Genomic DNA, 458,421 nt, shown 5'->3' on the forward strand with positions numbered 1-458,421 from the left:
TCGTGAAAGCGGTCGGGATTGCCGGCGTAGCTCAGCAGCCGCAGCTCCTCGTGGACAGCCTCGAGGCCATGGCGCTCGGCCGCGGACATGCGCTCGGCGGCGAGCCCTGCGCACAGCGCCTCGAGCTCGGCCATCGCCTCGAACATGCCCGTCAGCCGCTCGATCGAGGGCTGCGCCACCACCGCGCCGCGATGGGCGCGCGCTTCGACGAGGCCGCTTGCCACGAGCTGGCGCAGCGCCTCACGTACCGGCGTCCGCGAGACGTTGAAGCGGCGCGCGATGTCGGTCTCGTCCAGCGGCGCGCCGGGGGCCAGGGCGCCGCGCACGATCTCGTCCGCGAGTTGCAGGCGCAGCTCCTCCGCGCGGGTGACCTTCTGCACCGATGCCGAGGGACGATCGACGCGCGGCACGACCGGTTCAGCCGGCGGTGTCCCTCGCGGAAACTCGTCGAGCGTCATGCGGTCTCTTTCGGCTCGTCGATGATGCTGACATGGGCGGCGACGACGCGCCAGCCCTCGGGAAAGCGAATCCAGGTCTGCATCTGCCGGCCGACCTTGCCGGGCGCGGTGTCGCGATAGAACAGCGTGGAAGCAACGGCCGTGTCGCGGCCATAGCTGCTGATTACGGTCTTTGCAGTGCGGCGGTTCAGGCCGACCGGCGATCGGCCGGCGCGGAATCCGCTTATCGCCTCGTAGCCGTAGAGGTTCTCGCCGATGCCGTAGCGCAGCGTGCGGGGATCGTTGCGGAACAGCTCGCCCAGCACCGCGACGTCGTTGCTGACGAGGGCCTGCTCATAACGCTCGAACGCGGCTTTGACTTCCGCGATCACGTCGGGGAGATCGATCTCCATCTCAAATTCCTCTTAAAGTCCCCTTGGAGCAGGCGCGTATGCCACGCCCATCTTTTCCAATGCGTGCGCGACACGAAGCGCGATGTCCTCGCGCCAGGGCGCGGCGATGATCTGCACGCCGATCGGCAGCGGCTCGAGCGGCACCGGCACCGCGACCACCGGCAATCCGATGAAGGAGATCGGCTGGGTGTGGACGCCGATATTGGCGCGTACCGGAAGCTCGACGCCGTCGAGATTGAAATTCACCTGGCCGAGTTTCGGCGCGGTGCAGGGCGTCGCGGGCGCCAGCAGCACGTCGACGGACTTGAAGATCTCGGCAAGCTGCGCGCGGTACCAACGGCGGAATTTTTGCGCGCGGTCGACCATGGGCGCAGGCACCATCGCGCCTGCAATCAGCCGGTCGCGCACGGCCGGATCGAAATCGTGCGGGCGCTTGCGCAGGCGATCGAGGTGGAGCGAAGCGCCTTCGGTCGTGGTGATGACATAGGCCGCCGCGCGGGCGCGCGCGGCTTCGGGGATATCCACGACTTGCGTTGCGCCAAGCGCCTTGGCAACGCGGCCGACGGCCTCGACGGCTTCCGGGAACACGTTCTTCTGGAAATATCCGCCCGCGATCGCGATCCGCAGGTCCGAGACCGGATTGGCGAGCAGCGGCAGCGTCGGCTCCAGCCCGCGCGTCGTGCAGGCGCTGTCCTCCGCATCCGGGCCCTGCATCACATCGTAGGCAAGCGCGAGATCGGTGACCGAGCGCGCGAACGGGCCGAGATGATCGAGGCTCGCGACGAACGGAAAGGAACGCGCCCGAGTGAGCCGGCCATAGGTCGGCTTCAAACCGAAGATGCCGCAGAAGGAGGACGGCACGCGGATCGAACCGTTGGTGTCCGAGCCCAGCGCGATCGGCACCAGCGCGCCGCCGACGGCGCTGCCCGAACCACCGGAGGAACCGCCGGTCATCCGCGTCGTATCATGCGGATTGCGCGAGGGACCGTCATGGACGTTCTCGCCGGTGAAGTCGTAGGCGTATTCGCCCATGTTGAGCGCGCCGACCAGAACGGCGCCGGCGGCTTCCATCCGCTCGATCAGCGTGGCGTCACGTTTGGCCGGCGCGAGGTCGCGGTTGATCTTCGAGCCCGCACGTGTGGGCAGGCCCGCGACATCGAACAGGTTCTTCACCGCGAAAGGTACGCCGGCGAGCGGGCCGATTTCCTTTCCGGCTGCGATGTCGGCGTCGATCGCGCGCGCCTTGGCGCGGGCGCGATCGGCGGTGACGTCAGTGAAGGAATTGAGAATGGTGTCGTGCTGCTTGATGCGCGAAAGCGCGGCTTCGGTGGCATCGAGCGCGGACATTTTGCGGGCCGCGACCGCGCTTGCGATTCCCGAGGCCGTTTCTGGCTTGGTGGTCATGGCAGCATCAGACCGTGAAGATCGGCGCCGGCTCGGTCTCGTCCGGCAGCGCGAATTCGTCGACGAGGCGGGAAAGGCGCAGCGACACGTCGAGATTCGCACGCACCGCGGGCCTCCAGGCCTCCTCGACCGGCAGCGCCAGCGCTTTGGATACGGCGTCGATATAGTCGTCCAGGGGTTCGGCCATCACTCTCTCAAGCTGATCTCAGTGCACCGGCAACGGCGGATGCGGGATCGCCGTCAGCAGTTCCTTGGTGTAGTCGTCCTGGGGATCGCCGAGCACCTGCTCGGAAGAGCCCTCCTCGACGATCCGTCCCGTCCGCATCACAATGACACGATCGCACAACAAGCGCACCACATTCAAATCATGCGAGACGAACAGATAGCTCATACCCAGCCGCTGCTTCAGATCCTGAAGCAGATTGAGCACCACGGCCTGCACCGAGACGTCCAGCGCCGCCGTCGGCTCGTCCAGGATGACGAGCTTCGGATGCAGCGCGATGGCGCGGGCGATGCCGACGCGGGCCTTCTGGCCGCCTGAGAGCTGATGCGGGAAGCGGTCGAGCAGGTTGTGCGGCAGGCCGACCATGGTCGCCAGTTCCTCGCAGCGGGCTCGGAGTGCGTCGCGTCCCCTGACATCACCCAGCTGCATGATGGGGTCGGCGATGGCGCGCGCGGCCGTGAAGCGCGGGTTGAGGCTGTCGGTCGGGTCCTGGAACACCATCTGGATGCGGCTGCGCTGCGGCATCCGGGCGAAGGCGGCAGGCGAGACGCCGCCGATGTCCTCGCCGTCGAACTGGATCAGGCCGGAGTTCTGGTCCAGGAGGCGCATCACCATCATCGACGTCGTCGATTTGCCGCAGCCGGATTCGCCGACGAGCCCGACGCTCTCGCCATGGCTGATCGAGAAGCTGATGCCGTCGACGGCGCGGAACACGTCCGGCTCCACCGGCGGCTTGCGGCCGAACAGTTTTCCGAGCACGGCGGTGGCGCCCTGGCGGGGGTATTCCTTGACGAGCTTGTCGACGAGGAGAAGGGGCTGCGCGCTCTTCTCATCGCTTTGCGCGACGCGCTGGTCGGGCGAACCGACGACGGATGCGGATGAGGTTGCTCCCTCCTCCTCCGGCAGCAGATCCCGCAAGCTCACGCCAAGCCGCGGCGTCGCGCGCATCAGCTTCTTGGTGTAGGGGTGCTGCGGGTTCGCGAAGATGTCGGCGGCCTTGGCGGTCTCGACGACGCGGCCCTTCTCCATCACCACGACGCGGTCGCAATAGGCCGCGGCAAGGCCGAGATCGTGGGTGATCAGGATGGTCGACATCGCGCGGCGCTTGGTCAGCTCGACGATCAGATCCATCACCGCCTTCTGCGTGGTGACGTCGAGGCCGGTGGTCGGCTCGTCCGCGATCAGCAGCTGTGGATTGCAGGCGAGCGCGAGCGCAATGACGACGCGCTGGCACATGCCGCCCGAGAGCTCGAACGGATAGGCGTGGTAGCGCTCGCGCGGGCGAGCGATCTTGACCTGCTCCAGCGCCTCGATCGCCTTCTCGCCGTGATCGGCCACCTGGGCCTGCTGCACATGGGTGCGCAGCACGTCCTCGATCTGGTCGCCGACTTTGCGGATCGGGTTGAGCGCGGCGCGCGGGTTCTGGAAGATCATCGAGACCTCCCGCCCGCGCAGGTCCCGCATCTGGTCCTCGGTCGCGGCCTTGACGTCGATGCCGGAGAACATCACCGAGCCCTCGGCGATCCGCCCGGCACGGTCGAGGATGCGCATCACCGCGTAGGACGTCACCGACTTGCCGGAGCCGGACTCGCCGACGATGGCGAGCGTCTCGCCCTTGGCGACGGAGATGTTGACGTGCTGCACCGCCTTGACGATGCCGCGGCGGGTGGTGAATTCGACGGTGAGGTCCTGAACGTCGAGCAGGGGCTGGGCGGTCATCTGGGCCTACGAAGCAAAAAACGCGAAAACAACCCCATGCACAGTAGAATGGCATTGGAATCGCTGGGGAATTTTGAGCGGAAATTTGCCATCACGTCCTCCTTTGCGGATCGACGATGTCGCGCAGGCCGTCGCCGAGGAGGTTGAAGCAGAACACGGCGATCATCAGGGCAAGGCCGGGGAAGAGTGCAATCCACCATTCGCCCGACACCATGAAGCCGGCACCCTCGGCGACCATGATGCCCCATTCGGCGGTGGGCGGGCGGACACCGAGGCCGATGAAGGACAGGCCGGCGGCGTTGAGGATGGCGTAGCCCATGGTCAGCGACATCTGCACGATCATGATCGGCATGATGTTGGGCAGGATGTGCACCAGCAGGATGCGGAACTCGCCGTTGCCCGACAGACGCGCGGCCTGCACGAAGCCGGCATTGCGGCGGACATTGGCCTCGGCACGAGCGACGCGGGCATAGAGCGGGAAGTTCACGATGGCGGTGGCCAGAATGATGTTCTGCACGGTGTTGCCGAGGGCGGCGACGATGCCCATGGCCAGCACGAACAGCGGAAAGGCCATGATCGTGTCGGCGATGCGGCCGACGATGCGGTCGGTCCAGCCGCCGAAATAACCCGCGGCAATGCCGGCCAGCCCGCCCATCAGGAACACCAGCGCGACCGAGGCGATCGCGATGAAGACGTCGAGCCGGGTCGCGACGATGACGCGGCTGAAGATGTCGCGCCCGAGCTGGTCGGTGCCGAACCAATGCGCCGCCGAGGGCGGCTTCAGCGCCGCAGCGGTGTCGGAAGCCAGCGGATCATACGGCACCACATAGGGGCCGAAGATCGCGGCGATGAGGATCAGGATCAGCAGCGCGAAGGCAAAGCCCGTGACCTTGTTCTCGCCGAGCACGTAGCGGGTTTGTTCGAGAACGGCAGCGAGTCCCGACGTGCGGGCGGGACCGACGGGTTCAACAGCAGGCGCAACGGAGCTCATAGTCTAGCCCTCCAACCTGACGCGGGGATCGATCACGCCGTACAAAATGTCGATGATCAGATTGAGCAGCACGTACATGACCGCCATGGTCAGCACGAAACCCTGCACCGGCGCGAAGTCCGACGAGATCAGCGCTTCCACCGCGTAGGAGCCGATGCCGGGCCAGGCGAACACTTTTTCGACCAGCACGTTGGCGCCGAGCAGGAACGAGAACACCATGCTGAGCGTGGTGATGACGGGAAGCATGGCGTTGCGGAAGGCATAGGTGACGATGACGGTTGCCGGCGACAGGCCGCTGGCGCGCGCGGTGCGGACGAATTCTGAAGCCAGCACCGCGAGCATCGAGGCACGGGTCATGCGCGCGATCGGCGCCAGCGAGAAGATCGCGAGCGTCGTCGCGGGGAGGATCAATTGGCTCAGCGCGGAGCGGAACGCCTCGAGATCGCGCGCGATCAGGGTGTCGATCAGATAGAAGCCTGTGACCGTCGGCGGCGCGCTGTAGAACACGTCGAGACGGCCGAGGGGCGCGGGCGACCAGCCGAGGCGGAAATAGAACACGTAGACCAGCACGAGGCCGGTGAAGAACACCGGCAGCGAGACTCCCGCCGTTGTCGTGATGCGACAGAGATGGTCGATCCATGATCCCGGCCGCGTCGCAGCTAACACGCCGAGCGGAATCGCGATCACGACGGACACGACGAGGCCCAGCAGCGTCAACTCGGCGGAGGCCGGCAGACGGTTGCGGATTTCGGCTGCAACCGGCTGACCCGTGGTGAGCGAGTTGCCGAAATCGCCATGGGCGAGGTCGTTGGTGTAGCGGAAGAACTGCTCGATCAGCGGCCTGTCGAGGCCGAGCTTCTTGCGGATCTGCTCGACGGCTTCTTTCGTTGCGGCGGGACCGGCGAAATAGGCGGCGGGATCACCGGGCAGCGCCCGCGTCAGCAGGAAGGTGACGATGACGACGCCGATCAGCGAGGGGATCGCGAACATCAGGCGCTTGCCGATCATGGTCAGCATGGGGTGCTCCTGATGTGCTCAGCTTGACAGCGAGATCGAGCCACTTGCTCCGCTGCGTTCCCTCCCCCCTTGCGGGGGAGGGCCAGGGAGAGGGGTGCCACACGGTGACCCATGGTGTGACGAAGAACAGGCCGCGCGCGACAATGAACACCATTGCTTGGGCTACCCCTCTCCCCAACCCTCCCCCGCAAGGGGGGAGGGAGCCTGAAGAGTGTGCTCACCTCACGTGAAGGGACAGCCAGCACCGCGGGCCCCATGACGTCTCACCCCTTCGCCATCGCGCGATAATCCAGCCTCCGGTGGAACCAGTATTGGTAGCCGCTGACGTTCTTCTGCATCGCGACGTTGACGAAGGGCTGGTACAGCGGGATGCGCGGCACGTCGGTGAAGGCGAGATCGACGAAGCCTTTCACGTCCTTGTCGTAGGTCGCCGTGTCGCCGGTCGCGGCGGCCGTGCGCGCGCCGTCGATCAGCTTGTCCATCTCCGCCGACTTGTAGCTCATGGTGTTGAAGACGGAATTGTTGCCGTGATAGCACCAGTAGAAGAAGTATTCGGGGTAATCGAGCCAACCCGAGAACACGTTGGTGAAGAGCGGCATCTCCTTCTTGTTCAACTCGGTGCGCCAATTGGCGCCGGGCACCTTGTTGATGGTGGTCTTGATGCCGATCTGAGCCAGGCTCTCCTGCACCAGCACGCAGAGCGGCTCGTTGACGCCAGCGAAATTGAGATCGAACGAGATCGTCGTCTCGAAGCCGTTGGCATAGCCGGCTTCCGCCAAGAGCGCCTTCGCCTTCTCCATGTCGGTGTTGTATTTGTGCGGCTGCGGCCAGGCGACTTCGGTGGCCTTGTCCTTGGCCGCACCGAACATCGGGTTGGCGAGCCCGAACAGCACCGCGTCCATGATCTTCTGGTACGGCAGTGCATAGGCGACGGCCTGCCGCACCTTCGGATTGTCGAACGGCGGCTTGGTCACGTTCATGCCGATATACTGGATGCCGTTGGAGAACGGCAGCGAGACCACATTGAGCTTGCCGTTCGCCTTCATCTCCTGGAAATCCTTGAACGGCAGCTCATAGGAGATGTCGGCATCGCCGCGCTCCAGCAGCGCACGACGATTGCCGGCCTGCGGCACCATGCGCCAGATCACGCGCTTGATCTTCGGCAGCGGGCCGCAGACCCAGTCGTCGTTGCGCTCCATGACAACTTCAGTGCCGGCGGTCCATTTCGTCACCTTGTAGGCGCCGGAGCCCGCGGTCTGCTGCTTGGTGAATTCGAGACCCCAGGGGTCCTTCTCGCTGGCGTTCTTCTTCACGAGCTCGGAGTTGACGATGCAGGGCACGATCACGGCGAGATCGGGGATCGTGAGCCTGTCCTTCTTCAGGAAGTCGACCCGCACCGTGTGGTCGTCGATCACGACGAACTGCTCCGGCTTGGTCAGCGAGCCCGCGCTCATCTGGAAGGTCGGGAAGCCGCCGACGCTCACGGCGCGGTCGAGCGACCATTTCACGTCCTTGGCAGTGACAGGCGTGCCGTCGTGGAATTTGGCGTTCTTGCGCAGCTTGAAGGTGACCGACATGTCGTCGATCTTGAAGTCCTCGGCGAGCTCGCCCTTGAACTTGTCGCGGTCGTAATAGGGCACCCCGCCGGGGCCGCTCTTCATCTCGTGGCTGATGAGCCGGTCGTAGCAGTTCCAGGACACCTCATAGCCGGGCACGTTGGTGCCGATGCCGTGGATGTCAAGATTGTTGGGGCCGCCTTCCGAGACGATCAGCAGCGTCTCCGAACGGGCGTCGGCATAGGCGGAGGAGACGACGCTCGGCATGGCCGGAAGCGCCGCTCCGGCGGCCAATCCGGAAACGGACTTGAGGAAATCGCGGCGCTTCATGAAATGGCTCCAACACAAAAGTTTCTGGTTGGAACTGGATTCGCAAGGTTCGTGCCAAGGCTTAATGGGCGTTTACGATCGAGCTAAGCAGCTTGAAACAAAACAAAAATATCGATCCTGGCTCGCGCGCGGCCTCTGCAGCGGCCCGAAGCATTGCATACAAAGATGCGCATTTGCATATTTATTGAGCATAAACGACTGGCCGCCTGCCTCGCGAGCAGAGCCGTCATTCCGGCGCATGCGCAGCATCGAGCCCGGAATCCATCGGGTGGCAACAGGCGCCGGAGAATGGGTTCTCAGGTGCGCAATTGCGCACCATAGTTCGACGCTGCGCAGCGCCCTGGAATGACGGAGAGAGGCTGAGCGCGAGCATCAGCCCGGCCAGATCAGGTCCTGCAGCTCAATGAGATCGGTCGCCTTGTCCTGCCAGCCCTCGATGCAGATATGGCTGTTGAGATCGCTAGCCCGGTGCAGCAGCATCAGGGCCATCAGGCGGCGCTTGAGCGTGTAGTCGAGGGTCGCATAGCCGAAGCCTTCCAGCAGGCTGCGCACCCTCCCCGGCCGGCCTGCCGCCATGAAGGCGCTGGGGCCGAGCAAGTCGTAATCACGCCAACCCGCGAGCACGTCGCCGAAATCGAACAAGCCGGCGAGCGACCATTGGCCGTCCTCGCATGCGAGCAGGAAGTTTTCAGGAATGTATTCGCCGACCAGAATCACCGGCGGCGCATCCATCGGAATGAGCTTTGCCGCGTCGCGCAGGAGATCGTCAAGGCCTCTAAGGAATTTCGGCGCAAGGCCAAGACGCTCGTGCCTGGCGCGGCACCCCTGCATCTGCCGGCGCATGAAGTCCTCCCAGCGCGGCTCGATTGTCGCAAGCGGCCCAAGCGGGGCGCGCTGCACGGCGGCGATGGTCTCGCCGATCCGGCGCAGCAGGCGCTCCTTCTGGTCTTCCGGCAAGGACGGCCACACTTCCGAGCCGAGCGTGCCGGCAAGGCGCGTGATGATCAGGTATGGCCAGCCGTCGCGCGTCCCTTCGGCGACGATCTCGGGAATCGGCAGATCGACATGGCCGTTCAGCTGCGCCAGCGAGCCACGGTCGGAGACGAACTGCGCTGCGAGCTGCGGCGGAAAGATTTTCAGGATCAGCTTGTCGCCGAGACCGGCCACCAGATTGGTGCCGGTCGCAAACACGTGAAGCGAGCCGACATCGAGACCGTGGCTGCGCGCGATGTCGAGCGCGATCGGCAGCCAGCGCGGCGCATCGGAACGGAAGGCGCGGAAGCTCTCGGCGTCGGGAAGGTATGGCAGTGTCATCCAAATACGCTCGAGTTCGTCATGCCCGGGCTTGTCCCGGGCATCCACGTTCTTCGGCTGCGGCAAGGCATGGATGGCCGGGACACGCCAGGCCATGACGCTGTCGAGAGACCTCGCGCGCCACCCCTACCGCTCCGGACTGGCCCGCTCGAACTGGCGGAGGATCTTGTTGCCGCGCTCGACGGCGGAATCCAGCGCGGCTTGCGCGCTCTTGTGGCCGGCAAAGGCCTGCTCCAGCTCGTCCTCGATGGCGCCGCGGATTAGCACGAAGGAGCCGAGCCGGATGCCCTTCGAATTCTCCGTCGGCGGATTGAGCGTGATCTCCTCGAACGAGATCGCCGAGCCCGGGTTGCGCTCGTAAAATCCTTGCGACCGCGTCAGCTCGAAGGCGGCACGGGTGACAGGCAGATAGCCGGTGTTCTGGTGCCAGGCGGCCTGCACGCCGGGCTGCGACAGATAGGAAAAGAACCGCGCCACGCCCTTGTATTCCTCGCGCGGGCGGTCGCGCAGCACCCACAGCGTGGCGCCGCCGATGATCGAGTTCTGCGGCGCGCCCTTCATGTCCGGCCAGTACGGCATCATGCCGTAGCCGATCTCGAACTTCGAATTCGCCCTGATGTCGGCACGCGTCGCCGAGGAGCCGATGAAGATGCCGCACTCGCCCTTCTGGAAGCGCGGCTCGGCCGACTGGCCGCGACCGCTATAGTCGAACAGCCTGGTCTTCTGCCACTCGCTGAGCGCTGCGATGTGATGCACCAGCGACGGATTGTTGATGGTCAATTCCGCATCCAGCCCGGCAAAGCCGTTGGCCCGGCTCGCCAACGGCAGATTGTGGAAGGCGGAGAAATTCTCGACATGGATCCAGGATGGCCAGGAGGTGGTGAAGCCGCAAGCAGCGCCGCGGTCGCGCAAGCGCTTTGCAGCGAGCCCCAATTCCGGCCAGGTCTTCGGCGGCGCCTCCGGATCGAGCCCGGCATCGCGGAACATGGTCTTGTTGTAATAGAGGATCGGCGTCGAGGAATTGAACGGGAACGACAGCAGATTGCCCGCTGCATCGGTGTAGTAGCCGGAGACCGCAGGCAGGTAATCGCCCAGCGAGAACGGCTCGCCCTGGTCCCGCATCAGGCTGAACACCGGATAGATCGCGCCCTTGGCCGCGGTCATGGTGGCGGTGGCGACCTCGTTGACCTGGACGATGGCGGGCTGGCTGCGCGAGCGGAAGGCGAAGATCGCGGCGGTCACCGTCTCGGTGTAATTGCCCTTGTAAGCAGGCACGATGCGGTAATCGGACTGCGAGGCGTTGAAATCCGAGGCCAGTTTCTCGAGCTGCCGCCCGAGCTCGCCGGACATGGCGTGCCACCACGCGATCTCGGTGGCCGCCTGCGCTTTCGAGATGAATGCGAGAGCCGCGACGGTGGCGACGACAGGCAAAAGGCGCAATGCTGAAATCACGATGGCTCTTCCCGTGTCGCGCGACGAAAGACGGCTGTTCTGCTTAAGGCGCCCCCTTTGCGGTTTCAACCGGGAATGCGCGCCGACCGCGCCGCACAATCGCCACCGCGGCGCCAGCGGGATGGCCTTCCCCCGCCCAGCTGCCAGCGCCCCGTTCCGATCGGAAACGGGTCTCCAGATTCTTAATTTGACGCGTTTTCCCGACGCGAACCGGTATCCACTTCGCTTGAAAACGCTCTAGATTGCATTGAACCTTTTGCTCCCGCCATAGACTCCACCACTGAGGGGTTGAGTGTGCCAGTGCTGAGCCGTGCCGAACTCTCGCGGACCGGGGTGATCTTCGTCGCGCTTCTGCTTGCCGTCTGGACGACGGGCGCCGGCGCGCGCGAATTTCGCGCCGCCGATACCCAGACCGCGGATTATCCGACCGTCCAGGCGCTACGCTACATGGGCGCCCTGATCGCCGAGCGCACCAGCGGCCGGCACGAGATCAAGGTGTTCCACTCCCGCCAGCTCGGTGAGGAAAAGGAGACCATCGAGCAGACCCGGGCCGGTGCGATCGACCTCAACCGGACCAACGTGGCGCTGATCGGCAATTTCGTCCCGGCGATGAACGTGCTGGCAATGCCGTTCCTGTTCCGGTCCATCGAGCACATGCAGAAGGTGCTGGACGGGCCGATCGGCAGCGAAATCCTCGGCAGTTTCGAGCCTTATGGCTTCATCGGGCTCGCCTTTTACGATTCCGGGGCGCGGTCGATCTACAATGGTGTCCGCCCGGTCAGGAACGTCGCGGACCTCAAGGGATTGCGGATCCGGGTGCAGCAGTCGGAGTTGATGAGCCAGATGATCCGTTCGCTCGGCGCCGAACCGGTCGAGCTGCCCTACGGGCAGGTGCTCACCGGGCTCACCAATCATTTGATCGACGGCGCCGAAAACAACTGGCCATCCTTCGTGACGACGGACCATTACAAGCATGCCGGCCATTACACGCTTACCGAGCACACGATGAGCCCCGAAGTGCTGGTGATCTCGCTGAAGGCCTGGCAGAGCCTGTCGCCGGACGACCAGAATATCTTCCGGGAGGCCGCGCAACGCTCCAGCCGATTCATGCGCGAGAAATGGCGCGACCTCGAGGAGCAGTCGCAGCGCAAGGCCCAGGAAGCTGGCGTCACCGTCGTCAGGGATATCGACCGCAAGCCGTTCGAGGACGCCATGGCCGCGATCTACGCCAAGGCCGGGCGCGATCCCGCCGCGGCCGCGCTGATCGAACGCATTCGCAAGGTGGAGTAGAGCTTCTTGGCTGGGCTCGGACACAGCGAGACCGCGGAAAGGCCGCCCGGCCCGATCGGGAGGGCGCGCGCGCGCATCGTCGGTGTGCTGCGGGCGGTGCCGATCCGCTGGCGCATTCTGTCGATCGCGGCGCTGAACTCCGCCGTGGTGGTGGTGCTGGTGGCGATGATCTGGAATGGCGCCCAGGTGCTTGGCTCGGCCTGGGACGACGTGCGCCAGGTGCGCGAATCCGACCGAATCCTTGCGCTGCTCGAAAGCGAGACCGGACGCCTGCACAATCTGATCCACCGCTACATCAACCAGCCGAGCCCGGACCTGTTCGCCGAGATCCTGCTGCTGCGCGAAGCGGTGCTGGGCACGCTGTCCAACCGTGCCGCCAAGGACCCGATGCTGTCGGGCTCGGTCGAGGAGCTGGAGCGTACCACCGACCGCTTCCTCAACGGCTTCGGCGAGCTGCGCAGCGTGCAGGCCACCATCGCGAAGACCTATGAGGAGCAGGTGCAGGGCCCGGCCAGGGACATGGCGGGCCTCTACTCCATCATCGAAGGCGCCACCGGCCATCGCGACGCGCTGATCTGGCCTTCGCTCGGAAAATCCCGCGAGGCCTTCACCGCGATGCTGGTGGCGGCCAATTCCTATTATCTCTCGCTGTCACCGGGCGCGGCCGACGACGCGCGGCGCAACACCGAGACGATCGAGAAGACCATCCCCGTGATGATCGACCTCGCCGACAACGACCTGCAGAAGATGGCCTTGCGGCGGCTCGGAGCCCGCACCGCCGCGCTGCGCGAGGGCTTTGCAAAGCTCTCCGAGCAGCTTGCGAGCCGCACCGAACTGCTCCGCAACACCATCGACGCCAGCCAGGCCGAGGCGATCGGCGCCATCGACGATCTCTCGACCAAGATGCGGCAGCGCGAGCAGAAGGCGCAGGAGACGTTCGACCGCACGCTGGCCGCCATTTCCAGGCGGGTGCTGTCGATCGCGGTGGTCTTTCTCGGCATCATCCTCACCGCCGGCGTTCTGATCGCGCTCTCGATCCGGCTGCCGCTGCAGCAGATCATGGCCGCGATGCGCGCGATCACGCTCGGCGACCTCGACCGCGAGGTGCAGGGCACCAAGGCACGTGACGAGGTCGGAGCCATGGCGCGCGCGGTGGAGGTGTTCCGCGAGAACGCGATCGCGAAGCGCCAGACCGAGGACGAGCTGCGCGCGTCCAAGGAGAAGGCCGAGAGCGCGCTGCTCGAACTCAACACCGCGCAGCAGAATCTGATCGACGCCGAACGGCTGGCCGCGCTCGGCGGCCTCGTTGCCGGCGTCGCGCACGAGGTCAACAACCCTATCGGCATCAGCCTGACCGTTGCCTCGAGCTTCGCCCGGCGCACCGAAATCTTCGAAGCCCAGCTCAAGGGCGATGGAGGCCTGCGCCGCTCGCAGCTGGAGGAGTTCGTGCAGTCCTCGCGCGACGCCTCGCAGCAGCTCGTCGCCAATCTCCAGCGCGCCGGCGAATTGATCCAGTCGTTCAAGCAGGTCGCGGTCGACCGCTCCCATGCCGAGCGCCGGCAATTCTCGCTCAGCGAGGCCACCGACCAGATCATTGCAAGCCTGCGGCCGGTGCTGAAGCGCTCGGCGATCGCGCTCCAGGTCGACGTGCCCGAGGGGTTGCTGCTCGACGGCTATCCGGGCTCCTATGGCCAGATCCTGACCAATCTGTTCCTCAACGCCGCCAACCACGCCTTCGGCGACGGGCGGGCCGGTATGATCACGATCTCGGCGCGGCCGCGCGGGGCCGACGACGTCGAGCTCATCTTCACCGATGACGGGGCCGGCATGACCCCCGACGTGCAGCGCCAGGCCTTTGACCCTTTCTTTACCACCCGGCGCAATGAAGGCGGCACGGGACTTGGCCTGCATATCGTCTATAACCTCGTCACCCAGCAGCTCGGCGGGCGGATGATGCTGGAATCCAAGCTGGGACAAGGCACCACTTTTCGCATTATCATGCCCCGGGTCGCCAGGGGCGGCGCGCAAAGCACAGAAAGTGACGGGACTTCTCAATGGCCGAACAGGACGATGTCCTCCACCTGATCGACGATACCGGTACCGCGTCGGAGGATGCCAACGCCCGGAAATGGAAAATCGCCGTCATCGACGACGATCCGGCCGTGCATGACGGCACCCGTTTCGCGTTGTCCGACTACAGCCTCAACGGCCAGGGCCTCGAGATCCTGTCGGCCTATTCCGCGGCGGAAGGCCGCAAGCTGATGGCCGAGCACGGCGACATCGCCGCCGTGCTGCTCGACGTCATCATGGAGACCGACGTCGCCGGCCTCGATCTGGTCGAGTTCATCCGCAACGAGATCCGGAACGAGACCGTGCGCATCATCCTGCGCACCGGACAGCCGGGCCAGGCGCCCGAGCGGCGCGTGATCGTGCAGTACGACATCAACGACTACAAGGCCAAGACCGAGCTCACCGCGGACAAGCTGTTCACCTCGCTGACCGCGGCGCTGCGCTCCTATCAGCAGCTCGAGCGCATGGTGCAGACGCGGCGCGGGCTGGAGATCATCATCGACGCGGCCTCGACGCTCTACGACTTCAAGTCGATGCAGCGGCTCGCCGAGGGCGTGCTGACCCAGCTCGCCTCGCTGCTCAACGTCGATTGCGCCGGTATACTCGTCTTGCGCGACAATGGCGGCATCGACCCCGAGCTCTCGGTGCTCGCCGGCAGCGGCTGCTACAGCCGCTTCATCGGCACCACCACGTCGAAGGCGCTCGATCCCGATCTGCGCTCGATGGTGGAGGCCGCGTTCCAGCGCCGCAAGAACGAATTCGCCGACCATCGCAGCGTGATCTATCTGCGCACCGGAAGCGGCCGCGAGGTCGTGGTGCTGCTGCAGGCCGAACGCGAGCTGTCGGAGACCGACCGTTCCCTGGTCGAGATCTTCTCTTCGAGGCTCTCGATCGCCTTCGACAACGTCATCCTCTATCAGCAGCTCCAGGACGCCAACACGCAGCTGGAGGACCGCGTCGCCCAGCGCACCCGCGCCCTGATGCAGGCCAACCGCCGCCTGTCGGCGCAATGGCTGCGCCTGCAGCGGGCCAACGGCTTCAAGAACGAGATTTTGGGCACCGTCGCGCACGATCTGAAGAATCCGCTCGGCGTCATCCTCGGCCGCACCGAGATGCTGAAGGAGCTGATTTCGACCGGCGCCTCGGAAAGCGGCGTGGTCGCCCAGGTCGACCACATCCGCGACGCCACCAAGCGGCTGACCACGATGGTCGATCACCTGATCTCGGACGCGATGGCGGATGCCTTCGACATCACCATCCGCCGCGAGCCGGTCGACGTCGCGGCGCTGGTCAAGGAGGTCGCCGAGGCCAACCAGCCGCTCGCCGTCAACAAGCAGCAGGCGATCAGCGTCGCCGCGCCGGCCAATATCGTCACCATGTGCGACACCGACCGCATCCGCGAGGCGATCGACAATCTGATCAGCAACGCCATCAAATACTCGCCGATCGGCGGCAAGATCGACGTCGTGGTCAGCCACGAGAGCGGCGACACCGTCGTCCGCGTCAGCGACGAGGGCGCCGGCCTGTCCCCGGAGGATCTCGGCCGCCTGTTCGGCCGGTTCCAGCGGCTGTCGGCCAAACCGACCGCCGGCGAGAGCTCGACGGGACTTGGCCTGTCCATCGTCAAGCGTATCGTCGACATGCACGGCGGCGAGGTGACCGCCGACAGCGACGGGCCCGGCAAGGGCTCGACCTTCACCATCACCCTCCCCGCGACCGAAATGCCGTGATCCAGAGACCATGACCCAAAGCCAGCACATCATGATCGTCGACGATGAAGCCCCGGCCCGGGAGATGGTCGGCGATTATCTCAAGATGCACGGCTTCACCGTGACGCTGTGCGACGGCGGCAAGTCCTTGCGCGCCGCGATCGACGGCAGCATGCCGGACCTCGTCGTGCTCGACCTCAACATGCCCGAGGAAGACGGGCTCTCGATCATCCGCGACCTCAAGAGCCGCATCAACGTGCCCGTGATCATGCTGACGGCGACCGCGAGCCCGATCGATCGGGTCGTCGGGCTCGAGCTCGGCGCCGACGATTACGTGGCAAAGCCCTGCGAGCTGCGCGAGCTGATGGCCCGCATCCGCTCGGTGCTGCGGCGGAGCGTGCCGGCCAAGGCGGCCGCGCCGGACACGGCGGCGGCGAAATCCGACAAGGAGCAGCTGGTGCGGTTCGGCACCAAATGGCTCGATCTCGAAGCCCAGGCCTTGCGCGACGACGAGGGCAACGAGCATCCGCTGACGGCATCCGAGTTCGGGCTGCTGAAGGTGTTCGCGGCCAATCCGAAGCGCGTGCTGTCGCGCGAACGCCTGCTGGAATTGGCCAATGCGCGCGACGCCGAAGCCTTCGACCGCGCCGTGGATTTGCGCATCATGCGCATCCGCCGCAAGATCGAGCCCGACCCGGCCAAGCCGGCCGTGATCCGCACCATCCGCGGCGGCGGCTATCTGTTCTCGCCGGCGGGCGAGAAGGCGTAGGGGACGACACACCCTACGGCGCTGTTGTCCTGGCTACGGGCGCCCGCGACAGCGACCATGTGCATCGCGCGACCGAACGCAATCCCCCCAATTACGTTCCGCACGGCGTAACGCCTCGTAAAACCTACGCCCCCGTAATTTCCGTACATTGAAATTGCACGACTATTTACCCCGAATGTTTCGTCGCCCCCACTCCGACGAAACAATTTCGCGGCGCACGAAACCATTTTCCCCTTTTCGTGCAGACGTCCCGAAACGTTGGCTCATTAACACTTCGCTCCAAGGAAACGCCGCTCGGTTGCGGCGCTACGGGGAGCCAAGTCAATGCGGAACGTCATCGCCATCAACGCCCAGGCCAGCCAGAGCATCATTGCCGCTCAGGCGACTTCGGACGACATGCTTCTCGAAAGCATTGCCGGCGGAAACCGGACGTCGATGCACATCCTTTATTGCCGGCATCATGTGCGGGTGTACCGCTTCATCCTGCGCATCGTGCGTGACGCCACCGCAGCGGAAGACCTGGTCAGCCAGGTGTTTTTGGACGTGTGGCGGACCGCCGGCCAGTTCCAGGGCCGCTCGCAGGTTTCGACCTGGCTGCTCTCGATCGCCCGCTTCAAAGCCCTGACCGCGATGCGCCAGCGCCGCTTCGAGGACATCGACCAGGAAGACGTGCGCCAGATTCCCGACGATGCGGAGACGCCCGAGACCTCGCTCGACCGCAGCGACACCAGCGCCATCCTGCGTGCCTGCGTGCAGAAGCTGTCGCCCGCACATCGCGAGATCATCAACCTCGTCTACTACCACGAGAAGTCGGTGGAGGAGGTCGGGCAGATCATCGGCATCCCCCAGAGCACCGTGAAGACGCGGATGTTCTACGCCCGCAAGCAACTGGCCGAACTGCTTAAAGGCGCCGGCGTCGAGCGCTTCGCCGCCTGACATCAACGATTTCAAGGGGATAGGGCCCTATCCGGGCCCCTTCCCGGGGACACGGAAGTGTTACCGCCGACGAAACAATTGAAACAAAGCACAACATCAGGCGGAAAAACTTCTCCCCTATAAAACTCACATACGGTTTTGTTAAACCTCCCAAGGACCTCCAGCGACCCGGACGGGATGCCCCCCTCCGGGTCGTTTTGTGTCTGGGGCAGGCTGGCCGCTCCCGCCAGCAGCTGCGTCCCGCAACCAGCCGCCGTCACGAAGGCGTGACGCTGCGTAACGGGCCCCGCATCCATTCCGAACTGCCCTCGTGACCTCCTTCACGAGGGCCCCGATGCTCGAACTACTCTTCGCTCTTCTCGCCGGCATTCTCACCATCGCCGCGCCCTGCACGTTGCCGATGTTGCCGATCCTGCTCGGCGCCTCGATCGGGCGCGCGGGACATTTGCGCCCCCTCATGATCGCGCTCGGCTTCGTCGTCTCGTTCTCGGCGACCGCGCTGCTGCTCGGCGCGATCACGCGGCTGTTCGATTTCGATCCGAACGTGCTGCGCGAGGCGGCCACGATCCTGCTGCTCGGCTTTGGCCTGCTGATGCTGTGGCCGGCGCCGTTCGAATGGTTGTCGATCCGCCTCAATGGCTGGCTCGATCTCGGCAATTCCGGCACCACGCAACGCGAGGGCGCGCTCGGCGGGCTGATCCTCGGCACCACGCTCGGCCTGGTCTGGACGCCCTGCGCCGGCCCGGTGCTCGGCTCGATCCTGACGCTGGTTGCGACCTCGAACAACCTGACCTGGGCCGGCACGCTGCTGCTCGCCTACGCCATTGGTGCTGCGATCCCGATGCTGGCAATCGCCTATGGCGGACAGGCCGCGACCACGCGCGTGCGCAGCCTATCGCGGATTGCGCCGCGCCTGCAGCAGGGCTTTGGAATCGTCGTGATCGCCTTCGCACTCGCCGCCTATTTCCAATACGACACGCTGATCGTGGCGTGGCTCACCGGCTTCTACCCGACCGGCGAGATCGACCTGTAATCACCGAAGATTTCACCCGGAGGACGCTTCCATGGCTTTCAAACTTCTCGTCGTCTCAGCTGCACTTGTCGGCTTCGCCGTCACCGGCGCCGTCATCCCCGGCGTCTGCGACGAGGTATCCCGCGCAACGCCTGTCTTCACTGCTCCCGCCGCGCCGATCACCGTCGCCGCCGCGAGCCAGCAGGCCGCGCCCGACTTCGTCGGCATCAACAATTGGTTCAACTCCAAGCCGCTGAGCATGGCCGACCTCCGCGGCAAGGTCGTGCTGGTCGACTTCTGGACCTATGGCTGCGTCAACTGCGTCAACACGCTGCCGCACGTCACCGAGCTCTATGCGAAGTACCGGGACAAGGGCCTCGTCGTGGTCGGCGTGCACACCCCGGAATTCCCGTTCGAGCGCTCCGCCTCCAACGTGCAAGCCGCGCTGAAGCGTCACGGCATCACCTATCCGGTGGCGCAGGACAATGATTCCAAGACCTGGAACGCCTACCGCAACCAATATTGGCCGGCGCAATACATCATCGATCAGAACGGCAAGATCGTATTCCAGCACGCCGGCGAAGGGGCTTACGGCGAGATCGACCGCACCGTGGCGAAGCTGCTGAACGCGAGCAGCTGACCCCGCTCGGACATTGCGGCCGGTTTCGGATGACGCCCTTGTTGCTTGACTCCACGGACCCGTCCGTGGAGTTTCGCGAGCACCGGAATCAGCCCGCCCGCAATGGACGCCGCGCCCACCAGCACCGACATCCGCCTTCGTGAAGGCACCTCGATCGCGCAGCGGCTGATCGTGGCCGGCTGCGCGGCTGCGGTTGCGCTGTGCTTCACGCCGGGCCTGTTCACGCACGACACGCTGGAGATCATCATCTCGGTGGTCGCGCTGCTGGTGGGAGCGGGATTCGTCGTCGGCATCATGATTGCGCCGGCGGTGGTGTGGATCATCACGGCGAACGAGATCCTGATCGGGCGGCAAAGTCCGTTCGGCAAGCTGCGCACGCGGGTCGTCGCGAAGGACGAGATCACGGCGCTACAGGTTCCGGGCAGCAAGCGCGTGAAGGCCCGTTTCCAGCTCGTGTTCACGCTGGCTTCCGGGGAACGCCTCACCTCCCCGCCGATCTCCGACGTCACCCATGTTCGCGACACCGTGGCCCGGATCGCGGCGCAGTTCGAGGTCCCCAATGTCGAGGATCCCGCCAATCCGCTCGACGCCAGCAATCCCGAGATGCATCTCGGCGAGCCGCTGGAGGCGTTTCCCGCGCGGGACATCAGGATCGTGTCCCTGATCGCGATTGCGCTATGCGCCGGGCCCTACGCCTACAAGCTCTGGCGTGGGCTATCGCCGAGCCATGTCGACATCCTGCTGCTGCCGCTCGGCGCGCTCGCCGCGTTCGCGGTCTACAGATACGCCAACCTCGTGACCGGGGCGTTCTGGATCATTCGCGAGGGCGATATCCGTGTCGAACGCCTGTGGGGTGACGGCAGCCTGCGCGCCGACCATATCGCAGGACCCGACGTGAAGACGATCACGGTCGAGCGCCGCGGCCGGTCCGAGGACGAGCACTGCATCGTGGTGATCCGGTTGCACTCGGGGCGGAGGTTTCGCAGCCCCCGCATCGGGTCTCGGGTGGAGGCGCGCGCCGTGGGGACGGAGATCGTCCGGCGGCTCGGGATCGCGGCGGAGAGCAACAAGATCTAGCCCCGATTGCGTCCACATCGCCATGCCCTGTTTGTGGCATTGCCCGGCTCCGTCAAAAAACCATAGGTATTCTCGTGACATACCAGGGTGGCGCGCCATCAACTTGCCATGAACTTGCCCCTCAGGTTTGATGCTTCGGAATGATTTGCGCTGTGGCAGCGGGGAGAACTTGAAATGACGGATTTTCGTCGCCTGACCGGGATGTTCATGGCTGCGGTGGGGCTTATTCTGTCCGCCCCGCAGGCGTCCGCCCAACAGCCTGACCGCGGCGACGAGCCGGGCCTGATTGCCGACGACGGCTACCAGCTCGAACCTGAATGGCAGAAGCAGGTGGTCTATTTCCGCACCACCGAACCGCCGGGCACGATCATCGTCTCGACCGCCGAGCGGCACCTCTATCTGGTGCAGCCCGGCGGGCGCGCAATCCGCTACGGCATCGGCGTTGGCCGCGACGGCTTCCAGTGGCAGGGGCTGGTGACCATCACCAACAAGAAGGAATGGCCGGATTGGACGCCGCCGCCGGAGATGATCCAGCGCCAGCCCTATCTGCCGCGCTTCATGGCCGGCGGCCCCGGCAATCCGCTTGGCGCCCGCGCCATGTATTTGGGCACCACGGTCTACCGCATCCACGGCACCAACCGCCCCGACACGATCGGCACCAAAGTGTCCTCGGGCTGCTTCCGCCTCGTCAACAACGACGTCGCCGATCTCTACGACCGCGTCCCTGTTGGCACCAAGGTGGTCATCCGGCAGAAGCCTGAACTCTAGAGACCCCCTCTTCCTCGTTCACACTTCTTTTTCCGATTTTTCGAGAGAGCAACATGATGCGCACTTTTCGAGGCGGCCTGCTGATCGGGCTCGCGGTCGCCGTGCTGGTCGCCGTTCTGGCGATCATTTACGAGTTCTACGACACCCGCACCTTGAAGCGCACCGTGCGCCGCGGCGAGGTGCTGTGCGGCGTCAACAAGGGCTTGCCGGGCTTCTCATATTCCGAGGACAATCAGAACTGGACCGGCTTCGACGTCGATTTCTGCCGCGCGGTGGCCGCGGCGATCTTCAACGACCCGGGCAAGGCGAAGTTCATCCCGCTCGACGCCAATGAGCGTTTCAAGGAGCTGCAGAGCCGCAAGGTGGACATCCTCTCGCGCAACACGACCTGGAGCATGGCGCGCGAGCTCGACTATGACCTGTACTTCCCTGCCGTCGCCTATTACGACGGCGTCGGCTTCATGGTGCCGCGTTCGCGCAACAAGGAGACCTCGCTGGACCTGACCGGCAGCAAGGTCTGCGTGCAGTCCGGCACCACGACGACACTCAACGTCGTCGATTACTTCCGCATCAACAACATGAAGTATGAAGAGGTGAAGTTCGATAACCTCAACGACGTGGTGAAGGCCTACGATACCGGCAAGTGCGACACGCTCTCCGCTGACGTCTCCCAGCTCTACGCACTGCGGATAAACCTGTCCAAGCCGGGCGACCACATGATCCTGCCGGACATGATCTCCAAGGAGCCGCTCGCGCCCGTCGTGCGCCAGCGCGACGACGACTGGATGATGATCGTGAAATGGACGCTCTATGCGATGATCAATGCCGAAGAGCTCGGCGTCACCTCGGAGAACATCGACGAGGCCCTGAAGTCGAAGAAGCCCGAAGTGATGCGCCTCGTCGGCACCGAGGGCCGTTACGGCGAGCAGCTCGGCCTCACCAAGGACTGGGCCGCCCGCATCATCCGCCACGTCGGCAATTATGGCGAGATGTACGAGCGCAACATCGGCGAGAAGTCGAAGCTGAAGATCCCGCGCGGCATGAACCAGCTGTGGAACGCGGGTGGCGTTCAGTATGCACCGCCAATGAGGTAGCAGGTCTCTCCTGCCGTCTTTGCGAGCGTAGCGAAGCAATCCAGACTGCCTCTGCGGAAAGACTCTGGATTGCTTCGCTTCGCTCGCAATGACGAGCTTGGGGTAAGTGCTGTCCAATCACTCAACTGTCATCGCCCGGCTTGACCGGGCGATCCAGTATTCCAGAGACGATTGTGATCAATCGAGAGGCCGCGGCGTACTGGGTCGCCCGGTCAAGCCGGGCGACGACACCGATTGCGAGGCGGCATCCCGCGCCTCAGCCGCCCCCTTCAATACCCCCGCGCCCTTGCGAGCTGCTCGGTGTGGTAGTTGGCGTCGCCGAACAATTCCTCGCACACGCGCGCGCGCTTCATGAAGAAGCCGATGTCGAACTGGTCGGTCATGCCCATGCCGCCGTGCATCTGCACGCCCTCCTGCACCGCGCGCGTCGCGGTGGTGCCGGCGCGCGCCTTTGCGACCGCGACGGCTGGCGCGGCGTTGGCGACGTCGGCGTCCAACGCCTGAAGCGCCTTCATGGTGGCGGCGCGGGTGATCTCGATGTCGACATAGAGCTCGGCAGCGCGATGCTGCAGCGCCTGGAATTCGCCGATCAGCTTGCCGAACTGCTTCCTGTTCTTGAGGTACTCGACGGTTCGGTTGAAGACCTCCTCGCTGAGGCCGACCATCTCTGCGGCGACCGCGCCGCGGCCGATATCGAGCACGCCGTCGAGCAGAGCGGCACCCTGATCGACTTCGCCGAGCACGCTGTCGGCATTGACCTCGACATTGGCGAGTTCGATCCGCGCCGCATTGTGGGCATCGACCATGATGGTGCGTTCGATCGCGACGCCCTTGGCCTTGGGGTTGACCAGGAACAGCGTCAGGCCGTCACGCTCTCCTGCGGAGCCCGCGGTGCGCGCGGCAACGATCACGAGATCGGCGACATGGCCGTCAACGACCAGCGCCTTGGCGCCCGAGAGCTTGAAGCCGTTGCCGGCACGCACGGCCTGCAAGCTCGTCCGCAGCGGGCGATGCTTTGCGCCTTCGTCGACCGCGAGCGTCGCGAGCAGCGAACCGCTCGCGATCCTGGGCAGATAGTCCGATTTCTGCGCGGCACTGCCGCCGCGGTTCAGCGCGGAAGCCGCGACCACTGACGTCGCGAGGAACGGCGAGGGCATCAGCGTGCGGCCAATCTCCTCCATCACGACACCGGCTTCGACATAGCCGAGCCCGCTGCCGCCGAACTCCTCCGGGACCAGCAAACCAGCAAAGCCCATCTCGGCGAAGGAATGCCAAATCTCCTTGGAAAAGCCGGTGGGGTCTTTGCTGTCGCGCAAATGGCGCAGGTGCGACACCGGCGCCTTGTCGCTGATCAGCCCGCGCGCGCTGTCGCGGAGCATCGATTGTTCTTCGGTGAGGACGAGGGCCATGGCTTAAGTCTCTAACGTCTGGCGGAATGTTTGTTGCTGTCATTCCGGGGCGCGCGAAGCGTGAACCCGGAATCTCGAGGTTCCGGGTTCGATGCTGCGCATCGCCCCGGAACGACGGTTGATCACGCCCCCGGCAGATCCAGGATGCGCTTGGCGACGATGCCGAGCATCACCTCCGTGGTGCCGCCCTCGATCGAATTCGCCTTGGTGCGCAGCCAGGCGCGCGGGCGGGCGCCCTGCCTGGAGCGTTCGCTCTCCCATTCCAGCGCATCGACGCCGCCTGCCGACATCAGGATCTCGTGGCGTCGCTTGTTGAGCTCGGTGCCGTAATATTTCATCGCCGAGGAGAACGCCGGATGCGCCTGCCCCGCCTTGGCCAGATCGACCGCACGCTCCGCGCAGGCCGCGAGCGCGGCCTCATCCACGTCGAAGCTTGCGATCTTGCCGCGCAGCATCGCATCGTCGAGCCGCCCTTGCCCATCGGTGCCGACGGAGTCCGCCGCGATCTGGCCGAGCGGACGGCCGACGCCGCGCTCGCCCATGCCTGATATCATCGCCCGCTCGTGCTGGAGCAGGTATTTCGCGACGTCCCAGCCGCGGTTGACGGTGCCGACCACATGCGATTTCGGCACGCGGACGCCGTCGAAGAAGGTCTCGCAGAAAGGCGAATAGCCGGAGATCAACAGGATCGGCTTGGTCGAGACGCCCTTCGAGGTCATGTCGAACAGGATGAAGCTGATGCCGTCGTGCTTCTTGGCAGCCGGATCGGTGCGCACCAGGCAGAAGATCCAGTCGGCGTAGTTGGCGTAGGACGTCCAGATCTTCTGGCCGGTGATGATGAAATCGTCGCCATCGCTCTCGGCGCGGGTCTGGAGCGAGGCGAGGTCGGAGCCGGCATTCGGCTCGGAATAGCCCTGGCACCAGCGGATCTCACCCGCGGCGATCTTCGGCAGATGCTCCTTCTTCTGGGCGTCGTTGCCGTATTTCAGCAGCGCAGGCCCGAGCATCCAGATGCCGAAGCTCGACAGCGGGGGACGCGCGCCGATTCGTCCCATCTCGGCGCGCAGCACCTTGTGCTCGGCCGCGCTGAGGCCTCCGCCACCATATTCCCTGGGCCAGTCCGGCACGGTCCAGCCCTTGTCGCGCATGCGCTCGAACCAGATGCGCTGCGGCTCGGACGAGAATTTGGCGTTGCGCCCGCCCCAGAACACGTCGGCGTCCGACGTCGCGGGCTTGCGCATCTCCGGCGGGCAGTTGGCTTCCAGCCAGGCGCGCGTCTCGTTGCGGAATGTTTCGAGATCGGCGGTCTCAGTGTCGCTCATGGTCGTTTCCATCAATCAAAATCGGCTTGTTGGGCGCGACTCTGGGCCATCGCCCCGCGGAATTCAACCACTTCCGTACCCGCGCATCGGCTATAGTCGCGGTCGTGGCGGTGCTTGAAAAACAAAGAGGAAACGACAATGCGCCTGAAGCTTCTTTCGCCTGGCGAAATGAACGAGAGCCAGCGCCAGACCTATGACGAGTCGATCGCGGGCAAGCGCGGCAAGCCGCCGGCGCCGATGATGGCCTGGCTCAACAGTCCGGAGATGGCACGGCACGCCACACGGCTCGGCGAGGTGATGCGCTACGACACGATCTTTCCCGCCAGGCTTTCGGAGATCGCGATCCTGGTGACGGCACGGCACTGGACCGCGCATTACGAATGGTACGCGCACAAGCGCCTCGCGCTTGCCGGCGGCATGGACCTGAAGATCATCGACGCGATCCGCGACCGCCGCACGCCTGAGTTCGACGATCCCAAGGGCAAGATGATCTACGATCTCGCGAAATCCTTGCATGAGGGCCACGGCGTCGAGAAGGGCCTCTATGATGAGGCGGTGAAGCTGCTCGGCGAGCGCGGCATCGTCGAGGTGATCGGCCTGTGCGGCTATTACACGATGGTGTCGATGACGCTGAACACCTTCGAGTTCGAGCTGCCCGAGGGCGAAGTGCGGGAACTGGCCTAGTTTCCCATCCTGATGCGCAATTGCGCATCGGGAAACGATGGGTTTCGAGATGGGCAATAGCGCCAACCCGAGGCCCGCCCTATGTGGAGTTCATCAACGGAGCAGCCACATGTCGCAGAATCAAGCCGTCGCCGCCGGCACACGGATCGGCCACGTCCACCTCAAGGTTGCCGATCTCGAGCGCGCGCTCGGCTTTTATTGCGGCGTGCTCGGCTTCGAGCTGATGCAGAAGATGGGCTCGGGCGCGGCCTTCATCTCGGCCGGCGGCTATCATCACCACATCGGGCTCAACACCTGGGAGAGCAAGGGCGGCTCGCCGCCGCCGCCGGATGCGACCGGGCTCTATCACACCGCGATTCTCTATCCAACGCGGCCGGCGCTGGCGGACGCGCTGCACCGCGTGCTCACGGCCGGCATTGCGCTGGACGGCGCCAGCGATCACGGCGTGAGCGAGGCGCTATATTTGCGCGATCCCGACCAGAACGGCGTGGAGCTGTATTGGGACAAGCCCAGGGAGCAATGGCCGTTCGGGCCGGATGGCAAGCTCGCGATGTTCACCAAGCGTCTGGATGTGGAGGGTTTGCTGAAGCAGCGGGAGGGGTGATCTCCGCTCTCTCCTCGTCATTGCGAGGAGCGAAGCGACAAAGCAATCCATCCCTCCACGGCAAGACTCTGGATTGCTTCGCTGCGCTCGCAATGACGGAGTTTGTTGAGGCGCCGCCGCATCTATTTCAACTTGGCGGATGGCGTCCCCCGCACCATGATCAGCGCCGCGGCCGCCAGCTCCAGCGCGATGCAGAGATAAAACGGCAGCGAATAGCCACCGGACCAATCGCGCAAGGCCCCGACGACGCCGGGGCCGAACGCATACGTCACCTGGTTGATCGCGGTGTTGAGGCTGATCAGCACGCCGAACGAGGCGCTGTCGAATTCCTGCTGCACGATCAGCGACGGCAGCGTGATGAGATTGCCGACGGAGAAGCCAAACACCGCACAGGCTGCGATCAGCACGTAGTCGTTGTGCAGATTGATGACGACCAGAAGCGCCGCCGCCTGGCTGAGGAACGACAGCGCGGAGGCCAGCCGCTGATTGAGGCGGTCGATCACCAGAGAGAACAGTACGCGGCCGACCACGGCCATCGCGGTCAGCACCGCGACCGCGACCGCGCCGCGCTCGCGGCCGATCACGGGATCGAGGAACGAGATCAGATGCACGATGAAGCCGACCTGCGCGAACAGCACCAGCGCAAAGGCAATCGTCACCGTGAGGAAGCCGACATCGCGTAGCGCAGCGGTCCGGATCTCCGCCGATGATTGCGGCTTCGCCTTCGTCGCCGCGTGCCAGCCGTGGTGATCCGGCGGCCGGCCGACGACGAGCAGGATCACCGGCAACAGCAGCACCAGCATGGCACCGGCGGCGGCATACATCGCGCTGGCAAAACCGACATGGCCGATCAGCGTCACCAGCAGCGGCACGCCGACGATGCCGCCAAAGCTGGCGCCGTTCAGCGCCAGGCTGATCGCCATGCCGCGCTTGTGGTCGAACCACAGGCTGATCGTGTTGGTGATCATGGCAAGGCTGGTGCCGGCCCAGCCGAAGGCGAGCACGGCATTGGCGAGATAAAGCTGCCATGGCTCGCGCACCGCGCCGATCGCAACGGCCGCCGCCGCCATCGCAAGCGTGCCGGCGATCAGGCAGAGGCGCGGACCGTATTTCCGCACGGCTTCTCCGACGAACACGACGAGCAGCGCGCCGAACAGATAGAAGAACGTGGTCCCTGCGGAGATCAGCGAGGCCGGCCAGCCCCGCGCGCGCTGGAGCTCGGCGACGTAGACGCTTTGGCCATAGAAGCCGAGCCCCCAGCCGAAGGTCGCAAGCAGGAAGCAGACCGCGACGATGCGCCAGCCTTGGTAGCGGAGGGAGGATTCGTCAGTTGGAGGCTGCTGAAGATTATCGAGCATCACCGCTTACTCCGTCACGGCCGGGCATGGCCGTCTGAAGGACGGCGTCGCTTCCGCTCGCCCATGTCCCGGGCATCCCACGTTCTTCGACCCGTGCGTCCAAGACGTGGATGGCCGGGACAAGCCCGGCCATGACGACATCATCTAACTAGCCCTCACCAGAAAATCACTTCGACGGCGATCGAAGCGTCAACGTTGCTGACAGCCTCCTGCCACTTATGTGCCTGATCTTTCCCGAAAGCCGCTTCGCACTTTTCGGGATCATGCGGTCACACCGCGTCCGGGAACTCGCCCATGGCCGCCTCCAGCCGCGCCTTGCGGCGGCGGGCCCACGAGACCAGCGAGAGCACGGCAAGGCCCAGCACCACCGGCGGAAACACCACCAGATTCACCGCCGACCAGCCGTAATTGGCGAGCAACTGGCCCGAGGAGAACGAGCCGATCGCCATCATGCCGAACACCAGGAAATCGTTGAAGGCCTGAACCTTGTTGCGCTCCTGCGGCCGGTGCGTCTCCAGCACCAGAGCGGAGGCGCCGATGAAGGAGAAATTCCATCCCACGCCCAGCACGACCAGCGTCGCCCAGAAATGCATCGCGGTGAGACCGGAGAGGCCGATGCCGGCGGCGCCAGCTTCCAGCAGCAGTCCTGCGGCCACGATTTTCGGCGCACCGAAGCGGGCGATCAGGGCGCCCGTGAAGAAGCTCGGCCCGTACATGGCGACGATGTGCCATTGAATGCCGAAATTGGAATCGGACACGGACAGACCGCACATCTTCATGGCGAGCGGCGCCGAGGTCATCACCAGATTCATCATGGGGTAGGAGATGATGCCGCACAGCGCCGCGGCGATGAAGCGCGGCTGCGTCACGATGGTGAGCAACGGCCGGCCGCCACGCAGATCGGCCGGCGCGGGCTTCGGCATATCGACGCCGGCAACGATGCCCATCGCGACCAGTGCCACCGCGGCCTGCACCAGGAAGCTGAAGGCGAACAGATAGGGCTGCCAGACATCCATGGTCCATTGCACGAGCTGCGGTCCGAGCACGCCGGCGAACACGCCGCCCGCCATCACCCAGGACACGGCCTTGGGCCGGTAGGCCGCGCTGGCGCCGTCGGCGGCGGCGAAGCGATAGGACTGCGCCACGGAGCCGTAGAGGCCGCCGAGGAAGGTCGCGATGCAGAACAGCGCGAACGAACCGTGCAGGATCGCGAGCGAGCCGAGCACGCCGGTGAGGACACCGCAGCCGGTGCCGATGACGAAAGCCCAGCGGCGGCCGAAGCGGCGCGAGATCGCGCCGGTCGGCAGCGTGCCGGCAGCAAGCCCGACGACGTACATCGACAGCGGCACCGTCGCGAGCGACATGTCGGGCGCCAGCGTCGCACCGACGATCGAGCCGGTGGCGAAGATCACCGCCGAATTGGCGCCGGTCAGCGCCTGCGCGGCGGCAAGGCGCACCACGTTGGCACGCGCGCGCGCGTCGTCGGCGAGTTCATCGGTTGCAGTCACGTCAAGCATCGGCTTTTCCGGCCCCGAGATACTTTCAAGGGCTCACGAAGGTTTGTTGATTCCCGGCACTATGGAGGGACACGGGTGGGCGGACAACCGGCGCAAACGGGCGCAGGCCATGCCTCTGACGCAATCGGACGGATGATAGCGGCCCGCGCACTTGACGGCTTGCGCTCGATCAAATCCTATCCGCCGCGATTTCCCGGAGTTTCGTTCATGACCGTCGACGACAGGCCCACGCTCAGCGCTCCCGACGACGATCCCTTTCTGTGGCTGGAGGAGATCGAGGGCAAGCAGGCGCTCGATTTCGTCGAGCGGCAGAACCAACTGACGCTGCAGGCGTTCGGCGGCAAGGCCTTCGAGCACGACCGCGACATCCTCGCTGCGATCTACGACCGCCCGGACAACATTCCCTATGTCAGCCGGCGCGGCACCGATCTGCATAATCTCTGGAAGGATGCCGCCAATCCGCGCGGCCTGTGGCGGCGGACGACGATGACGGAGTTTCGCAAGGCGAGCCCCGCATGGGAGACCATGCTGGATATCGACCAGCTCGCAGCGAGCGAAGGCGAGGACTGGCTGCTCAGCGGGATTGCCACCATGCCGGGAAGCTCGCGCGCCATGCTGAGCCTGTCTCGCGGCGGCAGCGACGCGGTGACGTTGCGGGAGTTCGACCTCGTTACGAAGAGTTTTGTCACGGGCGGCTTCAGCCTGCCGGAAGCGAAGGGTGGCGTCGACTGGATCGATGCCGACACGCTGCTGCTGTCGAGCGCGCATGGCGAGGGCATGGCGACGAGCTCGGGTTATGCGCGAACGGTTCGGCTGTGGCGGCGCGGCCAGCCTGTCGATCAGGCGCAAACGATCATCGAGACCACCGCCGATCACATGACCATCTATGGCATGGCCGACGACACCGGACCTGAACCGCGGGTCTGGATCGTCGACCAGATCGACTTCTTCAATCACGCCATCTGGCTGCGTGATGCGGCCGGTCGCATGACGAAGCTCGATCTGCCGACCGGCGTCTGGATGCAGGCCCATGGCGACTGGTTCGCGATGAAGCTGCGCAAGGACTGGCCTGTGCAGGGGCGGACCTACGCCACCGACACCGTGCTCGGCATCTCGCTCTCGGCGTTCCTTGCCGGCAGCCGCGATTTCACCGTGCTGTTCGAGCCGGCGCCGCGGCGCGCGCTGCAAGGCCTGTTCTGGGCCGCCGGCAAGCTCGTGCTGTCGATTCTCGACGAGCTCAGGCCGCGCTTCGAGGTCTGCACACCCTCCGCGGCGGGCTGGAGCCGCGCAACGCTTGGCGGCCTGCCGGAGATCGGCGTCGTCGACGTCTGGCCGCTCGACCGTCATCCCAGCGAGAGCAATGGCGATCTGCTCGCCAATGTGCAGGACCCGCTCACGCCGCCGTCGCTGCTGCTGCTCGAACGCGGCGTCGCAAGCCCGGTCGTGCTGAAGCAGGCGCCGAAGATTTTCACCGCAGACGGCCTCGTGGTGACGCAGCACGAGGCGATCTCGATCGACGGCGAGCGCATTCCCTATGTCCAGACCGGTCCGGCGGGCGAGACCGGCGATGCGCCGGTCTATATGAGCGCCTATGGCGGCTTCGCTCTTGCCGTGAAGCCGTATTACAATTCCTCGCTGGGCAAGCTCTGGCTGGAGCGCGGCGGCACCACGGTGCAGGCGAATTTGCGCGGCGGCGGCGAGTTCGGCACGCGCTGGCACGATGCCGGCCGGCTCGCCGGCAAGAAACTCTCGCATGACGATTTCGCCGCGGTCGCCGACGATCTCGTACGCCGCGGCGTGACGAGCGCAAAGCGCATCGCCGCGCAAGGCGGATCGAACGGCGGCATCCTCATCACCAACATGCTGGTGCGCTATCCCGAGCGCTTCGGCGCGCTGTTCTGCACCATCCCGCTGATCGACATGCGCCGCTACACCAAGCTGCTGGCGGGCGCGAGCTGGATCGCCGAATATGGCGACCCCGACAAGCCCGAAGAGTGGGACTGGCTGAAGACCTACTCGGCCTATCACAACGTGAAGGACGGCCAGACCTATCCGCCAATCCTGATCGCCACCACACGGCGCGACGACCGCGTCCATCCCGGCCACGCGCGCAAGATGGCCGCCAAGCTGCAGACGATGGGCTATGAGGCCTGGTTCTACGAGCCGGCAGCCGGCGGTCACGGCTACGGCAAGGATAACAGGGAGCGCGCAGGCTTCGAGGTGATCGGCTTCCGGTTTCTGAAGGAGAAGATCGGGTGGGGCGATGGCGCGGTGTAGCTCCGCGCTCGCTTCGAGCTTTTGATCGCATCACGACGTAAGGCGGGCACAGCTCTCTCATTTCCTGCCCCTTGCGGGGGAGGGAGCACAACGGCTGCGCGGCGTGCATCCCAACTCAAGCCGGCAGCGTCAGCTACCGCGAAAACACCAGCGTCAGATTGTTCGCGGGCATGTCGACGGAACCGACGAGGCGAAGACCCGCGCCGCGCGCAAGTGCCTCCACGTCGCCGATTTCGCGTACCCCCCATTCGGGATTGCCTTCACGCAAGGAGGTGTCGAACACCGCATTGCTGAGCGCGGTGTGCTTGCCGTCGCGCTTGAAGGGACCGTAGAGGAACAACTTGCCGTCGGCCCGCAGATAGCGGCCCGCGCCGGCGAACAGGCCTTCGGCCACGGCCCAGGGCGCGATGTGAATGACATTGGCGCAGAACACGGCTGCAAGACTCGTCGGCACCTGCCCGCTCTTCATCTCCGGACACCAGTCGGGGTCGGTGAGGTCGATGCGCAGGGGCGAGCGGACGTTGGACAGGCCCGCATGCACGCGCCAGGCCTCGATGCTCCTGAGGTGACGCTGATTGAGGTCGCTCGGCCACCAGATCAGGCCAGGCGTGTGGCGAGCGAAATGGACCACGTGCTGGCCGGTTCCGCTGCCGAGCTCGACCACGTTGCCGGTCAAGCCAGCGAGGTGCTTTTCCAGCGCCGCCCAGATCGGCGCGTGATTACGATGAAACGCGGGTGCGTCGAGCCGCCCGTCCGGCTCGACCCGACCGCCGTCCCTGCCAAATTCGACGACATATTCAGCCAAGTGAGGTCCCCTTGAAAAAACGAGAACACGATGAAAACGGATGAGCGCCCAAACACCTCGGAAACAGCCGGCCCAGGCCCATGGCCCTTACAGTTTCGGCCGAATCCGCCGCACAAATAATCTGTTTAGTTGCAATGCGGAAGATATTAGCTCCATTTTGCCGCCTGCATAGTCTCGATTGTCAGGTGATGCCCTTTGTGCTTTGGAACGCTCCTATTTCCGCGATCGCGACCATCGCCACAACGCCTCGGAATGACGCCTTGACCGCCTTGTCCCGGATGCCCGTCCTGCTCCTCCTGCTGGCCATTGCCGCCGGCCTCGCCAGCCCGGCGCGGGCGCAATCCGCCGTCGCCGACGGCCAAAAGCTTGCTTTCGACCGCAGCAAGGGCAATTGCCTGACCTGCCACGTCATCAAGGGCGGCGATCTGCCGGGAACGATCGGGCCGGAGCTGAAGGACATGAAGGCCAGATATCCCGATCGCAATGAGCTCACCGCGATCATCTTCGACGAGACCAAGCGCAATCCGCAGACCATGATGCCGCCGTTCGGCCGGAACCGGATTTTGACTGAGCAGGAGATCAGCGCGATCGTTGATTTCCTGCAGACGCTGTAACGGCCGGCACGCCAGGAGACCTCAGATGACCACGACCACCGGCAAGCTTGCGACAAGGCGCCTGATCCTTCAGGGCGCGGCCTCGGTCGCGCTGATCGGCCTTGGCAATTTGCCGTTCGCAGCTGCGCATGCCGCAGCCAACGACAAATATCCGGAAGAGGCCTTCAAGCAGAAGAGCGAGGCCGACGCGATCAAGGCGCTCTATGGCAGGACCGCCGAGCCCTCCGACAAGGTCAAGCTGGATGCCCCGGAGATTGCCGAGAATGGCGGCGTGGTCCCGGTCTCGGTGACGACGACGCTCGACAAGGTGACCTCGATCTCGTTCCTCGTGGCCGAGAACCCGTTCGCGCTCGCAGCGTCCTACAGGATCGCCGACGGCACCATTCCTGCTGTCGCCAACCGGCTGAAGATGGCCAAGTCCACCAAACTGGTCGCGATCGTCGAAGCCGACGGCAAGCTCTACAGCGCGACCAAGGACGTGAAGGTCACCGTCGGCGGCTGCGGCGGCTAGGAGGATCGGTCGATGGCATCAAGCATTCGCGTACGCGCAACATCCAATGGCGACATCACCGAGGTGCAGGCGCTGATCCAGCACCCGATGGACACCGGCCTGGTCAAAAATCCCAGCGGCGAGCTGATCCCGGCGCACTACATCCAGCAGCTAAAGTTCGAATGTAACGGCAAGGACGTCTTCGTCGCCGATTGGGGCACCGCGGTTTCCAAGGACCCCTACGTCAAGTTCAGCTTCAAGGGGGCCAAGAAGGGCGACGAGCTCAAGATCTCCTGGACCGACAACAAGGGTGCGTCGGATACGACCACCGCGAAGATCGCGTGATGAAGGCCCGCCTCTCCCTCCTGCTCGGCGCCGTGAGCGCCGCATTCGTCGTATTCGCCCTCACCTCTGCGCACGTCGTCGCAGCCGACAAGGTCGATCCTGTCGCCGACGCCAAGGCATTCCAGAACTTCTTCTTCCGGAAGTTTCCGAACGTAAAGCGCGAGGATTTCGTCAACGGTCCCTATTCCATGAATGAGGACATGAAGCGGCAATGGCAGGAGAAGGAAGAATTCCCGCCCTACGAGTTCGCGCTCGAGGCCGGCAAGGAGATGTTTTCGACCCCGTTCAAGAACGGCAAGACCTACGCAGACTGCTTCCCGAACGGCGGCATCGGCATCCGGCAGAACTATCCCTATTTCGACGAGAAGGAAGGCAAGGTCGTCACGCTGGAGCTCGCGCTCAACCGCTGCCGCGAAGCCAATGGCGAGGCGCCCTATTCCTACGTCAAGGACGAGATGGCCTCGCTCACCGCCTACATGGCCTTCACCTCGCGCGGCAAGCTGATGGACATCAAGATTCCCGACGATCCGCGCGCACTCGCGGCGTTCGAAAACGGCAAGCGCTATTTCTACACGCGGCGCGGCCAGATGAACTTCTCCTGCGCGGGCTGTCATGTGCAGAGCCCGGGCGAGCGCATCCGCGCCGAAACTCTGGCGCCGGCGCTGGGCATCGTCAATGCGATGCCGATCTACCGCTCCGAATGGAGCGGCATGGGCACGACCAGCCGCCGCTTCGTCACGTGCAACAGCCAGATCCGCGCAGTTCCGCTGGAGCCGCAGGCGGACGAGTATCGCGACGTCGAATATTTCCTGTCCTACGTTGCCAATGGCCTGCCGATATCGGGCCCGGGAGCGCGGCCATGAAGCTGACACTTGCCTTGGCCATGCTGCTCGCCCTCGGCTTCGCGCCGACGGCGCGCGCGGCCACCGAAGCGGACTACAAGGCGGCCTATGCCGCCGCGGAAGCCGCAGCCAAGGAGGCGGCCAGCCTGCGTCACCAATGGACCACCACCGTCTCCACGCTGGCAACGGCGAAGAAGGCGGCGGATGGCGGCGATTTCGACCGCGCCACCGCCGCAGCCAAGGAGGCCGAGGCACTGGCGAAGGCGTCGATCTTCCAGGCGACGTCGGAAAAAGAAGCCTGGAAGGCGATGGAAATCCGCTAGACTGCCCCCGGGGTGGACTAGTTTTTGCGATCATGAGAGGGCGCGGAGAATTTGGAATGGCGATCCGCCGCCGCGATTTCCTGAAGTCTGCAGGCCTTGCCGCTGCCACGCTCAGCCTGCCGCAGCTTGCGCGGGGCACTGACACCGCGAGCATTTACGAACTCGAGCGGTTCGGCAACGCGCGAATCCTGCACATCACCGACACACATGCGCAGCTCAACCCGGTCTATTTCCGCGAGCCCAGCATCAACATCGGCATCGGCGAGATGGCCGGACGGCCGCCGCATCTGGTCGGCCGCGCCTTCCTCGAACGTTTCGGCATCCGTTCCGACAGCGCCGATGCCTATGCCTTCACCTGCGTCGAGTTCGAAAAGTCGGCAGGCCGCTTCGGCAAGCTCGGTGGTTTTGCCCATCTGAAGACGCTGGTCGACCGCTTACGCGGCGATGTCGGCGAGAAACGTTCGATGCTCCTCGACGGCGGCGATGCCTGGCAGGGCACCGGGCTTGCCAATGTCATGCGCGGCCGCGACATGGTCGAGGTCGCCAATCTGCTGGGCATCGAAGCGATGACCGGGCATTGGGAATTCACCTATGGCGAGGAGGTGCTGCGCGACAATATCGAGCACTTCAAGGGCGAGTTCCTGGCGCAGAACGTTTTCCTGACCGAGGAAGCCGCGTTCAATGATGCCCCCGCATTCGACAAGGCCACGGGGCGCGTGTTCAGGCCTTCGCTGATCAAGGAGATCGGCGGGCATCGGATCGCGATCATCGGCCAGGCCTTTCCGTACGTGCCTATCGCGCATCCCAAGCGGTTCACGCCGGACTGGACCTTCGGCATCCGCGAGGAGGAATTGCAGAAGCATGTCGATGCCTTGCGCGGCACCGACAAGGTCGATGCGGTCATCCTGCTGTCGCACAACGGCATGGATGTCGATCTCAAGCTCGCAAGCCGCGTCACCGGCATCGACGTCATTCTCGGCGGCCATACCCACGACGCCGTGCCGCAGCCGATTCCGGTGAAGAACGCCGGCGGGACCACGCTGGTCACCAATGCCGGCTCCAACGGAAAATTCCTTGCCGTGCTCGATCTCGCGATCGACAGGGGCAAGGTCGGCGACGTCCGTTATCATCTGCTGCCGGTTTATTCCGAGCTGCTGAAGCCCGACCCTGGAATGGCCGAGTTGATCGGCCGGCTGCGCGAGCCGCATGTGACCGACTGGTCGGCGAAGATCGCAACGCCCGACCGCCTGCTGTATCGGCGCGGCAATTTCTCCGGACCGATCGACGAGCTGATCTGCACTGCGCTCCGCAGCGAGCTCGATACCGAGATCGCGTTGTCACCGGGATTCCGCTGGGGCGTCTCCGCGCTGTCGGGCCAGGCCCTGACCATGGAGGACCTGCTCGCGGAGACCGCCATCAGCTATCCCGAGACCTATGTGCAGGAGATGACGGGAGCCCAGATCAAGGACGTGCTGGAAGACATCTGCGACAATCTCTTCAACCCCGATCCCTATTACCAGCAGGGCGGCGACATGGTGCGCGCCGGCGGGCTCAGCTACACCTGCACGCCGACCGCCGCGATCGGCAGCCGCGTTTCGGAGCTGAAGCTCAACAGCGGCAAGTCGCTCGGCGCCGGCCACCGCTACAAGGTCGCAGGCTGGGCTTCGATCAACAGCCAGCAAGGCGCGCCGGTGTGGGACGTCGTCGGCAAATATCTGCGCTCGGGCCGGATGTTTCAGGAGCGGCTCGGCGCCGGCGTCACGCTGAAGGGCGTCGAGGGCAATCCGGGCATCGCGGGGCAAGGATGACGCGGGCGCAGATCTTATCCGGGATCATGCTGGCGCTGCTCGCCTTCGCCGCGATCCTGCCGGCCGCGGCGCAACAGGTGCCGCTCCAGGACAAGCCGTTCGCCGAGCACAAGGTCGTCCTCCAGCTCTCCGACGGCGATGCCAGGAAGCAGGCGCTGGTGCTGAGCGTCGCCAACAATCTTCTGAAGGCTTATGATCCGGACAAGATCGCGATCGAAGTGGTGGCGTTCGGTCCCGGCATCGACTTGCTGCTGTCTGGCAACGAACGTCGCAAGCAGGTCGAAAGCCTGATCGCGCAAGGTGTGCGTTTCGACATCTGCCTCAACACGGTGGATGCGGTCGAGCGCGAGACGGGCAAGCGGCCGGAGTTCATCCAGGCCGCAACACAGGTGCAGGTGGGCGTCGGGCAGATCCTGTTCCTCAGCGAGAATGGGTACACGCTGGTGCGGCCCTAGGGGTCGGGCGACGTGTCACGGCGCCGGGACACACTCGGTGTCATTCCCCGCGAACGCGGGGAATCCAGTACGCCGAGGCCCCTCCGTATCCCTCCGCCGCCTCCGGAATACTGGAGCGCCCGCTTTCGCGGGCGATGGCAGCGTGCGGGACGACGGCATGCCGCCAACCACCTCGTGCACGCACCGCACTAAAAATCTTCCAAACCTTGCCGCCGCCGTAGTGAATTGCTTCTCTTCAAGACCGCTTTCGTAGTAGAATCCTCGAAATCAGTTCCACTGCCGGACTTCCTGCCATGATCTTCCGCCAGCTCTTCGACAGCGTTTCGGGCACCTATAGCTACGTTCTTGCCAGCCGCCCCGGCGGTGAGGCGCTCATTCTCGATCCAGTGCTGGAAAAGGTCGACCGCTACTGCCAATTGCTGCGCGAGCTCGACCTCAAGCTGGTCAAGGCGGTCGACACCCATCTGCATGCCGACCATGTCACCGGCCTGGGTGAGCTGCGCGACCGCACCCATTGCATGACGGTGATGGGCGATCAGACCAAGGCCGACGTGGTGGCAATGCGGGTCGCCGACGGCGACAAGGTGACGATCGAGGGCCTGTCGCTCGACGTGATGTACACGCCCGGCCACACCGATGATTCCTATTCCTATCTGATGGGCGATCGCGTCTTCACCGGCGACACGTTGCTGATCCGTGGCACCGGCCGGACCGATTTCCAGAACGGCTCTTCGCGCGCACAATATGATTCGATCTTCAATCGGCTGCTGAAGTTGCCGGACGAGACGATGGTATTCCCGGCCCACGACTACAAGGGCGACACCGTCTCCACCATCGGCGAGGAGCGACGCTACAATCCGCGGCTTCAGGTGCGCTCGGTCGACGAATATATCGAGCTGATGGCGAACCTGAAGCTGCCCAATCCCAAGATGATGGACGTCGCGGTGCCCGCCAATATGCATGTCGGCCTGCATCAGGAGGAGCTGGAGAAAGAGGGCCGCGCGCTCAGCGCGGCGGAGGCGATCCGCAGCCTCGGCCGGCCCGACATCCTGCTGGTCGATCTGCGCGAGAGCAGCGAGCGCCTCAAGCACGGCATGCTCGAAGGCGCGCTGCATACGCCCTATCCGTCAGTCGAGGAGAGCCTCAAGCCCGGCGGCATGTTGCGCGAGGTCGCCGCGGCCACCGGCCGCCGCGTCGTGTTCTTCTGCGCCTTCGGCGAGCGCTCGGCGATGGCGGTGACCGCCGCCAAGGAGGCCGGCCTCTCCAACACGGCGCACATCGCCGGCGGCATCGACGCCTGGAAGAAGGCAGGCGGGCCGCTGGTGCATTGACGGCCTCGTCGCCGTTCTTGAGATAGATCAGGAAGGGCCCATATATTCAGGCTAGGACGGATGAGCATCACCATCCGGGAGTCCCATGGCCAAGATAGGCAAGCCGGGCGCGGCGCCCAAAATCGCCGAGAATCAGGCGACGGACGACAAGGCGAAGAAGCCGTCTCCGCCTCGCGACGACGACGATGACTACGAAGACGGCGACATGGCAACGCCCAAGCGCGACCGCTACGGCCCGGATGACGAGCCGTTGTGAGAGGGTGAACCCCGAACTCCGCTGTCATCGTCCCTGCCCAGGGCGCAATTGCGCAACAGGCAGGGACGACAGCTGGGACGAGACCGCAGTCCCTACCCGCGCTACCTGCCATGCGCCTGCGTTCATGGACAAATAACCGCTCTCCCCGATAGTTTCCGCCGCTCCAGGGAGTGAAAACGGAACTGCAATGGTCGACGTTCTCGCCGCACCGCAGCAAGGCAAGGCGGACAGCGCGCTGCGCACGCTGACGGGAATCTCGGTCGCGCATTGGGTCAGCCATTTCCATCTGCTGGTGCTGCCAATGCTGTTCCCGTTCCTCAAGGGCCAGCTCGGCGTCGGCTATATCGAGCTCGGCTTCGCGCTCACCGTGTTCGCCGTGGTGTCGGGACTGACCCAGGCGCCGACCGGCTATCTCGTCGACCATTTCGGCGCGCGCAAGATTCTGCTGGCGGGGCTCACGCTCGGCGGCTTCGCGCTGATCCTGCTCGGCCTGCACCTCAGCTACGCCTCGCTGATCGCCTGCGCCGTGCTGCTGGGCCTCGCCAACAGCGTCTATCATCCCGCCGATTACGCGATCCTGGCCGAGCACATGGACGAGGCGCGGATGGGCCGCGCCTTCTCGATCCACACCTTTGCCGGTTTTCTCGGCGGAGCAGTGGCGCCGGCGATCGTGGCTGCGCTCGTCACCTTGTCCGGCGGCGTCGGCGCGCTGATCGCATCCGGTGCGATCGGCATTCTGGTGGCGCTGCTGCTGCTCGTCATGAACATTCCCGACGCCGGGGCCAGCAAGAAGAAGCCGGGCGCGGAGCACGCGCCGAAGCAGGCCGTCATCACCCCGGCGCTGATCGTGCTGACGGCGCTGTTCATGCTGCTCAGCCTGTCGGTCGCGGGCATCAACAATTTCGGCGTCGTCGCGCTGATGAGCGGCTATGGGACATCCTACTCGGCAGCCAACGTCATGCTGACCGCATTCCTCGGCGCCAGCGCCGCCGGCGTGCTGGCAGGCGGCTTCCTCGCCGATCACACCGAACGCCACGGTTATGTCGCCGCGGCCTGCTTTGCCGCGAACGCGGGAATCGTGCTGTTGATCGCGCTCGTGACGCTGCCGGGTTGGGCGCTGACTGCCGCGATGACGCTCGCAGGCTTCCTCTCCGGCGTGATTGCACCCTCGCGCGACATGCTGGTGCGCAACGCCGCGCCCGCGGGCGCAGCCGGCCGGGCCTTCGGCATCGTCTCTACCGGCTTCAATCTCGGCGGCATCGTCTCACCGCTGCTGTTCGGCTGGATCATGGACCAGAACGCGCCGCACTGGGTGTTCGGCGCGTCCGTGATCTTCATGGTCGCCACCGTGGTGCTGTCGCCGTTCACGGAACGGAAGCGGGAAGCTTCTGCGAATTGAGCGGTTGGTCTCGCTACAAACTCATCTGCCGTCCCCGCCTAGTGCGCAATTGCGCACGGGGGCGGAGACCCATAACCAACAGGGAGAAGTCGTAGCGCGAGACTGGTCGCTCCGAGTCTTCGCCTAACATCTTCCTGTTTCGAGGCGGCGAGCAGTCCTCACGTCGGCGACACCGCGCCCTTCAGCGCAGCCGTCTGCGCCGCCGCACCGCGTGTCAGCCTGGCCTTTTCCGTATTCGGCCACAGCAGCAGCAAGCCGAGCAGGCCGGAGCCGACCATGATCGCGGCATTGATGGTGAAGCCGGTCATGTAGCCGTCGATCGTGCTGCCGGCACGCTGGATCATCGCCCCCATCACGGCCGGCGCGATGATGCCGGCCAGCGTGTAGAGCGCACCATAGATTGCGAGGATGGCGCCGCGCTGCGAGCTCGGCGTGAACTCGCCGAGCATGGGCGGGCAGACGACGTAGATCGCCCCGCACAAGCCCGAGCCGACCACGAGCAGCGCGATCTGGAGGCCCGCACCGTTAGCATGCGGCATCATCGCCAGGATCAACCCACCGATCACCAGCGGCACCGAGCCGAGAATGCCGCGAGCCGCGCGGGTGTTGTAGCCGCGCACCATCATCACCTGCGAGATCCATCCCGTGAGAATGACGATGGTGGCGCCGAACACCCAGGGCAGGATCGAGACGAAGCCGGCCTGGCTCTGCGAGAATCCGAGCCCCTTGACGATGAAGGGCGTGAACCAGGTCAGGCCGAGCGACAGCGCCCAATAAGCACCGAAGGTCGCCGCGACGCAGCCGATGAAGGTGCGAGACGTGAGAAGCTGCAAGTAAGGGATCTTCTGCTCGGTCGCCGCGAGGGCCGGCGTGTCTTCCAGCGGACCTTCCTTGCCGAGCGCGAGCCAGGCCGCGACCCAGATCAGGCCGACGACGCCGAGCGCACCGAAGGCATAGTGCCAGGAATGGTTGACGATGATCCAGTTCAACGCCGGCACCGCGAGGATGACGCCGAAAGCCGAGCCCTGCGACAGGATCGCGGTCGGCAGCGTGCGCTTCTCGTCGGGGAACCATTTGTAGATGGCGTGCGCGGCAACGGAGAAGGCCGGGCCTTCTCCGGCGCCCAGCACGATGCGGCAGATCAGGAGCGTCGTGAAGGAGACGGTACCGACCATCGGAAACTGTGCCAGCGCCCAGATCACCGCGAGCGCCAGCAGCACCCAGCGCGTCGGCACCTTGTTGACGATGAAGCCGACCACGATGGCGGCGATCGAGAACAGGAAAAAGAACGAGGAACCGAGCAGGCCGAACTGCTCCGGGGTGAGCTTCATCTCGGTCATGATCGGCACACCGGCAAGACCCACCACGATCTTGTCGGCGAAGTTCACGAGCATGAAGAGGAAGAGGAGAAAGGTGATGGTCCAGGCGCCCTTTGGCGTCGCGTTTGACACCGTCGCCGGCTTGCCCGCCGCTTCTTCTGGCGTTCCCTGAGCGCTCATGGATCTCCCCGTCTTGTCCTTCGGTCTTTTTGGCACTTTTCTGATTTGGCCGTCTTGGAAGCTAACAACGGCTTCAAGACCAACGCAACCAGCATTTCCCCGGCAGGTGTGCTACGCAGCAATTCCGCTAATTTAGTCCGGCGTCGTTCATCGTGCTGAGCATCCGAAACCTCTCCAAGTCCTTCTCCTCGGCCGGCGAACCGGTCCATGTGCTGCGCGGCGTCGATCTCGACCTCAGCAAGGGCGAACGCATCGCGCTGACCGGCGAATCCGGCAGCGGCAAGAGCACGCTGCTGCATCTGATCGCAGGGCTCGATGCCGCCGATAGCGGCACGATCCGGCTGGCGGATATCGAGATCACAGAGCTGTCCGATGCGGGGCGCGCCAGCTTGCGGCGTGACCGGATCGGCCTGGTTTTTCAGCAATTCAACCTGATCCCGAGCCTGTCGGTCGCGGATAATCTGGCTTTTCAAGCGCGGATCGCCGGCCGACATGATGCAGCCTGGTCCAAGGAACTGATCGAGCGGCTCGGACTCGGCAGCCTGCTCAAACGTTATCCAGAGCAATTATCAGGCGGACAACAACAGCGCGTCGCGATCGGCCGCGCTCTGGCGACGAAGCCGTCGCTGCTGCTGGCCGACGAACCGACCGGCAATCTGGACGAAGCAACAGCCGAGAACGTGCTGGCGCTGACGCGCGATCTCGTAGCGCGCACCGGCTGCGGTTTCCTGATGGTGACGCATAGCCTGCATCTGGCAGCGACGCTCGACCGCCATGTGACCCTGCATGCGGGGCGGATCGCATGAGGCGCGCGCTGTGGGTCCTTGCCGTGCTGCTCAGTCATTGGCGGCGTCACAAGATGCAGTTCGCGACGCTGCTGGTCGGGCTGATCGCGGCGACCGCGCTGTGGAGCGGCGTGCAGGCCATCAACCAGCAGGCCCGCACCGCCTATGACCGCGCCGCCGCGACGTTCGGCGGCGCCCGCACGGCAATGCTGGTTGCGCCTGCCAGCGCGACCTTTCCCCAGGAATTGTACGTAAAACTTCGCCGCGCCGGCTGGCCTGTGTCGCCGGCGCTGGAGGGCCGGGTCCAGATCAACGGACGTTCGCTGCGCCTGCTCGGGATCGAGCCGGTGACGCTGCCGATCGAAATCGGCAACGCACCGCGACTTGGTGCTGCGGATTTGAGCAGTTTTGTTGCACCACCGGGTCAGACATTGGTGGCGCGGGAAACGCTGAACGATATGCAGCAAACGGAAGGCGCGGAGCCTCCGACCAGCGACGGCGCAACATTGCCGCCGCTGCGCGTGCTGCCGCAGCTCGTGCCCGACGTGCTCGTGGTCGATATCGGCGTGGCACAGCGTCTGCTGAACAAGCCGGATCAGGTATCGCGGCTTCTGCTCGGCAAGCCGAAGAGCAAGCCTGCGCCGCTGACAAGCGTCGTCGGCGATCAGCTGCAGCTGATCGAGCCGACCGCGGAGACCGAGCTGGAGCGCCTCACCGACAGCTTCCATCTCAACCTCACGGCGTTCGGACTGTTGTCGTTCTTCGTCGGTCTCTTCATCGTCAATTCGGCCGTCGGCCTCGCCTTCGAGCAGCGGCTGCCGGTGCTGCGGACGCTGCGCGCCTGCGGCGCCTCGGCCCGGCTGGTCAATACGGTGCTGGTGGTCGAACTCGTGGCGCTGGCCCTCGTCGCCGGGCTGATCGGGCTCTCTTGCGGCTATTTCATCGCCGCTGCGCTCCTGCCCGACGTCGCGGCGTCGCTGCGCGGGCTTTATGGCGCACAGATTCCGGGGCAGCTCTCCTTGCGGCCCGAATGGTGGCTCGCCGGCATCGGCATCAGCATAGCGGGCGCGCTCGTTGCGGCGGCGACCAGCCTGATCAAGGCGATCAGGATGCCGGTGCTGGCAACGGCGCAGCCGCGCGCCTGGCAGCAGCGGCAGCGCCGCTGGCTCGTGCTGCAGAGCCTGGGCGCCTGCGCCGTGTTCGCGGTCGCACTTCTGTTGCTTCGCTATGGCGAGTCGCTGATCGCAGGCTTTGGACTGCTGGCGGCGCTGATGCTCGGTGCGGCCCTGATCCTGCCGGCGTTGCTCGAGATCCTCCTGCTTGCGGGCCAACGTAGTGCGCGAAAACCACTTGCGCTGTGGTTCTGGGCGGACAGCCGGCAGCAGCTCTCCGGGCTTTCACTGGCGCTGATGGCGCTGCTGCTCGCCCTCGCCGTCAATGTCGGCGTGTCCACCATGGTGGAGACGTTCAGCCGCACCTTCATCGGCTGGCTGAACGGACGGCTCGCAGCCGACGTCTACATCAGCGCCTCGGACAATACGCAAGCCCTCGCCATTCGAAACTGGCTGCGCGAGCGCCGCGACGTGCAGGCGATCCTGTCGGGTGGCCGCGCCGAGGCGCAGGTTGAAGGGCAGCCCGTGGAGCTGCTCGGCCTACCCGACCACACGCTCTATCGGGAGCGCTGGCCGCTGCTGGACGCCTCCCCGCGCGCCTGGACCCGGCTCGTGCCCGGCAATGCTGCCTTCATCAGCGAGCAATTGAGCCGCCGCCTCAACGTCGGGATCGGCGACGTCGTCGAGGTGCCGGCGCCAGGCGGGAGCTGGGAGCTCGACATCGTCGGCGTCTATGCGGATTACGGCAATCCCAAAGGGCAGCTTGCGGTGAACGTCGCAGCGCTGATGCGGCAGTTTCCACAGACGCCGCAGACGCGGATGGGTCTGATCGTCGCCAGGGAGAACATCTCCGGCCTGATCGCGGCCCTGCAAGAACAGTTTGCGCTCGGCGACCGCAGCGTGGCGGATCAGGCAACGGTGAAAGCCGAATCGATCCGCATCTTCAACCGCACCTTTGCGGTGACATCGGCGCTGAATGCGTTCACGCTCGGCGTCGCCGGAATCGCGCTGTTCACCAGCCTGTTGACGCTGGCGAACTCCCGTCTGCCGCAACTCGCACCGCTGTGGGCGATCGGCATCACGCGACCGCGCCTGGCCGCGATCGAATTGACCAAGACGCTGTCGGTGGCGCTGTTCACGGCGCTGCTGGCCGTGCCGCTCGGGCTGCTGGTGGCGTGGTGCCTGATTGCGATCGTGAACGTGAAGGCATTCGGCTGGCGGCTGCCGTTTCATGTATTCCCGCTGCAACTGGTGGAGCTGGTCGCGGTGGCGCTGTTTGCGTCGTTGCTTGCGGCTCTCCTGCCGGTGGCACGGCTGGCGCGGATGCAGCCGGCAAGTCTCGTCAAGGTGTTCGCCAATGAGCGCTGATCTACTATCGCGCCGCGCCTTCGCCGGCGGCATCGCTGCACTGACGCTCGCACGCCGCGCCGGTGCGCAAGGCTATGCTGGACTCGGTGAGACGGCGGATGGCTTTGCGAGGGTCACGCCGGGAAAGCTGTTCGCCTTTCCGGCCGATCACGGGCCGCATCCGGAGTTTCGTATCGAGTGGTGGTATCTCACGGCAAATCTCGTCGATGGCAGCGGTGCGGCCTGCGGGCTGCAATGGACGCTGTTCCGCCAGGCGGCGCAGCCGGGCCCCCAAGGCGAGGGCTGGGCCAACCAGCAAGTGTGGATGGCTCATGCCGCGGTGACGCGTGCCGACACCCACCGCTTCAACGAGGCCTTTTCACGCGGTGGCATCGGGCAGGCCGGCGTCACCGCAACGCCGTTTGCGGCCTGGATCGACGACTGGGAGATGAAGGGTCTCGAGCGCGCCGACGATCGCACTTTGGCGCCGCTGACGCTGAAGGCAGCCAGCACCGATTTCAGCTACGCACTGACGCTGGAGGCGGATCGCGCCGTGGTGCTGCAAGGAGATGGCGGCTACAGCCGCAAGTCGGAGCGTGGGCAAGCGTCTTATTATTATAGCCAGCCGTTCTACCGCGCCCGCGGCACGCTCACCATCGACGACAAGCCGATCGATGTTTCGGGGCAGGCCTGGATGGACCGCGAATGGAGCAGCCAGCCGCTCGACGCCGACCAGACCGGTTGGGATTGGCTGTCACTGCATCTGTCGTCCGGCGACAAGCTGATGCTGTACCGGCTGCGGCAAAAGGATGGCAGGGATTATCCGTTCGGCAATTGGATCAGCGCTGCCGGCGAGACGCGGATGATTGCGGGTAGCGACATCCAGATGATCCCGAAAGCGACGACGGAAGTTGCGGGACGCAATCTGCCGGTGGAATGGCAGATCGCGATCCCGTCGCGCTCGTTCTCGGTTCTCTGCAAGCCACTCAATCCGAGAGCCTGGATGGGAACGGGCTTCTCCTATTGGGAGGGACCGATCGGCTTTGCCGGGACGCATGATGGCGTTGGCTATCTCGAGCTGACCGGGTATTGAAGCGCGACCTCTCCAAAGGGATCCCGCAATGTATCACCTTACCGCCCTCGTCACGCTGCTGGCGATCGCATTTTATTTCTTCACCAGCATCAACGTCTCGCGCTTGCGCACCAAGACCGGCGTCAAGGTGCCCGCGATGTCCGGCCATCCGGATTTCGAACGCGCCTTCCGCATCCAGATGAACATGCTGGAATGGATGCCGATCGTCCTGCCGGCGCTGTGGCTGTTCGCGATCTATATCAGCGACGCGGTCGCCGCCGGGCTCGGCGCGGTCTGGATCATCGGCCGCATCGTTTATTTCATCGGCTATTCCAAGGCCGCAGCGAAGCGCGGCCTGGGTTTCATGATCCAGGGTATCGCCGCCATAGCGCTGTGGGTGGGGGCGCTGGGCGCGGTGGTGTTGCGGCTGGTGTGAGGCAACGCAACACGCATTCTCGTGTCCCGGGCGCGGTGCAGCGTGCAACGCTGCGCCGCTGAACCGGGACCCAGCAGGCGGCACGCTGTTCGGAGAGATGGGCCCCGGCTCTGCATCGCACCGCTGCGCGCTGCGATGCGTCCGGGGCACGAGAGAGCCCTACTTCGTCAGCGGGCAGCCGCTCTCCTTGGCAGTGAAGAAGGCCTTGTCGCCGGGGACGGTGGCGAGCAGCTTGTAATAGTCCCAGGGCTTCTTCGACTCCGAAGGCTTCTTGACCTCGAACAGATACATGTCGTGGACCATGCGGCCGTTCTCGAGCACCTTCCCGCCTTGCGCGAAGTCGTCGTCGACCGGCAGCTCCTTCAGCTTCTTGGCGACGGCATCCGGATCCTTGGTGCCGGCGGCCTTGACCGCCTTGAGATAACTCAGTGTCGCCGAGTAGGTGCCGGCCTGGATCATGTTCGGCATCCGGCCGGTGCGCTTGAGGAAGCGTTCGCCGAGATTGCGCGACTTGTCGTTGACGTCCCAGTAATAGCCCTCGGTCAGCACCAGGCCTTGCGCGGCCTGCAGGCCGAGGCCGTGCACTTCGGCCAGGGTCATCAGCAGGCCCGCGAGCTTCTGGCCACCGGCGACGATGCCGAACTCGGACGCCTGCTTGATGGAGTTGGTGGTGTCGAGGCCGGCATTGGCGAGGCCGACGATCTTCGCCTTGGAGCTCTGCGCCTGCAGCAGGAAGGAGGAGAAGTCCGAGGAGTTGAGCGGCACGCGCACCGAGCCGGCCACCTTGCCGCCATTGGCGGTGACGATCTCGCTGGTGTCCTTTTCCAGCGCATAGCCGAAGGCGTAGTCCGCGGTGAGGAAGAACCAGGTGTCGCCGCCGGCCTTGGTCAGCGCACCGCCGGTGCCGACACCGAGCGCGCGGGTGTCGTAGGCCCAGTGGAAGCCGTAGGGCTGGCAGGCATCGCCTGTCAGCCGCGAAGTCGCGGCGCCGACGACGATGTCGATCTTCTTCTTTTCCTTCGACAGCTCGTGGATCGCGAGCGCAACCGAGGAGGTCGTCAGCTCCGTGATCATGTCGACGTTCTCGACGTCATACCAGCGCCGCGCGATCGAGGTGGCGAGGTCGGCCTTGTTCTGGTGATCGGCGGTGACGAGCTCGATCTTCTGGCCGAGCACCTCGCCGCCAAACTCCTCGATCGCCATCCTGGCCGCCTCGACCGACCATTTGCCGCCGTAATCGGCGTAGACGCCAGACTGGTCGTTGAGAATACCGATCTTGACGCCTTGAGCGGAGGCGGGAACCGCCAGCACCAGGGCAGAGGTTGCGACGGCGGCCAAAAGTACTGATTTCATCTATTATCTCCCAGCAGTTTCTGTTTTGAAATCGCGCGGATAGTAGTGAAGAACCCCGCGCGTGCCCATCCATTTCATGTTGGTCGTTAGTATGGAGGTGTGCGCAAGCCATCGGTGTCGTCCCGGACGAGCGAAGCGAAGATCCGGGACCCATAGCCACAGGAAGTCGTTTGACGAAGTCTCGGAGTGACCATGTCGCGCCAAACTACTTCCCGTGATTATGGATCCCCGCGTTCGCGGGGATGACACCGTGAATGAGGGGACGCGAGTGGCCGCTACCGACACTAAGAAGCCGCCAGTTCCGGCTTCTTCCCCTCGTTCCGTCCCTCCGCCAGGTTCCGCACGACCACATAGAAGATCGGCGTGAACAACAGGCCAAACAGGGTGACGCCGATCATGCCGAAGAAGACGGCGACGCCGACGGCCTGTCGCATCTCCGAGCCGGAGCCGCTCGAGATCACCAAGGGCAGCACGCCGAGGATGAAGGCGAAGGACGTCATCAGGATCGGCCGCAGGCGCAGGCGGCAGGCCTCGATCACGGCCTCCAGCCGCGACCTGCCTTCGTTCTCGATGTCGCGCGCGAATTCGACGATCAGGATCGCGTTCTTCGCGGCTAGCCCTACCAGCACGACGAAGCCGATCTGGGTGAGGATGTTGACGTCCTGGCCCATGATGCGCACGCCGATGGTGGCGGCGAGCAGGCACATCGGCACGATCAGGATCACCGCGAACGGCAGGGTCCAGCTGCCATATTGCGCGGCGAGCACGAGATAGACGAACAGCACGCAGATCGGGAACACGTAGAGGCCGGCATTGCCGCCGGTGACCTGTTGATAGGACAGGTCCGTCCATTCGAAGGTGAAGCCGCTCGGCAAGGTGTCATCCGCCAGCTTCTTGATGGTGTCGAGCGCGGTGGTCGAGCTGGTCCCCGGTGCCGGCTCACCCTGCAACTCGGACGCCGCATAGAGATTGTAGCGCGCCACGCGGTCGGGACCGGAGACATCCTTGAACTCGACCACGCTGCCGAGCATCACCATGTCGCCGGAGGCGTTGCGCGTGCGCAGGCGCGCGAGATCGCTGGGTTCTTTCCGGAATGGGAAGTCGGCCTGAGCGGTGACGTGATAGGTACGGCCGAACAAGTTGAAGTCGTTGACATAGGTCGACCCGAAATAGCTCTGGATCGTGTCGTTGATGTTCGAGATGGGCACGCCGAGCTTCTGCGCCTTGGTGCGGTCGATGTCGACGAAGAGCTGTGGCGTGTTGGCGCTGAACGGCGAGAACACCGAGGGGCCGAGCAGCGAGGGCGATTTGCGCGCCGCGGCGACAAGCTCCTCGGTGGCCGCAGCGAGCATTTCGGGCCCGCGGCCCTGGCGGTCCTGGATGCGGATGGTGAAGCCGCCGCCGGTGCCGATGCCGGGCACGGCCGGCGGCGGAATCACGATGATGAAGGCGCCCTGGATCGCAGACAGGCGCTTGCGCAGCTCGACCGTGATGGCGTTCGCGGACAATCCCTTCTTGATCCGCGCCTCCGGCTCGTCGAACACCGGGAAAAGCGCCGCCGCGTTACCGGCCTGCGTGCGCGTCGCGCCGGAGAAGCCGGCGAAGGCGGCGACGCGCACGATGCCCGGCGTATCCAGCGCGATCCGCTCGATCTCGCGCACGACCTCGGTGGTGCGCGCCAGCGAGGCCGCACCCGGCAATTGCACGGAGACGATGACGTAGCCGCGATCCTGCGCCGGGATGAAGCCTTGTGGCGTGGTCACGATCAGCCAACCGGCGCTGCCGATCAGCACGACATAGATCAGGAGCATGACCACCGAATGCCGGATCACGAAATCGGCAAGACCCGCATAGCCGTGCGCCAGCCGGTCGAACACGCGGTTGAAGACCCCGGTGAAGGCATTCCAACCGCGCGCGATGACATTCCAGCTTGCCGGCGGCCGCTTCTCTTCGTGCGGGGTGAGGATCTGCGAAGCCAGAGCCGGCGACAATGTCAGCGAGCAGAAGCAGGAGATCGCAGTCGCAACCGCGATGGTGACAGCGAATTGCTGGAAGAACTGCCCGGAAATGCCGCCTAGGAAGGCGGTGGGAACGAACACCGCGCACAGCACCAGCGCGATCGAGACCAGCGCGCTGCCGACCTCCTCCATGGTCTTGAGCGCGGCGTCGCGCCGGCTCATCCCGCGCTCGAGATGCCGCTCGACGTTCTCGACCACCACAATGGCGTCGTCGACCACGATGCCGACGGCAAGGACGAGGCCGAACAGAGTGAGATTGTTGATGGAGAAGCCCAGCGCCGCCATCACCGCGAAGGTGCCGACCAGCGACACCGGGATCGCGATGATCGGAATGATCGCAGGTCGCCATCCCTGCAGGAACACCAGCACCACGACGACCACGAGCAGCATGGCCTCGTAGATGGTCTTGATCAGCTCGTGGACGGACTGCGCGATGAACTCGGTCGGGTTGTAGCCGATATTGTAGTCGAGGCCTTTCGGGAAGCTTTCCTTCAGCCTCGTCATGGTGTCCGTAATGTTCTTTGCCGTGGCCAGGGCGTTCGATCCCGGCCGCTGCGTCACCAGCATGGCAACCGCCGATTTGCGCAGCAGGAAGCTGTTGGTGGAGTACGCGAGCGCACCGAGCTCGATGCGGGCAACGTCGCGCAGACGAACGACCCGGCCGTCGGAGCCGGCCTTGATCAGGATGTCCTCGAACTGTTTCTGGTCCTTCAGGCGGCCCGTGAAGGTGAGGTTCGGCTGGAAGGCGCGGTCGGCGATCGGCGGCTCGGCGATCTGGCCACCTGCGATCTGCACGTTCTGGGCGCGGATCGCCGCCAGCACCTCGGCCGAGGTCAGGCCGAGATTGGCGATGCGGTCAGGATCGAGCCATAGCCGCATCGAATAATCGCGTGCGCCAAAGATCTGGATGTCGCCGACGCCGTCGAGACGCAGCAGCTGGTCGCGGACCTGGAGCAAGGCGTAGTTCGAGATATAGAGCTGGTCGAACGTATCGTCCGGCGACAGCATGAACACGACCATCAGGATGTCGGGCGAGTTCTTGCGCGTGGTGACGCCGTTGCGCTGGACTTCCTCCGGCAGGCGCGGCTGCGCAATCGCGACGCGGTTCTGCACCAGCACCTGGGCCTTGTCGAGGTCGGTGCCGAGTTTGAAGGTGACGGTGATGGTGAGCTGGCCGTTCGAGGTCGCCTGGCTGTACAGATACAGCATGTCCTCGACGCCGTTGATCTCCTGTTCAATCGGTGCGGCCACCGTGTCGGACACGGTCTGCGCGGACGCGCCGGGATATTGCGTGGTGACGACCACGGTCGGCGGAACCACTTGCGGATATTCGGAGACCGGCAGCGTGGTGTAGGCCAGGGCGCCGACGATCAAGAGCACGATCGACAGCACCATCGCGAGGATGGGCTGGTTGATGGAAAGACGACCAAGATTCATGGCTTGCCACCGGCCGGGGCTTGTGCAGTCTGCGGGGCGACCTTGGCGCCGACACGGGCACGCTGAATGCCGTTGACGATGACGCGGTCCTCCGCCTTCAATCCTTCGCGGATCACGCGCAGGCCGTCGTCCAGCGGCCCGAGCACGACGGGACGCGCCTCGACCGTGTCGTCGGGTTTGACCACGAACACGATCTTGCGGGACTGGTCGGTCGCGACAGCAGCATCCGGAATCAGCAGCGCCTCGTAGGGCGCGCTGCCGATCAGACGGACGCGACCGAACTGGCCGGGCAGGATCGACAGATCGGTGTTCTTGACGACTGCGCGGCTGCGGAGCGTGCCGGTGGAGACGTCGAGGCGGTTGTCGAGGAAGTTGATGGTACCTTCGTGCGACGGCTTGGTCTCACCGGCGAGGGTCACCTGCACCGGGTTCGCCGTATCGCGTGAGCTCGGGCGACGGCCTTCGAACCACAGCTTGCTGTATTTCATGAAGGTCGCCTCATCCATGTCGAAATAGACATAGATCGGGTCGAGCGTGACGATCGAGGTCAGCAGTGTCGAAGTTCCGTTGTCGCTGCCCTGCACGAGATTGCCGGGGCTGACGAGATGGCGGCTGACGCGGCCCGTCAACGGCGCCGTCACGTGCGTGAATTCGATGTTGAGCTTGGCGGCCTTGAGCGCGCCCTCGGCCTGCACCTCGGCGGCGTGCGCGGCCTGCAAGGCCTGACGGCGCTGATCGACGACCTGCTCGGAGACCGCGCTGGTCTGCACCAGGCTGAGGCCGCGATCGAGCTCGCGCTTGGCAAGCTCCACCTTGGCGCGGGCATCCGACAATTGTCCCTCCGCCTGCGTGGCCACCGCCTCGAACGGGCGGGGGTCGATGACATAGAGCAGGTCGCCTTTGCGCACGATGGCGCCGTCCTGGAATTCGACCGAATTGACGAAGCCGCCGACGCGCGGGCGCACCTGCACCTCCTCCATCGCTTCGAAGCGGCCGGTGAACTCGTCCCAATCGGTAACGGTGCGCTTGACCGGCTGGGCAACCGTCACAGCCGCCGGCGGAGGGGCCGCTGCCTGCGAGGTCGGCTGCCCGCAACCGGTGAGCGCGAAAGTCGCGCCGGCAAGCGCGGCGATTGCGCCAATTCGAGCCAGAACGAAATCGTGCTTTTTGACAACCTGCTCGCTTCCGTCCGGTTCGCTCATCCCAGGTCCTCACCTCAAAGCCGCAGAAAAGGCAGGGTACGCTTGTACCTGCGGGCGCCACAAGATGGGTGGCAAAAATGAACTCTTCAAGACCGCAGTGCGCGCAATGCTCGGAAGAACGCCCCGGCCGGATGGCGGGTTGACAGGAAGCGAGACGGTCGCACACGCGGGATGCGAGGTGGTGACAAGGCAGCGACGCCCGCAACCCTCCCCTGGAGGCCAAGAAGCGGCCAGCGCCTTCGCACATGACGGGCACGCTGGGCTCGGCTAGATTATCCTTGCAAAAACAAAGGCGAATTGTCCGGGAGGACAGCGTGCACCAGGGACGTGTCGTTTTCGGCGCGATCGAGGAGGTCGTGTTCGGCCATCCTGCGGCCGGCGCCATCATCGCGCAGATGGACCGGCTCGGAGCAAATCGTGCCTTCCTGATGGTTTCGGGCACGCTCAGCCGGCAGACCGACGAAATCGAGAAGATCAAGCAAGCTTTGGGCTCCCGCTGCGCCGGCCTGTTCGACGCCATGCCGGCGCATACGCCGCGTGAGGCGGTGATCGCCGCCACCCATGCCGCCCGCGAAGCGAGTGCCGACCTGATTGTCACCGTGGGCGGCGGCTCGATCACTGACGGCGCCAAGGCGGTGCAGCTTTGCCTCGCCAACGGCATCACCGATGTCGACGGCATCGAGCGCATCCGCGTCCACAAGGGCGTCGCGCCCGACATGAACGCGCCGACGGTGCGGCAGATCAGCGTGCCGACCACGATCGCCGGCGGCGAGTTCAGCGCGATCGCCGGCGTGACCGACCGGGCTACACATGTGAAGCAGATGCTGCGGCATCCGCTCACGGTGCCGCGCGCGACCATCCTTGACCCTGCCATCACCGTGCACACGCCGGAATGGCTGTTCCTGTCGACCGGCATCCGCGCCGTCGACCATTGCGTCGAGGCGATCTGCTCGCGTGAGACGCATCCCTATGCCGATGCGCAATCGGTGAAGGGCCTCGCCATGCTCGCCGACGCGCTGCCGCGGGTGAAAGCCGATCCGTCCGATCTCGACGCGCGGATGGACGCGCAGATCGGCACCTGGCTGTCGATGGGCGCACTCGCCGCCGGCGTGCCGATGGGCGCGAGCCACGGCATCGGCTATGTGCTGGGCGCGGCCTTCGACGTGCCGCACGGTTACACCTCCTGCATCATGCTGCCGGCGGTGATGCGCTGGAATGCGCCCGACAATGCCGAGCGCCAGATGATCGTCGCGGCCGCGATGGGCTTCCCCGGCCACAACGCCGCCGACGTGCTCGATGCCTTCATCCGCTCGCTCGGCATGCCACGCAGCCTCGCGGATGTGCGTGTGGCGCCCGAGCATTTCGACGCCATCGCCGAACAGGCGATGCGTACGCCCTGGGTGCCGCGCAATCCGCGCAAAATCGAGGGTGCGGCACAGCTGCGCGAAATCCTGCTTCTCGCCGCATAGAACAAAGCCGGAGGATAGATGTACCCAGGTCAGCATGCCCGCCTACGTCCGCTGCAGCCCGCCTTCATCATGGCGGCCACGGGCGAGGCCGTCACCTATCGCGAACTGGAGGCGCGCAGCAACCGGCTGGCCCACCTGTTCCGCAAGCACGGCCTGAAGCGGCTCGACCACTATTCGATCTTCATGGAGAACAATTCGCGCTATCTCGAAGCCTGCGGCGCGGGCGAGCGCTCGGGTCTCTACTACACCTGCATCAACTCCTTTCTGACGCCGGGCGAGTTGGCCTATCTGCTCGTCAACAGCCAGTCCCGGATTCTGATCACGTCGGTTGCGAAACTCGACATCGCCCGCGAGGCGATCAAGGCCTGCCCCGACATCGAGCTCTGCATCGTCGCCGACGGCCCGGGCGAGAGCGGGCGCATCGTTGGTCTTGCGGACGTGACAGCGGATATGCCGACAACACCGATCGCGGATGAGTGGCTCGGCACGGCCATGCTCTATTCGTCCGGCACGACGGGACGGCCGAAAGGCATCCTGCGGCCGCTGCCGGAGGAGCCGCCGAAGCATAATCTGCCGCTGTTCGATTTCCTGACAAAGCTCTGGCACTACCGTGAAGGCATGGTCTACCTCTCGCCGGCCCCGCTGTATCATTCGGCGCCGCAAGCTGCCGTGAACCTCACGATCCGCATGGGCGGCACGGTGATCATCATGGAGAGCTTCGATCCCGAGCGCTACCTCGAGCTCGTCGAGCGGTGGGGCATCACCCATACCCAGCTCGTGCCGACGATGTTCTCGCGCATGCTGAAGCTGCCGGAGGAGGTCCGCAGCCGCTACGACCTGTCCTCGCTTGAGATCGCGATCCATGCCGCCGCGCCCTGCCCGGCCCTGGTCAAGGACGACATGATCAAGTGGTGGGGCCCGATCATCCATGAATATTACGGTGCGACCGAAGGCCTCGGCTTCACCGCCTGCAACAGCGAGGAATGGCTTAGCCACCGCGGTACCGTCGGCAAGGTGCTGCTCGGCGACCTCCACATTCTCGACGAGAACATGCAGGCGTGCCCGACCGGCACGCCGGGTCAGGTCTGGTTCAAGACGGCCTCGCCGTTCGAGTATTTCAACGACCCTGAGAAGACCAGGGAGGCGCGTTCGGCCGACGGCAGCATGAGCACGGTCGGCGATGTCGGCTATGTCGACGCCGACCGCTTCCTGTATCTGACCGACCGCGCGACCTTCATGATCATCTCCGGCGGGGTGAACATCTATCCGCAGGAGTGCGAAAATCTCCTGATCACCCATCCGAAGGTCGCCGATGCCGCGGTGTTCGGCGTGCCCAATCCCGATCTCGGCGAAGAGGTGAAGGCGGTGGTGCAGCCGATGCATGGCGTGGTGCCGGACGCCGCGCTCGCCGAGGAGCTGATCGCGTTCTGCGCTAAGTCGCTGTCGCGGCAGAAGGTGCCGCGTTCGGTCGATTTCGAGAAAGAATTGCCGCGGCTCCCGACCGGGAAGCTGTACAAGCGGCTGCTGCGGGATCGCTATTGGGGGAATAAGGCATCACGGATCGTGTGAGGGCTCCGATTCACTTGTACACGAGAGGCGCAAGACGCAACCACAGGGAGTAGCTGTCGCCCGAGCAGACAACTCCCAGCCCTCGCAAAACTCCTGCCTGTGGTTATGGTCCCGATCGGCGTGCGCTCGAGGCGCGCTTGTCCGGGACGACGGCGGAGGTTGGCGATACCGTTGCGCGCGACGTCTGCCAAACAGTGCAGGAACCATCTCTTCGCACCTGCACTCACACAATGTGAGACGATCGGCCTTGCGTCATCCCAATTGTCGAGGCGGCCTGCGGTCCTACCGGGGTTGCCTCCCTCAACTTGCGTGCTATCGTTACGCCAAACAGGCCGCAAAGGCCGATGTCCAGGGAGGATGAGCATGCGGAGCGTGTGGGCGCTCGCCGCAATGGCGGTGCTATCTGTGCTGACGACCTCAACCACCACGCTCGCAGGCGAGCCCAAGCAGGGCGGTATCTTGCGGATGTATCACCGCGACAGTCCGGCGAACGCGTCGATCCTCGAAGGCGCGACCTATTCGGTCAACGTGCCGTTCATGGGGGTCTTCAACAATCTCGTCATCTACGACCAGCATATCGCGCAGAACAGCCCCGATACGCTCAGGCCTGAGCTGGCCGAAAGCTGGTCCTGGAGTGGCGACAACAAGAAACTGACGTTCAAGCTGCGCCAGGGGGTGAAGTGGCACGACGGCAAGCCGTTTACATCGGCCGACGTCAAATGCAGCTTCGATCTGCTGATGGGAAAATCGCAACAGAAGCTGCGGCAGAATCCGCGCAAGGCCTGGTACAGCGAAGTCAACGAGATCACGACGAGCGGCGATTTCGAGGTCTCCTTCGACCTGAAGCGGCCGCAGCCCTCGCTGCTGGCGATGCTCGCGTCCGGCTATACGCCGGTCTATCCCTGCCACGTCTCGCCCGCGGACATGCGCACGCATCCGATCGGGACCGGACCGTTCAAGTTCGTCGAGTTCAAGGCCAATGAATCGATCAAGCTGACGCGAAATCCGGACTACTGGAAGAAGGGCCTGCCCCATCTCGACGGCATCGAATACACGATCATCCCGAACCGCTCGACCGCGATCCTCGCTTTCGTCGCCGGCAAGTTCGACATGACCTTCCCGACGCACATCACGATCCCGCTTCTGAAGGACATCAAGTCGCAGGCGCCGAAGGCGACTTGCGTCGTCGAGCCGACCAACGTTTCGACCAACATCATCGTCAACTCGACCTCGGCGCCGTTCGACAACATCGACATCCGCCGGGCCATGTCGCTCGCACTCGACCGCAAGGCCTTCGTCGACATCCTGTTCGAAGGCCAGGCCGATATCGGCGGCACCATGCTGCCGCCGCCTCAGGGCATCTGGGGCATGCCCAAGGACAGGCTGGAGACCATTCCGGGCTACGGCCGGGACGTGAATGCGAACCGTGAGGAAGCAAAGAAGCTGATGCAGAAGGCGGGCTACGGCCCCGACAAGCATCTCGCGGTGAAGGTCTCGACGCGCAACATTGCGGAATATCGCGACCCCGCAGTGATCCTGATCGACCAGCTCAAGAGCATCTACATCGACGGCGAGCTCGACGTCGTCGAGACCGCAAACTGGTTCCCGAAAGTCGCGCGCAAGGACTACATGCTCGGCCTCAATCTGACCGGCAATTCCGTCGACGATCCCGACCAGTCCTTCTACGAAAACTATTCCTGCGGCTCGGAACGGAACTACACCAATTACTGCAACAAGGAGATCGAGAAGCTGTTCGACGTGCAGTCGCAGGAGACCGATGTCAGCAAGCGCAAACCGCTGGTCTGGGATATCGACAAGAAGCTGCAGGAGGATGTCGCCCGCCCGATCATCTTCCATGCACGAGCCGGCACGTGTTGGCAGCCCTACGTCAAGGGCATCACGATCATGTCGAACAGCTCCTATAACGGCTTTCGCTACGAGGATGTGTGGCTCGACAAGTAGTGCGCGTGGCTGAAGATTAGCGGCTCGCGGAGGGCGCAGGATGTTTGCCTATCTCGTGCGACGCCTGTTCCTGATGCTCGTGACCCTGTTCGGGATCTCGATCGTCATCTTTCTCCTGCTGCGTATCGTGCCCGGCAATATCGTCGACATCCTGTTTGCCGCCGCCGGCTATGTCGATCCCGCCGACAAGGCCAATCTGGAGAAGGAGCTCGGCATCGACCAGCCGCTGATCGTGCAATATTGGCACTGGATCAGCGGTTTTCTGCGCGGCGACTTCGGGTACTCATACGTCTCCGAGAAGCCAGCGCTGCAGGAGATATTGCCGCGGATTCCGATCACGGCGAAGCTTGCCGGCCTGGCGCTGTTGTTCTCGGCCTCAATCGGCATTCCCCTGGGTGTCATCAGCGCCGTGAAGCAGGGTACGCGGCTGGATTACTTCTTGCGCGTCGTCAGCCTCAGCGGCTTGTCGCTGCCCTCGTTCTGGCTCGGCCTTTTGATCCTCACCGCGTCGGTGGCGATGTTCGGCCAGATGCCGATCTTCAATCCGAATCCGCAGACCTGGCTCGAGGCGTTCGCAACCTATGCGGTCCCGGCCGCCGCGGTCGGCTTCCGCAGCGCGGCGCTGACCATGCGCATCACCCGCTCCTCGATGCTGGAAGTGCTGCGGCAGGATTACATCCGCACCGCACGTGCCAAGGGCGCCTCCGATATCGCGGTGAACTATCATCACGCGCTGAAGAACGCGATCCTGCCCGTCATCACCGTGATCGGCATCGAAGCGGCATTCCTGATCGGCGGCCTGATCGTCACCGAGACCGTGTTCAACATCCCCGGCGTCGCCCGCTTCCTGGTCGAGGCGATCCGCTGGCGCGACTATCCGATCGTGCAGAATCTCGTGATGCTGATCGCCGTCGTGGTGGTGAGCGCGAATTTCATCGTCGACATGCTGTACGCGGTGTTCGACCCGCGTATCAGGTACACGGATTAGGAGGCCGGCTTGGCCGCGATCGACTACGATCTCGAACTACGGCGGGCCGGCGCGCATGCGACCGGCGGCTGGCGCCGCGTGCTGTTTATGGCGCAGAGGCACGTGCTCGGCGCGGCCGGGCTCGCCATCATGACTTTGTTCGTGCTCACCGCGATCTTTGCCGACTTCATCGCGCGCTATGATCCTCTGACGATCGATTCCACGCGGGCGCTGGCCCGGCCGAGCCTGGCGCACTGGATGGGAACCGACTCGTTCGGCCGCGACGTATTCAGCCGCATCATCCACGGCGCGCGCATTTCGTTGGCTGTCGGCATCGGCTCGACCGCGCTCGGCGGCACCATCGGGGTCATCGTCGGGCTGACATCAGGCTATCTCTCCGGCTGGGTCGATCTCGTATTTCAGCGCGTTTCCGACGTTCTTCAGGCGCTGCCGCTGCTGGTCCTCGCCCTCATCATGACGGCAGCTCTCGGCCCGTCCTTGCCGAACGTCATCATCGCCATCGCCATCCCGCTGATCCCGACCGTGTCGCGCGTCATTCGTGCCAATACGCTGGCGCTGCGCGAGCAGCCCTTCGTCGAAGCCGCCAAGTCGATCGGCATGAGCGAGATCCGCATCGCGCTCCGCCATGTGCTGCCGAACACGCTGGCGCCGCTGATCGTGCTCGCGACCGCCCAGCTCGGCTCGACCATCCTCACCGAAGCCTCGCTGTCCTTCCTCGGCCTCGGCATTCCCGAGCCTTATCCGTCATGGGGCCGGATGCTTTCGGAGTCCGCCGCCGAATATGTGCGCACCGCGCCCTGGCTCGTGATCTTCCCGGGCATTGCCATCAGCCTCGCCGTGTTCGGCGCCAACCTTTTCGGTGACGCCCTGCGCGACATCCTGGACCCGAGGCAACGCGGCTGATGGCGGACAGATCCGATCTCGTGCTCGAGGTGAAGAACCTGAAGACGGTGTTCTTCACCAATTCCGGCCTGTTCAAGGCCGTGGACGATCTCTCGTTCAGCGTGAAGCGAGGCGAGACGCTGGCGATCGTCGGCGAGTCCGGCTGCGGCAAGAGCGTCACCGCGCTGTCGCTGATGCGGCTGGTGCCGGATCCGCCCGGCCGCATCGTCGGCGGCTCGGTCTCGCTCGAAGGCACCGATCTGCTGGCGCTGGACGAAACGCAGATGCGCGCCGTCAGGGGCAACCGCATCTCCATGATCTTCCAGGAGCCGATGACCTCGCTCAATCCGGTCATGCGGATCGGCGACCAGATCGTCGAGGCCGTGCGGCTGCACCGGAGCCTCTCAAGCAAGGAAGCCGGCAACATCGCGGTCGAGATGCTGCGCCTGGTACGCATCCCCGAGCCGGCGCGACGTGCGCGCGAATATCCGCATCAATTGTCCGGCGGCATGCGCCAGCGCGCGATGATCGCGATGGCACTGGCCTGCCGGCCGGCGCTGCTGATCGCGGATGAGCCGACCACCGCACTCGACGTCACCATCCAGGCGCAGATCCTGGCCTTGATCCTCGACCTTCAGAAGGAGCTCGGCACCGGGCTCGTGCTGATCACGCATGATCTCGGCGTCGTCGCGCAGACGGCGCAGCGCGTGATCGTGATGTATGCGGGGAGGAAGGTCGAGGAAGCCAGCGTCGAGGCGCTGTTCGCGGCGCCAAAGCACCCCTACACGCGCGGGCTGATGGCGTCGATTCCCGCGGTCCCCGCATCCGGCGTCGTCGCACCGGCGCGGCTGAACGAGATTCCCGGCACCGTGCCGTCGCTGGTCCGATTGCCGAGGGGTTGCGCCTTCGCGCCGCGCTGCAAGCTTGCGATCAAGCGTTGCGAGGCCGAATACCCGCCGCTGGCGGATTGGGGCGGCGGCCATCTCGCCGCCTGCTGGCGCGCGGAAGAAGCCGCGGAGGTGGCATGACCAAGCCACTGCTCGAGGTCACCGATCTCAAGAAGCACTACCCGGTGCGTGCCGGCGTGCTGCGGCGACAGGTCGGCACCGTGCACTCGGTCGACGGCGTCTCGTTCTCCCTTGGGGCCGGCGAGACGCTTGGGCTCGTGGGCGAGTCCGGCTGCGGCAAGTCGACGGTGGCACGCAGCGTGCTGCGGCTGGTGGAGCCGACTTCGGGCCAGATTCGTCTCGATGGTGAGGATATCACCCATCTGTCCAAGTCGGCGCTGCGCCCGCACCGCCGCTCGATGCAGATCGTGTTTCAGGATCCCTTCGCTTCACTCAATCCACGCATGACCGCCGGCGACATCGTCGGCGAGCCGCTCGCCGTGCACGGGCTCGCCACCGGGAAGGCGCTGGAGGCGAGGGTCGCAACGCTGTTCGAGCAAGTGGGCTTGCGGCCCGACCAGACGGGCAACTTCCCGCATCAATTCTCCGGCGGCCAGCGCCAGCGTATCTGCATCGCGCGTGCGCTGGCGCTCGGGCCGCGCCTGATCGTCTGCGACGAGCCGGTGTCCGCGCTCGACGTCTCGATCCAGGCCCAGGTGATCAACCTGTTGATCGACCTGCAGCGGCAACACGGCTTCTCCTACCTTTTCATCGCGCACGACCTTGCCGTGGTCGCGCATATCAGCCACCGCGTCGCCGTGATGTATCTCGGCCGCATCGTCGAGATCGCCGGCAAGGATGAATTGTTCCGCAATCCGCGGCATCCCTATACGCAGGCGCTGCTCGCCTCCGTGCCGGTCCCCAATCCGCTCGCGAAGAAGCTTGTGCCATTGGTTGACGGCGACGTGCCAAGCCCGGTCAATCCGCCGTCCGGATGTGCGTTTCACACCCGCTGCCGGTTTGCGATGGAGCGGTGCAAGATCGAGCGGCCGGCGCTCCTGGATGCGGGCGGCGGGCATCAAGTGGCGTGTCTGCTCAACGAGGGCACGGGGCGGAGTCAGTAGGCCGCAGCGCCCGGATCACCGGCCACGCGGCCAGCGCGGCAGCCAGATGCTTGAGGGTGTGGCCCGAGACGATGTGCCCGGTCGCTTCGAAAATAAGTGCGTCACCGAGCTCGAAAAGCTTGGCCAGCACATAGAAGGCGATCACGGCACCGAGCGGCACGCCGAGCGCGCCGGGCCGGGGCCGCGTCAACGCCAGGCCGACGACCAGCGCCATGCCGCCGTACTGCACGACGACCCATGGCGTGAGATTCTCACGCGCCACCCAGGCCGCCAGCAGACCGGCGATCATCATCAGCACCAGCACGGCTTCACCGGCGCGCGCGCTGACGCGCTCACTGGCTGCGATACCCAGAAAGCCCGCGAACGCGACTGCCATGCCGAGCCGGTCGGCCACGAGCCGTTGCGGCATGTCGGGGTCCAGATGATAGAAGCCCGAGCCCAGGCACGTGAGGATCAGCCCCACGAATAGCCAGCTCGCACCGACGGGCGCATCGTAGCGGGCGCGCAAGCGCTCCGAACCCCAGACGCCCATCGCGAGGAAGGCGAAATTGCTCAGCACATCGCCGGCGTTGGGTATGCCGAGCCAGGCGCGGCCATCGACGAAGTGCGGAATGTGCCAGGCGGCGGCGGGCATCGCGGGCGCCAAAAGCGCCACTAGAACCAGGAGGATGAGCGCGCAGATCAGATATTTTTCGCCGGCTTGCGGGGCGCCGAACGAGAGGTGGCGGGTCACTGAGGGGAGTATGGAAGAGGTCGCTTGGGTCGGACCATTTGCGCGCAACATAAAAGGGCTCCCGGACAATGAACATCGTTCAATATTCGTAGCGCGAAATTGAACAAGGTTCAATGAGAATGAGAATGCCGCCCGCAGGGGTAACTAGTTTATTGAAATTACTTGCGTTTCTTCGTCAGCCCGCGCGGTGCTGCAAGGTGGGCAACGCGACTTGTCCGCCGTGGCTCGAAGAGCGAAGGCGGAAGCGTGCCCACGCATATCTCGCGAACGATCAGGTGTTCGTGGGCACGGCGCTGTGCGCCTTTGCCCTCCCTACGATGCCGCGCTAGCCACCCCGATCTCCGCCACGATCCGTCCCGTGGTCACCTGCTCCCCCTCGGCGACGTCGACCGCTGCGATGACGCCATCGATGCCGGCCTTGTGGACGTGCTCCATCTTCATCGCTTCCAGCGTCAGCACCGGCTGGCCGGCGGTGACCCGGTCGCCCGGCTTGACCAGGACGGCGACGACACGGCCGTTCATGGCGGCGCGGACCTTGCCATCCCCGCCGTTGGCTGCGGTGGCCTTCGGCGCGGCGAGGGTGAGATCGGTGATCGCAAGCGGCATACCGCGGTGCTGGAGATAGAGCCGATCTCCGTCGCGCAGGAGCTTTGCGCTGTCCATCACGCCGTCGCGGCGGAAGCGGATGGCGTCCGCATCGAGCTGGTCGATCTCAAACCTGTCCTGCCTGCCATCGGTGACGACACTGTAGCTGCCGTCGCGTTCGCGCGTGACTTCGAGCTCCAGCGTCTGGCCGGCGATCTCGATCTTCGCCGGCAGCGGGAACGTTGCCGACAGGCTCCGGCCCGTCCGCCACGAAGGCGCGCGCGGATTTGTCACGTAGAGCAGCAGTCCAGCCAGCGCCGTATCGAATGCCGCGTCCGCGCGCGGCGCCAACAGTTCGTCGCGGTGTACGCCGATGAAGGCCGTCGTCGCCTCGCCCTTGGCAAAGCCGGGATGACGCAGACACGACAGCAGGAACGACTGGTTGGTGGTCACTCCGAAAGCGGTGAGCTGCTCGAGGCCGACGATCAGCCGTCCCCTCGCCTCCTCGCGGGTGACGCCATGGCTGATCACCTTGGCGATCATGGAATCGTAGAACGGCGGGATCTCCGAACCCGATTGCAGCGCGTGCTCGACACGGATGCTTTCGGGAGCCTGCCAGCGCGCCATGCGGCCCGACTGCGGCATGAAGTCCTGCCCGGCATCTTCCGAACAGAGCCGCACCTCGATGGCGTGGCCGGAGAACTTGATGTCCTGCTGCTTCACCGGCAGCGGCTCGCCGCGCGCGACACGTAGCTGCAGCTCGACGAGGTCGAGACCGGTGATCGCCTCGGTGACGGGATGCTCGACCTGAAGACGGGTGTTCATTTCCATGAAGTAGAACTCGCCGCTGCTATCCAGCAGGAATTCCAGCGTACCGGCGCCCTCATAGCGCAGCGCCTTCACGGCCGCGATCGCGACTTCGCCCATCCTGGCCCGCAGCTCCGGCGTGACCGCCGGCGACGGCGCCTCCTCGATCAGCTTCTGATGCCGCCGCTGCACCGAGCAATCGCGCTCGCCGAGATGAATGGCGTTGCCGTGGCTGTCCCCGAACACCTGGATCTCGATGTGGCGCGGGTTCTGGATGGCGCGTTCGAGGATGACCGTCGGATCGCCGAACGCAGCCTTCGCTTCCGAGCGCGCGCTGCGCAGCGCATCGGGGAAGGATGCCGCGTCGGTGACAAGCCGCATGCCGCGTCCGCCACCGCCGGCGACCGCCTTGATCATCACGGGAAAGCCGATCTTCCTGGCCTCCGCGAACATGATCTCGTCGCCCTGCTCGGCCCCTTGATAGCCGGGCACAATGGGCACGCCGGCCTTTTTCATGATCTCCTTGGCGCCGGCCTTGTTGCCCATCGCCTCGATCGCCTGCGGCGACGGTCCGATGAAGACGAGCCCCGCATCCTTGCAGGCTTGCGCGAAATCTTCATTCTCGGCGAGGAAGCCGTAGCCGGGGTGAACGGCATCCGCGCCGCTCGCCTTGGCAGCCGCGATGATCGCAGAGATGTTGAGATAGGATTGGGCCGGCAAGGCTTCGCCGATCCGCACGGCCTGGTCAGCCTGGCGCACATGCAGCGCATCCCGATCCGCATCCGAATAGACCGCGACGACGCCGAGGCCGAGCTGCCGCGCGCTGCGCATCACGCGCAACGCGATCTCGCCGCGGTTGGCGATCAGGACCTTGAAGAACGGCCGGTGCTGCACTGATCCGTTCCTCATGGGCGGGCCACCGAAAACTGCATGCGCTGGGGCGTGCGCGCATCGCCCTCGCGGCAGATCGCGAGCACTTCGGACAGCACCGCACGGCTGTCGCGCGGATCGATCACGCCATCGTCGAGCACGCGCGCACTGGTCGAGAACACGTCCATCTGGCCGTCGAACACGCCGACGATCTGCGCCTTCATGGCATCCAGCTTGTCCTTCTCGATCGGCTTGCCGCGGCGCGCGGCGGCGGCCTCGGTCACGATCGCCATGGTTTCAGCCGCCTGCTCGCCGCCCATGACCGCGGTCTTGGCGTTGGGCCAGGAGAAGCAGAAGCGCGGATGAAAGCCACGGCCGCACATGCCGTAATTGCCGGCGCCGAAGGAGGCGCCGCAATAGATGGTGATCTGAGGCACGGTCGCCGACGTCACCGCCTGGATCATCTTCGAGCCGTGCTTGATCATGCCGGCCTCTTCGTAGGCTTTGCCGACCATGTAACCGGTGGTGTTGTTGAGATAGAGCAGCGGCGTGCGGGTCTGGCAGCAGGCCTGGATGAAATGCGTCGCCTTGTTGGCGCCGGCGGGATCGAGTGGACCGTTGTTGGTGATGATGCCGATCGCCTGGCCCTCGATGCGGGCATGACCGCAGACGGTGGCTGGGCCGTAGTTCGGAGCCATCTCGGTGAAATCGGAATCGTCGACGATGCGCGCAATCACCTGCTTCATGTCCACGGTGCGCTTGTGGTCCATCGGCATGATGCCGAGCAGCTCGTCCTGGTCGTAGCGTGGCGGCTTGAATAGCGGAGCCGCCTTGCCCGGCCGCTCCCATTCCATCGCCGCCATGATCTCGCGGGCGATGCGAAGCGCGTCGCGGTCGTCTTCAGCCAGGTAGTCGCCAAGGCCGGACACTTGCGTGTGCATCTCGGCGCCGCCGAGCTCCTCCTCGGTCGCGATCTCGCCGGTCGCCGCCTTCAGCAGCGGCGGCCCCGCGAGGAACGCGCGGGTGCGGCCGCGCACCATGACGATGTAGTCGGAGAGGCCGGTTTGATAGGCACCGCCGGCAGTCGAAGAGCCATGCGTGACGGTGACGACGGGCAGGCCTGCCGCCGAGAGCCGGGCGAGATTGCGGAAGATGTTGCCGCCGCGGACAAAGTCCTCGACGCGGTAGCGCAAAAGGTTGGCACCGGCGCTTTCGACGAGCTGGACATAGGGCAGCTTGTTCTCGAGCGCGAGCTCCTGCACCCGCAGCGTCTTGTCGAGACCGTAAGGTTGCAGCGCGCCGGCATCGATGCCGGCATCGTTGGCGCTGACCATGCAGCGGATGCCCGAGACGAAACCGATGCCGGCAATGACGCCGCCGCCGGGCACGCTCTTGGCGGCATCCGGCACGTCGAACATGTAGCCGGCGAGCGTCGACAGCTCGATGAAGGGCGCGCCGGGATCGAGCACCAGCGCGACGCGCTCGCGCGGCAGCAACTGTCCGCGCTTGTGGAAGCGGTCCTTCGCTGCCGCCGAAGCCGCGCGGGTGCGCTCCTCCAGCGCGCGCATGCGGTCGATCAGGCCGAGCATGCCGTCGCGGTTGGCCTGGTAGGCGGCGCTGCCGGGGGAGATGGTGTTTTCGAGAATGGACACGTTCAACTTGCTCCGTCGTTCCGGGGCGATGCGACAGCATCAAACCCGGAACCTCGAGATTCCGGGTTCACGCTTCGCGTGCCCCGGAATGACAGGATGTGGCTAGCGATTCGTCCCAAAGATCTTCCGCGCCTCGGCGGGAGACGCGATCTCGCGGCCCGCGCGTCTTGCGCAGGCGGCGATGGCTTCGATGAGCTGGCCGTTCGACGTCACCTTCTTGCCGTCGGCGAGATAGAAGGCGTCCTCGAGGCCGGTGCGCAAATGGCCGCCGAGCTCGGCGCAGCGCTGGTGCAGCGGCCAGATCTCCTCGCGGCCGATGGCGGTGACCTGGAAATGCGCCTCGGGACGCTTCAGCTTGATCAGGATCGGGAGCAGCTCCGGATCAGCAGGCATGCCGGACGCAACGCCCATGACGAAGTTGTATTCGAGCGGTCCCTTGTACATGCCGACCTGGCGGTACATGCCGACGCAGCGCACGATGCCGACGTCGAAGCACTCGAACTCGGGGACGGTGCCGACCTCGTTCATGACGTCGAGATAATCCTTCACCTTCTCGACCGCGTTGTCGAACATCATCGGCGGCCAGGCCCAGGTGTTGTCGGCCTTGACCTTCAGGTAATTCAGGGAGCCGGCGTTGCAGGCCGCGATCTCGGGCTTGGTCTCGCGGATGCAGTCCAGTGCGCCTGAGTAGTTCGGCCCCGACACGCCCGAGGTGTGATTGATGATCACGCCGGGGCAGGCTTCGCGGATCGCCTGTTGGATCTCCCTGCTGACCGCGACTTCCCAGGACGGCAGATGCCCCTTGTTCGGCGCCTGCTGGCGCAGATGGATGTGCATGATGGAGGCGCCGGCATCGAACGCTGCCTTGGCCTCGCGCGCCATCTCTTCGGGCGTCACGGGCACGTTGTGCTGCTTCGGGTCGGTGAGCACGCCGTTCAGCGCGCAGGTGATGACGGCCTTGTCGCTCATGCCACTAATGTCTCGCACGTTGAGAATTCAACGGCTGCGATCATGTGATGGGCGGCATGCGGCTTCTTGCGCGGAGAAGCTGGAAAAAACGACGAATTCGTAGGGTGGGCAAAGGCGCCCTTGCGCCGTGCCCACCATCTTCTCGATCGCAAGAAATGCGCGGGCACGCTGCGCTTTGCGCACCCTACGGCAGCGGCGTCAACTCGCTTCCGCGAGCCGTACCGTCTCGGTGCTGCGGTAGATCGCAAGGTCGCGCGAACCGACGAAGATCGCGCGCGGCTTGAGCCCGTAGAAGCGGCGGATCGAGTGACTGAAATGCGTGGAATCGGGATAGCCGATGTCCTGCGCGAGATGGGCGAGGTTGAGGTCCTGGTTGGCGAAGTGCAGCAGATGGCGCGCACGCTTCCAGGCGCGGAAGGAGCGGAAGGAGATGCCGGTCTCTTCCTTGAACAGATGCAGGAAGCGCGAAGCCGAGAGCCCTGCTTCAGCCGCACAGGTGTCGGCCGTCACCGGCTCGCCGGAGAAGCGCCCGATTCGGGCGACGGCGCGGGTCACTCGCGGATCGAGCACGCGGCGCGGAAGCGCCTCGCCGAAGCACATCTCGTCGAACTCGGCGGTGGTGATATCGCCATAGCGGCGCCGGCGCAGCAACGTGTAAGCGGCCAGGATCTTGCGGGCATAGGCGGCCTTGTCCGGTCCCCGCAGCCGCTCGGCCAGGATTTCGATCATGCCATCCGGCATGCTCTCCGGCTCCAGCGTGACGCTGATGACGGTGCGGTAATCGCTGGCAATGGTGTGCCGCTGGTTCGGCAGGGTCACGATTAATTCGTCCGACGTGTGAACGTCGTCGATCGTCAGGTGCAGGCTGCCCTTCACCGCCACATAGACATGGCAGCACCCGGGGGTCCGCTTGCGAGGGCGACCGAGCAGGCCGGCATAGAATACCCGCTCCGGCGTGATCAGCATTAGATGGTCGGATTCGCGACCTTTATCTTCCATTGGGATCCTCCTCGCGCGGCTCTCAGGCCGCTGCGGACGGAGGTCACCTTAGCGGAAATTCAGGCGCTGTCACGACGGGATAGCGCTGTCATGACGCGTAAAGCGTTGGCATTCCAGGAGGCGACATGCCTGCCCGGAACCGTCATGGGACGGTAGTCCCATGACGTTAGCTCACGCCCTCGCCCTTGGCGCAACATTCTGCTCGACACCGGCCTTTTGCTCCGCAGCAACCGCGCGCTTGAATCCGTCGCGCTGCTGCAGGCGCGCCCAATAGGCTGCGACATTTGGCCCGAAATCCTTGGCGATGCCGATATTGTCGGCCAGGCGAAGCGCGTAACCGATGACGATGTCAGCGGCGGTGAAGCGGCCCGCGCACAAGGTTTCGGCATTGCCGGTCGCTGCCTCGACGGCGCGCAGCCGACCCAGGAACCATTTATGGTAATCGCCGGCGACTTGCGGGTTGCGCCGCTCCTCCGGCTCGAGCTGGCTATACCGAAGCACCAGCGTTTGCGGGAAGGTTAACGTGGCGTCGCTGAAGTACATCCAGTTCAGGAAGGCGCCATAGGCCGGATCCTCCGGCCCCACCATCAGCGGCGTCGGTCCATGTTTGATGCCGAGATAGTAGCAGATGCCGGAGGACTCCGTCATCCTGGTCTCGCCGTCGATCATGAATGGAATCGTGCCCAGCGGATTGACCGCAAGGTATTCCTTGGCGAGCACCCGTGGTGGGAATGGCAGCATCTTCAATTCGTATGGCAGCCCCATCTCCTCCAGCATCCAGAGCGGACGGAACGAGCGCGCTGCGTCGCAATGATAGAGCGTGATCATCAGGCATTCCCTTTACTGCCGGGGAGCGTCCCCATCATCTTGCACAGGACCATCAGCATGACCTCGTCGGCGCCGCCGCCGATCGAGGTCAGGCGGCTGTCGCGATAGGCGCGGCTGACCGGTGTCTCGTTGGTAAAGCCCATTCCACCCCAATATTGCAAGCAGGCGTCGCTGAGCTCGCGGCCAAGCCGGCCGGCCTTCAGCTTGGCCATGGTCGCAAGCCTGGTCACGTCCTCCCCTGCCACCAGCGCCTCACCGGCACGATAGATCAGCGCACGCAACAGCTCGACCTCGGTCTGCATCTCCGCCAGCTTGAAGTGCACGACCTGGTTGTCGAGGATGCTCTGGCCAAAGGCCTTGCGGTTACGGGTGTATTCGATGGTCTGGTCGATGATGTATTCATGCGCCTTCAGGCAGGCCGCCGCGCCCCAGAGCCGCTCCTCCTGGAACTGGATCATCTGATAGGTAAAGCCCTTGCCCTCCTCCCCGATCCGGTTGCGCTTGGGCACGCGGACATTGTCGAAGAAGATCTGCGCGGTGTCCGAAGAGCGCATGCCCATCTTGTCGAGCTTGCGGGCGACGGTGACGCCCTTGCTCTTCATGGGCACGCAGATCAGCGACTTGTTGCGGTGAACGGGCCCATCGCCGGTGTTGGCGAGCAGGCAGATCCAGTCGGCCTGGGTGCCGTTGGTGATCCACATCTTGCCGCCGTTGATGACGTAATCGTCGCCGTCGGAGCGCGCCTGGGTCTTGATCGAGGCGACGTCGGAGCCGGCGCCCGGCTCGGAGACGCCGATGCAGGCGACAAAATCCCCCGAGATCGAGGGCGCCAGGAATTCGCGGCGCACCTCGTCCGAGCCGAACCGCGCCAGCGCCGGTGTTGCCATGTCGGTCTGCACCCCGATCGCCATCGGCACGCCACCGCAGGTGATGGCGCCCAACTCCTCCGCCATCATTAGCGCGTAGGAATAGTCGAGACCGGAGCCACCGAACTCGACCGGCTTGTTCAGCCCGAGAAAGCCGAGGCTGCCCATCTTCTTGAACAGCTCGTGCGCCGGGAAGATGTCGGCCTTCTCCCATTCATCGACATGGGGGTTGATCTCATTCGCGATGAATTTCTGCAGGGAACGGCGGATGTCGTCGTGGTCTGCGGTGAATAGCATTTTGCTCCTGTCATTCCGGGGCGGCGCGAAGCGTCAAACCCGGAATCTCGATATGTGGGACTCAGCTCTAGGTCCCGGGTTCGCGCTCCGCGCGCCCCGGGACGACACGTTTCACAACCCCATCTGCCGGCTCGCCAGATCCTTCATGATCTCCTCGGTGCCGCCGCCGATGGCGTTGACCTTGACCTCGCGGTAGATGCGCTCGGCCTTGATGCCGCGCATGAAGCCGGCGCCGCCGAAGATCTGCACGGCTTCCGAGGCGCAGAACGCCATGGTCTGCGTCGCCTGGTTCTTCATCATGCAGATTTCGGCCACCGGGCTTTCGCCCTGCTCGAGCCGCCAGGCCAGCATCTCCAGCATCGCCTGGGACGCTGCGACCTTCTGCGCCATGTCGACGATCTTGTGGCGGATGACCTGGTGCTGCGCGAGCGGCTTGCCGAAGGTCTTGCGCTCCCGGGCATAGGTGACCGCCTCGTCGAGACAGACCCGGGCGAACGCGGTGCAGCTTGCCGCCATGCCCATGCGCTCGCTGTTGAAATTCTGCATGATGATCTTGAAGCCCTGACCTTCCTCGCCGATCAGATTCTCGGCCGGCACGCGACACTCGTCGAAATGCAGGGTCGCGGTGTCGGAGGCCCACCAGCCCATCTTCTTCAGCTTGGTCCGCGACAGGCCGGGCGTCTCGCCTTCGATCAGGAGCAGGCTGACGCCGCCGGCCCCCTCGCCGCCGGTACGCACCGCAACGGTCAGATAGTCGGCGCGCATTCCTGAGGTGATGAAGGTCTTCTCTCCGCTCACGACGTAGTGATCACCGTCGCGTCGCGCGCTTGTGCTGAGGTTCGCGACATCGGAGCCGCCGCCCGGCTCGGTGATCGCGAGCGCGGAGATTTTCTCGCCTGCGAGCACTTGCGGCAGCACCCGTGCCCTGACCTCAGGGCTGGCAGCGCGCGCGATGGGCGGCGAACCGATGGTGTGGCTCATCAAGCTCGCGCTTATGCCGCCCGCGCCGGCTCGCGCCAGCTCCTGACTGGCCACGATCTTCATGAACTGATCGGCGGCGACTCCGCCATACTCTTCAGGAAATCCCAGTCCCAACAGGCCTATCTCAGCCGCCTTGCGATAGAGCGGGCGCGGAAATTCACCGGCCTCGTCCCATTCATGCGCGAACGGGGCGATCTCTTTTTCGACGAAGCGGCGCATCATTTCGCGGAAGGCATCATGCTCGGCGGTATAGAACGGGCTCTTCATTGCGCTTTCGCCTCGCTGACGGATTCGTCCTGTCCACCATCGCCGGAACACGGGCGGTTACTTGCGTGGAGTGGCTGACCGGCAACGGCACTTCGCAGGACATGGCCAGCAACTCAACGCAAGACGATTTTGACCCCTCGCGCGCCAACTCCAAGTCAAAAAAACGCTGCTGCACAAACTCCGGCAAGCCTCAGGGCCACGCCGGGCATGATGCACGGAAACGAGAGTGCGGGCGGCACACGACCGCCGAGGGAGGATTTCTTGGCCGTTCGTTACTACGACTGGATCGTTCATCATGGCCGCCGCACGCCTGACAAGGTCGCGGTGATCGACCTCGCGAGCGAGCGCCGCTTCACCTATGCGCAGCTCGATGCCCGCGTCTCGCGCCTCGCCTCGTTCCTGCGTCACACGCTCAAAGTCTCCCGCGGCGACCGCGTCGCGGTGCTGGCGCTGAACACGACCGATACGCTGGAGGTGCAGTTCGCCTGCGGGCGGCTAGGCGTCATCTTCGTGCCGCTGAACACCCGCCTGACCGTTCCCGAGCTGCAGTTCATCACGGCTGACTGCGCGCCGAAGGTGATGATCCACGACACCGACCTGATGGACACCGCCCTTGCCGTCGCAAAGCTCTGCGGCATCGCGACCAGCCTGCTGCTCGGCCCGGGCGGCAGCTACGAGGCCGGCATCGCCGCCGCAAAGCCGCTCGAGCGCGCCGAGGAGGTCACCCTCGATGATGTCTCGACCATCATGTACACGTCGGGCACGACGGGGCATCCCAAGGGCGCGACCATTACTCATGGCATGACCTTCTGGAATTGCGTCAATCTCGGCGGCCCCGCCTGTATCGGCCCGTCGTCGGTGCTGCTCACCGTGCTGCCGCTGTTCCACACCGGCGGACTGAATTGCTACACCAATCCGGTGCTACATGCCGGCGGCACCGTGATGATCATGCGCGCCTTCGATCCCGGCACCGCGCTCGGCCTGATCAACGATCCCGCGCAGGGCATCAACGTGTTCTTCGGCGTGCCTGCGATCTACCAGTTCATGGCGCAGCATCCGTCTTTCCCGACGACCGATCTCAGCCGGCTGATTGTCGGTGGCGTCGGCGGCGCGCCGATGCCGGTGCCGCTGCTCAAGGTCTGGGAGGCGCGCGGCGTTGCGCTCCAACAAGGCTATGGCATGACTGAGACCTCGCCCGCCGTGCTGGTGCTCGACCGCGAGGATGCGGCGCGGAAAGCCGGCTCCGCCGGCAAGCCGGTGCTGCATACCGAGGTCCGCATCGTACGGCCCGACGGCAGCGATGCCGATGTGGGCGAGCTCGGTGAACTCTGGGTCAAGGGACCCAACATCACGCCGGGCTACTGGAACAGGCCGGGGGCGAACAAGACCTCCTTCACGGATGGCTGGCTGCATACGGGCGATGCCACGCGCGTCGACGAGGAGGGCTTCTACTACATCGTCGACCGCTGGAAGGACATGTACATTTCCGGCGGCGAGAACGTTTATCCGGCGGAGGTCGAGAACGTCCTGCACCAGCTCGATGCCATCGCTGAAGCTGCCGTGATCGGTATCCCCGATCCGCAATGGGGCGAGGTCGGTCTTGCCATCGTCGCGGTCAAGCCCGGCCAGAAGCTGACCGAGGCTGAAGTGCACACGCACTGCACGACCAATCTGGCGCGCTTCAAATGTCCGCGCCAGATCCGCTTCGTCGAGGCGCTGCCGCGCAACGCAACCGGCAAGATCCACAAGCCGACCTTGCGCAAGGAGTTCTCGGTAGCCTCCGAAGTCGACAAGAAAGCCGCCAACGCCTGATCAAAGCATGTCCTTGCCCCAAATGCAGAGCCGCCCCGCTCAGGGCTGAATTGAAGCTCCGATGTCCTGGCTCACCTCGATGGACACCACGGAAAGGCCAAGGCGGCGGGGATCGCCGATGCCCCTGAATACGGGGCATGACCATGCAAGGATCGCGATGCCCGAGGGCGGCAGGTCGAGACGCAGCGTGTAGCTGTCTGGGCCGATTGCGATCGCAGAGGCATCCACGCGCGCACCGTTGACATAGAAATGCGCACCGATCTCGCGCAGCGGCTCGCGCAGGACGGGACTTCGAATACGAACGGTGTTGCGGCCCGCGCTCCCCTGGATGCGGACTGCAGCCTGCGGCTCGCTCCAGCGGAAGATGTGCCCCGATGACGATTCGAGGGCATGAAAGCCGGCTTGTCCGAGAACGCGATCTCCCAGGAATCTCGCCGCCGGCCCCGTTGGGCCGGCAATGCGACGAATGCATTCAAGCCGCTGCAGATGGATCAGCGCGGCGATGTAGCGTCTCATCGAGCGAGCGATCGCTTCGCTCTGTCCGATCACCATCAGCGCGCACAGACCGAAATACGCCTGCATCACCGCCAGCCGCGCGGCGACGCGCGCCCCAAGATCTCCGCACAACGCCAGTGCACCCCAGCGCCAGAAGGCGCGCAATTTTTCCCCAGGCCACTTCCGGCCGCGACTTGCAAAGCCGTCATGCACGAGCGCGTTCAACGCCGCGCGGGCGAGCGATACGTCGAATCCGGCCCACTCGACCCATTCAACGGGAACTTCGAGCAGCTCGCTGCCGGGATCACGGCGTGCCTCGCCGAGATAGCGAATCTCGCCCTGAACGAAATCGAGCGTGAACGTCTTCAGTTCGCCAAGCTCGCCGACGTAATAGTGATGGAAGCGCGCCTCTTCCAGATAACCGATGGCATAGCCTTTCGCGTGATAGGCTGCTGCCAGCACCCATTCGGCGAAATGGCCGAGTTCCTCCCGCAAGCCTCCACATTCCCAGTAGACGTCCCGCCGCGTCACGAAGCACTGATCGAGCACTTTTCGCCAGGGATGCTGCTTCATGCCGAACTCGATGTCGGCCTGGTACATCGCAGCCTCTGCCACGGACAACCGATTATGGCAGATCGGGACCGAATGGCAGGAAAAGCCGGCCCAGTCCGGATGAGCCTCGATAGCGCGGATGCACAGCTCGATCACGCCGGGCTCGGGCCAACAATGCGACTCCGTGAAGAACAGATGGCTACCGCGGGCCTTGGTCGCGCCGAATGCGCACAGCCCGATGTCGTGTTCGGAGTCGGTGAACTCGAGGCGAGCCCTGTCACCGGCCAGCACCTTCAACTCTTCGCGCGCCCTGAAATCGGGCGGCACGACCAGGATGATTTCGTAGAGAGACTTGTCCGCGGTCTGCGATGTCCAACCCAGCCAGGACTGCTCCCATTGCCCGCGGTGATATTCGAGCGGAATGATGATGGAGAACAGCGGAGATCCGCCGCCGTATCGCCCGGTCCCGTCCTGCATGGACTATCCTTATAGACGCACGCCAGGCCGGTGCAGGACTATTTCTTGCGGACTATACCGTCAAAAACAGCGCGAATGGCTCTTCTACCGTGCGTCGCAGGTGCTTTCGATACAAGGCATGGTTGGCGTCGTCGGGCGCAACGCGTCCCAGGGACGGCTTCGGGACGTTTTTGAGCGGCACGTAGGCGATCGGCGCCGCGATCGGCGTGAGCTGCGAGCCGGGGCCCGCGCGCAGCGTCGAGATGATGCCGTACATCTCGCCGGCAACCGTCGGCCGCGACACCGTGATCACGCGATGCTGGCCGTGCTTGATGATGACGAGGTAGATGAAGCCGGACTGATGGGGAACGGCGACCTCGCCGGTATGCTCGTAGGCGGCGTCGGTCCGATCGCCCTCGCGGAAGACCAGCGAAGAGATTTTCGGCTCCCAAGCGATCTCGGTGCGATAGGCGAAGATCGCATCCTTGTCGCCGAACGACGGCCGCAGCGTGATGTAGACGTCCTCAAGCCAGCTCACGGCGCGATGCGCATAGGAGCCAAGGCTGTCAGGCGCGACATCGTTTGCGGGCGGCGGCGTCACCACGACGACGCTCTTGCGCAAGGAGACGCCCAGCGCCTGCTCCAGCCGAACCGTCGTCGCTAGCGTGAACGGTCGGCGGCCGCCAAGGACCTTCTCCAATGTCGACAGGCTGAGCTTGGCCTGCTCGGCCAGCGCCTGCCGGGAGATCCGGCGTCTGGCGAGCTCCTCGCGAATGGTCTCGGCGATCTCGCGGCTTTGCTCGTCCGAAAGCTGCTTGTCGGTGAGTTTATCCTGCGTCTGCATCAAAGCCCTGCTCCAGAGCGGCCATTCTAGCAGGGCGGACAAACCAGCACAAAACCGCACATGACCGCCCGGCGGCGGCGTACCCGGGCCGGGGGCGGCGGAACATTACCGATCATTCTGCTCGCGAACTCAGGCCCTCCGGACCGATGCTCAGAGCCAGCAAAATCCTTCGGGAGCAGGCCAAATGGACACCTACGACACCGCCGGCAACGACGAACACCCCATGCTGGGCCGGCTGATGAAGCTCGGATTGCTTCTTCTCGCGCAGGGCATCGCGGTGATGCTGATGGCGTTCGTGGCCCTGCTCGTCAGCTTCGGAGCGAGTTGGTCGGCGACGGCCGAGCAGGTCAGCCTGCTCCAGCCCGGCGATGCACGGTCCGGTACACTGCTCCTGAAGGACGACGGCACCACCACGGAAGCAATCCGCCTTGGTATCGACGTCGACATCACGGTATCAGGCCCGACGCTGCGCGCCCGGGTCACTCAGGTCTTTCGCAATCCGACCCAGAACTGGGTCGAGGCAACCTATGTCTATCCGCTCGCGACCGGCGGCGTCGTCGATACGCTGAAGATGGTGGTCGGCGACCGCGTCATCGTCGGAGACATCAAGGAGCGGCAGCAGGCGCGCCTGATCTACGAAGAGGCGCGCCGTGCAGGTCAGAAAGCCGCTCTCACCGAGCAGGAACGGCCGAACATCTTCACCAATTCGGTTGCCAATATCGGTCCCGGCGAAACCGTGCTGGTGCAGATCGAATATCAGGAGCCCGTGCATCAATCAGGCAACGAATATTCGCTCCGCCTGCCGCTCGTGGTCGGACCGCGCTACAATCCGGCGCCCATCGTTCAAAGTGTCGACTTCCGCAAGGACGGATCGGGCTGGGGCACGGCGACGTCGGACCCGGTCCCGGACCGTGACCGCATTTCGCCGCCTGTGCTGGATCCGGCCAAAAACGTGCCGGTCAATCCGACCACCATCACGGTGCGCCTGAAGGCCGGCTTCGCGCTTGGCGAGGTCAGGAGTCACCACCACCACGTCAAGATCGAGAGTCCGGACAGCACGGCACGCATCATCACGCTCGCCGATGGCGCTGTTCCCGCCGACCGCGACTTCGAGCTGACCTGGAAGCCCGCCGCCGACAAAGCGCCGTCGGTCGGCCTGTTCCGAGAGTATGTCGGCGATGTCGATTACCTGCTCGCCTTCGTCACCCCGCCCAGCGCCGAGCAGTCGACACAAAAGCCACTGCCGCGAGAGGTCGTGTTCGTGATCGACAATTCGGGGTCGATGGGCGGCACGTCGATCGTCCAGGCCAAGGCGAGCCTCACTTATGCTCTCTCTCGGCTCCAGCCGACCGACCGTTTCAACGTCATCCGCTTTGACGATACCATGGACGTGCTGTTTCCGGCCTCCGTGCCGGCAGACGCTGCGCATGTCGGCGAGGCAACTTCGTTCGTGAGCGCGCTGCAGGCGCGCGGTGGCACCGAAATGGTGCCGGCGATGCGCGCCGCGCTCGCCGACAAGCTCGGCGACGCCGGCATGGTTCGCCAGGTCGTCTTCCTGACCGACGGTGCCGTCGGCAACGAGCAGCGATTGTTCGAAACGATCACGGCGATGCGCGGCCGCTCGCGCGTCTTCATGGTCGGCATCGGGTCGGCGCCCAACACCTACCTGATGACACGCGCCGCCGAGCTCGGCCGTGGGGCCTTCACCCATATCGGGTCCGTCGAGCAGGTGGAGGAGCGCATGCGCGGCTTGTTCGCCAAGCTCGAAAATCCGGCCGTGACCGGCCTCACCGCGACATTCTCCGAAGCCAAGGCCGACGTCACCCCGACGATCATCCCCGACGTCTATCATGGCGAGCCGCTGGTGCTGGCGGCAAGGCTGGACAAGCTCGCGGGCTCGCTCGAGATCAGGGGGCGCGTCGGCGACCGTCCATGGTCGGTGACGCTGCCGCTGCAGAATGCCGCCGAAGGCAACGGCCTGTCGAAACTCTGGGCCAAGCGCAAGATCGGTGACGCCGAGGTGGCGCGCGCCATGCGGGAACTCGCGCCCGAGGAGGCCGACAAGACGATCCTGGCGCTGGCACTCGACCATCAGGTCGTCACGCGCCTGACCAGCCTTGTGGCTGTCGACAAGACGCCGAGCCGCCCCGAAGGCGCGCCGCTCAAGCTCAGCGAGCTGCCGATCAACCTGCCTGCCGGCTGGGATTTCGAGAAAGTGTTCGGCGAACGGCCGCCGATCCCGGGGCAGGTGCGTGAACGCCATGCCGATGCGCGCGTCTCGCCGGCCGCACGGCGTCCAACACCTGCGGCACCTGATGCGATCCGTCTGCCCAAGACGGCAACCTCAGCCGAGCTGAAAATGATCGGAGGCTTCGTCCTGATCGTGCTCGCCTTGTTGCTGTTCGTGTTCAACCGGCGTCGGCTCTTGCTCACCAACGCCGCTTGAGAGAGGAGCACCCCGACTCCTCTGTTAGCGCGCGCGGTCGCCCGTCCCGTACCCAACGGCCGCGCGCGCCTTTTTCTCAACGTCATTGCGAGGAGCGAAGCGACGAAGCAATCCAGACTGCCGCTCAGGAGACAGCCCGGATTGCTTCCCTTCGCTCGCAATGACGGAAGGGAAACACGATGCCCCGCTTCTCATCTCCCCTGGTTCTGGCACTGATCGGCCTCATCCTGTTCGGCGACGGCGCCTATATCCATGCCAAGGCGTGGCTCGCGCAGGTACTGCTGGAGCGCGCCTTCGACAGAAGCCTGGCAACGGGCGAGGTGATCAAGCCGTGGTCATGGGCCGACACCTGGCCGGTCGCGCGGATCGAGGTGAAGCGGATCGGAGCCAGCGCGATCGTGCTGGAAGGTGCGAGCGGACAGGCGCTTGCCTTTGGCCCCGGCCACATCCACCAAACGGTTGATGCCGGCGAGCGCGGCACCGCCGTATATGCTGGACATCGCGACACACATTTCCGCTTCCTGCGCAACGTCGCAGTTGGTGACGTGATCGATGTCACACGTCGTGACGGCAAACGCTTTCGCTATCGCGCGGATTCATCCGCCGTGGTCCGCTTCGATGCATCGGGCATCGATCCCACAGCGCAGGATGTCGAGCTCGTGCTCACGACCTGCTGGCCGTTCGACGCCGTCACCGAAGGTCCGGAACGATATGTCCTGCATGCCATCCTGATCGAAACGGGTGAATAGCGGTTCGCAATCAACCCATGAGGGAGCGATCGATCCTCTGAAATCGCGCGAGCGGGCCGGGCCATCGCGTTTGACGCAACCGTGAACTGGCGCCGTTGGACGGGGAATGCAAGAATGGCCCATTGATTTCTGCACGTCGTGATTTGTGAAAGAACGATAGATGGACGACGAGTTCAGGCAGCGCCTCGAACAACGATTGGAGCAACTCGAAAATCGCGTCGCGCTCCTGGAAAGGAAGCAGGATCTCATCGCCGCCGGGCAAAGACGATCCTCCCTGCGGAGCCTCTGGCGTCGCCCGCCGATGTGGACTTTCGAGCAGTATCCGCCGCGACTGCTCAATTTGAGGACTTTCCCGCCGGCTCCCTCGATCGAGGGGACTGCACCGCGGATCGCGATCGTCACGCCGAGCTACAACCATGCGCAATATCTCAACGCCACGATCGAGAGCATCGTCAGTCAGAACTATCCGAACCTGCATTATCACGTGCAGGATGGCGCCTCGATCGATGGTACGACAGATCTCCTGAAGAGCTGCGGCGACGGCATCAGCTGGAAGAGCGAACCTGACAGCGGGCAGTCGAACGCCATTAATCTGGGCTTTACGGACGTCGACTGCGAGATCATGGCCTATCTCAACAGCGACGACATGTTGCTGCCAGGAACGCTGGCCTATGTCGCCAACTACTTCACATCGCATCCGCAGGTCGACATCGTCTATGGCCATCGCGTCTTCGTCGACCGCGAAGGTCTCGAGGTCGGCCGCGCCGTGCTGCCGCCCCATGACGGGCACGCGCTGCAATATGCCGACTATATCCCGCAGGAGACGATGTTCTGGCGCAAGCGCGTGTGGGACAAGATCGGGCCGATCGACGAAGGCTTCCATTACGCGATGGATTGGGACTTCATCCTGCGAGCGCAGGCCGCGGGGTTCAGATTCGTGCGTCTGCCGCGATTTCTCGCCTGCTTCCGAATCCATGACGCCCAGAAGACGGCAGCAACCTACGCGATCGGCGTCAAGGAGATGGGCATCCTGCGGCGCCGCGTTCTCGGCTACGATCCGACCCAGATGCAGATCCGCCGCGCCATCGCCCCCTATCTCGCGCGCCAGGTCGCCTTTCACTATGCCTACAAGCTGAGCCTGCTGCGGTACTGACCAGGCGGCGATCAGCGGTCTCGTGACGGATGGACATCGTCGAGCCAGACCCGCTCGATGCCGATGCCGAGAGGACGCACATCCGAGCTCAGTCCCAGATCGGCGGGCGAGCGTGGATCGGATAGCGACAGGCTGATGGTCAACATCCCGTCGGCGCCATCGCGGCGGGATCGAGCATCAACCTGCGCAAGCCCGCAAATGCTTCTTTCGAAAACGTCAAGTGCTGCTCCACTCCGTTGCCGACGCGGCAAGCCGCACGCAGTTGCGGGTTGCCGTCGGAAACGAAAGCCCGGCACGCCAGCACGAGCTCTACAGGTCGCGACGGGATGGGACGAACCTCAAAGCGGAGCACGCAATTCCTGGCAACGGACCAGGTGCCCCATTGCTCCGGCTCGCTCCAACCCTCGATCAACGCGGCGACGCCCGCCCCGCCCCACCTGAATTCAAGCTCCTCCGCGCCGAGGACCGGCGCAGACGCGACCTCCAGAGCGGCCGGATCGAACGGCTCCTGATCCGGCACGAAATGCGCGATCAGGCGCACTGCATCCGCTATCGAATTGAGCCCGAGCGCAGAACCATCCAGCTCGTAAATCACGCGGTTCTGTCCGATGACGCGAACACCCTTGCCGGGCGGCGGCCGATCCGGGAGGCGGGCAGGAATGACGATGTCGGCGACATCGAACCCATGCGTGCGGGCGAGCTCGCCGATGGTCCGTAAGGTTCGATCATAGAGGGGCGGCCGATTGTTGATGTCGGTCGCAAGCGCCTGTGCCAGTGCCTTGAAGTCGAGCCGCACGTCGTCGCCGTCCGTCAGCAGCAGTCGTTTGAGGACGAGCATGTCCTTGGCGATGAAGAGCTGGAGCGCGTTGAGATCAGGGAGCCGGGGATCGTCGTCAATGGGTCCGAAATCGCGCGCCCCCCGCGACGTTTCCAGCAGATCCGTGGTCTCGAAGAACAGCGCGTGACCGGTGCTGTGCTGCGAAAATCCGGCCATGCTCAGAGGCCGCGACAGCCGGACGAAACTGGCGGTCAGCGCAGCGTTCGCGATACCGGATGCCACGTCGGGCGATAGGCCGACGAAGTAGCGGCCGCCGACCGCACGCATCCGGTCGATGACGCTGCGTTGGACGAACGAATTGTAGATCATCGGCAGATTCGCATAGTGCGCCTGGAAACCGAAGACGCGCGCCAGCTCGCGGCGCGACGAGACGCGCCTGACCGACGAAGTCAGGTCGATCTCGGCAACCAGGCGATTGCGGAAAGCCGGATGGTAGTAGCCCGGCCAGTAGTAGCTGTATGCGGGCCAGCTCAGAAGATCGATCTTTCGGCCGGAGAGCAGCTCCGACGCCGTGGCACAGGCATAGGGCATCAATCCGTCGTCGTCGCCGAGGAAGGCAATGTACTCGCCCGAGGCATGGCCGAGCGCCGCCTCCCAATTGTCGGTCATGGTCAGGACGGTGTCGCTGGCAAAATGCTTGAAGCGCTCGTCCTCGAGGTCTGCGACCATCTTCGCGATCTCGGGATTGCCGCCATTGTTCTGAACGACGAACTCGCAGTCCGCATGCGCAGGCTGGCACGCCATGGTCGCGAGCGCGTGGCGAAGCGTGTTGGGACGATCGAGGGTCGGCACCACGATGGATAGAAGCGGCATGATCACCATTTGAGAGGGTATGCGTCACAGTTCCTAGCATCTTGCCGGATCGTTCGCACTTTCGCCAAAAGTCTCGCGATGCTAGCCTCATCGTCAGACCTTGTCGTCGAGACTTGCCCATTCCGTCTCGCGGCATGGAGTCCCGCCACGGTCAGCCCGCGAAGCCGGCGCAACAGCGCGTTGCAACAAGAACAAGAAGTGAGGGAAGCGCATGGAAGCTCGAGTGCCTGCCGTACCGGTTTCGCAACGACCATGGTCTCCGGCTCCCGACGCCGGAGATACCGTCAAGGGCATTCACGCGATGCTGCACCCGCTCAACATCGTGCTGGTGGGCGCGACCGACAAGCCCGGGAATTATGCCGAGCGCATCTGGAACAATCTGGTCAAGTACGGTTACGAGGGCGGCCTCTATCCGGTCAATGCCAAACGCGAAGCCATCTGGGGCGTCCCCTGCTACAAGGACTTTGCGAGCCTCCCGGAGAAGCCCGATCACGTGTTGGTGCTGGTGCCGGCGCGCTTTGCCGTCCAGGTGATCCGCGACGCCGCCGCCGCCGGCGCACGGTCGGCCACCATCGTCACCTCGGGCTTCAGCGAGCTGCAGGATGAGGACAGCCAGAAGCTCGCTGCCGAATTGCAGGCGGCCGTGCGCGAGACCGGGCTTGCCGTCACCGGCCCGAATTGCCTCGGCAACCTAAGCGCCGGCGAGAAGCTCTTCACCAACATCGACGACCGCATCGTCACCATGGAGCAAGGCGCGGTGGCAATCGCCGGACAGTCGGGCGCCATCGTCATGGCGATCCGCCAGGCGCTGGAAGATCGGGGCGTCGGTGTCGGCTATATGGTGACGACCGGCAACGAGGCCGGGTTAGAGACGCCAGACCTGATGCGCTACTTCGCCGAGGATCCGAGCATCAAGGTGATCGTCGTCTACCTCGAAGGCGTGCGCAATACCAAAGCGTTCCGTGATGCCTGCAAGGCAGCGCGCGCCGCGAGCAAGCCCGTGATCGCGCTCAAGCTTGGCGCGTCGGAGGGCGGCCGCGCCGCGGCGATGGCGCATACCGGCGCGCTTGCGGGCTCGATCGAGACGTTCGACGCGGTTGCGACGCGCGAAGGGGTGATCCGGGTCGACGGGCTCGATGAGCTGATCGAGACCACGGAATGCTTCGTCCACGCGGCGGTGCCCAAAGGCAACCGCCTCGCCGCCGTCACGCTGTCGGGCGGCAAGCGCGGCATGCTGCTCGATGCCTTCTACAAGGAAGGCCTGAACTTCGCGCCGCTCAGCCCGCATGTCGGCTGCGAGTTGGCCAAAATGCTCGGACCGGGCTCGATCGTCGGCAATCCGCTCGATGCCGGCTTTGCCGCGGTGGTCGATCCCTCCGTTTACATGAAGTCGATCAAGCTGATGATCGACGATCCCGACATCGATATCGTCATCGTCGACGCTGAACTGCCCAAGGCGCCGCATGAGCTGCGCGAACGCAACCTGCGCATCGTCGACGACATGGCACGCCAGGGCGGCAAGCCCGTAATCTACATCAGCGCGATGTCCATCGGCTTCACCGAGTTCACCAAGACCTTGCGCAAATCGCTGCCGCATCTCGCGGTCATGCAGGGCATGGACCGGGCGGTGACCGCGATCAAGTCGCTGCTCGACTACGCCAAGCTGCGCAAAGAGGTGCCCGACGTCGCCTCGAGCTCGAAGCCTGCCGCGCGCGCCGTGCTCGAGAAGGCGTTGAAATCGGCAAAAGGTGCCGCGCTGGACGAGGTCGCCTCGAAGAAGCTCCTGAAGGCGTACGGTATTCCGATCTCCAAGGAGGCGATCGCACAGACTGCGGCGGAAGCCGCAAGGATCGCCAAGGAGATCGGCTTCCCGGTCGTGGCAAAGCTCGTCAGCGCGGAGATCCTGCACAAATCCGACATCGGCGGTGTCGTGCTGAACCTCAACAGTTCCGCCGAGGTGAAGAAAGCGTTCGCCGACATCACGGCACGCGTGGCGAAGCTGAAAGGCAAGCCGAAGCTCGACGGCATCCTCATCGCGCAACAGGTCAAGGCCGAGCTCGAGCTCGTCGTCGGCGCCTCGCTCGATGCCGAGATGGGACCGGTCGTGCTGTTCGGCACCGGCGGCATCGACATCGAGCTGATGAAGGACGTCGCGCTCGCCGGCGCGCCCCTGGACGAGGCCGAGGCGCGGCTCCTGATCGGCCGGACCAAGGCCGGAATCAAGATCCGTGGCTATCGCGGCAAGCCGGCCCTGCACGAGGCCTCCGCAGTGAAAGCGCTGGTCGGCCTGTCCAATTTGATCGCGGACGCCGGCGACCGGATCGCCTCGATCGACATCAACCCGTTCCTGATCAACACCAGGACCGGCGTCGCCGTCGATGCCCTGATCGTCCTGAACAACGCTGCGGCAAGACGCGCTGCCGAACATTGAGATCGCGTAGGGCGGATTGGCGTCGGCGTAATCCGCCCTCTTGGATCCCTAAAGCGGAGGCGGGTTACGCTTCGCTAACCCGCCCTACTTAACATTACGGACTTCTTCCAACTTCCCTGCTTTGGCCGTAAAACCTTCCCGCATGGCACGCGCGAGCAATCTGGTGATCGGAACGGCGACGCTGGCGGTCATCGCCGTGGCGTTCGGTGGCCTGCTCGGCGTGCAGAAATGGCGTACCCTCCAGAGCCGCAGCCAGTTGCGCGTGGTGTTTGAGAGCGGGTCCGCCAGCGGGCTGCGTCGCGGCGGGCCGGTCAATTTCGACGGCGTCCCGGCGGGCCAGATTCTGTCGATCAAGCTGGAGAATCCGCGCAGGATCGTGGCGCTGGTGATGCTCGACAACTCCGCGCCGATCCGCAAGGACACCGTGGCGGGCATCGAGTTCCAGGGCCTCACCGGCGTTGCCGCGATCTCGCTGATCGGTGGCGCTCCCTCCGCGCCACCGGTGCCGCTGGACTCGGACGGCGTTCCCGTGCTGACCGCCGATCTCAGCGACGCCGAATCCATCGTCGACACCCTGCACAGCGTCGACCGCACGATCGTCAGCAACGCCCCTGCAATCAAGGACGGCCTGCGCACGTTCGAGAACTACACCGCCGATCTCCGGAGCAAAGGCGGCGAGATCGATTCCGTCATGGCCAAGGTCGATAGCGCCTTCGCGGGCTTCGACAAGGCGGTCACGAAGATCGAGAGCGTCGTGCCCGGCTTCGTCGACGGCAAGGCCGACGAGCTGTACGAGAAGATCAAGGGATTGCACGAGCTTGCCGATATCATGAAGAAGAAATCGGCGGGCTATCTCGAGGACATTCGTCGCTCGCTGCTCGACGTCAGCGAAGCAGCCAACAAGATGAGTGGAACGCCGGCAGCACCCGCCGCCCCGCGTCCACCACGCAGGCCCGAGCAGAAGAAGCGGTGACGCCTACCTCCCAAGGGAGGTGACAACGCCTTACCACGCGTAGCGCACGAGGCCCTTGCCGGCGTAGGAGCGAGTAACGTTCGAGAACTCCCCCTCGAAGGTCGCCGAGGCAGACCAGCCATTCATCCAGTTCATCTGCGCTGATGCCGTGGTCAGAGCAGAATCGCGCGCCAGAGCAGCGCCGTTCACGACGAAAGCCGACCCCGGCAGCGTCTGGAACACCGCGCCGGCACTGCGGTCCGGATTGTAATCATGCGCCCAGGCGAGGCGGCCGCGCAGGGTCAGAAGGCCGCCGGCCGCGGCAAACGACCTGTCCGCGCGCAAGCCGAGTTCGGTGCGGGTGCTGGTCACATCCTTGGCGGCATAGTTGAGCGCGAAAACATTGCTGCCGACCACCGCCGATTCTGCATAGCCGGGAAGGCTGAACAGAGTGGCCTGCAGCGCGGCATAGGGCGTGACGCCGCCCCACGGGGTGGCATAGCGATAGCCGCTCTCGATGCGGCCCGAGACCGCGTTGGCGTTGAACTGCGCGCGCAGCTGGTCGTAACCGGCAGCCGTCACGACGCGGTTGGTCGTGACGTCCTGCCAGCCAAAGGCGAGCGCCGCTGTGACATAGGCCGGTCCAGCCGTATGACGCACGAAGGCGCCGGCCTGGAACAGATCGGAGCGGCCCCAACCGAGTCCGTTGACGTTGAATCCAGTCGCGCCGCCTGCGAGGGCGAAGCCCGCAACCGTCGACGGCGAGAAGCGGTAGTCGACGCCCACGGCGGTGCCATAGACGCTGCTGGTCGTATTGCTCGAGCCGAGGCCGGCATTGCCGTCGGTGGTCTGCGAGCCGCCGTAGCCGGCCGCCCACACATCCCAGCGCTGCTCGAACGTCGCAGCCGGCGCCTTCATCGAGGCAAAGGCATCATGCGCGTTCCTATCCTTCGCATTCGTGTCGGGGGCATAAGGCGTCGCACCCGACGTGCCGCTGCGCCCCGCCCCGAAGACGTCGGTCAACAGGCTCATGAACAGATTCATCGCATTGAACGTCGTCTGCTGCGATGCCGTTGCGGGTTCGCCGGAGGCCTGCGTCAGGCCGTTGGGCCCAAGCCCCGCCAATTCGGCTTGCAGGAAACCGTTGGCGTCGAAGAAATTCTGAAGCGTCGTGGCAACGTTCTTCCGATTGACGTTGAGCGCGTATTTCGCGCCGTAGTCTAGCGCAAAATCGAGAAAGACTTCGTTCGATCCGACGCTCGTCGTGCCGATGAGGCCGCCGGGCGCGGCGACGCCGGAAAAATTGCCGGTGGAAGCGCCGAAGAACTCCATGATCGAATAGTGCTTCTTCACCGTGCTGCCCGGATACAGTGCGACGCCAACGCTGCCATCCAGCGCGACATTGCCCGTGACGAGCGCGTGGCTCGTGCTGGTCCCGCTACCGACCTGAACGCCATAAATCGATCCGGGCTGCAAGGTGAGGTCGCCCTGAACCTGCATGCTCGAACCCGGACCGCCGTCGCCGGGTGCATAAATTCCGCCGCTCGCGATCACGGTATTGCCAACGATTCCGGCGCCGAACAGCGCGCCACCCGCATTGACGGTCGTCAGGCTCGATTGGGAGATATCGCCATCGACCCGCAGGATGCCCCCATTCACCGTGGTCGTTCCGGTGTAAGCGTTCGTGCCCGAGAGGATCAGCGTGCCACTGCCGACCTTCTCCAGCGAGCCCGGTCCGATAAAGCCGCAACCGCAGGGATCGTAATCGCCAATGACGCCGCTGACCTCCGTCGAGAGGTTGTTGCCGCCGACGACGAGGGTATTGCCGCCGCCGATGTAATAGAAGCCGCTGCCTTCGATCGAGCCCGCGGTGATGCGGCCGTCACTGCCCGGCCCGATGCTGCCCCCGAAATCGACGATGCCCGTTCCAATGGTGATGAAGCTTGCGTTGCCGCCGGTGGAATTGTCGAAGAACTCGGTCTTGCCCCCGTCCTTGGTGGTAATCGTCGCATTCCCGGCCGTCGTGAACGCGCCGAAATTGGTGAGACCGTCAGCTTCATTGATGATGGTTGCATTGCCGGCAGTCGCGGTATCGGAGCCGGCCAGCGCACCGAAAATGGTCCCGCCGAAATCCTTGTTCACGATCGTTGCCGAGCCCGCCGAGGCTTGTTCGAAGAATGCGGTGCCGCCACCATTCTGGTTGGTGATGGTGGCGGTGCCCGCATTGGTCCGTCCGAAGAAGCCGACCAAGCCGTTGTCATTGACGATGGTCGCGCGACCGGCCGTCGCGGTGTCGGGGCCGCCTCCGTTCGGATCTCCGAAATACAGCTGGCCGTTGTTGGTGATCGCCATCGCGCGGGCCGAACTGGCATTTAGAAACAGTGTCGTGCCGGAAAAGTCGTTCAGGAGCGACGTGATCCCCGACGTGTCGGCATTGACGATGCTGAAGAGGCCCTCATTGGTGACGGCGCCCACGATGCTCGCGGTGCGGGTCGCGTCGCCGAGCTGCAGGGAGCCGCAATTGCAGATGAAAGTGCCACCGGTATAGGCGTTGGCGCCGAATAGCGCCAAGGTGCCCACGCCCTGAACATTGATGCCGTCGCTGCCGACAATGCGGGAAGCAATGATGGCCGACGGATCGCTGGTACCGGTCACGTCGGCCGTGACGAATGTGGTGCCGCCCGGGGCCAGCCTCAGATCGCCGCCCTGGATGGTGTAGATCGTACCATCGCCGGTGATGTCGAACCCCACGAGGCTGGTGAGTTGCACGCCGGCCGGCGTCACCGTCACCGTGCCTCCCGTCGCCGGGATCGAAGGGCCGCTGCTGCCAAATAGCGTACCGACTGACGAGGGATCATAGGCCGTGCTGACCGCGCCGAAGACGTCCGTCCAATTGGTCGTGGTGGCGTCCCAGACGCCGCCTCCGCCGTTGACGATGCCGTTCGGCGTGGTCTGTGATCCATTGAAGACCTGCTGCGCCCGGACGGGGCCCGCCAGAGCGATCGCGCCCAAGGCGAGACTCGCCCCGAAGGCCGCGCGCATGGCAGCAGCACTCCGGCGCAGGCAACCCGCGCGCGATCGCAACCAAGCCCCCAACGCCCGTCTCCTCAGCCGCGGCGCTCCCCAGCGGCGCCGCGGGGGAACTTAGGCGAAGAGGCTGGGCAGTAGAACTACGGTGCCTCGAGAATCTGCCGACCCGGCCGCACCTCGGGCTGATTCAACATCCCATGTTGCAGCCGCGCCACGCTTTTGCCGAACGCCATTCTCATCCTGCGCATACACGGATGCGTCGGACTGTCCGCCCATATGGACGGCTGTTCACATCGGGAGCGGATCATCGATCTCGTGGCGCCAGCAAGGGCTCAATAATTGCTCGGAGCCGACCCATTCGGGATGCCGTCGATCGGACACTCGTCGGTCCCCGGCGTCGAGCGGGTCATGGCCTCGACCATGTCGCGCGTGCCTTCGGGATCGGCGATCCAGTTCTTGTAGAAGTCATACGGACAGGCGGCGACGCCGCGCGGGTTTTCGCCGGAATTGATCATGCCGGTGTAGCCGCGGTGGACCAGCTTGTAGAGGTGGTTCTGCGACTGGCCGTTGCGGCGCGCGTCGCGGATGAGATGTTTCGAGAGCTGCGCGTACTGGATGCCGTACTCCTCCTCCCCGCACTCGCCGAGCGTGCGGCCATCGAAGCCGATGATCGCGGAGTGGCCGAAATAGGAATAGACGCCATCGAAACCGGCGGCATTGGCAACCGCGACATAGACGTTGTTGGCCCACGCCATGGCCTTGGAGATCAGGACCTGCTGCTCCTTGGCCGGGTACATGTAGCCCTGGCAGCGCACGATCAGCTCGGCGCCCTTCATGGCGCAATCGCGCCAGATTTCCGGAAAATTGCCGTCGTCGCAGATGATCAGGCTGACCTTCATGCCTTTCGGGCCTTCCGAGACATAGGTGCAATTGCCGGGATACCAGCCCTCGATCGGCACCCACGGCATGATCTTGCGGTACTTCTGCACGATCTCGCCCTTGTCGTTCATCAGGATCAGGGTGTTGTAGGGCGCCTTGTTGGGGTGCTCCTCATGGCGCTCGCCGGTCAGCGAGAACACGCCCCACACTTTCGCCTTGCGACAGGCCTCGGCGAAAATCGCCGTCTCTTCACCGGGCACGGCGGAGGCCGTCTCGTACATCTCCTTGGAATCGTACATGATGCCTTGGGTGGAATATTCCGGGAAGATCACCAGATCCATGCCGGGCAGTCCGGCCTTCATGCCCACCAGCATGTCGGCGATCTTGCGGGCGTTGTCGAGCACCTCGGCCTTGGTATGCAGGCGAGGCATCTTGTAGTTGACCACTGCGACGCCGACGGTGTCGTTGCTGCTGGAAATGTCGCCGTGAAGCATTGGGCCGCTCCTGTCTCTTATTCGTTTGAGGTTGCCGCGAAAGTCAGTGGCTGATCATCCAGGGCCGCGCAGTGGGGAAACCCTTGGCCCCGCTCCCGGACTTGGTCATCAGCCGCGCGGGCTTCTTTTTGTCAGTGGTGCTCTTGTCCTTCACCGTCTTTCCCGACGAGCAGCAACCGCAACCGGGACCATGCGAAGCCTTGTATTGCGCGAGCGTCTGCGGCGCATGGGTGCTGCGCTCGTTGACGGCATGCGCCTTGCGCTTGTCGGCGGGCATGCAGAAGAAATTCGGCGCGGTCAGGATCACGCGCGGCGCCATGGTCTCGCAGTGCGGGCAGCTCTGCGGATCGTCGCATTCCGCCATCGGGCGAAGATCCTTGAAGGGCCCGCAATCGTCACAGAGATATTCATACACCGGCATCGCATCGTCCTTACGATCTTGCGTGTTCACACTTCGCTGCCACCATTCGTGCGGCGACAGCCTCTCCCCGTGAGAACGGGGAGAGGGAGGGCACCGACTATTTGTCCGGCGAAATCGGCATCTGGATATCGCCGGTGATGTGCTTGATCGGGCCTGCCGCCGACGGCATCACGTTGAAGTCGAAGATCTCCGTCGGCAGCCATAGCGTGGCGCAGGCGTTGGGCACGTCGACCACGCCGGAGATGTGGCCCTGGCACGGCGCGGTGCCGAGGATCGAATAGGCCTGGGCGCCGGAGTAGCCGAACTTCTTCAGGTATTCGATCGCGTTGAGGCAGGCCTGGCGATAGGCGATGTGGACGTCGAGATAGTGCTGCTTGCCCGCCTCGTCGACCGAAATGCCTTCGAAGATGAGATAGTCCTTGTAGTTCGGCGTGATCGGCGACGGCTTGAAGATCGGGTTCTTGATACCGTATTTGGCCATGCCGTCCTTGATCACCTCGACCTTGAGATGCAGCCAGCCGGCCATTTCGATGGCGCCGCAGAAAGTGATCTCGCCGTCCCCCTGGCTGAAGTGCAGATCGCCCATCGAAAGACCCGCGCCGGGCACATAGACCGGGAAGTAGATCTTCGAGCCGCGCGAGAGATCCTTGATGTCGCAATTGCCACCATGCTCGCGCGGCGGCACGGTGCGCGCGCCTTCGGCGCCGATCTTCGCCTTCACGTCACCCTTGGCGCGGCCGCCATGAGCGGTCGGCGCGAACGGCGGATTGGCCAAGCCAGGCACGCGCGTCGGGTTGGTCGAGATCAACTCGGCCTCGCGCTTGTTCCAGGTCTCGAGCATCTTGGGATCGGGCAGACAGCCGATCAGGCCGGGATGGATCAGGCCAGCGAAATTCACGCCAGGCACGTGACGCGACGAGGTGTAGAGGCCCTTGATGTCCCAGATCGACTTCTGCGCCAGCGGGAAATGATCCGTGAGGAAGCCGCCGCCGTTCTGCTTGGAGAAGAAGCCGTTGAAGCCCCAGAGGCTCTCTTTCATCGGACCGACGTCGAGGAGATCGACGACCAGGAGATCACCCGGCTCGGCGCCCTTGACTCCGATCGGGCCGGACAGGAAGTGCACGATCGACAGGTCGATGTCGCGCACGTCGTCCGCCGAATCGTTGTTCTTGATGAAGCCGCCGGTCCAGTCGTAGGTCTCGATGATGAAATCGTCGCCGGGATTGACCCAGGCCACGATCGGGATGTCGGGGTGCCAGCGGTTGTGCACCATGTCATTGTCGTAAGCGGACTTGGTGAGATCGACCTTGATCAGTGTCTCTGGCATCGAGATGCTCCCCTTTTACACGGTTGGTTAGACGGACAGATATTTCGAAACCTGCGCGGCATCGACGGCGTCGCGCGGATCGTCGCGCACGATCTCGCCGTTCTCGATCACCAGCACGCGGTCGGCGATCTCGAGCGCGAAGCTCAGGACCTGCTCGGACACCACGATCGAGAGCCCCTTCTCGTCGCGGATGCGCTTCAAAGTGCGCGCCATCTCCTTGATGATCGAGGGCTGGATGCCTTCGGTCGGCTCGTCCAGCAGCAGGACCTTTGGTTTGGTTGCGAGCGCACGGGCGATCGCGAGCTGCTGCTGCTGACCACCGGAGAGATTGCCGCCGCGGCGGCCCTTCATCTCGAGCAGGACCGGAAACAATTCATAGATATCGCCCGGCACCTCGGATCCGCCCGAGACGACGAGCCCGGTCTCGATGTTCTCCTTCACCGTCATGGTCGAGAAGATCATGCGACCTTGCGGCACGTAAGCGAGGCCCTTGGCGACGCGCTCGTAGCTCTTGAGGTTTCCGAGCTCGGCACCGTCCATGGCCACCGAGCCGCTTTTGGCCGGCAGAATGCCCATCAGCGACTTCATCAGCGTGGTCTTGCCCATGCCGTTGCGGCCCATGATCGCCACGATCTCGTTGGGCGCGACCTTGACGTTGAGCCCGTGCAGCACCTCGCTCTGGCCGTAGGCGACGTGGAGATCGGAAATTGCCAGCATCGGTGCGCTCCTTAGTGGCCCAGATAGACTTCGACGACCTTGGGATCGTTCTTCACCTTCTCCATCGTCCCCTCGGAGAGGATCTGACCCTGGTGCAGCACGGTGACCTTGTGGGCGATGTCCTCGACGAACTTCATGTCGTGCTCGATCACCAGCACAGAACGGTTCTTGATGATGCGGTTGAGCAGTTCGGCGGTCTTGGCGCGCTCGGAGACGCTCATGCCGGCGACGGGCTCATCCAGCATCAGCAGGTCTGGGTCCTGGATCAGAAGCATGCCGATCTCGAGCCACTGCTTCTGGCCGTGGCTCAGCTCGTCGGCATAGGTGTTGAGCTTGTCCTTGAGGAAGATCATCTCCGCGACCTCCTCGACCCGGTCCTTCACGGGCTGGTCGCGCTTGAAGGTCAGCGAGCCGAACACGGTACGACCGCGCGGGAACGAGATCTCGAGGTTCTCGAACACGGTGAGATCCTCGAACACCGACGGCGTCTGGAATTTGCGCCCGACGCCGGTCTGCACGATCTCATTCTCCTTCATCTTCGTGAGCTCCTTGCCACGAAACTGAATCGAGCCCGAGGTCGCCTTGGTCTTGCCGCAGATCAGATCGAGCACCGTGGTCTTGCCGGCGCCGTTGGGACCGATGATGACGCGAATCTCGTTCTCCTCGACATAAAAGGAGAGATCGTTGACCGCCTTGAACCCGTCGAACGAGACGGTCAGGCCGGAGACGGCGAGCAGGAATTCCTTGGGCTGATGTCCGACGAGCATGACCTATCTCCTCACTCTGCCGGCGCGCCGTCGGCGACCGAGCTTTCGTTCCAGTCGGGTTTCGGCTTGCGTGAGCCAAACAGCCGATCGATGCGCGGCTGCACGTAGTCAGCCCAGAGCCCGGACAGACCGTTCGGGAAGGCGAGCACGACCGCGATGAACAGCGCACCGAGGCCGAACAGCCAGAGTTGCGGGAAGGATTCGGACAGGCTGGTCTTGGCGAAATTCACCAGGAGGGCGCCCCATATCGCGCCGAAGATCGACATCCGTCCGCCGACGGCAGTGTAGATGACCATCTCGATCGACGGCACGATGCCGACGAAGGACGGCGACATGAAACCGACATTGAGCGCGAACATGGCGCCTCCGATCGCGGCGAAGACCGCGGCCATGCAAAAGGCAAAGATCTTGAAATTGGCGACGCTGTAGCCGGAGAAGCGGACGCGGTCCTCCTGTTCGCGCATCGCCACCAGGATGCGGCCCAGCTTGGTCAGGCGGATGAACTGCGCGATGCCGATGCAGGCGAACAGCAGCACCACCTCGACGAAATACAGGATGACCTTGGCGTGGTCGGGCCGGATGTCCCAGCCCTTGAGCGTGCGCAAATCGGTCATGCCGTTGATACCGCCGGTATAGCCCTGTTGTCCGACGATCAGGATGGTGAGGATGGCCGCGACGGCCTGGGTGATGATCGCGAAGTACGTGCCGCCGACACGGCGCTTGAACATCGCGGTGCCGATGATCAGGGCAAACAGACCCGGTACCAGGATGATGGCGAGGATCGTAAAGGTGAGGCTGTGAAAGGGCTGCCAGAACAGCGGCAATGACGTGATCTGGTTCCAGTCCATGAAATCGGGGATACCGGGCGTCGACTGGATCTTGGTGTTCTCGACGCTCGAAGCCTCGAGCTTGAGGAACATCGCCATGCAATAGCCGCCGAGGCCGAAGAACACGCCCTGACCAAGGCTCAGGATGCCGCCATAGCCCCAGCACAGCACGAGGCCGAGCGCGACAAAGGCGTAGGTCAGGTATTTCGCGACCAGATTGAGGCGGAACACGTCCAGCGTCAGGGGCAGGATCACGAACAGCACGGCGGCCAGGGCGATGAAGCCCATGAGTTCGGATCGATTGAAGAAGCGTGAGTTGATCATGACTTGCCTGCTTCCTGCTATTTGCGAACCTTGAGGGCGAAAAGACCCTGCGGCCGCAGCATCAGGATGCCGACAACGGCGAGCAGCGTGAGCACCTTGGCCATCGAGCCCGACATGAAGAATTCGAGCGTGGATTGCGTCTGCGAGATCGAGAAGGCCGAGGCGATGGTGCCGAGCAGGCTCGCGGCGCCGCCAAACACGACCACCAGGAACGTATCGACGATGTAGAGCTGTCCGGACGTCGGCCCGGTCGAGCCGATCATGGTGAAGGCGCTGCCGGCGACACCGGCGATGCCGCAGCCGAGGCCGAACGTGTAGCGGTCGACCTTCTCGGTGTTGATGCCGACCGCGCCGGCCATGATGCGGTTCTGCACGACCGCGCGGACCTGGCGGCCCCAGCGCGACATGTAGAGAACATAGGCGACGGCAATAGTGATCAGCACGGTGAGGCACATCACGAAGACGCCGTTGATCGGCACCTCGATGCTGTCGGTGACGCGCAGCGAGCCCAGCATCCATTGCGGCAGCTCGACACCGACCTCGCGCGCGCCGAACACCGAGCGATAGGCCTGCTGCAGCATCAGGCTGAGGCCCCAGGTCGCGAGCAGCGTATCGAGCGGACGCTTGTAGAGGTGCCGTATCAGCACCCATTCCACCAGCATGCCCAGCGCGCCGGCTGCAAGGAAGGCCAATATCATGGCAAGGAAGAAGTAGCCGCTGAACAGGCTCGGCAGATAGGCCTGGAAGAGGTTGGAGGTCATCCAGGTGACGTAGGCCCCGAGGATCATGAACTCGCCGTGGGCCATGTTGATGACGCCCATCTGGCCGAAGATGATGGCGAGCCCGAGCGCCATCAGGACATAGACCGAGAACAGGATCAGTCCGGCAAACCCCTGCATGACGAAAATGGAGCCGAGATCACCAAGCGAGTAGTCGCCGAACATCGATGTCCTCCGTCAGGGAAAGGGTCCCGCGTCGCGAGCAGGTTCGCGACGCGGGGTCTTGAGCGTGGATTTGCGGTCCACGCCAGGGAGCTGGCTGGTGTTGAGGAGAAGCGCGGTCGAGGTGCGCTTACTGGTAACCCTTCGGGAACGGATCGGGCTCGACGAGATCGGCGGTCTCGTAGATCAGCTCGAACTGGCCATCGAGCTTGGCGCGGCCCACCCGGGTCTTGGACCAGAGGTGATGATTCTCGTGGATCCGCACATAGCCTTCCGGCGCGCCCTTGAACTCGACGCCCGTAGAAGCCGTCGCGATCTTGTCGACGTCGAAGGAGCCGGCCTTCTCGACGGTCAACTTCCACAGCCACGGGCCGAGATAGGCAGCCTGGGTGACGTCTCCGATGACGGTCTTCTCGCCCCACATCTTCTTGAACGCCGAGACGAAAGCCTTGTTGTTCGCGTTGTCGAGCGACTGGAAGTACTTCATGCAGGCATAGGCGCCCGCGATGTTCTCACCGCCGATACCGTCGATCTCGTCCTCGGTCACCGAGATCGTCAGCAGCGCCTGCTTGGAGAGATCGATGCCGGCCGCCTTGAGCTGCTTGTAGAAGGCGACGTTGGAGCCGCCGACGACGTCGGTGAAGATCACGTCGGGCTTGGTCAGCTTGATCTTGTTGATGACCGAGTTGAACTGCGTCGAGCCGAGCGCATAATATTCCTCGCCGACGACCTTGCCCTTGAGCACGTTTTCGACATGCTTGCGCGCGATCTTGTTGGAGGTGCGCGGCCAGATGTAGTCCGAGCCGATGAAGAAGAACGACTTGGCGCCCTTTTCCTTGGCGATCCAGTTCAGGCCGGCCAGAATCTGCTGGGTCGCTTCCTGACCGGTGTAGATGACGTTCTTGGACTGCTCGAGGCCTTCGTAGAAGGTCGGGTAATAGAGCATGCCGTTATACTGCTCCATGACCGGCAACACGGCCTTGCGCGAAGCCGAGGTCCAGCAGCCCATGATCGCCGCCACCTTGTCGTTAACGAGCAGCTTCTTCGCCTTCTCGGCGAAGGTTGGCCAGTCCGACGCGCCGTCCTCCTGGATGAACTTGATCTTGCGGCCGAGCACGCCGCCCGCCGCGTTGATCTGCTCGATGGCGAGCTTTTCGGCCTGGATCGAGCCGGTTTCGGAGATCGCCATGGTGCCGGTCGCCGAATGCAGGATGCCGACCGTGACCTCGGTGTCGGTGACGGCCAGACCCGTGGTATTGACCGCCGAGGTCGCCGGGGCCTGTGCAAATGACCCTCGCGGCAGCATGGTGATGGCCGGAACTGCGGCCATTCCCATCAATAATTTGCGCCGGAGCGGCGACAACAGGCCCTTGTTTTCTTCGTCCGACATGAGCACCCCACTTTTGTTCGAGAACACGCAATTGGCGCTGTGAGGATGGCTCGGATTTGTGCAGCGCAAGCATACGCAAGATCGCGTATACTGCACCGCAAAATGCCGACGTAGGCTTTTGGTACGGAATTTGCGAGGGCTCGGGTCCGTATCGGGAGTGGGGTCAAGAGTGGCAGGGCGGCAGCGAATAGACCGCGTCAGGCGCCAGTATAACCAATGGGTTGCCAACCAGACGCTGGAAGACTACGCGCTGCGCTTCACGGCCAAGAGCGCGCGCCGCTGGTCGGCCGCCCGGGTCGCCAATACCGCGTTGGGCGCGATCTCGTTCCTGGCGATGGAGGCGATCGGCGGCACCATCACCCTAAACTACGGCGTCACCAACGCGACCGCCGCCATCCTGGTGGTCTCGATCATCATCTTCTGCTGCGGCGTGCCGATTGCTTATTATGCCGCCAAATGCGGCATCGACATCGACCTGCTGACGCGGGGCGCCGGCTTCGGCTACATCGGCTCGACCGTCACCTCGCTGATCTACGCGTCCTTCACCTTCATTTTCTTTGCGATCGAAGCCGTGATCCTCGCGTCTGCGCTCGAAATGTGCTTCGGGATTCCGCGGCCGATCGGCTATCTCATCAGCGCCGTCGTCATCATCCCGCTGGTGGCCTATGGCATCACGCTGATCAGCCGCTTCCAATTGTGGACGCAGCCCCTCTGGATCGTGCTCCACATCATTCCGTTCGCGGCGATCGCCTGGCACAACCCGCACTCCTTCACGGAGTGGCGCAAGTTCTCGGGCGAGCACGGCGATCTCAACGGACATTTCGACCTGCTGCTGTTCGGAGTTGCCGCCTCGGTGGTGTTTTCGCTGATCGCGCAGATCGGCGAGCAGGTCGACTTCCTGCGATTTCTGCCGCGGGACCGCCGGGCGTCCAGGGCCTCCTGGTGGATAGCGCTCATGAGCGCCGGGCCAGGCTGGATCGTGCTCGGCGCGTTGAAACTCCTGGCCGGCTCGTTTCTCGCCTTCTTCGCACTCAGCCACGGGGTGCCGCCCGAGGAGGCTGCCGAGCCGGCGCACATGTATCTCGAAGCGTTCCGCTACGTGCTATCGCAGCCTGATCTTGCGTTGGCATTGACCGGCACGTTCGTGATCCTGTCGCAAGTAAAGATCAACGTCACCAACGCCTATGCGGGCTCGATCGCGTGGTCGAATTTCTTCTCGCGCTTGACCCACAGCCATCCCGGCCGCGTCGTCTGGCTGGTCTTCAACGTCATCGTGGCGCTGCTTCTGATGGAGATCGGCGTCTACAAGGCCCTGGAGCAGACGCTGGCGCTCTATTCCAACGTCGCGATCGCCTGGGTCGGCGCGCTGGTCGCGGATCTCATCGTCAACAAGCCGCTGGGATTGCGGCCGCAGCAGATCGAGTTCAAGCGCGCGCATCTCTACGACGTCAATCCGGTCGGCGTCGGCGCGATGACAATCGCGACCATCATCTCCATCAGTGCCTTTTACGGCCTGTTCGGACCTACCGCGAAGGCGCTGTCAGCCTTCATCGCGCTCGCGGTCGCCTTCATCGCCGCACCGTTGATCGCCTGGGCCACAGGCGGCAAATACTACATCGCACGCAAGCCGAAGCGGAGCTGGCAGAACCTCGGAGCCATCCAATGCTGCATCTGCGAGCACTCGTTCGAACCGGAAGACATGGCGTCCTGCCCCGCTTACGCCGGGCCGATCTGTTCCTTGTGCTGTTCGCTCGACGCCCGCTGCCACGATCTCTGCAAGCCGCACGCCCGGATCCAGGCGCAGGTGTCGGAGACGCTGGGCAAGCTGATGCCGCAGCCGATCTACGCAAGGATCAACTCGCAACTCGGCCAGTATATCGGCGTTTTCGTGGTCTCCGCCGGCCTCGTCGCGCTGGTGCTGGGCCTGATCTATCTGCAGACCTCGGCGAGCGTGCATGGCGAGAACGTGCTGGTCTCCGACGTGCTCTGGAAGGTGTTCTTCTCGCTCAGCATCATCATCGGCGTGGTGGCCTGGCTGTTCGTGCTGGCGCAGCAGAGCCGCCGCGCGGCTGAAGCCGAGACGCGGCGACAGACCACACTGCTGATCCAGGAGATCGACGCGCACAAGCGCACCGACGCCGAACTCCAGCGCGCCAAGGAGGTCGCCGAATCCGCCAACCTCGCCAAGAGCCGCTATGTCGTGGGCCTGAGCCACGAGCTGCGCTCGCCGCTGAATGCGATCAGCGGTTATGCGCAACTGCTCGAACAGGACGCGACGCTGAGCACCAAGCCGCGCGATCAGGTCCGCGTCGTCCGCCGCAGCGCCGACCACCTCTCCGGCCTGATCGACGGCATTCTGGATATTTCCAAGATCGAGGCGGGGCGGCTGTACCTGTCGCGCGATGAGGTGCGCCTCAGCGAGTTCCTCGACCAGCTCGTCGGCATGTTTCGCCTTCAGGCCGCCGCCAAGGGCATCGATTTCTTGTTCCGGCGGCCGCCGCACTTGCCGGTCGTGGTCTATGCCGACGAGAAGCGGCTGCGCCAGGTGCTGATCAACCTGCTCTCCAACGCGATCAAGTTCACCCAGACCGGCAGCGTGCAGTTCGTGGTGCACTATCGCAGCCCGGTCGCCGAGTTCGAGGTGATCGATACCGGTCCCGGCATCCGGAGCGACGATCTCGAGCGCATCTTCGCCCCCTTCGAGCGCGGAGCGCTCGGTGTCTCGCAGCCGCAGACCGGCACCGGGCTTGGCCTGACCATCAGCCGCCTGCTCGCCGGCGTGATGGGCGGCGATATCAAGGTCTTGAGCAAGGTCGGCTCCGGCTCGACGTTCAAGGTCAAGATCCTGCTGTCGGAGGTGACCAATCCCCAGCGCATCGCGCCGGTGGAAGCCCCGGTCTCCGGCTATCACGGCGCGCGCAAGACCATCCTCATTACCGACGACGATCCCGTTCATCGCGACCTCCTGCGCGAGGTGCTGACGCCGCTCGGCTTCATCCTGCTCAGCGCCCCCGACGGGCCCGGCTGCCTCGCGCTGGCGCAGCATTGCCGGCCCGACCTGTTCCTGCTCGACATTTCGATGCCCGCCATGGACGGCTGGGCCGTCGCGGAGGCCTTGCGCGCGAGCGGCCATCACCAGGCGCGCATCCTGATGGTCTCGGCGAGCGCCTTGGAGGCTCACGGCACCCCGCTCGCGCAGCCTTTCCATGACGGCTATCTGATGAAGCCGATCGACATCCCGCGGCTGCTGGAGACGATCCGCCAGCTCCTCAGGCTCGAATGGCAGTATGGCTCGGACGAAATCGCAGTGCCGTTCTGGCGACCGGAGAGCGGATCGAGGCCTCCCGTGCGGCATATCGAGGCGCTGATCGGGCTGGGCCAAATCGGCTACGTCAAGGGCATTCAGTTGAAACTGGACGAGATCGGCAGCGAGCACCCGGAGCATGCCGACTTCGTCGCGCAGATGCGGTCGCTGGTCGACCGCTTCGATCTCGACCAGTACATGGACACATTGAAAACATTGCATGCGCATGAGCATTGAGTCGAAGAAGCGCGACGTCGCGCTCGTTGTGGATGACTCTCCCGAAACGCTTCGGCTGCTGACCGATGCGCTCGACGGCGCCGGCATGACGGTGATGGTGGCGCTCGACGGCGCGGCCGCGATGCGCATCATCGACCAGATCACGCCCGACATCATTCTGCTCGACGCCGTGATGCCGGGCATCGACGGCTTCGAGACCTGCCGCCGGCTCAAGCGCGATGCGGGTCTTGCCAATGTCCCTGTCATCTTCATGACGGGCCTTGCCGAGACCGAGCATATCGTGCGCGGCCTTGAAGCCGGCGGCGTCGACTACGTGACCAAGCCGATCGTGATCGAGGAGATGCTGGCGCGCATTCGCGTCCATCTCGGCAATGCCCGGCTGACGCAGAGCGCTCGCGCCGCGCTAGACGTCTCCGGCCGCTTTCTGTTCGCGGTCAATCGCCATGGCAATTTGCTATGGGCGACGCCACAGGCGCAGAAGCTGATGTCCGACCATCAGGGCGCACAGGCCGACGACTTCGTCCTGTCGCCATCACTGCTGCAATGGCTGGAGCAGGCCAAGGTCAAGGGCAGCTCGAAATCTCAGGCGGCCTCCTTGCCCGAGAACCCCCAACTCCGGCTCTATTACATGGGCGAAACCGCGCCGAACGAGTTTCTGCTGCGGCTCTCCCGGGAATCCGGCACCGCACTGCCCCCCGAATTCACCAGCGAACTCGGCCTCACCACCCGCGAGGGCGAGGTACTGGCTTGGCTCAGCAAGGGCAAGACCAACCGCGACATCGCGCAGATCCTGGGTCTCAGCCCGCGCACGGTCGACAAGCATCTGGAGCAGATCTACGCCAAGCTCGGGGTGGAGAATCGAACGGCAGCCGCGGCAATCGCAACGAACGCGACGCGAAGGAATTCGTAGTGGTGGTGGGAATGAGAACGCCGCTCACCCAGCGAACAGTGTCGTCCCGGACAAGCGCAGCGAAGCGGAGCGCTGATCCGGGACCCAGCCACGGGGAGACATTTGACAAAGACTCGGAGTTACCAGCTCGCTCCCTAACTATTCCCTGTCGTTATGGGTCCCGAGTTCGCTTCGCGCCCCGGGACGACGGTGGAGTGTGTGGTGACAGTAGTCGCCCCTCACCCACGAACGCCCCTCACCCGTAAACAAACGCCTTGTCGTCCAGATCCGTCTTCGGGATCTCGTCCTTTTCGGTCCAATAGTCCTGGCTGTGCTGCCATTCCGGCTTGTCGCCGCGCTTGGGCAAGAGGTCCATGTTGCGCATCATGTAGCCGGGGTTGAAGTTTTCCGGATCGATCCAGGGCAGGATCGGCATGTTGTGGTCCTCAGCACGCAGCTTGACCTCGACCTTTTTGGCACCCTTGGCCTTCATGTGGCCGAGCAGCCGGCAGACGAAATCGGCGACGAGGTCGACGCGCAGCGTCCAGCTGGCGCGGAAATAACCAAACACCCAGACCATGTTCGGCACGCCCGTGAACATCATGCCGCGGTAGGTGACTGTGTCGCCGAAGGCGAGCGGCTTGCCGTCGATCTCGAAGGCGATGTCGCCGAGGGCCGCGAGGTTGAAGCCGGTCGCGGTGACGACGACATCGGCTTCCAGTAACTTTCCGGATTTGAGCTGGATTCCGTTCTCCACGAAGCACTCGATCTCGTCGGTGACGACGGAGGCCTTGCCGCTGGCAATCCCCTTGAAGAGGTCGGCGTCGGGCACGAACGCAATGCGCTGCCGCCACGGCCGGTATGTCGGCGTAAAGTGCGTCTCGACGTCATAGTCCGGACCTAGGACCGCGCTGATTTGGCCAATGAGCTCCTTCTTGACCTGCTCGGGCTTTGACACGCAGAGTTTCGTGAAAGCATCCTGTTCGAACAGGATCTTGCGTCGCACGATCTCGTGGATCCATTCCTCGTCGACCTGGAGCCGGCGCAACTCCTCCGCTATTTCGATGGCGTTGCGGCCCAGCCGGAAATAGGTCGGCGAGCGTTGCAACATGGCGACATGAGCGCACTTGTCCGCGATGTTCGGCACCAGCGTTGCCGCCGTCGCGCCCGAGCCGATCACAACCACCTTCTTGCCCGTGAGGTCGATATCGTCGGGCCATGTCTGGGGATGGACGATGCGGCCCTTGAACCGGTCCATGCCCTTCCATTCCGGCGTGTAGCCTTCCGAATGGCGATAATAGCCCTGGCACATCCAGAGGAAGTTTGCGGTGAACGTCCTGCGCTCGCCGGCGTCGGTCGTCACCGCCTCGATGGTCCAGAGATTTTGCTTGCTCGACCAGCTCGCGGAATTGATCTTGTGCTTGTAGCGGATGTGCCTTGCGAGGTCGTTATCCTCGATGACCTCGTTCATGTAGGACAAGATCTCCTCGGCGGTCGCGATCGGCGGACCGACCCACGGCTTGAAGCTGTAGCCGAAAGTATGGAGATCGCTGTCGGAACGAATGCCGGGATAGCGATGCGTGCTCCAGGTGCCGCCGAACGTTTCCTGGGTCTCCAGGATGACGTAACTGGTGCCCGGCAGCTGCTTTTCGATGTGATAGGCGCTGCCGATGCCGGAGATGCCGGCGCCGACGATCAGCACGTCGAAATGTTCGGAAGCTTGCTTGGTGGCGGTGTGACCGCGAACAGCGACATTCATTGTTGCTTCTATGCCTTGCTTGCTTTTGTGGCCGCCCTTGATGGACGACGCGTTTCCTCCGCGGCCGGCATGATCACCCGACGCGCTTCCGCTTCAAAATGACATAGATCAAGTCGCGGTCAAATCACAGCGCCGCACCCCAGCTCCGCGCGGTCTGCAAGATCCAGTCGCGGTAGAGCGTAAGCGGCGTGACGCCAGTTAGCCCGCCGCAGCCGGCAGCGCCGTTCGGCCCGGTGGACCAGCTGATGAGGCCGACCAGCACGGCACCATTCGGCTTGTCCTCGAACACAGGACCACCGGAATCACCGGTGCAGGCGCCAATTCCGTCGCGAACACCGTTGGTTACGGGATCGACCAGCCGGATCTGAAGGGTCCCGGGCTGGCCGGTGGCGACAAGCGCGGCAACACGCGTGATGCCGCCGCTCTTGCCGTCGCCACGAGCGGTGACACCGATGCCGGCGATGGTGAAACGGCCGCCGACCCGAATTGGAATTTGCGGCATGCCGACCGGCACCGTGGATTTTCCCTTGAGTGGAATTTCCAGTTGCAGCAGCGCCACGTCCGCGGTGGCGCGGTGCGACTGCATCGCCTGCATGTTGAAGTTCGGGTGGATCGCGACCGTGCGCACGTTCGTCAATTGCGGCTGGCCGTCCATTCCGCGATCGACGATCTTATAGTCAGCGCCGGGCTGCACGCAGTGAGCGACGGTGAGCACGAGCCTGGGCGCGATCAGGCTGCCGGTGCAGAAATTACCGCGCGAGCCGACGATGGTGACGACGGCACGCGCGACACCATCCGCCTGCGGCGTGCCGCCGCCGACGATGGCCTGCGCGGGCGTGGCGAGCAACAGAGCAGCCGCGGCGAATGTCGCAATCGTCTTCATGGGGAACATGTCTCGGCCGTCGGTTCGGTGAGCGCCTGAATTTGCTTCGGACTGGCCCTTGCCGATAGCGCATGCTAGCCCTCTTGGAAAGGAATTGACGGGGGCGGGAATTGGCGATCCAAGCTGTGATCTTTGATTTTGGCGGCGTGCTGACGAGTTCGCCGTTCGAGGCCTTCGCGCGATTCGAGGCAGAGCGCGGACTGCCCGCCGACATCATACGGCGGACCAACGCCGCCAACCATCTGGAGAACGCCTGGGCCAAATTCGAGCGCGCCGAGGTGGATATCGACACGTTCGATCACTTGTTCGCCGAAGAATCCCGTGCACTCGGCGCCGAGGTGCGCGGACGCGACGTGGTATCGCTGCTGCAGGGCGATCTGCGCCCCGAGATGGTCGAGGCCCTGAAGCGCATCAGAGCGAAATTCAAGACCGGCTGCATCACCAACAACCTCCCGGCCAATGCCATTGGCAGCATGACCGGACGCTCGCTTTACATTGCCGAAGTCATGGTGCTGTTCGATCACGTGATCGAGTCCGCCAAGATCGGCCTGCGCAAGCCCGACCCGCGCATCTACAAGATGATGGTGGAGACCCTGAAGGTCGATCCGAGCGACTGCGTCTATCTCGACGACCTCGGCGTCAACCTGAAGCCCGCGCGCGAGATGGGCATGACCACGATCAAGGTCGCGAGCGGCACGCAGGCGATCGCCGAGCTAGAGCAGGCGACGGGGTTGAAGCTGGGATAGCGCCTCATTCTCCGTCATTGCGAGCGCAGCGAAGCAATCCAGACCATTTCCGCGGAAAGACTCTGGATTGCTTCGCTACGCTCGCCATGACGGTGTGGGACATCTCGCCTGGCAAACTGCCTACTCCGCCGCACTGGCGATGCGCTCCGGAAACGCTGCTGCCAGCGCAGCACGATCCGGCTTCAGCACACCGCGCTCGGTGATGAGGCCGGTCACGAGCCGCGCCGGTGTCACGTCGAAGGCGTAGTTCGCGACCGGCGAACCCTCGGGGACGATACGCACCGTCTCCAACCTTCCATCTGCCGTGCGGCCGGTCATGTCGGTAACCTCGACGCCGCTGCGCTGCTCGATGGGGATGTCGCGGATGCCGTCCTGGACGGCGAAATCGATCGTCGGTGACGGCAGTGCGACGTAGAACGGTACGCCGTTGTCGTGCGCGGCGAGCGCCTTCAGGTAGGTACCGATCTTGTTGCAGACGTCGCCATTGGCCGCGACGCGGTCCGTGCCGACGATGGCGAGGTCGACCATGCCATGCTGCATCAGGTGCCCGCCGGTGTTGTCGGGGATCACCGTGTGCGGCACGCCGTGATGGCCGAGTTCCCAGGCGGTGAGGGAGGCGCCCTGGTTGCGCGGACGCGTCTCGTCGACCCAGACATGGATCTTGACGCCGCGCTCATGCGCAAGATAGATCGGCGCCGTCGCCGTGCCCCAGTCGACGGTGGCGAGCCAGCCGGCGTTGCAATGGGTGAGGACGTTGACCGTCTCACCCGGCTTCTTGGCCGCAATCGCCTCGATCAGCTTCAGGCCGTTGCCCGCAATGCCGCGGTTGATCTCGACATCCTGCTCGACGATTTCGTCGGCGCGAGCGTAGGCCGCCTCGGCTCTTTCAACCGGATCAATCGGCGCGAGCGCCGCGCGCATCTCATCCAGCGCCCATTTCAGATTGATCGCCGTCGGCCGCGCCACGACGAGCGTGTCGTAAGCGCGCTTCAGCCCGGCATCGGAGGCGTCCTCGCGCATGGCGAGCGCCATGCCATAGGCCGCGGTCGCACCGATCAGCGGTGCGCCGCGCACCAGCATGTCGCGAATGGCAACAGCGGCGTCTTCACACGATGTCAGCTTCGCGACGACGAACTCGTGCGGCAGCCGGCGCTGGTCGATCGCGCCGATCGACCAGCCGTCGCCTTCGCGCCAGATGCTGCGGAAATGCTTGCCGTCGACCTTCATGGCATTCTGCCTTTTCGTCCTTCTTGCGCCTCAACCGCGCAGGATGCGCCCGGCTACCGCATCGAGCTTCTTCAGAAGCTCGGGGTCCCTCGCTTCGGGCGCCGTGATCAGCGCCGTGTCGAGCGCACGGTCCGAGCCGATCGGACACGGCTCGTGCTCGCGCGGGAAATCCTTCGCCAACCGCGCCACCAGGGCCTTCGCCTTGTCGGCATTCGACGTCAGCACACGGATGATGTCCTGAACGGTGACGGCATCGTGGTCGGGATGCCAGCAGTCGAAATCCGTCACCATTGCAACGGTGGCGTAACAGATCTCCGCCTCGCGCGCGAGCTTCGCCTCGGGCATGTTGGTCATGCCGATCACCGAATAACCCAGCGTCTTGTAGGTCATGCTCTCCGCGTAGGTGGAGAATTGCGGCCCTTCCATGCAGACATAGGTCCCGCTACGCCCGATCGCGATGCCCTCGGCTTCGGCTGCCGCGGCCAGGTGAATGCGCAGCCGCGGCGAGACCGGATGCGCCATCGACACATGCGCGACGCAGCCCCGGCCGAAGAACGAACTCTCGCGCTTGTGGGTGCGGTCGACGAACTGATCGACGAGAACGAACGTGCCGGGCGGCAGTTCCTCTTTGAAGGAACCGCAGGCCGACAGCGAGATCAGGTCGGTGACCCCGGCGCGCTTCAACACGTCGATGTTGGCGCGATAGTTGATGTCGGTGGGTGAGAGACGGTGGCCCTTGTCATGTCGCGGCAGGAACACGATTGGCAGGCCCGCGATGGTGCCACGCCTTAAGGCCGCCGACGGCTCACCCCAGGGGCTCTCGATCACCTCTTCGCGCGCACCCTCGAGGCCCGGCAGATCATAGATGCCCGAGCCGCCGATGATGCCCAATACCGCCTGCGTCATACCTGCTCCACCCTATCGGCCACGTCCGACATGGTTAAGCTATGCCAGTTTTGGAACGGTTTTGGAACGGGGGTGGGGGAATGATGCCGGTGGTGTGAGGAGCAATGATGCCCGGGCCTCACACTCGGTGTCGTCCCTGCGCACGCAGGGACCCGTAACCACAGGCCGTCGTTTGGGCGGAGGCTCATCGTTCGGTACTTCGACCGTCAAAGGTCGATAGATTCCGCGGCACGGGTCCCTAAATTCGCAGGGACGACACCGCTTGCTTAAGCCGCGTTCGCCAGCCGCAGCTGGGTCGTGACCATGCGCTCCAGCGTCTCGACGGACTGGAAGTTCTCCGGAGTGATCTCGGATTGTGGGATGGTGAAGTCGAACTCGGCTTCCACCCCGAGCATCAGATTGACCATGTCCATCGAGGTCAGGCCGACGTCGACGAGCTTGGCAGACGGCGTGACGTCGGCGGTGAACGAATTCTGTTCGAGGATGCCCTTCACCAGCTTGATGATGCGATTGCGCAATTCGGTATCAAAGGCTTGCATCGGCAAATTCCCGTGTGTCTGTCAAAAGGTCGGACCGGCTTCCGGCTACGATGGGCACGGCCTGCCGGTCCCGCAATGGGCGGCACTCATACTTCGCGTTTCTTAGTAAACGATGACTCAGATTGTCTGGAATTCGGGCTTCTTCCGGATTCCTAACGTGGTGCTGGAAAAACGGGAGAGGCAAACAACCCGGCCTTAACTGTTTGTTCGGAATTCGACTTTGTTTACCTTCTATTTCATCGACGAATTTGAATTAAATCCGTAGCCTCGTCTCACAAGCAAAGATGGCCGGAGGATCGCTGACGCGCATCGTGAATGATGCCGGCGATCTCGAACGGCGAACCGGAGGCGGACGAGCATGAACGTGCGTGAAGCAGTCCTCACTGTCGACGAAACGCAGACGAGCTTCCTGGAGCAGGGGCCCTCTCTGATCGAACGGGCAGCCCGGACTGCAGCCGCTGCGGCGGCCGACGCCGATGGGGTCGATCGCGACGCTCGTTTCCCGCGCAAGGCTTTCGAGGTCGCGCGCGAGCAAAAACTGCTCGGCGTCATGATCCCGGTCGAGTTCGGCGGCTTCGGTGCCTCCATCTACGACGTCACCGACATCTGCTACACGCTCGGACGCGCCTGCGCCTCGACCGCTATGATCTACGCGATGCACCAGACCAAGGTCGCCTGCGTCGTCAGGCACGGCCACGGCATCCCCTGGATGGAAACCATGATGCGCCGGGTCGCCCGCGACCAGTGGCTGCTCGCCTCCTCCACCACCGAGGGCCAGAACGGCGGCAACATCCGCGCCAGCGCCGCCGCCGTCGACCACGCCGGTGACACGGTTTCGCTGGTGCGTGACGCCACCGTGATCTCCTACGGCGCCGAGGCCGACGGTCTCGTCACCATCGCCCGCCGCGCCACCGAGGCCGCCGCCTCCGACCAGGTGCTGCTGGCGCTTGCCAAGGACGATTATTCGCTGAAGCGGACGCTGGGCTGGGAAACGCTCGGCATGCGCGGCACCTGCTCGACCGGCTTCGAGCTGAAGGTTGATTGCCCCGCCGACCGGGTCTTCCCCGAATCCTACGACAAGATCCACGCCCAGACCATGACGCCGTTCGCACATCTTTGCTGGTCCTCGGCCTGGGCCGGCATCGCCGCCGCGGCCGTGACCCGCGCGCAGGCCTTCATCCGCAAGGCGGCCCGCAGCTCCGGCGGCCAGATGCCCCCGGCCGCGGCGCACTTCACCGCCGCCAAGATGTCGCTGGCCAAGCTGCGCGCGCTGATCGCTGCCAACACCGACGCTTTCGCCCGCGCCGAGCATGACGAGCGCGCGCTCGGCTCGCTCGACTTCCAGTCCTCGATCACGCTTCTGAAGGTGCAGGCCTCCGAGCTCGCGGTCGAGACCGTGATGCATGCGATGCGCACAGCCGGTCTCTCCGGCTACCGCAACGACGGCGAGTTCACCATGGGGCGGCACCTCCGCGATGTGCTGTCGTCCCCGATCATGATCAACAACGACCGCATTCTGGCCAATGCCGCGACATCGACGCTGATGAGCGGCGTGCCGACCAGCCTTCGTGATTGAGTGCTTTGCGACTGAACCAACAAGAACAATTTTGAGATAGCAGGATATCGACCCATGAACATTGCCGTCCTCCCCGACTCGCCCGCGACCGCGCCGCAGATGATTGATCCCCTCGATCACCTCGCCGACAAGCTGTTCCACCGCATGGGCGCCGACGGTGTCTATGCCCGTACCGCGCTCTATGAAGGCATCGTCGAGAAGCTCGCTACGCTGATCACGAGCCATCGCGAGTCCGGCACCGAGGTCATGCGCTTTCCCCCGGTCATGAGCCGGGCTCAGCTGGAGAAATCCGGCTACCTCAAGAGCTTTCCGAACCTGCTCGGCTGCGTTTGCGGCCTGCACGGGACCGAACGCGAAATCAACGCCGCGGTGAGCCGCTTCGATGCCGGCGGCGACTGGACCTCATCGCTCTCGCCGGCCGATCTCGTGCTGTCGCCGGCGGCTTGCTATCCGGTCTATCCGATCGCGGCGAGTCGCGGACCCTTGCCGAAGAGCGGCCTGCGTTTCGACGTCGCCGCGGATTGCTTCCGCCGCGAGCCGTCCAAGCATCTCGACCGGCTGCAATCGTTCCGGATGCGCGAATATGTCTGCATCGGCAGCCCCGACGACGTCGCCGATTTCCGCGAGCGCTGGATGGTGCGCGCGCAGAAGATCGCGACCGATCTCGGCCTCACCTTTCGCGTCGACTATGCCAGCGACCCCTTCTTCGGCCGCGTCGGCCAGATGAAGGCGGTGAGCCAGAAGCAGCAGCAGCTCAAGTTCGAGCTCCTCATTCCGCTGCGCTCGGAAGAGCAGCCGACGGCCTGCATGAGCTTCAACTATCACCGCGAGCATTTCGGCACGACCTGGGGAATCCAGGACGCCAACGGTGAGCCAGCCCACACCGGGTGCGTCGCCTTCGGCATGGACCGGCTGGCTGTCGCCATGTTCCACACCCACGGCACCGACCTTTCCGCCTGGCCCGCCAAGGTGCGTGACGTCCTGGGCCTGCAGTCGCAGGTCACGGCCGACGCCCATGTCGAAGGCTGGCGCTAACCAAACGAGGCCTGTCATTTCCACGGGTAAGACGAGCGCGATTCACACCAAGGTGCGATGCCGCGAGATTACCGAGTCCGACGCGGAAGCGATCGCGGACCTGTTGACGCGCGGCTTCGTGGGCCGCTCGCGCGACTATTGGATCCAGGGTCTGCGCCGGCAGGCCTTCCGCTCCGTGCCGGAGGGCTATCCGCGCTTCGGCTACATGCTCGATAGTGACGGCACGCCGGTCGGCGTGCTGCTGCTGATCTACACCACACGCAAGAACGGCGAAGAGACCGCCATCCAGTGCAACCTGTCGAGCTGGTATGTCGATCCGGCCTACCGCAACTATGCCCCGCTGCTGACCAAGATCGCGCAGCGGCACAAGGACGTGACCTATTTCAACATCAGTCCGGCGCCGTGGACCTGGCCGATCATCGAAACGCAGGGCTTTCAGGCCTATTGCCGCGGCCTATTCTTCTCGGTCCCTGCACTGGCGCGCGTCCCGCGCTGGAGCAAGATCGAGGTCATCTCGCCTCATGCCAAGACGATCGAAGGGCTCTCCGAAGCAGAGACCGAGCTCCTGACACGGCACGCGCGCTACAACTGCCTCAGCCTCGTCTGCCGCACGCCGAAGGGAACATTCCCCTTCATCCTGCAACCTGTGCGCATCCGCCGCGGCTTCATTGCGCCTCCTGCGATGAAGCTGATCTACTGCCGCAGCGCTGCCGAATACGTCGCTTGCGCAGGTCGCATCGGCCGGCTGCTGCTCCGGCTCGGCAAGATCTCGGTGGCGATCGATTCCAACGGCCCGATTCCCGGCCTCGTCGGTATTTATACAGAGCGGCGCGGTCGGAAATATTTCAAGGGCCCGCATCGGCCACAGCTCGGCGATCTCACGGATACGGAACTCGTGTTGTACGGGCCGTAGGTTGTCGTCCCTGCGAACGCAGGAACCCATACCGCGTGATCTATCTCGAAGCCACGATGGTGGTACCGCGGGAAGGTCCGTTCACTTCCAATCTTCGCCAAATTCCTTCCTGTAGTTGCGAGTCCCTGCGTTCGCAGGGATGACACCTTATATGTTGCGTCCTCCCGGCCAACTCTTGCGGGCACCTCGGCAATCAAGACCCGCTATCCATCCCGGTCACCCTCCGTAAACTACCGCGCTTAAGGGAATTTTCCCGCCTCTTCGCTACGCTCGGTGGCTGAACTAGGTTGCGTTAATCTATTGCCCGCCGAGACCTGCCGAACCCATGACGTCGACCCGCGACAATGAGCTTGGTGCACGCCGCGAGCAGGGCCCGGAGGCCCTGGTCGCGCTGAGCCAGCTTGCGCTCGACCACATGGAGCAGGGCGTCTGCGTCTACGATGCCGACAACCGCATCGTGCTGATCAACCAGAGCTACTTGTCGCTGTTCGACATGTCGCCCGACATCGTGCGGGTGGGCACGAGTTACCGCGAAGTACTCGCGCACAGCGCCGAACGCGGCAACTTTGCGGAAGGCGAGCTCGACGCGCTGTATTCGGCGCGGATCGCGCAGATCGCAGGGGGAAAGCCGTTCCGGACCGAGCAGCGTCTTGGAACCGGTCACGTCATGTCGCTCGAGCTGAAGCCGCTTCCCGGCGGCGGCTGGATGACGATCTGCGACGACGTCAGCCGTCTCGCCCGCCTCGAAGCAGAATTGCGCGTGCAGACCGAGCGCAGCCAGCACGCGCTCTCCAACATGTCGCACGGCCTCATCATGTACGATGCCGAGAGCCGCGTCGTCGTCTGCAACGAACGTTTCCTGAACCTCTACAACCTCGACCCCGAGATCGTGAGGCCAGGGGTCCCGCATTCCACGGTGATCGACCATTGGGTGACGCGCGGCAATTCGCCGGGCATGCCGGCCGACGAATTCCAGAGCTCCAGGTTGGAGGACGTGCGCGCCAGAAAGGCGAAATCCCTGCTGGTGATGCGTTATGACGGACGCATGGTGCAGGCGGTCTCGCGCTTCCTGCCCGACGGCGGCTGGGTGACCGTGCACGAGGACGTCACGGAGCGGCTGCAATACGAGGAAACGCTGAGGCAGCAGAACTTCATCCTCGACGCGGCTCTGGAGAACATGGCGCACGGGCTCGCCTTCTACGACAGCGATATGCGCCTGCGCGTCTGCAACACCACCTATCGCGAGATCTTCCGGCTATCGCCGGAGGAGACCAGGCCCGGCACACATCTCTCCGAGCTGATCGAACGGTCGATCGCGAACGGCGCCTTTGCTTCGGAATACAGCACTCAACAATTGCTGGAAGCAGCTCGCGCGAGAATCGCGGGCCGCGATTCCTCGCCGATGCGCCGGCGCATGTCCAACAGCACAGTGATCTCGGTCCGTTATTGCACACTGGCTGAGGGCGGCTTCGTCGCCACCTATGAGGATATCACCGAGCGGGAACACGCGATCGAGGAGCTGAGCGAACAGTACCGGCGTTTCGACGCGGCGCTGAACAACATGAGCCAGGGCCTGTGCATGCTCGATGCGAGCCTGCGCGTGATCGTCTGCAATCGCCGTTATATCGAGATGTACGGACTGACGCCTGATATCGTGAAACCCGGCGTCTCGATGCGCGAGATCATGGAGCACAGCTGCGAGCTCGGCATCCACCCGAACATGACGGGCGCCAGACTTTATGCCGACTACGTCGAACGGCTCCGCGAAGGCGAGCATACGCTGCACCGGCATTTGAACGACGGCCGCATCATCAAGCTCAATCACAAACGGATGGAGCTGGGCGGCTGGGTCGTCACCTATGAGGACGTCACCGAGCGTCACAAGGCCCAGGCCCGCGTCGCGCATATGGCGCGCCACGATTCGCTCACCGACCTGCCCAACCGCACGCTGTTCCGCGAGAAGATGGGCGAGGGACTGAACCAGGTCGCGATCGCCGGCGGCGCGATGGCGGTGCTGTGCTTCGACCTCGACAATTTCAAGACCGTGAACGACCGCCTCGGCCATGCCGCCGGCGACCGCCTGCTGCGCTGGGTCGCAGCGCGTCTGAAGGAGAATGTCGGCGAGCATGACACCGTCGCACGCCTCGGCGGCGACGAGTTCGCGGTGCTCCAGCGCGGACCGCAGCCGCAATCGGCGGAAAAACTCGCCCGGCGCCTGGTCGAGGTCCTCGGTCACCCCCCACCACTGGGAAACCAGTCGATCCATGTCGGCGCCTCGGTCGGCATCGCGATCGCGCCCGACCACGGGCTCGATGCCGACGAGTTGATGAAATGCGCCGACCTTGCGCTGTACCAGGCCAAGGCCAAGGGGCGCGGCGCCTATCAGCTGTTCGAGCCCGAGATGGAAGAAGAGGCGCGCAGCCGGCACGCACTGGAGCACGATCTGCGCAGCGCGCTCGAGGGGCGCGAGTTCCATCTGGTGTTCCAGCCGCAGATGCGGCTCGATTCGTCCGAGCTCACCGGGTTCGAGGCGCTGCTGCGCTGGAAACATCCCTCCCGCGGCTTGGTCTCTCCCGCCGAGTTCATTCCGATCGCCGAGGAGAACGGGCTGATCGTTCCGATCGGCGAATGGGTGCTGCGCAGCGCCTGTGCGACCGCCGTGGCCTGGCCCGACGTCAGCGTCGCGGTGAACTTGTCGCCGGTGCAGTTCCGCTCGCGCGGGCTGGTGACGATGGTCACGAGCGCGCTGGCCGAAGCGGGCCTGCCGCCGCAGCGGCTCGAGCTCGAGGTCACCGAGACGGCGCTGCTCGACGACAGCGAGGCGACGATCGAAATCCTGCACCAGCTCCGCGCGCTGGGAGTACGCGTCAGCCTCGACGATTTCGGGGTCGGATATTCCTCGCTGAGCTATCTGCGCAAATTTCCGTTCGATCGCATCAAGATCGACCGCTCCTTCGTCGGCACGCTCGGCGAATGTCCGGAGAGCGTGGCCATCGTCCGCACCATCGCAAGCCTTGGCTCCGTGCTCGGCGTCGAAACGACGGCGGAGGGTGTGGAGACCGAGGAGCAACTCGACTTCGTCCGCGAATGCGGCTGCACCGCCGTGCAAGGCTATTATTTCGGCAAGCCCTGCCCCGCATCGGAGGTCGGCCGCACCATCGAGACGCTGAACACGGTCCGGCGCGTGGCGTAGCGCCGCGGCGGCTCCCCTCAAATTCCGTATCTCGGCAGACCTTCAAACGACCAATTTGTCGCACGCATCGCTTCCGGCGCAATTGGCATCGAGCGCTCTACCCGCAGACCCGCAATGGCGCTTTTCTTCTCCCGTGATTTCGGGAACAATCACCTCACAAGAACGAGAAACGGCGGTCCCAAGAGGCCGTCGCGAGGGAGGAGTTTTGATGTCGCGATACGGGCTGAAGACGATCACATTTGCCACGATGCATGCTGTCATGGGCGCATTGCTCCCGACTGCCGCCAGTGCGCAGGACTATCCTACCAAGCCGATCACGCTGATCGTGCCTTGGCCGGCCGGCGGATCGACCGATATCTCGATGCGGGCGATCGCCGACAGCGCCGCGAAGGTGCTGGGGCAGCCGGTCGTGATCGACAACAAGGCCGGCGGCGGCGGCACGGTGGGACCGGCGACCATGGCAGCGGGAGCGAAGCCGGACGGTTACACCATCTCGCAGATTCCGATCACCGTCTTCCGCCTGCCCCTGATGCAGGAAGTGTCATGGGATCCGGCGAAGGATTTTACCTACATCGTCCATCTCACCGGCTATACTTTCGGTGTCACGACCAGCGCGGAATCCCAGTTCAAGAGCTGGAAGGACGTGGTGGAGTTCGCCAAGGCAAACCCGGGCAAGGTGACCTACGCAACGCCCGGCGCCGGCACCTCGCTCCATATCGGCATGGAGCAGATCGCGGGGATGGCCGGCATCAAGCTGACGCAGGTGCCGTTCAAGGGCGGCGCAGAGACCAATGCCGCCGTGCTCGGTCAGCACACCATGCTTCAGGCTGATTCCACGGGATGGCGGCCGCTGGTCGACGCCGGCAAGCTCCGGCTGCTGATGGTGTGGACCGGTGCCCGCTCGCCGAACTATCCCGACGTGCCGACGCTGAAGGAGCTGGGCTATCCGATGGTCTATGATTCACCTTTCGGCATTGCCGGACCGAAGGGTATGGATCCCAAGATCGTCGCCAAGCTGCACGATGCCTTCAAGAAGGCGCTCGAGGACCCCGCGGTGATCGCAACGCTGGCCAAATTCGACATGGTGCCGAACTACAAGAACACCGAGGACTACAAGAAGTTCGTCGTCGAGGTCACGGAATCCGAGCGCAAGGTGATCGACACGCTCGGGCTGGCCAAGAAGTAGGACGGAGCCGACTTTCGTGTCCCGGACGCGGTGCAGCGTCTCTTCAACGGTGCACCGCAGAGCCGGGACCCACCTTTTCCGTCCACGCACATGGACCGCGGATCGGCAGCGTACCGCCATAGCACGTCAAAGACGTGCGTGAACGCACTTGTGGCCCTGCGTAGCGTCCGGGGAACGGCCGAGAGAGAATCGATGACCAACCCAACCAACGTCAAACTCCGTCTCAGCAATTCCGAACTCTGGGGCGGAGTGATCGGGCTCGCGCTCGGCGGCTTCGTGATCTTGTCGGGCCTGAAGCTCAAGCTCGGCACCATCAACGATCCCGGCTCGGGCTACGTGCTGTTCTACACGGGCATTCTGATGTGCGTGTTCGCAGGCTCCATCATCGTCTCGGCGATTACCGAAGGCGGGCCCACGCTGGCCTCGCGCTGGGAAAATGTGCGCTGGAGCAAGCCGCTCGTGCTGATCGCGTGCCTGGTGGCATTCTCCATCGCCCTGGAGCCGCTCGGTTTCTTGCTGTCGTCGATTCCCTTGATGCTGCTGTTGTTGCGAGTGATCGATCCCGTCCGCTGGACACTGGCGATCCCGATCGCCGTGCTGGCGCCACTGGGTATGTGGTGGGTGCTCAAACGGCTGCTGCTGATCCAGCTGCCCTCGGGCCTGTTCGGGATCGGCTGACCCCATGGATACGCTTCTAAACGTCGCCCACGGATTCGGCGTCGCGCTGCTGCCGATCAACCTGCTCTACTGCTTCATCGGCGTCTTCATCGGCACGCTGGTCGGCGTATTGCCGGGCATCGGGCCGATCTCGGCGATGTCGCTGCTGCTGCCCGTGACGCTGTCGGGAACGCCGGAATCCGGCATCATCATGATGGCCGGCATCTATTACGGCTCGATGTATGGCGGCTCGACCACCTCGATCCTGGTCAACATCCCCGGCGAGGCCGCTTCCGTCGTCACCTGCATCGACGGCCATCAGATGGCGAAGCAGGGCCGCGCCGGCCCTGCGCTCGGCATCGCCGCCTTCGGCTCCTTCGCCGCCGGCACGTTTGCGCTGATCGCCCTGATGCTGGTGGCGCCGAAGCTCGCCAGCATCGCCATCGCATTCGGCCCGGCGGAATATTTCAGCCTGATGGTGCTCGGCCTGGTGGTGCTCACCTTCCTGACGCAGGGCTCGATGCCGAAGGCGCTGCTGATGGCCTGCATCGGCGTCGTGCTCGGACTGATCGGGCTCGACAGCATCACGGCGCAGCCGCGTCTGACCTTCGGCCGCATGGAGCTGATCGACGGCATCGGCCTTGTCCCGGTCGTGATGGGCCTGTTCGGGGTGGCCGAGGTGCTGCTCAACACCGAGCAGGCGATCAAGCGGGACATCATCAACACGAAGATCACGCATCTCCTGCCCAGTAAAGAGGACTTGAAGGCGAGCGCGGGCCCGGTCGGCCGCGGCACGCTCCTCGGCTTCTTCCTGGGCATTCTGCCGGGCGGCGGCGCGGTGGTGGCGTCTTTCGCGTCCTACGCGCTCGAGAAGCGGCTGTCGAAGACACCCGAACGTTTCGGCCATGGCGCGATCGAAGGTGTCGCGGGGCCGGAATCGGCGAACAACGCCGCAGCTGGAGGCGCCTTCATTCCGCTGATGACGCTCGGCATCCCGCCGAATGTGGTGATGGCGCTGTTGCTGGGTGCATTCGTCATTCACGGGCTGCAGCCGGGACCACTGATGATCACGCAAAACCCCGGCCTGTTCTGGGGCATCGTCGCCAGCATGTATATCGGCAACGTGATGCTGCTGATCCTGAACCTGCCGATGATCGGCATGTGGGTACAACTGCTCAAGCTGCCCTACAACATCCTGTTCCCGCTGATCATCCTGTTCACGATCCTGGGCGTCTACTGCTCCAGCAACAACGTGTTCGACGTCTATGTGATGATCGCATTCGGGATCATCGGCTATTTCATGCGCAAGCTCGGCTATGAGCCGGCTCCGCTGGTGCTGGCCTTCGTGCTGGGACCGATGATGGAGAATAACTTACGCAAGTCGCTGATCCTGTCGCAGGGCGATCTGTGGACCTTCGTGCAGCGGCCGATCTCGGGCGTATGTCTCGCTTTCGCGATGGCGCTACTGATCGCACCGCTGTTGCCCGCGCTGCGCAAGAAGCGCGAGCTGGTGGCGCTGGATGAAGGGGTCTAGGAGATTTTGCAGGGTGGGCAAAGGCGCGCACGCGCCGTGCCCAGGCTCTGCTTGAGTTGGAGAGGTCGTGGCCTACGGCACCTCAACTCGCCGCTGGCAGCGCGCTGTCCGGCGGAGCACCCCATGGCCGCTCGGCTGACGCGAGCCCGATCAGCCGGCCCTGGATGTAGTCGCAGCCCCAGTCGCGCAGCATGCTTGCTGCTTCCTCGTCCTGCACCCATTCGGCGACGGTCTTGATGTCGAGGCGGCGGGCGAGGTCGATCAGGGTCTGCACGAAGGCGCGGTCGTCGGCGGAATGGGTGATATTCTGCACGAAGGCACCGTCGATCTTCACGATGTCGACGCCGAGCTTGCGCAGGTTTCGGAACGAGGTGTAGCCGGCTCCGAAATCGTCGATGGCGATGCGGCTGCCGAAATGCTTGAGACGACCAACGAAAGCGCGAACGTCGTCGATATCCTGGATCGCAACCGTTTCGGTGATCTCGACGATCAGCCGCTCGGCAACGCCGGGATGGGCCTGCATCAGCGATTCGATTCCCGCCCACCAGTCCGGATCCATGGTGGTATCGGGCGAGATATTGAGGCTGAGGCAGATGTCGGGCGCGGCCGCGAGCTCGGCGACGACGAGCTCGAGCACGCGATGATCGACCAGGCGAATCAGGCCGAGCCGTTCGGCGACCGGCACGATGTCGGGCGCGAGCAGCACCTGGCCGTCGCCCTGGTCCATCCGAACCAGGCATTCGTGGAACGCGCGCTCGCGCGAGGCGGCCGACACCACCGGCTCATAGGCGAGCTTGATGCGGCGCTCGTTCAGCGCTGTGACGATCTCGTCGGTGACGCGGATGTTGACGCGACGCTGCGCGTCGCGCGCGGCATCCGGGCGCCAAGCCGCGAACGAGCCGACGCGGCGGCGCTTGGCAGCATCCAGCGTCTCGTGGGCACGATTGACGGCCTCGTCGGAGTTCCGCGCATAGCGCGGCACGCTGACCGCGCCGATCGAGGCGGTGACAGAGACCGGACCGGATTTGGTTGGGACCACTTCGTCGCGGATACCGGCAAGGAAACGCTCGGCGGCGACATTCATGTCGTCGACAGTGCAGTTCTTCAGGATCAGGCCGAACTTGTTACCGGAAAAGCGGCCGAGCACGTCGCCGCCGCGCAAGCGCGAGCGGATGCGCTTGGCGATGTCGAGGATCACGGCGTCGGCAACGTCGAAGCCGAAAGCGTCGTTGACGCGGGCGAGATGGTCGATGCCAACCAGCATGAAGGCCGCGGTCGAGCGGAAGCGGGTCGTCTCCTCGATCGCCTCGGCCAGCGCCGCGATCAGGTGCGAACGGTTGAGCTCGCCTGTCAGCGGATCGAGCCGGGCCAGCTTCGTCAGCTCCTCGTCGCGGGCATGACGCTCATTGTTGATGCGGACCGAGCCGATCGCGCCCGTGGGGCGGCCGTCGGGACCGGCAAACCAGCGGCCGGTCTCCTCGATCCAGATCACGGGATCGGCGGCGCTCATGCGGACGCCGTACTCGATCCGGTATGGCGTGCCGTCCGCACCATGCACGGCAAACGTTTGCGCCAGCGCGGCGGTCCGGACCGATGGCGCGGGTTCGATCAGCCTGGCAAATTCGGCGCCGGTCGCCAGTCGCTCGGCGGGAATGCCGGGAAAGACGCTGGCGACCTGATCACCCCAGACGATCGAATCACTGCCGATGTCCCAGGCGAACACGGCCTGGCCGAGGGCAGCCAGAATGTCGGAGGCTTGCGGTAATGCGGGGATCAATATCGCCTCGTTTCGGGACAGCGGGGAGTCCTGAGCCGGCACAGGATAGAGCCAGATTCGTCCCCGACCCTAGGCAAAGTTGATAAACAATTTGGAAACCACGTTCCCAAAGTACCTAGGAACCGATTAGGCTCGCGCGGCATAGGCCTTGCGAGACCATCACATGCACCGGCGCGAATGTCTCAAAACGCGCCAGTTCGACCTGATGGACGGTGTTGCGATGGCAACTGCGGATGGAATGGAACAAGCAGAGCGGCAGGCCGGCACGGCCCTGGTGCCGCTGATGCCGACGTTGTGCTGGGTTCACAAGGCGCCGATGCCGCGCCCTGATCCGAGCTTCGTCGCCCAGCTCATCGCCAATGCCGAGCACCTGCCCCAGACGAGCCGGCTCCGCCGCGGCTCTTCCGAAGACGCACAGATGGCCTATGGCAGCAAACACCCGTTGCAGAGCGTCAGTGCACGTACGCGGCAGGTGGCTTGAAGCTGATCAGCGCCGCGGCGGCGCGTCGGGAGACGGCGGCGTGCCGTTGCCCGGCTGAAGATCCGGCGAGGGAATTTCCGGCGAAGGCGGGCTCTGCACGGGCTTGGGCGCAGGATGATCCATCAGCACGGATTCGGCGACGGACTGTGCCGAAGGTGCGGGAGGCTCCACCTGTGCCGGCTGCGGCGCAATCACCGGCTCGAACTTGCGATCGGACGCCACATCCTCACCCGACGCATCGGCCTGACGCTTGGCCTTGCGCGGCGCCGCCACCGTCGTCTCGGCGACATAGGTGACGCGACGACGCGTGCGCTGGGCGATGCCAGCGAAGAAATCGGCCATCGCAAGCAGCACCAACAGGAAATAGGTCGAGTTGCCGAATTTGGGCCACATCACGAACTCGGCCGCGGCCGCGCCGAAGATGATCAGCGACAGCAGGTGGTCCATCAGGAACTTCGAGCCGGGCCGCGCGCCCTTGACCACTTCGAGCAGCAGGAGCACCACGCCGAGCGCGAGCAGGAGATCGGCGAGCGTGACCGGCCAAGCCTCGCCGGACAGCATCGGCACCCTGAACAGCACGTCCGTAAAGGACACGGTCGGCATCAGGAAGGCGATGATGTTGTACACCGCGAGCGGTATCAGGAGCAGCGGGAAACCGACCATCGGCAAAACGCCTTCTCGATCAAGATGTCCGGACAGAACAATGCAGCGGCGAAGCATTTGCTCCGCCGCCGTCACCGTCTATCTCATGGATGGGCCGAATTCAGGCAGGCCAAATCATGCTGCCCAAGAAAGGTCCTGACTTCAGGACTCTTTCTTCTTCAGGACCTGCCGGCCCTTGTACATGCCGGTCTTGAGGTCGAGATGATGCGGACGGCGGAGCTCACCGGAGTCCTTGTCTTCCACATAGGTCGGCTTCTTGATGGCGTCTGCCGAGCGGCGCATGCCACGGCGCGACGGCGAGGTTTTTCTTCTCGGAACGGCCATTTCAGTATCCTCTAGGGATTGGTGTTGTCAGGGCATCGTCCGGGAGGGACGGCTCAGCACCCGCAATACGAGGCGAGCTGAATGCCGATCAAGGCCGGGCTTATAGAGGAAGGCTGGCCGTAAAGCTAGGGTTCTGGGCCGAAAAATACGCCCGGAACGGGCCCGACTTCAGCGATTTTCCCGCCAGCAGGTCGCAAGCGAGCTCGCTTGCCCCCTGGCCGTATAGGTCGCGGCCAGCCGCCGGACACCCGGGCCGGGGGTCCGGGCGCTGCGTTTGACCGGATTCGGCAGGATCGAGGCCAGAAGGGCGGCTTCCCGGGCGGAAAGGCTGGCGGCCGACTTGCCGAAGGCATAAGCGCTGGCCGCCTCGACGCCAAATTGTCCCTGTGGACCGAGTTCGGCGATGTTGAGATAAATCTCCAGGATCCGTGGCTTGGGCAGGACCAAATCGATCCAGAGTGCCAGCGGAAATTCGAGCGCCTTGCGGACGAAATCCCGGCCCTGCCAGAGAAACAGGTTTTTTGCGACCTGCTGGGTGATCGTGGAAGCGCCCCGGAACGGCGTGCCGTCCTCCTGCGCGTCGTCGATCGCCTCACGCAGCGCGCCCCAATCGATCCCGTGATGCTTGCAGAAATGCGCATCCTCGGCCGCCACCACCGCGCGCGGCAGTGAGGGCGACATCGCCGCCAGGTCGATCCATTCCCGCTGCATCGGCGCGCCGCGAAGCGAGCGCCACGCCATCAGCGTCGAAACGGGATGGCCGGTGCGGTAGAACGGCGCGATCACATAGGGCGCGAGAAGGACGACCGCGAGCGCTACGAGCAGGATTTTGACGATGCGCAAATCGAGCTTTCCGGCATGGATCGAGACGCGGCCACGGATCCCCCCATTAAGTCTGTGATAATTCGGGCCTTTTCCAGCACTTTTTAGGCCTTCCAAACGATTGACTGGGGCGGTCTCATAAAGGATTGTCCGGCCGAATTTTAGTTCTGGAGCCCTTCTTGATGACTGGCACGTCCCCGTCCGATTTCGCCAAGCGTCTCGACAAGACCGCTGATGACACCGAGGCCCTCCTCGGGCGCCTGTTGTCGGACGACATCCTGCACGATGAGATCGCCCGGCCCAAGCGACTGATGGACGCAATGCGCTATTCCAGCCTGAACGGTGGCAAGCGTCTGCGGCCGTTCCTGGTGGTCGAGAGCGCAGCCGTATTCAGCGTGCCGCGCGAAGCGGCCCTGCTCGTCGGCGCCGCGCTCGAATGCATTCACTGCTATTCGCTGATCCACGACGATCTGCCGGCGATGGACAATTCGGATCTGCGCCGCGGCCGCCCCACCCTGCACAAGAGGACCGATGACGCCACCGCGATCCTTGCCGGCGACGGCCTGTTGACGCTCGCTTTCGACATCATCACCCGCGACGAGATCCACCGCGACGCCAATGTGCGACTGCTGCTGACGCGCGCACTGGCGCGCTGCGCCGGCATTGGCGGCATGGTCGGCGGCCAGATCCTCGACCTCGCCGGCGAAGGCCGCTTTGGCGGCAACGAGCCGATCGACGTCGCGCGTATTCAGCAGATGAAGACCGGCGCGCTGCTGCGCTACGGCTGCATCGCCGGGGCGATCCTCGGCCAGGCCTCGCAGAAGGAATATCAGGCGCTCGACGATTACGGACGCGCGCTCGGCGAAGCGTTCCAGATCGCGGACGACCTGCTCGACGTCGAGGGCGATGCGGCCGCGCTCGGCAAGCCGGCCGGCGCCGATGCCGCACTCGGCAAGACCACCTTCGTCACCCAGCTCGGCATCGAAGGCGCCAAGCAGCGCGTGCGCGACCTGCTCGCGCGCGCCGACGGCGCCGTGTCGATCTTCGGCGATCGCGCCGCCGTGCTGCAGGCCGCGGCGCGCTTCGTCGCCGAACGGAAGAACTGACGCGCGTCGATGGCGGCCGGCGGCAAAGAGGATCCCGCCCTCGTCCGCTTCCGCCAGATGTCGCGGCCGATGCGGCTGATCTATGCGCGGCCGCGAACGTTCATCGCACTCGGCGTCGGCATTCTCGTCTGCCTGCTGCTGCCGGGCACGCACCGCCTGGTGACGCGACTGTTGTTCGGATGGGACGCTCTGATCGCGGTCTATCTCGTGCTGGTCTATGCGATGATGCTGTGCAACGACCACCATCACATCCGCCGTGCTGCGGCGATGCAGGACGACGGCCGTTTCGTGATCCTGCTGGTGACCGCGACCGGCGCCTTTGCCAGCATCGCCGCAATCGTCTCCGAGCTCGGCGCACGACATCGCGGCGTCGTGGACTTGATCATCGCGATCACCACGATCGCGCTGTCATGGGCCGCCGTGCACACGACCTTCGCGCTGCATTACGCTCATGACTACTACCGCAACGCCAAGCCGGGCGGCTTGCAATTCCCGAGCGGCGACAAGGAAGATCAGCCCGATTATTGGGACTTCGTCTATTTCTCGTTCGTGATCGGCATGACCGCGCAGGTATCCGACGTCGGCATCACCGACAAGACCATCCGCCGCACCGCCACGGCCCATGGGATCGTGTCGTTCATCTACAACACGGCCCTGCTGGCGCTGACGGTGAACATCGCGGCGAGCGCAATTTCGAATTGACGTCGTCCCGGTCTTGCCGGAACGACGATTCGATCTGGCACGGACTCAGTTGCACACTTCGGCGTTGGCGTCGACGTGGGGGCCGCCGCCACCGCGATACTCGAGACGGCAGCCGGGCTTGACCGGACGGCAGATGATGTTGTTACAGAAGATCTGACCGCCACCGGCGGAGCGGCCTGCGCGAGCAGCGATGCCCGCAGAGGCTCCATAGCCGACCGCCTCCCCGCCAGCAGCGCCGCCGGCCTGACGACGCTGCCGTGCCGGACGATCCTCGCTCTCGTCGCGGCGGGAGGTCGCGGGCTTGGCCGGCTTTGCGGCGCGCTGCTTCACGCACTCATTGTCGTCGTTGACCGCATAGCCCTCACGGCAAACGATCTTCGTGCATTTGTCGCCGTCGGCCTTGAAGCCGTGCTCGCAAACCAGCGGACAGACGCGCGACGGCTTCGCCTTGACCGCGTCGAGCGCGTCGGTGCTCGCGACCTTCACGTCGAGCTTGGTGCCGGCGTAGCGGTTGAATTGCGACAGCGAGCGCTGCGACGACGTATTCCAGTTGCCGTCGGCAGCGCCGGAAAAGCAGCCGACGCGGCCAAGCTCGGTCTGCACCGAACGGCCGAGATCCGCCGGTGCGGTCGCCGGGGTCAGCGACGCGACGTTGGTGCCGGTTGGGCTCGCCGTGCTGGCAGGCGCCGCGCTCGGAGCCGTGGCGGCAAGATTGACGCGCTGCTGCTCTGCGGCAGCGGCCTGCTGCTGCGCCTGCTCCTTGGCCTTCTGCGCGGCAAGCTGCGCCTGCTCGGCGGCTTTCGCATCGGCGGCAGCCTTGGCCTGCGCATCCTTCTGCGCGCCGAGGGCAGCGAGACGATCGCGCTCGGCCTCGGCCTGCTTCGCCTTCGCGATCGCCGCGGCGTGGGCCTGCTCGGCACCGATCTTCTCGACCTGGAGCCTGGCAAGGCTTGCATAGAAGCCATCGGGATGCTGAGCGAGGAAGGCATCCCATGCCGCCTTGTTGCCAAGCTGGAGCGCGAGTTCATAGTCGCGGCGGATATCGGCCTGCGGGTTCGCCACGGGCGTTGCAGCCGCCACCTTGACCGGCACCAGTGGCATGTCTTCGCCCCCGAGTGAGCCGTAAACGAACGGCTCCTGCTTGTTACCGGTCGACTTGAGCACGTCGTCGCGGACGAAGCCGAAGGCGCGGCGCACGTCGAGGCCTGGCGTCGTCAGATGCCTCGACAGCGCGACCGTAAACGGGCTGTTGGCGCCGTCTCCGTCCTGCGCCGTGAAGCCGGCCTTCGCCGAATAGGCGATCAGCGTGTTGGGGCTGGTCGGCTCGACCTGAGCCAGGCCACGGCCGATGCCGCGCGAGGCCAGCGTGCGCTTCATCCTCCTGCCGAACGGATTGTCGCGGCAGGCATCCAGGATCACAAGACGGAGCTGCTTTGCCGGCTCGACCGCGACCAGGACGCGGTCGAGCGAAAGGGCCTCGTCGTAAACGTCGGTGTCGCGCTCGAGCTTGGCATCGACGGGGATCAGATAATTCGAGCCCTCGACCTCGATACCGTGACCGGCATAGTAGACCACGGCAATGTCGGCACTGCGGGTCGCGTCGGCAAAGTCGCGCAGCACGCGTCGTGTGTCCAAAGCCGATAGGTCGCGCCGGTAATCGACGACGTCGAAACCGGCCTCTTTCAGCGTCTTCGCCATCACCGTCCCGTCGTTGACGGGGTTGGCGAGCGGCGGCGCGTGCTGATAGGCCGAGTTGGCGATCACCAGCGCGACGCGGTTACCGGCGAGGGCGGGATCCGTGCCGAACAGCAGCGCTGCGGCGAGGAGAAGCGGGCATAGTCTGAGCAGATTGCGCATGACACGACTTCCGAAGTTCGGGCCGTTTCGAGCCCCTTGGGACCGCTTTAGCAGGATCTGGCGCCGGCGCTTGTGATGGAGGTCACGAAGGCCGCGCTGGCGACAGCCCGAAAGGCCTCTTTTGTTTGTCGCTCCAGCGCGGTCAGGGTTCGCTGCCACGCTGGTGTCGACCGAGTTCCCTTAGCCATCGCCGATATGCCCCCGATATTGCGGCAGATTGTCCGTAATGTCGTGCCAGGGCGCCTTCGAGGCTACGAAAATGTGGGCGCTAGGCCGGATTGAGGGGGCATCGACCAGGGTTCCCATGGTGACATGGACCCATTGTCCGTCACGCACCCGGGAATAGAGCAGCGAGCCGCATCGGGCACAATGTGCGTCATGGGTGGTGTCGTCGCCGAAAATCATCCGCTGGTCCCCACCCCGGACAATGCGGAGCTTGTCCTGTGGGATGCCGGCGAACGGCTTGAAGGCGGAGCCGGTGGTGCGACGGCAGTTCGAGCAGTGGCAGTTCATCGCATAGGAGAACGCGTCGGCCACCTCAAAGCGCACGGTGCGGCAGTAGCATTCGCCGATCAGGATACGAGCGTTCGAAGTTTCTGATCCGGTCATTCCGGTGTCTCCGCAGTCGGCGCGAGACACCCATAGCGCATTTTGATGCGTACGACTAAGTTCGTCCCAAAGCCATCAGCAAAGGGATGCCCCATGAGCCAGAACCGTTCGAGCGTCGAAGCCGTCGTGCAATCCTATTTTGACGGGCTCTACGAGGGCGACGCCGAAAAGCTCGGTGCCATCTTCCATCCCTCCGCGGATCTGCGCTGGGTCGAGAAGGGCGAATTGCAGGTGCTGACCGTGCCCGACTGGCTCGATCGCGTGCGCAAGCGCCCGTCCGGCAAGGCCGAAGGCAAGCCGCGCGAGGATTTCATCGTCACCATCGACCGTTCGGACGACAAGACCGCCTTCATCAAGGTCCGGTGCCAGTTGCCGCCGCGTTTCTTCACCGATTATCTGGTGGCGATGAAGCTCGCCGACGGCTGGCAGATCGTGTCGAAATCGTATCGATATGATCTGAGGGAGTGACGAGGCTCGACGTTCGCCCAATATCTGCCGCGCTCGACGTTATCCTTCGTCCTTGCGAGGAGCTCTTGCGACGAAGCAATCCAGAATCCCTCCGCGGGAGACTCTGGATTGCTTCGTCGCTTCGCTCCCCGCAATAGCGCCGCGGATACAGCATCCGCATATTCCCCGCCTCCCATTCACCTGAAAGTCCCCCATGCTGCTCGACCGCCGCTCCCTGCTCGCCTCACTTGGCTGGATGGCCGTATCTCCCGTGCTAGCCGCGGGCGCGCCGCCTGAGCTCGAATCCTACGAGCGCGAGAGTGGCGGGCGGATCGGGGTCTATGCGGAAAATCTGGCCAGCGGCGCAAGGCTCACCTGGCGTGCCGACGAACGCTTCGTCATGTGTTCGACATTCAAAGCCTCGCTCGCGGCCTGCGTGCTGGCGCGGGTCGATCGCGGCGAGGAGCAGCTCGCAGCCAGGATCCCTTACGGCAAGGCCGACTTGCTCGACTACGCGCCGGTCGCCAAGCAAAATGTCGCGGCGGGTGCGATGTCTGTCGCCGAGATGTGCAAGGCGATCGTCGAGCGCAGCGACAACACCTGCGCCAATTTGCTGCTGGCGCGGATCGGCGGCCCTGCCGCGCTCACTGCATTCTGGCGATCGCTCGGCGACACCACCTCGCGGCTCGACCACGACGAGCCCGAACTCAATCGCTCCCCGCCCGGAGATCCCCGGAATACCACGACGCCGGCGGCGATGGCCGGGAACTTGCGCCGCCTGGTGACGGGCGAGGCGTTGCCTCCGGCCTCTCGCGCGCAGCTCACCGAATGGATGGTGAACTGCAAGACCGGCGCCAACCGGCTGCGCGGCGGCCTGCCCGCGAGCTGGAAGATCGGCGACAAGACCGGCTACAATGGCAAGGACGCAGCGGGCGACATCGCGGTGGCTTGGCCTAAGCCCGACACGCCGATCCTGATCGCGGCCTATGTCCAAGGCGGCACGCCGACGGCAGCGCAGATCGAAGCCGTGTTCGCGCGGATCGGGCGAATGGTGGTCGAGCGGCTGGCGTAAGCCGCACGCATTGACGCAGCAGTCGCTTCCGGTTCAAGACAGACGATCATGGAAGCGAAGTTTCAGACCTTTCTCATCCTGCTGGCCGTATTGGCGGGCGTGGCGCTCGCCGCACGCCGCTTCAACGTTGCCCCTGCCATCCTGTTGATGCTGGCCGGCGTCGGCCTCGCCTTCGTGCCGGGCATGCCGTCGGTGGAGCTGCCGCCGGAGCTGGTGCTGCTGGTGGTGCTGCCCCCGCTGATCTACTCGGCAAGCGTCGCGATGAGCTGGCGCGAGTTCAAGAACAATTTGCGCCCCATCGTGCTGCTCGCGGTCGGCGCGGTGATCTTCACCGCGGCGATGGTGGCGGCCGCCACGCATTACCTGATCGGCCTGCCCTGGGCCATCGGGTTTCTGCTCGGCGCCATCGTCGCGCCACCCGACGTCGTGGCGCCGCTCGCGATCGCGCGCCGGCTCAATTTGCCGCGGCGGCTGGTGGTCATCCTCGAGGGCGAAGGGCTCGCCAACGACGCAACGGCGCTGACCCTCTACCGCTTCGCGCTGGCCGCAATCATGGTCGGACATTTCTCCCTGCCGCTGGCGGCCGGCGAGTTCTTGCTGATCGTCGCCAGCGAGATTGCTTTCGGCATCGGCGTCGGGTTGCTCTCCCTGCGCTTCCGCAAATGGTCCAGGGATCCGCAGGTTGAGCTGACGTTGTCGCTGATCACGCCCTACGTCTCCTACTGGCTGCCCGAGCATGTCGGCGGCTCCGGCGTGATCGCCACCGTCGCCTGCGGTCTCTATGTGAGCTGGAACGGCCCGCTGCTGATCTCGTCGGCGACACGGCTGCAAGGCATCTTCTTCTGGGATCTCATCATTTACCTGATCGAGGGCGTGCTGTTCCTGCTCACCGGCTTCCAGATGCGCGCGCTCTACGAGAAGTCGAAGTCGTTTCCGCTCGACGACATTCTGATCGCGACGGCCCTTGTCCTGATGATCGTCGTGATCGCGCGCTTCGCCTGGCTCTATCCCGCAACCTATCTGCCGCGGATGCTCAGCAAATCGTTGCGCGAGCGCGATCCGCCGCCGCCGTGGCAATGGCCGTTCGTGCTCGCCTTCACCGGCGTGCGCGGCGCGGTGTCGCTTGCGGCCGCGTTGGCGCTGCCGTTCACGCTCCCTGATGGCGAGGCGTTCCCATATCGTGACCTGATCCTGTTCGTTGCCTTCGGCGTCATCTTCGTCACGCTGATCGGCGTCGGCCTGACGCTGCCGCCGGTGGTGCGGTGGCTCGGCGTCGCCGATGCCGGCCGAAACGAGCATGCCGCCGAGCACGAGGCCGAGATCGCCGCACGCCGCCAGGCGCTCGATGCGGCACTGAAATCACTCGACGCGCTGACCGCGGAGAAGGAGGTGTCCGAAGAGGTGATCCGGCTTTTGCGTGCGCGACACGAGATCCGCGTCAACCAGCTTCCGGATTCGCTCGACCCTGCCCGCCACGACGTCTCCGCCGCCGGCACCGCGCTGACCCGCAACCTGATCTCCGCCGAACGGAAATTCATCCACGACCTCTTGCGCGATGGCCAGATCACCGACGAGACGCGGCGGCGGATCGAGCGCGATCTGGATCTGGAGGAGGCGAGCCTGGCAAACCGGGAGTATCGCGGGGTGCCGCTGTAGGGCGGGAGCTACCGCCTTGCGCAAAACTCCCCTATTGCCGCGGCAACAGCCCCGGCAATCGTCTCATGCCGCTCCGGCGAGTTCATCGCCATCTCCTCGTCGCGATTGATGATGGAGCCGGCTTCGAGCAGCACTGCGGCGCTGCTCGTCCGCGAGAGAACGACGAGTCCGTCGTAGCGGTAGACGCCGACATCCTTGTCGAGCAGCTGGCGCCGGTACCGGCCCATCACCGGCAAGGTATATTGGCTGGCATAGTCCAGGCCCTGCTCTTTCAACTGCCGGCCGATCATCCGGGCCAGCATCAGGCTGGTGGCGAAGTGCGGGTTGTGCCGCGACACGAACAGGGAGTGGCCCGAAAAGCGATCGCTGAAATAGCTCTTCGCGCCGTCGAACTCCCAGGTCTCGAGCAGCTTGTCCGGCACCGAATCGTGGTGAATCGACAGGAAGAGATCGGCCCGGCCGCCATTCGCGGCACTGACCCGCTTGAAAAGGCTCGGCCGCGCCTTGCCGTCCGTGACGAGCAGTCGGGTTGCGGCGAAGCCGTCGGACTTGAGTCTTGCCGCGATGAGTCTTGCGAGACGGAAGTTGAAGCCGAACTCCGGATCATTGCGCGCGCTCAGCGCGCCGTAGGAGTCCGGGGTGTGCCCGACGTCCACCATGATCCGGAATTTTGGCATCTCACATCTGGCCGATACCTGCGGCTTGGCCTTGGGTCTTGCAAACTTTCGTGCGGTCGCGGCCTCGCTGCTGTCAACAGTCGCAAGCGACGATAGCAGGATCGACGCAACCAGCCCGACGATGATGCCCCGCGATTGCCCCAAGCGCTACTCCGCCGCTGCAATCCTGGGGCGCCCGACGAAACCCGCGGCATCGCCGAAACGTTCCAGCATGACCGCAGGCAGGTCTTTGGACTTGCTGGTCACGCAGGCGCCGGAGCGCACCGCATAGCGGTCCTGATGCGCAGCCTGCGGCGGCGGTTCGCCCCGCTGGAGCGCCCGCGCCAGATCCATCACGACCTTGCGGAAATGCATGATGCCGAGATCCGTCGGCCCGAGATGCTCGCGGGTGCGGTCGGCGATCGGCCCCTGGCTGTCCTGCACGGCGGCGTCCTGCTCGGACACGCCCTTGATGCCCGTGTAGCTTCGGGTCTTCTGGAGCTTGCGGTCGATCAGATAGTCGTTGCCCCTATGACGCAGCGGCACGTAGTTGTCGTCGACCTCCGCGATCACGCCGTTGCCATGGTCATAGGCGTCGCGCTCTCCTTGCGTCAGCGGACGCTCCGGATTCCAGGCATAGGTATAGATCCAGCAATTCGTGTCGGTGACAGGCACGAAAGTCTGCCCGAAAATGTTCTCGCCCGGCATCGCGCTGGGAGCGTAAGCGTGGAACGGCATCAGGAACTGCGCGATGCGCCAGTAGATGTTGTCGCCGCCGGTGAGCCGTCCGCCGGCGATGGTCAATCCGGCCTCGTGCGGACTGATCTTGATCACCGGGCGTGGATCCTCCGCGATCCAGCGCATGTGATCGCTCGACATCCGCGCGATCGGATTCACGAAGTGCTTCTTGATGTCCAGGATCTCGGTCTCCTCCTTGTCGAAGGAAAGATGGGCAAAAGTGAAATGCGCCGTGTCGATCGAGCCTTCCAGCGCCTGCACCCAGTTGCAGTCCTGCCATTTCTTGCTGACGTAGCGATGCGAGGCCGGCAGCAGTGCCATTTCGAGATCGGGGAGCTCGGGCATGGCCTCGAGGGGCCCCATATAGGCCCAGATCATCTCGCCCCATTCCCGCACCGGATAGGACTTGATGCGGATCAGGTCCTTGGCGTTGAGATCGGGATAGGAGGTCGGCATGTCCAGGCATCGGCCGTCGGTGTCGAACTTCCAGCCATGATAGACGCAGCGGATGCCGCACTCTTCGTTGCGCCCAAGCCAGAGATTGGCGCCGCGATGGGGACAATATTGGTCGATGACCCCGACGACGCCGCGAGAGTCGCGGAAGGCGAGCAGCTCCTCGCCGAGCACGATGATCTTCTTCGGCTCGCCGTCGGGCTCGGCGAGTTCTTCGCAGAGCAGGACGGGAATCCAGAACCGGCGCAACAATTCGCCCATGCCCGTTCCAGGGCCGGCCTCGGTCAGGAATTTATTGTCCTCGGCGCGGAGCATGGCATCCTCCCGATTTGTTTTTTTGGGGAAGATTGGCGCGGACGCTGGAAGACGTCAACGCAGAGCCGCGGAGTATGTAGGGCGGAGGCAAAGGCGGCTCTTCGCGCCGTTACTATGTCTGGCGCGCCTAGCGAGGGGCGAGATGGTGGGCACTCCCATTCTAAGGCGCCACTCCGTCGCCACCCCGTCGCTACCCCGGCGCTCCGCGTGCAGGAACGCGTATGTAAGCCCCGCCCGCCGGGGCCTTTCTTGTTGCCTCAGCACTGCGGCTGCCATTTTCGACGGCCGCAATCACACCTTGTATCGTTCCCCTAATCGCGCAAGCCGGGAAATATATTCAGGTACCGTTGCTCACGGGTGACAGACGAAGCCGGCTGTCAACTGGTAAATTAAAGGAACGTGCCTCTTTGGAATGAGGGAAATTTCGTCGTGAAAAAACTTGCGCTGGCCGTTGCAGTTACCTCCGCCCTGTTCACCGGCGCCGCTGCGGCAGCCGACCTGGGCGCCCGTCCTTACGCCAAGGCTCCGGCACCGGTCATTGCCGCTTGGAATTGGACCGGCTTCTACGTGGGAGGCAACGTCGGCGGTCACTGGGGAGACGATCGGATCACTCCCGCTGCGAATCCCGTCGGTTGGGGAGCTGCCGGGGCCGCAGATTTGAACGCGTTCACCCGGACCAATTTGCACCCTGAGGGGGTGATTGGAGGTGTGCAGGCTGGCTACAATTGGCAGACCAGCAACCTTGTTGTCGGTGTCGAAGCCGATGCCAACTGGGCCGACGGTACGGCGACCCGGGTTCAGGTCCCTCCGGTCGGATTCCTGGTCATCAATCCCCTCGACGTAATGACCAATTCGAGCAAGCTAACATTCCTGGGAACACTCCGCGGAAGATTGGGCTGGGCGGCGGGTGATGCACTCTTTTATGTCGCTGGCGGTTTGGCTGTAGGAAATCTGAAGACGACCGATACATTTTGCTTTTTCGGCGCGCCGTGCATTGATCCCGGCGATCTTGGCATCGTGAATTCTTCAGTGACCCGGGCTGGCTGGACGGTTGGCGCCGGCATGGAGTATCACGTTGCCGGAAATTGGACGGTCAAAGCTGAATATCTCTATGTCGACCTCGGATCGTACGCGACGAGCATTCCGGGGTGCGCAAATTGTCTTCCCGGCTCGGACATCACGGTCAATCACAAGTTCACAGACCAGATCGCCCGCGTCGGCGTGAACTACAAGTTTGGCGGCCCGATCGTTGCCAGATACTGAGCGGCGCTTTCCCGTGACGATCGAAGGCCCCGGCATCGTCCGGGGCTTTTTCTTTTTCAGTGCAGGCCAGCCGAACGTCCACCGCTCACACCGGCCGCTCTCCCTTCACCGTCACGCGTGCGCCCGAGCGCGTATGCGGCCAGTAGTCCCACATCGCGCGGTGCTGGGTGCAGCGGTTGTCCCAGAACGCGATGGCGTTCTCGGTCCAGCGGAAGCGGCACTGGAACAGCGGGTTTTCGGCGTGCTGGTAGAGATAGGCCAGCATCGCATCGCTCTCGTCGCGCGGGATGCCGTTGATGTGGCGGGTGAAGCCGCGGTTGACGTAGAGCGCCTTCTTAGCCGTGACCGGATGGGTTCGCACCACGGGATGCTCGGCTTGCGGATAGGAGGGACGATCGGCGACGCCATAATTCGCATAGAGCCCACGGTAGATCGGCTCGCCGTCGTGCAGCGCGGTGAGGCCGTCGAGATAGGCCTTCATGCGGTCCGATAAGGCTTCGTAAGCCGCATACATGTTGGCGAACAGCGTGTCGCCGCCGCGCGGCGGGCACTGCTTGATGTAGAGGATCGAGCCCATCGGCGGCTCGAGATCGCAAGACACGTCCGAGTGCCAGCCCTCGCCGTTGGCGCGCGGCGAGTTCTTGTCGGCGTAGATCTTCATCAGCGCCGGGTCTTCGTCTTGGTGCGGCGCGGCGGGATGAAAATGCAGCTCGCCGAACTTGCGGCCGAAGGCGAGATGCTGCTGCGGCGTGATGTGCTGGTCGCGGAAGAAGACGACGAGGTTTTCGGCGAGCGCGCGGTGGATCTCGTCCATCTGCTGGTTGGAGCGCGCGTCGCCATCAACGAGCGAGCCGATGTCGATCCCGGAGATTTCCGCGCCGATGATGGGCGTGAGCTTTTCGACCGCGATGGTCTCGTAAGGCGCGCCGTCCTCGGCCGTGTGGCGATAGCGCGGACCCTGCTTGCCGGCGAGTGAGCTCATGGCGTGTCTCCCGATCATTGTTGATTGAGAGGCATCGTAGCAATGTAGGGCGGGTTAGCGAAGCGTAACCCGTCACTTCGCGTCCGCAAAAAATAAGGCGGGTTACGCTGCGCTAACCCGCCTTACGATTCGATGTTGAGGAGACGCCTACTCCGCCGCCGTCACCGGCACCTTGGCGCCCTGGCCGTAGCGCTGATCGATGTAGTCGATCACAAGTGCCTTGAAGTCGGCGGAGATCGTGGGACCGCGCAGCGTGCGGAACTTCTTGCCGTCGACGAAGACAGGCGCAGCCGGCGCTTCGCCGGTGCCGGGCAGCGAGATGCCGATATTGGCGTGCTTGGATTCGCCGGGGCCGTTGACGATGCAGCCCATCACCGCGACGTTGAGTTCTTCGACGCCGGGATATTTCGTCTTCCAGGCCGGCATCTCGTCGCGGATGAAATCCTGGATCGAGCGGGCCAGTTCCTGGAATGTGGTCGAGGTGGTACGGCCGCAGCCGGGGCACGCCGCAACCAGCGGCACGAAGGTGCGGAAGCCCATGGTCTGGAGCAGCTCCTGGCCGACCTGCACTTCACGGGTGCGGTCGCCGCCGGGCTCCGGCGTCAGCGAGATGCGGATGGTGTCGCCAATGCCCTGCTGAAGCAGGATGCCGAGCGCAGCGGACGAGGCCACGATGCCCTTCGAGCCCATGCCGGCCTCGGTCAGGCCGAGATGGATCGCATAGTCGGAACGGCTGGCGAGATCCTGATAGACCGCGATGAGATCCTGCACCGCCGAGACCTTTGCGGAGAGGATGATGCGGTTCTTGGGCATGCCGAGCTCTTCGGCGCGCGCGGCCGAAAGCAGCGCGGATTGCACCATGGCCTCGCGGGTCACCGCGCGCACGTCGCGCGGATTGGCGGACGCGGCATTCTCGTCCATCAGCTTGGTCAGCAGCTCCTGGTCGAGCGAGCCCCAATTGGCGCCGATGCGAACCGGCTTGTTGTTCTTGTTGGCGATCTCGATGATGTCGGCGAACTGGGTGTCGCGTTTGTCCTTGAAGCCGACATTGCCGGGATTGATGCGGTACTTGGCGAGTGCCTCGGCGCAGGCCGGATAGGCCGCGAGCAGCTTGTGGCCGATATAGTGGAAGTCGCCGATCAGCGGCGTGTTGATACCGCGCTTGGCGAGGCCGTCGCGAATGTGCGGAACGGCGGCAGCGGCTTCCTCGCGGTCCACGGTGATGCGGACCATTTCGGAGCCGGCGCGCGCGAGCGCTGCGACCTGGGCAATGGTGCCGTCGATGTCGGCGGTGTCGGTGTTGGTCATCGACTGCACGACGATCGGCGCACCGCCGCCGACGGCGACGTCGCCGACCTTGACCTGGGTGGTACGATGGCGCGGTGCGGGTCCCGCGATGTCGGAATCGATGGTGGTTTCGGGCTTGTTCATGGGGTCCAAATATCAGGTTTTGGTGACGTTCAGCAATGCATCAGCCGGCGCCGCGGCCGTTTGGCTCGGACGGTTAACCAGAAAAAGCCCAGCAATTACAAGGAGGGCGGCCGCCCCGAACGCCAGGCTTAGGGTGTCGTGCATGATGAAATAGCTACCCACCACGCCAAACAAAGGGGTGATGAAGGTAAAAGCCGACAATTTGCTGGCCGAATAGGTCTTCACCAGCGCGAACCAAAGCGTGAACGTGGTTCCAACCACCCAGATCGCCTGGAAGGCCATCAGGCCGAGCGACAGCGGCGCCGGCGTGTGCGTGATGGTCTCGCCGAACAGCCAGGCCGCCAGCCCCAGGATCGGGATCGAAATGGCAACCTGATAGCCCAACGCCTTCTCGGGCGCGGCGAACCGCAGCCTCGTGCCCTTGGCAACCAGCGTCGTCGCGGCCCACAGCGCGGCGCCGCCGACGATCATGAGGTCGCCGAGCAGAACATGCGAATCCACATTGGACTGCGGCACGCCGATCGCGAGGGCAACGCCGGCAAAGCTGATGGCGAGACCCAGCCATTGCGAGGCGCCGAGCCGCTCGCCGAGCACCTGGTAGGAGCCGAGCGCAACGAAGAACGGCGCGGTGTAGAGGAACACCACCGCGCGCGAGGCCGAGGTGAGGCGCAGCCCCTGGAAGATCAGCACGAATTCAATGCCGAACATCAGCCCGGCGATCAGGCCCGGCTTCCAAGTGCCGTCGTTCTCGAAGAATTTGACGCCGCGAAACGTGCCGATGATGAACAGCACCGGCAATGCGCCGGCCGAGCGGATCGTGGCCTGGAGCATCGGCGGAATGTCCGGAAGCACCAGCTTCACCGCGATCTGGTTGAACCCCCAGGTCAGGCACAGCATGAGCATCAGGGCGATGGCGCCGGCACTGAGGGGACGGCCGGCGGACGGTATGGCTTGTGGTGAGGACATTTCTTCCCGAAAAACCGGCCTTGCGCCGTTGTTGCTTTATGCAGCTTTCTGACAATGGGTGCAGACGCCCGTGATCTCCACCACGGACAATTTCGGGGCAAAGCCTGAGCTGCGTGCCGCGGCATTGAGGTTCCCGGCAAAGGACGCCGACGGGATCTCGCCGACGAGGCCACAGCGCTCGCAGATCAGGAACGCCACCGCCGAGGTCGCGTCATGGTCGTGGGCTGCACAGGCGAGGTAGGCGTTACGGCTCTCGATGCGGTGCACGAGGCCGTTGGCCATCAGGAAATCGAGCGCGCGATAGACCGTGATCGGCGCCGGCCGCGCCATCGACTTGGCGAGTTCGTCGATCACCTCATAGGCGCCGAGCGGCCGGTGGCTGGAGAGCAGCGCACTCAGCACCTGGCGGCGGATCGGCGTGAATTTCTGCGCGCGCTGCTCGCACACCTCCTCGGCATGCGCCAGCGCATCCGCGGTGCAGCGGCCGTGATCGTGACCAGGCGCGGGAAATGCCGATTTAGCAGGGGCCATACAGTCGCCTTCTAGCATTTCGGCGGCGGAACCCAAAGCGCGACCGCCATTGCGGCGACCAGCCATGCCTTTGCAGCGGGACAGCGTCGCGTTGTCCCCCGATGGAATAATCATAAGCTTGCTTATTATATGCCTGCTTATTGGAGACCAAGCTCATGAGCCGCGGGCCTGTCGACCAGAACTTCCTGTTTACGTTGGGCGAGCTCTACCGCCTCTTGCGTGTCTATGCCGACAAGGAGGCATCGCGGTTCGGGATCACCCGCGCCCAATGGGCGGTGCTGGCCAAGGTCGAGCGCAGCGAGGGCATGAAGCAGTCTGAGCTCGCCGAGCTGCTGGAAATGCAGCCCATCACGCTGACCCGCCTGATCGACAAGTTGTGCGACAACGACTGGATCGAACGCCGCAGCGATGCCTCGGATCGCCGCGTCAAGCGCCTGTATCTCAAGAAGGCCGGCCGGCAATTGCTCGGCCGGATGAGCGGGCTGAAGTCCGAGCTGACGGCCAACGCCCTCGAGGGCATCACGCCGGCTGACGCCCATCGCCTCCTCACCCAGCTCGAAACCATCAAGGAAAACGTGCGCACCGCGATCCAGACCTCAGGAGCGGAACAAGCACGTAAGGAGCAGCGCTATGGCTGACCAGGTCCTCAAGTTCCAGCCCGAGCAGAAGACCGACAACGGCAAGCCCACAAAGAAGGCGGGCAGCGATCCGCGCCGCCGCATGATGGCGGGCCTGCGCCGCTACCGCCGCTTCCTGCTCCTGGTCGTGCTGCCTGTGATCGCCGTCATCGGCGGCCTCACCTTCTATCTCAAAGGCGGTCGCTATGTCGGCACCGACGACGCCTATGTCGGCGCCCAGAAGGTGCTGGTGACGCCCGACATCTCCGGCAAGATCCAGAAGGTCATCGTGAAGGAAGGCCAGTCGGTCAAGCAGGGCGACGAGCTGTTCGAGATCGACCCCATTCCGTTTCGTCACGCGGTAGACGAAGCCAAGGCGCAGCTCGCGCAGGCCCGCACGACCTATGACAATCTCGTCGCCAACATCAAGATCTATGGCGACATGCTCGATCTGGCCCAGCAGGGCATCGATTTGAAGAAACGCGACGTCGAGCGCAAGCAGGCGCTGGTGAAGAACAATTATGGCTCGCAGCTCGATCTCGACAACGCCTCGAATGCACTGGTCACCGCCGGCGCGCAGGCGCAATACATCAAGCAGCAGCTCTCGAACGCCAAGACGCAATTGCTCGGCGACGTCGCGTTGCCGCTCCAGCAATTCCCGGCCTACGCACAGGCGAAAGCCAAGCTGGACGATGCCCAGCGCAACCTCGACCACACCGTGCTGCGCGCTCCGATGGATGGCGTGGCGACGCAGGTCGAGCAGATCCAGCTCGGGCGCTATGTCGCTGCCGGCACGCCGGTGTTTTCGATCATCGACGTCGCCCACCCCTGGGTCGACGCCAACCCGAAGGAGAGCGATCTCACCTATGTGACCGAAGGACAGCCCGTCACGCTCGAGGTCGATGCATTCCCGAACCACGTCTTCAAGGGCAAGATCGGCTCGCTCTCGCCCGGCACCGGCGCTCAATTCGCGATCCTGCCGCCGCAGAACGCCACCGGCAATTTCGTCAAGGTCGTGCAGCGCGTGCCGATCCGCATCTATTTCGACGAGACCGACAAGCACGTGCGGAAACTGAAGGCCGGCATGAGCGTCTATGCCACCATCGACACCGGCCACAAACGCTCCCTCGCCGGCCTGTTCGGCCTGTCGGCGACCGCGGGCCAAGACAAAGACCAGGACAAGGACTGATCCGATGGCGGAGTCCAATCCCGCTTTGATGGTTCCCGGCCTGCGCCGGAACATGGTGACGATCTGCGCCATGACCGCGACCATCATGCAGGCGCTGGACACCACCATCGCCAACGTTGCCCTGCCCTACATGCAGGGAACGCTGTCGGCCTCGCAGGACCAGATCAACTGGGTGCTGACATCCTACATCGTCGCCGCCGCGATCATGACGGCACCGGTGGGCTGGATTGCCAACCGCTTCGGCCGCAAGCGCATCTTCATCATCTGCGCGGCCGGTTTCACCATGGCCTCGGTGCTGTGCGGCCTCGCCCAGGACATCAACCAGATGGTGCTGTTCCGGCTACTGCAGGGCGTGTTCGGCGCCGCCCTGGTGCCGCTGTCGCAATCGGTGATGCTCGACTATTACACGCTCCAGGAACGCGCCAAGGCGATGTCGATCTGGGGCATGGGCGTGATGATGGGCCCGATCATGGGACCCTCGCTCGGCGCCTGGCTGACCGAGACCTATTCCTGGCACTGGGTGTTCTTCGTCAACCTGCCGTTCGGCGCCATCACGGTGCTCGGACTGATCGTGTTCATGGACGAGACCGAGAAGAACCTCAGCCTCAGATTCGACTGGTTCGGCTTCGCTGCGCTGGCGGTCGCGATCGGCGCGCTGCAGCTCGCGCTCGACCGCGGCGAGCAATTGGGCTGGCTGGAATCCAACGAGATTCTCGCAGAGTTCATCGTCTCGGCCGCCGCCTTCTATTTCTTTCTCGCGCACTCCTTCACGACCTCGACGCCGTTCATCCGCTTCGGCCTGTTCCGGGATCGCAACTTCGTCACTGGTTGCATGTTCATGATCGTGATGGGGCTCGTCCTGTTTTCGACCATGGCGCTGGCCTCGCCCTACATGCAGAACGTGATTGGCTATCCCATCATCACCGCCGGCCTCCTGCTGGCAAGCCGCGGCTTCGGCACTTTCTTCGCCATGATGCTGGTCGGCCGCATGATGCGGTATTTCGAGGCGCGCACGCTGATCATCGCGGGGCTGGCGATGACCGCGGGCTCGCTGTTCCAGATGACCGGCTGGACCGATCTGACCCAGGTGCCTGAGATCGTCACCGTCAGCGTGATCCAGGGCTTCGGCTTCGGTCTCGTGTTTGTGCCGCTTTCGACCGTGGCGTTCCTGACGCTCTCGAACGAGTTGCGTACCGACGGCACCGCGATGCTGACGCTGATGCGCAACGTCGCGAGCTCGGTCGGCATCTCCGTCGTCATCGCTCAGCTGACCCAGGGGACGCGGCGGACCTATGCGATCCTGTCGGAGCACATCAACCCGTTCAACCATGCGCTCCAGATGCCTGACGTCAGCGGCATGATCAACCTGTCCACCGACACCGGCCGTGCCATGGCCGACAGGATGGTCAACGTACAGGCGCAGATCATCGCCTTCGCGCACGACTACCAACTGGTGATGCTCTTCGTCCTCTGCACCATCCCGCTCGCCTTGCTGATCGGCTCGACCAAGGCCACGCTGCGCAAACAGGCGGCTGGGCCGGAACATGCGGTGATGGAGTAGGCGCGCTCGATCCACACTCTCCAATGCCGTCCCTGCGAGCGCAGGGACCCATAATAATCACAGGAAGTGGTTTGGCGAAGACTCGGAGTTGCCGGCTCGCTCCTCCCTGTGGTTATGGGTCCCCGCGTTCGCGGGGACGACACCGAATTTGGAGTACAAGCCGCTACAACAATTCCTCGCAGCCCAGATCATCCACGGCCGCGAATATCCGCTCCAGATTGTTCCACCAGATCACCGGCGGAATGTTGATGCTCCACTGCCAGACCGGCCGCGTGATCTGCCACAGCACGGCCCAGCGATAATCGCGATCGAGCGCACCGCGCGTGTAGCCGGTGATTCCGCTCTCGATCAGAGCATCATGATAGAGATTGAGCAGCAAGCGCTCGAGCGATTGCCGGCGCTCCGGATACCAGTGCATCGCGATCATGTAGGCGAGGTCGTGGGTCGGAACGTTGATGCTCCACAGATCGAAATCGAAGATCCGGACGGTATCGGCTACGCCCGCGCGCGGCAGCAGGAAGTTCCAGACATGGGCATCGCCATGGGTGATGCTGAGGTGACGGCGTGAGTGGTAACGCTGGGACAGCCGCTCCGACTGATCGATCAAGCGACGATAGAGCGTACGCCGCTCCTCGCTGAGACGGTCACCGAGCGAATCGGCAAAGCGGTCGTAATGCCCCGCGAACGTCTCCATGCGCTCCGCGCCGTCTTCGGGGCTTGCAAAGGTGCCGACGGTGTCGCCGAGGCTCGGATGGTCCCACCACGACGCGTGCCAGCGTGCGAGCGTCGTCACGACCGCAATAGCCTGCTCGCGCGACGGAGGCAGGGGCCAAGCCGCCGCGACGTCGTGGCTGTCGGTGAGATCCTCGAGCAGAAGATGCCAGGCTAGGCTGCCCTCATCGAAATGTCCGTCGAAGCAGCCGGGCACGAGCCCGGACGGCATGCTCGTCGCGAGTTGGGTGTAGTATTCCACCTCGCGCCGGCCGCCATTGGCAAGCTTCGCGGCGAACGCGGAATTGGCGGTCTTCAGGATCAGCGATTGCGGGGCGCCGGTGGATTCGCCGACATAGCGCAGGCCGAGCCGGATGATGTGCGACACGACGGTGTCGCGCTGGTGCAGCACCTTCACCTCGCGCACCGCGCCAGCGTCCAACACACCGCCCCGGCGCAGCGCGGCCGTCAATCGGGCGGGCTCAACGACCGCCGGCAATTGTGGAGATGTCATGAACCACGATGCCCCTGTCCCGCGCCATACTGCACGATCACACCCCCAGGCACCAGCGGCCGAAATACCGCCGGACTCAGGCTGCCGCGGTCGAGTCGCGCACGGTCCTGACCACGACCGACCGTAGCTGTTCGAGATTGGCCGTCATGCCGGCAATCGCCTGCCTGACCTCCGCGGCGCGCTCGTTCACGGACGCGGCGTCGCGGCTGACATTGCCGATCTTGGCCGAGACCTCCTTCGCCGCGGACGCCGATTCGGAGATCGACCGCGTGATCTCCCGCGTCGCGGCGTCCTGCTCTTCCATCGCGGCGGCAACCGAGGTCGCCACGCCATCGATCTCGACGATGTGCCCTCCCATCGTCTCGACGGCGTCGACCGCAGCCTGCGTCGAAGCCTGGATCTCGGTAATCAGCCGCGTGATCTCCTCGGTGGATTTGGCGGTCTGGTCTGACAGGGACTTCACCTCGGCGGCGACCACGGCGAAGCCGCGACCGGCCTCGCCGGCGCGCGCCGCCTCGATCGTGGCGTTGAGCGCCAGCAGGTTGGTCTGGCCGGCGATGCCGCCAATGAGATCGGAGACCTCGGCGATCTTCTTGACCGATCCGGCCAGCGCCTGGATGGTCGAGCGCGCTTGCTCGCGGCCGGCGACCGCGGATTTCGTGACCGTGCTGGTCCGCGCGACCTGGCTCGCGATCTCGCGGATCGAGGCGCTCAACTCTTCAGCCGCGGCCGAGACGGTCTGCGAGCTGCCGAGGGCCTGGGTGGAGGCGGCGGCGACGGCCTGCGACTGCGCGGAGAGCGAACTTGCGATCTCGGACAGGCTGGTGGCAGCCCGCTCCACGCCATGGCTCGCCGCGCTCGCGGTGTCGACCGAGCGGCCGGTCTCGCGCTCGACGGTCTCTGCCATCTGGTGCAGGGCCGAGCGCTTGGCAAGCGCCGCCTCCTGCTCCTGCCGCAATTGCTCCTCGCGCAGCCGGGAATTCTCGACCGCCGACTGCTTGAACACCACAAGAGCGCCCGCCATCGAGCCGACCTCGTCCTGGCGGTGAGCGAACGGAATGACGGCGGCGAGATCGCCGGTCGCCAGCTTCTGCATCGTGTCCGTCATGCGCACGATCGGCCGTATCACGCCGAGGGCAACGCCGAGCAGGCCCGCGGCAATGAATGCCAGGACGGCAGCGGAGACGCCGAGGAGGATCCAAAGCATCGCGCTGTCGCGGTCGGCGGCGAGCTTCTCCATGGCGGCATTCTGCTTGTTGGCGCTCTCGACGATGCTGTCGATCACGGCGCGATGCGCGGTGTAGGCGTCCTTGAGCTGGGCATAGATGCGTTCGGACGCAGCCGCGTCCTTGGCCTTGAGGGCCGGCAGGAGCTGGTCGGACGCCTTCCAGAACTTCTGCACCTCGGCGTCGGATTTCGACACCAGCGCTGTCTTCAGGTCGGCCGAGAGGCTGGAGGAGACCCAGAATGCCTTGCGCTCGTCGTAATCCTTGCGGAGCTGGACCAGGCGTTCGCCGTGGGCCGCCAGCTGGTCCGGCTCGCGCATGGCCAGGGTCGCCTCGAGATAGGCCTCGATGACATATTCCGGCGGCGGCAGAATGTCCGCGATGAGGTCGTTACCCAGCTTGATGTCGGAGTAGAGCGGACCGCCGACCTTGAGCTCTTTCAAGGCATACAGGCTGGTCGAAACCACGGCGGCAAAACCGACGGCAACAACGATGCCGAATGCGATGATCGCAGACGATAACGACAGACGAAATTTCATGAAAACAATCCAGGACCGGCGTCAAAACTGGAGCCACCCTAGACGAACACGGTAAATACGGGATTGCTTTGCGGTCGAATTGCACCGCCTGGAGCCCGCATAATTGCGGAAGTCGAGCCTAATACTATCGGAATTTGAGTCAGTAAAACTGACGCACAGGCCTGCAAGACAATCATTCCGTCCCGCCGCGCGTCGACTTGATGCGAGGGGACGGAGAAGGGCGTGCCGAGGAGCAAGGCTTCTTCGGCACGCAGCGCCTTCACACGTCGAAGAACACCGTCTCGTTGTCGCCCTGCAACCGCAGATCGAGCCGGTAGACCGGCTTGCCGGCATCCCGCACGGCGGTCAGCGTAGCGCGCCGCTCAGTGGGCACCAGCGCCAACACGGGGTCGGCTGCGTTGCCGGCCTCGTCGCTGAAGTAGATGCGGGTGTAAAGATGACGCAGCATGCCGCGACCGAACACCGCCAGCAGGACGTGCGGCGCCTGCGGCTTGCCGTCGGGATCCGGCACCGCGCCCGGCTTGATGGTTTCGAAAGCGTAGTTGCCGTCCTTGTCGGTGCCGCAACGGGCAAAGCCGCGGAAACTCGCATTCGGTAACGCGCGCTTGTCCTGCGGGTCGGCGAAGCGGCCTTGCGCGTCCGCCTGCCAGATCTCCAGCATGCAATCCGGCACCGCAACGCCGTCGCCGTCGAACACCCGGCCTTCGATACGGATGCGCTCGCCCGTGACATCGGGGGTCAATGTCGAGCTGGTGAACGCGTCGTTCCAGGCGTACTCGCCATTCGGCGTCAGGCCGTATTTGAAGAACGGACCGACGGTCTGCGATGGGGTGATCCCGTTGGGCTTCACAGAATCCTGCACTTAATGGTTCTCCATGGGCGTGGCGTTCTTGCCGCGCAGCACGATGTCAAAGCGATAGCACAGCGCCCATTCGGGCTGGGTGTTCTCGAGGTCGAACGAGGAGACCATTCGCGCCCGCGCCTTCTCGTCCGGCACCGAGTTGAAGATCGGATCGAACGGGAACAGCGGGTCGTTCGGGAAGTACATCTGCGTCACGAGACGCGTCACGAAGGAATGGCCGAACACCGACAGATGAATGTGCGCAGGCCGCCAGGCGTTGTGATGGTTGCCCCAGGGGTAGGCGCCAGGCTTGATGCTGACGAAGCGGTAGTAGCCGGCCGCATCGCTCACGGTGCGGCCGGCACCCGTAAAATTGGGATCGAGCGGCGCCGGATGCTGGTCGCGGACGTGAACGTAGCGGCCGCAGGAATTGGCCTGCCAGATCTCGACCAATGAGTTCGGTACGCCCCGGCCGTCCTCGTCGCGCACATGGCCGTGGACGATGATGCGCTCGCCGAGCGGCTCGCCGCTGTGCTGGCGGGTGAGATCGTTGTCGCCCTCGCGAACGGTCTCGTGGCCGTACACGGGCCCGGTCAATTCCGACAATGTATGGCGCATCGGGATCAGCGGCTTGTTCGGCGCGCGCTTGATCGAGCTCTTGTATTCGGGCGACAGCGGCAGCGGATGCGCCTTGTTGCTGTCGGTGGGATAGATGAACGTCATTGGCGAACTCCTCCCCGGCCATTGTGGTCCGGCCGGTCAACGCTTCCGCCAATCATTATAGGATATAACTAATTGGGGGAAGCGGGTTTCGGAGCCCCAAGCTGTCATTCCGGGGCAGCCGCAGGGCTGACCCCGGAAACTCGGGATCCTCAGGTGCGCAACTGCGCATCATGTTCGGTGCAAGTGCACCGCCCCGGGGATGACCGGCCGCTGTGCGTCCGGTCAGTTCAGCTTCTCGATGGCGACCGCGACGCCCTGGCCGACGCCGACGCACATGGTGGCGAGCGCAAGCTTGCCGCCGCGCTTCTCCATGCCGTGCACGGCGGTGAGCGCCAGGCGCGCGCCGCTCATGCCGAGCGGATGGCCGAGGGCGATGGCGCCGCCATGCGGATTGACGTAGTCGGCATCGTCGGACACGCCGAGCTGGCGCATGCAGGCAATGCCCTGCGAGGCGAAGGCTTCATTCAGCTCGATCAGGTCGAAATCGCTGATCTTCTTGCCGAGGCGCTCCATCAGCTTGCGGGTCGCCGGCACCGGTCCGATGCCCATGATGCGCGGCGGCACGCCGGCGGAAGCAAGGCCGAGGATGCGCGCGCGGGGCGTCAGACCATGCTTCTTCACTGCCGCTTCCGAAGCCAGGATCATCGCAGCAGCGCCGTCATTGACGCCGGAGGCGTTGCCGGCGGTCACCGTGCCGGGATTGCGCACGATCGGCTTCAGCTTGGCAAGGCCCTCCAGCGTGGTCTCGGGACGCGGATGCTCGTCCTTGTCGATGGTGATGGGGCCCGCCTTGCCACCGGGAATGGTGATCGGGATGATTTCTTCGGCAAAATAGCCGGCTGCGATCGCGGCACCTGCCCGCTGCTGCGAGCGGATGGCGAAGGCGTCCTGGTCGGCGCGCGAAACCTGGAATTCCTCGGCGACGTTCTCGCCGGTCTCCGGCATGGCATCGACGCCGTACTGCGCCTTCAGCAGCGGATTGATGAAGCGCCAGCCGATCGTGGTGTCGAAGATCTCGGCCGAGCGCGAGAAGGCCTCCTGCGCCTTGCCCATCACGAAGGGCGCGCGGGTCATCGACTCGACGCCGCCGCCAATGGCGAGCTCAATCTCGCCGGAGCGGATGGCGCGGCCCGCGGCGCCGACCGCATCGAGGCCGGAGGCACAGAGGCGGTTCAGGGTCTGGCCGGGAACCGAATCCGGGAGGCCCGCGAGCAGGAGCGCCATGCGCGCGACATTGCGATTGTCCTCGCCGGCCTGGTTGGCGCAGCCAAAAAAGACTTCGTCCACCTGCGCCCAGTCGAGGCTGGGGTGCCTGGCCATCAGCGCCTTGATCGGGGCGGCGGCGAGATCGTCGGCGCGCACCTTGGCGAGCGAGCCGCCGAAGCGTCCAATCGGGGTCCGCACGGCATCGCAGATAAAGACGTCACGCATCGTTGTTCTCCCTGAATGCCGCGGTTCGGCCCAATTTCTTCAATGTCGGCGGAGTTTTAGGAGGGCGCCCGCGGCAGGTCAATTGACCGATGCGCGCGTGTTCCGAGGGGTGTGCGCGCTTCCAGCGCATGCCGCAATGCGGACAACGTGGAAAACCCGCTCCTCCCGGCCAAACCGATAGGAGCAGGTGCCGAAATTTTGTAGGTTGCGCCGCCCATGACGATGCAACAGCCGATACCCGTTCCACCCCCCGACGAAGCGCCCGCGCCGCCAGCGGAAGCGCGCATCACGCCGATGATGGAACAGTACCTGGAGATCAAGGCGGCGCATCAGGGCCTCTTGCTGTTCTACCGGATGGGCGATTTCTACGAATTGTTCTTCGAGGACGCCGAGATCGCCTCCAGGACGCTCGGCATCGTGCTGACCAAGCGCGGCAAGCATCAGGGCGCCGACATCCCGATGTGCGGCGTGCCGGTCGAGCGCTCCGAGGACTATCTGCACCGCCTGATCTCGGCCGGCCATCGCGTCGCGGTGTGCGAGCAGACCGAGGATCCCGCGGCGGCCAAGGCGCGCGGCAACAAGAGCGTGGTCCGCCGCGGCGTGGTGCGGCTGGTCACGCCGGGCACGCTGACCGAGGACACGCTGCTCGATGCGCGCGCCAACAATTACCTGCTGGCGATCGCGCGGGCGCGGTCCTCTGCCGGCGGCGACCGCTTCGGTCTCGCCTGGATCGACATCTCGACCGCTGAATTCATGGTGACGGAAGTAGCGGGCGGCGAGCTTTCCGCAACGCTGGCGCGCATCAACCCGAACGAGGCGATCGTCACCGACGCACTCTACAACGACAACGAACTCGGACAGACCCTGCGCGAGATGCCGGCGGTGACGCCGCTGACCCGCGACGTCTTCGACGGCGCCACCGCCGAGAAACGGCTGTGCGACTACTTTGCCGTCGCAACCATGGACGGGCTCTCCCAGCTCACGCGCCTGGAAGCCACCGCCGCGGCCGCCGCCGTCACCTATGTCGACCGAACCCAGGTCGGCAAGCATCCGCCGCTGTCGCCGCCCGCGCGCGAGGCCTCCGGCGCGACCATGGCGATCGATCCGGCGACCCGCGCCAATCTCGAGCTGACGCGGACGCTCGCGGGCGACCGCCGCGGCTCGCTGCTCGATGCGATCGACTGCACGGTGACCTCGGCGGGCTCGCGCCTGCTCGCCCAGCGGCTGGCGGCGCCGCTGACGGATGCGACGGCGATCGCAAGGCGGCTCGATGCCGTCACGGCCTTCGTCGCCGATTCCGCCGCGCGCGAAGACGTCCGCAGCATCCTGCGCAGCGCGCCCGACATGTCGCGTGCGCTGGCGCGGCTCTCTGTCGGGCGCGGCGGCCCGCGCGATCTCGCCGGCATCCGCGACGGCATCATCGCCGCCGACCAGGTGCTGGCGCGGCTTGGCGAGCTCGACCAGCCGCCGCAGGAGATCGCTTTGGTGATGGCGGCGCTGCAAAGGCCCTCGCGCGAGCTCGCGGCGGAATTCGCCAGTGCGCTCGACGAACAACTGCCGCTGATCAAGCGCGAGGGCGGTTTCGTGCGACAGGGCTACGAGCCGGCGCTGGACGAAGCGCGAAATCTGCGCGACGCCTCGCGCCTCGTCGTCGCCTCGATGCAGGCGCGCTACGCCGATAGCACGGGCGTCAAGGGCCTGAAGATCCGGCACAACAACGTGCTCGGCTATTTCGTCGAGGTCACCGCGCAGCACGGCGACAAGCTGATGTCAGCGCCGCTGAACGCGACCTTCATCCATCGCCAGACGCTGGCCGGACAGGTGCGCTTCACGACATCGGAGCTCGGCGAGATCGAGGCCAAGATCGCCAATGCCGGCGACCGCGCGCTCGGATTGGAGCTCGAGATCTTCGAGAGGCTCTCGGCCAAGGCGCTCGCGATCAGCGATGACCTGCGTGCCGCGGCGCAAGGCTTTGCGCTTCTCGATGTCGCGACCTCGCTCGCCAAGCTCGCGGTCGACGAGAATTATGTGCGGCCCGAGGTGGACACATCGCTCGGCTTTGCGATCGAAGCCGGCCGCCATCCGGTCGTAGAGCAGGCGCTCAAGCGCAATGGCGAACCGTTCATCGCCAATGCCTGCGATCTGTCGCCAGGCCCTGCGCAAAAATCCGGCCAGCTCTGGTTGCTCACCGGACCCAACATGGCCGGTAAATCGACTTTCCTGCGCCAGAATGCGCTGATTGCGCTGCTCGCCCAGATCGGCAGCTTCGTGCCGGCAACACGTGCGCGGATCGGCATCATCGACCGCCTGTTCTCGCGCGTCGGCGCCGCCGACGACCTCGCCCGCGGGCGCTCCACCTTCATGGTCGAGATGGTCGAGACCGCGGCGATCCTGAACCAGGCGGGCGAGCGCTCGCTCGTGATCCTCGACGAGATCGGCCGCGGCACCGCGACGTTCGACGGCCTCTCGATCGCCTGGGCCGCGATCGAGCATCTGCACGAGAGCAACCGCTGCCGCACCCTGTTCGCCACGCATTATCACGAGTTGACTGCGCTCTCCGCCAAGCTGCCTCGGATGTTCAACGCCACGGTGCGGGTGAAGGAGTGGCAGGGCAATGTCGTGTTCCTGCACGAGGTGCTGCCGGGCTCGGCCGACCGCTCCTACGGCATCCAGGTGGCAAAACTGGCCGGCCTGCCGCCCGCCGTGATCACGCGCGCGAAATCGGTGCTCTCCAAGCTCGAGGCGCAGGATCGCGGCCAGACCGCGCGCGCGCTGGTGGACGATCTGCCGCTGTTCGCCGTGCCCTCGCGCGCCGCCGCAGAAGCCGCGCCGCCGAGCGAAGCCGAGTTGTTGCTGGAAGCCGTGAAGGCGCTGCACCCCGATGAGATGTCGCCGCGCGAGGCGCTGGATGCACTGTATGCGCTCAAGGCGAAGCTGCCGAAGCCGTGATAGTACCATAGGGTGTGCAAAGCGGAGCGTGCCCACCCTGCAACGTCGAATTCGCGGATAGAGGGCACGGCGCGCGAAGAGCGCGCCTTTGCCCGCCCTATGATTCGAACTACGCCCTTGCCGCGATTGCAGCGGCCTCCGCGGCGGCGCGCTGCATGCTGTTCGACATCTCGTTCGTCACCGTGCTCTGCTCCTCGACGGCGGCGGCGGTCGAGGTCACGTATTCGCTGACGCTGGTGATCGCCTGCTTGATCGAGCCGAGCGCGCTGACGACGTCGCCGGAGATGCCGTTGAGGCTGCCGATCTCCTGGCCGATCTTGTCCGTGGCCTGCTTGGCCTGGTTGGCGAGGCTCTTCACTTCGGAGGCGACCACGGCAAAGCCGCGGCCGGCTTCGCCGGCACGGGCGGATTCGATCGTGGCATTGAGCGCCAGCAGGTTGATCTGGCCGGTAATGCTGTTGATCATCTCGACGATACCGCTCATCGACTGCGCGGCCTCGGTCAGGCGCTGGGCCTGAGCGTCGGCGGAAGCGACCTGATCCACCGCACTCATGGCGGTCTCGCGCGACTTGGTCATGGCCTCGGAGATCTCGCGCACCGAGGCGTTCAGCTCCTCGGAGCCCGCGGCGACCGATTCCATCATGCCGCGGACGCGCTCGTTGCCCATGCGGACCAGCACCTGCCTGGTCGTATCGGTTGCATATTTGACGACCTTGAACGGCTTGCCGTTGAGATCGAAGATCGGGTTGTAGGAGGCCTGAATATAGACTTCCTTGCCGCCCTTGCCGATGCGCTTGTATTCGGCCGCCTGGTACTGACCGCGGTTGAGCGCGGCCCAGAACTCGCGATAGGCGGAGCCATCGCGCTCGCCGGGCTCGACGAACATGCTGTGATGCTTGCCCTTGATCTCGGGCAGCGAATAGCCGAGCGTGCCGAGGAAATTCGCATTCGCGGTGATGATCGTGCCGTCCATGTTGAACTCGATCACAGCCTGGGCCTTGTCGATGGCTGCAATCTGACCGGCGAGATCGGCGTTCTTCAGCTTCTCCGCGGTGACGTCGGTCGCGAACTTGACGACGCCATACGGCTTGCCGGTCTCGTCGATCAGCGGCGTGTAGGAGGCGATGATCCACACCTCGCGACCGCCCTTGCCGATGCGCTTGTACTCGCCGGTCTGGTATTCGCCGCGGTTGAGCGCGGCCCAGAACTCGCGATAGGCCGCACCGTCGCGGTCGGCCTGGGCGACGAACAGGCTGTGGTGCTTGCCCTCGATCTCGGCAAGCGAATAGCCCAGCGTCTTGCAGAAATTCTCGTTGGCCGTGACGATGGTGCCGTCGAGCCTGAATTCGATGACGGCCTGCGCACGGCCGATGGCGGCGATCTTCGATGCATCCGTCATGCTCCGGATCTTCTTCGCGGTGATGTCGGTCGCAATCTTGGCGACCATCACCGTCTTGCCGTTGCCGTCGAGCACCGGATTGTAGGATGCTTCGATCCAGACCTCGCGGCCATCCTTCGCGATCCGCTTGAACTCGCGCGCCTGGTACTCGCCACGGTTCAATGCAGCCCAGAACGCCTTGTACTCGGCGGTATCGCGCTGCTCGGCCGGCACGAACATGGAGTGATGCTTGCCCTGAATCTCGTCGAGCCGATAGCCGAGGGCGTCGAGGAAGTTCTTGTTGGCCGTGACGATCGTACCATCCAGATTGAATTCAATCATGGCCTGGGAGCGGCCGATCGCATCGAGCCGTGCTTGTGCATCAATCTGGGGCTTGCGACCGAACATCAAAGAATCTCCATCTCGAAATTACGAGGACAGCTCGTAGGGGAAGTAACCGTTGCGGCGACACAGCCGTATTCAAATCTACAATTCCCGCGAGTCCCTGCATTCGGATGCATCTCGGACGAGTTCGCGCCGACAGTTGCGGAAGCGGGTACCTCGGCCATTCATAGGTGAGAAGCGCGAAGAAAGTTCTAATAGAACTGTCGGAATTCGGTGAAGGATCGACGGGCCTGTCCCCGCCATGCACATCGACGCTCGATCCAAGAAAACGGCAAAACTCGAAATGACGCTCTCATTCAACGGCTTGAGAAGGCGCTTCGAATTTGACTGGCGTGAATTGAGCTTACCGCAATGTCGCGACGCCATGTCGCGCTAATCCGTAGTCTCACGGCTCTCGCGCCTTGTGCATCGCACGACGGCCGATCCCCCACAGCGTCAGGTTCCATGCGATGCAGGTACCGAGCGCGAGGCACAGACCGACGGCAGAGCCGAACGACGCCACCGCAACGTGCAAGACTGCGATTGCAGTACCAAACCCGAGCAGGCCCCACGCTGAGTTGGCGAGCACCGCGGCGGTCGGCGGGCCGCCGATCCGCGGATGCAGAATCACCATGATGCTGGTGAACACGACCGGGTACAGCGCGATGATGCCGCTGATACGGGGACCGACCCAGCCCGAGGTCGAGACCACGATCGCGACGAGCGTCGCGACCAATGCGGCCCGCATCGGAACGTCGTACCAGCGGCGCGTCACCAGCGGCATTTTCACATGGCGATAGCCGGCCAGGAGCGGAATGCAGATGCCGAAGGCGATCAGATTCGCGGCCAGTCCGGCGGTGAGCGACCAGTCGAACTGACGGATGATCGAAGCAAGCACGATCCAGATCGCGACCGCGCCGCCACAACTCACCAGAAGACTGTGCCGTTGCGCCAGCACGACATAAGCGACACACATGAAGATGGTTGCCGCGTTGACCGGCAGGCTCGCCAGCGCACCCTGCGCGATGAAGGCGGCGTCATGGTCGAGCGCGAGGAAGACGTAGGAGGGACCGGCCGACACCGGCAGGGTCGCCACCAGCGCGCCGATCACCGGTCCGGTGCGTTCGGTGATGATCGACGCCGTCACGACGAACGCCGCCGCAATCGCCATGCGCAGGAGGAGGAAGAGAAGGAAGTGAAGGTCGAGGGACATTTTTTCTTCTTACCCTCCCCTGGAGGGGGAGGGTCGCTGTGCATGGAGCGAAGCGAAATGCGCAGCGGGGTGAGGTGATCTCTCGACACGAACAGTGTGCGACGTGGAGAGATCACCCCACCCCGCTCGCGCTGCGCGCGATCGACCCTCCCCCTCCAGGGGAGGGTACACAGAGTCACATCCGCTGCATCGACACCGAGACCTTCGGGCCGTTCTTGATGGTCTGATAGACCACACAATAACGCTCGGTCAGCTTGAGCAGGAGATCGAGCTTGTCCTGCGGCGCGTCGGTGTCGACCTCGAAGCGCAGACGGATCTCCGCGAAGCCGACCGGCGTCTCCTTGTCGACGCCGAGCGTGCCGCGGAAATCGAGATCGCCCTCGGCATAGACGTTGCCGGTCTTGAGCGGCACCTCGATCGCGGTCGCAACCGATTTCAGCGTGACACCGGCGCAGGCGACCAGGGCTTCGAGCAGCATGTCTCCGGAGCAGAGCTCGAGGCCGGACCCGCCCGTCGCCGGATGCAGTCCCGCCATTGCGATGGCGCGGCCGGTCTCGACCTTGCAGGCGATGCCTTCGCCATCGGTGGAGCCCTTGGCCTTCAGCGTGATCAGCGCGGTCTTGGGGTCGGTCTTGTAGCGCTCCTTGATCGGAGCCTGCATCTGGCGCAGCTCTGCAGCGTCCATGTTCGTTCTCTCCCGGACAATTCGCCCTTCGATGTACCGGCTCGGCGAGAAATTGTCACCACCACATGGCCTGACCGGGACCCTGGGTTGCGTCACGGTCGGGCACGCTTCGGTCGAGCGAACGGTCGAGTGACGTCAGCACACTTCGCTTGAAATTCTCGAACAACGACGAATTGCGGTCGCGCGGACGGCCGAGATTGATCTCGATCTGGTCGAACAGCCGGCCCGGCCGCGGCCGCATCACCAGGACGCGATCGGCCAGCACCACGGCCTCGTCGACGTCATGGGTGACGAGGATGAGCGTCGGCCGCGTGTCCGCCCAGAGGTCGAGCAGATGATCCTGAAGGTCCCTGCGAGTGAAAGCGTCGAGCGCCGAGAACGGCTCGTCGAGCAAGAGCACCTCCGGCTGCGGCACCAGTGCGCGGGCGATCGCGACGCGCTGCGCCTGCCCGCCGGAGAGCTCGCGCGGCCAGGCCTGCGCCTTCTCGGCCAGCCCGACGCGCTCGAGCGCACGCGCCACCTTCTCGTTCCGCTCGGCCGTGGGCAGATCGGCGAGGCCAAAGCCGATGTTGTCGGCGACGCTGAGCCAGGGCAGCAGCCGCGGCTCCTGGAAGATGATGCCGATCTTGGCATGGGGCGAAGTGATCGCCTCATTGTCGAGCGTCACGGCGCCCGAGCTGGCACGATCGAGACCGGCGATGGCGCGGAGCAACGTTGATTTGCCGCAGCCTGAGCCGCCGATGATGGCGACGATCTCGCCTTGCCTGATCTCGGCGGAGAAGCGCGCCAGCGCCTGCACGCCGTTGGGATAGGTCTTGCTGACCCGGTCGAGCGCCAGCATCGCTTTTAAGCTCCCTTCGCGCCGACGAAGGCGTCCTGCCAGCGCAGGAAGGGCGCGCTCGCGACCTCGATGAGCCAATCCGTGAGCTTGCCGAGAATGGCGAAGATCACGATCGCTGCCAGGATCTGCGCGGGCTTGCCGAGCTGCTGGCCATCGAGCAGGAGATAGCCGAGGCCCTCGGAGGCGCCGATCAGCTCGGCCGCGACCACGAACATCCAGCCGAGGCCAAGTCCGACGCGCAAGGACACGACATAGGCCGGCAACACGGCGGGCAACAGGATGCGGCGGATCATCGCCGGGCCGGACAGGCGGAAGGTGCGACCGACCTCCACGATCTTGCGGTCGACGGACAGGATCGCGCCCATCACGCCGAGATAGACCGGGAAGAACACGCCGACCGCGATCAGCGCGACCTTCGATGTCTCGAAGATCCCGAGCCAGAGGATGAATAGCGGCACCCAGGCGAGGGACGGGATCGCGCGCAGAGCCTGCACGGTTGGATCGAACAGCCGCCGCGCCAGCGACCAATAGCCGGAGATAGCCCCCAGTAGCGTGCCCGCGACGACACCGAAGGCGAAACCGAGCCCGACCCGCCACAGCGTTGCGGCGATGTGGCGGACCAGCTCGCCTGAACGGGCGAGCTCGGCAATGGTGGCAAAGATGCGCGAGGGCGGCGGCACCAGCCGGCCGTTGGACCAGCCGAGCCACACCACGAGTTCCCATCCAAGCGCGAGCGTGAGCGGCAGCAAGATCCCAAGCAGCGGCCGCGCGTAACGCGACAGCCGCGAGGGCGCGGCGGTGCTCTCGGCCGGTTCCGAGGTCTGTTGCAGGACTGGCGCGTCGGAGATCATGACCCTAGCAAGCGCGTCTGAGGAGCTAATGCAAGGGCGCGCGACGTTCTCGGTCGTCGCCCCGGACAAGCGAAGCGTAGATCCGGGGTCCATAACCACAGGATGATGTGGTTACGGGGACTCGGAGTGCCCGTCTTCGCGCAAAAGCGCGCCCTGCGGTTGGGTCCCGGGTTCGCTACGCACCCCGGGACGACTGCGAGATTCAACGGCGCGCTCGCCTGCACGCCGATCAATTCGTCGGCAGCGGGACCTGGTCGTCGAGCAGGGCGTCCAGCGTTGCCTTCACGTCGACCTTGGCATCGACGACGCCGGCTTGCTGGAGTGCGAGACCGGCGGCGAGGATCGACTCGCGCTGGGGCGCGCCGATGCGGCTATGGGTGAGCTCGGTGCGCTCCTTGAGCTGCTTGTCGACGACGGCCTCGGGCAGCTTTGTGACCGCGATGAAGGTCTTCTTCAGCTCGTCGTAATTCGCCAGTGAATACTTTCGCGCCTCTTCATAGACGGCGAGCACGCGGCGGGCCGCATCCGGATGGTCCTTCAAGAACTGCTCGCGCACATTGAGGATGCCCCAGGTGTTGGCGTCGGCCTTGCGGTAGAACAGCTTTGCGCCTTCCTCGACCTCGGCCTGAGCCATCATCGGATCGAGGCCGGCCCAGGCATCGACGTCACCGCGGATCAGCGCGGTCTTGCCGTCGGCATGCTGGAGCAGAACCGGCGTGATGTCCTTCTCGGTCAAGCCGGCGCCGAGCAGCGCGCGCACCAGGAAGATGTGCGGATCGGTGCCGCGCGTCACCGCAACGCGCTTGCCCTTGAGATCAGCCACGCTTGCAATCTTGGAGTCCTTGCCCGTCACCAGCGCGGTCCATTCGGGACGCGAATAGACGTAGATCGACTTGATCGGGTTGCCGTTGATCTTCGCCACCAGCGCCGCCGAGCCCGCGGTCGAGCCGAAATCGATCGAGCCCGCATTGAGGAATTCGAGCGCCTTGTTGGAGCCGGCCGACTGCACCCAGGTGACAGTGATCCCGTCCTTGGCGAACTCCTTCTCGAGCAGCCCCTTCTGCTTCAGGACCATCGAGACCGGATTGTAAGTCGCCCAGTCAATGCGGATTTCCTTGAGTGGATCGGCCGCCCGCGCCGCAGGGGTGATTGCGAGTGCCATTGCCCCCGCCAGCAGAATACGTCGTGTGACCATGGTCATGCCCAGCCTCCTCCAAAATTTCATTGCTTTTCAAGGAGTTAAATCTAGAAATCAACGAGAAAATCCGCCCCTCGAAGGCGGACCCGCCGAGAACAGATTTGCCCAAAGCCGCAGCTTTCCAGCATGGAACGACTATTGCCAGAGAATGGCGGGTGACAGCGCCTGTCACCTCTTATATCCGGTGAGGCATGGACAGCGTCGCGACTGAGCACAGGGCCGAGGTGGACGATCGTTTCGACACGGCGCGGATCACCGCAGCGGTCGATGCGCTTGCCGAAAAGCATCAGGGACGCGAAGACGCGTTCCGCACCGCCATGGCGCAATTGCTCAAGGCCGAGCTGATTGCCGCACGCGCCGCGGCGCAGCAAATCCTTCTGAAGGATCGCCACGGCCGCCGCTGCGCAGAGCGGCTGTGTCACGTCCAGGACGAGATCATCCGCATCCTCTACTCGGCGGCAACCCGTCATCTCTACCGCTCGCCGATCCCGAGCGGCGCCGAGCGCATGGCGGTGGTCGCGACCGGCGGCTATGGCCGCGGTCTGATGGCGCCGGAATCCGACATCGATCTCCTGTTCATCCTGCCCTACAAGCAGACCGCCTGGGGCGAGCAGGTCGCCGAAGCCATCCTCTATTGCCTCTGGGACATGGGGCTGAAGGTCGGCCACGCCACGCGCTCGGTCGACGAGTCGATCCGGCAGGCGCGCGGCGACATGACCATCCGCACCGCGATCCTGGAGACGCGCTTCCTGACCGGCGACAAGCCGCTCTATGACGAATTGGTCGAGCGCTTCGACAAGGAAGTCGTGCAAGGCACCGCGTCCGAATTCGTGACCGCCAAGCTTGCCGAGCGCGAGGAACGGCACCGCCGCGGCGGCCAGTCGCGCTATCTGGTCGAGCCCAACGTCAAGGACGGCAAGGGGGCGCTGCGCGACTTGCACACGCTGTTCTGGATCGCCAAATACGTCTACCGCGTGCGCGACACCCACGAGCTGGTCGGGCGCGGCGTGTTCGACGCACAGGAATATCGCACCTTCCGCCGCTGCGCCGACTTCCTCTGGTCGGTGCGCTGCAATCTGCATTTCTATTCCGGCCGCGCCGAAGAGCGCCTCTCCTTCGACCTCCAGCGCGAGATCGCAGTGCGGCTCGGCTACACCTCGCATCCCGGCATGCAGGACGTCGAGCGCTTCATGAAGCACTACTTCCTGGTCGCCAAGGAGGTCGGCAACCTCACCGCCATTCTCTGCGCCAAGCTCGAGGACCAGCAGGCCAAGCCCGCCCCGGTCCTGAGCCGGATGATGGCGCGGCTGCGGCCGACCGCGGCGAAGCGGCGCGTCCCTGACAGCGACGACTTCATCGTCGACAACAACCGCATCAACGTCGCAGCGCCCGACGTCTTCAAGCACGATCCGGTCAATCTGATCCGTATCTTCCGCCTGGCCCAGAAGAACAACCTCGCCTTCCATCCGGATGCGATGCGCGACGTGACGCGGTCGCTGAGCCTGATCAACGCGCAGCTTCGCGAAAATCCCGAGGCCAACCGGCTGTTTATGGAGATCCTGACCTCGGACAATGCCGAGATCGTGCTGCGGCGGATGAACGAGACCGGCGTGCTCGGCCATTTCATCCGCGCCTTCGGCAAGATCGTCTCGATGATGCAGTTCAACATGTATCATCACTACACCGTCGATGAGCATCTGATCCGCTGCATCGGCTTCCTGCAGGACATCGAGCGCGGCGGCGTCGAGGAGTTCGCCCTTGCCAGCGACCTCATGCGCAAGTCCCGGCCCGAGCATCGCGCGGTGATCTACATCGCCACCTTGCTGCACGACGTCGCCAAGGGCCGGCCGGAAGATCACTCGATCGCAGGCGCCAAGGTGGCTCGGCGGCTGTGCCCGCGGCTCGGCTTCAGCCCGGCCGACACCGAACTCGTGGCCTGGCTGATCGAGGAGCACCTGACGATGTCCACGGTCGCGCAGTCGCGCGACCTCTCGGATCGCAAGACCATCGAGAATTTCGCCGCCGTGGTGCAATCGGTCGAGCAGATGAAGCTGCTGACCATCCTGACCACCGCCGACATCCGCGGCGTCGGTCCGGGAGTGTGGAACGGCTGGAAGGCCCAGCTGCTGCGCTCGCTCTACTACGAGACCGAGCCGGTGCTGACCGGGGGATTCTCGGAGGTCGATCGCGGCAAACGCCTCGCGGCTGCCCATGCCGAGTTCCGCATGGCCTTCGCCGAATGGCCGGAGGACGAGCTCGATGCCTATATCGGCCGGCACTATCCGGCCTATTGGCTCAAGGTCGAGCTGCCGCGCAAGATGCGCCACGCCCGCTTCGTCCGCTCCAGCGAGCAGGCCGGCCACAAGCTCGCGATCAATGTCGGCTTCGACGAGGTGCGCGGCGTCACCGAGCTGACGATCTTCGCGGCCGACCATCCCTGGCTGCTCTCGATCATCGCCGGCGCCTGCGCCTCGGCCGGTGCCAACATCGTCGACGCCCAGATCTACACCACCACCGACGGTCGCGCGCTCGACACGATCTCGATTTCGCGGGAATACGACCGCGACGAGGACGAGGGCCGCCGCGCCACGCGCATCGGCGAGATGATCGAGGACGTCCTCGAAGGCAAGCTGCGCCTGCCCGAAGTGGTGGCGCGGCGCACGGTGCGCAGCAAGGCGCGGCCCTTCGTGATCGAGCCGGAAGTGACCATCAACAACCAATGGTCCGACCGCTACACGGTGATCGAGGTCTCCGGCCTCGATCGCCCCGGCCTGCTCTACGAGCTGACCACCGCAATCTCGAAGCTCAACCTCAACATCGCCTCGGCCCATGTCGCGACCTTCGGCGAGCGCGCCCGCGACGTGTTCTACGTCACCGACCTCCTGGGTGCACAGATCAGCGCGCCGACACGCCAGGCCGCGATCAAGAGCGCGCTGACCCATGTGATGGCCGGCGACAAGACGGTGCAGCCGGCGGCGTGAGGCGGCAGTCTCTCTACTCGTCATTCCGGGGCGCGCGAAGCTCGAACCCGGAATCTATTCCTCGGCACCGTCGGTGTAGCCGGATGGATTCCGGGTTCGCCGCTGCGCGGCGCCCCGGAATGACGATGTGGAGAGAGCGCTAAACCTCCACGCCCTCATGCCGCAACAGCCACCTTTTCCGCTCCAGCCCGCCGCCATATTTCACCAGCGAGCCATCCGCGCCGATCAGCCGATGGCAGGGCAGCACCACGCTGATGGGGTTGGAGCCGTTGGCATGGCCGACGGCGCGAATGGCTTTCGGCATGTCGATCCTTGCGGCGAGCGCGCCGTAGCTCATCGTGGTGCCGGCGGGAATCCGCGCGAGCGCCTTCCAGACCTTCTGCTGGAACGGCGTGCCGGCGATGCGCCATGCGATGCCCGAGAGCTGGTCGAGATCGCCGTCGAAATAGCGTGACAGCGCCGTCCGCATGGACGCGGGCGCCGGCTGGTCGCCCAGATCGACTGCGCCGTAGTGCAGGCGCAGGAGCCCGCGCATGCGGTGCTCGTAATCGTCCCAGTCGAGCGCGCGCAGCGCACCCTCGGCATCGGTGACGAGCAGCGCGATTCCGATCGGCGTCGTCAGCCGATCGAGGCCGAAGCGAACAGAGAGTTTGGTTGACCGGCTGGCCATTGCGGCACCATTGCATCGAAACACGCCCCATCGCACTTGCCATGCCGGTCATGCTAACGTCCACCCGAAAGCTGACGCTTTTGGGGGAGCTGACTTTGATCCTGATCGCCAATGTCCTGGTGGCGCTGGTTGCCGCGCTGCACGTATTCTTCCTGATTCTGGAGATGTTTCTCTGGGACAAGCCGCAGGGCCTGAAGGTGTTTCGCAACACGCCAGAGAAGGCCGAGATCACGAAAGTGCTGGCTGCCAATCAGGGACTCTACAACGGCTTCCTCGCCGCGGGCCTGATCTGGGGTCTCGTCCACGGCAATCCGGCCTTCGCGTTCCAGATCAAGGCGTTCTTCCTGCTTTGCGTGATCGTCGCCGGCGCCTATGGCGCTGCCACCGTCAGCTCACGCATCCTGATGGTCCAGGCGCTGCCTGCGGCGGTCGCGCTGGCGGCATTGCTCCTGGCCTAGCTTTTTGGCCTGAGACGCTACGGCGCGGCGTCGCGATCCTTGCGCGCGGCGGCGCCTTCCTCCACAATCTTCGGCAGCGATGGCGACCGTTGCAATCAACGGAAAAGACCGTCGGCCGAAAATTCCGTCAGGAGGAACGACCCAACATGAACAATCGCAGAGCCTTCCTAGCTGCCACGGCAGCGCTCGCCGTCACGTTTTCGGCCAGCCAAGCCCTCGCCCAGAAGAAATACGACACCGGTGCGACCGACACCGAGATCAAGATCGGGCAGACCGTTCCGTTCTCCGGCGCCTATTCCGTCTACGCCAATATCGGCAAGACCCAGGCCGCCTACTTCAAGATGATCAACGATCAGGGCGGCATCAACGGCCGCAAGATCAATCTGATCCAGTATGACGACGCCTATTCGCCGCCGAAGACGGTCGAACAGGTGCGCAAGCTCGTCGAGGGCGACGAGGTGCTGTTCACGTTCCAACTGATCGGAACCGCGGCCAACGCCGCCGTGCAGAAATATCTCAACGGCAAGAAGATCCCGCAGCTCCTTGCTTCCACCGGTGCAGCTCGCTTCAACGACCCCCAGAACTATCCCTGGACCATCGCCTACAATCCCAACTACGTGTCCGAGGGACGGATCTACGCCAAATACATCCTCGCCAATCATCCGAACGCCAAGATCGGCGTGCTCTACCAGAACGACGACATGGGCCGCGACTATCTCGCAGGCCTCAAGAGCGGCCTCGGCGCCAAGGCCGCCAGCATGATCGTCGGTGAAGTCTCCTACGAGGTCACCGACCCGACCGTCGATTCGCAAGTGGTCAAGCTGAAGTCGATGGGCGTCGACCTGTTCTATGACGCCTCCACCCCGAAATTCGCAGCGCAGGCGATCAAGAAGCTTGCCGACCTCGGCTGGACCCCGGTGCACATCCTCGACATCAATGCGAGCCCGGTGTCGGCCACCTTGAAGCCGGCCGGCCTCGACATCTCCAAGGGCATCATCTCGACCAATTACGGCAAGGACCCCGGCGATCCCCAGTGGAAAGACGATGCGGGCGTGAAGGCCTTCTTCGCCTTTATGGACAAGTATTTCCCCGAGGGCGACAAGCTCAACACCATCAACACCTATGCCTATTCGGTGGCCGAGCTGCTGGTGCAGGTGCTGAAGCAGTGCGGCGACGACCTGACGCGCGAGAACGTCATGAAGCAGGCCGCCAATATCAAGGGCTACTCGCCGAGCCTGGCGCTGCCCGGCATCAAGATCAACACCGGACCGAACGACTATCGCGTCAACAAGCAGATGCAGATGATGAAGTTCAACGGCGAACGCTGGGAGCTGTTCGGACCGATCATCGAGGACTCGGGCCCGTCGGGCTAGTTTCCCCTCTGTCATTCCGGGGCGATGCGACAGCATCGAACCCGGAATCTCGAGATTCCGGGTTCGGCTCTTCGAGCCGCCCCGGAATGACGGAACGAGAGATCGTTGATGGTCCAGTCATAGGCGAGCGGAAGCGACGCTGTCCTTCGGACGGCTATGCCCGGCCATAACGATGGAGGCGGATTCGCCTCATGACGTTCACGTCGGTATCTCCCCAAAGTTCTTTCCCACCGGCAGCACGGCGTGCCGGATCAGCCGCGAATCCTCCACCGCGGCCTGGCGATGCTTCACCGCCTCGCGGTAGACGGGATCGCGGATCATCTCGACGAAGGCTCCGACATCAGGATATTCGGCGATGAAGCAATGGTCCCAGCGCTCGTCCTGCGGGCCGATCAACATCAGCTCGAACCTGCCCTGCCAGACGATGCGGCCGCCGAGGCGTTCGAACACCGGGCCGCTCTCGCGGCCATAGGCTGCGTAAGCTTCCGCGCCGCTCGCCTTGCGTCCGTCCGGATAGGCAGCTTCCTTGCGCAGGCGCACCAGGTTGAGCATGTGGATCGGGCCGGGGCGATCGTTGTCCCGGAATTGTGCGAAGATCTCCTTGGTCGGATCGATATGGCCCATGTGTGTTTCCTCGGGTTTTGTGCGGACGATCCTAGCTCCGGCACCAAAGGAGCGGAACTGCGGGGTGCGAATGCCCCACCTCCTAATCACGCGTTAACGCCGGGGTAACCGGGCCTTAAACAGCGCCCGCTAGCGTGCGGCGGGGCGGGCTGACCGGGCGTATTTGCGTATGGCGTGGGGAAAGAAAAAGGGTGGGCGGAAGGAGCCGCTGTTCGGCTTGCCCGCGGCGCTCGCCGATCTGCGCCTCACCGCGGCCGATCGCATTCCCGGCGGCGACGACAAGCCGAAGAAATCGACGAAATCATCCGCCAAGCGCAAGAGCGAGGATGCCGGCGCCGAGCCGCCGCGCGAGCGCAAGGCACCGGCCGGCCGCAGCGGCGCCAAGCGGCGCGCAAAGTCGCGCGGCGGCTTTGGGCTCGGCCGCCTGGTCTATTGGGGCGCGGTGCTGAGCCTGTGGGGCGTGATCGCCGCGATCGGCGTCGTGATCTATGTCGGCGCCCATCTGCCGCCGATCCAGTCGCTGGAGATTCCCAAGCGCCCGCCGACGATCCAGATCGTCGGCGTCGACGGCAGCATGCTGGCGCAGCGCGGCGAGATGGCCGGCGCCAATGTCGCACTGCAGGACCTCCCGCCATACCTGCCGAAGGCGTTCATCGCCATCGAGGACCGCCGTTTCTATTCGCATTTCGGCATCGATCCCGTCGGCATCGCGCGTGCCCTCGTTACCAACGTGCTCCATCGCGGCGTCTCGCAGGGCGGTTCGACCCTGACGCAGCAGCTTGCCAAGAACCTGTTCCTGACCCAGGAGCGGACCCTGCAGCGGAAGCTGCAGGAGGCGGAGCTCGCGATCTGGCTGGAGCGCAAGCACACCAAGAACGAGATCCTGGAGCTCTATCTGAACCGCGTCTATTTCGGCTCGGGCGCCTATGGCGTCGAGGCGGCGGCGCAGAAATATTTCGGCAAGTCGGCCAAGAACGTCACGGTCGCCGAAGCCGCAATGCTCGCCGGCCTCGTCAAGTCGCCCTCACGGCTCGCACCGAACCGCAATCCTGAGGGCGCGGAAGCGCGCGCGCAAATCGTGCTGGCGGCGATGGCGGACGCGAAATTCATCACCGACGCGCAGGCGAAGGCCTCGATCGGCCATCCCTCCTATAATGTGAAGCCCGCCGGTGCCGGCACGGTCAATTACGTCGCCGACTGGGTCGGCGAGGTGCTGGACGATTTGGTCGGCCAGATCGACGAGAGCATCAAGGTCGAGACCACGATCGATCCGAAGCTGCAGAGCGTGGCCGAAGCCGCCATCATCGACGAGCTCGCCGCCAAGAGCGTCAAGTTCAATGTCAGCCAGGGAGCGCTGGTGGCGATGACGCCTGATGGCGCCGTGCGCGCCATGGTCGGCGGGCGGAACTATTCCGACAGCCAGTACAACCGCGCGGTCACGGCCAAGCGCCAGCCCGGCTCCTCGTTCAAGCCGTTCGTGTACCTCACCGCGCTCGAACAGGGGCTGACGCCCGACACGATGCGCCAGGACGCGCCGATCGAGGTCAAGGGCTGGCGGCCCGAGAACTACACCCACGAATATTTCGGCGCGGTGACGCTGACGCAGGCGCTGGCGATGTCGCTCAACACGGTCGCCATCCGCCTCGGCCTCGAGGTCGGGCCGAAGAACGTGGTGCGCACCGCCCACCGGCTCGGCATCTCCTCCAAGCTCGAGCCGAACGCCTCGATCGCGCTCGGCACCTCCGAAGTCTCAGTGGTCGAGCTGGTCGGTGCCTATGCGCCCTTCGCCAATGGCGGCTTCGCGGTGGCGCCGCATGTCGTGACGCGGATCAGGACGCTCAGTGGCAAGCTGCTCTACATGCGCCAGCCCGACGAGCGTAACCAGGTCGTCGACCCCCGCTATGTCGGCATGATGAACACGATGATGCGGGAGACGCTGATCTCGGGCACCGCCAAGAAGGCGGAGATCCCGGGCTGGCCGGCGGCCGGCAAGACCGGCACCAGCCAGGATTATCGTGACGCCTGGTTCATCGGTTACACCGCCAACCTCGTCACCGGCGTCTGGCTCGGCAATGACGACAACTCGCCGACCAAGAAGGCGACCGGCGGCGGCCTGCCGGTGGAAGTCTGGACTCGCTTCATGAGGACGGCGCACGATGGTGTGCCGGTGGCAGCCCTTCCGAGTGCACCAGGTGGCTGGGGCCTGTCGAACCTCGCGCAGGCGGCCTCGCAAGTGTCACCGCCGACGGCGGCTCCAGCGCCGGCTAACAATGGCGGCTATCGTCCGCCGCCCCCGACGCGCGCCAATGTGCGGCCGGAAGCGGCTGCCGGGCTCGATGGCTGGCTGATGGACCGGCTGTTTGGCGGAAACCGATAGGTTCTGCCTGAGGTCGAGGATGGCCTCAGAACAAAAATTGCGAAAACAACCCCATGCACAGTAGCCGGGGATAACGAAATCAACGGCTTGCGCGGGCAGCGCAAGGGCTTGAAGCGCGCCAGAAAACCGCCGTCATGCCCCGCGACCCGGCTACGCCCAAGGCTTCGCCGAGGTTTCGGTCTTGGGCGCGCCGAAGCTTTAGCGCAGGCGGCAAGCAGGGAGCCGGTACGCCGCGGCTTCTCGGCTCCATAGCAAGTGGCTCTGGAATACCGGATCGCCCGCTCCAGTGCGCAAGAGCGCACAAGGCGGGCGATGACAGCGTCGGATGAGGCGACAGCGACGGCCTAATCCTCGACGCCGTACCGGTGCAGATCGTTGCCGTAGGTGTCGAGCCACTTCTTGGCGCGTTCCATCGACGGACAGACCTTGCCGCAGACGCGCCAGAACCGCGCCGAGTGGTTCATCTCGACGAGATGGGCGACTTCGTGCGCCGCGAGGTAGTCGAGCACGAAGGGCGGCGCGAGGATCAGGCGCCAGGAGAACGACAGCGATCCCGCAGAGGTGCACGAACCCCAGCGGCTGGACTGGTCGCGGATCGACAGGCGCTTGACCCTGACGCCAAGCTCGGCCGCGTAGGCTTCCGCCGAGCGCTGAAGATCGCGACGCGCCTCGCGCTTGAGGAAGTCACCGACGCGGCGATCGACATGTTCGAGCCCGCCGGCAACGCAGAGAACGCGCTCCCCGCTGTCGCGCGTCTCGGTCCACACCGTGCCGCGCGTGCCGGCGCGGTGAACGATGCGATGCGGCGTGCCGCGCAGCGGTATCACCGTGCCCGGCTGGAACGGCGCCGCCTTCGGCAAGCGACCGAGACGGGCGGCGATCCACGCACCGTGACGCTGCGCGAAGTCCTTTGCTTCGGCCAGCGTGCCGCGCGGCGGCATGGTGAGGATGGCTTCGCGGTCGCTCGGATGAATTCTGAGCGTGTAGCGGCGCGCGCGTCTGTGCCGGCGCAATCGGATGGCAAAAAATTGCGATCCGTGGGTGATGACGAGGGTCTTCGGTTCGTGGGGCCGACGATAAAGGAGTGCGCGGGTAGCCATGTCTGTCAGTCCGGGGGGCAGGAGGGCGCCCGGATTCTGCCATAACCGCCGCCAGGGAAAGCGCTCGGCGCAAAAACAAATCATTTGCCCAATATACAGCGGTCTGGCGTCCGGGAGACCCTACAGACTGGGGTTGGAACCGGCTTTTTTCGCCCCCGCTGGACGCATGCGGCACCCCCAAGGGGTGAGGGCAGACTCACTCCTATGAAGCTACCTAAATACCGCGAATCTGGCGGGAACCCAGCCCTGTCGCAGGCCCAAAACAGGACCCGAATTTTCGCCGGGAAAGCCGAAAACCGCAGCGAGAGCCGCTCCGATGGAAAATCGGAACGGCTACTTAGCGTGTAAACACGCTATTCGGCGGCGCGCGCCTGCAACGAGCTCGGATTCGCGGCCGAAACCATGAAGTCATGGATCCGCGGCACGATTTCCGACCTGAAGCGCGAGCCGTTGAACACGCCGTAATGTCCGACGCCCTTCTGGACGTAATGGACGCGGCGATGATCCGGGATCGAGCTGCACAAGGCATGCGTTGCTTCGGTCTGGCCGAGACCGGAGATGTCGTCGTTCTCGCCTTCGACCGTCATCAACGCCACGCGCGTGACCTTGGAGGGATCGACGCGTGTTCCGCGATGGGTCATCTCGCCCTTCGGCAGCGAGTGCTTCACGAACACGGTGTCGACCGTCTGCAGGTAATATTCGGCGGAGAGGTCCATGACCGCGAGATACTCGTCGTAGAATTCGCGATGCTTGTCGACGAGGTCGCCGTCGCCCTTCACCAGATGGGCAAAAAGCTGCTTGTGGGCGTCCATATGCCGGTCGAGATTCATGCTGATGAAGCCGTTGAGCTGCAAGAATCCCGGATAGACGTCACGCATCATGCCCGGATGCGGGAACGGCACCTTGGTGATGACGTGATTGCGGAACCAGTCGATGCCGCGCTCCTGGGCGAGATTGTTCACCGCGGTCGGATTGCGGCGGGTGTCGATCGGGCCGCCCATCAGCGTCATCGAGGTCGGCACGAACGGATCGCGTCGCGCTTCCATGACCGAGACGGCGGCGACGACGGGCACCGAGGGCTGGCACACCGCGATGACGTGGGTGTTGCCGCCGAGAACGTGCAGCATCTCGATGACGTAATCGATGTAATCGTCGAGATCGAAGCGGCCGTCGCTGAGCGGCACCATGCGGGCATCGGCCCAGTCGGTGATGTAGACCTCATGCGCGGGCAGGAAAGCCTCCACCGTGCCGCGGAGCAGCGTCGCATAATGGCCGGACATCGGGGCGACGATCAGCACGCGCGGCTGCGGGCTGCGCAGCGGACGGGTGAATTTGCGGTCGAAGTAGAGCAGCCGGCAGAACGGCTTTTCCCAAACCGAGCGGATCTCGATCGGGACGCGGATGCCGTTGACCTCGGTGTCGTTGAGACCCCATTCCGGCTTGCCGTAACGGCGCGTGGTCCGTTCGAACAATTCGCAGGCCGCGGCGACCGACTTGCCGACTTCGGTGCGCGCCCAGGGATTGAGCGGATTCTGAAACAGCAGCTTGGTCGCGTCAGTGACCGCACGCGCCGGATTGAGAGAGGCGTGCGCCATCTCGTACATCCAGTACATCGGCGTCGTTAGGACCGGACTGCCTTCGGCCGCCAGGGGCGGCGCGCCGCCAAACTCACCAATCGGCATTTCTATATTCCTCTTCGCATCGCAGCATACTGCCGAATGCGTAATATTGCGTCAATGCATGGTTCCGTACATCTACGTAAGCAGATCGGCCAAATCAGGCTGAATCCACGAGAAAGTGACGTTATTCGCCGCCCGACAGCAGCGAGCCGTTCAGCTTGGCGCTGCGTAAAAGGGCAAGGAATGCTGCAAAAGATGCAACCAGAAGGGCCGCGTTGAGGGCCAACGCGCCGAGCATCAGATCGGTCCTGAAGGTCTGCTCGATGAGAAGCGCGCGCATCCCTTCGAAGACATAGGTCGGCGGCAGCACCCAGGCGACGTACTGCAAAAAGGCCGGCAGCACGCTGACGGGATAATAGACGCAGGCTAGCGGCAGGATCGCGAACATCAGGGTCCAGACGATGCTCTCCGCGCCGAGGCCGTTGCGCAGCACGAGACCCGACACGAAGATGCCGACCGACCAGCTCGTGAAGATCAGATTGCAGAAGAACGCGATCAACGGCAGGCCGAGCGCATAGACGTTGAAGTGAAACAGGAACAGGGCGAGCAGCGTCATCGGAACGATCCCGATCGCGAGCCGGATCAGGCTCATCACCATCAGCGACAGCAGAAACTCGATCGGCTTCAGCGGGCTCATCATGAGGTTGCCGATGTTGCGCGCCCACATCTCCTCCAGGAATGAGATGGAGAAGCCGAGCTGGCCGCGGAACAGGATGTCCCAGAGGATGACCGCGCCGATCAGCGTGCCGCCGGCGCGCGCGAAGAAATTGGCGTTCTCGGCGATGTAGAGCTGGAGGAAGCCCCAGGTGATGACCTGCAGCGCCGGCCAGTACAGCAGCTCGAGCAGCCGCGGCCACGACGACATCAGCAGGTACCAATAGCGCAGGATCATCGCGCCGATGCGATGGACGGAGATGCCGCGATGGAGGGAGATGTCGGTCATGGCAGCTCCGTCATCTTGAAAGGAGCCGTCATTCCGGGGCGATGCGCAGCATCGAGCCCGGAATCCATCGGCCCGCAGCACACGCGGCGAAATGGATTCCGGGCTCGCGCTCCGCGCGCCCCGGAATGACGGATGAGACACGTGGGCCGCCTCACCTCACCCCCTCCTTGACCCCGTTCACCCGTCCGCGCGCGACGTCCAGAAACACCTCCTCCAGCGTGGTGCGGTTGTAACGCGCCATGATGGCCTCCGGCGTGTCGTCGTCCTCGATGCGGCCGCGCTTCATGATGATGACGCGGTCGCAGAGCCGCTCGACCTCGAGCATGTTGTGCGAAGCCAGCAGAATGGTGGCGTTGTTCTCCTTGCGATAGCGCTCCAGATGCGCCCGCACCCAGTCGGCGGTATCGGGGTCGAGCGAGGCGGTCGGCTCGTCCAGGAGCAGCAGTTCGGGCCGGTTGATCAGCGCTTTCGCAAGCGCGACGCGGGTCTTCTGCCCGGCGGACAGTTTGCCGTTGGCGCGGTCGATGAAATCGGTGAGATCGAGATCGTCGGCGAGCTCCTTGATGCGGCCGGCTAGGTGCTTCACCGCATAGAGCTTGCCGAACACGGTCAGGTTCTGCCGGACCGTGAGCCGCATCGGCATGTCGACATAGGGGCTCTCGAAGTTCATCCGCCCCAGCACGGCCGCGCTCTCCTCGGGCATCCGATGACCGAGCACCTGGACGCGGCCGGAGGTCGGCAGCACCAGGCCCATGATCATCGCGATGGTCGTGGTCTTGCCGGCGCCATTGCCGCCCAGAAGGCCGGTGATGCTGCCGCGCGGCAGCGAAAACGAGATATCGTCGACGGCGCGGGTCTGCTTGTAGACCTTGACGAGATGATCGACCCTGATCGCCGCGGACGGGCTGTGCTCCGCGACAGTCGGCCGACTTGAAGCCTTGTCATTCTCGGTCATGCTGACCGTCTTCTGCTATTGCGGCAGGGAGCGCAAGGCTTGTAATCCGGTGGTTCCGCGAGCCCAGCGCTTATGAGCTTAGAAGGCACCACCGCATTGGCCGACATGACCGAACTTGCCGCCTCCAACTTCCGCCATGCGCAGCGGCATATCCGCCTCGACACGATCCTGCGGCTGCGCTGGCTCGCGGTGCTGGGCCAGCTCGCCGCGATCTTTATCGTGGCGCAGGGGCTGGAGTTCAACGTCGAGATCGTCCCCTGCGTCAGCATCATCGCCCTGTCGGCGGCGCTCAATCTGGGGCTCCAGACCGCGGCCAATCCGATGCACCGGCTGGAGCCGATACAGGCGGCCGGCCTGCTCGCGCTGAACATCGTGGAACTGGCTGGTCTGTTGTTCTTCACCGGGGGTTTGCAGAACCCGTTCTCGTTCCTGTTCCTCGCGCCGGTGCTGATCTCGGCCACGGCGCTGCCGGCGCGCTTCACGTTCGGCCTCGGCCTGCTCGCCGTGACCTGTGCCTCGATCCTGTTCTTCTTCCACCTGCCGCTGCCCTGGGATTCCGACGATCCGCTGGTGCTGCCGCCGATCTATCTGCTCGGCGTCTGGCTCTCGATCGCGCTCGCGATCGGCGTCACCAGTCTCTACTCGTTCCAGGTGACGGAAGAGGCGCGCAAGCTCGCTGACGCGCTGGCCGCCACCGAACTCGTGCTGACGCGCGAGCAGCATCTCACTCAGCTCGACGGGCTCGCGGCCGCAGCCGCACACGAACTCGGCACGCCGCTCGCCACGATCTTCCTGATCTCACGCGAGCTGGAAAAGACGGTCAAGGACGCCGCTTTTGCCGCCGATCTGAAGACCCTGCGCGAGCAGACCCAGCGCTGCCGCGACATCCTGAGCAAGATCACCCAACTCTCCTCCATCGGCGCGCCGTTCGACCGCATGAAGCTGTCGGAGCTGATCGAGGAGGTGGTGGCCCCGCACCGCGATTTCGGCGTCGACATCAAGGTGCGGATCGCGGTGACCGCTGCGGCCGAGCCGGTCGGCTCGCGCAATCCGGCCATCCTCTACGGCATCGGCAACATCGTCGAGAACGCGGTCGACTTCGCCCGCACCACCGTCGAGGTGAATGCCTGGTGGAACAAGGACCACATCGAACTTCTGATATCCGACGACGGTCCCGGCATTCCGCCCGATATCCTTAACCGGATCGGCGAGCCCTATCTGTCGCGGCGGCGCAGCCATGATGATGGCAGCGGCGAGCGGCGCGGCCTCGGTTTGGGCGTGTTCATCGCGCGCACCCTGCTTGAACGGACCGGCGCCAAGGTCTCGTTTACCAACCGGATCTTCCCGGAACACGGTGCCGTGGTCCAGATCACGTGGCCGCGACAACGATTTGAGACTATCGAGACGCTCGAAGAAACAATAGGATAGGCGCGACCTTGCGTCGCAAACAGGGCCGATCGACTATCGGCGGCCTTGGCACCGCCCGCTTGCGAGGCCATATGTAGACGCGTTGGAGAGAGGACAAAACCTTGAACGCCATCGCCGAACTGAACGAACAGGCCGACCGCTCGCTGCTCATCGTGGAGGACGACAAGCCGTTCCTGGAGCGGTTGTCGCGCGCCATGGAAACGCGCGGCTTTGCGGTGACGTCATGCGATACCGTCTCGGACGGTCTTGCGCAGATCGGCAGGGCGGCGCCCGCATTCGCCGTGGTGGATCTGCGGCTCGGCGACGGCAACGGCCTTGACGTGGTCTCTGCGCTGAAGAAGAAGCGCCCGGATGCGCGCGCGATCGTGCTGACCGGCTACGGCAACATTGCCACCGCCGTCACCGCGGTGAAGATGGGCGCGATCGATTATCTCTCCAAGCCCGCGGATGCCGACGACGTCGTCGCGGCGCTGCTGTCGACGAGCGCGGAGAAGTCCGAGCTGCCGACCAACCCGATGTCGGCCGACCGCGTGCGCTGGGAGCACATCCAGCGCATCTACGAGATGTGCAACCGCAACGTCTCGGAAACGGCACGGCGGCTGAACATGCACCGGCGCACGCTGCAGCGCATTTTGGCGAAGCGCGCGCCAAGGTAAGTTTCAACGGCTCTCGTGCCCCGGCTCTGCAGCGCAGCACGAAGTGATGCGCTGCAGAGCCGGGGCCCATTTCTCGGATTCCGTTGCCGCCTTCTGGGTCCCGGCTCTGCGCAGCAACGCTACGCGCTGCAGCGCGTCCGGGACGCGAGACCGCGCTACTCCCAAAAATCCGCGTGCCCCTGCGGGTCGACCAGGCGGTTGATGCGCAAGGCTGCCGCCATTCCAAACCGCACCGTCATCTGCTTGCGCGTGGCGGCCGCGAGCTTGTGCTCGGGCGCCTCGCAATGCATGTGCGCGCCATAGGCATCCGCGACGATCAGGCCGGTGTCTTGCGGAAAGATCTCGCACGGCAGGTCCTGCGTGAAGGCGAAGAACAGCCGGTCGCAATGGGCGCGGTATTCGTGCCATTTCTGGTCGGCGCGCAGATCCTCCACCGACGACTTGATCTCGACGATCCATATCTCGCCGCGCTCGTTCAGCGCCACGAGATCGGCACGCCGGCCCGAGGGCAGCGGCAATTCGCTGATGCAGGAGAAGCCGAGCGAACGTAAGAGCCGCGCCGTGCCGCGTGCGACCGCGAGCGCCGTCTCCGACTGGCGGCGATCGGGTGGCGGCACGAGCGTGATGCGGGCGGTGTTGTCCATGGGTGGGAGATTAGCCGATTCCATGAAGGGCGGACACTGTTCGATGAAAGCGAGCTGTTGGCACACTCTCGGTGTCGTCCCCGCGAACGCGGGGACCCATAACCACAGGGCAGAATTGGGCGACGTCTCGTCGAACGGTACTCCTATCAGCCACGACCGATAGATCACGCGGTATGGGTCCCCGCCTTCGCGGGGACGACAGCGGAGCGGAACCTCCCCTCCCCCACGCACTTATCACGCAGCCGCCGCACCTCGGCGGAACAACCCGAGGCTATCGGCGCATGATCGACGATCTCTGGTACAAGAACGGCGTGATCTACTGCCTGTCCGTCGGCTCCTACATGGACGCCAACGGCGACGGCATCGGTGATTTCAAGGGCCTGCTGCGCCGGCTCGACTATCTGCACGGCCTCGGCATCACCACGATCTGGCTAATGCCGTTCCAGTCCTCGCCGGGCCGCGACGACGGCTACGACATCGCGGATTATTACAGCGTCGATCCCCGCTACGGCACGCTCGGCGATTTCGTCGAGTTCACCCATGGCTGCAAGCAGCGCGGTATCCGGATCATCATCGATCTCGTCGTCAATCATACCTCGGACCAGCATCACTGGTTCAAGGAAGCGCGGCGCGACAAGAACTCGCCCTATCGCGACTGGTATGTCTGGTCCGACAAGAAGCCGGCCGGCGCCAACAAGGGCATGGTGTTTCCAGGCGTGCAGAAATCGACCTGGACGCGGGACAAGGAGGCAGGCGCGTACTACTTCCATCGTTTCTACGATTTCCAGCCCGACCTAAACACGTCGAACCCGTACGTGCAGGCGGAAATTCTCAAGATCATGGGCTTCTGGATCCAGCTCGGCGTCTCCGGCTTCCGCATGGATGCCGTGCCCTTCGTCATCGCGACCAAGGGCGCGAAGGTGAAGACTCCGGTCGAGCAGTACGACATGCTGCGCGCGTTCCGCGAATTCCTGCAATGGCGGCAGGGCGACGCCATCATCCTCGCCGAGGCCAACGTGCTGCCCAAGACGGACATGGAGTATTTCGGTCACGACGCCGACCGCATGCACATGATGTTCAACTTCCACGTCAACCAGCATCTGTTCTATGCGCTGGCCTCCGCGGATTCGCGCCCGCTGGCGGAGGCGCTGAAGGCGACCAAGCCGCGGCCAGCGACGGCGCAATGGGGCCTGTTCCTGCGTAATCACGACGAGCTCGATCTCGGCCGCCTGACCAAGGCGCAGCGCGATGCCGTGTTCAAATCGTTCGGCCCCGACAAGGACATGCAGCTCTACGATCGCGGCATTCGCCGCCGCCTCGCGCCGATGCTGGGCGGCGACCGCAGGCGGCTCGAGCTCGCCTACAGCCTGATGTGCACGCTGCCGGGAACGCCCGTGATCCGCTATGGCGACGAGATCGCGATGGGCGACGACCTTTCGCTTCCAGAGCGCAATTGCGCGCGCACGCCGATGCAATGGTCCACGGAGCCGCATGGCGGCTTCACCAAGAGCAACAAGCCAGCCTGCCCTGTCATCGACAAGGGACCGTACGGCTATCCGCACGTCAACGTCGCAAAGCAGCGGCGCGATCCCAACTCCATGCTGAACTGGACCGAGCGCATCGTTCGGATGCGGAAGGAAGTGCCGGAGGTCGGCTGGGGCGATTTCGCTATCATTCCGACGCGCGATCCCGCCGTGTTCATCATGCGCTACGACTGGCGCAACAATTCGGTGCTGTTCGTGCACAATCTCGACGAGAAGCCGCGCGAGATCGCGTTCTCGACGGGCCTGTCAGGCGAGGCCGGCGCGCGCCTGATCAATCTGCTCGCGGAGGACCACAGCCATGCCGACAAGCGCGGCCAGCACCGCATCGTGCTGGAACCTTACGGCTATCGCTGGTACCGGATCGGCGGGCTGGACTATCTCTTGAAGCGGAGTGACATCGACAAGAACACTGCGGGCAACAAGCATCCGGGGTGACATCAATGAGGTTGCTCCGCCGCCTCCACGATCGTCATTGCGAGCGCAGCGAAGCAATCCAGAGTCTTTCCGTTGAGGGATTCTGGATTGCTTCGTCGCAAGGGCTCCTCGCAATGACGGGGGAGAGAGCGTCGATTCCGGGCCTACCGTTCCTTCGGTGAAGGCCCACCTACGGCGGCGCGACGATCACGCCTTCGTTGCCGCGCAAATCCAGCACGCCCTCGATCCGCTCCCCTTCGCGATCCAGGAACGTCGACAGCAATATGCTGCTGCCGAAGCGGATGGCGCTGGTGGTCACCGCGACGGGATCGGGGCCGAGATTGAGCGCCACGATCATCGCCTTGCCCTCGGCCTCACGCCGATAGATCAGAAGATCACCTTGCGCCGCGATCGGATGATAATCGCCCGCGACCAGCGGCGGACAGTTTTGCCGCAAGCCGATCAGGCGCTTGTAGAGGTTGAGGATCGAGCGCGCGTCGGCTTCGAGATTGACGACGTTGTCGCGCACATGATGCTCCGGCAGCGGCAGCCATGGCCGCACCGCGGAGAAGCCGCCGAACTGCGAGGAATCCCATTGCATCGGCGTGCGGCAGCCGTCACGGCCGACGCCGATCCCGGGCACGTTCTTCTCGAAGGGATCGCGGACATCCTCCGGCGCGATGGCCACCTGGTGCATGCCGATCTCGTCTCCGTAATAAAGAGTCGGCGTGCCGCGCAGCGTCAGCAGCAGCATGGCGGCGACCCGGGCCTGTTCCGGCCCGACGCGGCTCGCAACACGCGGGCGATCGTGGTTGCCGAGCACCCAGTTCGGCCAGGCGCCGCGCGGCAGCGCCTTCTCGTAATCCTCGATGATCGTCTCGATCGAACGGGCGCTCCAGAACGTCGAGAGCAGCGCGAAATTGAACGGCATCTGCGCGCCGGTGAGGTCGTTGCCGTAATAGGCCATCAGACGATGCAGCGGCAGATAGATCTCGCCGATCAAGACGCGCGCGCCATACTCATCGGTGACGCGCCGCATCTGCGCGATCACGTCGTGCACCTCCGGCTGATCCGTGGAATATTGCGTCATGATCCTTTCGTTCGGCGGCCGGCCCTGGACGTAATGCGGATTTGGCGGGTTGTCGCGGAATTCGGCGTCCTTGATCAGGTGCCAGATCACGTCGACGCGAAAGCCGTCGACGCCCTTCTCGAGCCAGAACCGCATCACGTCGTAGATCGCGTTGCGGACGTCGGGATTGCGCCAGTTCAGGTCCGGCTGCTGGGCCAGGAAGGCGTGATAGTAATACTGGCCGGTGGTCTCGTCGAACTGCCACGCACTGCCGCCAAACTCGGACAACCAGTTGTTCGGCACGCCGCCGTCGGGCGCGGGATCGCGCCAGATGTACCAGTCGCGCTTGGGATTGTCGCGCGAGGCGCGGCTTTCGACGAACCAGGAATGCTGGTCGGAGGTGTGGTTCGGCACGAGGTCGAGGATCAGCTTCAGGCCATTGTCGTGGGCGGCAGCGATCAACGCATCGAAGTCTTCCATCGTGCCGAACAGCGGCTCGATGCCGGTATAGTCGGAGATGTCATAGCCGAAATCGGCCATTGGCGAGGGAAAGATCGGCGACAGCCAGATCGCATCGACCCCAAGCGATTTCACATAGGGCAGCCGCCGCAAGATGCCGGCGAGATCGCCGACGCCGTCACCATTGGAGTCCTGAAAGGAGCGCGGGTAGATCTGGTAGAAGATGCCGTCGCGCCACCAGTTTTCGTTGCCGTGAGCCATGCCGGAAGACCACCCAGAATCTGCATCTTGCGCGGGAGAACGCGATAGCGACGCCCCGGTTCAAATTGGCAGGTCAATTGGGACAGCCGTGTGACGGCTGTTCCCGGGCTCGTTCTGGCTCTCAGGGACGAATCTTTTGCTTGGCGGCATGGCAAAAATCGGCATTGTGAGGCCATGACCGAGCAAAGCGATACCAAAGCCAAGGCGGGAGCGATCATCGTTCCCGTGACGCTGTTCGAGCAGAACTGCACCATCATCTGGGACGAGCCTTCCAAGAAAGCCGTGGTGATCGATCCCGGCGGGGACGTGCCGAAGATCCTTGACGCGATCAAGCAGACCGGTGTCACCGTGGAGAAGATCTGGCTGACCCACGGCCATATCGACCATGTCGGCGGTGCGGCGGACTTGCGCGACGCACTGAAGGTGCCGATCGAGGGGCCGCATGAGGCGGACAAATTCCTGCTCGACAATGTCGTGGAGAGCGGCGCGCGTTTCGGCATGACCGGGGTGCACAATTTCGCGCCGGACCGCTGGCTCGAGGAGGGCGACAGCGTCTCGATCGGCGACCTCACGTTCGAGATCTTCCACTGCCCCGGCCATTCGCCCGGCAGTGTGGTGTTCTTCAACAAGGACTTGCGTTTTGCCCATGTCGGCGACGTGCTATTCGCCGGCTCGGTCGGACGCACGGATTTGCCCGGCGGCAGCCACGCCACGCTGATCAACTCGATCAAGTCCAAGCTCTTGCCGCTCGGCGACGATGTCGGTTTCATCTGCGGCCATGGCGCCGGCTCGAGCATCGGCCAGGAGCGGATGACCAATCCGTTCATTACCGGCGAGATGTGAGCGTTGCGACTCCCCCCGTCATTCCGGGGCGCGCAATAGCGCGAGCCCGGAATCCATAACCGCAGGACGATGTGGTTGCCGGGACTCGGAGTTACGTCTTCGCGTCTCACGATGTCCCGGGAGCATGGGTCCCGGATCCACGCGCGCCTTGGGGCTCGCTGGGCCGGGACGACAGCGGAGCGTGCATCCCGTTTGGAGTGACGAATTACTTCATCAACCCCGCGGCGGTCAGCGCGCGCGTGATGATCTGGCCGATATCGAAGCCACGGGCCTCCTCGCGCTTCGGCGCGGCCGGCTGTTCGGCGACGGCCGCGCGGATCGAGCGGGCGAGATGCGGCGCAGGCGAAAGCGACGGCTTCGCTGCGGGCTTTGTTACGGACTTGGCTTCCGCCTTCGCAGCGTCCGCAATCCAGTCGGTGAGACCGAAGAACGTTGCGATGTGATAGGACGAGGAGATGCCGGCCTCGATCAGGAAGGCGCCTTCGACGCCATAGCGCTGATCATTGTCGGCGATCCCGAGTGGCGTGCCGTGCGCCATGTCGGTGATGGCGTAGGATTCGACCAGCGTCTCGCCGTCCTTGTTCCACCAGGCTTGGCGCGGATAGCCGTCGACATTGGTCTCCGCCATCGGCGCTTCCGGCAGATCGTGCAGGTCGAGCCATTGCTTGACGATCTCGTTGGCGTTGCCGGGATTGACGGTGCGGTCGGCACTGCCGTGCCACACCGAGATTTTCGGCCAGGGGCCCCGATAGTCGGAAGCGTTGCGCACGAGATCGCCGAGTTCGCGCGCAGGACGCACCGGGGAGTGGAACATGCCGTCCAGCGCCTCGCGCAGGTTCGAGGCGATGCCATAGGGCAATCCGGCGATGACCGCGCCCGCCGCGAAGACTTCCGGATAGGTCGCGAGCATCACCGACGTCATGCCGCCGCCGGCGGACAGACCGGTAATGAAGACGCGCCTGGGATCAATGCGATGCGCCTTGACCATGTGCGCGATCATCTCACGGATCGAATGCGCCTCGCCGCCGCCTCGCGCCGTGTCTTCCGGATTGAACCAGTTGAAGCAGGTGTTGCCGTTGTTGATGCGCTGCTGCTCGGGCATCAACAGCCCGAAGCCATAGTGCTGAGCCAATGTCGACCAGCCGGCGCCGAGGTCGTAGCTGGCCGCGGTCTGCCCGCAGCCATGCAGCACGACGACCAACGCGCGCGGCTTCTGCAACTGCGCCGGCACGAATGCGAACATGCGCAGGGCCCCGGGATTGTCGCCGAAGCTCGTGACCTCTTCCAATGGACTGGACACATCAGCGCTGCGACCGAGATCGGCAAAGCGCAGACCGTCCAGCCTCGGCAGACGTCTCAACAAATCGACATTTTTGGCTAACGACACGGCGAATTCCTGGTGGGCGACGTTCAACGTCCAGCCAAACCAGATAGTTGCTGCGTTGCAAAATAAAAAGACCGTGCGCTGTCAATCCTACGAAATCGTAGGGATTCCGCGGAATTCCCGGGCATTAACCACAAATGCCTCAACTTCGTGCGGGGGCGACGCGCATCCACGCCAGGAATACGGCGGTAGACCGGACTTAATGTCATAAACAGCGCAAGCAAGACGAGAAATCCTGCGCGCCCTGATTGCAGGGTCTTCGTCCGCGAAGAACGCCGCGCCGATTGCGGCCGCTCCGGCCGCATTTCCGATCTGCGCAATGGTGTCGTAAATCCCGGAGGGCCGAGCCTGCGGCGACAGGCTTCACGGTCGAGAGCACCGCGCCGGGGAGTGGCGCCATCACCAATCCTTGACCGTGGCCGAAGACGATCATGGTGAGCGGGAGCGGCGACGGCGCATCGAAGAAGACGCGTCGAGCGCGAGCACCGCAAGTCCCGCGATCAAAAACCGCGCAGCCCTCGATCAAACCCTGGTGCCGCGATGGCGCGTTTGCACGCCGCTGTGACGTGATGCCACGACTCTGCATGAACAGTGAGTCACACTGCCGCTGGAACGGGGCGCTCTCGACACGTCAATGCGAGCGAAGCTCGTCGCGCAGGCAGGGAGAGGGAAGAAACACGCATGCCAGCATTCCGCCGTGCGGGACACCGCACGATTGCGTTCGTGCCATCAGGCACGTAGCCTCACCGTCTCAACGAACAGAAAATCAAAGCCGGAGAGAACGCCATGGCGCGCCTGAAGTTCGGAGCCTTCCTTGCCCCGCATCATCCGATCGGGGAGCATCCGATGCTGCAGTTCCGGCGCGATCTCGACCTGGTCGAGCAGCTCGATGCGCTCGGTTATGACGAGTTCTGGTGCGGCGAGCATCATTCCTCCGGCTGGGAGATGATCGCCTCGCCCGAGATGTTCCTGGCTGCCGCCGGCGAGCGCACCAAGCGGATCAAGCTCGGCACCGGCGTGGTGTCGCTGCCCTATCATCATCCCTACAACGTCGCGCAGCGCATGGTGCAGCTCGACCACATGACCGGCGGCCGCGCCATCTTCGGCTCCGGCCCGGGCGCGCTCGCGTCCGACGCACACACGCTCGGCATCGATCCGATGACGCAGCGGGACCGCCAGGACGAGGCGATCGGCGTCATCCGCCGGCTCTTCAACGGCGAGCGGGTCACCGCCAAGAGCGACTGGTTCACCATGAACGACGCCGCATTGCAGATCCTGCCGTTGCAGGAGGAGATGCCCTTCGTGGTGGCCTCGCAGATTTCGCCCTCGGGCATGACGCTCGCCGGCAAATACGGCATCGGCATCATCTCGCTGGGCTCGATGACGACGCAAGGCCTGATGTCGCTGCAGCAGCAATGGCAATTCGCGGAAGATGCCGCGAAGAAGCACGGCACCACGGTGAACCGAGCGGATTGGCGCGTGCTGCTGACCTTCCACATCGCCGAGACCCGCGAGCAGGCGCGCAAGGAGGCCGGCGCCGGGCTGATGCGCTGGCACAACGAATATAATGTCGGGACGTTGCAGCGGCCGGGGCTGACCGCATTCTCCTCGCCCGACGAGGCCGTGGACAAGACCGCCTTCGTCGAGGGCGCGGCATCCACCATCGGCACGCCCGACGATCTCGTCAAAACCATCAAGAACGTGATGCAGGTCTCCGGCGGCGTCGGCGCCATCATCGGGTTCGTGCACGACTGGGCCAATCCGGAAAATACACGCCGGAGCTGGGACATGGTGGCGCGCTATGTCGTACCCGAGATCAACGGCTACATCGATTCCTTGCGCAGGTCACAGAAATTCGTGATCGAGAACCGCGCGATCTTCGAGCGTGCAGGCCAGGCGGTGATGGCCAAGATCATGGAGAACGAGAAGGCCGCCGAGGCGCTGAAGGTGACCGGCCCCGGCCGCGTCGCCATTCCCGCCGTCAACGCCCCGGATCTGCAGAAGGAAGCGGCGAAGCGGTAGTGCCCAATCTGCAATCCCGCAAGGCCATCCTGATGATTTCGTGACGTCTGAGCGAACGCCTCGTCCTTAGACGACCGCTACGCGGTCTCTCGGGATGAGGCTATGCAGCATCGGCGTCGGTTGAAACGGCCACCAGTGCGTAATTGCGACGGCGGTGGGCTGTGACGATCTTGTGCGCTACACGACCGCAGCCCATCGCGGTCGGATCGTGCTATGTTCGCGGCGCCTGCCAACCGGAGCAATCGTCATGTCGATGCAACATATGGCCGCAACGGCGCCCGACTTCACCGCGCCCAAACGCAACGCGCTGACGCACATTCCCGGCGACGAGGGCTGGCCCATCTTCGGCAAGACGTTCCAGGTGCTGGCCGATCCCAAAGGCCATGTCGAGGCGAACGGCGTCAAATACGGCCCCGTCTACCGCACCCATGTTTTCGGCGAGACCAATGTCGTGCTGCTCGGACCGGAGGCCAACGAGCTCGTGATGTTCGACCAGCAAAAGCTGTTCTCGTCGACCCACGGCTGGAACAAGGTGCTCGGCCTGTTGTTTCCGCGCGGGTTGATGCTGCTCGATTTCGACGAGCACCGGCTGCACCGCAAGGCGCTGTCGGTCGCGTTCAAATCCGGGCCGATGAAGTCCTATCTCAGCGACCTCGACCACGGCATCTCCGCGCGGGTCGCACAGTGGAAGGCCAAGCCCGGCGAAATGCAGCTCTACCCGGCGATGAAGCAGCTCACGCTCGATCTCGCTGCGGCCTCGTTCCTCGGCGCCGACATCGGACCGGAGGTCGACGAGATCAACCGCGCCTTCGTCGACATGGTCGCCGCTGCCGTCGCCCCGATCCGCCGCCCCTTGCCCGGCACCCAGATGGCGGCTGGCGTGCGCGGGCGCAAGCGAATCGTCGCCTATTTCCGCGAGCAGATCCCGCTGCGACGCGGCAATCATGGCGGCGATGATCTGTTCTCGCAGCTCTGCCGTGCCACCCATGAGGACGGCGCGCTGCTGTCCGAGCAGGACATCATCGACCACATGAGCTTCCTGATGATGGCGGCACATGACACGCTGACCTCGTCGCTGACCTCCTTCATCGGCGAGCTCGCAGCGAATCCGGACTGGCAGGACCGGCTGCGCGCGGAGGTGCTCGCGCTCGGGCTCGCCCGGGGCGCGCCGAGCAGCTTCGACGATCTCGAGAAAATGCCTCTGTGCGAGATGGCGTTCAAGGAGGCGCTGCGGATCAAGCCGCCGGTGCCCTCGATGCCGCGCCGCGCCATGCGCGATTTCACCTTCAAGGGCTTCACGATCCCCGCCGGCACGGCGGTCGGCGTCAATCCACTCTATACGCATCATATGAAGGATATCTGGCCGGACCCGGACCGCTTCGATCCGCTGCGCTTCACCGAGGAAGCGCAACGGGCCCGCCACCGCTTCGCCTGGGTGCCGTTCGGCGGCGGCGCGCATATGTGCCTCGGCCTGCACTTCGCCTACATGCAGGCGAAATGCTTCGCGCGGCATTTCCTGCAGAATATCGAAGTGTCGCTCGCGCCCGGTTACAAGCCGGACTGGCAGATGTGGCCGATCCCGAAGCCGCGGGACGGGCTGAAGGTCAGGATGAAGGCGGTGTGAGCGACTCACACCGTCATTCCGGGGCAATGCGGAGCATCGAACCCGGAATCTCGAGATTCCGGGCTCGCACTTCGTGCGCCCCGGAACGACAGAAGGTGACCTGCTCCTACGCGCCCTGGTCGAACGCCTTGCGCAAGGCCACGTAGCCCTGCTGCTGCTGGCTCCAGTTGCGGCCGCCGGTCATGGCGCCGTCGACGACGAGGTCGTGGCCGTTGATGAAGCTCGATTCGTCGCTGGCGAGGAACACGGCGGCATGGGCGATGTCATCGGGAAGGCCGGCACGCGGGATCGGCTGCGCGGTCTTGTAGACCTCGCGCATCACCGCCGGCGTCTTCTCCGCCGCATCGGTCGAGAGCCCGAGCGCCTTGCCGAAAATGCCGGTCGCGATCGCTCCGGGCGAGATCGCGTTGACGCGCACATTGGACTCGCCGAGCTCCATCGCCACGCATTTGGTGAGATGAATCACCGCCGCCTTGGCCGCGCTATAGACCATTGAGGACGAGAACCCGGCAAGGCGCCCGGCGATGCTGCCATTGTTGATGATGCTGCCGCTCCCCTGCTTCTTCATGTAGGGCGCGGCATGCTTCATGCCCAGCATGACGCTGCGCACCAGCGTCGCCATTGCAGCATCGAAGCGATCGGCCTCGAGACCCTCGATGCCGCCGGTCTGCGCCGGGCCGCCGGCATTGTTGAACAGGCAGTCGATCCGGCCGAACTTGTCCACGGCCAGCGCGATCAGGGCCTGCATCTGTGCTTCGACCGTCACGTCGGTCTGGCGGAAGATGCAGTTGACCCCGAGCTGCCTCGCCAGCGCCTCACCTTCCGGCACACGCCGGCCCGCGATCACAATTTTGGCACCTTCGGCAACGAAGACTTCCGCAGTGCGCAATCCGATCCCGCTCGTCGCGCCCGTAATCACCGCAACCTTGCCGTCCAGCCTGCCCATGGAATGTCCCTGTTTTCGAACCATTTGACGCCCGATGGCGGACACCGATCGATGACGGCGCCGCGACGGTCGGCGGCGCAAGCGCCACTATTCCCGCCGGCTTCCGTCAAGGCAAGCTTTGCTTCCGCCGGGGACGTGCGTACCATTCCTGGCAAACGCCCGATTTTCGGACGCGTCTCGCAACCGGGCTGTGCATGGGGAAGCTGATCGACGAATTCCGCAGGGGTTGGCAGGGCGTGGCACCGCCATCGCTGGGCCTGAGCCTCACCTTCGCGGTCGCCTGCCTGCTGGTTGCGACGCTGGCGCGCTGGGCCCTCGCGCATGTGCGGCCCGACGTCTACTTCACCCCGTATTTCCCGGCCGTGTTCTTCGCCGCCGCGTTCGGAGGATTCCGGATCGGCATCATCACCGCGCTCTTCGGCGGGGTGCTCGGCGTCGTCGTGAACTTCAGCGACGCCATGGCCGACAACGCGCGGTTTGCCTTGCTGGCGCTCTACTGGGCCGTGAGCGCGCTGACCATCTGGGGGGTCGAGCACTATCGCACCATGCTGGCCGAGCAGCGCAGGATCTCCAGGCGCCTGATCGAGGAAGAGGATTACCGCAAGCTGCTGGTCGACGAGCTCCAGCACCGGCTGAAGAACAAGTTGTCGACGGTGCACGCCGTCATCCACCAAGTGCTGCATGACCAGCCGCAGGTCTGGGCCCGGGTCGATCCGCGGCTGCGGTCGCTGGCTGCGACCGACGATTTGATCTCGCGCATCGACAAGGCTGGCTGCGACATCCGCGATCTCCTGATTTCGGAGCTCGGCCCCTACGGCCATGTCCGCTTCACTCTCAACGGCGAGCGATTGTTCCTGCCGCCGAAGCTCGCGGTCACACTGTCATTGATGTTTCACGAGCTCGCCACCAATGCGGGAAAATATGGTGCGTTCTCCTCGCCTCGCGGTCTGTTGCAGGTGTCGTGGACCGTCAGCGACGACCGGCTGACCATCACCTGGGACGAAACCGAGGGGCCGAGCGTGGACAAGGTGTCCGAGCCCGGCTTCGGCACCAAGCTGCTGAAATCGGCGCTGACGGCCTTCGATGGCAAATCCGAGATCTCCTATTTGAAGACCGGGCTGCATTGCATCATGCAGTGCCGAATCCCGCAAAGCGAATAACATCGCGCGCCAAGCGAAAGCGCACCCGCGCTCCGCTCGCGTTTTCTCATGCGCTGTTGACCCTCTGTTAATGACGATCGTCGGCGCGCGTCGCATCGCCGCAAAACATCCCCGTATTTCTCCGGACCCCTTAACCAAACTTAAGAGGGAACCGCGCAAGATCGCGTCCATTGCAAAGGCGCGCTGAAACAACAAGATTCATGACTTCTATGAACGACAACAGATATTCCGGCGCGAATGAAGCCGAGCTCGGTTTTCTCAAGGAAATCGTTAGAATGCTGCCGGCCGGCCTGACCGTACAGGACGCGCATGGCGAGATTCTGCTGGTTAACGACGCCGCGGCCGCGCAGCTCGGCATGGACGGCAGCCGCCCCTCACCCGATCTGGCGACGCGTCGCGAAGCCTGCCGCAAGGCTTTCAGTGCCGGCCAGCCTGTCGTCACCGAAGAGGCGCTTCACGGCGGCGCTGCGCGCCAGGTGCTGCTCACGACGCATCGTCCCGTTCGCCTCGCCGGACGCGAGCTCCTGATCTCGGCATCTTCCGACATCACCGAGCAGAAGAATTTCGAGGACCAGCTCTTCCGCTCGGCCTATTTTGACGAGTTGACCGGACTGCCCTCGCGGCGCGTGATCGAACATCGCGTCAACAATCTGCTCACGGAAAATCGCGCCGGCGAGCGCTTCGCGCTGGCCTTCCTCGACGTCGACAATTTCAAGCACATCAACGACTATTACGGCCACGCGGTCGGCGATGCGCTGCTGGTCGAGCTGTCGAAGCGGCTCGGCCGCGACCTGCGTGATTCCGACATGCTGTCGCGCATCTCCGGCGACGAATTTTTGCTGCTGCTCTCACCGATCCAGAGCCAGGAGGAGGTCGCCGAATTCATGCAGTCGACGCTGGAGCGGCTGACGGCACCGTTCTTCATCGACAATTCGGAGGTCTTCGCCTCCACCTCCGTCGGCATCAGCCTCTATCCCGATCACGGAAGCAGTTTCGAGACGCTGCGCCAGAACGCCGACATCGCGATGTACCGCATCAAGAACAACGGCAAGGGACTCGCCGCCTTCTTCGACGCGAGCATGGAGCGCGAGGCGCAGGCGCGGATGAAGGTCGAGCAGTCGCTGCGGCTCGCCATCCTGGAGAAGCGCTTCTGCTGCGCCTTCCAGTCCAAGGTCGACATCCGCACCCGGGCCGTGAAGGGTATCGAGGCCCTGGTGCGCCTGCGCGACGACGAAGGCGTGATCCAGGCGCCCGGCTCGTTCATCAATCTCGCCGGCGAGCTCGGCCTGATCGACGAGCTCACTCACCTCGTGCTCGCCGAGATCGTCAAGTCGATCGATTTGATCAACGAGACGTTCGGCGCGGAAGCCACCATCAGCATCAACGTCGCCGCCAAGCAGGCCGGCAATCCCGAATTCATGCGCAGCTTCGCGCGAGCGCTGGACGACACCGGCTTTCCGCAGCGTTTCATGATCGAGGTGACGGAAGACGCTTTCGTCGCCAAGAATCATTTCCAGGACGAGATCCTGCCGATGTTCCGCAAGCTCGGCGTCGGCATCTCGATCGACGATTTCGGCACAGGCTATTCCTCGCTCTCGGCACTGGCCGACATCACCGCCGACGAGATCAAGATCGACCGCTCCTTCATCACCGACATTCATAAGCGCCCGCGCAGCCAGGGCATCCTGCGCGCGATCGAGTCCTTGAGCGAAGCGCTAGGCATGACCGTGATTGCCGAAGGCCTCGAATCCTACGAGGAACTCGCTTATCTCCAGGCCGCAACCAAGATCCGCTACGCGCAGGGCTATTACTTCTCCCGACCGATCTTCCTGGAGGAGCTGAAGCTCGCAACGCCGCTCTCCAGCGAGGCGCGGGCAAACGTCGCGAGCCGCCCGACACAGCACAACCGCCAGGGCTATTCGCGCGCGAACGGTTATCGGCGGTAAAGAAGTCCGGGATTCTGCGTTCCGTCATCGTTCGAGGGCCGCTGAAGAAGTGGCCACCTCAGGGTGACGGGGGATAGATCAGCAAGTGGCCGCCCCCATTTCCCGCTTTGAAATTGCTGGCCTTTTGCTAATACACGGGCGGACCTCCCGCAAGGCATGTCATGTCCGCTTCCGCCTCGATCAGCGATCCCGCCTATCTCCGTGCGCGCGCGATGGAGACGCTGTTCGAGCGGCTGGAGAAGCTCTGCGAGGGCGCGATCGCGATCAACCGCGGCGGACGGGTCGTCTACGTCAACGAAAAATATCTCGCCGCGCTCGGCCTCAAGCGCGTCAGCGAGGCCATCGGCCGGCCGATCGAGGAGGTCATCCCCAACAGCCTGATGCGCAAGGTGGCCGAGACCGGCGAGCCGATCCTGCTCGACATCATGGAGCTCGGTGGCGAGCAGCTCGTCGTCACCCGCATGCCGATCGAGGACGAGAACGGAACGGTGATCGGCGCGATCGGCTTCGTGCTCTATGACCACCTCGAAAGCCTCAAACCCCTGTTGGCCCGCGTCGCCCAGCTCGAAAGCGACCTGCGGCTTGCGCGGCGGCAATTGTCGAACACCCGCGCCGCACGTTTCACTTTCGCCGATTACGTCGGCACCACGCCGGGAATCGCGCAGGCCAAGCAGCTCGCAAGCCGCGCCGCGCGGCAGAGCGTCACGGTGCTCCTCACCGGCGAGACCGGAACGGGCAAGGAGATGCTCGCGCAGGCGATCCACAGTGCTTCCACCCGCGCAGAGAAGCCGTTCGTCAGCGTCAACGTCGCCGCCATACCCGACACGCTGATCGAGTCGGAGTTCTTCGGAACGGCGCCGGGCGCCTTTACCGGCGCCGACCGCAGGGGACGCGAAGGCAAGTTCCGCATCGCCGACGGCGGCACGCTGTTCCTCGACGAGATCGGCGAGATGCCGCTGCAATTGCAGGCCAAGCTGCTGCGCGTGCTGCAGGAGCGCGAGATCGAGCCGCTCGGCTCGGACAAGATCTCCAAGGTTGACGTGCGCGTGGTCGCCGCGACCAATGTGGATTTGCGCAAGCGTGTCAGCGACGGCGCGTTCCGGCCCGATCTCTATTACCGGCTGAACGTGCTCGCGATCGACCTGCCGCCGCTGCGCCACTGCCTGGAGGATCTTCCTGACATCTGCGCCCGGCTGCTCGAGGACATCAGCGCCTCCGGCGACTATGTCAGTGCCAGGATCACGCCGAGCGCGCTGGCCGCGCTCGCACGCTACGACTGGCCGGGCAACGTTCGCGAGCTCCGCAACATCCTGGAGCGGGCGCTGATTCTCAGCGATTCCGGCCGGCTGACCGGCGAGGATGTCGCGCGCATCCTTCCCGTCGGCACCGAGATCAGAACCGCGACGCCCGAGCGCCCCGCAGGGCTGGTGGTGCCCTATGCCGAGGCCGAGGCCGAGTTCGAGAGGCAAACGCTCGAACAGGCGCTCGCCGCCAGCAATGGTCAGATCACCGAGGCAGCCAGGATGCTGCGGATCTCGCGTGCGACCTTCTACAAGAAGCTCGCCAAGTTCAGCCTCGCCTCGGGGCCAGCCTCCGTCTGAGTTTCGAGACACGGGCCCGTCCGGAGTCTCGGATTCCGGACACGGCATCTCCTCGGTCTTCCGGTGCCTGTTTCAGAAAATGCCGTGTTTTCCGCCAGTTTGCGCAAACCCTCCGCATCTGGCGCGGACCTTGCTCTTCGCTTTGCACAATGACGCGTGCTGCACATGCGCATTCGCAACGGGGAGGACGCAACATGAGTGAAGCGATCGCGGTCCATCAGCTTCCAGCGAGGCAGCCCTCGCACGTCACGCCACCGAAACACGCAAATTAGCTCCGGGCCGAATGCCCTGCTCATATTGTCCAGCACGAGGACAAGCTGTCCCGGCGCGGCTCCTCGCGATAGGATCGATGCACGACAAGATCGGCATACAGTCGAAGCGATCGGGAGGTTCGCGGTGAGCCATCACCCAGCTCTGCCCTATTTGCGCAACTCCGAGAAAGGCAAGGTCGTCACGGCGGCCGAAGCGGTGATGCTGATCCGCGACGGCGACACGGTGGCGACCGGCGGCTTCGTCGGCATCGGCTTTGCCGAGGAGATCGCGATCGCGCTGGAGGAGCTTTATCTCTCCCACGAGGGAGATGCGCCCTATGCGCAGGGCAAGCCGCGCAACCTGACGCTGGTCTATGCGGCGGGCCAGGGTGACGGCCAAGATCGCGGCCTCAATCATCTCGCGCATGAGGGCCTGGTCCGGCGCGTGATCGGGGGACATTGGGGGCTTGCGCCGAAACTGCAGCAACTCGCGATCGCAGGCCAGATCGAGGCTTATAACCTGCCGCAGGGCGTCATCACGCATCTGTTCCGCGACATCGCCGCGCACCGGCCGGGCCATCTCACCCGCGTTGGCATGGGCACCTTCGTCGACCCGCGGCACGGAGGCGGCAAGCTGAACGCGCGCACCACCGAGGACCTGGTGGAGCTGATCAGGATCGGCGACGAGGACTGCCTGCTCTACAAGACGTTCCCGATTCAGGTCGGGATCATCCGCGCCACCACCGGCGATCCCGACGGCAACCTCACCATGGAGAAGGAGGCTTTGACGCTCGAGGCGCTCGCCATCGCCATGGCGGCGCATAATTCCGGCGGCATCGTCATCGCCCAGGTCGAACGCGTGGCCGAGGCCGGCAGCCTCAATCCGCGTCAGGTCAAGATTCCCGGTATCCTCGTCGACTGCGTCGTGGTGGCGAGGCCCGAGAACCACTGGCAGACCTTCGGCACGCAATACAATCCGGCCTATTCGAGCGAGATCCGTGTCCGCGCCGCCTCGCTGCCGGTGATGCCGGTCAGCGAGCGCAAGATCGTCGCCCGTCGCGCCGCCCTCGAGCTGAAGGCAAACAGCGTCGTCAATCTCGGCATCGGCATGCCGGAGGGCATTGCCTCCGTGGCCAATGAGGAGCGAATCATCGATCTCATCACGCTGACGGCGGAGCCGGGCGTGATCGGCGGCATCCCGGCGAGCGGCATCGATTTCGGCGCGGCGATCAACACGCAGGCGGTGATCGACCAGCCCTATCAGTTCGACTTCTACGACGGCGGCGGTCTCGATGCGGCCTTTCTCGGGCTCGCCCAGGTCGATCGTGCCGGCAACCTCAATGTCAGCAAGTTCGGGCCGAAGCTCGCGGGCGCCGGCGGCTTCATCAACATCAGCCAGAGCGCCAAGGAGGTCATCTTCGTCGGCACCTTCGGCGCGGGCAAGCAACGCATCGCAGTGAACGGCGGCAAGCTCGTCATTCTCGACGAAGCCAGGTCGCGCAAATTCGTGGACAGCGTCGAGCACGTCACCTTCAGCGGCCCGCTCGCGGCAGCGCGCCAGCAGCGCACGCTCTACGTCACCGAGCGCTGCGTATTCGAGCTGCGTCCCGGCGGGCTCGAACTCACCGAAGTCGCGCCCGGCATCGATATCGAGCGCGACATTTTACGCCTGATGGATTTCAAGCCCTTGATCCCACGCGATCCCGCCTTGATGGATGCGCGCATCTTCGGCGAAGGTCTGATGGATTTGCGCGAGCGCCTGCTCACCATTCCGCTCGACCAGCGCTTCACGCTGGACGAGCAGCAGAACCTGTTCTTCGTCAATCTCGAACGCTACCCGCTGCGCAGCAGGGCCGAGATCGACGCCATCGCCGATATCGTCGAGGCCAGGCTCGCACCGCTCGGCCGCCGGGTCTACGCCATCGTCAATTATGACAATTTTTCCATCCTGCCGGAACTGATGGACGATTATTCGGCCATGGTGCGCAACCTCGTCGATCGCTTCTATTCCGGTGTCTCGCGCTACACCACGTCGGGCTTCCTGCGCATCAAGCTCGGCGAAGCCCTGGAGAGGCGCGGCGTCGCACCGCATATTTTCGAAAGCGCGGAGGAGGCGCAGTCGGATCGGCGTCAGGCCGAAGGAGCCGGCAACGCGCGGCTCGCTCAAAAATGATGCATGTTCGAAAGGCCGGCACGCTCGGCCGGAAGGTTCAATTGCAATGTTCGTAGTGTTGTGCAAATCGCTGTTGCCGAGAAACTTTAAATCAGGAGGGACCATCGTGCGTCGATCATTCATCATAACAACAACCGTCCTCGCGCTCGCCGCGAGCACGTCCGCACGGGCCGACGATCTCAAGGTCGCGCTGATCTACGGCAAGACCGGTCCGCTCGAGGCCTATGCCAAGCAGACCGAAACCGGCCTGAAGATGGGCTTCGAATACGCCACCAAAGGCACGATGACGCTCGACGGTCGCAAGATCGTCATCATCACCAAGGACGATCAGGGCAAGCCGGACCTTTCGAAGGCCGCGCTCGCCGAAGCCTATCAGGACGACAAGGCCGACATCGCGATCGGCACGACTTCGTCGGCAGCGGCCCTCGCCATTCTCCCGGTCGCCGAGGAGAACAAGAAAATCCTGATCGTCGAGCCCGCGGTCGCGGATCAGATTACCGGCGAGAAGTGGAACCGCTACATCTTCCGCACCGGACGCAACTCGTCACAGGACGCGATCTCGAACGCCGTCGCCATCGGCAAGCAGGGCGTCACCGTCGCGACCCTGGCGCAGGATTATGCGTTCGGCCGCGATGGCGTCGCAGCCTTCAAGGAGGCGCTCGCCAAGACCGGCGCGACGCTCGCCGCCGAAGAATATGCCCCGACCTCGACCACCGACTTCACCGCGGTCGGCCAGCGCCTGTTCGACGCGCTGAAGGACAAGCCCGGCCGCAAGGTGATCTGGGTGATCTGGGCCGGCGCCGGCAATCCGCTGGCCAAGCTCCAGGACATGGACCCGAAGCGCTACGGCATCGAGCTCTCCACCGGCGGCAACATCCTGCCGGCGCTCGCCGCCTATAAGGGCCTCCCCGGCATGGAAGGCGCGACCTATTATTTCTACGATATCCCGAAGAACCCGGTGAACGACTGGCTGGTCGCCGAGCACCAGAAGCGCTTCAACGCGCCGCCGGACTTCTTCACCGCGGGCGGCTTTGCTGCCGCGATGTCCGTCGTCGCCGCCGTCACCAAGGCGAAGTCGACCGACACCGAGAAGCTGATCACGGCCATGGAGGGCCTGGAGTTCGACACGCCGAAGGGCAAGATGGTGTTCCGCAAGGAAGATCATCAGGCGCTGCAGAGCATGTATCACTTCAAGGTCAAGGTTGATCCGAACGTCGCCTGGGCCGTGCTCGAGCCGGTGCGCGAGCTGAAGATCGAGGACATGGACGTTCCCGTCCGCAACAAGCGCTGACCTTCCTTGCTTCACCTCTCCCGCTTGCGGGAGAGGCCGGGAGAGGACTTCTCCTCTTGGGAGATTATCCCATCGCGGAAGCACCCTCTCCCCTCCCTCCCCCGCAAGCGGGGGAGGGAGGGCTGCGTGACTCGCGGATGGATTCCGTTTCATCATTTGTAGATTCTCAATGACGCTGACCCTCGAAACCCGCGACCTCACCATCCGCTTCGGCGGCCATGTCGCGGTCAACAACGTCACCTGCACGTTCCGCCCGGGCGAGCTCACCGCGATCGTCGGGCCGAACGGCGCCGGCAAGACCACCTACTTCAATCTGATCTCGGGCCAGCTGCGCGCCTCGAACGGCAGTATCCTGTTCGGCGGCACCGACATTACCCAGCACTCCGCGCCGATGCGGACCCGTGCGGGTCTCGGGCGCGCGTTCCAGCTCACCAATCTCTTTCCGAATCTCACCGTGGAAGAGAACGTTCGCCTTGCGGTGCAGGCGGCAAACGGCACGCACTACGACATGCTGCGGCCCTGGACGGTGCGCCGCGACCTGATCGCACGCGCCGATGCCATCCTCGACCAGGTCGCGCTCGGCAGCCGCCGCGGCGTTGCCGCGACAGCGCTGTCACATGGCGATCAGCGCAAGCTCGAAGTGGCGCTGATGATCGCGCTGGAGCCGGAGGTCTTCATGTTCGACGAGCCGACCGCGGGCATGAGCATCGACGAGGTGCCTGTGGTCCTCAACCTCATTGCGCAGCTCAAGCAGGACAGGAGCAAGATCATCCTTCTGGTCGAGCACAAGATGGACGTGGTGCGCTCGCTCGCCGACCGCATCATCGTCCTGCATAACGGGCAACTCGTTGCGGACGGGCCGCCTGCCGAGGTGATCGCCTCTCCGATCGTGCAGGAGGCCTATCTCGGCGTCGCCCCCAAGAGCGCGGAGAGCATCGCATGACCGACCTGCTCAAGCTCTCCGGCGTGCACACCCATATCGGCCGCTATCACATCCTCCAGGGCATCGACCTCGCGGTCCCGCAGGGACAGGTCACGATGCTGCTCGGCCGTAACGGCGCCGGCAAGACGACGACGCTGCGTACCATCATGGGGCTGTGGCAGGCCTCGCACGGCGAGATCAGCCTCGCCGGGATGCGCATCGAGAGCCTCGCCACGCCCGACATCGCCCGGCTCGGCGTCGGCTACGTCCCGGAGAGCATGGCGGTGTTTTCCGACCTCACGGTGAAGGAGAATCTGGTGCTGGCGGCGCGCGACGGCCCGCTCGACGACACCCAGCTCGAGTGGATCTTCGGCTTCTTCCCGGCGCTGCGCCGCTTCTGGCTGTCGCGCGCCGGAAGCCTCTCGGGCGGACAGAAGCAGATGCTCTCGATCGCGCGCGCCATCATCGAGCCGCGCAAGCTCTTGCTGATCGACGAGCCGACGAAGGGCCTCGCGCCCGCGATCGTGATGGCGCTGATCGAGTGCCTGAAGGAGATCAAGCGCAAGGGCGCGACCATCCTCATGGTCGAACAGAACTTCTTTGCCGCCCGCGAGCTCGGCGACAACGTGCTGGTGATGGACAACGGCACTATCGTTCATCGCGGAGAAATGGCGGCGCTCGCCGCCGACGTGCCGTTGCAGGAGCGGCTTCTCGGCCTGAGCCTGGAGACACATCAGTGACTGAACTTGCCGCAACCGATCCCCTGCCGAAGCCGAAACGCGACATCGCGCCGATCCTGCTGCCGATCGCGCTCGCCCTGCTCATGATCCCGCTGATTGGATCAACCAGCTCCTGGCTGACGCTGACCGTCGCGAGTCTCGCCATGGGCATGATGATCTTCATCATGGCCTCGGGCCTCACGCTGGTGTTCGGCCTGATGGACGTGCTCAATTTCGGCCACGGCGCCTTCATCGCCGTCGGCGCCTATGTCGCGACCCTGGTGCTGGCGCCGTTCGCGGCCTCCATCCAGGCCGACTCGCTCTGGATGAACCTCGCGGTGCTCGCCCCGGCCGCGCTGCTCTCAATGGCGGTATCCGGCGCGCTCGGCCTGGTCGTCGAGCGCGTGCTGATCCTGCCCGTCTACGGCCAGCATCTGAAGCAGATCCTGATGACGACCGGCGGCCTGATCGTCGCCGAACAGACGCTCTATGCGCTGTGGGGGCCGCAGATCATCCCGATGCCGCTGCCGACCTCGCTGCGCGGCTCCTTCATCCTCGGCGACGTCGCGATCGCGAAATACCGCGTGCTGGCGATGCTGATCGGCCTTGGCATCTTCATCGCGATCCAGCTCGTGCTCAACCGCAGCAAGCTCGGCCTCTTGATCCGCGCCGGCGTCGAGAACCGCGAAATGGTCGAGGCGCTCGGCTATCGCATCCGCCGCCTGTTCCTCGGCGTGTTCATGACGGGATCGGCGCTGGCCGGCCTCGGCGGCGTGATGTGGGCGCTCTATCGCGAGCAGGTTCACGCCTCCATGAGCGACGACCTCACCGTCCTGATCTTCATCGTCGTCATCATCGGCGGACTCGGGTCGATCGGCGGCTGCTTCATCGGTGCGATCCTCGTGGCCATGGTCGCCAATTACGGCGGCTTCCTGGTGCCGAAGCTCGCCCTCGTCTCCAACATCCTGCTGATGGTCGCCATTCTGATGTGGCGGCCGCGCGGCCTCTATGCGGTGACCAGCCGATGATGATCCTCTCCGGCGACCCGCCGCGCAGCCGCATCCTCACGCTCGTTCTCGTCGTCATCATCCTGGCGCTGGCGGCGACGCCGTTCCTGTTCCCGGGCGCCAAGGCACTGAACGTCGCAGCCAAGATCTGCGTCTTCGCCGCGCTGGTCGCCTCCTATGACCTGCTGCTCGGTTACACCGGCTCGGTCTCGTTCGCCCACACCATGTTCTACGGCATCGGCAGCTACGCGATCGCCATCGCGCTGTACGGAATGGGGCCCAATTGGTCCGCGGTCGCGACCGGCATCGTCGTCGGACTGCCGCTCGCAGCTCTGCTCGCGCTCGCCATCGGGCTCTTTTCTCTGCGCGTCGCCGCGATCTTCTTCGCCATGATCACGCTCGCGGTTGCCTCCGCCTTCCAGGTCCTGGCCTCGCAGTTCTCCTGGCTGACCGGCGGTGAGGACGGGCGCAGCTTCCAGCTGCCGGAGCTGCTGCGCCCCGGCACCGTGCTGATCTCGAAAAACCTGTTCGGCTTCGAGGTCAACGGCCGCATCCTGACCTTCTACCTGGTGTTCGCCGTCTCGGCCCTGATGATCCTCGCTTTGCTGCGCGTCGTGAACTCGCCGTTCGGGCGCGTGCTGCAGGCCATCCGCGAGAACCGGTTTCGCGCCGAGGCGCTCGGTTTCCGCACGGTGTTCCACTTGACCTACGCCAATTGCCTCGCCGCGCTGGTCGCTGCCGGCGCCGGCATCCTGAACGCACTGTGGTTACGCTATGCCGGTCCCGATACCTCGCTCAGCTTCTCGATCATGCTGGACATCCTGCTGATGGTCGTGATCGGCGGCATGGGCACGATCTACGGCGCGATCATCGGCGCCAGCATCTTCATCCTCGCCCAGAACTATTTGCAGTCGCTGATGGGGGTCGCCTCCACGGCGGCGTCGGAAGCCGGCCTGCCGCTGCTGCCGGGGCTGTTGCATCCCGACCGCTGGCTGCTGTGGCTCGGGCTGCTCTTCATCGCCAGCGTCTACTTCTTTCCGACCGGCGTGGTCGGACGGCTGCGCAACCCGACCGGTGCCAAGGGCGGCGGCAGCTCGCATTAACCCCCGGGTAATGATGCAGCGCAGCGGTCACTATGCGCGCGGCACAACCGTGACGCGATTCCCGCTCCGCTGCATGCGAATGGGACTGCGCAACCGGATTAAGGCTTAGGTAACTGGCTTTCCTAAGGTTTAGGCCATTTGTGCGGTGTATTCGTGTTCCTCCAGGGAGGGGGAATGCGCCAGGTCTTTGCGCGGATTGCAGCCGGAATGTCCCTAGCCGCGAACAGCGGCTGGAGGGCGGCGATTCGGCGTGGTCCGGTCCTGTGGCTGACCCTGTGCGGCGTGGTGCTGGTCGCGGGAATCTTCATCGTGACCGCCATGGCCATCGGCGAATTCCGCGAGCGGACCCTCGCCAATCGTGAACGTGAGCTGGAAAACACGGTACAGCTGATCGCACGGCACTTTGACCAGCAATTCGAAGACTCCGACGTCGTCGCCGCTGATGTGATCGGGCAGATGAACCTGCCGGAGATCACCTCGCCTGCGATATTCCGCGAGCGCATGTCGGGATCCGCGACGAACCAGATGCTGCGCAGCAAGATCAGCTCGGTGTCCTATCTCGGCGACATCGCGATCTATGACGCGGAGGGCGAGTTGATCAACTGGTCGCGGGCCCAGCCGTTGCCCAAGATCAACGTTTCCTCGCGCGCCTATTTCCAAGCCTTCAAATCCAATCCGACCGGCGAGCCGGTCATCCTGGAATCCGTCCGCAGCTTCATCATCGGCAAATGGACCACGGTCGTCGCGCGGCGGCTGACCGGCCCCGACGGCACATTCCTCGGCGCAATGGTCCGCCGGATCGATCCGGCCAGCTACCAGCATTATTTCGCATCCGTGGCGCTTGCCGAGGGTACGGCGATCTCGCTGTTCGATCGCGAAGGCAAGATGCTGGCGCGCTATCCGCATCTGGAAGAGATGATCGGACGAAGCTTCAAGGATGCGCCGCTGATGCAGAAGGTGCTGGCCAACGGCGGTCAGCACACGCTGCGCGTCAGGAGCCCCGTCGACGGCGAGGAGCGGCTGGGCTCGGCAACGACATTGACGCATTTTCCGCTCGTCATCGTCGCGACCAACATCACCAGCGCCGCGCTGGCCGACTGGCGACAGCAGACCGGCTTCATGGTCGCTACGGCGGGTTTCTCGGCCGTCGTGATCGCGTTGATCCTCTACCTGATCATTCGCCAGATCAACCGGCAGAACCGCGAAGCCCAGGAACGGATCGAGGCGGAGCGGCGGCGGCTCGACACAGCCCTCAACAACATGTCGCAGGGACTGATCCTGTACGACGCCGCCGGCTACATCGTCACCTGTAACCGCCGCTATGCGGAGATGTTCGGCCTGTCCCACGACGTCATCAAGCCCGGCTGCCACATCCGCGAGGCGATGTACCATCGCAAGGAGCGTCGCGCGTTCGACGGTGATGTCGAGGAATTCTGCGCCGATGTCATGCGGATCGTCGCCGAAGGCACGGTCTCCACGAGAATTCATCAATTGGCCGACGGTCGCGCCTTCCAGGTCATCAATACGCCGCTCGCGCAGGGCGGATGGGTCGCCACCATCGAGGACATCACCGAGCGCCGCAGCCTGGAGCAGGAGCGCGACCGCAACCACACCTTCCTCCGGGAGATCATCGATCACATCCCGTCGCGGATTACCGTGAAGGACGCGCGCACGCGGCGCTACCTTCTCGCCAACCACGTGGCCGAGGAGCAGCTCGGCGTCACCCCGGAAACGATCGTCGGCAAGACCGCGTTCGACCTTTATCCGACAGACGAGGCCGGCATCATCACCCGGGACGACGACAGGCTGTTGCAATCGCCGGACGGCCTGTTCCTGGACGAGCATAGCTGGAACACCCCGACCATCGGGCGGCGCTACATCACGTCGCGGAGGATCGGCATCCGCGACAAGTCCGGCGAACCCCGCTACATCATCAACGTCGTGGAGGACGTCACGGAGCGGCGGCGCGCCGACGAGAAGATCGCACACATGGCGCATTACGATGCGCTGACCGACCTGCCGAACCGCACGCTGTTCCGCGAGCAGATCGAACGCCAGCTGGCGCGGGCCGCCGATGGCTGCCAGTTTGCGCTGCTCTACATCGATGTCGACGAATTCAAGGGCATCAACGATTCGCTCGGCCACCATGTCGGCGACGAGCTGCTCAAGGCCATCGCCGGCCGTCTGCGCGGCTGCCTGACGGAAGGCGACCTGATCGCGCGGCTTGGCGGCGACGAGTTCGCGGTCATCCAGACCGGAATCCAGTCCTCGGCCGACGTGGTGGCGTTCGTGACGCGGATCTACCAGGCGATCCGGCAGCCCTATCATTGCTTCGGCCATCAGCTCTCCACCGACGCGAGCATCGGGATCGCGCTGGCGCCGCAGGACGGCTCCGATCTCGATCAGCTCATCAAGAATGCCGACCTCGCGATGTACGGTGCCAAGGCCGAAGGGCGCCGCACCCACCGCTTCTTCGAGCCGGCGATGGATGCGAGCGCCAAGGCGCGCCTGTCCATGGAGCAGGACCTGCGCCAGGCGCTGGTCGACGGCGGCTTCGAGATTCACTATCAGCCGCTGGTGGATCTGCGTTCCGGCGAGGTTTCGGGTTGCGAAGCGCTGCTGCGCTGGCGGCATCCCGAGCGCGGCATGGTGTCGCCGGCGGAGTTCATTCCGGTCGCCGAGGATACCGGTCTGATCAACGAGCTCGGCGACTGGGTGCTGCGTATGGCCTGCAACGAGGCCGCGACCTGGCCGGCGCATGTGCGTGTCGCAGTGAACGTCTCGCCGGTGCAGCTCAAATGCGACACGCTGGCGCTGCGGATCGCGGGCGCACTCGCCGCCTCCGGGCTGGACCCGCGCCGGCTCGAGCTCGAGATCACCGAGGCCGTGCTGATCCGCGACGACGAGGCTGCGCTCTCGATCCTGCATCAGCTCCGCTCGATCGGCGTGCGCATCGCACTCGACGATTTCGGCACCGGCTACTCCTCGCTCAGCTATCTCAAGCGTTTCCCGTTCGACAAGATCAAGATCGACCGCTGCTTCGTCGCCGACATCGCGGAGGAGAGCGGCGCACCCGTGATCGTGCAGGCGGTGGTGAACATCGCGGCCGCCAGCAACATGACCACGGTCGCCGAAGGGGTCGAGACCGAGGCGCAGCGCGACCTGCTGCGCACACTCGGCTGCACGCAGATGCAGGGCTATCTGTTCAGCCCACCGAAGCCGGCCAGCGAGGTGCGGAAACTGTTCGGCTCCGGCAGTGCCGTGCCGGTGGCGGCGGTGGCGTGATGGTGAAGTCGCGCAAGAACCCCACGAAGACAGTCGACGTCGCGGATTCCTATGCCGTCCGGCTGATGCAGCACCTGGTGGTGCCGACCTTCGTGATCGACCCGAAGCGCCGCGTCGTGATCTGGAACAGAGCCTGCGAGCGGCTGACGGGCGTCGCCGCGTCGGAGGTGATCGGCACCAACAAGCACTGGCAGGCCTTCTACGAGACCAGGCGCCCCTGTCTTGCCGACCTCGTCGCGCTCGACCGGCCCGAACAGCTGCCGGAATTCTATTCGGAATATGCCGCGCGCGGCCATAACGGGCTCGGCTTTTCCGCGGAGAACTGGTGTGTGATGCCGAAGCTCGGCAGCCAGCTCTACCTTGCCATCGACGCGGGCCCGATTCACGACGAGGCCGGCAAATTGATCGCGGTGGTGGAGACGCTGCGCGATCTCACCGACCAGAAGCGCGCCGAGATGGCGCTGAAGGAGCTCGCCACCAAGGACGGCCTGACCGGCCTGTCGAACCGCCGCGCCTTCGACCAGATGCTGATGAACGAATGGGCCCGCGCCCAGCGCACGCAGAAGCCGCTGGCGCTGCTGTTCGTCGACGTCGACCATTTCAAGCTGTTCAACGACCGGCACGGCCACCAGACCGGCGACGAATGCCTGCGCGCGGTCGCCGCCACCGTCAGCCGGCATGCCGTGCGTCCGCTCGATCTTGCCAGCCGCTACGGCGGGGAAGAGTTCGCGCTGATCCTGCCGGACATGGATTGCGACAGCGCCTGCGTGATCGCCGACGAGATCCGCTGCGCCGTCATGGCCTTGGCGATCGCCCACGGCGCCGCGGGCGCCGGCGATCACGTCACCCTCAGCGTCGGCGTCGCCAGCCACATTCCCGGCGGAGCCGATGGCGGCCCCGACCGACTCCTCGGGGCGGCCGACGAGGCGCTCTATGTCGCCAAACGCCTCGGCCGCAACCGCGTCATCTGCGCCGAAAGGGTGCTGGCCGAATTCGCCGCCCTCGGCCGGGAGGCCGCAGCGGTTCCGGCGCCTGTCCAGCGCAAATCAGCTCACGCACGATAGGCGAGAAGCGGTTGCCCCCCTCTCGCCAATCGGCTAAATGAACCTTGACTGCACCCGTAGCTCAGCTGGATAGAGCGTTGCCCTCCGAAGGCAAAGGTCACACGTTCGAATCGTGTCGGGTGCGCCAGCCTTGTCGCCGTTTTCGCACCGGCGCCTATGTCAGCATCGCGATAATCGCCTGGATCTGATCGGAAGCCGAGGTCACCAGTCCGTCATATGACGTTTGGCCGTGTGCGGCGGCGTTCAGGATGCATTCGGCGACGGCCGCTTTCAGACCGAACACCGACTGATGGGCCGGCACGCTCGCCATCACGGTTTCCAGGGCTTGGCGCATCGTTTGAACGAGCTCGGAGCTGTATTGCATTGGCTGTCCTCCGCAGGCTCATATTGGGCCCCGCGGTCATGCTTGCCACTCACAAGCCTGCGAGGCGGCAAGCTCCTTCCAAATGATTCCTTCTGGAGCAGCTAGCGCGCGACGTCGGGAGCCGAAAACGCCGGATCACCGCGTGGAGCACATCGGCAAACGCGATCCAGGCATGTGGCATGAACGATGGAGCCGCCAGCGAGAAGACGTATTCGATCGCAGGCAGGGTTGGCGTGACTGCACCGACGGCAGTTGAGGAAAGCATGCCGGCAAGCTAATGCGAATGCGAGCGCGCGGATTGGTCCGGGACGATCCGGCGTCAACGGGTTCGGCATGCAGTTGGTCACAAAGCTCTCTCATCGGCGCGACATTGACGGGCTACGGGCGATCTCCGTCCTGAGTGTTTTCCTCTATCACCTGGACGTTCCGCCGTTCAGCGGCGGCTTTGTCGGCGTTGACCTGTTTTTCGTCGTGTCGGGCTATCTGATCTCGCGGATCATCCTCAGCGAGGCTGATCGCGGGGAGTTTTCGGTCCAACGGTTTTACGAACGGCGCATCCGGCGCCTCTTTCCCGCAGCCATCGTCACCATCATCGGCACCATGGCCATCGGAGCCCTCTGGTTCTCTCCGGAGCTTTTCAAGGGCCTGGCTCAAGACGTCGTGGCAACGCTGGGCTCGGTCTCGAACTTCTACTTCTGGCGCGGCAGCCACGCGTACTTTGCGAGCTCCGCCGATCCAAGCCCCGTGCTGCATTTCTGGTCGCTGGCCGTCGAGGAGCAATTCTATCTCCTGTGGCCCGTGTTTATCCTGCTGGGACGCAGATTGCTCGGGGGCGCGCTGCCTCTGCTCATTCTCGGCAGCGCAGTTCTTTCGCTTGGCTGGTCGCAGGCGATGCTCGCAACCGACAGCTCCGGTGCATTTTACCTGCCAACCAGCCGCGCCTTCGAGTTTGCGATCGGATCGCTCATCATCTTCGCGGAGCAAAGGCTGGCCCTCTCGGTCGCGGCGCGCTCGCTGCTGGCTGCCGCCGGACTGGCTTTGATCGGTTACGCGATCGTCAGCTTTGATAGTGCAACCCCCTTCCCCGGCGTGAATGCCCTCATCCCCTGCCTGGGTGCGGCCAGCGTGATCTTGGCGGGCGACCGCCACGCCCTCTCGCCTCTTCTGACCAATCCGCTGTCTGCCCGGATCGGGCTGGTTTCTTATTCGCTCTACCTCGTACACTGGCCGCTGATCGTCTACGCAAGCTACATCATAGGCGATGACGCCAAGTCGGCCACGGCGAAAGTGCTGATCTTCGCCCTGGCGATGACACTTGCCGAGCTCATGTATCGGCGGATCGAAACGCCGTATCGCGAGGGTCGCTCGTCATTGCTGCGGGTTGCCTGCCCTGCCGCCGCGATGATCGTCTCGCTCGCCACCGTTGCTTTCGTAGCCAATCGCCAGGATGGCTGGCCATGGCGGCTTCCGGCGCAGGCCCGTGAGCTCGCCGATCTACAGCGGTTCGGATTTTGGCCCTGCGCCAAGAGCGCGCAGTCGAAGTGTGCTTTCGGCTCGTTGAGCGATCCGGTCGGCTTGCAACTGCTCGGCGACTCCTTTGCCGAGCATTATGTCGCAGCGCTGGATCCGGTGGCAAAGCGCGCCGCGATCCGGGGAGAGGCGTATACGGCCGAGGGTTGTCCGTTGCTGGCCGGCCTCGTGCGGACTGATTTCGACGGCTCGCAGGACTGCAAGCGCCAGCGCGATAGCTACCTCGCCGCGATCAAGCGGAGCCAGGCGGCAGTGGTGCTCAGTCAATCCTGGATGACTTACGGCGACTCGATCAGCAACGAGCTCGCGCCGGAAGTCAAAGCTCCGGCGTTGCAGAACTGGCGGGCCGGCATCGAGAATACGATCCGTGACCTGGGCGGCAGCGGACGGCGTTTCCTGATCATCGCGCCCGGCGTCGAGCCGGGCTGCCGCAGCTTGATGTCCCGCTTCGCGCCCGGGCCGCTCTGGCATGCGCCGGGCAAACCTTGTCCATCTGTACCTCTCGATCGCGTGCAGGCCGACAATCGCGAGTTCCACGCTATGCTCGAGGACATTCGGAGCCACTATGCGGACCAGCTTTTTGTCCTCTATCCGGAACGTTATTTGTGCGGAGAGGCCGAATGCCCCACCTCCGTGGACGGGCTCTGGCTCTACTGGGACGTCAATCACCTCACCGTCGCGGGCGCGCGGCGTGTTGGCGAGGGAGCCTCAGACCAGCTTCTCGAGTTCATTCGGGGCCGACAAGTGGCTCCACTTTCTCCAGCCAATCGCAACCGAACTGAAGCCACCTCGACGGGACGGAACTGACAAGACCTCTCATCTCCAGCAACTGCAACTCGCCAAGCCGGGCCAAGATGTGCGTGTCCACGTTCAAAAGATGCAGTAGAGACGTTCGCCCGGAGTTGGTCGGAGGCGACGCCACCAGGCCGTCATCCGATGGCTGACCGTTCACGGTAGGCTCGATCGAGACAAGGTCAATTCAATCGCCAGATCGCCGCGTTGAGTACGCCGGCGAAACCGACCCAGGCCGCGTAGGGCAGGAACAACGCGGCGGCCAAGCGGTCACGTGACGCCTGGATACCGATATAAGTCACGATCGCCACGAACAGGCCAATGAGGATGACGAGCGCAGCCCCGATCTGGTGCATCGTGAACATCACTGGAGACCAGGCAAAGTTCAGAACCAGTTGCGTCGCCCAGACCAGCATCGCCTTGCTCGACGGGTCACGGCGAAAGGTCCGCCAACCTGCGACTGCGATCATGATGTAGAGGATGGTCCAGGCCACCGGGAACGCCCAGTTCGGCGGAACGAAGCCCGGCTTGGCGAGGCCGGCATACCATACTCCCGGAGGATTCGTCGCGCCGATCAGCCAGCCGACGCCGACCACGCCCACCACGAAGACCAATAACTGAAGCATCCCTCACCTCGCGCATCCCGCCGCCCAATTGTATCATCTTTCCATGAGCGATTCCGACACTGTCACCAACAACGCCTCGCTCGTGCGCAAGATCATCCATATCGACATGGATGCCTTCTATGCGTCGGTGGAGCAGCGCGACAATCCGGAGCTGCGCGGAAAGCCGGTTGCGGTGGGAGGCTCCGCGGAGCGCGGCGTCGTCGCGGCCGCGAGCTACGAGGCCCGCAAGTTCGGCGTTCGCTCAGCGATGCCGTCGGTGACGGCGAAGCGGCAATGTCCCGATCTGATCTTCGTCAGGCCGCGCTTCGAGGTCTACAAGGCGATCTCCAGGCAGATCCGCGAGATCTTTGCCGAGCATACGCCCATCATCGAGCCGTTGTCGCTCGACGAGGCGTATCTCGACGTCACCGAAAACCTGCAAGGCATTCCGCTGGCGCGGGACATCGCGCTGCGGATCCGCGAGAAGATCAAGGCCGAGACGGGCCTCAACGCCTCGGCAGGGATCTCCTACAACAAGTTTCTGGCCAAGCTCGCCTCCGACCATCGCAAGCCCAACGGTCAGTTCGTGATTTCGCCGGAAACGGGGCCGGCCTTCGTCGAGACGCTGCCCGTCGGCAAATTCCACGGGATCGGCCCGGCGACGAGCGCGAAGATGAACGCGCTCGGCATGTTCACCGGCCTCGACATCCGCAATCAGTCGCTGGAGTTCATGAATGCGAATTTCGGCAAGTCGGGCGCCTATTACTATTGGATCTCGCGCGGCGTCGACGAGCGGCCGGTTCGGGCCGACCGCATTCGCAAGTCGATCGGCGCGGAGAACACGTTCGCGACCGACCTCATCGCGTATGGCGCGTTGGTCGTCGAGCTCAAGCCTCTCGTCGACAAGGTCTGGCGCCATTGCGAGGCGACCGGCAACCGGGGCCGGACCGTCACCCTGAAGATCAAATTCGCCGACTTCGAGATCATCACGCGCAGCAGATCCGTCGCAGCGGCCGTTGCCGGGCGGAACGAACTGGAGCATCTGGCCTGCAGCCTGCTCGAAGCCGAGATGCCACTGCCCAAGCGCGTCAGACTCCTTGGAGTATCGTTGTCTGCCCTCCAGGCCGGCGGCGAGCCGGAGCCGCAGCTGACATTGGGCATTTGAGCGAGGCAATCATCCTTCCGCGCTGTGCGCGACCGACGGTGGCGGGATCTTTCAGACCCGCCACCGCTGAAAGTCGACCCGCGCGGCCGCTCAATGCCTGACGTGCTCGAACACCACGATCACGCCGGTCGGCTCGGGCTCGTGCGCCATCAGGCGCGTCAGGTCGGAATCGCCCCAGTCGGCGAGGCTGACGACTTCGCCGCTCTCGCGATCCGCACCGAGCGACGGCGTGGGCTCGAGGACCTTGAGGCCCGTTTCATCGACGAAGAAGGTGTGCTCGCCGAACATGCTGTTGAGCTGCGGCATGGCCGGATGTTCGTCGGGCAGCACCTGAGCGCCGAGTTGGTTGACGGTCTGCTTCACCTGTTCGGTTGTGAGCTTCATGAGCTGCTCCGTTTCTGTCACCGGTTTCATTGGCCCGGACGGGAGCGCGCGTTCCCTGCGCCTTTGTCCGCCTGGCTCAACTCCGAACAGGTGCTGCGCACGAATGTTCCAGCGAAATGTATTTTGTGATCGCGCATTGCATCCGCCGCGCTCGCGGCACGAGATTGCCACAAGATGCACACGATCTCTCCGCGCGCTGACCTAATCCGCGGCTTCGACGATCCTGATATCGCGGTCCGCGCCGTCGCCGAGCAGGTCGTGAGCGGCCTGATAGGCCGGGCTCGCATACGCCGCCTGGGCGCGCTCGACGCTGTCAAACTCGATGAGAACGACGCGCTCCATCTGACCGAGTTCGAAGACCGCAGCAGGCATCCCGCGCGCGATCACGCGACCACCCGCCGCTTCGATGGCTTGGCGCGACACCTTGGCGTACGCCGCCATGGCATCGGGATCCTTGATCGCGCGATAGGTGGCAACCCAATAGGCTTTGGCCATTGTTCTCTCCTGATTGGCAGCGGTCCGCGCTACTCGCTGCGGTTTTCACCCGCCGACAGCGCGCAGATGCGTGACAGATAGGTGTAGGGTAGACCCGTCTCGTCGGCCCAGGCGTTGAACTGCGCCTGCACCTTGGCGAGATCGCCCTTCGACTTGACCTCTTCCGCAATGTCGAGGCCGGCATCGCGCAAGGACGCGACGACATCCTTTGACGTGACGAAGCCATCCCAACCGACAAAGCGCAACAGCATCTGCCCGGTGTTACCGCCGAGACGGCTCCCGCGCTTGGTCAGGAGATCGAGCAGGCCGATCTCGTCGGACGAAGGCCATTTCGCCAGAAACTTGCCGAAGCTGCCATGCTCCTTCGCGATCTCCTGCACGAAGGCGGCATTGTCGCGCACCGACATGATCTTGGCACCGTTGCGCACGATGCGCGCGTCGCGCAAAAGGCCTTCCCAATAGTCTTCCGGCTGGAAGCAGAGCTTGGCCGGCTGGAAATGCAGGAAGGCCTCTTCAAAGCCGTCCCATTTCGAATCGATCACGCTCCAGGCGAAGCCGGCGCAGAACACACGCTTCGTCATCTCGGCGAGGACGCGGTCGTCGCCGAGCTTGGCCAGCCGCTTCAGGTCGGGCTTTGCCGGCATCAGCTTTTCCAATGCCTTAGGACCGCCCTTGCGTTTCTCGGCGCGGGCACGAATAATCTTGAAGGAGGTCATGCGGACATTCGCGTTGAGGTCCGCCACGACACCAGAATTTACCGATCCGGTCTAGCCTTGCGGTGATGGCGCGAGGGAGCGACCAGCTGGTCCGCTTCTTGCTTCATGGACGTCTGGAATTCCCGACATTTTCAAGCTCCCACTGAGGGGTTTTCGATGCGCTGCCTGGTCGTGGCCGACCTGCATTATTCGCTGCCGCAGCTCGACTGGCTGGTCAGCGCGGCACCGCAATTCGACCTCGTGATCTTCGCCGGCGACGCGCTCGACATCGGCTCGATGGTGGATTTTCGCGCCCAGATCGTGGTGGTGAAGAAATACCTCGCGCTGCTTGCCGCGAAGTCCCGCGTGATCCTATGCTCCGGCAATCACGACCTCGACGAGCGCAATACAGACGGCGAGAAGATCTCACGGTGGATCTCGGAGGTGCGCGAGTTGGGCATCGCCTGCGACGGCGACAGCCTGACCATTGGCGACACCATGTTCACGGTGTGCCCGTGGTGGGACGGGCCGCTGGTCAAACAGCGCATCGTCGCCCAACTCGCCGACGCCGCCATCGGCCGGCCGCGACGCTGGATCTGGGCACATCACGCGCCGCCGGCGGATTCACCGACGAGCTGGGGCGGCAAACGCTTCTTCGGCGACGTCGAGCTGATGCAATGGATCGTGCAGCACCAGCCGTCGATGGTAATCTCGGGCCATGTGCACCAATCGCCGTTCATCACCGGCGGCTCGTGGTTCGACCGGCTGGGCGGGAGCTGGATCTTCAACACCGGCCTGCAGCCGGGCCGGCCGCCGACCTGCATCGTGCTGGACCTCGACGCGGGCAAGGCGTTCTGGCTTGCGGCCGGCGAGGGCCAATGGATCGACCTGAATGCGCCGCTGAAGCGGCCCGCGGCGCCGATCGAAGCGCCGCCCGACTGGCTCATATTCTTGGATCAGATTGCCGATCCGAGCCTGGCGAAACCTCAAGCGGCGGCAGGTTGATCATGCTCTGGAGCACCTCGCCGACCATGGCCAGATGCGTGCCGTGGCCGGCATATTGCCGTTTGAGATCGGCGAGATAGGTGTTGGCGACATTGAGCCGCTGCGCCAGCATTTTTGCGATCAACAGAGCTACGCCCGGCTCCTTCTCGAGAAACGAGGCGGCATCCTCGAACTCGTAGACGACCGCGTCGGACCAGGCCCGCACCGTTGCGGTGTGCGGCTGGCCCAGCAGCACGGACATCTCGCCGAGCACTGCGCCGGGCTCGGTGACGATGGCGACCACCATCTCGCCCTTGAGCACCTCGAGCTTGCCTTGCATCAGCACGTAGAGATGGCCGCTGGTGCCACCCTCGGTCACGATGAGCGTACCGGCCTCGACCTTCCGCTCCGTCCCGCCGCTGCAATAATCCAGAACTGCGCGCATCTTGCGAAACTCCCGCCGCAAGGGGCAGTAGAGCACGATCCGCAGAAGCTTGCAGCGCTTTTCGAGCGGGGCGGCGTGCCGAGGATTGCGGCAGTTCCGCTAACGCAATAGGCTGTGAGATGAACCGACTGCCGTCTCCGAGACCGGTATCCTGGAGGCCAGCCACGCCTGGCCGCAGCCGCGCTGGCTGCCTGGACCTTGCGCCGATCATACGGCCGAGAACGAACGTCTTGTTGTCATGTGCCACGGTCACACACGGGAGAGCGACGGCACCTCCTCGGGCATGATCGCCTGGAGGCCGCCGAAGCGACGCTCGCGGCCGTGGAAGGAGGCTAGGGCAGCGGCCAGATCGCTCGCGTCGAACTCGGGCCACATCCGCTCGGTGAAGTGCAGCTCGGCATAGGCGCCCTCCCAGAGCAGGAAGTCCGACAGCCGCTTTTCGCCCGAGGTGCGAATGATGAGGTCGACGTCGCGCAGACCGGCTTCGCCGGTGACGAGCTGCGAGAAGGCTTCGCGGGTGAGGCTGGTCAAGGCGGCCGCCTTCGCCGCAGCATTGAGAATGGCGTCGCGCGCGGAGTAATCGACCGCGATGCGCAGGTGCAGGGTGCTGCCCCGGGCGGTGGCTTCCTCGGCGCGCGTGATCGCCGTGGCGATGCCTTCGGGCAGGCGATCACGGCGGCCGATCACGTTGAGGCGCACACCGTTCCTGACCAGGCTCTGCACCTCATTGGCGAGATAGAAGCGCAGCAAGGTCATCAATGCGGCGACCTCGGCCTTCGGCCTCCGCCAATTGTCGGTGGAGAAGGCGTAGAGCGTCAGCGTGCCGATGCCCTGCTTGGGCGCGGCCTCGACGATACGGCGGATCGCCTCGACACCCGCTTCATGGCCGCGCACCCGCGACAGGCCGCGCCGCGTCGCCCATCGTCCGTTGCCGTCCATGATGATGCCGACATGAAGCTTCTCGTCGCGGGGCGTAACATCACTTTGCATTGCAAAGTCTCCGGTCAAAAAAGGGGGGATCAGGTCGAGACGATACCGAGGCGGCCGAGCGGCGGCGCCTCGCGGCCGGCGGCTTTCGCAGCGTCGCGCACCAGGCGCTCGAGCACGGCGAGATAGTCGAGGAAGCGGCGCCGCCCGGTCCTGGTGAGGCGGCAAGTGGTGTGCGGGCGGTTGCCCTCGTAGCCCTTGGTCACCTCGACGAGGCCGGCCTCCTGAAGCACGGCAAGGTGCCGGCTGAGATTGCCGTCGGTGAGGCCGCACAGCTGCTTGAGGTCGGCGAATGCCAGCCCCTTCGGATGCGCCATCAACGACGTCAGAAGGCCGAGCCTCGCCTTCTCGTGGATCACGCGGTCCAATCCTTCGTAAGAGAAGGGTGCGCTGTCAGTCTTCGACATCATGGTCTCCGGATGCGACATGCAGAATGCCCGCCATCATCGACTGCCCGATCACGAAGGGCAGGCCCATGGTCCATGGTGACAGCGTGTGAGTCTGGCTCGCGAGCACCACCACCGCGAAGCCGGACACGAAATACCAGGCGCCGGCGAACGCGACGGTGCGCGGCAGGGAGCGGACGGAGGCAAAAATGCCCAGCGACACCAGGATCTGCCACAGGCCCGGAAGCAGCCACAGCGTCTCGCCGGCGAACTTCCACATCACCACCGCGAGCAACACACCGGCAACGCCTGCGGGCAGGAATTGCTCGACCGCCTGGTGAATCATGGCATCGGCGAGGCCCGAATGATGACGGCGCGATCGCGCACGCATCTCGATCCCGATCATCAGGACGGAGAGCGCGGCGGCGATGAACCAGCCGAAGAAAAAGCCGAGCGGCTCACTGGTGGGATCGCCGAGCAGCCAGAATTGCAGGATCGCGGTGATGAGCGCGACGGCGCCGGTCGCGGCCATCGTCGCCGGGCCATAGCCGCGGAAGGCCGTGCCAGCCGCAATCTGGCTCCGGATCGTCACGATGTCGGCCAGTGCCTTGTCGAGATCGCGTATCGGCAACGCCAAACCCCGCTCCGCCAATGCTTGCCGGGATTGCCCGTCCCGTTACTTTGTATCGCAAAGTATATAGGAATGCAAAGTAACCGCAAGCCTCGACGCGAGCAGATTGCGCCGGAACGAACAACTGCCGGTTGCACGACGCGTGGTCCCGCAGATATGATGCAACCGAAAGGGTCCGGGGGCTGGTATGTGGCTTAAATCATTGATCGTTGCGTCCTTGTTGCAGTTGGGTATCGCCGGCATCGCGCACGCGAAAGGACCGTTCGGCAGCGTCAATGTCGGTAACTGGGTCGGCGGCGCCTTCAGCAACGACGAGACGGGCGCTTTCTCCCATTGCGCCGCAACGAGCCCCTATGCGAACGGCGTCATCCTGGTCGTAAGCCAGAACGCCGCCGGCACCTGGTTGCTGGCTTTTGCAAGCCCCGGCTACCACTTCAACAAGGGCGAGAACGCCGCGATCGACGTGATCTTCGACGGGCGGGAGCAAGCCAGGCTGTACGCGACGGCATATCAGTCCAACATGTTGACCGCCGTCATGCCACTCAACGTTGTGCGGACGTTCCAGAAGTCCAGCCTGATGGTCGCAACAGCTGGCCGCGCCGTTCTGAATTTCGATCTGACATCGACCGGGCCGGTCATCGCGGCATTGACCAATTGCGTGACCAAGGTGAAAGCCGACGGGCTCGACAAGGCCGGCGACTTCACCAAGGGTACGGCCAAGCCAGCCGCCACGACGGAGAAGCAGGCGTCGCCGCCTGCGTCCGGCAAGTCTGCCAAGTCGAAGAGCGGCACCGGCTTCGTGGTGAGTGCCAGCGGGCACATCGTCACGAACCACCATGTGATCGACGGTTGCAGCGACCTCAAAGGCAATCTCACAGGAGAGGCCGCAATGACGTTGCGCGTCGTATCGAGCGATGCAATGAACGATCTCGCCCTCTTGCAGGCGCCGTCGACAACGACGTTCAAAGAGTTTGTCCGGATTCGCGATCGCTCAATCCGCTCCGGCGATTCCGTCGTGGCGATCGGCTTTCCCTACCGTGGACTTCTGAGCTCGGATTTCACCGTCACCACTGGTATCGTGAGCTCGCTCAGTGGGATGCGCAACGATTCACGTTTCCTTCAGATCAGCGCACCCGTGCAGCCCGGCAATAGCGGAGGCCCGCTGTTCGACACCACCGGGCAGATCGTCGGCGTGGTTACGGGAAAGCTCGACAATCTGCGAATCGCGGTCGCAACCGGTAACATCCCCGAGAACATCAACTTCGCCATCAAGACCGGCGCGCTGCGCGACTTCCTCGACAATTCCGTGGTGCCCTACCAGACCGCGGAGCCCAAGGGTGAACTGAAGACCACCGACATCGCCGCTAACGCCCGCGCCTACACGATGCTGATCTCGTGCACCGGCACGGAACAGGCGGACGCGAAGCGGTAAATCCGCCAGCTCTTGATACGGCGCGACCGGCCTCGCGCGCCGCGCAACCAGGCACGCAAGAAAAAAGCCCTGCCATGCGGCAGGGCTCCATTTTCCGGTTGTCACAAGATCGCTACTCGACCTTCAGGCCGGCGAATTCGACGACCTTCCTCCACTTTTCGGTCTCGGCCTTGATCTCCTCACCGAACGCTTCCGGAGTCTGGATCCGCGGCTCGCCGCCGAGCTCGACCAGGCGCTTGGTCATGTCGGGCTCCTTCAGCACCGCGGCGACCTCGGCGTTGAGCTTGGCGATGATTTCCTTCGGCGTGTTCTTCGGCGCGCCCATGCCGAACAGCGCGCTGGCCTCATAGCCCTTGACGGTGTCGGCGACCGGCTGCACGTCGGGCAGCTGCGGCGAGCGTTCCGTGGTGGTGACGCCGATGGCGCGAAGCGAGCCGGAGCGGATGTGCTGGATGATCGAAGGCATGTTGTCGAAGATCACCTGCACCTGGCCGGCGAGCATATCGGTGATCGCGGGCGCCGCGCCCCGATAGGGCACGTGCTGCATCTTGCAGCCGGTCATGGCCATGAACATCTCGCCGGACAGATGCACCGAGGTGCCGTTGCCGGACGAGGCCATGTTGACCTTGCCGGGGTTGGCCTTCACGTACTCGATGAACTCGGCGACGGTCTTGGCCGGCACGTCCTTGTTGACGGTCATCACGTTCGGCACGCGCTGGAACGAGGCCACCGGCGCCATATCCTGCACGAAGTTGAACTTGAGATTCTTGTAGAGCGAGGCGTTGATATAGTTGGCCGGGTTGATCAGCTGCAGCGTATAGCCGTCGGGCTCGGCATTGATGACCGATTCGGTGGCGATATTGTTGCCGGCACCGGGCTTGTTCTCGATCACGAACTGCTGGCCGAGCTTTTCCGACAGCCGCTGGCCGATCAGCCGCGCCAGGATGTCCGTGGCTCCGCCCGGCGGATAGCCGACCACCCATTTCACCGGCCGGGCCGGGTAATCGGCGGCAAAAGCCTTCGACAGCGGGGTGGCTGCAAGCGGACTGGCGGCGAGCAGGCCCAGCGCGGTACGGCGAGTGATCATCTCAAGGGTTCTCCCAACGTGTTGTTCTTGAAGCCAGATGTCTTGAAGCCGGCGTCGGTGGGGTTGTAACAAAGCTTGCCGCAGGCGAAAAGTGCGCGGGGCGCATCACGACGAAAGGATAAGGCATGCCGGTCAAGGTCGAGGCCCTCGATCATCTCGTGATCAACGCCGCGGACGTTGCGGCGACCGCGGAGTGGTACCGCAAGATCCTCGGCATGGAAGTCAAAGTGTTCGACCCTGGCGGCGGCAAAGCGCCGCGGACGTCGCTCGCGTTTGGTAATCAGAAGATCAACGTGCGGCCGCGCGACGCCGACAAGGTGGAATGGTTCACCGCGAACAACCCAGCCGCCGGCAGCGAAGACCTGTGTTTCCTGACCTCCTCGCCGCCCGACGAGGTGGTGGCGCATTTAACGGCACATGGCGTCGCGATCGAGGAAGGCCCGGTTCCCAAGCAGGGCGCCCGCGGCACGCTGCGCTCGGTCTATTGCCGGGATCCGGATGGGAGCCTGATCGAGATCTCGTCGTACGCGGATTAGGTCACCTCCGGCGCGACACACTCCATGGTCATACCCGGGCTTGTCCCAGCCATGTCGGAGGAGAGAGCGCGCTCCTTAACTTCATGCAAATGCCCCCCGATTTGCGCCCCGCCTCGTCCGATGGCAGGAAGACGCAATCATCAAAAGACAGCTGCCATCAAGATGCAGGCTGCACGGGGAGGAATCATGTCCATTCATCAGACCGACACCGGAATCGTCGGCCCGTTCGACGGGCTCGACGTGCCCTGGCTCTTGAGGATGCGGGCCGAGGTCCGCCGTGACCATCCGTTCCTGATCTGGGCGCCGTTCGATGCGCCGGCGCGGCGCTGGAGCTATGGCGAATTTCACGAACGGGTCGGCGCGCTCGCGGCGGGGCTGGCACGACGCGGCATCAAGCCCGGCGAATATGTGCTCATTCATCTGGACAATTGCATCGAGGCGATGCTGGCGTGGTTTGGCTGTGTCGAGCTCGGCGCCATCGCGGTCACCACCAACACCCGGTCGGCGCCGGCCGAGATCGCCTATTTTGCCGATCATTGCGGCGCAGTCGCCGCGATCACGCAGCCGGCCTATGCGGAGATCGTCGCGCAGAACTGCCGCAACCTCCGCTGGATGGCGGTCACCTCGCATGATGCGGGCACGGCGCCCGCGCAGGCGGTTTCACGCGGCGACAGTTTTGAATCGCTGTTCGCCGACAGCGCCGGTCGTCCGAAGCGCGCGACCGATCCGCTCGCGCCGTGCAGCGTGCAGTACACCTCGGGCACGACGTCGCGTCCGAAGGCTGTGCTGTGGACCCATGCCAACGCTCTGTGGGGTGCCAAGATCAACGCCGCGCACGAGGATTTGCATGCCGGCGACGTGCACCAGGCCTATCTGCCGCTGTTCCACACCAATGCGCTGGCCTATTCCATGCTGGCGACGCTGTGGGTCGGCAGTACCTGCGTGATCCAGCCGCGCTTTTCCGCGCGCCGGTTCTGGGGCGTCGCGCGCGAGCACGGCGCGAGCTGGACCTCGACGATTCCCTTCTGCATGAAGGCTCTGCTCGAGCAGGAGATCCCGAAAGACCACAAATTCCGCCTGTGGGGCACCGCGATCAACGAGCCGCCGGCCTTTGCCGCCTTCGGCATCAAGATGATCGGCTGGTGGGGCATGACCGAGACCATCACCCACGGCATCATCGGCGAGGTCGACCAGCCCAACATCCCGATGTCGATCGGCCGCGCCGCGCCGGAGTATCAGATCCGCATCACCGACGATGACGGCCGGCCGACGGACGTCGGCGGCACCGGCAATCTCGCAATCAAGGGCATTCCCGGCCTGTCGCTGTTCGCCGAATATCTGCACAACGAAAAGGCGACGCGCGAGAGTTTCGACGAGCACGGCTTCTTCCTTACGGGCGACCGGGTCGAGCGTCTCGCGAACGGCTACATCAAGTTCGGCGACCGCGCCAAGGACATGCTGAAGGTCGGCGGCGAGAACGTCGCGGCCTCCGAGATCGAGCAGGTGATCGCGGTGGTGCCGGGCGTGCGCGAGGCGGCCGTGGTGGCGAAGGCCCATCCGATGCTGGACGAGGTGCCTGTCGTCTTCATCATTCCGCAGGGCGGCGTCGCGGGCGCTGCGCCCGACCTGCATGACCGCGTGATGGCCGCCTGCCGTAGCGGCCTCGCCGACTTCAAGGTGCCGCGTGAGATCCGGTTCGTCGACGACATGCCGCGCTCGACGCTGGAAAAGGTCGCGAAGGCGGAGCTGAGGAAGATGGTGGGGTGACGAAGGTGCCGCCAAACGGCACGCCGTGCGGTGGGCAAAGCGTAGCGTGCCCACCAACTCCCGGATGCGGATGATGCACGTGGTGGGCACGGCGCGCAAAGAGCGCGCCTTTGCGCCCTACGGCAGCTCGCCTAGAACGAGCCCAGCGCCACCGGGCGGAACGCCTGCAACAGCTGCTGATCGAGCTTGCCGCCCATGCCTTCCATCATCCCGAACGCACGCGAATGCGTGAACGGCATGCGGTAGGCGCGTTTCTCGACCAGCGCGGCGTAGATGTCGACGATCGTCGTCACCCTCACGATGTCGCTGATCTGGTTCGACGACAGACCGTTCGGATAGCCGCTGCCGTCGAGGAATTCGTGGTGATGCAAGACGACGTCGAGCATCTCCGGCGGGAAGCCGCCTTGGGCTGCGAGCGCGTCATAGCCGCGGCGCGGATGCTGGCGGACCTCGGCCATCTCCTCGTCGGTCAGCTTGCCGGGCTTGTCGAGCAGCGCGGAGGGTACGAAAGCCTTGCCGACGTCGTGCAGCAGCGCGGCGCGGGTCAGGCGGCGCTGGTCGTCCTCGCGCATGCCGAGATGCTGCGCAAAGGCGACGGCGAAACCGGTGACGAACAGGCAGTGACGATAGCTGCCGACATGGTGGCAGCCGACCGTGGTGAGCCATTCGCGCAGCGAGGAGTGCTTGATCGCCTTCAGGATCTTGCTTTCCGCGGCGATGACATCGTCGAAGGTCAGGGGCACGCCGAGCGGAAGCTTCTCGAACATCTTCTTCAGCACGGCATGCGCCGCGTCGACCCCGCGATTGAGCGTCTTGCCGCGATCAGTCGCGTCATAGGCGGCGGTGTCCGGGAAGGCGGCGCGGATGCGCTGCAAGATGGCATCGGCCTGAAGCGGCCGCGAGATCGTGTCGGTGGCGCCGAGCGCCCACGCCTGCATGGTGCCATGATGCAGGGCATCGGCGAGCACGAACAGCCGCGGCATCGACCGATAGGCATCGCCGCGCAGCTTGTTGCGCACCCGCTGCACGCTCTCAGGCGAGCGCAGGTTGATGTCGACCACGAGGCCGGAGAGATCGCGCGCCGGCTGGGTGGGAATCTCCTCTGTCGACACCGTCGAGACCTCGCCGACTGCTTTCAAGATGCTGGCGAGCTCGGTGCTCTCGTCGCTTCGGTCGGAGGCGAGCAGAAGCCGGCGTTTGGCGGCGGTTTTGGCTAGCGCGTTCATGACTTCCCCAAAGCGTGGGACTGGATTTGGCGACAGCCTAGGCCGGATCAGGTTTTCTGGCCCTTAAGAGGCGTGCTCAACGGAACCTTGGGGGATTGGGTGCAATTTTAGGGATTGGGGTTCCAACGACGGGAACTTCAAAAATTGCGAGAACAACCCCATGCACAGTAGAGCGGGCATTGATGGATAAGGAGAATTTCGGGTGTTCTCGCCCACCCTCCGCTGTCGTCGCCCGGCTCGACCGGGCGATCCTGTGTTCCAGAGGCCGACGTTGGAGTTCGCTCTCACTAGGTCCGCCGCGGCGTACTGGATGCCCCGGTCAAGCCGGGGCATGACACTGAGATTGTGGTGACTGCCCCAAAACAAATCCGCCGGAGGTCGCCCTCCGGCGGATCATCTCATTCGGCAATCGCAGCCCGGCTCACGCCTTCATGCTCGCCTTCACGGCCTCGGCCGTGATGGGCAGCGCCCGCACGCGGGCTCCGCTCGCGTTGAAGATGGCGTTGCCGATGGCGGGCGCGACCACCGTCACGGCGGGCTCGCCGACGCCGGTGGCCTTTTCACCATTTGCGATCACGGCAATCGCGACCTCGGGCACCTGGCTCATGCGCAAGGGCGTGTAGCTGTCGAAATTGGTCTGCTCGATGCCACCGTCCTTCAGCGTCGCCTTCTCGTACATCGCAAGCGAGAGCCCCCACAGCGCCGCGCCCTCGACCTGGGCGCGGATGTTGTCGGGATGCACCTGGGTGCCGACGTCGGTTGCGATCGTGAGCTTCTTCACCGTGACGGCGCCCGACGGCGCCACCGCGACATGGGCGACGCAGGCGGTCCAGCTTGCTGTCGCACGCTCCTGCGACGACACGCAGGCAACCCCCATGCCCTCGCCTTTCGGCAATTGCCTGCTGCCGTAGCCTGACAGACCCATCGCGGCGAGCAGCGTGTTGCGTAAGCGTTGCGCGCCGCCGTCGTTCTTGCCAGCACCGTCGAGCAGCGAGATGCGGAACTGGGCGGGATCCTTGCCCGTGGCTGCGGCGATCTCGTCGATCATGCTTTCGACCGCCCAGAAGGTCCAGCCCGGCGCCACCGAACGGAGCTGGCCGGACGGCGTCGCGTTGTGCGCGAGCTCGTTCTTGATCGCCCGCACATAATGGTTGGGCACGGTGTAGAAGAAGTCCGCGCCATTGACCGTGAAGCTGTCGAGCGGCCCCTTCTTGTCGACCGAGGGCGTCAGGAAATCGGGGATCCCCCAGCGCGCGGTCGGCCAGGCTGAGACCACGTCGTGGCTGAGCGCGACCAGCTTGCCGTCGCCGTCCACGCCGGCCTTGACCTTTTGGTAGGTGAGCGGACGCGAGAAATCCATCGTCATGTCGTTCTCGCGCGTGTAGATCACCTTGACCGGCTTGCCGACCGCCTTCGCCGCCTGCACGGCCGGAATCATCATGTCGGCATCGAGCCTGCGGCCGAAGCCGCCGCCCAGCCACATCTGGTGCATGACCACGAACTTCGGATCGATCCCGGCTGCGCCCGCTGCAATCGCGCCGGAGCGCGTCGCGAACTGGTTGCCGGAATAGATGTGCAGGATGTCGCCCTTGAACTCCGCAGTGGCGTTCATTGGCTCCAGCGGCGCATGGATGTTGATGCTGGTGGTGTACTCGGCCTCGACCACCTTGGCCGCGGAACCGAACGCCGCTGCGGGATCGCCGTCCTTGACGAAGTATTGACCGGAATCGTCCAGCTTCTGGAGCCGCTTGGCCTCGTCGAGCAACGACTGGCTCGATAGCTTCGCGTTCGGACCACCGTCATAGGCGATCTTTAGCGCCTGCGCCGCCTTCTTGGCGTTGGCATAGGTGCTGGCGACCGCAACGACCCAGCCGGAGGTCGTGCCGGTCTTGTCGTCGAGGGTGACGGCCTTGATGAAGCCCGGCACCTTCTTCGCCGTGCTGTCGTCGACCGATTTCACCGTGGCGCCGAAGCGCACCGGCGGGGTGACCACCGCGCCATAGGCCATGCCAGGCAGCATCACGTCGATGCCGTATTTGGCCGTGCCGTTGGTCTTGGAGGGGATGTCGAGCTGCGGCACCGACACACCGATCATGGTGTATTGGTCCGGCGTCTTCAGCTTGATCGCCTTCAGCTCGTCCGGCGTGAAGGTTTTCGTCGCCTTGCCGCTCTTCACGACGTCCGCGAACGACATCTGCTTCTTCGACTTCGGATGCACGATCATGGAATCGCGCACCAGGAGTTCCGATGCCGGCACACCCATCGCGGCGGCCGCCCCTTCCGTCAGGGCCATGCGGCCCGCGGCGCCCGCGCGACTCATGGCGTCAAAGTTCATCATGGTCGACCAGCTGCCGCCGGTGATCTGGGCGCCAAGCACGGGGTCGTTGAACTTCGGATCGTTGGAGGCGAGCGCGACGCGCATGTCACTCCACTTCGCGCCTAGCTCCTCGCAGACGATCTGCGCCATGGTGGAGGCGATGTGTTGGCCCATGTCGGCCTTGCCACAGGTCACCGTGACCAGACCATCCGGCGAGATCGCGTACCAGACGCTCGGCTCGAAATTCGAGGGCGCAGCGAGCGCTTCGCCGATGCCGGGGACGCCGGCATAGCCGAGCACGAGTCCGGTCGCGGCGGTGCCGACGAGGAAGGAGCGGCGGCTGAGATCGGTCGTCTCGGGAGTCACGTTCTTCACATGCTCGTTCATGTAGGCCTCCGCTCGTTGGAGGTGGCGGACGCGGTGCGCATCTCGGATGCGGCGCGCATGATCGCCTTCTGGATCCGTGAATAGGTCATGCAGCGGCAGAGATTGCCGTCCATATGCGCGACCACTTCCTCCTTGGACGGATTGGGATTCTTCGACAGCAGCGAGGCTGCCTGCATGATCTGCCCGGACTGGCAATAGCCGCATTGCGGCACCTGTTCGGCGATCCACGCCTTTTGCAGGGGATGATCGCCCTTGGCGGAGAGGCCTTCGATGGTGGTGATCTTCTTGCCGGCGACGTCACTGATCATGGTCTGGCACGAGCGCACGGCTTCGCCGTTGACGTGCACGGTGCACGCGCCGCACAGCCCGGCACCGCAGCCGAACTTGGTGCCGGTCATCTGCAATTGCTCGCGGATCGCCCAGAGGAGCGGCGTGTCGTTCGCCGCATCCACGGACAGACTCCGCCCGTTGATGGTGAGTGTTGGCATAGGCGTCTTCCCCTGCCGGTGCATGAAGCCGCTTACGGCGGCAACTTGAATGGCGGACGCCCACCGGGCCGGCGCCAGCCTTGCCGGCGAGAATGATCGGGTTTGGTTGCCGTGGCAAATGCAATTTGGAATGAGTCGAAACAGACGACCTCTGCACTTGCTCGTTGTGCGCCGCGCCAACGGCACCGACGCAGCGACTGGACGCAACAGCGGCGCTCCGCACATGCGTGCCATCGCGTCGAGGCAGTTTCTTACAGGTAACCAGGCAGGCTAGACTGTGACGAAGTGAGGTGAGCAAAACTGCCGCCGCGAACGTCCCATCTCCCCTTGTGAGAGAGGGTGCACCGGCGTCGCGGTGAGATGAGAAAGACAGGGTCGGAAGCAATGCCTGAGATCGATCGGGACGGCGTCAATATCTACTATGAGGTTCATGGCGAGGGGCCGCCATTGCTGCTGACCCACGGCTACTCCTCGACCTCCGCGATGTGGCACGGCCAGGTCGATGCGCTCGCGAAGGAGCACAAGCTGATCTTGTGGGACATGCGCGGCCACGGCCAATCCGATTATCCCGGTGACGCGAACGCCTACAGCGAAGCTCTGACCGTCGGCGACATCGCCGCGATCCTCGATGCGGTCGGCGCTGAGCAAGCGATCATCGGCGGGCTGTCACTCGGCGGTTACATGTCGCTGGCGTTCTACCGGGCTCATCCAGAGCGCACGCGCGCGCTGCTGATCATCGACACCGGTCCGGGCTTCAAGAAGGACGACGCGCGCGAGGCCTGGAATACGCGTGCGCTGGCCACCGCCGAGAAGCTCGACCGCGAAGGGCTCGACGTCCTGAAGTCGGCGACGCCCGAGCGGGCCGTTGCCAGTCATCGCAACGCCAAGGGACTGGCGCTCGCCGCACGCGGCATGCTGACCCAGCGCGACGCCCGCGTGATCGAGCTGCTGCCCGACATCAAGGTGCCCTGCCTCGTTGTGGTTGGCGCCGACGACACGCCGTTCCTCGCGGCGTCCGATTACATGGCGGCAAAAATCCCCGGCGCACAAAAGGTCGTGATCCCCGCGGCCGGCCACGCCGTCAACATCGATCAGCCCAAGGCTTTTGTTGACGCCGTCGAGCCTTTCCTGAAGAACTTGCCAGCATAGGTCGGGCAAGCGAGGACGTAGGCGATGAAGCGGGCGATGCTGGCTGCGGCCACGATGTTGCTGTCGATATCTGCGCAGGCCGATCCCTTCGGCGCGGTGCCGTCGCGCCGGCCTTTCGTCACGACCCTATCGAACAACATTCCGCTCGCCTTCGGGATGGACGCCGAACAGACCGCCCGTGCCCTCGGGCAGCCGCTGCAATATGTGCGCGGGCGTCCCGGCAACGAAATCTATCTCGCTCTGCGCAACATCGGCGGCAGCGGCTTGATCCCGTACCGCCACCGCCTGTTCCTGCAATTCCGCCACGGACGGCTGGCGGGATGGAAGGAGGATTACGGCGAGAACTGGATGTGGGAGTAGATTTATCTCCCATGGTGAGGAGCGGCTAGCCGCGTCTCGAAGGGCCCGCTCCTCAGGATGAGGGGAAAGAGCAGAGTTCGTAACAACCAAGAAGGACAACCCGCGTGGGACAAGACATCAAGCTGACGGCGTCCGACAATTTCCATTTTGGCGCCTATCGCGCTGATCCCTCGGGCACGCCCAAGGGCGCGGTGGTGGTGATCCAGGAGATCTTCGGCGTCAATCACCACATCCGCTCGGTTTGCGACCGCCTCGCCGGCGAAGGCTATGTCGCGATCGCGCCGTCGATCTTCGACCGTACCGCGCCGGGCTTCCAGTCGGGCTATTCGCCGGACGAGGTCGCCGAGGCGCGCAAATTCGTCGCCAGTCCGGATTGGGCCGCGATGCTGCGCGACACGCAGGCGGCGATCGATGCGGTCCAAGGCGTCGGCCCGGTCGGCATCATCGGCTTTTGCTTGGGGGGCAGCATCGCCTTCGTCGCGGCGACGCGATTGACCGGCCTGAAGGCCGCAATCGGCTACTACGGCGGCGCGGTCGTGCGCTTTGCCGACGAGACACCAAAAGTGCCGACGCAATTGCATTTCGGCGAGAAGGATGCCGGCATCCCCTTGACCGACGTCGAGACCATCAAGGCGAAGCGGCCGGACGTGGAGGTCTTCATCTATCCGGGCGCGCAGCACGGCTTTCATTGCGACGAGCGCGCGAGCTTCGACAAGGCCAGCGCCGACATCGCCTGGCCGCGCAGCATGGAGTTCTTCGCGAAGCATTTGAGGTAGAGCGCGTTCCCTCGCAGAAATCGGGTGGCTGCATGCAGCGGCGCGGCGATAGAGCTGGCTGGTCAACCCAACTCACGCCGGGAACTCGTCATGCAGCAAGCCATCGCGCACCTCGTCATCCGCAATCCATTCGGGACCATGGACGTCCCCTCACCCGATGATGCCGAAGTGAAGGACTATGCCGCGACGGCCACGCTGGCCGGCGATGCGGCAGACGTCAATGCGGCGACGTGGGCCGCGATCGCAGCACCATCGGATCCGATCGAGGGAATCTGGGCCAGCCGCTGGAACGGCGGCGCCGATCCGACCATTGCCGGTGATACGCCGGACAAGTGGAAGCCGGGGCGCGCGGAGATCCGCATCGCGGGAAGCCGGATCTATCTGCGCTTCGACTGGGACGATGGTCGCCGCCACGGGCTGATCGAGGCCGCGCGCGACGGCGCAGGACGTCTGGTCGGAAAATACATCAACCTGACCACGCCGGCGATCACGCGGCCGTGGATCGGGCGGGTCGTCGAGGCCGGGCGGATCGACGGATGTTTTCCAGAGGGCCGGCTGGATTTTCGAAGGTAGGGGTCTGGGACAATCCCCGACGTCATTCCGGGATGCGCCGATAGGCGCAGGCCCGGAATCCATCGTGCGTCAGAATTTGTGGATGAATGGATTCCGGGCTCGCGCTATCGCGCGCTCCGGAATGACGGAGGAGAGAGACGCGCTTAAATCTAGAACCAGCGCTCGCCCACGAACACGGTGTCGCCGGGGTTCAAGGGGGTACCGAGCGGCACCACGGCGCGCATGGAGCCCCCATTCTCGGTGTGGGTGACGGTGACGACGTCGCGCTTGGCGCGCGGCGAGAAGCCGCCGGCGATCGCGACCGCGCTTTCGACCGTCATGTTCGGCACGTAGGGATACTGGCCGGGCGCCGTGACTTCGCCGAGAATGAAGAACGGACGATAGGCCTCGATCTCCACCGCGACCGAGGGCTCGCGGATATAGCCGTTGCGCAGGCGCGCGGCGATCTCGCCGGCGAGACCAGCCGTGGTGCGGCCGCGTGCCGGCACCGCGCCGATCAGCGGCATGGTGATGGAGCCGCCGGCATCGATGGCGTAGCTGTTGGTGAGGCCTTCCTGGCCGTAGACCACGACGCGGAGCTTGTCGCCGGCATCGAGATGGTAGGAGGCGTCATAGCGCATCGGCGCCGCCCTCGGCGCGGCATAACCGACCGGCATAGGTGCGGGCGAAGAGGCAAAGGAATTGTTGAGCGCCGCGATGGCGCCGCCGCCGTTGTTGGCGACGACGACCGGCTGCGGAGCACTGTAGGGCTGGCCGTAGGCCATCGAGTCGAGATCGGCGCGCGGCTGCCCCACCAGGACGGGGCTCGCAGTCTGCATGCAGCCGCCAAGGGGCAGCGCGGCGGACGCTGCCAAGACCACTGCCGAGATCGACGATCGAAACGCGCGTGCAACTGGCACCGGACCTAATCCCTCGAAACGAGACGGCTCCAGTGATGCACCGGTTATGGTTAATAAAGCGTTGAGCGGGATCGTGGATGGCCGGGAGCAAACCCGGCCATGACGAACCTCCGGTAGGACTATGCGCTCACACCGACGCCGATCGGGCAGGACACGCCGGTGCCGCCAAGGCCGCAATAGCCGGCGGGATTCTTCGCCAGATATTGCTGATGGTAATCCTCGGCGAAATAGAATTCGCCTGATGGTGCGATCTCGGTTGTGATGGCACCGAGGCCCCTGGCTGCGAGCGCCTTCTGATAAAGCGTCTTCGACTCGTCGGCCGCCTTCATCTGCGCATCGGAATAAGTGTAGATCGCGCTGCGGTACTGCGTGCCGACATCGTTGCCCTGGCGCATGCCCTGGGTCGGGTTGTGACTTTCCCAGAACGTCTTCAACAGCGCCTGGTAGGGGATCTTGTTCGGGTCGAACACGACCAGCACCACTTCGGTGTGGCCGGTACGGCCCGAGCAGGTCTCTTCATAGGTCGGGTTCGGCGTGTGGCCGCCGGCATAGCCGACGGCCGTCGTGTAGATGCCCTCGCCGAGCTCCCAGAATTTGCGCTCGGCGCCCCAGAAGCAGCCGAGCCCGAACACGGCCTGCTCGAGGCCCGCGGGATAAGGCGGCTTGAGCCTGCTGCCGTTGACGAAATGGGTGGTCGCGGTCGGAATGGCTTGCGCGCGGCCGGGCAACGCCTCGGCTGCGCTCGGCAACGCGGTGGTCTTGCGCATGAACAGCATGGTTGGGTCTCCGAAACGAGCTGTCCGTCGCCTGAGCCAGATGCTCACGCGGCGTGCTCGCGATCAGGTGGGGATATAGGGATTCTACGTCAGCGCAGGCAGCGTTGTTACGCCGCGCCTCGCGGCGCTCAAATCCCGGCGGGAATTGAAGATCAATCCCGGGAATAGCCGATCAGCGGTTTCCGCGGCCGGAACAGGAACATCAGCAGGATGCCGAGAATGCCGAGGACGGCAAAGACCGGCTGATCCAGCAGCAGGCGGATCACCGAGGTCCAGAGCCAGGGCGCCTTGGCCTCGACCCAGGTGCGGAAGGCCGACTGGCTGGCCTGATTGATGTCGTTCCAGAACTGGCCGAACCGGGTGAACCGCAGGGTCTGGTCGGCCACCCAGCGGGCGCCGTCATAGACCATGAAGATGAACCCGCCGGCGAGCAGCAACAGCCCAATCAGTCGGAAAAAGCCGCGGATCATGCCTCACCTTATATGGTCGTCCGATCGGAGAACCCGACAAAACGCCGCCAGCCAATAGCCGGGAGACGGCAGAAATTCAACCTCTTCAGGGCGTTACCGTGCGCCCTGAAGCGCCCAGGGGCCGCTTTTCCAGCCCGGAAAGCGTTGACGGTGCGCACGACCCTCTCTATAAGGGCGCCAACTGGCGGCGGGCGCAATCCTGCCGCCGCTGTTCTTTGAGCAGTTGCAGGTCCCTCGAGCTGACAGGCTCTTTGAGGCCTCGTGTTCCGGGGACAGCCCAGCAACCGAACACCCTAAATCCGAGCGTCGATTACGCGGTCAAGCAAGCCGGCGCTACCCGACCAAGACGCGACCGGTACCCGCAAAGGATATTGAGACCATGGCCAATACCACTTCCGCCAAAAAAGCGACGCGCAAGATCGCCCGCCGCACCGCCGTCAACAAGTCGCGCCGTACCCAGATGCGCGGCGCCGTTCGCACCGTTGAAGAAGCCATCGCGACCGGCGACCGCGCCGCTGCCGCAAAGGCGCTCGCGAATGCCGAGCCCGCCCTGATGCGTGCCGCCCAGCGCAACATCATTCACAAGAACAATGCCAGCCGCAAAGTCTCGCGGCTCACCGCGCAGATCGCCAAGCTCGCCAAGTAATGGCGGACCGATCGATCGACTGATCGATCCAACATCGCAAGCGTCAGACAGCCCGGCATCGCGCCGGGCTTTTTTGTTGCGTGTCATATTCTCGCACGCGGTCACACCGCCGTCGATGTTCGATTGGAAGGTTTGCCGCCTGCGCTATGCTTCGTTCCGTAGTTCTACCTGCCGATGTTCTGCAACAGCGGAAACTTTCACCGCGTTGCAAAAACCCCTGCGCTGCACGCTCGAAATGAATCCGCGGGCGACGAAAGTTCTACACACCGTAGATTCACAGGAACGCACGTCGGTGGGAGTTACCCTGCGAAACGAGACTCAAAAAACGGTGTCTCGCTAATCACTTATCGACATAGCGATCGCAAGCGTTTGAAAAATTCACCCGCGCGTCGGGCGCGTGACGAATTTGTTAAAAAAATTTGGCGGTGGCGGAGAATTGTCACATGAGGCGCGGCATTTTCGATTCTGTGCACGAATCCAAAAACTTGCTCCAAAGCCTGTGCACAAGTCGCGTGGGCGTTAACCGACGTCAAGTTTTTTTGGTGGCTCAGATGTGAATCAATTCGTTGCGAGTCTTTCCGCTTAGTGTATTCCTTAAGTCGTCAGCGGCGCCCACGATCTTCAGACCAGCGCGGTTTAGGAAACGGGGCGAGCGTGCAAATCGGCGGCGGTGTGCACGTAGGCGACGCTTCAACAAGTGATGACGGTTCACAACCCATAGCAATGTGGGAATGGTAGCTCTTTGTCTGAATGTCTCCAAGCGGGATCTTCCCGCCTCGTGCCAAGCGCATATGAGAGACATCGCGAAGCTACCCCGGCACGCAAGGCGGCGAAGTCGAGCGGACGACCAGTACACGGGCAGGCATCCGCGCAGGAGTACGGCGCGGCTGTCGTCAAGACACGCAGGACCTTGTCGCGAGCAATCACGGCAGGACGGGGAGGTATTATGTCTTACGGACTCAACGCGGTATTGCAGCACGTTTCCCATTCCCACGATGCCGTTCTAGATCCGTCGAACCTCCAGCCTCCCGCGTGTGACGAAGCGCCGAGTACGCGCTGACCTCGCGAACCCTCCATCTCTGACATCGCTGATCTGACGCGGCATTCCCGCCGGACGGTCGAGCCATGCCTGACGATGGACTCGCTTTGAGGTCGCGCCATTCCAAGGGCCCTGCTCAGGGGGTCCGGCAGGAACCCTGCATGGCGCTCACAACGCAACCATATCTCTCAAGAGAAGTTTTCTGACGATGACAATGGAACAGGATCGCTGGTCACGCGTGAAGGGTCGGCTGCGCTCGAGCGTTGGCGAGGACGTTTACACGAGCTGGTTTGCGCGCATGGATCTGGAAGGCGTGCAGGACGAGAGCGTGCGGCTCTCGGTGCCGACCCGCTTCCTGAAGAGCTGGATCCAGGCCCATTATGCCGAGCGCGTGCTGTCGTGCTGGCAGGCCGAGATGCCGGAAGTGCATCGTATCGACCTCACGGTGCGTTCGGCCGTGCGCCCGCTGGCGCAGCCGAAGGAAGCCCCGGTGCCGGCCGAGACGCGCCGTGCGCCCACGCCGGAGCTGCGCTCCACCGCGACTGCGCCGGTCTCGGCCAATCACGACGCGCTCGGCGGCTCGCCGCTCGATCCGCGCCTGACCTTCGCGAGCTTCGTCGTCGGCCGCTCCAACACGCTGGCACTCGCCGCCGCTCGCCAAGTTGCCGAGGGGCGTCGCGGCGACCCCGTGATGTTCAACCCGCTCTACATCCATGCCGGTGTCGGGCTCGGCAAGACGCACCTGCTCCAGGCGGTGACCTGGGCCGGCAATTCCGGCAACGAGCGCAAGGTGCTCTATCTCACGGCGGAAAAATTCATGTACGGCTTCGTCGCCGCGCTGAAGACGCAGACGGCGCTGGCCTTCAAGGAAGCGCTGCGCGGCATCGACGTGCTGGTCATCGACGATCTCCAGTTCCTGCAGGGCAAGTCCACCCAGGCCGAGTTTTGTCACACGCTGAACGCGCTGATCGATGCCGGCCGCCAGGTCGTGGTCGCGGCCGACCGGCCGCCCTCCGATCTGGAAAGCCTGGACGACCGCGTGCGCTCGCGGCTCGCCGGCGGCCTCGTGGTCGAGATGGGCTCGCTCGGCGAGGAGCTGCGCCACGGCATTCTCAAGTCGCGCGTCGCGGCAGCCCGTGCCCATCATGCGACGTTCGAGGTGCCCGAGGAGGTGCTGCTCTATCTGGCGCGCACCATCACCCACAACGGCCGCGACCTCGAAGGCGCGATCAACCGTCTGCTCGCGCACTCGAAACTCAACAACCGGCCCGTGACGCTGGAAATGGCCGAGCACGAGGTGCGCGACCTGGTCCGGCCGCAGGAGCCGAAGCGGATCAAGATCGAGGACATCCAGCGCGTGGTGGCGCGGCAGTATAATGTCAGCCGCTCCGACCTCCTGTCCTCGCGGCGCACCGCCAACGTGGTCCGCCCGCGCCAGGTGGCGATGTATCTCGCCAAGACGCTGACCCTGCGCTCGCTGCCGGAGATCGGCCGCCGCTTCGGCGGGCGCGACCACACCACGGTGCTGCACGCCGTGCGCAAGATCGAGGCCCTGGTCTCCAAGGACACCGCGCTGTCGGAGGAAGTGGAGTCGCTGAAGCGCCAGCTTCAGGAATAAACGCCTAAGGCGCTCCCGCCATTCTGCCGCCGCCCCGGCCTCGCCTGGGCGGCGGCTTCGTTTTAAGCTGTAAATCGTGGGGAACTAGGCCCCCAATCCCTTGAATCGGATGGCTTTCCGCGCCACCTTGCGCGACCCTGGCGGCTTTGGTCATATCGGTTGGATGACCCTGGCTTGACGGGGTCTTCGTGCCGCGGCGGCTTTTCGACCGCCAGGCTTCTTCAACGTGATGTTTCCTTGGGGATCGGGCGAGTAGTGCAATGAAGGTTACGGTCGAACGCGCGCAACTCCTGAAGTCGCTGGGCCACGTCCACCGCGTGGTCGAACGCCGCAACACGATTCCGATCCTCGGCAACGTGCTGGTCCGTGCCGAGAACGCGAAATTGTCGCTGAAGGCGACCGACCTCGATCTCGAGGTGACGGAGACGCTGCCGGCGGAAACCGCGACCGCGGGCTCCACCACCGTGCCGGCGCACATGTTCTACGACATCGTGCGCAAGCTGCCGGATGGTTCGCAGATCGTGCTGGAGGCCGACGGCGACCGCGCCGTGCTGGCGATCCGTGCCGGCCGCTCGCGCTTCACGCTGCAGACCCTGCCCGAGAATGACTTCCCGGATCTGGCCGCCGGCGACATGTCGCATTCCTTCTCGCTCGCCGCCAAGGACGTCAAGCGGCTGATCGACCGCACCCAGTTCGCGATCTCCACCGAGGAGACGCGCTATTACCTCAACGGCATCTATCTGCACGTCGCCGGCACGCCCAAGGCCGCCACCCTGCGCGGCGTCGCCACCGACGGTCACCGTCTCGCCCAGCTCGATCTGGTGCAGCCCAAGGGCGCCGAGGGCATGCCGGGCGTGATCGTGCCGCGCAAGACCGTCGGCGAGGTGCAGCGCCTGATCGAGGACACCGACGCCGAGATGACGATCGAGCTGTCGCAGGCCAAAATCCGCTTTACGATCGGTAACGTCGTGCTGACCTCGAAGCTGATCGACGGCACCTTCCCCGACTACGGCCGCGTCATCCCGCAAGGCAACGACAAGGAGCTCGTCGTCGACAAGAAGGACTTTGAGAACGCGGTCGACCGCGTTTCCACCATCTCCAGCGAACGCGGGCGCGCGGTAAAACTGTCGCTGGCACCGGGCAAGCTGGTGCTGTCCGTGACCAATCCGGATTCCGGCAGCGCGACCGAAGAGCTGGAAGTCGAATACGCCTCCGACGCCCTCGATATCGGCTTCAACTCCCGCTATCTGCTCGACATCGCCGCCCAGATCGAAGGCGACGTCGCAACGCTCAGGCTCGCCGACCCGGGCTCGCCCACCCTGGTGCAGGACCGCGACGACAAGAGCGCGCTGTACGTGCTGATGCCGATGCGGGTGTGAGTGTGAGGCAGCGGCTTCTCCTCTCAACGAAAACGCGATGCACGTTGTTGCGTCCTCTCCGCTTGTGGGAGAGGACAGCTCCGCTGGCGGACACAAACTCAATCAGGTGAGGGGTTGGTGCCGCAGGATCCGTCCCATCGGCCCGTCCCCAAACCTCTCCGCCAATTTGCGAAGAATATGCGCCGCGAACCGACGGACGCCGAAGCAGCAATGTGGCGCCTGCTGAGAGACCCCCGTCTCTCCACATTCAAATTTCGGCGGCAGGTTCCGTTCAGGAATTACATTCTCGACTTTGTCTGCTTCGAGAGGCGCCTTGTGATCGAGATCGACGGAAGCCAGCACGCAGAATCACAACGCGATGTCGCTCGTGACGCCGCCCTCTCCGCTGAAGGCTTTGCTATCGCGCGTTATTGGAACAATGAGGTGCTACAGCAGCCCACTTCTGTGTTGGAAGACGTCCTTGCAAAGCTTGCCGGGCGGTAAGATACCCCTCACCCGTCGCCTCACTTCGTGAGGCGCCACCCTCCCCCACAAGGGGGGAGGGCTCAGAGCGTGCCGCAGCCCAAACATGACCCCCTCCCGCATTCATCGCCTGACGCTGACGCATTTTCGCAATTACCGGGCGGCGGGGCTCGAGACGGCGGCTGACATGGTGGCGCTGGTCGGGCCGAACGGGGCGGGCAAGACCAATTGCATCGAGGCGATCTCGTTTCTGTCGCCGGGACGCGGCCTGCGGCGCGCGACGCTGGAAGACGTCGCCGACAACCAGGGCGACGGCTCCTGGGCGGTGTCGGCGCAAGTCGAGGGCGCGCTGGGATTGGCGACGCTCGGCACCGGCATTGATGCGCCCAGGCTCGACAACGCGGTGAGCCGGCGCTGCCGCATCGACCGGGAGCCGGTCAATTCGGCGACAGCTTTCGGCGACCACATCCGCATGGTCTGGCTGACGCCGGCGATGGACGGGCTGTTCATGGGCGCGGCATCCGAGCGGCGGCGCTTCTTCGACCGCCTGGTGCTCGCCATCGACAGCGATCATTCCAGCCGCATCTCCGCGCTGGAACGTTCGCTGCGCTCGCGCAACCGCCTGCTCGAAACCCGCAATTACGACGACCATTGGTGTGATGCGATCGAACGCGAGACCGCGGAGCTCGCGGTCGCGGTCGCCGCAACGCGCGGCCAGACCGCAGCAAAGCTGACCGGGATGCTGAATGCGCGCGCGCAGGCCTCCGCCTTTCCCTCGGCGCAAATCGCGCTCGACGGCTGGATGGAGAACGCGCTGCTCCAGGAGACCGCGACGTCGGTCGAGGACCGCTACCGCCAGATCCTGCGCGACAACCGTCCGCGCGACGCCATCGCCGGCCGCACCACCGACGGTCCGCATCTCACCGACCTTCAGGTGATCTATGCGCCCAAGAGCATGCCGGCGCGCGACGCCTCCACCGGCGAGCAGAAAGCGCTGCTGATCGGCCTCGTGCTGGCGCATGCGACGCTGGTGGCGGAAATGACCGGCATCGTCCCGCTGCTGCTGCTCGACGAGGTCGTCGCCCATCTCGATCCGAACCGCCGCGCCGCGCTGTTCGACGAGCTGAAGAGGCTCGGTGCGCAGGTCTGGCTGACGGGCGCGGACCCGGCGGCGTTCGCCGAGATCGGCGCCGGAGGCGAAGTCTTCGACGTCGAGAGCGGACAGGTCTCGGCCCGAAGGTAGACCGACGGGTTGAACCCGCCCAGTTTCATCAGCGACTAGCTGCTTGAGGCCGCGACCGGCCATCGCGCCGAATTCGGACACGCGCGATATTCTTGGAGCATGAGCATGACGGCGGTGAGGCATGGGGTGCGAGCCCCGGCACGATGGCGGGTGTTTGCATACGGCCTCGTCCTGCTTGCGATGTGCCTGCTCGCGGCCGGCGCCGGCGCCTCGCTGCCGCATCTGTTTCCGACGACGCTCACGCTGGATTCGGATGCCAAGCTGCCCGCACCGACGCGCTACACTTATAGAGGAATCCACACCACGCTGATGCGGGGCGCCGAAGCGCCGCTCCGCGTCAGGCTGGACGCCACCGTGCCCGCAGGGCTCGGCGACGTCCTCGCCTTCTATCGCACCGAGCTTGAAAGGCTCGGCTGGCAGGAACAGCGTGATGACGCGGTGATCGGCGCCGACGACGTGCAGCTCGCCTTCGTCTCGCCGCTCGGGCCGGCAGCATTGAAACTCGCCCGCAAGGATTCCGGCACCTCGGTCCATCTCGTGCAGAAGAACGCGGCGACGGCGGCCAAAGCGAACGTCCTGCCCGAGCCCGGTCAGGCGAAGCTCGTGTTCAGCAACATCGGCGACAAGGAAGCCGTGCTCGAGATCAACGAGCAAACCATCCCGCGCCGGGCCGGGGCGAACGCGGTCGCGCTTGACCTCGTGCCCGGCAAATATCCCTACAGGCTGGGCGTGCCGGGCTATCCGGCCACCACGAACATCCTCACGGTCGCGGCCGGCGATACCTGGGAGCTCACGGTCGGGCGCGATGGTGACGCGTGGCCGCCGCTGCAGCTGTACTGAGCACTGCGCCCGTCGCAGCCATGGCGCCGGCCGGGCGCGCTCGTTGAACCTCTCGGGTTCCCACCGCGACTTCTTGTCTAAGGCCGCACGCCGACGGCGACGCGGCCTGCCAACGCGCGAGGGCAGGACGACCCGCGCGACATCCAGGAGTTTTGACGATGCCGATGATCCGGCGCGGGGCGCAAGTCCCGGCAAAATGGCTGCTGCTTGCCTGCGGCATTCTCGTCATGGCGAGCACCTCGCGTCCGGCGGGCGCCGCAGACGAAGGCATCGTGGAGGTCCACGCGCTGCCGCGGCTCGAGGGCGCGGTCGAGGACACCTCGCGCCCCGACAACCATCGCGTGATCTACACCGTGCCCATCGCACTGGCCGCCACATCGGACGCCACCAGGAAGCTGCTGAGCGCCGAGGGCTGGGTGCCCTATGTGTATCCGCTGGACGAGAAGAGCAGCACGCTGAGCTTCAAGAAGGGACGACAGGGGCTGCGCGTCTCCTTCACGCAGGCGCGCGGGCGGCCCGACCAGTCCGCCGTATCCTACACGCCGAACCGGATCTATTCCAACGTGCCCTTCCCGGACGGCGCGACCGACCTCGTGTTCGACGAGACCCGGCCCTATCTCGGCTGCATCGCGCCCGGCGCGCTCGACGCAACCTCGGCGTTCTTTGCGAAGGACATGGCAGCGATGGGATGGCGCAAGCTCACGCCAGAGACCGCTTCGCGCTGGCCGAATGCGGATCTCGGCGAGGCCGTCCCGAACGGCGTGCGCGCCTTCTACGATCATCCCGGCGGTGACACGACGCAGTTCTACAAGCAGAAGCCGGTGATGCTGACCCTGACGCGCCGCGACGACGGCCGCACCAATGTCGAGATCAGGGTGGCGCCGTTCGCACTGCCCCAGGAGCTCGAGGCCGACGACGACATGGCCGGCCTGCCGCGCCCCAAGCCGACCAAGTCGGCGCGAGGCCTTGGTAGTGCGAGCTCCAACAAACGCGAGATGTCGGCCGCCGCGATGGCCGAGATGCCCGCCGTGCTCGCCTTCTATCGTCGCGAGCTCGCCGCGCGCGGCTGGCAGGAGGACGGTAACGCGCCGCTCGCGCCCGGCGACGAGGTCGCGATCAGAATCTCGTCGGCGGAGGAAACCGGCGTGCTGCGGCTCGGCCGCAGATATGATTTCACCATGATCAGCCTGACTGCGCAGGTGAAGGAATCGGCGCTCGCGGCCCGCGCCAAGGCGAAGAAGGAGGCCGACGCGAGGTTCTTGGGCGATGCCTTGGGTGCGGCTCAGCAGCTCATCGCGGCGGATGAGGCCCGGCGCAAGTCGCAGGCGGCCTCGCTGTCGGACGCCCCGCTCACTCCGCTCGCCGACAGCAAGACGCCGGTGCCGCTGCCTGAGAATGCGGAAGGCGTGAAGTTCGAAGGCGGCGACGGCCGGCTGGAATTCTCCTCGGCGTCGAGCGTGAAGGCGCTCAGCAGCTTCTATCGCACGGCGCTGAAGGGCTCGGGCTGGAAGGAGCAGCCCTCCGTCATCAACCAGCCCAACATGGCGGTGATGGCGTTCTCCAAGGGCGGCAAGTCGATCTCGATGACCGTGCTGCAGATGGGCCCGAAGGTGAGTGTCCGCGCCGACGGTTCGGGCCTGGTGACGGAAGCGGCCAAGCCTGCGGCCAGCACGGAGATGGAGGTGCAGGCCAAATCCTCCGAGCCGCTCAAGCCCGATTCTGAGTCCCAACTGCCCGTGCCGACGCAGCGTTCGTCGAAATCGTTTGCCACCACAAAGGTACCCGGCGGCGAGGGGCCGCTCCGCCAGGAGCTGACAGCCAGAATCCCCGCGCCGCTCCAGGACGTCCTCGCCTTCTACCGTGCCGAATTGTCCAAGCTCGGCTGGCAGGAGAAGGCCGACGGCGCGACCGTGTCGGCAGAACGCGCGCAGCTCCACTTCACCTCGCCGCAAGGGCCGGCTCTTCTCATGCTCGGGCGCACCAAGGGCGAGACCACCGTCAGCCTGGCGCAGAAGAATGCGGATGTCGCTGCTAAGGCCGACGTCATGCCGAAGGCGGGACAAGCGAGGCTCATGCTTGGTAACATGGGAGCAGCCGAGGCCTCGCTGACGATCAACAAGCAGACGGTGAAGATCGCGGCCGGTGCCGGTGGCCCGCGATCACCGAAAGGCCCCATGCTCGATCTGCCGCCAGGCAAGTATCCGTACGCGGTGCGCCTGCCCGGGCAGCCCGCCCGCACCGAGACCTTGACCGTTGCGGCCGGCGAGGCCTGGGGTCTTCTGGTGGGCCCGAACGGAGACGTGCTGCCGCTGCAGATGTATTGAGGTGCCATCGTCATGGCCGGGCATGTCCCGGCCATGACGACCGCTGATCAAGCCGCGCCAAGTTTGCCCGGGAACCAGCCTTCCCAAACCCGCAGAATCCACGCCTTTCGAGACCCGAAGCGGGCCTTCGAATCGGCCTTTTCGCAGGCCCTGGAATCGGCTTTCAAAAGCCTTGAAAACTCGCCCAAAAACCCTATCTGCTCAATGGGTTGCCAGAGGATACTTTGCGCTAGGCGCAATCCGTCTTTCGTGGCACAAATAACCTGCAAATCAGCGCCTTTTGCGCCGCTGATTCGGGCGACATCTCGAAGGCCTCTCATGACAGAACCTGCTCGGCAGCAAGCTGCCGAAAACGAGCCCTCCAACGCGAGCGAATACGGCGCGGAATCGATCCGCGTGCTCAAGGGTCTCGACGCCGTCCGCAAGCGCCCCGGCATGTATATCGGCGACACCGACGACGGCTCGGGCCTGCACCACATGGTGTACGAGGTCGTCGACAACGCGATCGACGAAGCCCTCGCGGGCCATGCCACGCGCGTCGACGTGATCCTCAATGCCGATAATTCCGTCACCGTGCGCGACGACGGCCGCGGCATCCCCGTCGACATCCACAAGGGCGAAGGCATCTCGGCGGCCGAGGTCATCATGACCCAGCTCCATGCCGGCGGAAAATTCGACCAGAATTCCTACAAGGTCTCCGGCGGCCTGCATGGCGTCGGCGTCTCCGTCGTCAACGCGCTGTCGAGCAAGCTCGGCTTGCGCATCTGGCGCGACCACAAGGAGCACTATATCGAGTTCGCCCATGGCGATGCCGTGGCGCCGCTCAAGGTCATCGGCGATGCGCCGGGCAAGCGCGGCACCGAGGTCACGTTCCTGGCCTCGAGCGAGACCTTCAAGAACATCGAATATGATTTCGCCACGCTCGAGCATCGCCTGCGCGAGCTCGCCTTCCTCAATTCCGGCGTCAACATCGCCCTCTCCGACATGCGTCACGCGGTCGAGAAGCGCGAGGAGATGCACTATTCCGGCGGCGTCGAGGAATTCGTCAAATATCTCGACCGCAACAAGAAGGCGATCGTGCCGGCACCGATCATGGTGCGCGCGGAAGCCAACGGCATCGGCGTCGAGGCGGCATTGTGGTGGAACGACAGCTACCACGAGAACGTGCTGTGCTTCACCAACAACATCCCGCAGCGTGACGGCGGCACCCATCTGGCCGGCTTCCGCGGTGCGCTGACGCGGCAGGTCAACGGCTATGCCGAGGCCAACGCGAAAAAGGAAAAGATCGCGCTGACCGGCGACGATTGCCGCGAAGGCCTCACCGCCGTTCTCTCGGTGAAGGTGCCCGATCCGAAATTCTCGTCGCAGACCAAGGACAAGCTGGTGTCCTCGGAGGTGCGCCCCGTTGTCGAGAACGTCCTCAACGAGGCGCTGCAGGCCTGGTTCGAGGAGCATCCGAGCGAAGCCAAGATGATCGTCGGCAAGGTGATCCAGGCCGCGGCCGCCCGCGAAGCCGCGCGAAAAGCGCGCGAGCTGACGCGCAAGAGCCCGCTCTCGGTCTCCTCGCTGCCCGGCAAGCTCGCCGACTGCCAGGAGAAGGATCCGGCCAAGTCCGAACTCTTCATCGTCGAGGGCGACTCGGCAGGCGGCAGCGCCAAGCAGGGCCGCAACCGCGAATTCCAGGCCGTGCTGCCGCTGCGCGGCAAGATCTTGAACGTCGAACGCGTCCGCCCCGACAAGATGCTGTCGAGCGAGCAGATCGGCACGCTGATCACCGCGCTCGGCACCGGCATCAGCGACGAGTTCTCGATCGAGAAGCTGCGCTATCACAAGATCATCGTGATGACGGACGCCGACGTCGACGGCGCCCACATCCGCACGCTGCTGCTGACCTTCTTCTACCGGCAGATGCGCGACATCATCGACGGCGGCTATCTCTATATCGCCCAGCCGCCGCTGTATAAGGTCAACCGCGGCAAATCCGAGCAGTACCTCAAGGACGAGAGGGCGCTGGAGGATTATCTGATCGATACCGGGCTCGACGACTGCGTCTACATTCCAGGCTCCGGCGGCGATCGCACCGGGCGCGATCTGCGTTCGCTGATCGACGACGCCCGCGCCGTCCGCGGCATCCTGCGCAGCCTGCACAACCGCTACAATCGCAAGGTGATCGAGCAGGCCGCCATCACAGGCGTGCTGAACAAGGCGATCTACGGCGACCCGGAGAAAGCCGCCGCGGCCGCGCAATACATCGCCGCCCGCCTCGACACGCTCGCCGACGAGGTCGAACGCGGCTGGGTCGGCCAGTACGTCGAAGGCCAGGGATTCCAGTTCGAGCGCACTGTGCGCGGCGTCAAGGAAGCCGCAGTGATCGACGATGCCTTCCTGGGCTCGGCCGAAGCCCGCAAGCTCGACGAATACACCGTGAAGCTCCAGGACGTTTATGCTCGCCCCGGCAAGCTGCGGCGCAAGGACGTCGAGCACATGGTCTACGGCCCGGTCGACCTGTTCGAAGCGGTCACCGACGCCGGCCGCAAGGGCGTCACGCTGCAGCGCTACAAAGGTCTGGGCGAGATGAACCCGGAGCAGCTCTGGGAGACGACGCTGGACACCAATGCGCGCTCGCTGCTGCAGGTGAAGGTCAAGGAGGTCGACGAGGCCGACGACATCTTCACCAAGCTGATGGGCGACGTGGTCGAGCCGCGCCGCGACTTCATCCAGGAACATTCGCTCAGCGCGACGATCGATATCTGATCGCCCCTCGAGCTCGTAGCCCGGTCCCAGCCAAGCCCTCGCTGCACCTGTCCCGCTTGCGGGAGAGGTCAACACGCTCGCAGAGCGTGGCGGGTGACGGCTTTTTCCACCCGGGGATTGTCCCATTGCGGAGACACCCTCTCCCCCGCCAGCGGCGGAGGGAGCACATCGCGCCGTCCTGGCCACGAGCCCCATCGCACTCCAGGACACCCCTGAACCTCCCCCCTCGCGCTCGCGACGAAGAGGCATGAACCCGTCGGCCATTCCGGCCGGGAAGCCCTCACGCCATGATCGCCTCCGCAACGACCCGTTCCACCGTGCCATCCCGCCGCCTCGGCATCATCGGCAGCATCGTCGGCGTGCTGGCGCTGATGGCGGCGGTGTTGCCGCATTGGGTCGTGCCGATCGTGTTTCCGCCGCCGCCGGCGGACAAGGTGATCGTCGACACCGGACAACGCCTCAAGGACCGCGTCATCGCCAAGGTGAAGGGCGTGGAGTATCAGGCTCCGAAGGTCGAGAAATCCACGGGGCGAAGCTGGAGCGAAACCGCGTCGGTCACCGCGATCTCGCTCGGCCTGCTTGCCATCCTGCTCTCGGTCCTTTCGCTGATCTTCAGGGAAGACCGGCTCCTCGCCGCCGTCGCCGCCGCGCTCGGCACCGGCGCCATCGCGATCGAAATCTCCTTCGTCATGATCGGTGCGCTGATCCTGATCGCGATCCTCTATGTGGTGGGGAACATCATCGGGTTGCTCTGAAGGCCCCTTGATACAAGCTCCTGCCCTCATTCTGAGGAGCCCGCAAGGCGGGCGTCTCGAAGGATGGCCGCAGGCGATATAGGGGCCTGCATGGTTCGAGACGCGCGTTCCGCGCTCCTCACCATGAGGGACTAGCAGCCTGACCGCAGCTCACGCACCGGCCACGAACCACCGCGAGCGCAATTGCTCCCGCGCTCGATTCTCTGTAGTTTCCGCTCCGAAACAGCCCACCAACAGGACAGCGAGAACCAAGTGGCGCCCATCCAATATATCGTCGAGGGCGGTCACCGGCTCTCGGGCTCGATCGAGCCGTCCGGCAACAAGAATTCGGCGCTGCCGATCATCGCCGCCGCGCTGCTCACCGAGCATCCGGTGACGCTGGAGAACGTGCCGCGGATCCGCGACACCGAAACGCTGGTCGAGCTGATCCGCTCGGTCGGCGCGTCGGCGGAATGGACCGCCCGCAATACGCTGCACATCCACGCCAAGAGCATCCGCGCCGCCGACCTCGACCCGGAGCTATGCGTGCGCATCCGCGCCTCGATCCTGCTCGCAGGCCCGCTGCTCGCGCGCTGCGGCGAAGTGATGCTGCCGCCGCCCGGCGGCGACGTCATCGGCCGCCGCAGGCTGGACACGCATGTGCTGGCGCTGGAGCAATTGGGCGCAAAAGTCACCGCAACCGACCGGCTCGAATTCCGCGCGCCCAAACTCGCCGGTGCCGACGTGTTCCTGGACGAGCCGAGCGTCACCGCGACCGAGAATGCGCTGGTCGCGGCGGTCGCCGCGGACGGCGTCACCCATTTGCGCAACGCGGCCTCCGAGCCGCACGTGCAGGATCTCGCCAACTTCCTGGTCGCGCTCGGTGCGAAGATCGAGGGCATCGGCACCAACACCATGATCGTGCATGGGCCGGCGACGCTGGGGGAAGCGACCTATCGGATCCAGCCCGACCACATCGAGGTCGGCTCGCTGATCGGGCTCGCCGCCGTGACGCGCTCGCCGCTGCGCATCACGCGCGCCGGTGTCGAGCACCTGCGCTCGATCCGCATGGGGTTCGAGCGGCTCGGCATCGTCTGCCGCGTCGAGGGCGACGACCTCATCGTGCCGTCGAACCAGACGCTGAAGATCCAGGACGATTTCGGCGGCCACGTGCCGAAGCTGGAAGACCAGCCCTGGCCGGCCTTTCCCGCCGATTTGATGTCGATCGCGATCGTCACCGCCACGCAATGCGAGGGCGTGATCCTGATGTTCGAAAAAATGTTCGAATCGCGGATGTTCTTCGTCGACAAGCTGATCGCGATGGGTGCGCGCATCGTGCTGTGCGACCCGCACCGTGCGATCATCGCGGGGCCCAGCCGCCTGCACGGCGCGACCATGACCTCGCCCGATATCCGCGCCGGCATGGCCATGCTGCTGGCCGCCGTGTGCGCCCAGGGCACCTCCACCATCAACAACGCCGACCAGATCGAGCGCGGCTACGAACGGATCGAGGAACGGCTCAACGCACTGGGTGCTAGGATCAAGCGCGTGCCCGAGCGGAAGGGCTGAGGTCCTGTCGAGGCAGAGGTGGCGAAGCGCACAGTATCGTAGGGTGGGCAAAGCGCAGCGTGCCCACGCATCTCTTGCAATATGAGGTAGATGGTGGGTACGGCGCTTGCGCGCCTTTGCCCACCCTACGGTACCGAGCTAGCGGATAGATCCCCTCACCGTCTTGCGCTTGGGGCCATGTTTTCGTCGCTCGGCCGTGCTATTGAGCCCGCCATGCTCGACACCGTCCAACATCATTCGCAGCCGCAAGCCGGCGTGCCGCAAAACCATCTCGCGCAGGAGTTCGTCGAGACGCTGCGGCTGGCCGTGCCGCTGATGCTGACGCAGCTCGGGCAGATCGCGATGATTACGACCGATCTTGCCATGATCGGGCACCTCGGCGAGAGCGCGGTGGCCGCGGCGGCGCTGGCGCATACGGTCTATTTCGTCAACTTCACCTTCGGACTGGGATTGATGTCGGCGGTGTCGCCGCTCGCCGCGCAGGCCTTTGGAGCTGGCGACGTCAAGCTGATCCGCCGCTCCTTGCGGGTCGGGCTGTGGGTCGCCTTGCTGATGTCACTGCCGATGATGGCCTCGCCGCTCTATGGCGAGACAATCCTGCTCGCGCTGGGTCAGGTGCCTCAATCGGCCGCGCTCGCCCAGCGCTACCTGAATGGCCTCGCCTGGGGCATCGCGCCGGCGCTGGGTTTCATCGCGCTTCGCAGCATGATGAGCGCGGTGAACCGGCCGCAGGCGCCCCTGTGGATCACGGTCGCGGCGATCCCGATCAATGCCGTCCTCGTCTACGTCCTGATCCACGGTCTGTTCGGTCTCCCGGAGCTCGGCCTGTTCGGCGCGGGGCTTGCGACCACGCTGGTCAATCTCGGCACCTTCCTCGCCGCAATCGCCATTGCCGCCTGGCGCAAGCCGTTTTCGGACTATCATCCGCTCGCCCGTCTCTGGCGGATCGATTGGCCCTTGATGCGCCAGCTGATCGCGATCGGCGCACCGATCTCGTTCTCGCTGCTGATGGAATACGGCCTCTTCTCATCGGCAGCGCTGCTGATGGGACTGATCTCGACCACGGCGCTCGCGGCGCATCAGATCGCGCTGCAGGTCACGGCGGTGCTGTTCATGGTTCCGCTCGGCATCGGCATGGCCGCGACCGTGCGCGTCGGCCACGCCTTCGGCCGGGGCGAACCGGCGGCGGTGAGGCGCGCCGGGCTGGTCGCGACCGTGCTCGGAATCGCGCTGGTCTCCGCACTGACGATCGCGATCATTCTCGGCCGCTACCAGCTCGGCCGGCTGTTCTTCGGCAGCAGTGAGGCCGCCGCGGCAACCGTCGAGCTGACCGCGACATTGCTGGTGGTCGGCGCGACCTTCTTCATCGCCGACGGGCTCCAGACCATCGTTGGCGGCGCGCTGCGCGGCATCAACGACACCAAGATGACACTCGTGTTCGCGGCGATCGGCTATTGGTGCATCGCCTTTCCCATCGCCTGGGTGTTGGCTTTCCACACCGGACTGGGCGCGATCGGCGTCTGGGTCGGATTCTCGATCGGGACATTTGTCTATGCCGGTCTTCTGATCTTGCGCTTCCGGATGCTGACGCGCAGATTGGCGGGATGATCGGAATTGCCCGCGAAGTCACACCTGAGGTCGACACCAATGCGCTGCTATCAGGCGCGCAGTTCGCCGACGCGTTTCGCGTCGAGATCGGCGCAGCGCACGTGAATGCCCGCGAGGCCTGCACCCGGATGGTGCTGCACGGACCGCGCTGGATCGATGCGCTGCTGCGCCTGCGCCATATTCTGGTGTCGCCGTTCGGCCTGAAGACATCCGGTGAAGGTGCGCCGGCACCGGGCGGATTGATCGGCCTGTTTCCGGTGCTGAGCGAAACGCCCGAGCGGCTGGTCGCCGGCTTCGACGATTCTCACCTCGATTTTCGCATTGTCGTCGACGTGACGGGCGATGCGGCGAGCCGCCGGGTGACCTCGACCACGCTGGTGCGGACGCATAATCTCCTCGGTCGGACCTACCTCACCCTCATCATGCCCTTCCACAAGCTCGTGGTCCGCAGCATGATGGGACGGATCGTCGAGCCCGCGCGCTAGCTCATTCGGCGACCCGCGCCGGCTTGTCCGCCGCTGCCTCCGACCATTCGCCGACGACGCGGTCGAGATCGCAGAGATTCTGGTGCATCTGCTCCAGCGAGAAACCGAGCGCGAAGAAGCGTTCGGCGGTGTCGCTGGGCTGGCCGCGGATCAGGCCATCGTGACGGACGGCGGCGACGGCCTCGGCATAGTGCTGGAGCGCGACATGGACGGGATGGATCGGCGGCGCGCCGGCGCCTTCGCGCAAGGCGCTGGCGGCCGAACGCAGGAAGCGCGCGATCACCATCGAAACCTCGGTCAGCGGACCTGCGAGCCGCGTCTGCACGTTGGCCGGCAGCGGCACCACGGTGGCGCGGCCGATCATCACGACGTCATGGCGCAGCCTCAGGATGGTTCGCAGCAAGGGGCCAGTATCCGGACCGCTCGACAGGCGCGCGGCGCGCTCGCGCTCGGCTTCGGAGCCGATCGCATTGAGGTTGACCATGGCGCTGCCGATGCCGTCCTGGATCCGGTGCAGCGCATCGTTGTCGCGGCCGCGGGTGAGGCCCGCGAGCAGCTCGGTGAAGGCATCGGCGATCAGCTCGAGCAGTTTCGCCGCGCTGGCGCGGATCTGCCGCACCGCGCGTGACGGCAGCACCAGGAAGGAGACGACGAGGCCGGTGATGGCGCCGACCGCGACCTCGCTGACGCGGTCGATTGCCGACGTCAGGGGATCGGAGTGATGCATGGTCGGAACCAGCAGCACGATCACGGCGGTCACGGTGGCCGCACTCAGGCTCGGATTGATCGCAGCGATGAAAGCGAGCGGGGCGACCGACAGCACCAGCAATCCCAGTAGCCCGGCTTCGCTGGAATAAGGGATCAGGATCGCGATGGCACCGCCATAGATCGCGCCGCCGATGGTGCCGAGCATGTAGTCACGCGTCGCCTTCAGCGAGCGGCCGACGCTCATCTGGGTCACGATCAGCGAGGTCAGGACCGCCCAGAGCGGCAACAGCAGATGCAGCGCGGTGGCGAGCGCATAGGCCGCGACCGCCGCAACCGTGACCCGGATCGCCAATCCGAGTTGCGTCCGCCGCGACCTGATCCGGTCGAACATCTGCCTTGCGCGCGTCATGCGGAATATCCCGATCCTCTTGAGCCGGGCAAAAGCATGGCTGATGCCCACGGCCGCAAGGCCGCTTGAAAGGCCAAATCAGCCCGCCTAACTTGCGCGCCAAAACGAGGAAACACGATGGCTCACGAAACCGCAACGCTCGCCGCCTATGTCTTTAACCTGAAGTACCAGGATATTCCGGCAGAGGTCTTGGATCGCGCAAAAGTGCTGACGCTGGACTTCCTCGGCAGCGCGATCCGGGCAAGGCGCGAGGCGGAATCGACCCCCTCGATGCTGAAAATGCTGGAAGCGCTGGCACTCGACACCAAGGGTGAATCCACCGTGTTCGGCGATGCCAAGACCTGGACGCCGGCGGTCGCCGCGCTGCTCAACGGCGCGCTCGGCCATTCGCTCGATTTCGACGATACCCACGCCGATTCCTCGCTGCATCCGAGTGCACCGGTAGTTCCAGCCGCCTTCGCCGTCGGTGAGATGGTCGGCGCCTCCGGGCGCGATGTCTTGACCGCGATCGTGGCGGGTTACGAGGTCTGCTGCCGGCTCGGCAATGCGCTCGATCCCACCTCGCATTATGCGCGCGGCTTCCACCCGACCGCGACCGCCGGCACCTATGGCGCGGCAGCAGCCGCCGGAAAGCTGTTCGGCCTTTCCGAGCAGCAGCTCATCGCCGGCTTTGGCGTCTCCGGCAGCCAGGCGGCAGGCTCGCTGCAATTCCTGGTCAACGGCGCCTGGAACAAGCGTTATCAGGTCGGCGCCGCCGCGATGAACGGGGTGATCGCCGCGACGCTCGCCCGTAACGATTTCGTCGGCTCTGCGGAATCGGTCGAGGGCAAGCACGGCCTGCTCGCCGGCTATACCGACGACGCGCATCCGGACAAGGCCGTCGCCGAACTCGGCAAGACCTACGAGACCATGAAGATCGGCGTAAAGCCCTATCCGAGCTGCCGCTACACGCACGCCGCCATCGACGCGCTGATCGCGATGCGGCGCGAGCACAATCTGACACCCGACCAGGTCAAGCGCGTCGAGATCGGGCTGCACCGCAACGGCATCACCCTGACCGGCGATGCCGCCACCAAGCGGCATCCGACCTCGATCGTCGGCGGCCAGTTCTCGATGTTCTTCACCGGCGCTCTCGCGCTCGACCAGGGCTCGTTCGGCTGGGACGATTACAGCCGCCTTGGTGACAGCGCGATCGACGCGCTCGCCGACAAGTTCGACGTGGTGCAGGACGACCGGCTCGAGATCGGCCGCACCCATCCGTTCGGCGCGCGCGTCAGCATCATCACGGAGGACGGCGTGCATGAGCGGCTCTATGCCGATCCCTCGGGTGAGCCCAATTCGTTCCCGGATGCTCAGGCGATGCAACAGAAATTCCTGACCTTGGCACGGCCGGTGCTGAACGCGCGCGCGGAGAAATTCGCGGATGCGATCATGACACTGGAGCGGTTCGATCGCGTGGCGCAGGCGACGGAATTGGGAAGGTAATCAAGTCTCTCCGCGCAGACGGGTGCACCCTCCCCCTTGTGGGTGGATGCTCGAAGCGCAGCCGGGTGAGGGTTCTCTCCGCGAGTCAAACTCTCAGCGAATGCCCGGATAGATACCCCTCATCCGGCGCTTCGCGCCACCTTCTCCCAAAAGGGGGAGAAGAAAAAAACGGCGGCACTTCGCTCTCAATTGGCCCCCGCCAGTTTTCCCTTCCCGCGCGTTGCGGCCACCACGTCGCGCACGAGATCGAACACGCCGTCGGCCTGCGGCGGTCCGTTCGGCGAGCGCCCCATCCGGACGATCACCAGCTTCTCCGACGGAATCACGATGGTGTATTGCCCGATCGTGCCCTTGGCGAAGAAGGCATCGCGCGGCCAGCCGTGCTCCACGCGAAATGACGCGCCAAAGCTGCCGTCCTGGTTGGTCCAGAAACCGGCGCCGATGCCGACCCACGCGTTCGGTGTCGGCGAGGCCGTGTAGTTCACCCATCCCTCGGGCAGGATGCGCTTGCCGCCGGCGACGCCGTCGTCGAGATAGAGCTGGCCGAAGCGCGCCCAGTCGCGCGCCGATGCCAGCATTTCGCTCGAGCCCTCGATCGTGCCCGAACCATCGAGCTGAAGCGTGACATGGCGCATGCCGAGCGGGGCGAACAATTCGCGGCGCGCGAAGCGGAGCGCATCCGCGGGATTTCCGCCGGCAGCATCGCGGATCAGACGCGAGAGGATGAGGGTGTTGCCGTCGTGATAATTCCACGCCGTGCCGGGCGCGGTCTTGAGCGGGGTGCTCGCGGCATAGGCGGCCATGTCAGCCTCCACGAACTTCATCCGGTTGACCGGCTCGAAGACCGAGCCAAGCGAGGCCTCCAATGAGCTGCCGAGCGCAAGGCCCGCAGTGTGCCGCAACAATTGATCGACGGTGATGGCATGACGTGGATCATCCGGATTTGCCCAAGCCGCGACCGGCGCGGGCCCGTCGAGCTTGAGTCTGCCCTGGCGCACCAGCACGCCTGTCAGCGCCGAAATCACCGATTTCGTCATGGAGAAGCCGAGCAACTGTGTCTCCGGTCCGATGCCGTCGGCGTAGCGCTCGGCGATGACGCGGCCGGCCTTCATCACGACGATGGCGCGGGTGCGGCGGTGAGGCGGCTGTGCGGATTCGGTGAAGGCCTTTTCAAGCGCGACAGCCAGCTCCCGGGTTTGCGCCGACACGATCGCAGGACCGGCGATTTCGGGCAGCAATGCCGCCAGCCTGTCATCGGCGGGCGACACCGCCGCATCGGCAAGTGCCGCGCCATGGTCGAGCGTGCAGCCGAGACCTTCGCGATAGACGGCATGGCTGCGGCCAATGCCGAACAGCGTCACCGTGACGTCCTTGCGGACGCGGTCGACCCGGTAGTCCATCGCCCAGGTAATCAGACCGGTCCCGGGCATGGCATCGGTGGTCTCGACAAAGTTGCGCCGGGGGTCGAGGCCGGAGACGAACGTTTCCGAGCACAGGATGCCGGCGACGAAGCCGGTGGCGACCCTGGGCACGTCGCGGGCCCGGGCGGCGCCGAGCGCAAGGCCGGCGCAGACGATGGTGGTGGCGAGGAGGACGATCTTGCGGTGGCGGGTCACGGGCTTTCTCCGGCTGGGAACACGGCGGGAGGAAGCGGCACGCGGACGGTGGATGCTCGCCGGATGTGGAAATCGGCCTGCCTGAAACCGCAGCGCGCTGGTCGATTCCAAAATATTGCTGCGGTTACAGAGGTTTAAAACCTAGGCTGCGTTCACCTTGAGGCGCCGGTACTCGGTCGGCGTCACGCCGGTCACGGCCTTGAAGGCGCGGTTGAACGGCCCCAGCGACTGGAAGCCCGCATCCATCGCGATGGTGATGACGGGGACCTCCGCCTGGGCGGGATCGGCCAGCGCGGCCTTGGCCTCCTCGATCCGGTGGTTGTTCAGGAACACATTGAAGTTGCGGTAGCCGAGCCGCTGGTTGATCAGCCGGCGCAGGCGATATTCCGGGATTTTCAGCCGGCCAGCGAGCACCCCGATGGTGATGTTCTCGTGGCGATAGATCCGCTCGTCCGCCATCAAGCGCATCAGGGCGTCGATAAGCTTTTGGTCGGCGGCATCCTCGGTCGCAGGTTGACTGGAAACAATCGGTGGTGCGGGCTCCGCTGTGGCCGGAAACAGGTCCGCTCCGTCCACGCGCATCATGGCATAGACGATCGCCGCAACGGTACAGGTGAGCGCGCCCGCATTGACGGTTTCGGCGACATCGCCGACGTGGTAGCCGGCGGCGGCGATCTGGAGCACAGCGTTCAGCCCGCCATAGAGCGCGATGGCGCAGACGATGAAGACGCGAGCGCTGCGGCGGCGCTCGACCAGGTCGGCCGGCCAGGAGGCGATCATCTTCCCGACCGCAAGCGCGATGAAACCGAGCACGATCAGATTGACCACCGTCACCGAGAATCGCACATGGCCGCTGGGCGCAATCCAGACGCAGCCTGCGAAGCTGAATGCCGTCACCAGCGCCCAGATGCATCCGTGCCACCAGCGGAAGCGAAACTCGTCATCGAACAGGGATCGTGTGAACAGCCAGAACACCACGATGGTGCCGGTCGACAACGCGACCAGCGGTGCGTGCAGGATCGGGATCGGTGACGTGACATCCACCGAATAGCTCGCCGCATGCGCGGCCGAACCGAGGGCAAAGGCGATGGCGAGACGGGCCGCCAGCACGTTGCGGAAATCGGAGACCAGCGACGCAGCCAGCATCAGCAGCAACGCCACGCTGGCGGCGCGGAAGGCGAGCTCTGTTGCCGCAAGGGTCATCGGGTGATGCGATCGGTCGCGGTTGACATCAACCGAACATCCTTCGTCAGACGGCGCTTTTCAAGATGGATCCATATCAGAGAAACCATCACCCGCCCCTGTTTCCGGATTTGGTCTCGCCGATATCGCGCGATGACGGCAAATAGACCGTCGCGGCGTTGCGGCGGCGTCGCGACGGGGCCGTCAAATCCCGTTAAGATCGCCGCAATAGAGAAGGAATTCACCATGAGCTGGCAGCCCTCGAACGATCCCGTGCTCGGCGATCCCATGTCCTGCGATGCGCTCGATCTCGTCATCGTGCCGCGCACGCGCGATCTCGGCGACGGATTCGCCGTGCGGCGCGCGCTGCCGCATGGCAAGCGGCAGATGGTCGGGCCGTTCATCTTCTTCGACCATTTCGGACCGGTGCAGTTCGTCTCCGGCAAGGGCATGGACGTGCGGCCGCATCCGCATATCGGGCTCGCCACCGTGACCTATCTGTTCGACGGCGCGATCATGCATCGCGACAGCGAAGGCAATGTCCAGGAGATCGCGCCGGGCGCGATGAATTTGATGACCGCCGGACGCGGCATCGCCCATTCCGAGCGCACACCGGAGGCGCAGCGCGCCTCGGGCCAGAAGATGCTCGGCCTGCAGAGCTGGATCGCGCTGCCGGCCGGATCGGAGGAGATCGCACCATCCTTCCAGCATTACGGCGCGGGCGATTTGCCGATGATCTCCGAGCGCGATTTCACCGCGCGGGTGATCGCGGGCTCGACATTCGGCATCACCTCGCCTGTCACTATGGTGTCGCCCTGGTTCTACACCGAGGTCACGGCGGTGGCGGGTGCGAGCGTGCCGCTCGACCCCGACCATGAGGAGCGCGCGATCTACATCGTCGACGGCGAGGTCGAGATCGCGAACGAGCGCTACGAAGCGCCGCGCCTCTTGATCTTCCGGCCCGGCGATCGCATCACCGTGAAGGCGCTCAAGGCGACGCGGATGATGTTTCTCGGCGGCGATGCGCTGGAAGGGCCCCGCCACGTGTGGTGGAATTTCGTCTCTTCCAGCAAGGAGCGGATCGAGCAGGCCAAGCAGGACTGGAAAACCGGCCGCTTCGCCGCAGTTCCGCAGGAACATGAGTTCATTCCGCTGCCGGAATAGGCTAATCCGGCTTCCGGCGGCGTCATCCGACGCGGCCGGATGTCCCGCGCGAAGGCTTTGCCGATGACCACCATGCTCTCCAGCGACCTGCCCCTGACCAAGATCGGACGCGGCAAGGTGCGCGATATCTACGACGTCGATGGCGACCGCCTGCTGCTCGTCACCACCGACCGCATCAGCGCTTTCGACGTCGTGATGGGCGAGACAATTCCGATGAAGGGCGCGGTGCTGACTCAGATGAGCGCCTGGTGGTTCAACGAGCTCGAAGGCGTGGTGCCGCATCACATGATCAGCGCCGATACCGACGCGATCATCGCGGCCGTGCCGGCCTTGAAGCCGCACCGCGCCGAGATTCTCGGCCGCGCCATGCTGTGCAAGCGTACCACGGTCTTCCCGATCGAATGCGTGATCCGCGGCTATCTCTCGGGCTCGGCCTGGAAGGAGTACGCCGCGAGCGGCACGCTGGCCGGCGAGACGTTGAAGGCCGGTCTCGTCGAGAGCGAGAAGCTCGAGCCCGCCATCTTCAGCCCGGCGACCAAGGCCGAGAGCGGCCATGACGAGAACATCACCATCGCCAAGATGCGCACCGTCGTCGGCGACGAGGTCGCCTACACGCTGGAGAGCATGACGCGCGCAATCTATACACTCGGCGAGGAGCTGGCCCGCGAGCAGGGCATCATCATCGCCGACACCAAGTTCGAGTTCGGCCGCGACAAGGACGGCCGCATCATCCTGATCGACGAGGTGATGACCCCGGATTCCTCGCGCTTCTGGGCGGTGGACGCGTACAAGCCCGGCCAGCCGCAGGCGAGCTTCGACAAGCAGCCCCTGCGCGACTATCTCGACGCCGAGCGCCGCGCCGGCCGCTGGAACGGCGACGCCCCGCCGCCCCCGCTGCCGGCGAGCGTAGTGGACGCGACCAGCAAGCGATACCTCGAAGCGTACAGGCGCGTGACGGGGAAAGAGCTGAAGATTTAGGCTCGGCTATCGGGTCTCACGTCCTCATTGCGTCCTGGCTTGATACGTCACCAAGGTCCTCCCGGCGCAAGCCGGGACCTGCGGCGAAATTGTCAGCTATCTCATAGTTTCAAGAATCCTGTTGCGTTAAGCCGGTAGTCGTCTACGACGGTATTTTCATGGGGCGAGCGCAACGGCGTGAACGATCCAGCAATTGTTTTCAGCCCGGCTCCCAGATTCAATCCGGCCTTCAAGCGTGCGTTGAATGACATATTGGGCGGAAGCGCCGCCAGCGTCCTGACCATCACGTTCGGACTGTCCTACTCGCTGCTGATTTTCACCGGCCCCCTGTCGCCGTATCTGTCTTACGGAATTGCGGCGACCTTCATCGGTTCCGCCGTGCTCGCAGCCGTCATCGCGCTCGGCAGTTCCCTGCCCTTCGCGGTTGCCGCTCCCGACAGCTCGATCGCCGCGGTGACGGGAATTTTGATCGCCTCGCTGGTCGAACGCATGGCGGCGGCCGATCCGTCGGCGCCGCTGCTCTCGCCCGTCCTGATCACGCTGTGCCTGTCGACCGTGCTGACCGGCGTTGTCTTGTGCGGATTGGGCCTGACGCGCATGGGTCGCGCCATTCGCTACGTGCCCTATCCTGTGGTCGGCGGTTTCCTCGGCGCCACCGGGCTCCTGATCGTCATGGGCGCGATCCGTGTCATCACCGATCATCCCGTGGATTTCGCCTCGCTGCCGCGCTTGGCAGACGGGGTCGCGCTATGGGGCCTGGGCGCGGCCTGCTGCATGGCCCTGGTGCTGTATCTGACTTGGCACCGCTCGCGTAGCCCGTTCGGACTGCCTATCATCCTGGTGGGAGGCGTGCTCGCGGCGCATCTGGCGTTTTGGATCTCTGGCGTCCCGCTCACTGAAGTCCGCGCACTCGGCTGGACCTTCCAGCCACCGCCGGCGGCTTCCTTCGTGGTGCCCTGGCATGCCGACGGCTTCAGGCAATATCCCTGGTTCGCGGTCCCGGACCTGCTCGGCAATCTCGTCGCCGTCGTCTTCGTCACGGCGTCCAGCACGCTGTTCAACACCACGGGGATCGAGGTGGCCGTGCATCGGGAGGCCGATCTGGAACGCGAGCTGAACGTCACCGGTGCGGCCAACATGCTGACCGGCGTGCTCGGCGGCTATCCCGGATGCATCTCGGTCAGCCGCTCGCTCCTCAACTTCTCGAGCGGCGGCCGCGGCCGGCTGTCCGGCCTCACCGTCGCGGTGATGTCGGTGCTGATGCTCGCGATCGCGCCCGAACTACTCGGTTACATCCCGAAATTCGTGCTCGGCGGATTGCTGCTCTATCTCGGCGCTGACCAGCTGCACAAATGGATCATCGAATCGCGCAGGCGCCTTTCGAATCTCGAATATCTCTCGCTGCTTGCCATCATCGTCATCATTATGACCTGGGGCTTCGTACCGGGCATCCTGATCGGCGTAATCATCGGCTGCGCGACTTTCGCGTTCAGCGCGGCGCGGGTGGAGTCCATCAAGTACAGTTTCGACGGCTCGGAATACCGCTCCTCGCTCGACCGCTCGCGCGACGACCAGCAAGTGCTGCTGGCCCATGGCGGCAATATCCAGGGACTCAATCTGCAGAGCTACCTGTTCTTCGGCTCCGCAAACCGCCTCTTTCAGCACGTCAAGCGCCTGCTCCAGGAGCGGCCGCAGTGCCGTTACCTGCTGTTCGACTTCAAGCTCGTCACGGGCGTTGATTCGTCAGCGGCCTACAGCTTTGCACAGATCAAGCGCAGCGCGGCCGAACTCGGCGTCGAGTTGATCCTCGTGCACCTGCCGCCGGCAGCCGAGAAGGTTCTGCGCTCCAGCGGCTTCATGGGCGAGGGCGTCACCATCGTTCCGGAGCTCGATCACGCGCTGGAATGGTGCGAGAACGAGATCATCGCGCAACATCAGGGACGGGCCCAGGAAGAGGCCAGCCTGCGCGAGTGGTTCACGCGCATTCTCGGCAGCGAGGACGACGCCGACGCGCTGATCCACCGCTGCCAGCGCATCGAGGTCGAGGCCGGCGAAGTCATCGTGCAGGCCGGCGACCCCGCCGATTCCATGCATTTCATCCTGGACGGCCGCGTCGGCATCATGGTGCCCGCCGACGAAGACCGCACCACCCGCGTGCGCAGCCTCGGCCGCTATACCACGATCGGCGAGATGGGCCTGGTGTCGAACACGCCGCGCAGCGCAACGATCCAGGCCGAGGTCGACAGCGTGCTCTACGTCCTCAACACCCACCAGTTCGACGCGATTAGGAGCGAAGACCCCGCACTCAGCCACAAGCTGCTGACGTATTTCGTGTCGGTGATGGCGGAGCGGTTGACGTTCGCGAATAGAACGATCGCGGTGCTGAGGCGGTAGCACGGCTCGCACCGTCATTGCGAGGAGCCCGCGACGAAGCAAACCAGACTGCTTCCATGGAAGACTCCGGATTGCTTCGCTCCGCTCGCAATGACGTGGAGAGACGAACCCCTAAACCCCCGCCATCATCACGTATTTGATCTCGACATATTCTTCCATGCCGTGACGCGAGCCTTCGCGTCCGAGCCCGCTCTCCTTGACGCCGCCGAAGGGGGCGACCTCGGTGGTGATCAGGCCGGTGTTGACGCCGACCATGCCTGATTCCAGCGCCTCGGCGACGCGCCAGACGCGGCCGAGATCACGGGAATAGAAGTAGGAGGCAAGACCGAACGGCGAGGCGTTGCACATCGCAATGACGTCGGCCTCGTCCTTGAAGCGGATGACCGGCGCGAGCGGGCCGAAGGTTTCCTCCTGCGACACCAGCGAGTCCGACTTGACGTCGGCCAGCACGGTGGGCTCGAAGAACGAGCGTCCAAGCTCGCTGCGCTTGCCACCAGTGACGATTTTAGCGCCGCGCTTGACGGCGTCCGCAATGTGGCGCTCGACCTTGTCGACCGCCTTCATGTTGATCAGGGGCCCTTGCGTGACGCCGCTCTCGGTGCCGTCGCCGATCTTCATCGCCGCGACTTTCTTCGACAGCTTCTGCACGAATTCGTCGTAGATCTTGTCCTGGGCGTAGAGGCGGTTGGCGCAGACGCAGGTCTGGCCCATGTTGCGGTATTTCGAGACGATGGCGCCTTCGACCGCGGCGTCGATGTCGGCGTCGTCGAACACCACGAAGGGCGCATTGCCGCCAAGCTCGAGGCCGAGCCGCTTCACGCCGACGGAGGCCTGCTGGTAGAGGATCTTGCCGACAGCGGTCGAGCCGGTGAAGCCGACGAAGCGCACCGCCGGATGCTCGCACAGCACCTTGCCGATCGGCGGCGCGTCGCCCGTAACGATGTTGAGCACGCCCTTGGGGATGCCGGCCTTCTCGGCGAGCACCGCCAGCGCCAGCGCCGACAGCGGCGTTTCATTGGCGGGCTTGAGCACCACGGTGCAACCGGCGGCGAGCGCCGGCGACACCTTTCGGGTGATCATGGAGTTCGGGAAATTCCACGGCGTGATTGCGCCGCAGACGCCGATCGGCTGCTTGATCGCGAGCAGCCGCGCGTCAGGCCGCTGCGTCGGAATGGTCTCGCCATAGACGCGCCGGGCCTCTTCGGCGAAGAACTCGATATAGGCGGCGCCGATGTCGACCTCGCCGAGCGCCTCGGTGAGCGGCTTGCCCTGCTCGGAGGTGAGGATCAGTGCGAGGTCCTCGCGGTTGGCCGTGATCAGCTCGAACCATTTGCGCAGGATGTTGGAGCGCTGCTTGGCGGTGTGCTTGGCCCAGGCCGGGAAAGCGCGCTCGGCGGCTTCGACCGCCTTGGTCGTATCATCGGCACCAAGCTGCGGAACTTTTGCGAGCTCGACACCGGTCGCGGGATTGTTGACCGCGAAGACCGGGGTGCCGACCCAGGCGCCGTCGATGTAGCAGGCCTCCTTCAGGAGCGAAGGGTCCTTCAACCGGTCGCGCAGGGTGGCGGTGGCTTGCGGGGCGCGTGCGGCGGCGGTCGGTGTCATGGCGTTACTCCCAGGGGCGATCGGATCGGCCGGAATATAGGGGCAAGCGGTGCCCAATGCACCGCCCCGCAACGCACATCTGCCTGTAGCTTGGAAGAGGGCGGCCTTACGCCGCGCCGCTCATATAGGTTTCGCGGCGGCCAATCATGCGCTCGGCCGCGGCCTTGGCGTCGGCCTTCGACGACGTTGCGCACGTCCGGTATTCGAGATCGGGAACGTCGGACGGGTTACGGCGGCCGAACCAGTTTTTCGAGCCGATCGGCAGCAGCGCCAGGGATTGCGCCAGATTGTCGACCGCACCGAAGGAATAGAGCGCGCCGGTGCCGGCGATGCGCACCTCGTAGATGCCGGGCGAAATCGGCGCCTCCAAATTCTCGCCCCGTCCGGGACGGGGATAGCGCTTCCATTCGCTCCAGGTCGAAATCATCTGAGGTCCCCCTCGCGGCCGCTCAGCAGCCGCCAATTTGCATCAAGTCTTACTGTCGCCGGCCGATTGGCCGCGTGCTGAAACGCCGCAACGCACAAAATGTTTCAAGTGATTCAAACACCCGAAACATACCGGCGGCGCCATCCAAGGTCACGGCGGGCCACAGTCATCCACCGCAGATTGTGACGGAGTGTTGCAGTTCAGCCGTCCTGTCGTCCTGCGCCGGGTGCGGCCCGTCAAGTCACGACATCGCGACCGCCGCAGGCATCTGGACACGCTTGCCGCGCGGGGCGCGGGGGAGGACAATCGATCACTTCCAACAATAATCAAACCGGAGGAAACACGCATGCAGAGCAAAGCCGAGATCGACGAGATTCTGCGCCAGAAGAGCGATGCCAGGGAAATCCCCGGCGTCGTGGCGATCGCTGCCAGCGGTAACGACGTGCTGTACCAGGGCGCGTTCGGCAAGCGCGACCTGTCGAAGCCCGATGCGATGACGGCGGACAGCGTGTTCTGGATCGCATCGATGACGAAGGCCGTGACGTCGGCGGGCGCGATGCAGCTGGTCGAGCAGGGCAAGCTGTCGCTGGACGCGCCGATCGGCGATGTATTGCCCGATCTCGCCAAGCCGCAGGTGCTCGAAGGATTCGATGCCAAGGGCGAAGCGAAGCTGCGGCCGGCCAAGGGGCCGATCACGCTGCGCCAACTCATGACCCACACCGCCGGCTTCTGCTACAACATGTGGAACGGTGATCTTGCGCTCTATCTGGACAAGAACGGCATTCCCGCCATCACCACCTGCCAGAATGCGGCGCTGAAGACGCCTATCATGACCGACCCCGGCACGCGCTGGGAGTACGGCACCAACATCGATTTCGTCGGCAAGGCCGTGGAGGCCGCCAGCGGCAAACGGCTCGATGTTTACCTGCGCGACAATCTGTTCAGCCCGCTCGGCATGAGCGATACGGCTTTCAAGATCACCGAGGACATGCGCAAGCGCCTCGTCGGCATGCACGCGCGCGGCGAGGACGGCCAGCTCGCATCGATCCCGTTCGAGCTCGAGCAGGAGCCGGAATTCCACATGGGCGGCGGCGGCCTCTACTCGACGGCGGCCGACTACATCAAGTTCACCCGGATGATCCTCAACAAGGGCCGCGGCAACGGCAACCAGGTGCTGAAGGCCGAGACGGTCGCCACGATGGGACAGAACCACATCGGCGATCTCGCCATGGGCAAGATGACCACGGCGGCACCGATGTACACCAACGACGTCGATCTCTATCCGGAGCAGGTGAAGAAGTGGGGCCTCAGCTTCATGATCAACACCGCCAAGACCGCGGAAGGACGCAGCGCAGGCAGCCTCGCCTGGGCAGGCCTCGCCAACACCTATTACTGGATCGACCCGGCCCGCGACGTCACCGGCGTGATCCTGATGCAGCTGCTGCCGTTCGCCGACGCGAAATGCCTGGAAGCGTTCGCGGGCTTCGAGCGCGGGGTCTATGCCGGGCTCGATGCTGCCGGGAGCGGGCAGAAGGCAGCCTAGCCCCTTAGCATGAGGCGCGACTTGTCGCGCGCTCACGACACAATGGATACTCTCGTGCCCGGTGAGGCACCCGGTCCGGGCACGGGAGACAAGGCTTAGGCTGGAGGACATCAACTTGACGGACAAGGGCGACAGCTACGTTTGCGGCATCTCGGACGCGCCGCTGCTCGGCGACACGATCGGCCGCAGCCTCGATCAGGCCGCGCAGCGCTGGGGAAACCGCGAAGCGCTGGTCTCGCCCAGCCATGGCGTCAGATGGACCTGGCGGGAATTCGCCGAGCGGGTCGATGCGCTCGCCGCCGGTTTTCTCGCACTCGGTCTCGAGCGGGGGGCACGGATCGGAATCTGGTCACTGAACCGGCCGGAATGGACGCTGACCCAGTTCGCCGCCGCCAAGGCCGGTCTCATCCTGGTGACGATCAATCCCGCGTATCGCTTGAGCGAGCTGGAGTTTGCGCTGAAGAAGGTCGGCTGCGCGGCGATCGTCACCGCCACGGCGTTCAAGTCCAGCAATTACATGGAGATGCTCAACACGCTGTTGCCGGAGCTGTCAGGCGCCGAGCCAGGGCAGTTGCAATCGGCACGGCTGCCGGCCCTGCGGATCGTGATCCAGATCGGCGGCCCCGCCGCTGCCGGCACGATTCCCTTCGACGAGGTCGCGCGCATTGGCGGCGACCAGCATCGCCAGCAGCTCGTTGCGCTCGGCCGAGAGCTGCAGTTCGACGACCCCGTCAACATCCAGTTCACCAGCGGCACGACGGGATCGCCCAAGGGGGTGACGCTGACCCATCACAACATCCTCAACAACGGCTATTTCACGGGACGGGCGATGCGCCTCACCGAGCAGGATCGCATCTGCATTCCGGTGCCGCTCTATCATTGCTTCGGCATGGTGATGGGGAATCTTGCCTCAGTCACCCTCGGCACGACCATGGTTTATCCCGGCGAGGGATTCGATCCGCTCACGACGCTGCGTACGATCGAACAGGAGAAATGCACGGCGCTCTACGGCGTGCCGACCATGTTCATCGCCGAGCTCGATCACCCCGAATTCGCGACTTTCAATCTCAAGTCACTGCGCACCGGCATCATGGCCGGCGCGCCTTGCCCGATCGAGGTGATGAAGCGGGTCAACACCGAGATGAACATGCGCGAAGTCACGATCGCCTACGGCATGACCGAGACCAGCCCGGTCAGCTTCCAGAGCGCGACGGACGATCCGCTCGAGCGGCGTGTCTCCACGGTCGGACGGATCCATCCGCATGTCGAGGTCAAGGTCATCGACCTCGAGGGCAGGATCGTCAAGCGCGGCGAACGGGGCGAGCTGTGCACCCGCGGCTACAGCATTATGCTTGGCTATTGGGACGAGAAGGAAAAGACGGCCGACGTGCTCGACGCCAACGGCTGGATGCACACGGGCGACCTCGCCGTCATCGACGACGAGGGCTATTGCAATATCGTCGGCCGCATCAAGGACATGGTGATCCGCGGCGGCGAAAATCTCTATCCGCGCGAGATCGAAGAGTTTCTCTACCGTCACCCCAAGATCCAGGACGTGCAGATCTTCGGCGTTGCCGATACCCGCTATGGCGAAGAGCTCTGTGCCTGGGTCCGCGTCAGATCGGGCGAGACGCTGACCGCAGAGGAGGTTCGCGCCTTCTGCGAGGGCCAGATCGCCCACAATAAGATCCCGCGCTACGTGGAATTCGTCGACGAATTCCCGATGACGGTGACGGGAAAGATCCAGAAGTTCCTGATGCGTGACGCCGTTGAGCAGCGGCTCGGACTGAAGGCGGCGAAGACGGCGTGACGGCCGAGAACCTGCATCCACACCGTCATTGCGAGCGTAGCGAAGCAATCCAGTCCGTCCCCGCGGAGGGGTTCTGGATTGCTTCGTCGCAAGAGCTCCTCGCAATGACGGGAGAGAGCGGGGGACCTACGCCGTCAGCCCGCGCTGCTGGGCAAGCTCCTTCAGCGACACTTGCGGCCGCGCGCCGATGTGCTGGATCACTTCGGCGGCCGCGAGCGCGCCGAGCTCGCCGCACTGCTTGTACGCAAGATTGCGCGCCAGGCCGAACAGGAAGCCTGCGGCGAAGAGGTCGCCGGCGCCGGTGGTGTCGACCACCTTGTTGACCGGGAAGGCCGGCGCCGCGACGGCATCTTCAGACGAAACCACCATGCAGCCCTTCTCGCTGCGGGTGACCACGCCGAGATTGGCGTCATTGCGCAGCTGCTTCAGCGCGGTATCGAAATCCGACGTCATGTAGAGCGAGTGCAGCTCGGACTCGTTGGCGAACACGATGTCGACGGTACCGTTGCGCATCAGGGAAAGGAACTCGTCGCGATAGCGGTCGACGCAGAACGAATCCGACAATGTCAGCGCCACCTTGCGCCTGGCATCATGGGCAATCTTGGCCGCCTTGACGAAGGCGTCCTTGGCGTTCTTCGGATCCCAGAGATAGCCTTCGAGATAGACGATGCCGGCGCCGGCGATTTCCGCCGGATCGATATCGGCTGGCGACAGATCCTGCGCCGCGCCGAGATAGGTATTCATGGTGCGCTCGCCGTCATCCGTGACCAGGATGTAGGAGCAACCGGTGGCGGGACCGTCCGTCGCGGCGGGCGTGTTGAAGGCAACGCCGGCAGCGCGGATATCGTGGACATAGAGCTTGCCGATCTGGTCATCCTTGACCTTGCCGACATAGGCGGCCCGTGCCCCCAGGCTGCCGATGCCGACGATGGTGTTGGCGGCGGAGCCGCCCGAGACTTCCGTGGCCGGACCCATGTCCTTGTAAATGGCCGCCGCACGCCCCTCGTCGATCAGGGACATGCTGCCCTTGGCCATGCCGTGCCTGGCCAGAAAGGCCTCGTCGGTCCTGACCAGCACGTCGAACAGCGCGTTGCCGATGCCGAGAACGTCATATTTCACGTCAGCCATTCACCTTGATCCCGTTTGGCGGATTGCGATCCCAGCGGAAATCCGCTTCCTGTCGGCCTGAAATCCGGCTCGCGGCCTATCACGACCGGGCCTGCACGGGCAAGCAACGGTATTATTAAAGAGCATGATCCGCTCCTTTCTCACCGTCTCGACGGGAACGCTGGCCTCGCGGCTGCTGGGCTTTGCCCGCGATTCCCTGATCGCGGCGCTGCTCGGCACCGGCGCCGTGGCGGACGCGTTTCTGGCGGCCTTCCAGCTCGTCAATGTGGTGCGCCGCCTGCTCAGCGAGGGGGCGCTCAATGCGGCGCTGATCCCGGCCTGGCTGCGGGTGCGCGACCGCGATGGCGAGATGGCCGCTTCGGCATTCGCGGGACGCGTGCTCGGCGCGGTCAGCGCGGCCCTGGTCGCGATCTCGATCGGCATCGCGCTTCTGATGCCGCTGATCATCACGGTGATCGCGCCGGGATTTGTCGGCAGTGCGACGCTCGATCTTGCCATCGCTAACGCGCGGCTGATGCTGCCGTATCTCGCCTTCGCCGGCCCGGTCACCGTCCTGATGGGCCTGCTGAATGCGCAAGGACGCTTTGCGCTCACGGCGTTCTCGCCGCTGCTGTTCAACATCGCCTTGATCGCCGCAATCGCGATGCTCCTGGTCTGGCGCGCCGATGCCGCTTTTGCGGCGTGGATGCTGGCGGCGACCGTCGGCATCGCCGGCCTGCTGCAACTGCTGATGTTGCTGTCGCAGCAAAGTGCGCGACTGGCCACCCCGCTGCGCGTGAGTTTCGACAAGGAGATGCGCGGCTTCTTCGCCAAGGCCATTCCCGGCATGATCGCAAGCTCCGGCCCGCAATGGCTGATGGTGGCCGGCGCGATCATCGCCTCGGCGACGCCGTCCGCTGTGTCCTGGCTCTATTTCGCCAACCGGCTGATCGAGCTGCCGCTCGGCATCGTCGGCGTCGCCATGGGCACCGTGCTGGTGCCGGAGCTGACGCGCGCCATCGCCAGCTCCGACCGGGAGGCGGTGGCGCATGCGGAATCCCGTGCGCTGGAGCTTGCGACCGGGCTGGCGCTGCCCGCCACGCTCGGCCTGATCGTGCTGGCCGAGCCGATCGTGCGGCTGCTGTTCGAGCATGGCGCCTTCGGCGCGAATGACAGCACGGCAACCGCGCATGCGCTGACGTGGCTGGCACTTGGCCTGCCCGCCCACGTGCTGATCAAGGCGCTGTCGCCGGCGTTCTATGCCCGCGGCGACACGATGACGCCGCTGCTCGCCACAGCCAAAGGCTTCGTGGTGACGGTCGCCCTCGCGGTTCTGCTCGGTCATGTCTTCGGCGCGAGCGGAATCGCGGCCAGCATCGCGCTTGGTGCCTGGAGCAGCGCGCTCTCGCTGCTCCGTAAGGGCACGGCCGAGTTCGGCTTCTCGGTCGATGCCACCGCCCGCAAACGGCTGCCGCGGATCGTGCTCGCCGCAGCCGCCATGGGCGCCCTGCTCTGGCTCACCGTGGACCTCGTGCCGGCCGAGACCCATGGCTTCATCAAGTTCATCGTGCTGGGCGTGCAGATCGCGGCCGGGATAGCCGTCTACGGCCTGCTCCTGCAAACCCTCGGCGCAGCCTCCTGGCGCGAGGCGGTTAACGCGTTGAAACGGCCGGCCTAAGCCGCGAGCCCGGCGAAATACCCTTGACGGGGCAGCGCCGCTGTTGGAAACGACGGCCGAATACCTATGGGAAAGCTGACCATGCCATTCGTTGAACGGGTTTTTTCGGGCGTCCAGCCGACGGGCAATCTGCATCTCGGCAATTACCTCGGCGCGATCGTCAACTTCGTGAAGATGCAGGAAACCCACAACTGCATCTATTGCGTCGTCGACATGCACGCGATCACCCAAGGCATCGACGTCTGGGGCGGCCCGGCCGAGCTCACGCGCAACACCCGCGAGGTCACCGCGGCGTTCATCGCTGCCGGCATCGATCCCAACAAGCACATTGTGTTCAACCAGAGCCAGGTCTCGGGCCATGCCGAGCTCGCCTGGATCTTCAACTGCGTCGCGCGCATGGGCTGGCTCGGCCGCATGACCCAGTTCAAGGAGAAGGCCGGCAAGGACCGCGAGAACGCCTCGGTCGGGCTGTTCGACTATCCGGTGCTGATGGCGGCCGACATCCTCTTGTACCGGGCCACGCACGTGCCGGTCGGCGAGGACCAGAAGCAGCATCTCGAGCTCTCGCGCGACATCGCGCAGAAGTTCAACAACGACTTTGGCGATTCCATTCGCGCCCAGGGAAACAATGACGGCCTGTTCTTCCCGCTGCCGGAACCCCTGATCACGGGGCCGGCGACGCGGGTGATGAGCTTGCGCGACGGCACCAAGAAGATGTCGAAATCCGATGCGTCGGACAATTCGCGCATCAATTTGACTGACGACGCCGACACCATCGCGCAGAAGATCCGCAAGGCGAAGACCGATCCGGAACCGCTGCCGTCAGAGGAGAAGGGGCTGGAAGCCCGTCCCGAGGCCGACAATCTCGTCGGCATCTTCGCAGCGCTCTCCGGCCGGGCCAAGGCGGATGTGCTGCGCGAATTCGGCGGTGGCCAGTTCTCCAGCTTCAAGAACGCGCTGGCGGAGCTATGCGTGACAAAACTCGCGCCGATCGCGGGCGAAATGAAGCGCCTCGTCGCCGACCCCGGCCATATCGACGCGATCCTGAACGACGGGTCCGACCGGGCCCGCGCCATCGCCGACGAGACGATGAAGCTCTCCAAGGATATCGTCGGCTTCATCTACCGGCGCTAAAGATGGTCGGCGCTGACGCGCCGGCCGCATCTCCCCTCCCCAACGCTGCGGGAGTGTGGCAGCATGCTGTGCCTGCAGATTCCGGGAGATGCATGACCAGCAAGCGACTTTGCTACGAGCCGGGTCACAAGCCCAAATGCCTCGTCATCGTCGATGACACCGCCGAATGGGATCGCGCGGTCTACTATGCCAGCCGCTGGGCGATCCGCGTCGGCGGCGGCGTGGTGATGCTGCGTATCATCGAGCCCAATCAGCAGAGCCAGGAATGGCTGGGGGTCGCCGACATCATGCGCGCGGAGGCGCAGGAAGCGGCGGAGGCCGCGCTCGACCGCGCCGCCGGCCGCGCCAACGGCATCGCCGCGATCACCCCGGAGCGGGTGATCCGCGAAGGCACGCCGATGGAACAACTGCTCGCCGTGATCGACGAGGACCCCGACATCGCCATGCTGGTGCTCGCCGCCAATCCCGGCGCGGAAGGGCCGGGCCCCCTGGTCGCCCTGCTCGCGCACGAGGTGGGCACGTTCCCGATCCCGATGACGATCATTTCCGGCGCGCTGAGCGACGAAAGCGTGGATTCGCTGTCGTAGGACGCCTCTCACCCTCCCTCTCCAGGGAAGGTAAGAACGCACTTAACCCGCTGATATAACAACAGAACGTCGTTCTGACCCCTTGATCGTGCGTTCGCCGTCGCCATCTGCTAGGGATTAGGGCACGCGCCGGCCTTGAACCGGCGACGTCTGGAGAGAGCCATGTTCATTCAAACCGAAGCCACCCCCAATCCCGCCACGCTGAAGTTCATCCCCGGCCGCGTCGTGGTCGATGGCGGCCCGATGGAATTTTCGAGCCGCGAAGCCGCCACGCGCTCCCCGCTCGCCGAAAAGCTGTTCGAGGTGCCCGGCGTCACCGGCGTGTTCTACGGATCGGACTTCATCACCGTGACCAAGGCGGACGGTGAATGGCAGCAGCTCAAGCCCGCGATCCTCGGTGCCATCATGGAGCACTACATGTCCGGCGCACCGCTGCTCGCCGACGGCGCGACTCAAGATGATGCTGATCTCGACGACGAGGACGAGTTCTTCGACGAGTCCGATGCCGAAACGGTCGACATGATCAAGGACCTGATTGAGACGCGCGTGCGGCCGGCGGTCGCCAATGACGGCGGCGACATCACCTTCCGCGGCTTCAAGGACGGCATCGTCTATCTCAACATGAAGGGCTCCTGCGCCGGCTGCCCGTCATCGACCGCGACGCTGCAACACGGCATCCAGAACCTGCTCAAGCACTTCGTGCCCGACGTGGTCGAAGTCCGGCCGATGTGAATTGCAGAGTCTGCGCACTGATTTCACTCCGTCATGCCCGGGCTTGTCCCGGGCATCCACGTTCTTGGGGCCGCAAAGTCGTGGATGGCCGGGTCAAGCCCGGCCATGACGGCGAGAACCTTGGCCATCATCCAGTTGCCAATGCTATGATCAGGCCATGCTGATCCTCGCCATCGATACTGCGCTCGACGCCTGCTCCGTCGCCGTGCTGGACACCGAAGCCGGCGAGCTCCTCGCGCAGGAGCAGCTTCTCATGAAGCGCGGCCACGCCGAGGCCCTGATGCCGATGATCGCGCGCGTCATGCAATCGGCCAGTCTCGCCTTCGCCTCGCTCGACCGCATCGCGGTCACCGTCGGTCCCGGCAGCTTCACCGGCCTGCGCGTCGGCATTTCGGCGGCGCGCGGCCTTGCGCTCGCAGCCGAGCGGCCCGCGATCGGCCTCACCACCTTGTCGGCCTATGCCGCCGCCATCGTTGGCCAGAGCAAATCAGCGCCCGTGATCTCGGCGATCGACGCGCGGCACGATCACGTCTATTTCCAGATCGTCGCCGGCGATGGCAGCCAGCTGGTGCGACCGAAGGTCGCCAGTATCGACGAGGCGATCGCGGCCTCGCAATTCGGTGCGCCGCATTTGGTCGGCAATGCCGCAGGGATCCTCGCCGAGCGCTGGCCGAAGGATATTCCGCAGCCGGTCGCGGTCGATGCGCAGGCCGCGCCCGACATCAGCTGGGTCGCATGGCTCGGCGCAGCCGCCAATCCCGATACAACGCCGGCACGCCCGTTCTATTTGAAGGCACCCGACGCCAAGCCGCCGGCGCAGCCGCCATTTGCAGCACAAGCCGCGACCTCATGATGAGGTGGCTGTCGCAATGGTGGCGCGGCGGCACGGCCGCCGTCGAGCCCGCATCCGCGCGCGATGCCGCGCGGCTGGCGCAGCTTCACGGCGCCTCTTTCGCGCGCGGCTGGGGCGAAGGCGAGTTCGAGGGCATGCTCAGCGAGCGCAACACGTTGGTGCATCGGTTGCGTCTCGGCCGCAAGACGATCGGCTTTGCGGTGTCGCGGATCGGCGCGGACGAGGCGGAAATCCTCTCGATCGCGGTGGATGAGGCCCATCGTGGCCGCGGCCTCTCCCGCGCGCTGCTGATGACCCATCTCGGCCATCTCGCGGGGCGCGGCGTGCGCACAATATTTCTCGAAGTCGAGGAAAACAACCAGCCGGCGCGGCGACTCTACGACAGGTGCGGATTCATGGTGGTCGGGCGCCGCGAACGCTACTATAAGCAGCCGGACGGGGAACAATTGAACGCCCTTCTGATGCGACGTGACTTGTCGTAATATCGATGGCAGAACGCGCCCCGTCAGGCAGACAACACATGACTGGACTTAAAGCTTCCGCCGCATCCAAGGCCTCCGGTATCGAGGCGCGCTGTGCCGCCACCGGCATGCGCATGACCGAGCAACGCCGCGTCATCGCGCGCGTGCTCGCGGAGGCCGTCGATCATCCCGATGTCGAGGAATTGTACCGGCGCTGCGTCGCCGTCGACGACAAGATCTCGATCTCGACCGTGTATCGGACTGTAAAACTGTTCGAGGATGCCGGCATCATCGAGCGTCATGATTTCCGCGAAGGCCGCGCGCGCTACGAGACGATGCGCGACAGCCATCACGACCACCTCATCAATCTGCGCGACGGCAAGGTGATCGAGTTCACCTCCGAGGAGATCGAGAAGCTGCAGGCGGAGATCGCCCGCAAGCTCGGCTACAAGCTGGTCGACCACCGGCTCGAGCTCTATTGCGTCCCGCTCGACGACGACAAGCCGACGTCCTGATTTAGTGCCCATCGATCTCATCATCTTCGATTGCGACGGTGTGCTCGTGGACAGCGAGGTGATCTCCTGTCGCGCCCATGCGGACGTGCTGACGCGGCACGGTTATCCGATCACATCCGAGCAGGTGCTGGTCCGTTTCCTCGGCGTATCCGAGAAGGACGCACGACTGATGGTCGAACAGGAGATCGGCCGCAGCCTCCCGGGTGACCTGGAGCAGCAGATCAGTGCGGCCACGCTGCAATTCTACGCCAGCGATCTCCACCCGATCACCCATGTGGCGGCCGCGATCGCCGCGATTAATTTGCCCAAATGCGTCGCGTCGAGCGGCACACCGGAGAAGATCCTTCACGGCCTGACTTGTGCCGGGCTGTACGACCTGCTCGCTCCCAACATCTTTTCCGCAAGCCAGGTCGCTCGCGGCAAGCCTGCGCCCGATCTGTTTCTGTTTGCAGCCGCACAGATGAAAGTCGCGCCCGAGCGATGTCTCGTGATCGAGGACAGCGTCCCCGGAGTGACCGGCGCGCATGCGGCCGGGATGTCCGTGCTGGGCTTTCATGGTGGCAGCCACTGCCCGACCGGCCATGCCGAGAGGCTTCGTGCCGCCGGTGCCGGACTAACGTTCGACGATATGCGGCAATTGCCGGAGCTGGTTCGGCGGGTCGCGGCGGAGGCCTTGGCGGGCTGATCTTCGCTTTCTCACCGTCATTCTGGGCACGCGCGAGGCGCGTGAACCCGGAATCCGGACATTTTGGCGCGAGATTCGGGGTTCACGCTGCACGCGCCCCGGAATGACGGCGCAAATGGCCTCGATTTGCTGGATTTTCCACCCTCCAGCCTATATCTGAGGGCCGTCCTCCACCTCCATTTTCGGGTTCCATGACGCCGCCGCGCAAGCTGCACATCAAATCATATGGCTGCCAGATGAACGTCTACGATGCCCAGCGCATGGTGGACACGCTGGCTCCGGAAGGATTCGTGGAGACGGCCAGCGCCGAGGAGGCCGACCTCGTCATCCTCAATACATGCCATATCCGCGAGAAGGCCTCGGAAAAAGTCTATTCCGAGCTCGGCCGCCTGCGCGTCGCCAAGGACGAGGCCGCACGCGGGGGCCGCACCATGCAGATCGCGGTCGCGGGCTGCGTGGCGCAGGCAGAGGGCGAGGAAATCGTGCGCCGCGCGCCTGTCGTGGACGTCGTGGTCGGACCGCAGAGCTACCATCATCTGCCCGAACTGTTGAAGCGCGCCGGCAACGAAGGCCGGGCGATCGAGACCGAGTTTCCGGCCGAGGACAAGTTCGGCTTCCTGGCCCAGCCAAAACCCGCAGCGATCCGCGCGCGCGGCATTTCCGCCTTCGTGACCGTGCAGGAAGGCTGCGACAAGTTCTGCACTTTCTGCGTGGTGCCCTATACGCGCGGCGCGGAAGTCTCGCGCCCCGTGGCGAGGATCATCGACGACGTGAGGCGGCTTGCCGACAACGGCGTGCGCGAGCTCACGCTGATCGGGCAGAACGTCAACGCCTATCATGGCGAGGGGCCGGACGGGAAAGCCTGGCCGCTCGGCAGACTGCTCGAGCATCTGGCGACGATTCCCGGCATTGCGCGGCTGCGCTATTCGACCAGCCATCCGCGCGACGTCGATGACAGTCTGATTGCTGCCCATCGCGATCTCGGTGCCCTGATGCCGTTCGTGCACCTGCCGGTGCAGTCGGGCTCGGACCGCATTCTGGCGGCCATGAACCGGAAACATACCGCCGATGATTACCGGCGGGTCATCGACCGTTTCCGCACCGCGCGCCAAGACATTGCTTTTTCATCAGATTTCATCGTCGGCTTCCCCGGGGAGAGCGAGCAAGATTTTCTCGCCACCCTCGCGCTTGTCACGCAAATCGGCTACGCTGCGGCTTATTCGTTCAAATACTCCGCCCGGCCGGGAACGCCGGCCGCGGATATGCAGGAGACGGTGTCCCCCGCCGAGATGGACCAGCGATTGGAGCGGCTCCAGGAACTGATCGACAGCCAGCAATCGGCCTTCAACAAGGCTGCGATTGGCTCAACGGTCGACGTGCTGTTCGAACGTCCGGCGCGCAAGGACGGCCAGATCGTCGGCCGTACCGCATTCCTGCAGCCCGCCCACGTGATGGCCTCGCCCGACATCATCGGACACATCCTGCCTGTGCGGATCGACAGCCTCGAGCGCTACAGCTTCCTCGGCGAGCTCGCCACACCGCGCCCCGCGCGTGAGCCCGCTTTATCGCAAGCCATTGGAGCCTGAACCCTTGCCAAAAAGCGCATCGGATTCGTCTTCTATCGCTCCCAGCCGCAAATTTGACCGCGACATGCAAGTTCCGCCCGAGACCCAGGTCGTCATCGACTTCGACGACAACCGTGCCGCATCCGCGCTGGTCGGCCCCTACGGCCAGCATCTGGCGCAGATCGAACGGCGGCTCGGTGTCGTCGTCGATTCCAAAGGCAACCACATCACGATCGGCGGCACGCGCGACGGCTGCGACGCCGCACGCCGCGTGCTGGAGGTGCTCTACGCCCAGGCCGTGAAGGGACAGGACCTCGACCAGGGCGAGGTCGAAGGCGCGATCCGCGCCGTCATCGCCCAGGGCTCGCTGTTCGAGTTCGACGCCAAATCGGCCAAATCGGCCTTCGACAGCATCAATCTGCGCAAGCGCCCGGTGCGCGCGCGCACGGCCGCTCAAGACTCCTACATCCGCGCGCTGAAGCGTCACGAGCTGGTGTTCGGCATCGGCCCCGCCGGCACCGGCAAGACCTGGCTTGCGGTCGCGCATGCCGCGCAACTGTTCGAGCGCAAGGAGGTCGACAAGATCATCCTGTCGCGTCCGGCGGTGGAAGCCGGCGAGAGGCTCGGCTTCCTGCCCGGCGATCTCCGCGAGAAGGTCGATCCATATCTTCGTCCCATCTACGACGCGCTCTATGACCTCATGGATGCACGCATCGTCGAGCGTGCGCTGCAGACCGGCGAGATCGAGATCGCGCCGCTCGCCTTCATGCGCGGCCGCACCCTCACCAACGCCGCCATCATCCTGGACGAGGCGCAGAACACCACGTCGATGCAGATGAAGATGTTCCTGACGCGCCTCGGCGAGAACAGCCGCATGATCGTGACAGGCGACCCCTCGCAGATCGACTTGCCGAACGGCCAGACCTCGGGCCTGGCCGAAGCGACCCGCCTCCTGGGCGGCGTCGAGGGAATTGCCCAGGTTCATTTCAAAGCCGAGGACGTGATCCGCCACGAGCTCGTGGCGCGGATCGTCGCCGCTTACGAAGGTTCGCCGCAGCGGCCGGTCGCCGGCCAATCCTGACGAGGCAACAGCGGGACCCCTGGGGGCGCGGACAATGCGCCCTTTCGTCCCAGACAGCACAATGTCCCATCCCAACCTTCCCATGACCGAAGTCCTCGTCGTCGCCGATTGCTGGCAGCGAGAGCCCGATTCCGAAGCCGTGATCCAGCGCGCCGTTGCGGCCGCCGCCGAGAGTGTCGACGAAGACGTTGCCGACGCGGAAGTGGCCGTGATGCTGACCGATGATGCCGGCATCCGCACCCTCAACAGCAACTGGCGCGGCATCGACAAGCCGACCAACGTGCTGTCGTTTCCCGCGCTCCAGCCGGAGGGCGAGTGGAAGCCGGGTGATGCGCCGCGCATGCTCGGCGATATCGCGATCGCCTACGAGACCATGCGGCGCGAGGCCGACGAGGAACAAAAGCCGTTCGACCACCATTTGAGCCACCTCGCCGTACACGGCTTCCTGCATCTGATCGGCTACGATCACGAGAACGAGGACGACGCCGAGGAGATGGAAGCGCTGGAGACGCAGATCCTGGCTCACCTTGGAATTCCCGATCCCTATGCAGACCGCGCAGGGACGCACTGAGATGCCGGATTCCGACCCTATTCAGGACAACCCACGCAACACGGCCAATCTGCCCGCCGTCGTGACCCAGGGCGAGGTGATGCGCCCGACCGCGGAAGGATGGCTGCTGCGCGCCATCCGGACGCTGTTCGGCTGGAAGGCCGGATCGGTGCGCGAAGACCTCCAGGTCGTGCTCAACGCAACGACGCCCGACGACACCGGCTTTTCCGCGGTCGAGCGCACCATGCTGCGCAACATCCTGGGCCTGCACGAGCGCCGCATCGCCGACGTCATGGTGCATCGCGCCGACATCGTCGCGGTGAAGCGCGACATCCCGCTCGGCGAGTTGATGGACCGCTTCGAGAGCGCCGGCCATTCGCGCCTAGTCGTTTATAATGAGACGCTGGACGATCCCGTCGGCATCGTCCACATCCGCGACCTGCTCGCTTTCATGACCGCGCGGGCGCGCGTGTCCGAGGCCACCAAGACCAAGCGCAAGAAACCGCTGCCCGCCGGGCTCGATCTGAAGGCCGTGGACCTTGCGCTGCCGCTCGAGGACGCGCGCATCATCCGCAAGCTGCTCTACGTGCCGCCGTCGATGCGGGCGATCGACCTGCTCGCGCAGATGCAGGCCACGCGCATCCACCTCGCCCTGGTGGTCGACGAATATGGCGGCAGCGACGGCCTGGTCTCGCTCGAGGACATCGTCGAGCAGATCGTCGGCGAGATCGACGACGAGCACGACAGCGACGAGCCGCCCTCGATCGTGCGCCTGCCCGACAACGCCTTCATCGCCGATGCTCGCGCCAGCCTCGACGACGTCCGCTCGGTGATCGGCGAGGATTTCGTCACCGGTGAAGCCGGCGAGGAGGTGGAGACGCTGGGCGGCTATCTCGTCAGCTTCGTCGGGCGTCTGCCAGTGCGCGGCGAGGTGATCTCGGGCCCCGGCAATTACGAGGTCGAGGTGCTCGATGCCGATCCGCGCCGCGTCAAGCGGCTGCGCATCTCGACGCGCAAAGAACGTCCCGCCCCGCGCACCCAGCGCGAGAGCCGGCGTCGCGAAGCCGCGACGGACAGCGGTCAATCGCCCGCCAGCGACACGCCCAGCCCGCCGCCAAGCGACGGGACGGGCCAACAGTGAGTCCGTTCCAGCGACTTCGGCAGATTGCGCTTGCCATCATCCTCGCCTGGGGATGGAAGCGCGCCGTCATCGCGATGGCGGCTGGAGCATTGTCGGTGCTGGCACTGGCGCCGTTCAACCTCTTCCCGGTGCTGTTCATCACCTTCCCGGTGCTGGTCTGGCTGATCGACGGCACTGGCGCGGGACGCTATGGCGGCGTCCCGGCCGCGGCACTGACCGGCTACTGGTTCGGCCTCGGCTATTTCGTGCCCGGCCTCTACTGGATCGGCTACGCCTTTTTCGTCGATGCCGATGTGTTCGCCTGGCTGACGCCGTTCGCCGTGCTCGGCCTGCCGGCCTATCTGTCCGTCTTCACGGCCATTGGCTTTGCGCTGGCACGCCTGCTCTGGACCAAGGACGCCACGCGGGTGCTTGCGCTCGCAGCAAGCCTCACGTTGAGCGAATGGTTGCGCGGCCATGCCCTGACCGGCTTTCCCTGGAACGCGTTCGGCTATGCGCTCTCCGAGCCGTTGCCGCTGGCGCAGGCGGCGTCGCTGATCGGACTGTGGGGCATGACGTTCCTGACGGTTGCGATCTTCGCGAGCCCCGCGACCCTGATTGACCGCACGCCCGATCGCCGCCTGCCATGGCGCGTGCCGGCGGCGGCAATCGCACTCTTGATCGTCATGAGCATCTTCGGCGCGATCCGCCTGTCGCTGCATCCGACCACGATGGTATCGGGCGCCAAGCTGCGCCTGATGCAGCCGAATCTCCAGCAGAACGCCAAGTTCAACTACGCCGCCAAGGCGGAGGTGATGAAGAAATACCTGGCGTTGTCGGACCGCGCCTCGGGTCCGCAATCGACCGGCGTGCGCGATGCCACCATCCTGATCTGGCCGGAATCCGCCTTTCCGTTCTTCCTGACTCGCGAAGCCGACGCGATGGCTCAGATTGCAGACCTTCTGCCCAAGGGCACGGTACTGATCACGGGGTCAGTCCGCGCGCCCGACCTGCCCCGGAGCACGCCGATCACGCGTGCCTATAATTCGATCTACGTGATCGATCACGACGGCAGCGTGCTCGCAGTGTACGACAAGTTGCATTTGGTGCCGTTCGGCGAATTTCTTCCCTTCCAGGCACTGATGGAGAAGCTCGGTTTCGAGCAACTGACGCGTGTGCGCGGCGGCTTCATTCCCGGCACGGTACGACACGCGCTGCCGGTACCCGGTGCACCGCCCGCGCTGCCGCTGATCTGTTACGAAGCCATCTTTCCCGGCGAAGTGGCTGGACGCAACGAGCGTCCGGGCTGGATCGTGAACCTCACCAATGATGGTTGGTTCGGCATCTCGACCGGTCCCTATCAGCATCTGGAGCAGTCGCGGATGCGCGCGATCGAACTCGGATTGCCGCTGGTTCGCTCCGCCAATACCGGTATCTCCGCCGTGATCGATCCGGTGGGCCGCAACGTCGCCAGCCTCGGCCTCGGCATCGAAGGCATTTTGGATGCAAACCTGCCGGCCGCGATCCCGCCGACCGTCTACGCACGGGTGGGTGACGCGCCCGCAGCCATGCTCGTCGCGCTTGCGGTGATCCTGGCGGTCCGCCGACGCGTTACCAAGCTGCAGAGCTGATCGCACCGTCGCAGCGGAGGTAGCCGGAAACTTTTGACAACCGCAGTCCACGGTTGACAGACTGCACACGGGCTCCCCATTCTGCACCGACTGCAAAAGACAGTGGGCATTGCTAAATTTCTCCGCAATGTTTCCCAATAAGAGGGTTTGATTTGACGTTGCTTGCACCTGACGCACTCCGGTTGATTGCGCTGAAGGTGGTGTTTGGAGGACTGGGGAAATGTCGAAAGCGCCCAACCCTGTTGACAAATATGTCGGCAGTCGCGTGCGTATGCGCCGCATCATGTTGGGCATGAGTCAGGAAAAGCTCGGTGAAGCTTTGGGCCTGACTTTCCAGCAGATACAGAAGTACGAGAAGGGCACCAACCGGGTCGGCGCAAGCCGCATCCAGCAGATCGCCGAGATTCTGCAGGTCCCCGTGTCCTTCCTGTTCGAAGGCGGTCCGAGCGGCGTGCCGGGTCCGGACGGCTTCGCCGAAGGCGCCTCGCCCTCCTACGTGTCGGACTTTCTCGCGACCTCCGAAGGACTTGCCTTGACCAAGGCGTTCACGCGAATCACCGACTCGAAGATGCGCCGCTCGATCGTCGATCTCGTCGAGCAGATCGCGGCTCGCGAAGGGCCCGACAAGCGCTGATACGACCTCGATAGCGATTTGAGACCGCGTCAAATCTGGCCTATGTCGTCATTCAAGGCCGCGCTTTGACGTGCGTCCGCTTCGATGATGCGATTCAAAGGCACAGATGCGTCCATGGCCAACCCGAATTGGTTCGATTCCCAAACTATTCTCGATGGCATCCGCCGCTGGGTGGAGGTCGAGACGCCGACGGAAGCGCCTGAACAGGTCAACAAGCTGATCTCTGTGGTCGCGGACCAATACCGCGATCTGCCCGTCACGCTCGAGCGCGTCGCCGGCGTCGATGGCTGCGGCGATCATCTCATCGCGCGGTCGAACTGGGGCCATGACAGGCCGGGCATCCTGGTGCTGAGCCACCTCGATACCGTTCATCCCCTCGGATTCATCGAGCGCCTGCCGTTCAAGGTCGAAGGCGACGTCGCGTTCGGTCCCGGCATCTACGACATGAAGGGCGGTGCCTACATCGCCCTTCACGCCTTTCAGGCGCTCTGCCAGGCGCTCTGCGCGGGCGGCGATCGTTCGCCCCTCGGCATCACGCATTTGTTCACCTCCGACGAGGAGATCGGCAGCCCCACCTCGCGCGCACTCATCGAGCAGGAAGGACGCAGGGCCAAATACGTGCTGGTGACGGAGCCGGCACGTGACGGCGGCAAGATTGTCACCGGACGCAAGGGCGTCGGCCGCTTTCGCGTGTTCGTCAAGGGCGTACCGGCGCATGCCGGCACCCGGCCCGAAGACGGCCGCAGCGCCGTCCGCGAGCTCGCCAACGTCATCCTGGCGCTGGAAGGGATGAACGACCTGGAACGCGGCGTCACCGTCAATGTCGGAGTGGTGCGCGGCGGCACGCGCCCCAACGTCACGCCGGAAGAGGCCTATGCCGAGGTCGATTTGCGCGTGCTGAGCCTCAAGGATGCGGACGAGTTCGTCGGCAAGATCCTCGCGCTCACGTCGAAGACCGACGGCGTCACCGTCAAGGTCACGGGCGAGCTCAACCGACCGCCTTACGAGAAGAGCAACGCAGGCGCTTCGCTGTACGAGCATGCGAAGACGCTCGCCAGCGAGATCGGCTTCGAGCTGATCGACACCCACACCGGCGGCGGCTCGGACGGCAATTTCACCGCCGCCCACACCGCAACGCTCGACGGGCTCGGCGTCGACGGCAAGGGCGCGCACACCCATTATGATCAGCTCTATATCTCGTCGCTCGCACCGCGCGCGCGGCTGCTCCATCGCCTGTATCAGACGCTGCGATGAGCGAGCGCAAATCAGACCCCGATCGCGAGGACCGCGAACGCGCCTTCTTCGGGCGCCGCAAGGGCCACAAGCTCAGGCAGCACCAGGCCGAGCTGGTCGATCATCTGCTGCCGCATCTTGCCCTCGACATCGAGGGTGAAACGCCGGCGGATGCCCGCGAGATCTTTGGCCTCGCGGCCGAAGACGTGCGGCTCGAGATCGGCTTCGGCGGCGGCGAGCATCTGGCGGCCGAGGCACAGAACTTCGCCACGACAGGCTTCATCGGCTGCGAGCCTTACGTCAACGGCATGGCAAAGATCCTCGCGCAGATCGAGGCCGCCAACGTCGGCAACATCCGCCTGTTCGCGGGCGATGCTGCCGAACTGCTGGCCTGGCTGCCGAAGGCATCACTATCCCGGATCGACCTGATCCATCCCGATCCCTGGCCGAAGCGGCGGCACTGGAAACGCCGCTTCGTCCAGGACAGGACGATCGCCGCGATGGCGCGCGTGCTGAAGCCGAACGGCGAATTCCGCTTCGTCTGCGACATCGACGATTACTGCGCGTGGACGCTGTCGCATCTTGCGCGTTCGCAGGATTTCGTCTGGCTTGCCGAACGTGCCGACGACTTCAGGAAACCATGGGCCGGATACACCATGACCCGCTACGGCCGGAAGGCAGCGCGCGAAGGACGCAAGGCGGCGTATCTGCGGTTCAGGCGGGTGTAGATCTTGTGCACGCCCTCCGCGATCGTCATGTCCGGGCTTGTCCCGGTTATGACGACGTAAGACATGGACCTGGATTAAATCGTCTGCCGGTTGCGCCAGAAGTTCACGACGCGCTCGGCGGTCGTCGGCATCAGGCGTGTGAAGTTGACGCGCGCGCCCTCGATGTCGGCATCGGCCGGCGTGCGGTGCGGACCGTACCAGAGCAGGATGAGCGCGCGCACCGTAGGCCAGCCCAGATTCAGCACCCGACCGATGATGAGGATCGGATCGTAGCGGTCGCCTGAAATCAGGCGGTCGAGAACCGAAAGGCGGACGCCGGACATCGCCGAGAGCGACGCGATCGATTCCTCGTATTTGTTCGCCTTGGCGAAGCCGAGCAGCGCGCTCTCGCCGAGATGGCCCTCGCGATGCAAGGTGAGTACCGTGCGCTGTGCCCCGGAGAAATCGCGCCGCGGACCCGGCGGCAGCGCGGCTTCCTCGATCGCCGCCATCGCGCGCTTGATCTCGAGCTGGCGCGCGGGGTTGACCACGCTGGAGAGGCGCCGGCGGATGACGTCGAGCGTCCCGTCGAGAAGCTCTTTCAGGTGCTCGCCCGAAAGATCGTTGCGCTGACCGATCCTGAGCGTCAAGACGCCGTCCTGTGCCGCGCGCTTGATCATCTCGGAATAGCTGCCCGGCGAGAACACTGCGCCGGCATTGCCGGCGGCGCGGCGCACCACGTCGCGATCGCCGCGCTCGACCAGCACGTCGGTGATCTCGGCCGACAATGCGGGCCGCTCGGTCATCGCCAGCAGATGGCCCTGGCCCTTCAGCCGCGCGATCTCGACCAGGGCTGCGTCATCGAGAACGGGCGAGCGGCGCAGCACGGGGGCCGCCACCATGATCTCGTTTTCGCGCGCGAGTTGATTGACCAGATGCGGCGGCGCGTTGTTCAGGTGCGAGAAGCGCTCGGCCAGGTCGATGCGCGAGGCGAGCTCGGCATGTGGGACGAGATCGATCAGGAGATTGTCGAAGAGATCGATGAGCTCGGGACGAAGATTGGCGGAATCCTGGAAGAACAATTCGGAGATGGCGCGCGCGATCTCGCCGCGTCGCCGCGGATCGCCGCGTTTGACGATGTCGTCCAGTCCGGGAATGAGCGACGTGGCAACGGTCATGAAAGCGCAACTCGATCAGGGCACGCCGCGGGTGCGCCCTGGTCCAAGCCGCCCCACAATCAGGGAATTTAGCCTTCCGAGGTGAAAGAAGCGTTAGGCCCGGGGAGGCCGCGAATCGGGCGCAAAAAGCCTCGTTTGGCCCGCGATGGGCCTTGTCCGGGGGGATCAAAAGCGCTATATCAACGCCAATTCATCTTCTCATACGATCCGCGTAGTGAGAGTGGGCCCGAAAGGACCCGCTCTTTTTTGTTACCTGAATGCGGCTTGGCGGAAGATGCGGCCCGACGCGTGTCGGGAGAGTTCCGAAGCGGGCTTTGAAATCTTAGTTAAGCCTTAACCATCGAGCGCCTGACCCTGGACATGACCGAACCGAACCCTGGTTCCACGGACGCCGAATTGCTGGCCGAGCCGAGACTCGTTGTCGAGCCGGGCGTGGCGGCACGGGTGTCCGCGGTCGCAGCACCGGTGCTCGAGGGCATGGGCTACCGCCTGGTGCGGATCCGCATTTCCGGAGAGGCCGGCTGCACCGTGCAGATCATGGCCGAGCGACCGGACGGCTCGATGCAGCTCGAGGATTGCGAGGCGATTTCGCGGGCGCTCTCGCCCGTGCTCGACGTCGCCGACCCGATCGATCGTGCCTATCGCCTGGAAATCTCCTCGCCGGGGATCGACCGGCCGCTGGTCCGCCGTTCCGACTTCGAGCGCTATTCCGGGCATCTGGTGAAGATCGAGATGGCGGTGGCCCATGAGGGGCGCAAGCGGTTCCGCGGCAGGATCGGTCCCGTCGAAGGCGATCGCGTGCATCTGCATCGCGACGACGTCAAGCCGGGCGACGAAGCCAACGTTCTCCTGACCATGGAAGATATCGGCGAGGCACGCCTAGTGCTGACCGACGAGTTGATCGCCGAATCCATGCGCCGCGGCAAAGCCGAGGAGCGCAAGATGCGCAGGGATCTCGGACTGGAGCCGCCGGCTGCACCGCACGCGGAGATCAGTGCGAAGATCACCAAGAACACCAAGCCGAAGAAGAAGCCGGCACCGACCAACACCAAGAAACATCGTCTTGCCGCCGACCGCGCGCGGCGCGGCGAGATCGATCCTGACCAAGGAGACTAGCCATGGCAGTCAGCGCCAATCGACTTGAATTGCTCCAGATCGCCGATGCCGTTGCGCGCGAGAAATCGATCGACCGCGGCATCGTGATCGCGGCGATGGAGGATGCCATCGCCAAGGCGGCGCGTGCACGTTACGGCAGTGAGACTGACGTTCACGCCGAGATTGACCCGAAGAAGGGCGAGCTGCGGCTGTCCCGGCACATGCTGGTGGTAGAGAAGGTCGAGAACCATTCAAACCAGATCTCGCTGGTGGACGCGCAGCGCGCCAATCCCGGCGCCCAGGTCGGCGACACCATCGCCGACACGCTGCCGCCGCTGGAATATGGCCGTATCGCCGCGCAGTCGGCCAAGCAGGTCATCGTGCAGAAGGTCCGCGAGGCCGAGCGCGACCGGCAATATCAGGAATTCAAGGACCGCATCGGCGACATCGTCAACGGCGTCGTCAAGCGCGTCGAATATGGCAGCGTGATCGTCGACCTCGGCCGTGGCGAAGCCATCATCCGCCGCGACGAGATGCTGCCGCGCGAGGTGTTCCGCAACGGCGACCGTGTCCGCGCCTACATCTTCGACGTCCGCCGCGAGACCCGCGGTCCGCAGATCTTCCTCTCCCGCACCCATCCGCAGTTCATGGCGAAGCTGTTCGCGCAGGAAGTGCCGGAGATCTATGACGGCATCGTCGAGATCAAGGCGGTCGCTCGCGATCCCGGCTCGCGCGCCAAAATCGGCGTGATTTCGCGCGATTCCTCGGTCGATCCGGTCGGCGCGTGCGTCGGCATGCGCGGCTCGCGCGTGCAGGCCGTGGTGAACGAATTGCAGGGCGAGAAGATCGACATCATTCCCTGGTCGCCCGACATCGCGACCTTCGTGGTCAACGCGCTGGCGCCGGCCGAAGTGTCCAAGGTCGTCATCGACGAAGACCGCGAGCGCATCGAGGTCGTCGTTCCCGATACCAACAACCAGCTCTCGCTGGCGATCGGCCGCCGCGGCCAGAACGTGCGTCTGGCCTCGCAGCTCACCGGCTGGGACATCGACATCCTGACCGAGCAGGAGGAATCGGAGCGCCGCCAGGCCGACTTCGAGAACTCCACCCGCGTCTTCATGGAATCGCTCAACGTCGACGAAGTGGTCGGCCAGTTGCTGGCGTCGGAAGGCTTCACCTCGGTCGAGGAACTCGCCATGGTGGACCTCAAGGAACTCGCCGGCATCGAGGGTTTTGACGAGGAGACCGCGCAGGAACTCCAGAGCCGCGCTCGCGAATATCTCGAGCAGCAGGAAGCGGAGATCGAGGCCAGGCGCAAGGAGCTCGGTGTCGAGGACGCCGTCAAGGACGTGCCCGGCGTCACCTCCAAGATGCTGGTGAAGTTCGGGGAGAACGACATCAAGACGGTCGACGACCTCGCGGGCTGCGCCACCGACGATCTGGTCGGCTGGACCGAGCGCAAGGAAGGCGGCGAGCAGACCAAGTTCCCGGGCGCCCTCGACGGTATCGATATCTCCCGTGACGATGCCGAGGCGATGATCATGCAGGCCCGCGTCAAGGCCGGCTGGATCACCGAGGCCGATCTCGCCAAGCCCGCAGAAGAGGCTGAAGCGACCGAAGATCAGCCGGCTTAAGGGCGAAGGAGGATGTCGCCCGGATGCTCACCGATACTGACCTCGAACTCGACCATGGACCGCGGACCGAAAGGTCCGCGACCATGCGGATGTGCGCGGTCAGTCGGCAAGTCCGGCCGATCGACGAGCTGATCCGCTTCGTCATTTCGCCACAAGGCGACGTGGTTCCGGATCTCAAGCGCAAGCTGCCCGGACGCGGCATGTGGCTCACAGCCTCCCGCGGGGTGGTTGCGGAAGCCGTGCGGCGTCACCAATTTAGCAAGGCCTTCAAGCGCGAGCTGCGCATCCCTCAGACGCTTCCCGCCGACATCGAAGCGCTCCTGGTTCGGAGCGTGACGGAAGCCCTTGGGATCGCTGCCAAGGCCGGCCAGGTCGTGGCCGGCTTCGGCAAGGTCGAAAGCGCCCTCGGGGAAGGCACGGTCGAGGTCCTGATCCACGCCAGCGACGGGGCCGCGGACGGAATCCGCAAATTGGACATGCTGGCGCGTCAAAATGCCGGAAATCGCGGCGCCAAGCCGCAGATTCCCGTCATCACCGCACTGAAATCGATAGAATTGGATTTGGCACTGACCCGGTCAAATGTGATACATGCTGCCGTGCTCGCGGGCCCGGCGAGCAAGTCATTCCTGTCACGTAGCCAGATGCTGGTCCGATACCGGATGGCGGACGATGACAAGACTGCCGAAAAGCACGGCCAGGATTTCTGAGAGACAACGACGACCCAATTGGACGGTGCGGCAACGCACAACACTGATAAATCAGGATTAGGACTGCTGAATGGTTGATACCAAGACCCCTGACGACAAGAAGCTGAGCGTTCCGAGCAAGACGCTATCGCTCAAGCCGCGCGTCGAAACGGGCACTGTGCGCCAGAGCTTCAGCCATGGCCGCAGCAAGCAAGTCGTGGTCGAGAAGCGCGGCAAGCGCCGCATCGACGGCAGCCCCGAGCCGCAGGCTCCCACGGTTGTTGCGAAGCCGGCACCAGCCGCGCCTGCGCCCGCCCCCGCGCGCCCGGCTCCGCCGCGCAACGCCGGCTCCGGCGTCGTGCTGCGCACCCTGACCGAGGACGAACGTTCCGCCCGCGCCAGCGCCTTGGCCGATGCCAAGGTGCGCGAAGTCGAAGAGCGTCGCCAGGCCGAGGAAGAGGCCCAGCGCCGCGCTGTCCGCGAGGCTGCCGAACGCGCCGACCGCGAGGCCGCTGAATCCCGCCGCAAGGCCGAGGAAGAGCGCCACCGTCACGAGGACGAGGCCAAGCGCAAGGCCGAGACCGAGGCCAAGAAGCGCTTTGGCGAAGGCGAGCAGCCGCCATCGGCGCCGCGCCCCGCGGCGGCAGCCCCGGCCGCTTCCACGCCGCGCCCCGGCGCGCCCGCAGCGCGCCCCGGTGCCTCCACGACGGCACGCCCGGGAAGCACGACCGCCCGGCCCGGGACGACCACGGCGCGGCCGGCAGGCGGCCCGTTGGGTCGCGCTCCTGCGGTCGCGGCCGGACCGGATGAGGACGATGGTCCTCGCCAGATCCGTCGCGGTCCCGGCGGTGCCGCGCGTCCGGTGGTCGCCCCCAAGCCCACCCACAAGCCTGGCCCGCAGAAGGAGCGCGGCCGCCTGACGGTCGTTACCGCGCTGAATGCCGACGAGGTCCGCGAGCGCTCAATCGCCTCGTTCCGCCGCCGCACCCAGCGCCTGAAGGGCCACGCAGCGAACGAGCCGAAGGAAAAGCTCATCCGCGAGGTGGTCATTCCGGAAGCGATCACCATCCAGGAGCTCGCCAACCGCATGGCCGAGCGCGCGGTCGATGTCATCCGCATGCTGATGAAGCAGGGCGCGATGCACAAGATCACCGACGTGATCGATGCCGACACCGCGCAGCTGATCGCCGAAGAGCTGGGGCACACCGTCAAGCGCGTTGCCGCGTCCGACGTTGAAGAAGGCCTGTTCGACGCCATCGACGATTCCACCGACACCGAGACGCGTTCGCCGGTGGTGACCGTGATGGGTCACGTCGACCACGGCAAGACCTCGCTGCTCGACGCGCTCCGCCATGCCAACGTCGTCTCCGGCGAAGCCGGCGGCATCACCCAGCATATCGGTGCCTATCAGGTGCTGTCGCCCGAGAGCGGCAAGAAGATCACCTTCATCGACACGCCCGGTCACGCCGCGTTCACCGCGATGCGCGCCCGCGGCGCCAAGGTCACCGACATCGTCGTGCTGGTGGTTGCGGCCGATGACGGCGTCATGCCGCAGACCATCGAAGCCATCAACCACGCCAAGGCGGCGCGGGTGCCGATCATCGTTGCCATCAACAAGATCGACAAGCCCGACGCCAAGCCCGAGCGCGTGCGCACCGAGCTGCTCCAGCACGAGGTTCAGGTCGAATCGTTCGGCGGCGAAGTCGTCGACGTCGAGGTGTCCGCCAAGAACAAGACCAATCTCGACAAGCTGCTCGAGATGATCGCGCTCCAGGCCGACATCCTCGACCTCAAGACCAATTCGGAACGCCCGGCCGAAGGCACCGTGATCGAAGCCAAGCTCGACCGCGGCCGTGGTCCGGTCGCGACCGTGCTGGTCCAGCGCGGCACGCTCCGGGTCGGCGACATCATCGTCGCCGGCGCCGAGATGGGCCGCGTCCGCGCACTGATCTCGGATCAGGGCGAGACCGTGCAGGAAGCAGGTCCCTCGGTTCCGGTCGAGGTGCTCGGCTTCAACGGTCCGCCGGAAGCCGGCGATCGTCTCGCGGTGGTGGAGAACGAAGCCCGCGCCCGCCAGGTCACCAGCTATCGTGCGCACCAGAAGCGCGAGAACGCGGCTGCCTCGATCTCCGGCATGCGCGGCTCGCTCGAGCAGATGATGTCGCAATTGAAGACCGCGGGCCGCAAGGAATTCCCGCTGATCATCAAGGCCGACGTGCAGGGTTCGCTGGAAGCGATCCTCGGCTCGCTGGAGAAGCTCGGCACGGACGAAGTCGCAGCCCGCATCCTGCATGCCGGTGTCGGCGGCATCTCGGAATCCGACGTGACGCTGGCCGAAGGCTTCAACGCCGCGATCATCGGCTTCTCGGTTCGCGCCAACAAGGAGGCCGCTGCGGCCGCCAAGCGCAACGGCATCGAGATCCGCTACTACAACATCATCTACGATCTCGTGGATGACGTGAAGAAGGCGATGAGCGGCCTGCTCGCGCCGACCTTGCGCGAAACCATGCTCGGCAATGCGGCCATCCTGGAGATCTTCAACATCTCCAAGGTCGGCAAGGTCGCCGGCTGCCGCGTCACCGACGGCACCGTGGAACGCGGCGCCAATGTGCGCCTGATCCGCGACAACGTCGTCGTGCACGAGGGCAAGCTGTCGACGCTGAAGCGCTTCAAGGACGAAGTGAAGGAAGTCCAGTCCGGTCAGGAATGCGGCATGGCCTTCGAGAACTACCACGACATGCGCGCCGGTGACGTGATCGAGTGTTACCGCGTGGAGACGATCCAGCGCTCCCTGTAAGTCCAAATCTTACCGAAGCGGTCAGGATCTTTTTGAGCTGAAATTGCGGGAGTGCGATGGCCGGATTTTTTCCGGCCATCCACCCCTTTTCGTTTCAACAGGACAAATGACAATGCCCGTGTCCCAAACGCGGGCATGACGAGGTGATTTTCGAGAATGCCACGCCATCATCAGAAGAAGAGTTCCGCGCCGGGCGGAGGCTCGCAACGTCAGTTGCGCGTCGGCGAGCAGGTTCGCCACGCGATGGCCGAGATTCTGGCGCAAGGCAATGTGCATGATGCGGACCTCGAAGGTCACATCATCACCGTGCCGGAGGTACGGATGTCGCCCGACCTGAAGCTCGCAACCGTCTATGTGATGCCGCTCGGTGGCCGCGACACCGGGATCGTCATCGCTGCGCTCGAACGCAACAAGAAGTTCTTGCGCGGCGAGGTCGCGCGTCGCGTTAACCTGAAATTTGCACCTGACCTTCGCTTCCGCGTCGACGAGCGATTCGACGAAGCGGAACGGATCGAGAAGCTTTTGAGAACACCTGCGGTGCAGAAGGATCTCGAACAGGATCCGGACACGGATCGGGAAGAAGAACGATGACGATGGACCCGGCTCACGACACGGTCAGCGGCGAACAGGCCGATCAGCGCGACGTGCAGAAGAAAAATTTTGCGGACGATAATTTTGCGAGCCCGGGCGGCGATTCGCAGCCGCATCAGGAGCCGCGCCGCGTCAACAACGATCCGCGTGCCAATACCAGGCAGAAGGGCAGCCAGATCCGCCGCGACCGGCGCGACGTCCACGGCTGGGTCGTGCTCGACAAGCCGATCGGCATGACTTCGACACAGGCGGTTGCGGTGCTGAAGCGCCTGTTCAACGCCAAGCGCGCCGGGCACGCCGGCACCCTCGATCCGCTCGCCTCGGGCGGGCTGCCGATCGCGCTGGGGGAAGCCACCAAGACCGTTCCCTTCGTCATGGACGGCCGCAAGCGCTACCAGTTCACGGTGTGCTGGGGCGAGGAGCGCGACACCGACGATATCGAGGGCCGGGTGACCGCGACCTCGGACCAGCGTCCGACCCGGGAGGCCATCCTGGCCCTCCTGCCCCGCTTCACCGGGGTGATCGAGCAGATTCCCCCGCGTTATTCCGCGATCAAGGTTCAGGGCGAGCGCGCCTACGACCTCGCCCGCGATGGCGAGGTCGTGGAGCTGGCGCCCCGTCCGGTCGAGATTCACCATTTAGCCCTTGTGGATCAACCGGATAACGACCGGGCCGTGTTCGAGGCCGAATGCGGCAAGGGCACCTATGTCCGGGCGCTGGCCCGCGATATGGGCCGGATTCTCGGCACTTTCGGCCATATCTGCGCCCTCAGGCGGACCTTGGTCGGCCCATTTGGCGAAAACGACATGATTCCGCTGGATCAGCTGGAGGCTTTGTGCGATAGAGCCGCGTCCGGCGAGGGTAGCCTCGCGGACGCGCTTATGCCCGTTGAGACCGCGCTGGACGACATCCCGGCACTGGCCGTCACTCGGGCTGATGCGGCAAGGCTCCATCGGGGCCAGGCCGTTTTGTTGCGCGGACGGGATGCGCCCACTTGTAGCGGCACAGTCTATGTCACGGTGGCAGGCCGGCTTCTCGCGCTTGCTGAAGTCGGCAATGGCGAAATCATCCCCAAGCGTGTGTTCAACCTGACCGGCTTGACTGCCTCAACTGGTCGCAACGAGAGAAATTGACGATGTCGATTGCCGCAGAACGCAAAGCGGAAGTCATCAAGACGAATGCCAACAAGGCCGGCGACACCGGCTCGCCGGAGGTTCAGGTCGCGATCCTGTCGGAACGCATCAACAACCTGACCAACCATTTCAAGACCCACGTGAAGGACAACCATTCGCGTCGCGGCCTCTTGAAGCTGGTCTCGACCCGCCGCTCGCTGCTCGACTACCTCAAGAAGCGGGACGAAGCGCGGTACAAGGCGCTGCTCGAGAAGCACAACATTCGTCGCTAACAGTTCTTACGCGCGCCAACGGCGCGCGTTTTCGCACGCGGCTTCGAACGAAAGCGTCTATTTTAAGCTTTTTGATCGAGGCTGCGCGCACGTCGGATGCGAGCCGTTGAAGGCTGGCATCCGGGGCACGATCGGCGGAGACCGCGGTTCGGTGTTCGCATTCGTGCCGACTGAAAGTCCAGCAGCAATCCGGCGGCTGGGCACAACGGGCAAGGCGCCCGTATGACCCGAAAGGATGGACGCCATCCGAAATCCAAAAACCATGGCAGGATCGCAGGACGCTGATCACCCGCTTCGATCAGCGCCCCGCAATCTTGCGCATGGTTTTTGTTTTTCGAGAGCCGTCCCTTCTTTCGAGAACCCATGAAAGAAGACATCTATGTTCAATAAGCATTCAGTCGAGATCGACTGGGGCGGACGCCCTCTCAAGCTGGAAACCGGCAAGATCGCCCGCCAGGCCGACGGCGCCGTCGTCGCCACCTATGGCGAGACCGTGGTGCTTGCCACCGTCGTCGCGGCGAAGGCCCCGCGTGAAGGCGTCGACTTCCTGCCGCTGACCGTCGACTACCAGGAAAAGACCTACGCTGCGGGCCGCATTCCCGGCGGCTATTTCAAGCGCGAGGGCCGTCCGACCGAGAAGGAGACGCTGGTCTCCCGCCTGATCGACCGTCCGATCCGTCCGCTGTTCGTCGACGGCTGGCGCAACGAGACCCAGGTGATCGTCACCGTTCTCTCGCACGACATGGAAAACGACCCCGACATCGTCGCGCTGGTGGCATCGTCGGCGGCGCTGACCCTGTCGGGCGCACCGTTCAAGGGCCCGATCGGCGCGGCTCGCGTCGGCTTCGCCAATGACGAGTTCATTCTCAACCCGACGCTCGACGAGATGGTCGACACCCAGCTCGACCTCGTCGTCGCCGGCACGGCCGACGCCGTCCTGATGGTGGAATCGGAAGCCAAGGAACTGAACGAAGACATCATGCTCGGCGCCGTGATGTTCGGTCACCGCCACTTCCAGCCGGTGATCAACGCGATCATCGAGCTCGCCGAGAAGGCCGCCAAGGAGCCGCGCGAAGTCACCACCATCGACAATTCGGCGCTCGAGAAGGAAATGCTCGGCATCGTCGAGCAGGAACTGCGCGCCGCCTACGCCATTCCGGTCAAGCAGGATCGCTACGCCGCGGTCGGCAAGGTCAAGGAAAAGGTGATCGCCCACTACTTCCCCGAAGGGCAGGAGCCGAAATACGACAAGCTGCGCATCTCCGGCGTGTTCAAGGAGCTCGAGGCGAAGATCGTTCGCTGGAACATCCTGGACACCGGCAAGCGCATCGACGGCCGCGATTCCAAGACCGTGCGCAACATCATCGCCGAAGTCGGCGTGCTGCCCCGCGCGCACGGCTCGGCGCTGTTCACCCGCGGCGAGACCCAGGCGCTGGTCGTGACCACGCTCGGCACCGGCGAGGATGAGCAGTACATCGACGCGCTGTCGGGGACGTACAAAGAGACGTTCCTGCTGCACTACAACTTCCCTCCCTACTCGGTCGGTGAGACCGGTCGCCTCGGCGGCACCAAGCGCCGCGAGATCGGCCACGGCAAGCTGGCCTGGCGCGCGATCCACCCGGTGCTGCCGCCGCATCACGAATTCCCCTACACCACGCGCGTGGTGTCGGAGATCACCGAATCGAACGGCTCGTCCTCGATGGCTTCGGTCTGCGGCGCTTCGCTGGCGCTGATGGATGCCGGCGTGCCGCTGAAGCGGCCGACCGCGGGCATCGCGATGGGCCTGATCCTGGAAGACAAGCGCTTCGCGGTTCTCTCGGACATTCTCGGTGACGAGGACCATCTCGGCGACATGGACTTCAAGGTCGCCGGTACCGAGCAAGGCATCACCTCGCTCCAGATGGACATCAAGATCGAGGGCATCACCGAAGAGATCATGAAGGTGGCGCTCGCCCAGGCCAAGGATGGTCGTATCCACATCCTCGGCGAGATGGCCAAGGCGCTGACCAACGCCCGCGCAGAGCTCGGCGAATACGCGCCGCGCATCGAGACCTTCAAGATCGCCACCGACAAGATCCGCGAAGTGATCGGCACCGGCGGCAAGGTGATCCGCGAGATCGTCGAGAAGACCGGCGCCAAGGTCAACATCGAGGACGACGGCACCGTGAAGGTCGCCTCCTCTGATGGCGAGGCGATGAAGGCCGCGATCAAGTGGATCAAGTCGATCGCCTCCGATCCGGAAGTCGGCCAGATCTATGACGGCACCGTCGTCAAGGTGATGGAGTTCGGCGCCTTCGTGAACTTCTTCGGTTCCAAGGACGGCCTCGTCCACATCAGCCAGCTCGCTTCGTCGCGCGTGCAGAAGACCTCCGACGTCGTCAAGGAAGGCGACAAGGTCAAGGTCAAGCTGCTCGGCTTCGACGACCGCGGCAAGACCCGCCTGTCGATGAAGGTCGTCGACCAGACCACCGGCGAGGACCTCGAAGGCAAGGGCGGCGAGAGCGAGAAGGCTCCGCGCGAAGCCGCCGGCGAGTAAGTCTCGCGACAATACGGAAATACGAAGGGCGGCCGCAGGGCCGCCCTTTTTCGTGGGCCGCCTGCGGCCGGCATCATCGGAATGGCAATGCGCGATTCCGCCGCAGCGTCACAATGACTGGGATCGAACCGGCGACGGCTGCTGCTGCGTACCTGTCCGGACCGCCGCGTGCTCTATCGGCGGATTTGCCCCCAGACAGGAGAACCAGATGTCATCCCTATCCCGGCGCCGACTCATGCTCGCTGCAACCGGCCTCGCCGCCACCGTTGCCGCCCCGCGCCTCGCGTTCGCGCAGGCCGCCGCGGCGGCCACCGGGCCGTTCAAGCTCGATCCGCTGGCTTATCCGGCAAACGCGCTGGAACCGCACATTGATGCCAGGACGATGGAAATCCATCACGATCGTCATCACCAGGCGTTCATCACCAACCTCAACAATTTCGCAAAGGACAATCCGCAGATCGCGGAAAAGCCGATCGGCGACGTGCTGGGCAACCTCGGCGCCGTGCCGGAAGCGATCCGCACCGGCGTCCGCAACAGCATGGGCGGCCACGCCAACCACACCATGTTCTGGCAGATCATGGGACCGAACGGCGGGAGGCCGGAAGGCGCCGTGCTTGCTGCGATCGAGAGCGACCTCGGCGGCATGGAGAAATTCCAGACCGATTTTAACGCAGCCGGCGGACGCGTGTTCGGCTCAGGCTGGGTGTTCGTGACGGTCAGCAAGGATGGCAAGCTCGCGATCGAGACCCGCCCCAACCAGGACAATCCAATGATGGACGGCAAACGCGCGCTGCTCGGCAACGATGTCTGGGAGCACGCCTATTACCTGAACTACCAGAACCGTCGCGCCGATTATCTCAAGGCATGGTGGAACACGGTGAACTGGAAAGTCGTCGGCGAACGCTACGCAGCGGCGAAGGCGGGCACACTCGGGGTGTGAAGACAATCCAGAACCACGAAAAAGGGGCGGCCTCTCGGCCGCCCCTTTGCCTGTCACTTGCTGATGAGGATCACTTGCGCACGATGTCGTAGCGGTCGAGGTTCATCACCTTGGTCCAGGCCTTGGCGAAGTCCTTCACGAACTGCTCCTTGGAATCGGACGTGGCGTAGACTTCGGCATAGGCGCGGAGCTGCGAGTGCGCCCCGAAGATCAGGTCGACGCGCGTGCCGGTCCACTTCACCGCGTTGGTCTTGCGGTCGCGGGCCTCATAGGTACCGTCAGCCGCCGGAGTCCACTGCGCCCCCATGTCGAGCAGATTGACGAAGAAATCGTTGCTCAGCGTGCCCACCTTCGACGTGAAGACACCGTGCTTCGAACCGTTCGCGTTGGCACCGAGCACGCGCAGGCCGCCGACCAGCGCCGTCATCTCGGGGCCGGTGAGCCTCAGGAGCTGCGCACGATCGACCAGCGCCTCTTCCTGCTGCAGGAACTGATGCTTCTTGCCGACATAGTTGCGGAAACCATCAGCCCGCGGCTCGAGCGGCGCGAAGGAGGCCACATCGGTCTGCTCCTGGGAGGCATCCATGCGGCCCGGCGTGAAAGCAACCTTCACGTCGACGCCGGCATCCTTCGCAGCCTTCTCGACCGCAGCGGTGCCGCCGAGGACGATGAGGTCCGCGAGCGAGACCTTCTTGGCGCCGGACGATGCGTTGAAGTCCTTCTGAATCGCTTCGAGCTTGCCGAGCACCTTGGAGAGCTGAGCCGGCTCGTTGACCTCCCAATCCTTCTGCGGGGCAAGGCGAATGCGCGCGCCATTGGCGCCGCCACGCTTGTCCGAGCCACGGAACGTCGAGGCCGACGCCCAGGCGGTCGAGACCAGCTCGGACACCGAAAGGCCCGAAGCCAGGATCTTGGTCTTCAGCGCAGCGATATCCTGATCGCTGACCAGCTCGTGATTCACGGCCGGGATCGGATCCTGCCAGATCAGCGTCTCCTTCGGCACCAGCGGGCCGAGATAGCGCTGGATTGGACCCATGTCGCGATGGGTGAGCTTGAACCAGGCGCGGGCAAAAGCGTCCGCGAACTGGTCGGGGTTTTCGAGGAAGCGGCGCGAGATCTTCTCGTAGGCCGGGTCGAAGCGCAGCGAGAGGTCGGTCGTCAGCATCGTCGGCCGATGCTTCTTCGACTTGTCGAAGGCGTCGGGGATGATCGCGTCGGCGCCCTTCGCAGTCCACTGGTTCGCGCCGCCCGGGCTCTTGGTCAGCTCCCATTCGAAATTGAAGAGGTTCTCGAAGAAGTTGTTGCTCCACTTCGTCGGCGTCTTGGTCCACGTCACCTCGAGACCGCTGGTGATGGCATCACCCGAGTGACCAGATGCGTGCTTGCTCTTCCAGCCGAGGCCCTGGTCTTCCAGCGCGCCCGCTTCCGGCTCCGGACCGACCAGCGAAGGGTCGCCCGCGCCGTGAGTCTTGCCGAAGCTGTGACCGCCGGCGATCAGCGCGACGGTTTCCTCGTCGTTCATCGCCATGCGGGCGAAGGTCTCGCGGATGTCCTTGGCCGCGGCGACAGGATCGGGCTTGCCGTTCGGGCCTTCCGGATTGACGTAGATGAGGCCCATCTGCACCGCGCCGAGCGGCTCGGCGAGCTGACGTTCGCCGCTGTAGCGCTCATCGCCGAGCCAGGTGCCTTCGGGACCCCAATACAGCTCTTCGGGCTCCCACACGTCGGCGCGGCCGCCGGCGAAGCCGAAGGTCTTGAAGCCCATCGATTCCAGCGCGACGTTGCCGGCCAGCACCATCAAATCGGCCCACGAGATCTTGCGGCCGTATTTCTGCTTGATCGGCCAGAGCAGACGGCGCGCCTTGTCGAGATTGGCATTGTCCGGCCAGCTGTTGAGCGGAGCGAAACGCTGCTGGCCCGCGCCGGCGCCGCCGCGGCCGTCGGTGGTGCGGTAGGTGCCCGCGCTGTGCCATGCCATGCGGATCATCAGGCCGCCATAGTGTCCGAAGTCGGCGGGCCACCATTCCTGCGAATCCGTCATCAGGGCGGTGAGGTCCTTGATCACCGCGTTGAGATCGAGCGACTTGAACTCCTTAGCGTAATCGAAGTCCTCGCCCATCGGATCGGACTTGTCGGAATTCTTGTGCAGCATCTCGATGCTGAGCTGCGTCGGCCACCAGTCGCGGTTCGCCGGCACGCGTTTTCCACCCGAAAACGGGCACTTCGAAGTGTCGTCCATGAATACCTCCTCTGGTGGCGTCGAACTCGCGCCTTTGACCAGGTAGAACCACTCTAAGCGCCGCGTTCGATCAGGGGAAGTTGACTTTAATGATCGCTGCAATAAGATTTTCTGATGCTGAACGTGACGCTCCGCCAGCTCCGGTATTTCGATGCGCTGGCGCGTCATGGCCATTTCGGCCGCGCGGCCGAGGCCTGCTCCATCTCGCAGCCGGCCTTGTCGATGCAGATCAAGGAGTTGGAGGAGGCGCTGGGCGGGCTGCTGCTGGAGCGCAGCGCGCGCCAGGTGGCGCTGACCCGGTTCGGCGAGGAACTCGCGCAACGCGTCCGCGACATCCTCCGCTCGGTCGATGAGCTCGGCGACTTCGCCCGCGCCTCGCAGGACCGGTTTGCCGGCCGGCTGCGCATCGGCATGATCCCGACGATCGCGCCTTATCTCCTGCCCACGATCACCAAGAATCTCACGCGCCTGCATCCGGAGCTCGACATCCGGGTGCGCGAGACCATGACGCCGCGGCTGATCCAGGAACTGGTGGAGGGACGGCTCGACACCGCCATCGTGGCGCTGCCGGTGTCCGAGCCCTCGCTCACCGAGGTCGCCCTGTTCGAGGAAAAATTCCTGCTGGTCCGGCCGGGTGCGGACGAGGGAACGCCGGCACCTTCGCGCGAGATGATGCGCGAGATGCGGCTATTGCTGCTCGAGGAGGGCCACTGCTTCCGCGACCAGGCGCTGTCGTTCTGCAACATGCAATCGGCACCGCCGCGCGAGATGCTGGACGCCAACTCGCTGTCGACGCTGGTCCAGATGGTCAGCGCCGGCATCGGCGTGACGCTGATTCCGGAGATGGCGGTGCCGGTGGAGACGCGATCGGCCTCGGTCTCGCTTGCTCGCTTCCGCGACCCGCAACCATCCCGCACCATCGGCATGGTTTGGCGCAAGACCAGCCCGCTGGCCCGGCAGCTGCTGCAGATCTCCGAGGTGGTGTGCCTGTCGGCCGGCAAGGTGCGAGCGCGGCAATCCGTGCGCAGCCAGAGAGCCTAGCTTCCCGATGTCGCCTCCGGTCATCCGCCCCGCCCGCGCAGACGAGTACGACGAGGTCGGCCGCGTCTGGATGGAGAGTTGGGTCTCGACCGGGCTCGGCGAGGCCAGCGACTTCCTGCTGGCAAACCTGCGCGCGCGCGTCCGGCGCGAGATCGAGGGCGGCTGGAGCCTGTTCGTCGCCGACGATGGCGGCACCATCGCCGCCATGCTGGCACTGCATGTGCCGAAGCTTTATCTCGACATGCTTTTCGTCGCGCCCGCCTATCAGGGGCAATCGCTCGGACGGACGCTGCTCGCCTTCACCCGCACGCAAATGCCTGACGAGATGTACCTACGTTGCGTCCGCGAGAACGAAAAAGCCTGGCGCTGGTACGAGCGCGAAGGTTTCGTGTTCGAGAAGGAAGAGATCGAGCCGTCAAACGGATTCATGATGAAATATTATCGGTGGAGGCGGACGACATAGGTTGTGCTTGCGAACGCGTTCTACACGCCCTAGTTTGCAGGTCACGTCTCAGCAACTTGAATTCCCGAGTCATGTTACGCAGTTTCGCCGCCGCTGCCATCTTCGTGTCATCTTGCGCCACGACCGGGTGGTCCCAGTCCGCCTCTGCTCCACCCACTGCCGCAACTCCGGCGACGAGCAAGCCGACTGGCAAGAAGGCGGGGCCGAAGGCCAAACACTCGGCGGCGAACAAGCCGCAAGCGGTGGAAATCGGCCCCTGCAAGCTCGGCGTGATCTCGGTGATCGGCGAACGCTACTCCGTCCAGAAATTCGGGCTGACCATCTTCGAGAACGAGGAGACCGAAGTTGCCATCGACTGGGGTCTTGACGATCTCGTGTTTGCACGGGTGAAAGCCGCAACGGGTAACGATCCCGGTGTTCGCAGGATCAGCTATCCCAAGGGAGCCTTCGAACCCTTCTACAATCCGAAATCGCGATTCATTCCCGATCCCAGCGAACGCCTGCCAGCGATCGTGCGCGGCATCACGCCGAACGCGAGCTGCGATCGATATCTGGTTGCGACCACGTACAAGGGAGAATTACCGGGCAGCCGCCTGATGCTGAATGGTATCGGCACGTTCAATCAAGGTCTCGGAAATCTGATCCGGCATTCGCATTTGTTCGCCAACATCTCCATCAACCTGATCGACGGTAGAAGCTATGAGCAGATCGACCGTCCGTTCGTGAATTTCGGCGTCAACCTCGCAGCGAGCATGCGGTTGACGGAGGATCCACTCACCAAGCTCGACAACGATCATTTCCCCAATCCGCCCGCGACGGCTTCGAGCAGCGCAGTTCTGCGTGAGAGAACACGAGCGCTCGTGACCAACAGGCTCGATCGGGGACTCCCCGGCTATCTGCAGCAAGAGTGACAGCCACTCATTCGGGTTGACCAAGATATTGCGCGCCGAACACGGCCTCCTTCCCATGCGTAGTGAGTTGCGAATTCCAACCAGACACGCGATGAACTAGACTTGGTCTCCCGCACACTGGAAGGTCCGCGCCATGATCAAGCTCTATTGGTCGCCCCGCTCGCGCTCGTTCACGACACTCTGGCCGATGGAGGAGAGCGGCCTGCCCTATGAGCGGGTGCTGACGGACATCTCGACCGGCGCACAGAAGGCGCCGGATTATTTGAAGATCAATCCGATGGGCAAGGTGCCGGCGCTGACCGACGGCGATGCCGCACTCGGCGAGGCCGCGGCGATCTGTGCCTACATTGCCGACCGCTATCCGGAGACGAAGCTCGCGCCAGGGGTGACCGATCCGCGCCGCGCGCGCTATCTGCAATGGCTGTTCTTTTCGCCCGGCTGCATCGAGCCCGCCATCATCCAGATCTTCACCAAGATCGAGATCCCGACCTCGACCGCGGCCTGGGGCAGCGCGACGCAGGTCTTCGACGTGCTGGAAGCTGCGCTCGCCAAGGGACCGTGGATTTTAGGCGAGGACTTTTCGGCCGCCGACATCACGATCGGCTCGGGCCTGAATTTCGCGGTGCGGCAGTTCAAGATGGTGCCGTCGCGCCCGGCGTTCGATGCCTATCTCGCGCGTTGCACAGCGCGGCTGGCCTTCCAGCGCGCGGAGAAGTTCGCGGCGGGGTGAGGCTGCTCTCGTAGGCGCGCAAGGGCGCCTTCGCCGTGCCCACGATCTGCAATCATTGAGAGACGATGGGCACGTCGCTCACGCTCCTTTGCCCACCCTACGGAATCTGCGAACGTTTCAGTCCGCCTTCAGATCGTCCGGCCGCGGCATCAGCACGATGTTGTAGCCGGAATCGACGTAGTGGATCTCGCCGGTGACGCCGCCGGACAGATCCGACAGCAGGTACAGCGCGGAGCCGCCGAGATCGTCGAGCGTGACGCCGCGGCGGAGAGGCGAATGCTTCTGCATGAAGGCGAACATCGCACGCGCCTCGCCAATGCCCGAACCGGCGAGCGTGCGGATGGGACCTGCGGAGATCGCGTTGACACGGATGCCGCGCGGTCCGAAATCGGAGGCGAGATAGCGCACGGAGGCTTCCAGCGCCGCCTTGGCCACGCCCATCACATTGTAGTTCGGCATCGCGCGCTCCGAGGCGCCGAAGGTCAGCGTGACCATGCTGCCGCCCTCCGTCATCAGCTCTGCGGCGCGCTTTGCGATTTCCGTGAACGAGAAGCAGGAGATCACCATCGTGCGCGAAAAATTCTCGCGGCTGGTGTCGGCGTAGCGGCCCTTCAGCTCGTTCTTGTCGGCAAAGCCGATGGCGTGGATGACGAAATCGAGCTTGCCCCATTTTTCGCGGAGCACATCGAAGGTGGCATCGACGCTGGCGATGTCCTCGACGTCGCAAGGCAGCACCAGATCGACCCCGAGCTGCTCGGCCAGCGGCTTGACGCGCTTGCCCAGGGCCTCGCCCTGGAAGGTGAAGGCGAGCTCGGCCCCGTGAGCATGCAGCGTCTTCGCCATGCCCCAGGCGATCGAGTGATCATTGGCGATGCCCATGATCAGACCGCGCTTGCCCTTCATCAAACCTTCCATCTCGCGATTACCTTCCGTTTTCGTCACGCCCGGCTTGTCCCGGGCATCAGCACTTCCAACACCGGGGCCAAGACGTGGATGGCCGGGACAAGCCCGGCCATGACGAGAAAATCAACCGTCCGCCAACAATGGCGTTACGCATCCAGCCGGCTGAATACCAGCGTGGCGTTGGTGCCGCCGAAGCCGAAGGAGTTCGACAGCACGGTGCCGATCTTGACGTTGTCGATGCGCTTGCGCACGATCGGCATGTCGGCGAAAACGGGATCGAGCTCCTGGATGTGCGCGCTCTCGCAGATGAAGCCGTTGTTCATCATCAGCAGCGAATAGATCGCTTCCTGCACGCCGGTGGCACCCAGCGAGTGGCCGGTCAGCGCCTTTGTGGCAGAGATCGGCGGGCACTTCTCGCCGGTGCCGAACACCTTTCGCAGCGCCTCGATCTCCGGGGGATCTCCGGCCGGCGTCGAGGTCGCGTGGGGATTGATGTAGTCCACCTTGGTCTTCACCGTCGACATCGCCATGCGCATGCAGCGCTCGGCGCCTTCACCCGATGGCGCGACCATGTCGTAGCCGTCCGACGTCGCGCCATAGCCGACGATCTCGCCGTAAATGCGGGCGCCGCGCGCCTTGGCATGCTCGAGCTCTTCCAGCACCAGCACGCCGGCGCCGCCGGCGATGACGAAGCCGTCGCGGTTGACGTCGTAGGGGCGCGAGGCCGTGGCAGGCGTGTCGTTGTACTTCGAGGACATCGCGCCCATGGCATCGAACAACACGGACAGCGACCAGTCCAGTTCTTCGCAGCCACCGGCGAAGATGACGTCCTGCTTGCCGATCTGGATCGTCTCATAGGCATTGCCGACGCAATGATTCGACGTCGCGCAGGCCGAGGAGATCGAGTAATTCACGCCCTTGATCTTGAACCAGGTCGCAAGCGTCGCGGAGGCCGTGGACGACATCGCCTTCGGCACTGCAAACGGTCCGACGCGCTTCGGTCCCTTGGTGCGGGTGATGTCGGCGGCTTCGACGATGGTGCGGGCGGACGGGCCGCCGGAGCCCATGATGATGCCGGTGCGGATGTTGGAGATTTCGTCGGGCGACAGACCCGCGTCCTGAATCGCCTGCTCCATCGCGATATGATTCCACGCCGCGCCCTGACCGAGGAAACGCATGGCGCGGCGGTCGACCACCGTCGCGGGATCGAGCGTCGGCGCACCTTGCACCTGCGAACGAAAGCCGAGCTCGGCATATTTCTCAGCCCGAGAAATGCCCGACTTCGCCTCGTGAAGGCTCGCAAGCACTTCCTGGGTGTTGTTTCCGATCGACGAGACGATGCCCATCCCGGTGACCACAACCCGCCTCATGACAGCCTCGCCCTGCTCGTTGTCTTCTTGCTCGTTCTCTTCGTGATGATGCGCTCAGCCCAGGCTCGTGCCCTGCTTGAACAGGCCGACCTTCAGGTCCTTGGCGCGATAGATAATCTGCTCGTCGACCGAAAGCCATCCGTCGGCGATCCCGAGCACCAGCTTTGAACGCATCACGCGCTTGATATCGACGTTGTACACAACCTTGCTGGCCTCGGGCAGCACCTGGCCGCTGAACTTTAATTCGTTCAGACCAAGCGCACGCCCGCGACCTTCGCCCCCGGTCCAACCCAGATAGAAGCCGACCATTTGCCACAGCGCGTCGAGGCCGAGGCAGCCGGGCATCACGGGATCGTTCTTGAAGTGACAGCCGAAGAACCAGAGATCGGGCTTCACGTCGAGCTCGGCGCGCACCACGCCCTTGCCGAACTCCCCGCCGGTCTCGCTGATTTCCGTGATGCGATCGAACATCAGCATCGGTGGCAGCGGCAGCTGGGCATTGCCCGGGCCGAACATCTCGCCGCGGGCACAGGCCAGCAGATCTTCGTATTCGTAACCGTTGCGCCTGTTCAGCATGCACGAGCCTCTGTTTGAATTCCGATTGAGCGGCGTTTCTTGGCGAAAATGGGTCCGGTCTCGATCGGAGAGCAACGCCAATTGCCACCGTCAGGCGCGGCTCCCGCATGTCCCGGATGGACTGCCGACCAGGCCTCCATGCCCGGCTGCGCCAAAATCGGCTAAGCGGAACCGCGCGCTCTCTAACACAGGCCATTTCGAGTGGCAAAGCGGATCCATGAAGGTAAAGTGACGCGATCCCGGCCCGGTTCCAAGTCTGATTAGAACCCCTCTAGTTGCGAGAAACTTGCATCTGCATCTTTCTGTTCTTATATTGCAGATAGATAATGTTCACGCGTGCCCGAAATCTGGAAATGAGCGAGAATACAGCGCCCCGTCACGACGATGACGTCCATTCTGCAGCCCTGCTGTCCGGCCGCCACCCGGCTTTGACCGGCTGCCCTTGGCACGACGTCAACGAAATGCTCCAGTCCGCCGGGCTCCGTCCGACGCGCCAGCGCATGGCGCTCGGCTGGCTGTTGTTCGGCAAGGGTGCTCGCCACCTCACGGCTGAAATGCTTTACGAGGAAGCGACTCTGGCCAAGGTCCCGGTGTCGTTGGCGACCGTCTACAACACGCTGAACCAGCTCACCGATGCCGGCCTGCTCCGTCAGGTCAGCGTCGACGGCACCAAGACCTATTTCGACACCAACGTCACCACCCACCATCACTACTACCTCGAGAACAGCCATGAGCTGGTCGACATCGAGGATCCGCATCTGGCGCTGTCCAAGATGCCGGAGGTGCCGGAGGGTTACGAGATCGCGCGTATCGACATGGTCGTGCGCCTGCGCAAGAAGCGCTGAGATCAATCCAAGCTGTTACCGTCATGGCCGGGCTTGTCCCGGCCATTGTCGTTTTACGCCGACATTCCGGGATGGTGCGCAGCACCAGACCCGGAATGTCGAGATCCCGGCTTCGATGCTAGGCATCGCCCCGGGATGACGCCTCCGGCGTCAATTCACCTGCTCGTCCGAATACACGCCCCAGAGGCGCTCCTGCTGGATCCAACCGTCAAAGCCGTTGCCGGTGACGCGGCACCAGTTTGCGGTGCACTTCTTCACCTGCGTGACGACGCCGGCCTGGAGCTTTGCTGCAACGGCGCTGTCGGGATCGGCGCGATCGTAGATCGGGGCGAGTTCGTCCTTGTGCTTCATGGTGACGACCGCGGTGCGGCGGCCCGACAGCAGCGAGTGATAGACCCAGCCCTCGGCGCCCTCGGAATCGCGCACCCGGCGCCAATTCTCGAACTCGGCGGTGATTTCGACCGGCAGGCCGGCGCGGGTGTAGACCCAGGCCACGTCATTGTCCTTGGTCGGGCCGGCGCGAACATTGACGTGGTCCGATTTGAGGCTGACGTAACGCGGCACCGGCAGGCCGCTGGCGCTCTGTGGGATGTTATCCTTGGCCGAATGCGCGGGGCCGACCGAGGCGCTCCACCAGGTGCAGACAAGCGCCATCACCGAACAAAAACGCCCCAACGCCATCAACCCGTCTCCTGTCGAGGACCCGGCCTTGCCGGACCCTCACCCAAAATTCCAAACCCTGCCGCGTACATCCCGACCCGCCCCACGCGGGTGTTCCCCAGGCCCGGCCCGTGGTTCTTGTCTTGGCCCGGCCTTCTGCTAGAGAGGACGGGCACTTGAACAACCAGTTTGCCCCGATTTTCCGGCCGGAAATCTCGGGAGAGCTTGGAGGAAACGCCGGGGACGGACACGGCAAGGGCAGTGTCGAACAACCGGGTTAATGAGGCCTCAACGGCCGGCCTTTGGCGACAGAGGCGGCCTGCGACGCCTCATGAGAGCAGGACATGTCGGTGAAGAAAAAGCCCCTCGTCGTGGTGACGCGCAAGCTGCCGGATTCGATCGAGACGCGGATGCGCGAATTGTTCGACGCGCGCATCAATCTCGAGGACACGCCGATGTCCACCGAGCAGATCGCGGAAGCCGCGCGCACCGCGGACGTGCTGGTTCCGACGGTCACCGACCATATCAGCGCCGAGATCGTCAATCAGCCGGACTGCAAGCTGCGGCTGATTGCGAACTTCGGCAACGGCGTCGACAATATCGACGTCGAAGCCGCGCACGCCCGCGGCATCACCGTCACCAACACGCCGAAAGTCCTGACCGAGGATACCGCCGACATGACCATGGCGCTGATCCTCGCCGTGCCCAGGCGGATGATCGAAGGCGCCTCGATCCTGACGGAGGGAAAACCCTGGGCGGGCTGGTCGCCGACCTGGATGCTCGGTCACCGCATCGGCGGCAAGCGGCTCGGCATCATCGGCATGGGCCGCATCGGCCAGGCGGTCGCGCGCCGCGCCCGCGCCTTCGGCCTGCAGATCCACTATCACAACCGCCGTCCCGTCGCGCCCGTCATCGCCGAGGAGCTTGGCGCGACCTATTGGGAAAGCCTCGACCAGATGCTGGCGCGGATGGACATCATCTCGGTGAACTGTCCGCATACGCCGGCGACCTATCATTTGCTCTCGGCGCGCAGGCTGAAGCTGATCCGGAAAGACGCCTATATCGTCAACACCGCGCGCGGCGAGGTCACCGACGAGGACACGCTGATCAAGCTAATCGAAGGCGGCGAGATCGGCGGCGCCGGGCTCGACGTCTACGAGCACGAGCCCGCGGTCAACCCGAAGCTGGTGCGGCTCGCCAAGGCCGGCAAGGTGACGCTGCTGCCGCACATGGGCTCGGCCACCATCGAAGGCCGCGTCGAGATGGGCGAGAAGGTGATCATCAACATCCGCACCTTCCTCGACGCGCACAAGCCGCCGGATCGCGTGCTGCCGAGCATGCTCTGAAGCCTAGGTGCTTCGCGCTTCGCGCTTGCGCCAGTCCGCGACGAAATCGATGAAGGCCCGCAGTGCCGGCGGCACCTGACGGCGGCTCGGATAGTACAGGAACGGTCCCGGAAACGGCTCGCACCAATCCTCCATCAAGCTGACCAGCGCGCCGGATTTCAAAGCTTCGCGCACATATCCGTCCATCCTCGCCCAGACGCCGACGCCCTCCAGTGCAGCGCGCATGGCGAGGCTCATGTTGGTCGAGATCAGCTTGGCGGGCGGATCGACCTTCACGATCTGACCGGCCTTCTCGAACTCGAGATCGTGCATGACGCCGCTCGAATAGCGGGCGCGGATGCAATCGTGCTCCAGCAGATCCTTCGGGTGTTTCGGCCTGCCGCGGCGCGCCAGATAATCGGGCGATGCGACCACGACATAGTGCTGTGGGCCGCTCAGCGGGATCGCCACCATGTCCTGCGCAAGATGTTCGCCATAGCGCACGCCGGCGTCGTAACCGGCGCTGACGATGTCGACGAAACCGCTTTCGGAGACGATGTCGAGATCCACCTGCGGATGCTCGCGAAGGAACGGCCCAACCATCGGCGCCAGCACGAGGTCGACCGCCGGGGGCGGCCCATTGATGCGAAGACGCCCCGCGGCGACTTCGCGCAGGCCGCGGACCTGATCCAGGGCATCGCCGACATCCCGCAGCGCCGGCGCCACCCGCGACAGCAGCATTTCGCCCGCCTCCGTCAGCGCGACGCTGCGGGTGGTGCGGTTCATCAGGCGGACGCCAAGGCGCTCCTCCAGATCCCTCAGACGCTGGCTAAGGCTCGATACTGACACGCGAATGTCGACCGCCGCGCGCCGAAAATTGCGGGTGCGGGCAACCGCCAGGAAGACGTCGAGATCGCGCAAGTCAGGGTCGGCCATTGTTCGCTAATGTGAACAAGGCATTCCGAATTGTCCAGCTTATCGGTACAATGGAACAGGCGCATATCTGGCCTCGTCACGCGGCGCCGTCAGCCGCTTAATGAGGAGAGCCAACATGGAACAGCGCAAACTCGGTTCGACCGGCCCCATCGTTTCCGCCCTCGGGCTCGGCTGCATGGGCATGTCCGAGGTCTACGGCCATGCCGATCGCGATGAGGCCATCGCCACGGTGCAGGCGGCAATCGATGCCGGCATCACGCTCGTCGATACCGGCGATTTCTACGCCATGGGCCATAATGAGATGCTGGTCCGCGACGCGTTGAGGGTTGTGCCGCGGGACAAAGTGCAGCTCAGCGTCAAGTACGGTGCGCTGCGCGGCCCCGCCAGCGAATTCGGCGGCATGGACACAAGGCCGGCCGCGACCAAAAACTTCCTCGCCTATTCGCTGCAACGGCTCGGCACTGACTATCTCGACATTTACCGCCCGGCACGGCTCGATCCCAACGTGCCGATCGAGGAGACCATCGGCGGCCTCGCCGATCTCGTGAAGGCCGGCTACGTCAGGCATATCGGCCTGTCCGAGGTCGGCTCCGACACCATCCGCCGCGCGCACGCGGTGCACCCGATCGCCGATCTGCAGATCGAATATTCGCTGATCGAGCGCGGCATCGAACGCGACATCCTCAAGACTTGCCGCGAGCTCGGCATCGGCATCACGGCTTACGGCGTGCTCGCGCGCGGACTGATCAGCGGCCACTGGACCAGGGACAGCGGCAAGGCCGGCAGGGACTACCGGCTGATGACGCCGCGTTTCCAGGGCGCAAATCTCGACGCCAATCTCGCGCTGGTGGATTCGCTGCGTGCGATCGCAACCGAAATCGGCGCAACACCGGCACAGGTCGCGATTGCCTGGGTCGCGGCCCAGGGCAAGGAGATCGTACCGCTGGTCGGCGCGCGCACCCGCAACCGGCTCACCGAGGCGCTCGGCGCGGCCAAGGTCACCCTGACACAGGATCATCTTGTCGAACTGGGAAGAGCCTTCCCGCCGAACGTTGCGGCCGGCACGCGCTACGCCGCCGAGCAGATGGCGCATCTCGACAGCGAGAAGCCGGCGAGCAGATAAGGGCGCTCAGGTGCGATGGGCGCTGAGGTCCGTGACCACAGGCCCGTCGCCGTTGAGAGGGTTGGCCGGATCGCGCGAATAACGCAACGTCTCGAAGCGCATCGCGCGGGCATCGATCATCAGGAGGCGGCCGATGAGGCCGTCGCCGAAACCGACGATCTCGCGGATCGCTTCCAGCGCCATCATCGAGCCCAGCACGCCGGCGAGCGCACCCATGACGCCAGCCTCTGCGCAGGCCGGCACGGTGCCCGGCGGCGGTGCCTCCGGAAACAGGCAGCGATAGGTCGGGTTGAACTCGCCCTGCTCGTTCGCCTCGTGCGCACGGATCGTGGTCAGCGAGCCGTCGAAGGTGCCGAGCGCGGCGGTGATCAGCGGCTTCTTCGCGAAGAAGCAGGCGTCCGAGACCAGATAGCGCGTCGAGAAATTGTCGGAGCCGTCGAGCACGAGATCATAGTCGCCGATCAGACCCAGCGCGTTGTCGGCGTTCAGCCAGGTGGCGTGACCGACGAAGCGGACATGCGGATTGAGCGCCGCAATCCGCTCCGCGGCACTCTCGACCTTGTGCCGACCGATATCAGGCGTCGTGTGGATCACCTGACGCTGCAGGTTGGACAGCGACACCACGTCGTCGTCGACCACACCGAGCGTGCCGACACCGGCGGCAGCGAGATACATGAGAGCGGGCGCGCCGAGCCCGCCGGCGCCGATCACCAGCACCGAAGCCCGCTTCAGTGCAGCTTGGCCGGGACCGCCGACATCGCGCAGAACGATATGGCGGGCATAGCGTTCGAGTTCGTCCGGGCTCAGCACGTTCTCTTACTCCTGAACCACCCTAACATTGTTCGCGACCAACGAGATGTGCTTCAATGACATGCGTTCAATGGGCTGGCTGGATTTGTCATGAGATCGATGCTTGCGGCAACACTGATGTTTGCGGCCGCCACGGGCGCGCACGCCCAGATGACGGCGCCACAAATCCCCGGCTCCACTCCGAAAGCAGTTCAGACGGTTCCGGTCAAGCCTCCGGCAATGCAGACCCCGACGGCGACGGCCGACGCCATGGCAAGAGCAGAGCGGCTGTCGCTCCAGTCCGATCTCGCCTGGGTCGGCCAGTATAACGGCGCCATCACCGGCGACGTCAGCGACCGCATGGTCAACGCCATCAAGGAGTACCAGAAGGCCAAGGGCGGCAAGCCGACCGGCGCGCTCAACCCGCAGGAGCGGGCTGCGCTCGCCGATGCGGCACGCAAGAAGCAGGACAGTGTCGGCTGGAAGATCGTGACAGAACCGACCAGCGGCGCGCGGCTCGGCATTCCCGTCAAGCTGGTGCCGCAGCAGGCGAGCGACGCCAACGGATCAAAATGGACATCGCCGAACGGCACGGTGCAAGTGGTTCTCAGCCGCCGCAAGGAGGTGAACCCGACCTCGGCAAAGCTGGCCGATCTCGAGAAGGAGCCGTCCGGACGCAAGGTCGACTACACCGTGGTGAAGCCCGACTTCTTCGTGCTGTCGGGATTGCAGGGCCAGAAGAAATTCTACGTGCGCGGCTCCTTCAAGGGCGATGAAGTCCGCACCATGACGATTCTGTACGACCAGGCGACTGAAAACACGGTCGAGCCGGTCGTGATCGCGATGTCGAGCGCGTTCAATCCATTCCCGCTGGGACCGCAGGCCGGACCGCCGCCGCGCAAGACCGTCGAATACGGCACTGGAATTGTCGTTAGCGACGAGGGAGCGATCGTCACCGACCGTCTCCTCACCGACGGTTGCCTGGCAATCACGATCGGCGGCTACGGCAATGCCGATCGTGTCGCCGAGAGCAAGGAGCACGATCTCGCGCTCCTGCGCATCTACGGTGCGCGAGGCCTGAAGCCGCTCAGCCTCGCCGGCGGCGCGGCGAAGTCGAATGTCGACGTCGTCGGCATCGCCGATCCGCAGAGCCAGGGCGGCGCATCCGGCGCATCGAGCCTCAAGGCGGCTCTGGCGCCGCTGACAAGCAGCACTTCCGCACTGTCACCGCCGCCCGCCGTCGGATTCTCCGGCAGCCCGGCCATGGACGCCGACGGCAAGTTCGCCGGCATCGCGCTGCTGAAGCCGGCGATGCTCGCGGGACCCGCGACGTCAGGGCCAGCAACACAGGCCCTGATGGTTTCGGGTGAGTCCGTGCGCGATTTCCTCAAGGCGAAAGCCGTCGATGCAAACGGCACGTCGACCGATGCGACAGCGTCCGTCGTGCGCGTGATCTGCGTGCGGAAATAGGATCGCCGAGCACGGCCGTGAGGACCATCACACGTACGATTACGGGTCCGGTAATGGTACGGATTCGCTGGCATTCGCTATTCCGCCATCATTGCTACTGCTGATTCGGACTCCGCGATCCCCTTTGGATCGGGCCGGCACGTCCTGAGCGAGAAGAGCTCAGCATCGAGAGCGATGCACGTTCGCGTGGCGTATTCCTGACCCAGGCACTCCAAAGGATTGATCTTCAAATGCACACGATCGTACTGGCCACCCAAAAGGGTGGCAGCGGGAAGAGCACGCTCGCCATCGGCCTCGCGCTCGCTGCCAAGCAGGCCGGCTTCACCGTCCGCCTGATCGAGACCGACCCGCAGGGCACCCTGTCCAACTGGCAGCGCCGCCGCGCCAAGGATGATCTCGTCGTCGAGCCGATCTACCATGCTGCCGACATCGCGCCGCGCCTGAAGATGCTGGCCGACAGCGGCCTCCAGCTTGCGATCGTCGACACTGCCGCCGGCCTTAGCGCCGCGACCACCGCAGCGATCCGCCATTCCGATCTCTGCCTGATCCCGTCCCGCCCGAGCGTCGCCGACATCGAGGCGACCGTCTCGACGCTCAGCGTCGCGCGCGCCTGGAAGCGGCCCTTTGGCTTCGTGCTGAACCAGACGCCGATCCGCGGCCAGCGCATCGACAATGCCGCGGGCGCGCTCGGAGAGGAAGCTTCGCTCGATCTCGCCGAGGTGCTCGCGCGCCCGCTGATCGCGATGCGCAACGATCACCAGGACTCGCTCGCGAGCGGCCTTGCCGTCAGCGAATTCGCGCCCAACGGCAAGTCGGCAGACGAGATCCGTGGCCTCTGGCGTTGGGTGGAGACCCGGCTCGAGCTCACTGCGACAACCGGCGTCCTGATCGAGCAGGTGATGTCGGCCACGGACGGCATGCTGCATGCCGCCGCCGAGCTTTCGGTGGACGAGACCCCGACTCTGGCGTCCTGAGCGGGGCGATCGCTCAGACGGCAGTTGGCCTTCACCATCCGGAAAGGCCCCAGCGACGAAGCAATCCGGTCACCAGCCCGGCCGGATTGCTTCGCTTCGCGTTTTGGGAAGATCTATCTAACGTCGCTGCGCTCGAAACGACCCGCGGCTCGTTTCGACGACCCTCTCGGCCTTCGCAGTGCTCGCCTGATCCTCACTTCTGACACTTCGAGCACCAGAAGGTCGAGCGACCATTCTGCGTGAAGCGCTTGATCGTGCCGCCGCAGCGCGGCGTCGTGCACTTCTCACCTTCGCGGTCATAGACCTTGAAGGAGTGCTGGAAATAGCCGAGCTCGCCCGTGGTCTGTCGATGATCGCGCAATGACGAGCCGCCGGCCTTGATGGCATCATTGAGCACGGTGTGGATCGCGCCGACCAACCGCTTCGCGTGATCGGTCGGCTCACCCTTTTTGGTCGATAGTGTCGCAGCAACGCGCCGCGGCGACAGATGCGAGCGATGCAGGGCTTCGCAGACATAGATGTTGCCGAGCCCGGCGACCACGCGCTGGTCGAGCAGCGCCGCCTTCAGGCTCGTGAGCTTGCCTGCGCAGGACCGCGCCAGCATCGCGGCATCGAACTCGTTGCCGAGCGGCTCGGGGCCGAGCCCGCGGAGCAGCGGCTCTTCATCAAGCGCATTGCGCGCAATCACCTTCATGTAACCGAAACGGCGCGGATCGTTGAAGACGATGTCGGCGCCGGAGGACATCCGAAACAGCACGTGGTCGTGCGCGGAATCCTTGGCCTTCGGATAGTGAAACTCGCCAGGCACGGCGTCGTTGTCAGGCCTGATGACACGGAACGAGCCCGACATGCCCAGATGCATCAAGAGCACATCGCCGGAAGCGAGGTCCGCCATGAGATATTTTGCACGGCGGCCGAGGCCGGTGACGAGCTGCCCCTTGAGCCTGGCCACGAAGTCCGGCTGGAACGGAAAGCGCAGGTCCGGCCGGCGGGCCTCCGCGACCAGGATTTTCGCACCCTCCATGACCGGCTGAAGGCCACGGCGGACGGTCTCGACTTCGGGCAATTCAGGCATGGTCAGGCATTCACCTTATGAGGGCGGTGTGATAGCGCCATTGCGGCGGGCGCGCTATGGTCCGCCCAGTGGAGTAGAGTAATGGATCGGCCGGGCGAAACCACGCATTTTGGCTTCAGGGACGTCCCCCTCGGGGACAAGCAGACGCTGGTGAACGACGTGTTTCACAGCGTGGCGTCGCGCTATGATCTGATGAACGATCTGATGTCCGGTGGCCTGCACCGGGTCTGGAAGGACATCATGATCACGGCGCTCGACCCGCCGAGGGGCGGCCGGCCGTTCGCGTTGCTCGACGTGGCCGGCGGCACCGGGGACATCTCGTTCCGCGCCGCCAAGGCCGCAGGTGCAGGTTTCCATGCCACCGTCTGCGACATCAACACCGATATGCTCGCGGTCGGCCGCGAGCGCGCCGCGAAGCGCCATCTCGAAACCCGGGTCGATTTCGTCGAAGGCAATGCCGAATCGCTTGGCTTCGCCGACCGCAGCTTCGACGCATATACGATTGCTTTCGGCATCCGCAACGTGCCGCGGATCGACCTTGCGCTGAAGGAAGCCTATCGCGTGCTGAAGCCCGGCAGCCGCTTCCTCTGCCTGGAATTCTCCAGCGTCGAGATGCCGGGGCTCGATCGCCTTTATGACCTGTTCTCGTTCAAGGTGATCCCGCCGCTCGGCCGCATGATCACGGGCGACGCCGAGTCCTATCAGTATCTCGTCGAATCGATCCGCAAGTTTCCAAAACCCAACGCTTTCGCCGACATGATCCGCGACGCCGGCTTCGCCCGCGTCAGCTGGCAGACATTGTCCGGCGGCATCGTCGCTCTGCATTCGGGCTGGCGTTTGTGATCTCTGCCTTTACCCACATTGCGCGCCTGATCCGCGCCGCGTTCGTGTTTGCCCGCGAGGGCGTGTTCGGCTCGGTCGATCCGAGCCTGGTGCCGCCGCCGGGGCAGCTCGCGCTGAAGCTGGCGCGCCTCGTCGAACGCCGCGGCACCAAGCACGGCCCGCGGATCTCGCGGGCTCTTACCCGAATGGGCCCCGCCTATCTCAAGCTCGGACAGTTCCTTGCGACGCGCCCCGACGTGGTCGGCGTCATCATGGCGCGCGACCTCGAAAGCCTCCAGGACCGCCTGCCGCCGTTTCCGCAGGACGAAGCCGAGGCCGCCATCGCGACGTCGCTGGAGCGGCCGCTGAAGGACGTGTTCGTGAGCTTCGGGCCACCCGTCGCGGCTGCCTCGATCGCGCAGGTGCATCGCGGCGAGGTCTTGCACGACGGGATCCGTACGGCGATGGCGGTCAAGGTGCTCAGGCCGAACGTGGCCGCGCGCTTCCGCCGCGATCTCTCCGACTTCTTCTTCGTCGCACACAAGGCCGAGGCCTACTCGGCGGAAGCGCGGCGGCTGCGCCTCATCGAGGTCATCAACACCATGTCGCGCTCGGTCGCCATGGAGATGGACCTGCGACTGGAGGCGGCTGCGCTGTCGGAGATGGCGGAGAACACGCGCGACGACCCTGACTTCCGCGTGCCGACCGTCGACTGGGATCGCACCACGCACAACGTGTTGACGATGGAGTGGATCGACGGCATCGCGCTGAACGACCACAAGCGCCTGGAAGAGGCGCAGGTCGATTTGCCCGATCTCGGTCGCAAGGTGATCCAGAGCTTCCTGCGCCACGCGCTGCGCGACGGCTTCTTCCATGCCGACATGCATCCGGGCAATCTGTTCCTGGACGATGCCGGCCGTCTCGTCGCGGTCGATTTCGGCATCATGGGCCGGCTCGGCATGAAGGAGCGGCGCTTCCTCGCCGAAATCCTGCTCGGCTTCATCACCCGCGATTATCGCCGCGTCGCCGAGGTGCATTTTGAGGCGGGCTACGTGCCCGCGCATCATTCGGTCGAGAATTTCGCGCAAGCCATCCGCGCCATCGGCGAGCCGATTCACAACCGCACGGCCGAAGAGATCTCGATGGCGCGGCTGCTGACGCTACTGCTCGAAGTCACCGGCCTGTTCGACATGACGACGCGGCCCGAGCTGATCCTGCTGCAGAAGACCATGGTGGTGGTCGAAGGCGTGGCGCGCGGCTTCGATCCCAAGCTCGACATCTGGAAGATCGCCGACCCCGTGGTGCGCGAATGGATCGAGCGCAATCTCGGTCCGATCGGCCGGGTGCAGGGGGCCCTTGCGGGCACCGGGGACATCGCGCGCGTGCTGATGCGCCTGCCGGAGATCGCCGAGCGGTCGGTGAAGGTGCTGGAGCAGCTGGAAACCATGACGCGGGAGGGGATAAGGCTGTCCCCGGAGAGCATCGCCGCGATGGGACGCAGCGAGGGCCGCAAGACCCGCTGGCGCACCGTCGCGCTCTGGATCATCGCCGCGACTTTCATCGGCATCCTGATCGCCGTCCGGAATCTATGATTGCACTGCAATCATACAGATGATAGCATCGCTATCATTCTGTGCTGGAGGGCCTCGTGGCAAGCCTGACCATCCGCAAGCTGGACGATCACGTCAAAACCTATCTGCGGCTGCGATCAGCCAGGAACCGCAGGTCGGTCGAAGAAGAAGTCCGGGTCATCCTGCGGGAGCTGATCGAGGGCCGCGAGGAGCCGCTGACGCCGTTTTCGGCGCCGCCGGCAGCATCCACCACCCCCACGCCCCAGCGTACCGGCGCCCCGCCCGAGGCCAGCGTCACCCTGATCATTGGCGGCGGCATCGCCGCCTACAAATCGCTCGACCTGATTCGCCGGCTGAAGGAACGCCGCATCGAGGTGCGTTGCGTCCTGACCAAGGCGGCGCAGCAATTCGTGACGCGGCTGGCGGCGAGCGCGCTGTCGCATGAGCGCGTCTATACCGACCTGTTCGACCCCCAGAGCGAGTTCGACGCTGGCCATATCAGGCTCGCGCGTGATTGCGACCTGATCGTGGTGGCGCCGGCCACCGCCGATCTGATGGCGAAGATGGCGAACGGCCATGCCGACGATCTCGCCAGTGCCATCCTGCTCGCGACCAACCGCAAGGTGCTGCTGGCGCCGGCAATGAACCCGCTGATGTGGAACAATGCGGCGACGCGCCGCAACGTCAGCTTGCTCCAGCGTGACGGCGTGGTGCTGATCGGGCCCAATTCCGGCGAGATGGCGGAAGCAGGCGAGGCCGGAACCGGTCGCATGTCCGAAGCAATCGAGATCGCCACCGCCGCCGAGCGACTGCTGCGGCCGCCGGTGCCGAAGCCGCTTGCCGGCAAGCGCGTGCTGATCACCGCAGGTCCGACGCACGAGCCGATCGATCCGGTGCGCTACATCGCCAACCGCTCCTCCGGCAAGCAGGGCTTCGCCATTGCCGCCGCTGCGCAAGCGGCGGGCGCCGACGTCATTCTGGTCAGCGGTCCCGTCGATCTCGGCGATCCCCCGGGCGTGACGGTGAAGCATGTGGAATCGGCGCGGCAGATGCTGGAACAGGTGCAGGCTGCGCTGCCCGCCGACATCGCGATCTTCGCCGCCGCGGTCGCCGACTGGCGCGTCGCCAACGAGGGCGAGCAGAAGCTGAAGAAGACCGCCGCCGGCATGCCGCCGCTTCAGCTTGTCGAGAACCCCGACATTCTCGCCACGATTTCAAAACTGACCGACAAGCGGCCGCCGCTGGTGATCGGCTTTGCCGCCGAGACCGAGCACCTCATCGACAACGCCAAATCAAAACTCGCGCGCAAGGGCTGCGACTGGATCGTCGCCAATGACGTCTCGCCGGCGACCGGCGTGATGGGCGGCGACCGCAATACGGTACATCTCATAAGCCGCAAGAGCGACGAGAAGGACGGCGAGATTGCTGTTGATTCCTGGCCGGTGATGACCAAGGAACAGGTCGCCATCGAACTGGTCGCGCATGTTGCGAAAAGCGTGAGCGACAAATCCCGGGAGCCGGCATCTTGAGCACGAAGGTCACTGTCGAACTGCAACGCCTCGCCCATGCCGATGGCCTGCCACTCCCGGCCTATCAGACGGTGGAGGCCGCCGGGCTCGACCTGATGGCCGCCGTTCCTGACAACGAGCCTCTTACGCTGGCACCCGGCCAATATGCGCTGGTGCCGACCGGGCTTGCGATCGCGTTACCGGCCGGGCACGAGGCGCAGGTGCGGCCGCGCTCGGGGCTTGCCGCCAAGCACGGCGTCACCGTGCTGAACGCGCCGGGCACGATCGACGCGGACTACCGCGGCGAGATCAAGGTGATCCTGATCAATCACGGGCAAGCCGCCTTCGTCATCAAGCGCGGCGAGCGCATCGCCCAGATGGTGATCGCGCCCGTCGTGCAGGCCGCCCTGGTTCCCGTGACCACCTTGTCGGCGACCGATCGCGGCGCCGGCGGCTTCGGCTCGACCGGCCGCTAACGCACGGCAGTTCCAACCGAAACACCCCGAGGAACGACGTGAGCGGGAACATCGCGCCCCGCATTTTTGGGGGGCCGTGTTTGCGTTCACGATCTGGACTCTTACCGGCGGAGTCACGGTGAGGGTATTGTCTTTTGATTCGCGCGCGACGGGGGTCGTCGCGCGCAAATCCGTGCGATCTTGGGGCAACTATGTCAGGCGTGATCGTGTCGATGCGTCGGACGCTGCTGTCGTGCACATCGCTCGTGCGCAACGGCTTGTTGGGAGGCGCTCTTGCAGCGCTGCTGCCGGCTGCGCCGGCCGAGGCCGCCGACCTCATCGACACCCTCTCCATCATGCTGGATTTCAACCGGCAGGAACTCGCGGTGCTCGCCACCGCGCTGGCTTTGCTCGGCTTCTCGGTGATGGCAGCGATCCTGTTGATGCGCACGCGGGTGCGTACCGCGAAGAACGAGGCGCGGCTGCGCGCCCGAATCGGGGAACTCCAGCTCCAGGCCGACCGTTTCGGCGCGCTGCTGTTCGCCGAGCCGCAGATCCTGATCTCCTGGCCGGCCGGCGACAACCGCGCGCAAATCTCCGGCGACATTTCCATGGTGCTGCCGCGCGATTCCTCCCCGCAGCGCGTGCTCGCATTCGGAACCTGGTTGCCGCCGGAGCCGGCGCTCCAGATGGATCATGCGGTCGACGCGCTACGCGACCGCGGCGACGGGTTCCAGCTGACGCTGACCACCGCGCACGGCCACACGCTGGAGGCCATCGGCCGCGCCATCGGCGGACAGGCCATCGTCCGGATTCGCGAACTCTCCGGGCTGCGCCGCGATCTGGCCGAGACCAATCTGCGCTACAACGCGCTCTCCGACGAGACCGAGATGCTGCGCGGCTTTGCCGCCGCCGCACCCTGGCCGATCTGGGCCAAGGGCGGGAACGGCGCGCTGACCTACGCCAACCCGGCCTATGTCCGTGCCACCGAGGCGACCAGCGTCACCGACGCGCAGGAGCGCAAGCTCGAGCTGCTCGACAGCGCCGACCGCACCGCGATGGAGCGGGGCCTGAAGGATGCGACCAACTTCAACGCGCGGCTGCCGATCGTGATCGGCGGCGAGCGGCGCATCTACGACGTCCGCGCTGTCAATGTCGGCAGCGGCAGCGTCGGCGTCGCCATCGATGCCAGCGAGGCGGATGGGCTCAGCTCTGCGCTGGTGCGCATGGCCGAGGCGCATCGCCGCACGCTCGATCAGCTCTCCTCGGGCGTTGCCGTGTTCGACGGCCAGCGCCGGCTCGCCTTCTACAACGATTCCTACCGTCGGCTGTGGGACCTCGATCGCAGCTTCCTCGACGCCAATCCTGACGATTCCAGCGTGCTCGACCAGCTTCGCGCCGCGCGCAAGCTGCCGGAGCAGCCGGACTTCCGGGCCTGGAAGTCCAAGCTGCACGAGGCCTATCGCGCGGTCGAGACCACCAAGGACACCTGGTACCTGCCCGACGGCCGCGCGCTCTCGGTCGTCACCACGCCGAACCCCGAAGGCGGCGTGACCTATCTGTTCGACGACGTCACAGAAAGCCTCGAGCTCGCCCGCCGCTTCGACGGCATGATCCGCGTTCAGCGCGAGACGCTCGACAGCCTCGCCGAGGGCGTCGCGGTATTCGGCAGCAACGGCAAGGCCCAACTGTTCAACCCGGCCTTCGTCCGGATGTGGAAGCTGTCGAGCGACGCCATGCGCGACGAGCCGCACATCCAGACGGTCGAAGGCTGGTGCCAGCAGCTGTTCGACGATCCCGCCGTCTGGCGCCAGATCCGTGAGGCCGTCACCTCGATCGAGAGCCGCGCCGACGTTCCGTTGAAGCTGGAGCGCAAGGACGGCAGCGTGCTCGACGGCATGATCCGGCCGCTGCATGACGGTGCGACCATGCTGACGTTCCAGGACATCACCGACACCGAGAACGTCGAGCGTGCACTGCGCGAACGCAACGAGGCGCTGGAGGCCGCGGACCAGATGAAGGTGGATTTCGTCCACCACGTCTCCTACGAGCTGCGCTCGCCGCTGACCACCATCATCGGCTTCGCGCACTTTCTCAGCGATCCCTCGACCGGGCCGCTGACGCCGAAACAGGCCGAATATCTCGACTACGTCACCAAATCGACCAATGCGCTGTTGGCGCTGACCAACAACATTCTTGATCTCGCCACCATCGACGCCGGCGCGATGAAGCTGGAACTTGGGCCGGTCGACGTCAGCAAGACCATCGAGCTTGCCGCCGAAGGCATCCAGGACCGCCTCGCCACCGACCGCATCCGCCTCAAGGTCGAGATCGCGCCCGATATCGGCAGCTTCATCGGCGACGAGAAGCGCGTGGTGCAGGTGCTCTATAACCTCCTCGCCAATGCCGTCGGGTTTTCTCCACAGGATTCCACCGTCGGCATCAGCGCGCGGCGCACCGAGCACAGCGTGGTCTTCACCGTGACAGATTCGGGACCTGGAATACCCGCCGACATGAAGGACAAGGTATTCAACTGGTTCGAAAGCCGCTCGCAGGGCTCGCGTCACCGCGGCGCCGGGCTCGGCCTGTCGCTGGTGCGCTCCTTCGTCGAGCTGCATGGCGGCAAGGTGCGGGTGGATTCCATCGTCGGCCGGGGCACGGTCGTGATCTGCGACTTCCCGACCGACCAGGCGGCGCATCGCGACGCCGCCGAATGACCGAACCCGTCACATTCTCCGTCGCGCTTCACAACGAGACGGCCACCGCACAATTGATGGCCGACCTCGCCCTGCTGGTCGGCCCGGGCGACGTCATCACCCTCACCGGCGATCTCGGTGCCGGCAAGACCGCGGCGGCGCGCAGCCTGATCCGCTATCTCGCGGGTGACGACGAGTTGGAAGTGCCGAGCCCGACCTTCACGCTGGTGCAGGGCTACGAGCTGCCGCCATTTCCGGTGATGCATGCCGATCTCTATCGCGTCGAGGACCAGAGCGAACTCGAGGAGATCGGGCTGTCGCCGCTGCCCGATGCCACCCTCGTCCTGGTCGAGTGGCCCGAGCGCGCGCCCTCGGCGATGCCGCAGGACCGCATCGACATCACGCTGACGCATCGCCCGGCACTGGGCTCGAATGCGCGCGCCGCTGATATCACCGGTTGTGGCAAGTCCGCCGCGACCGTGGCGCGGTTGAAGGCGCTGCGCGAGTTTCTGGATGCATCCGGCTATATCGACGCAGGCCGCAAGCGTATGGCCGGGGATGCCTCGACGCGCTCCTATGCGCGACTGATCCGTGACGACGGCATCGTCATTCTCATGAACTCGCCGCAGCGCCCCGATGGCGCCGCGCTCTATGACGGCAAGTCCTACAGCGCAGCAGTGCATCTCGCCGAAAACATAAGGCCGTTCGTTGCCGTCGACGAAGGCCTGCGCGCGGCAGGAATATCTGCGCCGAAGATCCACCATTTCGATCTCGACCACGGCTTCCTGATCTCGGAAGATTTCGGCAGCGAAGGCGTGATCGAAGGCGATCCGCCACGACCGATTGGCGAGCGCTACGAGGTCGCGACCGACGTGCTGGTTTTACTGCACGGCAAGACGTTGCCAGAGGCGCTGCCCTTGGACGGGCAGACCTATGCCATTCCCGTCTTCGACATCGAGGCGATGCTGATCGAGATCGGCCTCATGCCGGAATGGTATCTGCCCGACCGCAACGCGCCGCTGGGCGAAGCGGCGCGCACAGAGTTTTTCGCGATGTGGCGGGAGCTGCTGAAGACGCCGCAGGCCTCGCCCAAGACGTGGGTCATCCGCGACTACCACTCGCCCAATCTGATCTGGCTGGGGGATCGAAGTGGCGTCGAGCGCGTCGGCGTGATCGATTTCCAGGACACCGTGCTCGGACCGCACTCCTACGACGTCGTCTCGCTGCTCCAGGATGCCCGCATCGACGTGCCGGAGAGTACCGAGCTGACGCTGCTGTCGCGCTACATCAAGGCGCGCCGTGTAAACGATTCGCGTTTCGACGCCGCCGGCTTCGCCGAGCTCTACGCCATCATGTCGGCGCAGCGAAACACGCGGCTGCTCGGCACCTTCGCCCGCCTCAACCGCCGCGACGGCAAGCCGCATTATTTGCGTCACCAGCCGCGGATCTGGACCTATCTCCAACGCTCGCTGGCGCATCCGTCGCTGAGCTCCTTGCGCGACTGGTATCTCGCCCACGTCCCACCGCCGCAACCCTGATTTGGGGCCGATTTACCGGCTGTTAGCCAAGACGTCGGTATTCTGGCGGCGAGCAGCCGGATCATTACGGGGCTGGAGCGGGCACATGGCGGTAAAGACGGACCAGCGCGGCAATAGCCGGGTTGTTTTCGAGCGTGGGATCTCGGCCCAGATGATGGGGATCGACGGTACCTGGCGGCGCGACTGCACCATGGAGGACGTCTCCGAAACCGGCGCCAAGCTGACCATCGAGGGCTCGGTCGAGGGCCTGCATCTGAAAGAGTTCTTTCTGTTGCTGTCGTCCACCGGCTTGGCCTACCGGCGCTGCGAGCTGGCCTGGGTCAATGGCGACCAGATCGGGGTCAATTTCCTCAAGCTCGGCGACAAGAAGAAAAAGACGCGCTCCACAGCCCTCGGGGCATGACGGCAACACCCGTCGTACAACCGTCACGGCGGCTGGTTAAGGCGGTTGAGATGCGGTGCGGCTGATCGAACCCCGTGTTAGGATTGCTGCGAACGCGAAAGGTCTGAGAAAGCGAAGGATGTCCGTCAAACCGACCAAAGCCATGGTGCTCGCCGCAGGGTTCGGCCTGCGCATGCGTCCGTTGACGGACAAGATGCCGAAGCCGATGGTCCCGGTGGCCGGCCAGCCGCTGCTCGACCACGTGCTCGACAAGCTCGGCCAGGCCGGCGTGACCGAGGCCGTGGTCAACGTGCACTACCTGCCGGACCAGATCATCGATCACACCGCATCGCGCCAACATCCGCGCGTGACCATCTCCGACGAACGCGACCAGGTGCTCGGTACCGGCGGCGGCGTGGTCAAGGCGCTGCCGCTGCTCGGCGATGCGCCGTTCTTCCACGTCAATTCCGATACGCTGTGGATCGACGGCGTGCGCTCGAATCTGACGCGGCTCGCTGAAAACTTCGATCCTGAGCGCATGGACATCCTGCTGCTGATGGCGCCGACCGCGACCAGCATCGGCTATAGCGGGCGCGGCGATTACGGCATGCTGCCCGACGGCGCCCTGCGCAAGCGCAAGGAAAAAGAGGTCGTTCCGTTCGTCTATGCCGGCGCGGCTATCCTGTCGCCGTCGATCTTCGAAGGCGCCCCGGCGGGCGAGTTCTCGCTGACCAAGATGTTCGACCGCGCCAATGAGCAGGAGCGGCTGTTCGGCCTGCGCCTCGACGGCGTCTGGATGCATGTCGGCACCCCCGATGCGGTGCGCGCCGCGGAAGAGGCGTTTCTGGAGAGCGTGGCGTAGGGCCACCCTACGGCACCTGTGCTGGTCGCGCGAACAGCGGGGAAGATCCGATCCCGCCCCATGACCATTCGACCCCATCTCCCTATATTGCCTGATCCTACGAATCAGGCAGCCCATGCGTGTTTTCAGCGTTCCCATCTCGGTTCCGTTCCTGCGCACGGTCGTCACGGCCTTGCTGGAGGGACGGCTGGTCGAGGGATTCGAGGCGCGCAAGGAGCCGGCGCGACTGGCGGACGCCACGCTCTACCTTCCAACCCGACGCGCGATGCGGGTGGTGCGCGAGATCTTCCTCGACGAGATGAAGGTCGACGCCGTGGTGCTGCCGCGCATCGTTGCGCTCGGCGACATCGACGAGGACGAGCTCGCCTTCGCGGATGAAGGCGAGCAGTTTTCCGGCGCGACGCCGCTCGACATTCCGCCGCGGCTCGGCGAGCTCGAACGGCGGTTGACGCTCGCGCAACTGGTCGCCGCCTGGGCCAAGGGCCCGGTGCTGGCGCCGCTGGTGGTCGGCGGGCCCGCTTCGACGCTGGCTCTCGCTGGCGACCTCGCACGCCTGATCGACGACATGGTCACGCGCGGCGTCGACTGGAACGCGCTCGACGGCCTCGTGCCTGATAACCTCGACCGCTACTGGCAGCATTCGCTCGAATTTTTGCGTATCGCGCGCATCGCCTGGCCTAGCCATCTCGCCGAGATCAAGCGGATCGAACCGGCGGCGCGGCGCGATCTCCTGATCGCGGCGGAAGCCAAACGGCTGACCGCGCATCCAAATGGCCCCGTGATCGCAGCCGGCTCGACCGGCTCGATGCCCGCCACCGCAAGATTCCTGCACGCAGTCGCGCAGCTAGCCCATGGTGCCGTGGTGCTGCCGGGCCTCGACACGGACCTCGACGACGACGCCTGGCGCAGCATCGGCGGCGTTCGCGATGCGCTCGGCAAATTCGTGGAGCACCCGGCCTCGAACCATCCGCAATATGCCATGAATGCGCTGCTGGATCGTTTCGGCATCAAGCGCAGCGACGTCGAGATTTTGCAGCCGCCGGCCGATGGCGGCCGCGACATCCTCGCCTCGGAATCGATGCGGCCCTCCGCCAAGACCGAAGTCTGGCACGACCGGCTGAAGCAGCCTGACGTGGCCGCGAAGATCGCCGCCGGCATGAAGAATCTCGCGGTGGTCGAAGCCCCCAACCCTGAAATGGAAGCCCTCGCCATCGCCATCGCCATGCGCGAGGCGCGGCATCTCGACAAATCGGCGGCACTGGTGACACCCGACCGTGCGCTGGCGCGACGGGTGATGGCTGCGCTGACACGATGGGATCTCGCCTTCGACGATTCCGGCGGCGACGTGCTGATGGAAACCTCCGCCGGCGTATTTGCCCGACTCACCGCGGAGGCCGCGACCAAGGGCCTGGAGCCGCCGACGCTGCTGGCGATGCTGAAGCATCCGCTGTGCCGGCTCGGCCGCGCCCCCGGCGCGTGGAAGACGGCGATCGAGGGACTCGAGCTCGCGGTCTTGCGCGGCACGCGTCCGCCTGCCGGCACGGCCGGCCTCCTGCGCGAATTCAACCGCTTTCGCGAGGAGCTGGCAAAGCTGTGGCGCAGCGAGGTCTCCGCGCTCCATAAGGCCGAGCCGCGCGCACGTCTGAAGGCGGAGGATCTCGATCGCATCCAGGCGCTGATCGATATCCTGAAAAATGCCTTGGCACCGATCGAGAGCCTGGCCTCTTCGAAGCAGTATGACTTCGCCGAACTTGCGCATCGCCACCGCGAGATCATGATCGAGCTGTCGCGCGACGAGCAGGGCATTCCGCTTGCCTTCGAGGAGCGCGAAGGCCTCGCGCTCGCCAGCGCCTTCGACGATCTCCTGCGCGGCAGCACGACCAGCGGATTGATGGCGCCGCTGCCCGACTATCCCGACGTCTTCCAGACCGCCTTCAGCGATCGCGCTGTGCGGCGGCGAGACAGACCGGGCGCGCGGCTGCAGATCTACGGCCCGCTGGAATCGCGCCTGATGCAGGCCGACCGCATCATCATCGGCGGCCTGATCGAGGGCGTCTGGCCGCCGGCGCCACGGATTGATCCCTGGCTGAGCCGGCCGATGCGGCATGAGCTCGGTCTCGACCTTCCGGAGCGGCGCATCGGCCTTTCCGCGCACGATTTCGCCCAACTGCTCGGCAGTCACGAGGTGATCCTCACCCATTCCGCCAAGGCCGGCGGCGCGCCGGCGGTGGCTTCGCGCTTCCTGCACCGGCTGGAGGCTGTCGCGGGCGACGAATTCTGGAAGGCGGCCGTTCGCGCCGGCGAGGCATATGTGCAGTTCGCCGCCGCGCTGGACCAGCCCGCCGAAGTCAGGCCGATCAAGCAGCCGGAGCCGCGGCCGCCGCGCGCAACGCGGCCGCTGAGAATGTCGGTCACCGCGATCGAGGATTGGCTGCGCGATCCCTATACGATCTACGCCAAGCACATCTTGCGCCTCGATGCGCTCGATCCCGTCGATATGCCGCTGTCCGCCGCCGATCGCGGCTCGGCCATCCACGATGCACTCGGTGAGTTCACCGAAACCTACGCCACGCGCCTGCCCGACAATCCCGCCCGCGCGCTGCGCGCAATCGGCGAAAAGTATTTCGCTCCGCTGATGGAGCGGCCCGAGGCACGGGCGCTGTGGTGGCCGCGCTTCCAGCGCATCGCGCGCTGGTTCGGCGAATGGGAGACCGTGCGCCGCGAGGCGATCGAGGCGATCACCGCGGAGACCCGCGGCGAGATCTCGATTCAGCTCGACAACGCGCGCACGTTCTATCTTTCCGCGCGCGCCGACCGTATCGAGCGCCGCAAGGGCGGCAGCTATGCCATCCTCGACTACAAGACCGGACAGCCGCCGACCGGCAAGCAGGTTCGCATGGGCCTGTCGCCGCAGCTCACGCTGGAAGCCGCGATCCTGCGCGAGGGCGGTTTCCCCGACATCGATGCCGGCTCCTCCGTGAGCCAGCTCGTTTATGTCCGTCTCAGCGGAAACAACCCGCCGGGCGAAGAGCGCCTCCTCGAGCTCAGGTACAAGCAAGGCGACGAGCCGCAGCCGCCGGACACGGCGGCAGCAGAAGCGCGGACAAAACTGGAGGCGCTGATCCGCGCCTTCGAGGACGAGAATCAGCCCTACACCTCGCTGAACCTGCCGATGTGGACGAACCGCTACGGCGCCTATGACGACCTCGCCCGGATCAAGGAATGGTCCGCGGCCGGCGGGTTGGGAATCGAGGAATGGTGAAGGCGCCGCGCCCCATCCCGGACGAAGTACGCGCGAGGCAGGCGCGCGCGTCCGATCCGACCGCCTCGGCCTTCGTGTCGGCCAATGCCGGCTCGGGCAAGACGCATGTGCTGGTGCAGCGCGTGATCCGCCTGCTGCTATCCGGCGTGCCGCCTGAGAAGATCCTCTGCATTACCTTCACCAAGGCCGCCGCCGCCAACATGGCCGAGCGCGTCTTCACCACGCTCGGTCACTGGGTGACGCTGGATGACACCGCGCTCGACGCCGCGATCAAGGCGGTCGGCATCCCGCATCCTGATCGAACATTGCGCCGCAACGCGCGAAAGCTGTTCGCTTGCGCGCTGGAGACGCCGGGCGGGCTGAAGGTGCAGACCATCCACGCGCTGTGCACCCGCCTGCTCCAGCAATTTCCGTTCGAGGCCAACGTTCCCGCGCGCTTTTCCGTGATCGACGAGCGCGACCAGACCGACATGATGGAGCGCGCCAATTTGAAGGTGCTGCTGGAAGCTGCGCGCGATCCGGACAGCGTCACCGGCCGCGCGCTGTTGACGGCGATGGCGAGCGCCGCCGACGTCACCTTCAAGGAGGTCGTGCGCGAGGCGTGCCTCAGCCGCGATCATTTCATGGCCTGGACCGATGAAGCCGGCAACACGGAAGCCGCTACCGCTCAGATGGCTGCGGTGCTGGGCGTCGACACGAGCGACCGCATCGAGGACGTAGAGACCGAAATTCTCGATGGACCTTTCCTGCCGCGATCACGCTGGGACGACATCGCACTCGCGCTGGAAGAGGGCAGCAAATCCGACAATGACCAGGCGGGGCGGCTGCGCGCGGCAAAATTGTTTTCCGGCAGCGATCAGGTCGATGCCTATCTGTCCGTGTTCCTCACCGACGACAAGCTGCCGCGCAAGGCGGTGCTGACCAAGAAATTCTGCGATCACAATCCATCCGTGGCGCGCCTGTTCGAAGCCGAGGCGCAGCGCGTTGCAGGGCTGATCGAGAAGCGCCGCGCCGTGATGGTTCGGGATCGCACCGCGGCCCTGCTGCACATCGCGACCGCGGCTGCCGCGAATTACCGCCGCGAGAAGCAGGAGCGCGGGCTGCTCGACTACGACGATCTCATCGACAAGACGCTGGCGATGCTGGACCGCGTCGCCTCCGGCTGGGTGCACTACAAGCTCGATCGCGGCGTCGACCACGTCCTGATCGACGAGGCCCAGGACACCAGTCCGCGGCAGTGGGACATCGTCGCGCACATCATCTCGGAGTTCACGGCCGGAGAAGGCGCGCGCGAAGGGTTGAACCGCACCGTGTTCGCGGTCGGCGACGAGAAGCAATCGATCTTCTCGTTCCAGGGGGCGGCTCCGCACGAATTCGACGCGCGCCGGCGCGAGCTGCACCGCAAGTTCACCGCAGCGGGACTGAAGTTCGATCCCGTCGCCTTCACCTATTCGTTCCGCTCGGGCGCCACGATCCTGCACTCGGTCGACCACGTCTTCCGCGATCCCCAGATCTACAAGAGCATCCATTCGGTCGAGATCGGCCATCCCCTGCACAATGCGCTGGCCGATGCGGGCCCGAGCGTGATCGAGCTGTGGGATCTCGCGGAAGCCGACGACAGGCAGGACATCGAAGGCTGGCGCGCGCCGTTCGACGGCGTCGCCGTCACCAGCCCCGAGGTCAAACTTGCCCGCCGCATTCAGGCCGAGATCAAGCGGCTGGTCGAGAGCGGCACGCTGACGGGGCACGAAGGCGAGCGCCGCCCTCTGCGATATGGGGACATGCTGATCCTGGTGCGGCGGCGCGGCAACGCGTTCGACGCCGTGATCCAGGCGCTGAAGCACGCCGGCGTGCCGGTGGCCGGCGCGGACCGGCTGAAGCTCACCGAGCACATCGCCATCATCGATCTGATGAACCTCGCGGATGCGCTGCTGCTGCCGCAGGACGATCTCGCGCTCGCGGTTGCGCTGAAGAGCCCGCTGTTCGGGCTCGACGACGACGACCTGTTTCAACTGGCCCATGAGCGAAAGGGATCGCTGCGCCGTGCGCTCGGCGAGCATGCAGCCACAAGCGAGAAATTCGCGACCGCCTTGCGCCGGCTCGAGGCCTGCGAGAGTCGTGCCCGCGACGAGACGCCCTTCGCCTTCTACGCCTGGCTGCTCGGCGGCGACGGCGGACGCGCGCGCATCCTGCGCCGGCTCGGCCATGAAGCCAACGACGCGCTCGACGAATTCCTCGAGCTCGCGCTGAACTACGAGCGCAAGGCGCCGGCCTCGCTGCAGGGCTTCATGGCCTGGCTGCGCTCGGCCGACACCGAAGTGAAGCGCGACATGGAAATCTCGCGCGACGAGGTGCGGGTGATGACGGTGCACGGCGCCAAGGGCCTGGAGGCGTCCGTCGTGTTCATGGTCGATACCACATCGTCGCCGGCGGATTCGCAGCGGCTTCAACTGATCCACGTGCCGCGCGGCAATGGCGGTGAGGTCGTGGTCTGGGCCGGGCGCAAGGCGGACGATCCCAAGCCGGTCGCCGAGGCGCGCAATGCGATGCTCGAGGAGACCGAGGACGAGTATCGCCGCCTGCTTTACGTCGCGATGACACGGGCGGCCGATCGTCTGATCGTCGGGGGCAGCCTGCCGGGCAACAGGAAGGCGGTCCGCAAGTTGAGCTGGTATGACCTGATCGACACCGGCCTCGCGGGCTCAGGGCTCGACAAGCAGGTGAGCGAGACGCCGCTCGGCAAGGTCACCCGATTCGCCCGGCCCGAGGATGTCGCGGCGCTTGGAACGCCCGCGACCTCCGTCAACCAGACCGTCGCCCTGCCCGATTGGCTGCGGGCGCCGGCACCACATCAGACCGTCGATGACGATCCGGTGCGTCCCTCCGGCCAGCCGTCCGAGGAGGGACGCGCCGTGCGATCAGGGGAATCGGTGCAGTCCCGCGCCTTCGCATTGCAGCGCGGCACGCTGGTCCATCGGCTGCTGCAATCCCTGCCCGATATCGCCGTCGAACGGCGACGCGAGGCGGCGCTCGGCTTCATGGCCCGCAACGTGTCGGACTGGCCGGAGCCCGATCGCACCGCGCTGGCCGACAAAGTGCTCGCTTTGCTCGCTGAATCGCGCTTCGCGCCGGTCTTTGCTGCCGGAAGCCGGGCAGAGGTCGCCATCGTCGGCAAACTGGAGCGGCCGGGCCGCGAGCCAGCACTGGTGTCGGGGCAGATCGACCGGCTCGTCGTTCGTCCCGATGAGGTTTTGATCGTGGATTTCAAGACCAACCAGGCGGCGCCCAGAAGCGCGGCCGAGGCGCCCGCCGCCTATGTCCGGCAGCTTGCGCTGTACCGGGCGGTGCTGTCGCGGCTTTATCCCCAAAAGCCTGTCCGAGCCGTCCTGCTCTGGACCGAGGCCCTTGAATATATGGAGATTTCGGCCCCCGCGCTGGACGCGGCGCTGGCATCCCTTCATCTCGGCGTGAGCGTCCTTGACCCGGCAAGGGGCCGTTCATAGGTTGACGCCATGATCCCGGGCGCGCGATTCCCGTCGCGCCGATTCTTTCAACCGAACGAGGTACTCCCATGGCCGTTGGCAAGGTTTCCGATACCGATTTCGAAGCCGAAGTGCTCAAGGCAAACGGCCCTGTCGTCGTCGATTTCTGGGCCGAATGGTGCGGCCCCTGCCGCATGATCGCACCCGCGCTTGACGAGATCGCCGGCGCGATGGGCGACAAGGTCAAGATCGTCAAGCTCAATGTCGACGAGAGCCCCAAGACCGCGTCGAAGTATGGCGTGATGTCGATCCCGACCTTGATGATCTTCAAGGGCGGCGAGATGGCCTCCCGCCAGGTCGGCGCCGCGCCGAAGGCGAAGCTGCAGCAGTGGATCACCTCCGCGGTCTGATCCGCCTCGCGCAAGATTATTTTTCGACAACGGCCGGCGAAATGCCGGCCGTTCTGCGTTGACGGGGCGTGTGCAGCGTATGACGAGTCCCGCCCTTGCCAGCCCCTCCCGCGAAGCGTGCCCGAAGATCGACCTCTCTCGTCGCGATGGAGGCGCGTTCGGTCGACGAGATCCCGCGCGGCAAGGACTGGCAATACGAGCCGAAATGGGATGGCTTCCGCTGCCTGCTGTCGCGCAATGGCGGTGACGTCGATTTGCGCTCGAAGTCCGGCGAGGATCTCGCGCGCTATTTCCCCGAGATCGTCGCGGCCGCCTTGAGGGTGAAAGCCGATCGTTTCACGCTCGATGGCGAGATCGTCGTGCCGCAGGGCAGGAGCTTCTCCTTCGACGCCCTCCTGCAACGCATTCATCCGGCGGCGAGCCGTGTGAGGAAACTCTCGGAGGAGACGCCGGCGCTGTACCTCGTCTTCGATCTGCTCGCGACGTCCCGGGAAAAGGGTCTGGCCGAGAAGACGCTGAGCGAGCGCCGGCCGGCGCTGGAGGCTTTTGCGAAAGCCAGCCTCAAGGGCAGCATCTTCCGTCTTTCGCCGTCGACGACGAGCTACGCCACGGCCAAAAAATGGCTGGCGCAATCCGGCGGCGGCTCGGACGGCGTCATCGCCAAGCGCGTCGATCTGCCCTATCAGGCCGGAAACCGCGACGGCATGCAGAAGATCAAGAAGTTCCGCAGCGCCGATTGCGTCATCGGCGGCTTCCGCTATGCCTCCAACAAGATCGCGGGCCGGAACGTCGTCGGCTCACTGCTGCTCGGGCTCTACGACGACGGCGGCTTGCTGCATCATGTCGGCTTCACCTCGGCCATCAAGGCGGAGGCGAAACCGGCTTTGACCGACCGGCTGGAGGCGCTGATCGCAAGACCCGGTTTCACCGGCAACGCGCCGGGCGGCCCGAGCCGCTGGTCCACCGAGCGGTCCGCGAAATGGTGTCCGCTGAAGCCGAAGCTCGTCATAGAGGTCTGCTACGACCATTTCAGCGGCGAACGCTTCCGCCACGGCACCTCGATCCTGCGCTGGCGTCCCGACAAGGCGCCGCGGCAATGCACCTTCGAGCAGCTGAAGCAGAAGGCGGCCGATCCGATGAAGCTGTTGAAGTGACGTCCTCCCGACAGCTACTTGATCCATCCCGTCGCCAGCGCGTTCGCCAGCTCCGGCTGACCGTTGCGCCGTGCCAGCGCGGCCATCGCTTCGTGATCATAAGCGACGTGGCGGAACATCACCTGCCAGGCTCCATTCGCCAGTTCGAGAAGCGCATAACGTGCATGCGGCGTGCCCGCCTCCACCATGTGCGGATAGGGATGCTTGTCACGATAGCCGGGACTGCCCACGCTGCCGGGATTGACGATCAGCCGGCCGTCGCGAAGTCGCACGGCGCGGGCGAGATGGGTGTGGGCGCAGAGGATCAGGGACTGCGGAAGCCCCAGCGCGAATTGTTCGATGCGGTCGAGCGGCGACAGCGCCACCGTGCCGTCGGGATGCACGGTGTCGAGCCAATAGACTTCATCGTCATCCGGCGTCGCATGGCAGAGAAACACCTGGTCGCGGAACACCCGCGTCATCGGCTGCGCCCGTAACCAGTCGAGTTGAATGGGACTGAGCGCATCGTAGGCGGGCCGATCCCAGGATCCCATCTTCTCCGGCGGACGGTCGAGCAGATAGCGGTCGTGATTGCCGAGCACGTGAACGGCGTCGAGCCGTATCAGGATCTCGATGGTACGGCGCGCATCGAGTGGGCCGCTCAGCATGTCGCCGAGATTGACGATGTCGGTGATGCCGAGGGCGCGGATGTCGGCGAGGACAGCCTCCAGCGCAAGGTAGTTTCCGTGGACGTCGGCGATGGCCGCAAAGCGCATTGTCGTTATCCCCTACTCTCATGCCCCGGACGCAGCGCATCAAGCAGTGGTGCGTTGCTGAGCGGGGCCCATGGTGCGGCATTCCGGGTCCCGGCTCGCGCTCCGCGCGTCCGGGACACGCAACCTCATGCAGGAGGCGTGCCGTTGATCGCCAGCACGTGGCCGGCCAGATACAGCGACCCTGTGATCAGGATGCGCGGCGGCAGCTCATAGGCGAGCTTCGCCAAGGCGCGGAGCGCGGCTTCGACGCCCGAAACGGTCTCGACGCGCATGCCAAGGCTGCGCGCCGCGTCGGCGAGGCGATCGACCGGCATCGCGTTCTCGGTATCGGGAATCGGCACCGCGATGATGTGACGGGTGAGGCCGGCGAAATTGGCGAGAAAGCCCTGCGCATCCTTGTTGGCCATCATGCCGGTGATGACGACCAGCGGTCGCGACACGCGCTCTTCGAGGTCGCCCAGCGCCGCCGCTGCGACACGCCCGCCTTCCGCATTGTGTCCGCCGTCGAGCCAGATCTCCGAGCCCTGCGGCCCAAGAGCGAGCAGCTCGCCCGAGGTGATGCGCTGCATCCGCGCCGGCCATTCCGCGCCGACGATACCGGCCTCGAACGCCGCCTGATTGATCTTGAACGCGTTGGTGGCACGGAGAGTTGCGATCGCAAGGCCGGCGTTGTCGAACTGGTGGCGCCCGAACAGGCGCGGCGCCGCGAGATCCATCAACCCGCGATCATCGGAATAGACGAGACGCCCGTGCTCGACATTGACGTGCCAGCTCTCGTTCGCAGCAAACAGCGGCGCATGCATGCGCTTCGCCTGCGCCTCGATCACGGACATCGCCTCGTCCCTCTGCTCGGCGCAAACCACGGGCACGCCGCGCTTGATGATCGCCGCCTTCTCGCCGGCGATCGACGTCAACGTGTCTCCGAGAAAATCCATGTGGTCCATGCTGACAGGCGTGATCACGCAGGCCGCCGGCGCATCGATCACATTGGTCGAATCGAGCCGGCCGCCGAGGCCGACTTCGAGCAACACCGCGTCCGCCGGGTTTTGTGCGAACAGATGAAACGCGGCGGCGGTCTTCAGCTCGAACAATGTCGCGGCTTCGCCGGCATTGACGCGCTCGACCTCTTCCAGCGCCGCGCGCAACTCGTCGTCACCGACCAGCACGCCACCGCCGACGCGGCCGAGCCGAAAGCATTCGTTGATGCGGACGAGATAAGGCGAGGTATAGGCGTGGACACGCAGGCCTGAAGCTTCCAGCGTCGCGCGCAGATAAGCCAGCGTCGAGCCCTTGCCGTTGGTGCCGGCGATGTGGATCACCGGCGGCAGCTTGCTTTCGGGGTGGCCGAGCCGCGCGAGCAGCCGGTGCATCCGCTCCAACCCGAGATCGATGCGCTTCTGGTGCAGGGCCGACAGCCGCCCGATCAGCTCGCCGAGCGGCGTCTTCGCGCTGTCGGGGGACGCGTTCACGCGTGGGGCGCAGCCGGCGCCGTCTCAGCGGCCGATACGATCTGTGCCGGGCTGACGACAGGCTGCACCGATTTCGATACGCCTTCCTGTGCCGGCGCCTTGGTCAGCAGGCGGCAGAGCCGGGCCAGCGTCGGGCGCAACTCGTGGCGATGCACGACCATGTCGACCATGCCGTGCTCCTTGAGATATTCGGCACGCTGGAAACCTTCCGGGAGCTTTTCACGGATGGTCTGCTCGATGACGCGCGCGCCGGCAAAACCGATCAGCGCGCCCGGCTCGGCGATCTGCACGTCGCCCAGCATCGCGTAGGACGCGGTGACGCCGCCGGTGGTCGGATTGGTCAGCACGACGATATAGGGCTGCTTCGCCTCGCGCAGCATCTGCACGGCAACGGTCGTGCGCGGCATCTGCATCAGCGACAGGATGCCTTCCTGCATGCGCGCGCCGCCGGATGCGGCGAACACGATGAACGGCGACTTCTTCTCGACCGCAAGCTCGAGCCCGCGCACGATGGCTTCGCCCGCGGCCATGCCGAGCGAGCCTCCCATGAAATCGAAATCCTGCACGGCGACGACGACGGCGGAGCCTTCGAGCTTGCCGTAGCCGACCTTGATCGCGTCGTTGAGATTGGTGCGCGCCCGCGCATCCTTGATGCGGTCGACGTATTTCTTCTCATCGCGGAACTTGAGCGGGTCGGGTGTCACTTCGGGCAGCGCGACGTCGAACCAGGTCTCGTTGTCGAAGATCGACTTCAGACGCGCCACCGCGCCCATGCGCATGTGGTAGTTCGAGCCGGGGATGACGAACTGGTTGGCCTCGACGTCCTTGTAGAATACGAGCTGTCCGGAATCGGGGCACTTGATCCACAGATTCTCCGGCGTTTCCCGCCGCAGCATGTTGCGGATCTTCGGCCGGACCACATTGGTAAGCCAGTTCATGGTTTGCTCCGATGTGCGAACCCGCCTCGCGGATCGCCTGAAGGAATATATGGCGGTCGGGCCTCCGCCCGGCAAGCCGCCGTGTCGCCCGCCTTAAAGCATGATCCGGAAAAGTGTGACGCGGTTTTCCGACAAGATCATGCTCAAACTAAAGAGCTAAAGCGGAATTATGGCCTATTCCGCCGCCTGTTGCGCGCCCTTGACGCCCTGGGCCAGGGCCGCCGTCAGCTCGGCCACGGCGTTAACGGTTTTGGCGGTCGCCCGTCCGTCCGCATCGAGGCTGTTCTTGAGCGCATCGACCAGCGCGGTGCCGACCACCGAACCATCGGCCTTCTCGGCAATGGCGCGCGCCGCCTCCGGGGTGCGGATGCCGAAACCGACGCAGATCGGCAGCTTGGTATGCCGCTTGATGCGCGCGACAGCTTCGCCGACGACATTCGCGTCCGCCGCCGCTGCACCGGTGATGCCGGCGATCGAGACGTAGTAGACAAAGCCCGATGTGTTCGCGAGCACCGCCGGCAGACGCTTGTCGTCGGTGGTCGGCGTCGCCAGGCGGATGAAGTTCAGGCCCGCCTTCAGCGCAGGCAGGCAGAGCTCGTCGTCTTCCTCCGGCGGCAGATCGACAATGATCAAGCCGTCAACGCCTGATGTCCTGGCATCAGCCAAGAACTTGTCGACGCCGTAGATGTAGATCGGGTTGTAATAGCCCATCAGCACCAACGGCGTGACGTTGTCGCCCTTCCGGAAGTCGCGCACCAGTTCCAGCGTCTTTTTCAAGGTCATGCCGGCCTTGAGGGCGCGCAGACCTGCAGCCTGGATGGACGGGCCGTCGGCCATGGGGTCGGTGAAGGGGATGCCGAGTTCGATGACGTCGGCGCCCGCCTTCGGCAGCGCCTTGACGATTTCGAGCGACGTCGTGAGATCGGGATCGCCGGCCATCACATAGGTGACGAAGGCCGCGCGGCCCGCTTTCTTCAACTCGGCAAAACGAATGTCGATACGCGTGGTCACTTGCTCTTGCCCCTCAGGATGTCGCCGACCTGCGGGACGTCCTTGTCGCCGCGGCCGGAGAGGTTGACGACCATCAAGTGATCCCGGGGCCGCTTCGGCGCGAGCTCCATCACCTTGGCGATGGCATGCGCCGGCTCCAGCGCAGGGATGATGCCTTCGAGCTTCGACAGCAGCTGGAACGCGGCGAGCGCCTCGTCATCGGTCGCAGAGAGATAGTTGACCCGGCCGACGTCGTGCAGCCAGGAATGCTCGGGGCCGATGCCGGGATAGTCGAGGCCGGCCGAGATCGAATGCGCGTCCTGGATCTGGCCGTCGGCGTCCATCAGGAGATAGGTGCGGTTGCCATGGAGCACGCCGGGACGGCCGCCCGCGATCGATGCCGCATGCAGCTGCGTCAGGCCATGGCCCGCAGCCTCGACGCCGAAGATTTCGACCGAGGGATCATCGAGGAAAGGATGGAACAGGCCCATCGCGTTCGAGCCGCCGCCGATGCAGGCGACCAGCGAGTCCGGCAAGCGGCCTTCGATCTCCTGCATCTGGGCCTTGGTCTCGTTGCCGATGATCGACTGGAAGTCGCGCACCAGCGTCGGATAAGGGTGCGGGCCCGCCACCGTACCGATGCAATAGAACGTGTTGTGGACGTTGGTGACCCAGTCGCGCAGCGCCTCGTTCATGGCGTCCTTCAGCGTGCGCGTGCCCGACTGCACCGGCACCACCTTGGCGCCCAGCATCTCCATGCGGATGACGTTGGGCTGCTGCCGCTCGACGTCGACGGCGCCCATATAGACCACGCATTCGAGGCCGAAACGCGCGCACAGCGTCGCGGTGGCAACACCGTGCTGGCCCGCGCCGGTCTCGGCGATGATGCGCTTCTTGCCCATGCGCCGCGCCAGCATGATCTGGCCGAGCACGTTGTTCACCTTGTGCGAGCCGGTGTGGTTGAGCTCTTCGCGCTTGAGATAGATCTTGGCGCCGCCGAGATGCTCGGTCAGGCGCTCGGCGAAATAGAGCGGGGAGGGCCGGCCGACATAGTTCTTGAGATAGCCGTTCATCTCGCCCTGGAACGCCGGGTCCGCCTTGGCCTCGGTGTAGGCCTTGTCCAGGTCGAGGATCAACGGCATCAGCGTTTCGGCGACGAAGCGGCCACCGAATATGCCGAAATGGCCGCGGTCATCGGGACCGCTGCGATAGGAATTTGGCTTGGCGATATTCATCGTACGCTCAACTCTCGATTTGCATCTTGGGTGGCGCGCGCGGCGCGGATGAAGGCCTTGATCATTTCGGGATCCTTGACGCCGGGAGCGCTCTCGACGCCGGAGGAGACGTCGACGCCGCCGGCGCGGGTGACGCGGAGCGCCTCGGCGAGGTTGCCGGCATGAAGCCCGCCCGAAACCATGTAGGGCAGCTTCAAATCAAGCTTTTCGAGCAAGTGCCAATCGAACGGCTCCCCCAAACCGCCGGGCCGCGTCGCATCCTTCGGCGCGCGCGCATCGAACAGGATACGATCGCCGACCGCGGCATAGCCGGGCAGCACGGCGAGATCGGCAGACGTTGCGACCGGGACCGCCTTCATCACGGGACGGCCGAACCGCTGCTTGATGTCGCGCAGCCGCGCGACGCTTTCCTTGCCGTGGAGCTGGAAAATGTCCGGCGACAGCGCGTCCATGATATTGTCGAGCGTCGCATCGTCGGCATCGACAGTGAGCGCCACCTTGAGCGCACGGCCCTTCACTTGGCGGCCGAGGTCACGGCCGAGCTCCAGGGACAGGTGCCGCGGCGACGGCGGAAAGAACACGAACCCCACCATGTCAGCGCCGGCGTCGAGCGCGACATCGAGCGTCTCGCGCGTGGACAGGCCGCAGATCTTGATGAGCAGGGACATGGTCTCAAAGCAAATGGAGGCCGCGGGTCCGCGGCCGGAAAACGGGGCTTTCGGTTGCGGCCGCTTCTACAACGTCGCGCGCTGCTTGTCTCGCCCGACGGGCCCGTAAAGCCCCACCCCGATCGGGGCGGGTAGGCGCTGGGATTCAGGCCTTGCCGCCGCCACCTGAGCCCGCAGATCGGCCAGTTCGGCCCTGGCGGCCCGTGCCTCCGCCTCGTGCCGGCGCGCCGCGCGCCGCCAGCGCCGCTGACCGACCCAGACGGCAGAGCCGCCCGCGAAGACGCCGAGGGCGGCGATCAGGATCAGGAGCAGGAACAGCGGCAGCGTGACCGACAATGACGGGTCATTCGCAACGAAGGGATCGAACGAAACCGTGATGAAATGCCGATTGGCGACCGCGAAGGCCACCAGGATCACGCTCAGCGGAATGACGATCAGCGCGGTCAGGAACTTTCGCATCTCGCTTCGCTCGCCTTGAATCAAGCTTGCGGCCGCATCTTGCGACCGCAGGAAACCATGACGCTAGACTCAGTCCGGCGCGCCGGGATCCGGATGGTCGCGATTCAGCCGCTCGCGCATTTCCTTGCCGGTCTTGAAGAACGGAACGCTCTTCTGATCGACGGGCACATGGGCGCCGGTGCGTGGATTGCGCCCGGCGCGTGCAGGGCGATGCTTGACCGAGAAGGCACCGAAGCCGCGCAGCTCGACGCGATCACCGCGCGCGAGGGCCGCTACGATCTCTTCGAGAATCGCATTCACAATGTTCTCGACATCCCGCTGGTACAGATGCGGGTTGTGCTCGGCGATACGCTGAACAAGTTCGGATTTGATCATCGAGAGATAGGACCCGGGAGCGTGCGGATGACCATTTCCGTGAAAATACCTTGATCTGTCAAGACGCTAAATCAAGGTTGAGCGGCGTGAAAATGCGTGACAAATGCCGAAAAAGCGGGCTGCCCCGGCACCCGCCCCGCGGGAAAACCCTCCGCCGCTCGCCTTGACTCCGCTCAGTTTGACGCGGCCGGCTGCCACAGGGCCAGCATTCCATCCATTCCGAACCGATCAACCGCCTGCACGACGCCGGTTTGCCCGATTTGATGGGCAATCGAGCCCAAACCAAGGGCTTCCAGCGCGACAGCGGTCGCCGTCTTGAGGAACGTCAGATCGCCGAGGCGCGGCTGGAGCTTGTAATCGCGCACGCTGAGGCCCTTCTTGACCCCCTTCTGCTCGACCAGCCAGGTCACCGCCGTCTTCTCGTCGCCGATCTGGTCGATCAGCTTGAGATCGATCGCCTGGCGCCCGGTGAAGACCCGGCCATCGGCCACTTTCTCCAGCTGCGTGTCATCCATGCCACGCCGTTCCTTCACCAGCCCCCTGAACCAGGCGTAGGAATCCTTCACCAAGGCATCGAGCGCGGCACGCGCCTCGGGACTGGTGGGCTCGTAACCGTTGGGCGCGGCCTTCAGCGGCGACGACTTCACCTCCTCGACCTTGACGCCGATGGTCTTCAAGAGCTCGCTGACGTTCGGATATTGGAACAGCACGCCGATCGAGCCGACCAGGGAGCTCTGCTGGGCGACGATGTGATCGCTCGCGATCGCAGTGATATAGCCGCCGGAGGCGGCAAGGCCCTCGACCACGACGACGAGCGGCTTCTTCGCCTTCAGACGGGTGAGCGAGTCGTAGAGCTGCTCGGAGCCGGCGGTGGTGCCGCCCGGCGAGTTGATGTGAACGATGACGGCCGCAGCTTGCGAATTCTCCAGCCGCTCCAGCGCCTGGGTGCGATCGGAATCGCTGCGGATCAGGCCCTCGATATTGACGCGCGCGATGGAGCCGGCAGATGCGAACGTGCCGCGCGCACCGGGCGTCGCAATCAGCGCAAAGCTCGCAATCGCGGCGACCGCGATCAAAGCGGCCGTCACGCGCCAGAATGTCAGCTTGCGGCGAATTCTGCGGCGGTCGACGATGATGTCCGAATCGAGCGACATCTGGATATCTCCAAAATGAAAGGCCGGGCGCGTCGTGCCGTCACGGCGTGAGCATTGGCTTATCTCGATACATCAATTGCGGCGCAATTTGAAGAAAACAAGGCTCGGCGGCTACGTCGGCCGAGATGCCGCCACACCTTCCGCTGTCCTCCCGGAGTTACCAGATTGCGTCAAACCACTCCCTTTGGCTATGGGGCCCGGATCTAGGCGCGCTTGTCCGGGACGACGACTGCGTTCGTGGGGACAACAAAAAAGCCCCGGCTCGCGCCGGGGCTTTGATGTCAGCGAAACGCAGGTTTCGCTTACTTGCTATCGCGGTTCTTGAGCGCGGTGCCCAGGATGTCGCCGAGCGTCGCACCCGAATCGGAGGAGCCGTACTGCGCGATGGCTTCCTTCTCTTCGGCGACTTCGAGCGCCTTGATCGACACCTGGACCTTGCGGGCCTTCTTGTCGAACTGGATCACGCGGGCATCGACCTTCTCGCCGACGGCAAAGCGTTCGGCGCGCTGGTCGTTGCGGTCACGGGCGAGCTCGGAGCGCTTGATGAAGGTCGAGAAGTCGGTGCCGGTGATCTTCACCTCGATACCGCTCTCCTTCACTTCGAGCACTTCGCAGGTCACGACCGCGCCCTTCTTGACATCGCCCGGCTCGGCGAAGGGGTCGCCTTCGAGCTGCTTGATGCCGAGCGAGATGCGCTCCTTCTCGACGTCCACATCGAGCACCACGGCCTTCACCATGTCGCCCTTCTTGTAGTTGTCGATCACCTGCTCGCCCGGAAGCTTCCAGTCGAGGTCCGAGAGATGGACCATGCCGTCGACGTCGCCCTCGAGGCCCAGGAACAGACCGAACTCGGTCTTGTTCTTGACCTCGCCCTCGACCACCGAACCGGTCGGGTGACCTTCGACGAAGACCTCCCAGGGGTTGCGCATGGTCTGCTTGAGGCCGAGCGAGATGCGGCGCTTGACCGAATCGACTTCCAGGACCTGCACGTCGACTTCCTGCGAGGTCGACACGATCTTGCCGGGGTGCATGTTCTTCTTGGTCCACGACATCTCGGAGACGTGGATCAGACCTTCGATGCCCGGCTCGAGCTCGACGAACGCACCGTAGTCGGTGATGTTGGTGACGCGGCCGGTGAAGCGGGCACCCAACGGGTACTTGGCTTCGATGCCCTGCCACGGATCGCCCAGCAGCTGCTTCATGCCCAGCGAGATGCGGTGCGTCTCGTGGTTGATCTTGATGATCTTGACCTTCACGGTCTGGCCGATCGAGAGCACCTCGGTCGGGTGGTTGACGCGGCGCCACGCGATGTCGGTGACGTGCAGCAGGCCGTCGATGCCGCCGAGGTCAACGAACGCACCGTAATCGGTGATGTTCTTGACCACGCCGTCGATGACCTGACCCTCTTCGAGGTTCTGCACCAGCTCCTGGCGCTGCTCGGCGCGGGTCTCTTCCAGCACGGTGCGGCGGGAGACGACGATGTTGCCGCGGCGACGGTCCATCTTGAGGATCTGGAACGGCTGCGAGTTGTTCATCAGCGGCGCAACGTCGCGGATCGGACGAATGTCGACCTGCGAGCGCGGCAGGAAGGCCACGGCACCGTCGAGATCGACCGTGAAGCCGCCCTTGACCTGGTTGAAGATGACGCCGTTGACCTTCTCGTTGTTCTGGAACGCCTTCTCGAGCTTGCCCCAGCTCTCTTCGCGGCGCGCCTTGTCGCGCGACAGCACGGCTTCGCCGAGGGCGTTCTCGATGCGATCGAGGAACACTTCCACCTCGTCGCCGACCTTCAGTTCACTGTCACGGCCGGGGCCGGAAAATTCGCGCAGGGCGACGCGGCCCTCGGTCTTCAGGCCGACGTCGATGACGGCCATGTCCTTTTCAATTGCAACCACCTTGCCCTTGACGACGGAGCTTTCCTGCAGGTTGCCGCCTGCGAAGGACTCGTCGAGCATCGCGGCGAAATCGTCGCGCGAGGGGCTATAGGTATCAGCAGAAGTCGAAGCCATTTGTTCTCCAATTGCGGATGTCGTGCCGGCCGTTGGGTTCATGGGCGCATCGCACGCGCAGTGTCGGAAGGTCCGCAAAACCTTCGAGCGACCGCTCGCTGCTCCGGCTCGCACCGAAACGGCGGAAGCGGGCCGGCTGGGCCCGCGCGTTCAATACGTGGAAATCTTTCGTCCGGAGCCTGGATCGCACCGGTCCCGAAACGAAGGACCTGACGTATCGACCTCAACGAGCGGGAGCGGGCACTTCCTCCAATGACGGCGGCGGCTTAACCCCGCGACCGGCCCGCTCGGACAGCCTCGATAATGTCGATGGCGGCCCGGACGCCGCCTTCTATATCCAGTTGGGAGTTATCTAGCAAGTAAGCATCCGGGGCCGGTTTCAAAGGCGCAATCGGCCGATTCTTGTCGCGTTCGTCGCGCTGGAGGATGTCGGCAAGCACGGCCGCCTCGTCCGCCTCCTCGCCCCTCGCCCTGGCCTCCATGGTCCGGCGGCGGGCGCGAACCCTGGGGTCGGCGACGACGAAGATCTTCACGTCGGCATGCGGGCAGATCACGGTTCCAATGTCGCGGCCATCCAGGACCGCGCCGGGCGGATCGGCCGCGAACTGGCGCTGGAAATTGACCAGGACCTCGCGAACCCTGGGGATCGCCGAGACGATGGAAGCGCCCTCGCCGGCCTTCTGGGTCTTGAGGGCGGGATTGCCGAACTTTTCGGGATCGAGCTCCAAAGCCGCCTGCACGGCGGCCGTCTCGTCGGTGAGATCGTGGCCGGACTGCATCAGGGCATAGGCCACCGCGCGATAGATCACGCCGGTATCGAGATGACGATAGCCGTAATGGTGAGCCAGACGCTTGCCGAGCGTCCCCTTGCCCGAAGCCGCGGGCCCGTCGATAGCGATGATCATGAAAACTCGGCCCCTAGCGAACGCATCATCGGAATGAAGTCCGGAAAGCTGGTGGCGATGAAGGCGGTGTCGTCGACGCTCACGGGCTGGTCGGAGGCGCAGCCCATCACCAGCGCCGACATTGCGATGCGATGGTCCATATGGGTGGCGACGGTGCCGCCGCCGGGAACGTGACCGCGGCCTTCGACGATCAGATCGTCGCCGGAGATCTCGACCTTCACGCCGTTGACGCGCAGCATGGCGGCGGTTGCCTCAAGGCGATCGGATTCCTTGACGCGCAACTCGTGCAGGCCGCGCATGATGGTGATGCCTTCGGCGAAGGACGCCGCCACCGCCAGCACCAGATATTCGTCGATCATCGAAGGCGCGCGCTCCGGCGGCACCTCGACGCCACGGAGTTTCGAGGCCCGTACGCGCAATTCCGCCATCGGCTCGCCGGCGTCCCCGCGGGCGTCGCGTTCCTCGATGGAAGCACCCATCTCGCGCAGTGTGGTGAACAGGCCAGTGCGCAGCGGATTGGTCATGACGTCGGACAGGACGACATCGGAGCCCTCGACAATCAATGCTGCGACCACCGGGAAAGCCGCCGAGGACGGATCGGCGGGCACCACCACGGCGGCGCCGTGCAGCTCGGGCTGGCCCTTGAGCGTGATACGGCGGCCATGCGCGCCCTCTCGCGCCGAGGAAATGTCGGCCCCAAAATGCTTCAGCATCAATTCAGTATGGTCGCGGCTGGCTTCAGTCTCGATCACGGTCGTGGTGCCCGGTGCGGCGAGGCCCGCCAGCAACACCGCCGATTTGATCTGGGCCGAGGCGACCGGGGTCGTGTAGGTGATCGGCAATGGATCGCGCGCGCCCTGAAGGGTCAGAGGCAGACGGCCGCCCTCGCCACCGGAAATGACCTTCGCGCCCATCTTTTCGAGGGGATCGAGGATCCGGCGCATCGGGCGGCTGCGGAGCGAGGCATCGCCGTCGAACACCGCCAAGATCGGACAGCCCGCGACGGCGCCCATGACCAGCCGGCAGCCGGTGCCGGAGTTGCCGAAATCCAAGGGCGCCCTGGGCGGGGCGAAGCCCGCGACGCCGACGCCGTTCACCTTCCAGGCGAAATCGCCGGTGCGCTCGACCCCGGCGCCCAGCGCCTGCATGGATTTGGCGGTGTTGAGAACGTCCTCGCCTTCCAGAAGGCCCGAAATCCTGGTCTCACCGACCGCGAGCGCACCCAGGATGAGAGCCCGATGAGAAATCGACTTGTCCCCGGGCACCCGTACTTTCCCGGTCAGGGGACCGCTGGCGCGAGACTGAAGCGGCCTCGGTTGGTCGGAATGAGTCAAGATTGTGTCCTTGGATGAGCCCCGAGGGGACTGCGGCGCAGGTACCACATGGCCCCGGCCCCGTCACGGGCATGTCGTTCTCCCGTAATGCGCTATTGACAGCGGCCCGCCAACTAGCCAAGTGAAACACCGCTTTTCAGACATTCCCAGGATTCCTGCCGTGGCCAAGTCCGAACTCGGAACTAAACGTATTTGCCCGACCACGGGCAAGAAGTTCTATGACCTCAACAAGAATCCGGTGATCTCGCCCTATACCGGCGAAGTGGTGCCGATCGCCCCGGTGGCGCCGGCGCGCGCGCCCCGCGGCGCCGAAGCCCGACACGCGGCGACGGCGGATGCTACGCCCGAGCCGGCAGAGGTCGAAGAGGTCTCGCTGGAGGAGGCCGACGCCGAGGAGAACACCGGCAAGGTCAAGGCCGTGGTGCCCGAATCCGAGGACGATATCGAGGTCGACGAGACCCTCGATGACGACGATGACGATGATTCGACCTTCATTGCAGACGAAGAAGAAGGCGATGAGGACGTGACCGACATCATTGGTGATGTCGGAGGTGATGAAGAGACTTGAGATCAGCCCTGATCTGTGAAAAAGGGTGCACCGCGCGAGTCACCAGGGCTCGCCGGCTGGGGTGAACCACCAGGGTTCGTCCCGCGAGGACTAAGGGGCCATAGCTCAGCTGGGAGAGCGCTTGCATGGCATGCAAGAGGTCGGCGGTTCGATCCCGCCTGGCTCCACCAGCCTTCGCTGGCTTCGCCAGCTACGGCTCGGCAGGCCAGCTCCGCTCTGTCGTAGCGAAGCTAGCGAAGGCTGCCGCGGCGTAGCCCGAAGGGCGAAGCCGGGCCTCGGCAAGCGCATGCATATCCAATAGGCTGAACGGCGGAGACGATCCGCCATGAAGTACGTCTACATCCTTGAGACCCTCGATTCCCTCCACTTCTATGTCGGGATTACCGACGACCTGCGCGCCCGATTGACGAAGCACAATGCTGGCGAGGTACCTCACACCTCGAAATTCGGACCTTGGCGTGTTAAGACTTATGTCGCTTTCAGTAACGAAAAGCAGGCAATCGCGTTCGAAAGGTACCTAAAGTCAGCGTCCGGCCGCGCGTTCGCCAAGAAGCGCCTCTAACCTCCCCTACTCCCCGATCACCGCGTTCAGCCGATCCCTCAACGCCACGATCTCGTCCTTCATCGCCACCAACTCCGACACCGAGCAGTCCGACGCCGCCAGGATCGACTGCGGCACGGCCCGCGCCTTGTCCTTCAGCGCGTGTCCTTGCGCCGTCAGCGCGATCAGGACCTGACGCTCGTCCTCGCTCGAGCGGGTGCGCTTGACGAGATGGGCGGCCTCCAGCCGCTTGAGCAGCGGCGTCAGCGTGCCCGAATCCAGGAACAATCTTTCGCCGATGTCCTTGACCGGAACGTCGTCGCGCTCCCACAGCACCAGCATGACGAGATACTGCGGATAGGTCAGGCCGAGGCGGTCCAAAAGCGGCTTGTAGACGCGGTTGAAGGCATGCGCGGCTGAATAGACCGCGAAGCAGATCTGGTTGTCGAGCCGCAGCGGCGCGTCCGCTGCCGATAATTTTCGAGGCATGGAGAATCTCTTCAGGACTTGTCTCATTCTGGCGCCCCGCGCAGCCACATTCAATCGCGAACAATTAAATGTGAAGCGGCGCAATTTCAATTGCGCGCAATCTAATTGTCTGCGATATAGATCGCGTCCCAACGAACCCCCAAGGGAGACGACAATGTCCGTGAACGTCCTCTACAAGACCAGCGCCAAGGCGACCGGCGGCCGCGACGGCCATGCTGCAACCCTCGACGGCGCGCTCGACGTCAAGCTGACCACGCCGAAGGAGCTCGGCGGCGGCGGCGGCGCCGGCAACAATCCCGAGCAGCTGTTCGCAGCCGGCTATGCCGCCTGCTTCATCGGCGCGATGAAGTTCGTGGCCTCGCAGGGCGGCCCCAAGGTTCCGGCTGACGCCTCCGTCACCTCGACCGTCGGCATCGGCCCGCGCTCCGAGGGCGGCTTCGGCCTCGATATCGACCTCGCCGTCTCGCTGCCGGGCCTCGCCCGCGCTGAGGCCGAGGCGCTGGTCGAGAAGGCGCACCAGGTGTGCCCCTATTCCAACGCCACGCGCGGCAATGTCGACGTTCGCCTGACGGTCGTCTGACCGGAACGGTGGATCGGCCGGTCCGGGATCCCCCTCGGGCCGGCCGCTTCCGCCGATTTGCCATTCTGCGGGATGGCGCCGGCGCGCATACGCCCCTGCCCGCGGGGCCATTGCCGGCCTGCACGAACCTCGCTAGGCCTGTGATCAATTGTCGACACAGGGAAAGCGAAGGCATGAGTTCTGAAGCCGCCACAGGTGCCATGAGTGGGCTGCGCGTCATCGATCTCACGCGCGTGCTCGGCGGACCGTACTGCACCCAGATCCTCGCCGACCATGGCGCCGACGTGATCAAGGTCGAGCCGCCCGCGGGCGACGAAGTGCGCGACTGGGGCCCTCCCTTCCACGACGACGACGCCGCCTATTTCATCGGCATCAACCGCAACAAGCGCTCGATCGGTCTCGACCTCGCCTCCGAGGGCGGCCGTGCCGTGCTGCTCAAGATGCTGGAGAGCGCCGACGTCCTGATCGAGAATTTCAAGCCGGGTACGCTGGAGAAATGGGGCATCGGCAACGAGGTGCTGCGCGAGAAATTCCCGCGCCTCGTGCACTGCCGGATCTGCGGCTTCGGTGCCGACGGCCCGCGCGGCGGCAATCCCGGCTATGACGCCATCATCCAGGCCATGACCGGCATGATTGCGGCGACCGGCTCGCCCGAGAGTGGGCCGATGCGGATCGGCGTGCCCCTGGTCGACATCGGCACCGGCCTCTATGCCGCGATCGGCATCCTGATGGCGCTGTCGGAGCGGCAGCGCTCCGGCAAGGGCCAGTTCCTGGAGACCACGCTGTACGAGACCGGCCTTGCCATCATGCATCCGCACACCGCGAATTATTTCATGCATGGCAAGCCGCCCTCGCTCACCGGCAACGAGCATCCCAACCTCGTGCCCTACGCGATCTTCCCGACCAAGACCGACGACATCTTCATCGGCGTCGGCAACGACGGCACCTTCCGCAAGCTCGCCAAGGAGATCGGCAAGCCCGAGCTGGGAACCGATCCGCGCTTTGCCCGCAACAAGGACCGCATCGCCAATCGCGAGGCGTTGCGCGCCGAGCTCGCCGCGGTGTTCAGCCAGCACGAGGCCGAGCCGCTGTGCAACCGCCTGCTCGCCGCCGGCCTCCCCGCAGGGCCCGTGCAGAAGATCGACCAGGCGCTGACGAACCCTCACACGATCGCGCGCGGCGATATCATCGAGAAGGATTGGTACAAGGGCGTCGCCTCGCCGATCCGGCTCGGCCGCAGCAAGCCGAGCCTGCGCCGGCTGCCGCCGAAATTCAGCCAGCACTCGGCAGAGGTCCTGGGCGAGTTCGGCTACTCCAAGGCCGAGATCGACGCGATGGTCGAAAAAGGCACCGTCTGCGGCCCCGAGCGCAAGCGCTAGGGGCCCATCGCCTTCCTCCGAACGAACGATGCCGCACTGCGGCGTGCGCACGCATGTGCAGCGCGAACGGATTTGGCTACCTGCTCCGTCTTCGCCTATTTGACGACTTCCCTTTTCGAGCGCTTGCCGCTTTCGTTTCTCCCGCTTACACAGTCATGTGAACGTCATATGGCGCTGCTAGCGCAAGCGCTTCTTTAGTGACGGGCAAGGGAGGTTTTCTTGATGGGTCTTCGACATTTTGGTGCGGCTGCCGCACTCGCATTCACAGTTGGCCTGACGGCCTCGCCGGCCTTCGCTGTGACGGAAATCCAGTGGTGGCATGCGATGACCGGCGCGAACAACGACGTCATCGTCAAGCTTGCCAACGACTTCAACACGTCGCAGAGCGACTACAAGGTGATCCCGACCTACAAGGGCAACTACGCCGACACGATGAACGCCGGCATCGCGGCGTTCCGCGCCGGCAACGCGCCGCACATCATGCAGGTGTTCGAGGTCGGCACTGCCACGATGATGTCCGCCACCGGCGCCGTGAAGCCCGTCTACAAGCTGATGGCCGAGACCGGCGAGAAGTTCGATCCAAAAGCCTATCTGCCTGCGATCACCGGCTACTATTCGACCTCGAAGGGCGAGATGCTGTCCTTCCCCTTCAACTCGTCGTCGACCGTGATGTGGGTCAATCTCGACGCGCTGAAGAAGGCCAATGTCGAGATTCCCAAGACCTGGCCTGAGGTATTCGACGCGGCCAAGAAGCTGAAGGCGGCCGGCAGCGCCACCTGCGGCTTCTCCAACTCCTGGGTCACCTGGGTCAATCTCGAGCAGCTCTCCGCCTGGCACAACGTGCCGCTCGCCAGCAAGGCCAACGGCCTCGACGGCTTCGACACCGTGCTCTCCTTCAACGGGCCGCTCCAGGTCAAGCATCTCGAAAATCTGGTCGAGCTCCAGAAGGACAAGACCTACGATTATGCCGGCCGCACCAACACCGGCGAAGGCCGCTTCACGTCGGGCGAATGCCCGCTCTACCTGACGTCGTCCGCCTTCTTCGGCAACGTCAAGGCGCAGGCCAAGTTCGCCTTCACCGCGGTCCCGATGCCCTACTATCCCGACGTGAAGGGCGCGCCGCAGAACTCGATCATCGGTGGCGCCTCGCTCTGGATGATGGGCGGCAAGTCGGCCGACGAATACAAAGGCGTGGCGAAATTCCTGACCTTCCTCTCGGACACCGATCGCCAGGTCTTCATCCACAAGTCCTCGGGCTATCTGCCGATCACCAAGGCTGCCTATGACAAGGCCAAGGCGGACGGCTTCTACAAGGACCAGCCCTATCTCGAGACGCCGCTGCTCGAGCTGACCAACAAGGAGCCGACCGAGAACTCCCGCGGCCTGCGCCTCGGCAACATGGTGCAGCTCCGCGACGTCTGGGCGGAAGAGATCGAGCAGGCGCTGGCCGGCAAGAAGACCGCCAAGCAGGCGCTGGACGCGGCCGTCGAGCGCGGCAACACGATGCTGCGCCAGTTCGAAAAGACCGCCGTCAAGTGAGACGATCAGCGGCAGGCCGGTGACCCCGGCCTGCCGCTCTGGGGCATCATGCAAAAGCAAGCCATCTTCCAATCGAAGCTGTTGCCCTACGCGCTGGTTGCGCCGCAGCTGGCGATCGTCCTGATTTTCTTCTACTGGCCGGCCCTGCAGGCGGTGATCCAGTCCTTCCTGCTCCAGGATGCGTTCGGCCTGTCGACGACCTTCGTCTGGTTCGAGAATTATCTCGATCTCATGAAGGACGGCGCCTATTTCGAGGCGATCGTCCGGACCTTCTTCTTCTCGTTCGCCATCGCGGTCTCATCGCTGTCGTTTGCGCTGTTGCTCGCCGTGATGGCGGACAAGCCGCTGCGCGGCTCTATGCTCTACCGGACGCTGCTGATCTGGCCCTATGCGGTGGCGCCGCCGGTCGTCGGCGTGCTCTGGATCTTCATGCTGCACCCCTCGCTGGGCGTGCTCTCGCGATATTTGCGCGCCCTCGGCGTCGACTGGAATCCGCTGCTCGACGGCGACCAGGCCGCGGCGCTGATCATCCTCGCCGCCGCGTGGAAGCAGATCTCCTACAACTTCCTGTTCTTCCTCGCCGGCCTGCAGAGCATCCCCAAGAGCGTGCTCGAGGCCGCGGCGATCGACGGCGCGCGGCCGATGCGCAGGTTCTGGACGGTGACCTTCCCGCTGCTGTCGCCCACCATCTTTTTCCTGCTCGTCGTCAATATCGTCTACGCCTTCTTCGACACGTTCGGCATCATCGACACCATGACCCGGGGCGGCCCCGGCAAGTCGACGGAGACGCTGGTCTACAAGGTCTATACCGACGGCCTGCTCGGCGGAAATCTCGGCAGCTCGGCGGCACAATCGGTGATCCTGATGATCATGGTCATCGTGCTGACGGGAATCCAGTTCCGCTTCGTCGAACGCAAGGTGACCTACTGATGGTGGAGGAAGAAGGCTTTCGGCGCTACATCGCCCACATCATCCTATGGATCGGGATCGCGATCGTCGCCTTCCCGGTCTATCTCGCCTTCGTCGCCTCGACCCAGGACAACGCGGTGATCGCCAACGGCCAGATGTCGCTGCTGCCGGGCGGCCATTTCCTGCAAACCTACTACCAGACCATCTTCGTCGGCACGAGCGGCTCGACCCGCGAGCCGGTCGGCAACATGATGCTCAACTCGCTCGTAATGGCGCTCCTGATCGCGGTCGGCAAGATCACAGTCTCGATCATCTCCGCCTATGCGATCGTCTATTTTCGCTTTCCGTTTCGGATGGCGATCTTCTGGATCATTTTCATCACCTTGATGCTGCCGGTCGAGGTGCGCATCTATCCGACCTACAAGATCGTCGCTGATCTGCACATGCTCGACAGCTATGCCGGCCTGGCACTCCCGCTGATCGCATCCGCGACCGCGACACTGCTGTTCCGGCAGTTCTTCATGACGGTGCCGGACGAGCTTCTGGAAGCCTCGCGCATCGACGGCGCCGGGCCCTTCCGCTTCTTCTGGGATACGCTGCTGCCGCTGTCGCGCACCAACATGGCCGCTTTGTTCGTGATCCTGTTCATCCTCGGCTGGAATCAATATCTCTGGCCGCTGCTGATCACCACGCGCGACGACATGCAGACCATCCAGATCGGCATCCGCAAGATGATCACCACCACCGACGCGCTGACCGAATGGCCGATCGTGATGGCAACCGCCGTGCTGGCCATGCTGCCGCCGGTGTTCGTCGTCGTCGTCATGCAGAAGCTGTTCGTGCGCGGACTGGTCGAGACGGAAAAGTAGAGACTTATGGCCAACGTCACCCTGCGCAACGTCCGCAAGACCTATCCCGGCGGCTTCGAAGCCATCAAGGGCGTCGACGTCGATGTCGGAGACGGCCAGTTCTGCGTGCTGGTCGGCCCCTCCGGCTGCGGCAAGTCCACGCTGCTGCGCATGGTCTCGGGGCTCGAAACGGTCACCGGCGGCGAGATCGACATCGGCGGCCGGATCGTCAACCAGATCGAGCCCGCCGATCGCGACATCGCGATGGTGTTCCAGAACTATGCGCTCTATCCGCATATGAGCGTCTACAACAACATGGCCTACGGCCTGCGCAACCGCGGCATGGCCGAGGCCGAGATCAAGTCCCGGGTCGAGGAAGCTGCGCGCATTCTCGAGCTCACATCGATGCTGGAGCGCAAGCCGCGCCAGCTCTCCGGCGGCCAGCGCCAGCGCGTCGCCATGGGCCGCGCCATCGTGCGCCAGCCCAAGGTGTTCCTGTTCGACGAGCCACTCTCCAACCTCGATGCCAAGCTGCGCATCGCGATGCGCGTCGAGATCCGCAAATTGCAGCGCCGGCTCAACACGACGTCGATTTACGTCACTCACGACCAGCTCGAAGCGATGACGCTCGCCGACATTCTCGTGGTGATGAACGGCGGTGAGGTCGAGCAGGTCGGCAATCCCCTTGCGATCTACGAGAAGCCGGCGACCACCTTCGTCGCCTCCTTCATCGGCGCACCGCCGATGAATTTGATGTCGACGCGCCCCGAAGAGATCAGATCGCAGCTCGGCGGCAGTGCCGGCGAAGCCGGCATCCTCGGCATCCGCCCGGAGGATTTCGTCATCACCGACCAGACCCCGGCCGGCGGCGTCGCGTTGCCGCTGACGGTCGAGGCCATCGAGCGCGTCGGCGCAGAAACCTTCGTCTATGGCTCGCGCGAGCAGGAAGAGCAGCGCGTCGCCGCCACGCCCGGCGAGCTGCCACCCGGCGAGATCATCGTCCGCATTCCCGGAACCGAGGCCCCTGCCATCGGCGCGAGAATCCGGGTCGCAGCGGCGCGAGCAAAGCTGCATCTGTTCAGCGGTGACGGGCGGACGCGGATGGAGGCCTGAGGGTTCCGAGGCCTCCCAACTCAAAAACTGCGAAAACAACCCCATGCACAGTAGAACGGCCTTGTTATCGTTGGGATAAATCGCGCCCTAAGTTCGTCATGCCCGGGTTGTCCCGCCTGGCCATGTCCAGAGGAAGCGGCAATCCACACTCCCCCGCTACCTGCTTGAACCAACATGGGAACATGCCCATATTGCTGATCAAGGGGTGCCTTTATGGGCCCTGATGCACCAAAGTCGCTTCGAGAGGACTTTGTAAACTATGTCTCGTGTTCCAACGCTCTCCAGTCCGTTCCTTCTGGGCTTCGACGAGATCGAGCGCGTGCTCGACCGCGTCGTCAAAGGCGCCGACGGCTATCCGCCCTACAATATCGAGAGGTGCGGCGGCGCGGACGGCCAGCCCGAGCGGCTGCGCATCACGCTGGCGGTTGCCGGATTCACCCGCGACCAACTCGATGTAACCATTGAGGAAAACCAGCTCGTGATCCGCGGGCGGCAGCAGGACGACAAGACCCGGCAATACATCCATCGCGGCATCGCCGCGCGCCACTTCCAGCGCACGTTCGTGCTGGCGGAGGGGATGCTGGTGCTGGGTGCGGATCTGAAGAACGGGCTGTTGTCGATCGATCTTGCCCGGCCTGAACCGGAGAGGATCGTTAAGACAATCGCTATCAATGAGCACGAATAATGGAACGAGTAGCGGACTCGACCGCTTAGTGTTCCAGAGGAGTCGAGACCATGAGTGAAGGTCACGTTGCGTTCGAATACGAAGCCAAGAACGTCTCGCCCGAGACGCTGGCAGCCCTCGGCGAAGGTCATATCGCCTATGTGAAGCAGATCCGCTCGGAAGACGTGCCGGGCCTGTTTCCCGAGGCGCCGAAAATCGCGCCGGGGCTCAAGCTCTTCGCGCTCCACGCCGCCGATGGCACGCCGATCATGCTGACCGACAGCCGCGAAGCCGCGATCGCCAACGCCTGGAGCAACGAGCTGCAAGCGGTGAGCGTGCACTGAGCGCACGCGTCGCACGAATAGAGTTTCGAGCGGGCATGCCTTCGCAAGAAGGCGTGCCCGTTTTGCTTTGGGAGGCGTGAAGCGCTGCGGCGGGCGGAACGGAATGACCGACGCGGAGGGGGCGAGCCCAATCAGGTCAATCGCGCACGAATGTCCGGCTTCAGGACCTTGCCGACCTTGGAGCGCGGAAGATCGGCCCAGACCTCGATCTGCTTCGGCGTCTTGACGCTGCCGATCTGTGCCTTGACGAAGGCGGCGAGCGCTGCGGTGTCGATTTGCCGGCCGGCGCGTGGCTGCACCACGGCGACGATCCGCTCACCCCATTTCTCATCCGCCAGCCCGATCACGGCGCAATCCTGCACCGCCTCATGCGACCGCAGCGCATTCTCGACCTCGATCGAATAGACGTTGAACCCGCCGGTGATGATCATGTCCTTGGCGCGATCGACGATATAGAGATAGCCGTCGTCGTCGATGTAGCCGATGTCGCCGGTGTGGTGCCAGCCATGCACTGAGGCTTCGGCGGTGGCTTGCGGATTCTTGTAATAGCCGTCCATCACCAGCGAGCCGCGCACGACGATCTCGCCGCGCGCGCCTGATGGCAGCAGATGACCGTCGCCATCCATGATGCCGGCCTGGACCAGCGGGCTGATCCGACCGGCTGACGCGAGACGCTGCATCGCGATGGTACCGTCGGCATTGTAGTGCTCGCTGGGTGGCATCATCGATATCATCATCGGCGCTTCGGTCTGGCCGAACAACTGCGCCATCGGGCCGATCCGCTGGAGCGCCTCTGCAAGCCGCAGTGCCGAGATCGGCGCGGCGCCGTACCAGAAACATTGCAACGAACCGAGCTTGGCGCGATCAAGCCCGGGATGATCGAGCAGCATGTAGATCACGGTCGGCGGCAGGAAAGTGTGCGTGACCCCGTAGCGCGCGATCAGATCGAGGAACTCGCCGACGTCGGGGTGACTCATGATCACGATGCGGCCGCCGAGCGTCATGATCGGGAAGCACAGCACGCCTGCGGCGTGCGTCAGCGGCGCCAGCGCGAGATAGACCGGACGGCCCTTGAAGGGATAGCCCATCAAGGTCAGCGCCGTCATGGTCTCGATGTTGCGGCCCGACAACATCACACCCTTCGGCTTGCCGGTGGTGCCGCCGGTGCCCGGGATCATCGCGAGATCGTCGATCGTCTCGCGTTGATAAGGTCATCTGCGAGGCCGGCGAGCCATTTTTCGAACGATGGCGCGAACGGCAGTTCGGTGTCGAGGCAAACGAGCGTACGTAACTTCGGCAACTCTGGTCTGACGGCCTCGACCATCGGCGCAAAGCTCGAATGGAACAGAAGCAGGCTGCAATCGAACCCGTCGAGGATGAATTTGTTCTCGGCCGCCTCATTGCGCGGATTGATCGGGCACCACACCGCGCCGGCGCGCGAGATGCCGAACACACAGGCGAAGGCGACCGGATCGTTTCCGGACAGGACCGCGACCTTGTCGCCGGGCGCGATGCCCGATCGGTCGAGTCCCCGCGCGATGCGATAGCTGAGCCGCTGCACCTCGCCATAGCCGAGATCGCGTCCATCCATGGTCAGGCACGGCGCATTGACGCCGAGCGAGGCACCCTTGTCGAGGTAATCGATGAAGCGCATGTTCGATCTCGCGATGAGACGGGTGGCACATGGGTGCACCACCCGCGATCGTTTAGTCGTGTACGGTCAGAACAGGCTTGCCGACCAGACCAAAACTGCGCAACTGTCCAAGCAGCTCGTGATGGCCGAATGCCTGGCAGCCGGAAGCAAAGCCGACGCGCTTGGGCGGCTGCTGCAGCAGGTGCGCCGCGGCATAGGCCTGGAGCATGCCGGTCTGCTTGTAGTTGCTGTTGCCGTAGATGACACAGTGCGCGCGCCCGAGCGGGCCGGACGCATGCACCGAATCCATCGACTTGTTGACGCGCGGGTTCTCGCGCGGCGGCATGGTGTTCATCACGCTGGCCGCGGTCTGCGCCAACGCGGCATAGCGGTCGTCGGGGTTCATGTTCTTGGTCGCCTCCAGCGCGCCAGCGACGATCTGCGGCACGCCCAGCATCAGCGCGCGATTGAATACGCCGCCCAGCACCTTCACGTTGGCCACGCGCGGATCGCGCTTGAACCACACCGGATGCGACGTCCCACCCCAGGGCAGTGCCAACGCCAGTTCATGCTGGCCGGGGATGGCGAGGTTGTAGAGACCGGCATCCGGCTGATGCTCGACGTATTTGTTCTGCTCCAGGTAGTAAGCCTTGGCCATCGCGGCATTGACCAGGATGGTCTGCGTCGAGGCGATCGTCGGGCTGCCGCCCCAGAACACGGCGATATCGAGCGTGTCGAGGCCCGGTGTCTCCAGGCACAGCTGGGCGGCGATCTCACCCGTCGTGTACATCTGCGCGACGCCCGGCGCCAGCAGCAGGCCGGCATTGGCGAACCTCGTGCCGAACTCCTGATCGAGCGTGATCAGCCAGTCCTGCTCGCCGGTGGTGTCGGTGTAGTGGCACTTGGCAGCGAGACACGCCTGCACCACTTCGGTGCCGAACTTGGCAAAGGGGCCGACGGTGTTGAGCACCACGGAGGCGCCCTTGAACAATTCAGTCAGCGCCGCCACCGTGTGCGGCACCGTCGCCACCTCATAGTCGGCCGTCTCGATGCCGGCCACGTTCGACTTCATCGCGGCCTTGAGCTTCTCTTCGCTTCGCCCGGCCGCGATGAAGGGGATGTTGTACTCGCGTAGATATTCGCAGACCAACCGGCCGGTGTAGCCGGATGCGCCGTAGACGATGACGGGCTTCTTGCTCATTGCGATCCTCCTGATGGGTGGTTGTTGGTTGACCGCGCTCACATGCCCATGCCGCCATCGACCGGCAGTCCGATGCCGGTGATGAAACGCGCTCGGTCCGAGCACAGAAACACCGCCGCGTCGGCGATGTCGCCGACTTCCGCCAGCTTGCCGAGCGGTGTCTGCTCCACCACCGAACCGACCGCGGCGTTGACGTCGGGTGCCAGACCGATCTTCACGATGTCATTGGCAAGCTGCATGCCCATGTCAGTCGGGATCAGACCCGGATAGATCGCGTTGACGCGCACGCCGAAGCCAAGCTTGCCGGATTCCATCGCGCCGACCCGCGTCATGCGGTCGACCGCGGATTTGGTGCCCGAATAGACCGCGATGCTCGGGAAGGCGATCGTTGCCGCAACCGAGGCGATGTTGACGACGGCGCCACCTTTGCCGGCCGGCCCGCCCGGGCGCATGGCGCGGAAGGCATGCTTCATGCCGAGCACCGTGCCGACGATGTTGACGTCGCACATCCGGCGCGCATCCTCGGCCTTGACCTCGGAGATCAGCGAGGTGATCTCGATGCCGGCATTGTTGATCAGGATGTCGTAGCCGCCGAGCGTCGCGATCGTCGCAGCGGCCGCTTTCTCCCACTGCGCATCGTCGGTGACGTCGAGATGCACGAAGCCGGTCTTCACACCGAGCTTGGCAATCTGGCCGGCACTGTCCTTGCCGACGTCGTCGAGGATGTCGCCGATCATGACCGCCGCGCCGGATCGCGCCAGTGCCTGTGCAATAGCGGCTCCTATGCCGCGTGCTCCGCCGGTGACCAAGGCTTTGCGGCCATCAAGGCTCTTCTCACTCATCGCACGTCCTCCCTTTGCTGATCTCTTGGATCGATTTTTTGGATTGCTGTTCTGGACTGATTTTCGCTGATGACCGGTGCGTGCTGCGATCGGCAGCACGGTGCCGGCGCAGTGGCGCAGCGGCATGCGAGTCCGTTCCGGCGGCACGGCGCCGGTGGGTGCATTTCCTCCATTTGCGGTCGTCTTGACGACTGTCCAAATTCTCGGTGGCACACTCCTCCCGCAGCTTGACAGTTGTCAAGGAGAAAATTTGACAGTTGTCAAAGAGGATGGTCTCTAGAGCGCGATGAGATCGGACGAATCCTCATCGCGCTTTAGGTCATGTTTGAGCATGATCTTTTCGGAAAACCGCTTCGCACTTTTCCGGATCATGCTCTAGACGATGACGGGCGATGTGATCGTCGTGACGAAGAGACGGGAGACAGCGCGACAATGGCGCGGCGAGCGACAGGAGCGGCGAAGCGTGAGGCCGTGGGGGAGGTCGTGCGGGACGAAAAGTTCAACGCGCGACGGATCGAGCTTGCCGAGGCCGCGCTCGAAACGCTTGGCGAACTCGGCTTCGCACGCACCAGCCTGCGCGAGATCGCGCAGAACTCGGCCTTCACGCACGGCGTGTTCCACTATTATTTCAGCGACAAGCTCGACCTGATCTGCTGCTGCGTCCGTCACTATAAGGCGAGGTGCGTGACGCGGTATGACGATGTCGTAGCGACGGCAACGAGCCGCGAGGAGTTGCTCGAGGGCTTCCTCGCCAAGCTCGCAGCAACGTTGCAGACCGAAGCCCGCATGCACCGTCTCTGGTACGATTTGCGCTCGCAGGCGATGTTCGAGGCGGCGTTTCGCGAGGATGTGCTCGAAATCGACAAGAGCCTCGAAGCGATGATCTGGCGCATCGCGTCCCGCTACGCCGACTTCGCCGGCAAACGGCCGGCGTCGTCGCCCGCCGCGCTCTATGCGCTGTTCGACGGTCTATTTCAGAGCGCGCTGCTCAAGCACCTCGCGGGTGACAGGACGGCGATTCCCGAATTGCTCGACGAAGTCCGGCGCCTGCTGCCGACGGTCTGCTGAAGCGCCGCAGCCGCGGTCACGACGGCGTGGCCGAAGATTCTGTCAGGGAATGGGCATGGCGAATGCGAGGCGTTACGCCGCCGTCGCCGGCGGCAGCGCCAGCACCGAATAGATCGCCTGGGCGTCGCGAGAGGCGCGGAGCTTCTTGGCGATGTCCTGGTCGCGCAGGAGGCGGGCGATGCGAGCGAGCGCCTTGAGGTGATCGGCGCCGGCGCCTTCGGGGGCGAGCAGAAGGAAGACCAGATCGACCGGTTGGCCGTCCATCGATTCGAAATCGATCGGACGGTCGAGCCGCGCGAACAGGCCAAAGATCTTTTCGAGCTTGGGCAGCTTGCCGTGCGGAATGGCGACGCCGTAGCCGACCGCGGTGGTACCGAGCTTCTCCCGCTGCAGCAGCACCTCGAAGACGGAGCGCTCGTTCTGGCCCGTCAGCTCGGCGGCCTTGGCCGCGAGCTCCTGCAAGGCCTGCTTCTTGCTGTTGACCTTCAATGCCGGGAGAATCGCCTCGGGTGCGACCAGATCGGTAATCGGCATGGAGGCTTTCCGAGGTGAATTAGACCGTCAGGTTCCGATTTGGCCAGCTTGATAGACCAAGCTGAGCCGGCGTCAATAACATGAAGCAGGAGGGGGACTTAGCCAAAGTCCTGCCAAGTCCAGATGTGGGGGGCTTCTACTCCAACGCAATGCCGGTGCCAACTCCCGCGTGCGGCTTTGCCACGGTCATTGTTAAGGGCCGGGATCGTACGGGCTCCCGCCTCCTCCTAGCCGGCCTTGCCATCGACCTTGGCCCCCGGCGGATCGATCCAGCCCACATTGCCGTCCGCCCGGCGGTAAATGATGTTCACCCGGCCCGAAGAACCATGCTGGAAGACCAGGCAAGGCGCTCCGCTGAGATCGAGTTCCATGACCGCCTCGCTGACCGACAGCGGCTTCAACGAGGTGGTTTGCTCGGCGATGATGACGGGGCTGTAGCCGGTGACTTCCTCTTCGCCCTCCGGCGCCTCCAGCACATAGCTCGTCGCATCGAGCGCGGCCATCGCCTCGGAGGCGACGTGGGCCTTGCGGGCGGAGCGGTCCTTGAGCCGGTTCTTGTAGCGGCGCAGCCGCTTCTCGATCATCACCAGCGCCTGGTCGGCACTGGCATAGGCGTCCGGCGCGTTCGAATCGGCCTCCAGCGTGATCCCCGAATCGAGGTGCAGGGCGCAATCGGTGCGGAAGCCGAAGCCGTCCTTGCTGAGCGTGATGTGGCCGGAATAATTGCCGTCGAAATATTTGCGCAGCACCTCGTCGGTGCGGTCGGCGACGCGGCCGCGCAGGGCCTCACCGACGCTGATGCTCTTGCCCGAAATCCGAAGAGTCATGGATGCCTCGCTTGGTTTGCTCCTCAGCTGCGACGATGCGTCATCGCCGCTGAAGTCGTTCCCTGCGCATGATCTTCCCACGAACCCTTGCCGCGTTCGTGGGGAGAGGAAAACGCCGTGCACTTTTCCAGATCATGCGCGCGCCTGGATCGGTTGCAAAGGGATGCCGAGAGTAACGCGATTTCGCGCCAGCGCAATCAGGCCGGTTCGGGGTTGCGGGAACGATCGGACAAGGCGGTGGAGAGGACGTTACCAAGAGCGCTCTGCTTGTCGCGGCGGCGTTGCACCGAGGAGGGGATGCGCATGGCTTCGCGGTACTTCGCGACCGTGCGGCGGGCAATATCAATGCCCGAGGCGCGCAAGCGTTCCACGATGGTGTCGTCCGACAGGATCGCGGCCGGCTCTTCCGAATCGATCAGCTGCTTGATGTGGTGGCGCACGGCTTCGGCGGAATGCGCCTCGCCGCCGTCGGCGGAGGCGATCGAGGCCGTGAAGAAATATTTCAACTCGAATGTGCCGCGATTTGTCGCCATGTATTTGTTGGCGGTGACGCGCGACACCGTGGATTCGTGCATCTGGATGGCGTCTGCGACGGCCTTCAGATTGAGCGGACGCAAATGCGCCACGCCGTGGGTGAAGAAGCCATCCTGCTGGCGCACGATCTCGGTTGCAACTTTCAGGATGGTGCGGGCGCGCTGGTCGAGCGCGCGCACCAGCCAGGTCGCGTTCTGAAGCGCGTCGGTGAAATAGGACTTGTCGCCGTCCTTGCCGATCTTCTTCGAGAGCTGGGAATAGTAGGTCTGATTGACGAGCACACGCGGCAAGGTGTCGCTGTTGAGCTCGACATGCCAGCCGCCGTCGGGACCCGGACGGACATAGACATCGGGCACCATGGTCTGCAGACGCGCCGAGCCGAACTTCATGCCGGGCTTGGGATTGAGGCGGCGAATCTCGCCGATCATGTCGGCGATGTCCTCATCGTCGACGCCGCAGATCTTGCGCAAGGCCACGATGTCGCGCTTGGCGAGGAGATCGAGATGCTCGACCAGGGCCTGCATGGCGGGATCATAGCGGTCGAGCTCGCGGAGCTGGATCGCAAGGCATTCGCTCAAGTTGCGCGCACAGACGCCGGGCGGATCGAATTTCTGCAGGACGGCAAGGACGCCCTCGACGTCGGCTTGCGATGCGCCGAGACGCTCGGCGGCCTGGCCGAGATCGCCCGGCAGATAGCCGGCCTCGTCGACGAGGTCGATCAGGTACTGGCCGATCATGCGCTGCGCGGGACCCGTGAAGGCGACCGAGAGCTGCTCGGCGAGATGGTCCGACAGCGTCATCTCGGCGGCGACGAAGGCTTCGAGATTGTAGTCCTCGTCGCCGGAGGCGCCGCCGCCCCATTCGGTATAGGTGGTCGGCGCTGCGTCCTGGGCATTGCGCGCCGCGGTCTCGGCCGGCTCCTCCGAGAAGACGTTGTCCAGGCCCGTGTCCAGGGTCTGCTCGATCTCGGCGCGGGTGCCGAGATCCTTACTCATCCATTCTTCCTGGCCCGGCTCGAACGCTTCGCCCGGACCACCGCCCGGCTCGTCGCTATGGCTGCCACCGAAATCGTCGCTATCGCCGTACGGGCCGGCCTCGGCCGGGGCCTCGCCCGCGGGGGCCTCGTCATTGGCCCGTTCCAGCAGGGGGTTACGCTCGAGCTCTTCTTCCACGAACGTCGTGAGATCGAGATTGGACAATTGCAGCAGCTTGATCGCCTGCATCAGCTGCGGCGTCATCACCAGCGACTGCGATTGTCGGAACTCTAATCTCTGCGTAAGCGCCATGAAGCAAGAACCGATCCAAAAAGTTGGTCCGATTTTTGCTTATCCTAGTCGGAGCCCGATGTACACGTCTTGACGAAACACAAAAACGGGCTAAAGGCGGAATTCCTCGCCAAGGTAAAGGCGGCGCACGTCCGGATCGGCGACGATCTCATCCGGGCTCCCCTCGGTCAAGATTTCACCGGCATAGACGATATAGGCGCGGTCGGTGAGGCCGAGCGTCTCGCGGACATTGTGGTCGGTGATGAGCACGCCGATGCCGCGATTGGTGAGATGGCGGACGAGATCCTGGATGTCGCCGACCGCGATCGGGTCGATGCCGGCGAAGGGCTCGTCGAGCAGCATGTAGTTCGGACGCGTCGCCAGCGCACGCGCGATCTCGACGCGGCGCCGCTCGCCGCCGGACAGCGCGATCGACGGCGATTTTCGCAGCCTTGTGATGTTGAACTCGTCGAGCAGCGAGTCGAGCTGTTGCTCGCGCTTCTTGCGCGAGGGCTCGACCACTTCGAGCACGGCACGGATGTTCTGCTCGACGGTGAGGCCGCGGAAAATCGAGGCTTCCTGCGGCAGATAGCCGATCCCGAGCCGCGCGCGCTGATACATCGGCAGCTTGGTGACGTCGTGGCCGTCGAGCTCGATCGCGCCGTGATCGGCCTTGATCAAGCCGGTGATCATGTAGAACACGGTGGTCTTGCCGGCACCGTTCGGGCCGAGCAGGCCGACCGCTTCGCCGCGCCGCACATAGATGCTGACGCCACGCACGACCTGACGGCTGCCGAAAGCCTTTTTCACGCCATGCACAGCCAGGAAGCCCGGACGCTTCAGAAGCTGCGGTGCGTCCGCGCCATTGGACCTGGCGGCAGCCCTGACAGGGTGAACCGCCTGCGGACGCGACTCGGCTTGATAGTCGTCCTGGTAGTCACCCTGGAACTGGTCGGGCGCGTGCAGCGCCTGGTCACGGGCCGTCGGCGACACGTCCCGGATCGGGCTGGTCACGAGCCCGCCGACGCCGTCACCGAGCGCGGTGATGTCCTGACGCGCAAATCCTGGCCGGCCGCGCTTGGCGGGGCGCCGACGGAACATGCTGAAGAGATCGACCATCCCCGCCTTCTAGCCTTTCGCGACGATCCTGCGCGAATTCGCGCGATCTGCCGCAGCGGCCTTTCGATTCGCCGATGCAGCATGAGTGAAGGGATGCCTCATGCCCAGTGAAACACGCCCAAAAGCGGCGGACCCGCTCCGAAAGCCCTGCGCGCTAGATACAGTCTCGCCGGCCAAGCTTCAACCTCGGTTCGGTCGCATCCGAACCAAGCCATTGAGTTCATTTCGGTTTGCTTGCACCGGGCAGTTGCAGGGGCGGCGCCCCGCCGGGCTTGGCCTGTCCCCCCTGGCCGCAATCACTGCCAGCACCCTGTGGCAGCAGGACCTGAACCCGACCGGTGTCCGACTCCACGCGAGACACGCCGGTCGTCATATCGACCTTCAGCCGGTCGCCGCGCATCACGTTCTTGCATTGCGTCATCACGACTTGACCGGAGCCGCCGCCGAACATGGTGATGAGGTTGGTCCTGGTGTCGAACACGGCCGTTTCGCCCGTCACCACCTGATCCTTCTGGGTGACCACGACGTTGCCCCGCGCCTCGAGCCGCTTGATCGAGGAGCTTCCGCCGGGTCCCGGCTGCGCCGATTGCATCGGGGCGCCCTTGGTCCCCTTGGCCGCAGGCTGGGCCGTGGCCGGCTTGTCACCGCCACCCGAGTCGTAGAACACCACCAGCGTCTTCGAGGTCATGGTGGTGTCGCCCTGGATGACCTTCACGTTGCCGGAGAAGGTCGCCTCCTTCTTCTTGTCGTGCATCTCGAGCGCGGCGGCCTCGATCTGGATCGGCTGATCGCGGTTCTGCGTAAAGCCTTGCATCGCGTTGGGCGGAGCCTGCATGGCGCCTTGCGCACGCGCCGCACCCGTCGCGGCCAACGCGACGCCGATCGCAAGTCCCGCCGCACCAAGAATGGCGCTTCGCTGATTGAGGTCGCGCGAAAAAAAGCCGGGCATGAAAATCACTTTGAATTGGCAGACTTGTTCTGAGGCGTACGTGTCTTCGCCGGCGGCGCGGGCTCGGATGGCGCAGGCTGCGCGGCGGCGGGCTCATCGAGCCTGTCCAGATGCATCACCACATTGCCCTCGAAGCGGATGACGTCGCCACCTTCGGTGATGCGCAATTTATCCGCGGTCAGCGTGCCGTTGGTCAGCTTGACGTCGACGCGCTCGTCCGAGGAAACCGTGCCCTTGTTCATGTCGACGAAGGCGGAGTTCAGCCGCGCCTCGTAGCCGGTGGACGTCCGTAGGAAGATGTCCTTGTGCAGATCGAGCTGCTGCTTCTTGTTGTCGAAGCGGCCGGTGCGGGCATCGAGGAACAGGGTGGATTGATCCTCCATCAGCACTTTCGCGCGCAGGTCCTTGAGATCGACACGATCGGGGGCGGTGACGTCCTGGGTCGCGGTCTTGGCCCAGAGCTCGTAGGGGCGCTGGTCCGGCGTGAAGCCGGAAAGATGCGGCGACTCCATGGTGATCTTGGTGCCCGACACCACCATGTTTTCGACCGTGAGCGGCAGCTCCGGCATCCGGAATTTGTTGAAGAACGCGATGTAGATGATCACCGCCATGGCCACGACCACCGTCGCCGGCACCGAGACGCGTAGAATCCGCACCAGGCGGCTGTGGCGCGCCGCGCTGGCAAACTTCGCCGCAAGCGCGGCGTCGTAGGTGGGATTATGGGCCGAATTCACGGGGTTCCTGAGGTGTCGCTCGCCTGATCCGGTTGAAAGGCGCCCTATTGTACCCGTCCGCGCCAAAATATGCAGCCCGCGACAGGCTGTTATGAAAGTGTCCGAAACGCGGCGACAACTCCCTCCAGGAGGCTTCAGGAGTGCGCGAAAATGTCCTCCTCCGCCCAACCCTCGAGGTCGAGCAGGGCACGGGTCGGCAGGAAGTCGAAACAGGCCTTGGCAAGCTGGGTGCGACCTTCCCGCACCAGCATGGCATCGAGCCGCTCGCGCAGGGCATGCAGATGCAGCACGTCCGAGGCGGCATAAGCGAGCTGCGGCTCGGTCAGGCTGTCGGAACCCCAATCGCTGGACTGCTGCTGCTTGGAGAGATCGACATTGAGCACCTCGCGCACGAGGTCCTTGAGGCCATGGCGGTCGGTATAGGTGCGGGTCAGGCGGGAGGCGATCTTGGTGCAGTAAATCGGCCCGGTCATGACGCCAAACGTCTGGTACAGCACCGCGACGTCGAACCGCGCGAAGTGGAAGATCTTGGTGTTGGCGGGATTGGCCAGCAGCGCCTTCAGGTTCGGCGCATCGGTGTGGCCCTTGGGGATCTGCACCACGTCGGCGCTGCCGTCGCCCGGCGAGAGCTGCACCACGCAAAGCCTGTCACGGTGCGGGTTCAGCCCCATGGTCTCGGTATCGATCGCCACCGCTCCGGTGTAGCGGGACAAGTCGGGCAGGTCGCCGCGGTGCAGGCGTACGGTCATGGCGTTTCAAAACCTCGGGTCGAATCGGTTGCTTCGGCACAATAACGAATTCGGATTGCCCGCGATGTAGCCATTGCCGGCGGGCCGCGCAAGCACGGCTCGGTCAGATCGCGGCCAGCATGATGCAGATCATCGCCGCGACCGTGATCCGGCTGGCGCCGTCGCGGAAGGTGTAGAGAATTGGATCATCCGGCATCTCGCGGCGATGCGCCATCATCAGGGCGCGGCCGAACCAGTAGAGCAGCAGCGGGTTGAGCAGCCACAGCATCCAGGGCCGGCTGTACAGCGGCGTCACCGCGCTCGAGGAGACGTAGAGTGAGAACACGGTCACCGCGTTCATCGCGCTCGCCGCCGCCATCGCGCCGATGACATGCAGATCGGTGATGCGATAGTCGCGGTTGGAGGGATCGGCGAGGCCCGCGCTCTCGCGCATGCTGAGCTCGCTGAAGCGCTTGATCAGCGCCAGCGAGGTGAACACGAACAGCGAGAAGATCAGCAGCCATTCCGAGAGCACCACGCCGACGCCGACCGCGCCGGCCACGATTCGAAGCGTGTAGAGACCGGCGAGCGTGACGATGTCGACCAGCATCTTGCGCTTGAGCACGAGCGAATAGGCGATCGTCGTGGCGAGATAGGCGCCGAGCACGCCGAGGAACAGCGGCGAGATGCAGAGCGCGGCTGCGGCCGCGAACAGCCACAGCGCGGGGATCGCGAGCAACGCGGACGAGATCGGCAAGTCGCCGGCCGCGAGCGCGCGATGGCGCTTGGTCGGATGCTGCCGGTCGGCGGCGAGATCGAGCAGATCGTTCATCAGATAGGCGCCCGACGCGCAGGCCGAGAACGCCAGGAACGCCAGCATCGCGGAGCCGAAGCTGGCAAGGTTCAGCTGATGCGCGGTGATGACAGGCACGAACACCAGCGTGTTCTTGGCGTATTGATAGACGCGCAGCGCCTTCGCCCAGGTCTTGAGGCTGGCTCTGCTTCTGTCGCGGTTTTCGACGTGCTCGATGGAGGCACGATCGAACGGCGGGCTGCCCGCAGCGAGATCGGCCGGGGTGACGACGCCATCAAAACCGAGATGCGTCGCGATGCCGGCGGCGTGCTCGGCGAAACGATCCGCGACCAGGTAGATCTTCCCGCCCCGCGCCCGCGCCGCCAGCGCCCGGTTCAGCACGTCGGAATCATAGGGCAGATGGGCGTAGTCGATCTCGGCCCGCGCCAGGATATCGGTGAGCGCCGCCATGCCCGGTCGTCCACCGGCACCGAAGCGGGCGAGCATGAGGGCGGGCCGGCTGAAGAGCGCTTCCATCAGCAGCTCCGAGCGCAGCAAGGCGCCTTCGAGATCGATGACGAGCGTCCGCGCAGCCGCCGGGGCTGCCGACGGGGTCGATGCGCTAGAATCGTATTGCCGGGCAGGCTGCTCCATCCGAAAGCGCTTCTGGTGACCTCAACATGACGGCATTCAGCCGGGGGAGCAGGGAAATGGACGGCCGCGAGCCTAGCGGGCATTCGCTAAGGGCGGCTTAATCGGGGCTGCAGGAGCAGCGGAAACACGGTTTGGAGGCGCCCGTCAGCTCGGCGACAAATGCAGCCTTATCAATGAGATAGTCCCAAGCAAACGCTCATTGCACCTTCTTCTGCGCAGGCGGGGCCGGCTTGACGGGCGCCACCTGGGCTTGCGGCTGCGGCGCTGCGGATTCCGGCGTGGCGATCGCGATCGCGAACAGACGCCATTGCCCGCCCACGACCTGAAACGTGAGATCGAACTGGATCTGCTGCGGCCGGGTCGGAATGTAGCCTGCAAGGCGCAGCATTCCGCGCGGATCGAGCGCCGGCGCCTCGCTGAATTGCGGCGCCAGCAATGCCGCACCATAGAGATCGAAGTTGCGGCGCCGCAGGTCGAGAAAGTTCAGCCCGAGATCGGCGGCGGTGTTGCGTGCCTGGAAGTCGGGCGCGGCGAGGTCGCGCAGCACCGTGTAATTGCCGGTGCGGTTGGCGTCGTTCAGCGTGAGCAGCGTCGAGCGGATCAGGTAGAGTGCCTTCTCCAGCGTGACCGGCAGCGACGATTGCGCCGGGGCCGGCTCGGGCGTCTTCTGCTGAGCCATCGCCCCGTCATTCGCACTGGGCAGCAGTAGCACCAGTGCGATCAGGGCTCGCGCAATCAATTGCATGGAACGGCCCTGCTGCCTTCACCAGCCGACGCGCATGCCGACGCGGCCGCCCAATCCGCCGCCATTCGTGCCATAGGTCAGCCCGCCACTGGCCTGCACGTGCTCGCTGACGCGCAGCGCCGCGCTCATGGAGAGCGCATTGGTGTTCTGGAACGTTCCCCAGTTCATGCTCATCGCGATCTTCTCGGATGGCATCAGCCACGGCGAGCCGGACATCGCAAAGGCCATCGCGACACCGTTGATCGCCTTGCCGGTCCTGCCGTCGAGGTCGTTGAGGCGGGCATTGATGCTCGCGAGTTGGCTGTTGATGCCCGCGATATCCGCGGGGCTCGCAAACCCGAGCGCACCGAGCGAGGTGGCGGCGAGATTGCCGGCAGCGTCCGTCGTGACGAGCTGCACCGGCCCGGACTGCGCGGCCGCGCTCGCTGCCGAGGTAACGCCTGACATCGTGTAGGTGTTGCTCGCCGTCCCGTAGACCTGCTGGTTGGCGCGCGTCGCGGTTGCGCCATTGCCGATCGCAGTAGAGTTCGCGAAGGTTGCCGATGCGCCATTGCCGAACGCCGACGAATTCGCGCCGGTGGCGTTGGCGCCGTTGCCCACCGCGGTGTTCGCCACACCGTTTCCGTTCGCCTTGGCGCCGTTTCCGATGGCGGTGTTGAAGCTGCCGGTGCCGCTTGCATCGGATTGCGCACCGTTCGCGACATTCCCCGAATTAGCGCCGTGGGCATGCGCCTGATAGCCGGTCGCCGTGTTGAAGCTGTTGGTGCCAAACGCGACGGCGGCGTTGCCGGTGGCGACGTTGTTGCTTCCGGACCCGCTCGCGTTGGTATTCACGCCGGTCGCGATATTGAAGCTGTTGTCGCCGGTCGCGTTGGAGTTGGGGCCGGTCGCAATGTTGGCGCTGCCGTTGCCGAAGGCGTTGGCGTTGGTCCCCATCGCGGTGTTGGCGCTGGCGTCGCCGTAAGCCCTGGCGACAAACCCGGTCGCAACATTTCTGCTGTTGTTGCCGGAGGCATTGGAACTGCGCCCTGTCGCGACGTTCCTGCTGTTGTCTCCGTTGGCCAGGGCGGTCAGCCCGGACGCAAGATTGCCGCTGTTGTTGCCGCTGGCGTTGGCGCCCGCGCCGGCCGCGATATTGGTACTGTTGTCACCGCTGGCTTGCGCGTTATTTCCGGACGCCATGTTTTTGCTGGCTTCACCGCTGGCAATGGCTCCCGCTCCGGTCGCGCTGTTGAAACTGTTGTTGCCGCTGGCGTTAGCATTGTTTCCCGTCGCGGTATTGGAGCTGCTGTGGCCGCTGGCATTGGCGGAACCGACGGCAATATTGCTGCTGGCATTTCCGTCAGCGTAAGCGCCGCTCCCGATCGCGGAGTTGTTGCTGCCCGCACCCGGAGCGGAGGCGGAGGGCCCGCAGGCAAAATTGCCTCCAGAGCCGGCCGCACTGGCGCCTTGATCGGACAAGGCACCATCCACGCAGACGAACTGGGCTCGGGCTTGCGGCGCGCCGGCACAGGCCGCGATCGCGGCAAGCAATGCCGTCGCGAAACAGGCGGCGATTCGCGCGCGCAACGAAATCATCATGTTGGTCCCCCCACCCCGTCTTCCAACCTTGCGACCGGCAAGTGGCGCGAAGAACGAAGACCGCCGTCATTTCCAGCCGCGGCCACCACAGCGCAAATGCGATTGACGCTTCCGGGGCACGCGACATTCAAAGCATGCGGGCCATGGCCTTGGGAAGACGCCGATGCGCGACGGATCGCGCGGCATTCCGTCCCCCCATATTCATGGGGTGCGGGCCGGTGCGCTCGGCTTCTCAATCCGCGCACTCTCTTTTGGCAAAGAAGCCGGACGGCTCGTCGGGCGGGGGCTGTTGCCCGGATCCCACAAGCCGGCGCGAGTTCAGGTTTCCGGCAGGATGAGAGCTATTCAACCCGTGAAAATCGTGCCGGCCCACCCCATCTGCCAGTTTCTCTCCCCGCTCCGGACGAATCGAGACCCATGACCGAACAGACGCTCGCTGCGCCGATCGACGACCCATCGAAACGCCCGCGCGGCTTCTCCCGCTATCAGGCGCTTCTCATTGCGCTGCTCGCGTTCACGCAGTTCACCATCATCCTCGACTTCATCATCATGTCGCCGCTCGGCGCCATCCTGATGCCCGCGCTCGACATCACGGCCGGGCAATTCGGCATCGCGGTGTCGGCCTACGCGTTCAGTGCGGGCATTTCGGGGGTGCTGGCCGCGGGATTCGCCGATCGCTTCGACCGCAAGCGCCTGCTGCTGTTCTTCTATGTCGGCTTCACGCTCGGCACCATGCTGTGCGCAGCGGCGCCGAACTACCATGTGCTGCTGATCGGCCGGATCGTGACCGGGTTGTTCGGCGGCGTAGTCGGCTCCGTCGTGCTGGCCATCGTCACCGATTTGTTCGCGCTGCATCTGCGCGGCCGCGTGATGGGCTTCATCCAGACCGCCTTTGCCGCGAGCCAGGTGCTCGGCATTCCGGCCGGGCTGTTTCTCGCCAATCACTGGAGCTGGCATGTCTGCTTCATCGCGATCGTCATCGTGTCGATCGCGGCGATCGTCATCATCGCGTTCGCGATGGAGCCGGTCGATGCGCATCTGAAGCTGAGGCAGGACAGAAACCCGTTCCGCCACCTGGTCGCGACGATCGGTGAGCCGCGCTATACGCTGGCCTTCGCCGTCACGACATTGCTGGCGACCGGCGGATACATGCTGATGCCGTTCTCCAGCGCCTTCACCGTGCACAATCTCGGCATCGACATCACGCATCTGCCGACGATCTATCTCGTCTCCGGCCTGTTCAGCATCGTCACGGGACCGCTGGTCGGCAGGGCCAGCGATGCGTTCGGCAAATATCCGACCTTCGTGTTCGGCTGCGTGATGACCGTCATCATGGTGCTGATCTACACCCATCTCGGTCCCGTCTCACTCACGACCGCGATCATCGTGAACGTGCTGATGTTCATCGGCATCTTTTCACGGATGATCCCGTCGCAGGCGCTGATGTCGGCGATCCCCGATTCCACCCAGCGCGGCTCATTCAGCGCGGTCAGCGCCTCGCTCCAGCAGCTCTCCGGCGGGCTCGGCTCGGTGCTCGCCGGCGCTATCATCGCGCAAGGGCCCGACGGCGCGCTGATCCATTTCGACCAGATCGGCTACGTCGTCGTCACGACGACGATGGTCACGCTGGTGATGATGTATTTTGTGCAGAAGGCGGTGGCGGAGCGGGCGGGGAAGAGGATTGTGTGAGGGAGGCGGTTCACAGGTACCTGTCCCGCGCGTGCGACGAGAGCGCCATCTCTATCGATCTCAGGCAGATCCAATCCTGTTCCACCTTCAGGTGAACCAACGCGGCGCCTTCCATGACCAAAGTTGCATGTATCACCTATTGGTCGAGAACCTCGTGAGTCGGGTCAAGACGCATTCGCAGGCATTGATCGAAGAGGGCGTTGTCCAATGAAGCTCAAACTTGCCGCCGCGATGCTCGCCGCAAGCCTCCCGCTCGCATCGATGGCTTTCGCCCAGGGCGCCGCGCCAGCCGAACTTGCAGTGATCGATGGCTGCCTGAAGACCGCGGAGAAAACCGGCGGTTTCGGCGGCGCGTGCGTCGGGCTCGTCGCCGACCCCTGCATCAAGGCGGCAGATGGCGCGAATGACGACGTCGCCAAATGGAAAGCCTGCGCGGCGCGCGAACTCGCCGTTTGGACGCAGAAAACCAGTGAGGCGCTCAAGAAGGTCAAGGCCGGCGGGTTCACCGATGTGATCAAGGCCGCTGAGGAATCCCAGAAAACGTTCGCCGCCTCGCGTGATCGCTTCTGCGCGGCCTTCGACAAGGTCGATCCCGGCATGTACAAGGGCGGCGCGAGTTACTGCCGCCTGCGCGAGACCGCGAACCACGCGCTGAGCCTGATCAAGCTCGGCGCTGCGGTGAGCGAGCACTGAGAGGGATCCTGGACCGCGGACCCACCAACCCTCAGATTTCGGGAGGGATCTAAGGCAAAGATGGTGCCCAGGAAAGGACTCGAACCTTCACGGCCGTTAAGCCACTGGCACCTGAAGCCAGCGCGTCTACCAATTCCACCACCTGGGCATGCCGTTTGGGGCACGGAGGCGGTTACTACGGTTCGGTGACGCCGTTGTCAATTCATGCTTGCAGCCCGGTTCGGGATGCCGATTGCGCATCGCAAACCGGCCCGATACAAGCCTGACAGACGCACTCTTTTTTCCGCAGGAACGGCTCCCATGGCATCGAATCTGGAAACTCTCGTCACGGTTTTCGGCGGATCGGGGTTTTTGGGCCGGAATGTCGTCCGTGCCCTGTGCAAGCGGGATTACCGGGTCCGGGTCGCGGTGCGGCGGCCGGAACTCGCCGGCTACCTCCAGCCCTCCGGCAAGGTCGGACAGGTCCATACCGTGCAAGCCAATTTGCGCTACCCGGCCTCGGTCGAGGCGGCGCTGCGTGATTCGCATGCGGTCATCAACCTCGTGGGCGTCCTGACCGAGAGCGGCGCGCAGACCTTCGACGCGGTCCAGGCCCGGGGGGCCGAGACCGTCGCCAAAGCGGCGGCCGCGGCCGGCGCCGAGCTGGTACATGTCTCCGCAATCGGCGCCGACGCCGAATCGCCCTCCCACTACGCCAAGGCCAAGGCGGCCGGCGAGGCGGCGGTCAGGGCCGCGGTACCGTCGGCGACGATCTTCCGCCCCTCCGTGATGTTCGGGCCGGAAGACCAGTTCACCAACCGCTTCGCTGCGCTCGCCCGGATGTCGCCGGTGCTGCCGCTGGTCGGCGGCGATACCAGGATGCAGCCGGTTTATGTCGGCGACGTCGCCACCGCGATCGCCGAGGCTGTCGACGGCAAGGCCGTCGCGGGCGCGACCTACGAGCTCGGCGGGCCCGAGGTGCTGACGATGCGCGAGATCATCGAGACCATCCTCGAGATCACCGACCGCGAGCGGATGCTGGTGCCGCTGCCGTTCGGCCTCGCCCGCTTCAAGGCCGCTTTCCTGCAATTCGCGCCGGGCGCGTTCAAGCTGACGCCGGACCAGGTCACGATGCTGGAGCGCGACAATGTCGTGTCGGACGCGGCCAAGGCAGCAAGCCTGACGCTGGAAGGGCTCGGGATCACGCCGGATTCGCTGGAAGCGATCGCTCCGCAATATCTCTGGCGCTTCCGCCCGCAGGGCCAGTTCCAGCGCAAGAGCGCGTGAGGTTCTCACCTCTCCGCTTGCGGGAGAGGGAGCGCTCCGCGCTGCCTGGCTACGGCGTCAAAACTTCAGCTTCTTGAACACCGCTTCCGGCAGCGCCTTGATGATCAGCATCACGAGGCGCCATTTGCCGCTGACATAGACGACGTCGTTCTTGTTCTCGACGGCGTTCAGGATCGCATCACCGACCACCGGCGCCTCCACCGTGAGCGGGCCGATCAGCTTCATGCCCTCCGTCATCCTGGTGCGGACGAATCCGGGCTTGACGGTGACGACGTGCACGCCGCCGCGGCTGGCGCGGGCGCGCAAGCCGGAGAGGAACGCGGAAAAGCCGGCCTTGGCCGAACCGTAGACATAGTTCGAGGCCCGGCCGCGATCGCCGGCCACGGACGACACGCCGACCAGCGTCCCGCTGCCGCGCGCCAGGAATCTTTCCGCGAACAGGCCGAGGATCAGCGCGGGGCCTTCGTAGTTCGAGCGCATGATTGCTGTGGCGTGGGCAAGGTCGCTCTCGGCATTCTCCTGCGTCCCGAGCAATCCGACGATCGAGACGACGACGTCCGGCAATGCCGGAAGGCTACCGACAAAGCTTTCGAACGAGGCGGTGTCGAGCACGTCGAATTTGTAGAGACCTACCTCGACATTGTAGCGCGCGCGCAGATCGGCGGCGTCAGGCTCCAGCGCGGCGACGTCGCGGCCCGCGAGCCCAACATCGTATCCGGCTTTGGCAAAAGCGCGCGCCGCGGCGCGGCCGATGTCGGAGGAGCCACCGAGCACCAATACAGACTTGCGTGACGTCACGGCCTAGACCTCATCGAACAGACGCTGTGAAAGTTTCGATCGGATGTTGCCGGCGGGATCGAGCGATTTGCGGATCGCGTTGAAACGCTGCAGGGCAGGATAGCCGGCCTCGAAGGTCGCGCGCGACTGGCGGGCGTCTTTCGCCAGATACAGCCGTCCGCCGGCGGCGACGACCAGACGATCGATCTCGTCGAGGAAATTCAGGATGTCGCCCTTCATCGGGAAATCCAGCGCCAGCGTGTAGCCGGGCAGCGGGAACGACAGGATACCGTCGCCCTGGCCGAGCTTCTTGAGCACGGCGAGGAAGGAGGCATCGCCGCGCCGTGCGACGCGATCGAGGATCTCGCCGAGCACGGCGCGCGCGCCAGATTCCGGGATCACGCATTGATGCTGGAGGAAGCCGCGCTTGCCATAGATGCGATTCCACCCACCGATGCCGTCGAGCGGAAAGAAATACGGATAGAGCGAGACCACATGGCTGCCACCGGCGCGCCGCGCGCCCATGCGGTAATACAGCTCGTTGAAGGCGCGGACGCTGGTGCGGTTCAAGGCCATCGACGGCAGATCAACGGGCACGCTGAGGCTCGGATCCTTGCCCACCGGAAATGCATCGGCGCCGTCCGCCAGCTCGTCTTTGCCCGCATGCTCGCCGAGATAGATCAGCGAACGGCCGAGATGGCGCCCGCGTGCCACGCAGTCGATCCAGGCCACCGAATAGGTCGCGTCATCGCTCGCCTCGAGCGCGCGCATCGCCGCATCGAGATCGGATGCGGAGATCACCCGCTCGCGGATCCACCCGGTCTCGACCCGCCGCAGCCGCACGGTCGCTTCCAGCACGATGCCGGTCAGGCCCATGCCGCCGACGGTCGCGAAGAAGGCGTCGGAGTTCTGCTCGCGCGAGGCCTCGATGACCTCACCCTGTCCAGTGCGCAACAACAGGCTGTCGACATAGCGGCCGAAGCCGCCCTCGCAATGATGGTTCTTGCCGTGCACGTCGGACGCGATGGCGCCGCCGATCGAGATGAAGCGAGTGCCGGGTACGACGAAAGGCAGGAAGCCGCGCGGGCCAAAAGTGTCGATCAGGTCCGACAGCAGCACGCCGGCCTCCAGGCGAATGCGGCCCGTCACCGGATCGAACGACCTGACCCGGTCGAAGCCGGTCATCGCGACGGTCCTGACAGCACCGATCGCGGCATCGCCATAGGCGCGGCCGTTGCCGCGCGCGACCGTGCCGGCCGCGACAGCCTCGCCGACCGCCGCGAACGAGCGCGGCCGCAGCAGGTCGCTATCGACGACCGGGAAGCGCCCCCAGCCGCTGACGAGGGTCATGGCTCAGCTCCTGTGCCGGGCGCGCGCCGCCCGGCGATGGAGACTGACTAGCGATCAAAAGCTTATTTTGCGTTGAAGGCGCGAGGAAGTTTTCGAGAAGTTAACGCCCCAGCGCCAGCGCGATCAGCCCGAGCGTGCCGACGATGACGCGCCACCAGGCGAACACCACGAAGCCGTGCCGGGTGACATAGGTCAGAAACGTCTTCACGACGATGATCGCGGTGATGAACGAGACCACGAAGCCGATCACGACGATGTTGATGTGATCCATCGTCATGTCGGCGCGGCTCTTATAGAAATCGTAGGCGAACGCACCGATCATGGTGGGAATGGCGAGGAAGAAGGAAAACTCCGCCGCCGCGCGCTTGTCGGCACCAAGCAGCATCGCCGCTACAATGCTGGCTCCGGAACGCGAGACGCCCGGGATCATCGCCACGCACTGCGCGATACCGATATAGAGATACATCAGCAGCGGAAATCTGGTGGCCTCATGCTCGCGCGGCTTGAGGTCGAGCTTGTCGACCCAGAGCAGGATGGCGCCACCGACGATCAGCGTGAAGCAGATGACCCACGGGTTGAACAGCAGGAGCTTGATGTACTTGCCGGCGACGAGGCCGACGATCACGGCAGGCAGGAACGCCACCAGCACGCCGATCACGAACCGGCGAGCATAGGCATCACCCGTGAATACGCCGATGACGACATCCCACAGCTTGCGGAAATAGAGCCCCACGATGGCGAGGATCGCTCCGAGCTGGATCAGGACCGTAAACGAATCCCAGAAAGCGCCTTCACCGAGATGGAAGAACCGCTCCGCAAGCAAGAGGTGGCCGGTCGAGGATACGGGAAGGAACTCGGTCACGCCCTCGATGATGCCGAGGATCACTGCCCGTACTGCATCTGACATATTTACGGTCCATTTCGGCTGGAAAAGCGGGGCCCTTCTCGCCTATTCGCCCCCATGCCGCAATCGCAAAATGCGACATCACGCTCTTGCTTCGCGGTTTTGAAGGACTAGTGTGGCGCCGCACAAACATTGATGGATTCTTAAGCACCATCAAATAGTCAAAGGCTTCATGTTTACGCTGTTTCATCATCCGTTCTGTCCGCATTCGCGCTTCATCCGTCTGATCGCGGGCGAATACGGGCTCGACCTGAAACTGGTCGAAGAGCGCAGCTGGGAGCGGCGAGAGGCGTTTCTGTTGCTCAATGCGGCCGGTACGACGCCCGTGATGGTGGACGATGAGCAGCCGCCGATCCCGGGTGCGGCGATCATCGCCGAATATGTCGACGAGGCCTATGGTGCCGAGATGGGACCCAAGCGCCTGATGCCGGAAACGATCTCCGAGCGCGTCGAGGTGCGCCGGTTGATGGCGTGGTTCAACGAAAAGTTCTTCGAGGAGGTCTCGCACCCTCTCGTCACCGAACGCATCTACAAGCGCTTCATGAGTGAGGAGAACGGCGGCGGGCCACCTTCGGCCGACGTGATGCGTGCTGCCAAGGCCAATGTGCGCTATCATCTGGCCTATATCGGCTGGCTGGCGCAGACGCGTAATTTCCTCGCCGGCGACCGCCTCACTTACGCGGATCTCGCCGCCGCGGCGCACCTCTCGGCGATCGACTATCTGGGCGACGTGCCATGGAGCGAGGACGATTCAGCAAAGGCGTGGTACGCGCGGGTGAAGTCCCGCCCGTCGTTCCGTCCGCTGCTGAGCGAATGGCTGGCCGGCGTGCCGGCGTCGCGGACCTACGTGGACCTGGATTTCTGAGCGCCGACCCGACTGCACTGAAAACCGCGCTTGCGCGCGAAGCGCGCGCGCTCGGCTTCGATTGCATCGGCGTCACACGACCCGGCACGATCGAGAACGCCGGAAAATACTTCCTCGAATTCATCGCCTCGGGCGGTCACGGCGACATGGACTGGCTCGCCGCCCAGCCGGAGCGCCGCGTCGACCCGCGCGGGCTGTGGAGTGACGTGCGCAGCGTCATCATGCTTGGCGTCAATTACGGTCCCGACTCCGATCCGCTCGCGGTCCTCAAGCAGCGCACACGCGCGGCGATCTCGGTCTATGCGCAGAGCGACGACTATCACGACCTCATCAAGAAGCGGCTGAAGGCGCTGGCCCGCTGGCTGGTCGCAACCGCGCCGTCGGAGGTGAAGGTGTTCGTCGACACCGCGGCGGTGATGGAGAAGCCCTTGGCGCAAACCGCGCATCTGGGCTGGCAGGGCAAGCACACCAACCTCGTCTCGCGCGAATTCGGCTCGTGGCTGTTTCTCGGCGCGATCTACACCACGCTGGAGCTGCCGCGCGACGACGCCGAGATCGATCATTGCGGCTCGTGCCGGGCCTGCCTCGACATCTGCCCGACCGCGGCGTTCCCCGCGCCTTACAAGCTCGATGCGCGGCGCTGCATCTCGTACCTGACCATCGAGAACAAGGGGCCGATCCCGCGCGAGTTTCGCAAGGCCATCGGCAACCGCATCTATGGCTGCGACGATTGCCTTGCGGCGTGTCCCTGGAACAAGTTCGCGCAGGAAGGACGCGAGGCCAAGCTCGCCGCGCGCGACGAATTGCGCGCGCCCGGACTTGCAGAGCTTGCGCGGCTCGACGACGCCGCGTTTCGCGCGCTGTTCACGAAGTCCCCGGTCAAGCGCATCGGCCGCGACCGGTTTTTGCGGAACGTGCTGATTGCGATCGGCAACTCCGGTGACGTCGCGCTGGCGTCGGAGGCGCGGCGATTGCTCGATGATGCGAGCCCACTGGTGCGCGGGGCGGCGGTGTGGTCGCTGGGGCAGTTGCTGGAACGGGCGGCGTTCGAGGCGATGAAGTCTACCGCTGCGAACAGCGAGCCCGACGAGAGCGTGCGTGAGGAGTGGCGGGCTGCTTCCTAATTCTCCGCTGTCATTCCCCGCGAAGGCGGGGAATCCAGTACGCCGCGGCCTATCGATTCTATCACTGCTGCCGCGGCGTACTGGATCGCCCGGTCAAGCCGGGCGATGACACCTTTTGTTTGGCGGGCATACACGCTCTCACCACCCTTGATTTCCCCATCCATTCCCGCAATCTCGCGCGTCATGACAAACATTCCTTTCTTCACCCGCGACGGCGACACATTCCATCCGACGGAAGTGGCCAACGGTCCGTGGGATCCGACATCGCTGCACGGGCGCGTCATCATCGGCCTGCTCGGCTTCGCCATCGAGGAGCACCATTCCGGCCCCGAATTCGTGCCGGCGCGGCTTACCGTCGACATGTTTCGGCTGCCCACCATCGACAAGCCGATCGAGGTGACGACGCGCCTGGTGCGCGACGGAATGCGCATCCGCGTGGTGGAAGCAGAGTTCGTCTCCGACGGCGTCGGCATGGCGCGCGCCTCGTGCCAGCTGCTACGCAAGACGCAAAACCCCGAAGGCAATGTCTGGTCGCCGCCGAACTGGGATGCGCCGAAGCCGGCCGACATTCCCAAGCCCACCGACCCCAGGCTCGGCATGAACGGCAAATGGACGACGCGTCCCATCGTCGGCCATATGGGCTCGCTGGGTCCGCGCCGGCTGTGGATGAGCGAGGTGCGCGAGCTCGTTGCGGGCGTGCCGATGACGCCGTTCGTCCATGTCGCTACCGGCGCCGATTTCGCCAGCCCGTTTGCGAACGCCGGCGACAAGGGACTCGGCTACATCAACAGCGACGTGACGATCTATCTGCACCGTCTGCCGGTGACGAGCTGGATCGGCTTCGAGGTGGTGAACCATCACGCCACCGACGGCGTCGCGATCGGCGAATGCTGGCTCTACGACGAGCAGGGCCCGATCGGCACCGCGACGGTGGCGGCGCTGGCGCAGCGAAAGCCGATCGTGAATCCGTCGAAGCGGTAGAGTCGCGCGCCTACGTCAGATGCCGGCGCATCTCCGGCCGCGCCTTCAGCTCGGCGCCCTGCCTGGCGACGATCTTCGCAATTCTTTCAGGCGCAAACTTGAGATCGACGAACGCCGGCGCGGTGTTGGCGACCTCGTGATAGCTAGCGATCTTGCCGTCCTTCAGCGTCATGATCGCCACACCCTCGAACATCGCCCGCGCGCCGTTCGCTTCCGGCAGGGTCGAACGATAGCTGAAGGTGTAGCGCGCATAGAGCGTGGTGCCGTCCGACACGGGCTCATGCATGTCCCAGCGGAAATCGGTCGCCGTGCGATAGAACCAGTCGTCGATCAACTCGGCGATCTTGGGGCGGCCGGTGAAGGCGCCGTAGAAGACGTCGTGATACACGCCGTCCTCGGTGAACAGCTCGGCAAACGCGCGGCCGTTGCGCTGCTCGACCGCATCGCAGAACGCGCGCAGCATGGCGGTGGTGGTCATTGGAGCGTCTCCCTTCTCGTTCTCCGTCATGCCCCGCGCAGGCGGGGCATCCAGTACGCCGCGGCTTTTCGGTTCTATCGCTGCCGTCTCTGGAATACCGGATTGCCCGCCTTCGCGGGCAATGACAGCGAGTTCACCCGATCTCGGCGACCGCGGCAAGAAGGCGCGCGATGTCCTGCGGGCGGGAGAGGCGATGATCGCCATCCTGGATCATGGTCAGCACGACGTCGTCGGCCGGCAGGCGGTGCGTCAGCGCGAAGGCGTGCTGCCAGGGCACGTCGGGATCCTTCGCGCCCTGCAGGATGCGGACCGGGCAGCCGAGATCGATGGCGCTGCCGAGCACGAGATGATTGCGCCCCTCCTCGATCAGGTTTCGCGTGATCGGGTAGGGCGAGCCGTCGCCATAGTCCGACGGCCTCATCCAAACGCCCTTGGCCTCGATCTCCCGCTTCACCGCGGGCGAAAAATTCTTCCACATCAGCTCTTCGGTGAAGTCCGGCGCCGGCGCGATCAGCACGAGCCCGGCAAGCGAGGCCTTGGCTTGTTGTTTCTCTTGCCGCTTCTTGATCTCGCGCGCGAGCAGCAGCGCCATCCAGCCGCCCATGGACGAGCCGACCAGGACCTGCGGGCCCTCGCAGAACCGCTCGAACACAGCCACGCTCTCTTCGAGCCAGCGCCCGATGGTTCCATCGGCGAAATCGCCGCCGGATTCGCCGTGACCGGAATAGTCGAACCGGACCATTGCGCGACCGTGCTCCCGGGCCCAGCCGTCAAGTGCCACGGCCTTGCCACCCTGCATGTCCGACTTGAATCCGCCCAGCCAGACCAGTCCCGGACCTTTTCCGGCGCGGCGGCGCACCGCGATCCTGCGTGCCGACGGGCCCTCGCCCACTTCGATGAAGTCAGGCACGGCATCGGGAATTATATCGGTCATGGAACGTTTACTCTGGCTGTGCGGTTTGACCTCTCCGGGGTGCCTCCTGCGACGCACCCGGATGCGGCATTGGCCGTTTGGGACGCTTGCGGAACAGACGCAAGGTGTCTATGTCGGTCAGCGTGCCCAGGCGTGGCCAAAATACCTCGCATTTGAGGGTTTTTCGCGTCTCGCACGAGCGACTTGCTTGCCGGCAACCGCATCTTCCTTCAAGATAGCCGCTTCTTTCACAACTTTGGAGAACCACCCATTCGCCGTCCTAATAAAGCTCCGCCCGCTGCCAGCAAAGACGGGCCGCGCATCAATGATGATATCCGCAATGCGCAGATCCAGCTGATCGATCAGACCGGTGACAATAAGGGCACGGTCGAGACGGTCTTGGCCATCAAGATGGCCCAGGAAGCCGGTATGGATCTGGTCGAGATTTCGCCGAATGTCAGCCCTCCCGTCTGCAAGATCATGGACTACGGGAAGTACAAGTACTCGGCACAGAAAAAAGCCGCCGAAGCCCGCAAGCGGCAGAAGACCGTCGAGATCAAGGAGATCAAGCTCCGTCCGATGATCGACGATCATGATTACGACGTGAAGATGCGCGCGATGCAGCGGTTCTTCGAAGAAGGCGACAAGGTCAAGATCACGCTGCGCTATCGTGGCCGCGAAATGGCGCACCAGGAGATCGGCACCAAGCTTCTGGACAAGATCAAGACCGACGTCGCCGAGCTCGCCAAGGTCGAGCAGGACGCACGCTTCGAGGGTCGCCAGGTCGTCATGGTGCTGGCGCCGCGCTGACGCCGGTTTGTTTGGAACGAGAGAGTTCAACGGCCCGTCCGGATCTCCGGCGGGCCGTTTGTGTGTCAGGTCCGCGTCGCCTGCCAGGTGCCGCTGCACTGGTCTCCGAAAATGATCCCCTTCCACGACCCGGTGCCGTTCACACGGGCGAGCCGGCCACCGCCGCTGGCATGGGACGCGCCGACCGAGACATGGACCGCGACTGCACCGCCGCGATTGACCCTGCCGGAAACCCGGCCGCCGCCGGCGGACGAGACCCGGCTGCCGGTCACGGCGAACGGGACGCTGTAGCCCGAGCTGCAATTGCCCCGCGTGGTGGCGAAAGTGACATTCCAGACGCCGTCATAGCTGCCGACGCGGGCGTCGGCGGTCGACGGCAACGCAGCCGTTGCCAGCACGACGAACAGCGCCAGACGGCGCGGGCGGGCGAACGCGGTCAAAGACGGAAGTAACTGGGAAAAATGGGCCATTTTGGTCCCGCTCCGGGCGACAGACTTGGACATGAGACTCGGGCATGAGAGACGCAATTTCCGGATAGTCGCCGGGCAGGTTCCGGCGGTTCATCGTTGCCAATGGGCTTGTCCTCTGGCATAAGCCCAGCCTTCATCGCCCGGCTGATTAAGGGCTGCCGTGGCGGTGTTTCGTGCGGGTTTCGCGCTTGTTCGTAAAAACCTGAGCACAATCAACGCTCTAACGAGCATTTTGACGGCCAGCCGCCTTCGCGGGCGGATCTCTGTGGCCATTAGGAGAGCCAAATGCCCAAGCTGAAGACCAAATCGGGCGCTAAAAAGCGCTTCAAGGTGACTGCCACCGGCAAAGTGATGCACGCCCAGCGCGGCAAGCGTCACGGCATGATCAAGCGGACGAAGAAGCAGATCCGTCAGCTCCGCGGCACCCGCGTGCTGTTCAAGACCGACGGCGACAACGTCAAGAAGTACTTCTTGCCGAACGCCTGATCGCGTCCACGATCATTGCCAACCGTGCCGCGTCATGCGCGGCAATCCGATAACCAAAGTTATCTCTGAAGGATTTCGTCATGTCTCGCGTCAAACGCGGTGTGACCGCCCACGCCAAGCACAAGAAAGTCTACAAGGCCGCCAAGGGCTTCTACGGCCGCCGCAAGAACACCATTCGCGCCGCCAAGCCGGCGGTCGAGAAGGCGATGCAGTACGCCTTCCGCGATCGCAAGCGCAAGAAGCGGACGTTCCGCGCGCTGTGGATCCAGCGCATCAACGCAGCCGTCCGTCCGTTCGGCCTGACCTACAGCCGATTTATCGACGGCATGGCCAAGTCCGGGATCACCGTGGACCGCAAGGTGCTGTCGGATCTCGCGGTCCACGAGCCCGCCGCGTTCCAGGCCATCGCCGAGAAGGCCAAGGCCGCGCTGGCGGCGTAAGGCTTGCGCTAGCGGGCCTTCTGGCCCGCAGACTGCAGCGCGCGTTGCGAGTAACGCTGGGCGACCTCCGCCCGGCAGAATGCCGTAAACGACCGATACATGGTGCCGGACTTGCTCCGGTACTTGACGTCGCATGCGTGCATCTCGCGCTTGTAGGCCTGCGCCCGCGCGGCGCTGAGGCCGGGCTTGAAATCCGCCTCGCACTTCGTCTCGACGGCGGCGCCGAGCTCGACATCGCCGCTCGCGGTCAACTGGCAGTCCCTGAAGACCTTCATCGCGCTTTCGCAACTCTTCTGGCTGCTGATGGCGGCCGCGACCTCGTCCAGCGTCATCGATTGCTCCATGCAGACCATGGCGCGCGCCGGGGTACCGGCAATGGACAGAACAGCGGCCAGAACGGCCCAACAGCATTTCGAAGGCATCGCGAAGGTCTCCTCGTATCCTTCCTTGGTGGCCCGCGCTCTCGCGAGGTTCACCCCAGCCAAGCGGGAGCCCCAAAACACCGGGTTTTTGCTTGACGTTACGCCCTTCCGGCGGCGACAACCCAGCCGAATTTGGAGCCAAGGATTTGACTGTGTCCGACCTCGCAACGCTCGAAACATCCATCCTCGACCAGATCGCCGCCGCCGGCGATGAAGCCGCGCTCGAAGCGGTGCGCGTCGCAGCCCTCGGCAAGAAGGGCTCGATCTCGGCGCTGCTCGCCACGCTCGGCAAGATGTCGCCCGACGAGCGCAAGACGCAAGGCGCGGCGATCAACCAGGCCAAGGACAAGATCACCGAGGCGCTCGCCGCACGACGCGATGTGCTGAAGTCCGCGGCGCTCGATGCGCGGCTGGCGTCGGAGACCGTCGACGTCACCCTGCCGCTGCGCGACGCGCCGACCGAGGCCGGCCGCATTCATCCGCTGAGCCAGGTCTGGGACGAGCTGACCACGATCTTCGCCGACATGGGCTTCTCGGTGGCCGAAGGCCCGGATATCGAGACCGACGATTACAACTTCACCAAGCTGAATTTCCCCGAAGGCCATCCCGCGCGCGAGATGCACGACACCTTCTTCTTCCATCCGAAAGAAGACGGCTCGCGCATGCTGTTGCGCACGCACACCTCGCCGGTGCAGGTGCGCACCATGCTGAGCCAGAAGCCGCCGATCCGCGTGATCTGCCCGGGCCGCACCTATCGCATCGATTCGGACGCGACCCACACGCCGCAATTCCACCAGGTCGAGGGCCTCGTCATCGACAAGACCTCGCATCTCGGCCACCTCAAATGGATCCTGCACGAGTTCTGCAAGGCGTTCTTCGAGGTCGACCACATCAACATGCGCTTCCGGCCCTCGTTCTTCCCGTTCACCGAGCCGTCGCTGGAAGTCGACATCCAGTGCCGCCGCGACAAGGGCGAGATCCGCTTCGGCGAGGGCGAGGACTGGCTCGAGATTCTCGGCTGCGGCATGGTGCATCCGAACGTGCTGCGCGCTTGCGGCATCGATCCCGACGAGTACCAGGGCTTTGCCTGGGGCATGGGCATCGACCGCATCGCCATGCTGAAATACGGCATCGCCGATCTGCGCCAGCTGTTCGACAGCGACGTCCGCTGGCTGTCCCATTACGGCTTCAAGCCGCTCGAAGTGCCGACGCTTGCCGGAGGGCTGAGCTCGTGAAATTCACTCTTTCCTGGCTGAAGGACCATCTCGACACCGACGAGCCGCTGGAAAAGCTCGCCGAGAAGCTCACCATGATCGGGCTCGAGGTCGAGAACATCGAGGACAAGGCGAAGGCGCTCAAGCCTTTCACCATCGCGAAGGTGATCTCGGCCGAGCAGCATCCGAATGCGGATCGGCTGCGGGTCTGCATGGTCGACACTGGCGACGGTGGCGCGCCGGTCCAGGTAGTGTGCGGCGCGCCGAATGCGCGCGCGGGCCTCGTCAGCGTGTTCTCGCCGCCCGGGACCTATATCCCCGGCAAGGACATCACGCTCGGCGTCGGCACCATTCGCGGTGTCGAGAGCCGCGGCATGCTGTGCTCGGCGGCGGAGCTGCAGATCTCCAACGACCATGACGGCATCATGGAATTGCCGGCCGATGCGCCGCTCGGCGCTGCTTACGCCGAATGGGCGGGGCTCGGCGATCCCGTGGTCGAGATCAACCTGACGCCGAACCGCCAGGACTGTACCGGCGTGCACGGCATCGCGCGCGACCTCGCCGCCGCCGACATGGGCAAGTTCAAGGACCCCACCGTCAAGCCGATCAAGGGCGAATTTCCCTGCCCGGTGAAAGTCACGGTCGAGGATTCCGCGCTCTGTCCGGGCTTCGCGCTTCGCCTCGTGCGCGGCGTCAAGAACGGGCCGTCGCCGGAATGGCTGCAGAAGCGGCTGACCGCGATCGGGCTGCGGCCCATCAACGCGCTGGTCGACATCACCAACTTCATGACCTACGACCGCGCGCGTCCGCTGCACGTGTTCGACGCGAAGAAGGTGAAGGGCAATCTCGTCGTGCGCCGGGCTCGCGACGGCGAGAGCCTGCTCGCGCTCGACGGCCGCACCTACAATCTCGATCCGTCGATCTGCGTGATCGCGGACGAGCACGGCGTCGAATCGCTCGCCGGCATCATGGGCGGCGAGGCCTCGGGCTGCGATGAAAACACCACCGACGTGCTGATCGAATCGGCGCTGTGGAACGAGATCAACATCGCCCAGACCGGCCGCAAGCTCGGCATCAATTCCGATGCGCGCTATCGCTTCGAGCGCGGCGTCGATCCGGCCTTCATGGTGCCGGGCCTCGAGCTCGCGACCAAGCTGGTGATGGAGATGTGCGGCGGCACGCCGTCCGAAACCGTCGTGGTCGGCAAGGCCTTCGGCGACGATCATTTGATCGAATTCCCGATCAGCGAGGTCAAGCGTCTGTCCGGCATCGAGGTGCCGCAGCCGGAGATGAAGCGCATCCTGACCCATCTCGGCTTCATGATGGCAGGCCCCGGTCCGGTCGTGAAGGTCGCGGTGCCTTCGTGGCGCTCGGACGTGCACGGCAAGGCCGACATCGTCGAGGAAATCGTCCGCATCTTCGGCGTCGACAAGGTGCCGATGACGCCGTTCGAACGCGGCGAGGACGCACGCAAGCCGGTGCTGACATCGCTTCAGCTGCGCACCCGCCGCGCCAGGCGCGCGCTCGCAAGCCGCGGCATCATCGAAGCGGTGACATGGTCCTTCATCACGAAGTCCGCAGCGCAATTGTTCGGCGGCGGGCAGCGCGAGCTCGAAGTCGCCAACCCGATCGCGTCGGATCTCTCCGACATGCGTCCGACCCTGCTCGCGGGTCTGATCACGGCCGCGCAGGCGAATGCCAATCGCGGCGTGAGCGATGTGGCATTGTTCGAGGTCGGTCAGGTCTTCAAAGGTGATCGCCCGCAGGATCAGTTCATGGCTGCAAGCGGCGTTCGCCGCGGCTTTGCCTCGTCGGAAGGCCTGGGACGGCACTGGTCCGGTTCGACGCAGGCAAATGTGTTCGGCGCCAAGGCGGATGCGCTGGCGGTGCTGGCTGCCGCAGGCGCGCCGATGCAGGCGCTGCAGATCGTCGCGGGCGGCCCGAAATGGCTGCATCCCGGACGATCCGGCACGATCCAGATCGGTCCGCAAAACGTGCTCGGCACTTTCGGCGAAGTGCACCCCAGAGCGCTCGAGGCGCTCGGCGCCGATGGGCCGCTTGTCGTGTTCGAGGTGATCCTCGACCGCATCCCCGAGGCGAAGAAGAAGCCGACGCGCGCCAAGCCCTTGATCGAGCTCTCGGCGTTCCAGCCGGTGTCGCGCGACTTCGCTTTCATTGTCGACCGCGCCGTCAAGGCCGGCGACATCGTCCGCGCGGCGCAAGGCGTCGACAAGAAGCTGATCACCGGCGTCAATGTCTTCGACGTCTACGAAGGCAAGGGCATCGACGACGGCAAGAAGTCGATCGCCATCGCGGTCACGCTTCAGCCGCGCGAGAAAACCCTGACCGATCAGGAGATCGAGGCCGTCGGCGCCAAAATCGTGGCCGAGGTCACCAAGAAGACCGGCGGCACGTTGCGCGGATGAGTCCTGCTGACTTCCTTCCGAAGGACGTCAACCTCACGATCGCGGCGGCGCTCTGCGCCGTCGCTTTCGTTTCCGGCACCGCGCGCGGCTTTTCCGGCTTCGGCTCGGCGCTGATCTTCATGCCGCTGGCGAGCAGTATCGCGGCGCCGCGGCTGGTTGCCGCCCTGCTGCTCGTCATCGATTTCATCGCGGCCGCGCCGCTGCTGCCGGACGCATGGCGGAAGGCTGACCGCAAGGCCACCGCGGTGATCGTGCTGGGTGCGCTGGTCGGCGTCCCCGTCGGCACTTATTTCCTCAGCGTGCTCGAGCCCGTCACGACGCGCTGGATCATCTCCTGTTTCGTCGCCGCGCTGTTGCTCCTGCTGCTGTCGGGCTGGCGCTATCGCGGCAAGGACCACGCCTGGCTCTCGGTCGGCATCGGCAGCCTCTCTGGCTTCTGTAGTGGCCTCGCACAGACCGGCGGTCCGCCGATCGTCGGCTATTGGCTCGGCCGCCCCATCGCTCCGATCGTCGCCCGCGCCAATATCGTACTGTTCTTCGGCGCGTCGGATTTCTTCTCGATGGTCAGCTACGCGGCCACCGGCCTGATCTCGCGCGAGTCGCTGCTGCTATCGCTCATCGTCGGCCCGGTCTATGCGGCGGGTGTCGCGTTCGGAGCCTCGCTGTTCGGCCGGGCCAGCGAGCGGGTGTTTCGCGGCATCTGCTACGCGCTGATTGCGATGGCGGTGATTGCCGGGCTGCCGGCGCTGGACGGGCTGTTGCGATAAACCACTGCCGTCGTTACTGCGAACGCAGGGACGACAGCGGAGTGTTTTGGCGACTTAGTTGCCCTATTGCCGCGGCGCCCTACGCTTCTTCGTCGACTGCGTCGGTACATCCGCCGGATCATCCTTGAGCGCGCCGATCTTGCGCAGGGCCGCATCCGCGGCTCGTTCGCCGCTTTCCCAGGCGCCATCGACAGTGCCCCACAGCGTCTCATGGGTGGCCTCGCCGGCGAAAAACACATTGCCTATCGGCTCCGCCAAGACCCTTCGCGAGAGTTGACCGCCGGGGGAGGCCGCCGACATGGCGCCCATCACGAAAGGCGACGCATTCCAGCGCGTGGCGCTGGTCTTCTGCACGGCGGAAGCGGCCTCGCTGCCGAACAATTTCGCGATCCATTCCCTGGCGAAGGACGCCATCGCCTTTTCGCCCTGCTCGGAGAGATCGCGGCCGAACGCGCCGCCGACGTCGATGGAGCAGAGCGAGGAGCCCCCGATATTGGCGAACATGAGCGCCGTGCGCGTCGAATTGCTCTGCTCGATCAGGATATCGTCGCGCGACAGACCGAGCGGATTGCCCGGCAATTGCAGCATGATACGATCGTAGCTGCCGAGGCCGAGTTTCGACGCCGCATCCAGCGTGCGCTTGGGGATGTCGGGCGTGAACTTGATCGCGCCTGATATCAGCACATTGGTCGAGACCGTGACGATGACCGCGCGCGCGGCAATCTTGCCGGCCTGCGTCTCCACGCTGACGTCGCGGTTGCTCCAGGCGATACGGCTCGCCGGCGTCGACAGCGCCACCGGCGCCTGCTCGCCGAGCTTCGTGATCAGCGTGCCCAAGCCCTGACGGCAGGCGATCGCCGCGTTGCGATCCTGCGCGCGTCCCTTGTCGATCGCGGACAGCTCCTTCAGGTCCTTGCCGGCGAAGCCCGCGCCCAGCATGAACTCGGCCGCGCCCGCCCAGTCGCCGAGATCCTTCGGCAGCACGGACGCGCAAGAGCTGTCCAGCTTGGCCCGCGCGGCCTCGTCGATGGCACGGTTGGCCCGCACCAGCGCAGCCAGGAATTGCTCGGTCTCGCCGGCGCGCGCGTTGCGGCGGCCGATGCGCATCTTCTGGCCCGACGGCGCCGGCAGCACGTCGAGCCCCGCGCTACGCGCCAGCCGGATCATCGGATTGGTGTCGGGATTGTGCATCCAGCGCGCACCGCGGTCGAACGGCGTGTCGAAGGTGGTGCTGTCGGTGATGCAGCGGCCGCCGATCTGGGGCGCCGCCTCCACCACGATGACCTTGCGGCCCGTGGCCATGATACGCCGCGCCGCAGCGATGCCGGCCGCCCCCGCTCCGATCACCGCGATGTCAGCCTCGCGCGGCAGCGGCGCGGCGGATGCCCGCAGGACCGGCATCGCGGCAAGGACCGCCGACGCCGAAAGGAAACCGCGGCGCGTGATTGTCATGTCATGGTTTCCGAGGACTTGCGGCGAACGGGAACAGTCAGCGAACCTTGCCGCATCTGATGTTGCACAGCAACCATCATGGTGAATCAATCGTGCTTGACCTCACGGAGTGATGAACCGAATTGCAACACGTTTCGACCATGATAGAGAAGGGAAAAAGACGGCCGGAAAAGGCCGTGGGGGGAGTCTGAAATGGGGACGGTCCTAGATTCTGTCGGCAAGCTGATTGCCGCGTACCTCTCCAAGGAGGTGCCCGGCTATGAGCCGTTCACGCCGAGCGACCCGGAGCACCTGCGCGGCGTCGTCGAGCCCGGTGACGTGCTGCTGGTCGAGGGCAACAACCGCATCTCCGGCATCATCAAATATCTGACGCAGTCGACCTGGTCGCATGCCGCGCTCTATGTCGGTCCGATCGAGGGCGCGGAGGAGCCGGACGGCGAGCCGCATGTGCTGATCGAAGCCAATATCGGCGAGGGCGTCACGTCGGCGCCGCTTTCGAAATATTTCCCCTATCACACTCGCCTCTGCCGCCCGGTCGGACTGTCCTATGAGGACCGCACCACGGTCTGTCGCTATGCGATCAACCGCATCGGCTTCGGGTATGACACCAAGAACATCGTCGATCTCATGCGCTTCCTGTTTCCGCTGCCGGTGCCGCAGCGCTGGCGGCGGCGCATGATCGCGCTCGGCTCGGGCGATCCGACCAAGATCATCTGCTCGGCGCTGATCGCGCAGGCGTTCGATGCCGTGCGTTACCCGATCCTGCCCAAGATCACCAAGGCCGGCAGCCGCGCCGCCCGCCGCGAGATCCTACACATCCGCGATTCCTCGCTCTACATGCCCCGCGACTTCGACATCTCGCCCTATTTCGAAGTCGTCAAACCCACCATCGTGCACGGTTTCGACTACACCGCCCTGCACTGGGCCGACAAGCAGAAGCCGCTCGAGGAGGTAGCGGGCACATTCAGTGTGTTTCCAGAAACGCTCCGTGCGCCGCCGCTCGTTCCTGAGGCGATTGACGAAGAGGCGTCGGGTGAGAATCCGACTGAAGAAGTGACGGCGCAGCCTGCGGAGATGCCCAGCAATTTTTCCGAGCATTTTGTGCACCTGAACGAGCTCGCGATGTACCGCGCGTGGCGTCGCAGAGCCAAGTGCGAGATCGCGGCGTAAGCGTCACCGTCGTCCCTGCGTTCGCCGGGACGACGCCTGAGTGGTGCGGGACGTCGGCTCAACAACCGTCGTTGCGAGAAGCGCAGCGACGCTGAGAACTACCGCTCCGCCCTTCCAATCACCGCCATCAGCTCCGCGATCTTCTCGCGCTGATCCGCCTTGTCGCCGCTCGCAATCGCGTGCTCGACGCAATGGGCAACGTGGTCCTTCAGGACCTCCTCCTCGACCCGGCGCAGCGCGGCGCGCACCGCCGAGATCTGCGTCACGATGTCGATGCAGTAGCGGTCTTCCTCTACCATTTTCGAGAGGCCGCGAACCTGGCCCTCGATCCGGCCGAGGCGTTTTCCGACAGATGCCTTGATGTCTTCGCGCATGAGGCCTATATACCCCCGTAGGGTATATATTGCAAGGCCGGAGCGCCGCCATGAAAGACGCCGAACACGGGCACCATCACGAGCCGGAAACCCATTCCGGATGCGGCTGTTCCAGCAAGGCTGCGCCGGCGGCCAAGCCGGCGGAGGCCTCCTGTTGCGGCGGGCACGGCGATCACGCCGGCCACGCCCATCATCACGCGCATGACCATGGTGCTGGCGCGGCCAAGGTCCTGGACCCCGTCTGCGGCATGAACGTCGATCCCGCGACCTCGAAGCACCGGTTTGACCATCACGGCGAAACCTTCCATTTCTGCTCGGCCGGCTGCCGCACCAAGTTCGCCGCCGATCCCGCAAAATATCTCGCCGAGGACAAGGCGCCCGCGCCGGAGATGCCCGCCGGCACGATCTACACCTGCCCGATGCACCCCCAGATCCGCCAGGTCGGACCCGGCAGCTGCCCGATCTGCGGCATGGCGCTGGAGCCGGAGGTGGCGAGCCTGGAAACCGGTCCCAATCCCGAGCTTGCCGACATGACGCGGCGGTTCTGGATCGGCGGCGCACTTGCGCTGCCGGCCGTGGTGCTGGAGATGGGCGGCCATCTCGCAGGCTCGCACAACTGGATCGATCAGACGCTATCGAACTGGATCCAGCTCGTCTTCGCCACACCCGTGGTGCTGTGGGCCGGCTGGCCGTTCTTCGTTCGCGGTTGGCAATCGCTGCTGACGCGCAACCTCAACATGTTCACGCTGATCGCGATGGGCACCGGTGTTGCCTATGTCTACAGCATCATCGGCACCCTCGCGCCGCAGATTTTTCCTGCCACCTTCCGCGGCCATGAAGGCGCGGTCGCCGTCTATTTCGAGGCGGCGGCGGTGATCATCGTGTTGGTGCTGCTCGGTCAGGTGCTGGAGCTGCGCGCCCGTGACGCGACCTCGGGCGCGATCAGGGCGCTGTTGCAGCTCGCCCCGAAGACCGCGCGCCGCGTCGATGCCGATGGCAGCGAGCATGAGGTCGAGATCGATGCGCTTCATGCCGGCGATCGCTTGCGCGTTCGTCCCGGCGAGAAGGTGCCGGTCGACGGCGTCATCCTGGAGGGGCGCTCCTCGCTCGACGAATCCCTGGTCACCGGGGAATCCATGCCGGTCACCAAGGAAACCGGTGCGAAAGTCATCGCGGGCACGCTGAACCAGTCGGGCAGCTTCATCATGCGCGCCGACAAGGTCGGACGCGAGACGCTGCTGTCGCAGATCGTGCAGATGGTCGCGGACGCGCAGCGCTCGCGCGCGCCGATTCAGCGGCTCGCCGACCAGGTCGCGGGCTGGTTCGTGCCCGCCGTCATCGTCGTCGCCATCGCCGCCTTTGCGGCCTGGTCGTGGTTCGGTCCGGAGCCGCGGCTCGCCTTCGGTCTCGTCGCCGCCGTCAGCGTGCTGATCATCGCCTGCCCCTGTGCGCTGGGGCTCGCGACCCCGATGTCGATCATGGTCGGCGTCGGCCGCGGTGCGCAAGGAGGCGTGCTGATCAAGAACGCCGAGGCGCTGGAGCGGATGGAGAAGATCGACACGCTGGTGGTCGACAAGACGGGAACGCTGACCGAGGGCAAGCCCAAGGTGGTCGCGATCGTGCCGGCGGCCGGCCTTGCGGAAGACGACATCCTTCGGCTTGCGGCCAGCGTCGAGCGCGCCAGCGAACATCCTTTGGCTGACGCGATCGTGCGTGCGGCCAAGGAGAAGCAGCTCGTCCTCGGCCAGGTCGAGCAGTTCGACTCGCCGACCGGCAAGGGCGCCACCGGCAAGGTCGACGGCAAAACCGTCGCGCTCGGCAATGCCAGATATCTCGCCTCGATCGGGATCGACACGACGGCGCTCGACGCCGAGGCCGAGCGGCTTCGCGGCGACGGCGCCACGGTGATCAACATGGCCGTGGATGGCCGACTTGCCGGCCTGTTCGCGATCGCCGATCCGGTCAAGGCCTCGACGCCAGAGGCGCTGAAGGCGCTGGCTGCCGAAGGCATCAAGGTGATCATGCTGACCGGCGACAACCGCACCACGGCAGAAGCGGTGGCGCGCCGGCTCGGCATCGCCGAGGTCGAGGCAGAGGTGCTGCCGGATCAGAAGAGCGCGGTGGTGACCAAGCTGCAGAAGGCCGGCCGCATCGTCGCGATGGCCGGCGACGGCGTCAACGACGCACCGGCGCTGGCCGCCGCCGAAGTCGGCATCGCCATGGGCACCGGCACGGACGTCGCGATGGAAAGCGCGGGCGTGACGCTGCTCAAGGGCGATCTCATCGGCATCGCCCGGGCACGTAAACTGTCGCAGGCGACCATGAGCAATATCCGCCAAAACCTGTTCTTTGCCTTCATCTACAATGCCGCCGGCATTCCGATCGCGGCCGGCATCCTCTATCCGGCCTTCGGCCTGCTGCTGTCGCCGATCATCGCCGCGGCGGCGATGGCGCTGTCCTCGGTGAGCGTGGTCGGGAATGCGCTGCGGCTGCGTGCGACGAAGTTATGAATGAGCTGGCAGCCCGGATGGAGCATTCGCGCCATTCGGGCTACGGTTCATGGGACACAAGCGCGACGCGGGGAAGGTCTGATGCAGCGGATTACGATCACGATCGAGGACGATCTCCTGGCGGAGATCGACGCGGCCGCGGAAGCGCGCGGCTATCAGAACCGCTCCGAGATCATCCGCGATCTCGCCCGCGCCGGCCTGCAGCAGAGCACCGAGGGGACCGCCCAGACCGGCCCCTGCGTCGCCGGCCTGGTGTATGTCTACGATCATGCCGCCCGCGATCTGTCGAAACGCCTGGTGCAGGAATTCCACGGCCATCACGACCTCGCGCTCGCGACCCTGCACGTCCATCTCGACGACAACAATTGCATGGAGATGACGGCGCTGCGAGGCGATGCCGCCGAAGTCCGGCATTTCGCCGACCACATCATCGCCGAACGCGGCGTGCGCTATGGCCGCGTGGTGATGATCCCGACCGGGGAAGGCAAGCAGGCGAAGGCGCGGAAACCCGGGCATCGGCACGGGTAGCTTGCGTGCCCCGGACGCAGCGCAGCGCCACTCGGGCGGTGCGCCGCAGAGCCCCGGCCCATCTCGCGGCGAGCTCCCGGGTCCCGGCCCAGCAGCGCGTCATTTCATGCCGCGCAGCGTCCGGGACACAGCCGTGCCTTGGGCCCTCCCTTGCCGAAACCGCCGTGCATCTCTACTTCTCGCGGGTCGTTTCGTGAAAGGACCCCCCAATGCTGGATGCCGCCGTGAAGGCGCTGTCGCAAATGATCTCGCCGCCGATGCGCTCGATCCTGTGGCGCTCGATCGGGCTTGCGCTCGTGCTGATCACCGTGCTGGCGATCGGCTTGCAGCGGCTGCTCAGCTGGTTTGCGACCTCTGGTGAGGTCTGGCTGGAGGGTCTGCTCGGGCCGGGCTGGCATACATCGATCGAAATCCTCTCCTGGATCGTCTCGATCGCGGCGGGCTTCGGGGTCGTGTTCGGCGGCGTCTTCCTGATGCCGGCAATCACCTCGCTGGTGGCCAGCCTGTTCGTCGACGACGTCGCCGACATCGTCGAGCGTGAGCATTATCCGGCCGAGCGGCCGGGCACGGCGCTGCCGTTCAACCAGGCGATCTTCGAAGGCATAAAGACCGCGCTCCTGACCATCCTGATCTATCTGATCGCGTTGCCGCTGGTGTTGTTCGCCGGCGCAGGCTTCCTGATCTTCTTCCTCGCCACCGCCTGGCTGCTCGGCCGCGAATATTTCGAGCTCGCGGCGATGCGCTTTCGCTCGCCGCAAGAGGCCAAGGCGATGCGGCGCGACAACGCCGCCACCATCTTCACCGCCGGCCTGTTCATCGCCGCCTTCGTCTCGATCCCGATCGTCAATCTGGCGACGCCGATCTTCGCCATGGCCTTCATGGTCCACATGCACAAGCGGCTGTCAGGCCCGCGGCCCGAGCTGATCGAGCCGGCGCGGCAGATGCGGTGACGCGTACGTCACCGTTAGTCCGCATTTGCGCAGCAGCATCCTGGCGAAGCCGAACGGCGCGGGCGTGAATGGGCCCGTCGGCGCGCGGGTCACCAGCGCGACGATTGCGAGCGCGGCTATCGCCAGCCAGAAGCACAGCCAGAAGCCGTCGATATAGGCGAGCACATTGGCCTCGCGCTGAACGATGCCCGCTAGCGTGCCGACCGCGCGCGGCTGCGCCGATCCCGTGCCGTGAACGGCGAAGTGATCGGCGAGCTGCTTCAGTCTCTGCACCACATCGGCATCGCCGACTGCAAGGTTCTGGCCGAGATAGAAGGAATGGACCTGCTCGCGCACGCGCAGCCAGGTGCCCATCAGCGCCACGCCGATCTCGGCGCCGCCGAGCCGCATGATCTGGATATAGGCGGCAAAGGAGGTGGCACGGCTCGGATCGGAGTTGGACAGCAGCGTGATGATCAGCGGCAATAGCGTCAGCGACTGCCCTATCGCCTGGAGCAGCACGATGCCGGCGAAATCCTCGCGCGCCCAGGCGTGGGTGAGTTGCGTACCCCAGAGATTGGCCGCGGCGAAGCAGGCAAAGCCCATGACGACCACCGTCCGCGTATCGAAATGCCGCAGTAGCCAGATCGAGACCGGCACCAGCACGAACATCGGCAAGGCGCCATAGGTCAGCAGCAGCATGCCGCTCTGCTCGGGCCTGAGCAGCGCGATGGTGGCGAGGAAGTTCGGCACCAGCGACGCATTGGACAGGCTGGTCAGCGTGTAGAGCAGGATCAGGACCAGGCCGAAGCCGATGTTGCGCGAGAACAGCACGTTCACATGCGCCCAAGGCTGCCTGACCAGCGATTCGTTGACGAGGAAGGCCAGAAACAGCACCGCGCCCGCTGCGAGCAGTGCCATCACCGTGCCGGAGCCGAGCCAGTCCAGCCGGTTGCCCTGGTCGAGCCCGGCATAGATCATCGAGACCGAGGCGCCGAGCAGCAGCATGCCGCCCCAATCGGCCTCGCGCAGCAGCGCGCGGTTCACCGGCTCGTTCGGCGTGCCAAGATAGACCATCAGGCCCATCAAGGGCGCGATCACCACGCCCTGCCAGTACAGCCATTGCCAGCCGAGATGGTCGACATAAAAGCCGACCAGCGAGGTCGATGTGTCCAACGCGAAGCCGACGCGGATCGAATAGATCGAGATTGCCGGCAGCCACCAGCGGATCGGCAGATTGCGGAACACGATCATCAGCGTCGCCGGCACGAAGGTGCCGAGCAGGAGGCCGTGCACGACGCTGAGCACGAGCAACGTCGTGTAGTCGTGCACGAAGGGAATGACGAACGAGACGGCGGCATAGACGAGGCTGGGGATGCCGAGGACGCGGCGCAGGCCGAACACCGTGGCGAGCCAGGCCACCGCAGGCGCGATGAAGATCTGCGAGCCGATGCCGGCGGTCGAGAGCCAGGCGCCCTCGTCGAAGCCGAGCGAGAATGCGCCGCGCAGGTCGGGCAGTCCGACCGTGGTCAGCCGGCTGTCGAAATTGGCGAGGAACGAGCCGAGCAGCACCGCCGCGACGGCGAACATGGGCTGCGGCGCGACGCCGCCGCGCGAGACCGGCCCGCGATCGGCATCGTCATTTTCCGCCATTTGCGCCCTTGGTGTCGATGCTGGTGACGACCGACATGCCCGGCACGAGGCGCGCCAGCAGCGGTTGGCCATCGTCGAACTGGATCCGCACCGGAATGCGCTGCACGACCTTTGTGAAATTGCCCGTTGCGTTGTCGGGCGGCAGCAGCGCCACCTGTGCGCCCGTCGCCGGCGCAATGCGCGCGACCCTGCCGCGCAGCGTCTCGCGCGGAAAACTGTCGACCGTGATCTCGACCGGCTGGCCCGGTGCAACATGCGTGAGCTGGGTCTCCTTGTAGTTCGCGATCACATAGACCTTGGGCAGCGGCACCACGTTGATGAGGTTGGTGCCGATATTGACGTAATCGCCGGGCTGCACCTGGCGCTCGCCGACAACGCCGTCGAACGGCGCGGTGATCTTCGTGTAGCCAAGCTTGAGCTTCGCGCCCGCCAGCGTCGCCTTGGCCGCCGCGACATCGGCGGCGCGCTGCTTCCTGGTGCCTTGCAGGACCTCGAGCTGATGCTGCTGGGCCGCGATCACGGCGCGGCTCGCGCGCACGTCGGCCTGCGCCTTGGCGTAAGCGGCCACTGCCTGCTCGAGGCGCTGACGCGTGCCGGATTCGGTCTGCGACAGGGATTGCTGGCGCTCCTGCTCCTGTCGCGCCTCCACTTCCATGGCTTCCGCAGAGAGGCGGGCAGCCTGGGCCTGCGCGATCGTCGCATATTGCAGCTCGATCTGGTTGGCGAGATTGTCGCGAGCGCGGCCTGCGCCGCGACGACGGCGGCTTCGGCCTGCGCGACTTGCGCCTCGTAATCGGCGGGATCGATCTGGATCAGGAGATCGCCGGCCTTGACGCGCTGGAAATCGGTGACCCCTACGGTGAGCACTTCGCCCGAGACGCGGCTCGACAGCCGCGTCAGCTCGGCGCGCACATAGGCGTCATTGGTGGTCTGGATCACGGCATTGCCGACCCATTCGTCGAAGCGCAACGTCGCCAGCGCGACGAACGCGAGCGCAACGACGACGGCAAACAGCGGGATCGCGAGCCGGCTCCAGAGCGAGGTGGCGGGGCGCTGCGTCGGCTTCGGTGGTGGGGCAGGCGCTGCGGCGGGAGGCGACGATGGAACTTGCTCTTGTTGACTCACGACTGAACCTCAAACGAACTCACCGCGATCTCACACCGTCTTCTCCGGCCACCGGCAGAGATCGTTGATCAGGCAGACCTCGCAGCGCGGCTTGCGCGCGAGGCAAGTGTAGCGGCCGTGCAAAATCAGCCAATGATGGGCATGCAGCATGAACTCCGCCGGGATCACCTTTTCGAGACCGAGCTCCACCTCGAGCGGCGTCTTGCCGGGCGCAAGCCCCGTGCGGTTGCCGACCCGGAACACGTGCGTGTCGACGGCCATGGTGTGCTCGCCGAAGGCCATGTTGAGCACGACGTTGGCGGTCTTGCGACCGGCGCCGGGCAATGACTCGATCTCGGCGCGCGTGCGCGGCACCTCGCCGCCGAATTCGCTCAGCACCTTTGCCGACAGCGCGATGACGTTCTTCGCCTTGGTGCGATAGAGGCCGATCGTCTTGATGTACTCGCGCAGGCGCTCCTCGCCGAGATCGAGCATCTTCTGCGGGGTGTCGGCGATTTCGAACAAGGCGCGCGTGGTCTTGTTGACGCCGGCATCGGTCGCCTGCGCCGACAGCACCACGGCAACCAGCAGCGTGAATGGATTGACGTGCTCGAGCTCGCCCTTCGGCTCCGGGTTGGCCTTGCGGAAACGGGTGAAGACCTCGCGGACCTCGGCCGGCGTCCAGGGTTTTGCAGCTTTGAGCGATTTCTTCGCAGGCGCTTTCGGTTTGGCCGCGACCGGCTTTGCCTTTTTATTCGGCACCGCCGCTTTGCGCGGGGCGGGCTTGCGGGTGATTTTCGCCATGATCGGGATATACTGAGGGACGATGACCACAGGCAACGAAATAGAGCGCAGCGATTCCCAAGACCCGCGCGACGTGCAGATCTTCTCTGCGCTGCTGACGCCACACCGCTCCCTGAACCGCACCGGCTTCCTCGCCTTGATGCTGTTCGTGAGCGTGGTCAGCTTCGTCGCCGGCCTCGCTTTCCTGATGATGGGGGCGTGGCCGGTGTTCGGCTTCTTCGGGCTCGACGTGCTGGTGATCTGGTGGGCCTTCAAGGCCAATTTCCGCGCCGCGCGCGCCCGCGAGGAAATCGTGGTGACCCCGTCCGAACTGCGGGTGCGGCGGATCAGCCATCGCGGCCAGGTCGCCGAATGGACGTTCAATCCGCTCTGGGTCCGCCTCGACATGGAGGTCGACGAGGACTTCGGCATCGAGCATCTCTATCTGATCGCGCGCGGCCGCCAGATCCAGATTGCGCGCTTCTTGGGGCCAGAGGAAAAGTCCAGCTTTTACAAAGGCTTGGTTGAGGCACTCAATGCCGCCAAGCGCGGCCCGACCTACAATCCGCTTCGCTGATCTCACGTCGGAAATCGGGTGGTTTCGCGCCCGTCCCTCCCCTACATTTCCGGTCATGATGACACTCGCCATACATGACCAGCGCCTGACCAAGCCGGGCCCCCAGCACGCCGCGCTGCGCGACTATGATTCGGTACGCCGGGCGATCGCCTTCATCTCGGAGAACTGGCGCGCGCAGCCGACCATCGAGGCGATGGCGGATGCGGCCGGCGTCACGCCGGATGAGCTGCACCATCTGTTCCGCCGCTGGGCCTCCATCACGCCGAAGGCCTTCATGCAGGCGCTGACGCTCGATCACGCCAAGGGCTTGCTGCGAGACTCCGCGAGCATTCTCGATGCCGCGCTCGACTCCGGCCTGTCAGGCCCGGGGCGGCTGCACGATCTCTTCGTCACGCATGAGGCGATGTCGCCGGGCGAATGGAAGAACGGCGGCGCCGGCCTCACCTTGCGCTACGGCTTCCACCCTTCGCCGTTCGGCACGGCGATCGTGATCGCCACCGATCGCGGCCTGTCGGGCCTTGCCTTCGCGGACCACGGCGAGGAGAAGGTCGCGCTCGCCGACATGACGCGGCGCTGGCCGAACGCAACTTACGTCGAGGACCACGAGGGCACGGCGCCGCTCGCGGCCCGGATCTTCGACACGAAACTCTGGCGGCCGGACCAGCCGTTGCGCGTGGTGATGATCGGCACCGACTTCGAGGTGCGGGTGTGGGAGACGCTGCTGAAAATCCCGATGGGGCGCGCAGTGTCCTATTCCGACATCGCCTGCAACATCAACAGCCCGAAGGCCTCACGCGCCGTCGGCGCGGCGGTCGGCAAGAACCCGGTCTCTTTTGTCGTGCCCTGCCACCGCGCACTCGGCAAGAGCGGTACGCTCACCGGCTATCACTGGGGGATCACCCGCAAGCAGGCGATGCTGGGCTGGGAAGCCGGGCAGCTGGGGGTGCAGTAGCGGAATTCGTAGGGTGGGTTAGCCGTAGGCGTAACCCACCTCTTATGCTTCCGCGGCGGCAGAGATGTTGGGTTACGCCAGCGACTGCGCTTCGCGCAGACGCTGTCTAACCCACCCAACGGGACTGTCCTCAGCCCGCCAGATCCAGCTTCGAGGCCACGGTCGAATCGGCGTTGAGGCGGTAGATGATCGGCACACCCGTCGCGAGCTCGCGCTTCAGAATGCCTTCAGGCGATAGCTTTTCCAGCACCATGATCAGCGCGCGCAGCGAATTGCCGTGGGCGGCGACCAGCGTACGTTTGCCGTTGAGCACGCCGGGCAGGATCTCCTGCACGTAATAGGGCAACGCGCGCGCGAGCGTGTCTTTCAGGCTTTCGCCGCCGGGCGGCGGCACGTCGTAGGAGCGACGCCAGATCAGCACCTGGTCCTCACCCCATTTCTTGCGGGCATCGTCCTTGTTGAGGCCGGAGAGATCGCCATAGTCGCGCTCGTTCAGCGCGAGGTTCTTCGAAGTCGGCAGGCCGGTCTGGCCGAGCTCGCTGAGGATGATATCCAGCGTGTGTTGCGCGCGCGTGAGCACGGAGGTGTAGGCGACGTCGAACTGAAGACCCTGTGCCTTCAGCTTGCGGCCGGCGTCGGTCGCTTCCTTCACGCCGAGCTCGGTGAGATCAGGGTCCTTCCAACCCGTGAACAGGTTCTTCAGATTCCATTCGCTCTGGCCGTGGCGCACGAGCACGAGAAGACGTTCGCTCATTGACTGCTTTCCGTTGCTGATTGTCGACTAGATATCGGCAAGGCCGAGCACGTCGGCCATGGAGTAGTGGCCCGGCTTCTTGCCATGCGCCCACAGTGCCGCCTTCAGAGCGCCATGGGCGAACAGCATGCGGTCCTCGGCCTGATGCGACAGCGTCAGGCGCTCGAACGGGCCGAGGAAGGTCACGCTGTGGTCGCCGGCGACGGTGCCGCCGCGCAACGAGGCGAAACCGATATTGCCCGGCCGACGCGCACCGGTGATGCCGTCACGGCCGCGCTCGGAATGGTCATCGAGGGCGACGCCGCGACCGCTGGCGGCGGCCTGGCCCAGCATCAGCGCGGTGCCCGAGGGCGCGTCGATCTTCATGCGGTGATGGGTTTCGACGATCTCGATATCGAAGCTCTCGTCGAGCGCCCTGGCGACGCGCTTGACCACGGCGGCGAGCAGATTGACGCCCAGGCTCATATTGCCGGATTGCACCACGACGGCACGACTGGTGACACTCTTGATCACGGCGTTGTCGGAGCCCGACAGCCCCGTGGTGCCCACGACATGCACGATACCGCGCTCGGCCGCGATCGCGACATTGGCGATGGTCGCCGCGGGCACGGTGAAATCGAGGATGCCGTCGGCCTCCTTCGACATCGCCCAGAGATCGCCGGAAAGCGTGATGCCGTTGGCGGGCAGCCCCGCGAGCACGCCGGCATCCTTGCCGAGCAGCTCGGAGCCCGGCGCCTCCAGCGCGCCGGCCAGCACCGCACCTTTGCTCTCGGCGATCGCCCGCACCAGCGCGCGCCCCATCCGGCCGCCGGCCCCAGCAACAATCAAGCGCATGTCGGACATGGTATGATCCTCTTCGGAGGCCGTTTTAGCGGGGGGAGCCAGTTCCGGCAACCGAGGGGATCAGGCAGGCTCGCCTGCGGCGGGCCCTCAGGATGAGGTCTCGTGTCGCGGCAGGATATCAGACCTCATGGTGAGGAGCCGGCCGCAGGCCGGCGTCTCGAGCCATACAGGCCGAGGTCGCGCCTCAACCGTCCGACGGCTGCGGGCCGTCATAGCCCTCGATGATGATGAGGTCGGCGACCGAGTGCGGCTGGCGCACCTTGATGTTGGCCTGGTATTCCGGTGAGTTGTAGCAGGCCAGGGCGGTTTCGTAGTCCGGGAATTCGATGACGACGTTGCGGGTGCGGCTGGCGCCCTCGACGGTGGTGAACTTGCCGGCACGCACGACGAAGCGACCGCCCCATTTCTTGAAGATTGGACCGTTGGCGACGGCATAGGGCTTGTAGCCCTCGTCACTGCTCACATCGACGCGCCCGATCCAGTAGCCTTTTGCCATTGTGCTTCTCCCTGTTGTTGCTTGAGGTGATCTCTATTTGAGCATGATCTGATCGGAAAACCGCGTCACATTTTGCGCTAACGCGGCCTTCGGGTCCGGATCATGCTCCGAGCGCCTGCGCGATCTCGGCCTGGATGGCTTCCGCAATCGCCTTCGGGTCGGCGGCTTCGACGATCGGCCGTCCGACGACGAGATAGTCGGCGCCGGCGGCGATCGCGCGGCCCGGCGTCATGATGCGCTTCTGATCGCCGGTCGCCGAACCGACCGGCCGGATGCCCGGTGTGACGAGATGCATCTGGTGGCCGACGATCTTGCGCAAGGCTCCAACTTCCTCCGGCGAGGACACCAGTCCGTCGATGCCAAGCACCTGCGCCTGCTGCGCGCGCGCCTCGACCAGCTCGGAGACGCCGAGCCGATAGCCGGCCGCATGCAGATCGTCCTCGTTGTAGGAGGTCAGCACCGTGACCGCGAGAATCCTCAGGCTCGAATTGCCGCGGCCTTCGATCGCGCCCTTCATGGTCTGTGGGTAGGCGTGCACGGTGAGGAAGGTGGCGCCAAGCCTGGTGATGCTCTCGACGCCTTGCGTCACGGTGTTGCCGATGTCGTGCAGCTTGAGATCGAGAAAGACCTTCTTGCCCTTGTCGGCGAGCTTGCCGACCAGCGGCAATCCGCCGGCATAAGCGAGCCGGTAACCGATCTTGTAGAAGGTGACGCTGTCGCCGAGACGGTTGATCGTCGCCTCCGCGGCATCGACGCTGGGCAGATCGAGCGCGACGATCAGGCGGTCCTTGGGAGCGATCTCGGCTGGCGTCATGTCACCTCACATCATGCGTTGGGAAATATCGATCAACTGCGCGACCAGCTCCTTCAACGCGGCGATGTCGCCCTCGTTCTTGAGCCTGTCCATATCGTCATAGGCCTGATCGGCAAAGGCGAGCGTGAGCTGGCTGGCTATCACGTTGGCGTGGCACGAGGTCAGGATCAGCCGCAAGGCCTGCAGCGCACGCGCCGCACCGAGCCGGCTCTGCGAGGCGCCGGCGAGCGCGAAGGCGCGGCTGCGGAACACCTCGCCGCGCGCTTCGTTCAGCTCCTGCACGCGGCTGACCCAGTCGATCGCGTTCTTGAGCAGCGGCGGCACCGAGGCGTTGTATTCAGGCGTGACGAACAGCACGCCGTGATGCGCGCCGATCATGCGCTTGAGATTGATGGCGTGCTTCGGGATGCCGGATTTGGCCTGAAGGTCGCCGTCATAGATCGGCAGCGGGAAATCGGCGAGCGATATCCGGGTGACATCGACGCCGGCCCGGACCAATTCATGGGCCATGACCGCAGCCAGCTTCGCATTGTGCGAACCGGTGCGCAGCGAGCCGGGAATGATCAGGATTTTGGGTGCGGACATCCGATCCCATGCGTTCGGCGAAACGAGCCCGCCGTGCACCGTGGGAAGCCGGCGGAATTAGTCCTTGCGATACACCCAGACGCGGGCCGGCGGAAGGTTCATCCAGATCCGTTCCGAAGCCTCTGTGGACACGCCGGGCAGCGATTTCGGGATCGGCGGCACCACCGCATAGGTGAACTGGACGAACGGCGCCCCGGGCGCGAGCGCCGTGAACGCGTCGCGGATCAGCCGCAGGCGCGTCAGCATCGGTTTTGTCACGAGCGGCAGGCCGGAGACGACCGCGGAGGCCGGCGCGCTCAGCACGTTCCAGAGCGTGTCGCGCAGGCGATAGGCATCGCCCTGCACCACCTTGGCCTGCGGATAGCGGTCGCGCAGCAGCGCGCAGAAACCGGGATTGTATTCGACGAGGACGAGACGCTTCTGATCGACACCGCGCTCGACCAGGGCCGACGTGATGGCGCCGGTACCGGGTCCAAGCTCGACCACAGGCGCGTCCGAATCGACATCGACGTAGTGAGCCATGGTCCGGGCCAACAACTTGCCCGACGGCATCACCGCGCCCATGTGCAGCGGCTTTTCGATCCACGATCTGAGAAAACGCACCTCGTCGTCGAGACGAGGCTTCTTCAACGCACGCGCGGACGATGGCAATGGCATGTCTGGACCGGACGGGACCGCAAGACCGCGGCGTGTCAGAAAATGGTCATAAAGACGTATAGGCCGAAGGCGGCACGGTCAAGCCGGGTCAACTCGCCCGATTACCGAAGAAATCCTTGACCTTGGCGAAGAACCCCTCGGACTCCGGCTGGGTGTTGCCGCTTGACAGCTTTTCGAACTCGGCCAGCAGTTCCTGCTGCTTCTTGGTGAGGTTCTGCGGCGTCTCGACCACGACCTGAACATACATGTCGCCCATCTGGCGCGACCGCAGCACCGGCATGCCTTTTGATGCAATGCGGAATCGGCGGTTCGACTGGGTCCCGGCCGGTACCTTCACCTTGGCCTTGCTCTTCTCGATGGTCGGCACCTCGAATTCGCCGCCGAGGGCGGCCGTCACCATCGAGATCGGCACACGGCAATGCAGATCGGCGCCGTCGCGCTGGAAGAACTGGTGCTGGACCAGCGACAGGAAGATGTAGAGGTCGCCGGGCGGACCACCGCGGACCCCCGCCTCACCCTCACCGGCGAGCCTGATCCTTGTGCCGTCCTCGACACCCGGGGGAATGTTGACCGACAGATTTCGCTCGCGGGTGACCCGGCCCTGACCCGAGCAGGACGGGCAGGCGTCCTCGATCATCTGGCCGCGTCCCTGGCAGCCGGGACAGGTGCGCTCAAGCGTGAAGAAGCCCTGCGACTGCCGCACGCGTCCGGCGCCGCCGCAGGTCGAGCAGGTCTTCGGCTTGGTGCCGGCCTTGGCGCCGATGCCCGAGCAGGCCTCGCAGGTGACCGAAACCGGAATCTCGATCTGCGCGGTCTTGCCGCCAAAGGCTTCCTCGAGCGTGATTTCCATGTTGTAGCGCAGGTCGGCGCCGCGCTCGCGACCGCCGCGGCCGCGCTGCCCGGCCATACCGAACAGATCTTCGAATATGTCGGAGAAAGAGGATGCGAAGCCCGCGCCGAACCCGGCACCGCCGCCGCCGCCCTGCTCGAAAGCAGCATGACCGTAACGGTCATAGGCGGCGCGCTTGTCCTTGTCCTTGAGGATTTCGTAGGCCTCGTTGATTTCCTTGAATTTGACTTCGCTGGTCTCATCCCCCGGATTGCGGTCGGGATGGAATTTCATGGCGAGCTTGCGGAACGACGACTTCAGCTTGCCTTCGTCGGCATCGCGTTCGACCTCGAGGGTCTCGTAGTAGCAGCGCTTGGTGGACGTGGACATGTCGGGCTCGGTCTATCCAATCGCGATTCAAGTCGGAGCGAAACAACGTCGCCACGCGACAACATAGGCGGCCTTCCGCCTGGCGGCAGAGGGCTGCATGGCAGCGTTCAGCATATCGGCGGGAAATTGATTGATCGTAACGGGCGCCCGTCCCGTCGAGCCCGACACGACGGCCTCCCCCGCAGGGGAGGAGGCCGGTAGCGCGTGTGGGGTCCAAGCCGTCCGCATCGTCACCCTCTTGGGGTTTAAGCGGACTTCTTGTTGTTCTTGTCGTCGTCGACCTCGGTGAATTCCGCATCGACGACGTCGTCCTTGGCCGCGTCCTTCTTGGCGTCGGCCTCGGCCTGCTGCTTGTACATGGCTTCGCCGAGCTTCATCGAAGCCTGGGCCAGCGTCTGCGTCTTGGCCTTGATCGCCTCGGCATCGTCGCCCTTCAGCGCTTCCTTGAGGTCGCCGACGGCATCCTCGATGGCGCGGCGCTCGGTCTCGCCGACCTTCGAGCCGTGCTCGGCCAAAGCCTTCTCGGTCGAATGCACCAGACCGTCCGCCTCGTTCTTGGCAGTCACGGCCTCGCGGCGCTTCTTGTCCGCCTCGGCATTGGCCTCGGCGTCCTTGACCATCTTCTCGATGTCGGCTTCCGACAGGCCGCCGGACGCCTGGATGCGGATCTGCTGCTCCTTGCCGGTGGCCTTGTCCTTGGCCGAGACGTTGACGATGCCGTTGGCGTCGATGTCGAAGGTCACCTCGATCTGCGGCATGCCGCGCGGCGCCGGCGGAATGCCCATCAGGTCGAACTGACCGAGCATCTTGTTGTCGGCCGCCATTTCACGCTCGCCCTGGAAGACGCGGATGGTGACCGCGTTCTGGCTGTCCTCGGCGGTCGAGAACACCTGGCTCTTCTTGGTCGGGATCGTGGTGTTGCGGTCGATGATGCGGGTGAACACGCCGCCCAGCGTCTCGATGCCCAGCGACAGCGGCGTCACGTCGAGCAGAAGCACGTCCTTGACGTCGCCCTGGAGCACGCCGGCCTGGATCGCGGCGCCGATCGCCACGACTTCGTCCGGGTTGACGCCCTTGTGCGGCTCCTTGCCGAACAGCTGCTTCACGACTTCCTGGACCTTCGGCATGCGCGACATGCCGCCGACCAGAACCACTTCGCCGATCTCACCGGCGGTGACGCCGGCATCCTTGAGCGCCTTGCGGCAGGGCTCGACGGTCTTCTGGACGAGGTCGTCGACCAGCGCCTCGAACTTGGCGCGGGTGAGCTTCATCGTCAGATGCTTCGGGCCGGTCTGGTCCGCGGTGATGAAGGGCAGGTTGATCTCGGTCTGCGTCGTCGACGACAGTTCGATCTTGGCTTTTTCAGCGGCTTCCTTCAGGCGCTGCAACGCGAGCTTGTCGTTGCGCAGGTTGATGCCCTGCTCCTTCTGGAATTCGTCGGCGAGATAGCCGACCAGGCGCATGTCGAAGTCCTCGCCGCCGAGGAAGGTGTCGCCGTTGGTCGACTTCACCTCGAATACGCCGTCGCCGATCTCGAGGATCGAAATATCGAACGTGCCGCCGCCGAGATCGTACACCGCGATGGTGCCGGTCTTGGTCTTGTCGAGGCCATAGGCGAGCGCAGCCGCGGTCGGCTCGTTGATGATGCGCAGCACCTCGAGGCCCGCGATCTTGCCGGCGTCCTTGGTCGCCTGACGCTGGGCGTCGTTGAAGTAGGCAGGAACGGTGATGACGGCCTGGTCGACCTTCTGGCCGAGATGGGCTTCCGCGGTCTCCTTCATCTTCTGTAAGATGAACGCCGACACCTGCGAGGGCGAGTAGGTCTGGCCGTCGGCCTCGACCCAGGCGTCGCCGTTGGAAGCCTTCACGATCTTGTAGGGAACGAGCTTCTTGTCCTTCTCGACCATCGGGTCGTCGTAGCGGCGGCCGATGAGGCGCTTCACTGCGAAGAAGGTGCGCTCGGGATTGGTGACAGCCTGACGCTTGGCCGGCTGGCCGACGAGGCGCTCACCGTCGTCCGTGACGGCGACGATCGAAGGCGTCGTGCGCATGCCTTCGGAATTCTCGATGACTTTGGCGTTCTTGCCATCCATCACGGCGACGCACGAATTCGTGGTGCCGAGGTCGATCCCAATGACCTTTCCCATGGTCCCGATATCCTTCTTTTTGCAGCAGGTTGGCTGGGCCCAGAAGGCACCCAAACCGAAACCCCCTAAGATCAAACATCCGCGATATTGCGATGATTGAGGCTCATATAGGAGGGGGGGAGGGGCCCGCAAGGACCGAAGTCGGGTTTCTGCCGCGAAAACATTGGGTTTTGGAAGATCATATCCGGGCTTCACCGCCCTTGCGGGTGAGGAATTATTAACAGGTTCAAGCCTCGGCAAGCCCCGCTGCCGCGGCCGATCCTCGCCCTGTTACAGCACGCCCAAACCCGGTAAAAGGCGGACCGGCCGGGCAGCCGCCACGGCTGCTTCGCGCGACAAAGCGGCCCGGTGTCCGACCATCGAACGGCCTCAATGTGAACCAATCAGAGTGCCCATGAAGCTGACCCGTCCCCTCGCCGCGCTCGCCCTCTTCATTACCTCCGCGTTTCCGGCCCTTGCCGCCGACGCCGTGTTTCCGCCCGGCTTGCGCCTGGGCATGGTGCCGTTGGTCGGCCTCAACACCGCAAAAACCTTTCCGGGCTTCGAGAGCGAGGACGGCGGCGTCAAGGTGCTGATCACCGAGCTGCCGCCGGCGGCCTATGGCGAGGTCGTGAGCGCCTTCAACTCCAATCCGGCGGGGGCGAATGGCGTCAAGCAGGACAAGGTCGAGACTCCCGCGGGCCTCGCCTATTTCACCACCGAAAGCGGCAAGGCCGGCGACACCCTGGTGAAGCGCTATTCGATGATCGTGCCGGGCGCCGGCTTCTCGGGTTATGTCGCGGTGCAGATCCCGGAGAATGCGACCAAGATCTACACGGATGAAGCGGTGCGGCAGATGTTTGCGACCGCCGTCACCCGCAAGCGGGTCTCGGCCGAGGAGCAGATCGCGCTGATGCCGTTCAAGATCACCGATCTCGCCGACTTCAAGGACATCCGCACGCTGGCGCCGGGCTCGAGCATCATCCTGGCCGACGGCGACGAGAGCACCGGCTATGAGGCGAAGCCGTTCATGATCCTCGGCCTGATCGGCGCCACCCCGCAAGCCGCGGGCGACCGCGCCCGCTTCGCCCAGGAGGCGGCGCTTCAGATCCCCGGCGTGCGCGAATCGCGCGTCACCATGTCCGAGCCGATCCGCATCAATGGCCAGCAAGGCTTCGAGACCCGGATCGACGGCGTCAGCGGCAAGGACAAAGTCCCGGTGACCGTGGTGCAGTGGATCCGCTTCTCGAGCGGCGGCGCCTCGCTGCGCATCATCGCCAGCGCCCCGCGGGACCAGTGGCAGCCCGCCTTCACCCGCTTCCGCGCCGTGCGCGACGGCATCCAGCCGAAGGGCTGAATCGTTCGGCATACGCGGTGTCGTTCCTGCGCATGCAGGGACGACAGTGAGTTTTGGGGCCGGCAGCCCAACCCCTCACCAGGACGGCTGCATTTTCGGGCTTCTGTTCGTATACGAACGGAACTAGGCTTCGCTTCCGTTGGATCATCCCAAGGGAGGCGAATGATGCTGGACCGACGACAAGTCTTCGCAATGCTCGGAACGACGGCGCTGGCGAGCCTCGCGCCGACCGCACTCTTTGCAGCGGCGCCGATCAAGCCTGACGAGACCTCCGCCCTGCTCGTGATCGACGTGCAGAACTGCTTCCTGCCCGGCGGCAGTCTCGCGGTGAAAGAGGGCGAGCAGGTGGTCCCCATCATCAACAAGATCTCGAAAGCGTTTGCGAATGTGGTGATGACGCAGGACTGGCACACGCCGGGCCACGTCTCGTTCGCATCGGTGCATTCGGGCAAGAAGCCGTTCGAGACCGTCGACCTTCCCTACGGCAAGCAGGTGCTGTGGCCGGACCATTGCGTGCAGGGCACCGAGGGAGCCGCGCTGTCGAAGGACCTTGCGATCCCGCACGCCGAGCTCATCATCCGCAAGGGCTTTCACAAGAACGTCGACAGCTATTCGGCCTTTCTCGAAGCCGACGGCAAGACCTCGACCGGACTTGCCGGATATCTCAAGGGGCGCAAGATCAAGCGCGTTTTCGTGGCGGGTTTGGCGACGGACTTCTGCGTTGCCTGGACCGCGCTCGATGGGCGCAAGGCAGGCTTCGAGGTTTATGTGGTGGAAGACGCCTGCCGCGGCATCGACACGCAGGGTTCGCTGGCAAAGGCCTGGGCCGATATGGCCAAGGCCGGCGTCAAGCGGATTCAGTCGGCGGATATCGCGGTGAGCGCGTAGGCGACGCGCTCTATCCTCCCGTCATTCCGGGGCGCGCGTCAGCGCGAGCCCGGAATCCATTAGACGGTTGTCTCCGCTGCGCGATGGATTCCGGGCTCGCGACTACGTCGCGCCCCGGAATGACAACCAAACTCAGTTCGGCGCGTCGCTGGACTCGTTGTTGTTCGCCGCCGGCGCTGCCTTCGCGCCGCCCTTGGCGACACCGACCAAAGCCGGGCGCAGCACGCGCTCGCCGATGGTATAGCCGGCCTGCATGATCTGGACCACGGTGCCCGACGGCACCGACGGATCGGGGACTTCGTACATCGCCTGGTGGAAGTTCGGGTCGAACTTCTGGCCCTGCGGATCGAGCTTCTTCACGCCGTGCTTTTCCAGAGCGTTGAGCAGGGACCGCTCGGTGAGCTCGACGCCCTCGATCAGCGAGGTCAGACCGGGATCGGCCGTGGCGCGGGCCTCGGCCGGGACGGCATCGAGCGCGCGCTGGAGATTGTCGGCGATATCGAGCACGTCGCGGGCAAAGCCGGTGATGCCATAGAGGCGGGCGTCGGCGACCTCCTTGGCGGTGCGCTTGCGCAGATTCTCCATCTCGGCCAGCGTCCGCAGCATGCGGTCGCGCGCTTCGGTGGCTTCCTTCTGCAACGTTTCGACCGAGCCGGGCTCGGGATCGTCGGGCATGATGTAGGGCTTTGACACCACGGGCTCAGGCGTCGGCGCGGTCGTGTCTTCGGGTTGCCGGTCTCGATCGGTCATCGGCTCTAATCTCGAACTCGTTTCCAGGATTGTTGGCCCGGATATCGTGCCTGAGCGCGCGAAAATCAAGCGCCCGTGATCGGCGGAAACGCCTGTCAGCCGCCCAAAAGGCGGCTGACGATGCGGGCGGCATAATCCACGGTCGGGATCACACGGGCATAATTCAGCCGCGTCGGGCCGATCACGCCCAGGACGCCGACGATGTGGCCGGCGGCATCCCGATAGGGCGAGATGATGGTGGAGGAGCCTGACAGCGAAAACAGCTTGTTCTCGCTGCCGATGAAGATGCGCACGCCTTCCGCAGTCTCGGCCCGGCCCAGGAGGTCGATGACGCCGCGCTTGGTCTCGAGATCGTCGAACAAAAGACGCACCCGCTCCAGATCCTCCAGCGCGTGCAGATCTTCCAGCAGATTGGCGTGGCCGCGGACGATGAGCTGGCGGTCCTCGTTCTCGCCGCCGGACCAGCTTGCGATTCCGGCCGAGATCACCTTCTGCGTCAGCTGATCGAGTTCGGCGCGGGCTTCCCCGAGTGCCGTCTCGAGCTCGAGCCGGGCCTCGGCCAGAGTGCGGCCGCGGATGCGTGCATTGAGGAAATTCCCGGCCTCGGTGATCGCCGAGGAGGGAACTCCGGGCGGTAGCGACAGCACGCGGTTTTCGACCTGGCCGTCCTCGCCGACCAGGATGACCAGGGCCTTCTCCGGTTCCAGACGGACGAATTCGATGTGTTTGAGCCGCGCATTGGATTTTGGCGTCAGCACCACAGCCGCCGCCCGCGTGAGTCCGGACAGCCGCGTCAGGGCCTGGTCCAGCGCCGCCTCGACCGAATGCGCCTGGCCGACGGATGTGAGCTGGCTCTGGATCGACTGGCGCTCGGCCTCATTGAGGTCGCCCACTTGCATCAGGGCATCGACGAAAAAGCGCAAGCCCAGTTCCGTCGGCAACCGGCCGGCAGAGGTATGAGGCGCGTAGATCAGGCCGAGCTGTTCCAGGTCGGCCATGACGTTGCGAACCGAGGCCGGCGACAGCGGCATCGCGATGAGGCGCGAGATATTACGTGATCCCACGGGCTCGCCGGTCGCGAGATAGCTCTCGACAATTTGCCGAAAGATGTCGCGGGAACGCTCGTTGAGCTGGGCAAGGCCTGCGCGCGGCGCGATCAGATGGATCGGATCGTGATGGGTCACAAACAGTAACTCCTCTCAGATACACGTAATTTGTCTATCCCGGGCGCTTCTGACAAGCGTGGCGTTCGCGGCCACGAAATCGGGGGGTGAAAAAACCTTGCCGCCCACCCTCACCCCCCCTACAAGCACCGCGAACAGCCCTACACCTGCGAGTTTTGGAGGATTTCCCATGCGGCCAAGCCGCCGTGCGCCCGACGAACTGCGCCCCGTGACACTGGAGCGCGGCGTGGTCAAATACGCGGAAGGCTCCTGCCTCGTGAAATTCGGCGATACCCATGTGCTGGTCACCGCCACGCTGGAAGAGCGCCTGCCGCCCTGGCTGAAGGGCCAGGGCCGTGGCTGGGTCACCGCCGAATACGGCATGCTGCCGCGCGCGACCTCGGAACGCACCCGTCGCGAGGCCTCCGCCGGCAAGCAAAGCGGCCGCACCGTCGAGATCCAGCGCCTGATCGGCCGCTCGCTTCGCACCATCGTCGACCTCGAAGCGCTCGGTGAGCGCCAGATCACGGTCGATTGCGACGTGCTCCAGGCCGACGGCGGCACCCGCACGGCCTCGATCACCGGTGCCTGGGTCGCGCTCGCCGATTGCATCAACTGGATGAAGGCGCGCAACATGATCAAGGCCAATGTGATGCGCGACAACGTCGCTGCGATCTCCTGCGGCATCTACAACGGCACGCCGGTGCTCGATCTCGACTACGCCGAGGACTCGGAAGCCCAGACCGACGCCAATTTCGTCTTGACCGGCGACGGCCGCATCGTCGAGGTGCAGGGCACGGCGGAACGCGAGCCGTTCACCCAGGACGAGTTCCTGAAGTTGATGGCGCTGGCCCAGAAGGGCATCGCGCGTCTGGTGGACTTGCAGAAACTGGCTGTGGCGTAGTCAATAGGCCCATGCACCGCCGAATCACGGACAAGCTCGTCATCGCGACCCACAATCCCGGCAAGCTCGCCGAGATGCGGGAGCTGCTTGCGCCGTACGGCATCGCGGCGGTGTCGGCCGGCGAGCTCGGCCTCGGCGAGCCGGACGAAACCGGCGGCGATTTCCGCAGCAACGCGGCGATCAAGGCGATCGCGGCGGCGCAGGCGACCAAGCTTCCCGCCTTCGCCGACGATTCCGGCATCGTCGTCGACGCGCTGGACGGCGCGCCCGGCATCTACAGCGCGCGCTGGGCTGGTCCGAGCAAGGACTTCAACGCGGCGATGGCGCAGATCGAGCGGCTGCTGCAGGAGCGCGGCGCCACCACGCCCGACCACCGACGAGCGCATTTCGTCTCCGCGCTCTGCGTCGCCTGGCCGGACGATCATCTCGAAGAGGTCGAGGCGCGCGTCGACGGCACGTTGGTGTGGCCGCCGCGCGGGACTGCCGGCTTCGGCTACGATCCGATGTTTTTGCCCGACGGCCACAACCGCACGTTCGGCGAGATGGAAAGCATCGAGAAGCATGGGCTGCCGCCGCTTGGGCTCGGCCTGTCGCACCGCGCCCGCGCCTTCGTGAAACTGGCGGAGATCTGCCTTGAGCCGCGATAGAGCGTTTTCGAGCGAAGTGGATACCGGTTCGCGCCAGGAAAACGCGTCAAAACAAGTATCCGAAGCTTTCGGCGTCTACGTGCACTGGCCGTTCTGCCTGTCGAAATGTCCCTATTGCGACTTCAACAGCCACGTCCGCCACGCCGCGATCGACGAGGCGCGCTTCGCCGCCGCCTTTGCACGTGAGATCGAGACGACCGCGCAGCGTTCGCCGGGCCGCGAGGTCACCTCGATCTTCCTCGGCGGCGGAACGCCGTCCCTGATGCAGCCTGCAACCGTCGGCGCCGTGCTCGACGCGATCGGCGAGCATTGGACCGTCGCAGGCGACGTCGAAGTCACGCTGGAGGCGAACCCGACCAGCGTCGAAGCCACGCGCTTCGCCGGCTATCGCAGCGCCGGCGTCAACCGCGTCTCGCTCGGCGTGCAGGCGCTCGACGATGCCTCGCTGAAGGCGCTCGGCCGGATGCATAGCGCCCGCGAGGCGCTCGATGCGGTCGCCATCGCGCGCCGCTCGTTCGATCGTTACTCGTTCGACCTGATCTACGCCCGCCCCGACCAGACACCGGCGATGTGGGCAGATGAACTCCGTCTCGCCATCGATGAAGCGGCCGAGCATCTGTCGCTCTATCAATTGACGATCGAGGAAGGCACGCCGTTCTTCGGCCTGCACCAGGCCGGCAAATTGAAGACACCGGACGAAGCGGTCGCGCGGGCGCTCTACGACGTCACGCAGGAGACCTGCGAGAAGCTTGGTCTTCCGGCTTACGAGATCTCCAACCACGCGCGGCGCGGCGCCGAGTGCCGGCACAATCTGGTCTATTGGCGCGGCGATGAATATGCCGGCGTCGGTCCCGGCGCGCATGGCCGGCTCGACATCGACGGCGTGCGCCATGCCACGGCCACGGAGAAGCGTCCCGAGGCCTGGCTGCTGCGGGTCGAGACCAACGGCCACGGAATCGTCACCGACGATCTCCTCAACAGCGAAGAACGCGCCGACGAATTCCTGCTGATGGGGTTGCGCCTCGCCGAGGGCATCGACCCCGAGCGCTACAAAGCCCTGTCCGGCCGGACGCTCGATCCCAAGCGCATCGCCATGCTGCGCGAAGAAGGCGCGATCACTGTGGATGCGACGGGACGGCTGCGCGTGACCAGCAGCGGATTCCCGGTGCTGGACGCGGTGGTCGCGGATCTCGCGGCGTAGGCCCGAGCCAGATCGGCGGTGCGCTCCTCGCCCGCAAGCGGGAGAGGTGAACGATCACGCCCCAAAGCTCTTCGGCGAGCCCGCGACCGCAACGCCGCCGCCCTGCGTCACCTTCATCACCGCGAGGCCCCGTTCGTTGGTGCCGTCGGCGCGGAAGCGGAACAGGCCGTCGATGCCGGCGAAGCCGGAGGCGTTGGTGAGCACGTCCGGCGAGAAGCGCGTCGTGCCCTGCGTGCGCGCGAGGGCGGCGACGAGGGCGACCGCGTCGTAGGCGAGCGTCGCGGTCCGGATCGGCTCGGCGCCGTATTTGGTGCGATAGCGGCCGGAGAATGCGCGAAAGCCAGCCGGGTCGGGCGCGGCATAGAGACCGCCTTGCAGGGCGGCGCTGGCATAGACGCGCGGACTGTCCCACAGGCCGGTGCCGAGCAGCTGGATGTTGCGCAAATTCGCGCCCGCCGCAGTCATCGCATCCGCCACCGACACGACGGCATCGCCGTCATCGGCAATGAACAGCGCATCCGCGCTGCCAAGCTGCTGCGCCACGGTCCGCGCCGGAGTGGCCCGATCGGCGCCGTATCTCTCGAAGGCAATGATGCGCCCGCCGCGCCGCGGCACCGCGGCCTTCACGGCGGCCTCGACGACATTGCCATAGGCATTGTCGGGCACCAGCACGGCGACGGAGCGCTTTCCGATGCTGGCGGAATATTCGACGATGCGATTGACGTCGGACTCCGGCAGGAACGAGAGCAGATAGACGCCGCGTCCGGCGATGCTGGAATCGGTCGAGAAGGCGATCACCGAGATGCCGCGCGTCCGCGCGACCTGCGCCACCGCCGGCACCGATTGGGCGAACAGCGGCCCGAGGATGATCTCGGCGCCCTCGTCGACGGCCTGCTGCGCGCTGGCCTGCGCGCCTTGCGGGCTGCCGTTGTCGTCCTTGATCAGGAGCTGGATGTTCGGGTTCTGGAACTCGGCCAGCGCCATCTCGGCGGCATTGCGCATGGATTGCGCGGCAAGGCCGGCATTGCCGGCGGCCGAGAGCGGCAGGATCACGGCAACCTTGACCCCACCGGTGCCGGCGGTCGTCGCCTGCTGCGGCGGGCCGGCCGGCTGGGCCGGCGGCGCGGAGCTCGAGAACGGGTTGGAGAACTGGCTGAGACTCTGCTGCACGCCCGCGCAGGCCGACAGCAGGGGCGCGCCCAGCAACAGGCCGAGCGCACTCCTTCGAGTCGCCCCTGACATCAGGGACCCCGGAACGGGAGACTTTGGATAACGCGGGCCCACCATGGCAGCTTCTCTTCTGACCCGCCGTCTCGCCGGCCGGTCACGACATTCCTTCCACGACACAAGCCGCGGATTCAGGCATATTGTCGGCAAATAGTTAACCAAAACAAAAGGATAATGGCCGCTTAACGCGGCCGCCTTTCCGTCCCGGCAGCTGTTCGCCGTCGCTCATGCAGCATCAAGGCGGCGTTTCCGTCGCGAATATGGCGCGAGGGCCCTCGCTCCCTCTCGACGTGATCCCGATTGATCACATTCCCGTCCGTTCCTCGCCCCTCACCTCGGCACGATCTTTTTCGGCGAGCCGGTTCCCAGCCCTGCGGATCGTGCCTAAGTTGATCTCATTATGCGCGCAAAGCCGGCCCCGATAAATACGCCTGAAGCTCAAGACGCCGCCTCGCGCGGTTTCTCCATCGATGCCCACCGGATCGCGGCGCCGAAGGCGGCCCCGGGCCTGCATCTGGTGGCGACGCCGATCGGCAATCTCGGCGACATCACGCTGCGTGCGCTCCAGACCCTCGCCGGCGTCGATGTCATCGCCTGCGAAGACACTCGCATTACACGGCGCCTGACCGAGCGCTACGCTATTACCGCGCAGCTCAAGCAATATCACGAGCACAACGCCGAAGCCGCGCGCCCGAGGATCCTCGAGGCGCTTGCCGCAGGCGGCTCGATTGCGCTGGTCTCGGACGCCGGCACGCCGCTGATCTCCGATCCGGGCTTCAAGCTGGTGCGCGAGGTCTGCGCCGCCGGCCACGCGGTGTATGCGCTGCCCGGCCCGTCCTCGGTGCTCGCCGCTCTGTCGGTGGCGGCGCTGCCGACCGACCGCTTCTACTTCGAAGGCTTTTTGCCGGCCAAATCCGCCGCGCGCCGCGCACGCCTTGCCGAGCTCGCCCGCATCGATGCGACGCTGGTGATGTTCGAATCCGGCAACCGCGTGCAGGATACGCTCACTGAACTCGCCGAGATCATGGGCACGCGCGAGGCCGCGATCTGCCGCGAGCTGACGAAGCTGCACGAGGAAATTTCGCGCGCGACGCTGGCCGATCTCGCGCGCGATGCCGAGCGGCTGGAAACGCGCGGCGAATTCGTGCTGGTGATCGCTCCGCCGGCAGCCGACGCCGAGGTGCTGACACCGGATGCGCTGGACGGTCTCTTGCGCGAACAGCTCGCCACTCACAGTGTCAAGGACGCGGTGGCGCATGCCGTCGCGCTCTCGGGACGCCCGCGCCGCGAGGTCTATGCCCGCGCGCTCGAGCTCGCAAAGGATTCACAGGGCGGCGATGGCGAAGACTGACAGCCCGAGGGAACCAAGGGTCGCCTCGCCGGAGCGGCTCGCCGCATTCCGCACCGGCATCTCGGCCGAGAGTCGTGCCGCCGCCTATCTGATGGCGAAGGGCTATCGCATCCTCGCCAAGCGCTACCGCACTCCGCATGGCGAGATCGACATCGTGGCGCGCCGGCGCAATCTGATCGCCTTCGTCGAGGTCAAGGCGCGGGCGACGCTGGACGACGCCGCTTTCGCCGTGACGCCGCGCCAGCAGCAGCGCATCATCGACGCCGCGCAAGGCTGGCTCGTGGCGCATCCCGAGCATGCCGAATTCGAATTGCGATTCGACGCCATGCTGATTGCGCCGCGCTCACTTCCGCGCCATGTGTTGGCGGCATTCGACGCCTCGACCTGAAAGGCAGACCATGAAACTGAACGTCGCTGTCCAGATGGACCCCATCGCCCGCATCAACATCAAGGGCGATTCCACCTTTGCGCTGCTTCTGGAGGCGCAGAAGCGCGGCCATGGCCTGTCCTATTACACGCCCGACAAGCTCTCGATGGTCGGGGAGGAGATCGTCGCTCCGGTTCAGCTCCTGACCGTGCGCGACGAGCCCGGCAACCATTTCACGCTGGGTGAGTCCAGGCGCGAGGCGCTCAACGGCTTCGACGTCGTGCTACTGCGCCAGGATCCGCCGTTCGACCTGGCCTACATTACCTCGACGCATCTTCTGGAACGCATTCATCCGAAGACGCTGGTGGTCAACGACCCGGCCTCGGTGCGCAACGCGCCGGAAAAGCTGTTCGTGATGAACTTTCCGCAGTTGATGCCGCCGACCCTGATCTCGCGCGACCTCGACGAGATCAACGCGTTCCGCGACAAGCACGGCGCCGTCGTGATGAAGCCGCTGCACGGCCATGGCGGCGCGGCAGTGTTCCGCGTGATGCCGCAGGACATGAATTTCGGCTCGCTGTTCGACATGTTCTCGGTCACCTTCAGGGAGGCCTGGGTGATCCAGCAGTTCATCCCCGAGGTGAAGCACGGCGACAAGCGCATCATCCTGGTCAACGGCGAGTTCGCGGGCGCCGTGAACCGCGTGCCGGCCGCCGACGACCTCCGCTCCAACATGGTGCGCGGCGGCGCCGCACAGGAGACCGAGCTCACCCCGCGCGAGCGCGAGATCTGCGCCACGGTCGGCCCGGCGCTGCGCGAGCGTGGCCTGTTGTTCGTCGGCATCGACGTCATCAACGGCAATCTCACCGAGATCAACGTGACCTCGCCCACCGGCATCCGCGCCATCGCGCGACTCGGCGGTCCTGACGTTGCGGCAAAGGTCTGGGACGTGATCGAGCAGAAGCGGAAGAAGTAGCTTGTACTGGAGAGCCTGAAATCTCTCCTCAATGTCGTCCCGGACAAGCGCAGCGCAGATCCGGGACCCATAGCCCCAGGAAGATGTGGTTATGGGGATTTGGAGTTACCTTTTCGCACCGCAACTTCTCCCTGTGGTTATGGATCCCGCATTCGCGGGGACGACAGCGATGTTGTGCAGGGCTTCTGCGGATCTCATTGGCACCCTCGCACCACCCATCACTAACCACCCGTTCACCATGACGCGCCGCCTCCCTCGCGCGCTGAGCACTGCGTGAAACTACGGGGCCGCCGGCCGACCGAATAACGCCGCGTTCACCATCTGCCGAGAACCAGCATCGTGGCTGGTCATCGCGTTCGGCCTCGCAACACCCCTTATACTTTTACTCCCTACTCATCGACACGGGGGAACACGCCAGGTGCGGTTCGAGTGCCCCGCGTATGAGTAAGAGCGTATGAATACCGCACGCATTGTCGTTCTCGTCATCGCGCTGGCCGCCGGCGGCGTCGCTGCGTATCTCGCCAGCAGCTATCAGAATGCGCCCGCGCCCGCTGTGGCCGTCGCCGAGAAGCTGCCGACGGTCGAAGTCCTCATCGCCAAGAACGACATTCGGCTCGGCCAGGCCCTCAAGCCCGACGACCTCCAATGGCAGACCTGGCCGGCGGCGACTGCGAGCAGCGCCTTCATTCGCCGCGATAGCAGGCCCGAAGCCCAGACGCAGATCGCCGGCTCGATCGCGCGCGTCCCGTTGATGCAGGGCGAGCCCATCCGCGAGCAGAAGCTGGTCAGGGCCGAAGGCTCCGGCTTCATGGCCGCGATCCTGCCGTCGGGCATGCGCGCCGTCTCGACCGAGATTTCAGCCGAGACCGGCGCCGGCGGCTTCATCCTGCCGAACGACCGCGTCGACATCGTCCTGACCCGCCGCCTGAAGAATCCCGATGGCGCGCTCGCCGGTAACGACCTGATCCTGTCCGAGGTCATCCTGACCAATATCCGTGTGCTCGCGATTGATCAGGCGCCGAAGGAAAAAGACGGCCAGACCGCCGTGGTCGGCAAGACCGTTACGCTCGAGCTCAAGCCCGAACAGGTCGCCACGCTCTCGGCCGCGCGCCAGGGCGGCACGCTCCAGCTCGCGCTGCGGAGCATCGTCGATGCCAACGCGGTGGAGGGCACGGTCGAGGAAAAAACGGCCAAGGTGGCCGACGGCATCAACGTCATTCGTTTCGGGGTGCCGGCGCGGCAACTAACGTCACAGAAGTGATGGGGGCATCATGAACTACGGGGATGATCGGACGGGCCTGCGCATTCGGGGGAAGCGCGCGCGCTCGTTCCTGACGGGGATGATGCTGATGACGCTGGGGCTGCTCGCGGCCCCCGACGCCGTCAGCGCCGCGGATCGCCCGGTGGGCGACCAGGCGCCGATGCAAGCTCCGGATCTCGAGGTGTCGTCGGTCGCGACGATCGCGCCCGCGAGGTCGCGTTTTCTCTCGCTTGGCGTCGGCAAGTCCGTCGTCATCGACCTGCCGCGCGAGGTCAAGGACGTGCTGGTGGCCGATCCCAAGATCGCCAATGCCGTCATCCGCTCGGCCCAGCGCGCCTATATCATAGGCGGCCAGGTCGGCCAGACCAATGTCGTGTTCTTCACCGCCGACGGCCAGCAGGTCGCCGCCTATGACATCGCGGTGAAGCGCGATCTCAACGGCATGCGCGCGGCCCTTCGCCAGTCCCTTCCCGGCGTGCAGATCGAAGGCGTCGGCGACAGCGTAATGCTGACCGGATCGGTGTCGAGCCCGGTCGAGGCACAGCAGGCCGGCGACGTCGCCGCCAAGCTGGTCGGCGGTTCGGACAAGGTCGTCAACAACATCGTCGTGCGCGGCCGCGACCAGGTGATGCTCAAGGTCGTCGTCGGCGAGGTGCGCCGCGACATCGTCAAGCAGCTCGGTGTCGATCTCAGCGCCAGCCTGAACGCGGGCACTGCGGTGGTGAATTTCAACAATTCCAATCCGTTCTCGGTCTCGGGCGGACCGATCGTCGGCAGCAATGGGCTCGGCGTCGCCGGCCTCGCCAAGGGCTTCGCCACCGTCAGCGCCACCATGCGCGCAATGGAAAGCGCCGGCGTCATGCGCACGCTCGCCGAGCCGAGCCTGACGGCGATCTCGGGCGAATCCGCCACCTTCATCGCCGGCGGCGAATTTCCGATTCCCGCAGGCTATTCCTGCGATCCGGTCACCCACGTCTGTACCACCCAGGTCACCTACAAGAAGTTCGGCATCTCCCTGAACTTCACCCCGGTCGTGCTCGCCGAAGGCCGCATCAGCCTGCGCGTGATGACCGAGGTCTCGGAGCTGTCGAATACGAACGCGATCACGCTGACGCAGGCGGTGTCCTCGAACTCGAGCAACTCGATCACCATCCCCTCGATCCAGACCCGCCGCGCGGAGACCACGCTGGAAATTCCCTCGGGTGGCTCGATGGCGATGGCCGGCCTGATCCAGCAGAAGACCAAGCAGGCGATCAACGGCCTGCCTGGCGTCGACCAGGTGCCGATCATCGGCGCGCTGTTCCGCAGCCAGGACTTCGTCAACAACGAGACCGAGTTGATGGTGATCGTGACGCCCTATGTGGTGCGCGCGGTCGCCCAGAAAGATCTGGCACGGCCCGACGACGGCTTCGCGCCGGCATCGGACGCGCAGTCGGCGCTGCTCGGCCGCATGAACCGTCTCTACGGCATCGCGCGCCGCGTCGATCCGATCGCCGGCACGCCGGACGATTTCGGCTTCATCATCGACTGAGACGGACGGTTTGGGGACCGGACAAGGAACGGGGCAAGAGGGGACCAGGCGATGACGACAACATCAGCCGATCGACGCCGCAACTTGAGGGTCGCGCTTGCACTGACGGGCCTCTCCGTCATGCTGGGCGCCTGCAACACCACCGGCGAGATCGTCACCCAGACGGTGCCGACCGACTATCGTCAGCGCCACCCGATCGCAGTTCAGGAAGGCAAGAAGTCGATCGTGATCTTCGTCGGCAAGGCGAGGGGCGGCCTTTCGGCCGCGCAGCATTCGGACGTTGCGGGCATCGCGCGGGACTGGGTGCGCGAAGGCACCGGCTCCGTCATCGTCGACGTCCCCGTCGACAGCGCGAATTCGCGCGCGGCGGCGGCGACCTATCGGGAGATCCGGTCCGTGCTCGCATCCGGCGGCGTGCCGCCGCGGGCCATCGTTCAGCATCCCTATCGCCCTGAAGATCCCGGGCTGCTGCCCACCATCCGCCTGAGCTATTCCAGGATGGCCGCGGTCGCTGGTCCCTGCGGGCTGTGGCCGGAAGACCTCGGACCCAACATCCTCGATCCCGGCTACAACGAGAACCGGCCCTATTTCAATCTGGGCTGCGCCAGCCAGCGCAATCTCGCGGCGATGATCGACAACCCCGCCGATCTCGAGCAGCCGCGTGCCGAGACCCCCGCCTATACCGCGCGACGCGACATCGCCTTCGAGCGCTACCGCAAGGGCACGCCGATCGCGCCCCCCTCACCCGACTCCGACAAGGCCAAACTCAGCGATACCGGCAAATGACACGTCTCCACGACGACGACGCGAACGATCCGCAACACCCCGAGGAACACATTGCGCCGGTTCCTCGGATCTCCGTGCAGGCCTTTTGCGAGACCGAGAAGACGCTCAAAGCGGTGACCGCGGCGGGAGAAGACCGCCGGCTCGCCAAGGCGCACCTCACCGCCAAGGACGGTGGCCTTGCCGCGGCGATCGAAGTCTATGAGACGATGCCGACGCCGAACGTGATCGTGATCGAATCCGACGGCACGCGCGACATCCTCGAGGGGCTCGACGACCTCGCCGGCGTCTGCGACCCCGGCACCCGCGTGGTCGTGATCGGCAATCCCAACGACACCGCGCCCTATCGCGAGCTGGTGCGCCGCGGCGTCAACGACTATGTGGTCGGACCGGTCGAAACCCTCGACGTCGTCCGCTCGATCTGCAGCCTGTTCTCGGCCTCCGAGGCCATCATCACCGGCCGCGTCATCGCGGTGGTCGGCGCCAAGGGCGGCGTCGGCGCCTCCACCGTCGCGCATAACGTGGCCTGGACCATCGCCCGCGACCTCGCGCTCGATTCGGTCGTCATCGACCTCGACCTCGCCTTCGGCACCGCGGGCCTCGACTACAATCAGGACCCGGTGCAGGGCATCGCCAACGCAGTGCTGTCGCAGGACCGGCCGGACACGGCGCTGATGGAGCGCCTGCTTTCCAAATGCACCGAGCGCCTCAGCCTTCTCGCGGCGCCTGCCACGCTCGACCGCGTCTACGATTTCGGTGCCGAGGCCTTCGACGCCATCTTCGACACGCTGCGCATGACCACGCCCTGCATCGTGCTCGACGTTCCGCACCAATGGTCCGGGTGGACGCGGCGCGCGCTGGTGAATGCCGACGACATCGTGATCGTCGCCGAGCCCGATCTCGCCAATTTGCGCAACACCAAGAACATGCTGACCGTGCTGAAGGCGGCACGACCGAACGACCGGCCGCCGCTGTACTGCCTCAACCAGGTCGGCATGCACAAGCGCGCGGAGATCGAGGTCAAGGCCTTCGCCAAGACCATGGAGAGCCAGCCGCTCGCGGTGATCCCGTTCGATTCGAAACTGTTCTCGACCGCGGCCAATAACGGCCAGATGATCGCGGAGGTCTCCAAGAACCACCGCACCACCGAGCTGTTCCAGAACATGGCGAACCGCCTCGCTGGCCGCGGCGAGGTGAAGAAGCCGAGGCGCTCGTTGCTCGAGCCGCTGCTGAAGAAGCTGAAGGGCAAGCCGGGGCGCGGATCAGCCCCTCATCGCAAGGCGTCGTGAGGCGAGAGGCCTTTTCGCGCGAAGCAGAATAGGAGGGCGGGCTATTTGTCCGCCCGTTGCTGCTGTTTCTTTGCCAGCAGCTGCCGCAGCGCAGTGACCTTTGCCGCGGCCTGATCGGGCGGCAGGTCGGCCTTCACGAGGATTTCGGCCTCGGCCTCGCGGCCTTGCAATCCCAGCACGAGCGCCAGATTGGCGCGGACCCGCGCATCGTTCTGATTGCGCTGATGAGCGCGGCCGAGCACCTGTTCGGCCTTCGACAGATTGTTTTGCAGCATATAGGACAGGCCAAGATTGGACAGCACGGTCGGCTCGTTCGGCACGATCTTCAACGCCGCGGCGTAATATTGCTGCGCTTCCTCGTTGCGGCCGAGTTGATCGAGCGCCGCGCCCTGCGCCGACAGGATGCGCCAATCGGGATCCTCAGGCGAATGCGCGCGGCCGAGGACGTCGAAGGCCTGCTGGAAATTACCGTTGTCGGCGAGCGCGCGGCCATAGCCCGCGAGCAGCGCCTTGTTGCTGGAATGACCGAGCACGGCCTGCTCCAACACCGCAACCGCCTGTGCGCGCTGGCCGCTCTCGCGCAGCGCCTTGCCGTAGGCGAGCGCAATGTCGGGATCACCAGGCTTGGCGCGATAGCGCGCACGCAAAGCGTCCATGTCCGGCGTGGGGTCGGCCTTGACAGCCGTTTCCGACTTGGCGCCGAGCGCGCCGGTCACGTCCTCGATGCCGGCGGTCTGGCAACCGCCGAGGGTGAGCACCAGGAGTGCGGGAAGCAGCAATCTCGCCGCAGGAAAGGCGAGGGACGAACGCTTGGGCATACTCTGATCACTCGGCAACTGATCAGAGATGCTTACCGATTAACGCTAAAGTCCCGTTAAGGAGCGCGACCCGGACGGCCTAATCGGTGAATTCGGCGCCGAACTCGCAGCCGATACGCCAGCGCAGGCGGCATTGGCGGGAATAATCGGGCGCGAAGATGATGGTGAATTGCGGCGGCACTTCCAGGAATTCCGCCACCACTTTCACGCCGCCATCCGAGATATCCGTGATCGTGCAGTCCCGCGGCAGCGACCCCGCGCCAAAATGGATCTTGGCGAGCCGGCTGCACATCCGACGTTCGCTTCTCCGGCGATTTGCAAGCATTTGAATTGTTCACCCGTTGACCACGGCCCATCCCGCAGCCCTAGGAGTAGCGGACATTCGTTGGAATGTGCTGAGGACAGAAGCCGGCATTCGAGGCGTAGTGTAGGCTTGGCGTTTACGCCTGATTAAAGGTTTGCTCGCCCTTCCAAGATCGTTCCCGTATTGTTCTTGCGGAGAGGGGGTACTGGGTCAGTTTGATTGTGGCGGCCGGCAGTACATGCCTTTGGGGGGGCAATCGGTGATTAGCGGGGACAACGATAATTTTTTGTTGGCCATATGTGGCCAGCTATCCCGTTATAAACAAATGGCTAATTGTCTCACTTGGCGCTGCATTACGTAGTCAATTCAACGATTTAGGCCCGAATCAGTATGGACTTGTTAATACCGAATCACTATCTATGGTGGCGGCATAGGGGAGCCGCATGGCCGTCAGGTCGAGAAGTTGCGCAGTCTTAACGTGCTGCTCAAAGCCGTTCTACGGACTTGGAACGCGCTGCTCTTCTCCCCGTTTAGTAGCACCGGGATATTGAAAATGGCTGCTCGAACACGCGCACCCATAACGCCGTTACGCCCCAACGTCGATAAAATCCTCGCCTCAATTTCGTTCTTGGTGAGGACGGCGAATGAGAGCGGATTTGAAATCACTCAGTATGACATCGTCAAATCGCTTTTTCTGGCGGATAAAGCGCACTTGAATAAATACGGCCGCCCGATCACGTTCGACAATTACTCTGCAATGAAGGATGGGCCGGTCCCTAGTCTCTCCTACAACTTCTTGAAGAGAGATCAGTTTTGCATGAAGCGTCTCGGCATCAAGGATTTTCCTTGGCGCAGTGAGGCTGCTCCGCAGATCAGCGAAACTGCTGAGGTTTTCAGCCCCAAAGACGAGAACAACACTCACGAGGATTCTCTATCTGAGAGCGATACCGAGGAGCTGCAAGCAGCCCTTTCGAAGGTAAAGCAACTAGGATTCCAGCAAGTCCGTAAGCTTACGCACGATGACCCTGCTTATTTGGAAGCATGGGATAATGACTCTGACGTAAGGAGCTTCCCGATGAGTCTCAGTCTGCTTTTCGAGAAAGCAAACGAGGACGAGGCCAAGAATATCGAATTTCTTTCAAAGCACTCATGACGAATGTTCGCAGTTGGGGACGTCGTCGAGCTTTTTGCTCCGCAGGCTGGGCATAAGAAGTATCACGTTTGCATCTGTGTAAATCCTGGCGCAGCGCATCAATTTTTGTATTTGAATTCAGATCCAAGTTTTGCCGGCACCATCGCGTTTGATTGTGCCAGCATTCCCTGCATTCCGGCCTCGAAGACTGGCAAAACGGTTTTTACCTTCGCTCACCTGCCTCGCTACAACGATAACCAGTTGAAGCTGTACAACGCAAAGAAACTAGGCGTTTTGGACAAGCAAGTTGCAGCGGACGTTATTGCTTTCGTGGCGACAGTTAAGACGCTCAATAAAGCCGACAAGGCGATGGTCACGGCTGGTCTCTCCGCGATCTAAAGCTTTACAGCTCGTTGCCAATAGCCCTTCCACTGGCGCGAAATCGCGTGCTGCAAAGCAACGTCACAAGTCATTAGATATTGTTCGCCGTTGCTGATGCGGCGGTTGTTCTCGCGCCAAACTACCGGGACGAGCGGATTTCCCAAGCTTCAATCATTTCCACCAGATCGGTCATTTCCCAAAGTCGCGACGTAACGCCCGCCGCCATCGCTGGCGTCATCTTCAAGGACGAATGCACGCGCACAAAATTGTAGTGCATCGCGTGAAGTGCGATGGCGCAAGCGTGGTTCTCGATCTTCTTGGAGAAGCCATTGGTCAACCGGGTGAACCGGCGCATGCTCATGCGCATGGTGAGGTTCGCCCGCTCCACGTAGGACGTGCTGATGTGCTTCATGTCCGGGTTTCCAATGATCGGGTTTTTTTCAATACCGATGCAGACGGCGGGGCTGTAGCGCCGTTCCGGTGATTTGCCCGGCTCTTGTCCATATTTTTTGACGAGAATCGAATAGTCGATGTCGTTTCCGAAGGCATCCACGACGGCTTGCAGATAGGCCTTGTGGCCGTCGCTTGTGAGTTGGATGCGGTTTGCGAGCCTACCCTTCAAATCATCAATGAACTCGCGAGCGGCGCCGTAACTGCGGTCTGATACGTAGAAGCTCGCCAGCAGCTTGGTTTCGGCGTCGATGGCGGTCCACGTCCAAACGTCGCCAGCATCAACCGGCGCGGCCTTCGCCTTCGCCACATTCATGTGCTTCGCGTAGACGAAGCTCCAGATTTCATCGACCTGGACCAGCTTGCACGGCAGGTTGCGCAGTACACGGTCTTGGTAGGCTGCGCTGGCGCGTCCTGCGTCAACCAAGAGCTTCGCAATTGTGTTCTTGCTGGCGCCGGTTACGCGCGAGATCGCACGGATTGCCATGCCCTCGCAGAGCAGCTGCAAAATCTTAGCGCGATCTTCTCTGGTCAATCTGTTCATACTGACCCTTATACGTGAGAGGGCGTCAGGTTGTAAACAGATATTTGCAGTTTCCCGTTACGTTCCTAACACGGCGCTAGGAACGGGTTGACCTTCTGCTAGATTCGTGAAACAAACAAAAACGCCGCAGTCGTTAGCTGCGGCGTTTGATCCTCAACCCGGCTTGGTCGGCCTAGAGAGCGGAGGTTGCATTAGAAGATGACGATCAAAAAAGCAGAGGGGGCGGTAAGCCCCTTAGGTCCACTCGGATGAGCCATCCTCGTTTTGCTCATTCCGTATAGCATAGCCTCCCAGGGAGGACAATAAAAATGTCAACGGAATCAAAGGATTTCGATCCATACGCTATTGTCTTGGCCGATCTAAAGGCTCAGCGGGATCGAATTGACCAAGCTATTCAAGCCATTGAGTCGGTACGCGCTGGTGGTTCTCAAGCGACTGCCACTGCTGGGCCGCAGCGCCAGCAAGAGGCCGTTCTTGGTGATGGTGCTTTCCACGGAATGTCGATTTCGGAGGCCACAAAGAAGCTTCTCGGCGTCCGCAAGAGGAAGATGACAAACACAGAGATCCTAGCGGAGCTTAAGGCTGGCGGGATGGTCTTAACGTCCGCCGACCCCCTCAATACCGTTGGTGCCGTACTGACCCGCCGCTTCAAGGAAGTGGGCGATATCGTCAGGGTGGAGCGCGGAACGTGGGGCCTTAAGGAATGGCATCCCGGCCGCACTTGGAATTGGAAGAAGGAGCCTAAGGCCGAATCCGCGCCCAAAGGCGGGGACTGGTCCTCAGACCCTAATGCTTTCCCGGAGCCCACCGAGAACGAACAGCCTTAAGCGCAGAAGCTTTTCGCTCGGCAGCAGTCATTTTAGCGGCGCGAGCTTTCCCACCAGCTAACCCACCCTTACGGCCCCGCTCAATTGCAGCGGGGTCTTTTTCGTTTTTGGTTTCTGGACCGTTATCAGGGGCTTCGCCCGTCGCTATGTCGATTATCGACTTGGCGAGCTGATTGGGGTCGCGGGGGCGTTTGGGTTGCTTGTCCATTGGTCACGGCTGCCTGAGAAATTGATCGTTGAAGTGAAGCCGGAACTCATCAATCGCTTCCTCAAAGCGCCCGAAACCTTCCTGACGCATCAAGGCGGCAAATCCAACGCTGCGCTCTGTGCCAACAATGGCCGACCAATAGTAGTGGATCATCCCAGCCGCATCACGCTCGTTCAGCCGCATAATGGTGTACCGGACCCCATCCTTCAGTTTTTTGGAAGCATTGGGGGAGACCAAAATCGGCTCGAATACGCGCTCATTAAGGAAGCGCATAATCCGCTGTTCTTTCGGTCCAAGGGCTTTTGCCATTCGGCAAATATGGCCCTAAACGGCGCCAATTCCTAGGCGTCGCAGCCGCCATAATCAAACTGACCCAGTACCGGAGAGGGCCGGGCTCTGCTACCCCTAATTGTACGAGAGGGGCAGGCTGGTTTGAGCATGGTTCAGCGGGTTTCTACCGTCGCCTTTGAGGGGATCGAGGCCCGCGCGGTCGACGTGCAGGTGCAGGTCGCGCCGGGCCTGCCGGCGTTCGCCATTGCAGAGTGTGAATGCCAACACTATACGGCATCAACGCACGGAGATTGCAATGGAATTGCGGAACTTGGCCACCCTGATTGCCCTTCGGTCCACCGTTCGGCTCGCATGGGCCATAGCACGGGCAGCAAGGGTGCTTGGAGACCTTGGGGAGGCCCTTGAGCGGGTTGTGGACGACCAAGCGCGTAGGAGGCAGGTGGACATCACCGATGTCTTAGAACCCCTCCTGCCCGACGCAGCCGTCTGAGGCTGGCCCCCATGAGCACCGCCGTCCGCCCTGCGCGGTCCGAAGAGACCCGCGCGTACTCTTATGTCCGCTTCTCGACACCTTCACAGCAGGAGGGAGCGAGCTTCGCGAGGCAAATGGACAAGGCAACCAAGTTCGCTCTTGACCACGGGCTTACCTTAGACACCGAGCTGAACATGACGGACATCGGTGTGTCGGCCTACAGGGGCAAGAATGCCCGCACGGGGGCGCTCGCTGGGTTCCTTGAGGCAGTCCACAAGAATTACGTCCCTGAAGGCAGCTACCTCCTCGTTGAGAACATAGACCGGCTGTCGCGTGACGACTTCTTTGAAGCACAGACGCTGTTCCAACAACTGATCGTCAGCGGGATCAACATCGCTGTGCTGTCCACGGGTGAGGTGTACTCGCACGACCGGCTGAAGAAGCAGCCTTACGACATCATGTACATCGTCGCTGAGCAGATCAGGGCGAACCAAGAGAGCGCGAGGAAATCGCAGCTCATCGGTGATGCCAAGGCGCGGAAAAAGAAGCGATTGATAGAGCACGGCCTTGAGGGCAAGCCGTATACCCGCCAAACCCCCGCGTGGATCACTTGGTCGGACGAAGACAAGCGTTACGAGCTGATCCCCGACAGAACGGAAATCGTGCGGGAGATGTTTGACCGCATGGCTGCGGGTGACGGCCTTACTCGCATCGCTCGGGACCTCAACGAGCGCGGTGTGCCGACGTGGGGCAGGAGCGGAAAGCAGAGGACGGCAGACCACTGGCGCACCAGCTACATCCGCAAGGTCCTGACGAGCACCGCACCCATCGGCACCTTCACCCCGCACACTACGGCCCATGACGAAGACACAAGGGCACGCAGGGATCAGCCGATGGACCCGGTAGAGAACCTGTTTCCGGCCGCAGTGGACGCCGACACCTATTGGAAGGTGAACCGCAAACTCAGCACCAAGGCAGCTCGCGGACGGAACGCGAGACAGCCACCGAAGTCCATTGTGTCAGGCATCGCCTTCTGCGCCACGTGCGGCCACGCCATCACGAGGGTTGCCAAGGGAGACTACGTGTACCTCGTGTGCTCCCGCGCCAACATGAAGGCTGGGGAATGCCGCTACTTGGCCGTCAGGTACGAGGCGGTTGAGACTGCACTGAAATCCAATGTGCACCAGTTGATCAAGGAAGCCCCTCGGGGCAAGAGCACGGCGGAACTTGAGCGAGAGATTGAGAGACTACAGGCCAACGCTGACGCAGCAGAGCAGAAGACGTTCGACTTGGCGGAACTCGCGGCACAGGAGAGAAGTCCAGCAGCAAGGAGAGCCCTGCGGGACACGGAGCAGCAGCTCAAGGACCTTCAGAAGCGACTGCGGGAGCTGAGGAGCCAGAGGGACACCCTGACGACCGCAAGCGTCAAAGACCGCCTGAAGGCCGTGCAACAGGCCCTCTCCGGTAAGATGGATGTGGTGGAAATCAATAAAGCACTGCGGGATGCCATGCGTCGTATCGTGATCGATCCCGAACAGGGCCACCTATGGATACGCTGGCATCACTCAGATGAGGTGCAGGACATCTTGTGCATCACGCGGCACATGAGCTTTGAAGATTTCAGGGAAACGGTGCCCCCGATGCACGCGTTGTTCCCCGAGAAGCCCGCAGTGAATTGAAGGTACGACACGTGAACACGAAGAAGAACCATTTCCCATGGGAGCCCAAGGCGCCCGTGCGTAGGGCCGACATCAAATACCCCAGCGACAGCAGCAAGACGGCAAAGCAGCTCCAGGCTGAGATTGATCAGGCAGGGCCGATTGCGCTGGAGCCTAAGCGACGCAACGTTTCCCGCAGCGCACTTCATTTGGCGGAAGATGTTTTCCAGTGGCGTGGCAACTACCAACGGGACCAGTGGACCCGAGCGGATCACATTTACACCCTCGCCAAGGCGATCCACGAAGGCGATCCTCTGGACCCCTTGCTGGCGATGCCCGTTGGGAAGGACTTCTACGTCATTGACGGCCACCACCGCCTTGCAGCCTACGACACCGCAGGTTGGACCAAGGAAATCCCTGTGGTGGTATTCGAGGGTAACCTGACCGAGGCCCGCGTTCGAGCGCTGTCCAGCAACGTCAAGGACAAGCTCCCGATGACGGCGCAGGCAAAGAGCGCGGCTGCGTGGACGATCACCAAGGAGGACCTTGGGTCTCTCACTGCGGAGGAGGTCCGACGATTGACCGGCGTGTCGGTCCGCCAAGTCCGCTTCATGCGAAAGGTTTGGCGCGAGCTGAATGCAAAAGAGGGCGTTGAACCCGAGGACCTGAAACGGCTGACTTGGAAATCCGCGCGGGACCTGTGGGAAGGGAGAGAGCCAGACACTGACTTTGATCAGGAGGGTTGGAAGGTGCGGAAGGCACAGGAGGTCGTGGACACGATCACGAGGCACAATCTGACCATGGGGCTCCTACAAGATTTCGAGGTGACGGCGCTTGCCCTTCAGATGCTTAGCGAGAGGCTCCCAGCGGCGCTGATCGAAGAATGGGCCACCGACCACCAAGAGCTGATTTCCGACTTGGCGGCCCGGATCGCCCACCCCGAGGACGACATTCCCTTCTGAGGGTGCAAATACATGACGTGCAAATTGCACCCCAAATCGGCTCGAATGGGTATCTTGGCACCGTTATAGTTTATAACTGTGTGGCAGACCGCTCCGTCCCAGCGGCAGGCCAGCCGCCCGAGGGAGCCCCACGGGGGAACCCGGCGGTGCTCTGAGGATAAGTCATTAACCAATTGGGGCGCCGACAGCGGCTTCTGGATGGCCCTCTTATTGTTTCACTCCCAACGGGGGAACACGCGTACCCGAGACCCAGCTAACCTTGTTAATGAGCGGGTGCGTAACGACCCCGTCTGACAGGGCCGCGCAGCCTTCCGGAGCACCCAGAGGCCCACCGAGATGTCGGCTATGCCGGGTCGTGCTGATAGAATTCGCCGGGCTCTTCGCCGGGACGCCAAAGGAACCGCTTGAACCGCTGATAGGCGAACGCTTCGAGCGCGTCGTCCTCAGACTGAACCGCAAGCACCATTGCCTTACAGATTTCGAGCCCGAGCTTTCGAGCGGGGGTCTCGGCTTGATCAATCGACTTCGACATCACATCGAAATGGATGTTTCGAGCGTAAACAGGCTCCTCTCGTAGGCCCTCTATCGAACCGCTGCGCTCGATCACCACATCCCACATTGCGCGAGCTACCGAGTGAACCTCGGCAAGAGCGTGCACACTCATACGCGCCCCACTGGCCCGTACATCCACCATTCTCGCTGTGACCCGCGCTAAAGCCCACCAGAAAGCACGGCGGCTCCCCACGATTTCGTTGGCCTCGCCGACGATCAGGCAGGAGACAATTTCGCCGCTACGTGTGTGAAGGTTGACGTATCGACAATCTTCCCAATCCTCTCGTGGCACCTTCTCGAGGTCAGCCTGAGTAAGGGACCGTCGTTCCGTGACAACCGCACCGTCATCATGCCGCACAAGGGCCAGCCCCGTCGCAGTGAACACAAGCCGGACCTTGAATTCATTCCCAGAGAGGCGCGGCTCCTCATAGAGACTGCGCTGGCTGGGCATCAAAGCGCTCGTATCATCCTCGCTCGCGAGCAACGGTGGAGGACCGAGGGTCTCATCAAGCGTATCGCGTATCCTCGCATCCGAGCGCTCCGCGAATGACTTCCCTTCAAGCGCACCGAACAGCTCGGAGGCAAAGTTATTGAAATCGCTCTCGGAGACCTCGCTGTTCTGAACCGAGGTTTGAGCTAAAAAGAACGCCAAGGCGGCAAGAGAGGTGCCGAGAAGGAGCCCGTCCGGGGGCGTTAAGCCCCCACGCAGAGCCTGCTTGAAGGCCTCAAAGTTCATCGTGGTGAGTTGATGGTGGACGGCTCCGCGATCCTGAGCGGGGAGATGTTCGAATTCATTTGCCAACAGAGAGCCAGCCAAGAGCAAGGCTGACCGCGCAGCACTTATCCCACCCGAGTTGATGTGACCGTCGATTGCGCTCGCGAGGCCCGGGTAGTTCTTGTGCATCTGCCTGACGCCGCCCGGATAAAACAGGAGCATGGCGTCAAGACGACCCATGACGTCTCGCCTGAATTTTCGACGCTCAAAGAACCCCATCAGCGACACCCCTCAAGCCCGGGACGAGCATAGCACAGCCTCCGCGCGCAGGCGCAGGTTAGCCAATCACCGGAACGACGGACACTGTAAGGCGGGCTGTCGGAAGGCCGAACAAGGCAGGGGTACATGAGGGGCGAAGGGAAGCCTCCAACGGTCGCTCCGGGCTCTAAATCGCGCCAGAGGGAGGGCACAGGGAGGCAGTCTACGAAGGCCACGCGGAGGCTCGCGCTTCAGTCAGAGAACACGTGATAGGATCGGCTCAACTCACTCAATGTAGCCCAAGGCACGCGGCGCTCAGCGATGGACAGAAGCTCTTCAATAGCCAAGGCGATAGGCGCGCTGTTTTCGACGTCGGCTACCCACCGATCAGGGTAGTAACGGGCGTAGTTACCAGCAATGAACAGCGCTACATAGATGTAGCCGAACTCGTTCAGCGGAGACTTCCTATCGAGCCAGCAGCGGAATTCTGTGGTGGACGTCGCGGCCCCCGGAGGCAGGCGCATCGAGCAGGAGTTGTTCACCGGATCGGAGTTTATGGTGATGACGCCGCCGCTCGGGAGAGGGATGTAATTGAGCCGATCAACCAGGTTGGGATGAATTTCGAGGCTCTCGAAGACTTCATGCGCGATGTCCGAGGGATGAAGGACGAAACGCAACACGCTTCTTTCAGGGAAATCCTCACGAACCATTGCTCCTCGCGCGCAGTTGCTGCGAATTCCGTAGGAGTTCACGAAGTTCAACATGTCCGGGATGTGCGTGAGGCAGTCGAGCAGCGTTAAGCCTTTTTGGTTGAGCAACGGCATCCGAATGTCATCCGGCCCAGCCAGTATCTCGGTGCCGGAAGTCTGTCCTCCGCCCTCGTGGGTATTGGTGTATTTTCCGACATACGGCGCTTCTCTTGCACCCCGATGCCACAGCTCGAATGTACCGAGACGCTCTTCCTCTGCTTCCCGTTGGAGGACCATCGGACGTGCGAACAGGCCGCTTGCGCTAACCGTCAGCTCATCCGAAAGCGGGCCGGACCGGGTATCGGAGAACAGCAATCCATGGTGCCTGTGATGTTCACGGGCTCTGTCGAGACTGAAATCTCCCGACTGCTTTAAGAGAACCTCCGCCAATGCGAGGTTCATAACTGCATAGTAGAGAAGAGTAGGCTTTGTAACGAGCGACACCACCCGAGCTGCTGCCGCATACTCACGTGCCTGCATCAAGCAGTAGCGGATTTGCTTAGCCTGCTTCTGAGCATTCTTCCTCTGGCCCGGCGGAAGAGCATGGAGCGCCACCATCAGGTCAGTCACCGACGCCACGTTCTGGAACCGCTGGAGCGAGGACCAAGCGGTGCGCTCGTCCGGGGAGCGAACGGTGGTGAGGGCCGACAAAATCATCAGCGCTCACCTGCTATAAGGAAGGGCACCATTGCGCGCACTCAGGCTCCATCAGATCTATTGGACGGGCATACACGTGTGGAACCTGAAGGGCGAGTGTCTGCCGCAGGCCTTCCGAGAGGTTGTCCCCTACAAGACGTTGCGTCGGTGAGCCGGGCGGAGGCGAACCCCCTTTAAGTCCACCATGTGAAATCGGGCGCCGGACAACGACCGAAATAGGGTCCGGTGTTCTCGGAGAGGCTCAATTTTCCAAGAGACCCGAGGGGTTAAGTGATAAAAGTCCCGGGAGCGGAGGTGACAAAAATTGTCATTGACGCCCCTCCTTTGCCATCGTCGGCCTGCCGGACAAGGCGGTGTCGGAGGCGCGCGAGCGGGTGCGTTCGGCGCTGATCGCCTCTGGCCTCGCGCTGCCGGCGCGGCGGATCATCGTCAATCTGGCGCCGGCCGACCTGCCCAAGGAGGGCAGCCATTACGACCTGCCGATCGCGCTCGGCCTGATGGCGGCGATCGGCGCGATCCCGCCGGATGCGCTGAGCGGCTTCACGGTGCTCGGCGAACTCGGCCTCGACGGCTCGATCGCGCCCGTGGCCGGCGTCCTTCCCGCCGCCATCGGCGCCAATATGCGCGAGGAAGGGCTGATCTGCCCGGCGTCCTGCGGCTCCGAGGCGGCGTGGGCCAGCCCGGACATCCAGATCATCGCCGCAAGCTCGCTGATCCAGATCGCCAACCATTTCAAGGGCACCCAGGTGCTGTCGCGCCCTTCGCCGAAGGTGCACGAGGCCGCCGCCTCGACGCTCGACCTCCGCGACATCAAGGGTCAGGAAAGCGCCAAGCGGGCGCTGGAGATCGCAGCCGCCGGCGGGCATCATTTGCTCATGATCGGCGCACCGGGCGCCGGCAAATCGATGCTGGCGGCACGCCTGCCCTCGATCCTGCCGCCGCTCTCGCCCGGCGAGTTGCTCGAGGTCTCGATGATCGCCTCCGTCGCCGGCGAGATCGAAGGCGGCGCGCTGACGGCACGGCGGCCGTTCCGCTCGCCGCATCATTCCGCGAGCATGGCCGCCCTCACCGGCGGCGGCATGCGCGCCAAGCCCGGCGAGATATCACTCGCGCATCAGGGCGTGCTGTTCCTCGACGAATTGCCCGAGTTCGATCCGCGCGTGCTGGATTCGCTGCGGCAACCGCTGGAGAACGGCGAGGTCGCCGTATCGCGCGCCAATCACCGCGTCACCTACCCTGCCCGCTTCATGCTGGTGGCGGCGATGAATCCGTGCCGCTGCGGCAACGCGTTCGAGCCCGGCTATGCCTGCAAGCGCGGTCGCATCGACCGCTGCACGGGCGATTACCAGGCACGCATCTCGGGGCCGCTGATGGACCGTATCGATCTGCGCATCGAAGTGCCGGCCGTGACCGCGGCCGATTTGATCCTGCCGCCGCCGGCGGAGGGATCGGCCGAGGTCGCCGCGCGCGTCGCGGCGGCGCGCGACATCCAGCTCGCGCGCTATGCCGATGCCGGTCTGCCCAATGTCCGCACCAATGCCGAGGCGCCGGCCTCCGTGTTGGAAGACATCGCCAAGCCGGATGCGCAAGGCGCCAAATTGCTGCGCGACGCCGCCGAGACGATGCGCCTGTCGGCGCGCGGCTATCACCGCGTGCTGCGGGTGGCCCGCACGCTGGCCGATCTCGATTCCGCCGACAGGATCGGCCGGCTGCATCTGGCCGAAGCGCTGTCCTATCGCGCACTCGCGGAGGATGTGCGGCAGCTGGCTTGATCACTCCGCGCATCAACCCGGCGGTAACGAGTTTCCTTTACGCTCTGCAAACCATAAGGCCCGATGAGTTCCCGAGCGGCCTGTGCGAGTAGGGTGTCATGTTGCGTTTCAAGATCCTGGCCTCGGTTGTTCCCCTCCTGGCGGCTGTCGCATTCGGTCGCGGCGAGATCGGATCGGTCTCACATCCCTGCATCGCGCTCGGCGACACCTCGGTCGAGCTGACCTCGCTGTTCTGGACGGCCGGCGTGCATGTCGCCTTCACCGAGGATCCGGAGCGCGCCACCGTGCGGGTTCAGATCACCGATGATGCTGACGCGGCGGACTTCACCGTGGTGGACGGCGGCCCCGGTTCCGAGCCGGACTCCTGCCAGGCCAATCCCTCGAGGCGACTTGTGTCGATCGCCGCTGAGCCCGTCGACGGCGGCCAGGTGATCTATCTCTCCACCGAGGGGCCGGCGGATTACCGCATCTATGTGCGCTCGAAATCGTTCTCGCAGCGCGAGGCGGCGGCGCTGATTGTCGGCGCCCGCGGCGGCCACCGCCACCTCCAGGCCGCCTCGCTCTGAGCCGTTAACACATCGTCAACCCTGTTTGGAGGCGGCACCGGAGCTTCAAACTGTTCGCAAGGTCGGCGGGCCATCGTCGCACGCGGCAGTGGTGGTCTCGGACAAGAGTCGGGGTGACGATGGGTCGGACGTTCCGGATCAAGGTGCGCATGCGCCGCTTCAGGCGACGGCACCCCCGAATTGCCTTTGCGATCCGTTCCTTCATGATCTTCTCGGCGACCTTCGGCGGCGCCTATGGTTTCGTGACCGGCAGCCGGTCCGACAATTCCGGCTACGATCCCCACGCCTTCGCGATCGGCGCGAGCTTCCTGTTCGCGCTCGCCTGCCTCGGCCTTGCGACGCTGAGCATGCGCCTGCGCTTCGTCAATAAGCGGCTGCGGACGCTCGCGGCCCACAACGAGGCGCTCATCGACCGCAATTGGGAGCTGAAGGAGGCGGAAGAACGCGCCCGCAGCCTGTTCGAGCAGCAGGGCGACCTCATCGTGTTGCGCGACACGAGCGGCCGCATCACCTTTGCCAACGAGGCCTATTGCACACTCGCCGGTCAGGCGCGCAGCGCGCTGGTCGGTACGCGTTTCGACTTCGACATTCTGGAGCAGGGCGACAGCGCGAGAGAGAGCAACGGCACGCGCGTCCACGACCAGAAGATCGCGACCCCGCTCGGCGCGCGCTGGATTGCTTGGCGCGAGGGCTACGTCCGCCACGATGCCGGGCAACCCGCCGAATTGCAGAGCGTGGGACGCGACGTCACCGACCGCACCGAGACCGAACGTGCGCTGTCCAACGCGCGCGACCAGGCCGACGCCGCCAACCGCGCCAAATCGCGCTTTCTGGCGATGGCCTCGCACGAGATTCGCACGCCGCTGAACGGCATCATCGGCATGGGCGGCCTGTTGCTCGACACCACACTGACGCCGGAGCAGACGACCTACGCGCGAGCGGTGAAGACGTCGGGCGAAGCCCTGATGGCGCTGATCGAGGAGCTGCTCGACTATTCCAAGATTGAAGCGGGCAAGCTCGATCTCCAGCTGCGTCCCTTCGCCCTGTCCACGCTGATCGAGGAAATCACCGAGCTGCTGGCGCCGCGTGCACAGGCCAAGGACCTCGAGATCGCATCCTATATCGACGAGCGCCTGCCGCTCGAGGTGGTCGGCGACGCGGCGCGGTTGCGCCAGGTGCTGCTCAATCTCGCCGGCAACGCCATCAAGTTCACAAGCCATGGCGGCGTCGCGCTGATCGTCGAACCCGGCATCTGGCCGAACGAGATCAGCTTCCTGGTCCGGGACACCGGCATCGGCATCGCGCCGGAAGCGCAGCAACGCATCTTCCGAGAGTTCGAACAGGCCGACGAGCGCGTCTCCCGTACCTATGGCGGCACCGGACTTGGGCTTTCCATCAGCGAGCGCATCGTCAAGCGCATGGGCGGCCGGATCACGCTCGCGAGCGAGCCGGGCAAAGGCTCGACCTTCGAGGTCGCAATGCCGCTTCCGCCGTCGCAAGCCGGCGCGGGACAGACCGCCTTTCCGAGCCCTGACCTCGGCGGCAAGTCGATGCTTCTGGTCGCGGACGGAATCGAAGCCTCGCTGATCGCGCGGCGTCTGGAGCGTTGGGGCGGCCAGACCTGCATGGTCTCGGATGCGGCAGTTGCCGAAGCGCTGCTGCCCGAACGCTCATGGCACGCAGTGCTGATCGATCGCGCGATCGGCCCTGCCACCGCCGACCATCTGGGCGAAATGGCTCGCGCGCATGCAGCCCAGCGCCTCGTGCTGCTGACGTCGGGCTCGCGCCATGAAAAGCTGTCGCCGGCCTTCACAGGCTTTCTGGTCAAGCCGCTGCGGGCAGCCTCGCTCGCCGCGCGCCTCGCGCTGACGCCGGAAGTCGCCTCACCCGATCTCGCGCCGGAGCCACCGGTTGAAGCCGCCGGCGCGACGCAGGCAAGGGGCCTGTCGATCCTGGTCGCCGAGGACAACGAGATCAACGCGTTGTTGATGCGCTCGCTGCTGACGAAGCTCGGCCACCGCGTCGTCATCGCCGTCCACGGCGAGGCCGCGCTGGAATCCTGGCTCGCCGCTTCATCGGCCGGCACGCCCTACGATCTCGTGCTGATGGATATCCAGATGCCGCAGCTCGACGGCATCGAGGCGACCAAGCGTATCCGCGCGCATGAGGCCGCCATTGGCGGCCATCACACGCCGGTCCTCGCGCTCACCGCCAATACGCTGGAGGAGGATCGCTATGCCTGCTTCGAGGCGGGCATGAACGGATTTCTGATCAAGCCGCTCGACCGGGAAAAATTGGAAGAGGCGCTGGCGGGTCTGGCAGCCCCCCGGCACCTCGCGGTCTGATCCAGAGTTTCAGAGGGAACTCTGGCCCGGCGGCCAAACGACAATTGAAATAGGCGGCGTTGCGCGTCACCATACGCAGGGGTCTTTTGCAATGAAGGACTTTGCGCATGAATGTGCTTTGCCGCCTCGCACTTGTTGTTTTCCTCGTTGGGTTATCCCGACACGCCGCAGCCGATACACCGGAACTCATCGCATCGCTCAAGCAAGGCGGCTACGTGCTGGTGTTTCGGCACACCGCCACCGACGACAGCCAGAAGGATGTCTACCCCTTCAAGTTCGAAGACATGAGCGCCCAGCGCCAGCTCAGCGAAAAGGGCAGGGACATGGCGCGCCAGATCGGGACGGCGCTCAAGGACCTCGCGATTCCCATTGGCGATATCTACACCAGCCGGCTGAACCGGGCGGTCGAGGCCGGCAAGCTGATCTCGGGACGCGAGGTCAAGCCGGTCGATGCGTTGACGGACAGCAGCAACGCGAGCGCGTCGGGAATGGCAAACCCGACGGGTGCAAATGCAAAGGCGGGCCAGGCGGTGCGTCAGCTCGTCGATGCGGCCCCGAAGGCCGGCACCAACACATTCCTTGTCACCCACAAGACCAACATTGCCGACGCCTTCGGCAAGGAGGCCGGCGACGTCCAGGAAGGCGAAGCTTTCGTCTACAAGGCCAGCAGCTCCGGCCCCGCGACCTTCGCCGGGCGCATCAAGCTCGCCGACTGGGGCGCGAAAGCGGGCAAATAGAGGCCGGTCGTCAGCGCCGAGCTGGCAGCGCCGTCCCGCCCCGCGTCATGGATTGAGCTGCATGCTTTGCGCTACGCGGATCATTCGGATCCGGATCATGCACTAAAGCGCGATGAGATTTGGACGAATCGTCATCGCGCTTTACGTTGTCGTCCACGCATGATCTTTCCGGATCATGCTCTGGCGAGCAGAAGGCTGCGAACACGTGAGTACCTCGGAAGACCGTTCTTTCCTCATCCTGCTTGCTGCGATCTCGGTTGCGTTCGCCTGGGTGCTTTGGCCGTTCTCCGGCGCATTGCTGTGGGCCGTATTGCTGGCGATCATCTTCGCGCCGCTCTATCGGCGCACTCTGGAAGCGCTCCCGGGAAAGCACAATCTTGCAGCCCTGTTCACTGTCGTCGTCGTCGTCGTGATGGTCCTGATCCCGGTCGCGATCGTCATCGCTTCCCTCATCGATCAGGGCGGAGAGCTGTATCAGCGCATTCAGAACGGAGAAATCAGTTTCGCGCATCCCCTGCAGCAGCTGCGATCCGCGCTGCCCGACTGGACGGCTTCCCTGGCGGATCGCCTGGCGTCCATCGATCTTTCCTACATCAAGGAACGCCTGTCGAATCTGGTCGTCCCCGCCGGTCAACAGCTGGCCGGACATGCGCTCAACATCGGGCAGGTAACGCTGGAGTTCGTCGCGAGCCTGTTCGTGATGTTGTACCTGCTGTTTTTCATGTTGCGCGACGGTGACGAGCTCAACGCACGCATCCGCGACGCGCTGCCGCTGCGCCCGAGGCATACTGCCGAGATTCTCCATGCATTCACCCTCGCTGTTCGCGGGACGATCAAAGGGATCGTGCTCGTTGCCCTGATTCAGGGAGCGCTGGGCGGGCTGATCTTCTGGCTGCTCGGCCTGACTGCGCCGCTGCTGGCGGGCGCGCTCATGGCCCTGCTCTCGCTCCTGCCCGTGCTCGGCTCCGCCATGATTTGGGTTCCGGTCGCGCTCTACCTGCTTGTGGCAGGTTCGGTCACGAAGGGACTCGTCCTGCTCGCATTCGGCACCTTCGTGATCGGTCTTGCGGACAATTTCCTACGCCCGATCCTGGTCGGCCAGTCGATACAAATGCCCAGCTACGTCGTGCTGCTTGCCACCCTGGGCGGGTTGGCCACGTTCGGCGCGAACGGCTTCGTCATCGGCCCACTCGTCGCCGCCATGTTTCTGACGGGGTGGCAGATCTACGTTGGCTCGAAGATGCAACAGGAGGTCCGGAAATGACCTCCTATGCGGCATAGGCAATGAACCGCGGGGCCGAGAGCTTATCGGGCGGCGTCTGACTGCCCCTGAAGATGGTGTCGGCCTTGGCCGCGCGCTTGCAATGCGGGCAGACGAAGAGATGCGCGATGATCGGGGTCGGCTCGTCCGCGAGCAGCTCGGAGCGGAACCACTTCATCTCGACATGGCAGTCCGGGCAGATCGGCGCTTCGAGCTGTTCCGCAGCGCTTCTGAGACGATCAACCATGATGCCGTTCCCGCCGTTTCCCAAGGAATAGCGGATTACCAGCTGCCGGTCTGCAACAAAAGATACCTAGCTCGAAGCAGCCAGCACGTTCACGACGCGATCAGAGCCGTCTGAGCGCCACGCTCTCCACCGTGTGGTCGGCCCCCTTCTTCAGGATCAGCGTCGCGCGGGGGCGGGTCGGCAGAATGTTGTCCTCGAGATTGGCGAGGTTGGTGCGCTCCCAGATCGCGATCGCCGTGGCGGTGGCCTCCTCGTCCGACAGCAAAGCGTAGCGGTTGAAATAGGATTTCGGGTTGGTGAAAGCGGTGTCGCGCAGCGCCAGAAAGCGCTTGATGTACCATTGCCGCAGCGCCGCCTCGTCCGCGTCGATATAGACCGAGAAATCGAAGAAGTCGGAGACGACGGGCACCGCCTTGCCGTCACGCGGCAGTTTGCCGGTTTGCAGAACGTTGACGCCCTCGACGACCAGGATGTCGGGCTGGTCGACCTCCGCCCACTGGTTCGGCACGATGTCGTAGGTCAGATGCGAATAGACCGGCGCACGCACATGACGGCGGCCGGACTTGATGTCGGAAAGGAAGCTGAGCAGCAGCGGCAGGTCGTAGCTCTCCGGAAAGCCCTTCTTCTGCATGATGCCCTGCCGCTCGAGCACGGCGTTGGGATAGAGGAATCCGTCGGTCGTGATCAGTTCGACCTTCGGCCGGGGCGACCAGCGCGCCAGCAGCGCCTGAAGCACGCGGGCCGTGGTGGACTTCCCGACCGCGACCGAACCGGCGACGCCGATGATGTAGGGTACCTTGCGGTCGCGAATGTCGAGGAATTGGCGCTCGGCGTAATACAGGCGCTGCATCGCGTCGACGTAGATCGAGAGCAGGCGCGACAACGGAAGGTAGATGTCCTCGACCTCCTGGAGATCGAGGCGGTCGTGCAGCGAGCGCAGCCGGTCGAACTCGCCCGGCTCCAGCGTCATCGGCGTATCGTCGCGCAGCCGCGACCACTCCTCGCGCGTATAGACGCGGTACGGATTATACTGCTGCTCGGGTGCGCGGATATCCATGACGCGACCTCTCCACTCGGCTAGTTGCCGCCCTTGCGCGACGCCTTCTCTTCCAGGCCCGACATCGTCGTTCGCTTCTCGAGCGCCGCCTCGACCTCTTCCAGCTTTACGCCGCGGGCCTTGAGCAACACAAGGAAATGGTAGAGCAGGTCGGCGCTCTCGGCGACCAGATGCGCGCGATCGTTTTCGACTGCTGCGATTACGGTTTCGACTGCTTCCTCGCCGAACTTCTTGGCGCAATGCTCGGCGCCCTTGTCCAGAAGCTTGCGGGTATAGGAGGTCTCGCCATCGGCGGCGGCGCGGGCGTCGATGGTCTCGGCCAGATCGTGGATCGTGAAGCGCGGCATGCAATCTACTCGGAAAACGCGATCCGGCCGTACGAGCCGGTCCCCACCGGCTCGTGTAGCACTTTTATGAACGGGAGTCGTCAGGCATCGAGGCGCATGGGTAGTCCGCGCCGGGCCATGTGCTCCTTGGCTTCACGGATGGTGAATTCCCCGAAGTGGAAGATCGAGGCGGCCAGCACCGCCGTCGCGTGCCCGTCGCGGATACCGTCGACGAGGTGGTCGAGATTGCCGACGCCGCCCGAGGCGATCACCGGAACGGGAACGCTGTCCGCGATCGCCCGGGTCAACGGGATGTCGAATCCTTGCCTCGTGCCGTCGCGATCCATCGAGGTCAGCAGGATCTCACCGGCGCCGAGCGCGACGACTTCCTGGGCATATTCGATGGCGTCGATGCCGGTCGAATTGCGGCCGCCATGGGTGAAGATTTCCCAGCGGTCGCCGCCCGGGCGCTTCACCCGCTTGGCATCGATCGCAACCACGACGCATTGTTCACCGAATTTCTCAGCCGCTTCCTTGACGAACTCGCGCCGCGACACCGCCGCGCTGTTGATCGAGACCTTGTCGGCCCCGGCGCGCAGCAGCGTCTTGATGTCGTTGACCTCACGCACGCCACCACCGACGGTGACGGGCATGAAGCAGGCCTCCGCCGTGCGGCGGACCACGTCCAGCATGATGCCGCGATTCTCGTGGGTCGCGGTGATGTCGAGAAAAGTGAGCTCATCGGCGCCGGCCGCGTCATAGGCGATCGCGGCTTCGACGGGGTCGCCGGCGTCACGCAGATCGACGAAGTTGACGCCCTTGACGACGCGACCGTCCTTGACGTCGAGGCAGGGGATCACGCGCACCTTGAACATGTGTCAGCTCCCAGGCGCGCGTGCGCTGCGGATCAGAGTGAGCGCGGCAGTAGGATCGAGCCGGCCGTCGTAAAGCGCGCGGCCCGCGATCGCGCCGGCGAGTTTTTTGGCGCGCGGCGTCAGCATCGCCTTGACGTCCTCGATCGAGGCGAGACCGCCGGAGGCGATCACCGGAATCGAGATGCTGTCCGCCAGCGCAATGGTCGCATCCAGGTTCAAGCCCTTGAGCAGGCCGTCGCGCGCGATGTCGGTGAAGATGATCGCGGCGACGCCGGCGTCCTCGAAACGCTGCGCGATCTCGAGCACCGTCACCTGCGAGGTCTCCGCCCAGCCTTCGACCGCGACCTTGCCGTCGCGCGCATCGAGCCCGACCGCGACACGGCCGGGGAATTTCTTCGCCGCAGCCTTCACCAGCTCGGGATCGCGCACTGCGGCGGTGCCGATGATGACGCGGGTGATGCCCTTGTCGAGCCACGCCTCGACGGTTTTGAGATCGCGGATGCCGCCGCCGAGCTGCACCGGAATCTTGATCGTCTTCAGCATGGCCTCGACAGCCCCAGCATTCACCGGCTTGCCGGCAAAGGCACCGTCGAGGTCGACGACGTGGAGATACTCAAAACCCTGCTCGGCAAAGCTCTGCGCCTGCGCGGCGGGATTGAGATTGAACACGGTCGCGCGCGCCATGTCGCCCTGCTCGAGGCGCACGCATTGGCCGTTCTTGAGGTCGATCGCGGGAAAGAGGATCACGGTTTCCATCGCAAGAAGTTCGAGATCAGAGCGAGGCCAAAGCGCTGGCTCTTCTCGGGGTGAAACTGCGTGCCGATGGCGGTGTCCTTGCCGACGATCGCGGTGACAGGTCCGCCGTAATCGGCGCGCGCGAGCACGTCCGCCTCGCTGGCGGGGTTGAGGTGGTAGGAGTGCACGAAATAGGCGTGCTGGCCCTTGGGGCCGAGCGGCAGCTTGTTCAACACCGGATGCTCCCTGAGCACCTCGAGCGTATTCCAGCCCATATGCGGGATCTTCAGGCTCTCGTCGCGCGGCGTGATCTTCTCGACGTCGCCGCCGATCCAGTTCAGGCCTTCGGTGATGACATGCTCCTTGCCGCGGCTCGCCATCAACTGCATGCCGACGCAGATGCCGAAGAACGGCCGCGCCTTGACGCGCACCGCTTCGGTGATCGCCTCGACCATGCCGTTGACGGCATCCAGCCCGCGACGGCAATCGGCGAACGCGCCGACGCCCGGAAGCACCAGACGATCGGCGCCATAGGCCTGGTCCGGATCGCTGGTGACAAAGACCTTCTGCGGATCTTCCAGGCTGCGCGCGGCGCGCTCGAAGGCCTTCGCGGCGGAATGCAGGTTGCCGGAACCGTAATCGATGATGGCGACGCTCATCTTGACCCTCCCGGTTCTGGAAATAATCCAATGATGCCGCCGGCCGGAATGGGCGGCGGGCTCGAGAATTGCTGACCCGGTGTGTTGCGGGTCGGCGGCGGGCCGCCGCGATCGACGGCCCATTGATCGTTGACGATGCCGTGCTGCTTCTGGCTCCAGCGCTCGAAGAAGCGGCGCTCGGCTGTGTCCTCGTCGTCGGCCACCACGACGTCGAGCTGCCGCCATTTGCCGCGCGACAGCGTCCAGCGACGCAGGCTCGAGGCCTCCAAACCCATCAGCAGCGCGACGATGAGATCGGCGAAGAAGATCGAGCCGCGTCCGACACCGAGGCTGGACAGCCCCACATTGAACGCGGCCACGAAGATCAGATAGCCGATCAGCGCCAGCCACAGCCGGTTCCACAGCAACCAGAACGGGCCGAAGATCATCGCCCAGAAATGAAAGCCGTCGCGCACGAACACGAACTTGTCGGTCGCGCGCAGATCGGCTCCAGCGGGGGAGGGAGCATGAACTGTGTAGACAGGCATGGTGCTGCCCCGTTCTTAGGGATTCAGTGATACCGCAAGCGGCGCGTGCCGCCGCTGGCCGGAGACGTCAGCCGCCGAGCGAGCCCTTGGTGGACGGGATCTCGCCCGCAGCCTTCGGATCGATCGCGACCGCGGTGCGCAGCGCCCGCGCCAGACCCTTGAAGCAGGACTCGGCGATATGGTGGCTGTTATCGCCATATAGGGTCTCGACGTGGAGAGTCACGCCGGCGTTGATGGCGAAGGCCTGGAACCACTCGCGCACCAGCTCGGTGTCGAACTCACCGATCTTGTCGCGGGGGAAGTCGGCCTTGAACACCAGGAACGGACGGCCCGAGATGTCGATAACCACGCGCGACAGCGTCTCGTCCATGGGCATGTGCACGCCGGCATAGCGGGTGATGCCCGCCATGTTGCCGAGCGCCTGCCTGACCGCCTGGCCGAGCGCGATGCCGGTGTCTTCGGTGGTATGGTGATGATCAATGTGCAGGTCGCCCACCGCCTTGACCGTGAGGTCGATGCGGGAATGGCGGGCGAGGAGATCGAGCATATGGTCGAAAAAGCCGATGCCGGTCGCGATATTCGACACGCCGGTGCCATCGAGGTTCACGGTGACCTCGATGTCGGTTTCCTTGGTCTTGCGCTTGATCGTCGCGGTGCGCATTGAAGGCTTTCGCTGGGGTTTTGGGCCTGAAACGCCAGTCTATTAACAGCCAAATGCCCCCTTCGCTACTGCGGGAACGGCTGGCGGGGCCTCTACTTCTGCCTATGGTGAGTGAAATTCGGCCCGGAACGGCCCGTTGTGCGCCAGTTGTCCCTTTGGCCCCGACCGCCTAAATCAGGCCGGACAACGAGGTACTTCATGCACGACTCCCAGAACAGCTCCCCGGGCTGGCACGGCACCACGATTTTGACGGTCCGCAAGGGCGGCAAGGTGGTGGTCGGCGGCGACGGCCAGGTCTCGATCGGCCAGACCGTGATCAAGTCCAACGCCAAGAAGGTCCGAAAGCTGGGCAAGGGCGACGTGATCGGCGGCTTTGCCGGCGCGACCGCCGACGCCTTCACCCTCTTCGAGCGCTTGGAAGCCAAGCTCGAGCAATATCCGGGGCAGCTGACCCGGGCCGCGGTGGAGCTGGCCAAGGACTGGCGCACCGATCGCTATTTGCGGCGGCTGGAGGCCATGATGATCGTGGCCGACAAGGACGTCTCCCTGGTGCTGACAGGCACCGGCGACGTGCTGGAGCCCGAGGCCGGCGTGATGGCGATCGGCTCCGGCGGCAATTACGCACTGGCGGCGGCCCGGGCCCTGCTCGACACCGACAAGGACGCCGAGACCATCGTCCGCCGCTCCATGGACATCGCCGCGGATATTTGCGTCTACACCAACCGGAATTTGACGATCGAGAGCCTGGCGACGGGGTAGGACCGACCTGTGACTGAATGGCGGCGCTCCGGGCTGGCTGTAGCCTCTCGCGCTTGCGGGAGAGGGAGCGCAGCACCGCCGTGGCCGATAGAATGACCCCCACCTACACCTTCCGCCCGATGACCCCGGTCGACATGCCGCTGATCCGGCGCTGGCTGGCCGCGCCACATGTCGCCGAATGGTGGCATGATCCGGAGACGCTCGCGTTCGTCGGCGGCGACCTCGATCATCCTGACCTGGCGCAGTTCATTGTCAGCCTTGATGGCCGGTCTTTCGCCTATCTGCAGTGCTACCAGATCGGCGATTGGCACGTCAGCTTCGGCCCGCAGCCGGTGGGTACCCGCGGCCTCGATCAGTTCATCGGCGAAGCCGACATGCTCGGATGCGGCCACGGCTCCGCTTTCATCCGTGCCTTCATCGACCAGCTCTTTGCCTGCGGCGTGCCTCGCATCGTGATCGACCCCAGCCCCGCCAATCCGCGTGCAATTCGTGCCTATGAGAAAGCCGGATTCGTGCCGCAGCACGAGATTGTCACGCCCGATGGCCCCGCACTCCTGATGATCCGAGACAGATGACGCTTGCCGCGACCCCCACCGCCAAGACCGCATTTCCGCCGCTCGCCTGGGTCGGAATCGCGCTGCTGCTGCTGGCGCTTCAGGCCTCGATCCTGCTTGCGATGGGGCGGGTACCGATCTGCACCTGCGGCACTGTCAAGCTGTGGCACGGCGTGGTGAACAGCTCGGAAAATTCCCAGCACATCGCCGACTGGTACACCTTCTCGCACGTGCTGCACGGCTTCCTGTTCTACGGCCTGACCTGGCTGCTGTTCGCGCGACTGCCTTTCCTGTCTCTCTCCTGGCCAGCCCGCCTGATCGTCGCGATGCTGATCGAAGGTGCCTGGGAGATCGTCGAGAACTCGCCCTTCATCATCGAGCGCTACCGCGCCGGCACGATCTCGCTGGATTATTTCGGCGACAGCATCGTCAATTCGGTCTCCGACAATCTGGCCATGGTGCTGGGGTTCCTCGCCGCGCGCATGCTGCCTGTGTCCGCGACCGTCCTGCTCGGGCTCGCCTTCGAGATCATGCTGGCGCTCCACATTCGCGACAATCTGACGCTCAATATCCTGATGCTGATCCATCCGATCGAGGCGGTGAAGCAATGGCAATCCGGCCCGCCGATCATCTAACAGCCGAAAAACCGGCTTGTCCTGGCCCGCAACTGACCCTAGCTAAGGTCCCATGACAGACTTCTCTCCCCGTGAAATCGTTTCCGAACTCGACCGTTTCATCGTCGGCCAGGCCGATGCCAAGCGCGCCGTCTCGATCGCGCTGCGTAACCGCTGGCGGCGGCAGCAGCTCACCGGCTCCTTGCGCGAAGAGGTGCTGCCGAAGAACATTCTGATGATCGGCCCCACCGGCGTCGGCAAGACCGAGATCGCGCGGCGACTGGCAAAACTGGCGAATGCGCCGTTCCTGAAGGTGGAAGCGACCAAATTCACCGAAGTCGGATATGTCGGCCGCGACGTCGAGCAGATCGTGCGCGATCTCGTCGAGGTTGCGATCGCCCAGGTCCGCGAGAAGAAGCGCAAGGACGTGCACGCTCGCGCGCAGCTCGCCGCCGAGGAGCGCGTGCTCGACGCGCTGGTCGGTGCCAATGCCAGCCCTGCGACGCGTGAATCCTTCCGCAAGAAGCTGCGCGCCGGCGAGCTCAACGACAAGGAAATCGAGGTCGAGACACAGTCGTCCGGCAGCGGCATGCCGATGTTCGAGATCCCGGGCATGCCGGGCGCGCAGATGGGTGCGATTTCGATCGGCGACATCTTCGGCAAGTTGGGGGGCCGCAGCAAGACACGGCGGTTGACGGTGGAGGGCTCGCACGAGATCCTCGTCAACGAAGAGTCCGACAAGCTGCTGGACACCGATCAGTTGACACTGGAGGCGATCAGCGCGGTCGAGAACAACGGCATCGTGTTCCTCGACGAGATCGACAAGATCTGCGCGCGTGACGGCCGCGTCGGCGGCGACGTCTCGCGCGAGGGCGTGCAGCGCGATCTGCTGCCCTTGATCGAGGGCACCACGGTCTCGACCAAGCACGGCGCGGTGAAAACCGACCACATCCTGTTCATCGCCTCGGGCGCCTTCCATGTCGCCAAGCCGTCCGACCTGTTGCCGGAATTGCAGGGCCGCCTGCCGATCCGCGTCGAATTGCAGGCGCTGACCCGCGACGACATGCGCCGCATCCTGACCGAGCCCGAGGCCTCGCTGATCAAGCAATATGTCGCCTTGATGCAGACCGAGGGCGTGACGCTCGACATCACCGACAGCGCCATCGACGCGCTCGCCGATGTCGCGGTCGCCGTGAACTCGACCGTCGAGAACATCGGCGCGCGGCGCCTGCAGACCGTGATGGAGCGGGTGCTGGACGACATCTCCTTCACCGCGCCCGACCGCAACGGCGAGACCGTCAAGGTCGATGCGGATTTCGTGCAGAAGCACGTCGGCGACCTCGCCAAGAACGCGGATCTGAGCCGGTTCATTTTGTAATTTCGGGCGGTCACGCTATTGATGCGGCGTGACCGTACGCATCCTGCAAAATCCCTGGCGCTTCCTGCTCGCGATCAACGCGGCGGTCATCATCGGCGTCTTCGTCCACAAGATCCAGCTTCCGCCCTACGTCCCCTACATTCACCTCCTCGTCGACTATCATTTCGGCTTCATCAAGCGCGCGTTGATCGGCGCTGCCGTCGCGCTGTTCACGGACAAGGTGCCGGTATGGTCCGTGTTCGCGATCGGCGGCGCAACGTGGCTGGTGACAGCAGGCCTTTACGCAAGGCTGTTTCAGAAGACGTTCGGCTTCACTGCGAAAACGTTGCCGCTGTTCGTCTTCATGGCGGGCTCGCCATTCTTTCTGAAGAACTTCATGCACACGCTCGGCCATTTCGACATTTATGGCTGCGCGCTAGCGCTCGTCCTGCTGCTGATGCCGGCGGGATCGCTGCTGTTTGTGGCTTTGGCTGCGCTGTTCTCGATCGTTCTCGTGCTGATCCACCACATTCACCTGCTGATGTATGTGCCGACGATCGTCACCATTGTCGTGATCAGGCACTATCTCGCTTACGGGCTCAATCGCGGTAACGTCACCGTCGGCATCCTCGCCTTGCTCACGGTCGCCGCGCTGTTCTTTGCCGCGCAATTCCTGGGAACGATGCCGATCCCGGAAGCGGATTTCGTCGCGTATCTGAAAACGCGCATGGCCGATCCATCCCGCACGGATCTGCTGCAATTCAGCTACATCTGGTACCAGCCGCTGGCGAAGGAGGTCTCGGACACCTGGGGGCGCCTGCCGCACAATATCCTCGGCGTGCCCGTCTTTGCGCTGCTGATCTGGCTGCATACGCCGCTGTGGCGCTATTTTTCGAAGCTCATCGGCGCGCTCGCCAGCGAGACGCACCGCCGCCTCGTGATCGCGGCGCTGATCGGAATCAGCCTCGCCTATGTCGTGATGTTCGCGATGGTGTTCGACTATTCCCGCTGGATCTCGAACTGGGCGGTCTGCATGTTCCTGATCCTGCATGCGGTGAAGATGCTGCCGGCTGCGCGCGAGATGTCGTTGATTCCGGTGGAGGATCGGAGCACCAACATCCTCGGCCTGATCCTCACGCTGATCCCGCGCGTCGGCATCATCCGGCCGTTCTAAACCCTCGCCCGCCTGATCCTCACATACAACGCTCCCTCGCCGCCGTGGCCGATATGCGCGGTCTCGAAGCCGACGACGAAGGTGCGGAATTCCGGCAGGCTCAGCCATTCCGGCACCAGGCGGCGCAGCACACCGCTTTCGCCGCCGCTGCGGCCCTTGCCGGTGATGACGAGGACGAAGGTCAGGCCGTCGTGATGGGCGCGGTGCAGGAATCCGGTCAGCGCGCGATGGGCGCGCGTCTGGGTCATGCCATGCAGATCGAGCCGCGCCTCGATCTCGCTGCGGCCACGCGAGAGTTTTGTCCGCTCGCGCTTGCTGAGCGGCGCCAGAGGCGGAACGGACGGCTTTGCGACGCGCAGCGCCGGTGCGGCGGCAACGGGGCGCAGCGATGGTGCCGGCCTCACGGCCGGAGCGACGGGCGAGGGTTCGCTGCCGGGCGCCGGCGGCGCCTTGATCACACCCTTTGCCGCGCGATGCTTCCTCAGCGGCTTGACCTGCTTTGCGACAGAGTCCCACAGCGCGTGCTCCTCCGCGCTCAGCGCGCGACGACGCGGCGAGGGGCGAGGCTCCAGCACGGGCGGACGGGACGATCGCTTCATTGCTGATCGGAACGACGATTCACGCGCTTGCGCTGTTCGCGGTCAGGCTTGATGTTGGGACGCGGCTCGGGCAACGGCACCGGGTTCGCCACCGCGACGGCGGCATCCTTGGCTTGTGGCTCGGCAGGCGAGGCCGCGCCGGCCTTGCTCGTCTCCCCCGGCTTCACGGCGGCCGCCGCGTTCTTCGGATCCTTGCTGGAATCTCTCGCGGGATCGGTTTGCGGAAACAGCTTTGCGATCTTCTCCGACGGCCGCGGATCCGGCACCGGCAACCGTGCAGCGCGCTTGGCGGGATCGAGGCTCTTCGGCACCAGCATCACGAATTGCATGGGATGGCGCAGCCGGCCGGAGACGCGGCCGGCCTCCTGGCCAGCGCCGAAAAAGAGATCGGCGCGCGCAGGGCCGATGATGGCCGAGCCGGTGTCTTGCGCGATCATCAACCGGCGGAACGGCGTCTTGGCCCGTTCGGACTCGATCGGCAGCTCGCCTTCAATGAAGAAGGGCGTGCCGTAGACATGCAGGGACTTGTCGACCGCGATCGAGCGTCCCGCGGTCAGTGGAATGCCCTGCGCGCCCACCGCCTCGTCCTTGTCGGAGAGATTGACCTCGCGGAAGAAGATGTAGGCGCGATTGGCGCGGCGCAGCTCCTTGGCGCCGTCAGGGTTTTGCGTCATCCATTCCCTGATCTTCTGCATCGACATCTCTTCCCTCGGGATGATGCCGCGCTCGATCAGGATGCGACCGACGGCCGTATAGGGATAGCCGTTATAGGCGTCGTAATTGAGCCGAACCGAGCTGCCGTCGTCGAACTTGATTCGCGCCGAACCCTGGATCTGCGCGAACAGGAGATCCGTCGGATCCTTCAGCCAGGCGATCTCCAGCCCGCGGCCGGCAATCTTGCCGTCCTCGATCTCGCCGCGATCGTAATAGGGCACCAGCTTGCGGCGGCCGATCTTGCGATAAACCGGGCCCTTGTTGGGCAGGCTGAGCGCGTCCTGCTTGTAGCCGCGCACGAACAGGTTGGACGGGCGGCGATAGACCGGAACGTTGTAGATCTCGGTCTGCGTGCGCGATCCCTCGAGCACCGGCTCGTAATAGCCGGTGACGAAGCCGTCAGGCTCGCCGAGACGGGAGATGCGCAGCGGTGCAAAATTCTCCTCGAAGAAGGTCTTGGCCTTGGCGTCGTCGGTGAGCTCGCGAGATTTGGCGAGCCGGCACGGCTCATTCAGCGAGCCCGCCAAGGCCTTCGGCTCGGCTGCGCCGGTCTGCGCATTGATCGTCCGACAGCTGGCGCGGAACGTCTTGTAGGCGGCGAGATGATTGTCATCGCCCCAGCCCTTCATGTCGGCCCAGGCCAGCGGCAGATATTGCGCGCCTGATATTTCGAACGGCAGCGGGAGCTGCGGATAGGGCAAGGCCCGCGGCGGAGCGGCAGGCAAATGCGGAAGATGATGGTGGTGGCTGCGATAGTGGCGGCGCGCCGCCTCGGCGCCGAGCGAAAACGACGACAGCGCGACGACACCTGCGCAAAGCGCGGTCGCGCTGGTCTTCAGAATGACCTTAATTCGCGCTTCCGGTGCCAACCAGCTTCCAGTTCGGATCGCGAGAGGTGATGTCGCGGGCGAAAGTCCAGATGTCGGTGATGTCGGCGACCGTATCGGCGCTGCCGTCGACGATGTTGCCTGTCTTGTCGCGCGTGGCGGAGATCATCTGCGAGACGAAGCGGATCGTGAGCTGGGCGGTACGGTCGCGCAGCTCGGCGCCGACGAGTTCGGCCTTGTCGATCGAGACGAAACGCGTCTCGGTCTTCTGCTCGTTCTTCTCGCGCTCCTTGATCGCAGCGTCGAAGCTCTCATAGACGTCCGACGACAACAGGTCGCGCAGCGCGCGGCGGTCGCCGTTGGCGAAGGCCAGCACGATCATCTCATAGGCGCCCTTGGCGCCCGAGATGAAATGGCGCGGGTCGAAGGTGGAATCCTTCTCGACGATGGCGTCGAGACCCTGCGCGAGCGGGGTGCCCGGCTCGGTGAGGCCCTTCCAGCGATCGGCAGGCGGGGTCGGCTCGGCCGTCGGCGCCAGCGGGGCCTGGTCGATCACCTTGCCCGGCATGGTCACGACGTTGTTGTCCTGGGTACCCCCCAGCGCATTGCGGGCGGCGGTTCGATCGAACGGCGGCCGCTCATTGCCGGTCCGCTGGCCAAGCACGCTGCGCAGCCGCAGAAAGATGAAGACCGCCAGCGCCAGGAAGATGATGGTATAGATGTCCACGTCGTATTCGCTTTCTGGTCTTTGGGTCTTCGCTCTGGGGTCGTCGCCGGGAAAATCAATCCGGCCAGTAGACCGTTCCATACGGGAACGGCAAGTCTACATCGCCTTCTTGGATCCGCGTGTCAGGTCCGTGGGATGTAGGCACGAAATCTTGCCGGGCCAATGGCGCCTTTTGGCACAGCGCCGAGTGTAGCGCGTTTTATGCTTAAGGGGAAACCCGATCCTGCCCGGAAATCGCGCATCTTCAATCGTTTAAGGCGCGATTTTGCGGAAAAGTCGGGGTAAACGTCGCGGTTGCGGGCGCGGCCCGAATTCCTCCTCCGGGACCGTTCGTCCTTGTGGAACGAGGCGGCCCTATGTTAGCCAACCGCCGCGAAATTCAGCCCAAATCGGGTAAGGAGAGACTCTCATGACCAACGGTAACGGCACCCCTCCCGAGGCGGCCCAGGCTCCCCAGCTCAACGTGCTGGCGCAATATACCAAGGACCTTTCGTTCGAAAACCCGAACGCGCCGAGCTCGCTCCAGCAGCAGAGCCAGCCGCCCCAGATCAACATCCAGATCAATGTCAGCGCCAACAATCTCAGCGAACACGAGTTCGAGGTGACCTTGTCGGTCGAGGGCAAGGCCGAGACCGCGGGCAAGCTCATGTTCTCGTTCGAGCTCGCCTATGCCGGCGTGTTCCGCATCGCCAACGTGCCGCAGGAGAATCTGCATCCGCTGGTCATGATCGAGTGCCCGCGCCTGCTGTTCCCTTTCGCCCGCGAAATCATCGCGACCGCGGTGCGCGACGGCGGGTTCCCGCCCCTGATGCTCGATCCGGTCGACTTCGTCGGCCTCTATCGCCAGAACATGGAGCGGCAAATGGCCGCTCAGGGTGGCCAGACCGGCCAGGCCTGAATCAAGGCTAGCCAGCCGGAGGGACAGCTGGAGCGGCGAGATACTCGTTCCAGATCGCCTTGTCGCCGAGCGTCGCAATGAAGGCCCGGTGGGCCTCGCGCTCGGCGTCCGAAGTTCGCGGCGCCAGCGGCACCAGGCGCTGCCGCCGCGGCGCATCGCCAGCCGCATTGACGCGAATCTCCTGAGCGTCCGACGCCAGAAGCAGCTGCGACTGCCGCGCCCCGACCAGATCGACATAGACCTCGGCCAGAAGCTCGGCGTCCAGCAGCGCGCCGTGCTTCGTACGGCGTGAATTGTCGATCGCGTAGCGCGAACAGAGATCGTCGAGCCGGTTGGACACGCCGGGATGCTTGCGACGCGCCAGCAGCAGCGTATCGACCAGGCGTTCGCGCGGAATCGCCGCACGCTTGATGCGATCGAGCTCGGCATTGATGAAGCCGATGTCGAACGAGGCGTTGTGGATCACCAGTGGCGCATCGCCGATGAATTCCAGAAACGCGTCGACGACCTCGTGGAACAGCGGCTTCGTCGCCAGGAATTCGGCCGACAGTCCATGCACCGCGAACGCTTCCGCCGGCATGTCTCTCTCGGGGTTGATATAGACGTGATACGTCTGCCCCGTCGGCATGCGGTTGAGCATCTCGACGCAGCCGATTTCGACCAGGCGATCGCCGCGAAGCGGATCGAGGCCGGTGGTTTCGGTGTCCAGAACGATTTCGCGCATGTCTTGATGTCAGAGTCGTGAGAGCCGAATGGGACGACGAATCAGGCTCGCCGCTGCGGCATCTTAACGACCTCGGCCAGGATGTGCGCGATTTGCGCGCGCACAGGCTCGAGTCCGTGCGACGTATCCACCACGAAATCGGCGCGCTTGCGCTTCTCGGCGTCCGGCGTCTGCTTGGCGATGATCGCGTCGAGCTTCGCTTCGTCCATGGTGCCGCGCGCCAGCACCCGCTCACGCTGGAGTTCCGGCGAGGTCGAGACCACGACCACGGCATCGACCCGCTTCTCGCCGCCGGTCTCGAACAGCAGCGGGATATCGAGAACCACGACCGGCGCCTTGGCCGCTTCCGCCTCGGCGAAGAACTTTTGCCGGGAGGCGCCGAGCATAGGATGAACGATCTGCTCGAGCTGCTTGATGGCGGCGGGATCGTGCACCACGCGCGCCGACAGTTTGGGCCGATCGACCTTGCCGTCCACTGTCGTGCCGGGAAAGGAGGCCTCGATCGCGGGGGCGGCTTCACCCTCATAGAGCTGATGCACGGCGGCGTCGGCATCGTAGACGGGCACACCGGCCTCCGCGAACAGTTTCGCGGTGGTGGATTTTCCCATCCCGATCGAGCCGGTCAGTCCCAGGATGCGCATCAGCCTACAGCCATATCCGTCATTTACACCGCAACTAGCCGCTCGCTGCGCAGGAACGCAAGCAGCCGCAGCAAAGGCAGGCCGAGAATGGTGAAATGGTCGCCTTCGATGCGCTCGAACAGATGGATGCCCAGCCCTTCAAGCTGATAGGCGCCGACGCTGGTCATGACGGCGTCGCCGGCGGCATCCAGATAGGCTGCAAGCTCGTCCTCGGTCATCTCGCGCATGGTCATGCGGGCGATCGAGACGTCTTCGAACACGATCTTGCCGTCATGCGCCACGGCCACCGCGGAATTCAGCTCGTGGCTGTTGCCGGCGAGATCACGCAATTGCGCCAAGGCCTGCGGACGGCCCGAGGGCTTGTTGAAGAGACGGTCGCCAAGAGCCAAAGTCTGATCGGCGCCGATCACGTAGCTCCCGGGATGATCGGCGCAGACCGCCTTGGCCTTTTCGCGCGCCAGCAGCAGAGCGATCTCCCGCGAACTCGACAGCGCTGAAGCGGCTTGAACACCGCGTTCATCGATATCAGCGGTGATGGCCTTGAACTCCAGCCCGGCATTGGCGAGCAGCATTTTTCGCGCGCTGCTCTGCGAGGCCAGGATCAACGGAGATTTGCCGAGCCACAGACCCATCGCGAAGACTATCCGGAAGGCCGGTTGCGCTGGCGATCACTGTAGAGCTTCATGATCGCCGCCGCTGTTTCCTCTATCGAGCGACGCGTGACGTCGAGCAGCGGCCAATCATGCTTGGCGCTGAGCTTGCGCGCAAAAGCCACTTCCTCGGTGACCGACTGCCTGTCGGTATAGGTGTCGTTGCCGGAGTCGGAGCCCATGGAGAGCAGGCGGTTCTGGCGGATCTGGATCAGGCGTTCCGGTGTCGCATGCAGGCTGACCACCAGCGGCCGGGTCAGCGTCTCCAATTGCGAAGGCACCGGAATGCCGGGAACCAGCGGCACGTTGGCGGTGCGGATGCCGCGATTGGCGAGATAGATCGACGTCGGCGTCTTCGAGGTGCGGGACACGCCGACCAGGACGACGTCGGCATCGTCGAGGCCTTCGACGTGCTGGCCGTCGTCGTGGATCATCGTGTAGTTCAGCGCGTCGATACGCTTGAAATATTCCGCGTTGAGAACGTGCTGAGCGCCGACGCGGCCTGTGGTCGCAGCCCCGAGATAGGCTTCGAACAGCTGCATCACCGGGCCGATGATCGACAGGCTCGGAACGTTGATCCCCTTGCACTTGTCCTCGAGCCTGGAGACCAGATCCTTCTCGAGCAGCGTGAACAGCACGATCCCCGGCGCTTCCTCGATCTCGTCGAGCACCCGATCGAGCTGCTTCTGGCTGCGCACCAGCGGATAGACATGCTCGACCGGCGTCACGTTGGCGTATTGGGCCGCGACCGCGCGCGCCACCGTGATCAGCGTCTCACCGGTGGAGTCGGAGACGAGGTGCAGATGGAAATAATTGTTCGAGGTTGGCACAAAAACTCTTTGTATGAAGGCGGTGTGGTTTGTGGATTTCTGTGGAGCTTAACCGCTCGGAAAGGGATGTGCGACACCAGGGTCGGGACAAGTGCCAATTTTCTTCACACCGCTGCCCGTCTGAACAAGTTCGCCGGCCTGTCGGCACGGAAACGGGATTGCGCGGACAACCCCCTTGATAAGCTGCCGACAGAAAGGCGCAAGCCTTTGAAGCTAACGGACTTATCGAAGAGCGCCAGGAGCGGTCTGGGATATGTTGATGGATGTGAACAAGCGCGCGTGAACCCGCGGACGGAATTGCATGAGTCCAATCCACGGTCACATAGACTCAAACCTTAAGAATCTAAGATTCTAGATTTGAGGAAGGCGCTTCGGACGGATATGTGTGCACGGTGAGACCTTAACGAGTTCTTACTATCCCCAGTTCCTTTCGCTGGGCAGAAACCCGGGCCGCGAAAATGTTCGAAGACGTCTATCTCTGGATCAAGGCGCTGCATGTGATCGCGGTCATCGCCTGGATGGCCGGCATGCTCTATCTGCCGCGACTGTTCGTCTATCATTCCGAGGCCGAGATCGGCTCGAAGCAGTCGGAAACGTTCAAGGTGATGGAGCGCCGGCTGCTCAAGGCGATCATCAACCCGGCTATGACGATCACCTGGCTTGCCGGGCTCTATCTCGCCTGGTCCGGCCACTGGTTCTCGTTCGGCTGGCTGCACGTAAAACTTGCACTGGTCCTGGCGATGTCGGCGGTCCACGGCTTTTTTTCCCGCTGGCTGAAGGATTTTGCCGCCGACCGGCGTCCGCGGTCTCAAAAATTCTATCGCATTATCAATGAGGTGCCGACCGTCCTGATGATTTTGATCGTCATCATGGTGATCGTGAAGCCGTTCTAGGCAAGGCGCCTGACGATTAGCTCAGCGCTTCGGCTTGCGGAGCAGGAAGCGATTTTCTATATTGGCGATATCCCACCCAACGCAGGCGGATGTGGTTGTGTCTGAGCTTTCCAGAGGCCGGACACCGCATCAGGTTTGAAGCCTCACCGGCACTTAACCTTGCCAGACCTGCGGACCTTACCTTCTCACGTCCGCATTTCAGAGCCTCCTCGCACCCCCTCCCAAGGTTACCCCACAGGACCACCCCAATGCGGGAAATTAAACTCGAAGACCTCAAGTCCAAAACCCCGGCCGAGCTCGTCTCGTTTGCGGAGGAGAATGGGGTCGAGAACGCCAGCACCATGCGCAAGCAGGAGCTGCTGTTTGCCATCCTCAAGCAGCTCGCTCTCGCCGAGACCGACATTGTCGGCCAGGGCGTCGTCGAAGTGCTCTCCGACGGCTTCGGCTTCCTCCGCTCGCCCGATGCGAATTATCTGCCGGGCCCGGACGACATCTACGTTTCGCCGTCGCAGATCCGCCGTTTCGGCCTGCGCACGGGCGACACCATCGAAGGCCATATCCGTAGCCCGAAAGAGGGCGAGCGCTATTTCGCGCTGCTCAAGGTCAACACGCTCAACTTCGAGGATCCGGAAAAGGCCAAGCACAAGGTCAATTTCGACAACCTCACGCCGCTGTTTCCGAATCAGCGTTTCCGCATGGAGATCGACGATCCGACGCGGAAAGACCTGTCTGCACGCGTGATCGACATCGTCGCTCCCATCGGCAAGGGCCAGCGCGCATTGATCGTGGCGCCGCCGCGCACGGGTAAGACCGTGCTGATGCAGAACATCGCGCACTCGATCACGCACAATCATCCCGAGTGCTATCTGATCGTGCTTCTGATCGACGAGCGTCCGGAAGAAGTCACGGACATGCAGCGTTCGGTGAAGGGCGAGGTCGTGTCGTCGACCTTCGACGAGCCGGCGGTGCGTCACGTCCAGGTCGCCGAGATGGTGATCGAAAAAGCCAAGCGTCTGGTCGAACATGGCCGCGATGTCGTGATCCTGCTCGATTCGATCACCCGTCTCGGCCGCGCCTACAACACGGTCGTGCCGTCATCCGGCAAGGTGCTGACCGGCGGTGTCGACGCCAACGCGCTGCAGCGCCCGAAGCGCTTCTTCGGTGCCGCCCGCAATATCGAGGAGGGCGGCTCGCTGACCATCATCGCGACCGCGCTGGTCGACACCGGCAGCCGCATGGACGAAGTCATCTTCGAAGAGTTCAAGGGCACCGGTAACTCGGAACTGATCCTGGACCGCAAGGTCTCGGACAAGCGCACCTTCCCGGCGATCGACATCTCGCGCTCGGGCACCCGCAAGGAAGAGCTCATCACCGATCCGCAAGTGCTCAAGAAGATGTACGTGCTCCGCCGCATCCTCAATCCGATGGGGACGATGGACGCGATCGACTTCCTGCTCGACAAGCTGCGATCGACCAAGAGCAATTCCGAGTTCTTCGACTCCATGAATACCTGAGTGCATTGCAACATAGATCGCATAGATTCAGAGGGCGCCTTCGGGCGCCCTTTTCATTGTGCGGCTTTGTTGCAGCGAACGTGCAGCATGGAAGCCGGCGGGATGCCGGAGCGACCTCTTAATTAAGTTGTTGAGTTATCATACAATAATTAACAGCGGCCTGTCGCTGCCGGTCCCGCGCTTGATCAAAGCGCAGCAAAATCCCGGACTTATATTGCGGCGCAATATGGTCGCTTGCATGCAGCAACAGCGCAGCAAACTGTGCGCTCTCTTTCATTTGGACGGACATTTGCCTTTTCGCCGGCAGCCGGACAAATAGGCCATGCATCCGCGAGACCAGACCATCTTTGCATTGTCGTCCGGCCGTGCGCCGAGCGCCATCGCCGTGGTCCGCGTGTCGGGATCGCAGGCCGGCCAGGTGCTGACGACCCTGGCGGGCAAGCTGCCGGCGCCGCGACAGGCTGCTCGCCGGCTGCTCCGCGACCAAGCGGGCCGGCCGATCGACGATGCGGTCGTGCTCTGGTTTCCGGGGCCGGCCAGCGCGACCGGCGAGGACGTCGCCGAATTCCACGTCCATGGCGGCCGCGCGGTATTGGCGGCGCTCGTCTCCTCGATTTCTGTTATTCAGAATACGCGGGCGGCCGAGCCGGGTGAATTCACGCGACGGGCGTTCGAGAACGGCAAGCTCGATCTCACCGAGGCCGAGGGCCTCGACGATCTCATTCACGCCGACACCGACCGGCAGCGGCGCCAGGCGCTGCGGCAATTGCAGGGTCTGCTCGGGGATCGCGCGCGCGACTGGCGCGATCGGATCATCGAGGCCTCCGCGCTGATCGAGGCCGGAATCGATTTCTCCGATGAGGGTGACGTGCCGGCAGAACTGATGGCGCCGGCGGTGAAAGCGATCAATTCTCTTCACGACGAAATCGCAGAAGTGCTTGCGGCACAGGGACATTCTGAACGCTTGCGCGACGGTCTCGTGGTTGCCATCGCAGGCCATCCGAACGTCGGCAAGTCGACGCTGATGAATCAGCTCGCGCGTCGCGAGGTTGCGATCGTCTCGCCGCATGCCGGCACCACGCGTGACGTGATCGAGGTGCAGCTTGATCTCGACGGCTACCCCGTCACGGTCATCGATACCGCCGGCATCCGCGAGACCGACGATCCCGTCGAGCAGGAGGGCGTGCGCCGGGCGCGGGCCCGGGCTGGGAGCGCCGACCTCGTGTTGTGGCTGGTGGAGGGTGGACAGGCCGCCGATCTGACGTCCGGCGCTGCGAGCGATCTGTCCGGTGGCACGGTCTGGGTCGTGCGCAACAAGATCGATCTTGGTGAGGTCGGGGCGGTGGAGCCGCAGGGGGAGTTCGGGATCTCGGCGAGCCGGGGCGACGGCATTCCAGATCTGGTCGATGCCTTGGTGAAATTTGCCGCGGAGTTCTTCGGAACCGGTGAGGGTGCGTTGGTAACCCGGACCCGCCAGCGGGATCTCCTGCGCCAAGCGTCTGACAGCTTGCGACGGAGCCTGGAGCTTGTAGAAGAGGGCGAGGAGCTTGCGGCCGAAGAGCTGCGTGCCGCCGCTTATGCCCTCGGTCGGTTACTGGGACGGGTGGACGTCGAGGACGTCCTGGGAGCCATTTTCCAGAAGTTCTGCATTGGGAAGTAGCTCTAGTTCTTCATTGTAGAACTAGAGCTTGTTCCATTGCTTGCGTTTCACGTGAAACAGCGGAGCGCTTGGCTGGCAACAAGTTCCGGGTATTTCACGTGAAACAGGATGGACCCGAGATCCCTTCGTTTCACGTGAAACGTCGCCGATCAGCGGTCCAAAACCGCAAACGAATCAATGCCTCTTGTACTGTGCATGGGGTTGTTTTCGCGAAAATCACATTTGGGCGCCGCAGGAGCAGCCTCGTTTCACGTGAAACATCTGCCGCCTGAGTTTCTACTTCCGGCTTTCACGCCTCTGAGTTAGAAGTCCGGTCATGCGACCAGAGCGAGACAGCTTCGACGTCATTGTGATTGGCGGCGGCCACGCCGGCTGTGAAGCCGCGGCTGCCTCTGCCCGGATGGGTGCAACGACCGCTCTGGTGACGCATCGTTTTTCGACGGTCGGCGCGATGTCCTGCAATCCCGCCATCGGCGGTCTCGGCAAGGGACATCTGGTTCGCGAAGTCGATGCGCTCGATGGTCTGATGGGACGCGTGGGCGATGCCGGCGGCATCCAGTTTCGCGTGCTCAATCGCCGCAAAGGTCCGGCGGTCCGTGGTCCCCGGGCGCAGGCCGACCGAAAACTCTATGCCGCTGCGATGCAGGCAGCGATCCTGGCGACTGAAGGTTTGTCCGTTATCGAAGGTGAGGCCGACAAGCTGATCGTGGCCGAGGGCCGGGTGACGGGTCTTCGCCTGGCGGACGGCCGGGAGCTTCGGGCAGGGGCTGTGGTCGTCACCACCGGCACCTTCCTCCGCGGTCTCATTCATCTCGGCGAGAAGAATTGGCCCGCCGGCCGTGTCGGTGAGGCTCCCGCGACCGGTCTGTCCGCTTCCTTCGAGCGTGCCGGCTTCACCCTTGGGCGGCTCAAGACCGGCACTCCGCCGCGTCTGGACGGCACCACGATCGACTGGTCCACGGTCGAGATGCAGCCCGGAGACGAGCCGCCGGAGCCATTCTCGGTGATGACCGAGCGGATCACGACCCCGCAGATCCAGTGCGGTATCACCCGGACCACAGCCGCCACGCACGAGGTGATCCGGGCGAATGTTCATCGCTCTCCGATGTACTCCGGTCAGATCAAGAGCTCCGGCCCGCGCTATTGCCCGTCGATCGAGGACAAGATCGTCCGCTTTGGCGACCGCGACGGCCATCAGATCTTCCTGGAGCCGGAAGGCCTCGACGACAGCACAGTCTATCCCAACGGGATCTCAACCTCGCTCCCCGAGGAGGTCCAGCTCGCGATCCTCGCCAGCATTCCTGGCCTGGAGCGGGTGAAGATGGTCCGTCCGGGCTATGCCATCGAGTACGACCACATCGATCCCCGCGAGCTCGACCCAACCTTGCAGACCAAGCGCATGCGGGGTCTGTTCCTGGCCGGGCAGATCAACGGCACCACCGGATACGAAGAGGCCGCCGGGCAGGGCATCGTGGCCGGCCTGAACGCTGCGCTCTCCGCGAGCAGCGCCGCGCTGGCGGTTTTCGATCGGGCCGACGGCTATCTCGGCGTGATGATCGACGACCTCGTCACCCGCGGGATTAGCGAGCCCTATCGGATGTTCACATCGCGAGCCGAGTACCGGCTAACGCTGAGAGCCGACAATGCCGATCAGCGCCTCACCGAGAAGGGGATTGCGCTCGGCTGCGTCGGCAATGCCAGGACCCGGCATCATCGCACCAAGATGGATGCGTTGAACGCGGCCAGGGCGCTGTCGAAGTCACTGACGATTACCCCGAACGAGGCAACCAAGCATGGCCTGTCGCTGAATCGGGACGGCCAGCGCCGGTCGGCCTTCGAGCTGATGGCCTATCCGGAGATCGGCTGGAGCCAGGTCCGTGCGATCTGGCCGGAGCTTTCCGCGATTGAGCCCGTCATCGCGACCCACCTCGAAATCGACGCCAAGTACGATGTCTACCTCGAGCGCCAGAGCGCCGACGTCGAGGCCTTTCGGCGCGACGAGGGAATGGTGCTGTCAGAAGTCGATTACAGCCTTGTCCCCGGTCTCTCCAACGAGGTCCGCGCCAAGCTGGAGAAGGCACGGCCGTTCACCGTCGGGCAGGCTGGCCGGATCGACGGCATGACGCCCGCCGCGCTCGGCATCCTCGCGGCCTATCTCCGCCGCGAGGCCCGGAAGACCTCCAAGGCAATCGCATAGGCGTTTCACGTGAAACAGCGCGGACCGGGCGGGGACAGGCCGCTATCGCGACGACCAGGAACGGGTGAGGGCGCGGGTCGATCCGAACCGGCTCCAGCCAAACCGAGGATCGATAAGGCCAGCGCCAACGATCGGGCGCTCGATTCGATCATCGCCGCCGACAAGCGCGAGGCCTTGAGGCTCGCGCCCGTTTCACATGAAACGGAAGCCCGGCTCGATCGCTACATCGCACTGCTCCGGGAGTGGCAGGCCAAGACCAATCTGGTCGCGCCCTCGACCCTGCCGAACCTCTGGACCCGGCACATCGCCGATTCGCTCCAGCTCATCGATCTCGCGCCGTCGGCAAAACGATGGGCCGACCTCGGCAGCGGCGGCGGTTTTCCCGGTGTCGTGCTGGCCTGCGCTATGGCCGGGACGCCGGGTGCGAGCGTCCATCTCGTCGAGCGGATCGCCAAGAAGGCCGCGTTTTTGCGCGAAGCGGTTCGCGTCACCACATCTCCGGGAGTCGTACATCTCGCTGAGATCGGGGATAATGTGGATAGAATCACAGGCCCCGTCGATTGCGTCACCGCGCGCGCGCTGGCTCCGCTACATCAACTCATCGGCTTTGCGGAGCCGCTGATGCGCCAGGGCGCAAAGGCGTTATTTCCTAAGGGTCAAGATGTAGAGGCTGAATTGACCGAAGCCGCTAAATATTGGAATATTCAGCCGCAGCTCCATCGAAGCCGTACCGGCGATGGTTGGATAGTCGAGCTGATGTCGGCTGAACGGCGCGGGTGAGGCGTTCAGGGGCGAGTGGGGAAATTCGATGACCGTGATTGACGAGCCGCAGCAAGAGCAGAGTCGGGAACCGACCAGCGAGGTCCCGCACGGCCATCCGCGTATCCTGGCGCTGGCGAATCAGAAGGGCGGGGTGGGTAAGACAACCACAGCGATCAACCTCGGCACGGCACTCGCGGCGATCGGCGAACGTGTTCTGATCGTCGATCTCGATCCGCAGGGCAACGCTTCGACCGGCCTCGGCATCGACCGCCGCAACCGGTCCTGCTCGACCTACGACGTGCTGATCGGAGAAGCTCCGCTGCGTGAAGCCGTGGTCTCGACCGCTGTGCCGCGGCTTCACATCGCGCCCTCGACCATGGATCTCTCCGGCCTCGAGCTCGAGCTCGGCACCACGCCCGGCCGCGCCTTCAAGCTGCGCGACGCCATCGGCGCGCTCAACAACAACGTGTCGCCGGATGCCGACTACACCTATGTGCTGATCGACTGTCCGCCCTCGCTGAACCTGCTCACGGTGAACGCGATGGCAGCGTCCGATGCGATCCTGGTGCCGCTGCAATGCGAGTTCTTCGCGCTCGAAGGTCTGTCGCAATTGCTCCAGACGGTGGAGCAGGTGCGCTCGACACTCAACCCGAACCTGTCGATCCACGGCATCGTGCTGACCATGTTCGACTCGCGCAACAATCTCTCGAACCAGGTCGTTGCCGACGTGCGGCAGTTCATGGGCGAGAAGGTCTACAAGACCATGATTCCGCGCAACGTGCGCATTTCGGAAGCGCCGTCTTACGGCAAGCCGGTGCTGGTCTACGATCTCAAATGCGTCGGCAGCGAAGCTTACTTGCGGCTCGCCACCGAAGTGATCCAGCGCGAGCGTGAGTTGCGGACGACGCATTGACGGAGAGATCCGCAGGGCGGGTCAGCGCAGCGTAACCCGCCGAGTCTCCCGCCTCGAATAAAGCCCATGGCGGATGACGCTTCGCTCATCCGCCCTACGACCCGCAATTCGAAATTCAGTTCTGGAGTGCTGCACCGTGAATCCAAGGGAGCTGGCGATGGCCGATGAAGCGCGTTCGCGACTGGGCCGGGGTCTTGCAAGTCTGATCGGCGATGTCGGCGGCGAAGCCCAGCACGTCGACCGTCCGCGGGCGCAGCGCAAGGTGCCGATCGAGTTCATCAAGGCCAATCCGCGCAATCCGCGCCGCACTTTTTCGGACGCCGAACTGAAGGAGCTAAGCGAGTCCATCAGGCAGCACGGCGTGATCCAGCCGATCGTGGTGCGTCCGGTGAAGGGCGCACAGGATCGCTTCGAGATCATCGCTGGCGAGCGGCGCTGGCGCGCCTCGCAGATGGCCGGCCTGCACGAAGTGCCGATCGTCCCGGTCGACATCAGCGACAGTGACGCGCTGGAGTTCGCGATCGTCGAGAACGTGCAGCGCGAGGATCTCAACCCGATGGAAGAGGCGCAGGGCTATCACGCGCTCGCCAACGAATTCAAACGCAGCCAGGAGGACATCGCAAAAGTCGTCGGCAAGAGCCGCAGCCACGTCGCCAACATGATGCGGCTGACGAAGCTGCCCGCCGAGGTGCAGGCCTTCATCGCGACCGGCGAGCTGACCGCCGGCCATGCCCGCGCGCTGATCGGCGTGCCGGATCCGCTCGCAGCCGCCAAGCGCATCGTCGAGGAAGGCCTCAACGTCCGCCAGGCCGAGGCGCTCGCGCATGAAGAGGGCGTGCCGGAGCGCAAGCCGCAAAAGGCGCGCAGCACGGGGGGCAAGGATAAGGACCCCGACACGATTGATCTCGAAAAGCGCGTCAGCGACGCGCTCGGCCTCAAGGTCACCGTCAATCACCGCGATCCCGGCGGCTCGGTCCAGATCACCTATCGCAACCTCGATCAGCTCGACGAGGTGATGAAGCGGCTGGCCAAGGGCGCGCTGTAGCGACGATCGTCGTTGTCGCCCCCGCGAACGCGGGGATGACGGCGGGTGTCCGGGACGCGAGAAAGCGCAGGCCTATCCCCGCCGCTTCGCATTCGCGGCGATCGCCATCAGCGTGCGTTGCGCGATGGCGGCGGCGAGGGTGGATTGCTTGCGGGTGTCGAGCGCCGCGGTCGCCAGCTGCTCGATGATGGCCGCGAGCCGCGCCACGCTGAAATTGCGCAGCGCGGTTTCGACCGCGGGCTTTCGTGAAAAGTGCAGGCGCGGATAGCCGCTGTCGAGCACCGTCGAGGCCGGCGTACCGTCGGCGATCGCGAGCGCCGATTTGTGCAGCCACGCGGCCTGGCGCTGCGCCGCCGAGATGATCACGCCGGGATAGGTGCCGGCGATCATGGCCTTGGCGAACTCGGTCTCGACGATGTCGGGCCGACCGGCGAAGGCGCCGTCGACGATCGGATCGAGCTTCAGCTCGGAGGCATCGGCGACCACCGACATCACATCGTCCAGCGTGATCTCGCCTTTGCCATGCGCATAGAGCGTGAGCTTGCGCAGCTCGTTGCGCGAGGCCTGGCGATCGCCGCCGAGGAACGACATCAGCGCGGCGCGAGCGTCCTGCGCGATGCGCAAATTGGCGATACGCAGCTCGTCTTCCATCAGCTTGGCGAGATCGCGCTCGGTGTCGGGATAGCAGCCGATCGCCACAGCCGTCTTGGCCTTCTCGCAGGCTTTGCGCAGCGGCGATTCCGGGCGCAGCTCGCCGGCCTCGATCACGATGCGGCAATCCCTGACGCTCATCTCTGCGAGAGTGTCGACGCCGCTGGCAAAGCTGCGCGAGCCGGCCCGGATGCGGATCGCGCGGCGGCCGCCGAACAGCGGCACGGTCATGGCTTCGTCGACGAGGCGGGACGGCTCGGCGGAAAGCTCGTCGCCATCCAGCTTGACCAGTGAAAAGGGATCGTTGGGATCGTCGACGGCGGAGGCGATCAGCGCATCCGCGCGCTCGCGCACGAGGCCGGCATCGGGGCCGTAGAGCAGGACGATCGGACGACCCGCATCGGGACGGGCAAGGAAGGCGTCGATCTCTTTTCCGCGTAGCGCGACCATGTTGCCCCGACGGCGTCATTCCGGGGCGGCTCGAAGAGCCGAACCCGGAATCTCGACCCACAATCTCTGGATTCTCAGGTGCGCAATTGCGCACCATAGTTCACGCTTCGCGCACCCTGGAATGACTGGAGTGATCTTATGTGCCGGCGGTGAAGAACGAGGCGAGCCGGGTCGTGATGTTCTCGGCGATCTCGTTGGCGGCCCGATCCTCGGCATCGCGCATGGCGCGGGTGCGCGAGAAGCGCTGATAGGACCCCGGCATGTCGTAGGACACGCGGGAGAAGGTCGAGCCGGTCATGACCGCCGCGCCGGTCGCGACATCGACCAGCCTATACTGGGCGTCGATGCCAAGATTTTCGCTGGTCGGCAGTCCCGTCGTGGAGCTGACGATCAGCGAGGAACGGCTGGTGGTGAAACGGATGTCCAGCTTGTGGGTCGGCGGCATGCCTGTCGCGCTGCCGTAAAGCTTGAAGGCCAGCGCGTTGCGGATTTCGACGCCGACCCGGGCCTCGCGGGAGGCATTGGGCTTGGTGATCGGGGGCAGCTCGATGCCCATCAACTTCTCGCGCAGGCCGGGGGTGCCGTCGCTTCGCTCGGCATACATCGGCCGGAAGCAGCCGGCCGTCAGCGCGGCCAAGGCGGCGACCGCCAGCAAGCGGGCTGCGATGCGGATCCTAGCCGACAACATTTACGATCCTCTTGGGGACGATGATCACCTTGCGGACGGGCTTGCCGTCCAGGGCCAGCTTTACCGCATCGAGGGCCAAAACGGCAGCCTCGATTTCCGGATTCTGGGCCGCTGTTGCAACTGTGACCTCACCCCGCTTCTTGCCATTGACCTGGACCACCAGGGTCACGCTGTCTTCAACCAGCAAATCGCGTTCGATTTGGGGCCAATTGGCCTCCGAAACCAGCCCGCTCTGGCCCAGAACCTGCCAGCACTCCTCAGCGAGATGCGGCATCATCGGGGAGAACAGCTGGACCAGGATCTGGCCGGCTTCCCGGATCGCCCAAGCCAAGTCTGGAGCCAGGCTCGCGGCGGACTGGCCGGGGCGCTGCAGGATCTCCGAAAAGGTATTGGCGAACTCGCGGATATGGGCGAGGCAGACGTTGAAGTGCAGCCGTTCGATCCCGGTCGTGACCTTGTCCAGCGCACCATGGGCGGCCTTGCGCAGGGCGGTGGCGTCGGGGCCGAAGCTGGCGGGGCGGGCCGCCGGCGCGCCCTTGCCGAACTCGACGGAATCGTTCACCAGCCTCCACAGCCGCTGCACGAAACGCGAGGCGCCCTGGACGCGCTCGTCGCTCCAGATCACGTCGCGGTCGGGCGGCGAGTCCGACAGCATGAACCAGCGGGCGACGTCGGCGCCGTAGGTCTCGATGATGTCGTCGGGGTCGACCGTGTTCTTCTTCGACTTCGACATCTTCTCGATCGGTCCGATCTGGATGTCTTCGCCGGTGGCGAGCAGCGTAGCGCGGCGTCCGTTGCCGCTAACCTCGACCTTGACCTCGGCCGGCTGCACATAGGTGCCGTCGGCCTTCTGGTAGGTCTCGTGTACCACCATGCCCTGCGTGAACATGCCGGCGAACGGCTCGTCCAGCGCAATGTGGCCGGTCGCCTTCATCGCGCGGGTGAAGAAGCGGCTGTAGAGCAGATGCAGGATCGCGTGTTCGACGCCGCCGATATACTGGTCGACCGGGAGCATCCGGTTGGCGACCGCGGGCGTCGTCGGCGCGTTCTCGTTCCAGGGATCGGTGAAGCGCGCGAAATACCAGGACGAATCCACGAAGGTGTCCATGGTGTCGGTTTCGCGGTTAGCGCTGCCGCCGCATTTCGGGCAGGTGACGTGCTTCCACGTCGGATGATGGTCCAGCGCGTTGCCCGGCTTGTCGAAGCTCACATCTTCCGGCAGCACCACCGGCAGGTCGGCGTCCGGCACCGGGACCACGTCGCATTTCGGACAATGGATGACCGGTATCGGGCAGCCCCAATAGCGTTGGCGCGAAATGCCCCAGTCGCGTAGGCGGAAGTTCACCTGCCGCTCGCCGACCGGCATGTTGCCGCGCAGCTCGTTTTCCAGGCGTTTTGCAACTTCGTCCTTGGCCTGGTCGATCGTCATGCCGTCCAGGAAGTGCGAATTGATCATGCGGCCGTCACCGTCATAGGCGGTGTCGGTGATGACGAAGGTTTTCGGGTCCTGGCCCTCGGGGCACACGACGGGCGTGTTGCCGAGATTGTATTTGTTGACGAAGTCGAGGTCGCGCTGGTCGTGCGCCGGACAGCCGAAGATCGCGCCGGTGCCGTATTCCATCAGCACGAAATTCGCGACATAGACCGGCAGCTTCCAGGAGGGATCGAACGGGTGCACGGCGCGGATGCCGGTGTCAAAGCCCTGCTTTTCCGCGGTGTCGATGATCGACTGCGCGGTGCCGATCTTCTTGATGTCCGCGATGAATTCCGCGAGCTTCGGGTTCTTTGCGCTAGCTGCCTGCGCCAGAGGATGATCCGCCGAGATCGCCATGAATTTCGCGCCGAACAGCGTGTCCGGGCGCGTCGTGAAGATCTTCAGCTCACTCTCGCCGGCAGGCGTCGTCGCCTGATCGAGCGCGAAGCGGACCAGCAGGCCTTCCGAGCGGCCGATCCAATTGCGCTGCATCAGCCGCACCTTGTCGGGCCAGCGGTCCAGCCCATCCAGTGCCGACAGCAATTCCTGCGAATACTTCGTGATCTTGAAGACCCACTGGCTCATCTCGCGCTGCTCGACGATCGCACCGGAGCGCCAGCCGCGGCCATCGATCACCTGCTCGTTGGCGAGCACGGTCATGTCGACCGGATCCCAGTTGAGCTTGCGCTTCTCGCGCTCGGCGAGGCCGGCGGCGAGCATGTCCAGGAACATCTTCTGCTGATGCTTGTAGTAGCTGGGGTCGCAGGTCGCGAATTCGCGTGACCAGTCCAGCGACAGCCCGATCGAGCGGAGCTGCTTCTTCATCGCGGCGATGTTGTCGTAGGTCCAGGCCTTCGGCGCGACCTTGCGCTCGATCGCGGCATTCTCGGCCGGCAGGCCGAAGGCGTCCCAGCCCATCGGGTGCAGCACGTTGAATCCCTTGGCGCGCATGAAGCGGGCCAGCACGTCGCCGAGCGTATAATTCCGGACATGGCCGATATGGATGCGCCCAGACGGGTAGGGGAACATCTCGAGCACATAATATTTCGGCCGCGAATCGTCGTTCCTGGAAACGAAGATCGCCTGCTGGTCCCAGAGGCGTTGCCAGCGCGGTTCGGCGTCGCGGGCATTATAGCGTTCGGAGGTCATGGAATCGTTGGGGTTTTCGTGGGTTCGGCCGGCTCAAGACGGCGGACTAGGCCATAAAAGTCCGTAACGGGTCAATGGGTTGCCAAAAACCGATAGAATTCCCTCGGTCGCACCTCTGGGCTCTCGGTCCATTACGGAGGAGGCTCGATTTCAAGAGGTGATTGAAGCCGCGGGGCCAAGTTGTGGGAACCCTGAGGCCGGGACCTTGCGCCAAGCTCGCCACCGCTTCCGACCAACTCGATGATGACGGCGCGGCGGCCTCCTTGGCCTCTCAGCGGCTGCAATCGGTGCTGCACAGTTTCAGCCGGGAGAAGCCATGATCGACCTGGTCGAATGCTGCGACCGCGCGCTCTATCTCGCGAAAAGAAGTGGCCGCAATCGCGTAATTGCCGAGACGGAGCTCGATCGGGAGATTGCGGCGGTTTAGCCCGCCATCGCGATCGTGGCTGCGCCATGGTCGATCACCATGATGCCGTGCTCGACGACGGTGTTGCGGCCGCGGTGTTTTGCGGCGTAGAGCGCGGCGTCGGCGGCTTCGATCAGGTCGCCCGGACGCAAGCTCTCGTTGGGTTTCGTGGCGGCAACGCCGATCGAGACCGTGACGATCATATGGGCTGACGTGATGTGCGGCAGGCACAGCTTCAGCACGGCCGCGCGCACCTGCTCGCCGATTTCGACGGCGCGCGTCACGTCGGTGTTCGGCAGCAACAGGCAGAATTCCTCGCCGCCATAGCGCGCCGCGAAGCCCATGTTGTCGGCGGCAATGCCGGACAGGGATTCCCCGAGCCTGGTCAGGCAGGAATCGCCTTCGAGATGGCCATAGGTGTCGTTGAACAGCTTGAAATGGTCGACGTCGATCATCAGAAGCGCAAGGTCGCTGCCATATTGCTGCGCGCGCATCCACTCGAAGTCGAGCCGGCTCTGGAAGCCGCGCCGGTTGGCAAGCCCCGAGAGCATGTCGATCGAGGCCATCACCGTCAGACGGTCGTTGCTCGCGATCAACTCGCGCTCGCGCTGGCTAAGCTGCGCGGCCATCGCGTTGAACGCGCGGGCCAGCGGCACGAACTCGGCCGGCAGGCGGTTGCGCGCCGCGCGGGCCGAAAGATCGCCCTCGCCGAGACGTTTGGCCATGTCGACGAGCATCTCGATCGGCTTGATGACGAGTTTCTCGGCGGCGATCAGCGCGCCGAGCAGGACGAATACAACGACGAAAGCGAGCTGGAGATAGGCGGTGCGGATGTCGCGGCTGACCGCCGCGGACACCTTGTCTTCGTCGATGCTGGCGATCAGGCGGGCATTGGTGCCCGCGATGCGGATGTAGCTGACCGCGCGGCGGGAGCCGTCGGCGGCGAGGAAAGACAGCGTGCCTTCATCCTGGTCCGACCGTAGCGCGCGATCGGCGATCGCGGACATCAGCGGCAGATTGTCGAGGGGCCGGCCGACCGCGGCGTGCTGATCGGCGGGTGCGGCCAGCACGGTGCCTGCGCTATCGACCAGCACGGCGGTGATGCCGGCGCGGCCGCCCAGATTGCTCATCACCTTCGACATCCAGTCGAGATTGACCGTGGCGAGCACGACGGCATCGGGCACGCCGCTGAAGGCGGATACCGGGTAAACCGCCATCACGGTCGGCGTCAGCACCGGCCGCGACAGGATGAAATCGCTCAGCACGAAGCGGCCGGTTTCCTGCGCCTGCTGAAAATACGGCCGGTCGCTCAGGTCGAGGCCGACATACATGTTGTTGGTGGCGCATTGAATGCGCCCGTCCTGGCCTGCGATCAACAGCGTGCGGATCCAGGGCAGGTTCGACGGCAGGCTCGCGCGCAGCACGTCGCAGCTCTTGCTGACGCCGCCGGCGGAGGCGCGGATGAAAGCTTCCGATTTCAGGATGGTCTCGACCGACGAGATCACCTGGCGCTGCGCATCGGCGCTATGCCTTGCGACGGTGGTGAATTCAACCGTGGCCTGCGCGATCTGCCGGGCGCGGGTGTCTTCGAGCGAACGGATGCGCTCGAGCATCAAGGGCGCCACCAGAATCACCGCGAGCAATGCGAGCCGCGCCCGGATTCCGAGAACCTGCTTGAGTTTCGCCCGTTTGCGGTTGAGACTGATGCTTGCCATCTTCGCTACCCACCCCGTGGGCCAAGGTAAAGCGAAGGGTTCAAAAACTCTTGCTTGAACTCGGTAAAATTGGACTTACCTCCGGTTACGAGCACAACCAAACGACGTCATGACAGAAGCCAATGCCGCGCCGGTAACCGGCCATTCACCAAACGCGCTTGCGGCGGTCGAAGCCGAAATCACCCGCGCCTGCAGGGATGCGCGACGCGATCGCGCCTCCGTGACGCTGATCGCGGTGTCCAAGACTTTCGCCGCGGATGCCATTGTCCCGATCATCGACGCCGGACAGCGCGTGTTCGGCGAAAATCGGGTGCAGGAGGCCAAAAGCAAGTGGCCCGCGTTAACGTCTGTTTACTCCGACATCGCGCTGCATCTGATCGGACCACTGCAATCCAACAAGGCGAAAGAGGCGGTCGCGCTGTTCGACGCCATCCATTCGGTCGACCGTCCGAGCATTTGCCAAGCGTTAGCCAAGGAAATCGAATCCCAGAACAAGCACCCGCAGCTCTTCGTCCAGATCAACACCGGCGAGGAGCCGCAGAAGGCCGGCGTCCCGCCCGGCGAGGCCGACGCCTTCCTCGCCAGCTGCCGCGACACCTATGGGCTGACGATCTCCGGGTTGATGTGCATTCCGCCGGTCGACGAGCCGCCGGCGGCGCATTTCGCGCTGACCGCCAAGATCGCCGCGCGCAACGGATTGACGAATCTCTCGATGGGCATGAGCGCGGATTTCGCCAACGCCATCATGTTGGGTGCCACCCACGTCCGCGTGGGCAGCGCGATCTTCGGGCATCGGTAGGAGCCGTTAGCGGGACACGTGCCTCGACAAGGCTGTTGAGTTCGTCATTGCGAGCGTAGCGACGCAATCCAGAATCTTTCCGCGGATTTTGGATTGCTTCGTCGCAAGGGCTGCTCGCAATGACGGCGAAGTTTGAGCCTCTACACGAAGCCCACCGACACCTTTCCCAGCACGCCAAAGTCCGCGGCAAGATGATCGCCGGCCTGGATCGGCAGCGGCGGATGGCACGTGCCGGTGGTCACGACCTCCCCTGCCCGCAAGGTGATTCCGAGTCCCCGCAGCTCGTTGGCAAGCCAGGCGAGCGCGGCGCGGGGATCGTCGAGCACGTTCTTGCCGTGGCCGATATGGCGCTGGCCGCGCAACGTGATCACCGGCCGCTCCTCGGCGAGATCCATCGCGCGCCAGTTGGCAGCCGTCGCCTCGCCCAGCACGAACAGATGCGCGCAGGCATTGTCGGCGATGAGCTGGGCCTCGCCCGCGCTGACGAAATCGGCAAAGCGCGAATCGGGAATCTCGATTGCGGGATGCAGGCTGTCCACGGCGGCCAGCACCTCGTCGATCCCGAACGGCGTCGCGCGCGGCGGCAGGTCGCGCCCCATGCGGAAGGCGAACTCAGGCTCGCCGACGCGCATCTCGTTGCCCTTCATCGACGCGATGCCGCCATCGGCGATCAATGTGTCGCTCATGATGCGGCCGGCCAGCGGTCCCGTGACGTTGATGTGCTTCTGTCCTGATACGCTCGTGGCCGCGATCTTCCAGCCGAGCCGTTTTCCAAACGACTGGGTGTCGAGCGCAGCCTGGATGGCGTAGCCCTCGGCGCGGCTCTGCGGTCGCAATCGCGCTTCCAGCGCGTCAAGCTTGGAGCCGTCGCGCCAATGTTGAACGAGGACGCGCGATGCGGCCGCGATCTGATCCCTGTCGAGCATGCATCCTCACCCGATGATGATTCTTGTCCTTGGTCCCAGCCGCCGCAGCAATTGCAGCATCGCAGATTTCGTCATGGAGACGCAGCCCGCGGTCGGACCGAAATTGTCGCGGGCCAGGTGCAAAAATACCGCGCTACCACGGCCGGCGATCCGTGGCCTCGTATTGTGGTCGATTTCGACGATGAA

407 protein-coding genes, 3 tRNA genes and 5 pseudogenes (2 of these 415 only partly in view) are annotated in these 458,421 nt (G+C 64.5%); 225 read left to right on the forward strand and 190 right to left on the reverse strand.

Going from position 1 to position 458,421, the window contains the following annotated elements:
- The 10 genes from ACFDR6_RS04310 to ugpB (ACFDR6_RS04355) all read right to left on the reverse strand — a co-directional run.
- Window positions 1-458: the 5' portion of a GntR family transcriptional regulator gene (locus ACFDR6_RS04310; RefSeq protein ID WP_375857513.1), read on the reverse strand. The gene continues 265 nt to the left of window position 1, outside the view; only the first 458 of its 723 coding nucleotides appear in the window; the start codon lies at window positions 456-458; its stop codon lies off the left edge, out of view.
- Complete coding sequence (gene hpxZ / locus ACFDR6_RS04315; RefSeq protein WP_375857514.1) at window positions 455-850, reverse strand: oxalurate catabolism protein HpxZ; 396 nt, start codon at window positions 848-850, stop codon at window positions 455-457. The genes ACFDR6_RS04310 and hpxZ overlap by 4 nt, the downstream gene beginning before the upstream one ends.
- Before the next feature lie 12 nt (window positions 851-862).
- Window positions 863-2,254 carry an AtzE family amidohydrolase gene (locus ACFDR6_RS04320; RefSeq protein ID WP_375857516.1) on the reverse strand — a complete coding sequence of 464 codons (1,392 nt, stop codon included), beginning with the start codon at window positions 2,252-2,254 and terminating at the stop codon, window positions 863-865.
- 7 nt (window positions 2,255-2,261) lie between these two features.
- Window positions 2,262-2,441 (reverse strand): DUF4089 domain-containing protein, encoded by a 180-nt coding sequence (locus tag ACFDR6_RS04325; RefSeq protein ID WP_212083970.1) that lies wholly within the window; start codon window positions 2,439-2,441, stop codon window positions 2,262-2,264.
- Between the two features lie 18 nt (window positions 2,442-2,459).
- Window positions 2,460-4,196, reverse strand: coding sequence for a dipeptide ABC transporter ATP-binding protein (locus ACFDR6_RS04330; protein WP_375857518.1), 1,737 nt, complete (start codon window positions 4,194-4,196; stop codon window positions 2,460-2,462).
- Between the two features lie 91 nt (window positions 4,197-4,287).
- Window positions 4,288-5,187, reverse strand: coding sequence for an ABC transporter permease (locus tag ACFDR6_RS04335; RefSeq protein WP_375857520.1), 900 nt, complete (start codon window positions 5,185-5,187; stop codon window positions 4,288-4,290).
- Between the two features lie 3 nt (window positions 5,188-5,190).
- On the reverse strand, window positions 5,191-6,204 hold the full coding sequence (locus ACFDR6_RS04340) for an ABC transporter permease (RefSeq protein ID WP_212083964.1): 1,014 nt from the start codon (window positions 6,202-6,204) through the stop codon (window positions 5,191-5,193).
- A gap of 263 nt (window positions 6,205-6,467) precedes the next feature.
- Window positions 6,468-8,090: an ABC transporter substrate-binding protein gene (locus ACFDR6_RS04345; protein ID WP_212083962.1), complete on the reverse strand. Its 1,623-nt coding sequence runs from the start codon at window positions 8,088-8,090 to the stop codon at window positions 6,468-6,470.
- Window positions 8,091-8,462: 372 nt separating this feature from the next.
- Entirely contained in the window at window positions 8,463-9,404 is a 942-nt protein-coding gene (locus tag ACFDR6_RS04350) for an aminoglycoside phosphotransferase family protein (RefSeq protein WP_375857914.1), read from the reverse strand.
- 126 nt (window positions 9,405-9,530) lie between these two features.
- Window positions 9,531-10,853 carry a sn-glycerol-3-phosphate ABC transporter substrate-binding protein UgpB gene (ugpB, locus tag ACFDR6_RS04355; protein ID WP_375857915.1) on the reverse strand — a complete coding sequence of 441 codons (1,323 nt, stop codon included), beginning with the start codon at window positions 10,851-10,853 and terminating at the stop codon, window positions 9,531-9,533.
- A gap of 297 nt (window positions 10,854-11,150) precedes the next feature.
- On the opposite strand from ugpB (ACFDR6_RS04355), the gene ACFDR6_RS04360 reads away from it, so the two are divergent.
- The 10 genes from ACFDR6_RS04360 (at window position 11,151) to ACFDR6_RS04405 (ending at window position 22,221) form a co-directional block, all read left to right on the forward strand.
- Window positions 11,151-12,146, forward strand: a complete 996-nt coding sequence (locus ACFDR6_RS04360) for a TRAP transporter substrate-binding protein (RefSeq protein ID WP_375857521.1) — start codon at window positions 11,151-11,153, stop codon at window positions 12,144-12,146.
- 6 nt (window positions 12,147-12,152) lie between these two features.
- Entirely contained in the window at window positions 12,153-14,231 is a 2,079-nt protein-coding gene (locus tag ACFDR6_RS04365) for a sensor histidine kinase (RefSeq protein ID WP_249153206.1), read from the forward strand.
- Window positions 14,201-15,946, forward strand: coding sequence for an ATP-binding response regulator (locus tag ACFDR6_RS04370; RefSeq protein ID WP_212083954.1), 1,746 nt, complete (start codon window positions 14,201-14,203; stop codon window positions 15,944-15,946). Before ACFDR6_RS04365 ends, ACFDR6_RS04370 begins: the two co-directional genes overlap by 31 nt.
- A gap of 10 nt (window positions 15,947-15,956) precedes the next feature.
- Window positions 15,957-16,694, forward strand: a complete 738-nt coding sequence (locus ACFDR6_RS04375) for a response regulator (RefSeq protein WP_212083952.1) — start codon at window positions 15,957-15,959, stop codon at window positions 16,692-16,694.
- Between the two features lie 324 nt (window positions 16,695-17,018).
- Window positions 17,019-17,630 carry a sigma-70 family RNA polymerase sigma factor gene (locus ACFDR6_RS04380; RefSeq protein ID WP_212083950.1) on the forward strand — a complete coding sequence of 204 codons (612 nt, stop codon included), beginning with the start codon at window positions 17,019-17,021 and terminating at the stop codon, window positions 17,628-17,630.
- Between the two features lie 334 nt (window positions 17,631-17,964).
- A complete protein-coding gene (locus tag ACFDR6_RS04385) occupies window positions 17,965-18,663 on the forward strand; it encodes a cytochrome c biogenesis CcdA family protein (RefSeq protein ID WP_375857522.1) in 699 nt (232 codons plus the stop codon).
- Window positions 18,664-18,694: 31 nt separating this feature from the next.
- Complete coding sequence (locus tag ACFDR6_RS04390; RefSeq protein WP_375857524.1) at window positions 18,695-19,282, forward strand: thioredoxin family protein; 588 nt, start codon at window positions 18,695-18,697, stop codon at window positions 19,280-19,282.
- A gap of 102 nt (window positions 19,283-19,384) precedes the next feature.
- Window positions 19,385-20,359 (forward strand): hypothetical protein, encoded by a 975-nt coding sequence (locus tag ACFDR6_RS04395; protein WP_212083933.1) that lies wholly within the window; start codon window positions 19,385-19,387, stop codon window positions 20,357-20,359.
- Between the two features lie 174 nt (window positions 20,360-20,533).
- Complete coding sequence (locus ACFDR6_RS04400) at window positions 20,534-21,127, forward strand: L,D-transpeptidase (protein WP_212083926.1); 594 nt, start codon at window positions 20,534-20,536, stop codon at window positions 21,125-21,127.
- Between the two features lie 56 nt (window positions 21,128-21,183).
- Window positions 21,184-22,221 carry an amino acid ABC transporter substrate-binding protein gene (locus ACFDR6_RS04405; RefSeq protein ID WP_212084595.1) on the forward strand — a complete coding sequence of 346 codons (1,038 nt, stop codon included), beginning with the start codon at window positions 21,184-21,186 and terminating at the stop codon, window positions 22,219-22,221.
- Window positions 22,222-22,490: 269 nt separating this feature from the next.
- On the opposite strand, the gene ACFDR6_RS04410 is transcribed toward ACFDR6_RS04405, so the two are convergent.
- Together ACFDR6_RS04410 and ACFDR6_RS04415 are read right to left on the reverse strand one after the other, a co-directional pair.
- Window positions 22,491-23,630 (reverse strand): acyl-CoA dehydrogenase family protein, encoded by a 1,140-nt coding sequence (locus tag ACFDR6_RS04410; RefSeq protein ID WP_375857526.1) that lies wholly within the window; start codon window positions 23,628-23,630, stop codon window positions 22,491-22,493.
- Window positions 23,631-23,752: 122 nt separating this feature from the next.
- A complete protein-coding gene (locus ACFDR6_RS04415) occupies window positions 23,753-24,952 on the reverse strand; it encodes an acyl-CoA dehydrogenase family protein (RefSeq protein ID WP_375857528.1) in 1,200 nt (399 codons plus the stop codon).
- Between the two features lie 138 nt (window positions 24,953-25,090).
- Between ACFDR6_RS04415 and ACFDR6_RS04420 the strand changes: the two genes are divergently transcribed.
- Both ACFDR6_RS04420 and ACFDR6_RS04425 read left to right on the forward strand, forming a co-directional pair.
- A complete protein-coding gene (locus tag ACFDR6_RS04420) occupies window positions 25,091-25,636 on the forward strand; it encodes a carboxymuconolactone decarboxylase family protein (RefSeq protein WP_212083920.1) in 546 nt (181 codons plus the stop codon).
- Window positions 25,637-25,745: 109 nt separating this feature from the next.
- Window positions 25,746-26,240, forward strand: coding sequence for a VOC family protein (locus tag ACFDR6_RS04425; protein WP_317241510.1), 495 nt, complete (start codon window positions 25,746-25,748; stop codon window positions 26,238-26,240).
- 122 nt (window positions 26,241-26,362) lie between these two features.
- Here the strand turns inward: ACFDR6_RS04425 and ACFDR6_RS04430 are convergent, their stop codons facing one another.
- Entirely contained in the window at window positions 26,363-27,598 is a 1,236-nt protein-coding gene (locus tag ACFDR6_RS04430) for an MFS transporter (RefSeq protein WP_375857529.1), read from the reverse strand.
- A gap of 269 nt (window positions 27,599-27,867) precedes the next feature.
- Window positions 27,868-29,115 (reverse strand): MFS transporter, encoded by a 1,248-nt coding sequence (locus ACFDR6_RS04435; RefSeq protein ID WP_375857531.1) that lies wholly within the window; start codon window positions 29,113-29,115, stop codon window positions 27,868-27,870.
- Window positions 29,116-29,322: 207 nt separating this feature from the next.
- Here ACFDR6_RS04435 and ACFDR6_RS04440 point away from each other — a divergent pair, with 207 nt between their 5' ends.
- Window positions 29,323-31,392, forward strand: a complete 2,070-nt coding sequence (locus ACFDR6_RS04440) for a prolyl oligopeptidase family serine peptidase (protein WP_375857533.1) — start codon at window positions 29,323-29,325, stop codon at window positions 31,390-31,392.
- A 133-nt stretch (window positions 31,393-31,525) separates the two neighbouring features.
- Here the strand turns inward: ACFDR6_RS04440 and ACFDR6_RS04445 are convergent, their stop codons facing one another.
- The gene (locus tag ACFDR6_RS04445; RefSeq protein ID WP_375857535.1) at window positions 31,526-32,197 is read right to left on the reverse strand and encodes a DUF938 domain-containing protein; all 672 of its coding nucleotides are present in this window, start codon (window positions 32,195-32,197) and stop codon (window positions 31,526-31,528) included.
- A gap of 260 nt (window positions 32,198-32,457) precedes the next feature.
- On the opposite strand from ACFDR6_RS04445, the gene soxX reads away from it, so the two are divergent.
- The 10 genes from soxX (at window position 32,458) to ACFDR6_RS04495 (ending at window position 40,060) form a co-directional block, all read left to right on the forward strand.
- The gene (gene soxX / locus ACFDR6_RS04450; RefSeq protein ID WP_212083906.1) at window positions 32,458-32,811 is read left to right on the forward strand and encodes a sulfur oxidation c-type cytochrome SoxX; all 354 of its coding nucleotides are present in this window, start codon (window positions 32,458-32,460) and stop codon (window positions 32,809-32,811) included.
- A gap of 25 nt (window positions 32,812-32,836) precedes the next feature.
- Window positions 32,837-33,322, forward strand: a complete 486-nt coding sequence (gene soxY / locus ACFDR6_RS04455) for a thiosulfate oxidation carrier protein SoxY (protein ID WP_212083904.1) — start codon at window positions 32,837-32,839, stop codon at window positions 33,320-33,322.
- 12 nt (window positions 33,323-33,334) lie between these two features.
- Window positions 33,335-33,646 carry a thiosulfate oxidation carrier complex protein SoxZ gene (gene soxZ / locus ACFDR6_RS04460; RefSeq protein ID WP_375857536.1) on the forward strand — a complete coding sequence of 104 codons (312 nt, stop codon included), beginning with the start codon at window positions 33,335-33,337 and terminating at the stop codon, window positions 33,644-33,646.
- Window positions 33,646-34,509, forward strand: a complete 864-nt coding sequence (soxA, locus tag ACFDR6_RS04465; RefSeq protein ID WP_375857537.1) for a sulfur oxidation c-type cytochrome SoxA — start codon at window positions 33,646-33,648, stop codon at window positions 34,507-34,509. The genes soxZ and soxA overlap by 1 nt, the downstream gene beginning before the upstream one ends.
- On the forward strand, window positions 34,506-34,811 hold the full coding sequence (locus tag ACFDR6_RS04470) for a hypothetical protein (protein WP_317241521.1): 306 nt from the start codon (window positions 34,506-34,508) through the stop codon (window positions 34,809-34,811). The genes soxA and ACFDR6_RS04470 overlap by 4 nt, the downstream gene beginning before the upstream one ends.
- Before the next feature lie 56 nt (window positions 34,812-34,867).
- A complete protein-coding gene (soxB, locus tag ACFDR6_RS04475) occupies window positions 34,868-36,619 on the forward strand; it encodes a thiosulfohydrolase SoxB (protein ID WP_375857538.1) in 1,752 nt (583 codons plus the stop codon).
- Entirely contained in the window at window positions 36,616-37,074 is a 459-nt protein-coding gene (locus ACFDR6_RS04480) for a DsrE family protein (RefSeq protein ID WP_375857539.1), read from the forward strand. The genes soxB and ACFDR6_RS04480 overlap by 4 nt, the downstream gene beginning before the upstream one ends.
- Window positions 37,075-37,367: 293 nt before the next feature.
- The gene (locus tag ACFDR6_RS04485) at window positions 37,368-38,405 is read left to right on the forward strand and encodes an MBL fold metallo-hydrolase (RefSeq protein WP_375857540.1); all 1,038 of its coding nucleotides are present in this window, start codon (window positions 37,368-37,370) and stop codon (window positions 38,403-38,405) included.
- An 85-nt stretch (window positions 38,406-38,490) separates the two neighbouring features.
- Entirely contained in the window at window positions 38,491-38,661 is a 171-nt protein-coding gene (locus tag ACFDR6_RS04490) for a hypothetical protein (protein WP_212083890.1), read from the forward strand.
- Window positions 38,662-38,848: 187 nt separating this feature from the next.
- Window positions 38,849-40,060: an MFS transporter gene (locus ACFDR6_RS04495; protein ID WP_375857543.1), complete on the forward strand. Its 1,212-nt coding sequence runs from the start codon at window positions 38,849-38,851 to the stop codon at window positions 40,058-40,060.
- A 158-nt stretch (window positions 40,061-40,218) separates the two neighbouring features.
- Here the strand turns inward: ACFDR6_RS04495 and ACFDR6_RS04500 are convergent, their stop codons facing one another.
- Window positions 40,219-41,559 carry an MFS transporter gene (locus tag ACFDR6_RS04500; RefSeq protein ID WP_212083887.1) on the reverse strand — a complete coding sequence of 447 codons (1,341 nt, stop codon included), beginning with the start codon at window positions 41,557-41,559 and terminating at the stop codon, window positions 40,219-40,221.
- Window positions 41,560-41,711: 152 nt separating this feature from the next.
- Between ACFDR6_RS04500 and ACFDR6_RS04505 the strand changes: the two genes are divergently transcribed.
- From ACFDR6_RS04505 to ACFDR6_RS04520, 4 genes are read left to right on the forward strand one after another with little or no spacing between them, the layout of a single operon-like run.
- Window positions 41,712-42,365 (forward strand): ABC transporter ATP-binding protein, encoded by a 654-nt coding sequence (locus ACFDR6_RS04505; protein WP_375857544.1) that lies wholly within the window; start codon window positions 41,712-41,714, stop codon window positions 42,363-42,365.
- A complete protein-coding gene (locus ACFDR6_RS04510; RefSeq protein WP_375857545.1) occupies window positions 42,362-44,824 on the forward strand; it encodes an ABC transporter permease in 2,463 nt (820 codons plus the stop codon). The genes ACFDR6_RS04505 and ACFDR6_RS04510 overlap by 4 nt, the downstream gene beginning before the upstream one ends.
- Window positions 44,814-45,896 (forward strand): lipocalin-like domain-containing protein, encoded by a 1,083-nt coding sequence (locus tag ACFDR6_RS04515; protein ID WP_375857546.1) that lies wholly within the window; start codon window positions 44,814-44,816, stop codon window positions 45,894-45,896. Before ACFDR6_RS04510 ends, ACFDR6_RS04515 begins: the two co-directional genes overlap by 11 nt.
- 28 nt (window positions 45,897-45,924) lie before the next feature.
- Window positions 45,925-46,311, forward strand: coding sequence for an MAPEG family protein (locus ACFDR6_RS04520; protein ID WP_212083879.1), 387 nt, complete (start codon window positions 45,925-45,927; stop codon window positions 46,309-46,311).
- 159 nt (window positions 46,312-46,470) lie between these two features.
- Here ACFDR6_RS04520 and ACFDR6_RS04525 read toward each other — a convergent pair whose 3' ends face one another.
- From ACFDR6_RS04525 to ACFDR6_RS04535, 3 genes are all read right to left on the reverse strand, one after another.
- Window positions 46,471-47,664 carry an ABC transporter substrate-binding protein gene (locus tag ACFDR6_RS04525; RefSeq protein WP_375857548.1) on the reverse strand — a complete coding sequence of 398 codons (1,194 nt, stop codon included), beginning with the start codon at window positions 47,662-47,664 and terminating at the stop codon, window positions 46,471-46,473.
- A gap of 284 nt (window positions 47,665-47,948) precedes the next feature.
- Window positions 47,949-51,119 (reverse strand): efflux RND transporter permease subunit, encoded by a 3,171-nt coding sequence (locus ACFDR6_RS04530; RefSeq protein ID WP_212083875.1) that lies wholly within the window; start codon window positions 51,117-51,119, stop codon window positions 47,949-47,951.
- Window positions 51,116-52,321, reverse strand: a complete 1,206-nt coding sequence (locus tag ACFDR6_RS04535; RefSeq protein ID WP_375848021.1) for an efflux RND transporter periplasmic adaptor subunit — start codon at window positions 52,319-52,321, stop codon at window positions 51,116-51,118. Before ACFDR6_RS04535 ends, ACFDR6_RS04530 begins: the two co-directional genes overlap by 4 nt.
- 314 nt (window positions 52,322-52,635) lie before the next feature.
- On the opposite strand from ACFDR6_RS04535, the gene ACFDR6_RS04540 reads away from it, so the two are divergent.
- The 7 genes from ACFDR6_RS04540 (at window position 52,636) to ACFDR6_RS04570 (ending at window position 61,202) form a co-directional block, all read left to right on the forward strand.
- Complete coding sequence (locus ACFDR6_RS04540; protein WP_375857549.1) at window positions 52,636-53,790, forward strand: iron-containing alcohol dehydrogenase; 1,155 nt, start codon at window positions 52,636-52,638, stop codon at window positions 53,788-53,790.
- A gap of 18 nt (window positions 53,791-53,808) precedes the next feature.
- Window positions 53,809-55,359, forward strand: a complete 1,551-nt coding sequence (locus tag ACFDR6_RS04545; RefSeq protein WP_375857550.1) for an AMP-binding protein — start codon at window positions 53,809-53,811, stop codon at window positions 55,357-55,359.
- Between the two features lie 363 nt (window positions 55,360-55,722).
- Window positions 55,723-57,321, forward strand: coding sequence for an ABC transporter substrate-binding protein (locus ACFDR6_RS04550; protein ID WP_375857551.1), 1,599 nt, complete (start codon window positions 55,723-55,725; stop codon window positions 57,319-57,321).
- 40 nt (window positions 57,322-57,361) lie between these two features.
- The gene (locus ACFDR6_RS04555) at window positions 57,362-58,309 is read left to right on the forward strand and encodes an ABC transporter permease (RefSeq protein WP_212083864.1); all 948 of its coding nucleotides are present in this window, start codon (window positions 57,362-57,364) and stop codon (window positions 58,307-58,309) included.
- A 9-nt stretch (window positions 58,310-58,318) separates the two neighbouring features.
- The gene (locus ACFDR6_RS04560; RefSeq protein WP_212083862.1) at window positions 58,319-59,212 is read left to right on the forward strand and encodes an ABC transporter permease; all 894 of its coding nucleotides are present in this window, start codon (window positions 58,319-58,321) and stop codon (window positions 59,210-59,212) included.
- On the forward strand, window positions 59,212-60,219 hold the full coding sequence (locus ACFDR6_RS04565; protein WP_375857553.1) for an ABC transporter ATP-binding protein: 1,008 nt from the start codon (window positions 59,212-59,214) through the stop codon (window positions 60,217-60,219). Before ACFDR6_RS04560 ends, ACFDR6_RS04565 begins: the two co-directional genes overlap by 1 nt.
- The gene (locus ACFDR6_RS04570; RefSeq protein WP_375857554.1) at window positions 60,216-61,202 is read left to right on the forward strand and encodes an ABC transporter ATP-binding protein; all 987 of its coding nucleotides are present in this window, start codon (window positions 60,216-60,218) and stop codon (window positions 61,200-61,202) included. Before ACFDR6_RS04565 ends, ACFDR6_RS04570 begins: the two co-directional genes overlap by 4 nt.
- Here the strand turns inward: ACFDR6_RS04570 and ACFDR6_RS04575 are convergent.
- The 8 genes from ACFDR6_RS04575 to ACFDR6_RS04610 form a co-directional block, all read right to left on the reverse strand.
- Window positions 61,174-61,986: a hypothetical protein gene (locus tag ACFDR6_RS04575; RefSeq protein ID WP_375857555.1), complete on the reverse strand. Its 813-nt coding sequence runs from the start codon at window positions 61,984-61,986 to the stop codon at window positions 61,174-61,176. The genes ACFDR6_RS04570 and ACFDR6_RS04575 overlap by 29 nt on opposite strands.
- Before the next feature lie 261 nt (window positions 61,987-62,247).
- Window positions 62,248-64,236, reverse strand: a complete 1,989-nt coding sequence (locus ACFDR6_RS04580) for an acetyl/propionyl/methylcrotonyl-CoA carboxylase subunit alpha (RefSeq protein WP_375857557.1) — start codon at window positions 64,234-64,236, stop codon at window positions 62,248-62,250.
- Window positions 64,233-65,849 (reverse strand): acyl-CoA carboxylase subunit beta, encoded by a 1,617-nt coding sequence (locus ACFDR6_RS04585; protein WP_375857558.1) that lies wholly within the window; start codon window positions 65,847-65,849, stop codon window positions 64,233-64,235. Before ACFDR6_RS04585 ends, ACFDR6_RS04580 begins: the two co-directional genes overlap by 4 nt.
- A 102-nt stretch (window positions 65,850-65,951) precedes the next feature.
- Entirely contained in the window at window positions 65,952-66,818 is an 867-nt protein-coding gene (locus ACFDR6_RS04590; protein ID WP_212083843.1) for a beta-keto acid cleavage family enzyme, read from the reverse strand.
- A gap of 198 nt (window positions 66,819-67,016) precedes the next feature.
- Complete coding sequence (locus ACFDR6_RS04595; protein WP_212083841.1) at window positions 67,017-67,817, reverse strand: helix-turn-helix domain-containing protein; 801 nt, start codon at window positions 67,815-67,817, stop codon at window positions 67,017-67,019.
- Between the two features lie 171 nt (window positions 67,818-67,988).
- Window positions 67,989-68,645 (reverse strand): glutathione S-transferase family protein, encoded by a 657-nt coding sequence (locus ACFDR6_RS04600; protein WP_212083839.1) that lies wholly within the window; start codon window positions 68,643-68,645, stop codon window positions 67,989-67,991.
- The gene (locus ACFDR6_RS04605) at window positions 68,645-69,808 is read right to left on the reverse strand and encodes an acyl-CoA dehydrogenase family protein (protein ID WP_375857560.1); all 1,164 of its coding nucleotides are present in this window, start codon (window positions 69,806-69,808) and stop codon (window positions 68,645-68,647) included. Before ACFDR6_RS04605 ends, ACFDR6_RS04600 begins: the two co-directional genes overlap by 1 nt.
- 111 nt (window positions 69,809-69,919) lie before the next feature.
- Window positions 69,920-71,056, reverse strand: coding sequence for an acyl-CoA dehydrogenase family protein (locus tag ACFDR6_RS04610; RefSeq protein WP_375857561.1), 1,137 nt, complete (start codon window positions 71,054-71,056; stop codon window positions 69,920-69,922).
- A gap of 261 nt (window positions 71,057-71,317) precedes the next feature.
- Between ACFDR6_RS04610 and ACFDR6_RS04615 the strand changes: the two genes are divergently transcribed.
- Window positions 71,318-72,868, forward strand: a complete 1,551-nt coding sequence (locus ACFDR6_RS04615) for an acyl-CoA synthetase (RefSeq protein ID WP_375857563.1) — start codon at window positions 71,318-71,320, stop codon at window positions 72,866-72,868.
- 39 nt (window positions 72,869-72,907) lie between these two features.
- On the opposite strand, the gene ACFDR6_RS04620 is transcribed toward ACFDR6_RS04615, so the two are convergent.
- Both ACFDR6_RS04620 and ACFDR6_RS04625 read right to left on the reverse strand, forming a co-directional pair.
- Window positions 72,908-74,392 (reverse strand): glycosyltransferase family 2 protein, encoded by a 1,485-nt coding sequence (locus tag ACFDR6_RS04620; protein WP_375857565.1) that lies wholly within the window; start codon window positions 74,390-74,392, stop codon window positions 72,908-72,910.
- A 52-nt stretch (window positions 74,393-74,444) separates the two neighbouring features.
- Complete coding sequence (locus ACFDR6_RS04625) at window positions 74,445-75,215, reverse strand: helix-turn-helix transcriptional regulator (protein WP_317241543.1); 771 nt, start codon at window positions 75,213-75,215, stop codon at window positions 74,445-74,447.
- 184 nt (window positions 75,216-75,399) lie between these two features.
- Here ACFDR6_RS04625 and ACFDR6_RS04630 point away from each other — a divergent pair, with 184 nt between their 5' ends.
- The 3 genes from ACFDR6_RS04630 (at window position 75,400) to ACFDR6_RS04640 (ending at window position 79,563) form a co-directional block, all read left to right on the forward strand.
- On the forward strand, window positions 75,400-77,661 hold the full coding sequence (locus ACFDR6_RS04630) for a marine proteobacterial sortase target protein (RefSeq protein ID WP_375857567.1): 2,262 nt from the start codon (window positions 75,400-75,402) through the stop codon (window positions 77,659-77,661).
- 179 nt (window positions 77,662-77,840) lie between these two features.
- Window positions 77,841-78,410, forward strand: coding sequence for a class GN sortase (locus ACFDR6_RS04635; protein ID WP_212083825.1), 570 nt, complete (start codon window positions 77,841-77,843; stop codon window positions 78,408-78,410).
- A 160-nt stretch (window positions 78,411-78,570) separates the two neighbouring features.
- A complete protein-coding gene (locus tag ACFDR6_RS04640) occupies window positions 78,571-79,563 on the forward strand; it encodes a glycosyltransferase (protein WP_212083822.1) in 993 nt (330 codons plus the stop codon).
- An 11-nt stretch (window positions 79,564-79,574) separates the two neighbouring features.
- Here ACFDR6_RS04640 and ACFDR6_RS04645 read toward each other — a convergent pair whose 3' ends face one another.
- Window positions 79,575-79,709: a hypothetical protein gene (locus ACFDR6_RS04645; protein WP_375857568.1), complete on the reverse strand. Its 135-nt coding sequence runs from the start codon at window positions 79,707-79,709 to the stop codon at window positions 79,575-79,577.
- The gene (locus ACFDR6_RS04650) at window positions 79,703-81,214 is read right to left on the reverse strand and encodes a glycosyltransferase family 2 protein (RefSeq protein ID WP_375857570.1); all 1,512 of its coding nucleotides are present in this window, start codon (window positions 81,212-81,214) and stop codon (window positions 79,703-79,705) included. Before ACFDR6_RS04650 ends, ACFDR6_RS04645 begins: the two co-directional genes overlap by 7 nt.
- 211 nt (window positions 81,215-81,425) lie before the next feature.
- Here ACFDR6_RS04650 and ACFDR6_RS04655 point away from each other — a divergent pair, with 211 nt between their 5' ends.
- Both ACFDR6_RS04655 and ACFDR6_RS04660 read left to right on the forward strand, forming a co-directional pair.
- On the forward strand, window positions 81,426-83,645 hold the full coding sequence (locus ACFDR6_RS04655) for an acetate--CoA ligase family protein (protein ID WP_375857571.1): 2,220 nt from the start codon (window positions 81,426-81,428) through the stop codon (window positions 83,643-83,645).
- Window positions 83,646-83,787: 142 nt separating this feature from the next.
- Window positions 83,788-84,618, forward strand: coding sequence for an MlaD family protein (locus ACFDR6_RS04660; protein ID WP_212083816.1), 831 nt, complete (start codon window positions 83,788-83,790; stop codon window positions 84,616-84,618).
- Between the two features lie 30 nt (window positions 84,619-84,648).
- Here ACFDR6_RS04660 and ACFDR6_RS04665 read toward each other — a convergent pair whose 3' ends face one another.
- The 9 genes from ACFDR6_RS04665 to urtA all read right to left on the reverse strand — a co-directional run bounded on the left by ACFDR6_RS04665 (window position 84,649) and on the right by urtA (window position 95,714).
- Entirely contained in the window at window positions 84,649-87,639 is a 2,991-nt protein-coding gene (locus ACFDR6_RS04665) for an autotransporter outer membrane beta-barrel domain-containing protein (protein WP_375857572.1), read from the reverse strand.
- Window positions 87,640-87,959: 320 nt separating this feature from the next.
- On the reverse strand, window positions 87,960-89,000 hold the full coding sequence (locus ACFDR6_RS04670) for an aliphatic amidase (RefSeq protein WP_375857574.1): 1,041 nt from the start codon (window positions 88,998-89,000) through the stop codon (window positions 87,960-87,962).
- Window positions 89,001-89,043: 43 nt separating this feature from the next.
- On the reverse strand, window positions 89,044-89,421 hold the full coding sequence (locus tag ACFDR6_RS04675) for an FmdB family zinc ribbon protein (RefSeq protein ID WP_212083804.1): 378 nt from the start codon (window positions 89,419-89,421) through the stop codon (window positions 89,044-89,046).
- 97 nt (window positions 89,422-89,518) lie between these two features.
- Complete coding sequence (gene fmdA, locus ACFDR6_RS04680) at window positions 89,519-90,748, reverse strand: formamidase (RefSeq protein WP_375857575.1); 1,230 nt, start codon at window positions 90,746-90,748, stop codon at window positions 89,519-89,521.
- A 27-nt stretch (window positions 90,749-90,775) separates the two neighbouring features.
- Window positions 90,776-91,465, reverse strand: a complete 690-nt coding sequence (gene urtE / locus ACFDR6_RS04685) for an urea ABC transporter ATP-binding subunit UrtE (RefSeq protein WP_212083795.1) — start codon at window positions 91,463-91,465, stop codon at window positions 90,776-90,778.
- An 11-nt stretch (window positions 91,466-91,476) separates the two neighbouring features.
- A complete protein-coding gene (gene urtD, locus ACFDR6_RS04690; protein WP_212083793.1) occupies window positions 91,477-92,232 on the reverse strand; it encodes an urea ABC transporter ATP-binding protein UrtD in 756 nt (251 codons plus the stop codon).
- A gap of 11 nt (window positions 92,233-92,243) precedes the next feature.
- Window positions 92,244-93,383 carry an urea ABC transporter permease subunit UrtC gene (urtC, locus tag ACFDR6_RS04695; RefSeq protein ID WP_375857576.1) on the reverse strand — a complete coding sequence of 380 codons (1,140 nt, stop codon included), beginning with the start codon at window positions 93,381-93,383 and terminating at the stop codon, window positions 92,244-92,246.
- Window positions 93,384-93,400: 17 nt separating this feature from the next.
- On the reverse strand, window positions 93,401-94,327 hold the full coding sequence (gene urtB / locus ACFDR6_RS04700; RefSeq protein ID WP_375857577.1) for an urea ABC transporter permease subunit UrtB: 927 nt from the start codon (window positions 94,325-94,327) through the stop codon (window positions 93,401-93,403).
- Between the two features lie 127 nt (window positions 94,328-94,454).
- On the reverse strand, window positions 94,455-95,714 hold the full coding sequence (urtA, locus tag ACFDR6_RS04705; protein ID WP_375857579.1) for an urea ABC transporter substrate-binding protein: 1,260 nt from the start codon (window positions 95,712-95,714) through the stop codon (window positions 94,455-94,457).
- A gap of 169 nt (window positions 95,715-95,883) precedes the next feature.
- Between urtA and ACFDR6_RS04710 the strand changes: the two genes are divergently transcribed.
- Both ACFDR6_RS04710 and ACFDR6_RS04715 read left to right on the forward strand, forming a co-directional pair.
- Window positions 95,884-99,255: a hybrid sensor histidine kinase/response regulator gene (locus ACFDR6_RS04710; protein ID WP_375857581.1), complete on the forward strand. Its 3,372-nt coding sequence runs from the start codon at window positions 95,884-95,886 to the stop codon at window positions 99,253-99,255.
- Complete coding sequence (locus tag ACFDR6_RS04715; RefSeq protein WP_375857582.1) at window positions 99,239-100,165, forward strand: response regulator; 927 nt, start codon at window positions 99,239-99,241, stop codon at window positions 100,163-100,165. Before ACFDR6_RS04710 ends, ACFDR6_RS04715 begins: the two co-directional genes overlap by 17 nt.
- A gap of 235 nt (window positions 100,166-100,400) precedes the next feature.
- Here ACFDR6_RS04715 and ACFDR6_RS04720 read toward each other — a convergent pair whose 3' ends face one another.
- Both ACFDR6_RS04720 and ACFDR6_RS04725 read right to left on the reverse strand, forming a co-directional pair.
- Window positions 100,401-101,903 (reverse strand): flavin-containing monooxygenase, encoded by a 1,503-nt coding sequence (locus tag ACFDR6_RS04720; RefSeq protein WP_375857583.1) that lies wholly within the window; start codon window positions 101,901-101,903, stop codon window positions 100,401-100,403.
- Window positions 101,904-102,027: 124 nt separating this feature from the next.
- Window positions 102,028-102,786, reverse strand: a complete 759-nt coding sequence (locus ACFDR6_RS04725; protein WP_212083779.1) for a S1 family peptidase — start codon at window positions 102,784-102,786, stop codon at window positions 102,028-102,030.
- A 110-nt stretch (window positions 102,787-102,896) separates the two neighbouring features.
- On the opposite strand from ACFDR6_RS04725, the gene ACFDR6_RS04730 reads away from it, so the two are divergent.
- Window positions 102,897-103,532 carry an HAD-IA family hydrolase gene (locus tag ACFDR6_RS04730; RefSeq protein WP_375857584.1) on the forward strand — a complete coding sequence of 212 codons (636 nt, stop codon included), beginning with the start codon at window positions 102,897-102,899 and terminating at the stop codon, window positions 103,530-103,532.
- 120 nt (window positions 103,533-103,652) lie between these two features.
- Here ACFDR6_RS04730 and mtnA read toward each other — a convergent pair whose 3' ends face one another.
- From mtnA to ACFDR6_RS04745, 3 genes are all read right to left on the reverse strand, one after another.
- Window positions 103,653-104,759: an S-methyl-5-thioribose-1-phosphate isomerase gene (mtnA, locus tag ACFDR6_RS04735; protein WP_375857586.1), complete on the reverse strand. Its 1,107-nt coding sequence runs from the start codon at window positions 104,757-104,759 to the stop codon at window positions 103,653-103,655.
- A gap of 30 nt (window positions 104,760-104,789) precedes the next feature.
- Window positions 104,790-105,665, reverse strand: a complete 876-nt coding sequence (locus tag ACFDR6_RS04740; protein WP_375857588.1) for an S-methyl-5'-thioadenosine phosphorylase — start codon at window positions 105,663-105,665, stop codon at window positions 104,790-104,792.
- Between the two features lie 266 nt (window positions 105,666-105,931).
- Window positions 105,932-106,204, reverse strand: a complete 273-nt coding sequence (locus tag ACFDR6_RS04745; protein WP_375857589.1) for a phosphopantetheine-binding protein — start codon at window positions 106,202-106,204, stop codon at window positions 105,932-105,934.
- A gap of 358 nt (window positions 106,205-106,562) precedes the next feature.
- Here ACFDR6_RS04745 and ACFDR6_RS04750 point away from each other — a divergent pair, with 358 nt between their 5' ends.
- The 7 genes from ACFDR6_RS04750 to ACFDR6_RS04780 all read left to right on the forward strand — a co-directional run bounded on the left by ACFDR6_RS04750 (window position 106,563) and on the right by ACFDR6_RS04780 (window position 116,298).
- On the forward strand, window positions 106,563-107,780 hold the full coding sequence (locus tag ACFDR6_RS04750; RefSeq protein WP_375857590.1) for an acyl-CoA dehydrogenase family protein: 1,218 nt from the start codon (window positions 106,563-106,565) through the stop codon (window positions 107,778-107,780).
- A 54-nt stretch (window positions 107,781-107,834) separates the two neighbouring features.
- Entirely contained in the window at window positions 107,835-108,815 is a 981-nt protein-coding gene (locus ACFDR6_RS04755) for an amino acid--[acyl-carrier-protein] ligase (protein ID WP_317241558.1), read from the forward strand.
- Window positions 108,796-109,728 carry a GNAT family N-acetyltransferase gene (locus ACFDR6_RS04760; RefSeq protein WP_212083766.1) on the forward strand — a complete coding sequence of 311 codons (933 nt, stop codon included), beginning with the start codon at window positions 108,796-108,798 and terminating at the stop codon, window positions 109,726-109,728. The genes ACFDR6_RS04755 and ACFDR6_RS04760 overlap by 20 nt, the downstream gene beginning before the upstream one ends.
- Window positions 109,729-110,053: 325 nt before the next feature.
- Complete coding sequence (locus tag ACFDR6_RS04765; protein ID WP_375857592.1) at window positions 110,054-112,921, forward strand: PAS-domain containing protein; 2,868 nt, start codon at window positions 110,054-110,056, stop codon at window positions 112,919-112,921.
- 208 nt (window positions 112,922-113,129) lie between these two features.
- Window positions 113,130-114,107: a tripartite tricarboxylate transporter substrate binding protein gene (locus ACFDR6_RS04770; protein WP_212083762.1), complete on the forward strand. Its 978-nt coding sequence runs from the start codon at window positions 113,130-113,132 to the stop codon at window positions 114,105-114,107.
- A gap of 192 nt (window positions 114,108-114,299) precedes the next feature.
- Window positions 114,300-114,785, forward strand: coding sequence for a tripartite tricarboxylate transporter TctB family protein (locus ACFDR6_RS04775; RefSeq protein WP_375857594.1), 486 nt, complete (start codon window positions 114,300-114,302; stop codon window positions 114,783-114,785).
- A 4-nt stretch (window positions 114,786-114,789) separates the two neighbouring features.
- Entirely contained in the window at window positions 114,790-116,298 is a 1,509-nt protein-coding gene (locus ACFDR6_RS04780) for a tripartite tricarboxylate transporter permease (RefSeq protein ID WP_212083752.1), read from the forward strand.
- An 82-nt stretch (window positions 116,299-116,380) separates the two neighbouring features.
- Here the strand turns inward: ACFDR6_RS04780 and ACFDR6_RS04785 are convergent, their stop codons facing one another.
- On the reverse strand, window positions 116,381-118,075 hold the full coding sequence (locus ACFDR6_RS04785; protein ID WP_375857595.1) for an EAL domain-containing protein: 1,695 nt from the start codon (window positions 118,073-118,075) through the stop codon (window positions 116,381-116,383).
- A 220-nt stretch (window positions 118,076-118,295) separates the two neighbouring features.
- Here ACFDR6_RS04785 and ACFDR6_RS04790 point away from each other — a divergent pair, with 220 nt between their 5' ends.
- Window positions 118,296-118,556 (forward strand): hypothetical protein, encoded by a 261-nt coding sequence (locus ACFDR6_RS04790; protein ID WP_212084593.1) that lies wholly within the window; start codon window positions 118,296-118,298, stop codon window positions 118,554-118,556.
- Window positions 118,557-118,562: 6 nt separating this feature from the next.
- On the opposite strand, the gene ACFDR6_RS04795 is transcribed toward ACFDR6_RS04790, so the two are convergent.
- The 3 genes from ACFDR6_RS04795 to mtgA form a co-directional block, all read right to left on the reverse strand.
- Window positions 118,563-119,219 (reverse strand): hypothetical protein, encoded by a 657-nt coding sequence (locus tag ACFDR6_RS04795; RefSeq protein WP_375857597.1) that lies wholly within the window; start codon window positions 119,217-119,219, stop codon window positions 118,563-118,565.
- A gap of 141 nt (window positions 119,220-119,360) precedes the next feature.
- Entirely contained in the window at window positions 119,361-119,543 is a 183-nt protein-coding gene (gene rpmF, locus ACFDR6_RS04800) for a 50S ribosomal protein L32 (RefSeq protein ID WP_007598106.1), read from the reverse strand.
- Window positions 119,544-119,711: 168 nt separating this feature from the next.
- Window positions 119,712-120,386, reverse strand: a complete 675-nt coding sequence (gene mtgA, locus ACFDR6_RS04805; protein ID WP_212083745.1) for a monofunctional biosynthetic peptidoglycan transglycosylase — start codon at window positions 120,384-120,386, stop codon at window positions 119,712-119,714.
- Between the two features lie 161 nt (window positions 120,387-120,547).
- On the opposite strand from mtgA, the gene ACFDR6_RS04810 reads away from it, so the two are divergent.
- Together ACFDR6_RS04810 and ACFDR6_RS04815 are read left to right on the forward strand one after the other, a co-directional pair.
- Window positions 120,548-121,471 (forward strand): polyprenyl synthetase family protein, encoded by a 924-nt coding sequence (locus ACFDR6_RS04810; RefSeq protein ID WP_375857598.1) that lies wholly within the window; start codon window positions 120,548-120,550, stop codon window positions 121,469-121,471.
- A gap of 9 nt (window positions 121,472-121,480) precedes the next feature.
- Window positions 121,481-122,173 carry a DUF1345 domain-containing protein gene (locus ACFDR6_RS04815; RefSeq protein ID WP_375857599.1) on the forward strand — a complete coding sequence of 231 codons (693 nt, stop codon included), beginning with the start codon at window positions 121,481-121,483 and terminating at the stop codon, window positions 122,171-122,173.
- A gap of 45 nt (window positions 122,174-122,218) precedes the next feature.
- On the opposite strand, the gene ACFDR6_RS04820 is transcribed toward ACFDR6_RS04815, so the two are convergent.
- Both ACFDR6_RS04820 and ACFDR6_RS04825 read right to left on the reverse strand, forming a co-directional pair.
- Window positions 122,219-124,030, reverse strand: coding sequence for a caspase family protein (locus ACFDR6_RS04820; RefSeq protein WP_375857601.1), 1,812 nt, complete (start codon window positions 124,028-124,030; stop codon window positions 122,219-122,221).
- A 180-nt stretch (window positions 124,031-124,210) separates the two neighbouring features.
- Window positions 124,211-124,639: a GFA family protein gene (locus tag ACFDR6_RS04825; protein ID WP_212083738.1), complete on the reverse strand. Its 429-nt coding sequence runs from the start codon at window positions 124,637-124,639 to the stop codon at window positions 124,211-124,213.
- A gap of 93 nt (window positions 124,640-124,732) precedes the next feature.
- Between ACFDR6_RS04825 and ACFDR6_RS04830 the strand changes: the two genes are divergently transcribed.
- The 3 genes from ACFDR6_RS04830 to ACFDR6_RS04840 all read left to right on the forward strand — a co-directional run bounded on the left by ACFDR6_RS04830 (window position 124,733) and on the right by ACFDR6_RS04840 (window position 127,814).
- Window positions 124,733-125,107, forward strand: coding sequence for a nuclear transport factor 2 family protein (locus ACFDR6_RS04830; RefSeq protein ID WP_007598116.1), 375 nt, complete (start codon window positions 124,733-124,735; stop codon window positions 125,105-125,107).
- A 193-nt stretch (window positions 125,108-125,300) separates the two neighbouring features.
- A complete protein-coding gene (gene bla, locus ACFDR6_RS04835; protein WP_375857602.1) occupies window positions 125,301-126,158 on the forward strand; it encodes a class A beta-lactamase in 858 nt (285 codons plus the stop codon).
- Window positions 126,159-126,206: 48 nt separating this feature from the next.
- Window positions 126,207-127,814, forward strand: a complete 1,608-nt coding sequence (locus ACFDR6_RS04840) for a Na+/H+ antiporter (RefSeq protein WP_375857603.1) — start codon at window positions 126,207-126,209, stop codon at window positions 127,812-127,814.
- Between the two features lie 8 nt (window positions 127,815-127,822).
- Here the strand turns inward: ACFDR6_RS04840 and ACFDR6_RS04845 are convergent, their stop codons facing one another.
- Together ACFDR6_RS04845 and ACFDR6_RS04850 are read right to left on the reverse strand one after the other, a co-directional pair.
- Window positions 127,823-128,635, reverse strand: a complete 813-nt coding sequence (locus tag ACFDR6_RS04845; RefSeq protein ID WP_317241573.1) for an N-acetylmuramoyl-L-alanine amidase — start codon at window positions 128,633-128,635, stop codon at window positions 127,823-127,825.
- A gap of 3 nt (window positions 128,636-128,638) precedes the next feature.
- Window positions 128,639-129,976, reverse strand: coding sequence for a Rieske 2Fe-2S domain-containing protein (locus ACFDR6_RS04850; protein WP_375857604.1), 1,338 nt, complete (start codon window positions 129,974-129,976; stop codon window positions 128,639-128,641).
- Window positions 129,977-130,405: 429 nt separating this feature from the next.
- On the opposite strand from ACFDR6_RS04850, the gene ACFDR6_RS04855 reads away from it, so the two are divergent.
- Complete coding sequence (locus tag ACFDR6_RS04855) at window positions 130,406-131,239, forward strand: outer membrane protein (protein WP_212083722.1); 834 nt, start codon at window positions 130,406-130,408, stop codon at window positions 131,237-131,239.
- Window positions 131,240-131,324: 85 nt separating this feature from the next.
- Here the strand turns inward: ACFDR6_RS04855 and ACFDR6_RS04860 are convergent, their stop codons facing one another.
- The 4 genes from ACFDR6_RS04860 to ACFDR6_RS04875 form a co-directional block, all read right to left on the reverse strand.
- Window positions 131,325-132,221, reverse strand: coding sequence for a TauD/TfdA dioxygenase family protein (locus tag ACFDR6_RS04860; RefSeq protein WP_375857605.1), 897 nt, complete (start codon window positions 132,219-132,221; stop codon window positions 131,325-131,327).
- A 147-nt stretch (window positions 132,222-132,368) separates the two neighbouring features.
- Window positions 132,369-133,652, reverse strand: coding sequence for a flavodoxin-dependent (E)-4-hydroxy-3-methylbut-2-enyl-diphosphate synthase (gene ispG, locus ACFDR6_RS04865; RefSeq protein ID WP_375857606.1), 1,284 nt, complete (start codon window positions 133,650-133,652; stop codon window positions 132,369-132,371).
- A 12-nt stretch (window positions 133,653-133,664) separates the two neighbouring features.
- The gene (locus ACFDR6_RS04870) at window positions 133,665-134,618 is read right to left on the reverse strand and encodes a DMT family transporter (RefSeq protein ID WP_317241578.1); all 954 of its coding nucleotides are present in this window, start codon (window positions 134,616-134,618) and stop codon (window positions 133,665-133,667) included.
- Window positions 134,619-134,654: 36 nt separating this feature from the next.
- Window positions 134,655-135,149 carry a Fur family transcriptional regulator gene (locus tag ACFDR6_RS04875; RefSeq protein ID WP_317241579.1) on the reverse strand — a complete coding sequence of 165 codons (495 nt, stop codon included), beginning with the start codon at window positions 135,147-135,149 and terminating at the stop codon, window positions 134,655-134,657.
- Between the two features lie 155 nt (window positions 135,150-135,304).
- Between ACFDR6_RS04875 and ACFDR6_RS04880 the strand changes: the two genes are divergently transcribed.
- Genes ACFDR6_RS04880 through ACFDR6_RS04890 form a run of 3 tightly spaced genes read left to right on the forward strand, consistent with a single transcriptional unit; the run spans window position 135,305 to window position 138,516 of the window.
- Window positions 135,305-135,787 (forward strand): MarR family winged helix-turn-helix transcriptional regulator, encoded by a 483-nt coding sequence (locus tag ACFDR6_RS04880; RefSeq protein ID WP_212083701.1) that lies wholly within the window; start codon window positions 135,305-135,307, stop codon window positions 135,785-135,787.
- Window positions 135,780-136,955, forward strand: a complete 1,176-nt coding sequence (locus ACFDR6_RS04885) for an HlyD family secretion protein (RefSeq protein ID WP_212083698.1) — start codon at window positions 135,780-135,782, stop codon at window positions 136,953-136,955. Before ACFDR6_RS04880 ends, ACFDR6_RS04885 begins: the two co-directional genes overlap by 8 nt.
- 4 nt (window positions 136,956-136,959) lie before the next feature.
- Window positions 136,960-138,516, forward strand: coding sequence for an MDR family MFS transporter (locus ACFDR6_RS04890; RefSeq protein ID WP_212083697.1), 1,557 nt, complete (start codon window positions 136,960-136,962; stop codon window positions 138,514-138,516).
- 163 nt (window positions 138,517-138,679) lie between these two features.
- On the opposite strand, the gene ACFDR6_RS04895 is transcribed toward ACFDR6_RS04890, so the two are convergent.
- The 5 genes from ACFDR6_RS04895 to pcaF all read right to left on the reverse strand — a co-directional run bounded on the left by ACFDR6_RS04895 (window position 138,680) and on the right by pcaF (window position 144,501).
- On the reverse strand, window positions 138,680-139,741 hold the full coding sequence (locus tag ACFDR6_RS04895; protein ID WP_375857607.1) for a phosphotransferase: 1,062 nt from the start codon (window positions 139,739-139,741) through the stop codon (window positions 138,680-138,682).
- Between the two features lie 76 nt (window positions 139,742-139,817).
- On the reverse strand, window positions 139,818-141,506 hold the full coding sequence (locus tag ACFDR6_RS04900; protein WP_375857608.1) for a methyl-accepting chemotaxis protein: 1,689 nt from the start codon (window positions 141,504-141,506) through the stop codon (window positions 139,818-139,820).
- A gap of 259 nt (window positions 141,507-141,765) precedes the next feature.
- Window positions 141,766-142,368, reverse strand: a complete 603-nt coding sequence (gene pcaG, locus ACFDR6_RS04905; protein ID WP_212083686.1) for a protocatechuate 3,4-dioxygenase subunit alpha — start codon at window positions 142,366-142,368, stop codon at window positions 141,766-141,768.
- Window positions 142,369-143,070 (reverse strand): protocatechuate 3,4-dioxygenase subunit beta, encoded by a 702-nt coding sequence (gene pcaH, locus ACFDR6_RS04910; RefSeq protein ID WP_375857609.1) that lies wholly within the window; start codon window positions 143,068-143,070, stop codon window positions 142,369-142,371.
- Window positions 143,071-143,292: 222 nt separating this feature from the next.
- Window positions 143,293-144,501, reverse strand: coding sequence for a 3-oxoadipyl-CoA thiolase (pcaF, locus tag ACFDR6_RS04915; protein ID WP_375857610.1), 1,209 nt, complete (start codon window positions 144,499-144,501; stop codon window positions 143,293-143,295).
- A gap of 216 nt (window positions 144,502-144,717) precedes the next feature.
- Here pcaF and mutS point away from each other — a divergent pair, with 216 nt between their 5' ends.
- Window positions 144,718-147,450 (forward strand): DNA mismatch repair protein MutS, encoded by a 2,733-nt coding sequence (mutS, locus tag ACFDR6_RS04920; protein ID WP_375857611.1) that lies wholly within the window; start codon window positions 144,718-144,720, stop codon window positions 147,448-147,450.
- 109 nt (window positions 147,451-147,559) lie between these two features.
- Here mutS and ACFDR6_RS04925 read toward each other — a convergent pair whose 3' ends face one another.
- From ACFDR6_RS04925 to ACFDR6_RS04950, 6 genes are all read right to left on the reverse strand, one after another.
- Window positions 147,560-149,236: a methyl-accepting chemotaxis protein gene (locus ACFDR6_RS04925; RefSeq protein ID WP_317241588.1), complete on the reverse strand. Its 1,677-nt coding sequence runs from the start codon at window positions 149,234-149,236 to the stop codon at window positions 147,560-147,562.
- 382 nt (window positions 149,237-149,618) lie between these two features.
- Window positions 149,619-150,425 carry a hypothetical protein gene (locus ACFDR6_RS04930; RefSeq protein WP_375857612.1) on the reverse strand — a complete coding sequence of 269 codons (807 nt, stop codon included), beginning with the start codon at window positions 150,423-150,425 and terminating at the stop codon, window positions 149,619-149,621.
- A 175-nt stretch (window positions 150,426-150,600) separates the two neighbouring features.
- A complete protein-coding gene (locus ACFDR6_RS04935; protein ID WP_063199224.1) occupies window positions 150,601-151,110 on the reverse strand; it encodes an OsmC family protein in 510 nt (169 codons plus the stop codon).
- Window positions 151,111-151,165: 55 nt separating this feature from the next.
- Entirely contained in the window at window positions 151,166-151,951 is a 786-nt protein-coding gene (locus tag ACFDR6_RS04940) for an ABC transporter ATP-binding protein (protein ID WP_212083669.1), read from the reverse strand.
- Window positions 151,952-151,956: 5 nt separating this feature from the next.
- Window positions 151,957-152,802: an ABC transporter permease gene (locus ACFDR6_RS04945; protein ID WP_375857614.1), complete on the reverse strand. Its 846-nt coding sequence runs from the start codon at window positions 152,800-152,802 to the stop codon at window positions 151,957-151,959.
- 229 nt (window positions 152,803-153,031) lie between these two features.
- Complete coding sequence (locus ACFDR6_RS04950; protein WP_212083665.1) at window positions 153,032-154,003, reverse strand: aliphatic sulfonate ABC transporter substrate-binding protein; 972 nt, start codon at window positions 154,001-154,003, stop codon at window positions 153,032-153,034.
- A gap of 188 nt (window positions 154,004-154,191) precedes the next feature.
- On the opposite strand from ACFDR6_RS04950, the gene ACFDR6_RS04955 reads away from it, so the two are divergent.
- The gene (locus ACFDR6_RS04955) at window positions 154,192-156,981 is read left to right on the forward strand and encodes a [protein-PII] uridylyltransferase (protein WP_375857615.1); all 2,790 of its coding nucleotides are present in this window, start codon (window positions 154,192-154,194) and stop codon (window positions 156,979-156,981) included.
- A 139-nt stretch (window positions 156,982-157,120) separates the two neighbouring features.
- On the opposite strand, the gene ACFDR6_RS04960 is transcribed toward ACFDR6_RS04955, so the two are convergent.
- Window positions 157,121-157,651, reverse strand: a complete 531-nt coding sequence (locus ACFDR6_RS04960) for a methylated-DNA--[protein]-cysteine S-methyltransferase (RefSeq protein ID WP_375857616.1) — start codon at window positions 157,649-157,651, stop codon at window positions 157,121-157,123.
- 50 nt (window positions 157,652-157,701) lie between these two features.
- Between ACFDR6_RS04960 and ACFDR6_RS04965 the strand changes: the two genes are divergently transcribed.
- Both ACFDR6_RS04965 and ACFDR6_RS04970 read left to right on the forward strand, forming a co-directional pair.
- A complete protein-coding gene (locus ACFDR6_RS04965; RefSeq protein ID WP_249153201.1) occupies window positions 157,702-158,109 on the forward strand; it encodes a DUF1304 domain-containing protein in 408 nt (135 codons plus the stop codon).
- Between the two features lie 146 nt (window positions 158,110-158,255).
- Window positions 158,256-159,482, forward strand: coding sequence for an ABC transporter substrate-binding protein (locus tag ACFDR6_RS04970; protein ID WP_212083657.1), 1,227 nt, complete (start codon window positions 158,256-158,258; stop codon window positions 159,480-159,482).
- Between the two features lie 198 nt (window positions 159,483-159,680).
- On the opposite strand, the gene ACFDR6_RS04975 is transcribed toward ACFDR6_RS04970, so the two are convergent.
- Window positions 159,681-160,106, reverse strand: a complete 426-nt coding sequence (locus ACFDR6_RS04975; RefSeq protein ID WP_375857617.1) for a DUF1330 domain-containing protein — start codon at window positions 160,104-160,106, stop codon at window positions 159,681-159,683.
- Between the two features lie 169 nt (window positions 160,107-160,275).
- Here ACFDR6_RS04975 and ACFDR6_RS04980 point away from each other — a divergent pair, with 169 nt between their 5' ends.
- Window positions 160,276-162,483, forward strand: a complete 2,208-nt coding sequence (locus ACFDR6_RS04980) for a transglycosylase domain-containing protein (RefSeq protein ID WP_375857618.1) — start codon at window positions 160,276-160,278, stop codon at window positions 162,481-162,483.
- A gap of 344 nt (window positions 162,484-162,827) precedes the next feature.
- Here ACFDR6_RS04980 and ACFDR6_RS04985 read toward each other — a convergent pair whose 3' ends face one another.
- The 4 genes from ACFDR6_RS04985 to ACFDR6_RS05000 form a co-directional block, all read right to left on the reverse strand.
- Window positions 162,828-163,667 carry a M48 family metallopeptidase gene (locus ACFDR6_RS04985; RefSeq protein ID WP_212083651.1) on the reverse strand — a complete coding sequence of 280 codons (840 nt, stop codon included), beginning with the start codon at window positions 163,665-163,667 and terminating at the stop codon, window positions 162,828-162,830.
- 269 nt (window positions 163,668-163,936) lie between these two features.
- Window positions 163,937-165,265 carry a polyhydroxyalkanoate depolymerase gene (locus tag ACFDR6_RS04990; protein WP_212083649.1) on the reverse strand — a complete coding sequence of 443 codons (1,329 nt, stop codon included), beginning with the start codon at window positions 165,263-165,265 and terminating at the stop codon, window positions 163,937-163,939.
- A 121-nt stretch (window positions 165,266-165,386) separates the two neighbouring features.
- Window positions 165,387-166,205: an ABC transporter permease gene (locus tag ACFDR6_RS04995; RefSeq protein ID WP_375857620.1), complete on the reverse strand. Its 819-nt coding sequence runs from the start codon at window positions 166,203-166,205 to the stop codon at window positions 165,387-165,389.
- Window positions 166,206-166,356: 151 nt separating this feature from the next.
- Entirely contained in the window at window positions 166,357-167,160 is an 804-nt protein-coding gene (locus ACFDR6_RS05000) for an ABC transporter ATP-binding protein (protein WP_212083646.1), read from the reverse strand.
- 105 nt (window positions 167,161-167,265) lie between these two features.
- Between ACFDR6_RS05000 and ACFDR6_RS05005 the strand changes: the two genes are divergently transcribed.
- Together ACFDR6_RS05005 and ACFDR6_RS05010 are read left to right on the forward strand one after the other, a co-directional pair.
- Entirely contained in the window at window positions 167,266-168,588 is a 1,323-nt protein-coding gene (locus tag ACFDR6_RS05005; RefSeq protein WP_212084588.1) for an ActS/PrrB/RegB family redox-sensitive histidine kinase, read from the forward strand.
- 101 nt (window positions 168,589-168,689) lie between these two features.
- Window positions 168,690-169,244 carry an ActR/PrrA/RegA family redox response regulator transcription factor gene (locus tag ACFDR6_RS05010; RefSeq protein WP_212083645.1) on the forward strand — a complete coding sequence of 185 codons (555 nt, stop codon included), beginning with the start codon at window positions 168,690-168,692 and terminating at the stop codon, window positions 169,242-169,244.
- Window positions 169,245-169,399: 155 nt separating this feature from the next.
- Here the strand turns inward: ACFDR6_RS05010 and ACFDR6_RS05015 are convergent, their stop codons facing one another.
- Window positions 169,400-169,888, reverse strand: coding sequence for an MmcB family DNA repair protein (locus ACFDR6_RS05015; protein WP_375857621.1), 489 nt, complete (start codon window positions 169,886-169,888; stop codon window positions 169,400-169,402).
- Between the two features lie 281 nt (window positions 169,889-170,169).
- On the opposite strand from ACFDR6_RS05015, the gene ACFDR6_RS05020 reads away from it, so the two are divergent.
- The gene (locus ACFDR6_RS05020; protein WP_375857622.1) at window positions 170,170-171,867 is read left to right on the forward strand and encodes an alpha-amylase family protein; all 1,698 of its coding nucleotides are present in this window, start codon (window positions 170,170-170,172) and stop codon (window positions 171,865-171,867) included.
- A 169-nt stretch (window positions 171,868-172,036) separates the two neighbouring features.
- Here ACFDR6_RS05020 and ACFDR6_RS05025 read toward each other — a convergent pair whose 3' ends face one another.
- On the reverse strand, window positions 172,037-173,635 hold the full coding sequence (locus ACFDR6_RS05025; protein WP_375857623.1) for an alpha-amylase family glycosyl hydrolase: 1,599 nt from the start codon (window positions 173,633-173,635) through the stop codon (window positions 172,037-172,039).
- Window positions 173,636-173,809: 174 nt separating this feature from the next.
- On the opposite strand from ACFDR6_RS05025, the gene ACFDR6_RS05030 reads away from it, so the two are divergent.
- Window positions 173,810-174,478, forward strand: a complete 669-nt coding sequence (locus tag ACFDR6_RS05030) for an MBL fold metallo-hydrolase (protein WP_375857624.1) — start codon at window positions 173,810-173,812, stop codon at window positions 174,476-174,478.
- Window positions 174,479-174,683: 205 nt separating this feature from the next.
- On the opposite strand, the gene ACFDR6_RS05035 is transcribed toward ACFDR6_RS05030, so the two are convergent.
- Window positions 174,684-175,865: an extracellular catalytic domain type 1 short-chain-length polyhydroxyalkanoate depolymerase gene (locus ACFDR6_RS05035; RefSeq protein ID WP_375857625.1), complete on the reverse strand. Its 1,182-nt coding sequence runs from the start codon at window positions 175,863-175,865 to the stop codon at window positions 174,684-174,686.
- 783 nt (window positions 175,866-176,648) lie between these two features.
- On the opposite strand from ACFDR6_RS05035, the gene ACFDR6_RS05040 reads away from it, so the two are divergent.
- Together ACFDR6_RS05040 and ACFDR6_RS05045 are read left to right on the forward strand one after the other, a co-directional pair.
- The gene (locus tag ACFDR6_RS05040; protein WP_375857626.1) at window positions 176,649-177,884 is read left to right on the forward strand and encodes an LLM class flavin-dependent oxidoreductase; all 1,236 of its coding nucleotides are present in this window, start codon (window positions 176,649-176,651) and stop codon (window positions 177,882-177,884) included.
- A gap of 247 nt (window positions 177,885-178,131) precedes the next feature.
- A complete protein-coding gene (locus tag ACFDR6_RS05045; protein WP_375857628.1) occupies window positions 178,132-179,508 on the forward strand; it encodes a cytochrome P450 in 1,377 nt (458 codons plus the stop codon).
- Between the two features lie 106 nt (window positions 179,509-179,614).
- On the opposite strand, the gene ACFDR6_RS05050 is transcribed toward ACFDR6_RS05045, so the two are convergent.
- Window positions 179,615-180,454: an SDR family NAD(P)-dependent oxidoreductase gene (locus ACFDR6_RS05050; RefSeq protein ID WP_375857629.1), complete on the reverse strand. Its 840-nt coding sequence runs from the start codon at window positions 180,452-180,454 to the stop codon at window positions 179,615-179,617.
- Window positions 180,455-180,648: 194 nt separating this feature from the next.
- Here ACFDR6_RS05050 and ACFDR6_RS05055 point away from each other — a divergent pair, with 194 nt between their 5' ends.
- The 12 genes from ACFDR6_RS05055 (at window position 180,649) to ACFDR6_RS05110 (ending at window position 197,103) form a co-directional block, all read left to right on the forward strand.
- Window positions 180,649-181,614 carry a sensor histidine kinase gene (locus ACFDR6_RS05055; protein WP_212083634.1) on the forward strand — a complete coding sequence of 322 codons (966 nt, stop codon included), beginning with the start codon at window positions 180,649-180,651 and terminating at the stop codon, window positions 181,612-181,614.
- 209 nt (window positions 181,615-181,823) lie between these two features.
- Entirely contained in the window at window positions 181,824-183,560 is a 1,737-nt protein-coding gene (locus tag ACFDR6_RS05060) for a putative bifunctional diguanylate cyclase/phosphodiesterase (protein WP_375857630.1), read from the forward strand.
- Window positions 183,561-183,721: 161 nt separating this feature from the next.
- Window positions 183,722-185,161 carry a sigma-54 interaction domain-containing protein gene (locus ACFDR6_RS05065; RefSeq protein WP_375857631.1) on the forward strand — a complete coding sequence of 480 codons (1,440 nt, stop codon included), beginning with the start codon at window positions 183,722-183,724 and terminating at the stop codon, window positions 185,159-185,161.
- Between the two features lie 396 nt (window positions 185,162-185,557).
- A complete protein-coding gene (locus ACFDR6_RS05070; RefSeq protein WP_375857633.1) occupies window positions 185,558-187,585 on the forward strand; it encodes an acyl CoA:acetate/3-ketoacid CoA transferase in 2,028 nt (675 codons plus the stop codon).
- Window positions 187,586-187,691: 106 nt separating this feature from the next.
- Window positions 187,692-188,876, forward strand: a complete 1,185-nt coding sequence (locus ACFDR6_RS05075) for a substrate-binding domain-containing protein (RefSeq protein ID WP_212083625.1) — start codon at window positions 187,692-187,694, stop codon at window positions 188,874-188,876.
- Between the two features lie 169 nt (window positions 188,877-189,045).
- Complete coding sequence (locus ACFDR6_RS05080; RefSeq protein ID WP_375857634.1) at window positions 189,046-189,819, forward strand: ABC transporter ATP-binding protein; 774 nt, start codon at window positions 189,046-189,048, stop codon at window positions 189,817-189,819.
- A complete protein-coding gene (locus ACFDR6_RS05085) occupies window positions 189,816-190,538 on the forward strand; it encodes a branched-chain amino acid ABC transporter ATP-binding protein (RefSeq protein ID WP_212083621.1) in 723 nt (240 codons plus the stop codon). Before ACFDR6_RS05080 ends, ACFDR6_RS05085 begins: the two co-directional genes overlap by 4 nt.
- A complete protein-coding gene (locus ACFDR6_RS05090) occupies window positions 190,535-191,545 on the forward strand; it encodes a branched-chain amino acid ABC transporter permease (RefSeq protein ID WP_375857635.1) in 1,011 nt (336 codons plus the stop codon). The genes ACFDR6_RS05085 and ACFDR6_RS05090 overlap by 4 nt, the downstream gene beginning before the upstream one ends.
- A complete protein-coding gene (locus ACFDR6_RS05095; RefSeq protein WP_317241610.1) occupies window positions 191,542-192,627 on the forward strand; it encodes a branched-chain amino acid ABC transporter permease in 1,086 nt (361 codons plus the stop codon). The genes ACFDR6_RS05090 and ACFDR6_RS05095 overlap by 4 nt, the downstream gene beginning before the upstream one ends.
- Before the next feature lie 174 nt (window positions 192,628-192,801).
- Window positions 192,802-195,912, forward strand: a complete 3,111-nt coding sequence (locus tag ACFDR6_RS05100; protein WP_375857637.1) for a bifunctional diguanylate cyclase/phosphodiesterase — start codon at window positions 192,802-192,804, stop codon at window positions 195,910-195,912.
- The gene (locus ACFDR6_RS05105; protein ID WP_375857639.1) at window positions 195,912-196,976 is read left to right on the forward strand and encodes a sensor domain-containing diguanylate cyclase; all 1,065 of its coding nucleotides are present in this window, start codon (window positions 195,912-195,914) and stop codon (window positions 196,974-196,976) included. Before ACFDR6_RS05100 ends, ACFDR6_RS05105 begins: the two co-directional genes overlap by 1 nt.
- A 50-nt stretch (window positions 196,977-197,026) precedes the next feature.
- Window positions 197,027-197,103, forward strand: a tRNA-Arg gene (locus ACFDR6_RS05110).
- 27 nt (window positions 197,104-197,130) lie between these two features.
- Here the strand turns inward: ACFDR6_RS05110 and ACFDR6_RS05115 are convergent.
- Window positions 197,131-197,340, reverse strand: coding sequence for a hypothetical protein (locus ACFDR6_RS05115; RefSeq protein ID WP_375857640.1), 210 nt, complete (start codon window positions 197,338-197,340; stop codon window positions 197,131-197,133).
- Window positions 197,341-197,673: 333 nt separating this feature from the next.
- Between ACFDR6_RS05115 and ACFDR6_RS05120 the strand changes: the two genes are divergently transcribed.
- The gene (locus tag ACFDR6_RS05120; protein ID WP_375857641.1) at window positions 197,674-199,677 is read left to right on the forward strand and encodes an acyltransferase family protein; all 2,004 of its coding nucleotides are present in this window, start codon (window positions 197,674-197,676) and stop codon (window positions 199,675-199,677) included.
- A gap of 167 nt (window positions 199,678-199,844) precedes the next feature.
- On the opposite strand, the gene ACFDR6_RS05125 is transcribed toward ACFDR6_RS05120, so the two are convergent.
- Entirely contained in the window at window positions 199,845-200,288 is a 444-nt protein-coding gene (locus ACFDR6_RS05125) for a TspO/MBR family protein (RefSeq protein WP_212083605.1), read from the reverse strand.
- A gap of 43 nt (window positions 200,289-200,331) precedes the next feature.
- Between ACFDR6_RS05125 and dinB the strand changes: the two genes are divergently transcribed.
- Window positions 200,332-201,432, forward strand: a complete 1,101-nt coding sequence (gene dinB, locus ACFDR6_RS05130) for a DNA polymerase IV (RefSeq protein WP_375857643.1) — start codon at window positions 200,332-200,334, stop codon at window positions 201,430-201,432.
- Window positions 201,433-201,522: 90 nt separating this feature from the next.
- On the opposite strand, the gene ACFDR6_RS05135 is transcribed toward dinB, so the two are convergent.
- The 3 genes from ACFDR6_RS05135 to ACFDR6_RS05145 all read right to left on the reverse strand — a co-directional run bounded on the left by ACFDR6_RS05135 (window position 201,523) and on the right by ACFDR6_RS05145 (window position 203,027).
- The gene (locus ACFDR6_RS05135) at window positions 201,523-201,816 is read right to left on the reverse strand and encodes a hypothetical protein (protein ID WP_212083593.1); all 294 of its coding nucleotides are present in this window, start codon (window positions 201,814-201,816) and stop codon (window positions 201,523-201,525) included.
- Window positions 201,817-202,017: 201 nt separating this feature from the next.
- Complete coding sequence (locus ACFDR6_RS05140; protein WP_212083591.1) at window positions 202,018-202,311, reverse strand: DUF1330 domain-containing protein; 294 nt, start codon at window positions 202,309-202,311, stop codon at window positions 202,018-202,020.
- 29 nt (window positions 202,312-202,340) lie between these two features.
- Complete coding sequence (locus tag ACFDR6_RS05145; protein ID WP_375857645.1) at window positions 202,341-203,027, reverse strand: DNA-3-methyladenine glycosylase I; 687 nt, start codon at window positions 203,025-203,027, stop codon at window positions 202,341-202,343.
- Window positions 203,028-203,183: 156 nt separating this feature from the next.
- Here ACFDR6_RS05145 and ACFDR6_RS05150 point away from each other — a divergent pair, with 156 nt between their 5' ends.
- The gene (locus ACFDR6_RS05150) at window positions 203,184-204,011 is read left to right on the forward strand and encodes a metallophosphoesterase family protein (RefSeq protein ID WP_375857646.1); all 828 of its coding nucleotides are present in this window, start codon (window positions 203,184-203,186) and stop codon (window positions 204,009-204,011) included.
- On the opposite strand, the gene ACFDR6_RS05155 is transcribed toward ACFDR6_RS05150, so the two are convergent.
- From ACFDR6_RS05155 to ACFDR6_RS05170, 4 genes are all read right to left on the reverse strand, one after another.
- A complete protein-coding gene (locus tag ACFDR6_RS05155; protein WP_212083585.1) occupies window positions 203,950-204,435 on the reverse strand; it encodes a Crp/Fnr family transcriptional regulator in 486 nt (161 codons plus the stop codon). The two genes, ACFDR6_RS05150 and ACFDR6_RS05155, sit on opposite strands and share 62 nt — an antisense overlap.
- Window positions 204,436-204,684: 249 nt before the next feature.
- The gene (locus tag ACFDR6_RS05160) at window positions 204,685-205,425 is read right to left on the reverse strand and encodes a di-trans,poly-cis-decaprenylcistransferase (protein ID WP_212083583.1); all 741 of its coding nucleotides are present in this window, start codon (window positions 205,423-205,425) and stop codon (window positions 204,685-204,687) included.
- Window positions 205,426-205,454: 29 nt separating this feature from the next.
- Complete coding sequence (locus ACFDR6_RS05165) at window positions 205,455-205,829, reverse strand: transcriptional regulator (RefSeq protein ID WP_317241623.1); 375 nt, start codon at window positions 205,827-205,829, stop codon at window positions 205,455-205,457.
- Window positions 205,816-206,433 carry a hypothetical protein gene (locus tag ACFDR6_RS05170; RefSeq protein WP_375857916.1) on the reverse strand — a complete coding sequence of 206 codons (618 nt, stop codon included), beginning with the start codon at window positions 206,431-206,433 and terminating at the stop codon, window positions 205,816-205,818. The genes ACFDR6_RS05165 and ACFDR6_RS05170 overlap by 14 nt, the downstream gene beginning before the upstream one ends.
- A gap of 193 nt (window positions 206,434-206,626) precedes the next feature.
- On the opposite strand from ACFDR6_RS05170, the gene ACFDR6_RS05175 reads away from it, so the two are divergent.
- Window positions 206,627-207,871, forward strand: a complete 1,245-nt coding sequence (locus tag ACFDR6_RS05175) for a S1C family serine protease (RefSeq protein ID WP_375857648.1) — start codon at window positions 206,627-206,629, stop codon at window positions 207,869-207,871.
- Window positions 207,872-207,983: 112 nt separating this feature from the next.
- Here the strand turns inward: ACFDR6_RS05175 and ACFDR6_RS05180 are convergent, their stop codons facing one another.
- On the reverse strand, window positions 207,984-208,958 hold the full coding sequence (locus ACFDR6_RS05180) for a Bug family tripartite tricarboxylate transporter substrate binding protein (RefSeq protein ID WP_212083577.1): 975 nt from the start codon (window positions 208,956-208,958) through the stop codon (window positions 207,984-207,986).
- A 125-nt stretch (window positions 208,959-209,083) separates the two neighbouring features.
- Here ACFDR6_RS05180 and ACFDR6_RS05185 point away from each other — a divergent pair, with 125 nt between their 5' ends.
- Both ACFDR6_RS05185 and ACFDR6_RS05190 read left to right on the forward strand, forming a co-directional pair.
- A complete protein-coding gene (locus tag ACFDR6_RS05185) occupies window positions 209,084-209,494 on the forward strand; it encodes a VOC family protein (RefSeq protein WP_212083574.1) in 411 nt (136 codons plus the stop codon).
- A 186-nt stretch (window positions 209,495-209,680) separates the two neighbouring features.
- The gene (locus ACFDR6_RS05190) at window positions 209,681-211,261 is read left to right on the forward strand and encodes an AMP-binding protein (protein WP_375857649.1); all 1,581 of its coding nucleotides are present in this window, start codon (window positions 209,681-209,683) and stop codon (window positions 211,259-211,261) included.
- 131 nt (window positions 211,262-211,392) lie between these two features.
- Here the strand turns inward: ACFDR6_RS05190 and ACFDR6_RS05195 are convergent, their stop codons facing one another.
- The 3 genes from ACFDR6_RS05195 to ACFDR6_RS05205 all read right to left on the reverse strand — a co-directional run bounded on the left by ACFDR6_RS05195 (window position 211,393) and on the right by ACFDR6_RS05205 (window position 215,679).
- A complete protein-coding gene (locus ACFDR6_RS05195; RefSeq protein WP_212083570.1) occupies window positions 211,393-212,487 on the reverse strand; it encodes an HD-GYP domain-containing protein in 1,095 nt (364 codons plus the stop codon).
- Window positions 212,488-212,908: 421 nt separating this feature from the next.
- The gene (locus tag ACFDR6_RS05200; protein ID WP_375857651.1) at window positions 212,909-215,191 is read right to left on the reverse strand and encodes a xanthine dehydrogenase family protein molybdopterin-binding subunit; all 2,283 of its coding nucleotides are present in this window, start codon (window positions 215,189-215,191) and stop codon (window positions 212,909-212,911) included.
- Entirely contained in the window at window positions 215,188-215,679 is a 492-nt protein-coding gene (locus tag ACFDR6_RS05205) for a (2Fe-2S)-binding protein (protein WP_375857652.1), read from the reverse strand. Before ACFDR6_RS05205 ends, ACFDR6_RS05200 begins: the two co-directional genes overlap by 4 nt.
- A 384-nt stretch (window positions 215,680-216,063) precedes the next feature.
- Between ACFDR6_RS05205 and ACFDR6_RS05210 the strand changes: the two genes are divergently transcribed.
- The 4 genes from ACFDR6_RS05210 (at window position 216,064) to ACFDR6_RS05225 (ending at window position 218,537) form a co-directional block, all read left to right on the forward strand.
- Complete coding sequence (locus ACFDR6_RS05210; protein ID WP_375857653.1) at window positions 216,064-216,828, forward strand: alpha/beta fold hydrolase; 765 nt, start codon at window positions 216,064-216,066, stop codon at window positions 216,826-216,828.
- Window positions 216,829-216,852: 24 nt separating this feature from the next.
- Window positions 216,853-217,188 (forward strand): hypothetical protein, encoded by a 336-nt coding sequence (locus ACFDR6_RS05215; protein WP_212083548.1) that lies wholly within the window; start codon window positions 216,853-216,855, stop codon window positions 217,186-217,188.
- 104 nt (window positions 217,189-217,292) lie between these two features.
- Window positions 217,293-217,964, forward strand: a complete 672-nt coding sequence (locus ACFDR6_RS05220; protein WP_375857655.1) for a dienelactone hydrolase family protein — start codon at window positions 217,293-217,295, stop codon at window positions 217,962-217,964.
- 90 nt (window positions 217,965-218,054) lie between these two features.
- On the forward strand, window positions 218,055-218,537 hold the full coding sequence (locus ACFDR6_RS05225; RefSeq protein ID WP_375857656.1) for a hypothetical protein: 483 nt from the start codon (window positions 218,055-218,057) through the stop codon (window positions 218,535-218,537).
- Between the two features lie 149 nt (window positions 218,538-218,686).
- Here the strand turns inward: ACFDR6_RS05225 and ACFDR6_RS05230 are convergent, their stop codons facing one another.
- The 3 genes from ACFDR6_RS05230 to ACFDR6_RS05240 all read right to left on the reverse strand — a co-directional run bounded on the left by ACFDR6_RS05230 (window position 218,687) and on the right by ACFDR6_RS05240 (window position 220,682).
- The gene (locus ACFDR6_RS05230) at window positions 218,687-219,436 is read right to left on the reverse strand and encodes a polysaccharide biosynthesis/export family protein (RefSeq protein ID WP_375857658.1); all 750 of its coding nucleotides are present in this window, start codon (window positions 219,434-219,436) and stop codon (window positions 218,687-218,689) included.
- A gap of 119 nt (window positions 219,437-219,555) precedes the next feature.
- Complete coding sequence (msrA, locus tag ACFDR6_RS05235; RefSeq protein WP_375857659.1) at window positions 219,556-220,212, reverse strand: peptide-methionine (S)-S-oxide reductase MsrA; 657 nt, start codon at window positions 220,210-220,212, stop codon at window positions 219,556-219,558.
- A gap of 152 nt (window positions 220,213-220,364) precedes the next feature.
- Complete coding sequence (locus tag ACFDR6_RS05240) at window positions 220,365-220,682, reverse strand: hypothetical protein (RefSeq protein WP_212083532.1); 318 nt, start codon at window positions 220,680-220,682, stop codon at window positions 220,365-220,367.
- Between the two features lie 379 nt (window positions 220,683-221,061).
- On the opposite strand from ACFDR6_RS05240, the gene rpsT reads away from it, so the two are divergent.
- The 12 genes from rpsT (at window position 221,062) to ACFDR6_RS05300 (ending at window position 237,383) form a co-directional block, all read left to right on the forward strand.
- Window positions 221,062-221,328, forward strand: a complete 267-nt coding sequence (rpsT, locus tag ACFDR6_RS05245; RefSeq protein ID WP_212083530.1) for a 30S ribosomal protein S20 — start codon at window positions 221,062-221,064, stop codon at window positions 221,326-221,328.
- A gap of 1,247 nt (window positions 221,329-222,575) precedes the next feature.
- On the forward strand, window positions 222,576-223,985 hold the full coding sequence (gene dnaA / locus ACFDR6_RS05250; protein WP_317241633.1) for a chromosomal replication initiator protein DnaA: 1,410 nt from the start codon (window positions 222,576-222,578) through the stop codon (window positions 223,983-223,985).
- A 260-nt stretch (window positions 223,986-224,245) separates the two neighbouring features.
- The gene (gene dnaN, locus ACFDR6_RS05255) at window positions 224,246-225,364 is read left to right on the forward strand and encodes a DNA polymerase III subunit beta (RefSeq protein WP_212083518.1); all 1,119 of its coding nucleotides are present in this window, start codon (window positions 224,246-224,248) and stop codon (window positions 225,362-225,364) included.
- A 117-nt stretch (window positions 225,365-225,481) separates the two neighbouring features.
- Complete coding sequence (locus ACFDR6_RS05260) at window positions 225,482-225,847, forward strand: endonuclease domain-containing protein (RefSeq protein ID WP_375857661.1); 366 nt, start codon at window positions 225,482-225,484, stop codon at window positions 225,845-225,847.
- An 85-nt stretch (window positions 225,848-225,932) separates the two neighbouring features.
- Window positions 225,933-227,069 (forward strand): DNA replication/repair protein RecF, encoded by a 1,137-nt coding sequence (gene recF, locus ACFDR6_RS05265; protein WP_375857663.1) that lies wholly within the window; start codon window positions 225,933-225,935, stop codon window positions 227,067-227,069.
- 105 nt (window positions 227,070-227,174) lie between these two features.
- Entirely contained in the window at window positions 227,175-227,909 is a 735-nt protein-coding gene (locus tag ACFDR6_RS05270; RefSeq protein WP_375857664.1) for a hypothetical protein, read from the forward strand.
- Between the two features lie 158 nt (window positions 227,910-228,067).
- Complete coding sequence (locus ACFDR6_RS05275; RefSeq protein WP_375857666.1) at window positions 228,068-230,233, forward strand: hypothetical protein; 2,166 nt, start codon at window positions 228,068-228,070, stop codon at window positions 230,231-230,233.
- 318 nt (window positions 230,234-230,551) lie between these two features.
- A complete protein-coding gene (gene gyrB, locus ACFDR6_RS05280; protein ID WP_212083504.1) occupies window positions 230,552-232,987 on the forward strand; it encodes a DNA topoisomerase (ATP-hydrolyzing) subunit B in 2,436 nt (811 codons plus the stop codon).
- Between the two features lie 287 nt (window positions 232,988-233,274).
- Window positions 233,275-233,742: an inner membrane protein YidI gene (gene yidI, locus ACFDR6_RS05285; RefSeq protein ID WP_375857668.1), complete on the forward strand. Its 468-nt coding sequence runs from the start codon at window positions 233,275-233,277 to the stop codon at window positions 233,740-233,742.
- 252 nt (window positions 233,743-233,994) lie between these two features.
- Window positions 233,995-235,290, forward strand: coding sequence for a UDP-N-acetylglucosamine 1-carboxyvinyltransferase (gene murA, locus ACFDR6_RS05290; RefSeq protein WP_375857669.1), 1,296 nt, complete (start codon window positions 233,995-233,997; stop codon window positions 235,288-235,290).
- Window positions 235,291-235,503: 213 nt separating this feature from the next.
- Window positions 235,504-236,898 carry an MATE family efflux transporter gene (locus ACFDR6_RS05295; protein WP_375857671.1) on the forward strand — a complete coding sequence of 465 codons (1,395 nt, stop codon included), beginning with the start codon at window positions 235,504-235,506 and terminating at the stop codon, window positions 236,896-236,898.
- Window positions 236,895-237,383, forward strand: a complete 489-nt coding sequence (locus ACFDR6_RS05300) for a DUF2867 domain-containing protein (protein WP_212083496.1) — start codon at window positions 236,895-236,897, stop codon at window positions 237,381-237,383. Before ACFDR6_RS05295 ends, ACFDR6_RS05300 begins: the two co-directional genes overlap by 4 nt.
- 1 nt (window position 237,384) lies before the next feature.
- Here the strand turns inward: ACFDR6_RS05300 and ACFDR6_RS05305 are convergent, their stop codons facing one another.
- Window positions 237,385-238,500 (reverse strand): FUSC family protein, encoded by a 1,116-nt coding sequence (locus ACFDR6_RS05305; protein WP_212083487.1) that lies wholly within the window; start codon window positions 238,498-238,500, stop codon window positions 237,385-237,387.
- Between the two features lie 117 nt (window positions 238,501-238,617).
- On the opposite strand from ACFDR6_RS05305, the gene ACFDR6_RS05310 reads away from it, so the two are divergent.
- Entirely contained in the window at window positions 238,618-239,985 is a 1,368-nt protein-coding gene (locus ACFDR6_RS05310) for an MmgE/PrpD family protein (RefSeq protein WP_375857673.1), read from the forward strand.
- Window positions 239,986-240,170: 185 nt separating this feature from the next.
- On the opposite strand, the gene ACFDR6_RS05315 is transcribed toward ACFDR6_RS05310, so the two are convergent.
- The 3 genes from ACFDR6_RS05315 to ACFDR6_RS05325 form a co-directional block, all read right to left on the reverse strand.
- Entirely contained in the window at window positions 240,171-241,601 is a 1,431-nt protein-coding gene (locus ACFDR6_RS05315; protein ID WP_375857675.1) for a serine hydrolase domain-containing protein, read from the reverse strand.
- A 141-nt stretch (window positions 241,602-241,742) separates the two neighbouring features.
- On the reverse strand, window positions 241,743-242,804 hold the full coding sequence (locus ACFDR6_RS05320) for a helix-turn-helix domain-containing protein (protein WP_375857677.1): 1,062 nt from the start codon (window positions 242,802-242,804) through the stop codon (window positions 241,743-241,745).
- Window positions 242,801-243,031: a hypothetical protein gene (locus tag ACFDR6_RS05325; protein ID WP_317241645.1), complete on the reverse strand. Its 231-nt coding sequence runs from the start codon at window positions 243,029-243,031 to the stop codon at window positions 242,801-242,803. Before ACFDR6_RS05325 ends, ACFDR6_RS05320 begins: the two co-directional genes overlap by 4 nt.
- Here ACFDR6_RS05325 and ACFDR6_RS05330 point away from each other — a divergent pair.
- The 3 genes from ACFDR6_RS05330 (at window position 243,030) to ACFDR6_RS05340 (ending at window position 247,319) form a co-directional block, all read left to right on the forward strand.
- Entirely contained in the window at window positions 243,030-243,947 is a 918-nt protein-coding gene (locus ACFDR6_RS05330) for a pirin family protein (RefSeq protein WP_212083478.1), read from the forward strand. The genes ACFDR6_RS05325 and ACFDR6_RS05330 overlap by 2 nt on opposite strands.
- Window positions 243,948-244,010: 63 nt before the next feature.
- Window positions 244,011-244,925, forward strand: a complete 915-nt coding sequence (locus ACFDR6_RS05335; protein WP_317241646.1) for a phosphoribosylaminoimidazolesuccinocarboxamide synthase — start codon at window positions 244,011-244,013, stop codon at window positions 244,923-244,925.
- 177 nt (window positions 244,926-245,102) lie between these two features.
- Window positions 245,103-247,319: a SulP family inorganic anion transporter gene (locus tag ACFDR6_RS05340; protein WP_375857678.1), complete on the forward strand. Its 2,217-nt coding sequence runs from the start codon at window positions 245,103-245,105 to the stop codon at window positions 247,317-247,319.
- Window positions 247,320-247,430: 111 nt separating this feature from the next.
- Here ACFDR6_RS05340 and ACFDR6_RS05345 read toward each other — a convergent pair whose 3' ends face one another.
- Both ACFDR6_RS05345 and ACFDR6_RS05350 read right to left on the reverse strand, forming a co-directional pair.
- The gene (locus tag ACFDR6_RS05345) at window positions 247,431-248,924 is read right to left on the reverse strand and encodes an NAD-dependent succinate-semialdehyde dehydrogenase (protein WP_375857679.1); all 1,494 of its coding nucleotides are present in this window, start codon (window positions 248,922-248,924) and stop codon (window positions 247,431-247,433) included.
- A gap of 106 nt (window positions 248,925-249,030) precedes the next feature.
- Window positions 249,031-249,351 (reverse strand): hypothetical protein, encoded by a 321-nt coding sequence (locus ACFDR6_RS05350; protein ID WP_212083469.1) that lies wholly within the window; start codon window positions 249,349-249,351, stop codon window positions 249,031-249,033.
- Window positions 249,352-249,697: 346 nt separating this feature from the next.
- Between ACFDR6_RS05350 and ACFDR6_RS05355 the strand changes: the two genes are divergently transcribed.
- Both ACFDR6_RS05355 and ACFDR6_RS05360 read left to right on the forward strand, forming a co-directional pair.
- Window positions 249,698-250,894, forward strand: a complete 1,197-nt coding sequence (locus tag ACFDR6_RS05355; protein ID WP_317241649.1) for a serine hydrolase domain-containing protein — start codon at window positions 249,698-249,700, stop codon at window positions 250,892-250,894.
- Between the two features lie 115 nt (window positions 250,895-251,009).
- Window positions 251,010-252,704, forward strand: coding sequence for an AMP-binding protein (locus ACFDR6_RS05360; protein WP_375857680.1), 1,695 nt, complete (start codon window positions 251,010-251,012; stop codon window positions 252,702-252,704).
- 126 nt (window positions 252,705-252,830) lie between these two features.
- On the opposite strand, the gene ACFDR6_RS05365 is transcribed toward ACFDR6_RS05360, so the two are convergent.
- Entirely contained in the window at window positions 252,831-253,832 is a 1,002-nt protein-coding gene (locus ACFDR6_RS05365; RefSeq protein ID WP_375857681.1) for an adenosine kinase, read from the reverse strand.
- 124 nt (window positions 253,833-253,956) lie between these two features.
- On the opposite strand from ACFDR6_RS05365, the gene murJ reads away from it, so the two are divergent.
- The 16 genes from murJ to trmB all read left to right on the forward strand — a co-directional run bounded on the left by murJ (window position 253,957) and on the right by trmB (window position 268,998).
- A complete protein-coding gene (gene murJ / locus ACFDR6_RS05370; protein WP_375857682.1) occupies window positions 253,957-255,489 on the forward strand; it encodes a murein biosynthesis integral membrane protein MurJ in 1,533 nt (510 codons plus the stop codon).
- Between the two features lie 81 nt (window positions 255,490-255,570).
- Window positions 255,571-256,623: a tryptophan--tRNA ligase gene (trpS, locus tag ACFDR6_RS05375; protein WP_375847870.1), complete on the forward strand. Its 1,053-nt coding sequence runs from the start codon at window positions 255,571-255,573 to the stop codon at window positions 256,621-256,623.
- Window positions 256,624-256,715: 92 nt separating this feature from the next.
- Complete coding sequence (locus ACFDR6_RS05380) at window positions 256,716-257,210, forward strand: universal stress protein (protein ID WP_212083450.1); 495 nt, start codon at window positions 256,716-256,718, stop codon at window positions 257,208-257,210.
- Between the two features lie 162 nt (window positions 257,211-257,372).
- Window positions 257,373-257,942, forward strand: coding sequence for a NifU family protein (locus ACFDR6_RS05385; RefSeq protein ID WP_375857683.1), 570 nt, complete (start codon window positions 257,373-257,375; stop codon window positions 257,940-257,942).
- 157 nt (window positions 257,943-258,099) lie between these two features.
- Window positions 258,100-258,795, forward strand: coding sequence for a tRNA (adenosine(37)-N6)-threonylcarbamoyltransferase complex dimerization subunit type 1 TsaB (gene tsaB, locus ACFDR6_RS05390; protein ID WP_375857684.1), 696 nt, complete (start codon window positions 258,100-258,102; stop codon window positions 258,793-258,795).
- Window positions 258,792-259,277: a ribosomal protein S18-alanine N-acetyltransferase gene (gene rimI / locus ACFDR6_RS05395; protein WP_317241654.1), complete on the forward strand. Its 486-nt coding sequence runs from the start codon at window positions 258,792-258,794 to the stop codon at window positions 259,275-259,277. Before tsaB ends, rimI begins: the two co-directional genes overlap by 4 nt.
- A 38-nt stretch (window positions 259,278-259,315) precedes the next feature.
- Window positions 259,316-259,771 carry a Fur family transcriptional regulator gene (locus tag ACFDR6_RS05400; protein ID WP_008540193.1) on the forward strand — a complete coding sequence of 152 codons (456 nt, stop codon included), beginning with the start codon at window positions 259,316-259,318 and terminating at the stop codon, window positions 259,769-259,771.
- Window positions 259,772-259,775: 4 nt separating this feature from the next.
- Window positions 259,776-260,456, forward strand: a complete 681-nt coding sequence (locus ACFDR6_RS05405) for an HAD family hydrolase (RefSeq protein ID WP_375857685.1) — start codon at window positions 259,776-259,778, stop codon at window positions 260,454-260,456.
- Between the two features lie 191 nt (window positions 260,457-260,647).
- A complete protein-coding gene (miaB, locus tag ACFDR6_RS05410) occupies window positions 260,648-262,042 on the forward strand; it encodes a tRNA (N6-isopentenyl adenosine(37)-C2)-methylthiotransferase MiaB (protein ID WP_212083440.1) in 1,395 nt (464 codons plus the stop codon).
- Between the two features lie 64 nt (window positions 262,043-262,106).
- Window positions 262,107-263,102 carry a PhoH family protein gene (locus ACFDR6_RS05415; RefSeq protein ID WP_212083438.1) on the forward strand — a complete coding sequence of 332 codons (996 nt, stop codon included), beginning with the start codon at window positions 262,107-262,109 and terminating at the stop codon, window positions 263,100-263,102.
- A 61-nt stretch (window positions 263,103-263,163) separates the two neighbouring features.
- On the forward strand, window positions 263,164-263,673 hold the full coding sequence (gene ybeY, locus ACFDR6_RS05420) for an rRNA maturation RNase YbeY (protein WP_212083436.1): 510 nt from the start codon (window positions 263,164-263,166) through the stop codon (window positions 263,671-263,673).
- Window position 263,674: 1 nt separating this feature from the next.
- Entirely contained in the window at window positions 263,675-264,793 is a 1,119-nt protein-coding gene (locus ACFDR6_RS05425; protein ID WP_249153196.1) for a hemolysin family protein, read from the forward strand.
- The gene (gene lnt / locus ACFDR6_RS05430; RefSeq protein WP_212083428.1) at window positions 264,790-266,403 is read left to right on the forward strand and encodes an apolipoprotein N-acyltransferase; all 1,614 of its coding nucleotides are present in this window, start codon (window positions 264,790-264,792) and stop codon (window positions 266,401-266,403) included. Before ACFDR6_RS05425 ends, lnt begins: the two co-directional genes overlap by 4 nt.
- A 220-nt stretch (window positions 266,404-266,623) precedes the next feature.
- Window positions 266,624-267,037 carry a helix-turn-helix domain-containing protein gene (locus tag ACFDR6_RS05435; protein ID WP_028139513.1) on the forward strand — a complete coding sequence of 138 codons (414 nt, stop codon included), beginning with the start codon at window positions 266,624-266,626 and terminating at the stop codon, window positions 267,035-267,037.
- 84 nt (window positions 267,038-267,121) lie between these two features.
- On the forward strand, window positions 267,122-268,291 hold the full coding sequence (locus ACFDR6_RS05440) for a M20 family metallopeptidase (protein WP_375857686.1): 1,170 nt from the start codon (window positions 267,122-267,124) through the stop codon (window positions 268,289-268,291).
- Window positions 268,288-268,998 carry a tRNA (guanosine(46)-N7)-methyltransferase TrmB gene (gene trmB, locus ACFDR6_RS05445; RefSeq protein ID WP_317241659.1) on the forward strand — a complete coding sequence of 237 codons (711 nt, stop codon included), beginning with the start codon at window positions 268,288-268,290 and terminating at the stop codon, window positions 268,996-268,998. Before ACFDR6_RS05440 ends, trmB begins: the two co-directional genes overlap by 4 nt.
- A 74-nt stretch (window positions 268,999-269,072) precedes the next feature.
- On the opposite strand, the gene ACFDR6_RS05450 is transcribed toward trmB, so the two are convergent.
- Complete coding sequence (locus tag ACFDR6_RS05450; RefSeq protein WP_212083422.1) at window positions 269,073-270,155, reverse strand: DUF2336 domain-containing protein; 1,083 nt, start codon at window positions 270,153-270,155, stop codon at window positions 269,073-269,075.
- 360 nt (window positions 270,156-270,515) lie between these two features.
- Between ACFDR6_RS05450 and rimP the strand changes: the two genes are divergently transcribed.
- From rimP to ACFDR6_RS05495, 9 genes are all read left to right on the forward strand, one after another.
- Window positions 270,516-271,271: a ribosome maturation factor RimP gene (rimP, locus tag ACFDR6_RS05455; RefSeq protein WP_212083420.1), complete on the forward strand. Its 756-nt coding sequence runs from the start codon at window positions 270,516-270,518 to the stop codon at window positions 271,269-271,271.
- A gap of 2 nt (window positions 271,272-271,273) precedes the next feature.
- Entirely contained in the window at window positions 271,274-272,884 is a 1,611-nt protein-coding gene (nusA, locus tag ACFDR6_RS05460) for a transcription termination factor NusA (RefSeq protein ID WP_018319418.1), read from the forward strand.
- Between the two features lie 23 nt (window positions 272,885-272,907).
- The gene (locus ACFDR6_RS05465) at window positions 272,908-273,591 is read left to right on the forward strand and encodes an RNA-binding protein (RefSeq protein WP_317241662.1); all 684 of its coding nucleotides are present in this window, start codon (window positions 272,908-272,910) and stop codon (window positions 273,589-273,591) included.
- Between the two features lie 70 nt (window positions 273,592-273,661).
- Window positions 273,662-276,367: a translation initiation factor IF-2 gene (gene infB, locus ACFDR6_RS05470; RefSeq protein WP_317241663.1), complete on the forward strand. Its 2,706-nt coding sequence runs from the start codon at window positions 273,662-273,664 to the stop codon at window positions 276,365-276,367.
- A 156-nt stretch (window positions 276,368-276,523) separates the two neighbouring features.
- Window positions 276,524-276,958: a 30S ribosome-binding factor RbfA gene (gene rbfA, locus ACFDR6_RS05475; RefSeq protein WP_212083414.1), complete on the forward strand. Its 435-nt coding sequence runs from the start codon at window positions 276,524-276,526 to the stop codon at window positions 276,956-276,958.
- Window positions 276,955-278,091, forward strand: coding sequence for a tRNA pseudouridine(55) synthase TruB (gene truB / locus ACFDR6_RS05480; protein WP_212083412.1), 1,137 nt, complete (start codon window positions 276,955-276,957; stop codon window positions 278,089-278,091). The genes rbfA and truB overlap by 4 nt, the downstream gene beginning before the upstream one ends.
- A gap of 2 nt (window positions 278,092-278,093) precedes the next feature.
- The gene (gene rpsO / locus ACFDR6_RS05485) at window positions 278,094-278,363 is read left to right on the forward strand and encodes a 30S ribosomal protein S15 (protein WP_008131787.1); all 270 of its coding nucleotides are present in this window, start codon (window positions 278,094-278,096) and stop codon (window positions 278,361-278,363) included.
- 379 nt (window positions 278,364-278,742) lie between these two features.
- Window positions 278,743-280,899 (forward strand): polyribonucleotide nucleotidyltransferase, encoded by a 2,157-nt coding sequence (pnp, locus tag ACFDR6_RS05490; RefSeq protein WP_212083410.1) that lies wholly within the window; start codon window positions 278,743-278,745, stop codon window positions 280,897-280,899.
- Window positions 280,900-281,107: 208 nt separating this feature from the next.
- Window positions 281,108-281,839: a superoxide dismutase gene (locus ACFDR6_RS05495; RefSeq protein ID WP_375857687.1), complete on the forward strand. Its 732-nt coding sequence runs from the start codon at window positions 281,108-281,110 to the stop codon at window positions 281,837-281,839.
- A gap of 70 nt (window positions 281,840-281,909) precedes the next feature.
- Here the strand turns inward: ACFDR6_RS05495 and katG are convergent, their stop codons facing one another.
- Window positions 281,910-284,078 (reverse strand): catalase/peroxidase HPI, encoded by a 2,169-nt coding sequence (gene katG / locus ACFDR6_RS05500; protein WP_375857688.1) that lies wholly within the window; start codon window positions 284,076-284,078, stop codon window positions 281,910-281,912.
- 114 nt (window positions 284,079-284,192) lie between these two features.
- Between katG and ACFDR6_RS05505 the strand changes: the two genes are divergently transcribed.
- From ACFDR6_RS05505 to ACFDR6_RS05520, 4 genes are all read left to right on the forward strand, one after another.
- Window positions 284,193-285,119: a hydrogen peroxide-inducible genes activator gene (locus ACFDR6_RS05505; RefSeq protein WP_212083397.1), complete on the forward strand. Its 927-nt coding sequence runs from the start codon at window positions 284,193-284,195 to the stop codon at window positions 285,117-285,119.
- A gap of 7 nt (window positions 285,120-285,126) precedes the next feature.
- A complete protein-coding gene (locus tag ACFDR6_RS05510) occupies window positions 285,127-285,582 on the forward strand; it encodes a GNAT family N-acetyltransferase (protein ID WP_212083395.1) in 456 nt (151 codons plus the stop codon).
- Window positions 285,564-286,493: a hypothetical protein gene (locus tag ACFDR6_RS05515; protein WP_317241670.1), complete on the forward strand. Its 930-nt coding sequence runs from the start codon at window positions 285,564-285,566 to the stop codon at window positions 286,491-286,493. The genes ACFDR6_RS05510 and ACFDR6_RS05515 overlap by 19 nt, the downstream gene beginning before the upstream one ends.
- Window positions 286,494-286,626: 133 nt before the next feature.
- Entirely contained in the window at window positions 286,627-287,223 is a 597-nt protein-coding gene (locus tag ACFDR6_RS05520) for a glutathione S-transferase family protein (protein WP_375857689.1), read from the forward strand.
- Between the two features lie 117 nt (window positions 287,224-287,340).
- Here the strand turns inward: ACFDR6_RS05520 and fabI are convergent, their stop codons facing one another.
- From fabI to fabA, 3 genes are all read right to left on the reverse strand, one after another.
- Window positions 287,341-288,138: an enoyl-ACP reductase FabI gene (gene fabI / locus ACFDR6_RS05525; protein WP_212084582.1), complete on the reverse strand. Its 798-nt coding sequence runs from the start codon at window positions 288,136-288,138 to the stop codon at window positions 287,341-287,343.
- Between the two features lie 134 nt (window positions 288,139-288,272).
- Window positions 288,273-289,496, reverse strand: coding sequence for a beta-ketoacyl-ACP synthase I (gene fabB / locus ACFDR6_RS05530; protein ID WP_375857690.1), 1,224 nt, complete (start codon window positions 289,494-289,496; stop codon window positions 288,273-288,275).
- Window positions 289,497-289,550: 54 nt separating this feature from the next.
- Entirely contained in the window at window positions 289,551-290,072 is a 522-nt protein-coding gene (gene fabA, locus ACFDR6_RS05535) for a bifunctional 3-hydroxydecanoyl-ACP dehydratase/trans-2-decenoyl-ACP isomerase (RefSeq protein ID WP_212084580.1), read from the reverse strand.
- 353 nt (window positions 290,073-290,425) lie between these two features.
- Between fabA and irrA the strand changes: the two genes are divergently transcribed.
- Window positions 290,426-290,917 carry an iron response transcriptional regulator IrrA gene (irrA, locus tag ACFDR6_RS05540; RefSeq protein WP_212083389.1) on the forward strand — a complete coding sequence of 164 codons (492 nt, stop codon included), beginning with the start codon at window positions 290,426-290,428 and terminating at the stop codon, window positions 290,915-290,917.
- A gap of 150 nt (window positions 290,918-291,067) precedes the next feature.
- Here irrA and ACFDR6_RS05545 read toward each other — a convergent pair whose 3' ends face one another.
- Complete coding sequence (locus ACFDR6_RS05545; protein WP_212083387.1) at window positions 291,068-291,598, reverse strand: SH3 domain-containing protein; 531 nt, start codon at window positions 291,596-291,598, stop codon at window positions 291,068-291,070.
- A 323-nt stretch (window positions 291,599-291,921) separates the two neighbouring features.
- On the opposite strand from ACFDR6_RS05545, the gene ACFDR6_RS05550 reads away from it, so the two are divergent.
- On the forward strand, window positions 291,922-292,923 hold the full coding sequence (locus tag ACFDR6_RS05550) for a 2-hydroxyacid dehydrogenase (RefSeq protein WP_212083385.1): 1,002 nt from the start codon (window positions 291,922-291,924) through the stop codon (window positions 292,921-292,923).
- Between the two features lie 3 nt (window positions 292,924-292,926).
- Here the strand turns inward: ACFDR6_RS05550 and ACFDR6_RS05555 are convergent, their stop codons facing one another.
- Window positions 292,927-293,838, reverse strand: a complete 912-nt coding sequence (locus ACFDR6_RS05555) for a LysR family transcriptional regulator (protein WP_375857691.1) — start codon at window positions 293,836-293,838, stop codon at window positions 292,927-292,929.
- A gap of 115 nt (window positions 293,839-293,953) precedes the next feature.
- On the opposite strand from ACFDR6_RS05555, the gene ACFDR6_RS05560 reads away from it, so the two are divergent.
- Complete coding sequence (locus tag ACFDR6_RS05560; RefSeq protein ID WP_375857692.1) at window positions 293,954-294,961, forward strand: aldo/keto reductase; 1,008 nt, start codon at window positions 293,954-293,956, stop codon at window positions 294,959-294,961.
- A 6-nt stretch (window positions 294,962-294,967) separates the two neighbouring features.
- On the opposite strand, the gene ACFDR6_RS05565 is transcribed toward ACFDR6_RS05560, so the two are convergent.
- Complete coding sequence (locus ACFDR6_RS05565) at window positions 294,968-295,771, reverse strand: HesA/MoeB/ThiF family protein (RefSeq protein WP_375857693.1); 804 nt, start codon at window positions 295,769-295,771, stop codon at window positions 294,968-294,970.
- Between the two features lie 90 nt (window positions 295,772-295,861).
- On the opposite strand from ACFDR6_RS05565, the gene ACFDR6_RS05570 reads away from it, so the two are divergent.
- The gene (locus ACFDR6_RS05570; RefSeq protein WP_375857694.1) at window positions 295,862-297,220 is read left to right on the forward strand and encodes a serine protease; all 1,359 of its coding nucleotides are present in this window, start codon (window positions 295,862-295,864) and stop codon (window positions 297,218-297,220) included.
- A gap of 230 nt (window positions 297,221-297,450) precedes the next feature.
- Window positions 297,451-298,194 carry a nucleotide-binding protein gene (locus ACFDR6_RS05575; RefSeq protein WP_375857695.1) on the forward strand — a complete coding sequence of 248 codons (744 nt, stop codon included), beginning with the start codon at window positions 297,451-297,453 and terminating at the stop codon, window positions 298,192-298,194.
- Between the two features lie 193 nt (window positions 298,195-298,387).
- On the opposite strand, the gene mutM is transcribed toward ACFDR6_RS05575, so the two are convergent.
- Window positions 298,388-299,269, reverse strand: coding sequence for a bifunctional DNA-formamidopyrimidine glycosylase/DNA-(apurinic or apyrimidinic site) lyase (mutM, locus tag ACFDR6_RS05580; protein WP_375857696.1), 882 nt, complete (start codon window positions 299,267-299,269; stop codon window positions 298,388-298,390).
- A gap of 81 nt (window positions 299,270-299,350) precedes the next feature.
- Between mutM and ubiE the strand changes: the two genes are divergently transcribed.
- The 12 genes from ubiE to ACFDR6_RS05640 all read left to right on the forward strand — a co-directional run bounded on the left by ubiE (window position 299,351) and on the right by ACFDR6_RS05640 (window position 317,411).
- Window positions 299,351-300,112, forward strand: a complete 762-nt coding sequence (ubiE, locus tag ACFDR6_RS05585) for a bifunctional demethylmenaquinone methyltransferase/2-methoxy-6-polyprenyl-1,4-benzoquinol methylase UbiE (protein WP_375857697.1) — start codon at window positions 299,351-299,353, stop codon at window positions 300,110-300,112.
- Entirely contained in the window at window positions 300,109-301,683 is a 1,575-nt protein-coding gene (gene ubiB / locus ACFDR6_RS05590; RefSeq protein WP_212083371.1) for a 2-polyprenylphenol 6-hydroxylase, read from the forward strand. Before ubiE ends, ubiB begins: the two co-directional genes overlap by 4 nt.
- Before the next feature lie 56 nt (window positions 301,684-301,739).
- The gene (gene coaBC / locus ACFDR6_RS05595) at window positions 301,740-303,191 is read left to right on the forward strand and encodes a bifunctional phosphopantothenoylcysteine decarboxylase/phosphopantothenate--cysteine ligase CoaBC (protein WP_375857698.1); all 1,452 of its coding nucleotides are present in this window, start codon (window positions 301,740-301,742) and stop codon (window positions 303,189-303,191) included.
- Window positions 303,188-303,646, forward strand: coding sequence for a dUTP diphosphatase (gene dut / locus ACFDR6_RS05600; protein WP_375857699.1), 459 nt, complete (start codon window positions 303,188-303,190; stop codon window positions 303,644-303,646). The genes coaBC and dut overlap by 4 nt, the downstream gene beginning before the upstream one ends.
- A gap of 191 nt (window positions 303,647-303,837) precedes the next feature.
- Window positions 303,838-306,342, forward strand: coding sequence for a sensor histidine kinase (locus ACFDR6_RS05605; protein WP_375857700.1), 2,505 nt, complete (start codon window positions 303,838-303,840; stop codon window positions 306,340-306,342).
- Window positions 306,339-307,859: a tRNA (adenosine(37)-N6)-threonylcarbamoyltransferase complex ATPase subunit type 1 TsaE gene (tsaE, locus tag ACFDR6_RS05610; RefSeq protein WP_375857701.1), complete on the forward strand. Its 1,521-nt coding sequence runs from the start codon at window positions 306,339-306,341 to the stop codon at window positions 307,857-307,859. Before ACFDR6_RS05605 ends, tsaE begins: the two co-directional genes overlap by 4 nt.
- Window positions 307,860-307,944: 85 nt before the next feature.
- Window positions 307,945-308,262, forward strand: a complete 318-nt coding sequence (locus ACFDR6_RS05615) for a PilZ domain-containing protein (RefSeq protein WP_375857702.1) — start codon at window positions 307,945-307,947, stop codon at window positions 308,260-308,262.
- Between the two features lie 118 nt (window positions 308,263-308,380).
- Window positions 308,381-309,103, forward strand: a complete 723-nt coding sequence (locus ACFDR6_RS05620; RefSeq protein WP_212083365.1) for a nucleotidyltransferase family protein — start codon at window positions 308,381-308,383, stop codon at window positions 309,101-309,103.
- 115 nt (window positions 309,104-309,218) lie between these two features.
- The gene (gene addB / locus ACFDR6_RS05625) at window positions 309,219-312,365 is read left to right on the forward strand and encodes a double-strand break repair protein AddB (RefSeq protein ID WP_317241684.1); all 3,147 of its coding nucleotides are present in this window, start codon (window positions 309,219-309,221) and stop codon (window positions 312,363-312,365) included.
- Window positions 312,359-315,868 carry a double-strand break repair helicase AddA gene (gene addA, locus ACFDR6_RS05630; RefSeq protein ID WP_375857703.1) on the forward strand — a complete coding sequence of 1,170 codons (3,510 nt, stop codon included), beginning with the start codon at window positions 312,359-312,361 and terminating at the stop codon, window positions 315,866-315,868. Before addB ends, addA begins: the two co-directional genes overlap by 7 nt.
- Before the next feature lie 68 nt (window positions 315,869-315,936).
- Entirely contained in the window at window positions 315,937-316,257 is a 321-nt protein-coding gene (gene trxA / locus ACFDR6_RS05635; RefSeq protein ID WP_007598398.1) for a thioredoxin, read from the forward strand.
- 146 nt (window positions 316,258-316,403) lie between these two features.
- Window positions 316,404-317,411, forward strand: coding sequence for an ATP-dependent DNA ligase (locus ACFDR6_RS05640; protein WP_375857917.1), 1,008 nt, complete (start codon window positions 316,404-316,406; stop codon window positions 317,409-317,411).
- 14 nt (window positions 317,412-317,425) lie between these two features.
- Here the strand turns inward: ACFDR6_RS05640 and ACFDR6_RS05645 are convergent, their stop codons facing one another.
- The 12 genes from ACFDR6_RS05645 to aroA form a co-directional block, all read right to left on the reverse strand.
- A complete protein-coding gene (locus tag ACFDR6_RS05645; RefSeq protein ID WP_375857704.1) occupies window positions 317,426-318,166 on the reverse strand; it encodes a metallophosphoesterase family protein in 741 nt (246 codons plus the stop codon).
- Between the two features lie 125 nt (window positions 318,167-318,291).
- Window positions 318,292-319,635, reverse strand: coding sequence for a bifunctional folylpolyglutamate synthase/dihydrofolate synthase (locus ACFDR6_RS05650; RefSeq protein WP_375857705.1), 1,344 nt, complete (start codon window positions 319,633-319,635; stop codon window positions 318,292-318,294).
- A complete protein-coding gene (gene accD / locus ACFDR6_RS05655) occupies window positions 319,632-320,573 on the reverse strand; it encodes an acetyl-CoA carboxylase, carboxyltransferase subunit beta (RefSeq protein WP_212083356.1) in 942 nt (313 codons plus the stop codon). The genes ACFDR6_RS05650 and accD overlap by 4 nt, the downstream gene beginning before the upstream one ends.
- Before the next feature lie 174 nt (window positions 320,574-320,747).
- Window positions 320,748-321,584: a tryptophan synthase subunit alpha gene (gene trpA, locus ACFDR6_RS05660; protein WP_212083348.1), complete on the reverse strand. Its 837-nt coding sequence runs from the start codon at window positions 321,582-321,584 to the stop codon at window positions 320,748-320,750.
- Complete coding sequence (gene trpB, locus ACFDR6_RS05665) at window positions 321,581-322,798, reverse strand: tryptophan synthase subunit beta (protein WP_375857706.1); 1,218 nt, start codon at window positions 322,796-322,798, stop codon at window positions 321,581-321,583. Before trpB ends, trpA begins: the two co-directional genes overlap by 4 nt.
- Window positions 322,795-323,466, reverse strand: a complete 672-nt coding sequence (locus tag ACFDR6_RS05670; RefSeq protein WP_375857707.1) for a phosphoribosylanthranilate isomerase — start codon at window positions 323,464-323,466, stop codon at window positions 322,795-322,797. Before ACFDR6_RS05670 ends, trpB begins: the two co-directional genes overlap by 4 nt.
- Before the next feature lie 66 nt (window positions 323,467-323,532).
- On the reverse strand, window positions 323,533-323,925 hold the full coding sequence (locus ACFDR6_RS05675) for a lipopolysaccharide assembly protein LapA domain-containing protein (protein ID WP_212083342.1): 393 nt from the start codon (window positions 323,923-323,925) through the stop codon (window positions 323,533-323,535).
- Between the two features lie 69 nt (window positions 323,926-323,994).
- Window positions 323,995-324,300, reverse strand: a complete 306-nt coding sequence (locus ACFDR6_RS05680; protein ID WP_007598410.1) for an integration host factor subunit beta — start codon at window positions 324,298-324,300, stop codon at window positions 323,995-323,997.
- A 173-nt stretch (window positions 324,301-324,473) separates the two neighbouring features.
- Window positions 324,474-325,454, reverse strand: a complete 981-nt coding sequence (gene sppA / locus ACFDR6_RS05685; RefSeq protein WP_317241692.1) for a signal peptide peptidase SppA — start codon at window positions 325,452-325,454, stop codon at window positions 324,474-324,476.
- Window positions 325,455-325,756: 302 nt separating this feature from the next.
- The gene (gene rpsA / locus ACFDR6_RS05690; RefSeq protein WP_375857708.1) at window positions 325,757-327,463 is read right to left on the reverse strand and encodes a 30S ribosomal protein S1; all 1,707 of its coding nucleotides are present in this window, start codon (window positions 327,461-327,463) and stop codon (window positions 325,757-325,759) included.
- A 266-nt stretch (window positions 327,464-327,729) separates the two neighbouring features.
- A complete protein-coding gene (cmk, locus tag ACFDR6_RS05695) occupies window positions 327,730-328,368 on the reverse strand; it encodes a (d)CMP kinase (RefSeq protein ID WP_212083332.1) in 639 nt (212 codons plus the stop codon).
- Complete coding sequence (aroA, locus tag ACFDR6_RS05700) at window positions 328,365-329,702, reverse strand: 3-phosphoshikimate 1-carboxyvinyltransferase (protein ID WP_375857709.1); 1,338 nt, start codon at window positions 329,700-329,702, stop codon at window positions 328,365-328,367. Before aroA ends, cmk begins: the two co-directional genes overlap by 4 nt.
- A 160-nt stretch (window positions 329,703-329,862) precedes the next feature.
- On the opposite strand from aroA, the gene ACFDR6_RS05705 reads away from it, so the two are divergent.
- The 3 genes from ACFDR6_RS05705 (at window position 329,863) to ACFDR6_RS05715 (ending at window position 330,832) form a co-directional block, all read left to right on the forward strand.
- Complete coding sequence (locus ACFDR6_RS05705; RefSeq protein WP_212083327.1) at window positions 329,863-330,270, forward strand: TIGR02300 family protein; 408 nt, start codon at window positions 329,863-329,865, stop codon at window positions 330,268-330,270.
- Between the two features lie 94 nt (window positions 330,271-330,364).
- A tRNA-Ala gene (locus ACFDR6_RS05710) sits at window positions 330,365-330,440 on the forward strand.
- Between the two features lie 155 nt (window positions 330,441-330,595).
- A complete protein-coding gene (locus ACFDR6_RS05715; RefSeq protein WP_212083320.1) occupies window positions 330,596-330,832 on the forward strand; it encodes a GIY-YIG nuclease family protein in 237 nt (78 codons plus the stop codon).
- A 6-nt stretch (window positions 330,833-330,838) separates the two neighbouring features.
- Here the strand turns inward: ACFDR6_RS05715 and ACFDR6_RS05720 are convergent, their stop codons facing one another.
- A complete protein-coding gene (locus tag ACFDR6_RS05720) occupies window positions 330,839-331,300 on the reverse strand; it encodes a MarR family winged helix-turn-helix transcriptional regulator (RefSeq protein WP_375857710.1) in 462 nt (153 codons plus the stop codon).
- A 154-nt stretch (window positions 331,301-331,454) separates the two neighbouring features.
- Between ACFDR6_RS05720 and ACFDR6_RS05725 the strand changes: the two genes are divergently transcribed.
- The 8 genes from ACFDR6_RS05725 to ACFDR6_RS05760 all read left to right on the forward strand — a co-directional run bounded on the left by ACFDR6_RS05725 (window position 331,455) and on the right by ACFDR6_RS05760 (window position 338,676).
- A complete protein-coding gene (locus ACFDR6_RS05725) occupies window positions 331,455-331,880 on the forward strand; it encodes an organic hydroperoxide resistance protein (protein ID WP_061023501.1) in 426 nt (141 codons plus the stop codon).
- 173 nt (window positions 331,881-332,053) lie between these two features.
- Window positions 332,054-333,259 (forward strand): CaiB/BaiF CoA transferase family protein, encoded by a 1,206-nt coding sequence (locus ACFDR6_RS05730; protein ID WP_375857711.1) that lies wholly within the window; start codon window positions 332,054-332,056, stop codon window positions 333,257-333,259.
- Between the two features lie 222 nt (window positions 333,260-333,481).
- Entirely contained in the window at window positions 333,482-334,798 is a 1,317-nt protein-coding gene (gene ugpB, locus ACFDR6_RS05735; RefSeq protein ID WP_375857712.1) for a sn-glycerol-3-phosphate ABC transporter substrate-binding protein UgpB, read from the forward strand.
- 48 nt (window positions 334,799-334,846) lie between these two features.
- Window positions 334,847-335,728 (forward strand): sn-glycerol-3-phosphate ABC transporter permease UgpA, encoded by an 882-nt coding sequence (ugpA, locus tag ACFDR6_RS05740; RefSeq protein WP_317241696.1) that lies wholly within the window; start codon window positions 334,847-334,849, stop codon window positions 335,726-335,728.
- Complete coding sequence (ugpE, locus tag ACFDR6_RS05745) at window positions 335,728-336,576, forward strand: sn-glycerol-3-phosphate ABC transporter permease UgpE (RefSeq protein ID WP_317241697.1); 849 nt, start codon at window positions 335,728-335,730, stop codon at window positions 336,574-336,576. The genes ugpA and ugpE overlap by 1 nt, the downstream gene beginning before the upstream one ends.
- 6 nt (window positions 336,577-336,582) lie before the next feature.
- The gene (locus ACFDR6_RS05750; protein WP_375857713.1) at window positions 336,583-337,668 is read left to right on the forward strand and encodes a sn-glycerol-3-phosphate import ATP-binding protein UgpC; all 1,086 of its coding nucleotides are present in this window, start codon (window positions 336,583-336,585) and stop codon (window positions 337,666-337,668) included.
- A 259-nt stretch (window positions 337,669-337,927) separates the two neighbouring features.
- On the forward strand, window positions 337,928-338,353 hold the full coding sequence (locus tag ACFDR6_RS05755) for an Hsp20 family protein (protein WP_028139463.1): 426 nt from the start codon (window positions 337,928-337,930) through the stop codon (window positions 338,351-338,353).
- A 50-nt stretch (window positions 338,354-338,403) separates the two neighbouring features.
- Window positions 338,404-338,676 carry a BQ00720 family protein gene (locus ACFDR6_RS05760; RefSeq protein WP_200452147.1) on the forward strand — a complete coding sequence of 91 codons (273 nt, stop codon included), beginning with the start codon at window positions 338,404-338,406 and terminating at the stop codon, window positions 338,674-338,676.
- Between the two features lie 131 nt (window positions 338,677-338,807).
- Here the strand turns inward: ACFDR6_RS05760 and ACFDR6_RS05765 are convergent, their stop codons facing one another.
- The 4 genes from ACFDR6_RS05765 to ACFDR6_RS05780 are packed head-to-tail and all read right to left on the reverse strand — an operon-like array spanning window position 338,808 to window position 342,352.
- Window positions 338,808-339,854 (reverse strand): AMP-binding protein, encoded by a 1,047-nt coding sequence (locus ACFDR6_RS05765; protein ID WP_375857714.1) that lies wholly within the window; start codon window positions 339,852-339,854, stop codon window positions 338,808-338,810.
- Entirely contained in the window at window positions 339,851-340,330 is a 480-nt protein-coding gene (locus tag ACFDR6_RS05770) for an AMP-binding protein (RefSeq protein WP_375857715.1), read from the reverse strand. The genes ACFDR6_RS05765 and ACFDR6_RS05770 overlap by 4 nt, the downstream gene beginning before the upstream one ends.
- Window positions 340,331-340,382: 52 nt before the next feature.
- Window positions 340,383-341,510 (reverse strand): DUF5938 domain-containing protein, encoded by a 1,128-nt coding sequence (locus tag ACFDR6_RS05775; RefSeq protein ID WP_375857716.1) that lies wholly within the window; start codon window positions 341,508-341,510, stop codon window positions 340,383-340,385.
- Window positions 341,511-341,548: 38 nt separating this feature from the next.
- Window positions 341,549-342,352, reverse strand: coding sequence for an SDR family NAD(P)-dependent oxidoreductase (locus ACFDR6_RS05780; RefSeq protein WP_375857717.1), 804 nt, complete (start codon window positions 342,350-342,352; stop codon window positions 341,549-341,551).
- Window positions 342,353-342,784: 432 nt separating this feature from the next.
- Between ACFDR6_RS05780 and ACFDR6_RS05785 the strand changes: the two genes are divergently transcribed.
- Entirely contained in the window at window positions 342,785-343,420 is a 636-nt protein-coding gene (locus tag ACFDR6_RS05785) for a TetR/AcrR family transcriptional regulator (RefSeq protein ID WP_212083283.1), read from the forward strand.
- A gap of 72 nt (window positions 343,421-343,492) precedes the next feature.
- Here the strand turns inward: ACFDR6_RS05785 and ptsN are convergent, their stop codons facing one another.
- From ptsN to ACFDR6_RS05835, 10 genes are all read right to left on the reverse strand, one after another.
- On the reverse strand, window positions 343,493-343,954 hold the full coding sequence (gene ptsN / locus ACFDR6_RS05790) for a PTS IIA-like nitrogen regulatory protein PtsN (protein WP_027514736.1): 462 nt from the start codon (window positions 343,952-343,954) through the stop codon (window positions 343,493-343,495).
- Window positions 343,955-344,181: 227 nt separating this feature from the next.
- The gene (gene hpf, locus ACFDR6_RS05795) at window positions 344,182-344,781 is read right to left on the reverse strand and encodes a ribosome hibernation-promoting factor, HPF/YfiA family (RefSeq protein WP_212083280.1); all 600 of its coding nucleotides are present in this window, start codon (window positions 344,779-344,781) and stop codon (window positions 344,182-344,184) included.
- A gap of 197 nt (window positions 344,782-344,978) precedes the next feature.
- On the reverse strand, window positions 344,979-346,601 hold the full coding sequence (gene rpoN / locus ACFDR6_RS05800; RefSeq protein WP_375857718.1) for an RNA polymerase factor sigma-54: 1,623 nt from the start codon (window positions 346,599-346,601) through the stop codon (window positions 344,979-344,981).
- A 90-nt stretch (window positions 346,602-346,691) separates the two neighbouring features.
- Window positions 346,692-347,699: an LPS export ABC transporter ATP-binding protein gene (lptB, locus tag ACFDR6_RS05805; protein ID WP_375857719.1), complete on the reverse strand. Its 1,008-nt coding sequence runs from the start codon at window positions 347,697-347,699 to the stop codon at window positions 346,692-346,694.
- 220 nt (window positions 347,700-347,919) lie between these two features.
- On the reverse strand, window positions 347,920-348,648 hold the full coding sequence (locus ACFDR6_RS05810; protein ID WP_375857720.1) for an LptA/OstA family protein: 729 nt from the start codon (window positions 348,646-348,648) through the stop codon (window positions 347,920-347,922).
- Window positions 348,649-348,653: 5 nt separating this feature from the next.
- Complete coding sequence (gene lptC, locus ACFDR6_RS05815; RefSeq protein ID WP_212083242.1) at window positions 348,654-349,382, reverse strand: LPS export ABC transporter periplasmic protein LptC; 729 nt, start codon at window positions 349,380-349,382, stop codon at window positions 348,654-348,656.
- A 134-nt stretch (window positions 349,383-349,516) separates the two neighbouring features.
- Entirely contained in the window at window positions 349,517-350,131 is a 615-nt protein-coding gene (locus ACFDR6_RS05820; protein ID WP_375857722.1) for a ribonuclease D, read from the reverse strand.
- A 103-nt stretch (window positions 350,132-350,234) separates the two neighbouring features.
- Complete coding sequence (locus ACFDR6_RS05825) at window positions 350,235-351,557, reverse strand: UbiA family prenyltransferase (RefSeq protein ID WP_375857723.1); 1,323 nt, start codon at window positions 351,555-351,557, stop codon at window positions 350,235-350,237.
- Between the two features lie 196 nt (window positions 351,558-351,753).
- Window positions 351,754-352,302, reverse strand: a complete 549-nt coding sequence (locus ACFDR6_RS05830) for a hypothetical protein (protein WP_375857724.1) — start codon at window positions 352,300-352,302, stop codon at window positions 351,754-351,756.
- 18 nt (window positions 352,303-352,320) lie between these two features.
- Entirely contained in the window at window positions 352,321-353,883 is a 1,563-nt protein-coding gene (locus tag ACFDR6_RS05835; RefSeq protein WP_375857725.1) for a hypothetical protein, read from the reverse strand.
- Between the two features lie 417 nt (window positions 353,884-354,300).
- Between ACFDR6_RS05835 and ACFDR6_RS05840 the strand changes: the two genes are divergently transcribed.
- Both ACFDR6_RS05840 and ACFDR6_RS05845 read left to right on the forward strand, forming a co-directional pair.
- Window positions 354,301-355,572 carry an MFS transporter gene (locus tag ACFDR6_RS05840; protein ID WP_375857726.1) on the forward strand — a complete coding sequence of 424 codons (1,272 nt, stop codon included), beginning with the start codon at window positions 354,301-354,303 and terminating at the stop codon, window positions 355,570-355,572.
- A 207-nt stretch (window positions 355,573-355,779) separates the two neighbouring features.
- Window positions 355,780-356,265 carry a lysozyme inhibitor LprI family protein gene (locus ACFDR6_RS05845; RefSeq protein ID WP_212083218.1) on the forward strand — a complete coding sequence of 162 codons (486 nt, stop codon included), beginning with the start codon at window positions 355,780-355,782 and terminating at the stop codon, window positions 356,263-356,265.
- Window positions 356,266-356,326: 61 nt separating this feature from the next.
- On the opposite strand, the gene ACFDR6_RS05850 is transcribed toward ACFDR6_RS05845, so the two are convergent.
- Window positions 356,327-356,413: transfer RNA gene (locus ACFDR6_RS05850), tRNA-Leu, on the reverse strand.
- A gap of 152 nt (window positions 356,414-356,565) precedes the next feature.
- Here ACFDR6_RS05850 and ACFDR6_RS05855 point away from each other — a divergent pair.
- Window positions 356,566-357,531, forward strand: coding sequence for a complex I NDUFA9 subunit family protein (locus ACFDR6_RS05855; RefSeq protein ID WP_317241712.1), 966 nt, complete (start codon window positions 356,566-356,568; stop codon window positions 357,529-357,531).
- Between the two features lie 57 nt (window positions 357,532-357,588).
- Here ACFDR6_RS05855 and ACFDR6_RS05860 read toward each other — a convergent pair whose 3' ends face one another.
- From ACFDR6_RS05860 to ACFDR6_RS05870, 3 genes are all read right to left on the reverse strand, one after another.
- Window positions 357,589-358,329: an SDR family oxidoreductase gene (locus ACFDR6_RS05860; RefSeq protein WP_375857727.1), complete on the reverse strand. Its 741-nt coding sequence runs from the start codon at window positions 358,327-358,329 to the stop codon at window positions 357,589-357,591.
- Window positions 358,330-358,332: 3 nt separating this feature from the next.
- On the reverse strand, window positions 358,333-359,658 hold the full coding sequence (locus ACFDR6_RS05865) for an FAD-binding oxidoreductase (RefSeq protein WP_375857728.1): 1,326 nt from the start codon (window positions 359,656-359,658) through the stop codon (window positions 358,333-358,335).
- 100 nt (window positions 359,659-359,758) lie between these two features.
- Window positions 359,759-360,565 carry an undecaprenyl-diphosphate phosphatase gene (locus ACFDR6_RS05870; RefSeq protein ID WP_317241716.1) on the reverse strand — a complete coding sequence of 269 codons (807 nt, stop codon included), beginning with the start codon at window positions 360,563-360,565 and terminating at the stop codon, window positions 359,759-359,761.
- Window positions 360,566-360,734: 169 nt separating this feature from the next.
- On the opposite strand from ACFDR6_RS05870, the gene ACFDR6_RS05875 reads away from it, so the two are divergent.
- Window positions 360,735-361,427, forward strand: a complete 693-nt coding sequence (locus ACFDR6_RS05875; RefSeq protein ID WP_317241717.1) for a glutathione S-transferase family protein — start codon at window positions 360,735-360,737, stop codon at window positions 361,425-361,427.
- Window positions 361,376-362,551: a tRNA epoxyqueuosine(34) reductase QueG gene (gene queG, locus ACFDR6_RS05880; protein WP_375857729.1), complete on the forward strand. Its 1,176-nt coding sequence runs from the start codon at window positions 361,376-361,378 to the stop codon at window positions 362,549-362,551. The genes ACFDR6_RS05875 and queG overlap by 52 nt, the downstream gene beginning before the upstream one ends.
- Here the strand turns inward: queG and ACFDR6_RS05885 are convergent.
- The gene (locus ACFDR6_RS05885) at window positions 362,548-362,736 is read right to left on the reverse strand and encodes a hypothetical protein (protein WP_375857730.1); all 189 of its coding nucleotides are present in this window, start codon (window positions 362,734-362,736) and stop codon (window positions 362,548-362,550) included. The two genes, queG and ACFDR6_RS05885, sit on opposite strands and share 4 nt — an antisense overlap.
- On the opposite strand from ACFDR6_RS05885, the gene ACFDR6_RS05890 reads away from it, so the two are divergent.
- Entirely contained in the window at window positions 362,735-363,532 is a 798-nt protein-coding gene (locus ACFDR6_RS05890; protein WP_375857731.1) for an acyl-CoA thioesterase domain-containing protein, read from the forward strand. The two genes, ACFDR6_RS05885 and ACFDR6_RS05890, sit on opposite strands and share 2 nt — an antisense overlap.
- Window positions 363,533-363,542: 10 nt before the next feature.
- Here ACFDR6_RS05890 and ACFDR6_RS05895 read toward each other — a convergent pair whose 3' ends face one another.
- Entirely contained in the window at window positions 363,543-364,010 is a 468-nt protein-coding gene (locus tag ACFDR6_RS05895) for a nuclear transport factor 2 family protein (protein WP_375857732.1), read from the reverse strand.
- 133 nt (window positions 364,011-364,143) lie between these two features.
- A complete protein-coding gene (locus ACFDR6_RS05900; protein WP_375857733.1) occupies window positions 364,144-364,944 on the reverse strand; it encodes an alpha/beta hydrolase in 801 nt (266 codons plus the stop codon).
- 249 nt (window positions 364,945-365,193) lie between these two features.
- On the opposite strand from ACFDR6_RS05900, the gene infC reads away from it, so the two are divergent.
- On the forward strand, window positions 365,194-365,733 hold the full coding sequence (gene infC, locus ACFDR6_RS05905; protein WP_085969949.1) for a translation initiation factor IF-3: 540 nt from the start codon (window positions 365,194-365,196) through the stop codon (window positions 365,731-365,733).
- Window positions 365,734-365,798: 65 nt separating this feature from the next.
- Here the strand turns inward: infC and ACFDR6_RS05910 are convergent, their stop codons facing one another.
- Window positions 365,799-366,203, reverse strand: coding sequence for a hypothetical protein (locus ACFDR6_RS05910; protein WP_212083106.1), 405 nt, complete (start codon window positions 366,201-366,203; stop codon window positions 365,799-365,801).
- Between the two features lie 285 nt (window positions 366,204-366,488).
- Here ACFDR6_RS05910 and rpmI point away from each other — a divergent pair, with 285 nt between their 5' ends.
- Both rpmI and rplT read left to right on the forward strand, forming a co-directional pair.
- Entirely contained in the window at window positions 366,489-366,689 is a 201-nt protein-coding gene (gene rpmI, locus ACFDR6_RS05915) for a 50S ribosomal protein L35 (protein ID WP_008539890.1), read from the forward strand.
- A gap of 80 nt (window positions 366,690-366,769) precedes the next feature.
- A complete protein-coding gene (gene rplT / locus ACFDR6_RS05920) occupies window positions 366,770-367,129 on the forward strand; it encodes a 50S ribosomal protein L20 (RefSeq protein WP_212083103.1) in 360 nt (119 codons plus the stop codon).
- 8 nt (window positions 367,130-367,137) lie between these two features.
- Here rplT and ACFDR6_RS05925 read toward each other — a convergent pair whose 3' ends face one another.
- On the reverse strand, window positions 367,138-367,551 hold the full coding sequence (locus tag ACFDR6_RS05925) for a hypothetical protein (protein WP_375857734.1): 414 nt from the start codon (window positions 367,549-367,551) through the stop codon (window positions 367,138-367,140).
- A gap of 152 nt (window positions 367,552-367,703) precedes the next feature.
- On the opposite strand from ACFDR6_RS05925, the gene pheS reads away from it, so the two are divergent.
- The 3 genes from pheS to ACFDR6_RS05940 are packed head-to-tail and all read left to right on the forward strand — an operon-like array spanning window position 367,704 to window position 371,958.
- Entirely contained in the window at window positions 367,704-368,786 is a 1,083-nt protein-coding gene (gene pheS, locus ACFDR6_RS05930; RefSeq protein ID WP_212083097.1) for a phenylalanine--tRNA ligase subunit alpha, read from the forward strand.
- A complete protein-coding gene (pheT, locus tag ACFDR6_RS05935) occupies window positions 368,783-371,191 on the forward strand; it encodes a phenylalanine--tRNA ligase subunit beta (protein WP_375857735.1) in 2,409 nt (802 codons plus the stop codon). Before pheS ends, pheT begins: the two co-directional genes overlap by 4 nt.
- On the forward strand, window positions 371,188-371,958 hold the full coding sequence (locus tag ACFDR6_RS05940) for a sulfite exporter TauE/SafE family protein (protein WP_375857736.1): 771 nt from the start codon (window positions 371,188-371,190) through the stop codon (window positions 371,956-371,958). The genes pheT and ACFDR6_RS05940 overlap by 4 nt, the downstream gene beginning before the upstream one ends.
- A 63-nt stretch (window positions 371,959-372,021) precedes the next feature.
- Here the strand turns inward: ACFDR6_RS05940 and ACFDR6_RS05945 are convergent, their stop codons facing one another.
- Window positions 372,022-373,410 (reverse strand): flavin monoamine oxidase family protein, encoded by a 1,389-nt coding sequence (locus tag ACFDR6_RS05945; protein ID WP_375857737.1) that lies wholly within the window; start codon window positions 373,408-373,410, stop codon window positions 372,022-372,024.
- Window positions 373,411-373,602: 192 nt separating this feature from the next.
- Between ACFDR6_RS05945 and ACFDR6_RS05950 the strand changes: the two genes are divergently transcribed.
- Window positions 373,603-374,580: a YiiX/YebB-like N1pC/P60 family cysteine hydrolase gene (locus ACFDR6_RS05950; RefSeq protein ID WP_212083055.1), complete on the forward strand. Its 978-nt coding sequence runs from the start codon at window positions 373,603-373,605 to the stop codon at window positions 374,578-374,580.
- A gap of 98 nt (window positions 374,581-374,678) precedes the next feature.
- Here the strand turns inward: ACFDR6_RS05950 and ACFDR6_RS05955 are convergent, their stop codons facing one another.
- Complete coding sequence (locus tag ACFDR6_RS05955; RefSeq protein WP_212083052.1) at window positions 374,679-374,954, reverse strand: metal-sensitive transcriptional regulator; 276 nt, start codon at window positions 374,952-374,954, stop codon at window positions 374,679-374,681.
- A 50-nt stretch (window positions 374,955-375,004) separates the two neighbouring features.
- On the opposite strand from ACFDR6_RS05955, the gene ACFDR6_RS05960 reads away from it, so the two are divergent.
- From ACFDR6_RS05960 to ACFDR6_RS05970, 3 genes are all read left to right on the forward strand, one after another.
- Window positions 375,005-377,464 (forward strand): heavy metal translocating P-type ATPase, encoded by a 2,460-nt coding sequence (locus tag ACFDR6_RS05960; protein WP_375857738.1) that lies wholly within the window; start codon window positions 375,005-375,007, stop codon window positions 377,462-377,464.
- Between the two features lie 81 nt (window positions 377,465-377,545).
- Entirely contained in the window at window positions 377,546-377,992 is a 447-nt protein-coding gene (nikR, locus tag ACFDR6_RS05965; protein WP_317241730.1) for a nickel-responsive transcriptional regulator NikR, read from the forward strand.
- A gap of 209 nt (window positions 377,993-378,201) precedes the next feature.
- Complete coding sequence (locus tag ACFDR6_RS05970; protein WP_375857739.1) at window positions 378,202-378,942, forward strand: sulfate transporter family protein; 741 nt, start codon at window positions 378,202-378,204, stop codon at window positions 378,940-378,942.
- Here ACFDR6_RS05970 and ACFDR6_RS05975 read toward each other — a convergent pair.
- The 3 genes and pseudogenes from ACFDR6_RS05975 to nth form a co-directional block, all read right to left on the reverse strand.
- Window positions 378,895-380,574, reverse strand: a complete 1,680-nt coding sequence (locus ACFDR6_RS05975; protein WP_375857740.1) for an MFS transporter — start codon at window positions 380,572-380,574, stop codon at window positions 378,895-378,897. The two genes, ACFDR6_RS05970 and ACFDR6_RS05975, sit on opposite strands and share 48 nt — an antisense overlap.
- Window positions 380,561-381,699: pseudogene (locus tag ACFDR6_RS05980) on the reverse strand (HlyD family secretion protein). Before ACFDR6_RS05980 ends, ACFDR6_RS05975 begins: the two are co-directional and overlap by 14 nt.
- Window positions 381,700-381,729: 30 nt before the next feature.
- A complete protein-coding gene (gene nth, locus ACFDR6_RS05985; protein ID WP_375857741.1) occupies window positions 381,730-382,482 on the reverse strand; it encodes an endonuclease III in 753 nt (250 codons plus the stop codon).
- A gap of 22 nt (window positions 382,483-382,504) precedes the next feature.
- Between nth and ACFDR6_RS05990 the strand changes: the two genes are divergently transcribed.
- Window positions 382,505-383,038, forward strand: coding sequence for a DUF2244 domain-containing protein (locus ACFDR6_RS05990; protein WP_375857742.1), 534 nt, complete (start codon window positions 382,505-382,507; stop codon window positions 383,036-383,038).
- Window positions 383,039-383,093: 55 nt separating this feature from the next.
- Window positions 383,094-383,990 (forward strand): bifunctional helix-turn-helix domain-containing protein/methylated-DNA--[protein]-cysteine S-methyltransferase, encoded by an 897-nt coding sequence (locus ACFDR6_RS05995; RefSeq protein ID WP_317241736.1) that lies wholly within the window; start codon window positions 383,094-383,096, stop codon window positions 383,988-383,990.
- A 130-nt stretch (window positions 383,991-384,120) separates the two neighbouring features.
- On the opposite strand, the gene ACFDR6_RS06000 is transcribed toward ACFDR6_RS05995, so the two are convergent.
- From ACFDR6_RS06000 to dnaK, 8 genes are all read right to left on the reverse strand, one after another.
- The gene (locus tag ACFDR6_RS06000; RefSeq protein ID WP_212083011.1) at window positions 384,121-384,744 is read right to left on the reverse strand and encodes a 2,3-bisphosphoglycerate-dependent phosphoglycerate mutase; all 624 of its coding nucleotides are present in this window, start codon (window positions 384,742-384,744) and stop codon (window positions 384,121-384,123) included.
- A 27-nt stretch (window positions 384,745-384,771) separates the two neighbouring features.
- Window positions 384,772-385,587, reverse strand: coding sequence for a 4-hydroxy-tetrahydrodipicolinate reductase (gene dapB, locus ACFDR6_RS06005; protein WP_212082996.1), 816 nt, complete (start codon window positions 385,585-385,587; stop codon window positions 384,772-384,774).
- 184 nt (window positions 385,588-385,771) lie between these two features.
- Complete coding sequence (locus tag ACFDR6_RS06010) at window positions 385,772-386,083, reverse strand: DUF1330 domain-containing protein (protein ID WP_212082993.1); 312 nt, start codon at window positions 386,081-386,083, stop codon at window positions 385,772-385,774.
- 100 nt (window positions 386,084-386,183) lie between these two features.
- The gene (pyrF, locus tag ACFDR6_RS06015; RefSeq protein ID WP_212082990.1) at window positions 386,184-386,897 is read right to left on the reverse strand and encodes an orotidine-5'-phosphate decarboxylase; all 714 of its coding nucleotides are present in this window, start codon (window positions 386,895-386,897) and stop codon (window positions 386,184-386,186) included.
- Between the two features lie 6 nt (window positions 386,898-386,903).
- Window positions 386,904-387,482 (reverse strand): NADPH-dependent FMN reductase, encoded by a 579-nt coding sequence (locus ACFDR6_RS06020; protein WP_375857743.1) that lies wholly within the window; start codon window positions 387,480-387,482, stop codon window positions 386,904-386,906.
- Window positions 387,483-387,539: 57 nt separating this feature from the next.
- The gene (locus ACFDR6_RS06025) at window positions 387,540-388,139 is read right to left on the reverse strand and encodes a class I SAM-dependent methyltransferase (RefSeq protein ID WP_027534962.1); all 600 of its coding nucleotides are present in this window, start codon (window positions 388,137-388,139) and stop codon (window positions 387,540-387,542) included.
- An 88-nt stretch (window positions 388,140-388,227) separates the two neighbouring features.
- Window positions 388,228-389,358, reverse strand: a complete 1,131-nt coding sequence (gene dnaJ, locus ACFDR6_RS06030; protein WP_212082971.1) for a molecular chaperone DnaJ — start codon at window positions 389,356-389,358, stop codon at window positions 388,228-388,230.
- 245 nt (window positions 389,359-389,603) lie between these two features.
- A complete protein-coding gene (dnaK, locus tag ACFDR6_RS06035) occupies window positions 389,604-391,505 on the reverse strand; it encodes a molecular chaperone DnaK (RefSeq protein ID WP_028139411.1) in 1,902 nt (633 codons plus the stop codon).
- A gap of 394 nt (window positions 391,506-391,899) precedes the next feature.
- On the opposite strand from dnaK, the gene ACFDR6_RS06040 reads away from it, so the two are divergent.
- Together ACFDR6_RS06040 and pncA are read left to right on the forward strand one after the other, a co-directional pair.
- Entirely contained in the window at window positions 391,900-392,841 is a 942-nt protein-coding gene (locus ACFDR6_RS06040) for a hypothetical protein (RefSeq protein WP_375857744.1), read from the forward strand.
- 165 nt (window positions 392,842-393,006) lie between these two features.
- Window positions 393,007-393,729, forward strand: coding sequence for a bifunctional nicotinamidase/pyrazinamidase (gene pncA / locus ACFDR6_RS06045; RefSeq protein ID WP_317241744.1), 723 nt, complete (start codon window positions 393,007-393,009; stop codon window positions 393,727-393,729).
- 132 nt (window positions 393,730-393,861) lie between these two features.
- Here the strand turns inward: pncA and grpE are convergent, their stop codons facing one another.
- Together grpE and hrcA are read right to left on the reverse strand one after the other, a co-directional pair.
- Entirely contained in the window at window positions 393,862-394,479 is a 618-nt protein-coding gene (grpE, locus tag ACFDR6_RS06050; RefSeq protein WP_212082963.1) for a nucleotide exchange factor GrpE, read from the reverse strand.
- A 95-nt stretch (window positions 394,480-394,574) separates the two neighbouring features.
- The gene (hrcA, locus tag ACFDR6_RS06055) at window positions 394,575-395,663 is read right to left on the reverse strand and encodes a heat-inducible transcriptional repressor HrcA (protein WP_212082958.1); all 1,089 of its coding nucleotides are present in this window, start codon (window positions 395,661-395,663) and stop codon (window positions 394,575-394,577) included.
- A gap of 169 nt (window positions 395,664-395,832) precedes the next feature.
- On the opposite strand from hrcA, the gene rph reads away from it, so the two are divergent.
- From rph to hemW, 3 genes are read left to right on the forward strand one after another with little or no spacing between them, the layout of a single operon-like run.
- Window positions 395,833-396,546 carry a ribonuclease PH gene (rph, locus tag ACFDR6_RS06060; RefSeq protein ID WP_212082955.1) on the forward strand — a complete coding sequence of 238 codons (714 nt, stop codon included), beginning with the start codon at window positions 395,833-395,835 and terminating at the stop codon, window positions 396,544-396,546.
- Window positions 396,547-396,557: 11 nt separating this feature from the next.
- Window positions 396,558-397,193, forward strand: coding sequence for an RdgB/HAM1 family non-canonical purine NTP pyrophosphatase (gene rdgB, locus ACFDR6_RS06065; protein ID WP_212082952.1), 636 nt, complete (start codon window positions 396,558-396,560; stop codon window positions 397,191-397,193).
- Between the two features lie 16 nt (window positions 397,194-397,209).
- Window positions 397,210-398,394 carry a radical SAM family heme chaperone HemW gene (gene hemW, locus ACFDR6_RS06070; RefSeq protein ID WP_375857918.1) on the forward strand — a complete coding sequence of 395 codons (1,185 nt, stop codon included), beginning with the start codon at window positions 397,210-397,212 and terminating at the stop codon, window positions 398,392-398,394.
- A 54-nt stretch (window positions 398,395-398,448) separates the two neighbouring features.
- Here hemW and ACFDR6_RS06075 read toward each other — a convergent pair whose 3' ends face one another.
- Window positions 398,449-399,681 (reverse strand): penicillin-binding protein activator, encoded by a 1,233-nt coding sequence (locus tag ACFDR6_RS06075; protein ID WP_317241746.1) that lies wholly within the window; start codon window positions 399,679-399,681, stop codon window positions 398,449-398,451.
- A 340-nt stretch (window positions 399,682-400,021) separates the two neighbouring features.
- Here ACFDR6_RS06075 and rsmI point away from each other — a divergent pair, with 340 nt between their 5' ends.
- From rsmI to ACFDR6_RS06110, 7 genes are all read left to right on the forward strand, one after another.
- Window positions 400,022-400,972, forward strand: a complete 951-nt coding sequence (rsmI, locus tag ACFDR6_RS06080) for a 16S rRNA (cytidine(1402)-2'-O)-methyltransferase (RefSeq protein WP_375857745.1) — start codon at window positions 400,022-400,024, stop codon at window positions 400,970-400,972.
- Window positions 400,959-401,360 carry a YraN family protein gene (locus tag ACFDR6_RS06085; RefSeq protein ID WP_212082929.1) on the forward strand — a complete coding sequence of 134 codons (402 nt, stop codon included), beginning with the start codon at window positions 400,959-400,961 and terminating at the stop codon, window positions 401,358-401,360. The genes rsmI and ACFDR6_RS06085 overlap by 14 nt, the downstream gene beginning before the upstream one ends.
- Window positions 401,361-401,370: 10 nt before the next feature.
- On the forward strand, window positions 401,371-402,315 hold the full coding sequence (gene gshB / locus ACFDR6_RS06090) for a glutathione synthase (protein ID WP_212082914.1): 945 nt from the start codon (window positions 401,371-401,373) through the stop codon (window positions 402,313-402,315).
- A 454-nt stretch (window positions 402,316-402,769) separates the two neighbouring features.
- Complete coding sequence (gene cpaB, locus ACFDR6_RS06095; RefSeq protein ID WP_375857746.1) at window positions 402,770-403,576, forward strand: Flp pilus assembly protein CpaB; 807 nt, start codon at window positions 402,770-402,772, stop codon at window positions 403,574-403,576.
- A gap of 10 nt (window positions 403,577-403,586) precedes the next feature.
- Window positions 403,587-405,107 carry a type II and III secretion system protein family protein gene (locus tag ACFDR6_RS06100; RefSeq protein ID WP_375857747.1) on the forward strand — a complete coding sequence of 507 codons (1,521 nt, stop codon included), beginning with the start codon at window positions 403,587-403,589 and terminating at the stop codon, window positions 405,105-405,107.
- Window positions 405,108-405,158: 51 nt separating this feature from the next.
- Complete coding sequence (locus ACFDR6_RS06105; protein ID WP_375857748.1) at window positions 405,159-405,893, forward strand: CpaD family pilus assembly protein; 735 nt, start codon at window positions 405,159-405,161, stop codon at window positions 405,891-405,893.
- A complete protein-coding gene (locus tag ACFDR6_RS06110; protein WP_375857749.1) occupies window positions 405,890-407,179 on the forward strand; it encodes a CpaE/TadZ family protein in 1,290 nt (429 codons plus the stop codon). Before ACFDR6_RS06105 ends, ACFDR6_RS06110 begins: the two co-directional genes overlap by 4 nt.
- 41 nt (window positions 407,180-407,220) lie before the next feature.
- On the opposite strand, the gene ACFDR6_RS06115 is transcribed toward ACFDR6_RS06110, so the two are convergent.
- A complete protein-coding gene (locus tag ACFDR6_RS06115) occupies window positions 407,221-407,997 on the reverse strand; it encodes a tetratricopeptide repeat protein (RefSeq protein WP_375857750.1) in 777 nt (258 codons plus the stop codon).
- Between the two features lie 79 nt (window positions 407,998-408,076).
- On the reverse strand, window positions 408,077-408,322 hold the full coding sequence (locus tag ACFDR6_RS06120; protein ID WP_091965316.1) for a PilZ domain-containing protein: 246 nt from the start codon (window positions 408,320-408,322) through the stop codon (window positions 408,077-408,079).
- A 532-nt stretch (window positions 408,323-408,854) separates the two neighbouring features.
- On the opposite strand from ACFDR6_RS06120, the gene ACFDR6_RS06125 reads away from it, so the two are divergent.
- Both ACFDR6_RS06125 and ACFDR6_RS06130 read left to right on the forward strand, forming a co-directional pair.
- Window positions 408,855-409,454, forward strand: coding sequence for a Panacea domain-containing protein (locus ACFDR6_RS06125; protein WP_375857751.1), 600 nt, complete (start codon window positions 408,855-408,857; stop codon window positions 409,452-409,454).
- Window positions 409,455-409,457: 3 nt separating this feature from the next.
- Window positions 409,458-409,832: a hypothetical protein gene (locus ACFDR6_RS06130; protein ID WP_375857752.1), complete on the forward strand. Its 375-nt coding sequence runs from the start codon at window positions 409,458-409,460 to the stop codon at window positions 409,830-409,832.
- Here ACFDR6_RS06130 and ACFDR6_RS06135 read toward each other — a convergent pair.
- Together ACFDR6_RS06135 and ACFDR6_RS06140 are read right to left on the reverse strand one after the other, a co-directional pair.
- Window positions 409,829-409,957, reverse strand: a pseudogene (locus ACFDR6_RS06135) (IS1595 family transposase); the annotation flags it as partial. The gene ACFDR6_RS06130 and the pseudogene ACFDR6_RS06135 overlap by 4 nt on opposite strands.
- Complete coding sequence (locus ACFDR6_RS06140) at window positions 409,954-410,808, reverse strand: IS1 family transposase (protein WP_375857753.1); 855 nt, start codon at window positions 410,806-410,808, stop codon at window positions 409,954-409,956. The pseudogene ACFDR6_RS06135 and the gene ACFDR6_RS06140, both read right to left, overlap by 4 nt.
- Window positions 410,809-411,116: 308 nt before the next feature.
- Here ACFDR6_RS06140 and ACFDR6_RS06145 point away from each other — a divergent pair, with 308 nt between their 5' ends.
- Entirely contained in the window at window positions 411,117-411,635 is a 519-nt protein-coding gene (locus ACFDR6_RS06145; protein WP_375857754.1) for a winged helix-turn-helix domain-containing protein, read from the forward strand.
- A gap of 211 nt (window positions 411,636-411,846) precedes the next feature.
- Here the strand turns inward: ACFDR6_RS06145 and ACFDR6_RS06150 are convergent, their stop codons facing one another.
- Window positions 411,847-412,152 (reverse strand): hypothetical protein, encoded by a 306-nt coding sequence (locus ACFDR6_RS06150; RefSeq protein WP_375857755.1) that lies wholly within the window; start codon window positions 412,150-412,152, stop codon window positions 411,847-411,849.
- Between the two features lie 129 nt (window positions 412,153-412,281).
- On the opposite strand from ACFDR6_RS06150, the pseudogene ACFDR6_RS06155 reads away from it, so the two are divergent.
- The 3 genes and pseudogenes from ACFDR6_RS06155 to ACFDR6_RS06165 all read left to right on the forward strand — a co-directional run.
- Window positions 412,282-412,380 (forward strand): annotated as a pseudogene (locus ACFDR6_RS06155) (ATP-binding protein); the annotation flags it as partial.
- Between the two features lie 255 nt (window positions 412,381-412,635).
- Complete coding sequence (locus ACFDR6_RS06160; protein ID WP_375857756.1) at window positions 412,636-414,285, forward strand: recombinase family protein; 1,650 nt, start codon at window positions 412,636-412,638, stop codon at window positions 414,283-414,285.
- Between the two features lie 11 nt (window positions 414,286-414,296).
- Entirely contained in the window at window positions 414,297-415,226 is a 930-nt protein-coding gene (locus ACFDR6_RS06165; protein WP_375857757.1) for a ParB/RepB/Spo0J family partition protein, read from the forward strand.
- Between the two features lie 343 nt (window positions 415,227-415,569).
- Here the strand turns inward: ACFDR6_RS06165 and ACFDR6_RS06170 are convergent, their stop codons facing one another.
- Both ACFDR6_RS06170 and ACFDR6_RS06175 read right to left on the reverse strand, forming a co-directional pair.
- Window positions 415,570-416,733 carry a hypothetical protein gene (locus tag ACFDR6_RS06170; protein ID WP_375857758.1) on the reverse strand — a complete coding sequence of 388 codons (1,164 nt, stop codon included), beginning with the start codon at window positions 416,731-416,733 and terminating at the stop codon, window positions 415,570-415,572.
- Window positions 416,734-417,002: 269 nt separating this feature from the next.
- Window positions 417,003-418,157, reverse strand: a complete 1,155-nt coding sequence (locus ACFDR6_RS06175; protein ID WP_375857759.1) for a YaaC family protein — start codon at window positions 418,155-418,157, stop codon at window positions 417,003-417,005.
- Between the two features lie 317 nt (window positions 418,158-418,474).
- Here ACFDR6_RS06175 and ACFDR6_RS06180 point away from each other — a divergent pair.
- From ACFDR6_RS06180 to ACFDR6_RS06200, 5 genes and pseudogenes are all read left to right on the forward strand, one after another.
- A pseudogene (locus tag ACFDR6_RS06180) lies at window positions 418,475-419,929 on the forward strand (YifB family Mg chelatase-like AAA ATPase); the annotation flags it as partial.
- Between the two features lie 98 nt (window positions 419,930-420,027).
- A complete protein-coding gene (locus ACFDR6_RS06185; RefSeq protein ID WP_212082893.1) occupies window positions 420,028-420,495 on the forward strand; it encodes a hypothetical protein in 468 nt (155 codons plus the stop codon).
- 119 nt (window positions 420,496-420,614) lie between these two features.
- Window positions 420,615-422,840 carry an ATP-binding protein gene (locus tag ACFDR6_RS06190; protein WP_375857760.1) on the forward strand — a complete coding sequence of 742 codons (2,226 nt, stop codon included), beginning with the start codon at window positions 420,615-420,617 and terminating at the stop codon, window positions 422,838-422,840.
- A gap of 107 nt (window positions 422,841-422,947) precedes the next feature.
- Window positions 422,948-423,577 carry a histidine phosphatase family protein gene (locus tag ACFDR6_RS06195; protein WP_375857761.1) on the forward strand — a complete coding sequence of 210 codons (630 nt, stop codon included), beginning with the start codon at window positions 422,948-422,950 and terminating at the stop codon, window positions 423,575-423,577.
- A gap of 205 nt (window positions 423,578-423,782) precedes the next feature.
- A complete protein-coding gene (locus tag ACFDR6_RS06200; RefSeq protein WP_375857762.1) occupies window positions 423,783-424,841 on the forward strand; it encodes an AI-2E family transporter in 1,059 nt (352 codons plus the stop codon).
- 4 nt (window positions 424,842-424,845) lie between these two features.
- On the opposite strand, the gene ACFDR6_RS06205 is transcribed toward ACFDR6_RS06200, so the two are convergent.
- The 8 genes from ACFDR6_RS06205 to hisB form a co-directional block, all read right to left on the reverse strand.
- Window positions 424,846-425,085: a hypothetical protein gene (locus ACFDR6_RS06205; protein ID WP_212082884.1), complete on the reverse strand. Its 240-nt coding sequence runs from the start codon at window positions 425,083-425,085 to the stop codon at window positions 424,846-424,848.
- A 100-nt stretch (window positions 425,086-425,185) separates the two neighbouring features.
- Entirely contained in the window at window positions 425,186-426,142 is a 957-nt protein-coding gene (gene coaA, locus ACFDR6_RS06210) for a type I pantothenate kinase (RefSeq protein WP_212082881.1), read from the reverse strand.
- A gap of 20 nt (window positions 426,143-426,162) precedes the next feature.
- Entirely contained in the window at window positions 426,163-426,489 is a 327-nt protein-coding gene (locus ACFDR6_RS06215) for a phosphoribosyl-ATP diphosphatase (RefSeq protein ID WP_212082877.1), read from the reverse strand.
- A gap of 80 nt (window positions 426,490-426,569) precedes the next feature.
- Window positions 426,570-427,343 (reverse strand): imidazole glycerol phosphate synthase subunit HisF, encoded by a 774-nt coding sequence (gene hisF / locus ACFDR6_RS06220; RefSeq protein WP_028133461.1) that lies wholly within the window; start codon window positions 427,341-427,343, stop codon window positions 426,570-426,572.
- Window positions 427,344-427,346: 3 nt separating this feature from the next.
- Window positions 427,347-428,090, reverse strand: a complete 744-nt coding sequence (hisA, locus tag ACFDR6_RS06225) for a 1-(5-phosphoribosyl)-5-[(5-phosphoribosylamino)methylideneamino]imidazole-4-carboxamide isomerase (protein WP_375857919.1) — start codon at window positions 428,088-428,090, stop codon at window positions 427,347-427,349.
- Window positions 428,087-428,737, reverse strand: a complete 651-nt coding sequence (gene hisH / locus ACFDR6_RS06230) for an imidazole glycerol phosphate synthase subunit HisH (RefSeq protein WP_212082851.1) — start codon at window positions 428,735-428,737, stop codon at window positions 428,087-428,089. Before hisH ends, hisA begins: the two co-directional genes overlap by 4 nt.
- Window positions 428,734-429,264, reverse strand: coding sequence for a DUF2628 domain-containing protein (locus ACFDR6_RS06235; protein WP_212082848.1), 531 nt, complete (start codon window positions 429,262-429,264; stop codon window positions 428,734-428,736). The genes hisH and ACFDR6_RS06235 overlap by 4 nt, the downstream gene beginning before the upstream one ends.
- Before the next feature lie 67 nt (window positions 429,265-429,331).
- Window positions 429,332-429,925, reverse strand: coding sequence for an imidazoleglycerol-phosphate dehydratase HisB (gene hisB / locus ACFDR6_RS06240; protein ID WP_212082845.1), 594 nt, complete (start codon window positions 429,923-429,925; stop codon window positions 429,332-429,334).
- A gap of 198 nt (window positions 429,926-430,123) precedes the next feature.
- On the opposite strand from hisB, the gene hslV reads away from it, so the two are divergent.
- The 5 genes from hslV (at window position 430,124) to ACFDR6_RS06265 (ending at window position 434,383) form a co-directional block, all read left to right on the forward strand.
- Window positions 430,124-430,684: an ATP-dependent protease subunit HslV gene (gene hslV / locus ACFDR6_RS06245; protein ID WP_375857763.1), complete on the forward strand. Its 561-nt coding sequence runs from the start codon at window positions 430,124-430,126 to the stop codon at window positions 430,682-430,684.
- 92 nt (window positions 430,685-430,776) lie between these two features.
- Window positions 430,777-431,259, forward strand: coding sequence for a GNAT family N-acetyltransferase (locus ACFDR6_RS06250; protein ID WP_212084553.1), 483 nt, complete (start codon window positions 430,777-430,779; stop codon window positions 431,257-431,259).
- The gene (locus ACFDR6_RS06255) at window positions 431,256-431,873 is read left to right on the forward strand and encodes a DUF2585 domain-containing protein (RefSeq protein ID WP_212082820.1); all 618 of its coding nucleotides are present in this window, start codon (window positions 431,256-431,258) and stop codon (window positions 431,871-431,873) included. Before ACFDR6_RS06250 ends, ACFDR6_RS06255 begins: the two co-directional genes overlap by 4 nt.
- 52 nt (window positions 431,874-431,925) lie before the next feature.
- Window positions 431,926-433,230: an ATP-dependent protease ATPase subunit HslU gene (gene hslU, locus ACFDR6_RS06260; protein ID WP_212082817.1), complete on the forward strand. Its 1,305-nt coding sequence runs from the start codon at window positions 431,926-431,928 to the stop codon at window positions 433,228-433,230.
- Window positions 433,231-433,258: 28 nt separating this feature from the next.
- Window positions 433,259-434,383: a hypothetical protein gene (locus ACFDR6_RS06265; protein WP_375857764.1), complete on the forward strand. Its 1,125-nt coding sequence runs from the start codon at window positions 433,259-433,261 to the stop codon at window positions 434,381-434,383.
- On the opposite strand, the gene ACFDR6_RS06270 is transcribed toward ACFDR6_RS06265, so the two are convergent.
- Genes ACFDR6_RS06270 through ACFDR6_RS06280 form a run of 3 tightly spaced genes read right to left on the reverse strand, consistent with a single transcriptional unit; the run spans window position 434,380 to window position 437,250 of the window.
- Window positions 434,380-434,982 carry a Smr/MutS family protein gene (locus tag ACFDR6_RS06270; protein ID WP_212082811.1) on the reverse strand — a complete coding sequence of 201 codons (603 nt, stop codon included), beginning with the start codon at window positions 434,980-434,982 and terminating at the stop codon, window positions 434,380-434,382. The genes ACFDR6_RS06265 and ACFDR6_RS06270 overlap by 4 nt on opposite strands.
- Window positions 434,979-436,565 carry a murein transglycosylase A gene (gene mltA / locus ACFDR6_RS06275; protein WP_375857765.1) on the reverse strand — a complete coding sequence of 529 codons (1,587 nt, stop codon included), beginning with the start codon at window positions 436,563-436,565 and terminating at the stop codon, window positions 434,979-434,981. The genes ACFDR6_RS06270 and mltA overlap by 4 nt, the downstream gene beginning before the upstream one ends.
- Entirely contained in the window at window positions 436,543-437,250 is a 708-nt protein-coding gene (locus ACFDR6_RS06280) for a Tim44/TimA family putative adaptor protein (protein ID WP_375857766.1), read from the reverse strand. The genes mltA and ACFDR6_RS06280 overlap by 23 nt, the downstream gene beginning before the upstream one ends.
- 409 nt (window positions 437,251-437,659) lie before the next feature.
- Here ACFDR6_RS06280 and secB point away from each other — a divergent pair, with 409 nt between their 5' ends.
- Window positions 437,660-438,148, forward strand: a complete 489-nt coding sequence (secB, locus tag ACFDR6_RS06285) for a protein-export chaperone SecB (protein ID WP_375857767.1) — start codon at window positions 437,660-437,662, stop codon at window positions 438,146-438,148.
- A 7-nt stretch (window positions 438,149-438,155) separates the two neighbouring features.
- Here secB and dnaQ read toward each other — a convergent pair whose 3' ends face one another.
- From dnaQ to ACFDR6_RS06305, 4 genes are read right to left on the reverse strand one after another with little or no spacing between them, the layout of a single operon-like run.
- Window positions 438,156-438,872: a DNA polymerase III subunit epsilon gene (dnaQ, locus tag ACFDR6_RS06290; protein ID WP_375857768.1), complete on the reverse strand. Its 717-nt coding sequence runs from the start codon at window positions 438,870-438,872 to the stop codon at window positions 438,156-438,158.
- Window positions 438,873-438,913: 41 nt separating this feature from the next.
- Complete coding sequence (gene coaE / locus ACFDR6_RS06295; RefSeq protein ID WP_375857769.1) at window positions 438,914-439,513, reverse strand: dephospho-CoA kinase; 600 nt, start codon at window positions 439,511-439,513, stop codon at window positions 438,914-438,916.
- Between the two features lie 23 nt (window positions 439,514-439,536).
- A complete protein-coding gene (locus ACFDR6_RS06300; RefSeq protein ID WP_375857770.1) occupies window positions 439,537-440,145 on the reverse strand; it encodes a Maf family nucleotide pyrophosphatase in 609 nt (202 codons plus the stop codon).
- Window positions 440,146-440,153: 8 nt separating this feature from the next.
- On the reverse strand, window positions 440,154-440,993 hold the full coding sequence (locus ACFDR6_RS06305) for a pyruvate, water dikinase regulatory protein (protein WP_212082778.1): 840 nt from the start codon (window positions 440,991-440,993) through the stop codon (window positions 440,154-440,156).
- A 458-nt stretch (window positions 440,994-441,451) separates the two neighbouring features.
- Here ACFDR6_RS06305 and hemJ point away from each other — a divergent pair, with 458 nt between their 5' ends.
- From hemJ to ACFDR6_RS06340, 7 genes are all read left to right on the forward strand, one after another.
- A complete protein-coding gene (gene hemJ / locus ACFDR6_RS06310) occupies window positions 441,452-441,886 on the forward strand; it encodes a protoporphyrinogen oxidase HemJ (RefSeq protein ID WP_317241765.1) in 435 nt (144 codons plus the stop codon).
- A 248-nt stretch (window positions 441,887-442,134) separates the two neighbouring features.
- Complete coding sequence (gene rho / locus ACFDR6_RS06315; RefSeq protein WP_008133567.1) at window positions 442,135-443,400, forward strand: transcription termination factor Rho; 1,266 nt, start codon at window positions 442,135-442,137, stop codon at window positions 443,398-443,400.
- 322 nt (window positions 443,401-443,722) lie between these two features.
- The gene (gene mnmE / locus ACFDR6_RS06320; protein WP_375857771.1) at window positions 443,723-445,060 is read left to right on the forward strand and encodes a tRNA uridine-5-carboxymethylaminomethyl(34) synthesis GTPase MnmE; all 1,338 of its coding nucleotides are present in this window, start codon (window positions 443,723-443,725) and stop codon (window positions 445,058-445,060) included.
- 316 nt (window positions 445,061-445,376) lie between these two features.
- The gene (mnmG, locus tag ACFDR6_RS06325) at window positions 445,377-447,257 is read left to right on the forward strand and encodes a tRNA uridine-5-carboxymethylaminomethyl(34) synthesis enzyme MnmG (protein WP_375857772.1); all 1,881 of its coding nucleotides are present in this window, start codon (window positions 445,377-445,379) and stop codon (window positions 447,255-447,257) included.
- A gap of 9 nt (window positions 447,258-447,266) precedes the next feature.
- The gene (rsmG, locus tag ACFDR6_RS06330) at window positions 447,267-448,037 is read left to right on the forward strand and encodes a 16S rRNA (guanine(527)-N(7))-methyltransferase RsmG (protein WP_375857773.1); all 771 of its coding nucleotides are present in this window, start codon (window positions 447,267-447,269) and stop codon (window positions 448,035-448,037) included.
- Between the two features lie 28 nt (window positions 448,038-448,065).
- Entirely contained in the window at window positions 448,066-448,932 is an 867-nt protein-coding gene (locus ACFDR6_RS06335; RefSeq protein WP_212082761.1) for a ParA family protein, read from the forward strand.
- A gap of 157 nt (window positions 448,933-449,089) precedes the next feature.
- Window positions 449,090-449,977 carry a ParB/RepB/Spo0J family partition protein gene (locus ACFDR6_RS06340; RefSeq protein ID WP_212082758.1) on the forward strand — a complete coding sequence of 296 codons (888 nt, stop codon included), beginning with the start codon at window positions 449,090-449,092 and terminating at the stop codon, window positions 449,975-449,977.
- A gap of 72 nt (window positions 449,978-450,049) precedes the next feature.
- On the opposite strand, the gene holA is transcribed toward ACFDR6_RS06340, so the two are convergent.
- The 3 genes from holA to leuS all read right to left on the reverse strand — a co-directional run bounded on the left by holA (window position 450,050) and on the right by leuS (window position 454,389).
- Window positions 450,050-451,078 carry a DNA polymerase III subunit delta gene (holA, locus tag ACFDR6_RS06345; protein WP_317241772.1) on the reverse strand — a complete coding sequence of 343 codons (1,029 nt, stop codon included), beginning with the start codon at window positions 451,076-451,078 and terminating at the stop codon, window positions 450,050-450,052.
- Between the two features lie 136 nt (window positions 451,079-451,214).
- The gene (lptE, locus tag ACFDR6_RS06350; RefSeq protein ID WP_212082752.1) at window positions 451,215-451,766 is read right to left on the reverse strand and encodes an LPS assembly lipoprotein LptE; all 552 of its coding nucleotides are present in this window, start codon (window positions 451,764-451,766) and stop codon (window positions 451,215-451,217) included.
- On the reverse strand, window positions 451,753-454,389 hold the full coding sequence (leuS, locus tag ACFDR6_RS06355; protein WP_375857774.1) for a leucine--tRNA ligase: 2,637 nt from the start codon (window positions 454,387-454,389) through the stop codon (window positions 451,753-451,755). Before leuS ends, lptE begins: the two co-directional genes overlap by 14 nt.
- A 283-nt stretch (window positions 454,390-454,672) precedes the next feature.
- Between leuS and ACFDR6_RS06360 the strand changes: the two are divergent.
- Window positions 454,673-454,816, forward strand: a pseudogene (locus tag ACFDR6_RS06360) (GGDEF domain-containing protein); the annotation flags it as partial.
- On the opposite strand, the gene ACFDR6_RS06365 reads toward ACFDR6_RS06360, so the two are convergent.
- Complete coding sequence (locus tag ACFDR6_RS06365; protein WP_212082745.1) at window positions 454,813-456,510, reverse strand: diguanylate cyclase domain-containing protein; 1,698 nt, start codon at window positions 456,508-456,510, stop codon at window positions 454,813-454,815. The pseudogene ACFDR6_RS06360 and the gene ACFDR6_RS06365 sit on opposite strands and share 4 nt — an antisense overlap.
- 109 nt (window positions 456,511-456,619) lie before the next feature.
- On the opposite strand from ACFDR6_RS06365, the gene ACFDR6_RS06370 reads away from it, so the two are divergent.
- Window positions 456,620-457,309, forward strand: a complete 690-nt coding sequence (locus ACFDR6_RS06370) for a YggS family pyridoxal phosphate-dependent enzyme (protein ID WP_317241776.1) — start codon at window positions 456,620-456,622, stop codon at window positions 457,307-457,309.
- 140 nt (window positions 457,310-457,449) lie between these two features.
- Here ACFDR6_RS06370 and ACFDR6_RS06375 read toward each other — a convergent pair whose 3' ends face one another.
- Together ACFDR6_RS06375 and ACFDR6_RS06380 are read right to left on the reverse strand one after the other, a co-directional pair.
- Window positions 457,450-458,235, reverse strand: coding sequence for a 2-keto-4-pentenoate hydratase (locus tag ACFDR6_RS06375; RefSeq protein ID WP_375857775.1), 786 nt, complete (start codon window positions 458,233-458,235; stop codon window positions 457,450-457,452).
- A gap of 6 nt (window positions 458,236-458,241) precedes the next feature.
- Window positions 458,242-458,421, reverse strand: partial view of a L,D-transpeptidase family protein gene (locus ACFDR6_RS06380; RefSeq protein ID WP_375857920.1) — the end only. It continues 357 nt past the right edge of the window; only the last 180 of its 537 coding nucleotides appear in the window; the start codon falls outside the window, past its right edge — the gene reads right to left on this strand; it ends in the stop codon at window positions 458,242-458,244.

It is taken from the genome of Bradyrhizobium tunisiense (genome assembly GCF_042263385.1).
GTDB lineage: Bacteria > Pseudomonadota > Alphaproteobacteria > Rhizobiales > Xanthobacteraceae > Bradyrhizobium > Bradyrhizobium tunisiense.

Bases quoted from the DNA above. Each gene is read 5' to 3' on its own strand.
- hpxZ (WP_375857514.1), bottom strand. From the start codon at position 850: ATGGAGATCGATCTCCCCGACGTGATCGCGGAAGTCAAAGCCGCGTTC.
- ACFDR6_RS04320 (WP_375857516.1), bottom strand. From the start codon at position 2,254: ATGACCACCAAGCCAGAAACGGCCTCGGGAATCGCAAGCGCGGTCGCG.
- ACFDR6_RS04325 (WP_212083970.1), bottom strand. From the start codon at position 2,441: ATGGCCGAACCCCTGGACGACTATATCGACGCCGTATCCAAAGCGCTG.
- ACFDR6_RS04330 (WP_375857518.1), bottom strand. From the start codon at position 4,196: ATGACCGCCCAGCCCCTGCTCGACGTTCAGGACCTCACCGTCGAATTC.
- ACFDR6_RS04335 (WP_375857520.1), bottom strand. From the start codon at position 5,187: ATGAGCTCCGTTGCGCCTGCTGTTGAACCCGTCGGTCCCGCCCGCACG.
- ACFDR6_RS04340 (WP_212083964.1), bottom strand. From the start codon at position 6,204: ATGCTGACCATGATCGGCAAGCGCCTGATGTTCGCGATCCCCTCGCTG.
- ACFDR6_RS04345 (WP_212083962.1), bottom strand. From the start codon at position 8,090: ATGAAGCGCCGCGATTTCCTCAAGTCCGTTTCCGGATTGGCCGCCGGA.
- ACFDR6_RS04350 (WP_375857914.1), bottom strand. From the start codon at position 9,404: ATGACACTGCCATACCTTCCCGACGCCGAGAGCTTCCGCGCCTTCCGT.
- ACFDR6_RS04370 (WP_212083954.1), top strand. From the start codon at position 14,201: ATGGCCGAACAGGACGATGTCCTCCACCTGATCGACGATACCGGTACC.
- ACFDR6_RS04375 (WP_212083952.1), top strand. From the start codon at position 15,957: ATGACCCAAAGCCAGCACATCATGATCGTCGACGATGAAGCCCCGGCC.
- ACFDR6_RS04380 (WP_212083950.1), top strand. From the start codon at position 17,019: ATGCGGAACGTCATCGCCATCAACGCCCAGGCCAGCCAGAGCATCATT.
- ACFDR6_RS04385 (WP_375857522.1), top strand. From the start codon at position 17,965: ATGCTCGAACTACTCTTCGCTCTTCTCGCCGGCATTCTCACCATCGCC.
- ACFDR6_RS04390 (WP_375857524.1), top strand. From the start codon at position 18,695: ATGGCTTTCAAACTTCTCGTCGTCTCAGCTGCACTTGTCGGCTTCGCC.
- ACFDR6_RS04395 (WP_212083933.1), top strand. From the start codon at position 19,385: ATGGACGCCGCGCCCACCAGCACCGACATCCGCCTTCGTGAAGGCACC.
- ACFDR6_RS04400 (WP_212083926.1), top strand. From the start codon at position 20,534: ATGACGGATTTTCGTCGCCTGACCGGGATGTTCATGGCTGCGGTGGGG.
- ACFDR6_RS04405 (WP_212084595.1), top strand. From the start codon at position 21,184: ATGCGCACTTTTCGAGGCGGCCTGCTGATCGGGCTCGCGGTCGCCGTG.
- ACFDR6_RS04410 (WP_375857526.1), bottom strand. From the start codon at position 23,630: ATGGCCCTCGTCCTCACCGAAGAACAATCGATGCTCCGCGACAGCGCG.
- ACFDR6_RS04415 (WP_375857528.1), bottom strand. From the start codon at position 24,952: ATGAGCGACACTGAGACCGCCGATCTCGAAACATTCCGCAACGAGACG.
- ACFDR6_RS04420 (WP_212083920.1), top strand. From the start codon at position 25,091: ATGCGCCTGAAGCTTCTTTCGCCTGGCGAAATGAACGAGAGCCAGCGC.
- ACFDR6_RS04425 (WP_317241510.1), top strand. From the start codon at position 25,746: ATGTCGCAGAATCAAGCCGTCGCCGCCGGCACACGGATCGGCCACGTC.
- ACFDR6_RS04430 (WP_375857529.1), bottom strand. From the start codon at position 27,598: ATGCTCGATAATCTTCAGCAGCCTCCAACTGACGAATCCTCCCTCCGC.
- ACFDR6_RS04435 (WP_375857531.1), bottom strand. From the start codon at position 29,115: ATGCTTGACGTGACTGCAACCGATGAACTCGCCGACGACGCGCGCGCG.
- ACFDR6_RS04440 (WP_375857533.1), top strand. From the start codon at position 29,323: ATGACCGTCGACGACAGGCCCACGCTCAGCGCTCCCGACGACGATCCC.
- soxY (WP_212083904.1), top strand. From the start codon at position 32,837: ATGACCACGACCACCGGCAAGCTTGCGACAAGGCGCCTGATCCTTCAG.
- soxZ (WP_375857536.1), top strand. From the start codon at position 33,335: ATGGCATCAAGCATTCGCGTACGCGCAACATCCAATGGCGACATCACC.
- soxA (WP_375857537.1), top strand. From the start codon at position 33,646: ATGAAGGCCCGCCTCTCCCTCCTGCTCGGCGCCGTGAGCGCCGCATTC.
- ACFDR6_RS04470 (WP_317241521.1), top strand. From the start codon at position 34,506: ATGAAGCTGACACTTGCCTTGGCCATGCTGCTCGCCCTCGGCTTCGCG.
- soxB (WP_375857538.1), top strand. From the start codon at position 34,868: ATGGCGATCCGCCGCCGCGATTTCCTGAAGTCTGCAGGCCTTGCCGCT.
- ACFDR6_RS04480 (WP_375857539.1), top strand. From the start codon at position 36,616: ATGACGCGGGCGCAGATCTTATCCGGGATCATGCTGGCGCTGCTCGCC.
- ACFDR6_RS04485 (WP_375857540.1), top strand. From the start codon at position 37,368: ATGATCTTCCGCCAGCTCTTCGACAGCGTTTCGGGCACCTATAGCTAC.
- ACFDR6_RS04490 (WP_212083890.1), top strand. From the start codon at position 38,491: ATGGCCAAGATAGGCAAGCCGGGCGCGGCGCCCAAAATCGCCGAGAAT.
- ACFDR6_RS04495 (WP_375857543.1), top strand. From the start codon at position 38,849: ATGGTCGACGTTCTCGCCGCACCGCAGCAAGGCAAGGCGGACAGCGCG.
- ACFDR6_RS04500 (WP_212083887.1), bottom strand. From the start codon at position 41,559: ATGAGCGCTCAGGGAACGCCAGAAGAAGCGGCGGGCAAGCCGGCGACG.
- ACFDR6_RS04510 (WP_375857545.1), top strand. From the start codon at position 42,362: ATGAGGCGCGCGCTGTGGGTCCTTGCCGTGCTGCTCAGTCATTGGCGG.
- ACFDR6_RS04515 (WP_375857546.1), top strand. From the start codon at position 44,814: ATGAGCGCTGATCTACTATCGCGCCGCGCCTTCGCCGGCGGCATCGCT.
- ACFDR6_RS04520 (WP_212083879.1), top strand. From the start codon at position 45,925: ATGTATCACCTTACCGCCCTCGTCACGCTGCTGGCGATCGCATTTTAT.
- ACFDR6_RS04525 (WP_375857548.1), bottom strand. From the start codon at position 47,664: ATGAAATCAGTACTTTTGGCCGCCGTCGCAACCTCTGCCCTGGTGCTG.
- ACFDR6_RS04530 (WP_212083875.1), bottom strand. From the start codon at position 51,119: ATGAATCTTGGTCGTCTTTCCATCAACCAGCCCATCCTCGCGATGGTG.
- ACFDR6_RS04535 (WP_375848021.1), bottom strand. From the start codon at position 52,321: ATGAGCGAACCGGACGGAAGCGAGCAGGTTGTCAAAAAGCACGATTTC.
- ACFDR6_RS04545 (WP_375857550.1), top strand. From the start codon at position 53,809: ATGTACCCAGGTCAGCATGCCCGCCTACGTCCGCTGCAGCCCGCCTTC.
- ACFDR6_RS04550 (WP_375857551.1), top strand. From the start codon at position 55,723: ATGCGGAGCGTGTGGGCGCTCGCCGCAATGGCGGTGCTATCTGTGCTG.
- ACFDR6_RS04555 (WP_212083864.1), top strand. From the start codon at position 57,362: ATGTTTGCCTATCTCGTGCGACGCCTGTTCCTGATGCTCGTGACCCTG.
- ACFDR6_RS04565 (WP_375857553.1), top strand. From the start codon at position 59,212: ATGGCGGACAGATCCGATCTCGTGCTCGAGGTGAAGAACCTGAAGACG.
- ACFDR6_RS04570 (WP_375857554.1), top strand. From the start codon at position 60,216: ATGACCAAGCCACTGCTCGAGGTCACCGATCTCAAGAAGCACTACCCG.
- ACFDR6_RS04575 (WP_375857555.1), bottom strand. From the start codon at position 61,986: ATGTTGCGCGCAAATGGTCCGACCCAAGCGACCTCTTCCATACTCCCC.
- ACFDR6_RS04580 (WP_375857557.1), bottom strand. From the start codon at position 64,236: ATGAGGAACGGATCAGTGCAGCACCGGCCGTTCTTCAAGGTCCTGATC.
- ACFDR6_RS04590 (WP_212083843.1), bottom strand. From the start codon at position 66,818: ATGAGCGACAAGGCCGTCATCACCTGCGCGCTGAACGGCGTGCTCACC.
- ACFDR6_RS04595 (WP_212083841.1), bottom strand. From the start codon at position 67,817: ATGGAAGATAAAGGTCGCGAATCCGACCATCTAATGCTGATCACGCCG.
- ACFDR6_RS04600 (WP_212083839.1), bottom strand. From the start codon at position 68,645: ATGATCACGCTCTATCATTGCGACGCAGCGCGCTCGTTCCGTCCGCTC.
- ACFDR6_RS04605 (WP_375857560.1), bottom strand. From the start codon at position 69,808: ATGCTATTCACCGCAGACCACGACGACATCCGCCGTTCCCTGCAGAAA.
- ACFDR6_RS04610 (WP_375857561.1), bottom strand. From the start codon at position 71,056: ATGAAGAGCCCGTTCTATACCGCCGAGCATGATGCCTTCCGCGAAATG.
- ACFDR6_RS04620 (WP_375857565.1), bottom strand. From the start codon at position 74,392: ATGCAGGACGGGACCGGGCGATACGGCGGCGGATCTCCGCTGTTCTCC.
- ACFDR6_RS04625 (WP_317241543.1), bottom strand. From the start codon at position 75,215: ATGCAGACGCAGGATAAACTCACCGACAAGCAGCTTTCGGACGAGCAA.
- ACFDR6_RS04630 (WP_375857567.1), top strand. From the start codon at position 75,400: ATGGACACCTACGACACCGCCGGCAACGACGAACACCCCATGCTGGGC.
- ACFDR6_RS04635 (WP_212083825.1), top strand. From the start codon at position 77,841: ATGCCCCGCTTCTCATCTCCCCTGGTTCTGGCACTGATCGGCCTCATC.
- ACFDR6_RS04640 (WP_212083822.1), top strand. From the start codon at position 78,571: ATGGACGACGAGTTCAGGCAGCGCCTCGAACAACGATTGGAGCAACTC.
- ACFDR6_RS04645 (WP_375857568.1), bottom strand. From the start codon at position 79,709: ATGTTGACCATCAGCCTGTCGCTATCCGATCCACGCTCGCCCGCCGAT.
- ACFDR6_RS04650 (WP_375857570.1), bottom strand. From the start codon at position 81,214: ATGCCGCTTCTATCCATCGTGGTGCCGACCCTCGATCGTCCCAACACG.
- ACFDR6_RS04655 (WP_375857571.1), top strand. From the start codon at position 81,426: ATGGAAGCTCGAGTGCCTGCCGTACCGGTTTCGCAACGACCATGGTCT.
- ACFDR6_RS04660 (WP_212083816.1), top strand. From the start codon at position 83,788: ATGGCACGCGCGAGCAATCTGGTGATCGGAACGGCGACGCTGGCGGTC.
- ACFDR6_RS04665 (WP_375857572.1), bottom strand. From the start codon at position 87,639: ATGCGCGCGGCCTTCGGGGCGAGTCTCGCCTTGGGCGCGATCGCTCTG.
- ACFDR6_RS04670 (WP_375857574.1), bottom strand. From the start codon at position 89,000: ATGCTTCACGGCGACATTTCCAGCAGCAACGACACCGTCGGCGTCGCA.
- ACFDR6_RS04675 (WP_212083804.1), bottom strand. From the start codon at position 89,421: ATGCCGGTGTATGAATATCTCTGTGACGATTGCGGGCCCTTCAAGGAT.
- fmdA (WP_375857575.1), bottom strand. From the start codon at position 90,748: ATGCCAGAGACACTGATCAAGGTCGATCTCACCAAGTCCGCTTACGAC.
- urtE (WP_212083795.1), bottom strand. From the start codon at position 91,465: ATGCTGGCAATTTCCGATCTCCACGTCGCCTACGGCCAGAGCGAGGTG.
- urtD (WP_212083793.1), bottom strand. From the start codon at position 92,232: ATGCTCGTCGGACATCAGCCCAAGGAATTCCTGCTCGCCGTCTCCGGC.
- urtC (WP_375857576.1), bottom strand. From the start codon at position 93,383: ATGATCAACTCACGCTTCTTCAATCGATCCGAACTCATGGGCTTCATC.
- urtB (WP_375857577.1), bottom strand. From the start codon at position 94,327: ATGTTCGGCGACTACTCGCTTGGTGATCTCGGCTCCATTTTCGTCATG.
- urtA (WP_375857579.1), bottom strand. From the start codon at position 95,714: ATGTCGGACGAAGAAAACAAGGGCCTGTTGTCGCCGCTCCGGCGCAAA.
- ACFDR6_RS04715 (WP_375857582.1), top strand. From the start codon at position 99,239: ATGCGCATGAGCATTGAGTCGAAGAAGCGCGACGTCGCGCTCGTTGTG.
- ACFDR6_RS04720 (WP_375857583.1), bottom strand. From the start codon at position 101,903: ATGAATGTCGCTGTTCGCGGTCACACCGCCACCAAGCAAGCTTCCGAA.
- ACFDR6_RS04725 (WP_212083779.1), bottom strand. From the start codon at position 102,786: ATGAAGACGATTGCGACATTCGCCGCGGCTGCTCTGTTGCTCGCCACG.
- mtnA (WP_375857586.1), bottom strand. From the start codon at position 104,759: ATGAAGGTCGACGGCAAGCATTTCCGCAGCATCTGGCGCGAAGGCGAC.
- ACFDR6_RS04740 (WP_375857588.1), bottom strand. From the start codon at position 105,665: ATGACGCAGGCGGTATTGGGCATCATCGGCGGCTCGGGCATCTATGAT.
- ACFDR6_RS04745 (WP_375857589.1), bottom strand. From the start codon at position 106,204: ATGCAAGCCTTTGATACCGAATTGCGCAATCGCATCATCAAGCTGGTG.
- ACFDR6_RS04750 (WP_375857590.1), top strand. From the start codon at position 106,563: ATGAACGTGCGTGAAGCAGTCCTCACTGTCGACGAAACGCAGACGAGC.
- ACFDR6_RS04755 (WP_317241558.1), top strand. From the start codon at position 107,835: ATGAACATTGCCGTCCTCCCCGACTCGCCCGCGACCGCGCCGCAGATG.
- ACFDR6_RS04760 (WP_212083766.1), top strand. From the start codon at position 108,796: ATGTCGAAGGCTGGCGCTAACCAAACGAGGCCTGTCATTTCCACGGGT.
- ACFDR6_RS04765 (WP_375857592.1), top strand. From the start codon at position 110,054: ATGACGTCGACCCGCGACAATGAGCTTGGTGCACGCCGCGAGCAGGGC.
- ACFDR6_RS04770 (WP_212083762.1), top strand. From the start codon at position 113,130: ATGTCGCGATACGGGCTGAAGACGATCACATTTGCCACGATGCATGCT.
- ACFDR6_RS04775 (WP_375857594.1), top strand. From the start codon at position 114,300: ATGACCAACCCAACCAACGTCAAACTCCGTCTCAGCAATTCCGAACTC.
- ACFDR6_RS04780 (WP_212083752.1), top strand. From the start codon at position 114,790: ATGGATACGCTTCTAAACGTCGCCCACGGATTCGGCGTCGCGCTGCTG.
- ACFDR6_RS04790 (WP_212084593.1), top strand. From the start codon at position 118,296: ATGGCAACTGCGGATGGAATGGAACAAGCAGAGCGGCAGGCCGGCACG.
- ACFDR6_RS04795 (WP_375857597.1), bottom strand. From the start codon at position 119,219: ATGGTCGGTTTCCCGCTGCTCCTGATACCGCTCGCGGTGTACAACATC.
- rpmF (WP_007598106.1), bottom strand. From the start codon at position 119,543: ATGGCCGTTCCGAGAAGAAAAACCTCGCCGTCGCGCCGTGGCATGCGC.
- ACFDR6_RS04810 (WP_375857598.1), top strand. From the start codon at position 120,548: ATGACTGGCACGTCCCCGTCCGATTTCGCCAAGCGTCTCGACAAGACC.
- ACFDR6_RS04815 (WP_375857599.1), top strand. From the start codon at position 121,481: ATGGCGGCCGGCGGCAAAGAGGATCCCGCCCTCGTCCGCTTCCGCCAG.
- ACFDR6_RS04820 (WP_375857601.1), bottom strand. From the start codon at position 124,030: ATGCGCAATCTGCTCAGACTATGCCCGCTTCTCCTCGCCGCAGCGCTG.
- ACFDR6_RS04825 (WP_212083738.1), bottom strand. From the start codon at position 124,639: ATGACCGGATCAGAAACTTCGAACGCTCGTATCCTGATCGGCGAATGC.
- ACFDR6_RS04830 (WP_007598116.1), top strand. From the start codon at position 124,733: ATGAGCCAGAACCGTTCGAGCGTCGAAGCCGTCGTGCAATCCTATTTT.
- bla (WP_375857602.1), top strand. From the start codon at position 125,301: ATGCTGCTCGACCGCCGCTCCCTGCTCGCCTCACTTGGCTGGATGGCC.
- ACFDR6_RS04840 (WP_375857603.1), top strand. From the start codon at position 126,207: ATGGAAGCGAAGTTTCAGACCTTTCTCATCCTGCTGGCCGTATTGGCG.
- ACFDR6_RS04850 (WP_375857604.1), bottom strand. From the start codon at position 129,976: ATGCTCCGCGCCGAGGACAATAAATTCCTGACCGAGGCCGGCCCTGGA.
- ACFDR6_RS04860 (WP_375857605.1), bottom strand. From the start codon at position 132,221: ATGAGCTCACTCGCCGGCAAGCAGGGTCCGCGCTATCGCCACACGGCC.
- ispG (WP_375857606.1), bottom strand. From the start codon at position 133,652: ATGAACAAGCCCGAAACCACCATCGATTCCGACATCGCGGGACCCGCA.
- ACFDR6_RS04870 (WP_317241578.1), bottom strand. From the start codon at position 134,618: ATGTCCTCACCACAAGCCATACCGTCCGCCGGCCGTCCCCTCAGTGCC.
- ACFDR6_RS04875 (WP_317241579.1), bottom strand. From the start codon at position 135,149: ATGGCCCCTGCTAAATCGGCATTTCCCGCGCCTGGTCACGATCACGGC.
- ACFDR6_RS04880 (WP_212083701.1), top strand. From the start codon at position 135,305: ATGAGCCGCGGGCCTGTCGACCAGAACTTCCTGTTTACGTTGGGCGAG.
- ACFDR6_RS04885 (WP_212083698.1), top strand. From the start codon at position 135,780: ATGGCTGACCAGGTCCTCAAGTTCCAGCCCGAGCAGAAGACCGACAAC.
- ACFDR6_RS04890 (WP_212083697.1), top strand. From the start codon at position 136,960: ATGGCGGAGTCCAATCCCGCTTTGATGGTTCCCGGCCTGCGCCGGAAC.
- ACFDR6_RS04895 (WP_375857607.1), bottom strand. From the start codon at position 139,741: ATGACATCTCCACAATTGCCGGCGGTCGTTGAGCCCGCCCGATTGACG.
- ACFDR6_RS04900 (WP_375857608.1), bottom strand. From the start codon at position 141,506: ATGAAATTTCGTCTGTCGTTATCGTCTGCGATCATCGCATTCGGCATC.
- pcaH (WP_375857609.1), bottom strand. From the start codon at position 143,070: ATGACGTTCATCTATCCCACCGACAGCAACAAGGCGCATCCGCTGCCG.
- pcaF (WP_375857610.1), bottom strand. From the start codon at position 144,501: ATGCGTGACGTCTTTATCTGCGATGCCGTGCGGACCCCGATTGGACGC.
- mutS (WP_375857611.1), top strand. From the start codon at position 144,718: ATGACGATGCAACAGCCGATACCCGTTCCACCCCCCGACGAAGCGCCC.
- ACFDR6_RS04925 (WP_317241588.1), bottom strand. From the start codon at position 149,236: ATGTTCGGTCGCAAGCCCCAGATTGATGCACAAGCACGGCTCGATGCG.
- ACFDR6_RS04930 (WP_375857612.1), bottom strand. From the start codon at position 150,425: ATGTCCCTCGACCTTCACTTCCTTCTCTTCCTCCTCCTGCGCATGGCG.
- ACFDR6_RS04935 (WP_063199224.1), bottom strand. From the start codon at position 151,110: ATGGACGCTGCAGAGCTGCGCCAGATGCAGGCTCCGATCAAGGAGCGC.
- ACFDR6_RS04940 (WP_212083669.1), bottom strand. From the start codon at position 151,951: ATGCTGGCGCTCGACCGGGTCAGCAAGACCTATCCCAACGGCGTGCAG.
- ACFDR6_RS04945 (WP_375857614.1), bottom strand. From the start codon at position 152,802: ATGATCTCCGACGCGCCAGTCCTGCAACAGACCTCGGAACCGGCCGAG.
- ACFDR6_RS04950 (WP_212083665.1), bottom strand. From the start codon at position 154,003: ATGACCATGGTCACACGACGTATTCTGCTGGCGGGGGCAATGGCACTC.
- ACFDR6_RS04955 (WP_375857615.1), top strand. From the start codon at position 154,192: ATGGACAGCGTCGCGACTGAGCACAGGGCCGAGGTGGACGATCGTTTC.
- ACFDR6_RS04960 (WP_375857616.1), bottom strand. From the start codon at position 157,651: ATGGCCAGCCGGTCAACCAAACTCTCTGTTCGCTTCGGCCTCGATCGG.
- ACFDR6_RS04965 (WP_249153201.1), top strand. From the start codon at position 157,702: ATGCTAACGTCCACCCGAAAGCTGACGCTTTTGGGGGAGCTGACTTTG.
- ACFDR6_RS04970 (WP_212083657.1), top strand. From the start codon at position 158,256: ATGAACAATCGCAGAGCCTTCCTAGCTGCCACGGCAGCGCTCGCCGTC.
- ACFDR6_RS04975 (WP_375857617.1), bottom strand. From the start codon at position 160,106: ATGGGCCATATCGATCCGACCAAGGAGATCTTCGCACAATTCCGGGAC.
- ACFDR6_RS04980 (WP_375857618.1), top strand. From the start codon at position 160,276: ATGGCGTGGGGAAAGAAAAAGGGTGGGCGGAAGGAGCCGCTGTTCGGC.
- ACFDR6_RS04985 (WP_212083651.1), bottom strand. From the start codon at position 163,667: ATGATTTGTTTTTGCGCCGAGCGCTTTCCCTGGCGGCGGTTATGGCAG.
- ACFDR6_RS04990 (WP_212083649.1), bottom strand. From the start codon at position 165,265: ATGCCGATTGGTGAGTTTGGCGGCGCGCCGCCCCTGGCGGCCGAAGGC.
- ACFDR6_RS04995 (WP_375857620.1), bottom strand. From the start codon at position 166,205: ATGACCGACATCTCCCTCCATCGCGGCATCTCCGTCCATCGCATCGGC.
- ACFDR6_RS05000 (WP_212083646.1), bottom strand. From the start codon at position 167,160: ATGACCGAGAATGACAAGGCTTCAAGTCGGCCGACTGTCGCGGAGCAC.
- ACFDR6_RS05005 (WP_212084588.1), top strand. From the start codon at position 167,266: ATGACCGAACTTGCCGCCTCCAACTTCCGCCATGCGCAGCGGCATATC.
- ACFDR6_RS05015 (WP_375857621.1), bottom strand. From the start codon at position 169,888: ATGGACAACACCGCCCGCATCACGCTCGTGCCGCCACCCGATCGCCGC.
- ACFDR6_RS05020 (WP_375857622.1), top strand. From the start codon at position 170,170: ATGATCGACGATCTCTGGTACAAGAACGGCGTGATCTACTGCCTGTCC.
- ACFDR6_RS05025 (WP_375857623.1), bottom strand. From the start codon at position 173,635: ATGGCTCACGGCAACGAAAACTGGTGGCGCGACGGCATCTTCTACCAG.
- ACFDR6_RS05030 (WP_375857624.1), top strand. From the start codon at position 173,810: ATGACCGAGCAAAGCGATACCAAAGCCAAGGCGGGAGCGATCATCGTT.
- ACFDR6_RS05040 (WP_375857626.1), top strand. From the start codon at position 176,649: ATGGCGCGCCTGAAGTTCGGAGCCTTCCTTGCCCCGCATCATCCGATC.
- ACFDR6_RS05045 (WP_375857628.1), top strand. From the start codon at position 178,132: ATGTCGATGCAACATATGGCCGCAACGGCGCCCGACTTCACCGCGCCC.
- ACFDR6_RS05050 (WP_375857629.1), bottom strand. From the start codon at position 180,454: ATGGGCAGGCTGGACGGCAAGGTTGCGGTGATTACGGGCGCGACGAGC.
- ACFDR6_RS05055 (WP_212083634.1), top strand. From the start codon at position 180,649: ATGGGGAAGCTGATCGACGAATTCCGCAGGGGTTGGCAGGGCGTGGCA.
- ACFDR6_RS05060 (WP_375857630.1), top strand. From the start codon at position 181,824: ATGAACGACAACAGATATTCCGGCGCGAATGAAGCCGAGCTCGGTTTT.
- ACFDR6_RS05065 (WP_375857631.1), top strand. From the start codon at position 183,722: ATGTCCGCTTCCGCCTCGATCAGCGATCCCGCCTATCTCCGTGCGCGC.
- ACFDR6_RS05080 (WP_375857634.1), top strand. From the start codon at position 189,046: ATGACGCTGACCCTCGAAACCCGCGACCTCACCATCCGCTTCGGCGGC.
- ACFDR6_RS05085 (WP_212083621.1), top strand. From the start codon at position 189,816: ATGACCGACCTGCTCAAGCTCTCCGGCGTGCACACCCATATCGGCCGC.
- ACFDR6_RS05095 (WP_317241610.1), top strand. From the start codon at position 191,542: ATGATGATCCTCTCCGGCGACCCGCCGCGCAGCCGCATCCTCACGCTC.
- ACFDR6_RS05100 (WP_375857637.1), top strand. From the start codon at position 192,802: ATGCGCCAGGTCTTTGCGCGGATTGCAGCCGGAATGTCCCTAGCCGCG.
- ACFDR6_RS05105 (WP_375857639.1), top strand. From the start codon at position 195,912: ATGGTGAAGTCGCGCAAGAACCCCACGAAGACAGTCGACGTCGCGGAT.
- ACFDR6_RS05115 (WP_375857640.1), bottom strand. From the start codon at position 197,340: ATGCAATACAGCTCCGAGCTCGTTCAAACGATGCGCCAAGCCCTGGAA.
- ACFDR6_RS05120 (WP_375857641.1), top strand. From the start codon at position 197,674: ATGCAGTTGGTCACAAAGCTCTCTCATCGGCGCGACATTGACGGGCTA.
- ACFDR6_RS05125 (WP_212083605.1), bottom strand. From the start codon at position 200,288: ATGCTTCAGTTATTGGTCTTCGTGGTGGGCGTGGTCGGCGTCGGCTGG.
- dinB (WP_375857643.1), top strand. From the start codon at position 200,332: ATGAGCGATTCCGACACTGTCACCAACAACGCCTCGCTCGTGCGCAAG.
- ACFDR6_RS05135 (WP_212083593.1), bottom strand. From the start codon at position 201,816: ATGAAGCTCACAACCGAACAGGTGAAGCAGACCGTCAACCAACTCGGC.
- ACFDR6_RS05140 (WP_212083591.1), bottom strand. From the start codon at position 202,311: ATGGCCAAAGCCTATTGGGTTGCCACCTATCGCGCGATCAAGGATCCC.
- ACFDR6_RS05145 (WP_375857645.1), bottom strand. From the start codon at position 203,027: ATGACCTCCTTCAAGATTATTCGTGCCCGCGCCGAGAAACGCAAGGGC.
- ACFDR6_RS05150 (WP_375857646.1), top strand. From the start codon at position 203,184: ATGCGCTGCCTGGTCGTGGCCGACCTGCATTATTCGCTGCCGCAGCTC.
- ACFDR6_RS05155 (WP_212083585.1), bottom strand. From the start codon at position 204,435: ATGCGCGCAGTTCTGGATTATTGCAGCGGCGGGACGGAGCGGAAGGTC.
- ACFDR6_RS05160 (WP_212083583.1), bottom strand. From the start codon at position 205,425: ATGCAAAGTGATGTTACGCCCCGCGACGAGAAGCTTCATGTCGGCATC.
- ACFDR6_RS05165 (WP_317241623.1), bottom strand. From the start codon at position 205,829: ATGTCGAAGACTGACAGCGCACCCTTCTCTTACGAAGGATTGGACCGC.
- ACFDR6_RS05175 (WP_375857648.1), top strand. From the start codon at position 206,627: ATGTGGCTTAAATCATTGATCGTTGCGTCCTTGTTGCAGTTGGGTATC.
- ACFDR6_RS05180 (WP_212083577.1), bottom strand. From the start codon at position 208,958: ATGATCACTCGCCGTACCGCGCTGGGCCTGCTCGCCGCCAGTCCGCTT.
- ACFDR6_RS05185 (WP_212083574.1), top strand. From the start codon at position 209,084: ATGCCGGTCAAGGTCGAGGCCCTCGATCATCTCGTGATCAACGCCGCG.
- ACFDR6_RS05190 (WP_375857649.1), top strand. From the start codon at position 209,681: ATGTCCATTCATCAGACCGACACCGGAATCGTCGGCCCGTTCGACGGG.
- ACFDR6_RS05195 (WP_212083570.1), bottom strand. From the start codon at position 212,487: ATGAACGCGCTAGCCAAAACCGCCGCCAAACGCCGGCTTCTGCTCGCC.
- ACFDR6_RS05200 (WP_375857651.1), bottom strand. From the start codon at position 215,191: ATGAACGAGCATGTGAAGAACGTGACTCCCGAGACGACCGATCTCAGC.
- ACFDR6_RS05205 (WP_375857652.1), bottom strand. From the start codon at position 215,679: ATGCCAACACTCACCATCAACGGGCGGAGTCTGTCCGTGGATGCGGCG.
- ACFDR6_RS05210 (WP_375857653.1), top strand. From the start codon at position 216,064: ATGCCTGAGATCGATCGGGACGGCGTCAATATCTACTATGAGGTTCAT.
- ACFDR6_RS05215 (WP_212083548.1), top strand. From the start codon at position 216,853: ATGAAGCGGGCGATGCTGGCTGCGGCCACGATGTTGCTGTCGATATCT.
- ACFDR6_RS05225 (WP_375857656.1), top strand. From the start codon at position 218,055: ATGCAGCAAGCCATCGCGCACCTCGTCATCCGCAATCCATTCGGGACC.
- msrA (WP_375857659.1), bottom strand. From the start codon at position 220,212: ATGCTGTTCATGCGCAAGACCACCGCGTTGCCGAGCGCAGCCGAGGCG.
- ACFDR6_RS05240 (WP_212083532.1), bottom strand. From the start codon at position 220,682: ATGATCCGCGGCTTTTTCCGACTGATTGGGCTGTTGCTGCTCGCCGGC.
- rpsT (WP_212083530.1), top strand. From the start codon at position 221,062: ATGGCCAATACCACTTCCGCCAAAAAAGCGACGCGCAAGATCGCCCGC.
- dnaA (WP_317241633.1), top strand. From the start codon at position 222,576: ATGACAATGGAACAGGATCGCTGGTCACGCGTGAAGGGTCGGCTGCGC.
- dnaN (WP_212083518.1), top strand. From the start codon at position 224,246: ATGAAGGTTACGGTCGAACGCGCGCAACTCCTGAAGTCGCTGGGCCAC.
- recF (WP_375857663.1), top strand. From the start codon at position 225,933: ATGACCCCCTCCCGCATTCATCGCCTGACGCTGACGCATTTTCGCAAT.
- ACFDR6_RS05270 (WP_375857664.1), top strand. From the start codon at position 227,175: ATGACGGCGGTGAGGCATGGGGTGCGAGCCCCGGCACGATGGCGGGTG.
- ACFDR6_RS05275 (WP_375857666.1), top strand. From the start codon at position 228,068: ATGCCGATGATCCGGCGCGGGGCGCAAGTCCCGGCAAAATGGCTGCTG.
- gyrB (WP_212083504.1), top strand. From the start codon at position 230,552: ATGACAGAACCTGCTCGGCAGCAAGCTGCCGAAAACGAGCCCTCCAAC.
- yidI (WP_375857668.1), top strand. From the start codon at position 233,275: ATGATCGCCTCCGCAACGACCCGTTCCACCGTGCCATCCCGCCGCCTC.
- ACFDR6_RS05295 (WP_375857671.1), top strand. From the start codon at position 235,504: ATGCTCGACACCGTCCAACATCATTCGCAGCCGCAAGCCGGCGTGCCG.
- ACFDR6_RS05300 (WP_212083496.1), top strand. From the start codon at position 236,895: ATGATCGGAATTGCCCGCGAAGTCACACCTGAGGTCGACACCAATGCG.
- ACFDR6_RS05305 (WP_212083487.1), bottom strand. From the start codon at position 238,500: ATGACGCGCGCAAGGCAGATGTTCGACCGGATCAGGTCGCGGCGGACG.
- ACFDR6_RS05310 (WP_375857673.1), top strand. From the start codon at position 238,618: ATGGCTCACGAAACCGCAACGCTCGCCGCCTATGTCTTTAACCTGAAG.
- ACFDR6_RS05320 (WP_375857677.1), bottom strand. From the start codon at position 242,804: ATGACCCTTGCGGCAACAGAGCTCGCCTTCCGCGCCGCCAGCGTGGCG.
- ACFDR6_RS05330 (WP_212083478.1), top strand. From the start codon at position 243,030: ATGAGCTGGCAGCCCTCGAACGATCCCGTGCTCGGCGATCCCATGTCC.
- ACFDR6_RS05325 (WP_317241645.1), bottom strand. From the start codon at position 243,031: ATGGTGAATTCCTTCTCTATTGCGGCGATCTTAACGGGATTTGACGGC.
- ACFDR6_RS05335 (WP_317241646.1), top strand. From the start codon at position 244,011: ATGACCACCATGCTCTCCAGCGACCTGCCCCTGACCAAGATCGGACGC.
- ACFDR6_RS05345 (WP_375857679.1), bottom strand. From the start codon at position 248,924: ATGACACCGACCGCCGCCGCACGCGCCCCGCAAGCCACCGCCACCCTG.
- ACFDR6_RS05350 (WP_212083469.1), bottom strand. From the start codon at position 249,351: ATGATTTCGACCTGGAGCGAATGGAAGCGCTATCCCCGTCCCGGACGG.
- ACFDR6_RS05355 (WP_317241649.1), top strand. From the start codon at position 249,698: ATGCAGAGCAAAGCCGAGATCGACGAGATTCTGCGCCAGAAGAGCGAT.
- ACFDR6_RS05365 (WP_375857681.1), bottom strand. From the start codon at position 253,832: ATGGCTGACGTGAAATATGACGTTCTCGGCATCGGCAACGCGCTGTTC.
- murJ (WP_375857682.1), top strand. From the start codon at position 253,957: ATGATCCGCTCCTTTCTCACCGTCTCGACGGGAACGCTGGCCTCGCGG.
- trpS (WP_375847870.1), top strand. From the start codon at position 255,571: ATGCCATTCGTTGAACGGGTTTTTTCGGGCGTCCAGCCGACGGGCAAT.
- ACFDR6_RS05380 (WP_212083450.1), top strand. From the start codon at position 256,716: ATGACCAGCAAGCGACTTTGCTACGAGCCGGGTCACAAGCCCAAATGC.
- ACFDR6_RS05385 (WP_375857683.1), top strand. From the start codon at position 257,373: ATGTTCATTCAAACCGAAGCCACCCCCAATCCCGCCACGCTGAAGTTC.
- tsaB (WP_375857684.1), top strand. From the start codon at position 258,100: ATGCTGATCCTCGCCATCGATACTGCGCTCGACGCCTGCTCCGTCGCC.
- rimI (WP_317241654.1), top strand. From the start codon at position 258,792: ATGATGAGGTGGCTGTCGCAATGGTGGCGCGGCGGCACGGCCGCCGTC.
- ACFDR6_RS05400 (WP_008540193.1), top strand. From the start codon at position 259,316: ATGACTGGACTTAAAGCTTCCGCCGCATCCAAGGCCTCCGGTATCGAG.
- miaB (WP_212083440.1), top strand. From the start codon at position 260,648: ATGACGCCGCCGCGCAAGCTGCACATCAAATCATATGGCTGCCAGATG.
- ACFDR6_RS05415 (WP_212083438.1), top strand. From the start codon at position 262,107: ATGCAAGTTCCGCCCGAGACCCAGGTCGTCATCGACTTCGACGACAAC.
- ybeY (WP_212083436.1), top strand. From the start codon at position 263,164: ATGTCCCATCCCAACCTTCCCATGACCGAAGTCCTCGTCGTCGCCGAT.
- ACFDR6_RS05425 (WP_249153196.1), top strand. From the start codon at position 263,675: ATGCCGGATTCCGACCCTATTCAGGACAACCCACGCAACACGGCCAAT.
- ACFDR6_RS05435 (WP_028139513.1), top strand. From the start codon at position 266,624: ATGTCGAAAGCGCCCAACCCTGTTGACAAATATGTCGGCAGTCGCGTG.
- ACFDR6_RS05440 (WP_375857686.1), top strand. From the start codon at position 267,122: ATGATGCGATTCAAAGGCACAGATGCGTCCATGGCCAACCCGAATTGG.
- trmB (WP_317241659.1), top strand. From the start codon at position 268,288: ATGAGCGAGCGCAAATCAGACCCCGATCGCGAGGACCGCGAACGCGCC.
- ACFDR6_RS05450 (WP_212083422.1), bottom strand. From the start codon at position 270,155: ATGACCGTTGCCACGTCGCTCATTCCCGGACTGGACGACATCGTCAAA.
- rimP (WP_212083420.1), top strand. From the start codon at position 270,516: ATGACCGAACCGAACCCTGGTTCCACGGACGCCGAATTGCTGGCCGAG.
- nusA (WP_018319418.1), top strand. From the start codon at position 271,274: ATGGCAGTCAGCGCCAATCGACTTGAATTGCTCCAGATCGCCGATGCC.
- ACFDR6_RS05465 (WP_317241662.1), top strand. From the start codon at position 272,908: ATGCTCACCGATACTGACCTCGAACTCGACCATGGACCGCGGACCGAA.
- infB (WP_317241663.1), top strand. From the start codon at position 273,662: ATGGTTGATACCAAGACCCCTGACGACAAGAAGCTGAGCGTTCCGAGC.
- rbfA (WP_212083414.1), top strand. From the start codon at position 276,524: ATGCCACGCCATCATCAGAAGAAGAGTTCCGCGCCGGGCGGAGGCTCG.
- truB (WP_212083412.1), top strand. From the start codon at position 276,955: ATGACGATGGACCCGGCTCACGACACGGTCAGCGGCGAACAGGCCGAT.
- rpsO (WP_008131787.1), top strand. From the start codon at position 278,094: ATGTCGATTGCCGCAGAACGCAAAGCGGAAGTCATCAAGACGAATGCC.
- pnp (WP_212083410.1), top strand. From the start codon at position 278,743: ATGTTCAATAAGCATTCAGTCGAGATCGACTGGGGCGGACGCCCTCTC.
- ACFDR6_RS05495 (WP_375857687.1), top strand. From the start codon at position 281,108: ATGTCATCCCTATCCCGGCGCCGACTCATGCTCGCTGCAACCGGCCTC.
- katG (WP_375857688.1), bottom strand. From the start codon at position 284,078: ATGGACGACACTTCGAAGTGCCCGTTTTCGGGTGGAAAACGCGTGCCG.
- ACFDR6_RS05505 (WP_212083397.1), top strand. From the start codon at position 284,193: ATGCTGAACGTGACGCTCCGCCAGCTCCGGTATTTCGATGCGCTGGCG.
- ACFDR6_RS05510 (WP_212083395.1), top strand. From the start codon at position 285,127: ATGTCGCCTCCGGTCATCCGCCCCGCCCGCGCAGACGAGTACGACGAG.
- ACFDR6_RS05520 (WP_375857689.1), top strand. From the start codon at position 286,627: ATGATCAAGCTCTATTGGTCGCCCCGCTCGCGCTCGTTCACGACACTC.
- fabI (WP_212084582.1), bottom strand. From the start codon at position 288,138: ATGGAAGGTTTGATGAAGGGCAAGCGCGGTCTGATCATGGGCATCGCC.
- fabB (WP_375857690.1), bottom strand. From the start codon at position 289,496: ATGAGGCGGGTTGTGGTCACCGGGATGGGCATCGTCTCGTCGATCGGA.
- fabA (WP_212084580.1), bottom strand. From the start codon at position 290,072: ATGCTGAACAGGCGCAACGGTTACGAATACGAAGATCTGCTGGCCTGT.
- irrA (WP_212083389.1), top strand. From the start codon at position 290,426: ATGAGCGAGAATACAGCGCCCCGTCACGACGATGACGTCCATTCTGCA.
- ACFDR6_RS05545 (WP_212083387.1), bottom strand. From the start codon at position 291,598: ATGGCGTTGGGGCGTTTTTGTTCGGTGATGGCGCTTGTCTGCACCTGG.
- ACFDR6_RS05550 (WP_212083385.1), top strand. From the start codon at position 291,922: ATGTCGGTGAAGAAAAAGCCCCTCGTCGTGGTGACGCGCAAGCTGCCG.
- ACFDR6_RS05555 (WP_375857691.1), bottom strand. From the start codon at position 293,838: ATGGCCGACCCTGACTTGCGCGATCTCGACGTCTTCCTGGCGGTTGCC.
- ACFDR6_RS05560 (WP_375857692.1), top strand. From the start codon at position 293,954: ATGGAACAGCGCAAACTCGGTTCGACCGGCCCCATCGTTTCCGCCCTC.
- ACFDR6_RS05570 (WP_375857694.1), top strand. From the start codon at position 295,862: ATGAGATCGATGCTTGCGGCAACACTGATGTTTGCGGCCGCCACGGGC.
- ACFDR6_RS05575 (WP_375857695.1), top strand. From the start codon at position 297,451: ATGCACACGATCGTACTGGCCACCCAAAAGGGTGGCAGCGGGAAGAGC.
- mutM (WP_375857696.1), bottom strand. From the start codon at position 299,269: ATGCCTGAATTGCCCGAAGTCGAGACCGTCCGCCGTGGCCTTCAGCCG.
- ubiE (WP_375857697.1), top strand. From the start codon at position 299,351: ATGGATCGGCCGGGCGAAACCACGCATTTTGGCTTCAGGGACGTCCCC.
- ACFDR6_RS05605 (WP_375857700.1), top strand. From the start codon at position 303,838: ATGTCAGGCGTGATCGTGTCGATGCGTCGGACGCTGCTGTCGTGCACA.
- tsaE (WP_375857701.1), top strand. From the start codon at position 306,339: ATGACCGAACCCGTCACATTCTCCGTCGCGCTTCACAACGAGACGGCC.
- ACFDR6_RS05615 (WP_375857702.1), top strand. From the start codon at position 307,945: ATGGCGGTAAAGACGGACCAGCGCGGCAATAGCCGGGTTGTTTTCGAG.
- ACFDR6_RS05620 (WP_212083365.1), top strand. From the start codon at position 308,381: ATGTCCGTCAAACCGACCAAAGCCATGGTGCTCGCCGCAGGGTTCGGC.
- addB (WP_317241684.1), top strand. From the start codon at position 309,219: ATGCGTGTTTTCAGCGTTCCCATCTCGGTTCCGTTCCTGCGCACGGTC.
- addA (WP_375857703.1), top strand. From the start codon at position 312,359: ATGGTGAAGGCGCCGCGCCCCATCCCGGACGAAGTACGCGCGAGGCAG.
- trxA (WP_007598398.1), top strand. From the start codon at position 315,937: ATGGCCGTTGGCAAGGTTTCCGATACCGATTTCGAAGCCGAAGTGCTC.
- ACFDR6_RS05640 (WP_375857917.1), top strand. From the start codon at position 316,404: ATGGAGGCGCGTTCGGTCGACGAGATCCCGCGCGGCAAGGACTGGCAA.
- ACFDR6_RS05645 (WP_375857704.1), bottom strand. From the start codon at position 318,166: ATGCGCTTTGCGGCCATCGCCGACGTCCACGGAAACTACCTTGCGCTG.
- accD (WP_212083356.1), bottom strand. From the start codon at position 320,573: ATGAACTGGCTTACCAATGTGGTCCGGCCGAAGATCCGCAACATGCTG.
- trpB (WP_375857706.1), bottom strand. From the start codon at position 322,798: ATGAATATCGCCAAGCCAAATTCCTATCGCAGCGGTCCCGATGACCGC.
- ACFDR6_RS05670 (WP_375857707.1), bottom strand. From the start codon at position 323,466: ATGTCCCTGCTCATCAAGATCTGCGGCCTGTCCACGCGCGAGACGCTC.
- ACFDR6_RS05675 (WP_212083342.1), bottom strand. From the start codon at position 323,925: ATGCGAAAGTTCCTGACCGCGCTGATCGTCATTCCGCTGAGCGTGATC.
- ACFDR6_RS05680 (WP_007598410.1), bottom strand. From the start codon at position 324,300: ATGATCAAATCCGAACTTGTTCAGCGTATCGCCGAGCACAACCCGCAT.
- sppA (WP_317241692.1), bottom strand. From the start codon at position 325,454: ATGTCGCTCGATTCGGACATCATCGTCGACCGCCGCAGAATTCGCCGC.
- rpsA (WP_375857708.1), bottom strand. From the start codon at position 327,463: ATGGCTTCGACTTCTGCTGATACCTATAGCCCCTCGCGCGACGATTTC.
- cmk (WP_212083332.1), bottom strand. From the start codon at position 328,368: ATGATCATCGCTATCGACGGGCCCGCGGCTTCGGGCAAGGGGACGCTC.
- ACFDR6_RS05715 (WP_212083320.1), top strand. From the start codon at position 330,596: ATGAAGTACGTCTACATCCTTGAGACCCTCGATTCCCTCCACTTCTAT.
- ACFDR6_RS05720 (WP_375857710.1), bottom strand. From the start codon at position 331,300: ATGCCTCGAAAATTATCGGCAGCGGACGCGCCGCTGCGGCTCGACAAC.
- ACFDR6_RS05725 (WP_061023501.1), top strand. From the start codon at position 331,455: ATGTCCGTGAACGTCCTCTACAAGACCAGCGCCAAGGCGACCGGCGGC.
- ACFDR6_RS05730 (WP_375857711.1), top strand. From the start codon at position 332,054: ATGAGTTCTGAAGCCGCCACAGGTGCCATGAGTGGGCTGCGCGTCATC.
- ugpB (WP_375857712.1), top strand. From the start codon at position 333,482: ATGGGTCTTCGACATTTTGGTGCGGCTGCCGCACTCGCATTCACAGTT.
- ugpA (WP_317241696.1), top strand. From the start codon at position 334,847: ATGCAAAAGCAAGCCATCTTCCAATCGAAGCTGTTGCCCTACGCGCTG.
- ugpE (WP_317241697.1), top strand. From the start codon at position 335,728: ATGGTGGAGGAAGAAGGCTTTCGGCGCTACATCGCCCACATCATCCTA.
- ACFDR6_RS05750 (WP_375857713.1), top strand. From the start codon at position 336,583: ATGGCCAACGTCACCCTGCGCAACGTCCGCAAGACCTATCCCGGCGGC.
- ACFDR6_RS05755 (WP_028139463.1), top strand. From the start codon at position 337,928: ATGTCTCGTGTTCCAACGCTCTCCAGTCCGTTCCTTCTGGGCTTCGAC.
- ACFDR6_RS05760 (WP_200452147.1), top strand. From the start codon at position 338,404: ATGAGTGAAGGTCACGTTGCGTTCGAATACGAAGCCAAGAACGTCTCG.
- ACFDR6_RS05765 (WP_375857714.1), bottom strand. From the start codon at position 339,854: ATGATCCCGGGCACCGGCGGCACCACCGGCAAGCCGAAGGGTGTGATG.
- ACFDR6_RS05770 (WP_375857715.1), bottom strand. From the start codon at position 340,330: ATGCGCTTCATCGATTACCTCGACAAGGGTGCCTCGCTCGGCGTCAAT.
- ACFDR6_RS05775 (WP_375857716.1), bottom strand. From the start codon at position 341,510: ATGAGCAAGAAGCCCGTCATCGTCTACGGCGCATCCGGCTACACCGGC.
- ACFDR6_RS05780 (WP_375857717.1), bottom strand. From the start codon at position 342,352: ATGAGTGAGAAGAGCCTTGATGGCCGCAAAGCCTTGGTCACCGGCGGA.
- ACFDR6_RS05785 (WP_212083283.1), top strand. From the start codon at position 342,785: ATGGCGCGGCGAGCGACAGGAGCGGCGAAGCGTGAGGCCGTGGGGGAG.
- ptsN (WP_027514736.1), bottom strand. From the start codon at position 343,954: ATGCCGATTACCGATCTGGTCGCACCCGAGGCGATTCTCCCGGCATTG.
- hpf (WP_212083280.1), bottom strand. From the start codon at position 344,781: ATGACTCTTCGGATTTCGGGCAAGAGCATCAGCGTCGGTGAGGCCCTG.
- rpoN (WP_375857718.1), bottom strand. From the start codon at position 346,601: ATGGCGCTTACGCAGAGATTAGAGTTCCGACAATCGCAGTCGCTGGTG.
- lptB (WP_375857719.1), bottom strand. From the start codon at position 347,699: ATGGTCGATCTCTTCAGCATGTTCCGTCGGCGCCCCGCCAAGCGCGGC.
- ACFDR6_RS05810 (WP_375857720.1), bottom strand. From the start codon at position 348,648: ATGCCCGGCTTTTTTTCGCGCGACCTCAATCAGCGAAGCGCCATTCTT.
- ACFDR6_RS05820 (WP_375857722.1), bottom strand. From the start codon at position 350,131: ATGACCGTACGCCTGCACCGCGGCGACCTGCCCGACTTGTCCCGCTAC.
- ACFDR6_RS05825 (WP_375857723.1), bottom strand. From the start codon at position 351,557: ATGGAGCAGCCTGCCCGGCAATACGATTCTAGCGCATCGACCCCGTCG.
- ACFDR6_RS05830 (WP_375857724.1), bottom strand. From the start codon at position 352,302: ATGCAATTGATTGCGCGAGCCCTGATCGCACTGGTGCTACTGCTGCCC.
- ACFDR6_RS05835 (WP_375857725.1), bottom strand. From the start codon at position 353,883: ATGATGATTTCGTTGCGCGCGCGAATCGCCGCCTGTTTCGCGACGGCA.
- ACFDR6_RS05840 (WP_375857726.1), top strand. From the start codon at position 354,301: ATGACCGAACAGACGCTCGCTGCGCCGATCGACGACCCATCGAAACGC.
- ACFDR6_RS05845 (WP_212083218.1), top strand. From the start codon at position 355,780: ATGAAGCTCAAACTTGCCGCCGCGATGCTCGCCGCAAGCCTCCCGCTC.
- ACFDR6_RS05855 (WP_317241712.1), top strand. From the start codon at position 356,566: ATGGCATCGAATCTGGAAACTCTCGTCACGGTTTTCGGCGGATCGGGG.
- ACFDR6_RS05865 (WP_375857728.1), bottom strand. From the start codon at position 359,658: ATGACCCTCGTCAGCGGCTGGGGGCGCTTCCCGGTCGTCGATAGCGAC.
- ACFDR6_RS05870 (WP_317241716.1), bottom strand. From the start codon at position 360,565: ATGTCAGATGCAGTACGGGCAGTGATCCTCGGCATCATCGAGGGCGTG.
- ACFDR6_RS05875 (WP_317241717.1), top strand. From the start codon at position 360,735: ATGTTTACGCTGTTTCATCATCCGTTCTGTCCGCATTCGCGCTTCATC.
- queG (WP_375857729.1), top strand. From the start codon at position 361,376: ATGGCTGGCCGGCGTGCCGGCGTCGCGGACCTACGTGGACCTGGATTT.
- ACFDR6_RS05890 (WP_375857731.1), top strand. From the start codon at position 362,735: ATGACAAACATTCCTTTCTTCACCCGCGACGGCGACACATTCCATCCG.
- ACFDR6_RS05885 (WP_375857730.1), bottom strand. From the start codon at position 362,736: ATGACGCGCGAGATTGCGGGAATGGATGGGGAAATCAAGGGTGGTGAG.
- ACFDR6_RS05895 (WP_375857732.1), bottom strand. From the start codon at position 364,010: ATGACCACCACCGCCATGCTGCGCGCGTTCTGCGATGCGGTCGAGCAG.
- ACFDR6_RS05900 (WP_375857733.1), bottom strand. From the start codon at position 364,944: ATGACCGATATAATTCCCGATGCCGTGCCTGACTTCATCGAAGTGGGC.
- ACFDR6_RS05910 (WP_212083106.1), bottom strand. From the start codon at position 366,203: ATGGCCCATTTTTCCCAGTTACTTCCGTCTTTGACCGCGTTCGCCCGC.
- rpmI (WP_008539890.1), top strand. From the start codon at position 366,489: ATGCCCAAGCTGAAGACCAAATCGGGCGCTAAAAAGCGCTTCAAGGTG.
- rplT (WP_212083103.1), top strand. From the start codon at position 366,770: ATGTCTCGCGTCAAACGCGGTGTGACCGCCCACGCCAAGCACAAGAAA.
- ACFDR6_RS05925 (WP_375857734.1), bottom strand. From the start codon at position 367,551: ATGCCTTCGAAATGCTGTTGGGCCGTTCTGGCCGCTGTTCTGTCCATT.
- ACFDR6_RS05940 (WP_375857736.1), top strand. From the start codon at position 371,188: ATGAGTCCTGCTGACTTCCTTCCGAAGGACGTCAACCTCACGATCGCG.
- ACFDR6_RS05945 (WP_375857737.1), bottom strand. From the start codon at position 373,410: ATGACAATCACGCGCCGCGGTTTCCTTTCGGCGTCGGCGGTCCTTGCC.
- ACFDR6_RS05950 (WP_212083055.1), top strand. From the start codon at position 373,603: ATGGGGACGGTCCTAGATTCTGTCGGCAAGCTGATTGCCGCGTACCTC.
- ACFDR6_RS05955 (WP_212083052.1), bottom strand. From the start codon at position 374,954: ATGCGCGAAGACATCAAGGCATCTGTCGGAAAACGCCTCGGCCGGATC.
- ACFDR6_RS05960 (WP_375857738.1), top strand. From the start codon at position 375,005: ATGAAAGACGCCGAACACGGGCACCATCACGAGCCGGAAACCCATTCC.
- nikR (WP_317241730.1), top strand. From the start codon at position 377,546: ATGCAGCGGATTACGATCACGATCGAGGACGATCTCCTGGCGGAGATC.
- ACFDR6_RS05970 (WP_375857739.1), top strand. From the start codon at position 378,202: ATGCTGGATGCCGCCGTGAAGGCGCTGTCGCAAATGATCTCGCCGCCG.
- ACFDR6_RS05975 (WP_375857740.1), bottom strand. From the start codon at position 380,574: ATGGCGGAAAATGACGATGCCGATCGCGGGCCGGTCTCGCGCGGCGGC.
- nth (WP_375857741.1), bottom strand. From the start codon at position 382,482: ATGGCGAAAATCACCCGCAAGCCCGCCCCGCGCAAAGCGGCGGTGCCG.
- ACFDR6_RS05990 (WP_375857742.1), top strand. From the start codon at position 382,505: ATGACCACAGGCAACGAAATAGAGCGCAGCGATTCCCAAGACCCGCGC.
- ACFDR6_RS05995 (WP_317241736.1), top strand. From the start codon at position 383,094: ATGATGACACTCGCCATACATGACCAGCGCCTGACCAAGCCGGGCCCC.
- ACFDR6_RS06000 (WP_212083011.1), bottom strand. From the start codon at position 384,744: ATGAGCGAACGTCTTCTCGTGCTCGTGCGCCACGGCCAGAGCGAATGG.
- dapB (WP_212082996.1), bottom strand. From the start codon at position 385,587: ATGTCCGACATGCGCTTGATTGTTGCTGGGGCCGGCGGCCGGATGGGG.
- ACFDR6_RS06010 (WP_212082993.1), bottom strand. From the start codon at position 386,083: ATGGCAAAAGGCTACTGGATCGGGCGCGTCGATGTGAGCAGTGACGAG.
- pyrF (WP_212082990.1), bottom strand. From the start codon at position 386,897: ATGACGCCAGCCGAGATCGCTCCCAAGGACCGCCTGATCGTCGCGCTC.
- ACFDR6_RS06020 (WP_375857743.1), bottom strand. From the start codon at position 387,482: ATGTCCGCACCCAAAATCCTGATCATTCCCGGCTCGCTGCGCACCGGT.
- ACFDR6_RS06025 (WP_027534962.1), bottom strand. From the start codon at position 388,139: ATGCCATTGCCATCGTCCGCGCGTGCGTTGAAGAAGCCTCGTCTCGAC.
- dnaJ (WP_212082971.1), bottom strand. From the start codon at position 389,358: ATGTCCACGTCCACCAAGCGCTGCTACTACGAGACCCTCGAGGTCGAA.
- dnaK (WP_028139411.1), bottom strand. From the start codon at position 391,505: ATGGGAAAGGTCATTGGGATCGACCTCGGCACCACGAATTCGTGCGTC.
- ACFDR6_RS06040 (WP_375857744.1), top strand. From the start codon at position 391,900: ATGAAGCTGACCCGTCCCCTCGCCGCGCTCGCCCTCTTCATTACCTCC.
- pncA (WP_317241744.1), top strand. From the start codon at position 393,007: ATGCTGGACCGACGACAAGTCTTCGCAATGCTCGGAACGACGGCGCTG.
- grpE (WP_212082963.1), bottom strand. From the start codon at position 394,479: ATGACCGATCGAGACCGGCAACCCGAAGACACGACCGCGCCGACGCCT.
- rph (WP_212082955.1), top strand. From the start codon at position 395,833: ATGCGGCCAAGCCGCCGTGCGCCCGACGAACTGCGCCCCGTGACACTG.
- rdgB (WP_212082952.1), top strand. From the start codon at position 396,558: ATGCACCGCCGAATCACGGACAAGCTCGTCATCGCGACCCACAATCCC.
- ACFDR6_RS06075 (WP_317241746.1), bottom strand. From the start codon at position 399,681: ATGGTGGGCCCGCGTTATCCAAAGTCTCCCGTTCCGGGGTCCCTGATG.
- rsmI (WP_375857745.1), top strand. From the start codon at position 400,022: ATGCGCGCAAAGCCGGCCCCGATAAATACGCCTGAAGCTCAAGACGCC.
- ACFDR6_RS06085 (WP_212082929.1), top strand. From the start codon at position 400,959: ATGGCGAAGACTGACAGCCCGAGGGAACCAAGGGTCGCCTCGCCGGAG.
- gshB (WP_212082914.1), top strand. From the start codon at position 401,371: ATGAAACTGAACGTCGCTGTCCAGATGGACCCCATCGCCCGCATCAAC.
- cpaB (WP_375857746.1), top strand. From the start codon at position 402,770: ATGAATACCGCACGCATTGTCGTTCTCGTCATCGCGCTGGCCGCCGGC.
- ACFDR6_RS06100 (WP_375857747.1), top strand. From the start codon at position 403,587: ATGAACTACGGGGATGATCGGACGGGCCTGCGCATTCGGGGGAAGCGC.
- ACFDR6_RS06105 (WP_375857748.1), top strand. From the start codon at position 405,159: ATGACGACAACATCAGCCGATCGACGCCGCAACTTGAGGGTCGCGCTT.
- ACFDR6_RS06110 (WP_375857749.1), top strand. From the start codon at position 405,890: ATGACACGTCTCCACGACGACGACGCGAACGATCCGCAACACCCCGAG.
- ACFDR6_RS06115 (WP_375857750.1), bottom strand. From the start codon at position 407,997: ATGCCCAAGCGTTCGTCCCTCGCCTTTCCTGCGGCGAGATTGCTGCTT.
- ACFDR6_RS06120 (WP_091965316.1), bottom strand. From the start codon at position 408,322: ATGCTTGCAAATCGCCGGAGAAGCGAACGTCGGATGTGCAGCCGGCTC.
- ACFDR6_RS06125 (WP_375857751.1), top strand. From the start codon at position 408,855: ATGGCTGCTCGAACACGCGCACCCATAACGCCGTTACGCCCCAACGTC.
- ACFDR6_RS06130 (WP_375857752.1), top strand. From the start codon at position 409,458: ATGTTCGCAGTTGGGGACGTCGTCGAGCTTTTTGCTCCGCAGGCTGGG.
- ACFDR6_RS06140 (WP_375857753.1), bottom strand. From the start codon at position 410,808: ATGAACAGATTGACCAGAGAAGATCGCGCTAAGATTTTGCAGCTGCTC.
- ACFDR6_RS06145 (WP_375857754.1), top strand. From the start codon at position 411,117: ATGTCAACGGAATCAAAGGATTTCGATCCATACGCTATTGTCTTGGCC.
- ACFDR6_RS06150 (WP_375857755.1), bottom strand. From the start codon at position 412,152: ATGGCAAAAGCCCTTGGACCGAAAGAACAGCGGATTATGCGCTTCCTT.
- ACFDR6_RS06160 (WP_375857756.1), top strand. From the start codon at position 412,636: ATGAGCACCGCCGTCCGCCCTGCGCGGTCCGAAGAGACCCGCGCGTAC.
- ACFDR6_RS06170 (WP_375857758.1), bottom strand. From the start codon at position 416,733: ATGGGTCGTCTTGACGCCATGCTCCTGTTTTATCCGGGCGGCGTCAGG.
- ACFDR6_RS06175 (WP_375857759.1), bottom strand. From the start codon at position 418,157: ATGATTTTGTCGGCCCTCACCACCGTTCGCTCCCCGGACGAGCGCACC.
- ACFDR6_RS06185 (WP_212082893.1), top strand. From the start codon at position 420,028: ATGTTGCGTTTCAAGATCCTGGCCTCGGTTGTTCCCCTCCTGGCGGCT.
- ACFDR6_RS06190 (WP_375857760.1), top strand. From the start codon at position 420,615: ATGGGTCGGACGTTCCGGATCAAGGTGCGCATGCGCCGCTTCAGGCGA.
- ACFDR6_RS06195 (WP_375857761.1), top strand. From the start codon at position 422,948: ATGAATGTGCTTTGCCGCCTCGCACTTGTTGTTTTCCTCGTTGGGTTA.
- ACFDR6_RS06205 (WP_212082884.1), bottom strand. From the start codon at position 425,085: ATGGTTGATCGTCTCAGAAGCGCTGCGGAACAGCTCGAAGCGCCGATC.
- coaA (WP_212082881.1), bottom strand. From the start codon at position 426,142: ATGGATATCCGCGCACCCGAGCAGCAGTATAATCCGTACCGCGTCTAT.
- ACFDR6_RS06215 (WP_212082877.1), bottom strand. From the start codon at position 426,489: ATGCCGCGCTTCACGATCCACGATCTGGCCGAGACCATCGACGCCCGC.
- hisF (WP_028133461.1), bottom strand. From the start codon at position 427,343: ATGTTCAAGGTGCGCGTGATCCCCTGCCTCGACGTCAAGGACGGTCGC.
- hisH (WP_212082851.1), bottom strand. From the start codon at position 428,737: ATGAGCGTCGCCATCATCGATTACGGTTCCGGCAACCTGCATTCCGCC.
- ACFDR6_RS06235 (WP_212082848.1), bottom strand. From the start codon at position 429,264: ATGCCTGTCTACACAGTTCATGCTCCCTCCCCCGCTGGAGCCGATCTG.
- hisB (WP_212082845.1), bottom strand. From the start codon at position 429,925: ATGCGCACCGCGACGATCAAGCGCAAGACCAAGGAAACCGACATCGAG.
- hslV (WP_375857763.1), top strand. From the start codon at position 430,124: ATGCACGACTCCCAGAACAGCTCCCCGGGCTGGCACGGCACCACGATT.
- ACFDR6_RS06250 (WP_212084553.1), top strand. From the start codon at position 430,777: ATGACCCCCACCTACACCTTCCGCCCGATGACCCCGGTCGACATGCCG.
- ACFDR6_RS06255 (WP_212082820.1), top strand. From the start codon at position 431,256: ATGACGCTTGCCGCGACCCCCACCGCCAAGACCGCATTTCCGCCGCTC.
- hslU (WP_212082817.1), top strand. From the start codon at position 431,926: ATGACAGACTTCTCTCCCCGTGAAATCGTTTCCGAACTCGACCGTTTC.
- ACFDR6_RS06270 (WP_212082811.1), bottom strand. From the start codon at position 434,982: ATGAAGCGATCGTCCCGTCCGCCCGTGCTGGAGCCTCGCCCCTCGCCG.
- secB (WP_375857767.1), top strand. From the start codon at position 437,660: ATGACCAACGGTAACGGCACCCCTCCCGAGGCGGCCCAGGCTCCCCAG.
- dnaQ (WP_375857768.1), bottom strand. From the start codon at position 438,872: ATGCGCGAAATCGTTCTGGACACCGAAACCACCGGCCTCGATCCGCTT.
- coaE (WP_375857769.1), bottom strand. From the start codon at position 439,513: ATGCGCATCCTGGGACTGACCGGCTCGATCGGGATGGGAAAATCCACC.
- ACFDR6_RS06300 (WP_375857770.1), bottom strand. From the start codon at position 440,145: ATGGGTCTGTGGCTCGGCAAATCTCCGTTGATCCTGGCCTCGCAGAGC.
- hemJ (WP_317241765.1), top strand. From the start codon at position 441,452: ATGTTCGAAGACGTCTATCTCTGGATCAAGGCGCTGCATGTGATCGCG.
- rho (WP_008133567.1), top strand. From the start codon at position 442,135: ATGCGGGAAATTAAACTCGAAGACCTCAAGTCCAAAACCCCGGCCGAG.
- mnmE (WP_375857771.1), top strand. From the start codon at position 443,723: ATGCATCCGCGAGACCAGACCATCTTTGCATTGTCGTCCGGCCGTGCG.
- mnmG (WP_375857772.1), top strand. From the start codon at position 445,377: ATGCGACCAGAGCGAGACAGCTTCGACGTCATTGTGATTGGCGGCGGC.
- ACFDR6_RS06335 (WP_212082761.1), top strand. From the start codon at position 448,066: ATGACCGTGATTGACGAGCCGCAGCAAGAGCAGAGTCGGGAACCGACC.
- ACFDR6_RS06340 (WP_212082758.1), top strand. From the start codon at position 449,090: ATGGCCGATGAAGCGCGTTCGCGACTGGGCCGGGGTCTTGCAAGTCTG.
- holA (WP_317241772.1), bottom strand. From the start codon at position 451,078: ATGGTCGCGCTACGCGGAAAAGAGATCGACGCCTTCCTTGCCCGTCCC.
- lptE (WP_212082752.1), bottom strand. From the start codon at position 451,766: ATGTTGTCGGCTAGGATCCGCATCGCAGCCCGCTTGCTGGCGGTCGCC.
- leuS (WP_375857774.1), bottom strand. From the start codon at position 454,389: ATGACCTCCGAACGCTATAATGCCCGCGACGCCGAACCGCGCTGGCAA.
- ACFDR6_RS06365 (WP_212082745.1), bottom strand. From the start codon at position 456,510: ATGGCAAGCATCAGTCTCAACCGCAAACGGGCGAAACTCAAGCAGGTT.
- ACFDR6_RS06370 (WP_317241776.1), top strand. From the start codon at position 456,620: ATGACAGAAGCCAATGCCGCGCCGGTAACCGGCCATTCACCAAACGCG.
- ACFDR6_RS06375 (WP_375857775.1), bottom strand. From the start codon at position 458,235: ATGCTCGACAGGGATCAGATCGCGGCCGCATCGCGCGTCCTCGTTCAA.